General features: G+C 68.1%; 383 protein-coding genes, 2 tRNA genes, 23 pseudogenes and 3 riboswitches (1 of these 411 cut by a window edge). Of the genes and pseudogenes, 256 read left to right on the top strand and 152 right to left on the bottom strand.

Annotated features, from left to right (window positions below; translation table 11 throughout):
• From cydB to BN971_RS05630, 6 genes are all read right to left on the bottom strand, one after another.
• Nucleotides 1-39: the 5' portion of a cytochrome d ubiquinol oxidase subunit II gene (gene cydB / locus BN971_RS05655; protein ID WP_085178984.1), read on the bottom strand. 1,002 nt of this gene lie to the left of the window's left edge; 39 of the gene's 1,041 nt are visible here — the first part of the coding sequence; it begins with the start codon at nucleotides 37-39; its stop codon lies beyond the left edge, outside the window.
• 46 nt (nucleotides 40-85) lie between these two features.
• Nucleotides 86-1,561 (bottom strand): cytochrome ubiquinol oxidase subunit I, encoded by a 1,476-nt coding sequence (locus BN971_RS05650; protein WP_085178983.1) that lies wholly within the window; start codon nucleotides 1,559-1,561, stop codon nucleotides 86-88.
• 58 nt (nucleotides 1,562-1,619) lie between these two features.
• Entirely contained in the window at nucleotides 1,620-2,192 is a 573-nt protein-coding gene (locus BN971_RS05645; RefSeq protein ID WP_276010820.1) for an HdeD family acid-resistance protein, read from the bottom strand.
• Between the two features lie 48 nt (nucleotides 2,193-2,240).
• Entirely contained in the window at nucleotides 2,241-3,581 is a 1,341-nt protein-coding gene (locus tag BN971_RS05640) for an adenylate/guanylate cyclase domain-containing protein (protein WP_085178982.1), read from the bottom strand.
• Nucleotides 3,582-3,759: 178 nt separating this feature from the next.
• Nucleotides 3,760-3,963, bottom strand: a complete 204-nt coding sequence (locus BN971_RS05635; protein ID WP_085178981.1) for a hypothetical protein — start codon at nucleotides 3,961-3,963, stop codon at nucleotides 3,760-3,762.
• A 306-nt stretch (nucleotides 3,964-4,269) separates the two neighbouring features.
• Nucleotides 4,270-4,346 (bottom strand) — tRNA-Leu (locus BN971_RS05630).
• 114 nt (nucleotides 4,347-4,460) lie between these two features.
• Between BN971_RS05630 and BN971_RS05625 the strand changes: the two genes are divergently transcribed.
• A complete protein-coding gene (locus BN971_RS05625) occupies nucleotides 4,461-5,081 on the top strand; it encodes an ANTAR domain-containing response regulator (protein ID WP_085179017.1) in 621 nt (206 codons plus the stop codon).
• A gap of 87 nt (nucleotides 5,082-5,168) precedes the next feature.
• Here the strand turns inward: BN971_RS05625 and BN971_RS05620 are convergent, their stop codons facing one another.
• Both BN971_RS05620 and BN971_RS05615 read right to left on the bottom strand, forming a co-directional pair.
• Nucleotides 5,169-6,368: a lipid-transfer protein gene (locus tag BN971_RS05620; RefSeq protein ID WP_085178980.1), complete on the bottom strand. Its 1,200-nt coding sequence runs from the start codon at nucleotides 6,366-6,368 to the stop codon at nucleotides 5,169-5,171.
• Nucleotides 6,365-6,808, bottom strand: a complete 444-nt coding sequence (locus BN971_RS05615) for a Zn-ribbon domain-containing OB-fold protein (protein WP_085178979.1) — start codon at nucleotides 6,806-6,808, stop codon at nucleotides 6,365-6,367. The genes BN971_RS05620 and BN971_RS05615 overlap by 4 nt, the downstream gene beginning before the upstream one ends.
• 165 nt (nucleotides 6,809-6,973) lie before the next feature.
• Between BN971_RS05615 and polA the strand changes: the two genes are divergently transcribed.
• The 4 genes from polA (at nucleotide 6,974) to coaE (ending at nucleotide 12,948) form a co-directional block, all read left to right on the top strand.
• On the top strand, nucleotides 6,974-9,637 hold the full coding sequence (gene polA, locus BN971_RS05610; RefSeq protein ID WP_372511874.1) for a DNA polymerase I: 2,664 nt from the start codon (nucleotides 6,974-6,976) through the stop codon (nucleotides 9,635-9,637).
• Nucleotides 9,638-9,678: 41 nt separating this feature from the next.
• Nucleotides 9,679-10,125 carry a DMT family transporter gene (locus BN971_RS05605; protein WP_085178977.1) on the top strand — a complete coding sequence of 149 codons (447 nt, stop codon included), beginning with the start codon at nucleotides 9,679-9,681 and terminating at the stop codon, nucleotides 10,123-10,125.
• A gap of 166 nt (nucleotides 10,126-10,291) precedes the next feature.
• Entirely contained in the window at nucleotides 10,292-11,743 is a 1,452-nt protein-coding gene (gene rpsA, locus BN971_RS05600; protein ID WP_085178976.1) for a 30S ribosomal protein S1, read from the top strand.
• Between the two features lie 14 nt (nucleotides 11,744-11,757).
• On the top strand, nucleotides 11,758-12,948 hold the full coding sequence (gene coaE, locus BN971_RS05595; RefSeq protein WP_085178975.1) for a dephospho-CoA kinase: 1,191 nt from the start codon (nucleotides 11,758-11,760) through the stop codon (nucleotides 12,946-12,948).
• Nucleotides 12,949-13,115: 167 nt separating this feature from the next.
• On the opposite strand, the gene BN971_RS05590 is transcribed toward coaE, so the two are convergent.
• Entirely contained in the window at nucleotides 13,116-13,532 is a 417-nt protein-coding gene (locus tag BN971_RS05590; protein ID WP_085178974.1) for a hypothetical protein, read from the bottom strand.
• Nucleotides 13,533-13,841: 309 nt separating this feature from the next.
• On the opposite strand from BN971_RS05590, the gene BN971_RS05580 reads away from it, so the two are divergent.
• On the top strand, nucleotides 13,842-14,171 hold the full coding sequence (locus tag BN971_RS05580) for an AbrB/MazE/SpoVT family DNA-binding domain-containing protein (RefSeq protein ID WP_085178972.1): 330 nt from the start codon (nucleotides 13,842-13,844) through the stop codon (nucleotides 14,169-14,171).
• Nucleotides 14,168-14,479, top strand: coding sequence for a hypothetical protein (locus tag BN971_RS05575; protein WP_085178971.1), 312 nt, complete (start codon nucleotides 14,168-14,170; stop codon nucleotides 14,477-14,479). Before BN971_RS05580 ends, BN971_RS05575 begins: the two co-directional genes overlap by 4 nt.
• Before the next feature lie 194 nt (nucleotides 14,480-14,673).
• On the opposite strand, the gene BN971_RS05570 is transcribed toward BN971_RS05575, so the two are convergent.
• The 4 genes from BN971_RS05570 to BN971_RS05560 form a co-directional block, all read right to left on the bottom strand.
• Complete coding sequence (locus BN971_RS05570; protein WP_245836461.1) at nucleotides 14,674-16,050, bottom strand: HAD-IIB family hydrolase; 1,377 nt, start codon at nucleotides 16,048-16,050, stop codon at nucleotides 14,674-14,676.
• Entirely contained in the window at nucleotides 16,005-16,367 is a 363-nt protein-coding gene (locus BN971_RS25605) for an HAD family hydrolase (protein ID WP_245836460.1), read from the bottom strand. The genes BN971_RS05570 and BN971_RS25605 overlap by 46 nt, the downstream gene beginning before the upstream one ends.
• A 68-nt stretch (nucleotides 16,368-16,435) precedes the next feature.
• Complete coding sequence (locus tag BN971_RS05565; protein WP_090350020.1) at nucleotides 16,436-16,891, bottom strand: ribonuclease FAU-1 family protein; 456 nt, start codon at nucleotides 16,889-16,891, stop codon at nucleotides 16,436-16,438.
• Nucleotides 16,892-16,977: 86 nt separating this feature from the next.
• A complete protein-coding gene (locus BN971_RS05560) occupies nucleotides 16,978-19,668 on the bottom strand; it encodes an ATP-binding cassette domain-containing protein (RefSeq protein WP_211704182.1) in 2,691 nt (896 codons plus the stop codon).
• Between the two features lie 311 nt (nucleotides 19,669-19,979).
• Here BN971_RS05560 and BN971_RS05555 point away from each other — a divergent pair, with 311 nt between their 5' ends.
• Both BN971_RS05555 and BN971_RS05550 read left to right on the top strand, forming a co-directional pair.
• A complete protein-coding gene (locus BN971_RS05555) occupies nucleotides 19,980-22,049 on the top strand; it encodes a serine/threonine-protein kinase (protein ID WP_085180180.1) in 2,070 nt (689 codons plus the stop codon).
• Between the two features lie 365 nt (nucleotides 22,050-22,414).
• Complete coding sequence (locus tag BN971_RS05550; RefSeq protein ID WP_090349850.1) at nucleotides 22,415-23,530, top strand: hypothetical protein; 1,116 nt, start codon at nucleotides 22,415-22,417, stop codon at nucleotides 23,528-23,530.
• A 14-nt stretch (nucleotides 23,531-23,544) separates the two neighbouring features.
• On the opposite strand, the gene BN971_RS05545 is transcribed toward BN971_RS05550, so the two are convergent.
• Nucleotides 23,545-24,027 (bottom strand): hypothetical protein, encoded by a 483-nt coding sequence (locus BN971_RS05545; protein ID WP_085180202.1) that lies wholly within the window; start codon nucleotides 24,025-24,027, stop codon nucleotides 23,545-23,547.
• Nucleotides 24,028-24,213: 186 nt separating this feature from the next.
• Between BN971_RS05545 and uvrB the strand changes: the two are divergent.
• A pseudogene (gene uvrB, locus BN971_RS05540) lies at nucleotides 24,214-26,359 on the top strand (excinuclease ABC subunit UvrB).
• On the top strand, nucleotides 26,356-27,753 hold the full coding sequence (locus BN971_RS05535) for an MFS transporter (RefSeq protein WP_090349848.1): 1,398 nt from the start codon (nucleotides 26,356-26,358) through the stop codon (nucleotides 27,751-27,753). The pseudogene uvrB and the gene BN971_RS05535 overlap by 4 nt, the downstream one beginning before the upstream one ends.
• A 12-nt stretch (nucleotides 27,754-27,765) precedes the next feature.
• On the opposite strand, the gene BN971_RS05530 is transcribed toward BN971_RS05535, so the two are convergent.
• The gene (locus BN971_RS05530; RefSeq protein ID WP_085180182.1) at nucleotides 27,766-29,334 is read right to left on the bottom strand and encodes a mannosyltransferase; all 1,569 of its coding nucleotides are present in this window, start codon (nucleotides 29,332-29,334) and stop codon (nucleotides 27,766-27,768) included.
• A gap of 316 nt (nucleotides 29,335-29,650) precedes the next feature.
• Here BN971_RS05530 and BN971_RS05525 point away from each other — a divergent pair, with 316 nt between their 5' ends.
• A complete protein-coding gene (locus BN971_RS05525) occupies nucleotides 29,651-30,094 on the top strand; it encodes a universal stress protein (protein WP_085180183.1) in 444 nt (147 codons plus the stop codon).
• A gap of 66 nt (nucleotides 30,095-30,160) precedes the next feature.
• On the opposite strand, the gene BN971_RS05520 is transcribed toward BN971_RS05525, so the two are convergent.
• Nucleotides 30,161-30,838 (bottom strand): MBL fold metallo-hydrolase, encoded by a 678-nt coding sequence (locus BN971_RS05520; protein WP_085180184.1) that lies wholly within the window; start codon nucleotides 30,836-30,838, stop codon nucleotides 30,161-30,163.
• Between the two features lie 162 nt (nucleotides 30,839-31,000).
• On the opposite strand from BN971_RS05520, the gene uvrA reads away from it, so the two are divergent.
• Nucleotides 31,001-33,925, top strand: coding sequence for an excinuclease ABC subunit UvrA (uvrA, locus tag BN971_RS05515; RefSeq protein WP_085180185.1), 2,925 nt, complete (start codon nucleotides 31,001-31,003; stop codon nucleotides 33,923-33,925).
• A 12-nt stretch (nucleotides 33,926-33,937) separates the two neighbouring features.
• Here the strand turns inward: uvrA and BN971_RS05510 are convergent, their stop codons facing one another.
• Nucleotides 33,938-34,171 carry a hypothetical protein gene (locus BN971_RS05510; protein ID WP_085180186.1) on the bottom strand — a complete coding sequence of 78 codons (234 nt, stop codon included), beginning with the start codon at nucleotides 34,169-34,171 and terminating at the stop codon, nucleotides 33,938-33,940.
• Nucleotides 34,172-34,467: 296 nt separating this feature from the next.
• Here BN971_RS05510 and BN971_RS05505 point away from each other — a divergent pair, with 296 nt between their 5' ends.
• The 3 genes from BN971_RS05505 to BN971_RS05495 are packed head-to-tail and all read left to right on the top strand — an operon-like array spanning nucleotide 34,468 to nucleotide 39,201.
• Nucleotides 34,468-35,184, top strand: coding sequence for a hypothetical protein (locus tag BN971_RS05505; protein ID WP_085180204.1), 717 nt, complete (start codon nucleotides 34,468-34,470; stop codon nucleotides 35,182-35,184).
• A gap of 32 nt (nucleotides 35,185-35,216) precedes the next feature.
• Nucleotides 35,217-37,328, top strand: a complete 2,112-nt coding sequence (locus tag BN971_RS05500; RefSeq protein ID WP_085180187.1) for an Rv1355c family protein — start codon at nucleotides 35,217-35,219, stop codon at nucleotides 37,326-37,328.
• A 7-nt stretch (nucleotides 37,329-37,335) separates the two neighbouring features.
• Nucleotides 37,336-39,201 carry a bifunctional diguanylate cyclase/phosphodiesterase gene (locus tag BN971_RS05495; protein WP_211279791.1) on the top strand — a complete coding sequence of 622 codons (1,866 nt, stop codon included), beginning with the start codon at nucleotides 37,336-37,338 and terminating at the stop codon, nucleotides 39,199-39,201.
• Nucleotides 39,202-39,228: 27 nt separating this feature from the next.
• Here the strand turns inward: BN971_RS05495 and BN971_RS05490 are convergent.
• Together BN971_RS05490 and lysX are read right to left on the bottom strand one after the other, a co-directional pair.
• Nucleotides 39,229-40,692: pseudogene (locus BN971_RS05490) on the bottom strand (alpha/beta hydrolase); the annotation flags it as partial.
• Nucleotides 40,693-40,758: 66 nt separating this feature from the next.
• Nucleotides 40,759-44,085, bottom strand: a complete 3,327-nt coding sequence (gene lysX, locus BN971_RS05485; protein ID WP_211279792.1) for a bifunctional lysylphosphatidylglycerol synthetase/lysine--tRNA ligase LysX — start codon at nucleotides 44,083-44,085, stop codon at nucleotides 40,759-40,761.
• 438 nt (nucleotides 44,086-44,523) lie between these two features.
• On the opposite strand from lysX, the gene infC reads away from it, so the two are divergent.
• From infC to BN971_RS05465, 4 genes are all read left to right on the top strand, one after another.
• Entirely contained in the window at nucleotides 44,524-45,120 is a 597-nt protein-coding gene (gene infC, locus BN971_RS05480; protein WP_085180205.1) for a translation initiation factor IF-3, read from the top strand.
• A gap of 17 nt (nucleotides 45,121-45,137) precedes the next feature.
• Nucleotides 45,138-45,332 carry a 50S ribosomal protein L35 gene (gene rpmI, locus BN971_RS05475; RefSeq protein WP_085180191.1) on the top strand — a complete coding sequence of 65 codons (195 nt, stop codon included), beginning with the start codon at nucleotides 45,138-45,140 and terminating at the stop codon, nucleotides 45,330-45,332.
• Between the two features lie 67 nt (nucleotides 45,333-45,399).
• Nucleotides 45,400-45,795 (top strand): 50S ribosomal protein L20, encoded by a 396-nt coding sequence (gene rplT / locus BN971_RS05470; RefSeq protein WP_085180192.1) that lies wholly within the window; start codon nucleotides 45,400-45,402, stop codon nucleotides 45,793-45,795.
• A gap of 10 nt (nucleotides 45,796-45,805) precedes the next feature.
• Nucleotides 45,806-46,585, top strand: a complete 780-nt coding sequence (locus tag BN971_RS05465; protein ID WP_085180193.1) for a TrmH family RNA methyltransferase — start codon at nucleotides 45,806-45,808, stop codon at nucleotides 46,583-46,585.
• Between the two features lie 106 nt (nucleotides 46,586-46,691).
• Here BN971_RS05465 and BN971_RS05460 read toward each other — a convergent pair whose 3' ends face one another.
• The gene (locus BN971_RS05460) at nucleotides 46,692-47,738 is read right to left on the bottom strand and encodes an oxygenase MpaB family protein (protein ID WP_085180194.1); all 1,047 of its coding nucleotides are present in this window, start codon (nucleotides 47,736-47,738) and stop codon (nucleotides 46,692-46,694) included.
• A 275-nt stretch (nucleotides 47,739-48,013) separates the two neighbouring features.
• On the opposite strand from BN971_RS05460, the pseudogene BN971_RS05455 reads away from it, so the two are divergent.
• From BN971_RS05455 to BN971_RS05360, 20 genes and pseudogenes are all read left to right on the top strand, one after another.
• Nucleotides 48,014-48,920: pseudogene (locus BN971_RS05455) on the top strand (adenylate/guanylate cyclase domain-containing protein).
• Nucleotides 48,921-48,929: 9 nt separating this feature from the next.
• The gene (locus tag BN971_RS05450) at nucleotides 48,930-49,748 is read left to right on the top strand and encodes a rhomboid-like protein (protein ID WP_085180196.1); all 819 of its coding nucleotides are present in this window, start codon (nucleotides 48,930-48,932) and stop codon (nucleotides 49,746-49,748) included.
• Between the two features lie 126 nt (nucleotides 49,749-49,874).
• On the top strand, nucleotides 49,875-50,918 hold the full coding sequence (gene pheS / locus BN971_RS05445; protein WP_085180197.1) for a phenylalanine--tRNA ligase subunit alpha: 1,044 nt from the start codon (nucleotides 49,875-49,877) through the stop codon (nucleotides 50,916-50,918).
• A complete protein-coding gene (gene pheT, locus BN971_RS05440) occupies nucleotides 50,918-53,407 on the top strand; it encodes a phenylalanine--tRNA ligase subunit beta (protein WP_085180198.1) in 2,490 nt (829 codons plus the stop codon). The genes pheS and pheT overlap by 1 nt, the downstream gene beginning before the upstream one ends.
• Before the next feature lie 558 nt (nucleotides 53,408-53,965).
• Nucleotides 53,966-54,712, top strand: a complete 747-nt coding sequence (locus BN971_RS05435) for a TetR/AcrR family transcriptional regulator (RefSeq protein ID WP_085180199.1) — start codon at nucleotides 53,966-53,968, stop codon at nucleotides 54,710-54,712.
• Nucleotides 54,713-55,080: 368 nt separating this feature from the next.
• Nucleotides 55,081-56,724, top strand: a complete 1,644-nt coding sequence (locus tag BN971_RS05430; RefSeq protein WP_169718574.1) for a PE family protein — start codon at nucleotides 55,081-55,083, stop codon at nucleotides 56,722-56,724.
• A gap of 186 nt (nucleotides 56,725-56,910) precedes the next feature.
• Nucleotides 56,911-57,030 (top strand): annotated as a pseudogene (locus tag BN971_RS26580) (hypothetical protein); the annotation flags it as partial.
• Between the two features lie 477 nt (nucleotides 57,031-57,507).
• Entirely contained in the window at nucleotides 57,508-59,367 is a 1,860-nt protein-coding gene (locus BN971_RS05420) for a PE family protein (protein ID WP_090349846.1), read from the top strand.
• 759 nt (nucleotides 59,368-60,126) lie between these two features.
• A complete protein-coding gene (locus tag BN971_RS05415; RefSeq protein WP_139027049.1) occupies nucleotides 60,127-61,578 on the top strand; it encodes a PE family protein in 1,452 nt (483 codons plus the stop codon).
• A 365-nt stretch (nucleotides 61,579-61,943) separates the two neighbouring features.
• Nucleotides 61,944-64,247 carry a PE domain-containing protein gene (locus BN971_RS05410; RefSeq protein ID WP_090349843.1) on the top strand — a complete coding sequence of 768 codons (2,304 nt, stop codon included), beginning with the start codon at nucleotides 61,944-61,946 and terminating at the stop codon, nucleotides 64,245-64,247.
• A gap of 110 nt (nucleotides 64,248-64,357) precedes the next feature.
• Nucleotides 64,358-65,417, top strand: a pseudogene (gene argC / locus BN971_RS05405) (N-acetyl-gamma-glutamyl-phosphate reductase).
• Complete coding sequence (gene argJ, locus BN971_RS05400; RefSeq protein ID WP_085181808.1) at nucleotides 65,414-66,622, top strand: bifunctional glutamate N-acetyltransferase/amino-acid acetyltransferase ArgJ; 1,209 nt, start codon at nucleotides 65,414-65,416, stop codon at nucleotides 66,620-66,622. Before argC ends, argJ begins: the two are co-directional and overlap by 4 nt.
• Nucleotides 66,619-67,506 (top strand): acetylglutamate kinase, encoded by an 888-nt coding sequence (gene argB / locus BN971_RS05395; RefSeq protein ID WP_085181809.1) that lies wholly within the window; start codon nucleotides 66,619-66,621, stop codon nucleotides 67,504-67,506. Before argJ ends, argB begins: the two co-directional genes overlap by 4 nt.
• Nucleotides 67,503-68,693 (top strand): acetylornithine transaminase, encoded by a 1,191-nt coding sequence (locus BN971_RS05390; RefSeq protein WP_264028423.1) that lies wholly within the window; start codon nucleotides 67,503-67,505, stop codon nucleotides 68,691-68,693. The genes argB and BN971_RS05390 overlap by 4 nt, the downstream gene beginning before the upstream one ends.
• Nucleotides 68,690-69,613 (top strand): ornithine carbamoyltransferase, encoded by a 924-nt coding sequence (gene argF / locus BN971_RS05385; RefSeq protein WP_085181810.1) that lies wholly within the window; start codon nucleotides 68,690-68,692, stop codon nucleotides 69,611-69,613. The genes BN971_RS05390 and argF overlap by 4 nt, the downstream gene beginning before the upstream one ends.
• Nucleotides 69,613-70,107, top strand: coding sequence for an arginine repressor (locus BN971_RS05380; protein WP_085181811.1), 495 nt, complete (start codon nucleotides 69,613-69,615; stop codon nucleotides 70,105-70,107). The genes argF and BN971_RS05380 overlap by 1 nt, the downstream gene beginning before the upstream one ends.
• 16 nt (nucleotides 70,108-70,123) lie before the next feature.
• A complete protein-coding gene (locus BN971_RS05375; RefSeq protein ID WP_085181812.1) occupies nucleotides 70,124-71,320 on the top strand; it encodes an argininosuccinate synthase in 1,197 nt (398 codons plus the stop codon).
• Between the two features lie 171 nt (nucleotides 71,321-71,491).
• On the top strand, nucleotides 71,492-72,901 hold the full coding sequence (gene argH, locus BN971_RS05370; RefSeq protein ID WP_085181813.1) for an argininosuccinate lyase: 1,410 nt from the start codon (nucleotides 71,492-71,494) through the stop codon (nucleotides 72,899-72,901).
• Between the two features lie 102 nt (nucleotides 72,902-73,003).
• Complete coding sequence (locus BN971_RS05365) at nucleotides 73,004-74,065, top strand: type III polyketide synthase (RefSeq protein ID WP_085181814.1); 1,062 nt, start codon at nucleotides 73,004-73,006, stop codon at nucleotides 74,063-74,065.
• Between the two features lie 91 nt (nucleotides 74,066-74,156).
• A pseudogene (locus BN971_RS05360) lies at nucleotides 74,157-82,844 on the top strand (SDR family NAD(P)-dependent oxidoreductase); the annotation flags it as partial.
• 47 nt (nucleotides 82,845-82,891) lie between these two features.
• On the opposite strand, the gene BN971_RS26575 reads toward BN971_RS05360, so the two are convergent.
• Complete coding sequence (locus tag BN971_RS26575; protein ID WP_211704176.1) at nucleotides 82,892-83,203, bottom strand: hypothetical protein; 312 nt, start codon at nucleotides 83,201-83,203, stop codon at nucleotides 82,892-82,894.
• On the opposite strand from BN971_RS26575, the gene BN971_RS05355 reads away from it, so the two are divergent.
• The 3 genes from BN971_RS05355 to BN971_RS05345 all read left to right on the top strand — a co-directional run bounded on the left by BN971_RS05355 (nucleotide 83,202) and on the right by BN971_RS05345 (nucleotide 93,824).
• Entirely contained in the window at nucleotides 83,202-89,549 is a 6,348-nt protein-coding gene (locus BN971_RS05355; protein ID WP_090349842.1) for a type I polyketide synthase, read from the top strand. The two genes, BN971_RS26575 and BN971_RS05355, sit on opposite strands and share 2 nt — an antisense overlap.
• Before the next feature lie 7 nt (nucleotides 89,550-89,556).
• Nucleotides 89,557-92,625, top strand: coding sequence for a type I polyketide synthase (locus BN971_RS05350; protein ID WP_085181817.1), 3,069 nt, complete (start codon nucleotides 89,557-89,559; stop codon nucleotides 92,623-92,625).
• A gap of 137 nt (nucleotides 92,626-92,762) precedes the next feature.
• A complete protein-coding gene (locus BN971_RS05345; protein ID WP_085181818.1) occupies nucleotides 92,763-93,824 on the top strand; it encodes a type III polyketide synthase in 1,062 nt (353 codons plus the stop codon).
• Here the strand turns inward: BN971_RS05345 and BN971_RS05340 are convergent.
• From BN971_RS05340 to BN971_RS05295, 10 genes and pseudogenes are all read right to left on the bottom strand, one after another.
• A pseudogene (locus tag BN971_RS05340) lies at nucleotides 93,807-94,331 on the bottom strand (cytochrome P450); the annotation flags it as partial. The gene BN971_RS05345 and the pseudogene BN971_RS05340 sit on opposite strands and share 18 nt — an antisense overlap.
• 117 nt (nucleotides 94,332-94,448) lie before the next feature.
• On the bottom strand, nucleotides 94,449-95,180 hold the full coding sequence (locus tag BN971_RS05335) for an SGNH/GDSL hydrolase family protein (RefSeq protein WP_085181820.1): 732 nt from the start codon (nucleotides 95,178-95,180) through the stop codon (nucleotides 94,449-94,451).
• Nucleotides 95,181-95,202: 22 nt separating this feature from the next.
• Nucleotides 95,203-96,981: an ABC-F family ATP-binding cassette domain-containing protein gene (locus BN971_RS05330; protein WP_085181821.1), complete on the bottom strand. Its 1,779-nt coding sequence runs from the start codon at nucleotides 96,979-96,981 to the stop codon at nucleotides 95,203-95,205.
• 10 nt (nucleotides 96,982-96,991) lie between these two features.
• A complete protein-coding gene (locus BN971_RS05325) occupies nucleotides 96,992-97,720 on the bottom strand; it encodes a PAS and ANTAR domain-containing protein (RefSeq protein ID WP_085181822.1) in 729 nt (242 codons plus the stop codon).
• 108 nt (nucleotides 97,721-97,828) lie between these two features.
• Nucleotides 97,829-98,935, bottom strand: coding sequence for an enolase C-terminal domain-like protein (locus BN971_RS05320; RefSeq protein WP_085181823.1), 1,107 nt, complete (start codon nucleotides 98,933-98,935; stop codon nucleotides 97,829-97,831).
• The gene (locus BN971_RS05315; protein WP_085181824.1) at nucleotides 98,932-99,945 is read right to left on the bottom strand and encodes an SDR family oxidoreductase; all 1,014 of its coding nucleotides are present in this window, start codon (nucleotides 99,943-99,945) and stop codon (nucleotides 98,932-98,934) included. The genes BN971_RS05320 and BN971_RS05315 overlap by 4 nt, the downstream gene beginning before the upstream one ends.
• A gap of 19 nt (nucleotides 99,946-99,964) precedes the next feature.
• Complete coding sequence (locus BN971_RS05310; protein WP_085181825.1) at nucleotides 99,965-101,752, bottom strand: glycoside hydrolase family 15 protein; 1,788 nt, start codon at nucleotides 101,750-101,752, stop codon at nucleotides 99,965-99,967.
• Nucleotides 101,745-103,457, bottom strand: a complete 1,713-nt coding sequence (locus BN971_RS05305) for a GMC family oxidoreductase (RefSeq protein WP_085181826.1) — start codon at nucleotides 103,455-103,457, stop codon at nucleotides 101,745-101,747. Before BN971_RS05305 ends, BN971_RS05310 begins: the two co-directional genes overlap by 8 nt.
• On the bottom strand, nucleotides 103,457-104,203 hold the full coding sequence (locus tag BN971_RS05300) for a gluconate 2-dehydrogenase subunit 3 family protein (RefSeq protein WP_085181827.1): 747 nt from the start codon (nucleotides 104,201-104,203) through the stop codon (nucleotides 103,457-103,459). The genes BN971_RS05305 and BN971_RS05300 overlap by 1 nt, the downstream gene beginning before the upstream one ends.
• Before the next feature lie 16 nt (nucleotides 104,204-104,219).
• Nucleotides 104,220-104,723 carry a hypothetical protein gene (locus BN971_RS05295; RefSeq protein WP_085181828.1) on the bottom strand — a complete coding sequence of 168 codons (504 nt, stop codon included), beginning with the start codon at nucleotides 104,721-104,723 and terminating at the stop codon, nucleotides 104,220-104,222.
• A gap of 416 nt (nucleotides 104,724-105,139) precedes the next feature.
• Between BN971_RS05295 and BN971_RS24940 the strand changes: the two genes are divergently transcribed.
• The 3 genes from BN971_RS24940 to BN971_RS05280 all read left to right on the top strand — a co-directional run bounded on the left by BN971_RS24940 (nucleotide 105,140) and on the right by BN971_RS05280 (nucleotide 109,145).
• Nucleotides 105,140-105,625 carry a hypothetical protein gene (locus tag BN971_RS24940; protein WP_169718620.1) on the top strand — a complete coding sequence of 162 codons (486 nt, stop codon included), beginning with the start codon at nucleotides 105,140-105,142 and terminating at the stop codon, nucleotides 105,623-105,625.
• Nucleotides 105,626-105,910: 285 nt separating this feature from the next.
• Nucleotides 105,911-108,928: an acyl-CoA synthetase gene (locus BN971_RS05285; RefSeq protein WP_090349839.1), complete on the top strand. Its 3,018-nt coding sequence runs from the start codon at nucleotides 105,911-105,913 to the stop codon at nucleotides 108,926-108,928.
• A complete protein-coding gene (locus BN971_RS05280; RefSeq protein ID WP_085181831.1) occupies nucleotides 108,921-109,145 on the top strand; it encodes a Trm112 family protein in 225 nt (74 codons plus the stop codon). The genes BN971_RS05285 and BN971_RS05280 overlap by 8 nt, the downstream gene beginning before the upstream one ends.
• Here BN971_RS05280 and BN971_RS05275 read toward each other — a convergent pair.
• The 4 genes from BN971_RS05275 to BN971_RS05260 all read right to left on the bottom strand — a co-directional run bounded on the left by BN971_RS05275 (nucleotide 109,111) and on the right by BN971_RS05260 (nucleotide 112,688).
• Entirely contained in the window at nucleotides 109,111-109,731 is a 621-nt protein-coding gene (locus BN971_RS05275; RefSeq protein WP_085181874.1) for a TetR/AcrR family transcriptional regulator, read from the bottom strand. The genes BN971_RS05280 and BN971_RS05275 overlap by 35 nt on opposite strands.
• A 61-nt stretch (nucleotides 109,732-109,792) precedes the next feature.
• Nucleotides 109,793-110,611, bottom strand: coding sequence for an ABC transporter permease (locus BN971_RS05270; protein WP_085181832.1), 819 nt, complete (start codon nucleotides 110,609-110,611; stop codon nucleotides 109,793-109,795).
• Nucleotides 110,545-111,309 carry an ABC transporter ATP-binding protein gene (locus BN971_RS05265; RefSeq protein WP_085181833.1) on the bottom strand — a complete coding sequence of 255 codons (765 nt, stop codon included), beginning with the start codon at nucleotides 111,307-111,309 and terminating at the stop codon, nucleotides 110,545-110,547. Before BN971_RS05265 ends, BN971_RS05270 begins: the two co-directional genes overlap by 67 nt.
• 107 nt (nucleotides 111,310-111,416) lie before the next feature.
• Nucleotides 111,417-112,688, bottom strand: a complete 1,272-nt coding sequence (locus BN971_RS05260) for an ammonium transporter (protein ID WP_085181834.1) — start codon at nucleotides 112,686-112,688, stop codon at nucleotides 111,417-111,419.
• Between the two features lie 80 nt (nucleotides 112,689-112,768).
• On the opposite strand from BN971_RS05260, the gene BN971_RS05255 reads away from it, so the two are divergent.
• On the top strand, nucleotides 112,769-113,404 hold the full coding sequence (locus BN971_RS05255; RefSeq protein WP_085181835.1) for a DNA-3-methyladenine glycosylase: 636 nt from the start codon (nucleotides 112,769-112,771) through the stop codon (nucleotides 113,402-113,404).
• On the opposite strand, the gene BN971_RS05250 is transcribed toward BN971_RS05255, so the two are convergent.
• A complete protein-coding gene (locus BN971_RS05250) occupies nucleotides 113,401-114,291 on the bottom strand; it encodes a bile acid:sodium symporter family protein (RefSeq protein WP_085181836.1) in 891 nt (296 codons plus the stop codon). The genes BN971_RS05255 and BN971_RS05250 overlap by 4 nt on opposite strands.
• A gap of 170 nt (nucleotides 114,292-114,461) precedes the next feature.
• Here BN971_RS05250 and BN971_RS25600 point away from each other — a divergent pair.
• The 8 genes and pseudogenes from BN971_RS25600 to xerD form a co-directional block, all read left to right on the top strand.
• Nucleotides 114,462-114,722, top strand: a pseudogene (locus BN971_RS25600) (hypothetical protein); the annotation flags it as partial.
• Nucleotides 114,719-115,636: an NAD kinase gene (locus BN971_RS05240; RefSeq protein ID WP_085181841.1), complete on the top strand. Its 918-nt coding sequence runs from the start codon at nucleotides 114,719-114,721 to the stop codon at nucleotides 115,634-115,636. The pseudogene BN971_RS25600 and the gene BN971_RS05240, both read left to right, overlap by 4 nt.
• An 8-nt stretch (nucleotides 115,637-115,644) precedes the next feature.
• The gene (gene recN / locus BN971_RS05235) at nucleotides 115,645-117,372 is read left to right on the top strand and encodes a DNA repair protein RecN (protein WP_085181842.1); all 1,728 of its coding nucleotides are present in this window, start codon (nucleotides 115,645-115,647) and stop codon (nucleotides 117,370-117,372) included.
• 172 nt (nucleotides 117,373-117,544) lie between these two features.
• Entirely contained in the window at nucleotides 117,545-118,726 is a 1,182-nt protein-coding gene (steA, locus tag BN971_RS05230) for a putative cytokinetic ring protein SteA (RefSeq protein ID WP_085181843.1), read from the top strand.
• 19 nt (nucleotides 118,727-118,745) lie between these two features.
• Nucleotides 118,746-119,614: pseudogene (locus tag BN971_RS05225) on the top strand (copper transporter).
• A 146-nt stretch (nucleotides 119,615-119,760) separates the two neighbouring features.
• Nucleotides 119,761-121,506: a CTP synthase gene (gene pyrG / locus BN971_RS05220; RefSeq protein ID WP_085181845.1), complete on the top strand. Its 1,746-nt coding sequence runs from the start codon at nucleotides 119,761-119,763 to the stop codon at nucleotides 121,504-121,506.
• Complete coding sequence (locus BN971_RS05215; RefSeq protein WP_085181846.1) at nucleotides 121,499-122,122, top strand: NUDIX domain-containing protein; 624 nt, start codon at nucleotides 121,499-121,501, stop codon at nucleotides 122,120-122,122. The genes pyrG and BN971_RS05215 overlap by 8 nt, the downstream gene beginning before the upstream one ends.
• 2 nt (nucleotides 122,123-122,124) lie before the next feature.
• Nucleotides 122,125-123,063 carry a site-specific tyrosine recombinase XerD gene (gene xerD, locus BN971_RS05210; protein WP_090349837.1) on the top strand — a complete coding sequence of 313 codons (939 nt, stop codon included), beginning with the start codon at nucleotides 122,125-122,127 and terminating at the stop codon, nucleotides 123,061-123,063.
• A gap of 70 nt (nucleotides 123,064-123,133) precedes the next feature.
• On the opposite strand, the gene BN971_RS05205 is transcribed toward xerD, so the two are convergent.
• Nucleotides 123,134-123,898 (bottom strand): O-methyltransferase, encoded by a 765-nt coding sequence (locus BN971_RS05205; protein ID WP_085181848.1) that lies wholly within the window; start codon nucleotides 123,896-123,898, stop codon nucleotides 123,134-123,136.
• Between the two features lie 172 nt (nucleotides 123,899-124,070).
• Here BN971_RS05205 and BN971_RS05200 point away from each other — a divergent pair, with 172 nt between their 5' ends.
• The 15 genes from BN971_RS05200 (at nucleotide 124,071) to BN971_RS05130 (ending at nucleotide 135,698) form a co-directional block, all read left to right on the top strand.
• Nucleotides 124,071-124,931, top strand: a complete 861-nt coding sequence (locus tag BN971_RS05200; protein ID WP_085181849.1) for a ParA family protein — start codon at nucleotides 124,071-124,073, stop codon at nucleotides 124,929-124,931.
• Nucleotides 124,928-125,743: a segregation/condensation protein A gene (locus BN971_RS05195; protein ID WP_085181850.1), complete on the top strand. Its 816-nt coding sequence runs from the start codon at nucleotides 124,928-124,930 to the stop codon at nucleotides 125,741-125,743. Before BN971_RS05200 ends, BN971_RS05195 begins: the two co-directional genes overlap by 4 nt.
• The gene (gene scpB, locus BN971_RS05190) at nucleotides 125,740-126,435 is read left to right on the top strand and encodes an SMC-Scp complex subunit ScpB (protein ID WP_085181851.1); all 696 of its coding nucleotides are present in this window, start codon (nucleotides 125,740-125,742) and stop codon (nucleotides 126,433-126,435) included. Before BN971_RS05195 ends, scpB begins: the two co-directional genes overlap by 4 nt.
• The gene (locus tag BN971_RS05185; protein WP_085181852.1) at nucleotides 126,435-127,178 is read left to right on the top strand and encodes a pseudouridine synthase; all 744 of its coding nucleotides are present in this window, start codon (nucleotides 126,435-126,437) and stop codon (nucleotides 127,176-127,178) included. Before scpB ends, BN971_RS05185 begins: the two co-directional genes overlap by 1 nt.
• On the top strand, nucleotides 127,175-127,858 hold the full coding sequence (gene cmk / locus BN971_RS05180) for a (d)CMP kinase (RefSeq protein ID WP_085181853.1): 684 nt from the start codon (nucleotides 127,175-127,177) through the stop codon (nucleotides 127,856-127,858). Before BN971_RS05185 ends, cmk begins: the two co-directional genes overlap by 4 nt.
• Nucleotides 127,855-129,246 (top strand): ribosome biogenesis GTPase Der, encoded by a 1,392-nt coding sequence (gene der, locus BN971_RS05175; RefSeq protein WP_085181854.1) that lies wholly within the window; start codon nucleotides 127,855-127,857, stop codon nucleotides 129,244-129,246. The genes cmk and der overlap by 4 nt, the downstream gene beginning before the upstream one ends.
• A gap of 278 nt (nucleotides 129,247-129,524) precedes the next feature.
• Nucleotides 129,525-130,328 carry an SDR family NAD(P)-dependent oxidoreductase gene (locus BN971_RS05170; RefSeq protein ID WP_090350018.1) on the top strand — a complete coding sequence of 268 codons (804 nt, stop codon included), beginning with the start codon at nucleotides 129,525-129,527 and terminating at the stop codon, nucleotides 130,326-130,328.
• Nucleotides 130,322-131,233, top strand: a complete 912-nt coding sequence (locus BN971_RS05165; protein ID WP_085181856.1) for a 3-hydroxyacyl-CoA dehydrogenase family protein — start codon at nucleotides 130,322-130,324, stop codon at nucleotides 131,231-131,233. Before BN971_RS05170 ends, BN971_RS05165 begins: the two co-directional genes overlap by 7 nt.
• Nucleotides 131,230-132,060, top strand: coding sequence for a cyclase family protein (locus tag BN971_RS05160; RefSeq protein WP_085181857.1), 831 nt, complete (start codon nucleotides 131,230-131,232; stop codon nucleotides 132,058-132,060). Before BN971_RS05165 ends, BN971_RS05160 begins: the two co-directional genes overlap by 4 nt.
• On the top strand, nucleotides 132,060-132,410 hold the full coding sequence (locus BN971_RS05155) for a beta-D-galactosidase (protein WP_085181858.1): 351 nt from the start codon (nucleotides 132,060-132,062) through the stop codon (nucleotides 132,408-132,410). The genes BN971_RS05160 and BN971_RS05155 overlap by 1 nt, the downstream gene beginning before the upstream one ends.
• Entirely contained in the window at nucleotides 132,407-133,228 is an 822-nt protein-coding gene (locus BN971_RS05150; RefSeq protein WP_085181859.1) for a beta-keto acid cleavage family enzyme, read from the top strand. The genes BN971_RS05155 and BN971_RS05150 overlap by 4 nt, the downstream gene beginning before the upstream one ends.
• Nucleotides 133,225-133,989 carry an IclR family transcriptional regulator gene (locus tag BN971_RS05145; protein ID WP_085181860.1) on the top strand — a complete coding sequence of 255 codons (765 nt, stop codon included), beginning with the start codon at nucleotides 133,225-133,227 and terminating at the stop codon, nucleotides 133,987-133,989. Before BN971_RS05150 ends, BN971_RS05145 begins: the two co-directional genes overlap by 4 nt.
• A 59-nt stretch (nucleotides 133,990-134,048) precedes the next feature.
• A tRNA-Pro gene (locus tag BN971_RS05140) sits at nucleotides 134,049-134,122 on the top strand.
• Between the two features lie 630 nt (nucleotides 134,123-134,752).
• Nucleotides 134,753-134,938: a hypothetical protein gene (locus tag BN971_RS25275; protein ID WP_211145700.1), complete on the top strand. Its 186-nt coding sequence runs from the start codon at nucleotides 134,753-134,755 to the stop codon at nucleotides 134,936-134,938.
• 361 nt (nucleotides 134,939-135,299) lie between these two features.
• Nucleotides 135,300-135,698, top strand: a complete 399-nt coding sequence (locus BN971_RS05130; RefSeq protein WP_066911477.1) for a hypothetical protein — start codon at nucleotides 135,300-135,302, stop codon at nucleotides 135,696-135,698.
• Nucleotides 135,699-136,212: 514 nt separating this feature from the next.
• Here the strand turns inward: BN971_RS05130 and BN971_RS05125 are convergent.
• From BN971_RS05125 to BN971_RS05115, 4 genes are all read right to left on the bottom strand, one after another.
• On the bottom strand, nucleotides 136,213-137,604 hold the full coding sequence (locus tag BN971_RS05125) for a tyrosine-type recombinase/integrase (RefSeq protein ID WP_066911480.1): 1,392 nt from the start codon (nucleotides 137,602-137,604) through the stop codon (nucleotides 136,213-136,215).
• Between the two features lie 75 nt (nucleotides 137,605-137,679).
• Nucleotides 137,680-137,865, bottom strand: coding sequence for a helix-turn-helix domain-containing protein (locus BN971_RS05120; protein WP_066911483.1), 186 nt, complete (start codon nucleotides 137,863-137,865; stop codon nucleotides 137,680-137,682).
• Nucleotides 137,862-138,011: a helix-turn-helix domain-containing protein gene (locus tag BN971_RS26420; protein WP_308203768.1), complete on the bottom strand. Its 150-nt coding sequence runs from the start codon at nucleotides 138,009-138,011 to the stop codon at nucleotides 137,862-137,864. The genes BN971_RS05120 and BN971_RS26420 overlap by 4 nt, the downstream gene beginning before the upstream one ends.
• A 1-nt stretch (nucleotide 138,012) precedes the next feature.
• Nucleotides 138,013-138,894 carry a helix-turn-helix domain-containing protein gene (locus tag BN971_RS05115; RefSeq protein WP_235852683.1) on the bottom strand — a complete coding sequence of 294 codons (882 nt, stop codon included), beginning with the start codon at nucleotides 138,892-138,894 and terminating at the stop codon, nucleotides 138,013-138,015.
• Between the two features lie 580 nt (nucleotides 138,895-139,474).
• Between BN971_RS05115 and BN971_RS05110 the strand changes: the two genes are divergently transcribed.
• From BN971_RS05110 to BN971_RS26250, 5 genes are all read left to right on the top strand, one after another.
• The gene (locus BN971_RS05110) at nucleotides 139,475-139,684 is read left to right on the top strand and encodes a hypothetical protein (protein WP_066911486.1); all 210 of its coding nucleotides are present in this window, start codon (nucleotides 139,475-139,477) and stop codon (nucleotides 139,682-139,684) included.
• A gap of 165 nt (nucleotides 139,685-139,849) precedes the next feature.
• Nucleotides 139,850-140,755 (top strand): DUF2637 domain-containing protein, encoded by a 906-nt coding sequence (locus tag BN971_RS05105; RefSeq protein WP_139027048.1) that lies wholly within the window; start codon nucleotides 139,850-139,852, stop codon nucleotides 140,753-140,755.
• A 117-nt stretch (nucleotides 140,756-140,872) separates the two neighbouring features.
• A complete protein-coding gene (locus tag BN971_RS05100; RefSeq protein WP_085181862.1) occupies nucleotides 140,873-142,207 on the top strand; it encodes a DUF4226 domain-containing protein in 1,335 nt (444 codons plus the stop codon).
• Nucleotides 142,208-143,161: 954 nt separating this feature from the next.
• Entirely contained in the window at nucleotides 143,162-143,950 is a 789-nt protein-coding gene (locus tag BN971_RS05095; protein WP_085181863.1) for an alpha/beta hydrolase, read from the top strand.
• Nucleotides 143,951-144,082: 132 nt separating this feature from the next.
• The gene (locus BN971_RS26250; RefSeq protein WP_264028448.1) at nucleotides 144,083-144,214 is read left to right on the top strand and encodes a hypothetical protein; all 132 of its coding nucleotides are present in this window, start codon (nucleotides 144,083-144,085) and stop codon (nucleotides 144,212-144,214) included.
• Nucleotides 144,215-144,881: 667 nt separating this feature from the next.
• Here the strand turns inward: BN971_RS26250 and istB are convergent.
• On the bottom strand, nucleotides 144,882-145,697 hold the full coding sequence (gene istB / locus BN971_RS05090) for an IS21-like element helper ATPase IstB (protein ID WP_085181864.1): 816 nt from the start codon (nucleotides 145,695-145,697) through the stop codon (nucleotides 144,882-144,884).
• Nucleotides 145,694-146,953, bottom strand: coding sequence for an IS21 family transposase (gene istA / locus BN971_RS05085; protein WP_085181865.1), 1,260 nt, complete (start codon nucleotides 146,951-146,953; stop codon nucleotides 145,694-145,696). The genes istB and istA overlap by 4 nt, the downstream gene beginning before the upstream one ends.
• Nucleotides 146,954-147,326: 373 nt before the next feature.
• Between istA and BN971_RS05080 the strand changes: the two genes are divergently transcribed.
• The 3 genes from BN971_RS05080 (at nucleotide 147,327) to BN971_RS24485 (ending at nucleotide 149,115) form a co-directional block, all read left to right on the top strand.
• On the top strand, nucleotides 147,327-147,683 hold the full coding sequence (locus tag BN971_RS05080) for a DUF4365 domain-containing protein (RefSeq protein WP_139027047.1): 357 nt from the start codon (nucleotides 147,327-147,329) through the stop codon (nucleotides 147,681-147,683).
• Nucleotides 147,680-148,045 carry a hypothetical protein gene (locus tag BN971_RS24490; RefSeq protein ID WP_139027046.1) on the top strand — a complete coding sequence of 122 codons (366 nt, stop codon included), beginning with the start codon at nucleotides 147,680-147,682 and terminating at the stop codon, nucleotides 148,043-148,045. The genes BN971_RS05080 and BN971_RS24490 overlap by 4 nt, the downstream gene beginning before the upstream one ends.
• Before the next feature lie 314 nt (nucleotides 148,046-148,359).
• Complete coding sequence (locus BN971_RS24485; protein ID WP_139027045.1) at nucleotides 148,360-149,115, top strand: hypothetical protein; 756 nt, start codon at nucleotides 148,360-148,362, stop codon at nucleotides 149,113-149,115.
• Between the two features lie 216 nt (nucleotides 149,116-149,331).
• Here the strand turns inward: BN971_RS24485 and BN971_RS05075 are convergent, their stop codons facing one another.
• The 3 genes from BN971_RS05075 to BN971_RS05065 are packed head-to-tail and all read right to left on the bottom strand — an operon-like array spanning nucleotide 149,332 to nucleotide 153,341.
• A complete protein-coding gene (locus BN971_RS05075) occupies nucleotides 149,332-150,288 on the bottom strand; it encodes a CbbQ/NirQ/NorQ/GpvN family protein (protein ID WP_085181867.1) in 957 nt (318 codons plus the stop codon).
• Nucleotides 150,285-152,015, bottom strand: a complete 1,731-nt coding sequence (locus BN971_RS05070; protein ID WP_085181868.1) for a nitric oxide reductase activation protein NorD — start codon at nucleotides 152,013-152,015, stop codon at nucleotides 150,285-150,287. The genes BN971_RS05075 and BN971_RS05070 overlap by 4 nt, the downstream gene beginning before the upstream one ends.
• 6 nt (nucleotides 152,016-152,021) lie before the next feature.
• On the bottom strand, nucleotides 152,022-153,341 hold the full coding sequence (locus tag BN971_RS05065; RefSeq protein WP_085181876.1) for a TetR/AcrR family transcriptional regulator: 1,320 nt from the start codon (nucleotides 153,339-153,341) through the stop codon (nucleotides 152,022-152,024).
• A gap of 596 nt (nucleotides 153,342-153,937) precedes the next feature.
• Here BN971_RS05065 and BN971_RS25595 point away from each other — a divergent pair.
• Nucleotides 153,938-154,219, top strand: a pseudogene (locus tag BN971_RS25595) (hypothetical protein); the annotation flags it as partial.
• 88 nt (nucleotides 154,220-154,307) lie between these two features.
• Here the strand turns inward: BN971_RS25595 and BN971_RS05055 are convergent.
• Entirely contained in the window at nucleotides 154,308-154,811 is a 504-nt protein-coding gene (locus tag BN971_RS05055) for an alpha/beta fold hydrolase (protein ID WP_139027044.1), read from the bottom strand.
• 143 nt (nucleotides 154,812-154,954) lie between these two features.
• On the opposite strand from BN971_RS05055, the pseudogene BN971_RS05050 reads away from it, so the two are divergent.
• From BN971_RS05050 to BN971_RS24480, 5 genes and pseudogenes are all read left to right on the top strand, one after another.
• Nucleotides 154,955-155,435 (top strand): annotated as a pseudogene (locus BN971_RS05050) (SDR family oxidoreductase); the annotation flags it as partial.
• A gap of 315 nt (nucleotides 155,436-155,750) precedes the next feature.
• Nucleotides 155,751-156,887 (top strand): spirocyclase AveC family protein, encoded by a 1,137-nt coding sequence (locus BN971_RS05045; RefSeq protein ID WP_085181877.1) that lies wholly within the window; start codon nucleotides 155,751-155,753, stop codon nucleotides 156,885-156,887.
• A 42-nt stretch (nucleotides 156,888-156,929) separates the two neighbouring features.
• Nucleotides 156,930-158,063 (top strand): spirocyclase AveC family protein, encoded by a 1,134-nt coding sequence (locus tag BN971_RS05040; protein ID WP_085181870.1) that lies wholly within the window; start codon nucleotides 156,930-156,932, stop codon nucleotides 158,061-158,063.
• A 162-nt stretch (nucleotides 158,064-158,225) separates the two neighbouring features.
• A pseudogene (locus BN971_RS05035) lies at nucleotides 158,226-158,773 on the top strand (MMPL family transporter).
• A gap of 245 nt (nucleotides 158,774-159,018) precedes the next feature.
• Nucleotides 159,019-159,297, top strand: coding sequence for a hypothetical protein (locus BN971_RS24480; RefSeq protein ID WP_134799573.1), 279 nt, complete (start codon nucleotides 159,019-159,021; stop codon nucleotides 159,295-159,297).
• On the opposite strand, the gene BN971_RS05025 is transcribed toward BN971_RS24480, so the two are convergent.
• From BN971_RS05025 to BN971_RS04995, 7 genes and pseudogenes are all read right to left on the bottom strand, one after another.
• Nucleotides 159,287-160,504: a cytochrome P450 gene (locus BN971_RS05025; RefSeq protein WP_085181871.1), complete on the bottom strand. Its 1,218-nt coding sequence runs from the start codon at nucleotides 160,502-160,504 to the stop codon at nucleotides 159,287-159,289. The genes BN971_RS24480 and BN971_RS05025 overlap by 11 nt on opposite strands.
• Nucleotides 160,505-160,510: 6 nt before the next feature.
• The gene (locus tag BN971_RS05020) at nucleotides 160,511-161,779 is read right to left on the bottom strand and encodes a cytochrome P450 (protein WP_085181872.1); all 1,269 of its coding nucleotides are present in this window, start codon (nucleotides 161,777-161,779) and stop codon (nucleotides 160,511-160,513) included.
• 28 nt (nucleotides 161,780-161,807) lie between these two features.
• Complete coding sequence (locus tag BN971_RS05015; protein ID WP_066911709.1) at nucleotides 161,808-162,719, bottom strand: SDR family NAD(P)-dependent oxidoreductase; 912 nt, start codon at nucleotides 162,717-162,719, stop codon at nucleotides 161,808-161,810.
• 158 nt (nucleotides 162,720-162,877) lie between these two features.
• Nucleotides 162,878-164,086: a cytochrome P450 gene (locus tag BN971_RS05010; protein WP_066911712.1), complete on the bottom strand. Its 1,209-nt coding sequence runs from the start codon at nucleotides 164,084-164,086 to the stop codon at nucleotides 162,878-162,880.
• A gap of 13 nt (nucleotides 164,087-164,099) precedes the next feature.
• Nucleotides 164,100-164,315, bottom strand: a pseudogene (locus BN971_RS05005) (aldehyde dehydrogenase family protein); the annotation flags it as partial.
• Nucleotides 164,316-164,369: 54 nt separating this feature from the next.
• On the bottom strand, nucleotides 164,370-165,278 hold the full coding sequence (locus BN971_RS05000; RefSeq protein ID WP_066911718.1) for an SDR family oxidoreductase: 909 nt from the start codon (nucleotides 165,276-165,278) through the stop codon (nucleotides 164,370-164,372).
• 264 nt (nucleotides 165,279-165,542) lie between these two features.
• Entirely contained in the window at nucleotides 165,543-166,517 is a 975-nt protein-coding gene (locus BN971_RS04995) for an oxygenase MpaB family protein (RefSeq protein WP_084454086.1), read from the bottom strand.
• A 115-nt stretch (nucleotides 166,518-166,632) separates the two neighbouring features.
• On the opposite strand from BN971_RS04995, the gene BN971_RS04990 reads away from it, so the two are divergent.
• Nucleotides 166,633-167,295, top strand: coding sequence for a TetR/AcrR family transcriptional regulator (locus tag BN971_RS04990; RefSeq protein ID WP_066911724.1), 663 nt, complete (start codon nucleotides 166,633-166,635; stop codon nucleotides 167,293-167,295).
• A gap of 4 nt (nucleotides 167,296-167,299) precedes the next feature.
• Here BN971_RS04990 and BN971_RS04985 read toward each other — a convergent pair whose 3' ends face one another.
• Nucleotides 167,300-167,710, bottom strand: a complete 411-nt coding sequence (locus BN971_RS04985; RefSeq protein ID WP_077087696.1) for a limonene-1,2-epoxide hydrolase family protein — start codon at nucleotides 167,708-167,710, stop codon at nucleotides 167,300-167,302.
• A 92-nt stretch (nucleotides 167,711-167,802) separates the two neighbouring features.
• On the opposite strand from BN971_RS04985, the gene BN971_RS04980 reads away from it, so the two are divergent.
• The 3 genes from BN971_RS04980 to BN971_RS04970 all read left to right on the top strand — a co-directional run bounded on the left by BN971_RS04980 (nucleotide 167,803) and on the right by BN971_RS04970 (nucleotide 170,307).
• Nucleotides 167,803-168,444 carry a TetR/AcrR family transcriptional regulator gene (locus BN971_RS04980; protein WP_066911730.1) on the top strand — a complete coding sequence of 214 codons (642 nt, stop codon included), beginning with the start codon at nucleotides 167,803-167,805 and terminating at the stop codon, nucleotides 168,442-168,444.
• Nucleotides 168,445-168,526: 82 nt separating this feature from the next.
• Nucleotides 168,527-169,363 (top strand): alpha/beta fold hydrolase, encoded by an 837-nt coding sequence (locus BN971_RS04975; RefSeq protein ID WP_066911734.1) that lies wholly within the window; start codon nucleotides 168,527-168,529, stop codon nucleotides 169,361-169,363.
• Nucleotides 169,360-170,307, top strand: a complete 948-nt coding sequence (locus BN971_RS04970) for an SAM-dependent methyltransferase (protein ID WP_066911737.1) — start codon at nucleotides 169,360-169,362, stop codon at nucleotides 170,305-170,307. The genes BN971_RS04975 and BN971_RS04970 overlap by 4 nt, the downstream gene beginning before the upstream one ends.
• A 74-nt stretch (nucleotides 170,308-170,381) precedes the next feature.
• Here BN971_RS04970 and BN971_RS04965 read toward each other — a convergent pair whose 3' ends face one another.
• Nucleotides 170,382-171,047 carry a TetR/AcrR family transcriptional regulator gene (locus BN971_RS04965; RefSeq protein WP_066911740.1) on the bottom strand — a complete coding sequence of 222 codons (666 nt, stop codon included), beginning with the start codon at nucleotides 171,045-171,047 and terminating at the stop codon, nucleotides 170,382-170,384.
• Nucleotides 171,048-171,145: 98 nt separating this feature from the next.
• Between BN971_RS04965 and BN971_RS24930 the strand changes: the two genes are divergently transcribed.
• The 5 genes and pseudogenes from BN971_RS24930 (at nucleotide 171,146) to BN971_RS04945 (ending at nucleotide 176,059) form a co-directional block, all read left to right on the top strand.
• Nucleotides 171,146-171,292, top strand: coding sequence for a hypothetical protein (locus BN971_RS24930; RefSeq protein ID WP_170322089.1), 147 nt, complete (start codon nucleotides 171,146-171,148; stop codon nucleotides 171,290-171,292).
• The gene (locus BN971_RS04960) at nucleotides 171,289-172,074 is read left to right on the top strand and encodes a spirocyclase AveC family protein (protein ID WP_066911743.1); all 786 of its coding nucleotides are present in this window, start codon (nucleotides 171,289-171,291) and stop codon (nucleotides 172,072-172,074) included. Before BN971_RS24930 ends, BN971_RS04960 begins: the two co-directional genes overlap by 4 nt.
• 97 nt (nucleotides 172,075-172,171) lie before the next feature.
• Nucleotides 172,172-173,290: a cytochrome P450 gene (locus BN971_RS04955; RefSeq protein WP_235852862.1), complete on the top strand. Its 1,119-nt coding sequence runs from the start codon at nucleotides 172,172-172,174 to the stop codon at nucleotides 173,288-173,290.
• Between the two features lie 598 nt (nucleotides 173,291-173,888).
• Complete coding sequence (locus BN971_RS04950; RefSeq protein ID WP_066911749.1) at nucleotides 173,889-174,929, top strand: alpha/beta hydrolase; 1,041 nt, start codon at nucleotides 173,889-173,891, stop codon at nucleotides 174,927-174,929.
• A 211-nt stretch (nucleotides 174,930-175,140) separates the two neighbouring features.
• Nucleotides 175,141-176,059, top strand: a pseudogene (locus BN971_RS04945) (SDR family oxidoreductase).
• Nucleotides 176,060-176,364: 305 nt separating this feature from the next.
• Here the strand turns inward: BN971_RS04945 and BN971_RS04940 are convergent.
• Complete coding sequence (locus tag BN971_RS04940) at nucleotides 176,365-177,303, bottom strand: SDR family NAD(P)-dependent oxidoreductase (protein ID WP_066911752.1); 939 nt, start codon at nucleotides 177,301-177,303, stop codon at nucleotides 176,365-176,367.
• Between the two features lie 297 nt (nucleotides 177,304-177,600).
• Between BN971_RS04940 and BN971_RS04935 the strand changes: the two genes are divergently transcribed.
• The 4 genes from BN971_RS04935 (at nucleotide 177,601) to BN971_RS04925 (ending at nucleotide 180,900) form a co-directional block, all read left to right on the top strand.
• Nucleotides 177,601-178,008, top strand: coding sequence for a TetR/AcrR family transcriptional regulator (locus tag BN971_RS04935; RefSeq protein ID WP_084454089.1), 408 nt, complete (start codon nucleotides 177,601-177,603; stop codon nucleotides 178,006-178,008).
• Entirely contained in the window at nucleotides 178,005-178,127 is a 123-nt protein-coding gene (locus BN971_RS24475; RefSeq protein ID WP_139027086.1) for a type II toxin-antitoxin system RelE family toxin, read from the top strand. Before BN971_RS04935 ends, BN971_RS24475 begins: the two co-directional genes overlap by 4 nt.
• Before the next feature lie 450 nt (nucleotides 178,128-178,577).
• A complete protein-coding gene (locus BN971_RS04930; protein ID WP_066911755.1) occupies nucleotides 178,578-179,564 on the top strand; it encodes a hypothetical protein in 987 nt (328 codons plus the stop codon).
• Between the two features lie 661 nt (nucleotides 179,565-180,225).
• Complete coding sequence (locus BN971_RS04925; RefSeq protein ID WP_066911758.1) at nucleotides 180,226-180,900, top strand: trimeric intracellular cation channel family protein; 675 nt, start codon at nucleotides 180,226-180,228, stop codon at nucleotides 180,898-180,900.
• Nucleotides 180,901-180,903: 3 nt separating this feature from the next.
• Here the strand turns inward: BN971_RS04925 and BN971_RS04920 are convergent, their stop codons facing one another.
• The 3 genes from BN971_RS04920 to BN971_RS04910 all read right to left on the bottom strand — a co-directional run bounded on the left by BN971_RS04920 (nucleotide 180,904) and on the right by BN971_RS04910 (nucleotide 186,507).
• Entirely contained in the window at nucleotides 180,904-182,169 is a 1,266-nt protein-coding gene (locus BN971_RS04920) for an amidohydrolase (RefSeq protein WP_066911762.1), read from the bottom strand.
• Nucleotides 182,170-183,512: 1,343 nt separating this feature from the next.
• Nucleotides 183,513-184,958 (bottom strand): WS/DGAT/MGAT family O-acyltransferase, encoded by a 1,446-nt coding sequence (locus BN971_RS04915; protein ID WP_066911765.1) that lies wholly within the window; start codon nucleotides 184,956-184,958, stop codon nucleotides 183,513-183,515.
• A gap of 364 nt (nucleotides 184,959-185,322) precedes the next feature.
• Nucleotides 185,323-186,507 (bottom strand): IS481 family transposase, encoded by a 1,185-nt coding sequence (locus BN971_RS04910; RefSeq protein WP_090349834.1) that lies wholly within the window; start codon nucleotides 186,505-186,507, stop codon nucleotides 185,323-185,325.
• Nucleotides 186,508-186,909: 402 nt separating this feature from the next.
• Here BN971_RS04910 and BN971_RS24470 point away from each other — a divergent pair, with 402 nt between their 5' ends.
• The 3 genes from BN971_RS24470 to BN971_RS04900 all read left to right on the top strand — a co-directional run bounded on the left by BN971_RS24470 (nucleotide 186,910) and on the right by BN971_RS04900 (nucleotide 190,698).
• Nucleotides 186,910-187,494 (top strand): hypothetical protein, encoded by a 585-nt coding sequence (locus BN971_RS24470; protein WP_139027043.1) that lies wholly within the window; start codon nucleotides 186,910-186,912, stop codon nucleotides 187,492-187,494.
• Between the two features lie 257 nt (nucleotides 187,495-187,751).
• Nucleotides 187,752-189,077: a hypothetical protein gene (locus BN971_RS04905; protein ID WP_264028529.1), complete on the top strand. Its 1,326-nt coding sequence runs from the start codon at nucleotides 187,752-187,754 to the stop codon at nucleotides 189,075-189,077.
• Entirely contained in the window at nucleotides 189,067-190,698 is a 1,632-nt protein-coding gene (locus tag BN971_RS04900) for a Dyp-type peroxidase (RefSeq protein WP_085181543.1), read from the top strand. The genes BN971_RS04905 and BN971_RS04900 overlap by 11 nt, the downstream gene beginning before the upstream one ends.
• Before the next feature lie 352 nt (nucleotides 190,699-191,050).
• On the opposite strand, the gene BN971_RS04895 is transcribed toward BN971_RS04900, so the two are convergent.
• A complete protein-coding gene (locus BN971_RS04895; RefSeq protein ID WP_245836821.1) occupies nucleotides 191,051-192,874 on the bottom strand; it encodes a hypothetical protein in 1,824 nt (607 codons plus the stop codon).
• 664 nt (nucleotides 192,875-193,538) lie between these two features.
• Between BN971_RS04895 and BN971_RS04890 the strand changes: the two genes are divergently transcribed.
• Nucleotides 193,539-194,441 (top strand): alpha/beta fold hydrolase, encoded by a 903-nt coding sequence (locus BN971_RS04890; RefSeq protein WP_085181696.1) that lies wholly within the window; start codon nucleotides 193,539-193,541, stop codon nucleotides 194,439-194,441.
• Nucleotides 194,442-194,443: 2 nt separating this feature from the next.
• On the opposite strand, the gene BN971_RS04885 is transcribed toward BN971_RS04890, so the two are convergent.
• Nucleotides 194,444-194,932, bottom strand: a complete 489-nt coding sequence (locus tag BN971_RS04885) for a glutathione peroxidase (RefSeq protein ID WP_085181544.1) — start codon at nucleotides 194,930-194,932, stop codon at nucleotides 194,444-194,446.
• A 650-nt stretch (nucleotides 194,933-195,582) separates the two neighbouring features.
• Nucleotides 195,583-198,030 carry a plasma-membrane proton-efflux P-type ATPase gene (locus BN971_RS04880; protein ID WP_245836828.1) on the bottom strand — a complete coding sequence of 816 codons (2,448 nt, stop codon included), beginning with the start codon at nucleotides 198,028-198,030 and terminating at the stop codon, nucleotides 195,583-195,585.
• Between the two features lie 1,026 nt (nucleotides 198,031-199,056).
• On the opposite strand from BN971_RS04880, the gene BN971_RS04875 reads away from it, so the two are divergent.
• The 6 genes from BN971_RS04875 (at nucleotide 199,057) to BN971_RS04855 (ending at nucleotide 204,761) form a co-directional block, all read left to right on the top strand.
• A complete protein-coding gene (locus BN971_RS04875; protein ID WP_085181546.1) occupies nucleotides 199,057-199,911 on the top strand; it encodes a slipin family protein in 855 nt (284 codons plus the stop codon).
• Nucleotides 199,908-200,177 carry a hypothetical protein gene (locus BN971_RS24465; RefSeq protein ID WP_139027042.1) on the top strand — a complete coding sequence of 90 codons (270 nt, stop codon included), beginning with the start codon at nucleotides 199,908-199,910 and terminating at the stop codon, nucleotides 200,175-200,177. Before BN971_RS04875 ends, BN971_RS24465 begins: the two co-directional genes overlap by 4 nt.
• A gap of 25 nt (nucleotides 200,178-200,202) precedes the next feature.
• A complete protein-coding gene (locus BN971_RS04870) occupies nucleotides 200,203-202,575 on the top strand; it encodes a phosphoketolase family protein (protein WP_245836829.1) in 2,373 nt (790 codons plus the stop codon).
• 216 nt (nucleotides 202,576-202,791) lie between these two features.
• Nucleotides 202,792-202,941 carry a hypothetical protein gene (locus BN971_RS24925; RefSeq protein ID WP_169718609.1) on the top strand — a complete coding sequence of 50 codons (150 nt, stop codon included), beginning with the start codon at nucleotides 202,792-202,794 and terminating at the stop codon, nucleotides 202,939-202,941.
• 214 nt (nucleotides 202,942-203,155) lie between these two features.
• Nucleotides 203,156-204,091, top strand: a complete 936-nt coding sequence (locus BN971_RS04860; protein WP_245836831.1) for a polyphosphate kinase 2 family protein — start codon at nucleotides 203,156-203,158, stop codon at nucleotides 204,089-204,091.
• Nucleotides 204,092-204,101: 10 nt separating this feature from the next.
• Entirely contained in the window at nucleotides 204,102-204,761 is a 660-nt protein-coding gene (locus tag BN971_RS04855) for a class I SAM-dependent methyltransferase (RefSeq protein ID WP_085181549.1), read from the top strand.
• Between the two features lie 58 nt (nucleotides 204,762-204,819).
• Here the strand turns inward: BN971_RS04855 and BN971_RS04850 are convergent, their stop codons facing one another.
• A complete protein-coding gene (locus BN971_RS04850) occupies nucleotides 204,820-205,287 on the bottom strand; it encodes a glucose-6-phosphate dehydrogenase (RefSeq protein ID WP_085181550.1) in 468 nt (155 codons plus the stop codon).
• A 148-nt stretch (nucleotides 205,288-205,435) separates the two neighbouring features.
• Between BN971_RS04850 and BN971_RS04845 the strand changes: the two genes are divergently transcribed.
• From BN971_RS04845 to BN971_RS04815, 7 genes are all read left to right on the top strand, one after another.
• Entirely contained in the window at nucleotides 205,436-207,127 is a 1,692-nt protein-coding gene (locus BN971_RS04845) for a SulP family inorganic anion transporter (RefSeq protein ID WP_085181551.1), read from the top strand.
• Nucleotides 207,128-207,426: 299 nt separating this feature from the next.
• Nucleotides 207,427-207,819 carry a hypothetical protein gene (locus BN971_RS04840; RefSeq protein WP_085181552.1) on the top strand — a complete coding sequence of 131 codons (393 nt, stop codon included), beginning with the start codon at nucleotides 207,427-207,429 and terminating at the stop codon, nucleotides 207,817-207,819.
• 350 nt (nucleotides 207,820-208,169) lie between these two features.
• Nucleotides 208,170-209,648 carry a glycoside hydrolase family 130 protein gene (locus BN971_RS04830; protein ID WP_085181554.1) on the top strand — a complete coding sequence of 493 codons (1,479 nt, stop codon included), beginning with the start codon at nucleotides 208,170-208,172 and terminating at the stop codon, nucleotides 209,646-209,648.
• Between the two features lie 199 nt (nucleotides 209,649-209,847).
• Complete coding sequence (locus BN971_RS25585) at nucleotides 209,848-210,009, top strand: DUF6307 family protein (RefSeq protein WP_428978045.1); 162 nt, start codon at nucleotides 209,848-209,850, stop codon at nucleotides 210,007-210,009.
• 569 nt (nucleotides 210,010-210,578) lie between these two features.
• A complete protein-coding gene (locus BN971_RS04825; RefSeq protein ID WP_085181698.1) occupies nucleotides 210,579-211,265 on the top strand; it encodes a GAF and ANTAR domain-containing protein in 687 nt (228 codons plus the stop codon).
• A gap of 735 nt (nucleotides 211,266-212,000) precedes the next feature.
• Nucleotides 212,001-212,180 (top strand): DUF6131 family protein, encoded by a 180-nt coding sequence (locus BN971_RS04820; protein WP_085181555.1) that lies wholly within the window; start codon nucleotides 212,001-212,003, stop codon nucleotides 212,178-212,180.
• A 164-nt stretch (nucleotides 212,181-212,344) separates the two neighbouring features.
• Complete coding sequence (locus tag BN971_RS04815) at nucleotides 212,345-213,706, top strand: fatty acid desaturase family protein (RefSeq protein ID WP_085181556.1); 1,362 nt, start codon at nucleotides 212,345-212,347, stop codon at nucleotides 213,704-213,706.
• 106 nt (nucleotides 213,707-213,812) lie between these two features.
• On the opposite strand, the gene BN971_RS04810 is transcribed toward BN971_RS04815, so the two are convergent.
• Both BN971_RS04810 and BN971_RS04805 read right to left on the bottom strand, forming a co-directional pair.
• Complete coding sequence (locus BN971_RS04810; RefSeq protein ID WP_139027041.1) at nucleotides 213,813-214,106, bottom strand: hypothetical protein; 294 nt, start codon at nucleotides 214,104-214,106, stop codon at nucleotides 213,813-213,815.
• A gap of 4 nt (nucleotides 214,107-214,110) precedes the next feature.
• On the bottom strand, nucleotides 214,111-214,479 hold the full coding sequence (locus BN971_RS04805; RefSeq protein WP_139027040.1) for an STAS domain-containing protein: 369 nt from the start codon (nucleotides 214,477-214,479) through the stop codon (nucleotides 214,111-214,113).
• 418 nt (nucleotides 214,480-214,897) lie between these two features.
• Here BN971_RS04805 and BN971_RS04800 point away from each other — a divergent pair, with 418 nt between their 5' ends.
• From BN971_RS04800 to BN971_RS25580, 4 genes are all read left to right on the top strand, one after another.
• On the top strand, nucleotides 214,898-215,725 hold the full coding sequence (locus BN971_RS04800) for a GAF and ANTAR domain-containing protein (RefSeq protein WP_085181699.1): 828 nt from the start codon (nucleotides 214,898-214,900) through the stop codon (nucleotides 215,723-215,725).
• A gap of 360 nt (nucleotides 215,726-216,085) precedes the next feature.
• Nucleotides 216,086-217,186 carry a glycosyltransferase gene (locus tag BN971_RS04795; protein ID WP_085181559.1) on the top strand — a complete coding sequence of 367 codons (1,101 nt, stop codon included), beginning with the start codon at nucleotides 216,086-216,088 and terminating at the stop codon, nucleotides 217,184-217,186.
• A complete protein-coding gene (locus BN971_RS04790; protein WP_085181560.1) occupies nucleotides 217,183-218,205 on the top strand; it encodes a glycosyltransferase in 1,023 nt (340 codons plus the stop codon). The genes BN971_RS04795 and BN971_RS04790 overlap by 4 nt, the downstream gene beginning before the upstream one ends.
• A gap of 361 nt (nucleotides 218,206-218,566) precedes the next feature.
• Complete coding sequence (locus BN971_RS25580) at nucleotides 218,567-218,941, top strand: hypothetical protein (RefSeq protein WP_245836834.1); 375 nt, start codon at nucleotides 218,567-218,569, stop codon at nucleotides 218,939-218,941.
• A gap of 481 nt (nucleotides 218,942-219,422) precedes the next feature.
• On the opposite strand, the gene BN971_RS04780 is transcribed toward BN971_RS25580, so the two are convergent.
• Complete coding sequence (locus tag BN971_RS04780) at nucleotides 219,423-219,866, bottom strand: hypothetical protein (protein ID WP_085181701.1); 444 nt, start codon at nucleotides 219,864-219,866, stop codon at nucleotides 219,423-219,425.
• Between the two features lie 160 nt (nucleotides 219,867-220,026).
• Here BN971_RS04780 and BN971_RS04775 point away from each other — a divergent pair, with 160 nt between their 5' ends.
• The gene (locus tag BN971_RS04775; protein WP_085181561.1) at nucleotides 220,027-220,773 is read left to right on the top strand and encodes a TetR/AcrR family transcriptional regulator C-terminal domain-containing protein; all 747 of its coding nucleotides are present in this window, start codon (nucleotides 220,027-220,029) and stop codon (nucleotides 220,771-220,773) included.
• A gap of 587 nt (nucleotides 220,774-221,360) precedes the next feature.
• Here BN971_RS04775 and BN971_RS04770 read toward each other — a convergent pair.
• Entirely contained in the window at nucleotides 221,361-221,684 is a 324-nt protein-coding gene (locus tag BN971_RS04770) for a hypothetical protein (RefSeq protein WP_085181562.1), read from the bottom strand.
• Between the two features lie 79 nt (nucleotides 221,685-221,763).
• Nucleotides 221,764-221,904 (bottom strand): hypothetical protein, encoded by a 141-nt coding sequence (locus BN971_RS24920; RefSeq protein ID WP_169718610.1) that lies wholly within the window; start codon nucleotides 221,902-221,904, stop codon nucleotides 221,764-221,766.
• Nucleotides 221,905-222,142: 238 nt separating this feature from the next.
• On the opposite strand from BN971_RS24920, the gene BN971_RS04765 reads away from it, so the two are divergent.
• The 6 genes from BN971_RS04765 (at nucleotide 222,143) to BN971_RS04740 (ending at nucleotide 227,191) form a co-directional block, all read left to right on the top strand.
• On the top strand, nucleotides 222,143-223,318 hold the full coding sequence (locus tag BN971_RS04765) for a glycosyltransferase (RefSeq protein ID WP_090350017.1): 1,176 nt from the start codon (nucleotides 222,143-222,145) through the stop codon (nucleotides 223,316-223,318).
• A 37-nt stretch (nucleotides 223,319-223,355) separates the two neighbouring features.
• The gene (locus BN971_RS04760) at nucleotides 223,356-223,550 is read left to right on the top strand and encodes a hypothetical protein (RefSeq protein ID WP_085181564.1); all 195 of its coding nucleotides are present in this window, start codon (nucleotides 223,356-223,358) and stop codon (nucleotides 223,548-223,550) included.
• A 62-nt stretch (nucleotides 223,551-223,612) separates the two neighbouring features.
• Nucleotides 223,613-224,413 (top strand): alpha/beta fold hydrolase, encoded by an 801-nt coding sequence (locus BN971_RS04755; protein WP_085181565.1) that lies wholly within the window; start codon nucleotides 223,613-223,615, stop codon nucleotides 224,411-224,413.
• On the top strand, nucleotides 224,410-225,606 hold the full coding sequence (locus BN971_RS04750; protein WP_085181566.1) for a PP2C family protein-serine/threonine phosphatase: 1,197 nt from the start codon (nucleotides 224,410-224,412) through the stop codon (nucleotides 225,604-225,606). Before BN971_RS04755 ends, BN971_RS04750 begins: the two co-directional genes overlap by 4 nt.
• Before the next feature lie 76 nt (nucleotides 225,607-225,682).
• Nucleotides 225,683-226,390 carry a GAF and ANTAR domain-containing protein gene (locus BN971_RS04745; RefSeq protein ID WP_085181567.1) on the top strand — a complete coding sequence of 236 codons (708 nt, stop codon included), beginning with the start codon at nucleotides 225,683-225,685 and terminating at the stop codon, nucleotides 226,388-226,390.
• 42 nt (nucleotides 226,391-226,432) lie between these two features.
• Nucleotides 226,433-227,191, top strand: coding sequence for a GAF and ANTAR domain-containing protein (locus BN971_RS04740; RefSeq protein ID WP_085181568.1), 759 nt, complete (start codon nucleotides 226,433-226,435; stop codon nucleotides 227,189-227,191).
• Between the two features lie 3 nt (nucleotides 227,192-227,194).
• Here the strand turns inward: BN971_RS04740 and BN971_RS04735 are convergent, their stop codons facing one another.
• Complete coding sequence (locus BN971_RS04735) at nucleotides 227,195-227,992, bottom strand: GAF and ANTAR domain-containing protein (RefSeq protein WP_085181569.1); 798 nt, start codon at nucleotides 227,990-227,992, stop codon at nucleotides 227,195-227,197.
• 62 nt (nucleotides 227,993-228,054) lie between these two features.
• Nucleotides 228,055-229,689: a fatty acyl-AMP ligase gene (locus BN971_RS04730; protein ID WP_085181702.1), complete on the bottom strand. Its 1,635-nt coding sequence runs from the start codon at nucleotides 229,687-229,689 to the stop codon at nucleotides 228,055-228,057.
• 594 nt (nucleotides 229,690-230,283) lie between these two features.
• On the opposite strand from BN971_RS04730, the gene BN971_RS04725 reads away from it, so the two are divergent.
• On the top strand, nucleotides 230,284-230,838 hold the full coding sequence (locus BN971_RS04725) for a DUF5994 family protein (protein ID WP_245836836.1): 555 nt from the start codon (nucleotides 230,284-230,286) through the stop codon (nucleotides 230,836-230,838).
• A gap of 53 nt (nucleotides 230,839-230,891) precedes the next feature.
• Here the strand turns inward: BN971_RS04725 and BN971_RS04720 are convergent, their stop codons facing one another.
• Together BN971_RS04720 and BN971_RS04715 are read right to left on the bottom strand one after the other, a co-directional pair.
• On the bottom strand, nucleotides 230,892-231,353 hold the full coding sequence (locus tag BN971_RS04720; RefSeq protein WP_085181570.1) for a DUF5994 family protein: 462 nt from the start codon (nucleotides 231,351-231,353) through the stop codon (nucleotides 230,892-230,894).
• Nucleotides 231,354-231,518: 165 nt separating this feature from the next.
• Nucleotides 231,519-232,088, bottom strand: coding sequence for a helix-turn-helix domain-containing protein (locus BN971_RS04715; RefSeq protein WP_085181571.1), 570 nt, complete (start codon nucleotides 232,086-232,088; stop codon nucleotides 231,519-231,521).
• 47 nt (nucleotides 232,089-232,135) lie between these two features.
• Between BN971_RS04715 and BN971_RS04710 the strand changes: the two genes are divergently transcribed.
• The gene (locus BN971_RS04710; protein WP_170322131.1) at nucleotides 232,136-232,762 is read left to right on the top strand and encodes a class I SAM-dependent methyltransferase; all 627 of its coding nucleotides are present in this window, start codon (nucleotides 232,136-232,138) and stop codon (nucleotides 232,760-232,762) included.
• Between the two features lie 45 nt (nucleotides 232,763-232,807).
• Here the strand turns inward: BN971_RS04710 and BN971_RS04705 are convergent, their stop codons facing one another.
• Complete coding sequence (locus BN971_RS04705) at nucleotides 232,808-233,611, bottom strand: transglutaminase-like domain-containing protein (RefSeq protein WP_170322108.1); 804 nt, start codon at nucleotides 233,609-233,611, stop codon at nucleotides 232,808-232,810.
• A 450-nt stretch (nucleotides 233,612-234,061) separates the two neighbouring features.
• Between BN971_RS04705 and BN971_RS04700 the strand changes: the two genes are divergently transcribed.
• Both BN971_RS04700 and BN971_RS04695 read left to right on the top strand, forming a co-directional pair.
• Nucleotides 234,062-235,561: a wax ester/triacylglycerol synthase domain-containing protein gene (locus BN971_RS04700; RefSeq protein WP_085181573.1), complete on the top strand. Its 1,500-nt coding sequence runs from the start codon at nucleotides 234,062-234,064 to the stop codon at nucleotides 235,559-235,561.
• A gap of 214 nt (nucleotides 235,562-235,775) precedes the next feature.
• Nucleotides 235,776-238,199 carry an arylsulfatase gene (locus BN971_RS04695; protein ID WP_085181574.1) on the top strand — a complete coding sequence of 808 codons (2,424 nt, stop codon included), beginning with the start codon at nucleotides 235,776-235,778 and terminating at the stop codon, nucleotides 238,197-238,199.
• 59 nt (nucleotides 238,200-238,258) lie between these two features.
• Here the strand turns inward: BN971_RS04695 and BN971_RS04690 are convergent, their stop codons facing one another.
• The gene (locus tag BN971_RS04690) at nucleotides 238,259-239,284 is read right to left on the bottom strand and encodes an AraC family transcriptional regulator (protein ID WP_085181575.1); all 1,026 of its coding nucleotides are present in this window, start codon (nucleotides 239,282-239,284) and stop codon (nucleotides 238,259-238,261) included.
• Nucleotides 239,285-239,483: 199 nt separating this feature from the next.
• Between BN971_RS04690 and BN971_RS04685 the strand changes: the two genes are divergently transcribed.
• From BN971_RS04685 to BN971_RS04660, 6 genes are all read left to right on the top strand, one after another.
• Nucleotides 239,484-239,876 (top strand): DUF1330 domain-containing protein, encoded by a 393-nt coding sequence (locus tag BN971_RS04685; protein ID WP_085181705.1) that lies wholly within the window; start codon nucleotides 239,484-239,486, stop codon nucleotides 239,874-239,876.
• A gap of 181 nt (nucleotides 239,877-240,057) precedes the next feature.
• Nucleotides 240,058-241,701 carry a triacylglycerol lipase LipY gene (lipY, locus tag BN971_RS04680; protein WP_085181576.1) on the top strand — a complete coding sequence of 548 codons (1,644 nt, stop codon included), beginning with the start codon at nucleotides 240,058-240,060 and terminating at the stop codon, nucleotides 241,699-241,701.
• 211 nt (nucleotides 241,702-241,912) lie between these two features.
• Nucleotides 241,913-243,793 (top strand): NAD-binding protein, encoded by a 1,881-nt coding sequence (locus tag BN971_RS04675; protein ID WP_085181577.1) that lies wholly within the window; start codon nucleotides 241,913-241,915, stop codon nucleotides 243,791-243,793.
• A gap of 93 nt (nucleotides 243,794-243,886) precedes the next feature.
• The gene (locus BN971_RS04670; protein ID WP_139027039.1) at nucleotides 243,887-244,882 is read left to right on the top strand and encodes a CobW family GTP-binding protein; all 996 of its coding nucleotides are present in this window, start codon (nucleotides 243,887-243,889) and stop codon (nucleotides 244,880-244,882) included.
• A 138-nt stretch (nucleotides 244,883-245,020) separates the two neighbouring features.
• The gene (gntH, locus tag BN971_RS04665; protein WP_211279819.1) at nucleotides 245,021-246,472 is read left to right on the top strand and encodes a guanitoxin biosynthesis MBL fold metallo-hydrolase GntH; all 1,452 of its coding nucleotides are present in this window, start codon (nucleotides 245,021-245,023) and stop codon (nucleotides 246,470-246,472) included.
• A gap of 156 nt (nucleotides 246,473-246,628) precedes the next feature.
• Nucleotides 246,629-246,895, top strand: coding sequence for a hypothetical protein (locus BN971_RS04660; RefSeq protein WP_085181580.1), 267 nt, complete (start codon nucleotides 246,629-246,631; stop codon nucleotides 246,893-246,895).
• Between the two features lie 6 nt (nucleotides 246,896-246,901).
• Here BN971_RS04660 and glnA read toward each other — a convergent pair whose 3' ends face one another.
• On the bottom strand, nucleotides 246,902-248,338 hold the full coding sequence (glnA, locus tag BN971_RS04655) for a type I glutamate--ammonia ligase (protein WP_085181581.1): 1,437 nt from the start codon (nucleotides 248,336-248,338) through the stop codon (nucleotides 246,902-246,904).
• Between the two features lie 193 nt (nucleotides 248,339-248,531).
• Nucleotides 248,532-249,227, bottom strand: a complete 696-nt coding sequence (locus BN971_RS04650; protein WP_090349831.1) for a VldE C-terminal domain-containing protein — start codon at nucleotides 249,225-249,227, stop codon at nucleotides 248,532-248,534.
• Nucleotides 249,228-249,533: 306 nt separating this feature from the next.
• Here BN971_RS04650 and BN971_RS04645 point away from each other — a divergent pair, with 306 nt between their 5' ends.
• The gene (locus tag BN971_RS04645) at nucleotides 249,534-250,007 is read left to right on the top strand and encodes a VOC family protein (protein ID WP_085181583.1); all 474 of its coding nucleotides are present in this window, start codon (nucleotides 249,534-249,536) and stop codon (nucleotides 250,005-250,007) included.
• Between the two features lie 33 nt (nucleotides 250,008-250,040).
• Here the strand turns inward: BN971_RS04645 and BN971_RS04640 are convergent, their stop codons facing one another.
• Complete coding sequence (locus BN971_RS04640; protein ID WP_085181584.1) at nucleotides 250,041-250,463, bottom strand: DUF5313 domain-containing protein; 423 nt, start codon at nucleotides 250,461-250,463, stop codon at nucleotides 250,041-250,043.
• 781 nt (nucleotides 250,464-251,244) lie between these two features.
• Between BN971_RS04640 and BN971_RS04635 the strand changes: the two genes are divergently transcribed.
• From BN971_RS04635 to BN971_RS04615, 5 genes are all read left to right on the top strand, one after another.
• Nucleotides 251,245-253,050, top strand: coding sequence for an N-acetylglutaminylglutamine amidotransferase (locus BN971_RS04635; RefSeq protein ID WP_085181585.1), 1,806 nt, complete (start codon nucleotides 251,245-251,247; stop codon nucleotides 253,048-253,050).
• The gene (gene ngg / locus BN971_RS04630; protein WP_090349830.1) at nucleotides 253,047-254,867 is read left to right on the top strand and encodes an N-acetylglutaminylglutamine synthetase; all 1,821 of its coding nucleotides are present in this window, start codon (nucleotides 253,047-253,049) and stop codon (nucleotides 254,865-254,867) included. The genes BN971_RS04635 and ngg overlap by 4 nt, the downstream gene beginning before the upstream one ends.
• Nucleotides 254,864-256,327, top strand: a complete 1,464-nt coding sequence (locus BN971_RS04625; RefSeq protein WP_090349828.1) for an MFS transporter — start codon at nucleotides 254,864-254,866, stop codon at nucleotides 256,325-256,327. Before ngg ends, BN971_RS04625 begins: the two co-directional genes overlap by 4 nt.
• 137 nt (nucleotides 256,328-256,464) lie before the next feature.
• A complete protein-coding gene (locus BN971_RS04620) occupies nucleotides 256,465-256,974 on the top strand; it encodes a hypothetical protein (protein WP_139027038.1) in 510 nt (169 codons plus the stop codon).
• A gap of 98 nt (nucleotides 256,975-257,072) precedes the next feature.
• A complete protein-coding gene (locus tag BN971_RS04615; RefSeq protein ID WP_085181588.1) occupies nucleotides 257,073-259,250 on the top strand; it encodes a glutamine synthetase III family protein in 2,178 nt (725 codons plus the stop codon).
• 82 nt (nucleotides 259,251-259,332) lie between these two features.
• Here BN971_RS04615 and BN971_RS04610 read toward each other — a convergent pair.
• The 5 genes and pseudogenes from BN971_RS04610 to BN971_RS04590 form a co-directional block, all read right to left on the bottom strand.
• Nucleotides 259,333-260,929, bottom strand: a pseudogene (locus BN971_RS04610) (serine/threonine protein kinase PknE).
• Between the two features lie 110 nt (nucleotides 260,930-261,039).
• On the bottom strand, nucleotides 261,040-261,339 hold the full coding sequence (locus BN971_RS04605; protein ID WP_085181706.1) for a hypothetical protein: 300 nt from the start codon (nucleotides 261,337-261,339) through the stop codon (nucleotides 261,040-261,042).
• Nucleotides 261,340-261,542: 203 nt separating this feature from the next.
• The gene (locus tag BN971_RS04600) at nucleotides 261,543-262,241 is read right to left on the bottom strand and encodes a pyrimidine reductase family protein (RefSeq protein ID WP_428978044.1); all 699 of its coding nucleotides are present in this window, start codon (nucleotides 262,239-262,241) and stop codon (nucleotides 261,543-261,545) included.
• 18 nt (nucleotides 262,242-262,259) lie between these two features.
• A complete protein-coding gene (locus BN971_RS04595) occupies nucleotides 262,260-262,766 on the bottom strand; it encodes a flavin reductase family protein (RefSeq protein WP_085181591.1) in 507 nt (168 codons plus the stop codon).
• 47 nt (nucleotides 262,767-262,813) lie between these two features.
• Complete coding sequence (locus BN971_RS04590) at nucleotides 262,814-264,058, bottom strand: APC family permease (protein WP_085181592.1); 1,245 nt, start codon at nucleotides 264,056-264,058, stop codon at nucleotides 262,814-262,816.
• A 91-nt stretch (nucleotides 264,059-264,149) separates the two neighbouring features.
• Between BN971_RS04590 and BN971_RS04585 the strand changes: the two genes are divergently transcribed.
• A complete protein-coding gene (locus BN971_RS04585) occupies nucleotides 264,150-264,887 on the top strand; it encodes an arsenate reductase/protein-tyrosine-phosphatase family protein (protein ID WP_245836837.1) in 738 nt (245 codons plus the stop codon).
• Nucleotides 264,884-266,335, top strand: a complete 1,452-nt coding sequence (locus tag BN971_RS04580; RefSeq protein WP_090349827.1) for a multicopper oxidase family protein — start codon at nucleotides 264,884-264,886, stop codon at nucleotides 266,333-266,335. Before BN971_RS04585 ends, BN971_RS04580 begins: the two co-directional genes overlap by 4 nt.
• 130 nt (nucleotides 266,336-266,465) lie before the next feature.
• Here the strand turns inward: BN971_RS04580 and BN971_RS04575 are convergent, their stop codons facing one another.
• The 4 genes from BN971_RS04575 to BN971_RS04560 form a co-directional block, all read right to left on the bottom strand.
• On the bottom strand, nucleotides 266,466-268,079 hold the full coding sequence (locus BN971_RS04575; protein WP_245836842.1) for an MFS transporter: 1,614 nt from the start codon (nucleotides 268,077-268,079) through the stop codon (nucleotides 266,466-266,468).
• Nucleotides 268,080-268,307: 228 nt separating this feature from the next.
• Entirely contained in the window at nucleotides 268,308-268,664 is a 357-nt protein-coding gene (locus BN971_RS04570) for a UBP-type zinc finger domain-containing protein (protein ID WP_085181595.1), read from the bottom strand.
• Between the two features lie 178 nt (nucleotides 268,665-268,842).
• Complete coding sequence (locus tag BN971_RS04565; protein WP_085181596.1) at nucleotides 268,843-269,982, bottom strand: FAD-dependent oxidoreductase; 1,140 nt, start codon at nucleotides 269,980-269,982, stop codon at nucleotides 268,843-268,845.
• Nucleotides 269,979-270,854 carry a DUF1295 domain-containing protein gene (locus BN971_RS04560; RefSeq protein WP_249262704.1) on the bottom strand — a complete coding sequence of 292 codons (876 nt, stop codon included), beginning with the start codon at nucleotides 270,852-270,854 and terminating at the stop codon, nucleotides 269,979-269,981. The genes BN971_RS04565 and BN971_RS04560 overlap by 4 nt, the downstream gene beginning before the upstream one ends.
• 279 nt (nucleotides 270,855-271,133) lie before the next feature.
• Here BN971_RS04560 and BN971_RS04555 point away from each other — a divergent pair, with 279 nt between their 5' ends.
• Nucleotides 271,134-271,970: a hypothetical protein gene (locus tag BN971_RS04555; RefSeq protein WP_090350011.1), complete on the top strand. Its 837-nt coding sequence runs from the start codon at nucleotides 271,134-271,136 to the stop codon at nucleotides 271,968-271,970.
• Nucleotides 271,971-271,973: 3 nt separating this feature from the next.
• Here the strand turns inward: BN971_RS04555 and BN971_RS04550 are convergent, their stop codons facing one another.
• Together BN971_RS04550 and BN971_RS04545 are read right to left on the bottom strand one after the other, a co-directional pair.
• Nucleotides 271,974-272,804 carry a mycofactocin-coupled SDR family oxidoreductase gene (locus tag BN971_RS04550; RefSeq protein WP_245836844.1) on the bottom strand — a complete coding sequence of 277 codons (831 nt, stop codon included), beginning with the start codon at nucleotides 272,802-272,804 and terminating at the stop codon, nucleotides 271,974-271,976.
• Between the two features lie 2 nt (nucleotides 272,805-272,806).
• A complete protein-coding gene (locus tag BN971_RS04545; protein ID WP_085181597.1) occupies nucleotides 272,807-273,697 on the bottom strand; it encodes an SDR family NAD(P)-dependent oxidoreductase in 891 nt (296 codons plus the stop codon).
• 140 nt (nucleotides 273,698-273,837) lie between these two features.
• Between BN971_RS04545 and BN971_RS04540 the strand changes: the two genes are divergently transcribed.
• Genes BN971_RS04540 through BN971_RS04525 form a run of 4 tightly spaced genes read left to right on the top strand, consistent with a single transcriptional unit; the run spans nucleotide 273,838 to nucleotide 277,571 of the window.
• Nucleotides 273,838-274,281 (top strand): nuclear transport factor 2 family protein, encoded by a 444-nt coding sequence (locus BN971_RS04540; RefSeq protein ID WP_085181598.1) that lies wholly within the window; start codon nucleotides 273,838-273,840, stop codon nucleotides 274,279-274,281.
• A gap of 5 nt (nucleotides 274,282-274,286) precedes the next feature.
• Nucleotides 274,287-275,501 carry a sulfotransferase family protein gene (locus BN971_RS04535; protein WP_085181599.1) on the top strand — a complete coding sequence of 405 codons (1,215 nt, stop codon included), beginning with the start codon at nucleotides 274,287-274,289 and terminating at the stop codon, nucleotides 275,499-275,501.
• On the top strand, nucleotides 275,494-276,738 hold the full coding sequence (locus tag BN971_RS04530; RefSeq protein WP_085181600.1) for a hypothetical protein: 1,245 nt from the start codon (nucleotides 275,494-275,496) through the stop codon (nucleotides 276,736-276,738). The genes BN971_RS04535 and BN971_RS04530 overlap by 8 nt, the downstream gene beginning before the upstream one ends.
• A 2-nt stretch (nucleotides 276,739-276,740) precedes the next feature.
• Nucleotides 276,741-277,571 (top strand): oxidoreductase, encoded by an 831-nt coding sequence (locus BN971_RS04525; RefSeq protein ID WP_085181601.1) that lies wholly within the window; start codon nucleotides 276,741-276,743, stop codon nucleotides 277,569-277,571.
• Here BN971_RS04525 and BN971_RS04520 read toward each other — a convergent pair.
• Genes BN971_RS04520 through BN971_RS04505 form a run of 4 tightly spaced genes read right to left on the bottom strand, consistent with a single transcriptional unit; the run spans nucleotide 277,540 to nucleotide 282,837 of the window.
• Entirely contained in the window at nucleotides 277,540-279,243 is a 1,704-nt protein-coding gene (locus BN971_RS04520; protein WP_245836859.1) for a 3-ketosteroid-delta-1-dehydrogenase, read from the bottom strand. The two genes, BN971_RS04525 and BN971_RS04520, sit on opposite strands and share 32 nt — an antisense overlap.
• A gap of 23 nt (nucleotides 279,244-279,266) precedes the next feature.
• On the bottom strand, nucleotides 279,267-280,739 hold the full coding sequence (locus tag BN971_RS04515) for an FAD-dependent oxidoreductase (RefSeq protein ID WP_090349825.1): 1,473 nt from the start codon (nucleotides 280,737-280,739) through the stop codon (nucleotides 279,267-279,269).
• The gene (gene bphC, locus BN971_RS04510; protein ID WP_085181604.1) at nucleotides 280,736-281,644 is read right to left on the bottom strand and encodes a biphenyl-2,3-diol 1,2-dioxygenase; all 909 of its coding nucleotides are present in this window, start codon (nucleotides 281,642-281,644) and stop codon (nucleotides 280,736-280,738) included. The genes BN971_RS04515 and bphC overlap by 4 nt, the downstream gene beginning before the upstream one ends.
• An 8-nt stretch (nucleotides 281,645-281,652) precedes the next feature.
• On the bottom strand, nucleotides 281,653-282,837 hold the full coding sequence (locus tag BN971_RS04505) for an acyl-CoA dehydrogenase family protein (protein ID WP_085181605.1): 1,185 nt from the start codon (nucleotides 282,835-282,837) through the stop codon (nucleotides 281,653-281,655).
• Nucleotides 282,838-282,959: 122 nt separating this feature from the next.
• On the opposite strand from BN971_RS04505, the gene BN971_RS04500 reads away from it, so the two are divergent.
• Nucleotides 282,960-283,469, top strand: a complete 510-nt coding sequence (locus BN971_RS04500) for a nuclear transport factor 2 family protein (protein WP_085181606.1) — start codon at nucleotides 282,960-282,962, stop codon at nucleotides 283,467-283,469.
• A 61-nt stretch (nucleotides 283,470-283,530) separates the two neighbouring features.
• Here BN971_RS04500 and BN971_RS04495 read toward each other — a convergent pair whose 3' ends face one another.
• From BN971_RS04495 to BN971_RS04485, 3 genes are all read right to left on the bottom strand, one after another.
• Nucleotides 283,531-284,406 carry an alpha/beta fold hydrolase gene (locus BN971_RS04495; protein WP_211279820.1) on the bottom strand — a complete coding sequence of 292 codons (876 nt, stop codon included), beginning with the start codon at nucleotides 284,404-284,406 and terminating at the stop codon, nucleotides 283,531-283,533.
• A 59-nt stretch (nucleotides 284,407-284,465) separates the two neighbouring features.
• Nucleotides 284,466-285,863 (bottom strand): WS/DGAT/MGAT family O-acyltransferase, encoded by a 1,398-nt coding sequence (locus tag BN971_RS04490; protein ID WP_085181607.1) that lies wholly within the window; start codon nucleotides 285,861-285,863, stop codon nucleotides 284,466-284,468.
• Between the two features lie 110 nt (nucleotides 285,864-285,973).
• Entirely contained in the window at nucleotides 285,974-286,417 is a 444-nt protein-coding gene (locus BN971_RS04485; RefSeq protein ID WP_085181608.1) for a nuclear transport factor 2 family protein, read from the bottom strand.
• A 134-nt stretch (nucleotides 286,418-286,551) separates the two neighbouring features.
• On the opposite strand from BN971_RS04485, the gene mbp1 reads away from it, so the two are divergent.
• Both mbp1 and BN971_RS04475 read left to right on the top strand, forming a co-directional pair.
• Nucleotides 286,552-286,788, top strand: coding sequence for a microaggregate-binding protein 1 (gene mbp1 / locus BN971_RS04480; RefSeq protein WP_085181609.1), 237 nt, complete (start codon nucleotides 286,552-286,554; stop codon nucleotides 286,786-286,788).
• A 112-nt stretch (nucleotides 286,789-286,900) separates the two neighbouring features.
• On the top strand, nucleotides 286,901-289,111 hold the full coding sequence (locus tag BN971_RS04475) for a molybdopterin-dependent oxidoreductase (protein WP_090350008.1): 2,211 nt from the start codon (nucleotides 286,901-286,903) through the stop codon (nucleotides 289,109-289,111).
• Between the two features lie 54 nt (nucleotides 289,112-289,165).
• Here the strand turns inward: BN971_RS04475 and BN971_RS04470 are convergent, their stop codons facing one another.
• The gene (locus tag BN971_RS04470) at nucleotides 289,166-290,008 is read right to left on the bottom strand and encodes an SDR family NAD(P)-dependent oxidoreductase (protein ID WP_085181610.1); all 843 of its coding nucleotides are present in this window, start codon (nucleotides 290,006-290,008) and stop codon (nucleotides 289,166-289,168) included.
• 153 nt (nucleotides 290,009-290,161) lie between these two features.
• On the opposite strand from BN971_RS04470, the gene BN971_RS04465 reads away from it, so the two are divergent.
• Both BN971_RS04465 and BN971_RS04460 read left to right on the top strand, forming a co-directional pair.
• A complete protein-coding gene (locus BN971_RS04465) occupies nucleotides 290,162-291,199 on the top strand; it encodes an alpha/beta hydrolase (RefSeq protein WP_085181611.1) in 1,038 nt (345 codons plus the stop codon).
• 132 nt (nucleotides 291,200-291,331) lie between these two features.
• Nucleotides 291,332-293,857 (top strand): FHA domain-containing protein, encoded by a 2,526-nt coding sequence (locus BN971_RS04460; RefSeq protein ID WP_170322130.1) that lies wholly within the window; start codon nucleotides 291,332-291,334, stop codon nucleotides 293,855-293,857.
• 11 nt (nucleotides 293,858-293,868) lie between these two features.
• On the opposite strand, the gene BN971_RS24915 is transcribed toward BN971_RS04460, so the two are convergent.
• Entirely contained in the window at nucleotides 293,869-294,033 is a 165-nt protein-coding gene (locus tag BN971_RS24915; RefSeq protein WP_169718612.1) for a hypothetical protein, read from the bottom strand.
• Between the two features lie 226 nt (nucleotides 294,034-294,259).
• On the opposite strand from BN971_RS24915, the gene BN971_RS04455 reads away from it, so the two are divergent.
• The 14 genes from BN971_RS04455 (at nucleotide 294,260) to BN971_RS04385 (ending at nucleotide 310,352) form a co-directional block, all read left to right on the top strand.
• Nucleotides 294,260-295,450, top strand: coding sequence for an acyl-CoA dehydrogenase family protein (locus BN971_RS04455; RefSeq protein WP_085181612.1), 1,191 nt, complete (start codon nucleotides 294,260-294,262; stop codon nucleotides 295,448-295,450).
• Nucleotides 295,451-295,453: 3 nt separating this feature from the next.
• Nucleotides 295,454-296,170, top strand: a complete 717-nt coding sequence (locus BN971_RS04450; RefSeq protein ID WP_090349823.1) for an acyl-CoA dehydrogenase family protein — start codon at nucleotides 295,454-295,456, stop codon at nucleotides 296,168-296,170.
• A 14-nt stretch (nucleotides 296,171-296,184) separates the two neighbouring features.
• Nucleotides 296,185-296,670 (top strand): MaoC family dehydratase, encoded by a 486-nt coding sequence (locus tag BN971_RS04445; RefSeq protein WP_085181714.1) that lies wholly within the window; start codon nucleotides 296,185-296,187, stop codon nucleotides 296,668-296,670.
• A gap of 65 nt (nucleotides 296,671-296,735) precedes the next feature.
• Nucleotides 296,736-297,134: a MaoC family dehydratase gene (locus BN971_RS04440; RefSeq protein WP_249262719.1), complete on the top strand. Its 399-nt coding sequence runs from the start codon at nucleotides 296,736-296,738 to the stop codon at nucleotides 297,132-297,134.
• Nucleotides 297,131-298,333 (top strand): thiolase family protein, encoded by a 1,203-nt coding sequence (locus BN971_RS04435; RefSeq protein WP_085181615.1) that lies wholly within the window; start codon nucleotides 297,131-297,133, stop codon nucleotides 298,331-298,333. Before BN971_RS04440 ends, BN971_RS04435 begins: the two co-directional genes overlap by 4 nt.
• Nucleotides 298,330-298,752: a Zn-ribbon domain-containing OB-fold protein gene (locus tag BN971_RS04430; RefSeq protein ID WP_085181616.1), complete on the top strand. Its 423-nt coding sequence runs from the start codon at nucleotides 298,330-298,332 to the stop codon at nucleotides 298,750-298,752. Before BN971_RS04435 ends, BN971_RS04430 begins: the two co-directional genes overlap by 4 nt.
• The gene (locus BN971_RS04425) at nucleotides 298,749-299,732 is read left to right on the top strand and encodes an alpha/beta hydrolase (protein ID WP_245836847.1); all 984 of its coding nucleotides are present in this window, start codon (nucleotides 298,749-298,751) and stop codon (nucleotides 299,730-299,732) included. Before BN971_RS04430 ends, BN971_RS04425 begins: the two co-directional genes overlap by 4 nt.
• Complete coding sequence (locus tag BN971_RS04420; protein WP_085181618.1) at nucleotides 299,729-301,330, top strand: flavin-containing monooxygenase; 1,602 nt, start codon at nucleotides 299,729-299,731, stop codon at nucleotides 301,328-301,330. The genes BN971_RS04425 and BN971_RS04420 overlap by 4 nt, the downstream gene beginning before the upstream one ends.
• Nucleotide 301,331: 1 nt before the next feature.
• Entirely contained in the window at nucleotides 301,332-303,038 is a 1,707-nt protein-coding gene (fadD1, locus tag BN971_RS04415; RefSeq protein WP_249262703.1) for a fatty-acid--CoA ligase FadD1, read from the top strand.
• A gap of 489 nt (nucleotides 303,039-303,527) precedes the next feature.
• A complete protein-coding gene (locus BN971_RS04405) occupies nucleotides 303,528-304,625 on the top strand; it encodes a ferredoxin reductase (protein WP_085181621.1) in 1,098 nt (365 codons plus the stop codon).
• A gap of 16 nt (nucleotides 304,626-304,641) precedes the next feature.
• Nucleotides 304,642-306,051, top strand: coding sequence for a fatty acid desaturase family protein (locus tag BN971_RS04400; RefSeq protein WP_085181622.1), 1,410 nt, complete (start codon nucleotides 304,642-304,644; stop codon nucleotides 306,049-306,051).
• Between the two features lie 617 nt (nucleotides 306,052-306,668).
• Nucleotides 306,669-308,291, top strand: coding sequence for a class I adenylate-forming enzyme family protein (locus BN971_RS04395; protein WP_085181623.1), 1,623 nt, complete (start codon nucleotides 306,669-306,671; stop codon nucleotides 308,289-308,291).
• On the top strand, nucleotides 308,278-309,051 hold the full coding sequence (locus tag BN971_RS04390) for a class II aldolase/adducin family protein (protein ID WP_085181624.1): 774 nt from the start codon (nucleotides 308,278-308,280) through the stop codon (nucleotides 309,049-309,051). Before BN971_RS04395 ends, BN971_RS04390 begins: the two co-directional genes overlap by 14 nt.
• 32 nt (nucleotides 309,052-309,083) lie before the next feature.
• Entirely contained in the window at nucleotides 309,084-310,352 is a 1,269-nt protein-coding gene (locus BN971_RS04385) for an amidohydrolase family protein (RefSeq protein ID WP_085181625.1), read from the top strand.
• Between the two features lie 174 nt (nucleotides 310,353-310,526).
• Here the strand turns inward: BN971_RS04385 and BN971_RS04380 are convergent, their stop codons facing one another.
• A complete protein-coding gene (locus BN971_RS04380) occupies nucleotides 310,527-311,654 on the bottom strand; it encodes an FHA domain-containing protein (protein ID WP_085181626.1) in 1,128 nt (375 codons plus the stop codon).
• Between the two features lie 338 nt (nucleotides 311,655-311,992).
• Between BN971_RS04380 and BN971_RS04375 the strand changes: the two genes are divergently transcribed.
• Entirely contained in the window at nucleotides 311,993-312,217 is a 225-nt protein-coding gene (locus BN971_RS04375; protein WP_085181627.1) for a hypothetical protein, read from the top strand.
• A 22-nt stretch (nucleotides 312,218-312,239) separates the two neighbouring features.
• Here BN971_RS04375 and BN971_RS04370 read toward each other — a convergent pair whose 3' ends face one another.
• Complete coding sequence (locus BN971_RS04370; protein WP_085181628.1) at nucleotides 312,240-313,259, bottom strand: NAD(P)H-dependent flavin oxidoreductase; 1,020 nt, start codon at nucleotides 313,257-313,259, stop codon at nucleotides 312,240-312,242.
• Nucleotides 313,260-313,366: 107 nt separating this feature from the next.
• Between BN971_RS04370 and BN971_RS04365 the strand changes: the two genes are divergently transcribed.
• The 4 genes from BN971_RS04365 (at nucleotide 313,367) to BN971_RS04350 (ending at nucleotide 319,010) form a co-directional block, all read left to right on the top strand.
• Nucleotides 313,367-314,974, top strand: coding sequence for an arylsulfatase (locus BN971_RS04365; RefSeq protein ID WP_085181629.1), 1,608 nt, complete (start codon nucleotides 313,367-313,369; stop codon nucleotides 314,972-314,974).
• Between the two features lie 141 nt (nucleotides 314,975-315,115).
• A complete protein-coding gene (locus BN971_RS04360; RefSeq protein ID WP_090350004.1) occupies nucleotides 315,116-316,717 on the top strand; it encodes a purine-cytosine permease family protein in 1,602 nt (533 codons plus the stop codon).
• Nucleotides 316,718-316,757: 40 nt separating this feature from the next.
• A complete protein-coding gene (locus BN971_RS04355) occupies nucleotides 316,758-317,993 on the top strand; it encodes an FAD-dependent oxidoreductase (RefSeq protein ID WP_085181630.1) in 1,236 nt (411 codons plus the stop codon).
• A gap of 18 nt (nucleotides 317,994-318,011) precedes the next feature.
• Nucleotides 318,012-319,010, top strand: coding sequence for a Gfo/Idh/MocA family protein (locus tag BN971_RS04350; protein ID WP_085181631.1), 999 nt, complete (start codon nucleotides 318,012-318,014; stop codon nucleotides 319,008-319,010).
• Here BN971_RS04350 and BN971_RS04345 read toward each other — a convergent pair.
• The gene (locus BN971_RS04345; protein ID WP_085181632.1) at nucleotides 318,998-319,816 is read right to left on the bottom strand and encodes a sugar phosphate isomerase/epimerase family protein; all 819 of its coding nucleotides are present in this window, start codon (nucleotides 319,814-319,816) and stop codon (nucleotides 318,998-319,000) included. The two genes, BN971_RS04350 and BN971_RS04345, sit on opposite strands and share 13 nt — an antisense overlap.
• A gap of 371 nt (nucleotides 319,817-320,187) precedes the next feature.
• Between BN971_RS04345 and BN971_RS04340 the strand changes: the two genes are divergently transcribed.
• The 10 genes from BN971_RS04340 (at nucleotide 320,188) to BN971_RS04295 (ending at nucleotide 331,218) form a co-directional block, all read left to right on the top strand.
• Nucleotides 320,188-320,859, top strand: coding sequence for a TetR/AcrR family transcriptional regulator (locus BN971_RS04340; RefSeq protein ID WP_085181633.1), 672 nt, complete (start codon nucleotides 320,188-320,190; stop codon nucleotides 320,857-320,859).
• Between the two features lie 148 nt (nucleotides 320,860-321,007).
• Nucleotides 321,008-322,213, top strand: a complete 1,206-nt coding sequence (locus BN971_RS04335; RefSeq protein ID WP_085181634.1) for a cytochrome P450 — start codon at nucleotides 321,008-321,010, stop codon at nucleotides 322,211-322,213.
• Nucleotides 322,210-323,046: a mycofactocin-coupled SDR family oxidoreductase gene (locus tag BN971_RS04330; RefSeq protein ID WP_085181635.1), complete on the top strand. Its 837-nt coding sequence runs from the start codon at nucleotides 322,210-322,212 to the stop codon at nucleotides 323,044-323,046. Before BN971_RS04335 ends, BN971_RS04330 begins: the two co-directional genes overlap by 4 nt.
• 38 nt (nucleotides 323,047-323,084) lie before the next feature.
• Nucleotides 323,085-324,056 carry an enoyl-CoA hydratase/isomerase family protein gene (locus BN971_RS04325; protein WP_085181636.1) on the top strand — a complete coding sequence of 324 codons (972 nt, stop codon included), beginning with the start codon at nucleotides 323,085-323,087 and terminating at the stop codon, nucleotides 324,054-324,056.
• Nucleotides 324,057-324,075: 19 nt separating this feature from the next.
• Nucleotides 324,076-326,433 carry a CaiB/BaiF CoA transferase family protein gene (locus tag BN971_RS04320; protein ID WP_085181637.1) on the top strand — a complete coding sequence of 786 codons (2,358 nt, stop codon included), beginning with the start codon at nucleotides 324,076-324,078 and terminating at the stop codon, nucleotides 326,431-326,433.
• Complete coding sequence (locus BN971_RS04315) at nucleotides 326,430-327,140, top strand: SDR family NAD(P)-dependent oxidoreductase (RefSeq protein WP_090349822.1); 711 nt, start codon at nucleotides 326,430-326,432, stop codon at nucleotides 327,138-327,140. The genes BN971_RS04320 and BN971_RS04315 overlap by 4 nt, the downstream gene beginning before the upstream one ends.
• The gene (locus BN971_RS04310) at nucleotides 327,134-328,414 is read left to right on the top strand and encodes a hypothetical protein (RefSeq protein ID WP_245836849.1); all 1,281 of its coding nucleotides are present in this window, start codon (nucleotides 327,134-327,136) and stop codon (nucleotides 328,412-328,414) included. Before BN971_RS04315 ends, BN971_RS04310 begins: the two co-directional genes overlap by 7 nt.
• Before the next feature lie 44 nt (nucleotides 328,415-328,458).
• Nucleotides 328,459-328,929, top strand: coding sequence for a GbsR/MarR family transcriptional regulator (locus BN971_RS04305; RefSeq protein ID WP_085181639.1), 471 nt, complete (start codon nucleotides 328,459-328,461; stop codon nucleotides 328,927-328,929).
• Nucleotides 328,926-329,747, top strand: a complete 822-nt coding sequence (locus BN971_RS04300; RefSeq protein WP_085181640.1) for a class I SAM-dependent methyltransferase — start codon at nucleotides 328,926-328,928, stop codon at nucleotides 329,745-329,747. The genes BN971_RS04305 and BN971_RS04300 overlap by 4 nt, the downstream gene beginning before the upstream one ends.
• A 109-nt stretch (nucleotides 329,748-329,856) precedes the next feature.
• A complete protein-coding gene (locus BN971_RS04295; protein ID WP_085181641.1) occupies nucleotides 329,857-331,218 on the top strand; it encodes an HNH endonuclease signature motif containing protein in 1,362 nt (453 codons plus the stop codon).
• A 9-nt stretch (nucleotides 331,219-331,227) separates the two neighbouring features.
• Here BN971_RS04295 and BN971_RS04290 read toward each other — a convergent pair whose 3' ends face one another.
• The 6 genes from BN971_RS04290 to BN971_RS04265 are packed head-to-tail and all read right to left on the bottom strand — an operon-like array spanning nucleotide 331,228 to nucleotide 337,659.
• Complete coding sequence (locus BN971_RS04290; RefSeq protein ID WP_085181642.1) at nucleotides 331,228-332,349, bottom strand: M24 family metallopeptidase; 1,122 nt, start codon at nucleotides 332,347-332,349, stop codon at nucleotides 331,228-331,230.
• Nucleotides 332,339-333,574 carry a M24 family metallopeptidase gene (locus tag BN971_RS04285; RefSeq protein ID WP_085181643.1) on the bottom strand — a complete coding sequence of 412 codons (1,236 nt, stop codon included), beginning with the start codon at nucleotides 333,572-333,574 and terminating at the stop codon, nucleotides 332,339-332,341. Before BN971_RS04285 ends, BN971_RS04290 begins: the two co-directional genes overlap by 11 nt.
• 2 nt (nucleotides 333,575-333,576) lie before the next feature.
• Nucleotides 333,577-334,743, bottom strand: a complete 1,167-nt coding sequence (locus BN971_RS04280; RefSeq protein ID WP_085181644.1) for an amidohydrolase family protein — start codon at nucleotides 334,741-334,743, stop codon at nucleotides 333,577-333,579.
• 50 nt (nucleotides 334,744-334,793) lie between these two features.
• Nucleotides 334,794-335,741 carry an SDR family oxidoreductase gene (locus BN971_RS04275; protein ID WP_085181645.1) on the bottom strand — a complete coding sequence of 316 codons (948 nt, stop codon included), beginning with the start codon at nucleotides 335,739-335,741 and terminating at the stop codon, nucleotides 334,794-334,796.
• On the bottom strand, nucleotides 335,735-336,964 hold the full coding sequence (locus tag BN971_RS04270) for a cytochrome P450 (protein WP_085181646.1): 1,230 nt from the start codon (nucleotides 336,962-336,964) through the stop codon (nucleotides 335,735-335,737). The genes BN971_RS04275 and BN971_RS04270 overlap by 7 nt, the downstream gene beginning before the upstream one ends.
• A gap of 17 nt (nucleotides 336,965-336,981) precedes the next feature.
• A complete protein-coding gene (locus BN971_RS04265; RefSeq protein WP_085181647.1) occupies nucleotides 336,982-337,659 on the bottom strand; it encodes a TetR/AcrR family transcriptional regulator in 678 nt (225 codons plus the stop codon).
• Nucleotides 337,660-337,804: 145 nt separating this feature from the next.
• On the opposite strand from BN971_RS04265, the gene BN971_RS04260 reads away from it, so the two are divergent.
• Nucleotides 337,805-338,290 carry a nitroreductase family deazaflavin-dependent oxidoreductase gene (locus tag BN971_RS04260; protein ID WP_085181648.1) on the top strand — a complete coding sequence of 162 codons (486 nt, stop codon included), beginning with the start codon at nucleotides 337,805-337,807 and terminating at the stop codon, nucleotides 338,288-338,290.
• Between the two features lie 18 nt (nucleotides 338,291-338,308).
• Here the strand turns inward: BN971_RS04260 and BN971_RS04255 are convergent, their stop codons facing one another.
• The 3 genes from BN971_RS04255 to BN971_RS04245 all read right to left on the bottom strand — a co-directional run bounded on the left by BN971_RS04255 (nucleotide 338,309) and on the right by BN971_RS04245 (nucleotide 340,422).
• Nucleotides 338,309-338,800, bottom strand: coding sequence for a DUF2231 domain-containing protein (locus BN971_RS04255; RefSeq protein ID WP_085181649.1), 492 nt, complete (start codon nucleotides 338,798-338,800; stop codon nucleotides 338,309-338,311).
• 66 nt (nucleotides 338,801-338,866) lie between these two features.
• A complete protein-coding gene (locus tag BN971_RS04250) occupies nucleotides 338,867-339,496 on the bottom strand; it encodes a hypothetical protein (protein ID WP_085181650.1) in 630 nt (209 codons plus the stop codon).
• A gap of 116 nt (nucleotides 339,497-339,612) precedes the next feature.
• A complete protein-coding gene (locus BN971_RS04245) occupies nucleotides 339,613-340,422 on the bottom strand; it encodes a SigB/SigF/SigG family RNA polymerase sigma factor (protein ID WP_085181651.1) in 810 nt (269 codons plus the stop codon).
• Nucleotides 340,423-341,025: 603 nt separating this feature from the next.
• Here BN971_RS04245 and BN971_RS04240 point away from each other — a divergent pair.
• From BN971_RS04240 to BN971_RS04230, 3 genes and pseudogenes are all read left to right on the top strand, one after another.
• Nucleotides 341,026-341,854, top strand: a pseudogene (locus BN971_RS04240) (SDR family NAD(P)-dependent oxidoreductase).
• A gap of 54 nt (nucleotides 341,855-341,908) precedes the next feature.
• Nucleotides 341,909-342,694 (top strand): heavy metal-binding domain-containing protein, encoded by a 786-nt coding sequence (locus BN971_RS04235; RefSeq protein WP_085181653.1) that lies wholly within the window; start codon nucleotides 341,909-341,911, stop codon nucleotides 342,692-342,694.
• 10 nt (nucleotides 342,695-342,704) lie between these two features.
• The gene (locus BN971_RS04230; RefSeq protein WP_085181654.1) at nucleotides 342,705-343,082 is read left to right on the top strand and encodes a DUF5073 family protein; all 378 of its coding nucleotides are present in this window, start codon (nucleotides 342,705-342,707) and stop codon (nucleotides 343,080-343,082) included.
• A gap of 15 nt (nucleotides 343,083-343,097) precedes the next feature.
• On the opposite strand, the gene BN971_RS04225 is transcribed toward BN971_RS04230, so the two are convergent.
• The 4 genes from BN971_RS04225 to BN971_RS04210 all read right to left on the bottom strand — a co-directional run bounded on the left by BN971_RS04225 (nucleotide 343,098) and on the right by BN971_RS04210 (nucleotide 345,548).
• A complete protein-coding gene (locus tag BN971_RS04225; protein WP_085181655.1) occupies nucleotides 343,098-343,577 on the bottom strand; it encodes a nuclear transport factor 2 family protein in 480 nt (159 codons plus the stop codon).
• A 5-nt stretch (nucleotides 343,578-343,582) separates the two neighbouring features.
• On the bottom strand, nucleotides 343,583-344,254 hold the full coding sequence (locus tag BN971_RS04220) for a cutinase family protein (RefSeq protein WP_372512077.1): 672 nt from the start codon (nucleotides 344,252-344,254) through the stop codon (nucleotides 343,583-343,585).
• Between the two features lie 60 nt (nucleotides 344,255-344,314).
• On the bottom strand, nucleotides 344,315-344,767 hold the full coding sequence (locus BN971_RS04215) for a hypothetical protein (RefSeq protein WP_085181718.1): 453 nt from the start codon (nucleotides 344,765-344,767) through the stop codon (nucleotides 344,315-344,317).
• Between the two features lie 109 nt (nucleotides 344,768-344,876).
• Nucleotides 344,877-345,548 carry a TetR/AcrR family transcriptional regulator gene (locus tag BN971_RS04210; RefSeq protein ID WP_085181656.1) on the bottom strand — a complete coding sequence of 224 codons (672 nt, stop codon included), beginning with the start codon at nucleotides 345,546-345,548 and terminating at the stop codon, nucleotides 344,877-344,879.
• A gap of 130 nt (nucleotides 345,549-345,678) precedes the next feature.
• Here BN971_RS04210 and BN971_RS04205 point away from each other — a divergent pair, with 130 nt between their 5' ends.
• Together BN971_RS04205 and BN971_RS04200 are read left to right on the top strand one after the other, a co-directional pair.
• Nucleotides 345,679-346,224 (top strand): class I SAM-dependent methyltransferase, encoded by a 546-nt coding sequence (locus BN971_RS04205; RefSeq protein WP_085181657.1) that lies wholly within the window; start codon nucleotides 345,679-345,681, stop codon nucleotides 346,222-346,224.
• 26 nt (nucleotides 346,225-346,250) lie between these two features.
• Complete coding sequence (locus tag BN971_RS04200; protein ID WP_085181658.1) at nucleotides 346,251-347,096, top strand: enoyl-CoA hydratase-related protein; 846 nt, start codon at nucleotides 346,251-346,253, stop codon at nucleotides 347,094-347,096.
• Between the two features lie 61 nt (nucleotides 347,097-347,157).
• Here BN971_RS04200 and BN971_RS04195 read toward each other — a convergent pair whose 3' ends face one another.
• From BN971_RS04195 to BN971_RS04160, 8 genes are all read right to left on the bottom strand, one after another.
• Nucleotides 347,158-348,870, bottom strand: coding sequence for an FAD-binding protein (locus BN971_RS04195; RefSeq protein WP_085181659.1), 1,713 nt, complete (start codon nucleotides 348,868-348,870; stop codon nucleotides 347,158-347,160).
• On the bottom strand, nucleotides 348,867-350,216 hold the full coding sequence (locus tag BN971_RS04190; protein WP_085181660.1) for an aromatic ring-hydroxylating oxygenase subunit alpha: 1,350 nt from the start codon (nucleotides 350,214-350,216) through the stop codon (nucleotides 348,867-348,869). Before BN971_RS04190 ends, BN971_RS04195 begins: the two co-directional genes overlap by 4 nt.
• A 16-nt stretch (nucleotides 350,217-350,232) precedes the next feature.
• A complete protein-coding gene (locus BN971_RS04185; protein ID WP_085181661.1) occupies nucleotides 350,233-351,771 on the bottom strand; it encodes an acyl-CoA synthetase in 1,539 nt (512 codons plus the stop codon).
• Between the two features lie 9 nt (nucleotides 351,772-351,780).
• Complete coding sequence (locus tag BN971_RS04180) at nucleotides 351,781-352,653, bottom strand: enoyl-CoA hydratase-related protein (protein WP_085181662.1); 873 nt, start codon at nucleotides 352,651-352,653, stop codon at nucleotides 351,781-351,783.
• A gap of 14 nt (nucleotides 352,654-352,667) precedes the next feature.
• Nucleotides 352,668-352,907, bottom strand: a complete 240-nt coding sequence (locus tag BN971_RS04175) for a biotin/lipoyl-containing protein (RefSeq protein WP_085181663.1) — start codon at nucleotides 352,905-352,907, stop codon at nucleotides 352,668-352,670.
• Nucleotides 352,900-353,883, bottom strand: coding sequence for an alpha-ketoacid dehydrogenase subunit beta (locus BN971_RS04170; RefSeq protein WP_276011371.1), 984 nt, complete (start codon nucleotides 353,881-353,883; stop codon nucleotides 352,900-352,902). Before BN971_RS04170 ends, BN971_RS04175 begins: the two co-directional genes overlap by 8 nt.
• 21 nt (nucleotides 353,884-353,904) lie before the next feature.
• A complete protein-coding gene (locus BN971_RS04165) occupies nucleotides 353,905-354,843 on the bottom strand; it encodes a thiamine pyrophosphate-dependent dehydrogenase E1 component subunit alpha (RefSeq protein WP_085181719.1) in 939 nt (312 codons plus the stop codon).
• An 82-nt stretch (nucleotides 354,844-354,925) separates the two neighbouring features.
• Entirely contained in the window at nucleotides 354,926-355,789 is an 864-nt protein-coding gene (locus tag BN971_RS04160) for a mycofactocin-coupled SDR family oxidoreductase (protein WP_085181665.1), read from the bottom strand.
• Nucleotides 355,790-355,993: 204 nt separating this feature from the next.
• Here BN971_RS04160 and BN971_RS04155 point away from each other — a divergent pair, with 204 nt between their 5' ends.
• Nucleotides 355,994-357,226 (top strand): CaiB/BaiF CoA transferase family protein, encoded by a 1,233-nt coding sequence (locus BN971_RS04155; RefSeq protein ID WP_085181666.1) that lies wholly within the window; start codon nucleotides 355,994-355,996, stop codon nucleotides 357,224-357,226.
• A gap of 95 nt (nucleotides 357,227-357,321) precedes the next feature.
• Here the strand turns inward: BN971_RS04155 and BN971_RS26245 are convergent, their stop codons facing one another.
• A complete protein-coding gene (locus tag BN971_RS26245) occupies nucleotides 357,322-357,450 on the bottom strand; it encodes a YbbN family protein (RefSeq protein WP_264028530.1) in 129 nt (42 codons plus the stop codon).
• A gap of 120 nt (nucleotides 357,451-357,570) precedes the next feature.
• Between BN971_RS26245 and BN971_RS04150 the strand changes: the two genes are divergently transcribed.
• The 5 genes from BN971_RS04150 to BN971_RS04130 all read left to right on the top strand — a co-directional run bounded on the left by BN971_RS04150 (nucleotide 357,571) and on the right by BN971_RS04130 (nucleotide 360,794).
• Nucleotides 357,571-357,840: a metal-sensitive transcriptional regulator gene (locus BN971_RS04150; protein ID WP_085181720.1), complete on the top strand. Its 270-nt coding sequence runs from the start codon at nucleotides 357,571-357,573 to the stop codon at nucleotides 357,838-357,840.
• A 38-nt stretch (nucleotides 357,841-357,878) separates the two neighbouring features.
• Nucleotides 357,879-358,301, top strand: coding sequence for a DUF302 domain-containing protein (locus BN971_RS04145; protein ID WP_085181667.1), 423 nt, complete (start codon nucleotides 357,879-357,881; stop codon nucleotides 358,299-358,301).
• A gap of 7 nt (nucleotides 358,302-358,308) precedes the next feature.
• Nucleotides 358,309-358,674, top strand: a complete 366-nt coding sequence (locus BN971_RS04140; protein ID WP_085181668.1) for a carboxymuconolactone decarboxylase family protein — start codon at nucleotides 358,309-358,311, stop codon at nucleotides 358,672-358,674.
• 113 nt (nucleotides 358,675-358,787) lie between these two features.
• On the top strand, nucleotides 358,788-360,191 hold the full coding sequence (locus BN971_RS04135; RefSeq protein WP_090349819.1) for a wax ester/triacylglycerol synthase domain-containing protein: 1,404 nt from the start codon (nucleotides 358,788-358,790) through the stop codon (nucleotides 360,189-360,191).
• Nucleotides 360,192-360,509: 318 nt separating this feature from the next.
• The gene (locus BN971_RS04130; RefSeq protein WP_085181670.1) at nucleotides 360,510-360,794 is read left to right on the top strand and encodes an ANTAR domain-containing protein; all 285 of its coding nucleotides are present in this window, start codon (nucleotides 360,510-360,512) and stop codon (nucleotides 360,792-360,794) included.
• Nucleotides 360,795-360,867: 73 nt separating this feature from the next.
• Here the strand turns inward: BN971_RS04130 and BN971_RS04125 are convergent, their stop codons facing one another.
• A complete protein-coding gene (locus BN971_RS04125; protein ID WP_090349817.1) occupies nucleotides 360,868-361,617 on the bottom strand; it encodes an IclR family transcriptional regulator in 750 nt (249 codons plus the stop codon).
• Between the two features lie 66 nt (nucleotides 361,618-361,683).
• Between BN971_RS04125 and BN971_RS04120 the strand changes: the two genes are divergently transcribed.
• Nucleotides 361,684-363,024, top strand: coding sequence for an FAD-binding oxidoreductase (locus BN971_RS04120; RefSeq protein WP_085181672.1), 1,341 nt, complete (start codon nucleotides 361,684-361,686; stop codon nucleotides 363,022-363,024).
• Complete coding sequence (locus tag BN971_RS04115; RefSeq protein WP_085181673.1) at nucleotides 363,024-363,839, top strand: DAPG hydrolase family protein; 816 nt, start codon at nucleotides 363,024-363,026, stop codon at nucleotides 363,837-363,839. The genes BN971_RS04120 and BN971_RS04115 overlap by 1 nt, the downstream gene beginning before the upstream one ends.
• Before the next feature lie 22 nt (nucleotides 363,840-363,861).
• Here BN971_RS04115 and BN971_RS04110 read toward each other — a convergent pair whose 3' ends face one another.
• The 3 genes and pseudogenes from BN971_RS04110 to BN971_RS04100 form a co-directional block, all read right to left on the bottom strand.
• Nucleotides 363,862-364,311, bottom strand: coding sequence for a DUF6941 family protein (locus BN971_RS04110; protein WP_085181674.1), 450 nt, complete (start codon nucleotides 364,309-364,311; stop codon nucleotides 363,862-363,864).
• A 155-nt stretch (nucleotides 364,312-364,466) separates the two neighbouring features.
• On the bottom strand, nucleotides 364,467-364,811 hold the full coding sequence (locus BN971_RS24910) for a DUF732 domain-containing protein (RefSeq protein ID WP_085181675.1): 345 nt from the start codon (nucleotides 364,809-364,811) through the stop codon (nucleotides 364,467-364,469).
• Between the two features lie 109 nt (nucleotides 364,812-364,920).
• Nucleotides 364,921-366,162: pseudogene (locus tag BN971_RS04100) on the bottom strand (DUF4407 domain-containing protein); the annotation flags it as partial.
• A gap of 190 nt (nucleotides 366,163-366,352) precedes the next feature.
• On the opposite strand from BN971_RS04100, the gene BN971_RS04095 reads away from it, so the two are divergent.
• Nucleotides 366,353-366,910 (top strand): hypothetical protein, encoded by a 558-nt coding sequence (locus BN971_RS04095; RefSeq protein ID WP_085181677.1) that lies wholly within the window; start codon nucleotides 366,353-366,355, stop codon nucleotides 366,908-366,910.
• Between the two features lie 73 nt (nucleotides 366,911-366,983).
• A complete protein-coding gene (locus BN971_RS04090; protein ID WP_211279821.1) occupies nucleotides 366,984-367,412 on the top strand; it encodes a type II toxin-antitoxin system Rv0910 family toxin in 429 nt (142 codons plus the stop codon).
• A gap of 25 nt (nucleotides 367,413-367,437) precedes the next feature.
• On the opposite strand, the gene BN971_RS04085 is transcribed toward BN971_RS04090, so the two are convergent.
• The 4 genes and pseudogenes from BN971_RS04085 to BN971_RS04070 all read right to left on the bottom strand — a co-directional run.
• The gene (locus BN971_RS04085) at nucleotides 367,438-367,710 is read right to left on the bottom strand and encodes a hypothetical protein (protein ID WP_085181678.1); all 273 of its coding nucleotides are present in this window, start codon (nucleotides 367,708-367,710) and stop codon (nucleotides 367,438-367,440) included.
• Nucleotides 367,711-367,866: 156 nt separating this feature from the next.
• The gene (locus BN971_RS04080) at nucleotides 367,867-368,337 is read right to left on the bottom strand and encodes a nuclear transport factor 2 family protein (RefSeq protein ID WP_085181679.1); all 471 of its coding nucleotides are present in this window, start codon (nucleotides 368,335-368,337) and stop codon (nucleotides 367,867-367,869) included.
• 16 nt (nucleotides 368,338-368,353) lie between these two features.
• Nucleotides 368,354-368,539 (bottom strand): annotated as a pseudogene (locus BN971_RS04075) (LLM class F420-dependent oxidoreductase); the annotation flags it as partial.
• Nucleotides 368,536-369,399 (bottom strand): annotated as a pseudogene (locus tag BN971_RS04070) (4-alpha-glucanotransferase); the annotation flags it as partial. The pseudogenes BN971_RS04070 and BN971_RS04075, both read right to left, overlap by 4 nt.
• A gap of 400 nt (nucleotides 369,400-369,799) precedes the next feature.
• Here BN971_RS04070 and eccB point away from each other — a divergent pair.
• Together eccB and eccCa are read left to right on the top strand one after the other, a co-directional pair.
• Nucleotides 369,800-371,317 (top strand): type VII secretion protein EccB, encoded by a 1,518-nt coding sequence (gene eccB / locus BN971_RS04065; protein WP_085181682.1) that lies wholly within the window; start codon nucleotides 369,800-369,802, stop codon nucleotides 371,315-371,317.
• A complete protein-coding gene (eccCa, locus tag BN971_RS04060) occupies nucleotides 371,314-375,480 on the top strand; it encodes a type VII secretion protein EccCa (protein WP_085181683.1) in 4,167 nt (1,388 codons plus the stop codon). The genes eccB and eccCa overlap by 4 nt, the downstream gene beginning before the upstream one ends.
• A gap of 52 nt (nucleotides 375,481-375,532) precedes the next feature.
• On the opposite strand, the gene BN971_RS04055 is transcribed toward eccCa, so the two are convergent.
• On the bottom strand, nucleotides 375,533-376,708 hold the full coding sequence (locus BN971_RS04055; protein WP_085181684.1) for a cytochrome P450: 1,176 nt from the start codon (nucleotides 376,706-376,708) through the stop codon (nucleotides 375,533-375,535).
• Nucleotides 376,709-376,929: 221 nt separating this feature from the next.
• Between BN971_RS04055 and BN971_RS04050 the strand changes: the two genes are divergently transcribed.
• The 19 genes from BN971_RS04050 (at nucleotide 376,930) to BN971_RS03960 (ending at nucleotide 397,977) form a co-directional block, all read left to right on the top strand.
• Entirely contained in the window at nucleotides 376,930-377,124 is a 195-nt protein-coding gene (locus BN971_RS04050) for a ferredoxin (RefSeq protein WP_085181685.1), read from the top strand.
• A 490-nt stretch (nucleotides 377,125-377,614) separates the two neighbouring features.
• A complete protein-coding gene (locus BN971_RS04045; RefSeq protein ID WP_085181686.1) occupies nucleotides 377,615-378,853 on the top strand; it encodes a PPE family protein in 1,239 nt (412 codons plus the stop codon).
• A 167-nt stretch (nucleotides 378,854-379,020) separates the two neighbouring features.
• Nucleotides 379,021-379,320, top strand: a complete 300-nt coding sequence (locus BN971_RS04040; RefSeq protein WP_085181687.1) for a PE family protein — start codon at nucleotides 379,021-379,023, stop codon at nucleotides 379,318-379,320.
• Between the two features lie 12 nt (nucleotides 379,321-379,332).
• A complete protein-coding gene (locus BN971_RS04035) occupies nucleotides 379,333-380,556 on the top strand; it encodes a PPE family protein (protein ID WP_085181688.1) in 1,224 nt (407 codons plus the stop codon).
• A 484-nt stretch (nucleotides 380,557-381,040) separates the two neighbouring features.
• Nucleotides 381,041-382,297, top strand: coding sequence for a PPE family protein (locus BN971_RS04030; RefSeq protein ID WP_085181689.1), 1,257 nt, complete (start codon nucleotides 381,041-381,043; stop codon nucleotides 382,295-382,297).
• A gap of 436 nt (nucleotides 382,298-382,733) precedes the next feature.
• Nucleotides 382,734-383,033 (top strand): PE family protein, encoded by a 300-nt coding sequence (locus BN971_RS04025; protein ID WP_085181690.1) that lies wholly within the window; start codon nucleotides 382,734-382,736, stop codon nucleotides 383,031-383,033.
• Between the two features lie 17 nt (nucleotides 383,034-383,050).
• A complete protein-coding gene (locus tag BN971_RS04020) occupies nucleotides 383,051-384,265 on the top strand; it encodes a PPE family protein (protein WP_085181722.1) in 1,215 nt (404 codons plus the stop codon).
• A gap of 341 nt (nucleotides 384,266-384,606) precedes the next feature.
• A complete protein-coding gene (locus tag BN971_RS04015) occupies nucleotides 384,607-384,906 on the top strand; it encodes a PE family protein (protein WP_085181691.1) in 300 nt (99 codons plus the stop codon).
• Between the two features lie 104 nt (nucleotides 384,907-385,010).
• Nucleotides 385,011-385,307: a WXG100 family type VII secretion target gene (locus tag BN971_RS04010; RefSeq protein WP_068212109.1), complete on the top strand. Its 297-nt coding sequence runs from the start codon at nucleotides 385,011-385,013 to the stop codon at nucleotides 385,305-385,307.
• Nucleotides 385,308-385,357: 50 nt separating this feature from the next.
• A complete protein-coding gene (locus BN971_RS04005) occupies nucleotides 385,358-385,642 on the top strand; it encodes a WXG100 family type VII secretion target (protein WP_085181692.1) in 285 nt (94 codons plus the stop codon).
• 98 nt (nucleotides 385,643-385,740) lie between these two features.
• Nucleotides 385,741-386,643 (top strand): ESX secretion-associated protein EspG, encoded by a 903-nt coding sequence (locus BN971_RS04000; RefSeq protein WP_085181693.1) that lies wholly within the window; start codon nucleotides 385,741-385,743, stop codon nucleotides 386,641-386,643.
• A gap of 278 nt (nucleotides 386,644-386,921) precedes the next feature.
• A complete protein-coding gene (gene eccD, locus BN971_RS03995) occupies nucleotides 386,922-388,433 on the top strand; it encodes a type VII secretion integral membrane protein EccD (protein ID WP_085181694.1) in 1,512 nt (503 codons plus the stop codon).
• Complete coding sequence (locus BN971_RS03990; protein WP_090349814.1) at nucleotides 388,411-390,036, top strand: type VII secretion-associated serine protease mycosin; 1,626 nt, start codon at nucleotides 388,411-388,413, stop codon at nucleotides 390,034-390,036. The genes eccD and BN971_RS03990 overlap by 23 nt, the downstream gene beginning before the upstream one ends.
• A gap of 19 nt (nucleotides 390,037-390,055) precedes the next feature.
• Nucleotides 390,056-391,252, top strand: coding sequence for a type VII secretion protein EccE (eccE, locus tag BN971_RS03985; RefSeq protein ID WP_085182370.1), 1,197 nt, complete (start codon nucleotides 390,056-390,058; stop codon nucleotides 391,250-391,252).
• Nucleotides 391,249-393,081, top strand: a complete 1,833-nt coding sequence (gene eccA, locus BN971_RS03980) for a type VII secretion AAA-ATPase EccA (RefSeq protein ID WP_085182371.1) — start codon at nucleotides 391,249-391,251, stop codon at nucleotides 393,079-393,081. The genes eccE and eccA overlap by 4 nt, the downstream gene beginning before the upstream one ends.
• 950 nt (nucleotides 393,082-394,031) lie before the next feature.
• Entirely contained in the window at nucleotides 394,032-395,342 is a 1,311-nt protein-coding gene (locus BN971_RS03975) for a PPE family protein (protein WP_085182372.1), read from the top strand.
• A gap of 57 nt (nucleotides 395,343-395,399) precedes the next feature.
• Nucleotides 395,400-396,755, top strand: coding sequence for a PPE family protein (locus BN971_RS03970; protein ID WP_090349812.1), 1,356 nt, complete (start codon nucleotides 395,400-395,402; stop codon nucleotides 396,753-396,755).
• A gap of 27 nt (nucleotides 396,756-396,782) precedes the next feature.
• A complete protein-coding gene (locus BN971_RS03965; RefSeq protein WP_170322128.1) occupies nucleotides 396,783-397,109 on the top strand; it encodes a DUF732 domain-containing protein in 327 nt (108 codons plus the stop codon).
• 157 nt (nucleotides 397,110-397,266) lie between these two features.
• Nucleotides 397,267-397,977, top strand: a complete 711-nt coding sequence (locus BN971_RS03960) for an MgtC/SapB family protein (RefSeq protein ID WP_085182374.1) — start codon at nucleotides 397,267-397,269, stop codon at nucleotides 397,975-397,977.
• 3 nt (nucleotides 397,978-397,980) lie between these two features.
• Here BN971_RS03960 and BN971_RS03955 read toward each other — a convergent pair whose 3' ends face one another.
• Nucleotides 397,981-399,177, bottom strand: coding sequence for an NAD(P)/FAD-dependent oxidoreductase (locus BN971_RS03955; RefSeq protein ID WP_085182451.1), 1,197 nt, complete (start codon nucleotides 399,175-399,177; stop codon nucleotides 397,981-397,983).
• 74 nt (nucleotides 399,178-399,251) lie between these two features.
• Here BN971_RS03955 and BN971_RS03950 point away from each other — a divergent pair, with 74 nt between their 5' ends.
• Both BN971_RS03950 and BN971_RS03945 read left to right on the top strand, forming a co-directional pair.
• Entirely contained in the window at nucleotides 399,252-400,196 is a 945-nt protein-coding gene (locus BN971_RS03950) for a sterol desaturase family protein (protein ID WP_211279835.1), read from the top strand.
• Between the two features lie 101 nt (nucleotides 400,197-400,297).
• Nucleotides 400,298-400,963, top strand: coding sequence for an Rv1815 family serine proteinase (locus BN971_RS03945; protein WP_085182375.1), 666 nt, complete (start codon nucleotides 400,298-400,300; stop codon nucleotides 400,961-400,963).
• Nucleotides 400,964-401,014: 51 nt separating this feature from the next.
• Here the strand turns inward: BN971_RS03945 and BN971_RS03940 are convergent, their stop codons facing one another.
• Nucleotides 401,015-401,455, bottom strand: a complete 441-nt coding sequence (locus tag BN971_RS03940; RefSeq protein WP_085182376.1) for a nitroreductase family deazaflavin-dependent oxidoreductase — start codon at nucleotides 401,453-401,455, stop codon at nucleotides 401,015-401,017.
• 113 nt (nucleotides 401,456-401,568) lie between these two features.
• Between BN971_RS03940 and BN971_RS03935 the strand changes: the two genes are divergently transcribed.
• The 3 genes from BN971_RS03935 (at nucleotide 401,569) to BN971_RS03925 (ending at nucleotide 404,311) form a co-directional block, all read left to right on the top strand.
• Nucleotides 401,569-402,252, top strand: coding sequence for a TetR/AcrR family transcriptional regulator (locus BN971_RS03935; RefSeq protein WP_085182377.1), 684 nt, complete (start codon nucleotides 401,569-401,571; stop codon nucleotides 402,250-402,252).
• A gap of 101 nt (nucleotides 402,253-402,353) precedes the next feature.
• Nucleotides 402,354-402,854 carry a VOC family protein gene (locus BN971_RS03930; RefSeq protein ID WP_085182378.1) on the top strand — a complete coding sequence of 167 codons (501 nt, stop codon included), beginning with the start codon at nucleotides 402,354-402,356 and terminating at the stop codon, nucleotides 402,852-402,854.
• Nucleotides 402,851-404,311 carry an FAD-binding protein gene (locus tag BN971_RS03925; protein ID WP_085182379.1) on the top strand — a complete coding sequence of 487 codons (1,461 nt, stop codon included), beginning with the start codon at nucleotides 402,851-402,853 and terminating at the stop codon, nucleotides 404,309-404,311. The genes BN971_RS03930 and BN971_RS03925 overlap by 4 nt, the downstream gene beginning before the upstream one ends.
• A gap of 147 nt (nucleotides 404,312-404,458) precedes the next feature.
• On the opposite strand, the gene bacA is transcribed toward BN971_RS03925, so the two are convergent.
• On the bottom strand, nucleotides 404,459-406,378 hold the full coding sequence (gene bacA, locus BN971_RS03920; RefSeq protein ID WP_085182380.1) for a vitamin B12 ABC transporter pemease/ATP-binding protein BacA: 1,920 nt from the start codon (nucleotides 406,376-406,378) through the stop codon (nucleotides 404,459-404,461).
• A gap of 71 nt (nucleotides 406,379-406,449) precedes the next feature.
• Here bacA and BN971_RS03915 point away from each other — a divergent pair.
• The 14 genes and pseudogenes from BN971_RS03915 to BN971_RS03850 all read left to right on the top strand — a co-directional run.
• Nucleotides 406,450-406,887, top strand: a pseudogene (locus BN971_RS03915) (thiamine pyrophosphate-binding protein); the annotation flags it as partial.
• A 111-nt stretch (nucleotides 406,888-406,998) separates the two neighbouring features.
• Nucleotides 406,999-409,323: an accessory Sec system translocase SecA2 gene (gene secA2 / locus BN971_RS03910; protein ID WP_085182382.1), complete on the top strand. Its 2,325-nt coding sequence runs from the start codon at nucleotides 406,999-407,001 to the stop codon at nucleotides 409,321-409,323.
• Nucleotides 409,324-409,393: 70 nt separating this feature from the next.
• Nucleotides 409,394-410,023 (top strand): CDP-alcohol phosphatidyltransferase family protein, encoded by a 630-nt coding sequence (locus BN971_RS03905; RefSeq protein ID WP_085182383.1) that lies wholly within the window; start codon nucleotides 409,394-409,396, stop codon nucleotides 410,021-410,023.
• Complete coding sequence (locus tag BN971_RS03900) at nucleotides 410,016-410,849, top strand: DUF881 domain-containing protein (RefSeq protein WP_090349811.1); 834 nt, start codon at nucleotides 410,016-410,018, stop codon at nucleotides 410,847-410,849. The genes BN971_RS03905 and BN971_RS03900 overlap by 8 nt, the downstream gene beginning before the upstream one ends.
• 19 nt (nucleotides 410,850-410,868) lie before the next feature.
• Complete coding sequence (locus BN971_RS03895) at nucleotides 410,869-411,201, top strand: small basic family protein (RefSeq protein ID WP_085182385.1); 333 nt, start codon at nucleotides 410,869-410,871, stop codon at nucleotides 411,199-411,201.
• A gap of 41 nt (nucleotides 411,202-411,242) precedes the next feature.
• Nucleotides 411,243-412,079 carry a DUF881 domain-containing protein gene (locus tag BN971_RS03890; protein WP_085182453.1) on the top strand — a complete coding sequence of 279 codons (837 nt, stop codon included), beginning with the start codon at nucleotides 411,243-411,245 and terminating at the stop codon, nucleotides 412,077-412,079.
• Nucleotides 412,080-412,105: 26 nt separating this feature from the next.
• Nucleotides 412,106-412,504: a glycine cleavage system protein GcvH gene (gcvH, locus tag BN971_RS03885; RefSeq protein ID WP_085182386.1), complete on the top strand. Its 399-nt coding sequence runs from the start codon at nucleotides 412,106-412,108 to the stop codon at nucleotides 412,502-412,504.
• Between the two features lie 291 nt (nucleotides 412,505-412,795).
• A complete protein-coding gene (gene garA / locus BN971_RS03880) occupies nucleotides 412,796-413,260 on the top strand; it encodes a glycogen accumulation regulator GarA (RefSeq protein ID WP_276011377.1) in 465 nt (154 codons plus the stop codon).
• A complete protein-coding gene (gene ftsR, locus BN971_RS03875; protein ID WP_085182388.1) occupies nucleotides 413,260-414,009 on the top strand; it encodes a transcriptional regulator FtsR in 750 nt (249 codons plus the stop codon). The genes garA and ftsR overlap by 1 nt, the downstream gene beginning before the upstream one ends.
• 86 nt (nucleotides 414,010-414,095) lie before the next feature.
• Complete coding sequence (locus tag BN971_RS03870; protein ID WP_085182389.1) at nucleotides 414,096-414,590, top strand: bifunctional nuclease family protein; 495 nt, start codon at nucleotides 414,096-414,098, stop codon at nucleotides 414,588-414,590.
• A 271-nt stretch (nucleotides 414,591-414,861) separates the two neighbouring features.
• Nucleotides 414,862-415,491: a MerR family transcriptional regulator gene (locus BN971_RS03865; protein ID WP_085182390.1), complete on the top strand. Its 630-nt coding sequence runs from the start codon at nucleotides 414,862-414,864 to the stop codon at nucleotides 415,489-415,491.
• Nucleotides 415,492-415,533: 42 nt separating this feature from the next.
• Nucleotides 415,534-415,631, top strand: a riboswitch (glycine riboswitch).
• Nucleotides 415,632-415,747, top strand: a riboswitch (glycine riboswitch).
• Nucleotides 415,748-415,807: 60 nt separating this feature from the next.
• Complete coding sequence (gene gcvP / locus BN971_RS03860) at nucleotides 415,808-418,633, top strand: aminomethyl-transferring glycine dehydrogenase (RefSeq protein WP_085182454.1); 2,826 nt, start codon at nucleotides 415,808-415,810, stop codon at nucleotides 418,631-418,633.
• Nucleotides 418,634-418,668: 35 nt separating this feature from the next.
• A complete protein-coding gene (locus BN971_RS03855) occupies nucleotides 418,669-419,049 on the top strand; it encodes a hypothetical protein (protein ID WP_085182391.1) in 381 nt (126 codons plus the stop codon).
• Between the two features lie 39 nt (nucleotides 419,050-419,088).
• Entirely contained in the window at nucleotides 419,089-420,357 is a 1,269-nt protein-coding gene (locus tag BN971_RS03850; RefSeq protein ID WP_090349809.1) for an HNH endonuclease, read from the top strand.
• A 13-nt stretch (nucleotides 420,358-420,370) separates the two neighbouring features.
• Here the strand turns inward: BN971_RS03850 and BN971_RS03845 are convergent, their stop codons facing one another.
• From BN971_RS03845 to BN971_RS03810, 8 genes and pseudogenes are all read right to left on the bottom strand, one after another.
• Entirely contained in the window at nucleotides 420,371-421,231 is an 861-nt protein-coding gene (locus BN971_RS03845; RefSeq protein ID WP_085182393.1) for a haloalkane dehalogenase, read from the bottom strand.
• Between the two features lie 108 nt (nucleotides 421,232-421,339).
• On the bottom strand, nucleotides 421,340-423,166 hold the full coding sequence (locus BN971_RS03840) for a substrate-binding domain-containing protein (RefSeq protein WP_090349807.1): 1,827 nt from the start codon (nucleotides 423,164-423,166) through the stop codon (nucleotides 421,340-421,342).
• 49 nt (nucleotides 423,167-423,215) lie between these two features.
• Entirely contained in the window at nucleotides 423,216-425,426 is a 2,211-nt protein-coding gene (locus BN971_RS03835) for a malate synthase G (protein ID WP_085182395.1), read from the bottom strand.
• Between the two features lie 192 nt (nucleotides 425,427-425,618).
• Nucleotides 425,619-426,662: a hemolysin family protein gene (locus BN971_RS03830; RefSeq protein WP_085182396.1), complete on the bottom strand. Its 1,044-nt coding sequence runs from the start codon at nucleotides 426,660-426,662 to the stop codon at nucleotides 425,619-425,621.
• Nucleotides 426,662-428,029 carry a hemolysin family protein gene (locus BN971_RS03825; RefSeq protein ID WP_085182397.1) on the bottom strand — a complete coding sequence of 456 codons (1,368 nt, stop codon included), beginning with the start codon at nucleotides 428,027-428,029 and terminating at the stop codon, nucleotides 426,662-426,664. The genes BN971_RS03830 and BN971_RS03825 overlap by 1 nt, the downstream gene beginning before the upstream one ends.
• 120 nt (nucleotides 428,030-428,149) lie before the next feature.
• A pseudogene (locus BN971_RS24905) lies at nucleotides 428,150-429,552 on the bottom strand (GuaB1 family IMP dehydrogenase-related protein).
• 41 nt (nucleotides 429,553-429,593) lie between these two features.
• Nucleotides 429,594-431,060 (bottom strand): NADP-dependent phosphogluconate dehydrogenase, encoded by a 1,467-nt coding sequence (gene gndA, locus BN971_RS03815; RefSeq protein ID WP_085182399.1) that lies wholly within the window; start codon nucleotides 431,058-431,060, stop codon nucleotides 429,594-429,596.
• Between the two features lie 188 nt (nucleotides 431,061-431,248).
• Nucleotides 431,249-431,596, bottom strand: a pseudogene (locus BN971_RS03810) (BlaI/MecI/CopY family transcriptional regulator); the annotation flags it as partial.
• A gap of 270 nt (nucleotides 431,597-431,866) precedes the next feature.
• Here BN971_RS03810 and BN971_RS03805 point away from each other — a divergent pair.
• From BN971_RS03805 to BN971_RS03760, 10 genes are all read left to right on the top strand, one after another.
• Complete coding sequence (locus BN971_RS03805; protein ID WP_085182402.1) at nucleotides 431,867-432,274, top strand: PaaI family thioesterase; 408 nt, start codon at nucleotides 431,867-431,869, stop codon at nucleotides 432,272-432,274.
• A 445-nt stretch (nucleotides 432,275-432,719) separates the two neighbouring features.
• Nucleotides 432,720-432,784, top strand: a riboswitch (guanidine-III (ykkC-III) riboswitch).
• A gap of 108 nt (nucleotides 432,785-432,892) precedes the next feature.
• Nucleotides 432,893-434,056: an agmatinase family protein gene (locus BN971_RS03800; RefSeq protein WP_085182403.1), complete on the top strand. Its 1,164-nt coding sequence runs from the start codon at nucleotides 432,893-432,895 to the stop codon at nucleotides 434,054-434,056.
• Between the two features lie 554 nt (nucleotides 434,057-434,610).
• Nucleotides 434,611-435,705 carry a PPE family protein gene (locus BN971_RS26240; RefSeq protein ID WP_090350000.1) on the top strand — a complete coding sequence of 365 codons (1,095 nt, stop codon included), beginning with the start codon at nucleotides 434,611-434,613 and terminating at the stop codon, nucleotides 435,703-435,705.
• Between the two features lie 73 nt (nucleotides 435,706-435,778).
• Entirely contained in the window at nucleotides 435,779-437,377 is a 1,599-nt protein-coding gene (locus tag BN971_RS03790; protein WP_245836985.1) for an APC family permease, read from the top strand.
• 39 nt (nucleotides 437,378-437,416) lie between these two features.
• On the top strand, nucleotides 437,417-437,719 hold the full coding sequence (locus BN971_RS03785) for an urease subunit gamma (RefSeq protein ID WP_085182404.1): 303 nt from the start codon (nucleotides 437,417-437,419) through the stop codon (nucleotides 437,717-437,719).
• On the top strand, nucleotides 437,716-438,030 hold the full coding sequence (locus BN971_RS03780; protein ID WP_085182405.1) for an urease subunit beta: 315 nt from the start codon (nucleotides 437,716-437,718) through the stop codon (nucleotides 438,028-438,030). The genes BN971_RS03785 and BN971_RS03780 overlap by 4 nt, the downstream gene beginning before the upstream one ends.
• Nucleotides 438,027-439,760, top strand: coding sequence for an urease subunit alpha (locus tag BN971_RS03775; RefSeq protein ID WP_085182406.1), 1,734 nt, complete (start codon nucleotides 438,027-438,029; stop codon nucleotides 439,758-439,760). Before BN971_RS03780 ends, BN971_RS03775 begins: the two co-directional genes overlap by 4 nt.
• Nucleotides 439,760-440,401 (top strand): urease accessory protein UreF, encoded by a 642-nt coding sequence (locus BN971_RS03770; RefSeq protein ID WP_085182407.1) that lies wholly within the window; start codon nucleotides 439,760-439,762, stop codon nucleotides 440,399-440,401. Before BN971_RS03775 ends, BN971_RS03770 begins: the two co-directional genes overlap by 1 nt.
• Before the next feature lie 10 nt (nucleotides 440,402-440,411).
• Nucleotides 440,412-441,095 carry an urease accessory protein UreG gene (gene ureG / locus BN971_RS03765; protein ID WP_085182408.1) on the top strand — a complete coding sequence of 228 codons (684 nt, stop codon included), beginning with the start codon at nucleotides 440,412-440,414 and terminating at the stop codon, nucleotides 441,093-441,095.
• Complete coding sequence (locus tag BN971_RS03760) at nucleotides 441,085-441,732, top strand: urease accessory protein UreD (RefSeq protein WP_085182409.1); 648 nt, start codon at nucleotides 441,085-441,087, stop codon at nucleotides 441,730-441,732. The genes ureG and BN971_RS03760 overlap by 11 nt, the downstream gene beginning before the upstream one ends.
• On the opposite strand, the gene BN971_RS03755 is transcribed toward BN971_RS03760, so the two are convergent.
• The 3 genes from BN971_RS03755 to BN971_RS03745 all read right to left on the bottom strand — a co-directional run bounded on the left by BN971_RS03755 (nucleotide 441,729) and on the right by BN971_RS03745 (nucleotide 444,923).
• Nucleotides 441,729-443,114, bottom strand: a complete 1,386-nt coding sequence (locus BN971_RS03755) for an NAD(P)/FAD-dependent oxidoreductase (RefSeq protein ID WP_085182410.1) — start codon at nucleotides 443,112-443,114, stop codon at nucleotides 441,729-441,731. The genes BN971_RS03760 and BN971_RS03755 overlap by 4 nt on opposite strands.
• A 138-nt stretch (nucleotides 443,115-443,252) precedes the next feature.
• Nucleotides 443,253-444,170, bottom strand: coding sequence for an LLM class F420-dependent oxidoreductase (locus BN971_RS03750; protein ID WP_085182458.1), 918 nt, complete (start codon nucleotides 444,168-444,170; stop codon nucleotides 443,253-443,255).
• 48 nt (nucleotides 444,171-444,218) lie between these two features.
• A complete protein-coding gene (locus tag BN971_RS03745; RefSeq protein WP_170322127.1) occupies nucleotides 444,219-444,923 on the bottom strand; it encodes an SDR family oxidoreductase in 705 nt (234 codons plus the stop codon).
• A gap of 166 nt (nucleotides 444,924-445,089) precedes the next feature.
• On the opposite strand from BN971_RS03745, the gene modA reads away from it, so the two are divergent.
• From modA to BN971_RS03710, 7 genes are all read left to right on the top strand, one after another.
• Nucleotides 445,090-445,860 carry a molybdate ABC transporter substrate-binding protein gene (modA, locus tag BN971_RS03740; protein WP_085182412.1) on the top strand — a complete coding sequence of 257 codons (771 nt, stop codon included), beginning with the start codon at nucleotides 445,090-445,092 and terminating at the stop codon, nucleotides 445,858-445,860.
• Between the two features lie 3 nt (nucleotides 445,861-445,863).
• Nucleotides 445,864-446,658: an ABC transporter permease gene (locus tag BN971_RS03735; protein ID WP_090349806.1), complete on the top strand. Its 795-nt coding sequence runs from the start codon at nucleotides 445,864-445,866 to the stop codon at nucleotides 446,656-446,658.
• A gap of 160 nt (nucleotides 446,659-446,818) precedes the next feature.
• Nucleotides 446,819-448,273, top strand: a complete 1,455-nt coding sequence (locus BN971_RS03730; protein ID WP_085182413.1) for an NAD(P)/FAD-dependent oxidoreductase — start codon at nucleotides 446,819-446,821, stop codon at nucleotides 448,271-448,273.
• A gap of 11 nt (nucleotides 448,274-448,284) precedes the next feature.
• Entirely contained in the window at nucleotides 448,285-448,470 is a 186-nt protein-coding gene (locus tag BN971_RS03725) for a hypothetical protein (protein WP_085182414.1), read from the top strand.
• A 39-nt stretch (nucleotides 448,471-448,509) separates the two neighbouring features.
• A complete protein-coding gene (locus tag BN971_RS03720; protein ID WP_085182415.1) occupies nucleotides 448,510-449,613 on the top strand; it encodes a sulfate/molybdate ABC transporter ATP-binding protein in 1,104 nt (367 codons plus the stop codon).
• Nucleotides 449,614-449,678: 65 nt separating this feature from the next.
• Nucleotides 449,679-450,716 carry an alanine and proline-rich secreted protein Apa gene (locus BN971_RS03715; RefSeq protein WP_090349804.1) on the top strand — a complete coding sequence of 346 codons (1,038 nt, stop codon included), beginning with the start codon at nucleotides 449,679-449,681 and terminating at the stop codon, nucleotides 450,714-450,716.
• A 57-nt stretch (nucleotides 450,717-450,773) separates the two neighbouring features.
• Nucleotides 450,774-451,802 carry a zinc-binding alcohol dehydrogenase family protein gene (locus tag BN971_RS03710; protein ID WP_085182417.1) on the top strand — a complete coding sequence of 343 codons (1,029 nt, stop codon included), beginning with the start codon at nucleotides 450,774-450,776 and terminating at the stop codon, nucleotides 451,800-451,802.
• Between the two features lie 6 nt (nucleotides 451,803-451,808).
• Here BN971_RS03710 and BN971_RS03705 read toward each other — a convergent pair whose 3' ends face one another.
• A complete protein-coding gene (locus tag BN971_RS03705) occupies nucleotides 451,809-452,567 on the bottom strand; it encodes a CPBP family intramembrane glutamic endopeptidase (RefSeq protein WP_085182418.1) in 759 nt (252 codons plus the stop codon).
• Between the two features lie 35 nt (nucleotides 452,568-452,602).
• A complete protein-coding gene (locus BN971_RS24435) occupies nucleotides 452,603-453,625 on the bottom strand; it encodes an AraC family transcriptional regulator (protein ID WP_169718640.1) in 1,023 nt (340 codons plus the stop codon).
• A gap of 73 nt (nucleotides 453,626-453,698) precedes the next feature.
• Between BN971_RS24435 and BN971_RS03695 the strand changes: the two genes are divergently transcribed.
• The gene (locus BN971_RS03695; protein WP_085182460.1) at nucleotides 453,699-455,012 is read left to right on the top strand and encodes a cytochrome P450; all 1,314 of its coding nucleotides are present in this window, start codon (nucleotides 453,699-453,701) and stop codon (nucleotides 455,010-455,012) included.
• 28 nt (nucleotides 455,013-455,040) lie between these two features.
• On the opposite strand, the pseudogene BN971_RS26570 reads toward BN971_RS03695, so the two are convergent.
• The 4 genes and pseudogenes from BN971_RS26570 to BN971_RS24430 form a co-directional block, all read right to left on the bottom strand.
• Nucleotides 455,041-456,898, bottom strand: a pseudogene (locus tag BN971_RS26570) (serine/threonine-protein kinase PknD).
• 188 nt (nucleotides 456,899-457,086) lie between these two features.
• The gene (locus BN971_RS03680; RefSeq protein WP_090349801.1) at nucleotides 457,087-459,426 is read right to left on the bottom strand and encodes a phosphoketolase family protein; all 2,340 of its coding nucleotides are present in this window, start codon (nucleotides 459,424-459,426) and stop codon (nucleotides 457,087-457,089) included.
• A 56-nt stretch (nucleotides 459,427-459,482) separates the two neighbouring features.
• Nucleotides 459,483-460,328 carry an SDR family oxidoreductase gene (locus BN971_RS03675; RefSeq protein ID WP_085182421.1) on the bottom strand — a complete coding sequence of 282 codons (846 nt, stop codon included), beginning with the start codon at nucleotides 460,326-460,328 and terminating at the stop codon, nucleotides 459,483-459,485.
• A 41-nt stretch (nucleotides 460,329-460,369) separates the two neighbouring features.
• Nucleotides 460,370-461,113, bottom strand: a complete 744-nt coding sequence (locus tag BN971_RS24430; protein WP_249262718.1) for an FAD-dependent oxidoreductase — start codon at nucleotides 461,111-461,113, stop codon at nucleotides 460,370-460,372.
• Nucleotides 461,114-461,373 lie beyond the last annotated feature (260 nt).

Here is a 461,373-nt window from a genome sequence, read left to right as displayed (position 1 = left end):
CATTCCGATGACGCCGAACCACAATTGCTGCAGTTGCATCGGTCAGATCCTTCCCGTTGCTGGTCGAAAGGCCTTGCTGAGCAACTCAATAGGCGAATGAGAGCGGGGCCACTTCGTCATCCGAGGGCGCCTTGGGCGGCGCCGGTTCGGCGTCGTGTTCCTGCGGCCCCTCGGTGATGTAGCGCCTTTGCAGCCAGAACCAGATGACGGCCAGGGCCGCGTAGAGGACGGTGAACGTCACCAGCGAGGTGACCACCATCGCGGGCGCGTGGTCGGACACGGCCTGGTGGACCGTGAACCGGACCTGTTGGTCGCCCGTGGGATTGGGCGCAACGATCCAGGGCTGACGGCCCATCTCGGTGAAGACCCACCCCGAGATGTTGGCCAGGAACGGCGTGGGGATCGTCAGCAATGCCAGCCAGGAGAACCAGCGCTGGTTGGGAATGCGGTCGCCGCGGGTGAACCACAGCGTCGCCAGCGCAAACAGGACGGGGATGGCCAAAAAGCCGATCATCGCGCGGAACGACCAATAGGTGACGAAGAGGTTGGGCCGGTAGTCGTTTGGTCCGAAGCGCTGTTCGTAGTCCCGCTGCAGGTTGCGCACGCCCTGCAACGTGACGTCGCTGGTGCGGCCTTGGGCGAGATAGGGCAGCACGTAGGGCACCTCGATGACGCCGTTGACACCGTCACAGTTGTTGTGCCGGCCGACGGTAAGGATGGAGAAGTTCGGATCGGTCTGGGTGTCGCACAAGGTTTCCGCCGACGCCATCTTCATCGGCTGCTGAACGAACATCAGCTTGCCCTGGCGGTCACCGGTGAAGAACAATCCGGCGGTGGCGACCAGCACCACCCAACATCCCAGAATGGCCGCCGGCCGAAACATCGTGCGCGCGTCCGATTCCGCCGCGGGCGTCGATTCCGCCGCCTTGGTGCGGGCCCGCACCAGCCACCACGCGCTGACCGCCGCGACGAACGTTCCGGCGGTCAGCAGCGAGCCGGCCACCGTATGCGAAAACGCCCACCGCGCGGTGTTATTGGATAGCAAGGCGCCGATGCTGTCCAACTCTGCGCGATGCGTCACCGGGTTGTAGTGGGCACCCACCGGGTGCTGCATGAACGAGTTGGCCACGATGATGAAGAACGCCGAGGCGTTGACCCCGAGCGCGACGATCCAGATGCAGGCCAGGTGGACCAACTTCGGCAGCCGGCCCCAGCCGAAGATCCACAGTCCGATGAAGGTGGATTCGAAGAAGAACGCGAAGAGCCCCTCCATGGCCAGCGGCGCGCCGAAGATGTCGCCGACGAACCGGGAGTACTCGCTCCAGTTCATCCCGAACTGAAACTCCTGCACGATGCCGGTGGCCACGCCGATCGCGAAGTTGATCAGGAACAACTTGCCGAAGAACTTCGTCAGCCGATACCAGGCGACGTTGCCCGTCGCCACCCACACCGTCTGCATGATGGCCAGCAGGGGGGCCAAACCGATGGTGAGCGGCACGAACAGGAAGTGGTAGACGGTGGTGATACCGAACTGCCAGCGCGATAAGTCGACGACGTTCATCCGTCACGCCCCCTCAAGGGTCAAGGTCTACGACACAGTGTAGTACTTACCGGTGGTGCTAACCGCCCAGCGCCTTCGACGCCTTGCGGATGCCGAACGACGACACGATTTCGAACACCCCGATGACCACGAACCACACACCGGCGACGATCGCCAGCGTGTAGAGCGACTCGAACGGGGATCCGAGGACCACGATGCCGGCGAGCAGGCTGATCACGCCGACGAAGATCGACCATCCCCGTCCCGGCAGGTTCGGGTCGCTGACGGCCGAAATCGTGGTGGCCACACCCCGGAAGATGAATCCCACGCCGATCCAGATGGCCAGCAACAGGAACGCATTGCCGAAATGGCGAAAAGCCAACACCGCCAAGATAAGTGAAGCGGCCCCACTGATGAACAACAGGACGCGGCTGCCCGCCGAGACGTGCAGTGCGAAGGCGAAGAACACCTGCGCGGCGCCGGTGATCAGCAGGTATACCCCGAACGCGATCGCGGCGGCCACCAGCGAAAGTCCCGGGCTCGCCAGCACGATGGCGCCGAGGATCACCGACAGGATTCCTGACACCAACGCGGATTTCCACAGGTGCGGCAACAAACTCGGAACGGGTGTGGTCTCCGGAGTGGTTGTCATGGCCGAAGTCTGGCACACCACGGCGGTCCCGGGGTAGGGACTTTGGACTCACACGGGGGCGGTGTGCGGTTCCTCGGAGACCACGTCGCCCGAATCTTCGATCGGTTTCGGGAACGGCCGCCGGGCGATCAGGTGCCACGTGCGCATGATGCCTTTGCCCTTGACCTCGATCAATCCGCGCTCGCGCAGGACGAATTCGTCCTTCAGCCGCTGGTAGGTGTCCTCAGGCACCTGAATTTGTCCCACCGAGTCGGTGGATTCCATGCGTGACGCGACGTTGACGGCGTCACCCCACACGTCGTAGAAGAATCGACGAGAACCCACGACACCCGCGACCACCGGGCCGGTGGCCATGCCCACCCGCAGCTGCACCGGCTCGCCGTGCGGATCTTGCAGCCCCGCCACGATTTTGGTCATGTCGAGCGCGAAATCCGCCAGCGCCTGGGCATGGTCGGGGCGGGGCCGGGGCACGCCGCTCACCACCATGTAGGAGTCGCCGCTGACCTTGATCTTCTCGAGCCCGTGCCGGTCGACCAGTTCGTCGAAGGTTCCGTAGAGGTGGTCCAGGAACCGTACGAGTTCGGCCGGCGCGGTGCTGCTGGCGCGCTCGGTGAAGCCGACAATGTCGGCGAACAGGACCGAGGCCTCGTCGTACTTGTCGGCGATGACGTTGTGGTCGGGCTCTTTGAGCCGCTCGGCGATGCTGGCCGGCAGCATGTTGGACAGCAGCGCCTCGGACCGCTCATATTCGGATTCCATCACCGCCTCGGCGCGCGCGGTGTCCCGCAGCGCAAACCACACCGTCACCACGACCATCACGCAGGCCGAGACGGTCGTGACGACGAAGCCCATCTGCTGGGCCCAGGCCGGCTGCAGCCCGGTGGTGCGCGGAACGGTGTACTCCACGGTGATGATCAGGGCGGCGGCCACCCCGGCCAGCGCAGACGCCAGGACCATGTGGTCGATGCCCAGCAGCAGCACCACCAGGCATGCCCCGACCAGGAAGAAGAATTCGGCGCCCGCGCCCGTCCCCACCGCCCAGCTGCTGACGAAGACCGAAACGTAGGCGGCGGTGATAAAGGTAAGCGGCGCAACCAATCCGCCGAACCGGTGCAGCCACGGGATGGCGGCGAAGACGAGCGCGGCGCCGAGGTTGATCGCGCCGACGCGCCAGGACCAGGAGTCGGTCGCGATCTGGATGAACACGAAGGTCGCCAGCGTCAGCACGGCCAGGGCGGCGGCGATGTTGAGCAGCCTTTCCTGGCGGGCCGCGGCGCGCGCGTAGTGCTGGTTGCGCTCGCGTGTTTGATTGCGGACCGCCGCTACGCAATCCGGGCGCTGGGAGCCGTCTGGCCGTTTCGGTGGGGCTCCACACTTCTTCGCCGCCACGATGACAGCGTAACCGGTGACCCGCCCTCGTGTCGGTCGGCTTGAGAAGGCATTTCCAAGCGGAGCCGGGCATCGCGCGGATAGCGGTTATCGGTGCGCCGATTCGCTCAGTCGATCAATAGGCCGAATTCGCAATCGACAAGCACCGGTCGGTCATCACGGGCCGATAAATGTGCGATTACTCCAGGTTGCCCGTCTGCGACACGCACACCTGTTCCCCGGGAATCGGCAAGAGCGCGGCGTGGTCGCTGCCCTCCATCGAGTCGCCGGCCACGTGCAGCAGCGATGCGGCCGTATTACAGCCTGCCGCACAGCTATTCGTCATCGCAACGGTGAGGGCGAGAATCAACCCGATACCAATCTTCTTGGAGCGCTGAGCCATATCTCACCCCCGCGGCCGAGGCGATTGCCTGTGTGTAACGGATCGTACGCTGCGAATCGGGAATGCAATAGTGGAAAATTGACGGTGAAAAAAAATTGCCCCGTTCCCGGCCAATTATTATTTAGGGATTCGATTTGGCGCGAATTCAATTCGCGTACGGCCGGCGCGGCCGCCAAAGCCTACCTAGGGGGGAGCTATTCGCGCTGAATCATCCGGCCGGTCGGATATTGGCGCTGGCTGCCGTACGAAGCCCCGCGCCACGGCCTGTGGGAACTGGGGGAGAGGCGGTAATCCCGCTGTCGCGGCTGGTGCCCTCGGTGAGATTCGAACTCACACTGTACGGGTTTTGAATCCGTTTCCTCTGCCAGTTGGGATACGAGGGCTCACTCGGCCTTCTACGTGAGAGGCAGCCTCCCACCATAGAGGATGTGCCGTCGCACGCTGTCTCGCCGCCCCCGCGGTCGCTGGGTACTGCCGCCCGCGAGACAATGTTCGACATGACTGGCCCCACGACCGACACCGGCGCCGCTGCGCCGCACCGGGTCCTGATCGCGGAAGACGAAGCGCTGATCCGACTGGATCTCGCCGAGATGCTGCGAGAGGAGGGGTATGAGATCGTCGGCGAGGCCGGTGACGGCCAGGAAGCCGTCGAGTTGGCCGAGCGCCACAGGCCGGATCTGGTCATCATGGACGTCAAAATGCCCCGCCGGGACGGCATCGACGCCGCGTCCGAGATCGCCAGTAAGCGGATCGCACCGATCGTGGTGCTGACCGCCTTCAGCCAGCGGGACCTGGTCGAGCGCGCCCGCGACGCCGGGGCGATGGCCTACCTGGTCAAGCCGTTCACCATCAGCGACCTGATCCCGGCCATCGAGTTGGCCGTCAGCCGGTTCAGCGAGGTCACCGAGCTGGAGCGCGAGGTGGCGACGCTGTCCGACCGCCTGGAGACCCGCAAGCTCGTCGAGCGCGCCAAGGGATTGCTGCAGACCAAGCAGGGCATGACCGAGCCCGAGGCGTTCAAGTGGATCCAGCGTGCCGCCATGGACCGGCGCACCACCATGAAGCGTGTGGCCGAAGTCGTCCTGGAGACCCTGGGCACCGCGGAAGAGGACGCCTAACCGCGAGCAGACGCAGAATCGCACGGATGCGCGCATCCGGGTGCGATTCTGCGTCTGCTCGCCGGGCCCCCAGCCGAGCCGAACCGCCTAGCGGGCGACGATCACCGACGAGCCGTGGCCGAACAGGCCCTGGTTGGCGGTGACGCCGACGGTGGCGTTCTCCACCTGCCGTCCGGTGGCCTGGCCCCGCAGCTGCCAGGTCAGCTCGCAGACCTGGGCGATCGCCTGGGCGGGGATGGCCTCGCCGAAGCACGCCAGCCCGCCCGACGGGTTGACGGGGACCTTGCCGCCCAGGGCGGTCGCGCCGCTGCGCAGCAGCGCCTCGGCCTCGCCCTTGGCGCACAGGCCCAGGTGCTCATACCAGTCGAGTTCGAGCGCGGTCGACAGGTCATAGACCTCGGCCAGGCTCAGGTCCTCGGGCCCGATGCCCGCCTCGGCGTAGGCCGCGTCCAGGATCTGGTCCTTGAACACCCGATCGGGCGCGGGCACCACGGCGGTGGAATCCGTTGCGATGTCCGGCAATTCGGGCAGGTGTTGCGGGTAGCGCGGGGTCACCGTGCTGATCGCGCGCACCGAGGGCACGCCCGCGACGGAGCCGAGGTGCTTCTCGGTGAAGGACTTGCTCGCCACGATCAGCGCCGCCGCCCCGTCGGAGGTCGCGCAGATGTCCAGCAGCCGCAGCGGGTCCGAGACCACCGGGCTGGCCAGCACGTCGTCGATCGAGTTCTCCTTGCGGTAGCGGGCGTTGGGGTTGTTGAGCCCGTGCCGGGAGTTCTTGACCTTCACCTGGGCGAAGTCCTCGAGGGTGGCGCCGTAGAGGTCCATCCGCCGCCGCGCCAGCAGCGCGAAGTACACCGTGTTGGTGGCGCCGATGAGGTGGAAGCGCTGCCAGTCGGGATCGTTGCGGCGTTCGCCCCCGACGGGCGCGAAGAAGCCCTTCGGCGTGGTGTCGGCGCCGATCACCAGCGCGACGTCGCAGAACCCCGCCAGGATCTGGGCGCGGGCGCTCTGCAGCGCCTGCGAGCCGCTGGCGCAGGCGGCGTAGCTCGAACTGACGGGAATGCCGTTCCAGCCCAGCTTCTGCGCGAACGTCGCGCCCGCGACGAATCCCGGGTAGCCGTTGCGGATGGTGTCCGCCCCGGCGACCAACTGGATCTGACGCCAGTCCAGGCCGGCCTCCGCGAGTGCGGCGCGCGCGGCGACGACCCCGTACTCGGTGAAGTCGCGGCCCCATTTGCCCCAGGGGTGCATACCCGCGCCGAGGATGTAGAGCGGTTCGGGAGTCATTCGGCGATCCTCCAGGCGTGCACGGTGCGCTCGACGCCGTCGTCGTCGGTGAACAGCGTCATGGTGGTCAACTCCATCGCCATGCCGACCTTCAGGTCGGCCGCCAGCGTGCCCTCGACCACCTTGCCCAGCACGATCAGCCCCTCGGCGGCCAGCTCGACGGCGGCGACGGCGAACGGCTCGAACGGGTCCGGAGACGGGTACGGCGGGGGCGGCGCGTAACGGTTCTCCGTGTAGCTCCACAGCGTTCCCCGCGTCGACAGCGCCACCGACTCCAGGGAGTCGTTGGCGCACGCGGGGTTGGGGCAGTTGTTCTCGCGCGGCGGGAAGACGTAGGTGCCGCACTGGGGACACCTGCTGCCGATCAAATGGGGAACGCCGGCGTCATCGGTGGCGAACCATCCGTCGATCGCGGGTTGTTGGCTGGTGACCTCGGGCACTCGGCCAGACTACCCAGGCCCCACCCAAAAACTGAAACGTGTTGCAGTTCCGGCGCGAAGGGCGGGACGTCATACCGGATGCATAAAGTGAGAGCCGTGACTGCCGCGAAAACCGCCGGTGCGGCCCCGAAAGCCACCGCAGCGGAAACAGCCAAGCCGACGCTGATGCTCTTGGACGGCAATTCGCTGGCGTTCCGGGCGTTCTACGCGCTGCCGGTCGAGAACTTCAAGACCCGCGGCGGCCTGACCACCAACGCGGTCTACGGCTTCACCGCCATGCTGATCAACCTGCTGCGCGACGAAACGCCCACGCATATCGCCGCCGCGTTCGACGTGTCGCGGCAGACCTTCCGCTCGGAGCGCTACCCGGAATACAAGGCCAACCGGTCGTCGACGCCCGACGAGTTCCACGGCCAGATCGACATCACCAAGGAGGTGCTGGGCGCGCTGGGCATCACCGTGCTCGCCGAGCCCGGGTTCGAGGCCGACGACCTGATCGCCACCCTGGCCACCCAGGCCGAGAACGAGGGCTACCGGGTCCTGGTGGTCACCGGCGACAGGGACTCCCTGCAACTGGTCAGCGACGACGTGACCGTGCTCTACCCGCGCAAGGGCGTCAGCGAGCTGACCCGGTTCACCCCGGAGGCCGTCGTCGAGAAGTACGGGCTGACGCCCACGCAATACCCCGACTTCGCCGCCCTGCGTGGGGATCCCAGCGACAACCTGCCCGGAATCCCCGGCGTCGGGGAGAAGACCGCTTCGAAGTGGATCGCCGAATACGGCTCGCTGCAGGCGCTCGTCGACAACGTCGACTCGGTGCGGGGCAAGGTGGGCGACGCGCTGCGGGCCAACCTGGCGAGCGTGATCCGCAACCGTGAGCTCACCGACCTCGTCAAGGACGTGCCGCTCGCGCAGACGCCGGACACGTTGCGGATGCTGCCCTGGGACCGCGACCAGATCCACCGGCTCTTCGACGATCTGGAGTTCCGGGTGTTGCGGGACCGGCTGTTCGAGACCCTGGCGGCCGTCGAGCCGGAGGTCGACGAGGGGTTCGACGTGCGCGGCGGCGCTCTGGAGCCGGGCACCGTCAGGCGGTGGCTGGCGGAGCACGCCGCGGACGGGCGCCGATCCGGCCTGGCCATCGCCGGCACCCACCTGCCCCACGGCGGGGACGCCACCGCGCTCGCGATCGCGGCCCCCGACGGGGAAGGCGGCTACATCGAGACGGCGACGCTCACGCCCGACGACGACGCCGCCCTGGCCGAGTGGCTGGCGGACGCGACGAAACCCAAAGCGCTGCACGAGGCGAAGCTCGCCATCCACGACGTCGCCGGGCGCGGCTGGGCGCTCGACGGCGTCACCTCCGACACCGCCCTGGCCGCCTACGTCGTGCGTCCCGGGCAGCGCAGCTTCACCCTCGACGATCTGTCATTGCGTTACCTGCGTCGTGAACTGCGCGCGGAAAAGCCTGAGCAGCAACAGCTTTCGCTGCTCGATGACATCGACGGCGTGGACGAGCAGGCCGTCCAGACGCTGACCCTGCGGGCGCGGGCGGTCGCGGACCTCGCCGAAGCCCTGGACGCCGAACTGGACCGCATCGACTCGTCGGCATTGCTCGGCGAGATGGAGCTGCCGGTCCAGCGGGTGCTGGCGGACATGGAGGGTGTCGGCATCGCCGTCGATGTGCAGCAGCTGACGGAGTTGCAGAGCACATTCGGTGACGAGATCCGTGACGCCGCCGAGGCCGCGTACGCCGTGATCGGCAAGCAGATCAACCTGGGCTCACCAAAACAGTTGCAGGCCGTGCTCTTCGACGAGCTCGGGATGCCCAAGACCAAGCGGACCAAGACCGGCTACACCACCGACGCCGACGCCCTGCAATCGCTGTTCGACAAGACCGGGCACCCCTTCCTGCAGCACCTGCTGACCCACCGCGACGTCACGCGGCTGAAGGTCACCGTCGACGGATTGCTGAACTCGGTCGCCGACGACGGCCGCATCCACACGACGTTCAACCAGACGATCGCGGCCACCGGCCGGCTGTCGTCGACCGAGCCCAACCTGCAGAACATCCCGATCCGCACCGACGCGGGCCGGCAGATCCGCGACGCGTTCGTGGTGGGCGAGGGCTACACGGAACTGATGACCGCCGACTACAGCCAGATCGAGATGCGGATCATGGCCCACCTGTCCAAGGACGAGGGCCTCATCGAGGCGTTCAACACGGGGGAGGACCTGCACTCGTTCGTGGCCTCCCGCGCGTTCGGGGTGCCGATCGACGAGGTCACCCCGGAACTGCGCCGCCGGGTCAAGGCGATGTCCTACGGGCTGGCCTACGGCCTCAGCGCCTACGGCCTGTCGGCTCAGCTGAAGATCTCGACGGAAGAGGCCAAAGACCAGATGGACCAGTACTTCGCCCGGTTCGGTGGGGTCCGCGACTACCTGATGGCCGTCGTGGAGCAGGCCCGCAAGGACGGTTACACCTCGACGGTGCTGGGCCGCCGGCGCTACCTACCCGAGCTGGACAGCAGCAATCGGCAGGTGCGTGAGGCCGCCGAGCGGGCGGCGCTCAACGCCCCCATCCAGGGCAGCGCGGCCGACATCATCAAGGTCGCGATGATCGAGGTCGACAAGGGGATCAGGCAGGCCGGACTGGCCTCCAGGATGCTGCTGCAGGTGCACGACGAGCTGCTGTTCGAGATCGCCCCCGGTGAGCGGGAGAAGGTCGAAGCGCTGGCCCGCGAGAAGATGGGCGGCGCCTACCCGCTCGACGTTCCGCTCGAGGTGTCGGTCGGCTACGGCCGCTCGTGGGACTCGGCGGCGCATTAACCGGCACGGTAAGGGCACTGTTTGCACAGGGGAGGGGCGCTGTGAACCCGGTTTGGATGATCCCGTTCATTGTCCTCGGCGGGGCGCTGCAGACGTGTGGCGCCGCCATGAACGGGCAGCTCTACAAGCACCTGGTCAACCCCTGGCTGGCGTCGGCGGTCTCGTTCGCCGTGATCACGGTCTTTTTCGTCGCGGCGTTCCTGGTGATGTCCAAACCCCTGCCCACCGCGAAGGACGTCGCGTCGATGCCGTGGTGGGCCGTCATCGGCGGCCTGGTGGGCGCGGTGCAGGTCTATGCCGGGCTGACGCTGGTCAACAGGGTCGGCGCGGGCACCTTCATGGGCTTCACGGTCACCGCGGCGCTCATCATGTCGCTGTTGATCGACCATTTCGGCTGGCTGCGGGTGGATCCGCACCCGATCACCGCGGGCAGAGCCCTCGGCGGGCTGCTCATGGTGTGCGGGGTGGCCCTCGTCGCCAGGTTCTGACGGCCCACCCCGGTTCGGCCCAACGTTGGCCTGGCGTTCGCGAAAGCTTTACGTCGGCGGGCGATCCGGGTCGACCGGTTTGTCCAGCGTGTGCCCCGTCGAGTAGCCTCGTCAGGTAAATCCTGTTTTGTCCCTACGACCCAACCTGTCCGGAGCAACCCACCACATGCCGAGTCCCACCGTCACCTCGCCCCAAGTAGCCGTCAACGACATCGGCTCGAGCGAGGATTTTCTCGCAGCAATAGACAAAACGATCAAGTATTTCAACGATGGCGACATCGTCGAGGGCACGATCGTCAAAGTGGACCGGGACGAGGTGCTCCTCGACATCGGCTACAAGACCGAGGGCGTCATTCCCGCCCGCGAACTCTCCATCAAGCACGATGTCGACCCCAGTGAGGTCGTTTCCGTCGGCGATGAGGTCGAGGCGCTCGTTCTCACCAAGGAGGACAAAGAGGGCCGGCTGATCCTGTCCAAGAAGCGCGCACAGTACGAGCGCGCCTGGGGCACCATCGAGGCGCTCAAGGAGAAGGACGAGGCCGTCAAGGGCACCGTCATCGAGGTCGTCAAGGGCGGCCTGATCCTCGACATCGGCCTGCGTGGCTTCCTGCCCGCGTCCCTGGTCGAGATGCGGCGCGTTCGCGATCTGCAGCCGTACATCGGCAAGGAGATCGAGGCCAAGATCATCGAGCTGGACAAGAACCGCAACAACGTTGTGCTGTCGCGGCGCGCCTGGCTGGAGCAGACCCAGTCCGAGGTCCGCAGCGAGTTCCTCAACCAGCTGCAGAAGGGCGCCATCCGCAAGGGTGTCGTGTCGTCCATCGTCAACTTCGGCGCGTTCGTCGACCTCGGCGGGGTGGACGGCCTGGTGCACGTCTCCGAGCTGTCCTGGAAGCACATCGACCACCCGTCCGAGGTGGTGCAGGTGGGCGACGAGGTCACCGTCGAGGTGCTCGACGTCGACATGGACCGCGAGCGGGTGTCGTTGTCGCTCAAGGCAACCCAGGAAGACCCGTGGCGGCACTTCGCCCGCACCCACGCCATCGGCCAGATCGTGCCCGGCAAGGTCACCAAGCTGGTTCCCTTCGGTGCGTTCGTGCGGGTCGAGGAGGGCATCGAGGGCCTCGTGCACATCTCCGAGCTGGCCGAGCGTCACGTCGAGGTGCCCGACCAGGTGGTGGCCGTCGGCGACGACGCGATGGTCAAGGTCATCGACATCGACCTGGAGCGGCGCCGGATCTCGTTGTCGCTCAAGCAGGCCAACGAGGACTACACCGAGGAGTTCGACCCGGCGAAGTACGGCATGGCCGACAGCTACGACGAGCAGGGCAACTACATCTTCCCCGAGGGCTTCGACGCCGAAACCAACGAGTGGCTGGAAGGATTCGACGCCCAGCGCACCGAGTGGGAGGCCCGCTACGCCGAGGCCGAGCGCCGGCACAAGATGCACACCGCGCAGATGGAGAAGTTCGCGGCTGCCGAGGCGGCCGGCCACGACAGCGGCGGCGACCAGCCGTCGGGCAACGGCGGGGCGCGCGAGGAGAAGGCGGCCGGCGGATCGCTGGCCAGCGACGCCCAGTTGGCGGCCCTGCGGGAGAAGCTCGCCGGCAACGCCTAAAACGCGTTCCCGCAATGCTGCGTATCGGTTTGACCGGTGGCATCGGCGCCGGCAAGTCCGCGGTGTCGGCCACGTTCGCGAAGTGCGGTGCCATCATCGTCGACGGTGACGTCATCGCGCGTGAGGTGGTCGAGCCGGGAACCCAGGGGCTGGCGTCGCTCGTCGAGGCCTTCGGTGACGACATCCTGCTTCCCGACGGATCGCTGGATCGGCCGGCCCTGGCCGCCAAGGCTTTCCGGGACGACGAGGCGCGCCAGAAGCTCAACGGGATCGTGCACCCCCTAGTGGGCAAGCGCCGCGCCGAGATCATCGCCTCGGTGCCCGACGATTCGGTTGTCGTCGAGGACATTCCGCTGCTGGTGGAATCGGGGATGGCGCCGCTGTTCCCATTGGTCGTTGTGGTGCACGCCGACGTCGAGGTTCGCGTGCGGCGGCTGGTCGACCTGCGGGGGATGTCCGAAGACGACGCCCGCGCCAGGATCGCCGCCCAGGCCACCGACAAGCAGCGCCGCGCCGTCGCCGATGTGTGGCTGGACAATTCGGGTAGCCCTGAGGAGTTGGCGGGGCGGGCCCGCGACGTGTGGGAAGGCCGGATAGTCCCCTTCGCCCGCAACCTCGGAGAGCGCCAGATCGCACGCGGCTCCGCACGCGTGGTCGCATCCGATCCGACCTGGCCGGACCAGGCTCGGCGCATCGTCGCCCGATTGAAGACTGCGTGTGGGCACCGGGCGTTGCGCATCGACCACATCGGCTCGACCGCTGTGCCGGAACTGCCGGCCAAGGACGTCGTCGACGTGCAGATCACCGTCGAATCCCTCGACGTCGCCGACGAACTCGCCGAGCCCCTGCTTTCCGCCGGCTACCCGCGGATCGAGAGCATCAGAGAGGACATCGCCAAGCCCGACGGGGGCGGCGACGATGCGTCGCTGTGGGGCAAGCGCTTTCACGGCTCGGCCGATCCGGGACGCCCGACCAACGTGCACCTGCGGGTCGACGGCTGGCCCAACCAGCGGTTCGCCTTGTTGTTCGTCGACTGGCTGACCGCCGAGCCGGAGGTGCGGGCCGAGTACGTGAACGTCAAGCGGGCGGCCGCGGAGCGCGCGGGTGGCGACATCGCGTCCTACGTGGACGCCAAGGAGCCGTGGTTCTCCGATGCCTACCGACGCGCGTGGGCCTGGGCGGACGTGACCGGCTGGCGGCCCTGAGTGTTCGTCACAGCAGTCACACGAGTCCCCGCCGGGGCGGGTGTTCGTTTGTGCCCACCTCATAGCAACAAATGACCTGCGCGACAGCATTTGTCGCTATGAGGCGGGCAGAACGTCTAATGGTTCCAGCTAGTGAATCCTGAACTCCGCAGCCCGGTTAAGAGCGGTTAAGAGGGCAGCGGCGCCCCGCACGCCAGCGTGCCCTTCGCCGGCGCCGCATTCCCCGGTGCCGGCCTGACCATTTGGTCGACCTGCGTGAAAAGGTTGTCGTCCACGTCGATCTCGCAGTGCACGTTCGCCGAGTACGGCCAGCGCAGCACGATCTGCATGCCGGCCTGCTGCGGATCGGGCAACACCGTGTTCGCCTCGAACACGTTGCCCGGCGTCGACGGAAGGCCGGTGGTGTTGGTCTGGCCGCCGTTGATCACGAAGGTGGCCTGGCTACCCGTCGTCAAGGCGTCGATCCGGGCCCGGTAGGTGATGTTGTGCAGGTCCGCGTGTGCGGTTGCGGGGAAAAGCGCAGGGCCCGTCACGATCGCCACCATGGCCGCGATCGGCGCCCTGCTGCGTCCGTTGGTGCTCATAGTCGCAGAGATTACGCCCGGCGGGATTGGGCTGGGTTCGGTGCGGTGGGATCCGACGCCGACCGTGTCATCGTGATTTACCAACATCACGCTCTCGCGTGGTCCCGCGATCGGGGCGAGCGACTCACGGAGAAGTCGTGGCTCGATCGGTTCATTGCCCTGCTCGCGACCACCCTGTTCCCGATCTTCACGCAGACTGACGTTCCCCACATTGCTCGCGTACTTAGTTGACCATACGATGCTTATCGGTAATGCTGCTTTACAGCATTATAGCTTTGCAGTTTTGCGGTAATGTGCGACTATAGAACCATGGCTTTTCATGGTTTCGTAGCGGTCCAGGGCCGCGGTGTGGTTGCCCTGCCCGCCGAGGTGCGTCGGCGGCTGCACCTCGACGAATCGGGTGCTCAAGTCGAAATCACCGAGCGTGAGGACGGGGTGCTCGAGCTTCGGCCAGCGCTCCCGATTCCCGCCGACCAGCGGTGGTTCTGGGAGGACCGCTGGCAGCAGCGGGAAAAGGAAGTCGACGAGCACGTGGCGGCCGGACGGGTCACCGTTCACGACGACGGCGACGTCTTCCTGGATCATCTGGATCAACTCGACGCGCAGGCCCAGGCCGACGACGCCGCGCCGCAACCGTGAAGTTCGAGACCACGCCTGCGTTCGATGCCGACTACCGCAAACTGAAGGCTGAGCACCGAGTGACCTTTCAGGACGTGGTGAGAACGAAGTTCGTCGCAGCCTGCGATGCCTACGCCGCCGATCCGGCGTCTCCATGGCCGCGATCGCTGCGTGTCAAGTCGGTGCAGGGCGCGCCCGGTATCTTGGAGATGACCTGGTCCTTCGCCAGCCCTGACGGGCGGGCCACATTCGAATTGGTTACCGTCGCCGGTGAATTGCGCTGTCGGTGGCGTCGCGTCGGCGAGCACGACGTCTTCAAATCCCCCTAGATCGCGACCGCACGTGCTCCCCCCGGTCGCGCGCCCCCCAACCTCTCAGGCCCCGCAGCATCTTCGCTATAACGCCTGTGCGTTGTCGCATTGGCGTTCAAAGCGCAGTCCGGCGCTGCCCAAGCCGCGCAGCAGCAACCGGACTCGCGACGACCGACCGGCCGACAGGGTTCGGGCGGGGCGCCGCCGGCAGCTCAGGAGGGCCGTGGCAAGGCGTCTGCCGTTGTCGCGGACCCGTCCGCGTCGGACTCGGGCAGATAGCGACCTTCGATGGCGCGGGCCAGCTGATTTCGCACGCGTTCCACGTCCGCGGCGTGCCGGGCTGATACCTCATCCTCCCAGGCCGCCACCTGCCGGGCGAAGCCCTTGTCCGCGATGGTGCTCCCCAGCCAGCGGGAGAAGTCCCCACGAGTGAGATGGTATTGCAGCGCTCGCTGATCGAGATGGTTGATGGCGGAGCGGAATTCCTCCATCGTCGCGGCCGGACGGATGAACTGGCCGTCGGTGTCGTGGAAGTAGAACCGGCGCTCACTGGGAAGGCGGACATCGGCATATTTCCTGCGGTGCCGCACGTGTTCGGTCTGGCGTTCGGCGATGGCGAACGCGCGGGGCGGCGCAGCGCCGAAGCGCACCGTTGCTCGCCTCACCGAACTCATGTCTGCCCCGCTCTCATCGCTGAGCGCCAATATCACGTCGCTCTTGTCGATTTCGCCGGCGGGCAACGAAGCCGGCGCAAAGGAGCACAAGACGTAACCGCCGCGGCGTGCCCAGGGCGCTTCCTCCTCGGTGCCGAGGAGATGGGCCTCGTCATAGATGACCCAATGCGGAAAGCCGCGCTGTTCGCGGCTCGCCTCGGCGGTGGAGCGCAGCCGGTGCACATAATCCTTTTTGGTCGTCTCGGCCAGACCGGACATGTCGACCACCACACTGGTTCGCGGATCGAGGCTGTTGACGAGTTCGCTGGGTTCGGGCAGGTGGTCACGGCCTGCAATGACACGTACCCCATGAAGCTGCCCCAATTGGACGTGGTCGCCTTCCGGGTCGATGACCAGCACGCAGTAATGCGCCTCGATCCACCGCTCCGCCATCAGGCCGACGAGGTAGCTTTTCCCGGATCCGGGGGGGCCGGTAACGAGGATTCGGCCCTGGCTGCCCGGAATCTGGGCAGGTGATCGGTCGTCGAAGGTGCCGATGTCCACCCACCGTCGCCGGGGGCAAAACCGCCGTGCCCCAGTCACATACGAGTTGTTCAGCAGCGCTGCGATACCCGTGCCGTCCGGGTCGTCGAGGATCAGATCTGCGTGCCGCAGCACGGACGAGACGGCGTTGGGCACGGCAACGCCCAGTTCGGCGATGCCGAACATCGACAAGTCGTTCTCGGCGTCACCGACCGCCAGCGTGTTATGCGGCGAGAGATTCGCTTCCAACAGCACGGCGTCCAGCCCGCTGCCCTTGGTAACGCCGGCCGGCAACACCATCAGGGCATCGCGGTTTCGGACGATCTGGCAGTCCAGTTCAAGCTCGGCTATGGCCTCTGCGACGCTCGCGGCGTGGTGGCCGTCGACGGCCACCAGCGCCTTGCCCGGCGGTAGGGCACCCGGCGCCGGGCGAGTGCGTCGTCAAAGGCTTTATCCACCGGCTCGGTGACCACGGTGGTGTGCCCATTGACGACCACCACGGCGCCGTTTTCGAGTACCAGCGCGTCAAAGACGTCGACGATGTGGGGGAATTCCGCCGCCAATTCCGCTCGGATGCGGCCGGTCGCCAGTACGAGCGTCAGGCCTTTCTGCCGCGCATCGCGGATGGCGTCCAACGCCTGGGCGGACACCCGGCCCCCAGAGGCCAATGTGCCGTCGAGGTCGAGCGCTATCACTTGGAAGAACGGCACAGAATCCCCTCGGGGCCAGCTGACCTGTCACCGCCGAACCTAGGGTGGTGGCGCGCCGATCTGTAGGGTCATTCGACCCTGTCTAGGTGGGCGCGCCAGGCGAGCTCGATGCCGCGAGGCGCCAGCCACCGCGACAGGTCGTACCCGTTGCGGGCCAGCCCGTCGACCGCGTCCACGGCGCGTCGAACCGCCCGTTCGGCGACCTCCGGGCTCAGCAGCCCGTGGCGGAGGGCCTCGAGCAGCTCGTCAACGTCGGCCAGTGCCGCCCCCGCACCCGTGCGCACTTCGATGTCGAGGTAGTGGTCCTCTGAATGCCACGCGTCGGTGCCGGGCGTGTACTCGCCGACGTCCAGGTAGTAATCGTGATCGCGTTCGTGGCCCGGATTGAAATGAAACACCGTGGCGCGCAGGCCCAGTGCCGGCAGCAGCCATGACTCGAGGTAGTGGAACTGGGCGCGGGCCGGAGTGGGCCGCGCCATGTAGAGCCCCCAGGGCCGCACGACGTACTCGTCGACAGCCCGCACCATGCCCTTGGGATCGGTGTTGGTGCGGGCCAGCAGGTCGAACGTCTCATGTTTCGGCGGATGGATGCCGTCAGCCTAGCGGCGCTTCACCGGCGCAGCCGAATCTTCCACCGCACGAAGCCGGCGTAGAACAGCGACAGGGCCGCCAGCGCGCCCATGTCGAGCAGCCAGATCTTCGACGAGTGCTCCCAGAACCTGTCCTGGCTCAGCATCGAATCGGGCACCAGGTGACGCAGGTCGACCGTCGAGGCCGCCGCCGCGTAGCCCCACCGCGCGGGCATCGCGAACGACAGCTGGTCGAGCCCGAGCCGGCCGGTCACCGGGACCATGCCGCCGCACAGCACCAGCTGCGCCATGACCGCCACGACGAACAGCGGCATGATCTGCTCGCTGGATCTGACCAGCGACGAAATCGCAAGGCCGAGAACGGCCGAGGCGACGCAGGTCGCCGCGACGGTGGCGAACAGTTCGAGGCCGGCCCCCACGGTCGAATGGCCGAGGAGGACGGCGCCGCGGGTGGGCGCGCTCTTTCCGATCACGACGATCGCGGTGATGATCGCCGACTGCAGAATTGCGAACCCGCAGAAGACCGCGGTCTTCGCGAGTAGGTAGGCCGTCGTCGACAGCCCGACCGCTTGCTCGCGCTGGAAGATGGCGCGCTCGCCGACCAGATCGCGGATCGTCAGCGCGGTGCCCATGAACGCCGCGGCCGGCAGCAGCAGGGCGAGTATCTGCACGGCTTCGTCGGGTGTGCCCGCATTCGGGCCGGGCATGTGAAATCCCTTGTTGCCCGGCACCGTCAGCGACAGGGCGCCCAGGATGAACGGCAACAGCGCCAGGAAGACGAAGTAGGCGCGATCGGCGACGACCAGGCGGACCTGCCGCCGGGCGACCGTCGAGATCTGGCGGCGCACGCTGGTGTGGACGGGTTCGCCGAGGTCTCCCGGTTCCTCGTCTCGGGCGGGCATCAGCTTCTGGGGCCGCTTCTGCGCCTCGCTCTGCTCGACGAAGCGCCGGTTGGCTTCCTCGGGGTCGGCGCCCACCTGGGTGAAGATTTTGGCCCAGTTGGTGGTTCCCATCGCCTCGCCGATCTGGTCGGGCGGCCCGCAGTAGGCGGTCTTGCCGCCGGGCGCCACCAGCAGTAGCTGGTCGCAGGTGTCCAGGTAGGACAGCATGTGCGTCACCACGATCACCACGCGGCCGGCGTCGGCCAGCTGCCGCAGCATCATCATCACCTGGTAGTCCAGGGCGGGGTCGAGGCCCGACGTCGGCTCGTCGAGGATCAGCAGCGACGGCCCGGTCAGCAGTTCCAGCGCGACCGACGCGCGCTTGCGCTGGCCGCCGGACAGCTTGTCGACGCGGGTGTCGGCGTGCTTGGTCAGGTCCAGTTCGTCGAGCACCCGGGCGACCACCTTCGCGCGGTCGGCCTGGCTGGTGTCGGGCGGCAGCCGCAGTTCGGCCGCGTAGCCCAGCGCCTGGTTGACCGTCAACTGGCGGTGCACCACGTCGTCCTGCGGAACCATCCCGATCCTGCTGCGCAACGACGCGTATTCGGTGTGGATATCGTGACCCTCGAAGGTGACCGAGCCCGACGTGGGACGGGCGTAGCCGGCGATGAGCCGGGCCAGCGTGCTCTTCCCGGCGCCCGAACCGCCGATCACGGCCGTCAGGGTGCCGGGCCGGGCGGTCAGCGAGATGTTGTCCAGCAGTTGTTTCCCGTTGTCGACGACGTATTTGACGTTGTGCACCTCCAGCCCGCCCGTGCGCGCCGCGGCATCGCCGAGCCGGATCAGGGTGCCGTTGCGAAAAACCAGGTCGACGTTGCCGATGGTCACCACGTCGTCCTCGGACAGGATCGCCGAGCCCACCCGGGTGCCGTTGACGAACGTGCCGTTGACGCTCTTGTCGCGGATCTCGGTGCCGAGCCGCGTCTGTACCAGGGTCGCGTGCTCGCGTGAAGCCAGCACGTCGGAGACCACGATGTCGTTCTCTGCCGACCGGCCGATCGTGACGGCACCCGTCTGGTTCGCCGCCGGGCTCGGCGAGAAGAACTTCACCATGCGGGTGGCGAGGTTGGAGACGTCGGCCTTCCCCGCGTCGATCACGGTTAACTCGGCGGGCGGCGGCGAGTCCCGTGCGTCACGCTCGGCGGGGGGTGTGGCGTACGTCATGGCACCCGCGTCCGCGTCGACGACGGTGACCGGATCGGATGGTGATCGCCGCGACACCGGTCGGCGAGGCGGCGAAATCGGCTGCCTCGGCGGCGCGTTCGGCGGCCGGGTTGGTTGGCCCCGGGGCGCCGGGGGGGCGGCGGCGGGAGGGTTTGGCGGGCGCCCGCCGGATTGAGGGCGCGGGGGGATCTGGGGCTGGATGCGATTTGTTTGCTCGGGCAGCGCGGACCAGGCCAGGGTGGGCGCCCCCGAGTCGCGGGTGGATCTCCGCGGGTGGGGGCGGTTGCTGTGGCCACGTTGCGGGCCGATCGCGAAGGTCAGCCTGGGTCCCCGCGGATTGCCGACGTGAATGCTCTGACCGTCGTGGATGTCGATGACGGGCATGCGGTAGCCGTTCAGGTATGTCCCGTTGAGTGAACCGTTGTCAATTGCCAACCACCGGCCCTGATCGAACCGCAGGATCAGGTGGGCACGTGAGATCCGCGGGTCCGCGATGCGCACATCCGCCTCCGGGTCACGCCCTATGAGCACTTCGTCTCCGGCTGCGAAGGACCGCTGCGAGCCCTCGTAGCGAATTGTCAGCAGGGGAGGTGCGGGCAGAGTCACTACTCAAGTATCTGTCGGCGCAGCGGGTGCTCCCTGTGTGACTCGCCTGTGACTTGGCTTTGTTTCACTTTGGTCACTCATAGCCACCTCATAGCTTGAGGAGACCAATTGCCCACCGCCATCCGGCATCATTCGATTGTGAGGGGTGTCAGGAGAGTCAGGTCCGGCCACGCCGGGTCCGCAGATGCGGCGGCGCACGGCGCCGCGACGAAGCGAACCACCCCGTCCCCGATGCGCAAGCCGACGCTGTCGGACCGCGCAGGGGGGTGGCGAGGTCGGCAGGTGTCGCGGAGGAGAGGGGGCGAAGAACGATGGACGAGCACAGAGGCACTACCCGGCGCCTGGATGCCGGGCGACGGCTGTTGAGCAATCCACGGTCGGCCCGCGAGGTGCTGCGGGCCGGCTTCAATTCGCTGCCGCCGGGGACGGTCGCCCACCTTTTCCGCCGCATTCCGCCCGTCAGCTCGACCCCGAACGCGGAGCCCCGTAGCGAGGCCAGTGGCTCCCGCCTGGCCGTAACCAACGGCACGCCATTCGCGGGCTACACGATCCTGCGGCAGCTGGGCGCCGGCGGGATGGCCGAGGTGTATCTGGCGCTGCATCCACGGCTGCCGCGCCGCGACGTGATCAAAGTTCTCGCCGAGGCGGTCACGGCGGACCCCGAGTTCCGCGAACGCTTCAACCGCGAAGCCGACCTCGCCGCCACGCTCTGGCACCCGCACATCGTCGGCGTGCACGACCGCGGTGAGTTCGACGGTCAACTGTGGATTTCCATGGACTACGTCGAGGGGACCGATGCCGCTCGGCTGGTGAAAGAGCGCTACCAGGACGGGATGCCGATCGACGAGGTGTGCGCCATCATGCATGCCGTGGCCGGTGCCCTTGACTACGCTCATGACCGCGGGCTCCTGCACCGGGACGTCAAACCCGCCAATATCCTGCTCACCCATCCCGAAGACGGAGAGCGCCGAATCCTGTTGGCGGACTTCGGCGTGGCGCGTCACCTCGGTGACATCAGCGGGATCACTGAGACCAACGTCGCCGTGGGAACTGTCGCCTACGCCGCACCCGAACAGCTCACGGGTGGGCTCATCGACGGACGGGCAGACCAGTACGCCCTGGCCGCAACGGCATTCCATCTGCTCACCGGTGCGCCGCCGTTTCAGCACTCCAATTCGATCGCGGTGATCAGCCAGCACCTGCACGAGGATCCACCCCGGCTCAGCGACCACCGTCCGGAGCTGGCGGACCTCGATGACGTGTTCTTCAAAGCCCTGGCCAAGCAACCCGGGGACAGGTTCGAGCGGTGCCGGGAGTTCGCCGCCGCCGTGAGCGAGCGCACCAGCGGCGTGCCCGACGCAGGTCGCGGCGCCCACCCCGCCGGCGCTTCGTCGACACCGCAGCGCAGAGGCGGAGTCGCCGGTGCCATGGCCGCCCTGAAGCGCAGGTATTCATCGCGCACCCGGTGGGCGACCGCGCTGGTGTGCGCCGTGCTGATCGCCGTGGCGGCAACCTGGTCGATCCTCTATTCGTTCCAGCCGGACGCCTCGCCGAGCACTCCCGCGCTCGCGTCCAAACCGTCGGTCACGGTGCCCAGCGCGGTGGCGACGACGAGCTCCGGGGGGCCGTCCCTCAACGGGAGCTACCAGTTGACCTACGACCACAGCAAGCAGACCACGAACGGCATCCCGATCCGCGACACCGCCGCCAACACGAACTGGTGGGCCTTCCGCTCGGTGTGCACCACCAACGGCTGTTCGGCCGCCGCCACGCAACTCGACGACGCCACCCACCAGAAGGCCAGCACCGCCGACGGTGGACACACCGACACGCTTCACTTTGTCGGTGGGTATTGGCAGGGCACGCCGCAGCAGGTGCGGGTGGGCTGCACCCAGCCGAACGGGCAGGCGGGAGCCACCCAGCAGGAGACCATCGCATGGTCGTTGGCGCCGCAGGCCGACGGCACCCTCCGAGGCACGGTGACCGAGACCGTGCTCAGCAACGAATGCGGCGCTCAGGGAGCGGTGGTCCGGGTTCCCGTGGTCGCCACCCGGATCGGTGACGTGCCGGCGGGCGTGCCGATGGCCGATCCCGCCCAGGTGGCCAACACGACGAGCCCGTCGTCGACGCCGGGGTCGCCGCCCGTTTTGGGCGGGGTGTGCAGCGACATCGACAAGCTGGCCTACGACCCGACCAACAACGAGCAGATCGTCTGCGAGGGCAATACCTGGGGCAGGGCACCCATCACGGCGGGAGTGCACGCCTCCGGGAGCTCGTGCGACAAGCCCGGGCTGCCGGTGTTCGCGATGACCACCTCCAACGACGGGCACCTGCTGGAGTGCAATCCGGTGACGCGGACCTGGACCAGCCCGACGGGATAGCGGCGGCGGTGGCGCGACCGTCCCCGGTTGACTTTCGAAAGTGATAGCGCATTTGCTATCGCATTCGAGGATCGGCTGGTGGTGCGCTCGTGGTAACCATGCGGCCGACGTGATTTCTCCCCCTAGTGACTTTCGCTCCAGGAGCCTCCGGATTAGCTTTCGCGTATGCAGCTGCTGCGTGCGGTTACCGCTGGCCTGCAGGCGATGGCCGGGGTGATGTCTCCACCGAGCGGTGTGTAGGTATGTCCTCAGTTGTGGGGCTCCCGCCCCTATCGCAGCTTTTGGCCTGGCCCACAGGGCATCTCACGGAAGCGGCTGAGTATTGGGATGCTGTGGGGGATCGAAGCTATGGTTTGGCCCACCGGGTGTGGCGCGATGCGATATCGGTCGACTGGCATGGTGAGACGGCCGACGCGATGCGCGTCGCCGTCCATGCCGACATGGTCGCGACGAGCGCGGTAGTCGACCGACTGCAAGCAGCGGCCAAAGTGGCCCGCGGCGGGGCAACGGACCTGTACGGCGCCCGATCACGGTTGCGGTATGCGGTCGAGGAAGCTCAGGCTGCGGGATTCGACGTCACAGAAGACTTTTCCGTTATTGATCTGAGCTGCGCGTCGGCCGTGCGGCATGTTGATGCAGACTCCTTCGCCGCCGACATTCGTCAGCGCGCCGCACAGTTGGTCGCCCTCGACCAGCAAGTCGCAGGCGGACTCACCAATGCCGTGGCCGGAATCCGGGACAAGTTCCCGCACAACCCCACGTCTGGCACGTCGCCGCAACGCAAAATTCATGCCGTTGACAACCACACCTTCAAACAAGACCCTCCGCCGTCAGGGCCACCGGGCAGCCCGTTCGCCGGCTGGACCGAAGAGCAAAAACAGCAGGTGGCCAGCGAGATCGCGCATGGGCACGCCTCGCTCCATTTTCCGGACATGACACCTCCGGAACTCGCCAGATCCATCTACGACGCGATGAACGATCCCAACACCCGCATCGGCACCAGCCTCAAATCCGGCGGACTGGAATTGTTGCGGACTGACGGCACAGTGATTTTCATCAATCCGCAGGATGGCGACTATGGAACCGCCTTCAGACCTGAACCGCGTCCGAACGACCGATGGCGGACACCGCAAGAATACTTTGACCAGACCACCAGGGCGATCGAGCCGCTGCCGCCTCCCCGAGTGGGACGGCTGCCGCCGATCACTCCCGGCGAAATGGCATCTCCCGTGCCCGCTGTGCAGCCACCAGCGGGCCCGGCCACCCCGCGCCCATCGCAGGGCGAATCCCCACCTGCGCCGGTGGAACCCGCGCTAACACCCAAGCGGGTGCCTCCGGTGCGACCCGGCAGCACGCCCAATCTGGGCGGCGGGCCGTTGACGCCTTTCGGGCCCAGCTTGGTGCCGCCCCCGCACGCCGGTCATCACCACTCGCCAGTGCTCGGTGATACGGATCCCGATCCGTGGGATCACGGCGAGTGATCCGCGATCCGAGCTCACAATCCCGGCGGATACTCCGGGTCTTGCTGGTCGCGACGTAACTGCTCGAGCCAACGCTTGCGTTCCTCGATTTCCTGGGCGGTTTGGGGCCGGCCGCCGTGCGGAAACAATAGTTTGGCCCGTTTGATGCCGCCGATTTTGCGTTGCAGACCGCGCAGCAAGCCCACCGCCTCGACGTCTGAGTAGCCGGTGACGCTCGCGAACCCGCGGCCCGCACCGACTGTTTCGCTCGCCCAGGAACACTCCGTCAGGAAAAGGACGCGTGCCCAATCCAGATCGTTTAATGGCTCACCAGCCACCACTGCAGTACCCAGGCGGAATGTGAGTTCGCCGAACTCGTCCCACGTCGACAACCCCAGCACCTGATATGGAAACGGCATCACAGACGCCGCCAGCGCCCATTGCTCGAGCGCCTGGAAGATAAAGTCGCGCTCCCGATCGGTCAGGTCAACGGGGACCGGATCCGCAGAACTGGTCATCGAAACGATCCTAGAGCCCGGCATGCGCACGAGTCCGGCGGAACGAACGGACCGTGTCGACCATCGCCGTGAGCTCGCCGTCACTCGCCTCCACGGGCGCGAGCCTAACGCCGCCCGCGGCGCGCCGGTATTCACCGCCCGACCAGCACCACGACACGTGTCGGTGCCCCGCTCTACCCTGGTGGCATGGCTTTCGCGACTGAACATCCCGTAGTCGCCCATTCGGAATACCGCGCGGTCGACGAGGTCGTGCGCGCTGGCGGCCGCTTCGAGGTCGTCAGCCCGCACGCGCCGGCGGGCGACCAGCCGGCCGCCATCGACGAGCTGGAGCGGCGGATCAGGTCCGGCGAGCGCGACGTGGTGCTGCTCGGCGCGACCGGCACCGGGAAGTCGGCCACCACGGCATGGCTCATCGAGCGCTTGCAGCGGCCCACCCTGGTCATGGCGCCCAATAAGACGCTGGCCGCCCAGCTCGCCAACGAACTGCGAGAGATGTTGCCCTACAACGCCGTTGAGTACTTCGTGTCGTACTACGACTACTACCAACCCGAGGCGTACATCGCGCAGACCGATACCTACATCGAGAAGGACAGCTCCATCAACGACGACGTGGAGCGCCTGCGGCACTCCGCCACGTCCGCGTTGCTGTCGCGGCGCGACGTCGTCGTGGTGGCGTCCGTGTCCTGCATCTACGGCCTGGGCACACCGCAGTCGTACCTGGACCGCTCGGTGGAGCTGCAGGTCGGCAACGAGGTGCCCCGCGACGGCTTGCTGCGGCTGCTGGTCGACGTCCAGTACACCCGCAACGACCTGTCGTTCACCCGCGGCTCGTTCCGGGTGCGCGGCGACACCGTCGAGATCATCCCGTCCTACGAGGAGCTGGCCGTGCGCATCGAGTTCTTCGGCGACGAGATCGAGGCGCTCTACTACCTGCACCCGCTGACGGGCGAGGTGATTCGTCAGGTCGACTCGCTGCGGATCTTCCCCGCCACGCACTACGTCGCGGGTCCGGAGCGGATGGCGCACGCGATCTCCACCATCGAAGAGGAACTCGCCGAGCGGTTGGCCGAGCTCGAGGCCCAGGGCAAGCTGCTCGAGGCCCAGCGGCTGCGGATGCGCACGGGTTACGACATCGAGATGATGCGGCAGGTCGGCTTCTGCTCCGGCATCGAGAACTACTCCCGGCACATCGACGGCCGCGGCCCGGGCTCGCCGCCCGCGACCCTGTTGGACTACTTCCCCGAGGACTTCCTGCTCGTCATCGACGAATCACACGTGACCGTCCCGCAGATCGGCGGCATGTACGAGGGCGACATGTCGCGCAAACGCAACCTGGTCGAGTACGGGTTCCGGTTGCCGTCGGCGTGTGACAACCGGCCGCTGACCTGGGAGGAGTTCGCAGACCGGATCGGGCAGACCGTGTACCTGTCGGCGACGCCGGGGCCATACGAGCTCAGCCAGTCCGGGGGTGAGTTCGTCGAGCAGGTCATCCGCCCCACCGGGCTGGTCGACCCGAAGGTGGTGGTCAAACCGACCAAGGGCCAGATCGACGACCTGATCGGCGAGATCCGCAAGCGCACGGACGCCGACGAGCGGGTGCTGGTCACCACGCTGACCAAGAAGATGGCCGAGGACCTCACCGACTACCTGCTGGAGATGGGGATCCGGGTGCGCTACCTGCACTCCGAGGTCGACACCCTGCGCCGGGTGGAGCTGCTGCGCCAACTGCGGCTGGGCGAGTACGACGTGCTGGTCGGGATCAACCTGCTGCGCGAGGGTTTGGACCTGCCCGAGGTGTCGTTGGTGTCGATCCTCGACGCCGACAAGGAAGGCTTCCTGCGGTCGACGCGCAGCCTGATCCAGACCATCGGCCGCGCCGCCCGCAACGTCTCGGGCGAAGTGCACATGTACGCCGACAAGATCACCGACTCGATGAAAGAGGCCATCGACGAGACCGAGCGGCGGCGTGCCAAACAGATCGCCTACAACGAGGCGCACGGCATCGACCCGCAGCCGCTCCGCAAGAAGATCGCCGACATCCTCGACCAGGTCTATCGCGAGGCCGACGACACCGACGTGGGGATCGGCGGTTCCGGGCGCAACGCGTCCCGCGGCCGCCGCGCGCAGGGCGAGCCGGAGCGCCGGCGTGTTCGAGGGCCGCGACACGGCAAGCATGCCGCGCGCCGAGCTCGCCGACCTGATCAAGGACCTCACCGAGCAGATGCTGGCCGCCGCGCGGGACCTGCAGTTCGAGCTGGCCGCCCGGTTCCGCGACGAGATCGCCGACCTCAAGAAGGAACTGCGCGGGATGGACGCCGCCGGGTTGAAGTGACGAGCCCGGCGGGCAGTTGGCGCCAACTGCTGGGTGCGAAGTACCTGGGCGTGTCGGTCGTGCTGGCCGGCGGTGTCGCGCTCTACGCCACGAACGAGTTCCTGACCAGCAGCCTGCTGCCGAATACCGTCGCCGACATCGGCGGCAGGCGCCTCTACGCCTGGGTGACCACGCTGTACCTGGTCGGGTCGGTGGTGGCGGCGACCCTCGTCAGTGCGATCCTGCTGCGGCTCGGGGCGCGGGCGTCATACCTGCTTGGGCTGGCCCTGTTCGGCCTGGCCAGCCTGGCCTGCGGGGCCGCCCCCACTATGGAGCTGCTGATCGCGAGCCGGGCACTGCAGGGGGTGGCGGGCGGCCTGCTGGCCGGCCTGGGATACGCGGTGATCAACGCCGCGCTCCCGCCCGCGCTGTGGACCCGCGGCTCGGCCCTGGTGTCGGCGATGTGGGGCGTCGCGACGGTCGTCGGGCCCGCGACGGGCGGCCTGTTCGCGCAGTTCGGCCTGTGGAGGTGGGCGTTCGTCGCAATGGCGGCGCTGACGGCGCTGATGGCCGCGCTGGTTCCGGTCGCGCTGCCCGCAACCCGGTCCGCGTCGGCCCCCGCCGACTTCGCGGTGCCGGTCCGGTCGCTGGTGGTGATCGGGGTGGCGGCGCTGGTCATCAGCGTCGCGCAGATCCCGCACAACGCCGCCGCGACCTTCGGGTTGCTGCTCGCCGGCATCGCGCTGGTCGGGCTGTTCGTCGTCGTCGACCGGCGAAGGCGCCCGGCGGTGCTGCCGCCCAGCGTCTTCGGCCCCGGGCCCCTGAAATGGATCTACCTGACGATGGGGGTCCTGATGGCCGGGGCGATGGTCGACATCTACGTGCCGCTGTTCGGGCAGCAGCTCGCCCACCTGCAGCCGGTCACGGCCGGTTTCCTGGGTGCGGCGGTGGCCGTCGGCTGGACGGTCAGCGAGCTCGTCAGCGCGTCACTGCAGAACCCGCGGATTGTCCGGCGGGCGATCCTTGCTGCGCCGCTGGTGGTGGCGTCGGGCCTGGCGCTGGGCGCGCTCACCCAGCGCGACGACGCGTCGGTCGGTACGGTCGCCCTCTGGGCGCTGGCGCTACTGCTCGACGGCGTGGGCATCGGGATGGCGTGGCCGCACCTGTCGGCGCGCGCGATGGATTCGGTCGACGACCCGGGCGAGGGCGGCGCGGCCGCGGCCGCGATCAACACCGTGCAGCTCATTTCCGCGGCGTTCGGCGCCGGCCTGGCCGGGGTGGTGGTCAACGCGGCCCACGGCGGCGACGCGGCCGCGGCCCGCTGGTTGTTCACGGTGTTCACCGTGCTGAGCGCCGCCGGCGTCATCTGCAGCTACCGCGCGACCCGCGGCGCCCGGGTGCACACGCTGCGCTGAGTTCGGGCACGACTACCGCGTCGATTTCACGACCTGCGAATAGTGGAACTGCCAGCGCTCGACGATGTGGAACCCGAGATAACTCGGGAATCGATACGCCGGGGATCGCCCGAACACCCCGGGCGGCAACGACTTTCCGGCCTGGTGATCGGGCAGCGATCTGTCCTTGTCGGTGATCGTCCAGATGGTCGAGCACTTGTTGATCTTCGCGGTGGTCAACCACACGGCGACGTGACCGTCCCACAGCGATCCGACCTTGGGACCGTAGGCGCCGCGTTCGACGTCGATCAGCGACCGGAAGGCCGCCGGCCGGGTGGCCAGCAGGGCGCGGATCGGGCCGGGCCGCCACGGCACGGTGTTGTCCACCATCAGGCAGTCGCCGGGGGCGGCGTGGGAGCCGATCAGGTCGGCGACCTGGCTGTAGTCCCAGCCCTCCTTGGCGTACGGCCAGCGCTGGGTGAACAGGTAATTCGGCAGGGCGGCCGCCGCGAAAAGCAGCACCACACCGGCCATCGGCCACGGCTTGCGGGCGAGCGTGACGATGCACACGGCCAGCACGACGGCGGCCGCGGGCGTGGTGAAGATCAGGTAGCGGGGGTAGTAGATCGGCTCGCCGATGGCCGAATAGGTGACGACGAGAACGGTCGGGACGACGATCCACACCGAGCACAGGATCAGCAGCCGGCGCATGTCGCCCGCCGGGGCGGGCGCACCGGCCAGTCGGGCCACGACCGCGGCGGCGACGGTGAGGCCCGCCAGAACGGCGAACGGGATGCTGTGGTCGAAGTACTGCCGCTGGATGATGTCGAAGGCGTAGTGCCAGCTGACCGGGTAGATCCAGTTGACCTGGAAGACCTGACCGTGGGCGAACACCATGAACGGCGTCATGACCCCGATCGCGACCGCCGACGCGGCGGCCCACCAAACGACCGCGCGCTTGCGGCTTTCAGCCGGTGCCAGCAGCGGCACCGCGACGGCATAGACGGGGGCCAGCAAAACCAGGTTGACGTTCAGCAGGATGGACAGCGCGAAAGCGAGGGCGTAGGAGAGCCAGAGCCGGGCCCGGCCGCCGCGGGCGGCGGCAAGGACCAACACCGTCAGCCAGATCGCGGCGGCCACCGCGAAGGCGTACGAGCGTGCCTCCATGCCCGCCCAGGTCGTGCGGGGAAGGATGGCGAACACCGCACCGGCGCACAACGCGGTCGGGCGGGTCGCCAGCCGCCTCGTGAGCGCGGTGACGCCCGCGGCCGCGGCCCCGATCGCCAGGGCGCTGGGAAACCGAGACCAGAACTCGGTGGGCGGAAAGACGGCGAACCAGCCGTGCATGAGCAGGTAGTACAGGCCGTGCACGGCATCGATGTGCCCCAGCAACCGCCACAGCTCGGGCAACGTGCGGCTGGCCGATGCCGATATGGTGGCGCCCTCGTCGAACCACAGCGAAGGCCTGCAGGACCAGGCGGCGCTGATCAGGGTGGCGGCCACGGCGACGGCCCAGGGGTCCAACAGGCGGCCGCGCGGTCGAATCCGCGAGGCCCCGTCAACCGACCGCTCCGAAAGCTCCTCAGCTGTGGAGATAGGCATGATGCTTGTCACTGTAGGGGCGGATACCGGAATTCGGTCACGCCGGGGGCGATGCGGGCCCGGCTCCGGCGAGCCCGGGTCCGACGCGTTCGCGGCTGGGGTCGGCGCCGCGCGAAAGCCTTTCTGCGGTCTTGCTTTTCGCGCATACTCCGAGTGTTCCGATAATGTGGGCATCGAAATTATTGTCCGCCCTTGCGGAATCCCGCCGCAAACGCTGAATCGCGGCGCGCCACGCGGTGTCGCTCAGCTACTCCCTTGCATCCGGCAAACGCGATACTGTCTTGGGTTGGCTGACCAACCGAAACTGGGAGGGTAGATGGGCGCCTATCGGACGGTGGTGGTGGGAACCGACGGCTCGGACTCGTCGATGCGCGCGGTGGAACGAGCGGCGCAGATCGCCGGGGCGGAGGCCAAGTTGCTCATCGCCTCGGCGTACTTGCCCCAGCATGAGGACACCCGCGCCGCCGACGCGCTCGGACAGGAAAGCTACAAGGTGTCGGGCACCGCGCCGATCTACGCGATCCTGCAGGACGCCAAGGAGCGCGCCCACGCGGCCGGCGCCAAGGACGTCGACGAGCGACCGATCGTCGGCGCGCCGGTCGACGCGCTGGTGAAGCTCGCCGAGGACGAAAACGCCGACCTGCTGGTCGTCGGCAACGTCGGCCTCAGCACCATCGCGGGCCGCCTGCTGGGCTCGGTGCCGGCCAATGTCTCACGCCGGGCGAAGGTCGACGTGTTGATCGTGCACACCACCAACTAGCCGGCGACTCAACGCGCGAAAAGCATTAGTTCGCAACGCAATCGGCGCTCGGGTGATCCGACCCCGTCACCAGCCGCGTTCGCGCCACTCCCGCAGATGCGGCCGCTCGGCACCCAGCACCGTGTCGTCGCCGTGGCCCGGGTAGATGACGGTGTCGTCGGGGTATACGTCGAAAACGCGGGTGGTGACGTCATCGATCAGTTGGGCGAAGTCTCCGGGTTGCCAGGTCTTGCCGACGCCACCGGGGAACAGGCAGTCGCCGGTGAACAGTTGCGGCACTCCGCCGGTCGCGGGCCCGTCGAGGGCCAGGGCGATGGACCCGGGTGTGTGCCCGCGCAGGTGGATCACGTCGAAGCTCAGTTCGCCGATCCGCACGGTGTCGCCGCCGGCCAGCAAACGGTCGGGCCGCACCGGCAGCGGTTCGGCGTCGATCTCGCTGGCGGCGGTCGGCGCCCCGGTCGCGGCGGCCACCGCCTCCAGCGCCTGCCAATGGTCGAAGTGCTGGTGGGTCGTCACGATCAGCGACACCTTCGGGGCGTACTCGCGGACCAGCCCGATCAGGACTTCGGCGTCGTTGGCGGCGTCGATCAGCAGGGTTTCGCCGGTAGCCGAACAGGTCACCAGGTAGGCGTTGTTGTCCATCGGGCCCACCGATGCCTTGAGGATCGTGGCGCCGGGTAGGGTCCGGCGGGCCGCGTTACCAGGGTCGACGTGTCCGGTGTAGTTGTCGTGCAGCGCCGTCATAGCGGCCAGGCTACTGGTCAAACCATGCTTGTCGGTACGGGCACCTAGCATGGAGTGCGCCGCGCGCAATGTTGTTCGTCGAACCGCCGTTGTTCTCGTAACCGTTGTCGTTTCTGGAACCGCGTTGCGCTAGCGGCACGAATCGCACTGAGAGGTACAGCGTTGGCCGACCGCCTCATCGTCAAGGGCGCCCGTGAGCACAATCTGCGCGGCGTCGACCTCGACCTGCCCCGCGACTCGCTGATCGTCTTCACCGGCCTGTCGGGGTCCGGCAAGTCGTCGTTGGCGTTCGACACCATCTTCGCCGAGGGTCAGCGCCGCTACGTGGAGTCGCTGTCGGCCTACGCGCGCCAGTTCCTCGGGCAGATGGACAAGCCGGACGTGGACTTCATCGAGGGCCTGTCCCCGGCGGTGTCCATCGACCAGAAGTCGACCAACCGCAACCCGCGATCGACCGTGGGGACCATCACCGAGGTCTACGACTACCTGCGTCTGCTCTATGCGCGTGCCGGCACCCCGCACTGCCCGGTCTGTGGCGAGCGGATCGCCCGACAGACGCCGCAGCAAATCGTCGACCAGGTGCTGGCGATGCCGGAGGGCACCCGGTTCCTGGTGCTGGCGCCGGTGGTGCGCACCCGCAAGGGCGAGTTCGCCGACCTCTTCGAGAAGCTGAACGCCCAAGGCTACAGCCGCGTGCGGGTTGACGGCGTGGTCCATTCGCTTGCCGATCCGCCCAAGTTGAAGAAGCAGGAAAAGCACGACATCGAGGTCGTGGTGGACCGGCTCACCGTCAAGGCCAGCGCCAAGCAGCGGCTCACAGACTCGGTGGAGACCGCGCTCAACCTTGCCGACGGCATCGTGGTGCTCGAATTCCCGGATCATGGGGACCACGAACACGGCGCGCACAACCGCGAGCAACGGTTCTCCGAGAAGCTGGCCTGCCCCAACGGGCACGCCCTGGCCGTCGACGACCTGGAACCGCGGTCGTTCTCGTTCAACTCGCCCTACGGCGCCTGCCCGGAGTGCAGCGGCCTGGGCATCCGCAAGGAAGTCGACCCCGACCTGGTGGTGCCCGACCCCGAGCGCACGCTGGCCGAGGGGGCGGTGGCCCCGTGGTCGACCGGGCACACCGCCGAGTACTTCATCCGCATGATGGCGGGCCTCGGTGAGGAGCTGGGCTTCGACGTCGACACGCCGTGGCGCAAGCTTCCGGCCAAGGCGCGCAAGGCGATTCTCGAAGGTTCCGACCATCAGGTCCACGTGCGCTACCGCAACCGGTATGGCCGCACCCGCTCGTACTACGCCGACTTCGAGGGCGTGCTGGCGTTTCTGCAGCGCAAGATGGCGCAGACGGAGTCCGAGCAGATGAAGGAGCGCTACGAGGGCTTCATGCGCGACGTGCCGTGCCCGGTCTGTGAGGGCACCCGGCTCAAGCCGGAGATCCTGGCGGTGACGCTGGCCGCCGGGGAGCGGGGCACGAAGTCCATCGCCGAGGTCTGCGAGCTGTCGATCTCGGACTGCGCGGACTTCCTCAATGCGCTGACCCTCGGCCCGCGGGAGCAGGCGATCGCCGGCCAGGTGCTCAAGGAAATCCAGTCGCGACTGGGCTTCCTGCTCGATGTCGGGCTGGAGTACCTGTCCCTGTCGCGTGCGGCGGCCACGCTGTCCGGCGGTGAGGCCCAACGCATCCGGCTGGCCACCCAGATCGGCTCGGGTCTGGTGGGCGTGCTTTACGTGCTGGACGAGCCGTCGATCGGCCTGCACCAGCGCGACAACCGCCGCCTCATCGAGACGCTCACCCGCTTACGGGACTTGGGGAACACGCTGATCGTCGTCGAGCACGACGAGGACACCATCGCGCACGCGGACTGGATCGTCGACATCGGTCCGCGGGCCGGCGAGCACGGCGGCCACATCGTGCACAGCGGAACGTATCGCGAGCTCCTGGCCAACCCGCAATCGATCACCGGCGCCTACCTGTCGGGCCGGGAAAGCATCGAGATCCCCGCGCTTCGCCGCCCCGTCGACCGTCGGCGTCAACTCACCGTCGTGGGCGCGCGCGAACACAACCTGCGCGGCATCGACGTGTCATTCCCGCTCGGCGTGCTCACCTCGGTGACGGGCGTGTCCGGCTCGGGCAAGTCCACACTGGTCAACGACATCCTGGCCGCGGTGCTGGCCAACCGGCTCAACGGCGCCCGGCAGGTCCCGGGCCGGCACACACGGGTCACCGGGCTCGACCACCTGGACAAACTGGTGCGGGTGGACCAGTCGCCGATCGGGCGCACGCCGCGCTCCAACCCGGCCACCTACACCGGCGTGTTCGACAAGATCCGCACGTTGTTCGCGGCCACCACCGAGGCCAAAGTGCGCGGCTACCAGCCCGGCCGGTTCTCGTTCAACGTCAAGGGCGGTCGCTGCGAGGCGTGCACGGGCGACGGCACCATCAAGATCGAGATGAACTTCCTGCCCGACGTGTACGTCCCGTGCGAGGTGTGCCACGGGGCCCGCTACAACCGGGAAACCCTGGAGGTGCACTACAAGGGCAAGACCATCTCCGAAGTGCTGGACATGTCGATCGAGGAGGCGGCGGAGTTCTTCGAGCCGATCACCGGCATCCACCGCTACCTGCGCACCCTCGTCGACGTCGGCCTCGGTTACGTGCGGCTCGGCCAGCCGGCGCCGACGCTCTCCGGCGGTGAGGCGCAGCGGGTGAAACTGGCCGCGGAATTGCAGAAGCGCTCGACCGGGCGGACGATTTACATCCTCGACGAGCCCACCACCGGACTACATTTCGACGACATCCGTAAGCTGCTGACCGTGATCAACGGCCTTGTCGACAAGGGCAATACGGTCATCGTGATCGAGCACAACCTCGACGTCATCAAGACGTCGGATTGGATCGTCGACATGGGCCCCGAGGGTGGCGCCGAGGGCGGCACCGTCGTCGCCGAGGGAACGCCGGAGGACATCGCCGCGGTGCCGGAAAGCTATACCGGCAAATTCCTCGCCGAGGTGGTGGGCCGGGTGGACAGAGCGGCCGCCAACGCCCGGCGCCCGAGCCGTCGCAAGAAAGTCACCGTCTGAGCACGCGGAGGGTCAGCTGTCCTCGGACCGCATTTCCTCGCGGATCCGGGCCAGACGCTCGGCGGCCGCGCGCTCGCGCTCCTCGAACTGGTCTTCCACGGATCGCCCCTCCGGCGACTCGGCGTCGAGTTCCGCCGCGCCCTGCGCCGCGCCGTAGCGACTTTCGATTTTGTCGCGGACGAATTCGAAAGTTGGCAAGCCTGCACTGTCATAACCGGGGTCGGGTGTAGGTTGATCGCCGGGCATGCGTCAACGCTACTTCGGATTGGATTCCCTGTCGCGCAGTGGTTCGACATCGATGCATTGGCGTGGAACGCATCGGTGGATTCCGGGTAAATCGTCGCGATGGTACGGGAATGCGCCTGGGCTGGTAGTTGCGGTTGACGTGGGAAATGTCCACCATAAGACGGCGGGAGTCACCGCACGGAGCGCTGCAAATTCTTTAATTTCCGCGTTTAATTACCGTGCGCGCACTGCCGGATTAGCACGGCAAGCGCCAGAAATGGCTCCGCAATACGCAGAGATGAAATGAAGGGATGAACATGAAAGCGGTGCAAACAGCTGCCAGAGTGCTTGACGGGCCTTGGCTCCACGGCGGGACCGGCTGGCTCGACCAGGCGACGGGGTGCTGGATCGCGGTGTCGACCCCACAGTCGGAGCCGGAGCTGTGGGATCGGTATCTCGACGGCGCGGCACGCAGTTATCGAGAGCATGGGCTCGAATGGGTGCTCAACCTGGACGCGATTCGGGATGGCGCCGACACCTCACTCTTCTTCGCGGCGGTGGATCCGGAGGGCCGGGTGGTGGGCGGTACCCGGGTGGTCGGTCCCTTGCAGTCCCCCGAGGAGTCCTGCGCCTTGGCGGAATGGGACGGCAACCCTGGCCGAGACGCGCTGCGCCACATGATCGCCAACCGCATTCCGTTCGGCGTGGCAGAAGTCAAAAGCGCCTGGACCGACTCGCAGGGTTATGGTGGCCGCGCACTGTCCCGGGTTCTGGCCCGCACCGGGCTGCCGATCATGACCCTGCTCGGTGTGCAGTTCATCATGGCCACTTCGGCGGCGCATGTATTGGAGCAGTGGCGATCCGGCGGAGGCGTCGTGGCCGCGCGGATTCCGGCGGCGGCCTACCCCGACGACAACTACCGAACGAAGGTCATGTGGTGGGATCGGCGCACCATCGCCACGAACGCCGAGCCGGAACAGTTCAGGCTGATGTGCGCCGCGACGTCGGAAATAATGCAGCGCGCTTCGGCTTGAGTAAACTCACCCGGCGTGACCGAAAGCCGGGGATGAACCACAGCGACGACGACGAATCCTGCACCGCACTCATTCTGGACGACGACGTTGCCGCCGACCGCGAGCTGTTGGACCGGCTGAGGGCCGCCCCGGGCATCGTTTTCCGGGATCGGCCGGTCCACGGCCCGCCCGGAACGGATGACGGACGGTGGGCTTATTACCCCTGGCGCAACACGGTGGTCAGAATTTCGGCGCCACCGGCGTTCCGCGCCGCCCGTTTCGACCGCAACCGGCACCTGATCACATCCTCCGAACAGGAGCGCCTGGCGGGTCAGCGCGTCGGTGTCGTCGGCCTCAGTTCCGGTCACGCGGTCGCGTATTGCCTTGCGGCGCAAGGTCTGTGCGGCGCGCTGCGGCTGGCCGACGGGGACGTCATGGAGCTGTCCAATCTGAACCGGGTGCCGGCGACGGTTCTCGACCTGGGGACCAACAAGGCCACGGTCGCGGCGCGGCGAATCGCCGAACTCGACCCGTATTTCACGGTCGAGGTGTTCGCCTCCGACGTCACAGCGGAGGTCTTGGACCGCTTCCTCGACGGCCTGGACATAGTGGTCGACCAGGCCGACTCGCTGGACGTGAAGATATTGCTGCGCGAGGCGGCGCGGGACCGGGGTATCCCGGTGATCATGGCGACCAGCGACCGCGGTCAACTCGACGTCGAGCGCTACGACCTCGAGCCCCTGCGGCCCATCATGCACGGGCTGCTCGGCGACATCGACACCTCGGCGCTGCGGGGGCTGTCCACCCTGGACAAGCTTCCCTACCTGTTGCGCCTCCTCGACGCGGGCGGGCTCTCGGCGCGCGGGGCGGCGTCGCTGGTGGAGGTCGGACGAACGCTGGACGGGTGGCCGCAACTGGCCGGCGACATCTGGGTTGGGGCCGCGGCCGTCGCCGAAGCGGTGCGCCGGATCGGGCTGGGCGAGCCGCTCGGGTCAGGGCGCGTCAAGATCGACGTCGCGGCCGCCCTCGACCGCATCGACCAGCCCAGGGCCGACGGCGACGGCTCATCCGGCACCGAGGGCGTCGGGGCCGCGCCGGGGGACGAGGGCCGGGATCGCCACGTCACCGACGTCATCGCGGCCGCGGCAGTTCGCGCGCCGTCCGGCGGCAACAGTCAGCCATGGCGGATCGTCGTGAACGACAGGGCAATCCAGATCCTGCTGTCGGCCGAGGAATCGTCCACGATGGACGTCGGATTCCGTGCCAGCGCGGTAGCGCTGGGAGCGGCGATGTTCAACGTGCGCGTCGCCGCGGCCGGCCACGCACTGCTGGGACCGGTTACGTTCGAGGACGGCCACCCCGACACTCCGTTGCGCGCGACCATGGCGTGGGGCACGGGTTCTGATCCCCGGCTCGCGGCGCTGTACCGGCCGATGCTGGCGCGGCAGACCAATCGGCACCGCGGCGACCCCGTGCCCATCCAGCCGGCTGTGGCGGCCCATTTGGAGTCCGTCACTGCGGCCGAAGGCGCACGGGTGCGACTCATCACGGACCGCCGGGAGATCTCGGAGGTCGCGGACATCCTGGCCGACACCGATCGCATCCGTTACCTGACCCCACACCTGCATGCGGAAATGGTGTCCGAGCTGCGGTGGCCGGCCGATCCCTCGCCGGAAACAGGGATCGACGTGCGCGGCCTGGAACTCGACTCCGGTGAGCAGGCGGCCCTGCAACTGGTTCGGCGCCCGGACGTCATGGCCGAACTCGCGCGCTGGGACGCCGGGGCGGCGCTGGGCGATATGATCCGCCAACGTGCCGGTGCCAGCGCGGCGCTGGCCGTCATCATCACGGGAGGGACCACGCTGACCGACTACGCCCGCGGGGGCATGGCCTTGGAAGCGTTGTGGATCGCGGCGGAGCAAAGTGGCCTCGGCGTGCATCCCGTCTCGCCCGTCTTTCTGTACGCGCACGACGACGACGACTTGCGGGCACTGTCGATCACTTACGCCGACCGACTGCGGGCACTGCAGCGCTCGTTCCGCGACATCGTCGGAACCGCCGTCGGGGAGTGCGAAGCGCTGCTGGTGCGGCTCGTCGCCGGGCCGCCGCCCTCGGTGCCGGCCAGGCGCCGCTCGCTCAGCGCCACCATGTGGGCGCCGAGATAGCGCGACGATGCAGAAATCCGGTGGCCTCCCGGCCATTGTCACCGCCGTGGCTACCAAGCTGATGGGCGCCACGGCCAGTACGAACACCGAAATCAGCACCCAGATCCTGGCCGATCTCGTCGAGATCCTCGGCGTGGACGTCAGTTACCTGCGATACAACGACCACAGCATCCGCGCCACGGAGCTGGTGGCCGAATGGCCGCAGCGTCCGGACAAACCCGACCCCGACCCGCTGCAAACGATCTACTACGCGGACGCGGACCAGGTCTTCGCGGTGGCCGAACACGCCAAGGAACCGTTTGTGCTGCGGCCCGCATCCTCGAACGAGGACTATCAACGCACCGTCGAGGAGGCCCGGGGCATCCCGGCCGTGTCGACCGCAGCGGTCCCCTTGCTGTCCAACGGCGTCACGACGGGAACGCTGGGTTTCATCAAGTACGGCGACCGGGAATGGAGTGAGGACGAGCTCAACACGCTCACGGTGGTCGCCACGATGTTCGCGCAGGTGCAGACACGCCTGAGCGTCGAAGACCGGCTGCGGCACGAGGCCGGGCATGACGATCTCACCTCACTGCCGAATCGGCGAAGCCTGTTGCGGCATCTGGATTCTCGGCTCGCCGGCGGGCAGCCCGGTCCGGTCGCGGTGCTGCTGTTCAACCTCGACCGGCTCAAGGCGATCAACGACTATCTCGGTCACTCCGCCGGCGATCAGTTCATCCGGGACTTCGCCACCAGGACGACCGAAGCGATGGAAGGCCAAGGACTGATCGCCCGTCTCGGCGGTGACAAATTCGTCGTGGTGCCGGGATCCGCCACCGAACTCGGCGCCGCGGCCGCGCTCGCCGAAAAGCTGAGCAACCGGTTGACCGATCACGTGGACATCGGCGGCGAAGTGCTCAACCGCACGGTCAGCATCGGTGTCGCGACCGGGATGCCGGGGACGGACACCGGGCTGGACCTGCTGCGGCGAGCCGACGAAGCGCTGCTGTCGGTCAAGGGGACTGCGGGGGACAGGGTCGGCGTCTTCTCCCCGGAGATGCTCACGCGCCGAGAGCTGCGCAACGACATCGAACTGCACCTACAGGCCGGTATCGAAACCGACGCCCTGACCGTCTACTACCTTCCCGAGATCGACATGCAGACGGGAAAGATCCTGGCGGTCGAGGCGCTGGCGCGCTGGCAGCACCCCACCCGTGGGCTGCTCCTGCCCGATGACTTCGTCGCGATAGCCGAATCCATCAACGTCGCAGGCGAACTCGGCGACTGGATACTTCGCGCGGCGTGTTCCCAGTTGGCGCAGTGGCGCGCGCGGGGGGTCGGGCACGACATCATGCTGCGGGTCAACGTCTCGCCGGCGCAGCTTGTCGCGCACGATCTGGTCAAGACCGTCCAGCGCACCCTCGACGAGTTCGGCCTCGACGGCACGTCGATAGGTCTGGAGATCACCGAGAGCGTCGTCATCCGAGACCTGGTCAACACCAGGGCCACCCTCAACGGGCTGCGGGAACTCGGCATCGACATCGCCGTCGACGACTTCGGCACCGGCTACAGCGGCATGGGCCTGCTCAGGACGCTGCCGGTGGGCACGGTGAAGATCGATCGCGGATTCGTGTCGGACATCGACACCAGCGTTGACGACCTCGCCATTGTGCGGGCCATCATCGGCCTGGCCGGGGCGCTGGACCTCGTCGTCGTCGCCGAGGGTGTCGAGACCCAGGCGGCGGCACAGGTACTCCTTCGCGAAGGCTGTTCTCGCGCACAGGGATACCTGTTCTCTCGTCCGATCCCGGCCGACGATGTGGAGCAAGCGCTGGCCCGGGGCTCGGTTCCCATCGTCATCGGACCGACGACATCGCCACCCGAAAAGCGTTGAGGGCCGGCGACGGACGCCACTACCGGCCGGCGATGATGGTGTGCTCGGCCGGCACCACCACCCGGCCGCCGACGGCGGCGGGCGGCGCCTCGTCGGGCAGAGCGCGGCCGCGAAGGCCCGGTCGGCGAACGGCCAGTCGTGCTTGCCGGGCTGGGCGACCACCGCACAGTCGATCCCGTTGGCGCGGCCGAGCGCGCAGAGGGAATACGCGGCGGCCGTCTGGTTGCCGGGGTTGGCGGCGGCTTCCCGTCCGGCCAACCGCATGGCACCGCTGTCGCCCATCGCGAAATCGTGGCGCGGCGACGGTGGGCCGTCGGCGGAGATGCTGAACCAGCCGGCCACGTCCTGGTAGGGGCCGTGCCTGCTGATCACCGTGCTGGGGTCGAACGCCGCCCACGCGTCGGCGTTTCCGCCGAACAACCTGGCAATGGTCTGTCCCTTGGTGCCCGCATTGGGGAAGAAGTCTCCGGCCACGTCGACGAACGCGCTGAACATTTCGGGGTGCATGACCGTCAGGTCCACCGCGCAGGTTCCGCCCATGGACCAGCCGGCGATCCCCCAATTGGCCCGATCGGGGCTCACGCCGAAGGTCGAAACCATATAGGGGACTACGTCTTTGGTGAGGTGATCGGCGGCATTACCGCGTAACCCGTTGACGCATTCGGTGTCGTTGTTGAACGCGCCGCCGGAGTCGACGAACACCAGCACCGGCGCGTTGCCGGCGTGTGCGGCGGCGAAGTCGTCCATCGTCTTGACCGCATTGCCGGCGCGGGTCCAGTCCGCCGGCGTGTTGAACTGCCCGCCGATCATCATCACCGTCGGCAGCTTCGGGGGCGGGCTGTCCCCCGCGAGCGGGTGGTGCCCCCAGGTGAACCATGCGGGCGGCAGGTACACCAGTTCGCCGCGGTGCTTGAAATGCGATGCGTCCGAGGGGATCTTGACTGCCACCACACTGCCGTGCGGTGGGAGGGTCCGTTTCGCGGCCATCGCGGTGACGGTGGCCTGGTCGGCCTGATCGGGCAGCGGGCCGGACGTCAGCTGGTTCCAGGCGGCCTGCACGGTGGGGAAGTAGCCCACCCAGAGGTTGAGCACCAGCGCCGCGCACAGCAAGCACATGGGAACGGCCAGGGCGGCGGCGGCGCGCCGCCACGGGCGTGCGGTGCGCCAGCCGAGCGCCAGCACCGCGACCGCCGCGCCGGTCAATGCGGTCCACACCCAGAGCCCGGACGGCGCGGGATCATCGGAGAGCCCGCGGTCGACGATGTACCAGTGCGTCGCGTAGGCCACGGAGCCGCCGACGAGCGCGACCGCGGGCACCCCCAGCGTTCGCCAGCGCCGTGATCGCCAGCCGACCGCCAGGGTCAAGACGACGGCGGTGACAACCTGGATCGTGACCGGCAGCCAGCCGTGCATGAGGGAGGTGTGAGCGGATGCCAGCCACTGTGCCGAGGCGAGGGGCGTGGAAGCTGTCACGCGTACATTGTGAGCCATCGTTAACCGGGTTGGAACATATTGAGGCAATGTCTCCCGGTTCGACTCGCGGGCGACGAACCCCGCTTAATGCGGTTTGGCCAGCGGGAATGGCAGTGTCTCGCGGATGCTGCGGCCCGTTATGAGCATGACGAGCCGATCGAGGCCCATCCCGAGACCGCCGGTCGGTGGCATCGCGTATTCCATGGCCTGCAGGAAGTCCTCGTCGAGTTCCATCGCCTCGGGGTCTCCGCCCGCGGCGAGCAGGGATTGTTGCTGCAGCCGGCGCCGCTGCTCGACCGGATCGGTCAGTTCGCTGTAGGCGGTGGCGAGCTCGACGCCCCACGCCACCAGGTCCCACCGCTCGGCGACGCCGCGGACGCTGCGGTGCGGTCGGGTCAGCGGCGAGACGGACGTCGGGAAGTCGATGTAGAACGTCGGCTGCTCGGTCCGCTCCTCGACCAGGTGCTCGTACAACTCCAGCACCACCGCGCCGGCGTCCCACTGAGCGCGGTACTGAATGCGCGCGGCGTCGGACAGCTTGCGCAGCGCCGCCAGGGAGGTGTCGGGGTCGACGGCCTCGCCGAGCGCTTCGGAGACCGCCTCGTGCACGGTCTTCACCGGCCACACGCCGGAGATGTCGACCGGCTCGAGGCGGGAGTCGTCGCCCGCCGATCGCGGCCGCAACACGATCTGCTCGCCGTGCGCCGCCTGGGCGGCGTTCTGGATGAGCTCGCGGCAGCCGTCGATCCACACCTTGTAGTCCGCGTGCGCCTGATAGGCCTCCAGCAGGGTGAATTCGGGGTTGTGGCTGAAATCCGCACCCTCGTTGCGGAACGCGCGTCCCAGCTCGAAGACCCGCTCCACACCCCCGACGCACAACCGCTTCAAGTAGAGCTCCGGCGCGATGCGCAGGAAGAGGTCCATGTCGTAGGTGTTGATGTGGGTGACGAACGGCCGCGCGGTGGCCCCACCGTGGATCGGTTGCAGGATCGGGGTTTCGACTTCGATGAACCCCTTGGTGAACAGGGTTTCCCGAACCGACCGCAGCACCACGCTGCGGGCCTTGAGCAGCTCACGCGACTCGGGATTTACCGCCAGGTCGACGTAGCGGGTACGCACCCGGGCTTCCGGGTCGGTGAGCCCGTTCCATTTGTTCGGCAAGGGCCGCAGGCACTTACCGATCATCCGCCAGTCGCCGACGATCAACGAGCGGGTCCCGTTCTTGCTGAAACCCATGTGCCCGTTCATCTCCACCAGGTCACCAAGGTCGATGGCCGCCGTGAAATCGGCGGTGCGCCCCCGCTGCAGGCGCGAATTATCAAGCAGCACTTGCATTTCGCCCGACCAGTCGCGCAGCTGCGCAAAAAGCACGCCGCCGTAGTCGCGGACCCGCAGGATCCGGCCGGAAACCGTGATGGCTTCCTGGTCGTCGGCGTCGAGCGCCCTGGCGATCGTGTGGCTGGGCGGGGAACCGACCGGGTAGGCGTCAACGCCCTGACGCTGCAATATCTTCAGCTTGGCCAGGCGCACCCGCACCTGCTCGGGCAGCCGCGCCCACGACTCCTCGGCTTCGGCGGCGCCCTCGCGGCGCTGCAGCCCGCTCACGTCGGGCGCCGACCCGTCGTGGTGTAACAGTCCGGACTCGACCAGTCTGGCCGGAACGGCGGGATGGTGGCCGGTGTGGACCTTCTCGCGCCGGCTGAACGGAAGTACGAGGAAGCCTTCGGCGATGACCGACGCGACCCCCACCCGCGGGATCAGCCGGGCGTCCTCGTAGCAGGCGTAGCGGGGCACCCATTCGGGTTGGTACTTCATGTTCGAGCGGTACAGCGTCTCCAGCTGCCACCACCGCGAGAAGAACAGCAGGAACCCGCGCCACAACCGGGCGACCGGTCCGGCACCGAGTTGGGCGCCCTGCTCGAACGCCGAGCGGAACATCGCGAAGTTCAGCGAAATGCGGGTGATGCCTTGGGCTTCGGCGTTCAACGCGAGCTCGCTGACCATCAGCTCGATCGTGCCGTTGGGCGATTGCGGGGAACGGCGCATCAAGTCCAGGGAGACGCCGGTGGTTCCCCAGGGGACCAGCGACAGCATCGCGACCACTTCGCCGCCCCGGTCCAGGGCTTCGACGAGCACGCAGCCCCCGTCGGCGGGATCGCCGAGCCGGCCGAGCGCCATGGAAAACCCGCGCTCGGTCTGGGTGTCGCGCCAGGCGTCGGCGCGCGAGATGGTCGCGGTCATCTCCTCGGGCGTGATGTCGTGGTGCCGCCGGATGCGGACGGTGAGCCCGGCCCGGCGGGCCCGGGTGACGGCCTGGCGCACCCCGCGCATGTCCGGGCCGGACAGCTTGAAGTCGGCGGTCCGCAGGATCGCCTCGTCGCCCAGCTCCAGCGCGTTGAGCCCGGCTTCGCGATAGGCCTGAGCTCCCTGCGAACTGGCGCCCATGACCCCGGGCGCCCAGCCGTAGCTTTGGCACAGCGCCAGCCACGCGTCGATAGCCTGCGGCCACGCCCTCGGGTCGCCCACCGGGTCGCCGCTGGCCAGGCAGACGCCGATCTCGACGCGGTAGGTGATGGCGGCCCGGCCGCTGTGCGCGAACACCACCGACTTGTCGCGGCGCGTCGCGAAGTACCCCAGGGAATCGTTCTTGCCGAACAGTTCCAGCAGCCCGCGGATCGCGGACTCGTCCTCCCCGGTGAGGGCGTTGTCGGCGCGCTGGGACTGGAACAACACGATCGTCGCCGCGATCAGCGCCAAAGCCCCGAACAACCCGAAAATCGCGTTGAGAAAGACGTGCGGCCGGCCGGAGAACTGATCGGGGTCGACGATGGCGAACCCGACGACACGGTTGACCACGTACCAGAAGCGGGAGTCGGGCGCCAGCGTGCCCGGGAACATCTCGACCAGCCCCCACGACGCCAGAATCCCGATGACGTCGCCGACGACCAGCACCGCCGCCGCCTTGAGCAGGGCCGCTTTTCGGACCTTCGCCCAGAACTCGCGATACGCCAGAACGAGAAGGACGACGGCGACGACGTGCACCGCGAACCCCAGGTTCTCCCCGAAGACCTCCTGGGCGGTGTTGTCGCCGGCGGCGATGTCGGCGGCATTCCACACCGCGGCCAGGATCATGTTGCCGAGCAACAGCACCCAGGCGATGCGCTTGCGCGCGGTGAGCGCCGCGGCCAGCAGCGCGAGCACAAACGACCACGCGATGCTGGTGTCCGGGAAGTTGAACAGGTAGTCGTTGATGAATTCGCGCGGCACCTTGATCAGCCACCGGATCAGCGGTGACACGCTGGCCACCAGGGACAGCGTGGCGATGACGCCCACCGTCCACCCGGCCGCCGCCGGTACCCAGCCGAACCGGGAATGCGACCGGCTGCCCGAACGAGGAGTAGCGAGTGTCACAGACCGCGAGGATATGCCCTCAGTCTCGGAAAGTCCTGACGATGGCCGCGGAGTCGGGGCGTGTGGTTCGTCATGCCACCGCGGCGGGCTCCGCCCCGCCGGGCCGGACCCCGCGCCGCCGAAGTGCGGAAAGACGGTTGGAGGCTGCTAAACTGTTGTCCGCGACCATCCCGGCGAAAGCCAGGAACAGTAAGTGGAGTCCCACTCCCACCGCTAGCCACGACAAGGCGAAACGGTCCGGTCACGGGCGTCGAGCACGCCTGTTCCGCGGCTAACGCGGGCGGCTTGAGTATTTCTCAGGCCGTGATCGGTCGGCAATGGGCCCTGCTGATGCAGGGCCTTTCTGCTGATGGTGTGTGTTGCCACCGACTGAGCCCGGGCGGGCCGGGCACCGGTAGCGAATGCAGGACGACACACACGCCCAACAAGGGAGGCCCCATCAGCACTGAGACCCGCGTCAACGAGCGCATCCGCGTACCTGAAGTCCGATTGATTGGTCCAGGGGGGGAGCAGGTGGGCATCGTGCGCATCGAAGACGCGCTGCGCGTTGCCGCGGACGCCGATCTCGACCTCGTCGAAGTAGCCCCGAACGCCAGACCACCGGTCTGCAAGATCATGGACTACGGCAAGTTCAAATACGAGACGGCGCAAAAGGCGCGCGAATCGCGCAAGAACCAGCAGCAGACCGTCGTCAAGGAACAGAAGCTGCGACCCAAGATCGACGACCACGACTACGAGACCAAGAAGGGTCACGTCATCCGCTTCCTCGAGGCGGGGTCGAAGGTCAAGGTGACCATCATGTTCCGCGGCCGCGAGCAGTCCCGGCCCGAGCTGGGCTACCGACTGCTGCAGCGCCTCGGCACCGACGTCGCCGACTACGGATTCGTCGAGACGTCCGCCAAACAGGACGGCCGCAACATGACGATGGTGCTGGCACCGCATCGCGGCGCGAAAACCCGTGCCAGGGCCCGGCATCCGGAAGCACCGGAGACCGAGGCCGACGAGGCCGGCGACAGCCAGCCTTCACCGAACTGACCAGGAGTAGGGGAGCTATGCCCAAGGCCAAGACCCACAGCGGGTCGTCAAAGCGGTTCCGGCGCACCGGGACCGGCAAAGTCCTTCGCGAGAAGGCCAACCGTCGGCACCTTTTGGAGCACAAGCCGACCACGCGGACCCGTCGGCTGGCCGGTCGCACGACCGTTTCGGCCAACGACACCAAACGTGTCAAGAAATTGCTGAACGGCTGACACCGCCCGGACACCCGGCATCAGACCTGTAGAAACATTCACTGCCTGAACGAGAGTAGGAACATCCATGGCACGCGTGAAGCGGGCGGTCAACGCCCACAAGAAGAGGCGCAGCATCCTCAAGGCCTCGAAGGGCTATCGCGGCCAGCGGTCCCGGCTCTACCGCAAGGCCAAAGAGCAGCAGCTCCATTCGCTGAACTACGCCTTCCGTGACCGCCGTGCGCGCAAGGGCGAGTTCCGCAAGTTGTGGATTTCGCGCATCAACGCCGCCGCCCGGGCCAACGACATCACCTACAACCGGCTGATCCAGGGCCTCAAGGCCGCGGGCGTCGAGGTGGACCGCAAGAACCTCGCCGACATCGCGGTCACGGACGCGGCGGCCTTCACAGCGCTGGTCGACATCGCGCGGGCGGCACTGCCCGACGACGTCAACGCGCCGTCGGATTCCGGAGAAGCCGCCTAGCCGCACTCCCGTGCTCACCGAACGCTCGGCCACGGTGGCGGCGGCTGCCAAACTGCATCGTCACGTCGGCCGGTCGCGGGCACAGCGATTCCTCGCCGAGGGCCCCAACCTGGTCGAGGCCGCGTCGGCCCGCGGTTTGGTCCGGGAGGTGTTCGTCACCGAGGCCGCCGCGCAACGCCACGCGCCGCTGCTCGGCGAGCAGCCGTATCCGGTCCACCTGGTGACCGAGCGAGCGGCAAAAGCGCTGTCCGACACGGTGACCCCCGCCGGGCTGGTGGCGGTCTGCGAGATGCCCGCGACCCGGCTGGAGGAAGCCCTGGCCGGCTCGCCGCGGCTGGTCGCGGTCGCCGTCGAGATCAGCGAGCCGGGCAATGCGGGCACGCTGATCCGCATCGCCGACGCCATGGGGGCGGGCGCGGTGATCCTGGCCGGGCACAGCGTCGACCCGTACAACGGCAAGTGTCTGCGCGCCTCGACTGGCAGCATCTTCTCGATGCCCGTCGTTTCCGAGCCCGACGCCGCGGCCGCCATCGCGACGGTGCGGTCCGCCGGGTTGCGGGTGCTGGCGACGACGGTGGACGGGGAGTCGCGGCTGGACCAGGTCGGCCTCCGCGCACCGACGGCGTGGCTGTTCGGACCCGAGGCGCACGGCTTGCCGGCCGCGCTGGCGGCCCAGGCCGACCACCGTGTGCGCATCCCGATGGCCGGCGGCGCCGAGAGCCTGAACGTCGCCGCCGCCGCGGCGATCTGCCTGTACCAGAGCGCCCAGGCGTTGGGCTGCCTCCGCTGAGCGGGCCGCGGTCACCGAGTCTGCGGTCAGGGCGCCGACCCTGCGCCCCCGGTCGCCCGAAGGCCAGGAATCGCACCGTCAGCGCAGACTCGATCGGCGGCTGACGTCAGGCGGCCCCCTTGACCCGGCCCCGCGCCGGGCGCAGGCCGGCCAGCGACAGCGTGGTGTGCATCAACGAGCCCGCGCGTTCCACCAGCACCTTCGCGGGGTCCAGGGCGAACTTGGGGCGGGGCGGAAAGTAGTGCATCGGCAGGCCGCGGCGGTCGCGCGGCGGCGCGACGAACGCCGGCGCCTCGACCAGCGGCGCGTTCTGGGGCAGCCGGCCTTCGGCGCGCCGGTAGGCGGCCAGGGCACGCGGATGCAGCCGGATTTCGTCGGGAACCGCCAAAAAGGCCAGCTCGACCGCCTTGCCGAAAAGCCGCAACAGGATCTCGTCGCCCGGCGTCCAGTGCATGCCCGCCTTCTCCCGGACCGCCGGCTCGAACAGGCCCGCGGCGATCCAGCGCTGGCCGGCCACCAACGGCTTGAACAGCTGGTCCCACATTGGCGTGGGCATCGGGAGATATTTCGGCTTGGGAATGCGCATCTGGAAGATGTCGAGGGTGGCCTGGTTGATCTCCAGCTCCTCGCGGCAGACCCGGTCCCAGTAGGCCTGGAACTCCTCCCACGTCTCGGGCACCGGCCGCATGCTCATGCCGTACATCCGGTACCACCGGACGTGCTCGTCGAACAGCTGCCTCTTCTCGGCCTCGGTCAGCCCGCCGCAGAAATACTCCGCGACCTTGATGATGAGCATGAAGAACGTGGCATGGGCCCAGTAGAAGGTCTCCGGGTTCAGCGCGTGATAGCGGCGCCCCGTGGCGTCGACGCCCTTGATCGTGTGGTGATAGCTCTTGATCTGGTGGCCGGTCTGGGCCGCCCGATCACCGTCGTAGACGACGCCCATGATCGGGTAGACCGACCGGGCCACCCGTTGCAGCGGCTCGCGTAGCAGGATGGAATGCTGCTCGACGCCGGCGCCCAGCTCCGGGTACATGTTCTGGATCGCGCCGATCCACACCCCCATCATCCCGGTGCGCAGATCACCGAAGTACTTCCAGGTGAGTGAGTCGGGCCCCAGCGGATCGGCGGATGTCGTTGCCATAGCAGTCATCTCCGCCTCCTGCGCCTAACTGCGCTCACGATAAACTCTGACAACGCGCGTTGTCTACGGAATCGGCGCCGGAGACGGCGGGTGTTACCGCTTTTCCACCCCGGTGCCGCAGCCGCGTGATCAAATACCCCGTTCGGCGCGCCGGGCGACAGGCCTCCTCCTGCCCGCGTCCGAGGTCTGCTCCTCCCGGCCGTGTAGCGGTTGGGCGCGAGTTGTGACGCAAACGCAGGGGCCGTCGTTGGCTGTCGCCTCCGAAACCAAATAACCTGGCTGACGTGGAACTCGCGCGTCGTCAACCAGGTCTGGGCGAGCCCGAGGAACCGGTGACGACGACGGCAACCGAGCCGGGCGGCCGCTCCCCGGTGTCCGTGCACAGCGCGGCGCAATGGCTGAGGACCCACAATCGCAGCCCCGGGGCGGTGGCCTTCATCCGGCGCGCGCGCCGGCTCCTGCCGGGCGATCCGGAGTTCGGGGACCCGCTGTCCACCGCGGGCGAAGCGAGCCGCCGACCGGTTGCTCGGCGATCGCGACGCGGTGTCGCGCGAAGTGAGCCTCGGCGTGTTGCAGATGTGGCAGGCGCTGACCGAGGCCGTCTCCCGGCGCCCCGCCAACCCGGAGGTCACCCTCGTCTTCACCGACCTGGTCGGGTTCTCGACCTGGTCGCTGCAGGCCGGTGACGCGGCCGCGCTCAGCCTGCTGCGCCAGGTGGCGCGCGCGGTCGAGCCGCCGCTGCTCGACGCCGGGGGCCACATCGTCAAACGGATGGGCGACGGACTGATGGCCGTGTTCCGCGACCCCCTGGTGGCCGTGCGGGCCGTGCTGGAGGCCAAAGAGGCGCTGCGAACGGTGCAGGTCGACGGCTACACGCCCCGCATGCGCGTCGGGATTCACACGGGCCGACCGCAGCGGTTGGCCGCCGACTGGCTCGGCGTGGACGTCAACATCGCCGCCCGCGTGATGGAACGGGCCACCAAGGGCGGAATCATGGTCTCGAGCTCGACGTTAGACCTGATACCGCAGAGCGAACTGGACGCGTTGGGCATCGCGGCCAAACGGGTGCGCAAGCCGGTGTTCGCCCACAAGAGCGCCGGCATCCCCGCGGACCTCGCGATCTACCGCCTCAAGACTCTTAAGGAGTTAACAGCCACCGATGACACAGCCGAAACAAATTCGCAGCCATAATTGGTACCAATGATTGGGGGCATCTTCTCCCGGCTTGCCCGGATCCGGTTCACGGTGGGGTACGCGGTCGCGCTCCTCACCATCAGCTGCGTCATCCTCGCGCTCGGTCCGCACGCGCACGACGTGATCGTCCAGCGCGCGAGCACCAACCTGCACAACCTGGCGCACGGCCACCTGGGCACGCTGCTGGGCAGCGCGCTGGTGGTCGACGCCGGTCCCCTCTATTTCTGGTTGCCCTTCCTGACCTGCCTGCTCGCCCTGGCGGAGCTGCATCTGCGCACCATCCGGCTGATGGTGGCGTTCGTCGTCGGCCACATCGGCGCGACGCTGGTGGTGGCCGCGGCCCTCGCCGCGGCGGTCGAGTTCGGCTGGCTGCCGATGTCGATCACCCGGGCCAGCGACGTCGGGATGAGCTACGGCGCCCTGGCGGTGCTCGGCGCGATGACGGCCGCGATTCCCCAGCGCTGGCGGGCGGCCTGGGTCGGATGGTGGGTCGCCGCGGGCATTGCTGCGGCGATCATCGGCAGCGACTTCACCGACGCGGGCCACACCGTCGCCGTCATCCTGGGCGTGCTGGTGTCCTCCCGGTTCCGGCAGCCGATCCACTGGACACCCCTGCGCACCCTGATGCTGGCCGCGTCCTCGGGATTCGGCTTCCTGATGTTGGCGCACCACTGGGGCACCATGGCGGCCGCGCCGGTGTTCGGTGTGCTCGGCGCCCTGGCGGCCCACAAGATCTTTCAATTCGTCACCGGACGCGGCGCCCTGCCGGTTTTGCCGATGGTGGATGACGCGCCGGCCGCTCCGCAGCCGGTCGTGGCCGGCTAGCCACTCGTCCGGCCGCCCCGCGCAGCACGCGCCCGGCGCCGTGCACCGAATCGCCTATGATCAGCACTTGCGCTGGGCGCATCCAGCCGTTCGGAACAGCCTCGTTAGCAAGGAGAGTGCCGCCGCGTGGGCGATCAACCCGTCGACCTGTCGCCGGAAGCCTTGGCCAAGGCGGTCACCGCCGCCCGGCAGGCCATGGCGGCCGCCGGCGATCTGGACGCGCTGGCACGGGTCAAGACCGAGCACCTCGGTGACCGCTCGCCGCTGGCGTTGGCGCGGCAGGCGCTGGGCAGCGTCCCCAAGGATGAGCGCGCCGATGCCGGCAAACGCGTCAACGTCGCGCGCGCCGAGGCCCAGACCAGCTACGACGAACGGCTGGCGACGCTGCGCGCCGAGCGCGACGCCGCGGTCCTGGTCGCCGAGGGCATCGACGTCACGCTGCCGTCGACCCGGCAGCCGCCCGGCGCGCGGCACCCGATCACGATACTGGCCGAGCACATCGCCGATACCTTCATCGCGATGGGATGGGAGCTGGCCGAGGGGCCCGAGGTCGAAACCGAACAGTTCAACTTCGACGCCCTCAACTTCCCCGCCGACCACCCCGCCCGCAGCGAGCAGGACACCTTCTACATCGCGCCCGAGGACTCCCGCCAGCTGCTGCGCACCCACACCTCGCCGGTGCAGGTGCGCACCCTGCTCGAGCGGGAGCTGCCGGTCTACATCATCTCCATCGGCCGCACGTTCCGCACCGACGAGCTCGACGCCACCCACACGCCGGTCTTCCACCAGGTCGAGGGCCTGGCGGTGGACCGCGGCCTGTCGATGGCGCACCTGCGCGGAACGCTGGACGCGTTCGCGCGCGCCGAGTTCGGGCCCAGCGCGCGCACCCGGATCCGGCCGCACTTCTTCCCGTTCACCGAACCCTCCGCCGAGGTCGACGTCTGGTTTGCCAACAAGAAGGGCGGCGCCGACTGGGTGGAGTGGGGCGGCTGCGGCATGGTGCATCCCAACGTGTTGCGCGCCGCGGGAATCGACCCGGACGTCTACTCGGGCTTCGCGTTCGGCATGGGCCTGGAACGCACGCTGCAGTTCCGCAACGGGATCCCGGACATGCGCGACATGGTCGAGGGCGACGTCCGGTTCTCCTTGCCGTTCGGGGTGGGTGCCTGATGCGCGTTCCCTACAGCTGGCTGCGCGAGGTCGTCACGGCCGGCGCCCCGGGCTGGGACGCGTCCCCCGGCGACCTCGAGCAGACGCTGGTGCGCATCGGCCACGAGGTCGAAGAGGTCGTCACCCTGGGCCCGGTCGACGGACCGCTGACGGTCGGGCGCGTCACCTCGATCGAAGAGCTGACGGAATTCAAGAAGCCGATCCGAGCCTGCCTGGTGGATGTCGGCGAGGATAAGCCACGCGAGATCGTCTGTGGGGCAACCAACTTCGCGGCCGGCGACCTGGTTGTGGTGGCGCTGCCGGGCACCACGCTGCCCGGCGGCTTCGCCATCGCCGCCCGCAAGAGTTACGGTCGCACCTCGGACGGGATGATCTGCTCGGCGGCCGAACTCGGTTTGGGCGCAGAGCATTCCGGGATCCTGGTGCTGCCGCCCGACACCGCCGCACCGGGCGCCGAGGCGGCCGGGGTGCTGGGGCTCGACGACGTGGTTCTCCACCTCGCGATCACCCCCGACCGCGGCTACTGCATGTCCGTGCGCGGCCTGGCCCGGGAGATCGCCTGCGCCTACGACTTGAACTTCGTCGACCCGGCGGACGTCAAGCCGTTGCCGGTCGAGGGGGAGGCCTGGCCCCTGACTGTGGACGCGGAGACGGGCGTGCGCCGCTTCGCGCTGCGGCCGGTCACCGGGATCGACCCGGGCGCCGTGTCGCCGTGGTGGCTGCAGCGCCGGCTGTTGCTGGCCGGCATCCGCGCGACGTCGCCGGCGGTGGACGTCACTAACTACGTGATGCTCGAGCTCGGCCACCCCATGCATGCGCACGACCGCAACCGCATCACCGGGGGCCTCCGCGTGCGGTTCGCGCGGCCCGGCGAAACCGTCGTCACCTTGGACGACATCGAGCGTCGGCTCGATCCGGCCGACGTGCTCATCGTCGACGACACGGGGACCGCCGCGATCGGCGGCGTGATGGGCGCGGCCACCACTGAGGTGCGCGATGATTCCACCGACGTACTGCTGGAGGCCGCGGTGTGGCACCCCGCCGGGGTGTCGCGCACCCAGCGGAGGCTGCACCTGCCCAGCGAGGCCGCCCGCCGCTACGAGCGCGCGGTGGACCCGGCCATTTCAGTCGCCGCGCTGGACCGCTGTGCCGGGCTGCTCGCCGAGATCGCCGGGGGAGAGGTCTCGCCGACGCTGACGGACTGGCGCGGCGAGCCGCCACGCGACGACTGGTCCCTCCCGCCGATCCGGATCGCCGCCGACCTGCCCGACCGGTTCGCCGGGCTCGCTTACCCCCCGGGCACGACCGCCCGACGTCTCACGCAGATCGGCGCGGCGGTGGCGGACGAGGGCAACAACACCCTGACCGTGACACCCCCGAGCTGGCGGCCCGATCTGCTGCAGCCCGCGGACCTCGTCGAAGAGGTCATGCGGCTGGAGGGGCTGGAGGCCATCCCGTCGGTGTTGCCGGCGGCCCCCGCGGGCCGCGGACTCACGGCGCTGCAAAAGCGTCGGCGCGCCATCGGCGAGTCGCTGGCGCAGTCCGGGTACGTCGAGATCCTGCCGACGCCGTTCCTACCGGCCGGCGTCTTCGACCTCTGGGGCCTGCCGGCCGACGACCCGCGGCGCGCGGCGACGCACGTGCTCAACCCGCTGGAAGCCGACCGTCCGGCGCTGGCGACCACGCTGCTGCCGGCACTGCTGGAAGCGTTGGGCCGCAACGTTTCCCGAGGGCTCGTCGACGTCGCGCTGTTCGCGCTGGCGCAGGTGGTTCAGCCCACCGAGCAGACCCGCGCTGTCGAACTCATTCCGGTCCACCGCCGGCCGACCGAGACTGAGATCGCGACGCTGGACGCGTCCCTGCCGCGGCAACCGCAGCACGTCGCCGCGGTGCTGACCGGACTGCGCGAACCCCGGGGCCCCTGGGGTCCCGGCCGTCGGGCCGACGCCGCCGACGCGTTCGAGGCGGTGCGAATCGTGGCGCGCGCCAGCGGGATTGACGTTCGTCTGCGCGCGGCCCAACAGCTGCCCTGGCATCCGGGCCGGTGCGCCGAGGTGCTGGTGGGACAGACCTGCGTCGGTCACGCCGGCCAGCTGCATCCGGCCGTCATCGAGCGTTCGGGCCTGCCGAGGGGGACCTGCGCGATGGAGCTGAACCTCGATGCGATCCCGATCGCCGACGCCCTGCCGGCGCCCAGGGTGTCGCCGTTTCCGGCCGTCTTCCAGGACGTCAGCCTCGTGGTGGCCGCGCACGTGCCCGCCCAGGCGGTGGCCGACGCCGTGCGGGAGGGCGCGGGTGAACTGCTCGAAGACCTGCAGTTGTTCGACGTGTTCACCGGCCCGCAGATCGGTGCGGACCGCAAGTCGCTGACGTTCGCCCTGCGCTTCCGTGCGCCCGACCGCACGCTGACCGAGGACGACGCGAGCGCGGCCCGCGATGCCGCGGTGCGACGCGCCGCCGAGGACGTCGGGGCGGAGCTGCGCGCTTAACGCCCAGCCTCCGCGACACGATCTACGCCCCCCGCGGGGGTTTCTACGCCGTTTGACCGATGGTCTTCGCCGGCTACCGCGGCGGTTTGGAATCCCATCGCGCCTGGACCTACCCCGGTTGGTTGGTGAGGAATTGGTGCGAATACGGCCATGTAGTGATGCCCCTTGGTCGGGGCATTGCCGGTGTGAAGTGAAAACCCTAATTGTCATATTGACAAAAGCGCACCGCTTATTAGACTCACGTCTGTCTTGGTTACCGACCAGTAAGTTTACCGCCCGGTAACCACCTGCAGTGGGCGTCGGGAGGGCCTCGGGCACGTTCGTGCGCGGGGTCTTATCCGACCTTGTGTCGAATTGAGTGACCATCGGTCATCATGTGGTGGCCCGAGGAGAGGGTGGACATGTCGCAGCTGGTTCTTGGCGGATTCCCGTTCCAGCCGCCGTATGGCACCGGTATCGGCGGGATCATCCCCGGCCTGCTGAGCTTCGGACCTCAGCTGGCACACGACATCGCCTCCTAGTGGTCCGTCTGCGATTCGATCTGGCGGAGAGCGTCGTATGACACGCCGGCGGCTGGAGCCCCAGCAGCGACGCGAACAACTGCTCGACACGGCTGCCGCGATGTTCGCTAAAAAGCCGTATGAAGATGTCTGGATGGAGGAAATCGCCGCGGTCGCGGGGGTGTCGAGATCGTTGCTCTATCACCACTTTGCGAGCAAGCGCGACTTATACGTCGCGATATTCACGCGCGCGAGTAAACGCACCCTGGCACGCGCCCACCCTGATCCGCAGCTACCGCTGGCAGCACAGCTTGACAGCGGACTCAAGGCCTACATCCAATATTTTGCCGATCATCCCTTCGAAGCCATCGCGATCAACCGCGGCGCGCTCTCGGATGACCCGGCGATCCAGGCGATCATCACCGAAGAGCTCAACGTCGTCGGACAACGGCTGATCGACAAACTCGTCGCGGAGGGACGTGCGCGTGATGTCACCGAGATCGCGGTCGAGGCCTGGTTGGCGTTCGTTCGGGCCGCCTGCGTCATATGGATTCAGTCGCAGAAGATCACGCGGGCCGACCTCACCAAGATGTGCCTACGCGCATTCGACTGCGCTCTTGAGTACCCCAGCACGCCTCATGCCCGGCCGAACGAACTCACCCCGGCGATGACCACTGGACGCGAGCATCGGAACCGCGACGCCTGGGCCTTCGTGTGGAAAGCCACCGCCGACGACATTGTCGCCAAAGTCCAACGCAGGCGCAGCGACACTCTCCGTCAGATCAAATCGCAGACGGACCGCTAGGCGCGGCTATTGAGGGGAAGGACGCCGGTATTGGCCGGCGCTCGTCGCTCAACCGCTTTTGAGCGAGGGGCGCAAGGCCGGTGCGAACTCCACGCTGAGGCCTTGAACCGCGAGTTTGGTCCGGCCACGCCTAAAGCCGTTCCAACCGTAATGAATCCTGTGAAACGCTCATTGTCATATTGACAAAAGCACTCCGCTTATTAAACTCACGTCTGTCTTGGTTACCGCGGGGTCAGTTTCCGGTCGGTAACCGGCAGTAGTGAGAGTCGAGGGGGGGCCTCGCGCACGTTCGTGCGCGAGGCCCTTATTCGACTGTGCCGAATTGAATGACCGCCGGTCACCGCCGGTGGCCCTACGAGAGGGTGGACATGTCATTTGTGATCGCTACGCCGGAGCTGGTCGAGAGCGCGGCCACGAACCTGGCGGGTATTCGTTCGTCGCTGGCCGAGGCCGCGGCAAACGCGGCCGGTCCCACTACTGGGATCGCGACGGCGGCGCAGGACGAGGTATCGGTCGCGATCGCATCGATGTTCGGCAACTTCGGCCAGCAGTTCCAGGCCGTTAGCGCCCAAGCTCAGTCGTTCCACCAGCAGTTCGTCTCCTTGATGAATGCGGGCGCGGGTGCCTACGCCAGCGCCGAGACCGCCAACGCGGCGCAGACCATGCTGGGCGGTGCCCTGGATGGGGGCGTCCTCGGCAGCGTCGGCCAGGCGGCCGGCAACGTCGGCGCGGAGCTCAACGGCGCGGTGGCCGCGTTGGGCAACGGTGGCCTCGGCGGGTTCGTCGGTGGACAGATTCAGACTGGCGCGCAAGCCATTTCGAACGCGATCGCCGGCTCGCCCATCGGACTCGGGGCGGTGCAGACGGGCGGGGCGGCCGCGGCGATGAGCGGCATCAGCTCGTTCGGCGCCACCGTCGCCGCGCCGTATCAGGCGCTGGTTTCGAACACCGTCACCAACCTGCAGGCCATCGGGAACACCGTGGTGAGCAACCCGTTCCCGTTCCTGCACCAACTCGCCACTAACCAGATTGGCTATGGGCAGACGATCGCCTCGTCGATCGCGACCGGCATTCAGAACCTGCCCGCCGAGTTGGCCAATCTGCCGGCGACGATCCAAACCGGCATCCAGGGGCTGGCGACCTTCAACCCGGGCGCCTTGCTGCAGCAGTTCGTCAACAACCAGATCGGCTACGCGCAGACGATCGCGACGTCCTTGCAGAGTGCCGCACAGGACTTCGTTACCGGGGTGCAAACCTTGCCGCCGGCCTTCCTGACGGCCTTCCAGGATCTACTGGCGGGCAACCCCTCTGCGGCCTATTCGGTGCTCAATGATGCGTTGGTCAATGCCTTCCTTCCTGGCTTCAATGGCGTTCAGGTAGGGCCGGCGGGATCGTCGGTTCTCATCGATATCGTGCCGATCGGTCCGTTGGGGGACCTGTTGCCCATCCTGGCAATCCCCGGACAGATGGCGCAGGGCTTCACCAACCTGTTGCCTGCCGGCACTATCCCCGCGCAGATCGCGCAGCACGCGACCAATCTGATCAACGCCTTCACCAATCTGGGGACGACGCTTTTCATCAGCGATGTCGCCAATCTGAATTTCGGGATCCCGCTGCAGCTCCTCTTGGATGGGATCGGTGCGCCGGCGAACGCCTTGAGCGCGCTCAACTCCACCGGGGTGGCGCTGGTCAGCGCGCTGCAAGCGGGGAACGCGTCGGCGGCCGCCGCCACGCTCCTGGATGCCCCGGCTGTCGTGGCCAACGCCTTCCTCAACGGCACCACCGTCGTAGCGCTGCCCACGGCAACGGTCTCCCTGTTCGGGCTTACCCTGCCGTCGACCACCTACCTGCCGCTCGGCGGGCTTCTCACTCCGCTCAGCACCCCCGAGGTGCTGGTCAATTTGGACGGGACGATGTTGCAGCTCGAACTCTCGGGTGGGACCCCGATCGGTGGCCTCATTCCGGGGCTGCTGAGTTTCCCCGCCCAGTTGGCGGCGGACATCGCCGACTAGCCGCACCAGTCAGTCATTGAGGGTCGGGCCGTCGGTGTAAGCCGGCGTCCCGACCCTCACTCGTCGTTGGGGCTGATTCCGGCGGACCGTGTCGACTTGTCGCCGGACGCGTTGGCCCACGCGGTCAACGCCGCCGAGCGGGCCATCGCGCTCGCCGGCGACCTCGATGCGCTGGCGCGGGTCAAGACCTTCGCGCTGCGGTTCCGTGCGCCCGATCGCACGCTGACCGAAGACGACGCCAGCACCGCCCGCGATGCCGCGGTGCGCCGCGCGGCCGAGGCCGTCGGCGCGGAATTGCGCGCTTAAGCATTTCTTGCGCCACCCAGAGCTTGCCCGCGGAGGTCGCGAACCGACCAACCAACCATTCCAGACCGGGATCAGACGATGATGGGCGGCGATCTCACCGGCGGGCTCCTCGAGGTCGGCGGCGCGTTCTTGGCACCTCTTCACCAACCTCAATGGCTCGTTTCCATTTCCCGCCGGACGGCCGACGGGGAGCCGGCTTGCTGAGCATCGGTCGGCGTTGACGCCGGTGATTACGCTCAGCGCGTAATTGCGGTCGGACCGGGATACCGCTTCGGGGCCGGTGTGCGGCCGCTCGCCCGCCGTTAGGCCCCTGGACTGCGGTGATTGTGTTGCGATGCTGCAGTTTGCCCGTCGCCCGGTCACGCCGACAACCAGAATTTTCATTTTCCTGCTCGGGAGCAGGTCGGAGGCTATTAAGCTTTGTTTTCCTGGGTGTTAATGCAGTAACCGTCGCGGCTGGGTCGATGGGAGGTGGATATGTCTTTTCAGGTTGAGCCCGGAAAGGTGCAGACCGCCGCCCAGAACCTGGCCAATATCCACTCATCGCTCGAAGATGCGAGTGCCACGGTCGCGGAACCCACCACGGCCGTGGCTGCCGCGGCCGAGGATCAAGTGTCCGCAGGGGTGGCGGCCGTATTCAACTCGTTCGGCCAGGAATACCAGGTACTCAGCGCCCAGACCCAGGCGTTCCACGCGGACTTCGTCAACCTGCTGAATGCCAGTGTCGGCGCCTACGTCAACACCGAGGTCGCCAACGCCGAACAGGCGTTGATGAACGCGCTCGACGCGCCGGTTCACGGGCTGATGGGCGCGGCCGCAGGCGCGAGCAGCGCCGTCGCGGCTGCGGCCTCGACTGTCGGTGCTGTGACACCGGCGGCTGTCCTCCCGATCCTCGGCGGTCTAGGGGGCGGGGGGGTGGGCTCGCTGCTCGGCGGTCTTGGCGGCGTGGCGCCGGTGGGGTCGATGCTGGGCGGCGTGGCGCCGGTGGGGTCGATGCTGGGCGGTCTTGGCGGCGGATCTTTGGTCTCGAACATCAACGGCGTCGTGGCCGCGCTGCAGAGCGGCAACGGTTTGTCACTGCTTTCCGGCTCGATCGGGGCCGGCCTGCAAACCCTGTCCAGGGACATCGCCGCTCTGCCGACAACCCTCCAGTCCTATGGAAATGCGTTGGCGCCCAGCCTGTTGCCCGCCGGCGCGAGCACCGGCGGTGTCACCGGCCCCTATCAAACACTCTTCGACAACACCGTCGCCAACCTCGAAACTCTCGGTGGGGCCATATCGGCAAATCCGGCGCCACTGCTGCACCAGCTCATTACGAATGCGACTGGTTACGCGAACACGATCGCCGGCGACCTCCAATATCTGCTCCAAAACTTTCCCACGGTATTAGCCAATTTGCCGGCTAACGTTCAGGCGGCATTCCAGGCGCTTTTGGCGTTCAACCCGGCGCCGTACATCCAGCAGTTCATCAATAACCAGATGACTTTCGCCAACATGTGGGCCACGGCGCTCCAAGGTGCCGGCCAATCCTTCGTGACCGGGCTGCAGGCGTTGCCGGCGGCCTTCCAGTCGGCATTCCAGGAGCTGCTGACCGGCAATATCGGCGGGGCGCTGGCCGACGTCACCGGGGGATTCCTGAATCTCTTTGTCACCGGTGTCAATGTCGCCACCACCGGAAGTGTCACCACGCCGCCCGGGGTCACCGCGACGATCACCCCAACTGGCACTGTGGAGGACCTGCTCCCGCTCCTGACCATTCCGGGTATGCGGGCCCAGAACCTCACCAACCTGCTGCCTTCCGGCTCGATCGCGTCCCAGGTCGCGCAAAACGCCACCAACGTGATCCAGACGGTGACCGACACGTCGCTCGTCGCGCAGGCGTTACTTTCAGTCAGGATCTTTCCGCCGTCCGCCACCCTCTCCGTCAACCTGACGGCTGGGCTGCCGGTGGCGCTCGGCCTGGACGCCATCGGGGCGCCGATCAATGCACTGGATGCAGCATCCGCCGGTGCATCGCAATTAATCGGCCAGCTGCAGACCGGGAATTCACTTGGTGCAATCAGCACACTGGTCGACGGTCCGGCCTATGTCGGCGATGCTTTTCTCAATGGCCAGTCGACGATGCCCATACAATTCGACATCAGCGGCTTACCCGCTACTGTGAACCTTCCGCTGAACGGAATTCTCGTCCCGCAAACCGGCTACACAGCATCGGTGAACACCGCGATCGGGACCGTTACCTCGCCGGTCGGCGGTACGCCGCTCAGCGGCCTCGCCACCGCCCTGCTGGTGTACGCGCCCGAGCAGCTGGCGTCGGCGATCACGCCCGGCATGTAATTCGCCGACGGTGTGCGTCGATAAGGCGCGTACCTGAGCCCTTTTATCGGCCCGCGCTTTCCGTTGCGGCAGTGGCACGGATTTCCTGACCGCCAACCCGCTCTCAGTCCTGAACATCACCGGACAGCTCGGTTGGGGCCCGCAAGAACTCGCTCTTCCCGTGGGTCCCTCACGCTGACGTCACGTGAGTCCGTCAGTACGTCACTCGTACTGGGCATCCGGCTGCCAGAACTCCGGCGTTCGACGCGTTTGATGCGGCAGTCAACATCGACAGTGCCGTAATAGTCACCAGCACAACGATTTCCGGAACTCTGCCCACCGGCGACCCGCTTACCGCCTTGACGCACCCCTCTCGTCGTCGCGTCGGACACTATCGCCAACCGCTTGTTCAAGACGCTTGCGTGCAACCCCGTCACCGCCGGAAGTTTCGGTCACGGCAGACATCCCTTTAACGGTCTCTAGCCTGTCCCAGCCCCGGACGCTGACTGTGACGGCACCGGGTGTGCCAGTCTTCCGTAACGTCACAGTGAGGGGTCGAGCTGCCCTCGGTCTTGACGTATGCGCCGAAGGCGCTCATGGCGTAGTCGGCTGACAAGCACGGGCTCTGCAACAGGCGTTTCGCTTTAATGCCGGATTTTTCGTTTTCTGTGCCGCAATCCGGTGGTTCTCCTGCGCGCCAAAACGATTGCCTATTAGCCTCATGTTTACTTGACACTCACCGGGGATGTTCGCCGCAAGTGATTGAGGGGGATGGGGGCTATGTCCTTTGTCGTTGCTGTTCCCGATCTGGTTGAGGTTGCCGCGCAAGATTTAGCCGGCATACGCGCGTCGTTGGCGGATGTCGCGGCGGCCGTCGCGGGTCCTACGACCGGAGTGGTGCCTGCCGCGGCTGACGAGGTCTCCGCCGCGATCGCTGCGATGTTCGGAAGCGTCGGCCAGGAATTCCAGGCATTCACTGCTCAGGCTCAGGCTTTTCACGCCGAGTTCGTCAAGTCGATCAACGCGGGCGCGGCCGCATACCTCAGCACGGAGGTCGCCAACGCTGAGCAGGCCCTGGCTAACGCTGTAAGCGCACCGGCGCAGGCGTTGTCCGGCGGCAGCTCGGTGGCCGCCGCTTCGACCGACCTCCTGGGCGGACTACTGGGCGGCGGCACCAGCGGTGGGCTCCTTGGTGGCTTGACGGGAAGCGGTGGGCTGCTGGGTGGTTTGACGGGAAGCGGTGGTCTACTCAGTGGTCTCGGAGGCCTTGGTTCACTGGGGAGCACCCTCGGCAGCGGCCTCAATTCGCTTCTGTCGGGCGGGATTCCAGGTTTCCCCAGTCTCGTGACGGGGCTCGAAAATTCGCTGACCGGCGTCGCGAACTCCCTGCTGCCCGGGCTGATACAAATACAAACCGGCGCCGGCCCCTACTACTCCGGCCTCTGGGGGCCGTATCAAGAGCTCTTCGCCGATACCTGGGCCAACCTGCAAAACCTCGGCGCATCCTGGCTGGCCGACCCCTTCCCGTTCCTGCGGCAGGTCATCGCAAATCAGATCGGTTACGGCCAGATCATCGCCACGGCGTTCCAAACGGGGAATCTGCAGCCCATCTCCGCCATCCCCGGCGACATGGGCCACAACTTCGCCAATGTCATTGCGACGCTGACCAATACGAGCGTTACTTCGTCTTTGGACCTGTCCGTATCACCCCTGAGTGCGACCGTCGAAAACGCCGTCGGTTTGCCGCTGGTGTTCGGAGCCAGCGTGTTGGGCCCGCCGGTTGCCGCGTTGGAGGCGGCCGGCGCCAGCGCGTCAGCGTTCACGGCCGCGATGCAGGCCGGGAACGGGGCCGGCGCGTTTGCCGCCCTCTTCGACGCACCGGCCGTGATCACCAACGCATTCCTCAATGGCCAGGCGACGTACCCGTATGCGCTGAACCTGTCCAGCCTGACGGGGCCTGCGGTCGGGCAAATCGCCAACGTCAGTGTGGTCGGTAACTTCCCGCTGGACGGATTGCTTCACCCTCCCGGTTACTACCCGGTGACGGTAACGGTCACGCTTCTGAATAGCGCCGTCCTGCCGCCACTCATCGTTGACCTGGGCGTCGGAAGTACACCCTTCACCGGGCTCCTACCCTTCCTAATCAACTACGCGCCGCAACAGCTCGCGCAGGCGATTGGCCCCCCGGCGCCCCCCCCGCCGTTGATATCACTGCCCATACTGAGCTTCTAGCCGCCTGTCGGTGCCGGGGCTCTCGACCGACGACTGTGAGCGCCAGCAGGGTTCGTGACACGCCGCCCCCGCCAGGTTTCGCGCGGGTCAGCGAGCGGGCCGAGATCACCTATCAGGGACGGGAATTGGACGCTCGTGCAGAAATTTCTGCCAATTTGCCTGCGAAAACTGCAGCGAAGCGGTATTTTCGGGAGCGAAGGCCAACACGCCGATTCCCCGGCTAGGCGACCAACTTCGCCCGGGGGCGCCGGCCCGTAATCAGTTGCTCTTGAAAACAATGGTTTTCGGGCAACGTACGCAAGGCCGTAATTAGGCTGACTTTTGCCTGGACTCGTCGGGCTTCGCAGTTCATTTGTCGTGGGGAGATGAACATGTCTTTCGTATTTGCGGTTCCGGATGTAGTCGAGGCAGCAGCACAGGATCTGACAAGCATCCGCTCAGCGCTCGATGAGGTCGCTCGGGCGGTCGCGGGTCCTACTACGGGGTTGGTTCCTGCAGCCGGCGACGAGGTGTCGTCGGCGATCGCAGCGCTCTTCGGTTCGTTCGGCGAGGAATTCCAGGCGCTCAACGCGGAAGTCGCGGCGTTCCATAACTCGTTCGTCAACGCTGTGGGGGGCGGGGCGGCCGCCTATGTGTCGGCCGAGGTCGCGAATAGCGCGGCGCTGCTGTCGGGTGGTGGTTCCCTCGCAGCGGACTTCGGCGGTGCGCTCGCCGGGTTTGGCGCCTCGCTCGGCGGGTCGCTGTCGGGTGGATTGAGCACGAGCCTGGGCGCGGGGCTCGGTGCTACCCTGGAGACCCTCCTCGGTGACGGTCTCGGCGGGATCGCCGCCCAGACAGGCGGTTTCATCCTGTCGGGTATCGGCAACGGGATGGTTCAGACCGGTAACGCCATCGTGCAGGCCGGGCTCGCCCTGGAAAGCAGCGGTGCGTTCCTGTCGGCTATGGGCGCCCAGATGGTCGCGCAGGCTAACGCCGCCCTTTCGGCGCTTTTGAGCGCGGACTTCGCGGCCAACATCAGCGCGGCTTTGAACGCAGGCGTCGGTGGCAGCTTGAGTGGCCTAGCGCAAACGGGAGCGACGCTGGCAGGCAACCTGGGTGCGGACATCAATGCGGCGATCAATGCGGTGTTGACGGGTAACCTGGCGTTGCCGGGTCTGCCGCCGTTCACGTTGCCGCCGTTGACGTTCCCGTCGTTGCCGGGTCTGCCGAATTTGGGTGCCGACATCAATGCGGCGATCAATGCGGTGTTGACGGGTAACCTGGCGTTGCCGGGTCTGCCGCCGTTCACGTTGCCGCCGTTGACGTTCCCGTCGTTGCCGGGTCTGCCGAATTTGGGTGCCGACATCAATGCGGCGATCAATGCGGTGTTGACGGGTAACCTGGCGTTGCCGGGTCTGCCGCCGTTCACCCTGCCGCCGTTGACGTTCCCGTCGTTGCCGGGTCTGCCGAATCTGGGTGCGGACATCAATGCGGCGATCAATGCGGTGTTGACGGGTAACCTGGCGCTGCCGGGTCTGCCGCCGTTCACCCTGCCGCCGTTGACCTTGCCGGGCCTGCCTCCGCTGCCCAACATCGGTGCCGACATCAACGCGGCCATCAACGCGGTGCTGACGGGTAACCTGGCGCTGCCCGGTCTGCCGCCGTTCACCCTGCCGCCGTTGACGTTCCCGCCGCTGCCGGGTCTGCCGAATCTGGGTGCCGACATCAACGCGGCCATCAACGCGGTGCTGACCGGTAACCTGGCCCTGCCCGGCTTGCCGCCGTTCACGTTGCCGCCGTTGACGTTCCCGCCGCTGCCGGGCCTGCCCAATCTGGGTGCCGACATCAACGCGGCCATCAATGCGGTGTTGACCGGTAACCTGGCCCTGCCGGGCTTGCCGCCGTTCACGCTGCCGGCGCTCCCACCGTTCACACTCCCGACGCTGCCGGACTTCGGCAACCTGGGTGTGGAACTCAGCGCCGCACTGAATGGGCTCAGTGGCTCGCTTAGCGCCTCGCTGAACGGGTTGGGGGCGTCGCTGAACGCGATGCTGAGCGGCAGCCTGAACCTGGGCGCCAACTTCAACGGGTTCATTCAGACGGGTGAGACGCTGGCGGCGAACTTCGCCACGGGGCTCGGCAACCTGGCTGGCAACATCGGGGCCGGCCTGAATGCTGCGATCCAGACCGGCGAGAACCTGGCCGCCAGCTTCTTTGCCGCGTTGCCGAACTTGTCGCTGCCCAACCTGGGACTGACGATCAACGCGGCACTGTCGGCGAGCCTCGGTGGCGCTCTCAACGGCCTGCTCCAGGCCGGCGGGACGCTGACAGGCGGTCTCACCGGCGGCCTCGCTGGCCTGGTTCGCGCCGGCGAGACGCTGGGCGGCAGCCTCGGTGGCGCGTTGATGGGCCTGGCGCAGACCGGCGGCACCCTGACGAACATCTGGGTGGACACCACCGCAGCCGTGGCCGACGCGCTCGGCACCGGTCTTGAAGCCAGCGTCGGCGTCGCGTTCCCGAGTCTCTTCCAGACCGGCGAGTCCATCGCGGTGGGAGTCGAGGACGCCGCCGCCGGGCTGCTCCAGACCGGCGGTTCTCTGACGGCCTCCGTGGAGACCGCCCTGACCGACCTGGGCCTGTCCCTGCAGGCCGCACTGAATGCCAGCCTGGGCATCGGCGTAGCGGCCTAGGAGGCATCACCCGCTCAGCGCCCCGGAGAGTGTCGGGCCCACAACCGACACAGCTCTCCGGGGCGCTGCCTTTAGCGACAGAGAATGGATTTGCAAACCACTGCATAATCATGCAGAATCGGCGGAATGGCCGACGTATTGAAGGTGGCGGTTGCCGGGGCCAGCGGCTACGCGGGCGGTGAGATTCTGCGGTTGCTGCTGGGGCATCCCGCCTACGCCGACGGCCGCATGTCGATCGGCGCCGTGACCGCCGCAGCCAGTGCCGGCACCAGGCTGGGCGAGCACCACCCCCACCTGACGCCGTTGGGGCAGCGGTTGGTCGAGCCCACTGACCCGGCCGTCCTGGCCGGCCATGACGTGGTCTTCCTGGCATTGCCGCACGGACATTCGGCGGCGCTGGCCGAACGGCTCGGCCACGACACCCTGGTCATCGACTGCGGCGCCGACTTCCGGCTCGCCGACGCCAAGGCCTGGGAGCGGTTCTACGAATCCCCGCACGCCGGAAGCTGGCCCTATGGCCTTCCGGAACTGCCCGGTGGGCGGGAGCGATTGCGTGGCGCGCGGCGCATCGCGGTTCCCGGCTGTTACCCCACCGCTGCGCTGCTGGCGTTGTGGCCTGCACTCGCCGAGGACCTGATCGAGGCCGCCGTCACGGTGGTGGCCGTCAGCGGCACGTCCGGGGCCGGTCGCGCGGCCAAGACGGATCTGCTCGGCTCGGAGGTCATCGGATCGGCTCGGGCCTACAACATCGCTGGCGCGCACCGGCACACCCCCGAGATCGCCCAAGGCCTGGGGGCGGTGACGGACCGTGGCGTGACGGTGTCGTTCACCCCGGTGCTCATACCGACGTCGCGCGGCATCCTCGCCACGTGCACCGCGCGTACCCGCTCGCCGCTGTCGCAGCTGCAGGCCGCCTATGAAAAGGCTTATGACGCAGAGCCGTTCGTCTATCTGATGCCCGAGGGTCAGCTGCCCCGGACCGGAGCCGTGATCGGCAGTAACGCGGCGCATATCGCGGTCGCGGTGGACGAGGCGGCCGAGACGTTCGTGGCGATCGCGGCGATCGACAACCTGGTCAAGGGCACGGGTGGCGCCGCAGTGCAGTCGATGAACATCGCCCTGGATTGGCCCGAGACGGAAGGCCTTTCAGTGGTGGGGGTCGCCCCGTGACTCGCACCACGGCACGATTGTTGCGCGAGCAGGGCGTCACCGCCCCCGCCGGGTTCCGGGCCGCCGGCATCGCGGCCGGCATCAAGGCGTCCGGCAAGCGCGACCTCGCCCTCGTGCTCAACGAAGGGCCGGACCACGCCGCCGCCGGGGTGTTCACCCGCAACAAAGTCAAAGCCGCGCCGGTGCTGTGGACCCAGCAGGTGCTGACCACCGGGCAGCTGCGGGCGGTGATCCTCAATTCCGGGGGTGCCAACGCCTGTACCGGACCCGGCGGATTCCAGGACACCCACGCCACCGCCGAGGCCGTCGCCGCCGCGCTGTCGGACTGGGGCACCGAGACCGGACCGATCGAAGTCGCGGTCTGCTCCACCGGGTTGATCGGTGACCGGCTGCCGATGGACAAGGTGCTCGCCGGCGTCGTGGAGATCGTCCGGCAGATGGCGGGCGGCCTGGGGGGCGGCGACGAAGCCGCGCAGGCCATCATGACCACCGACACCGTCCCCAAACAGGTTGCGCTGCACCATCCGGACAACTGGACCGTCGGCGGCATGGCCAAAGGGGCCGGTATGCTGGCGCCGTCCCTGGCCACGATGCTATGCGTGCTCACCACCGACGCCGTGGTCGAGCCCGCGGCGCTCGACCGGGCGCTGCGCCACGCCACCGCCCGCACCTTCGACCGGCTCGACGTCGACGGCTGCTGCTCGACCAACGACACCGTCCTGTTGCTGGCGTCGGGGGCCAGCGGGATCGCGCCGCCGCAGGATGCACTCGACGAGGCGGTGCTGGGTGTCTGCGACGACCTGTGCGCCCAGCTGCAGGCCGACGCCGAAGGGGTGACCAAGCGGGTCACCGTGACCGTGACGGGTGCGGCCTCCGAAGAGGACGCGGTGACCGCGGCGCGGGTGATCGCTCGTGACAGCCTGGTCAAGACGGCGGTGTTCGGGTCCGACCCGAACTGGGGCCGCGTGCTTGCCGCGGTCGGCATGGCGCCGGTCAGCCTCGATCCTGATCGAATTACGGTGTCGTTCAACGGATCCCCGGTTTGCGTCGACGGGGTCGGCACCCCGGGCGCCCGCGAGGTGGACCTGTCGGCCGCCGACATCGACATCACCGTCGACCTGCGCGTCGGCCAGTGCCGCGCCGCGATCCGCACCACCGACCTGTCCCACGGTTACGTCGAAGAGAACTCGGCCTACAGTTCATGACCATCGATACCGAAGCACTGGCCACCGGGGTCAAGGCCGAGATCCTGGCCGAGGCCTTGCCCTGGCTGAAGCAACTGCACGGCAAGATCGTCGTCATCAAGTACGGCGGCAACGCCATGACCGACGACGTGCTGCGCCAAGCCTTCGCGGCCGACATGGCGTTCCTGCGTAACTGCGGCATCCACCCGGTCGTCGTGCACGGCGGCGGACCGCAGATCACCGCAATGCTGCGCCGGCTCGGTCTCGAGGGTGATTTCAAGGGCGGCTTCCGGGTCACCACTCCCGAAGTGCTCGACGTGGCGCGGATGGTGTTGTTCGGGCAGGTCGGCCGCGAACTGGTGAACCTGATCAACGCCCACGGGCCCTACGCCGTCGGCATCACCGGCGAGGACGCGCAACTGTTCACGGCCGTGCGCCGCAGCGTCACCGTCGACGGGGTGGTCACCGACATCGGTCTGGTCGGTGATGTCGACAAGGTCAATACGGACGCGGTGCTGGACCTCATTGCGGCGCGGCGCATCCCGGTGGTGTCGACGCTGGCGCCGGACGCCGACGGCGTGGTGCACAACGTCAACGCCGACACCGCCGCAGCCGCGCTGGCCGAAGCGCTGCACGCCGAGAAGCTGCTGATGCTCACCGATGTCGAAGGCCTCTACACCAGCTGGCCGGACCGCGACTCGTTGGTCAGCGAAATAGACTCCGCCACTTTGGCGCAACTGCTGCCGACGCTGGAGGCGGGGATGATTCCGAAGGTGGAAGCCTGTCTGCGGGCCGTCACCGGGGGCGTGCCGAGCGCCCACGTCATCGACGGAAGGGTCAAACACTGTGTGCTGGTTGAGCTTTTCACCGACGCCGGGACCGGCACCAAGGTGGTGAAGGCGTGACTCACACGGAGGAGATGCGGCAGCGCTGGGAGGCCGTGATGATGAACAACTACGGCACCCCGCCGGTCGCGCTCGCCAGCGGCGAGGGCGCCGTGGTCACCGACGTGGACGGCAACACCTATCTGGACCTGCTCGGGGGCATCGCGGTCAACGTTCTCGGCCATCGTCATCCCGCGGTCATCGAGGCCGTCACGCATCAGATGGCCACGCTGGGCCACACCTCCAATCTCTATGCCACCGAACCCGGTATCACGCTGGCCGAAGAACTGGTCGCGCTGCTGGGGGCCGACGCCCCGGCACGGGTCCTGTTCTGCAACTCCGGGGCCGAAGCCAACGAAGCGGCGTTCAAGCTCTCCCGGCTCACCGGACGAACGAAACTGGTTGCCGCGCAGGGCGCTTTCCACGGCCGCACGATGGGAGCGCTCGCGCTGACCGGTCAGCCGGCCAAACAAGCACCGTTCGAGCCGCTGCCCGGGGACGTCACGCACGTGCCGTACGGCGACGTCGACGCGCTGGCCGCCGCGGTCGGAGATGACACCGCCGCGGTGTTCCTCGAACCGATCATGGGGGAGTGCGGCGTGGTCGTGCCGCCCGAGGGCTACTTGGCCGCCGCGCGCGACATCACCGCGCGGCACGGCGCCCTGCTGGTGCTCGACGAGGTACAGACCGGGATGGGCCGCACCGGCGCCTTTTTCGCCCACCAGCACGACGGCATCACTCCCGACGTGGTGACTTTGGCGAAGGGGCTCGGCGGCGGCCTGCCCATCGGGGCCTGCCTGGCCGTCGGTCCGGCCGCCGAACTGCTCACACCCGGCCTGCACGGCAGCACCTTCGGCGGGAACCCGATCTGTACCGCGGCGGCGCTGGCGGTGCTGCGGGTCCTGGCGGCCGAAGACCTCGTGCGCCATGCCGAGGTGGTGGGCAAGTCGGTGCGCCACGGCATCGAAGCGCTCGGCCACCCGCTGATCGACCACGTCCGCGGCCGTGGCCTGCTCTGGGGCATCGCGCTGACAGCGCCGCGGGCCAAGGAGGCCGAAACGGCCGCTCGCGAGCGCGGATTCCTCATCAACGCCGCGGCACCCGATGTGATCCGGTTGGCGCCGCCGCTGATCGTGACCGAGGCCCAGCTTGACGGGTTCATCGCCGCCCTGCCCGGCATCCTCGACATTGCCAGGGAAGCAGCATGATCCGGCACTTTCTGCGCGACGACGACCTGTCGCCCGACGAACAGGCCGAGGTGCTGCAACTGGCCGCCGAACTGAAGAAGGACCCGTTCAGCGCTCGGCCGCTGGAGGGCCCGCGCGGGGTCGCGGTCATCTTCGACAAGAACTCCACCCGCACCCGGTTCTCCTTCGAAGTGGGCATCGCCCAGCTCGGCGGTCACGCCGTCGTCGTCGACGGACGCAGCACCCAGCTGGGCCGCGACGAAACCCTGCAGGACACCGCGCAGGTGTTGTCCCGCTACGTCGAGGCCATCGTGTGGCGCACGTTCGGGCAGGACCGGCTCGAGGCCATGGCCTCGACCGCGACCGTGCCGGTGGTCAACGCGCTCTCCGACGAGTTCCACCCCTGCCAGGTGCTCGCCGACCTGCAGACTATCGCTGAGCGCAAGGGATCGCTAAAAGGCTTGCGGCTGGCCTATTTCGGTGACGGCGCCAACAACATGGCGCATTCGCTGATGCTCGGCGGGGTGACCGCCGGCATCCACGTCACCGTCGCCGCGCCGGGCGGCTTCGCCCCCGATCCCGCATACGTGGCGGCGGCCGCAGAGCGCGCCGAAACTACCGACGCCTCGGTCACCGTGACCGCCGACGCGGACGCGGCCGCCGCGGGCGCCGACGTCCTGGTGACCGACACCTGGACGTCGATGGGCCAGGAGGACGACGGGCTCGACCGGGTCGAGCCGTTCTGGCCGTTTCAGGTCAACGCGCGGCTGCTGGGCCTGGCGGACCCGGAAGCCATTGTGCTGCATTGCCTTCCGGCCCACCGCGGGCACGAGATCACCAATGAGGTGATGGACGGGCCGGCCAGCGCCGTGTGGGACGAGGCCGAGAATCGGCTGCACGCGCAGAAGGCGCTGCTGGTGTGGCTGCTGGAGCGGCGCTGATGACGCGATCGAAGACCACCCCCGAAACCACCCGGGCCGGACGCCAGGACCGCATCGTGGCGATCCTGTCCTCGGCGTCGATCAGCAGCCAAAGCGAGCTGGCGGCCCGGCTGGCCGACGAGGGCATCGAGGTCACCCAGGCCACGCTGTCCCGCGACCTCGAGGAGTTGGGTGCGGTGAAGCTGCGCGGCGCCGACGGCGGCGTGGGTGTCTATATCGTTCCCGAGGACGGCAGCCCGGTGCGCGGCGTGTCGGGCGGCACCGCGCGGCTGTCCCGGCTGCTCGGCGAGTTACTGGTGTCCGCCGACTCCAGCGCGAACCTCGCGGTGCTGCGCACCCCGCCCGGCGGGGCCAACTATTTGGCCAGCGCCATTGACCGCGCGGCGCTACCGTACGTCGTCGGCACCATCGCCGGTGACGACACCGTCTTCGTGGCCGCCCGCGACCCGATGACCGGCGCGGAGCTGGCCAGCACGCTCGAAAGTCTTACCTAGAGAAGGAGATTGGTTCATGTCCGAACGCGTCATCCTGGCGTATTCCGGCGGTCTGGACACCTCGGTGGCGATCAGCTGGATCGGCAAGGAGACCGGCCGCGAGGTGGTGGCGGTGGCGATCGACCTCGGCCAGGGCGGCGAAGACATGGAGCTCATCCGCCAGCGGGCCCTGGACTGCGGCGCCGTGGAGGCCGTCGTGGTCGATGCCCGCGACGAGTTCGCCGAGGGCTACTGCCTGCCGACGGTGCTCAACAACGCGCTCTACATGGACCGCTACCCGCTGGTGTCGGCGATCAGCCGGCCGCTGATCGTCAAGCACCTGGTGGCGGCCGCCCGCGAACACGGCGGCGGCATCGTCGCGCACGGCTGCACCGGCAAGGGCAACGACCAGGTCCGCTTCGAGGTCGGATTCGCCTCGCTGGCACCGGATCTGGAGGTGCTGGCGCCGGTCCGCGACTACGCCTGGACCCGGGAGAAGGCGATCGCGTTCGCCGAGGAGAACGCCATCCCGATCAATGTCACCAAGCGCTCGCCGTTCTCGATCGACCAGAACGTGTGGGGCCGCGCGGTGGAGACCGGCTTCCTGGAACACCTGTGGAACGCGCCCACCAAGGACATCTACGCCTACACCGAGGACCCGACCCTGAACTGGAGCACGCCCGACGAAGTGGTCGTCGGGTTCGAGGGCGGCGCGCCGGTGTCCATCGACGGCAAGAAGGTGTCGATGCTGCAGGCCATCGAGGAGCTCAATCGCCGCGCCGGCGCCCAGGGCGTCGGGCGCCTCGACGTCGTCGAGGACCGGCTGGTGGGCATCAAGAGCCGCGAGATCTACGAGGCGCCCGGCGCCATGGTCCTGATCACCGCGCACGCGGAACTCGAGCACGTCACCCTCGAACGCGAGCTGGCCCGCTTCAAGCGGCAGACCGACCAGCGCTGGGCCGAGCTGGTGTATGACGGGCTGTGGTACTCGCCGCTGAAGACCGCGCTGGAGAGTTTCGTCGCCAAGACCCAGGAGCACGTCTCGGGGGAGATCCGGATGGTGCTGCACGGCGGCCACATCGCGGTGAACGGCCGGCGCAGCGCCGAGTCGCTCTACGACTTCAACCTGGCCACCTACGACGAGGGCGACAGCTTCGACCAGTCGGCGGCCAAGGGCTTCGTCTACGTGCACGGGTTGTCTTCGAAGATCGCCGCCCGCCGGGACCAGCGGTGACCTTCCTCCAGCGGTGTTCGCCGGGCCCTGCCCGGCCACCAGACGCAGAATCGCATCGACATGCCGATCTGCGTGCGATTCTGTGTCTGCTCGCGGAGGAACAGTGCTCGCGGAGGAACAGTGCTCGCGGAGGAACAGTGAGCGCGGAGGAACAGTGAGCGTGGAGGAACAGTGAGCACGCGCGAAGGTTCCCTGTGGGGCGGGCGGTTCGCCGACGGGCCCTCCGACGCGCTGGCCGCGCTGAGCAAGTCAACGCACTTCGACTGGGTGCTGGCCCCCTACGACATCGTCGCCTCGCGGGCGCACACCATGGTCCTGTTCCGGGCCGGGCTGCTCACCGAAGAGCAGCGCGACGGGCTGCTGGCCGGGCTGGACAGCCTTGCGCAGGACGTCGCCGACGGCAGCTTCGGCCCGCTGGCCAGTGACGAGGACGTGCACGCCGCGCTGGAGCGCGGGCTGATCGACCGGGTGGGGCCCGAGCTGGGGGGCCGCCTGCGGGCCGGCCGGTCCCGCAACGACCAGATCGCCACCCTGTTCCGGATGTGGCTGCGCGATGCGGTGCGCCGGGTCGCCAACGGCGCGCTCGACGTCGTCGCGGCGCTGGCCGCCCAGGCCGCCGCCCACCCGACGGCGATCATGCCCGGCAAGACACACCTGCAGTCGGCCCAGCCGATCCTGCTCGCCCACCACCTGCTCGCGCACGCCCATCCGTTGCTCCGCGACGTCGACCGCATCCTCGACTTCGACAAGCGCGCCGCGGTGTCCCCGTACGGCTCGGGGGCCCTGGCCGGGTCCTCGCTCGGCCTGGACCCCGACCGGATCGCGCACGAGCTGGGGTTCTTGACTTCCGCCGAGAACTCGGTCGACGCGACCGCAGCCCGTGATTTCGCCGCCGAGGCCGCGTTCGTGTTCGCCATGATCGCCGTCGACCTGTCGCGGCTCGCCGAGGACATCATCATCTGGAGTTCGACGGAGTTCGGCTACGTGACGCTGCACGACTCGTGGTCCACCGGCAGCTCGATCATGCCGCAGAAGAAGAACCCCGACATCGCCGAGCTGGCCCGGGGCAAGTGTGGGCGGCTGATCGGCAACCTCGCGGGACTGCTGGCCACCCTGAAGGCGCAGCCGCTGGCCTACAACCGCGACCTGCAGGAAGACAAGGAGCCGGTGTTCGACTCGGCGGCCCAGCTGGAGCTGGTCTTGCCGGCGATGGCCGGCCTGGTCGCCAGCCTCACCTTCAACGTCGACCGGATGGCGGCGCTGGCCCCGGCCGGCTACACCCTGGCCACCGACATCGCCGAATGGCTGGTCCGCCAGGGCGTGCCCTTCCGGTCGGCCCACGAGGCCGCCGGGGCCGCCGTGCGCGCGGCCGAGGTGCGCGGCGTCGGGCTCGACGAGCTGACCGACGACGAACTCGCCGCCATCAGTCCCGGGCTCACGCCCCAGGTCCGGGAAGTGCTGACCATCGAGGGTTCGGTGTCGTCGCGGGACGAGCGGGGAGGCACCGCGCCGAGCCGCGTGTCCGAGCAGCTCACGGCCCTATTGGACACGTGTCGAGGCCTTAGGGCCCGGCTGGAGTGACATTGGTCTCCGTACCCGTCGTCCGCGAGCGGTCTAAACTTCGACTTTAAGTATCCGGGTGAACCCCTCGCCCTGGATCTTCGTAACCAAAGGGTGGGACCCATGAGCGTCATCGCCGGAGTCTTCGGCGCGTTGCCGCCGCATCGCTACACGCAGCATGAGCTCACCGAATTCTTCCTCAGCGTTCCCAAGTTCGAGGGCTACGAGGACATCGTCCGGCAGCTGCACGCCAGCGCCAAGGTCAACAGCCGGCACCTGGTCCTGCCCCTGGAGCAGTACCCGACGCTGACCGAGTTCGGGATGGCCAACCGGATCTTCATCGAGAAAGCCGTCGACCTGGGCTGTGAGGCCCTCTCGGGCGCGCTGGACGAGGCGGGTCTGCGGCCAGAGGACCTGGACGTGCTGATCACGACGACCGTGACCGGTCTGGCCTCCCCGACGCTGGATGCCCGGATCGCCGCGCGGCTCGGGCTGCGCGACGACGTGCGCCGCGTACCGTTGTTCGGCCTGGGCTGCGTGGCGGGGGCGGCCGGGGTGGCCCGCCTGAACGACTACCTGCGGGGCGCCCCGGACGACGTCGCCGCCCTGGTGTCGGTGGAGCTGTGCTCGCTCACCTACCCGGGATACCAGCCGTCGCTGGCGGGCCTGGTCGGCAGCGCCCTGTTCGCCGACGGCGCCGGGGCGGTGGTGGCCGTCGGCGACCGCCGCGCCGAACAGGTCGGCGCCGCCGGACCCAGCATCCGCGATTCGCGCAGCCACCTATACCCCGATTCCCTGCGGACCATGGGCTACGACGTCGGCGCCACCGGGTTCGAGCTCGTGCTGTCGAAGGACGTCGCCGCCGTCGTCGAGCAGTACCTGTACGACGACGTCACCGGGCTCCTCGGTGAGCACGGCCTGGACACCACGGACATCGGCGCGTGGGTCAGCCACCCCGGCGGTCCCAAGGTGATCGAGGCGATCAACGCCAGTTTGAGTCTTCCGCCGGAGGCCCTGGAGCTGACGTGGCGCTCGCTCGGCGAGATCGGCAACCTCTCGTCGGCGTCGGTCCTGCACGTCCTGCGCGACACCATCGCCAAGCCGCCCCCCGCCGACAGCCCGGGGTTGATGCTGGCGCTGGGTCCCGGCTTCTGTTCCGAACTCGTTTTGCTGCGCTGGCACTGATGCGCTTGTGGCCAGCCCCGGAAGGACCTGCGCGTAGCGTGAAGGCGCCGCTTTGGGTTCCGACGATGCGTGACGCAAAAGGCCGCCTTCGATGAACGGCGGCCCGGACCAGCTTGTCGACGCGCTCCGCAAGACGCTGAAGGAAAACGAGCGCCTCAAGCGGGAGAACCTGCAGTCTCTCGCCCGGACCACCGAGCCCATCGCGATCGTGGGGATGGGCTGCCGGTATCCCGGCGGGGTCGATTCCCCGGAAGCCCTGTGGCAGGTGGCCTTTCAGGGCCGTGACGTGGTGTCTGAGTTCCCCTCGGACCGCGGTTGGGAGCTCGCGACGCTGTTCGACTCCGACCCCGACGCGGTCGGCAAGTCCTACGCCCGGGCCGGCGGATTCCTCTCGGACGTCGCCGATTTCGACGCCGCGTTCTTCAACATCGCGCCCAGCGAGGCGCTGGCGATGGATCCCCAGCAGCGCCTGCTGCTGGAGGTGTCGTGGGAAGCGTTGGAGCGGGCCGGAATTGACCCGCTGATGTTGCGCGGATCGCCGACAGGCGTCTTCACCGGGATCTTCCACGGTTCCTACGGCGGCCAGGGCCGCGTGCCGGGCGACCTGGAGCGATACGGGATGCGCGGCTCGACCTTGAGCGTGGCGTCGGGCCGGGTCGCCTACGTGCTGGGGCTGGAAGGCCCTGCGGTATCGGTGGATACGGCATGTTCGTCGTCGCTGGTCGCCATGCACTTGGCGGCGCAGTCGCTGCGCTCGCGGGAATGTGACCTTGCGCTGGCCGGCGGCGCGACCGTGATGGCCACGCCGGCGATGTTCGTGGAGTTCAGCCGGCAGCGCGCGCTGTCCGCCGACGGCCGCTGCAAGGCGTACGCGGGCGCCGCCGACGGGACCGGATTCTCCGAGGGCGCCGGCGTTTTGGTGTTGGAGCGGTTGGCCGATGCGCGACGGCTGGGGCACCCGGTGCTGGCGGTCCTGCGCGGTTCCGCGGTGAACCAGGACGGCGCCTCGAACGGCTTGGCGACGCCCAACGGGCCGTCGCAGCAGCGGGTGATCCGCGCGGCGCTGTCCAACGCCCGGCTGGCCGCGGCGGACGTGGACCTGGTGGAGGGCCACGGAACCGGGACCACGTTGGGCGATCCCATTGAGGCACAAGCACTTCTGGCCACCTACGGGCAGCACCGTCCACCGGACCGGCCGCTGTGGCTGGGATCGATCAAGTCGAACATGGGTCACACGCAGGCCGCCGCGGGGGTGGCCGGCGTGGTCAAGATGGTGCAGGCGATGCGCCACGAGGTGTTGCCGGCGACCCTGCACGTGGACCAGCCCAGCCCGCACGTGGACTGGTCGGCGGGATCGGTGAGGCTGCTGACCGAGGCGCGGGCCTGGCCGGCCGACGGTCGCCCGCGCCGCGCGGGGGTGTCGTCGTTCGGGATCAGCGGCACCAACGCGCACGTGATCGTGGAGGCCCCGCCCGCGCGGCCGCGCGTCGACGAACGGCCCGAATTGCCGGTGCTGCCATGGGTACTCGCGGCCAAGTCCGCGCCGGCGCTATCGGCGCAGGCCGCGCGGCTGGCCGCCCACCTGAAGGCGCATCCCGAACTCGGCGCCGCCGACGTCGGGTGGACTTTGGCGGGCCGGTCGGCGTTCGAGCACCGCGCGGTGGTGGTCGGCGCGGACCGCGACCAGTTGCTGGCCGGGCTCGACGAGTTGGCCGGTGGCGACGTGGGCTCGGGGATCCGCGGCACCGCCACCCCCGCGGGCAAGACCGTGTTCGTCTTCCCGGGGCAGGGCTCGCAATGGCTGGGCATGGGCATGGGGCTGCACGCCGGCTACCCGGTGTTCGCCGAGGCCTTCAACACCGTGGTGGCCGAGCTCGACCGGCACTTGCTGCGACCGCTGCGCGAGGTGATGTGGGGGCATGACGAAAACCTGCTGAGCGCCACCGAATTCGCTCAGCCCGCCCTGTTCGCGGTGGAAGTGGCGTTGTTCCGGTTGCTCGAATCCTGGGGCGTGCGGCCCGACTTCGTGATGGGTCATTCGGTCGGCGAGTTGTCGGCGGCCCACGTCGCCGGCGTGCTGTCGCTGGAGAACGCGGCGGTGCTGGTGGCCGCGCGCGGCCGGTTCATGCAGGCCCTGCCGCCGGGCGGGGCGATGTTCGCCGTGCAGGCCACCGAGGAGGAGGTGCGCCCCCTGCTGAGCGAGCAGGTCGGCCTCGCGGCGGTCAACGGTCCGGAGTCCGTGGTGGTTTCGGGCGCCGAAGGCGCCGCGGCCGCCGTGGTGGACCGGTTGGCCGCGTCGGGCCGGCGGGTGCACCGGGTGGCGGTCTCCCACGCGGTCCATTCGTCGTTGATGGAACCCATGCTCGAGGAGTTCGGGACGGTCGCGTCCGGCCTCGCCGTCGGGCAACCGGCGATCCCGATCGTGTCGAACCTGACCGGCGGGCCGGCCGGGGACGACTTCGCCTCGCCCGCCTACTGGAAGCGGCACATCCGCGAGGCGGTCCGCTTCGCCGACAGCATCCGCTTCGCGCATTCCGCCGGCGCGACACGGTTTTTCGAGGTCGGTCCGGCCAGCGGGCTGACGGCCTCGATCGAGGAACTGCTGGCCGACGCGCCGGTCACCACGGTGTCCGCGCTGCGCCGTGACCGCCCCGAACCGGAGGCGCTGACCGACGCGGTCGCGCGCGGCTTCGTCACCGGCATGCCGGTGAATTGGCGCGGCGCGCTGGGAACGGCCGACCTCGTGGAGTTGCCCACGTACGCCTTTGAGCGCCGGCGGTTCTGGTTGTCGAACGACGGCGCCGCCGTCGATGCCGCCGGGCTGGGGCTGGGCGCGGGCGATCACCCGCTGCTGGGCGCGGTGGTGGAATTGCCGGCGTCCGGCGGTGTGGTGCTGACGGGCCGGCTGGCGCCGAGGGTGCAGGGCTGGCTGGCCGATCACGCCGTCGGTGGCATGGTGCTGTTCCCCGGCGCGGGATTCGTCGAGCTGGTGGTGCGCGCCGCCGACGAGGTCGGCTGCTCGGTCATCGATGAGCTGACTCTGGCGGCTCCGTTGGTGCTGCCCACGTCCGGGGCGGTGCAGGTTCAGGTCGTGGTGGGCGGTCCCGACGAACTGGGCGGCCGCGCGGTGTCGGTGTTCTCGCGTGGCGAGGCCGGATCCGGCTGGGTGCTGCACGCGGAGGGCCTGCTGAGCGCGGGGTCGGTCGCGCCGTCCGCGGACCTGTCGGTGTGGCCGCCGGTGGGCGCGGTCGCGCTGGACGTCGGTGACGGGTACGAGCGGCTGGCCGAACGCGGGTACGGGTACGGCCCGGCGTTCCGCGGCCTCACGTCGATGTGGCGCCGGGGCGACGAGATCTTCGCGGAGGTGACGCTTCCGGCGGACGCGGGCGTGTCCGCGGCCGGCTTCGGGGTGCACCCGGCGGTCCTCGATGCGGCCCTGCACGCGGTGATCCTCGGCTCCGAAAGCGGCGAGCTTGCCGAGGGTTCGGTGCTGGTGCCGTTCTCCTGGCAGCGCGTCTCGCTGCACGCGGCGGGGGCGTCGGCCGTGCGCGCCCGGATGGCGCCGACGGGGCCCGCCGGATCCGCCGCCGTCTCGATCGAGCTTGCCGACGCCCTGGGGCTGCCGGTGCTGTCGGTGTCGTCGATGGTGGCGCGGCCGGTCACCGACCAGCAGTTGCTCGCCGCGGTGTCGAACTCGGGCCCGGACCGGCTCTTCGAGGTGGTCTGGTCGGCCCAGTCGCCGGACGCCGCCCCGCCGGTGTCGGTATACCGCTGGGGCACAACGGAATTGCAGGACGCGGAGTCGGAATCGGCGGCTTACCTGTATGAGTCGGCGGCGGGCTGCGGCGATGTTGTCTCCGAGGCGTATGCGGCGTCCCGCGCGGCGCTGACGGTGCTGCAGGAGTGGTTGGGCCGCGAGCGGGCCGGGACGCTGGTCGTGGCGACCCGGCGAGCGGTGGCGTTGCCGGGGGAGGACGTCACCGACCTGGGCGGCGCGGCCGTCTGGGGGCTGGTGCGCTCGGCGCAGACCGAGCACCCCGGCCGGATCGTGCTCGTGGACAGTGACGCGCCCCTGGACGACGACGCCGTGGCCCGGGCCCTGGCGGTCGGTGAGCCGCAGGCGGTGCTGCGTGGTGGCGCGGTGCATACCGGGCGGGTGCACGGCAGCCGCGCGGTGAGCGGGCTGCTGGTGCCGCCGGGCGACGGCGCGTGGCGGCTGGGCATGAGCAGCCGCGGAACCTTCGAGAACCTGCGGTTGGAGCGCATCCCCGACGCCGACGCGCCGCTGGCCCCCGGTCACGTGCGGGTCGCGCTGTCGGCGATCGCCGCCAACTTCCGCGACGTCATGATCGCGCTGGGCCTCTACCCCGACCCCGACGCGGTCATGGGCGTGGAGGCCTGCGGCGTCGTGGTCGAAACCGCCTCGGATGGCTGCGGTTTCACGGTCGGCGACCGCGTGATGGGATTGTTCCCCGAGGGCACCGGAACCGTCGCGGTGACCGATCACCGGCTGCTGGTCAAGGTGCCTCCAGGATGGTCACACACGGCCGCCGCCACCGCGACGGTGGTGTTCGCGACCGCCTACTACGCGCTGCGGGACCTGGCCGACGTCAAGCCCGGGCAGCGCGTCCTGGTGCACGCCGCGGCCGGGGTGGCCGCCGGGGACCCCGCGGCGGGCGTGGTGGTCGGCCGCGCGCAGCAGGTCGGCAAGACGGTCTTCGTGTTCCCCGGCCAGGGCTCCCAATGGGTCGGCATGGGCGCCGAATTGCTCGAGACTTCACCGGTTTTCGCCGACCACCTGCACCGCTGCGACAAGGCGCTGTCCGAGCACGTGCAGTGGTCGCTGGTCGACGTGCTGCGCCAGGTCCCGGGTGCGCCGGGCCTGGACAGGGTGGATGTGGTGCAGCCCGCGCTGTGGGCGGTCATGGTATCGCTGGCGGAATTGTGGCGCTCGGCGGGCGTGGTTCCCGACGCGGTGATCGGGCATTCGCAGGGCGAGATCGCCGCCGCCTCGGTGGCCGGGGCGTTGACGCTCGAAGACGCCGCGCGCGTGGTTGCGCTGCGAAGCCGGCTGCTGCTGGAGCTGTCGGGCGCGGGCGGCATGGCCTCGCTGGCCTGCGGACCGGGGCACGCGCGGGAGCTGCTGGCCCCGTGGGGTGATCGGCTCAGCATCGCCGCGGTCAACGGGGTCTCGGCGGTCGCGGTGTCGGGCGAGGTGGAGGCGCTGGCCGAGCTGGTGCGCCGCTGCGACGCCGACGGTGTCCGCGCCCGCCTGATCGACGTCGACTATGCGTCCCACTCCGCGCAGGTCGACGCGATCCGGGGGTCGCTGGCCGACGCGCTGGCCGGCATCGAACCCCGATCGTGCCCGGTGGCCTTCTTCTCCACCGTGACCGGCGAGCTGATGGACACCGCCGGCCTTGATCCCGACTACTGGTACGAAAACATCCGGCAGACGGTGCAATTCGAGCGCGCCGTGCGCAGCGCGTGCGACGCGGGGTACCGGGCGTTCGTCGAAGCCAGCCCGCATCCCATCCTGGTCACCGGCGTCGAGGAGGTCTGGGCGCAGAGCCGTCCGGATGACAATCCGATCGTCATACCCACCCTGGGCCGCGACGAGGGCGGGCTGCAGCGTTTTTGGCTGTCGGCGGGCGAAGCCCACGTGGCGGGCGTCGCGGTCGATTGGCGCTCCGCCCTCGCCGGCATCGGCGCTCGCCGGGTCGAGCTGCCGACGTACGGGTTTGTCCGGCAACGCTTCTGGCTGCCCGGGGGGTACGTCGGCTCCGGGGATGCGGCCGGCATGGGGTTGGTGCCGACCGAGCACGCCCTGCTGGGCGCGGTCATACCGCGGCCCGACTCCGGCGGAGTGGTGCTGACGGGCCGGATCTCCACCGTTGCGCAGCCGTGGCTGTCCGACCATGCGGTGGCCGGGACGGTGATACTGCCCGGGGCGGCGTTCGTCGAGCTGGCCGTGCGCGCCGGCGACGAGGTCGGATGCGCGGTGGTCGAGGAGTTGACGCTGTCGAACCCCCTGGTGCTGCCGTCCGGCGGCGCTGTTCAGGTGCAGGTGGTGGTCGGCGCCGACGACGGGTCGGGCCGGCGCGAGCTCTCGGTGTATTCAGCCTCAGCGCAACCGGATTCGGACTGGTTCCTACACGCGCACGGAACGGTGAGCGCCGGATCGCCCGCGGCGCCCGCGGACCTGTCGGTGTGGCCGCCGGTGGGCGCCTCGGCGGTGGACGTCGCCGGCGCCTATGAAGCGCTCGCCCGGCGCGGCTACGAGTATGGGCCGGCCTTCCGGGGTCTGCGGGCCATGTGGCGACGGGGCGACGAGATCTTCGCCGAGGTCGCCGTGCCGCAGGACGGCGGCGCGCCGGCCGGCGGCTTCGATGTGCACCCGGTGCTGCTGGATGCGGCCCTGCACGCGCTGGGGGTGGCCGGCGAGGGTGACCGGACAGTCCTGCCGTTCTCGTGGCAGGGCGTGTCACTGCGCGCGACGGGGGCGACGCGGGCGCGGGTCCGTATTGCACCGGCCGAAACCGGTTCCATCTCGATCGAGATGGCCGACGCGACGGGCCTGCCGGTGCTGTCCGTTCAGTCGTTGGCGATGCGTCCCGTGTCGCCGGGGCAGCTGGCGGTCGCCGCGGCCCCGCTGGATTCCGGGCTTTTGGAAGTGCACTGGCGCCCGACCGCGCTGGACTCCAACGAGTTTGGCGGCGACGTGGTCGTCTGGGACCCGCGGGCCGCGGGGCCCGACGTCGTGGAGTCGGTGCACGCGACCGCCCGCGAGGCGCTGCAGGTGCTGCAGTCGTGGCTGGATGGCGACGACTCCGGGACGCTGGTCGTCCTGACTCGCGGGGCGGTCGCGCTCCCCGGCGAAGACGTCACCGACCTGGCCGGTGCCGCGGTGTGGGGACTGGTCCGGTCGGCGCAGGCCGAACATCCCGGCCGGGTGGTGCTGATCGACTCCGACGATTCGCTGGAGCCGAGCGCGGTGATCGGTTGCGGCGAGCCGCAATTGGTCGTGCGGGCCGGGGCCGCATACGCGGCCCGCCTCACTCCGGCGGCGGCGGAGTCGGTGTTGACGTTGCCGCCGCAGGCCTGGCGCGTGGACGCCGGAAGCGGTGGCACGTTCGAGGACCTGATGGTAGCCCCCTGCCCCCGGGAGGAGTTGGAGCCCGGTCACGTGCGGGTGGCGGTGGCGGCCGTGGGCGTCAACTTCCGCGATGTGCTCGTCGCCCTGGGCATGTACCCGGGCGGTGGCCGGCTGGGGGCCGAGGGCGCCGGGCTGGTGGTCGAGGTCGGGCCCGGGGTGACCGGCCTGGCGGTCGGCGACGCGGTGATGGGATTGCTCGGCGTGGTCGGTTCGGAAGCGGTGGTGGACGAGCGGCTGCTGGTGCGGGTGCCGTCGGGGTGGTCGCTGACGCGGGCCGCCGGGGTGCCCGTGGTGTTCTTGACCGCGCTGTACGGGTTGTCCTCGTTGGCCGGACTGCGGGGCGGGGAACGGGTATTGGTGCATGCCGCCACCGGTGGGGTCGGAATGGCCGCGGTGCAGCTGGCCCGCCATTGGGGCGCGGAGGTTTTCGCGACCGCCAGCCGGGGCAAATGGGACGTGCTGCGCGCCATGGGCTTTGACGACGAACACATCGGCGACTCGCGGACGTTGGAATTCGAGGAGAAGTTCGGGACGACGACCGGGGGAGCCGGAGTCGACGTGGTGCTCAACTCGTTGGCCGGCGACTTCACCGACGCTTCGCTTCGCCTACTGGCGCCGGGCGGGCGTTTCATCGAGATGGGCAAGACCGACCCGCGCGACGCGCAGGCGGTCGCCGAACAATACCGGGGAGCGCAATACCGGGCCTTCGACCTGATCGAGGTCGGGCCGGAACGCACCGCCGCCATGCTGTCCGAGATCATGCGGCTGCTGGACGGCGGCGCGCTGCACCCGCTGCCGCAGAAGGCATTCGACGTCCGCTGCGCCCCGGCGGCCTACCGCTACGTCAGCTCGGCCCGTCACATCGGCAAGGTGGTGCTCACCGTCCCGGACGGTCCCGGGCAGGCGCTCAGCGGCTGCGGTGGCGGGCTGGCCGGGGGCAGCGTGGTGATCACGGGCGGCACCGGGATGGCCGGTTCGGCGCTTGCGCGTCATCTCGTGCGGCGTTACGGGGTGGGTCACGTGGTGCTGGCCAGCCGCTCCGGCTCCGACGCCGCGGGGGTGTCCGAACTGGTGCGTCGGCTCACTCAAGACGGCGCGGAGGTGTCCGTGGTGGCCTGCGACGTCGCGGACCGCGACGCGGTGGCGCGGATGCTTGCCGGCATCCCGGCGCACTACCCGCTGCGGGCGGTCATCCATGCCGCGGGCATCCTCGACGACGGCCTCATCTCGTCGCTGACCCCGGACCGCGTGGATGCGGTGTTGCGGGCGAAGGTCGACGGCGCCTGGAACCTGCACGAGCAGACCAAGGACCTGGATCTGTCGGCGTTCGTGGTGTTTTCGTCGATGGCGGGGATCGTCGGCACTCCCGGTCAAGCCAACTACGCGGCGGCCAACAGCTTCCTCGACGGCCTGATGACCCACCGACGCGCGCACGGACTCCCCGGGCTGTCGCTGGCGTGGGGGCTCTGGGAGGAAGCGTCGGCGATGACGGCACACCTCGGCGACCGGGACAAGGCCCGCATGGGCCGTATCGGCCTTGCCCCGCTGTCGACCGAGCAGGCGCTCGACGCCTTCGACACCGCCCAGCTGATGGACCACTCCCTGCTGGTCGCCGCCCGCGTGGACCGCAACGCCCTCGCCGCCTGAAAAACGCCACCGGCCTCACCCTTTCACCGACGCTGATCTTCGATTACCCCACGCCGGCCGTCCTCGCCGGGCACCTCGACACCAAACTGGCCGACACCGTCGAGCAATCCAGTCCGCTGGCCCGATTCGACGACATCGCCCACGAACTGGAGGCCCTGCTGAACCGGGCGGACTGGAAGCCGGAGGACAAGGCGCTGCTGAGCGCGCGGATCCAGCACCTGCTGAGCACCTTCGCCGCCGACCAGCCCGGCGCCGCAGGCCTCGACGAGGACCTGAGCGCCGCCACCGAGAGCGAGCTGTTCGCGATCCTCGACGAGGAACTCGGCCACTGACATGACCGGGACCGAAAAGCACGTCGACTACCTCAAACGCCTGACGGCCGACCTGCGGCGGACCCGCCGACGCCTGTCGGAGGTGGAAGCCAGGCTGACCGAGCCGGTGGCGATCGTCGGCATGGCCTGCCGGTACGCGGGCGGCGTGGACTCGCCGGAAGCCCTGTGGGACATGGTGATCGAAGGGCGCGACGCGGTATCGGACTTTCCCACCGACCGCGGCTGGGACATTGACGCGCTGTTCGATCCCGACCCCGACGCCCCGGGCAAGACCTACACGCGCCGCGGCAGCTTCGTGCAGGACGCGGGCGACTTCGACGCGGCGTTCTTCGGCATCGGCCCCAGCGAGGCGCTGGCGATGGACCCCCAGCAGCGACTAATGCTGGAGATCTCCTGGGAAGCGCTGGAGCGCGCCGGGATTGACCCGATGCGGTTGCGCGGTTCGGCGACCGCGGTGTTCGCGGGCGTCATCCACGCCGGTTACGGGGGCGAGGTCAAGGGCGAGCTGGAGGGCTACGGCCTGACCGGTTCGACGCTGAGCGTGACGTCGGGCAGGGTGTCCTACGTGCTCGGCCTGGAAGGTCCCGCGGTGTCGGTCGACACGGCGTGCTCGTCGTCGCTGGTGTCGATGCACCTTGCGGCGCAGTCGTTGCGGTCGGGGGAGTCGGACTTGGCGCTCGCCGGAGGCGTGACCGTCATGGCGACCCCGGCGGCGTTCGTCGAGTTCAGCCGCCAGCGGGCGCTGGCCGCCGACGGCCGATGCAAGGTGTACGCCGCCGCCGCCGACGGGACGTCGTGGTCGGAGGGCGCGGGCGTGCTGGTGCTGGAGCGCCTGGCCGACGCCCGCCGGCTGGGGCATCCGGTGCTGGCGGTGCTGCGGGGTTCGGCGGTCAACCAGGACGGCGCCTCCAACGGCCTGACGGCGCCGAACGGCCCGTCGCAGCAAAGGGTTATCCGGGCGGCGCTGGCCAGCGCCGGATTGTCGGCCGCGGACGTCGACGTCGTCGAGGGCCACGGGACCGGGACGGTGCTGGGCGACCCGATCGAGGCCCAGGCCCTGCTGGCCACCTACGGCCAGGGCAGGCCGGCGGATCGGCCGCTGTGGCTGGGGTCGATCAAGTCCAACATCGGGCACACCTCCGCCGGCGCCGGGGTGGCCGGGGTCATCAAGATGGTGCAGGCGATGCGCCACGGCGTGCTGCCGAGCACGCTGCACGTGGATTCGCCGACGCCACAGGTGGATTGGTCGGCGGGCGAGGTGCGCCTGTTGACCGAGGCGCGGCCCTGGCCGGCGGACAAGCCCCGGCGGGCCGGAGTGTCGTCGTTCGGGATCAGCGGGACCAACGCGCACGTGATCGTGGAAGAGGCCCCGCCCGAGGACGAGAGCGACCAGAGCACAGCCCCACCGAGCCGTGACTCCGCGCCGGTGGTGCCCTGGGTGGTCTCGGCTCGGTCCGCCGACGCGTTGTCGGCCCAGGCCGCCCGCCTGCTGGCCCACCTGGACGCGGGTAGCGACGTCGTCGATGTGGGGTGGTCGCTGGCCACGACCCGCTCGGTGTTCGAGCACCGCGCGGTGGTGGTCGGCGCCGAGAGGGATCGGCTGACCGCCGGGCTGGCGGAATTGGCGTCCGGGGAGCAGGGTCCGGGTGTGCTGGCCGGCCGCGCGCGGGCGACCGGCAAGACCGTGTTCATGTTTCCCGGCCAGGGCTCGCAGCTTTTGGGCATGGGCGCGGCGCTCTATGAACGGTTTCCGGTATTCGCCCGCGCCCTCGACGAGGTCGCCGACGCGCTGGATGCCCATCTGCGGCTGTCGTTGCGCAAGGTGATCTGGGGCGCCGACGCGGAGTTGTTGCAGAGTACCGAATTCGCCCAGCCCGCCTTGTTTGCCATCGAGGTGGCCTTGGCCGCGTTGTGGCAGTCCTGGGGGGTGGTGCCCGACCTGGTGATGGGCCACTCGGTGGGTGAGATCGCCGCGGCGCACGTGGCGGGGGTGTTGTCGCTGGACGACGCCGCCCGCGTGGTGGCCGCCCGAGGCCGGTTGATGGCCGCGCTGCCGGAGGGCGGCGTGATGGCGGCGGTGGCGGTATCCGAGGCCGAGGTGCTGCCCCTGCTGGGCGAGGGCGTCGAAATCGCGGCCGTCAACGGGCCGGAGGCGGTGGTGTTGTCCGGTGCGGGGGCCGCGGTGGACGCCGTGGTGGACCGGTTGGCCGCGTCGGGCCGGCGGGGGCACCGGGTGGCGGTCTCCCACGCGTTCCATTCGTCGTTGATGGAACCCATGCTCGAGGAGTTCACCGCCGTGGCGGCCGGGATAGACCTCGGTCAGCCGCGAATCAGCTTGGTGGCCAACGTGTCCGGGCAACTGGCCGGGCCGGGGTACGGTTCGCCTGCGTACTGGGTCGAGCACGTGCGCCGACCCGTGCGTTTCCACGACGGTGTGCGGGCGGCCGAGGCGCTGGGGGCCGGCGTCTTCGTGGAGGTCGGTCCCGGCTCGGCGTTGACGTCGTCCGTCGAGCAGGCGCTCGGGACGACCGCCGTTGTGACCATGCCCAAGGACCGCCCCGAGATCGACTCGCTGCTCAGCGCGGCGGGGCGCTTGTTCACGGCCGGCATCGGTGTCGACTGGGCCGCCGCGTTCGACGGTCTGCAGGCACGGCGAGTAGACCTGCCCACCTACGCTTTTCAGCCGCTCCGGTACTGGTTGTCACCCGATGCGGTGGGGTCACGCGACGTCGGCGGCGCCGGTTTGACCGGGGCCGAGCATCCGTTGCTGGGCGCCGTGGTCGAACGGCCGGACTCGGGTGGGGTGGTGCTCACCGGCAGGCTCTCCACGACCGCCCAGCCGTGGCTGGCCGACCACGCCGTGTCCGGCATGGTGCTGTTCCCCGGCGCGGGATTCGTCGAGCTGGTGGTGCGCGCCGCCGACGAGGTCGGCTGCTCGGTCATCGATGAGCTGACTCTGGCGGCTCCGTTGGTGCTGCCCACGTCCGGGGCGGTGCAGGTTCAGGTCGTGGTGGGCGCCCCGGAGGACCCGGCCGGTTCCCGTTCGGTGGCGGTGTATTCGCGCCCCGCGCAAGCGGAGTCGGGATGGGTGTTGCATGCCGAGGGCCTGTTGAGCACCGGGCCGGCGACGCCGGCGAGCGATTTGGCGGTGTGGCCCCCGGCGGGGGCCGAGGCGGTCGACCTGACCGGCGCCTACGACGGATTGGCGGAGCGCGGTTACAACTACGGCCCGGCGTTTCGGGGCCTGCGGGCGGTGTGGCGCCGGGGCGCCGAGATCTTCGCGGAGGTGGAAGCCCCGCAGGGCGCCGACGTCACGATGTCCGGTTTCGGGATCCATCCCGTGGTGTTGGACGCGGCCCTGCATGCACTCGGGGTGGCCGGTGAGTCCCAGTCGGAGGCCGTGTTGCCGTTTTCCTGGCAGGGCGTGTGCCTGCACGCGGCGGGGGCGTCACGGGTGCGCGTGCGGTTGGCGCCGGCGGGAGCGGGACCGGGCGCGGTGTCGGTGGAGATCGCCGACCCGGCGGGATCGCCGGTGCTGTCGGTCCGCGAACTGGTGACCCGCCCGGTGTCGGCCGAGCAGCTCTTGGCCGCGGCCGGTTCCGGCGGCGGAGGGCTCTTCGAGGTCACCTGGTCGCCCGTGACCCCGGCGGACGACGCACCCGAGGCCGAACCGGTGGTGTGGGAATTGGACTCGGGGTCGGCGGGTTCCGTGCGCGCATCCGTTCACGACGCGCTGGGGATGCTGCAGTCCTGGCTATCCGGGGACCAGCCCGGGCAGCTGGTGGTGGTCACCCGCGGGGCGGCCGGCCTGGCCGACGAGGAGATCACGGATCTGGCCGGCGCCGCGGTGTGCGGGCTGGTGCGATCGGCGCAGGCCGAGCAGCCGGGCCGCGTGGTGCTGGTCGATACCGACGGATCCGTCGACCTGCCCGCGGTGATCGGTTGCGGTGAGCCGCAATTGGTGATCCGCGCCGGCGTGGTCTACCGGCCGCGGCTGCGTGCGGTCGGCTCGCCCCGGGCGTTGCACCTGCCTGACCGGTCGTCGGCGTGGAGGTTGGCGGCGGGGGAGGCGGGAACGCTGGAGGACTTGGCGGTGCTGCCGTGCCCGTCGGCGCTGCCGGCCGCCGGCGAGGTGCGGGTCGCGATCGCCGCCGCCGGGGTCAACTTCCGGGATGTGTTGGTGGCCTTGGGCATGTACCCCGGGGCCGCCGACCTGGGTGCGGAGGGTGCGGGGGTGATCGTCGAAGTCGGCCCCGAGGTCACCGGCCTGGCCGTCGGCGACGCCGTGATGGGCATCGTGGGGCTGGCGGGTTCCGAAGCCGCGGTCGATCAACGGTATCTCGTCCGGATCCCGCAGGGCTGGTCGTTCACGGAGGCCGCCGGCGTTCCCGTGGTGTTCCTGACGGCCCTGTACGGACTGTCGGAGTTGGCGGGTTTGCGGCGCGGTGAGAAGGTGCTGGTGCATGCCGCGGCCGGCGGGGTGGGCATGGCCGCGGTGCAACTGGCCCGGCATTGGGGCGCCGAGGTTTTCGCCACGGCCAGTCGCGGCAAGTGGGAAGTCCTGCGGGCCATGGGTCTTGACGACGACCACATCGGCGATTCGCGGACCCTGGAGTTCGAGAGCAAATTCCTGGCGGCGACCGGGGGCGCCCGCGTCGATGTGGTGCTCAACTCGCTGGCCGGGGAGTTCACCGACGCGTCGTTGCGACTGTTGGCCGGCGGCGGACGGTTCATCGAGATGGGCAAGACCGACCTGCGCGATTCGCGGGAGATTGCCGAGCGCCACCCGGGCGTGGGCTACCGCGCGTTCGACTTGATGGAAGCCGGGCCGGACCGGATCGCCGAGATGCTGGCCGAATTGGTGGTCCTGTTCGACGCCGGGGCGTTGAAGCCGTTGCCCACCAAGGTGTTCGACATGCGCCGCGCGGTCGAGGCGTACCGGTTCGTCAGCCGGCCCCGCCACATCGGCAAGGTGGTGCTCGTCCTGCCCGACGGGCCCGGCGGGCTGGCCGGCGGCACCGCGCTGATCACCGGCGGAACCGGCATGGCAGGCTCGGCGCTGGCCCGTCACCTGGTCAAGCACCACGGGGTGCCGCACGTGATGCTGATCAGCCGCGGCGGCGAGCGGGCCGAAGGGGTCGTGGATCTCGCCGCGGAGCTGCGTGAGGCGGGCGCCTTGGTGTCGGTGGTGGCCGGCGACGCCGGCGATCGGGACGCGATCGCGGCGGCGCTGGCGGGGGTGCCCGCGCGCTACCCGCTGCGCGGGGTGTTTCATGCCGCCGGGGTGATCGACGACGGTCTGATCGGGTCATTGACCCCGGATCGGGTGGATGCGGTGTTCCGCGCCAAGGTCGACGCGGCGTGGAATCTCCACGAGCTGACCCAAGGGCTGGAATTGTCGGCGTTCATGCTGTTTTCGTCGATGGCGGGCATCGTCGGCGCGCCGGGCCAGGGCAACTACGCGGCGGCCAACAGCTTCCTCGACGGGCTGGCGGCCTACCGCCGCTCCCACGGGCTGCCCGGACTGTCCGTGGCCTGGGGGCTTTGGGAGCAACCCTCGGCGATGACACGCCACCTCGAGGACCGCGACCGCATCCGCATGAGCCGCGCCGGCCTCGCGCCGTTGCCCACCCGGCAGGCGTTGGCGCTGCTCGACGACGCGATGCTGATCGACCGCTCGACGCTCGTGGCCGCCCGGCTCGATTCGGCCGGACTGGGCCGTGCCGGGGCCGAATTGCCGCCGATAATGCGCGAATTGGGCGCGCGCCGGGCGCGGCGGGTTGTCGCCGACGCCGGTTCGGCGGCCTCCACCTCGAGTCTTCGCGCGCGGCTGCAGGGGCTCACCGCCGATCAGCGCAACCGCGAACTCGTCGAGTTGGTGTGCGGCAACGCCGCCACCGTGCTGGGGCAGGGTGACATCGATGCCGACCGCGCCTTCCAGGACCTCGGGTTCGACTCGCTGACCGCGGTGGAACTGCGCAACCGCCTCAAAGCCGCGACGGGACTTACCCTTTCGCCCACCGTGATCTTCGACCACCCCACACCGGCCGCGCTCGCCGGGCACATCGACTCCCAGCTGGCCGCTACCGATACGGTGCCCGGCAAGCCCGGGGACGGTCCCGACCGGATGGCGCGTTTCAACGAGGTCGCGCGCGAACTACAGGCGATGATCGAGCAGCCCGGCTGGAGCCCGGACGAGAAGCTACGGATGAGCACCCGCGTTCAGACGCTGCTCAGCGCCTGGACGCCGGTCGACCCGGTGCTCGAGCAGGACGAACTTCTCGACGACATCGATTCGGCAACCGAGAGCGAGCTTTTCGCGCTTCTCGATGAAGAGGCCGGCCCCTGATGGCGCGATGAGTGCACCGGCGGACATCGCGCTCATCGGGCTCGCGTGCAGGTTCCCCGCCGCCGCCGGCCCGGAGGAGTTCTGGCGGCTGCTGCGCGACGGAGCCGAAGTCACCCGGCCCCTCGACGACGTCGCAGCGTTCGACGCCGACTTCTTCAACGTCTCACCCCGCGAAGCCCGGGCCATGGACCCGCGGCAGCGACTCGCGCTCGAACTCGCGTGGGAGGTGCTCGAGGACGCCTTCGTCGTGCCGGCAACGCTGCGTGGACGACAGGTCGCCGTGTACCTCGGAGCGATGACCGATGACTACGCCCTGTTGACCCTTCGGGAATCCGCCGACGTCTTGGATCATCACTCGTTCCCTGGTGTCAGCCGCGCGATGATCGCCAATCGGATCTCCTACGCCCTCGGTTTGCGCGGCCCCAGCATGACCGTCGATTCCGGCCAATCTTCGTCCCTGGTCGCCGTGCACCTGGCCTGCGAAGCGCTGCGCGCAGGCGAGTCGGAGCTGGCCATCGCCGGCGGGGTACACCTGAACGCCGCACCCGAAACAGACCGGCTCGAAGACGAATTCGGCGCGCGATCGGGGTCCGGCCACACGTATGCCTTCGACTCCCGGGCCGACGGCTATGTGCGCAGCGAAGGCGCGGGCGTGGTACTGCTGAAGCCGCTGACCGCCGCCCTGAACGACGGCGACCCGATCCGCGCGGTCATCCGCGGCAGCGCGGTCGGCAACGCCGGGCACGGAGCGGCGGGGCCCACCGCACCGTCGGTGTCCGGTCAGGCCGACGTGATTCGGCGCGCCCTGGCGAGCGCCCGTCTCGGCGGCGGCGACATCGACTACGTCGAGGCGCACGGCACCGGCACGCCCGTCGGGGATCCCGTCGAGGCAACCGCGCTGGGCGAGGTCTTCGCCCGGGGCGGCGATCGTCCGGTCGTGGTGGGCTCGGTGAAGACCAACATCGGCCACACCGGGAGCGCCGCCGGGATCGCGGGCCTGCTCAAGGCGGTCATGTCGATCGAAAACGCCGTCATTCCGGCGACCCTCAACCACGTCGAGGCCGCGGTCGACCTGACGAGCCTCGGGTTGCGGGTCAACACCACGCCGACGCCGTGGCCGGCCGGTCCGCGGCCCCGGCGCGCAGGGGTGTCGTCGTTCGGGATGGGTGGGACGAACGCCCACGTGATCGTCGAGGAGCCGCCGGCCCGACCGGAACCGCCGGAGCCCCAGCCGATGTCGGGTCCCGCGGCCTGGGTGGTGACGGCCCGTTCGCCGCGCGCGTTGGCAGATCAGGCCGGCCGCCTGGCGAAACGGTTGGCGGACAACCCCGAGGTCGGCGCCCAGGACGTGGCGTGGTCGTTGGCGACCACCCGAACGCACTTCGAGCAGCGCGCGGTGCTTACCGGCGCCGACCGCGAAACCCTCACGGCCCGCCTGGCGGAGCTGGCTTCCGGGCAGCAGAACGCCGACGTCATCGTGGGCCGGCCGCGCGCCGCGGCGAAAACAGTCTTCGTGTTCCCGGGGCAGGGCTCGCAGCGCCGGGGGATGGGGGCCGAACTGTATGGCCGGTTTCCCGCGTTCGCCCGCGCCTTCGACGAGGCGGCCGAGGCGCTGGATGAGCACCTGAGGGTTCCCCTGGCGCGGGTGATCACCGATGCGAATGCGTTGCACAGCACCGAGTTTGCGCAGCCCGCGCTGTTCGCCGTCGAGGTGGCGCTGGCGGCGTTGCTGCGGCACTGGGGCGTGCTGCCGGACGTGGTGATGGGACATTCGATCGGCGAGATCACCGCGGCCCACGTGGCCGGGGTGTTGTCGCTGGCGGACGCGGCCGCGCTGGTCGCGGCGCGGGGCCGGTTGATGGCCGGGTTGCCCGCCGGTGGCGCGATGGTCGCGGTGGCCGCCGGCGAGGCCGAAGTGAGGCCTCTGCTGACAGAGGGCGTCAGCGTCGCGGCGATCAACGGTCCCAACGCGGTGGTGATTTCCGGCGCCGAGGCCGCGGTCGCCGCCCTCGCGGACTCTTTTCAGCAACGCGGCAGGCGGGTGCGGCGGCTGGCCGTCTCGCACGCCTTTCACTCGGCACTCATGGAACCGATGATCGACGACTTCGCCGCCGTGGCGGCCGAGTTGACGGCTGCCGAACCGCGAATCGCTTTGATAGAAAACATTTCCGGGCAAGTCGCCGATGACGGCTATGGGTCGGCGAAATACTGGGTCGAGCACGTGCTCGCGCCGGTGCGGTTCGCCGACGGTGTGCGAACCGCCGAAGCGCTGGGCGCGGCGCGGTTCGTCGAGGTGGGCCCCGGCGGGGGACTGAGTGCCGCCGTCGAGCAGTCGCTGACGACGCAGGGCCCGGTGTCGGTGGTGACGCTGCCCAAGGAGCGGCCGGAACCCCTGTCATTACTGACGGCCGCGGGCCGGTTGTTCGTCGACGGTGTCGGCGTCGACTGGCGCGGCGTGCTCGGGGGTGGGCGACGGGTTTCGTTGCCGACGTACTCCTTTGAGCGCCAACGGTTCTGGGTGGGAGCAAGGCCGGAGCCGGAGATGGGCCGCGCCGCGACCGGGCCCACCGAACTGGCCGAGCGTCTGCAACGCCTGGAGCCCGACGAGCGGCGCCGGGAACTGGTCGGGCTGGTCAGCGCCCACGCGGCGGCGGTGCTCGGACACGCCGACCGCGGCGCGGTCGATCCGGAACGCGCCTTCGAGGATCTCGGGTTCGATTCATTGACCGGGGTCGAATTGCGCGACCGCCTTTCGGTCGACACCGGGGTGGCCGTCTCCCGGACCGCGATTTTCGACTATCCCACTCCGGCAGCATTGGCCGAGCACCTCGGTTACCAATTGCTGCACCCGAGCCGCGAGGAAGCCGACGACGACACAATTCGCTCTCTTTTGGCAAAGATTTCCGTTCGCGAACTTCGCCGGACCGGATTGCTCGACCAACTCATGGTGCTGGCGGGCGATTCCGCAGGGCCGCCGGGCGATCCGTCCGTGAGCGACGACGTGATCGACTCGCTTGGCGCCGATGCCCTGATCGCGTTGGCTCTCAACGGCGACGAGCCGGACGATGCCAGGTGAGGAAATTTATGCGCGCGAAGGCTTTACGGAATGCCGCGCAGGAACGGCGTTGTACATGTGTTGAATAGCAATAACTTTGCGGCACCGGGCCGGAACTTCTAAGCTTTTCTCATTTAGCGAATCAAGAGGGTAGGGACATGAGCGTCATCGCGGGTGTGTTCGGTGCGTTGCCACCGTACCGTTACAGCCAAAGCGAAATCACCGATCAATTCGTTGAGTTCCCCGGATTGAAGGGGCACGAAGAGATCGTCCGCCGCCTGCATGCCGCCGCGAAGGTCAACAGCCGCCACTTCGTCCTGCCCCTGGAGCGCTACCGGTCGCTCACCGACTTCGGTGAGGCCAATGAGATCTTCATCGAGAAGGCCGTGGACCTCGGCTGTGCGGCGCTGCTGGGCGCGCTCGACGAGGCCGGCTTGGGAGTCGAAGACATCGACATGATCGCGACGACGACGGTCACCGGCGTGGCGGTGCCGTCACTGGATGCCCGGATCACCGGGCGGCTCGGTCTGCGGCCGGACGTGCGCAGGATGCCGCTGTGGGGTCTTGGCTGCGTCGCCGGCGCCGCCGGGGTGGGCCGCCTGAACGACTACCTGCGGGGCGCCCCGGACGGCGTCGCGGCACTGGTCTCGGTCGAGCTGTGTTCCCTGACGTACCCGACGGTCAAGCCGACGGTCTCCGGGTTGGTGGGCAGCGCCCTGTTCGGGGACGGCGCCGCCGCGGTGGTGGCCGTCGGTGAGCGCCGCGCCGAGCGGGTGCGTGCCGGCGGGCCCGACATCGTGGACTCGCGCAGCCGCCTCTATCCGGACTCGGGCCACATCATGGGCTGGAATGTCAGCTCGGCCGGCCTTCAGCTGGTGATGTCCCCGGAACTCACGAAGATCGTCGACACCTATCTCGCCGACGACGTCAACGGCTTCCTGGGCACGCACGGTCTGGCGACGGACGACATCGGCGCGTGGGTGTGCCACCCCGGCGGCCCGAAGGTCATCGACGCGATCTCCGACAGCCTCGATCTGCCCCCCGACGCGCTGGAGTTGACCTGGCGCTCGCTGGGCGAGATCGCCAACCTGTCCTCGGCGTCGGTGCTGCACATCCTGCGCGACACCATTGCGAAGCCGCCGCCGAGCGGCAGCCCCGGCGTCATGCTGGCGATGGGCCCGGGCTTCTGTTCCGAACTGGTGCTATTGCGCTGGCGCTGAGTCGGTGATCTGCACGGTGAGCCCCGGCTTGGGGCGCAGCGCCGCGACATTGCCGGCGCGGAACCGCTGAGCCGGCAACCGCATCCTGGTCCGCGCGAGCACCCTCGCGAGCATGACGGTCAGCTCGGTGGTGGCCATGACCGATCCGATGCATCGGTGGAGGCCGCCGCTGAACGGGATGAATTCGTGTGGCGCGGGCCTGCGGTAGTCCGCCGAGGCGGCGTCCCACCGCTGCGGCCGGAACTCGGTCGGCTCGGGCCGTAGCTCGGGCAGCCGGTGGGTGACGTAGGCGCTGAAGATCAACAGCCGGCCCGCCCGGATGCGGTGCCCGTCGAACCGGAGGTCGCGCATCACCCTGCGGGCGGAGATCACGCCGGGCGGATACAGCCGAAGCGTCTCGTAGACCACCCCGCGCAGGAACGCCAGCGAATCTAAATCCGTTGCGGTGGGCGGCCTTTCGCCGATGACGCGGCACACTTCCTCCGCGGCGCTGTCCCAGGCGCCCGAGCAGGTAGGTGAGGCCGTGCCGCCCCACCCCCGAATTGATGACCGGACCCCGTCGCCGATACAGGGTCAGGAGGAACTCGCCGGGACGATAGGGCACCGGCCGGTCCCGCGGTTCGCTCATCGATTCACCCCCGGTGCGTCGAGGAACCGCTGGACGGCGTCGACCAGGATCAGGCCGCCGCGCGTGTTCAGATGAACGCCGTCGATGTGAAACCGCCAGCCGTTGGTTTCCGCGATCTCGTCGAAGCTGCGCCGCAGGATCATCTCTCGGATCAGATAGTCGCGGTAGAACGACGCAAATGCGAAGCGGCTGAACGGCTTGCCCGTTTCGGCGAGGTCAAGCTGGGCGCGGAAAGCCTCGTAGAAGTCGATGTAGTGCGAGCCCTCCCGGGCGCAGACTTCCCGGATCACGTCCCGGTAGGCGGCGCACAGCTCGTTCAGCCGGGACTGAACGGGGTCGTCCGAATCAGGGTCTTCACCCACGGGCGCAAGCGAACTCACGGCCACGTGCGCGTCGGTGTCCTGCCGCAGCCGTCGCGTGATGAGGCTCATGTTCTCCCGGAATCCGTCCACTGTGGGTTCGCGCGGCAGGCCCTTCCACACCCGGACCACCTTGCGGAAGTTGGGGAAGACGCTGGCCAGTATGTCGTTGGTGCCGATCAGGACGATCACCCGGTCCGGCCGGGCATCGACCACGCCGCGCAGGCGCTGTACCAGGTGCACCGACAGGTCGCCGCCCACGCCGAAATTGAGGAACCGGAACCGCTGGTTCTGCGGCCGCGCCTCCAGTTCGGCGATCCACGGGTACGTGCCCTTGGACGCGGTGGTGCTCGAGCCGACGCACGCCACCGTCTCGAAGTCGACGGCCCGATTATTCGAGCATCTCGGAGAGCTCCAGCCAGCGGCTCTCCGTCGCGGCGACTTCTTCCTCGAGCGCGCGTAGTTCCCGGGTGAGCCGGGCGATGCCGACGTGGTCGGACTGGTCGTGCTCGGCGAGGTCGAGGTGCTTTGCCTTGATCCTGTCGGCCAGCCGGGCGAGCTGGCGGTCCACCGCGGCCACCTCCTTCTCGGCCGCGCGGCGCTGCGCGCCCGACATGGCCTGCGGCACGACCGCCGGTGGTGGCGCGGGCGGCCCGGACCGGTGCGCGGCCAGCCTGAGGTACTCGTCGATGCCGCCGGGTAGGTGCCGCAACCGGCCGTCGAGCACCGCGTATTGCTGGTCGGTGACCCGCTCGAGCAGGTACCGGTCGTGTGAGACGACGATCAGCGTGCCCGCCCACGAGTCGAGCAGGTCCTCCATCGCCGTCAGCATGTCGGTGTCGACGTCGTTGGTGGGCTCGTCGAGCAGTAACACGTTGGGCTCGGACAACAGCATGAGCATCAGCTGCAACCGCCGTCGCTGGCCGCCGGACAACTCGTTGACGCGGGCGGAAAGCTGCCCGCGGGCGAACCCGAGCCGCTCCAGCAGCTGGGTGGGGGTGACCTCGCGGTCATCGACCTGATAGCCGCTGCGCAGGCGGCCCAGCACGTCGGCGATCCGGTCGCCGGCCACCGCCGCCAGGCTGTCTCCCTGTTGGTCGAGCACCGCCAGGCGGACCGTCTTTCCGCGCTTGACCCGCCCGGAATCCGGCGCGACGGTCCCGGCGATCAACCCGAGCAGGGTGGATTTGCCCGCGCCGTTGGCGCCCACGATCCCGGTGCGTTCGCCGGGGGCGATCCGCCACTCGACGTCGCGCAGCACCGGCCGGTCACTGTGAGGGGGGTAGGACACCGACACGTCCAGCAGGTCGATCACGTCTTTGCCGAGCCGGGCCGTGGCCAGCTTGGCCAGCTCGACGGTGTTGCGCAGCGGCGGCACGTCGGCGATCAGCTGGTTGGCGGCCTCGATGCGGAACTTGGGTTTGGAGGTCCGCGCCGGGGCGCCGCGGCGCAACCACGCCAGCTCCTTGCGCATCAGGTTCTGCCGCTTGGCCTCGGTGGCGGCGGCCATCCGGTCGCGCTCGACGCGCTGCAGGACGTAGGCGGCGTATCCGCCCTCGAACGGCTCGACGATCCCGTCGTGCACCTCCCAGGTCGCGGTGGCGACCTCGTCGAGGAACCAGCGGTCGTGGGTCACCAGCAGCAGCCCGCCGGTGTTGCGCGGCCAGCGTTGCTTCAGGTGTTCGGCAAGCCAGGTGATGCCCTCGATGTCCAGGTGGTTGGTGGGCTCGTCCAGGGCGATGACGTCCCAGTCGTCCACCAGCAGCGCGGCCAGCTGCACGCGCCGGCGCTGACCGCCGCTGAGCGTGGATATCGTTGCGTTCCAATCGATGTCGGAGGCCAGGCCGCCGACAACGTCGCGGACCCGCGCATTTCCCGCCCACTGATGTTCGGGCTGGTCGCCGACGAGGGTCCGGCCCACGGTGCGGTCCGGGTCCAGGATGTCGGCCTGGCTGAGCGCGCCGACGCGCAATCCGCTGCGCCGGGTCACCCGCCCGGAGTCCGGTTGCAGCTGACCGGTCAGCAGGCCCAGGAGGCTCGACTTGCCGTCACCGTTTCGCCCCACGATGCCGATGCGGGCACCGTCGTTGACGCCGAGCGTGACCGACTCGAAGACGACCCCGGTCGGGTATTGCAGGTGTACGGCCTCGGCCCCCAGTAGGTGCGCCACCCGCCCGACACTATTCGAGGGTGAGCAGAGCCTGGTCGACGTGGCTTCGCGTCTCGTGTGAGCCCGCGCCGGCGACGGCGTCCAGGAAGCGGCCGGCAAGCTCGCGCACCTTGAGGTTCATTTCCTGGGATCGCCAGACCAGGATTTCGAACGCACGCTCCGCGGTGATGCCGTAGGCGGCCATGAGCACCCCTTTGGCCTGCTCGATGCGCGCCCGGGCATCGGCCACCGCCGACAGCACGTCGGTGATGTCGGAGTGCAGGGATTCGGTGACGTCGACGTAGAAGCCCGAGGTGCCGATCAGGCGTCCGTCGTCGTCGACCATCCGGTCACCGACGACGACGACGCAGCGGGTGTGTCCTTTGCTGTCGACGATGCGATGCCGGCTGCTGAAGGGTCGGCCGGTGAGGACGTGATCCAGGATGGCCACCACGCGCTCGCGGTCTTCGGGGTGCTTGTGCTGTAGCAGCAGCTCCGTCGTGGGCTCCACCTCGCCCGGCTCGTAGCCGTGCATGCGCGCGACGGCGTCTGACCACTCCCAGCGCTGACCGTGCGAGTAGAACCGGAATCTGCCGACCTTCTGCGGATCGCCCAGACCCAGCACCATGTCGATCGCGGTCAGCCCGTGCTCTTCCACCGCGGCGGACATGAATTCTTCGCAGGCCGGCGCGTCCCCGGCGGTGGCCGGCGCGTCGCCGTTGATGCGGTGGACGGCCTCGTCCTCGAAGTCCACGGTCATCGCATTGCCCTTCCCGATTAAGCATTGCCATGATTCATTGTTTACAATGCCCATTATCCGCGATCTTCAATCGGCGCGCAGGCCGAAGGTTTCCGGTTGCGGCACGGATCAGGCCACGCGGTACTCCTCGGCGTCGCGGTTCTTGATCTCCAGACCCAACCCCGGCCGCTGCCGGTCCGGCCGCAACGCGCCACCCTCGGGGGAGAGGGCGCCGTCGAACAGCATGTGCTCGATGCGGTGGTGATCGTGGAAGTACTCCAGGTGCCGCAGGTTGGGAATCGCGGAGGCGACGTGGGCGTGCAGGTTCGGGGCGCAGTGCCCGGAGACGTCGACGTTGTACGCGGCGGCCACGGCCGCGGCCCGCAGCCAGTCGGTGATTCCGCCGCAACGGGTGACGTCGGCCTGCAGACAGTCCACCGCGTCGGCTTTGAGCATCCGGTTGAAGTAGGCGAGGTCGTAGCCGTATTCGCCGGCGGTGACGTCGGGGGCCACCTGGTCGCGGACCTCGTGTAGCCCGGCGAGGTCGTCGGACGAGACGGGCTCTTCGAACCAGGTGACGTCGTGCTCGGCCATGGCGTGGGCCAACCGGATCGCCTGCTTGCGGCGGTAGCCGCCGTTGGCGTCGACGTACAGCTCCGTGTCGGAGCCGATGATGCTGCGCGCCAACGCGATCCGCGCCAGGTCACGGGCGACGTCGCTGCCCCAGGATTCGCCGATCTTGATCTTGACGCGGGGGATCTTCCAGTCGTCGACCCAGCGTCCGAGCTGGGCGCGGGTCTGGCCGTCGTCGTAGGTGGTGAAACCGCCGCTGCCGTAGATCGGCACCTCCTCGCGGGCCATGCCCAGCAGTCGGCACACCGGCAGGTCCAGCAGTTTGCCCTTGAGGTCCCACAGCGCGGTGTCGACGGCCGAGATCGCGCAGGACACCAGACCGGGGCGCCCGTTGTTGCGCATCGCGATGACCATCGCTTCCCAGCAGCCGGTGATGTCGAGGGCGCTGCGCCCGGAGACGGCGTTGGCGAGCGGGCCCGTGATCAATTCCCCGCACGCTCCGGTGGCATACGTGTAGCCGATCCCGCGCCGGCCGCCGGCCGCGACCTCGGCGAGCACCAGTGTGGTGGACGACCAGGCCAGGGTGCCGTCGGCTTCCGGTGCGTCGGTGGGAATTTCGTACGCCCGGGCGCTGACCTCGTCGATGGGGGCCTCGACGTTCATCGTGTCCGCCGCAGAGCCGCGCGTGCCGCGAGCAGCGTGCCGAGCCCGGCGGTCAGCGCGCCGGTACTGCTGGCGACGGGGTGTTGGGACGCCCATAGTTCGGGGCTGTGCGCGTACGACTTGCCGTCGAAGCCGCCGTGCGCGCCGTGGTCGCTGCCCGGCTGCTCGTCGACCGGCTCCCAAAGATTGTTCGGCTGCTGGCCGTTCACGCGCTCGTCGGTCTGCTGGGAGTCGTAGCCCGTGCGGCCCAGGTAGCGGTCCAGCAGGGGCGCGACGAACTTCTGCCCGATGAGCGTCACCGCTGTGCTGTCACCGACCCAGTACTGCTTGCGCCCGGGATGGTCGGCGGCGTAGACGACCCCCCGGGCCGCAACCTCCGGCTGGTAGATCGGCGGCACCGGCTGGGGATGCCGCGGCAGCCGGGACAGCACCCACGAGAACTGGGGCGTGTTGACCGCCGGCATCTGCACAACGGTGATCCGCACCCTCGATCCCTCGTGCAGCAGCTCGCAGCGCACCGACTCGGTGAACCCGTTGATGGCGTGCTTGGCGCCGCAGTAGGCCGATTGCAGCGGGATCGACCGCTGGCTCAGCGCCGAGCCGACCTGCACGACCGTGCCGCGGTCCCGTGGCCGCATCTTCGCCAGCGCGGCCATGGTGCCGTGCACGTACCCGAGGTAGCTCACCTCGGTGACCCGCTTGAATTCCTCCGCGGTGATTTCGCTGAAGGGCGCGAACACCGACGTGAACGCCACGTTGACCCAGACGTCGATGGGGCCGAACGCGGCCTCGGCCTCGTCGGCGGCCGATGCGACGGCCGTGTAGTCGGCCACGTCGGTCGGGACGGCGAGCGCCTTGCCGCCGCCGGCCTCGACGTCGTCCGCCGCGCCCCGCAGGCCGGCGGCCCCGCGGGCCAACAGCGTTACGTTGGCCCCGCGCTTTCCGAACAGCTGTGCGGTGGCGCGGCCGATGCCCGCGCTCGCCCCGGTGATCACCACGTGTTGTGTCATCGCAGATTGCCTTTCTGTCTCAGTAATCGGCGTCCACGCCGAGCGTCGCCGCACACTCGAGCAGCAACGCGTGCGCGAACGCCTGCGGCAGGTTGCCGCGGAGCTGGCGTTGGGTGACGTCGTATTCCTCGCAGAACAATCCCGGCGGCCCGCAGGCGGCCCGGTTGCGCTCGAACCATCGCATCGCGCAATGCCCGTGGCCCTGCTGGTGTTCGGCGAGCGCCATCATGAAACCGCACAGCACGAAGGCCCCCTCGGCGGCGCCGAGGTCGCGTTCGTCGTGCCGGAAGCGGTAGACGAATCCGTCGTCGGTGAGCTGGTCGCGAACCGCGTCGAGGGTGGCGCGGGTGCGGGGGTCGGCGGCGGTCACGGCGCCGCGCACCGGTGGCAGCAGGAGGGCGGCGTCGACCTGCGGTAGCTCCGGACTGCGCTGCCAGTATCCCCGTTGCGGATGCAGGCTCGTTGCGGCGGTGTCGGCCAGGATCGCGTCGGCCAGCGACACGCACGCGGCGAAATCGGGTCCCGCGCCGGCCACCTCGGCGATGCGGCGCAGCCCTGCCACGCAGGCCAGCCGGGATTGGGTCCAGTGCCGGTCGTCGAGTTCCCAGATCCCGGCTTCCGGCTCACGCCAACGGCTTTCGATGGCCTTGATGGCGGTCTGCGCGGCGAGCCAGCCTTCCGTATCCAACCGGTCGACGCGTCCGGCCTCGGCCAGCAACTGCAGCGCCTCGCCGAAGACGTCGAGCTGGAACTGCTTGTTGACGTGGTTCCCGATCTTGTCGGTTCCCCCCGGGTAGCCGGGCAGGTCGAGCGCCCGCTCACTGGGGACGGGACGGCCGGTGACGGTGTAGGCAGGCTTCAGGTTCGGGCCGTCCTCCAGCAGCCGCGCACCGACGAACTGCACTGCGCGGTCCAGTAATTCGTTCGCGCCCGCGGTCGCGGCGGCCACGCCGGCATAGGCCTGGTCGCGGATCCAGGCGTAGCGGTAGTCGTAATTCTGGTTGGTGTGGGCGCGTTCGGGCAGGCTCATCGTCGCCGCGGCCACCATGCCCCCGTCGGCGCTGGTCAGTCCGCGCAGCACCGCGTGCGCGTGCCGGCCGTCGCGGGGGGCGATGGTGCAGTTCAGCTCGGGGGTGCCGCGATGCCAGGCGGCCTCGGTGGCATCCCAGGCGACGTCCGGGTCCGGCGGCCGGTCCGGCAGCGCGCGCTCCGACAGCTCCAGCACGAAATCGAGATGCTCACCCTCGTGGACGGCCACCTCGCAGGTGAGCAGGTGGCCCCCGCCGCGGGCGGACCGGCCCTTGCGCGCGTCGCAGGTCCCGGACCACCGCCAGTGCAGCGGGCCCGACGTGCCGGTCCAGATCCCGTCGCGGCACGTCAACCGGCCGGGCCCGTGCTGGCCGAACCCCGCGCGGGGTTCCAGCAGGACGCGCAGCCGCGCGGCGCCACGGCAGCCCATGATCCGCCGCAAGAGCACCACGCGCTCCGGGTCGCCCGGAAATGCCAGGGCTTCCCGACATTCCACGAATCCTTCGTGGGTGATCCACCGGCTGTGCCAGATCAAGGTGCCGGGCTCGTAGAACCCGCCCCACACGTGCCGGAAGGCGGTGGGCGTGACCGCATACATCCCCCCGCCGCCGATCAGGCTGGAGAACACCGCGTCGGAATGCCAGCGGGGCGCGCACATCCAGGTGACCTCGCCCTGCGGTCCGATCAGCGCGCCGCGCTCGCCGTCCGCGAGCAAGGCGTACTCGCGTAGCACCCGCGGCGGGTAGGCCGCATCCACGTCGATCTTTTCGTCAGCCATGGGTGCCCGCTTTGGACCGCGCCGCGCGGGCGCCGCCGGGTGCGTCGGCGGGGATCTTCCCGCCCGCCATCCGCTCGGCGAGCCGGGAGGCCAGCGCCATGATGGTCAGCGCCGGATTGGCCGAGCCCTGGGTCGGGCAGACGGACCCATCGGTGAGGAACAGGTTGGGCACGCCCCAGACTCGGTGGTCGGAGTCGACCACCGAGTTATCCGGGCTGGTTCCCATGCGCGCCCCGCCGATCAGGTGGGCGAAGCGCTGGATCGTGAGCACGTCCTGCGCGCCCGCCGCGTGCAGGATGTCGCCGATCACCTTGGTGGAGTACGCCATGTTGGCCTTGTCGTTGTCGCAGAGGCTGTAGTCGAACCGGGCCACGGGAATGCCGTACGGGTCTGTCTCGTCCGCCAGGGTCACCCGGTTGTCGGGCAGCGGCAACAGCTCATTGAGCACGCCGACGGTCGCCCAGTGGTTGTAATCGCGCATGTACTCCCGCAGCGCGCGACCCCAGTGCCCTTCGGCGAGAACGTGTTCGGCCCACCCGATGGGCAGCGGCGAGACGGTCTGGATGGAGAAGCCCCGCGCGAACCCGCGCGATGCGTCGGTTTCGTAGAACTGCTCGGAGGACACCTCCGGGGGAGGCGCCTTGTACATCCGAAGCTCTTCGGACCAGCGGCCCGCGGATTGCGTTGCGCCCTGCACCATGACATAGCGGCCGACCTGGTCGTCGTTGTTGCCCAATCCGTTCGGGAAGCGATCGGTGGCCGAATTCAACAGCAACCGGGGGGTTTCGATGGAATAGCCGGCGATCGCAACGGTTTTGGCGCGCTGCAGTCTTTCCGTGCCGCCGATCTCGTCGTAGTAGACCACCCCGCGCGCCGTGCCGCTCTCGTCGAGCTCGACGCGGGCCGCCATGCAATTGGCCCGAATCTCGACGTTGTGCGCCAGCGCATCGGGCAGGTGCGTGACGTACGGGCTGGCCTTCGCATTGACCTTGCAGCCCTGCAGGCAGTAGCCGCGGTAGATGCAGTGCGGGCGGTTACCGAACGTGCCGTTGACGATGCCGACCGGTCCCACCCGCATCTCGATGCCAAGCTGCATCGCGCCCCGCCAGAGTTTGGCGGCCGCGCCCGAAATCGGGTGTGGCGAAAACGGATAGCGATGCGGATAACCCCAGGGCCAGTTCTGGCCGGCGACCGGCAACTCGGCCTCGATGCGTTCGTAGTGGGATCGGACGTCCTCGTAGCGGATCGGCCAGTCCGCCCCGACGCCGTCGAGGGTGTAGGTCTGGAAATCGCTGGGATGGAACCGCGGGGTGTAGCCGGCGTAATGGACCATCGAGCCGCCCACCCCGCGCCCGGAGTTGTTCTTGCCCAGCTCGATTGGGTCGTCGCCGCCGATGATGCGCTTCTGCGTCCAGTACAGGGAATGCGACCCGGCCTCGTCGGACACCCAATCCTCGTCCGGGTGCCAGAACGGGCCGGCCTCGATGATGACGATCCGCCAGCCCGCGCGGGCCAGCCGCTGGGCGAGCACCGAGCCGCCCGCCCCGGCACCGACGACCACGAGGTCCACCTCGTCGTCGTCGCGGTAGCGGCGCATCGTCTTCTCGCCCGGCAGGTCGCGTGAATGCACGTCGAGCAGGAACCGGGAGTCGTTGTCGGACGGTCCGATCGCTCCCTTGAAGATGCCGCGCCAGAAGTCGCCCATCACAGCTCCCCGCTCTCGGCCACACGGACCGGGTCCTCGTCGGTGGCGCCGCGGGTCTCGAACGGTTCGCGTACCGCGGCCGGCCCGGTCGGTCCGCCGAGCCGCATGAACCCGCGCGGGTAGGCGGGTCCGCCGAACCCGATCTCGTTCCACGCCCACGGGTGCGCGTAGAAACCGGACAGCACCATGCGCATGCACACCGACCAGGCGCGCTTGACGTTCAGGCGCTCCCAGGTGCCGCCGTCGAGTTGGGCTTTCGAAAACTGGTCGACGATCGCTTCGCGCGTGGCCGGCTCGGCCGCCGCGAAGGAGGACGTGCCGTGGTGGCGGGTTGCCGTCTCGTCGAGCGCCCGCAGCACCAGCCGCCAGGTGTCGCGGTCGTCGGGCATGTCGGCGTACTGGTATCCGTCGAGCCGCCCGGCGGCCAGCGTGCCGTCGACGGCCTCGGCCACCGGAACCCGCGGCTCGGCGTCCTGGGCCAGCACCGTGTCGCAGAATGCGCGCAGGCAGGGTTCCTCGTCCGCGGTGAAGAAGCGCAGCGGCCCGGGCGGCTCGAGCCGGGCCAGCACCACCTTCCTGGTGGCCTCGTCCCAGGACCCGGCGGATTCCAGGACGTCGAAGTCTGGATAGCGACCGATCATCTGCGGTGTGGTGCCGCGGCGTTGTCTGGGCAGCCACGACGGGTGCGGGGGCTGCCGATCCCGTCGCAGGTTGGGCAGATGGTCGGGGCGGGAGGTGTCGGCCATGTCAGCGGTCCCGCGCTCACCGCTCGCGGCGCAGGACCGCAGCCAGCAGTCCCATCGCGCCGACGATGCACATCAAGCCCGGCGCCGCGATCGGAGGGCCCGTCGGGACGTTGTAGGACGCGTTCTTCCATCCGCCCGGCTTGCGCGCGACCCCACGGGCGTGCATGTATTCGCCCATCAGCCCGTTGGCGGTGTAGATGCCCGCAGTGATCGGCAGCCACACCTTGGCCCACCGGCGCGAGAAGACGCCGCCGACACCGGCGACGACGACCGGCGGGGTGACCACGATCGGACTCCACATCCATTTGTTGCCGAAGCTGGCCTTGTAGTGCTCGAAGTAGATTTCCGCCGTCGTGACCAGCGCACCGACGGCCGTCAGCGCGGAGAGTGAGCGTTCGAACCGGCCGTGCGAGACGTCGTACAGCGCCCGTTGGGCCAGCTGCTCGGTCCCGCCGGTCCATTTCCGATGGCTGACGGCGCCGCCGTTACGGCGCCGTCCGACATTGCCCAGCAACATCATTTCGCTTTCCTTCCTTGCCGTTTGCCCACGGTTTGAGGCGGCGGCGGGAGATGTGAAGCGCTGGCAGTGCCGGAGGGGGCAGCCACCGCGGTCCGCAGTCACGCGACGCCCCTCGGGCCGCCACCCGGACGTGTCTGGTGGCGGCACGGAGATTTATGAGGCGCCCAGGCTGCGTATTTCAACCGAAGAGGCCGCGATGACGTCGCGACCGATGCGCATCCGCTGCGTACCCGGTTTGGTCCTCGTCAAACCGCCGAAGCCCTTGTCTCGGTGCTGTTCCGGTCGAGGCCGGCACGGTCAGGGCGCGCTGGTGTACCGCACACATGTTCGAGCCCGCTGGACCGCGTGCAGGCGCCCACAGCAGACCGATAATCGGCACCTAGCCTGCGGCCAACAACGACGCGCAATGTGGATGGATGACAACACCGATCGAGCATCAGCGGCGGGGCATCAATTCATCCGGCGGTTGGTGTCACGGTCGCCGCCTGGCGCCAGTGATTCTTGCTGCGGCCGCGGGCATCGCGGGCCTCGCGCTCTTCGGCGCCACACCACACGGTGAGGACGGCAACACGGTCGCATCGGGGCCGATGCGTCTGGTTGACCAGGCCACCGATTCGCCGGCACCGCCGCCGCCGGGAGGGCCGCCGCCGGGGGTGTTGTTGGCGCCGGGGGTGACGTGGCCGCCGTGGACGCCGTTGCAACAGGGGCCGTCGATGGTCCTGCCCGGGGGGCCGGCGCTGCCTCCGTTGCCGCAGGGCGTGGCGTTGTCGCCGGAGTTGCAGCAGGAAATATCCCAGATGTACTTGCAGGCCCAGCAGATGTTGGCGGCGGGGCCACCGCCGAACGTGCCGAATGAGGTCTGCCGGTACAACACCGTTAGGGTCCCCTGTCCGCCCGCTTAGCCGTCGGCGCCGAGCGTTGACATCGCATCGACGATGGGTGGAATGGACGACGACCGGTCTCAGCCTCTGTCCGAGACGGCACCCTTTCTGCCCGCCTCGGAGCGACAATCCGTTGTGCGCCATAGCTTGTCGCTATGAGGCGGGCAAAACGTTGCCCACCTGGCCGAGGTACTGGTGTGGCCCACGAGGCCAGTGTTACACCCGGGCCGGTAACGTCCGGAAAAGTCCGCCACCGGAATCTTCTCCCCGCACGTGTGAACCTGGCCAGAACCCCCGCGCTGCCTGATGTGCCATGATGACCAAGCTGTCAAGAGTCAGGGAGCAGCGGTGGATCTCAACATTGGGGTGGTTGCGCGACCGGTCGGGCGTCTGATCGCCACGGCGCAGAACGGGCTGGAGGTTTTGCGGCTGGGGGGCCTGGAAACGGGAAGCGTCCCGTCGCCGTCGCGGATCGTCGAGAGCGTGTCGATGTACAAGCTGCGGCGATACTTCCCGCCGGACAGCCGGCCCGGCCAGGCGCGGGTGGGACCGCCCGTGCTGATGGTCCACCCGATGATGATGTCGGCGGACATGTGGGACGTCACCCGCGAGGAAGGCGCCGTGGGGATCCTGCACGCCAATGGGCTCGACCCGTGGGTCATCGACTTCGGCTCCCCCGACAAGATCGAGGGTGGCATGCGCCGCAACCTGGCCGACCACATCGTCGCGCTCAGCCAGGCCATCGACACGGTCAGGAAGACCACCGGCCAGGACGTGCACCTCGTCGGGTATTCGCAGGGCGGGATGTTCTGCTACCAGACCGCGGCGTACCGCCGTTCGAAGAACGTCGCCAGCATCGTCGCGTTCGGCTCGCCGGTGGACACCCTGGCCGCGCTGCCCATGGGGATCCCGCCGAACCTGGGCGCCGCGGCGGCGGGCTTCATGGCCGACCACGTGTTCAACCACCTGGACATCCCAAGTTGGTTGGCGCGCACAGGTTTTCAATTGCTTGACCCGCTCAAGACCGCGAAGGCGCGGGTGGACTTCGTGCGCCAGCTGCACGACCGGGAGGCGCTCCTGCCGCGCGAGCAGCAGCGCAGGTTCCTCGAACGCGAAGGCTGGATCGCCTGGTCGGGCCCGGCGGTCTCCGAGCTGCTCAAGCAGTTCATCGCGCACAACCGCATGATGACCGGCGGGTTCGCCATCAACGGCCAGCTGGTCACCCTCACCGACATCACCTGCCCGGTACTCGCGTTCGTCGGCGAGGTCGACGACATCGGCCAGCCGGCGTCGGTGCGCGGCATCCGCCGGGCGGCGCCGAGCGCCGAGGTGTACGAAAGCATCATCCGCACCGGCCATTTCGGCCTCGTCGTCGGGTCCAAGGCCGCGCAGCAGAGCTGGCCGACGGTCGCGGAGTGGGTGAAGTGGCTGTCCACCGGCGGTGACAAACCCCGGAGCATCGACCTGATGGCCGACCAGCCCGAGGAGCACACCGACAGCGGCGTCGCCCTGAGCTCGCGGCTGGTGCACGGCATCGGCGAGGTCTCCGGCGCGGCGCTGGGGCTGATGCGCGGCACGGCCGACGCTTTCGTCGCGGCGAACAAGTCCATGCGCACGCTGGCCGTGGAGACCGCCCGCACCCTGCCGCGGCTGGTCCGGCTGGGTCAGATCAACGACCACACCCGCATCTCGCTCGGACGCATCATCGAGGAGCAGGCGCACGACGCCCCGCAGGGCGAGTTCCTGCTGTTCGACGGGCGGGTGCACACCTACGAAGCGGTCAACCGTCGCATCGACAACGTGGCGCGGGGCCTGATCGAGGTGGGCGTGCGGCAGGGCGACCGGGTGGGCGTCTTGATGGAGACGCGGCCCAGCGCGCTGGTCGCCATCGCCGCGCTGTCCCGGTTGGGGGCGGTCGCGGTGGTGATGAAGCCGGACACCGACCTGTTCGCGGCCGTGCGGCTCGGCGGAGTGAACGAGATCCTCACCGACCCCACCAACCTCGACGCCGCGCGAGACCTGCCGGGGCAGATCCTGGTGCTGGGCGGCGGCGAGTCGCGCGACCTGCACCTGCCGCAGGACACCGACGTCATCGACATGGAGAAGATCGACCCCGACGCGGTCGAACTGCCGGCGTGGTACCGGCCCAACCCGGGCCTGGCGCGGGACCTGGCCTTCGTCGCCTTCACCACGGCCGGCGGCGAGCTGGTGGCCAAGCAGATCACCAACTACCGGTGGGCGGTGTCCGCCTTCGGGACCGCGTCGACGGCCTCGCTGGACCGCCGCGACACCGTGTACTGCCTGACCCCGCTGCATCACGAGTCGGCGCTGCTGGTCAGCCTGGGCGGCGCGGTGGTCGGCGGGGCCCGCATCGCGCTGTCCCGCGGCCTGGAGCCCAACCGGTTCGTCCGCGAGGTCCGGCAGTACGGCGTCACCGTGGTGTCCTACACCTGGACGATGCTGCGCGAGATCGTCGACGATCCCGCGTTCGTCCTGCACGGCAATCACCCGGTGCGCCTGTTCATCGGCTCTGGCATGCCAACCGGACTGTGGGCCCGGGTGACCGATGCGTTCGCACCGGCGCGGGTCGTGGAGTTCTTCGCCACCACCGACGGGCAGGCGGTGCTGGCCAACGTGTCGGGCGCCAAGATCGGCAGCAAGGGCCGCCCGCTGCCGGGCGCCGGGCGCATCGAGCTCGGGGCCTACGACGCCGAACAGGACCGGATCCTGGAGAACGAGCGCGGTTTCGTCCAGATCGCCGCGGCCAACGAGGTCGGCGTGCTGCTGGCGGCGTCCAACGGCCCGATCGACCCGACCGCGTCCGTCAAACGCGGGGTGTTCGCGCCGGGGGACACCTGGATATCGACCGAGTACCTGTTCCGCCGCGACGCCGACGGGGACTACTGGCTGATGGGCCGGCGCGGCGGGGTGATCGGCACGCGGCGTGGGCTGGTCTACACCGAGCCCGTCACCGACGCGTTGGGCTGCATCAACGGCGTCGACCTCGCGGTGACCTACAACGTCCCGGTGGGTGACGAGCAGGCCGCGGTGTCGGCGGTCACCCTGCTGCCGGGCGCCAGCATCACCGCGGCCGACCTGACCGAAGCCGTCGCCAACATCCCGGTCGGCCTCGGCCCGGATATCGTGCAGGTGTGCCCGGATCTGCCCCTGAGTGCCACGTACCGTCCGACGGTCAGCGCCCTGCGCGCCGCCGGAATTCCCAAGTCGGGCCGCCAGGCCTGGTATTTCGACGCCGACAGCAATGAGTTCCGTCGCATGACGCCCAAGGTGCGCTCCCAGCTGAGCGGACGCGACGATGCTTGACGAATCGCTGCTGAGCATCCTCGTGTGCCCGGCCGACCGCGGACCGCTGGTTCTGGTGGGCTCCGGCGAGGGGGAACTGCTGTACAACCCGCGGCTGCGGCGGGCCTACCGCATCGAGGATGGCATTCCGGTGCTGCTCATCGAGGAGGCCCGCGACGTCGACGAGGACGAGCATGACCGGCTCATGGCGCGAGGACGTCCGGCAGATCCCCGGTGAGATAGCGCTGCAGATTCGGCGCGATCGTGGCCGCGACGCGCTCGGCCGGCAGGGATGCGAACGGCTCGAGCTGCAGGATGTAGCGGGCCAGCACCACACCCACCAGCTGCGAGGCCACGAACTGGATCCGGATCATGCCGCTGCCCGGCGGGTCGTCGACGCGCGGGGCGATCTGCGTCCCGATCAGGTCCTGGATGAACGAGCGGATCAGGTTGACATCGGGACCGGCCAGGACCGACCGCACCGTCGCGATGAGCCCCGCGCCCATCTCGGAGTCCCACAGCGGCAACAACTTTGACGGGATCGCGTGGCCCAGCTCGTCGACGGGCACCTCGCGCAGCGGGCCGATGATGGCCATCGGGTCGATACGGATGTGCACAGCCGCGGCGAACAGCTTTTCTTTCGTGCCGAAGTAGTGATGCACCAACGCCGAATCGACCCCGGCCGCGGCGGCCACCGCACGGACGGAGGTGTTCTTGATCCCGTTGCGCGCGAACAGTTCTCGGGCGCTGGCCAGGATGCGGTCGCGGGTGTCGGAGTTCCCGGACGGCCGGCCGGGACGCCGGCGCCCCGTCTTGGCGGCAATCGCCACTAGGACCCTCCGTGGCGACCCGCTGCGCCCGGCTCCGCCGCGCTTGCGATCCCCACTAGGGCGTCCGGCGCCGTAGCGTCGCCGCGGCCAGGCAGAGCGCCGCGATCGCGAAGCCCAGCACCACGCCGATGTCGCGCACCGCGACGTAGGTCAGCTCCGTGTGCGCGCCGACCTGCTGCAGTGCCTCCAACGCATAGCTGGCCGGCAAGGCGTCGCTGACCCACTGCAGCCAGCGCGCCATCAACGCCCGCGGCACGATGATGCCCGCCAGTAGCAACTGGGGGACCATCACCAGCGGGATGAACTGCACGGCCTGAAACTCGGTGCGCGCGAACGCGCTACAGAGCAGTCCGAGCCCGACGCCCAGCACGGCGTTGACGATCGCGATCACGAACACCCACACCGGGCTCCCGGCCGTGTCGAAGCCCAGCAACCAAAACGACACGGCGCACGCCACGATGGCTTGCACCGCGGCGGCGATCGAGAACGCGGTGCCGTAGGCCATCAGCAGGTCGAGCCGGCGCAGCGGAGTGGTCAGGATGCGCTCGAGCGTGCCGGAGGCCCGTTCCCGCTGCATCGTGATGGACGTGATGACGAACATCACGAAGAGCGGGAACAGGCCCAGCAGGATCAGGCAGGCGTTGTTGAACGGCGACGGCGTGCCGGGGCGGTGCGGGGCATCCTCGAACATGAAGTACATCAGCGTGATCACCACGACCGGCACCACCAGGATCAGCGCGATGCTGCGGTGATCGGCGGCCAGCTGACGCAGGATCCGCTTCGCGGTGGCCGCGTAGCCTCGCAGTCCTAACCCGCCGGGAGCCTCGTGCTGCGCTTGATGATGGACAGAAACGCGTCCTCCAGTGACGGACATCCGGTGTCCTCTCGCAATCGGGTCGGGGTGGTGTGGGCGACGAGGCGGCCCTCGCGCATCAGCAGTAGGTCGCCGCAATGGTCGGCCTCGTCCATCACGTGACTGGAGACCAGCAGCGTCGTGCCGCCGCGGGCGAGCTCGGCGAACTGTTCCCAGAGGTCGACGCGCAGCACCGGGTCCAGTCCCACGGTCGGTTCGTCGAGGACGAGCAGGTCGGGGCGGCCGACCAGGGCGCAGGCCAGCGACACCCGGGCGCGTTGCCCGCCCGACAGGTTGGCGCAGTAGTTGCTGCGCTGGTCGTGCAGGTCCACGGCCTCCACCGCCTGCTCGGCGGCGCGGCCGTCCATGCCGTACAGCGAGGCGAAGTAACGGATGTTGTCGATGACCCGCAGGTCGTCGTAGATCGTGGCGTCCTGGGGCATGTAGCCCACCCGCCGCCGCAACAGGGCCGACCCCGCGGGGTGTCCGAGCACCGTCACCGTCCCGCCGGCGACGATCTGGGTCCCGACGATGCAGCGGATCAGCGTGGTCTTGCCGGAACCGGACGGGCCGAGCACGCCGGTGATGGTGCCCCGTGCGATGCGGACCGACATGTCCTGCACCGCAGGGGTTTTGCCGCGGATCACGCGCAGGTTCTCAATGGTGACGGCCGGTTCGGCGCCGTCGCGAAGTAATTCATCACTCGATGAACTCATCATGCGATGAATATCCGCCCGCGCGGGGCCGCTGTCAAGGGGATGGTGCACGGCGCCGCGACAGCGTCGTGGATGCACAGTGGACGCGCGCGAGCAGCCGCCCGCGGCGTTCAGCGCCCGTCGGATCCCGGACGGCGAAGTGGCAGGTGCCCGTGCACGCCCTCGGCGTAGGCGGTTTCGGCGTGCTGGGTGAGGTCGACGCCGGTGGTCTCGTCCTCCGGGCTCAGCCGGAAGCCGATCACCCGGTCGACCAGCTTGCCCAATGCGAACGAGACGGTGAACGCATAGAGCGCGACCACGACGATCGCGAGGGTCTGCTTGCCCAACTGGGTGAAGCCGCCGCCGTAGAACAGGCCCTGCGGGCCCGATGTCATGACCGCGGTGGCGAACAGCCCGATCAGCGACACCCCGACGACGCCCCCGACGAAGTGCACCCCGACCACGTCGAGCGAATCGTCGTAGTTGAGGCGGAATTTCGCGGACACCGCGAACGAGCACACGACACCGGCCGCGAGGCCGACGACCGCCGCGCCGAGCGTGTTGACCGTACCGCACGACGGCGTGATGGCGACGAGGCCGGCCACCACGCCGGACGCCGCGCCGAACGTCGTGGGCCGGCCGTCGCGGATCTGTTCGACCGTGAGCCAGCCGAGCATGCCCAGGCAGCCGGCGACGAGCGTGTTGAGGAAGATGGCCGCCGCGGTTCCGTTGGCGGCCAGGGCGGAACCCGCGTTGAACCCGAACCAGCCGAACCACAGCAGCCCGACGCCGAGCAGGACCAGCGGCAGGTTGTGCGGCCGCATGGCGTCCTTGTTGAAACCGATGCGGGGCCCGAGCACCAGGGCCAGGGCCAGGGCGGAGGAACCGGAGACGATCTCGACGACGAGGCCGCCCGCGTAGTCGAGCACCCCAAGCTTGTTCAGCCAGCCCCCGGGGCCCCAGACCCAGTGCGCCACAACGGCATACACGACGATCGCCCATAACGGGACGAACGCGACCCAGGCGGCGAACTTCGCGCGGTCGGCGATCGCGCCGCTGACCAGGGCGGCGGTGATGATCGCGAAAGTCAGCTGGAAGGTGGCGTAGAGGATTTCGGGAACCGCGCCGTGCACGGTGTCGGGGTTGATGCCGAGCATCCCGAGATGGTTGAGGTTGCCGACGAACCCGCTCGCCCCGTCCTCGGAAAACGCCAGCGAGTAGCCGACCAGCAGCCACGCCACCGTCACCAGCGGGATGGAGATGAAGCTCATCATGATCATGTTGAGCACCCCGGTGGTGCGCACCATGCCGCCGTAGAAGATCGCCAGGCCCGGGGTCATCAACAGCACCAGGGCCGTGCTGGCCAGCAGCCACGCGGTCGCGGCGGGGTCGATTGCGTGCATTGTGGGCTCCTCCGAACGCTTGGTGCCGGCTCCCCAGCACCGGGATGATGCCATGTCGGTCGGGCCGGTAGGTTCGGTGGGTGGTCCGGGTTGGGTTTGGCCGAGACGCCGCGGACCGGCTGTCGGTGGACCCGGTCGCGGCCGCGCAGCGACTGCTCGGCGCGACCCTGACCGGACGCGGCGTAGTCGCCGTCGTGGTGGAGGTCGAGGCCTACGGCGGCGTGCCCGACGGTCCCTGGCCGGACGCGGCGGCGCACTCCTACCGCGGCCGCACCGCCCGCAACGCCGTCATGTTCGGGCCGCCCGGGCGGCTGTACACCTACCGCAGCCACGGGATCCACGTCTGCGCCAACGTCGTGTGCGGACCCGAGGGCACCGCGGCGGCCGTGCTGCTGCGGGCCGCGGCGCTCGAGGACGGCATCGACGTCGCGCGGGCCCGTCGTGGCGAACTGGTCCGTGGGGCCGCGCTGGCCCGCGGGCCGGGCAATCTGTGTTCCGCCCTCGGAATCGGCATGGAGGACAACGGAATTGACCTGTTAGACCCGGCGGGCCCGGTAACGCTGCGACTCAACGAGCCGCTGGCGGCGACGGCCGGTCCCCGCGTCGGGGTCAGCCAGGCCGCGGACCGGCCGTGGCGGCTGTGGCTCGCCGGCCGGCCGGAGGTATCGGCGTACCGGCGCAGTCCCCGCGCACCGGCCCCCGGGACCAGCGATTAGACGCGGGCGGGCGCGTCGCGCCGGGAGGTAACGCGAAACGCGGGGTCCACCCGGCGCGCGAGGAAAATGAAAGTCACCGCCAGCAGCGGCGCGACGGCGCTATATACCGCAGCGGGGGTGGCCATCACGGCGCTGTTCAGCAACTGTGGGCTCAGCGCAATGCCCATCGCCACCACGGCATTGTGCATTCCGACCTCCAGGCTGACGGCGACGGCCTGCCGCGGAGCCAGCCGCATCAGGCGCGGCGCCAGGTAGCCCACCGTCAGGCTCACCGCGCAGAACGCGACGACGGCTCCGCTCAGCAGGCCGATGTTGTGCCACAGCGTCGTCCGTCCTCCGGCGATGGCCGCGGCGATGGCGAGCACCAGCAGAGTGATCGCGGCGATTCGGACGGGTTTCTGCAATCGCCGGGCCAGCCCGGGGAAGCGGTGGCGAATGGCGACCCCGGCCGCGATGGGAACGAGAACCAGGCCGATCACCGCGAGGAACTTGTCCAGCTGGAGCGGGAGGAACCGCCCCTCGCCGAGGAACCAGGTCATCGACACCGCCAGAATCGCGGGCAGGGCAACGATCGACAGGACCGCGTTGATCGCGGTGAGTGTGACGTTGAGGGCCAGGTCGCCGTTGAACAGGTGGCTGAGGATGTTCGACATCGTCCCGCCGGGGGTCGCGGACATCAGCATCAGCCCGACGGCGAGGTGCGGTTCGAGATGAAAGGCCTCGGCGATCAGCAGGCACACGCCCGGCAACAGCAGCGACTGGCAGGAGAGCGCGACGACGAGTGGCCTGCGCATCGTGGCGGCCCTCTTGAAGTCGTCGATCGTGAGCGTCAGCCCGAGGGCGAGCATGATGATCGCGACGACCAGCGGCCAGTATCGGTTGTCCATGACGCTCCGCGTTGGTGGTGCGCTGACGGGGGAAGGCGATAGCGCCACGATGCGCCACGTACTTAGCTTGCCTTAGAGAGCGGCGCGCGGGCCAATCGTGGTCACCGGAGCGACTAAAGTCGTGCGCGATGTCTTCCGGGATCCTCGACGAGCTGGGCTGGCGCGGCTTGATCGCGCGCCGCGCCGGCGAACTCGGCTGGCGCACCGTCGACGTCACGCCCAGCCCGCTCCCCGGGCCGTCGGGCAACGTCGAATACTTTCTGTGGCTGCGCGCGCAGACGGATCGGGGGCTCTCGAATGACGAGTTGGGGGATGCGGTGCGCGGGGCCGTGAATCGCGGCCCGGCGACGATGCGGGCCGGAACGGCCCGAGATGGGGGCACCTCCCGCTTGCGGGGGAGAGCGGGCCAATCCAATCGGGGCCCGGCATGACTCGTACCGTGCTGATGGTGGTCCACACCGGCCGCGACGAAGCCACCGAGACCGCGCGCCGTGTGCAAAAAATGCTGAGCGACAACGGCATTGGGCTCCGCGTGCTCTCCGCCGAGGCCGTCGACCGCGGGCCGCTGCCGATGTCTCCCGACGACATGCGCGACATGGGCGTCGAGATCGAAGTGGTCGACGCCGATCCGTGCGCCGCCGAGGGCTGCGAACTGGTGCTGGTGCTGGGCGGCGACGGGACGTTCCTGCGGGCCGCCGAATTGGCCCGCAACGTCGGCATCCCGGTGCTCGGCGTCAACCTGGGCCGCATCGGATTTCTGGCCGAGGCCGAGGCCGAGGCCATCGACCGCGTGCTCGAACGGGTGGTCGCGCGCGACTACCGCGTGGAAGACCGCCTGACCCTGGACATCGTCGTGAGCAAGGACGGCAACGTCATCCAGCAAGGCTGGGCGCTCAACGAGGCCAGCCTGGAAAAGGGCCCGCGGCTCGGGGTGCTCGGCGTGGTCGTCGAAATCGAGGGGCGGCCGGTGTCGGCGTTCGGGTGCGACGGCGTCCTGGTCTCGACCCCCACGGGATCCACCGCGTATGCGTTCTCCGCCGGCGGGCCCGTCCTGTGGCCCGACCTGGAGGCAATCCTGGTGGTGCCCAACAACGCCCACGCCCTCTTCGGTCGCCCCATGGTGACCAGCCCGGAGGCCACCATCGCGATCGAGATCGAAGCCGACGGCCACGACGCCCTGGTGTTCTGCGACGGCCGCCGCGAGATGTTGCTCCCGGCGGGCGGACGGCTCGAGGTGAAACGTTGCGGCACACCGGTGAAATGGGCCCGCCTGGACAGCGCGCCGTTCACCGACCGCCTGGTGCGCAAATTCCGGTTGCCCGTGACCGGTTGGCGCGGAAATTAACGACGCCGGTGCTCACCGAGATCCGGATCGAGTCCCTCGGCGCGATCAGCGTGGCGACCGCCGAGTTCGGCCGCGGCCTGACCGTCCTTTCCGGTGAGACCGGCACCGGCAAGACCATGGTGGTGACCGGGCTGCACCTGCTCGGCGGGGCACGCGCCGACGCCACCCGGGTCCGTTCGGGCGCCGACCGCGCGGTGGTCGAAGGGCGTTTCACCACAACCGATCTCGACGATGCCGCGCTCCTCGACGAGCTGCTGGAGGCGTCGGGGGCGGAGCGCGACGAGGACGGCAGCGTGATCGCCCTGCGCACGGTGAGCCGCGACGGCCCGTCGCGGGCGTACCTGGGCGGTCGCAGCGTGCCGGCCAAATCGCTGAGCGGCTTCACCACCGAACTGCTCACCCTGCACGGGCAGAACGACCAGTTGCGGCTGATGCGGCCCGACGAACAGCGGGCCGCCCTGGACCGATTCGCCGCGACGGGCGCCACCCTCGAGCGCTACCGGAAACTGCGCGACGCCTGGCTCACCGCTCGCCGCGACCTGATCGACCGGCGCAACCGCGCCCGGGAACTCGCCCAGGAGACCGACCGGTTGCAATTCGCGCTGCGCGAGATCGACGCCGTCGACCCCCGGCCCGGCGAGGACGACGAGCTGGCCGCCGACATCATGCGGCTCTCGGAACTCGACACGCTGCGCGAGGCCGCGGCCACCGCCCGCGACGCGCTGTCCACCGACGACGGCGCCTGCGCCACCGACAGCCTCGGAAGGGCCAGGGCGACACTGCAATCCACCGATGACGCCGCGCTGCGGGCACTGGCTTCGCAGCTCGACGAGGCGCTGACGGTGGTCGGGGAGGTGGCGCGCGAACTCGGCGGCTTCCTGGACGAGCTTCCGGTCGACGCCAGCGCGCTGGAATCCAAGCTTGCCCGCCAGGCCGAGCTGCGCACATTGACCCGCAAGTACGCCGCGGACGTCGACGGCGTGCTGCGGTGGGCCGCGCAGTCGCGGGAGCGGCTGTCCCAGCTCGACGTCTCCGAGGAGACGCTCACCGCTCTCGAGCGCCGGGTCGACGAACTGGCGCGCGAATTGACCGACGCGGCAATCGATCTCGGCAAGGCGCGGCGCAAAGCCGCCAAGCGGCTCGCCAAAGAGGTGACCGCGGAGCTCTCGGGGCTGGCGATGGCCGATGCCGAATTCACCATCGACGTGACCACCGACCTGGCGCCCGGCCGCGACGACCCCGCCGCGCTGGTGCTGCCGTCCCGCGAGGTCGCCCGCGCCGGGTCCGACGGCGTGGACCAGGTCGAGTTCGGCTTCGCCGCGCACCGCGGCATGACCGTGCTGCCGCTGGCCAGGAGCGCCTCCGGGGGCGAGCTGTCCCGGGTGATGCTGGCGCTGGAGGTGGTGCTGGCCGCTTCTGCCGCCGGCACCACGATGGTGTTCGACGAGGTCGACGCCGGCGTCGGCGGCTGGGCCGCGGTGCAGATCGGTCGGCGGCTGGCGCGGCTGGCCCGCACGCATCAGGTCATCGTGGTCACGCACCTGCCCCAGGTCGCGGCATACGCCGACGTACACCTGGTGGTGCACAGCGCTAAAGGCGCGAGCGGCGTGGGGCGGGTCACGGGGGATGAGCGGGTGGCGGAATTGGCCCGGATGCTGGCCGGCCTCGGCGAATCCGACAGCGGCCGCGCGCACGCCCGCGAGCTGCTCGACGCGGCGCAAAACGACGAGATCTGACCCACGAGCGTCGACTCGTCGTCGGTGACTGCCCGCATCTCCACCGACGACTCGACGTTCGATACCGGATCGAGATCGGCCTGTGACTGGTGAGGCTATAGATAACTTATGAGGCTGGTGTTACGGCGCGCCTCCCCGCCTTGACGGTGCCGCACCGACAGAATCGAGGCCCATGAAGATGTCAGGTCTACTGTCCCGTAACACGTCCCGGCCGGGCCTTGTCGGCACCGCCAGGGTCGACCGGAATATCGACCGATTGCTGCGGAGGGTGTGCCCCGGCGACATCGTGGTGCTCGACGTCTTGGATCTCGACCGCATCACCGCCGACGCGCTGGTGGAAGCGGACATCGCCGCGGTCGTCAATGCCTCGCCGTCGGTGTCGGGCCGCTATCCCAACATGGGCCCGGAGGTGTTGGTCAACAACGGCGTCACCCTGATCGACGAGGCGGGGCCCGAGATCTTCAAGAAGGTCAAGGACGGCTCCAAGATCCGCCTCTACGAGGGCGGGGTGTACGCCGGCGACCGCCGCCTGGTCCGCGGCACCGAGCGCACCGACCACGACATCGCCGACCTGATGCGGGAGGCCAAGAGCGGGCTCTCCGCCCACCTCGAGGCGTTCGCCGGCAACACGATCGAGTTCATCAAGAGCGAAAGCCCGCTGCTGATCGACGGCATCGGCATCCCCGACATCGACGTCGACCTGCGCCGCCGCCACGTCGTGCTCGTCGGCGACGAGCCCAGCGCCGAGGACGAGCTGAAATCCCTCAAGCCGTTCATCAAGGAGTACCAACCGGTGCTCATCGGCGTGGGTTGCGGAGCCGACGTGCTGCGCAAGGGCGGTTACCGCCCCCAGATCATCGTCGGGGACCCCGACCAGATCAGCACCGAGGCCCTCAAGTGCGGCGCCCACGTGGTGCTGCCCGCGGACGCCGACGGCCACGCACCCGGCCTGGAGCGCATCCAGGACCTCGGCGTCGGGGCGATGACGTTCCCGGCCGCGGGTTCGGCGATGGACCTGGCGTTGCTGCTCGCCGATCACCACGGCGCCGCGCTGCTGGTGACGGCCGGTCACACCGCCAACATCGAGACGTTCTTCGACCGGACGCGCGCCCAGAGCAACCCGTCCACCTTCCTCACCCGGCTGCGGGTCGGGGAGAAGGTGGTCGACGCCAAGGCCGTTGCCACGCTGTACCGCAATCACATCTCGGCCGGTGCCATCGCCCTGCTGGCGCTGACGATGCTGATCGCCGTCATCGTCGCCCTGTGGGTGTCGCGGACCGACGGATTGGTGCTGCACTGGGTCGCCGACTACTGGAACCACTTCTCCCTCTGGGTTCAGCACCTGGTGACATGATCCTCAAAGGACCGCGCCCATGATCTCGTTACGCCAACACGCGCTTTCCCTGGCCGCCGTCTTCCTGGCGCTGGCCGTGGGAGTGGTGCTCGGTTCCGGCTTCCTGTCCGACACGCTGTTGTCCAGCGTGCGGGCCGAGAAGCGCGACCTGTACTCACAGATCAGCGGGCTGAACGACCAGAAGAATGTGCTCAACGAAAAGCTGAGCGCGGCAAATAATTTCGACAGCCAACTGGTCGGCCGGATCGTGCACGACGCCCTGGCCGGCAAGTCGGTGGTCGTGTTCCGCACCCCGGACGCGAAGGACGACGACGTCGCCGCGGTGTCGAAATTCCTCGGCCAGGCCGGCGGCGCCGTCACCGGGACGATCTCGCTGACCCAGGAGTTCGTCGACGCCAACTCGGCGGCGAAGCTGCAGACCGTGGTCAACTCCTCGATCCTGCCCGCCGGTCAGCAGCTGAGCACCAAGCTCGTCGACCAGGGTTCGCAGGCCGGGGACCTGATGGGCATCGCGCTGATGATCAACGCCAACCCGTCGGTGCCGCCGGTCGACGAGACGCAGCGGGAGACGGTGCTGGCCGCGCTGCGCGACACCGGTTTCATCACGTATCAGCCGAACGACCACATGGCGGCGGCGAACGCCGCCCTCGTCGTCACCGGCGGCGCACTGCCCCAGGACGCCGGCAATCAGGGCGTCAGCGTGGCCCGGTTCGCCGCGGCGCTGGCGCCGACGCCGGCATCGCGTCCACGATCAGCACCGTCGACGACGTCGACGCCGCACCCGGGCGGATCACGGCCGTGTTGGGCCTGCACGAGCTGACCAGCGGCGGCCACGTCGGGCAATACGGCACCGGCCACGGCGCCACCTCGATCACCGTTCCCCAGTAACGGCCGGGTAAAGCCGCGCGCGGCCCCTCGGGCGTGTCGCGGCGGCGCCGCCCGGTGGGTGTTAGGGTGGGTTTCCGTGGGTCGGCAGGCCCAGCTGGTAGAGGCCAGAAAAGTCACGCCCTGCCCGTATTCACGGAGGTTGCTCATTGCGTAGGCACCCGCAAGCCGTCACCAAGCACCTCTTCGTCAGCGGCGGGGTCGTCTCCTCGCTCGGTAAGGGACTCACCGCCAGCAGCCTCGGGCAGTTGCTCACGGCGCGCGGGTTGCACGTCACCATGCAGAAGCTCGACCCGTACCTGAACGTGGATCCGGGCACCATGAACCCGTTCCAGCACGGCGAGGTGTTCGTCACCGAGGACGGCGCCGAAACCGACCTCGACGTCGGCCACTACGAGCGCTTCCTCGATCGCGACTTGTCGGGATCGGCGAATGTGACTACGGGGCAAGTGTATTCGACCGTGATCGCCAAGGAGCGACGCGGCGAGTACCTCGGCGACACGGTCCAGGTGATCCCGCACATCACCGACGAGATCAAGCGGCGCATCATGGCGATGGCCGCACCCGACGCCGACGGACACCGCCCGGACGTCGTCATCACCGAGATCGGGGGCACCGTCGGCGACATCGAATCCCAGCCCTTCCTGGAGGCGGCGCGCCAGGTGCGCCACGACCTCGGCCGGGAAAACGTGTTCTTCCTGCACGTTTCGCTGGTGCCCTACCTCGCCCCGTCGGGCGAGCTCAAGACCAAGCCCACCCAGCACTCGGTGGCGGCACTGCGCAGCATCGGTATCACCCCGGACGCGCTGATCCTGCGCTGCGACCGCAGCGTGCCCGAGGCGTTGAAGAACAAGATCGCGCTGATGTGTGACGTCGACATCGACGGCGTCATCTCCACCCCGGACGCGCCGTCGATCTACGACATCCCCAAGGTGTTGCACCGCGAGGAACTCGACGCCTTCGTGGTGCGCCGGCTCAACCTGCCCTTCCGCGACGTCGACTGGACCGAATGGGACGACCTGCTGCGCCGGGTGCACGAGCCGCACGACACCGTCCGAATCGCGTTGGTGGGCAAGTACGTCGAGCTGTCCGACGCCTACCTGTCGGTCACCGAGGCGCTGCGCGCCGGCGGCTTCAAGCATCACGCGAAGGTGGAGATGCACTGGGTGGCGTCCGACGACTGCGAGACCGCCCACGGCGCCGCGGCGGCGCTGGCCGATGTGCACGGCGTGCTCATTCCCGGCGGCTTCGGCATCCGCGGGATCGAGGGCAAGATCGGCGCCATCCGGCACGCCCGGGCGCGCGGACTTCCGGTCCTGGGCCTGTGCCTCGGCCTGCAGTGCATCGTGATCGAGGCCGCGCGCTCGGCCGGGCTCACCGAGGCGAACTCGGCCGAATTCGACCCGGACACACCGGATCCCGTCATCTCCACGATGGCCGACCAACTCGACATCGTTGCCGGCGCGGCCGATCTGGGCGGCACCATGCGGCTGGGCGCCTACCCCGCGGTGCTGCAGCCGGGTTCGATTGTGGCCCAGGCGTATGAGGCGACGGAGGTCTCCGAACGCCACCGCCACCGCTACGAGGTCAACAACGCCTACCGGGACAAGATCGCCGAGAGCGGCCTGCGGTTCTCCGGCACGTCGCCCGACGGGCACCTGGTCGAGTTCGTCGAATACCCACCGGAGGTGCACCCGTTCATCGTCGGCACCCAGGCCCACCCGGAGCTCAAGAGCCGTCCCACCCGGCCGCATCCGCTGTTCGTCGCCTTCGTGGGCGCGGCGATCGACTACAAGGCGGGCGAGCTGTTGCCGATGGACATCTCCGATCCCGCCGCCAACGGCAACCACCAAGACAGCGCTCAGCGGCTACCTGCGCCCGCGGCCCGTGGCTGAGCACGTATTCGAGACGGCGGCGTCCGAAACCCTCTACACGGGAAAGATTTTCGCGCTCCGCCGAGATCAGGTCCGGATGCCCGGGAACACCACCGCTATCCGGGAAGTCGTCGAGCACTACGGCGCCGTCGCGATCGTGGCGATGGACGACGACGGCAACGTCCCGATGATCTACCAGTACCGGCATCCCCTGGGCCGGCGGCTGTGGGAGCTGCCCGCCGGGCTGCTCGACGTCGCGGGTGAGCCGCCGCACGAGACGGCCGCCCGCGAGCTTCAGGAGGAGGCCGGGCTGCAGGCCCGCACCTGGCAGGTGCTGGTCGACCTGGATTCCACGCCGGGGTTCAGCGACGAGTCGGTGCGGGTGTTTCTGGCCACGGGCCTCAACGAGATCGCGCGACCCCAAGGGCATCACGAAGAGGCCGACCTGACGCTGAAGTGGTATCCGCTCGACGCGGCCACCCGCATGGTGTTCAGCGGCGAGATCGTCAATGCCATCGCCGTCGCCGGGATCTTGGCCGCGCAGGCCATCACCCGTGGCCTGGCCCGGCCGCGACCGCTGGACAGCCCGTGGGCCGACAAGCCGACCTCGTTCGTCGCCCGGAAGCTGACGCAGTGACGATGGCGGCCCCGCTGGAGTCGCAATTGCAGGGCTACCTCGACCACCTGACCATCGAGCGCGGCGTGGCCAAGAACACCTTGAGCTCGTATCGCCGAGACCTGTTGCGCTACACAAAGCACCTGTCGGACCGCGGGATCCACGATCTGGCCAAGGTCGGGGAGGACGACGTCAGCGAGTTCCTGGTGGCGCTGCGCCGCGGGGACCCCGAGTCGGGTGCGGCGGCGCTGTCGGCGGTGTCGGCGGCGCGGGCGCTGATCGCGGTGCGGGGCCTGCACCGGTTCGCCGCCGCGGAGGGGCTGACCGAACTGGACGTGGCGCGGGCCGTGCGCCCGCCCACCCCGGGCCGTCGGCTGCCCAAGAGTCTGACCATCGACGAGGTGCTGGCCCTGCTGGAGGCCGCCGGCGGCGACAGTCCATCCGACGGGCCGCTGACGCTGCGCAACCGGGCGTTGCTGGAACTGCTGTACTCCACCGGCGCCCGCATCTCCGAGGCCGTCGGCCTCGACGTCGACGACATCGACACCGAGGCCAGGTCGGTGCTGCTGCGCGGCAAGGGGGGCAAGCAGCGGCTGGTGCCGGTGGGTCGCCCCGCCGTGCAGGCGCTGGACGCCTACCTGGTGCGGGGCCGCCCGGAGTTGGCGCGCCGCGGCCGGGGGACACCGGCGATCTTCCTCAACGTCCGCGGCGGCCGGTTGTCGCGGCAGAGCGCGTGGCAGGTGCTGCAGGACGCCGCCGACCGCGCCGGCATCACGTCGGGGGTGTCGCCGCACATGCTGCGGCATTCCTTCGCCACCCACCTGCTCGAGGGCGGGGCCGACGTGCGCGTCGTGCAGGAGTTACTGGGTCATGCCTCGGTGACGACCACGCAGATCTACACGCTGGTCACGGTGCACGCGTTGCGCGAGGTCTGGGCCGGCGCCCACCCGCGGGCGCAGTAAATCGGCGCGCCTGCGCCTTAGCCGCCGCCGAACGTCGGGTTGTTGAGCGATTCGCGCCCGGATCTCGACATCAACTCGACGCTGGGCCCAGCCATTGCGACTCCAGCACCAGGTCCGAAATCAGCGACTGGTATTCCAGATGAGCCTTGTGCTCCACGGTGTTCCACAGCTTGCCCTGCTGCCGGCGCATGTACTCCCGGTACTTCGGTGCTCCCGGGATGCGGACGTTGTCGGCGACCGCGATGGCGCCCGGCTTGAGCCAGCCGCGCTCCATGATGCTGGTCAAGTCGTCGAGGTAGGCGTCCTTGTCGTGGTCGATGAACACGAAATCCAATGTGCCGGAATCAAATCCGTGCTCATTGGCCAGCGCGTCCAAGGTGCGCCCCCCGTCGCCGATGGTGCCGACGACACACGTCACGCGGTCGGCGACCCCGGCGTGCGCCCAGATCCGGCGGGCGTTGGCGGCGTTGGCGTCGGCCAGCTCGACCGAGAACACCCTGGCGCGGGGCGCGGCCCTGGCGATCCGCAGCGCGCCGTAGCCGCAGTAGGTGCCGAGTTCGAGCGCGAGCGCCGGATCGGCGCGGCGTACGGCGGCGTCGAGGATCAGCCCCTTCTCGTCGCCGACGTTGATCAGTATCGATTTCTCGTAGGCGAACCTGTCGATGGTGGCCAGCACGTCGTCGACGTCACCGGCCCGGGCGTTGCTCAGCACGTAGTCGACCGCGGCGGCCTCGCGCCCGTCGCCGATCTGGCCCGTGGTGACGATGTTGCGTTGCGCGGTGGCCATCCGCCAGACCGACCACCGCAACAGGGGAATGCGCCGCTTCAGGTCCATGAGGCACCACGATAGGCCGCCTGACGGCCCACTGCTGGTGCTGGTGAGACGGATGTGACTCGTCGCAGGTCCGGGGCCATATTCGCTGGTGAAACGCCCTGCGGGTCGGCCGGTTTAGCGTGGTCGAGCCGTTAGACTTTCGAGCGATGTTCACCTCCCGAACACTGCGGGCATGACGACCGAGCCGCCAATTGTCGAGGTCGGCCTGACGGGACGCCCGCCGCGGGCGATTCCCGAGCCCCAACCGCGCACGGCACACGGCCCGGCCAAGGTCGTCGCGATGTGCAACCAGAAGGGCGGGGTCGGGAAGACGACGTCGACGATCAACCTGGGCGCGGCGCTGGCCGAGTACGGCCGGCGGGTGCTGCTGGTGGACATGGACCCCCAGGGCGCGCTGTCCGCGGGCCTCGGCGTCCCGCACTACGAGCTGGAGAAGACCATCCACAACGTGCTCGTGGAGCCGCGGGTGTCGATCGACGACGTGCTGATCCACACGCGGCTGAAGAACCTGGACCTGGTGCCCAGCAACATCGACCTGTCCGCCGCGGAGATCCAGCTGGTCAACGAGGTGGGCCGCGAACAGACGCTGGGCCGGGCGCTGCATCCGGTGCTGGATCGCTACGACTACGTCCTGATCGACTGCCAGCCGTCGCTCGGGCTGCTCACCGTGAACGGCCTGGCCTGCTCGGACGGGGTCGTGATCCCCACCGAGTGCGAGTTCTTCTCGCTGCGGGGCCTGGCGCTGCTGACCGACACCGTGGACAAGGTGCGCGACCGGCTCAACCCGAAGCTGGAGATCAGCGGGATCCTGCTCACCCGGTACGACCCGCGGACGGTCAACGCCCGCGAGGTGATGGCCCGGGTGGTGGAGCGCTTCGGCGACCTGGTGTTCGACACCGTGATCACCCGGACGGTGCGCTTCCCCGAGACCAGCGTGGCGGGCGAACCGATCACCACCTGGGCCCCCAAATCCGCGGGCGCGATCGCCTACCGTGCGCTGGCCCGCGAGTTCATCGACCGATTCGGCGCGTGACCGCCAGCGCGAACGGTGAGGCGCCACCCAAGAACGGCTTTCAAGTCCGCCTGACCAATTTCGAGGGGCCGTTCGATCTGCTGCTGCAGCTGATCTTCGCGCATCGCCTCGACGTCACCGAGGTGGCGCTGCACCAGGTGACCGACGACTTCATCGCCTACACCCGCGAGATCGGCTCCCAGTTGGACCTCGAGGAGACCACCGCGTTCCTGGTGGTCGCCGCCACCCTGCTCGACCTCAAGGCCGCCCGGCTGCTGCCGGCCGGGCAGGTCGACGACGAGGAGGACCTGGCGCTGCTCGAGGTGCGGGACCTGCTGTTCGCCCGGCTGCTGCAATACCGCGCGTTCAAGCATGTCGCGGAGATGTTCGCCGAGCTGGAGGCGACCGCGCTGCGCAGCTACCCGCGCGCGGTGTCGCTGGAGGACCGGTTCACCGAACTGCTGCCCGAGGTGATGCTGGGTGTGGACGCGGAACGCTTCGCCCAGATCGCCGCGATCGCGTTCACCCCGCGGCCGGTGCCGACGGTGTCCATCGGGCACCTGCACGAGGTGGCGGTGTCGGTGCCCGAACAGGCCAAGAAGCTGCTGTCGATCCTGCAGGCGCGGGGGAGCGGCCAGTGGGCGACGTTCTCCGAGCTGGTCGCCGACTGCCAAGCGCCGATGGAGGTCGTCGGGCGCTTCCTGGCGCTGCTCGAGCTGTATCGGAGCCGGGCGGTAGCATTCGACCAGTCGGAGCCGCTTGGCGTGCTCCAGATTTCATGGACCGGAGAACGTCCGGCCAACGAAGCCTTGGTAGAAGTGCGGGACGAATGAGCGAAGACTTGCCGGACGTCGACCTCGACGTCGGCATCCCGGACATCGCCGAGGCGGCGCCCATGGACGCCGACGAGCTCGGCTCCGTGCTGGAGGCGTTGCTGCTGGTGGTGGACACCCCGGTCACCGCCGAGGCGCTCGCCGCGGCCACGCAACAGCCCGTCTACCGGGTCGCGGCGCGGCTGGAGTCGATGGCCGCCGAACTCACCGAACGCGACAGCGGCATCGACCTGCGCCAGAACGGCGAGGGCTGGCGGATGTACACCCGCGCGCGGTTCGCGCCGTACGTGGAGAAGCTGCTGCTGGACGGCGCGCGCTCCAAGCTCACCCGCGCCGCGCTCGAGACGCTGGCCGTGGTGGCCTATCGGCAACCGGTGACGCGCGCGCGGGTGAGCGCGGTGCGCGGCGTCAACGTCGACGCCGTCATGCGCACCCTGCTGGCGCGCGGGCTGATCACCGAGGCGGGCGTCGACGACGACAGCGGCGCGGTGACCTTCGCGACCACCGAGCTGTTCTTGGAGCGCCTGGGGTTGACGTCGCTGGCCGATCTGCCCGACATCGCGCCCCTGCTGCCCGACGTCGACACGATCGAGGACCTGAGCGAATCCCTGGACAGCGAGCCACGATTCATCAAACTGTCGGGCCGCCCCGCGCCCGAGCAGGCGCTGTCGTTCGACGTGGACCAGGATTGATGGTCGAGACCGAAGGGATCCGCCTGCAAAAGGTGTTGTCCCAGGCCGGAATCGCGTCGCGACGGGCCGCCGAGAAGATGATCATCGACGGCCGCGTCGAGGTCGACGGGCAGGTCGTGACCGAGCTGGGCACCCGGGTGCACCCCGACGCGTCGGTGATCCGCGTCGACGGGGCCCGGGTGGTGCTCGACGACTCGCTGGTCTACCTGGCGCTGAACAAGCCCCGCGGCATGCACTCGACGATGTCCGACGACCGCGGCCGCCCGTGCATCGGCGACCTGATCGAACGAAAGGTCCGGGGCAATAAGAACCTTTTCCACGTCGGGCGGTTGGACGCAGACACCGAGGGCCTGATCCTGTTGACCAACGACGGCGAGCTGGCGCACCGGTTGATGCATCCCTCCCACGAAGTGCCCAAGACGTACCTCGCGACGGTGCCCGGGACGGTGCCGCGCGGGCTGGGTAAGGCGCTGCGCGCCGGCGTCGACCTGGAAGACGGCCCGGCAAAGGTCGACGATTTCGCCGTGGTGGACGCCATCCCGGGCAAGACGTTGCTGCGGGTGACCCTGCACGAGGGGCGCAACCGCATCGTGCGCCGGCTGCTGGCGGCCGTGGGTTTCCCGGTGGAGGAGCTGGTGCGCACCGACATCGGACCCATCACCCTGGGCAACCAGCGGCCGGGCAGCCTGCGGGCGCTGGGTCGCGACGAGGTCGGGCAACTGTACAAGGCGGTGGGGCTGTGAATAGCGTCGTCGTCGCGATCGACGGCCCGGCCGGAACCGGGAAGTCCTCGGTGTCAAGGGGATTGGCGCGCGCGCTGGGCGCCCGCTACCTGGACACCGGCGCGATGTACCGGATGGTGACGCTGGCGGTGTTGCGCGCCGGTGTCGACCCGACGGACGCCGACGCGGTCGGATCGATCGGCTCGGCGGTGCAGATGGCGGTGGACTACGACCCGGCCGGCGATCGCTACTTCCTTGCCGGCGAGGATGTTTCGGCCGAGATCCGCGGTGACGAGGTGACCCGGGCGGTGTCGGCCGTGTCGGCGGTTCCCGCCGTGCGCACCCGGCTCGTCGAGCTGCAGCGGGACATGGCCGCCGGCCCGGGCAGCGTCGTCGTGGAGGGCAGGGACATCGGAACCGTGGTGCTGCCCCACGCTCCGGTGAAGATCTTCCTGACCGCGTCGGCCGAAACCCGCGCCCGTCGGCGCAACGACCAGAACGTCGCGGCGGGGCTGGGCGACGACTACGACGCCGTGCTGGCCGACGTCCGCCGCCGCGACCACCTGGATTCCACCCGCCCGGTGTCACCTTTGCGCGCCGCGTCGGACGCGGTGGTGGTCGACACCAGCTCCATGACCGAGGCGCAGGTGATCGCCCACCTGCTGGAGCTCGTCGAGCAGCGAAGCGGGGCGATGCGATGACCAGCGATGGGACCTGGGCCGACGAAGGCGACTGGGATTCTTTGGCTTCCGAGGTGGAGGAGGCCGCGCCGGCGCCGGTGGTCGCGGTGGTCGGGCGGCCCAACGTCGGCAAGTCCACCCTCGTGAACCGGATCCTGGGCCGCCGCGAGGCGGTGGTGCAGGACGTTCCCGGTGTCACGCGCGACCGCGTCTCCTACGACGGGCTGTGGTCCGGGCGCCGGTTCGTGGTGCAGGACACCGGGGGATGGGAACCCGACGCCCAGGGCCTGCAGCAATTGGTGGCCGAGCAGGCGGCGGTGGCCATGCGGACCGCCGACGCGGTGATCCTCGTCGTCGACGCGACCGTCGGCGCCACCACGGCCGACGAGGCCGCCGCCCGCATCCTGCTGCGCTCCGGCAAGCCAGTCTTTCTGGCCGCCAACAAGGTTGACACCGAGAAGGGTGAGGCGGACGCGGCGGCGTTGTGGTCGTTGGGGCTCGGCGAGCCGCATCCGGTCAGCGCGATGCACGGCCGCGGGGTGGCCGATCTGCTCGACGAGGTGCTGGCCGCGCTGCCCGAGGTGTCCGAGGCCGCGCCGGCCTCGGGCGGCCCGCGGCGGGTGGCGCTGGTGGGCAAGCCGAACGTGGGCAAGAGCTCGTTGCTGAACAAGCTTGCGGGGGATGAGCGTTCGGTGGTGCACGAGGTCGCCGGCACGACGGTGGATCCGGTGGACTCGCTCATCGAATTGGGCGGCAAGGTGTGGCGGTTCGTCGACACCGCGGGCCTGCGGCGCAAGGTCGGCCAGGCCAGCGGGCACGAGTTCTACGCCTCGGTGCGCACCCACGCGGCCATCGATGCGGCCGAGGTGGTGGTGGTGCTGATCGACGCGTCGCAACCGCTGACCGAGCAGGACCAGCGGGTGCTGTCCATGGTTGTGGAGTCGGGGCGGGCGTTGGTGCTGGCGTTCAACAAGTGGGATCTCGTCGACGAGGACCGCCGCGAGCTGCTGGAGCGGGAGATCGACCGCGAACTGGTGCAGCTGCGGTGGGCGCAGCGCGTCAACATCTCGGCCAAGACGGGCCGGGCCGTGCAGAAGCTCGTCCCGGCGATGGAGACGGCGCTGGAGTCGTGGGACGCCCGCATCGCCACCGGTCCGCTGAATGCCTGGGTGAAGGAGGTGGTGGCGGCCACCCCGCCGCCGGTGCGCGGCGGGAAGCAGCCCCGCATCCTGTTCGCCACCCAGGCCACCGCCCGGCCGCCGACGTTCGTCCTGTTCACTACCGGTTTCCTGGAGGCCGGCTACCGGCGCTTCCTGGAACGACGCCTCCGGGAGACCTTCGGCTTCGAGGGTTCGCCGATCCGCATCAACGTGCGCGTCCGGGAGAAGCGCGGCGCCAAGCGGCGCTAATCACATCAGCCTCAGCAGCCACGGCGAGCCGGGTATGTGCCGAAATGCCCGCCTCATAGCGACAACCGTTGTCGCTGGGAGGTGGGCACATCGTCGAGTGCCTCCCAATCTGGGGCCAGTGAGGTACCTGAGGCGAGTGAGGGCGCTCAACGAATCCCACCAGACAGGATGTGAAAGCCACATCACAGGAATAAGCGTTGATATCGGATGCCTAATGGCCGTATCCTTCTCGTCATGCGGGCGTATTCGTCTGCAATGCGAGATTTATGGAGGCCGCCATGAGAACGTCCCAGCAAGCGCCCCAAGCCGCCCTCGCGCAGTTCAGCGTGGAAGGCAAGTCGATCCTGGTCACCGGGGCAACCGGTGCACTGGGCAGCGTCGCGGCCCGGGCGCTGGCGCAAGCCGGCGCCCGGTTGACCCTGGCAGGCGGCAATGCCGCCGGCCTCGCGAGCCTCGTGGAGGAAGCCGGCATCGAGGACGCCGCGGTGGTCACCCGTCGTCCCGACAGCCCGGCCGACGCCCAGGCGATGGTCGAGCAGGCAATAGCCCGCCACGGCCGGCTCGACGGAGTGCTGGTGGCCTCGGGCATGAACCACGTCGCGCCCATCATCGAGATGGACGTCGAAGACTTCGACAAGGTCATGACCGCGAACGCCCGGGGCGCCTGGCTGACGTGCCAGGCGGCCGGACGCGTCCTGCTCGAGCAGGGCACGGGCGGCAGCGTGGTGCTTGTCTCGTCGGTCCGCGGATCCCTGGGCCACTCCGCCGGGTACAGCGCCTATTGCCCGTCCAAGGGCGCCACCGACCTGCTCGCCAAATCCCTGGCCGCCGAATGGGGCACCGCCGGCATCCGGGTAAACGCCCTGGCGCCAACGGTTTTCCGCTCCGAACTCACCGAGTGGATGTACGCCGACGACGAGAGGGGCCGCGCCACCCGTGAGGCCATGTTCGCGCGAATCCCGTTGCGCCGCTTCGCCGAGCCGGACGACTTCGTCGGCGCCCTGATCTATCTGCTCAGCGACGCGTCCAGCTTCTTCACCGGCCAGGTGATGTATCTGGACGGCGGCTACACGGCATGCTGACGCCGGGCGGTTTCGCGCGCGCGGCCGTGGTGGGCGCCGGTTTGATGGGACGCCGTATCGCCGGCGTCCTGGCCTCCGCAGGTCTCGATGTCACCCTCACCGACAGCAACGCCGCCGCCCTCGAGCCGGCGGCCGTCGAGGCCCGCGAGGTGGCCGCCGCCGGCCGAGGTTCGGTAACCGCCATCGCCGACCTCGCGGACGCGGTGCGCGGCGCCGACCTCGTCGTCGAGGCCATCATCGAAGACCTCGCCGCCAAACAAGCGCTGTTCCAGCAGCTCTCGCTTTTGGCGTCGACAGCGGTGCTCGCCACCAACACCTCCGTCCTTCCGGTGGGCGCGGTCACCGAGGGCGTCGACGGCGGCGCCCGGGTGATCGGCACGCACTGGTGGAACCCGCCGGATCTCATACCCGTCGTCGAGGTCGTGCCCGGCGAGCGGACGGCCCCGGAGACCACCGATCGCGTCGTGGCGCTGCTGACGCACGCGGGCAAGCTGCCGGTGCGGGTGGCTCGCGACGTACCCGGGTTCATCGGGAACAGGCTGCAGCATGCGCTGTGGCGCGAGGCGATCGCCCTGGTCGGCGAGGGAATCTGCGACGCGGCCACGGTGGACCTGGTGGTGCGCAACACCATTGGGCTGCGGCTGGCCACCCTCGGGCCGCTGGAGAACGCCGACTACGTCGGTCTCGACCTCACCCTCGCCATCCATGAGGCGGTGCTGCCTGGCCTCGACCGCGACCCGCATCCCAGCCCGTTGCTGCGCCAACTCGTCGCGAATGGCCGGCTGGGCGCCCGCACCGGCCACGGCTTCCTCGACTGGGCCCCGGGCGAGCGCGAACTAACCGCCACCCGGCTCGCCGAACACATCGCCCGCCAGCTCGAATGCACGCGAAAGGAACGAGTATGACCATCGAATGGCCCCTGGGACAAGCGGAATCGGCGCTGGAGTTTTATGACCTGTCGCACCCCTGGGGGCATGGCGTGCCGGCCTGGCCGTACTTCGAGGACGTCAAGATCGAACGCCTGCACAACATGGCGCGCAGCCGGGTGCTGACCCAAAAGATCACCACCGTCATGCATTCCGGCACGCACATCGACGCGCCCGCCCACGTCGTCGAGGGCACTCCTTTCCTGCACGAGATCCCGCTGAGCGCCTTCTTCGGAACCGGCGTCGTCGTCTCGATCCCCAAGAAGAAATGGGAGGTCGTCACCGCCGAGGACCTCGAGAACGCCACACCGCGGATCCGGCCCGGCGACATCGTCATCGTCAACACCGGCTGGCACCACACCTACGCCGACAGCGCCGAGTACTACGCCTACTCGCCGGGCTTCTACAGGGAGGCCGGGGAGTGGTTCGCGGCCAAGGGGGTCAAGGCCGTCGGCACCGATACCCAGGCCCTGGACCATCCCATGGCCACGTCGATCGGCCCGCACGGCCCCGCCGAACAATCCGGCGGCCTTTTGCCCTGGGCGGTAACGGAATACGAGCGCGAGACTGGCCGCAAGGTGCTTGACGACTTCCCGGAATGGGAACCGTGTCACCGCGCGATCCTGTCCAAGGGCATCTACGGTTTCGAAAACGTGGGCGGGGACCTGGACAAGGTCACCGGCAAGCGGGTGACCTTCGCCGCCTTCCCGTGGCGGTGGGTGGGCGGCGACGGCTGCATCGTGCGGCTGGTGGCGATCGTCGACCCCACCGGGAGCTACCGCATCGAGACGGGGCGGGTGGCGTGATGAACCTGACCCGGGCCTCCGAGGCGACGCCTTACGTCGCGCCACTGCATCACGGAGTCAAGGCAATGCGGTTGCAGGGCCACGAGGCGGGCCGCACCGAGCGATTCTGGTCCGGCGTCTCGGTCTACCGCCCGGGCGGGTGCGCGGAGCCTGCGCCGGCCTGGGAGGAGACGGTCTACGTGGTGCTCGAGGGCGAGCTGGTGGTCACCGCGGACGGGACGGAAACGGTCGTCCGTCGTCTGGACAGCATTCATCTCGCCAAGGGCGAGGTGCGATCGATCGAAAACCGGTCACCGCGTCGGGCATTGCTACTGGTGACTGTTGCCCATCCAACCGAGGAGCTGTCATGAGCGTCGTCATCACCGTCGCGCCCACCGGGCCCATCGCGACCAAGGCCGACAACCCGGGATTGCCCACCGCCCCGGAGGAGATCGCCGGCGCCGTGGAGGCGGCCTACCACGCGGGCGCCGCGGTGGCCCATATCCACTTGCGCGACGAGAACGAGCGGCCCACGGCCGATTTGGGGATCGCGCGCCGGACCATGGACATGATCGCAGAGCGCTGCCCCATCCTGATCCAGCTCTCCACCGGGGTAGGGCTGACCGTGCCGTTCGAGGAGCGGGGGAAGCTGGTCGAGCTGTGCCCGCGAATGGCCACGCTGAACCCGTGCTCGATGAGCTTCGCCGACGGCGAATTCCGCAACCCGCCGCTGGCCGTGCGGCGCCTCGCGGAGCGGATGCGCGACCTGGACGTCAAACCGGAACTCGAAATCTACGACACCGGCCATCTGGAGGCGTGTCTGCGGCTCTGGGAGGAGGGGCTGTTGGCCGAGCCGTTGCAGTTCAGCATCGTCCTGGGTGTGCGCGGCGGGATGGCCGCCACCGCCGATAATCTGCTCACCATGGTCCGCCGGCTGCCGCCAGGGGCGATCTGGCAGGTCATCGCGATCGGCCGGGCCAACCTGGAGTTGACCGCGATGGGGTTGGCCCTGGGCGGCAACGCCCGCACGGGCCTGGAGGACACGTTGTACCTGCGCAAGGGCGAACTCGCGCCGAGCAATCTGCCGCTCGTCTCGCGCACCATCCGGCTCGCCGAGGCCCTGGATCTGCCGGTCGCGTCGGTCGAGGAGACCGAGGCCCTGCTGCGCCTGCCCGGAGGTCGTGCGTGAGCGCCGACCCCGACGACCACGATGCCCGCGGCGGAATTCAGGTCATCGCCCGGGCGGCCGAGATCCTGCGGCTGTTGCAGGCTCATCCCGGCGGACTCAGCCAGGCCGAGATCGGCGAGCGGACGGGGATGGCGCGCTCCACGGTGAGCCGGATCCTGGGCGCGCTGGACGACGAAGGGCTGGTGGCCTCGCGGGGGGCCCGCGGCCCGTACCGGCTCGGGCCGGAGATCGCGCGCATGGCCGCCACCGTGCGGCTGGGCGTGGTGATAGACGTTCACCCCTTCATGGAGGAGTTGTCCCGCGAGCTGGAGGAGACCGTGGACCTGTCGGTCCTGGACGGCGACCGCGTGACGTTCGTCGACCAGGTCGTCTCGCCGCACCGCCTGCGGGCGATCAGCGCGGTGGGGGAGTCGTTCCCGCTGCACTGCTGCGCCAACGGCAAGGCGCTGCTGGCCAGTTTGTCCCCGGAGCAGCAGGCCAAGGCCTTGCCCAGCCGGCTCGCCCGACTGACGCCCAACACCATCACCACCCCGGCGGCCCTGCGCAAAGAGCTGGACCGCGTCCGAGCCGAGGGCATCGCGTACGACCGCGAGGAGCAGACCGAAGGCATCTGCGCCGTGAGTGCCGTGCTGCCCGTGGGCGATCAAATAGTGGCGGTCAGCGTGCCGGTTCCGGCGCAGCGGTTCTACCGCCGCGAGGCCGAACTCGCCGAGGCACTGCTGGCCTGGGTGGAGAAGACTCGCACGTCGCTCGGCCATTAGCGAGGTGGCGGCTGGGCTGCGGTAGGCTGTCGACCTGCCGCCGGTGACTCGGCGGCATCCGGGCTGTGGCGCAGTTTGGTAGCGCACTTGACTGGGGGTCAAGTGGTCGCAGGTTCAAATCCTGTCAGCCCGACACACGAAAACCCGCTCTGACCAGTACCGGAGCGGGTTTCGAGTGTTTTGGTCACGTCGCCGAATCGCCCCGAGCTTGCCAAGAACTTGCCAGGCGTCGGGCAGCGGACGTGGGTGCTCCCGGGCGGCGCGCATTCGACGCACTGTCAGCCTGTGATCGCTGGGTTGCTTCCCTACTAGCGGGCGCCCCTCGTGATGCTTCAGCTGTCCCGGTCTGAGGTCGAGTAATCGGTCCGCCACCGATCTCGATGAGAAACGCGGCTCTGATGTCGCTCCCTGGTTCGGGACGCCACGCAGGTCTACGCTGGTGGCCTCACGTCGAACCAACATCGTGACCAGACCGTAGTCGTTGACGGTATGCGGCGGCAGATTATGGACGGCCGAAATCGGCCACGGCCCCCAAGACCGAAGCCCTATTACGTAACTTGCTCGGCAAGAGGACGCACGTCGAGCTGCGCAAGGCAGTACCGGTAACCCCGCCATATTCCGCCGTATTCGTCCCGTCATGGGACGAGGGAGCAGCTTGCGAGGTCATCGTCATGGTCGGCACCATCGGGCGCAACGGCTTCCTGCGCACTGGCAATGGGCGTAGTTTCCGAAGTGTTGAATTTCCGCGCGGAAGGGAGTTGTGATGGATGTGCGACTCCGTGGGTTCGGGTCGATCGAGGTCGAGGGACAAGCGTACGAGCACGACGTCGTCATCGACCGAGGTACTGTGCGCAAACGGAGCAAGAAGCCCTCGAAGCCATACCGCGACAAGTTCGGACACACTCCGCTCTCGGCCGACGAGGAGCTCCCGGGGGCGGACCCGGGTTGATCATCGGCACCGGGGCCCACGGCTCGTTGCCGATCATGCCCGAGGTGGCGGCGGAGGCTGCGCACCGAAACGTCGAGCTTGTCGCTGTCCCGACGGAACAAGCCTGCCGGCTGATCACGGGCCTCAAGCGACGAGAGGTCTGCGCGGTCCTTCACGTCACCTGCTGATCCAGCGATCTGGAGCGCGGCGAATCAGCTCACGACGGGTTACCGGTAAGGCAGGCGACAGTGATGAGCAGCGCCTACACCGCCAGAACTGCCGCCTGGCCTTATGGGCGGCTGATCACCCGATCACGCGATCTGGGGGTGGCTTTCATTACTTCTGATTGGGTTTCTTAGCAGGAGCCTTCTTCGCGACAGCCTTGGCCGCGGTCTTCTGGGCCGGGGTTTTCGCCCGGCTGGGCGTTTTGGCCGTGGTCTTCTTTGCGGCGGTTTTCCGGGCGCCGGGCGTGGCGGCTGTTGCCTTCTGCGCCGGGGCCTTCTTGGCGACGGCCCGCTTGATGGAAGTCCGCTTGGCGGCGGATCGGTTGCCGGCCGCAGCCTTCGTTGCGCCACCCTTCTTAGGTGCTTGCCAGCCAACGGCTTTCGCGGCGCGCCCGCTATACCGCGCGCGTCTGGCTCGCGACGTTGCCGAGCGCCTCTTTCACGTTGTCGATGAGACGCTGTCTAGCCATCACACTCCTCGGGCCGGATCGGTCTTCACCTACAGCATGCGCCTCAACATCCTCGGCCGGCGCCGATTCGCCGAAAAGACGGGGTAGCCGTGGCCGCACATCTCAGCTCAGCCTGGCCCGCGCGATCGATGAGCTCGCATGCCGTCATGCGCAGCTGGCGGCCGCGGCGCCGGGCCGGCCCTGTGTCACGCCAGATGCGATTGATCGAAACTTACACTGCGACAGGCAATACTGGCCGAACGTACCCACTGGTCCGTGGCGTATAGACGAGGGCCGACCTGATTCATCAGATGCAAACGGAGACCTTTTTCGTCGATATCGGCGGTTTACCGGTAGGTGTCGTAATACGGGATGCTTTGTGGACGACCAGTTCGAGCGAGGGGACGGGTCTTGACTGGGAACGCATCAATCGTCAGCTCGGAGTGTGGAGTGTACCGACCTGAGAGGTTAGGCCTCGTGGCAGTTACCAGTTTCCCTCGCGAGGCGGACGTAGTTGCTCCTGCTGTGTTGTGAACGGATTTGTGAACGAAACGCCGCGCAACGCCATAGATCACATTGAACGGCTGTGACGATAGAGACGTCGGACAGCGTGCTTTCCGGGTCAGCCGAACAGCGACGCGGCGGCGGCGCGTAAGTCGTCGGGCTGTGCGTCGCTATAGATCCTCAGCGACACCGCCGGGTCGTGGCCGTGCCAGGCCGCCACGATGTGCACCGGGATGCCCGACGTGAGCATGAGGCTCACACTGGTGTTCCGTAGCCCCTTGAGATGGATACGGCGCAGTCCGGCCCGTTCGCGCAACCGCTGGAACTCGTCGGAGTACCAATCGTGCCGTACCGGTGTCGAGTCCTCGTGCACCGCTATCAGCCGGTCATCCGACCACGCGACGCCAAGCGCCAGCGCCTCGGCCTTCTGGCACATCTTCAGTGTGCGCAGCGCCTCAGCCAGCTCAGGCGGCGGTGGGAGGTCGCGACGGCTGCGCCGGGACTTCGGTAGCCCTTCCTCGGTCTCGCTGCCGACGGCGACCCGGCCTCGCCGCACCCGCAGCGCATGATCATCGAGCTGAGACCAACGCAGGCCCAGCACCTCGCTGCGGCGCAACCCGTAACAGCTCAGCAACCAGCACGCGAACAGGCGTTCATCGCGCACCGACTCGCGGAACGCCTCCACCTCGTCCACCGTCCACGACTTCGCCGGGTGGGCGGCTTCCTCGTCGGTCGTCGCGTCGGCTGGTCGCTCGACAAGCGCAATAACGTTGCGAGGCAACATGCCCTGATCTACGAACGACTGCACGACCATGCCGAAGGTGGTGAGGGTGGAGCGCACCGTGACCGGCTTGACGCCGCGAGCGGCCGTGTCCACCTCGGCGGGGTCGGCCAGGATGTACACCGCCCGGCGTGGCCGCGTGACTCGCGCGGCGCGCACCAGGCCGGATAGGCAAGTGTGTACGTCCTCACCAGGGAACGCGGCGGCCAGCGCCGACGCCGAGATGCCCTCGGGGCGTTGCCCGATCAGTTCGGCGACGCGGCTGGACAGGCTGCCGGGCTGGTAGTGCTTCGGTGACCTGCGGCCTTCGGTCAGCATCAATTCAACGAGGGCGTCACCGTCGGCCTTGACGATCTGCTGGAGTTTCTTACCGCCGAGGTAGCGGCGTACCGGTTTGAGGTCGTTTCGGTAGCCCTCCAGTGTCACGCGCCGAATGCCGCGCCGTCCGTCTAACCATTGGTCGCAGGCGTCGTCAACGGTGATGGCCGTCCGCCGGGTGTAGGTGCCCGCAGCCACCTCGCTGGTGATGCGCCGATACTCGCGGCGCGCCTCCGCCTTGGTGCGGTAGGTGAATCGTCGGCGGTCCCGGCTGCCGTCGGGCTTGGTGCCCACGTCGGCCTGGAACCAGTAGGACACGGTGCCGTTCTTGGCGATGTGCTGGGTTATCGGCTCAGCGCGACGGGTGCGGTTGGCCTGTTCGGACTTGGAAAACTGTGTGTCAGTGCTCATGTTGGTCGGTCTCCTCGGTCGCGGTGCTCCAGCCACGTGGCAACCACCTGGGACCCCGCTGGTACACCGAGCCTTTCACGAGGCTAGCTCACGAAGGCCGGCGGTCACCACGTAGACGCGACCGCCGAGCCGGCGGACCGGCAGGTCTCCGGAGGCCGCCAGACGGTAGGCCGCGGCCCGGCTGATTCCCAGCAGCTGCGCGGCTCGGGGCACCGCGAGCAGAAGGGGCAGATCGTTGAACATGTTGTCTTCCATTTTCATTCACCACCCTCCGAAGAGTCGTGTCCGCCGAGCCGACGAACTGGCAGCTCGCCGGAGGCCACCGGGCGATACGCCGCGGCACGGCTGATTCCCAACAGCTGAGCTGCGCGAGGTACCGCAAGCAGAAGGGGGAGTTCACTGAACACGTTATTTTCCAAGATAATTCACCACTGTTCGGTATGTTGAAGGATTTTTCTCTGGATGGATGTGCCCTGTGCAGCTGTGGGCTGCACCGCGGGCAAAACTGCGCAGCTTCGGTTCCGTCGGGCGCAGTGACGGTGATGGTGCGAGAGTGCGTGTCTTCGCATTCACCACACCACGGCACGGTTGGGGATGTAGGTCGTGTAGCTGCGGGAGATCGTTCAGGCGCCGGGCGAGCACCCGCACCGGATCACGCACCGGGTTGGGGTTTTGGATCAGGTGGTCGGTGAGTTCTGCCGCCGGCCATCCGTGCGCCAAGGCGGACTCGACGGCCGCTTGGAGACTACGAGCCTCGCGGGTGCCCAGCGTCCACGCTTCGGTGACTGCCTCCAAGATGCGCGCCGCGGCATCGCTTGGTTCGGATGGGGATTCAATTGATGGATTCAAGGGGTCCCGCTGTGGGACCCCCGGAGGGTCCCACTCTGACACGGTCCCCGTCCCGCAGTGGGATGGGGGGCGTTTCGCAGCGGGACCCTCCGGGGGTCCCGGATCGGGACGGGGGGTCCCAGATCGGGACGGGGGGGTCCCGGATCGGGACGGTGCGAAAGATGTGGTGCCAAGGGGTGATTCAGGTAGTAGCGAGTCGAGCGTTGCGCCCCGGAGTCGTGGAACTGTGGATGGCGACTGATGAAGCCAACGCGTTTCCAGGTCTCTGAGTGCGCGCAGGACCGTGCTTCTCCCGGCATTGGACTCAGCCATCAGAGTACGGATCGAGGGATAGCACGAGAAATTCTCATCCGCCTTATTCGCTAGGAGTATGAGGATGAACTTCGCCGCCGAGGATCTGACGTCTAAGTCCGTCGCCCAGTTGAGCGCACCCCAGCTCATCTTTATGCCTGGGCTGAGGATCGCGCGTTGCGGAGAGTTTCGGCGGGTTCGTCCCTGCACTCACTCGTGATGGGTCGTTTCATATCTAGAACGCTAAGAGGTGTTATTGCGCTGCGCGACAGCCAGTCTGAGAAATCTCTGGCGGGTTTTGCGTCGTCGCGTTTCCGTTTACCGCTATTGATCGGAGCGCAGTGAAACATCGTGAAAGACAGAGCGGCTCGGCGGTTATCGACTGTGTCACTGGTCGCGGAGAAGGAGGGAGCAGCTCATCGCCACCAGGGCGGCAATCATGTCGGAGCACGAGCGCCGACATAACCCGACGATGGCCTACTCCCCGCTAGAGAAAAGTCGTTGAGTGCATCGATGCGCAGTGCGGATGTAGTCGTTGTGCACCAGTAATTCTCGATGTTTCCCGGTCGATCGGTACCTCGTGAGAAATCCGCCACGCGAGGCCGATCGCGCCCCAAACTGACGCGTCTGTGCCGTCGCGTGGCCGTGGCCGGAGTCGTCAAGGTCAGAAGGCGGTGAGAGAACCGTCCCGGGTTTGGTGCCGCTTCCTTGTGTGTGAAGGATGGCGACTATGGCCAAGCGTTACCCGGTCGAGCAGCGTGAGCGCGCGGTGAAGGTGGTGCTGGATCACCTTCAGGAGTATCGGTCGGTGTATGCCGCCTGCCAGTCGATCGGCCCGAAGGTCGGCGTCGGTGCGGAATCGCTGCGGCGATGGGTGTTGCCGGCCCAGGTCGAAGCCGCCCAGCGGCACGGTGTCACAAGGTATTGCGAGTCGGATTGAAAATCCGCAGCCGCCGAGCGACGCGTAACGCCGCCGCCGGCTGTATGTTTCAGCTGTAAGCCCAACCACTGCAGGCCTGAACGGAAGACTCAACGCCGCTTTTCTGGCCTCTCCCACGGTGATCGCCCGTTCCGCCCGTCCGTCTTATGCGAAGGAAATCTCGCAGTGACCACGCTTGACACCCGTCGAAACGGTGCCGCGGTAGCAGCACAAACCGGCGTTGAGCCTCAGCCGATGGACGACCTGGCACCGGCGGCCGGGCCCAGCGGCCGTATGCAGGCCAACTCGCGTCGTCGCGGGCGGCCGGCGATTAAGCCGCGGCTTGCGAGGGAAGCAGATCAGACCGACGACGAGATCCGCACGTTACACCTTGTTCGCAGAAGTCGCCGTGCTGCTGGGGGGTTGACGATCGGGATCGCGACGGTCAGCTTTGTGCTGTCGTTTACGTCCTTGCGTGAGTTGGCGGCGATGGCGGCGTGGCCCGGCTGGCCGTCGTGGCTATGGCCGTTGATTATCGACGGGACGATCGTCCTGGCGACGCTGGGAATTGTGTCACTGGCGCCGTATCGGGATCAGTTCTGGAACCGGGTTTTCCTGCGGGGTGTCCTTAGCTCCGCGGCTTTGGTGAGCGTTGGCGGTAATGCTTTGCATGCGTGGCTGTCCACCGGGCACATGGTGTTATGGATGAGGTGGGGGTCGGCGGGGCTTGCCTGTGTTCCACCCGGGGCCTTACTCGCGACGACCCATATCGCCGCCATCTTGTGGCGGTTCAATCCCACGCCGCCGCCCGACGCCACCTCGCAGTTGTGCGACCGTGCGCTCGAACTGGCGGTGGACAGGATGGACAAATGGCGCGCGGCGGCGGCCCAGATGCACGAGGATGGTTATTGCCGGAACGTGTCGACGACAAAGATCGCGCACGCTTTGCGTTATCTGTACGAATGCCGCCCGCCGATGTCGCTTCGCGCCATCGGTGCCCAGCCGGAGATCGAGTTGCACCACGATAATGTGGGCAAAATCCGCGACGCGGCGCCGATTGTGCTGGGTGTGCCCGTCCCTGGCGGGCGGTGAGGACTTCGTCGGAGCAGCATGGGTCGAAATCGGTTGGGCGCGACCGTCGCGTAGCGCCAGCAGGCGGCGGTAGCGTTTTGCCCAGCGACCTGCGTGTAGAGGGGATTCGGGCGCGCCATGGGCTTATTCGACGTCTTGGATGACCTGTTCGACGACCTGACGGGGATCTTCGGCGGTGATGACGACGGTGAGGGTGGCGATGAGTTTGATGGGCCGCCCCAGCAGGCGCTGCCAGCGCCGCCGGCCGGGGCGCCGCCGTGGGGGCCCGCTCTGCCAGTGCCGAACGGCCCCAGCGGGTTACAGCAGGGCGTCGATCACGCCGGAACTACCTATCAGCAGGCCAGCGGCGCGCTCACCCAGACCGATGACAAGCTGGCCGGCTTGCTCAAACAAATTTTCGCCACCAACGACGACACTCGCTCCAAAATCGGCGCCATCATCAGCAGCATCGAGACGGCGCGGCGCGCGCTGACGTCTCACCCGCAAATGGCCAATGACCCGCATGCGATGGCGCTGTTTAATGAGTTCTTGGACGGTCAGCTCGCCCAAATTCAACAACTGCTCGACAGCTCCAAAGTGGACAGTAAGAAGCAGGCTGAGCTGCTTTCCGCGCTCGGTGATGAGTACCGCGACAGCGCCGGCGGAGGCCATTCGAAGGACCAGGGCAACGCAGGCATCGCCGGGGGTGGTGATGGGGGCGGTGCTGACACCAGCGGTGATGGCGGCGGCAGTGGCGGTGGTGACGGCGGGGCGGGCGGAACCGCTACAGGTGCCGGTCCGGGCGGGCTGACTGATCCGCTGGCTGGGCTGAGCGGGCTTGGCGGGGCGGGCCTGGGCGATCCGCTGTCGATGTTGGGCCCGGCGATGGCGGGGCTGGGGTCGATTCCTGGCGCGCTGGGCGGCGCTGCAGGATCCTTGCCGATGGACGCGCTGGGCGCGATGGGCCCGCTGGCGAGTGGTTTTGCCGGCCAGGGCGGGGGGGACGGATTTAAAGACAGCGACGGTCACGACCACGGCAAGTCCGACGATTTCGAAGACGGGTCGCACGGCAAGGGTGACGGCGATGGCGGCAAGAACGGCGCCGCGTCAGCCGGCAAGGACGGCACCGGCGATAAGAACGCGCCGACGCAGCCTGCGGGTACGACTCAACCGCAGCCGAGCACACCGCCGGCCCCGCCGGCTGCTGCGCCGGCCAGCGCGGGCGGTGACCCGAGCCGGGTGGTACAGATGCCCGATGGTTCTGCGGTGACGGCGACGACGGCCCAACACGCCGCCGCGGTGCGGGCGGTGCTCAACGGGGCGACGGTCAGCGATGGGTGGAAGCAGGCCCACGTGGAGTTGCCGCCCCCGGGAACACCGGTGACCGCACCTGCCGATCCGAGCCATTTGGTGCCCGGTCAAATCGCGCAATTCAAGAGTCGTGACCCGGTCATGTCAAACCTTTCTGTGTGAGTCAGGCGTCCGCGTGGCCGCCTGTTCTGTTTGCCTTCTGGCAATTGAGATTTGGGCCGGCGTAGGGACGCGAAGTGCAAGGTCCGGGCGCACAGTTGCCCGCCGCGAGCGAAGCGAGCGTGTCGGGCCAACTGTGCGAGCCTTGTGCCCGGAGCGAAGCGGAGGCCGTGGCCTTCGCGCGAAGCGGACCGCCGGCAATAATCGAAAGCCAGGAAGGCAAACAAACATGGGCTTGGGCCCCAAGGCCCAAGCTATCCAGTAGCGCCGCAGGCGCTTCAACTTCAACTCCCCGCTACGATCGCAAAGATTGGGGCTTCGGCAGACCTCGGCGCGGGGGCGAGGAGCCCGGCCCTTCACACTGCCCCGAATGTGGTGCGGAGCCCGGCGCACACCAGGTGCTTGTCGGAGTAGCGCATTGCCGGTGCGGACGGATGCACCGTTCTCACTGTTGCCGCAGAACGAGCGGAAACACTCTACACGCCACCGTTGGGGATCAACTGTCGCTCACGCGCCTGGACGGGCGATAAGCGAAGTCCTGAAATGACCTCTGGTGCAGTCGGTTTAGCGGTATTCGAGTCCTAGCGCACGACAGGCGCGGTGTCCGAGCTTTCCCATAGCACCGTCATCTTTCATCTTGTTCGTGGGGAACGTATCGGGGCGGCGCATGTTGCGTTTGATGCAACATAATTCGCTTGAGACGCCGATTGTCGCGTGGGGCAGAGGTCGTCGAGGCGGTGCGCGCGGTCCAACCGACTGCCGACTGCTCTGATGAAGAATCTCTACGGAGTCCCCGTGCGTTGGCCAGTCGGGGGATGACCCAGGATTTCGCGCACGCCGAATTCCGCTCGTCGTCACAGTTTCTCAAAGATCAGATCTTCCGGCTTGCCTGCTGAAATACTCTCTCCGTAGTGGCGCCGTGGCTCGCGACCAAAGAGACTGACCAGGGGTTCTATCGTGTCCAACACAAAGCACGTCATTCTCATCCATGGCGCGTGGAGTCGTGGGGAGCAGTTGGCTCCGGCCCGCGCCGCCTTCGAAGAGCGTGGCTACACCGCGCACACTCCCACACTGCGCCATCACGAACTGCCCTTGCATGAGGGCGCGGTGAAGATCGCGTCACTGAGCCTTCGCGACTACACCGACGACCTAGCGAGATTCGTGAATTCGCTGGATTCGACACCGCTTCTCGTAGGTCACTCGATGGGCGGGCTGCTGGCCCAGCTAGTCGCCGCGCGCACGCGCCACGCTGGCTTGGTCGCAGCATGTCCCGGCTCCGCGGCGGGCATCTTCGGCACGACCCCCACAAACATGCGCATGTCCCTGCCGGCCTTCTTACGGCTACGCCCCTGGGCCAAGCCGGTGTATCCCGCAACGTTCGAACAATTTCGACGATGGATCGCCAACACCCAGACCGAGGACATCGCGCGTGAGATATATGACGGCGTGGTCTGCGAATCTGGGCGCGCAATGTGCGAGATGGCCGTTGCCGTGACGATGCTTTCCAAGGCCACCGTCGTCGACTTCACGGCGGTCACGACCCCGGTGCTGGTGATGGGCGCCGAGTGCGACCGCATCGTGCCAGCCGGGGTTGTGCGCCAGACCGCAGCCCGGTATCAACACAGCACCTCAGTGCAGATTCCCCAGTCCGACCATATGGTGTTTTCAGGGTCGGCACTACCCGTCGCCATGAGCCAGATTGACGACTGGATCGCCAGGAATCCGGTATTTACGACCGCGGCCTGACTGGCTGCGCGTGCCCATCAGATGGCGCGGCTACCACCGCTATACGGCGAGCCATGAGGGCAGACCAGAACGTCGCTGAAGCTCTCGACTCTTGGTCGGGCCGCAAAGGATGCGAGCGCGATTCTGGTCGCCATGCACGGCTACGCGCTGCTCAGGCCGACCCGGCCGACGTTCCCGTGGCCGCCGGAGGAAGACCTCGTCACTCACCTGATCACCACTCTCGCCGGCATCACACCGAGCGAGATTCAGGACGCGCCGCGCTGACAACCGGCCGCCTCGCACTGCGCCGGTCTATGTTGAGGACTCGACGGCTCACGACGCAGATGCGCAGGACGCGGCCGCAAGGGCACCGGCAATCAATGAGGGTGCATTAAGCCGGCAGTAACAATCGCAAGTTTCGGGTATCTGTTGCCACCACTTCGCGGGGCCCCGGCGGTGGCGCGAGAAGTGCGGACACCCCCCATTCATTCATGATCACCGACGCGATAGGCAACGTGCTTGTTGGCGATCACCAGCACCTCATCGTGGGCATTCCGCTGAGCTTGCTTTAGAGACTTCGTCCAGTCATCCGGGATCTGCAGTCGCGCAGCTAGAGGGCGGTCCGGATACCCCGGGACGGCTCAAAGCCTCCATCAGAACCAGGGTGATTCACATCGGTTGTGAGAGACAGTGAGAGACATCAGCTGCGGCAGGCAGAGCAGGTACGCCAGAGTGACCAGATCGCACACCCATTCGGCAGCGTGCCAAGAACTTGCCAAGACAGGCACGAACAGGGGGGACAGGGCGACACGGACCGGACGCGCAGACGTCCCTGACCTGGACGTATTAGACGCAGTAGAACGCTAGTTCACACTGTCCTCTTCCCTGGGGGTTGTCAACGGCGGCCGAAAATTGACCCCTTTTCGACGGTTGAAAATTGACCCCCTTGGTGTCATTCTTCGGTCGTCGATCCCGGGACTCTCCCGAGGTCGCGATCTTTGATGCGGTAGGAATCGCCCTTGAGGGCGATCACTTCAGCGTGATGCACGAGGCGGTCGATCATGGCGGCGGCTACGACGTCGTCGCCGAACACTTCACCCCAGCGGCCGAACGGCTTGTTGGAGGTGACGATGAGGCTGGCGCGTTCGTAGCGGGAGGACACCAACTGGAAGAACAGGTTGGCGGCCTCGGGTTCGAACGGGATGTAGCCGACCTCGTCGACGACGATCAGTGGGTAGCGGCCGAGTCGAATGAGTTCTTGTTGCAGCCTGCCGCCGTGGTGGGCCTCAGCGAGCCGGGCTACCCATTCGGAGGCGGTGGCGAATAGCACCCGGTGCCCGGCCTGGCACGCCCGGATCGCGATACCGATGGCCAGATGCGTCTTGCCGGTGCCTGGCGGGCCGAGGAAGACGACGTTGTCTTTGGCAGCCACGAAGTCCAGCGTCCCTAGGTGGGCAATCGTGTCGCGTTTGAGGCCACGGGCGTGGTCGAAATCGAATTCTTCCAATGACTTTCGTGAAGGAAACCGGGCGGCCCGGATACGGCCGTCCCCGCCATGGGACTCCCGGGCCGAGACTTCGCGCTGCAGACACGCCACGAGGAACTCCTCATGGGTCCAGGACTCAGCGCGGGCCCGCTCAGCCAGCCGGGCCACCGCATCGCGCATCGTCGGTGCTTTCAGCGCGCGGGCGAGGAAGGTGATCTCGGCGGTCAGATCCCGATTGCTCGCCGACACCGTAGCGCTCTGGGCCGTGGTTTTGGTGGTCATGACACCAACCCGCCTTCCCCGAGGTCGATGCCCAACGCGGCGTCGTAATCACTGAGGCAGCGCTGCTCGACGGTCGGCTGGTCGTCATGCTCACGCACCGGCCGCAGCGCACTGATTCTATTGTGGCGCAGCATGTTCGCCGCCTCACGATGTTCTGGATCAGTGATGGTTTGATGCCAGGCCCACACCCGCTCGTGATCGGCGACCGTCTTGCCGTAACAGAACACCTGCACCCGATCCAGATCCGCGGTGACTTCGATGCGCCGCCCGATCACTCCCGGGTGCACCGAGTAGTCATTGGAGTCCAACCGGATGTAGTGATCCCGCGCCAGGCGCATGGAGTTGCGCCAACCCACCTGCGGAGACACCGGCGGCAGCGCCAGCATCGCCTGGCGGTCCGCGCCGATCCGATCCGTCGGGGCACACCCCAACACCCGGCGCCGCCGAGCATTGACGATCTGCAACCACTTGCCGAACTGGTAATTGAAATCCCCAGGACCACTGAAGGTTCGCCCCGGCAGAAACGACCGCTCGAAATAGTCATGAGCCCGCTCGATGATGCCCTTGTGTTCCGGTTCGGCCGGTTTGAGCACCACCACCTTGGTGCCCAACACACCGCGAAACGCCTGACAATCTCTGGTCAGTTCGGTCCGACCCGACCGCCACCGCCCGATCGCACCCTCACCGTCCCAGACCAGCGTGCGCGGCACCGCACCCAACGCGGCGATCAGCTGCCACCACCCGGCGAACAGATCCTCAGCACGCCGTGACGGCAGCAGGATCGCCGAGAGCCACCGTGAATACCCCAACACCATCGTCAGCACCGGTAACTGCATCGGTAAGCGGGTCTGGCCGTAGCCGACCGGGATCGTGGTCGGTGGGAACCACAAGTCGCACTGCGCCACATCCCCGGCGTCATAGGTAGTGCGCCCGGCCGGATCCGGCGGTAAATACGCCGGCCGCAACTCCCGGACCCGCTCATTGAACACCGTCATCCCACGCGACCAGCCGACCCGCTCGGCGATCACCGAGGCCGCCATCGTCGGCACCTGTGTGAGCTGGGCACGGATCGCGTCCTCGAACGCATCCACCGCCGAACCGGCCGGTTTACGCTCATACTTCGGCGGCCCGTCGGAAGCCAACGCCGCCCGCACCGTGTTCCTCGAGATCCCCAACGTCCTGGCGATCAACTTGATCGGCAACCCCTCCGCTCGATGCAACCTGCGGATCTCAGCCCAATCCTCCACTGACAACAACTCCCTTCTCCTCTCGGCTCGTAAGCCGAGACTCAGACGAAGGGGGTCAAAATTCGGGCGTCGACACGGGGTTAGTTTTCAGGCGACGCCGACAGGGGTCAAGTGGTCGCAGGTTCAAATCCTGTCAGCCCGACACAGGTCAAAGGGTATTTCTCGCTTCTGAAATCCCATATTTGGATGTTGTGACCCAAACATCTGACCCAAACCAGCCCTTGATTGCTCGCGGAATGCGTTTGCCCGCGCGTTGCTGGGCCCGAGGCGGGGCGCATACAAGACCGACGCGTGTCACTCAGTATCCGGGGCCAAACGTCGCACTAGGTTGGTCGCTCGGGCGACAGATTCTTTGGTTGGCAGGGCGATAGGGGTGGGCTGGATGAGGGCAACCCGAACTGGCCTAACGGGCTCTCAAGGCCAGCAAGCCGTAGGCGGTCAGTTCATGGCGCTGAACTGGGGGGTTGCGGAGAATCCGCAAGAACAGGACTTCAGCGGAACAGACTTGTGGCTAATAGCGCGGGATGCTCGACTATTCGACCTTGGTGCGCTCGTCGGCGCACAGGTGAAGAGCGGGTCGTCGTGGTTTGCTTCACCCGAGCGGGACGATCAAGGCGCGATCGTTGGCTGGTGGCATCCCGACACCAAGGACCACTTCGAATCCTGGGCGAAGCACCGGGTGCCGCACATTCTGGTACTGCACGATCCCGACACAGGGATTCGTACTGGGTGCGCGTGACCGCTGACAAGGTTGTTGATACGGGCAAAAATGCAAAGATCTTAGTGCCACGTGATTCAACAGTGGATCAAGATCACGTCGACCAATTGCTTGAGGTTGCGACGGGAGATCTCGGACACCCGGGTTGGGAAGGCAGCAGCTGGAATCGACGGGCCATTCTTCGAGGCGATCGTCTTCGTTACGCGTTGTTGACGCCGCGACTTATCGCACCACACCCAAACTTGTTGGTAGAGCAGTACGAGCCGGAAGAGGCCATCGCCCTCATCATTGAGATGCGGCTGGGCGGATTGCAGCCGTCCCCCTTCCCCTGGCAGGACGCGAAAACGCCTCCTCTCGACGAGTGCCGAGATTCCGATAACTGATGGTGGCGCTTCTACGCCGCCGCGTACGACGTTTTCGTGGAAAACCGTGATGTCAGTGCGGTCACGGCCCTAGTTCAAGCCGACGACATCGAGCCGTTCGAGCGGGCGGCTGCTGCGGCTACAGCCGCAGCGGTACTGGTGGAGCGAGGCCGCCCGCCGACGGCTTAGAAATTGTGGCACGGCTAATTGAGGCGGATGACTGCGGGCCCGTTGACCACAACTGGCTGCTGATGCATAAGGCCCGGTGCCTAAGCGAGCTTGGCGATCTTGAAGCTGCACAATATCTCGCTATCGAGATTCAGAGCCTTCGGCCGATGGCGCGAACCGACCCAACAGCCGGAGCGCTGGTCGGTTCATCGGCGGGTCTGATTATCGCGACCAGTTGGTCGAAGCCGCACGGCATCGCAGATGTTGTTGCAGGTCGAGACACCCTTGCGGCGTGGTGGCGTACCGAAGAGGTCGCAGCGGGTCTACAGCACCAGGCCAATGAGGACTTCCGGGAGTGGGCCCAAGACACCACTATCACGATCGGGGCGTCGGACCAGACCTGGCTACATCTGCGCGCCGCCTCGTCGATTGCCGGATTGACTGGTGACCACTTTGCATGGCGAAGTGCATATGCACAATTGGCGAGGCGAGTGCTGGTCACTGGGCACCGCAGCACAGCTCATGTGGTGTCAGCCCTAACCGCGATGCGCATTGCCGGCGATGACGACGGTGTCAAGCTTGCGGTTCGACACGTGCTGCGAGTTGGACCGGCGATTGCAGTCAAAGACGCCGCCAGCGGCATCGACATCGACATTTCAATCAGAACCGGTCTTCTTGCTGACATCGAATTAATCAGTGCGGCTGCCGATGTACTCGACGTAGCTGACGTAGATCGGCAAGCGGAGTGGGCTCTTCGCGTATTGGAAGATCCACCGATCATTACTCAGCGACTGAAGTCGACGTTCCTCGTTCCGATTTATGTCCTCCGCATGCTTACAGAGCTCATACCTGTGCTTTCTGAATTTGGCTTAGGGAGCCGCGTTAGGCGCCGGGTTGAAGGGCGGCACAGTTTTCGGATCTAGCGGACTGTAAATCCGTCGCGAAAGCTTCACAGGCTCGAATCCTGTACATGCCACTACACGTCAGAGCATATTTCTGGCCGTAACAACAGGTTCGAGCGTCGTCGCCGTCCGCAGAGCGTCCGCAGTGATTACGCCGGAATTCTCGGATGTCGTGGGAAGCCACAACCGGTATTCGCTATCTGCCTGCTGCATCGCGTTATGCGCCGTCGGGCCGTGCTAGGCGTCCTCGTTGAGGTAGACCTCGATCATCTGGATGAGTCCGTTGGTGATGGCGGGATCGTCGCTGAGGGGTCCGGCGATCGCGGCGCGTGCCGCTTTGGGTGCGGGCAGGCCTTGGGCGATCAGGCGGCCCGCTGCGATGAGCACCCGCGTGGACGCCACTTCGCGCAACCCCCCGGTTTCCAGGCGCCGGATCGCTTGACCGAACCGGACAAGCTGTGCGGCGTGGTCGCTGCTGATTCCTGCTTCGGTCGCGACGATCTTTTCTTCGATGTCGGCGTTGGGGAAGTCGAACTCTAAGGCGACCATGCGTTGCCGCGTGGAGTCTTTGAGATCTTTGAGGACGCTTTGGTAGCCCGGATTGTAGGAGACCACCAGGCCGAACCCGGGTGCCGCCGCCAGGGTGACGCCGAGCCGTTCGACGGGCAGCTGGCGGCGGTGATCGGCTAATGGGTGCAGCACGACGGTGGTGTCTTGGCGGGCCTCGACGACTTCGTCGAGGTAGCAGATGGCTCCTTCGCGCACCGCGCGGGTTAGCGGCCCGTCGACCCATTGAGTGTCTCCGCCGACGAGGAGGAATCGTCCGACGAGGTCGGCGGTGGTGAGGTCGTCGTGGCAGGCGACGGTGATCAGTGGCCGACCCAGGTCGTGGGCCATGGCCTCGACGAAGCGGGTCTTGCCGCATCCGGTCGGACCTTTGAGCAGAATCGAAAGGCCTTGCAGGTAGGCGGCTTTGAACACATCTTCTTCATCACCGACGGCGACATAGTAGGGACGGGCAGCACTGTCGCCGACGTCGGCGCGGGTCGATTCACCGTTGCCGGCGGTGCCGGCGGTGCCCGATGGGGCCACTGCGCCCTCGGTGCTGGCAACGTGCAGCCGCCCACCGTCGTTGCCGGGGTCTCGCGGTGCGGACACGTTGGTCAGGTGGCGGGGGTCGGTGGATCGCGTCATGCGCTTCGTGTCCGTTCTGTTGAGGTGACCTGCTGAACCGGGCGGGTGGCATTAATCAGGCGGCGGCGCGCTTCTGCCGAGCGAAGCGCGGACCGAAACAGGGGTCCGACAACACCTTTGAGATCCTCGGGGCGTGCAACGGTGGCGTGGGCGGTGCTGCCGAAGACGTGGCGCAGCGCCGCGACGTCGGTGCTGGCGCCGATGGTCAGACACAGACAGCCAGTGCCGCGGCGGCGAGCCTCGGCCAGCGCGCGGCGCGCGTCGGCGGCACCGTAGTCGCGTTCGTATCCGTGGTCGTAGGCCAGGCCGTCAGAGATCACCACGAGCAGTCGGCGCGGCGTGCCGGCGTGTTTTTCTACCACCGCTGCGCCGTGACGGATCGCGGCGCCCAGTCGTGAGAAGGCGCCGGGAGTGATGGCCTGCAGCCGTTGCATGGTGAGGGTGTCGAGGTGATCGTCGAAGCGTTTCACCGGTGTCACCTCAACCATGGATCGACCTTGAGAGGCGAACGCATACAACGCGACTCGGTCACCGAGGTCGTGCAGCGCCACGGTGAGCGCTGCTGCGGTGGTGCGCTGCTGTTGATGTACGGTCTGACCGTGCGTTCCCGGTTCGGCAGTGGATCCAGAGACGTCGAGCAAAACCAACACCCCCAGATCGCGTCGGCGCCGCAGGGTATCGAGGTAGACCTCCTCGGCCGAGGGCGCTTCGGCCCGTGTTTCCACTTGGGCTTCCACCGCCGCGTCGATGTCGATGTCGTCGCCTTGGGCCTGGCGGCGCGACCGTTGCAGCCCGACCCCGAGGCGTGCCAGCGGCTTACGCAGCCCGATATCGCATGCGATGTGCGCGGCCGCACCGGTATTCGGGGGCTCGATCTCGTGCACCGTGCACCACTGCGGGCGGTAGCGGCGCTCGCGCATGTTCCATTCGGGATATGTCGCGCCGCGCGGGGCGAAGGGATCGTCAGTCTCGGTTGCCGATCGTGCGTTGGAAACCACTGCAGTGCTGCCCGTCGCGCCGGCCCGGGTGCGATGCGTCGGTGTGTCAGCGCCTGGTTGGCCGCCTCCGGACAGCTGGCGCACCACGCTGAGCATGCGTGCCAGCAGTTTGCCCAGCACGCCGCCACCGCCGACCGGGCTGGTGAACGGGTCTTGCATGTCCTGGTCGTCGGCGATGTCGTCGTCGGCCAGTTCCTGGAGTTCTTTGTCCTGTTGTCGTCGTGGGGTGTGCTCGCCGGCCGGCCCGGGCCCGTGGTCGGCGCGTTTGTCGACGACGACCTTGCGGGGACGTAGGACGCCGAAATCGGCGGGCGGGTCGGGTATGGGTTGGCGACTTAACGCGATGTCGAGTGAGGCGGCCGGCGAGTGAGTGCGCGAGGCGAGGTCGCCGTCGATGAGCGTGCGCACTGCCGGGGGCAGCCACATCTGGTTGGCGGCCAGCGCGCGGTGACCTTCAATGGCCAGGTAGCGGCGCACCGCCGCGCGATGTGTGCTCAATGTGCAGGTGATCGCGGGTTGGAGGCTGTCGGCCGCGATCAGACAGGCTTGAACGGTGATCGCGGTGAGTCGAGCTGTGGGCGGGCTGTTTGGGTCGACGAAAATCGTGCGCCTGTTGGTCCAGCACGGCTGCCCGGGCTCTGTCGCGGCGACGGCAACCGGTTGCCCTGACAGCGCTGAGGCCAGCATCTCTAGCTGTGGCAAGGGTGTGGCGGGGCGATCGGGTGTCATCTGGTCCTATGTCCGTGCCGGGCCGCGCGTCGGAGTCAGGCTGCGGTCGGCGATGCCACGGATCACGGTGTCGCGGGCCAGGCGCAGCGCCGCCCGTCTACCCAGGCGGTGGACGAGGTTTTCGGGTATCCACAAGACGCCCATGACGCAGCGCGCCAGCATCTCTAGCGATGATGTGTGCGCCTGCAGGTCGTGTGACCGGATGCCCTCGCGCAGCAGGCTTTCCAGTTCGGCCAGTCGCTGGGCGAAGGCCAGGCCTGGTTCTGGTGTGTTCGGCGGGTGCTGGCGCAGCCACGCGAGCTGAATCTTCCACTCGTGGGGGAAGCGGTCGATCGCGTTGATGTTGACCCAACTGAGCGCATCGAGCTTCTCGACCGCGGTGGCGTCGCTGGCCAGGACTTCGGCGAAACCTCCGCCGGCCTTGCGTCCGAACGCCTCGATGATCGCTCTGAACAACCTGTCTTTGGAGCCGACCACCGAGTACACGCGGGCAGGACCCAATGCGGTGGCCTCGATGATGTCGCGCATCGTGGTGGCCTCATATCCGCGGCGACCGAATTGTTCTCGCGCCACGGCGTGGATGTAGGCGGACTTGCCGGTGACCTCGACATGGCTGTCCTCACCCCACGAGCCGATGGCCTTTTCGGCGGCGGCGAAGGCGGCCGAGGAGTCCAGTTCGTCATCTGCAGGCGGCCGGCTGCTCAGCCCTGTCGTCATGATTCGGCACAACAGGGCGGCGACATCCTCGGCGGCGGCGGTGTGGCGGATGACGTCGAGCCCGACGTGCATCAGGCTTTGGCAGATACGATCGGCCAGCGCCGATATGGCGACACCTGATCGAAGCAGACCGTTGGCCGCGCCGGCCGCCAGTATCTGGGTCATCGTGTATTGCAGCGTCGTGGGTCTCGCGGACAGAAGCAGGCTCAGTGACGGGTTGGCGCTGGCAGCCTCGAAGAATGACATCTGCAATGCGGCCGGGTGGCGCGCCGCACAGCGCGCGATGGCTGAGCCGAAGTCATAGAACCCGGCGGGGAATGGGCTGGGCTGGCGGTGGTCGGTGTCATCGAGCGCCGCCTTTGCGACGCGGTCGATGTCGGCGCGAAAACCCTGGACCAGTTCGAAAAGCAACTCTTCTTTGCTGCTGAAGTGGTGATACAGGCTGCCCGCCAATATGCCGGCGGCTGCGGCGATGTCAGCCAACGAGGCGCGCGGGCCTGCCGAGGCGATCACCGATTCGGCCGCCTGCAGGATCCTGGCACGTGCCGTGCACTGGCGGGCCCAACAAGTGTCCGCCGGCAAGCGGGGACCACTATGCGGTGGTGACATCGGTTCGGCCCGGCGGGGCTGAGCCGATCGCATGACGCGGGCGCGGGTCACCATGACTGACACTCGATAATGTCTGGAGGTCTGTTGGCGGCGCCGGGTGCGGCTGACCTCCGTCCGACGTTGTTGTGGCCGGCGCCGAATCGACCGTGCTCTCGCGGCGTGCGACCACGCGTGGTGCCGATGAATTGCCAAGGCAAGCATCGGGTGGCGAATCGGAGCAGGCCTGTCATGACGGCGAATCCCCAAGAGCGTCGGCGGGTGCGGCAGGGCGGCAATGTTCCCTGGGCGCAACGCGAACCCGACAGCTGCTCGACCCGGTCGGACCCAAGCTCATCGAGGAGCTACCGACGAGACATGAGATGGCCACCAGCTCAGCGGACACCTCTAACCGGCCGGTCGAGACACGCGGGCAGCTTAGCGACATCGCTCGTCCTCTCCGTCCCGACCTATTGTGGTGCAGTCTGACTCCAGAATAAGATCTGGTGCTAGATTGCACCAGATCAGTTGGGTTGGTCAAGGGACCGCAGCCAGACGCCCAGTCACCGCTTCCTGCTCTTGGTTGATGGACCGGCCTGCAGGTTAGCCGTATCACGTTGATAAGCAACCGAAGTGGAGGAAGATCCTTTGTCCGGACGTCTCGACGGCAGGTCGCCGTCATCAGGGGAGCTGCCCGCGGCCAAGGGCGCGCGCACGCCGTCGCCATAGCCAAAGCGGGCGCCGACATCGTTGCCCTCGATATCTGCCGGGACGTCCCGAGCAACCCCTACCCGTTGGCGACACCCGACGACCTCTCTGACACCGAACGATCGGTGAAAGAACTTGGGCGGCGCGTGGTCGCGCGGATCGCCGACGTGCGTGAACGCCACGAACTGCGCGACACCAGCGGCGGGTTGAGTGCTGCGCCATCCCGGCTGCCTGCTAGGTGCGGGAGGACCCACCCGAGCACGCGTGGCGGTACACGGCGTATCAGTTGCAGCAGCGCCGCAGCGGCCCACGGCGCCCATCGGGCGGCCGGATGAGCAACTCATCGGGCAAGAACCCGATCTCGAAGACGTTCCTGAGTCGCTCCAGGGGAGCCATCCCGTCGATGGTGGCGACCACGCGTACTCGCCCGGGCATCGCCGCAGCGCACGCCAACGCGAAGGGGCCTCCGCCCGACCAGCCGGCGACGGCGAAGTCATCTAGAAGCAGCAGGTCAGCAACCTGAGCCACGGTGTGCCCCCACTGGCCAACCGAGGCCATGCTCCACAGGTCGCTGCGCCCAATGCCCGGTCGGTCAATTGCGATGATTTCGGCACCACAAGAACGCGCCGCCTCGTCCATCACCGTGGCGTCCATACCGCAACTGAGTCCGCCGTGGTTCCACACCAGGGGCCACCCACCAGGTGACCCAAACCGCCACACACCCACGCGACGCGAATCGACCAGCACGGTCGAACCCGAATCGGTACCCCCGTTGTTGCTCTGCATTGATCGCCCCTCCGAAAGGTCACCCCGCCGCACCGTTCTCGGCTATTGCACCAAATATCTGTTCCGCGCTAGTGGTATTTCCCTGCACATGTTGGCGACTAATGATCGCGGCTTGGTGCAAAGGTCTAGTCGAGTAGCGCGCGCACTTGTGCGACGGCGCCTCCATCATCGTCACCGGTTCCACCGCCGGCATGATCCGGGGCGCCACCGACAACCCGACCATGGGCCCCGGAGGGGCGGGCTACGCCTGGAGCAAGCGCGTCGTCATGGAGGACGTCGAGGAGATGTGCTTGCACCTGGCGCTGCGGATGATCCAGATCAACGCCATCCACCCGACCAACTGCAACACCCACCTGCTGCAGAACGATGGCATGTACAGCATGTTCCGCCCGGATCTGACCCAAGCGGGCAAGAAGGCCACCCGCGAGGACGCCGAACCGTTATTCACCCTTTTCCGGGCCATGCCCACTCCCTACGTCGAACCCGAAGACATCGCCAACCTGGGCGTGTTCCTGGCCAGCGACGAAAGCCGCTACATCACCGGCCAACACATCCGCGTGGACGCCGGGCCTGCTGAAGTGGCCAACGGGCCCGGCAGATGGGACGTGCCCCCTGAATGCTTGACCAATGGACCCGTTGTGGTGCAGTCTGACTCCAGAATCATGGTCTGGTGCCGAACGACACCAGAAACAATGGGTAGGGAGCAATGTCGGTTGACTCGACAGAGGTGCAGGTCGACCCCGTGACGTCGCGGCCGCCGGGGGCGGCGGCGACGCGTGCGCTGGTGAGCCGCTAGATGACATCCGAGTACGACAGGCGTTCACCCCATCCGCCTCCACGCCAGCCCCGCCGCAGCGGGGCTCCGGCGTTATCGATGCGATCCCGAGACGTAGTCGGCGATCGCCCCGGCCCGGAACAAATGTTTGTGGAGGGCGGTTGGTGACCACCGAGCAAACCGCAGCACCTTCGCGGACACCGGAACGCGTCGCTGCACGGTCCCCAAGGGGCAGGATCGCAGCCTGGTTGCTCGCGGTGCTCGGCGTCGCGTTGGTCGTCGCCGTCGCGTGGAACGCGCGCGACTATCCCGATGCGCGGGTTGGTAATCCGGAGTTCTCCGGCACCCCGCGCCCCGTCGAGCCGCTGTTGGGCTATGACCACTGGCTGGGGCTGTTCCAGATCTTCGCGGTCGTGTTGGTCGCCGGCCTTTTTGCGCTATTCCTGTGGGGATGGCGAGGCTATGGGCCGCACCCCTACGTCTTGATGGGTGTGGTGACCACCTTCATCGCCTGGCAAGACCCGATCATGAACTGGGCGCCCTACGCGGTGTACAACCCCAGGTTGTGGCATTTCCCCGAGTCATGGCCGCTGGTTTCGATATCTCCGACCATCGAGCCCTTCGTCGTCCTGGGTTATGCGTTGTTTCAGTTTGGCCCGTATTTTCCTGCCGTCTGGATTCTGCGCAAACTTCAGGCCCGGCGCCGGGCTGACGCCTTCGTGTGGCGTCACCCGCTGATCAGCCTCGCCGCGTTGATCTTCGTCTGCGGCTTCCTCATCGACATGCTGTTAGAGGTGTTCCTCGTGCGCACCGGGTTTTACATCTACTCCCAGGTGATCCCGTTCGGCTCCATCTTTGTGGGCACTGCCTACCAGTTCCCATTGCTGTGGGAGTCGTCGTTGGTGACGCTGGTCATGATCCCCGCCGGCATCCTGGTGTATCGCGACGACACCGGCCGCACGGTGTCAGAAAAACTGGCCCAGCGCGCGGGCATCCTCGCAGGGCGGCCGGTGCTCGCCTCGTTTCTGGTGATGCTGGTCATCATCAACGTTTCCTACCTGGTCTACGGAGCGACGTTCACCGCGCTGAAGTGGTCTCGGCTGGCCTCCTCGGTCGCTTGTCCGTTTCCGTACCCCGACGCCAAAGTCTTTGACCCCCAGGGGTTTTACGAGCAGAACGGCCAGAAAGGTCCCTATTCAGTGGGGATCATGTCGACCTGGGGCAACGGCCAGCCCCACGGGCGCCCGAACGTGCAGCTCGGCTCCGAAAGTGACCGTTGTGCCCAGGGCGCCAACAGGTGACCGCGCAAATTTCAGACGATCAGTGATGGGTGAGGAGAGACAATGACCACAGAACGAACCTCCAAGCCGGCGAGCCCACCCGACATCGAGCCGACCCGCTGGTCGGCCAGCGGGATCTGGAAGTGGGTGTGGCTCGCGCTCGGTGTCGCCACGGTGGTGGCTGTCGGGTGGAACGCGCGCAATTATCCCGATGCGCGGATCGCAAACCCCGCGGTCACGGGTACGCCACGGCCTTGGGAGCCGCTCCTCGGCTACCAGCATTGGATCCCCGTCCTGCAGATCTTTACCCTCATCGCCGTCGTGGGTCTCATCGTGGCAGGCGTATGGGGCTGGCGACGTTACGGGCCGCACCCCTACATCCTGATGAGCCTGGTGACCACGATCATCGTCTGGCAGGACCCGCTGATGAACTGGGCGCCCTACGCCGTGTACGACCCGCGGCTATGGCACTGGCCCGAATCCTGGCCATGGGTCTCGCTGGCGCCGACCGTCGAACCGTTCGTCGTCTTCGGCTACGTCATGTTCCAGTTCGGACCGTACTTCCCGGGAGTCTGGGCGCTGCGCAAAATTCAGGCCCGGCGGGGCACTGACACCTTCGTGTGGCGCCACCCCCTGCTGAGCCTGGGGGTACTGATCTTCATCTTCGGGTTCATCATCGACATGATTCTTGAGGTCACGATGATCCACACCGGGCTCTACATGTACTCCCAGGTGATTCCCTTTGGGTCGATCTTTGTGGGCACTCCCGTTCAATTCCCCTTGTTGTGGGAATCCTCATTGGTGACGCTGGTGATGATTCCTGCCGGGATACTGGTCTATCGGGACGACACCGGCCGCACGGTGTCGGAGAAACTGGCCCAACGTGCCCGCATCTTTACGGGCCGACCGGCGCTGGGCTCGTTCATCGTGATGCTCATCATCGTCAATGTGTTCTATTTGGTGTACGGGCTGGCGTTCGCCTCGTTCAAATGGACACGGATCGCGACATCTGTCGCGTGCCCCTGGCCCTACCCGGAAGCCAAAGTCTATGACCCGCAGGGCTTTTACGAGCAAAACGGTCAGCAAGGCCCGTACTCGGTGGGTATTGCCTCGACGTGGATGATGGCCCAACCGCACGGACGTCCCCACGTGACGCTCGGATCCATCAGTGACCGGTGCGCTTCGAACAAGCAGTGAGTGCTGGGCGCATCGGTGGCGTCTGCAAGCAACGAGTGCGCAGTCTGCACGTCGGGAACGACCGTGTGACCCTGTGATTGCCGTTGGGGGCGATCTGTGCCGAAGGCGCCGATACGTTCGCGTGGGAAACCGGCGTGGTGAGGCGACAATTGGTCATCGTGGATGTCCTGCCCCGCGGGCGCTTCCGGGGGAGGCGCGCTTTCTGCCGATGGCAGCGTCATTACGGCAACCGTCTTGCTCAAGGGCGATGTTGGTGAACGCCAGAAGGCGTCGGCGTCGCTCAACGAGCACTTGGCGAAAGACATGCCCGCTGGAATCAACGCCGCGATGGCCGGCAACAGTCCGCTGATGGGCGACCTCACCGAAGTCGACGGACAGGACATGATGACCGCCGAGATGGTCAGTCTGCCATTGGCGTTCATCGTGCTGCCGCTCGCGCAGCGGTCCGTGCTGGCCGCGATGATGCCGATGGTGCTCGGAATGTGCGCTGTGGGGGTCACTCTCGGCTTGTTGTCGCTTCGGTGTCCCTCATGGACTGGAACGTATTCGTCGAGTCGTTGGTGGCGATGATGGGCCTTGCGATCGGGATCGACTACTCGTTGCTGATCGTGCGGCGCTACCGTGAGGAACTGTCCGCCGGCATGGTCCCGCGGCAGGCCATCGTGCGAACACTCGAGACAGCGGGTCGCACGGCGCTCTTTCGGGCATGATCGTCGTCATCTCACTGGTCGCAATGGCAGTCACCGGTCTGCCCGTTTTACGCTGACTCCGCAATCGGAGTCATCCTCGTCATCCTCGTCCTGGTCACCGGCGCACTGACCCTCTTGCCGGCATTGTTGCTGGTCGTCCTGGGCGACCGGCTGGACAGAGGGAGGAGGCTTCACCCAGCTCCAAACGATTGGCAGACAACGGTAGTCGATGGGAACGTTGGGCGCGTGCGGTGATGAGACGCCCGGTGCCGGTTCTTGTGGCCTGCACACTGATCCTGTTGGTGGCCGCGATCATGGTGGCAATTTTCAGATCTTTCTGCCTGGACAGAATCCCGGAGATGAAACAGATCGGATTCGGACTCGCTGTTGCGGTGCTGTTTGACGCCACACTCATCCGCGTCACCCTTGTGCCTGCCTTCATTGAAAATCACCGGGAACTGGAACTGGTGGATCCCACGCCGCCTGGACCGGCTGCTACCCGAACTCCAGCACGGATGAGCTCCCGAACGCGTTTTACCACGTGACGGGCAGCTCATTCATACCGTAGATGCCGGACTCGGCTTTGAACGTGAGATCGGCTGACGGTACGGCTAATTGCAAGCTGGGCAGGCGCCTTGCCAGTGACGCAAACGCTACCTGCATTTCGACTCGCGCAAGGTTCTGCCCGATGCATTGATGAACTCCGTAGCCAAAACCGAGGTGTCCCCGCGTCTTTCGCTCGACATCGAACTGATCGGGATCGCTGGCGAAAGTATCATCCCAGTTGCCGGCCGGCAGGTTCATCAACAGCCTTTCTCCCGCACGCACGAGTTGGCCACCGATTACGAGGTCTTGGGTAGCCACCCGGTCGACTTGACTCTGCACGATGGTGAGATACCGCATCAGCTCTTCAACGATGTTGGCAACCAAAGAGTGATCGTCGGTTTGGCCCAGTCGATGAAACACCTCTGGCCGATCCAGCAGCGCAAGGGTACCCAACGCGATCATATTCGCCGTGGTTTCGTGACCCGCCTGCATCATGATCACGCCCGTCATGGCTGTGGTGTCTCGATCGAGTTGGCCGGTCATTACGTAATCGGTGACCAGGCGGCTGATCAGGTCGTCGCCGGGCTCGCGTTGCTTTCGCTGTGTCAACTCGTGAATGTAAAGGTACATTGCCGCAAATGCCTGCGAACGCTGCTCGTCGCTCACACTTGAGTCCAAGGTGATCGCGGTGTTGCGCTGAAAAAAATCGAGATCTTCCTCCGGGACGCCCAGCAGCAAAGCGATCACCAAAGACGGTACGGGCAACGCGAATTCGCGCACCAGATCCGATGGTGGCCCGGTGGCAATCATCGTATCCAGGCATTCATCGACCAGCTGTTGGATTTGTTGCCGACGCGATTCGCTGCGCCTGAAGGTGAATTGACTGGTCATCATCCGTCGGAGCCGATGATGTTCGGGGTCGTCGGTTCGCGCAAACATGACGGGTGTATTTTCGCGGCCCGCAGGCATGCGGGACCAATCGATCGTATCGGCCGAAAGTCGTTGATCGACTAACGCTTCCCGGATGTCGTGGTAGCGACTCACCACCCAGTGTGGTTGGCCTTGCCATGTCGCACGTCGCAGACCCGGCTCCTGGCGCCAGGTCGTGAATGCCGCAGGCGGCTCAAGCGGACACTGAACTGCGCGGGGGACCGGCATCACTGGCATATCGCCGCCGGAGGAGAGATCTGAGGTTTCCGAAGACATCGACGGTCAGTCCAGCGGGGTGAACTCTAAGTGAAGGTTGGTCAGACCGCGCAGGATGAAGGTGGGTTCATACCCGTAGTGGCGGGTGTCGGCGGGGCCGTGGCAGGCCTCGCTGATGCGGATGTCGGCCATCCGGTCAAAGATGCGGTTCAGTGAGATGCGGCCTTCGGCACGCGCGAGCGGCGCCCCTGGGCAGGAGTGATTGCCGCGGCCAAAGGCGATGTGTTCACGCACATTCGGGCGGTCCAGCCGAAATTCGTTGGGTGCGTCGAACTTTGCGGGGTCACGGTTGCATGCTCCAGGGAGCAGCATCATGGTGGTGCCGGCCGCGATCGGCACGCCGCCCACCGTGGTCGATTGCCGTGCCAGGCGGAAGTGGCTTTTCACCGGGCTTTCCATGCGCAGCGTTTCTTCCAGGAACACCGGGATGCGACTGCGGTCCTCGCGCAGCACCGTCTGAATGTCGGGGCGCTCCCCGAGAACGCGCAGCGCGAAGCTGAGAAGTTTCGTGGTGGTCTCCATGCCCGCCGAGAACAGGAACGTCGCCAGGTGCACGACATCCATCACCTCAGGTGTTGACCCGTCCGGGTACTTGGCTTGCGCCAGTTCAGTTAGCACGTCCTGGCGTGGCTGCGCACGGCGCTCGACGATGTAGCCGGCGAACTTCTCATCCAGCCACAGCAGCGGGTTGTGCGCTGGCGCGTCGTCGCCGAGAGCGCCGGGGACCTCGTCGTTGGCTGCCAGCGTCGCACGGAACATCTTGTGGTCGTCTTCGGGAACACCGAGCAGATCGGCGATCACCAGCAGCGAGAACGGTCGCGCGTAGTCCTCCAGGAACTCGCAGCTGCCGCGGGACACGAACTCGTCGAGTTGCTCGTCGGCCAAGCGCCACATGAAGTCTTCGTTCTCCGACAGGCGCTTGGGGGTCAGCAGACGGCTCAACAACCCTCGGGTGTAGGCGTGCTCGGGGGGGTCTTGGGTGACGATGTGCTCGCTCATCGGGATCTGGTCGCGCTTTTCGGCGATCAGGGCGCTGATGTCATCGGTGTCGGTGTCGAAGGACACCCCGGCGTAGGGGCCGGCCACCGACACACACGCCGAAAAGGTGTTGTCCTTATAGACGGTGAGGGCTTCTTGGTGGCCGGTGATGGCCATCACCTGATGGTGCGGCTCGGCGGTCACCGGGCATTTGGCGCGTAGATGGTCGAAATACCCGTAGGGGTCGGGCACCAGCTCAGGGTCGGTGAAATAGTCGACCGAATCGAAGTCGTTCACAGCCAAATCTCCTCTTGCAGTGGGGCTGTCACAATACGGGCGCGGCGGATTCGGTGACCGAGGCGTCGTGGAGGTTCATGACGTCGGCAAGGTTGTCGGCGATGTCTTCGGCGGTCAGCGCGTCCCTGGCGAATCCGGGTCCACGCACCACGGCGAGGCGCGCGACGCTGCCCATCCCAATCTGAAGAACCTCACCGGTCAGCGGGCACGAGTCGTGAGCCAGGAACACCGCTGCCGGCGCGCATAATTCGGGCGGCATGGCGGCGTTGATTTGGTCCATGACGTCGGTGGGTATGGACAGGTGCTCGGCCAGGGCGTGGGAGTGTGAGGCCGACATGCGGGTGAACGCGCGCGGCGCGATGGCGTTAACCGCGATGCCGTGCGCGGCTCCCTCGGTGGCCAGATTCCGGGTCAGTCCAAACACTGCACCCTTTGCTGCCCCGTAACTGCTCAATTCGGGGATACCGCCGAGCATGGCTTCAGAAACGGTGTTGACCACCCGGCCGTATCCGGCGCGGATGAAGTGCGGCCAGGCGGCGCGGGTGACAAGCACGGTGCCGACATAGTGAACGTCGATCATCGTGCGAAACTGGCTGACGGTCAGATCTTGGAACGGGGCGGGATCGTGGATGCCGGCGTTGTTGACGATCGCGTCCAGCCGCCCAAACTGTCTGAGCGCGGTGTCGATGATGTCGGCGGCGGCGCGTTCATCGGCGACCGAGGCAAAACAGGCGACGGCTTGGCCGCCGGAGGCGTTGATCTCCTCGGCGACCGCTTCGGCGGGTGCCCGAGAGTGACCGCCGCCGTCGATGTCGGCGCCGCTATCGACGACGACGACGCGTGCTCCCTTGGCGGCCAACAGCAGTGCGTGGCTTCGTCCGACCCCCCGGCCCGCGCCGGTGACCACGACCACCCGGTCATCGAAGCGCAGTCCGGTCACGACCCCCTCCTGTCTGCGATTGTGCGGTTCGAGGCGACTGCGCCCACGTGGCAGACCGGTCCACCGCGGGCGATTCGGGGCAGCGCCGCAGTAAGCGGTGCTGCGGCCGCCCGCCGTGCATCATCGCGTCGACCCGTCGTGGAACCCACCGCCACCTCTTAGGTGTCGGCGCCGAACCGGACCGGCAGCGACGTCGGCGATCGGAACACCTGCCCGCGGATGTGGGGATCGTTGCCGTCGGGGTCCAGCCGCAGGTTGGGCAGGCGGTCCAATAACAGATTGACCGCAACGCGCATCTCCATGCGGGCCAGGTGCATTCCCAGGCAGACGTGCGGACCGTGACCCCACGAGATCGGGGTCCTGGGTTGACGGAACAGGTTGAACCGGTCGGGGTCGGGGTAGCGGTTCTCGTCGCGGTTGGCGGCACCGAGCATCGGCATCACCGAGGACCCGGCGGGGATGGGCACCCCGGCCAGTTCGGTGTCGCGGGTGGCCACACGCGTGATCGACAGCAGCGGTGCCTCCCACCGCACCGCCTCTTCAATGGCTGCTGACAGCAGTGTGCGGTCGTCGCGCACGGCGTCGAGCTGATCGGGGTTGGACAGCAGTCCGAACAGCAGGTTGCCCAGTGAGCGGTAGGTGGTTTCCACCCCGGCGGGCAACAACAGATGCAGGAAGCAAAAGATTTCCTCATCGGAGAGTTTCTCTCCGTCGATCTCGGCGGCGGCCAGGCCGCTGGTGAGATCGACGCGGGGCTGCTCGCGGCGGGCCGCAAGGATCGGCACCAGGTAGTCACCCAGCGCCTTGGTGGCTTCGGCGGCGCGCTCGGGATTGACCCCTACTGACAGGAGCGAAATGGACCACCGCTGAAACTGTGGATAGTCCTTTTGGGGTAGGCCCAGCAGGCCGGCGATGACTCGGCTGGGGTAGGGAAAGGTGAATTCCTTCACCAGATCTGCGCTGCCGCGATCGGCGAACGTGTCGATCAGCTCGTTGCCGACTCGGCCGGCAAGATCGGTTTCCCAGCGCGCCAGCGCTTTGGGGGAGAAGGCCTTGGAGACCAGTGCGCGGTGGCGGCCGTGCTCGGGCTCGTCCATGCCGACCATGACGTGTTTGCCGATCCCGAAGAAGTCCTTGATGATGGCCGAGGAGAAGGTTTCGTTGTCGCGCAACAGTTCCTGAATGTCCTCGTGGCGGTACACCATGAAGACCGGTTTGCCCTCCTCGCCGGGCATGACCGAAAAGTCGAGGCGCTGAATGGGTTCGGTGCGCCGCATCCGCGACAGTTCGGTATAGGGGTCGCGGACGTCGCCGGCCACGGCGTCATCGAAAGACCCGAAGTCCTCCAGATCATCGAATAATTGCATGCGCTAAAACCTTTCAGCTGGCTGGGTAGGCGACGGACTTCACCTCGGTGGACTGGTCGAACCCGGCGACACCGTTTTGGCGGTCGACACCGCTGGCCTTGAAACCCCCGAACGGGGTGTCGGCGCCGTATCCGACCGTGCCGTTGAGTCCGATGAACCCGGTGCGCAGCCGCCGCGCCACGGCCAGTGACCGTTCCAGTGATCCCGACATCACGTTGCCGGCTTGGCCGTCGACCAGCTGCCGTCAATGAGCATCCGCGACTCAAACCGACGGGTAACTGCCTCAGACACGGTTCTCGCTTTGCGGGCATGGCGCTGCGCTCGTGGCCTTGGCGGCGCCGTGCCGTGGAAGGCCCATGGCGATGCGGATGATCTGGTGCATCGCCCTGGCGGGCAAAAGCCGGTTGAGGATGAGCAGCATTTTGGCGTCGACGCCGACGGCGTGCCGGGCGTAGGGCGCAGTATCGTCGAGGGCTTTGGCCAGTGCGTGCGCGAAACGTCTGGGCGGGCTGGCCATCCGGATGGCCAGTCGGCCCCGCCGCTCGATGGTGGTGGTCAAGGCGCCGTAGGGTCCGCTGAAGTCGCGGTGGTCCTGCACCCCGGCGTCGGTGATGATGTCGGTGTCAAACACCCCGGTCACCAGGACGCTGACACCCAGCCCGAACGGCGCGATCTCGGCGGCCAGGGCTTCAGCCCACCGCTCAGATCCGGCCTTGGACGCCGAGTACGACGCCGTGCAGGGCATCCCGCGGACACCGTTTTCGCTGGCGATCACCACGATGCGGCCGCGTCCGGCGGCGCGCATCGAGGGCAGCAGCGCGTTGGTCAGTGCCACCGGGCCGAACAGGTTGGTGGCGAACAGCTGCTGCCACACGTCGAGGTCGAGTTCTTCGACGCAGCCCACCGCGGTGATCCCGGCATTGTGCACCACGACATCCGGGGCTCCAACCGCCTCGAGGATCGCCTTGGCTGCGTTCGTGATCGATGCCGGATCGGTGAGATCGAGTTGCACGCCGATCAACCGCGAACTGTCGGCGGGGGCCCCGGTGGCATCCAGTATGTTTTGCAGGCCGATCTCCGGTGTGCGCATCGCCGCGACGACTCGCCATCCGGCCTTGTACAGGTGGGCCGCCGAGGCCAGCCCCAGCCCGCGCGAGGCCCCGGTGATGACGACGCTGCGGGACTCACCCATGGCTGACCTGCAGCGCGCAGCGTGGACTGTCAGAAACCGTATCGACGGCGCGATGGCTCTGCGATCGGCCCCGTATCCGCGTCGACCCCATCACTGCCCGGCACGGTCTCCGTTGGCCGGCCGTGTCATAGAAGCTCTGCACGCTGGTCACTTTCGTGTAATCCCTTACTCCCGTAGCGCGGGTCGAATCGGAAAAGCTCGCCGTGAGCGTCTCCATCGCCACGACGACTCCTTCGCGGCATGTCGGCTCTGCGTGAGACAACCTCAGCGACCGCAGGTTTGGGTGGCGCCGGGCACGAAGGACACCAGTCCGACACCCTGATACCGGGCGACGATGCGCTCGTACTGGCGGCGGTTGCGGGCCAAGGGTGTTTCGGTGATGCGGCGCGGCAGCCGACGGTAGGCCCCGCGCAGTACCCGGCTGAACACGAGAAATTCGATGTCGTGTCGGCGCGTCCAGGGCATCGGGACCAGGGCGCGGACTCTGGGGTGCATGATGCCGAATCCGAGGATGGCCGCAATATGCCCGAAGATCGGGCCAAGAAGCGAATACAGCGGCGCGGTGATCGCCGGCATGTGCGCGGGCCGCCTTGGGTGCAGTGTGGCGGCCATGACGATGTCCAAAGCTTCGGTGTGGGTGAGCTTTTCGGCGGCAACATGATCGTAGTAGGCGCACAGCTGTGGATAGCTGGTCGGAAGTTCACGCGCCCGGCCGGGCATCTGCAAGTCGGCGGTGAGTGCTCGGTAGCGGTCCCAGACGGCCTGATCGCCCGTGTCGTCGAGCTGTTCACCGGTCAGCGCGATGAAGGCGCCGCGGTGCATGAAGAAGATGCTGATCAGATTCCAGTTCCAGGCCTCGGGGTTGAGCCCGCTGTACCGGATCCCCTCGGGTGTCACGCCTTTGATGTCGCGGTGCAGCCGCACCAGGCGTTGCATCTCTTCGCGGCGATGGGCGCCGTTCGCCAGCACCGCCACTTGGTCTGACGCCGCCGTGCGCCGTGCCCGCCCATACGGGTTGTCGCGGATGCGGGCGGTGTCAACCAGAGAAGCTGACACCATCGGCAGCATCATCTCGTCGAACAGGGCCGGGGAGAACAGTGCCAGCAACCGGGTTCCCATGATGCGTTCGAAACGGTCGGCCACCGAGGCGGTTGGCGCGTCAGCAAGACACGACGCCGCGGGGTGGTCGTGGATCGGTGCTGATGACGCGATCAACACGTCAGGCGATTCAACCGACATGAGGCCTCTCCCTCAGATCTGGGCAGATCTGGCGCAGCGCGACACCAGAATATATTCTGGTGTCAGATTGCACCAAACAGTCCGAAGGGTCAAGGGCTCTGGGATACTTTTTGCGATGACTTCTGTTGCGCGCTCTTACGGTGGCGTCACTGCCGAGCGGCGTCGCGCCACCCGGCGTGCGGCGCTGCTGGAGGCGGCCCTGGACCTCTTCGCCGAATACGGTGCGCGCGCGGTGTCCAAGCGTGCGGTGTGTTCACGCGCGCGACTCAACGACCGATATTTCTACGAGCACTTCACCGATTCCGACGCACTGCTAGAAGCCATGGTCAGGGATCAGACCACTGCCGGGCTGGAGGCAGTCGGCGCCGCCGCCCATGGTGTCGGTTCCGATGTCGGCGCGCAGATCCGCGCCACCGCTGCTGCGTCGCTGGTATTTCTCACTGCCGATCCGCGCCGTGGCCAATTGCTGTTGCGCTCGCACACCTCCGACGTGATGCAGCGTGCGCGCGTGGACAGCACTCGGGCGATCGCCAACGCGATGACCGCGATGCTCACCGATACGGCCACCACTGGACCTGCTAGCCGGCTGGACATCGAGATGGCGTCGTTTGCGTTGGTCAGCGGTGCGATGGAAGTGATCGCCGGCTGGCTGCGCGGTGATTTCGCCACCGACCAAGATCACGTCGCTGACACCGTTGCCGGGCTGTTACTGGCCATCCCCGACATCGCGGCCGCGTTGCCAGCCGTCTCGGCGAACAGCATTCCACTGCGCCGGTGAGCTGTTAGGCGGTGGGCACCAGCGCCGAGATGTCCTCGCCTTGCAGGATTTTGACGGTCAGGTTGACGTCGAAGTAGTCGGTCCAGCGGGTGATTGTGCCGTCCTCGTCGACCACGAATGTTCCCATCACCGGCACGCCCGGTTTGGATCCGTCGGGGGCCTGAATGTAATCGAGTCGTTCAGTGAGAACGATCGGACCGTCGTGGGCGATGTTGACGATCTCAAACGCATAGGCGTCGGGAAACATGGAGAACTGGGCGGCCATGTTTTCCACGATGGCGTCGGCGCCCACGGTGGCGGGCATGCCGACGTTCTGATATACCGCACCGTCGGCCAACAGCGGGCGCAGCGCCTCGGCGTCGCGTTTTTCCATCAGCGCGCAGAACTGGCGGACGACATCGACGGGATCAGGCATCAGCGACCTCCGGTGAGCTACAGGGCAGGCGAAGCTACGGTTCAGATACAGAATGTAGGTCACCTACAGATGGTATGCAATAGGCTTACGTGATGGCTGCCGCCGGTTCTGAGCGCCTCGACACCAAAGCCCGCCGCGCTGCGCAGGCTGAGGCCACCCGTGCAGCGTTGATCGACGCTGCACGTGACCTTTTCGTCGAGAAGGGCTACCACGACACCGGGACCGAAGAGATCGTGCTGGCCGCCGGTGTGGGCACGCGCGGAGCGCTGTATCACCACTTCACCGACAAGCAGGCTCTTTTCGAGGCCGTCTTCCTGACGGTCGAAGAAGAACTCGTGATGGCGGCAGCGCAGAAGCTCACCGGCGATGCGGATCTGTCGGCGCTGGACGTGCTGCGGCGCGGCCTGCTCGGCTTCCTCGACGCCTCCCTGACCAAGCCCGTGCAACGGATCCTGCTCATCGACGGACCGGTGGTGCTGGGCTGGCAGCGCTGGCGCGAGCTGGAAAGCCGCTACGGCCTGGGCGCTATCCACGCCATGCTGCACCGCGCCGCCGACGAGGGTGACCTAGCCACGGCACTGTCGATCGACGTGCTCGCGCATCTGCTGCTCGCGGCCGCCGACGAGGCCGCACTGTTCATCGCCAACGCCGCCGATCAGGTCGCAGCGCGCGATCGAGCGGTGCACACCCTGGATGCACTCGTCGAAGGGTTGCGCAACACCGACCGCGAATGATTGACCCACATACAGCCTGTATGTAGGCTCGCACGTCACGCGGGCAGATCTCATGGACAAAGCTGCCGGCAAAGGAGGCGTGATGGGCAACAGCTGCACCGTGGATGGCGCAGTCATCGACTTCACCGACACCGGATCGGGGCCAGTCGTGGTGTTCGTGCACGGCGTTTACGTCGGCGGGGCGATTTGGCAGCGGGTGGTGGCGGCGCTGGGGGGGCGGGTGCGCTGCATCGTGCCGACCTGGCCGCTGGGTGCCCATCTGCCGGTCGGTCGCGATGTCGATCTGGGTGCCGGCGCCGCGGCGAGGCGCATCGTGGCCTTTCTCGACCAGCTCGACCTACACGATGTCACGGTGGTGGCCAACGACACCGGCGGCGGGCTGGTGCTGGCCGCGCTGGGCGACCCCTCGCTGGACGTGTCGCGCATCGCCAGCCTGGTCTTCACTAACTGTGACAGCTACGAGCACTTCCCGCCTGGCCAGTTCAAGCTCGTCGTGCAGTTGTGCCGACGAAGTCCCGCGGTGGGCCGAGCGATGCTCGCCATGCTGGCCAGCCCGGTGGGTCAGAAGGTGTTCCTGCGGGCGGTGTGTCGCACGCGACTGTCCGCGGGAGAACGCGCCGAGCTGTTCGGTGCCTTCCTGACCAACAAGTCCACGCGTGCGCAAGCCGCCACCGTCACCGCGTCGTTGGATCCGGCGCTGACCCTGCGGGCGGTCGACGCGATCCAGCGCTTCGACAAGCCGGTGGCCGTGGTGTGGGGAACCGAGGACAAATTGTTTCCCTTCTCCGATGCCGAGCGGCTCGCCCGTGACTTCCCCCGGGCCACGCTCATCACGATTCCGCACAGTCTCGCTTACGTGATGATCGATGCACCCCAGGAGCTGGCCAGCGCCATCGTCGACATCGCGGCGGCGTCATGACCGGCAACAACAGCTGGGATGTCACCACCAATCTCGGAACCACCGCGCTGGGGGTGGCGGCTCAGCGGGCCGCCGAGACGGCCCAGAATGATCCGCTGTTTCGTGACGAGTTCGCCGCTGTGCTGGTCGCGGCCGTCGAGGAGCCCGGTTGGCAGATGATGGCCTCCGGTGACCTGTCCTGGATGGGTCCCGAAGATGACAACGGCCGCCGGGCAGCCACGAGCGGGCGCGATTACGTCGCCAGCAGAACCGTGCACTTCGACGACTTCCTCGCCGCCGCCGTCACCGCGGGAATCCGTCAGGTGGTCATCCTCGCTGCCGGTCTGGATGCCCGGTCCTATCGCCTGAACAGCCTGTCCGGGGTGGTGGTCTACGAAGTGGATCAACCCAATGTCCTGGGTTTCAAGCACACCGTGTTGCGGGCGCATGGCGCGGTGCCGGTGGCGGATATGCGTGCGGTGCCGGTCGATCTTCGCGACGACGAGTGGCCCTCAACGCTGAGCTCGGCGGGCTTTGATGCCTCGGCGTCCACGGCGTGGCTGGTCGAAGGGCTGCTTCCGTACCTGTCGTCTGCCGATCAGGAGCACCTCTTCGACCGGGTACTCGGGCTCAGCGCCGAGGGTAGCTGTATCGGAGCGGACGCCTATCCCAGTGCGTCGACTCATCTCGGTGAGGATCGGATGAGCAGCTGGCGGCAGGGGGCCGCTGAGATCCGCGACAAGATCGGCGTCACCATGGACGTGGCGGCCTACATCAAGCACGAGGACCTCACCGACATTGCCGATTGGCTTGCGCGCCGCGGATGGATCGTCGACGCCCTCGACAGCCGCGAGCTGATGGCGCGCCTCGGGCGCGCTCTGCCTGCCGACCTGATCGGTGTCCTTCCGATCAGCTCCCTGATCACCGCCACAATGCCTCCGGGATCTGCCCTGACCAGCCCATGACGTCTACAGCCGCATTTCGTGACTGGTCACCGCGGTGATTCATTCGGCATGTTCGGTCGCGCCGTTCTTGGCTTTCAGTCGCAGCGATGCAGGAAACCGTGCAGGATCGCTTGGACGAGTTCGTCGACGATCGCCTCACGGGAAGGCTGGTTGGCCCCGAAGAAGGTCGAGCGCAAAGCGACCATGCCGGCGATCGTTGCGACCGTGGTGTGCGCGGGCAGGTCGGGCCGGCCGGCCCGCAACCCGCGCAGACGCATGCCCTCAGCGCTGATCTGACCGAGCACGCCGAGCGCCCGTGTGATGTCGGCGATACCCGCGTCGGTGATCTCGTCCTCGCTGAGCGTCTCCGATGCGACGAGCGTCAGCAGAAGCCCTCGATGTTCGACGACCACGTCGTAGAGCTGTCCGACGAAATGTCTTGCCAATTCCTCTTCGTCGGTTTCGTCGGGGACCACTGATTGCCACGTTCGGCCGAATTCGTCGACGAAATCGGTGAACGGTAGGACGAGGGCTTCCCGGAACAGTCCGGCTTTTGAGCCGAAGTTGCGGAACAGCAGGTACTCGTTAACGTCAGCGGCTTCGGCGATCTCGCGTGTCGTGGTGCTGCGGTAGTCCTTGCGAGCGAACAGCTCACGCGCGGCATCCAGGAGAAGTCGGCGCGGCTCACCGCGGGGCCGGCGCAGGGCCTGTACCGGCGCATCTGCCGTTGCCCGATCCTTGGCGGACGGTCGCTGGGGCACGGTTGTTCTCTCCTTGGACCGCGCTGAGCGGTTGATGGCATTCACGATAGTCGGCCTTGACCAACCGCCTTAGAATAGTGTCCACTATTAACGCGGTCGTGGTGCTGGTTTGGCGAAAGGGTGTGGGTGTGGGCGCAGTCATCATGCTCGGCACGCTGCTCGGGTTGATCATCGTGATCTTCGGGCTGGTCTGTTATTTCGACCCCGAAGCGCGCCGCCGTTCGGGTCAAGAAACTACGTCATGACGACCGAGCTGACGCCGTTGCTGACGGCGGCCAATGCCTTCGGCTGGCTGAGCGGCATCGGGTTCACCGTCACCGGGATCTACCTGAGCGTTCGCCGCCGCCGGTTGCACCCGCTGCTTCTGCTGTGCATCTCGGCGATCTCGTTCTCATGGATCGAAGCCCCGTATGACTGGGCGATGTATGCGCAATTTCCGCCGGCACTTCCACGCATGCCGTCGTGGTGGCCGTTGAACATGACCTGGGGTGGGCTGCCCTCGTCGGTGCCCCTAGGGTACATCGGCTACTTCTGCATTCCGGCCGTCGTCGGCGCCGCACTGGGGCGCGGGCTGAGCGCACGGTTCAACTGGCGCAGGCCGATCACGCTGCTGGCCGTGGGCCTGGCCGTCGGGTTCTGCTGGGCCTTGCTGTTCAACGGGGGCCTGGGCGCCCGGATCGGCGTCTTCTACTACGCCTTCGTGATCCCCGGACTGGGACTGTTTGAGGGGACCCTGCACCAGTACCCGATCTATGACGCTGTCGCGATGGGTATTCAGATGATGGTCTTCACCTATCTGGTGGGCCGCACGGATGCGCAAGGCCGCAATGTCATCGAGATGTGGGCCGACCGGCTCTCGAAAACCAAGGTGCAGTCGGCAGTGCTGGCTGTCGTCGCGGTCATCGTCATCGGAAACGTGCTCTACGGCAGCCTTTTCGCACCCCACCTCGTGACCAAACACATGGGTTACGTGACCTCGGGTCCCGATGCGCAATTGTTCCCTGGCGTGCCGAACCAACCCAGGTAGTGAAAGAGGATCTGTGATCAGCAATCAAACCGCGGGGCTGTACTACGACCCGTTCGACTTCGATATCGACGATGATCCGTATCCGGTGTGGAAACGGATGCGGGCCGAAGCCCCGTTGTATTTCAACGACAAGTACAACTTCTATGCGCTCAGTCGCTACGACGACGTGGCGCGTGCTCTGCCCGATTGGCACACGTATCGCTCGGGACGGGGTACGACCGCCGACATATTGTTCAGTGGCATCGACGTACCGCCGGGCATCTTGTTGTTCGAGGATCCGCCGCTGCATGATCTGCACCGGCGCTTGTTGTCTCGAGTCTTCACCCCTCGGCGGATGCTGGCCGTAGAAAGCCTGGTGCGCGGTTTCTGTTCGCGCGCACTGGATCCGCTTCGCGACGCGGACGGGTTCGACTTCGTCGTTGATCTCGGCGCGATCATGCCGATGCGCACGATCGGCTACCTGTTGGGTATCCCCGAAGAAGGCCAGCAGCAGATCCGTGATCGCAATGACAAGAGCATCACGGTCGGCGCATCGGAGGCAGCCGGCGGTGTCAGCCCGACGATCTTCGAGGATGCGATCGCCATGTTCGCCGAATACATCGAGTGGAGGGCGACACATCCATCCGATGACCTGATGACAGATCTGCTCAACGCAGAGGTAGAAGACCAAGACGGATCACGGCGCCGGCTCGAACGCGCTGAAGTGCTCGCCTATACCGCGATGATCGCCGGCGCCGGAAACGAAACCACCGCTCGGCTCATTGGATTCATGGGCCAGCTGCTCGGCGAGCATCCAGATCAGCGACGCGAACTCGCCGCGGATTCCTCTCTGATCCCCTCGGCGGTGGAGGAGACGCTGCGCTACGAGCCGCCATCACCGGTACAGGCACGCTACGTCGCTCGCGACGTCGAGCTCTACGGTGACACCGTAGCAGAGGGGTCATACATGTTGCTGCTCAACGGATCTGCCAATCGTGACGAGACGCGATTCACTGACCCCGACCGTTACGACATCCACCGCAAAGGCGGTCATCTCAGTTTTGGACAAGGACTGCACTTTTGTCTTGGCTCAGCCCTAGCGCGACTCGAGGCACGCGTCGCCTTCGAGGAGGTCCTCAAGCGATGGACTGACTGGACCGTCGACTACGACAACGCAAGCAGAGCCCACACCTCCAGCGTCCGAGGATGGGCACGCCTTCCGGTCACAACCGTTTAGCCCGCTCGCGCCGAGCTGCACAGCTTGAAACGGCGCTGCAGTCTTTACGGGAAGGCGATCCGCGGTGTGTCTCTACGAAACCGTGTGCCGAGCGCCGGGCGGCCAACGGGGCGCGGATTGGCTCGTGCCCGAGCGCCTGGGGCCGACCATCGCACAGTGGATGAGTCTCTACACCTAGAGGCTGCGGCTGCGGCCCACCGACAAATTGGGCGGTTAGTAGGCACTGGCCCATATGTTTTCGCCAGGCAGAGCGCCACAACAGCTGCCCGGTTCAATATGCTGCGTGGGCGATAGTGGCTGTGGATGCCACGTTGCGGCCCGCGCAGTCACCGAAGGATCAGTAAATACATCCGCGAGCACGGTCGACCAAATATTTGTCCGCACTTATCCCGTCCGGGTCAGATATGACCATTGCAAACCGGTATGAAGGGCTGAGGCCACCTGTTCTTGAACCAAATATATGTTCTGGTTACAGTGCCTGAGGAAGCCGAGAAAAGGGCGGGTAATGATAGTGAAGCTTCGTTTACAGCCAGGGCTCCCCCGTAGTACGCCAGGGGACGCTGCGGCACACAGGCAGCCCAACGGCCGCTCCGCCGCGATGACCAACACGGCGCTTCGTATCGGTGTCATGGTCATGCCATGGATTCCGCCGTGGCTCAAATGCCTCCTCGCTGGCCGTAGAAGGGTCACCATCGACGGCAACACCCTTGACAGCACGCTGCAGTTAATACTGGCCGCCCAACTGCGCACACGCACTGGCGGCCTGTCGGCTGCTGGCGATCCTGGAATCGCCCGCGCCCTGATGCGGAACTCGCACTCGGTGATGGGCACCCGCGTCGCCGTCCCCACCACCGACCTCACGATTCCGGGACCCGACCGCCCCCTGCGGACGCGACACTACCGACCGATCGTCGCGGGGCCGGCCCCACTGCTTGTCTTCTTCCATGGCGGTGGTTTTGTCGTCGGCGACATTGAATCCCACGACGGACTGTGCCGGATGATCTGCAAAGACGCCGCGATACATGTTTTGTCGGTGGACTACCGGCGCGCGCCTGAACACAAGGCCCCAGCCGCGGTCGACGACTGCGTCGCGGCCTATCGCTGGGCACTTGGACACGCCGCCGAACTAGGCGCCGACCCGTCCCGAATCGGCGTCGGCGGCGACAGCGCGGGCGGAAATCTAGCGGCACTGGTCGCGCTGCGCAGCCGCGACGAGGGCATTGGGCAACCGGCGCTGCAGGTGTTGCTCTATCCGAGCCTCGACCTGTCCGCGGAAACCCGGTCGCGCATCCTGTTCTCAGACGGATTCTTCCTCTCCAAGCAGGACATGGACTGGTTCAAAGAGTTGTATCTGGACGGCGCCGGCCTTGCAGCCGACGATGCGCGGGTATCGCCACTGAAGGCCGCCGACCTATCCGGTCTGGCACCGGCCCTGGTGCTCACCGCGGGATTCGATCCACTGCGCGACGAGGGAAACGAATACGCCACGGCGCTGCGCTCGGCCGGTGTCAGCGTAGACCACCGCCAGTTCGATGCGCTTACCCACGGCTTTGCCAGTCTCGCCCCGTTCGGCGGCGGGAGCGCGGATGCTATCGCGGCCACCATCTCGGCCATCCGCGCCCACCTCAGCCGCGGCTGACCCGAAAACCGGCAGCTACATCGTGCCAAAGGATCCCCGCCGCTCAGCACTGCAAAACACGACTACAACCACCGTCGCCCACATTGGTGCCCTGGCGCGCCACCCACCCACCAACCCACTACGCAGCCCCTGCGCGCACCGATGAGCGAGGGCCCCGCTCGTCGTGGATGCGCTACCTGCTGGTGAACTGCAATCGGAGGACCCATCTGTGATGTCGAAGCTGGCAGTAGTGACCGGCGGGGCTGGTGGTATGGGGCTGGCCGTGGCCCATGTCATAGGTCGCCAAGTCGGAGTGCTGATCTGCGATGTCAGCCAGGATCGCCTTGACGCCGCCCAACGGGAGCTCCGCGGCGCCGGGATTGACTGTGCGCGACCCTCTGCGATGTCAGCCAGGATCGCCTTGACGCCGCCCAACGGGAGCTCCGCGGCGCCGGGATTGACTGTGCGCGACCCTCTGCGATATCACCGATTGCCAATCGGTGAGCAAGCTCGTCGCGCGCGCTCAAGAGCTCGGAACCGTCACCTCGGTCGTTCACACCGCCGGCGTCAGCCCGAGCATGGGATCAGCAGAGATGATCTTGCGCATCAATGCCGTCGGCACCGTTCTGATCAACAACGCTTTCCACGACATCGCCAGCCAGGGCATGGCCCTGGTCAACGTCGCCTCCGTCGCCGGACACCAGCTCCCGGCCGTTGTTACCCCCAAGCGCCGCTACAGGCGGTCCTTAACCGACATCGACCGGTTCCACGCAGAGCTGCTGGCGCTGTGCAAGCTGATGCCATCCGCGAGACGGCCCCAACTGGCCTACATGCTCAGTAAGAACTTCGTCATTTGGTACAGCAAGACGATCGCCGCGCAGTACGGACGCAAGGGCGCGCGCGTGGTCTCAGTCTCACCCGGCTCATTCGACACTCCCATGGGAAAGCTCGAGGAAGGAGCCGGCGCTGGCGCCCTGGCTCAGCTGGGCGCACTCAAACGCTTCGGCCGCCCATCAGAGATCGCCGAACTGCTTGCGTTTTGCGCCAGCGACAAGCCCGGATACCTCACCGGCACCGACATCATCTGCGACGGCGGTGTCATGGCCGCGATGAGGCCCAAGGACATGCTGAAACTCGCTCGCTCACAGTGACGTCCGCACAAACTGGATGGTCATAAAGCGCTCGCCGTTGTAGAAGAACTGTTCAACAGCCCGAACATCGCGGGCCGGCTTCACGTTGGTAGGTCCGGTCATTGCTGAATCGTAGCCCCGTCAACACCCAGATCGTCTGTAGCGCAGGCTCGCCGGGGCTGCGGGCGCGCGCCGCTGGGACCGCTTGCCACGCATCCTGCACAGACGCTAATTCCGCCGGCTTTGCTGTGCTATGCCGCGGCAGCAAGTTAGCATGATTCGTCCAAAGCGCTGCGCAATCCGGCTAGGCAGCTCACGGGCATCGGCTATTTTCCGTCCGCAAGGTCAACGCCGAGGCGACCTACTACGCCGAATAGCTCCTCGTAGATGTTCGCGGGGATGGTGAACGATTCCGTTCCTGAAATCTCGGAGAAGTGTTCGGCGATATCGTCGGCGGTGGCGGTGACTTCTGTATTGGCCAGCCAACCGTCCCCAAGACCGATAAACGCCCTTGCGTATCTGCCTGCCAAGGCGGAGTAGTTCTGATGAGTACATTCGCAGGCACGACTGGCTAGATAAGTGACCATCGGCACAACCTTCTCTGGTGCAATTATATCCTTCAGTCCGGTTTCTTCCAGCGTCTTGGAGTCCACCGTTTCGGTGACCATCCGCGAAAAGCCAAACGGCAGGACGGTGTTTGAGACGATCCCGTGGTCGGCTCCCTCAAGCGCGATGACGTTGCTCAGCCCGACCAGCCCCGCCTTTGCGGCACCATAGTGCGCTTCTAGATGCTGCCCGAACATGCCGCCCGACGACGAGATAAACACGAAACGTCCGTATCCCTGTCTCTTCATTACCTTGAACGCGGGTTGACTCAGGTGAAAACCGCCGTCCAAGTGGACCGACAACATCCGCCTCCAATCGGTCGCCGTCATCTCGTCGAAGGCGATGCTGTTGAAGATGCCCGCATTGCTGACCACAGCGTCAAGGCGTCCGAAGTGTTCGAGAGCGGTTTGGACAATGGCGTTTCCGCCTTCGGGGCTGTCAACTGAATCGTAGGACGGGACGGCGTTCCCACCCGCTTCGACGATTTCTGTGACGACTTCATCCGCGACCTTTGTGTCGGAACCCTCGCCACGCATCGTGCCGCCTAGATCGTTGACCACCACCGAAGCTCCGCGACTTGCTAAGTCCATGACGTAGAGCCGGCCCAAACCCCTACCAGCTCCGGTGACTATCGCAACTTGACCTTCGAAATCAATCATCTCCAACTCCCGAAAAGCTATCCGATCAGCGACGGCGCTGACCCGGCCAACGCAACCCCAAGCCAACGGGGCTGCCCGAACCGCTACGCGAGCACGTCCAGGGCGGCACCGTCTCTAGAGTCATTGCCAGCAGCCGACACAGTCAATGACTTGCGGACAGCCTGCAAGGCCGATGACCGCGCTGGGCATGACAGTTGGCGCATCAGAACGGCCTAGACCAGGCACTAGTGTGAGACACGGCCGCAAATGTGTCTCACAAATGAGAGAAGCTATCACGGGTGATGAGAGGACTTTGGCATGACACGTAGGGACTGGGCGTTGGGGCCAGACCGCAACGCCGCTGCGCGTGAGCGCATCCTTTCCGCTGCCTCGGAGTTGGTCTCACGCAGGGGATTCGAGGCATTTACAGTTGAGGCGCTTGCCGGCAAATTGCATTGCTCGCCTGCGACCGTTTACCGCCACGCGGGCGGCAAGACTATGATCATCGAAGCTCTCATCTCGCGATTCTCCGAACGTATAGCGCGCTCGGTCAATGAGGCAATTGCAGAACTGAGCGGTACTGAGCGGGTTGTAGGCGCAATCCTCGTCGGGTTGGAACACATGCGCGCCGAACCACTTGGCCAATTAATAATGGGTGACATTCGGCCAGGACACGATGGCGGGGCCGTGAGTACTTCACCCCTGGTGGCCTCCGGCCACCGCTGAAGGATCGCTACAGCGCACGCCGCGGCACCTATCGCGTTCTCTACAGAATTGACCACGAGCGGCAGCAGGTCACCGTCGTGGGCGTATTCAGTCGTACGGATGCCTACCGTCGTCGATGACAGCAGCATCCGCTCTACGACCCGCATGCGGGCCAGCGGTCCGCACCCCTTCGCCAGTCCGCACACAGTCCGCAGGAGTCTCACCGACCCCCATTCAATCCTCGGCACTTTTCGGCTGTGTATTCCGTTGTGCCGAGCGGATTACCGTCGTTTGACGCCACACATCATTAAACGTCGTCAAATCCCATTTCCGCAGGTGGGACGCTCTCATAATCCGTTGGTCGCGGGTTCGAGCCCCGCCCGCCCCACGTCAGAGCTGGTAGAGGGAGTATTGGCCGAGCAGTTGCCGGGCCGGGATGCCCGCTTTACCGGCGAGCGGGCGCCGCGACGGCTGCCCGTGTGACTGTTGCGGCAAGTGGGGCATATACACCAAAGGTTCGCCTGTCAACCTTGTAGCCCACCGGCGTGTCGTCCCGAGATTTGTCAGACGTTCTTGGAACAATCGCACACATGAGTTTTTTGCCGCACATCCTCACGACCCACGAGTTCTGGGCCGGGGGCTTCATCGTAGGCGCGCTGAGCAGCGCCACCACCTACATCTCTACCCGCGCCAGCGATAGGCGGAAGGCGAAGCAGGAAGACAAGGTGCTCGACCGCAAGGAGGAGCGCGAGGACAGGTTGCGGGAACACGAGGCACTCCGCGAGGCGGCGATGGAGTTCGCGCAGGTGTCGACCGACATCCTCACCACGACCATCGACATCAACGGCGTCTTCAACATGGTGCGCGACGCGTTCTACAATCAGGCCGGGGCCGACGACCCGAACGCGGAGGCGAAGTTCGAACACTCTCAAAAGGTGATTGACGCGCAGATGAGAATCGCTGTGCCAGTGAACAAGTTGAAGATGTTTGCGCCGACAAACGTACTCGCGGCGGCTACCCGCGCGACGGCCGCGATCATCACGACCGTTCAGCAGACGACGGAGCCCTTTGCGGGGCTGGTCGCCCGCAAAGCCGCATCCGACGAGGTCAACAACTTCATCAGCGTCTTCCGTGAAGAGCTCGGGCGCGACCCGTACACCAACGACCAGCAGCAAGAGCAGGTGGCTTCCTTCTTGGAGACGCTGAGGAAGCAAGTGGCCGACTTCGTAGAAGAGTCGAAGGCCGACATGAAGGCGGCGGGCTTCAAAACCACGCCCTGGGACGCTCCCCGGCCAAAACCCGAACCCGAACCGGAACAGACCGACGAGCAGCCCACGTTCCTGGGACCGACCCCGTCAGTTCCGGTGAAGTCCCTCAATGTCGGCGAGGACATTGCGTTACCGATTGCTCGAAGGGGTGCCACGGGCACTATTGGGCTTCGTTCGACCATCCGGAGCTTCAATGGCGACCGGACTCGGATGACTGTCTTTGTCCACAACGGCGCAAAAACGTTGACGCTCAACGTGAATCCAGAACTCCAATTTGCCAGAGTCGGCGCACCACCGGCGGCGTCCTAGCTCTACTGCCGCTTTTTGGTGGGCCGCCGCAAAGTTCTTCGCGCGCGGGCGCGGGCCTGGCCGTTCCCGTTGCCCTTCGCGCCATCTGCCTTTGCGAGCTTGGCGCGGGCTGCGGTGTTGCTTTCTTGGTGCTGTCCGATGTTTCGTTGCGGAGTTGAAATCACGGATCGTGCCGCCGCTGTGGGCTAGGGTGATTGCGAGCGCAATTCGGAGAGGTTGCCTTGAAGACTGAGGTGGTTTGGGGCGTTGGAATCCTGCGACCCTTGAAGCATGGGCGACCGCCGTGCAAAACTCATCGAAACTGAAAACTTTTCCGCGAGAACGCCCAAAACCTCCGCAAACGTGTTGCACAGCAACGGATTTGAGAATGAATAATGTCTGGTAGAGGCCCGCGAGCCAAGGTAGTTCTTAGTTCTCAAGCGCTCCGGCCGGGAGAGGTAGCGGTCCAAGACGGGAAATCGGTCCAAGAGGGGACATACTGAGACCAACTTGTTCGCTCATCGATGCAGCGTAGCTAGGTGTTCAGACACGCAATGGGATGTCGACCCGCGCCACCGCCTCTTCGGGTCGGCGCTTTCGGAGTTCAGTCGCTAAGAGGTGACGTGCAAACAACGGCATGCGGACATACGTTTGGCGGTTGTGGCCGTGGTAGGGAGGTCGTGTGGGGACCGAACCGCCGTTGCTGCTTGTACTGGATCTGACTGGCACCTTCATTTTCGGACTCAACGGGGCACTCACAGCAGTGCGCGTTGCGCGGCTCGACATCGTGGGCGTGGTGACCCTCGGCATGATTACGGCGTTGGGTGGGGGAGTCCTCCGCGATGTTCTCATTGGTTCCATACCGCCTGCCACGTTTCGTGATTGGCGTTATTTCCCACTCGCCGCCGCTGGCGGGCTAATCGCGTTCGCCCTTAGCAGGCGCTTGGATCGGTTGGAGACGCCGATTACGTTACTCGACGCGATCGGGCTGAGCGTGTTCGCGGTTATCGGCGCGAACAAGGCCGTGACTGCCGGACTGGGGATTGGGCCGGCGATCTTGCTTGGCGTCGTGACCGGGGTGGGCGGCGGCACGATCCGCGACACGCTAATACGGCAGATCCCCACGGTGCTGCGCAGTGAGCTGTACGCCATCCCGGCCTTCGTAGCCGCCGCGATCACGGTCGCCACTATGCGGCTGGGCATTTACGGTCTGCCGGCCGCGCTGGGAGCCGCGGCGGTCTGCTTTGGCATCCGGATGGCCGGCGTCCGGTACGGCCTTAACGCACCGACCCCACCAGGGAACGACGAACCAGGTTCTCCGGTATCGGGTTCTCCACAGCCGCCTTCCGGGGTGTAGTAGTCAGCTAGCGAGCCAGTCGAGCGCGGCAACAACAAGTGCTTGGGTGCCGGTATCCAGGGTGGGTTGGATTACCGGGGCGAAAGTCGGCGAGTGGTTGACGGGGATGTCTTGGGCGACCCGCCCAGCGTCGGCAGCTTTGCGGTATTGCTGCTCGTCGATTCCACCGATCCCCCAATAGGTGTAGGGGACGCCGAGAGCATCAGGGATGTCGCTGAAGTCCTCACTGGCTGACTGTGCAGGCATCGTTGCGAATCGCTCGGCAAAGTATCCGGCGAACGCCTCGCTGACCCGGTCGGTGACATCGTCATCGTTGACCGTGAGCGGGAAGCGGTCGTAAAGCTCGAATTCGGCCGCTTTCGGCGAACCTGACGCCTGGCACTCGGCGACGACGATGCGCCGGATCGCATCGAGCACTGCACTACGTACGGCTTGATCGTAGGTGCGCAGGTTCAACTCCAGAACGGCTCGGTCACCGATCACATTGCTTTTGCTGCCGGCGTGGATGCTTCCGATCGTCAGGACAACGGTGTCAGTGGGGGCGACCTCTCGGGAGACGACGGTTTGCAGTCGCAAGACGATCATCGCCGCGAGCACCACCGGGTCGACGCCGGCCTGCGGCATGGAACCGTGGGCGCCGCGGCCGTAGACCGTGATCCGCATGCTGTCGGCGGCCGAGAGCACCGGCCCTCGATGGGTGCCGACGTGGCCGGCTGGCGCGGGGAGGACATGCTGGGCAAGGGCCACGTCCACAGGGGGTATGGCGCGGCTTAGCCCATCATCGACCATGCCGCGGGCACCGTCACCGGTTTCTTCGGCGGGCTGAAACAGCGCGACCACAGTGCCATGCCAGTGCTGGTCTCCTTCGGAGAGCAACGCAGCAGCGCCGAGCAAACAGGTGACGTGCACGTCGTGACCGCATGCGTGCATCACCGGGACCCGGTTACCGGAGCTGTCGGTGGCATGCGCAGTGCTGGCGTAGGGAAGGCCGGTGGCTTCCTGGACGGGCAGCGCGTCCATGTCAGCGCGCATCAAAACCGTTGGCCCGCTGCCGTTCCGCAGGACTCCCACTACGCCAGTGCCGCCAATTCCGGAAAGCACCTCGTAACCCGAACCGCGTAACCTCTCGGCGACGATGTTCGCGGTTCTACTTTCCTGATGGGACAGTTCAGGGTGCTGGTGGATGTCACGGTAGAGATCCTCCTGCCACGATCGAACTGCGGGTAGGCGCTCGAGAACGGCGTGGGCGGGGGTCGACGCGGTACGCATTTTTTCTCACCTCTGACGAATCATGGGCTCGGGCCGCGCTAAATCCAGTGGCGGGATCAGTGGCCGGCGCCACCGCCGTCCACCCCCATCGTGCCTCGACTCAAACTTCTCTCATCGAGCGACTCGTCGAACGGACGGCTCCCAGCCCTGTTCCCCCTCCGACGTCGCACCGCGGCAATCAGCCGCGGCTCGGCAAAAGTGTTCGCGCCGCCGCGCATCGACCCGAGCCAAGTGCGAGGCATGACAAGGAATTGCAAGCGATTCCCCGCGGCGGCCCGCGGCGTGGGGGACGACGGAAGCTCAGGGTTGGTCGGCGTGGCGACCGGCTAGGACCTGTGCCGAAATCCGACCGCACCTTGTCACGGCGTGGTCACAACTCGGCGGCAACACGCAGGCATCCGGTGAAATGCGCTGACACCATTAGGGCAGGTCACTGGACTTCACCGCATCTGTCGAAACCTCATGAACATGCGTCTTGCGGACTGTAAATCCGTCGGCCGACGCGCAAGAGTTTCGGCCCCATCGCGACGCTGAGACTTGGGCAACCCGCATAAAATTGCGAGTACTGGCCCTGTCCGTCCAAGCGCCAGCACTGTTACGTCGCGTAACACAAGGAGACATATCGCCAGTACGGGGGCACTCGACGTAACGCAGCGTGTGAGCGGTAAGTCCAGCTCAGCTCATATTTCCGCTGGATTCGACAGGGGTTCGAATCCCCTTAGCTCCACGCGGGAACCGCTAGTTAGAAGGCATAATCAGCGTTAGCTGAGACCGGCCAGGATAGGCCTCCGGTACAGCCCCGGTACACCAGACAAGCGCCCGAGCTGGCTGCGACGGCTGGCCGCGACGGCGTGGCCTGTGCTGATAGCAAACACCACTCCGCACGCCAATTGATGCTCCCAGAGTGCTGCCGTCGCCATGCTCCGGCGTCCGGCTGCGTGGCACAGGAGCCATCAGTTTGCGAAAGTTGAGGACCGCTGGACCAAGACGGTTCGCGACCCGCAAGGCAACAAACAGACCGCGCCCAGCGCCGACCACGGACGCGGATTACGCTGGCGTGCAAGGTACGTCGATGACGAAGGCCGTCAACATGCCAAGTCATTCGTACGCAAGGCCGACGCAAATCTGGCTCGACAACGAGGTCACACCCGCGCTGGCCACCGGAAGCTACGGCCACCGGACGCGTCTAGTGACCGTGGGCGCGGTGTATGCGTCATGGACAGCGGTGCAGGCCACATCGCGGCCAAACTGCGGTACCGGCAAGGGGTCGGTCCAGCATCCCTGTCTCGTTTCCAAGCATTTGAGAAGTCGCTAAGTTCGTGCAGGCGGGCATCGCGAACCGATCAGCCAGCTCGACCCGCGCTTGCGAGCAACTCCTCAAAAGCCGTCTGCATGCATTGGGCATACGTCGCCGGGTCTGGCAGCGCGTCGCGATCCGCAGTAGCGCTGATCGACAAAGTTCCGTTGTAGCTTGCAACGACATGGATGAGGTTCAAGCCGGCCACCAGCGGACCGAGACCCGCGGCGCGAACGAGTCGGGCTCCGCTGAAGAAGATCGGTTCGGTTGGACCTGGCACATTGGTCACAGTCGTGTTGGCGACCGTCGGGCCAGAGAACGGAAGCACGCTCGCGGCCTTTGCAGTCATCCCGAGCAGCGAGGTTGGCATTATCCCAACCAGCTCGAGCAGCTGGGTCGTGGTCGATTGATCCGATCCCGCACGACTCGGCGCGGTCTCTTCAGCGATCATGGCGAGCCGTTTGAGCGGATCGGCGATGTCGGTACCGAGCGATTGCAGCCGGCCGAACAATGCGTTCCCGTTGCTGGTCTTATCGCCCGCGTCGCGCAGTGAGATCGGGCAGGCCGCGACGAGCGACTCATCGGGAAGCTCGCCGTGGCCACCCAGATACTCGCGAAGGGCCCCGCCGACGTAGGCGAGCGCAACATCGTTGATCGTCGAGCCGGGCACGCTGGCCTTGATCCGCTTGAAATCGGCGAGATCGTGGAACCGAGCCTCGAAGACACGGTGCGGCGACACTGTTTGGTTGAAACGGGTCTTCGGTGCAAACGACGGCAAACTACCCCCGGCGACCCTAGACGCGACACCGTCGACCAGCTTGCCCGGCAGGCCGGCTAAGCCGCGGACTGCCTTCGGGGCATTCGACGCGAGTACTAGGGCCGCCCGCAACGGGTAGAGCGCCGCGTCGAACGCCGTGCGAGACAGTAAGTTTGCGGTCGTTGGAAGGGCGTCGGGGCGCCAGGGACTCTCTGGCCCAGCAGGGCGCGGGCTATCAGCGGCAAGGTCGTGCATTGCCGCGATCATCTCAACGCTCGCCATGCCGTCGACCGCACAGTGGTGCAATTTCAACGCCATCGCGAACGAGCCCTTCGGTACCCCTGGCACGGAATTCAGTCCCTCGATGACAGTGATCTCCCACGGCGGGCGTCGCAGGTCGATCGGTCGGGCGTGCAGCCGCGCGACTTGGATACACAGCTGCCGCCAGTCACCGGGCTGGGGCAGCCCGATATGACGGACGTGATACTCAAGATCGAAGCTCGGGTCATCTACCCAGTACGGCCTCTGCAACCCCCCCGGCAGCTCGGTCAACCGCCGCCGGAAGACATCCGCGAGGTGCAGCCGGGCGTCGAGCTCCTCGAGAATCCCCTTGAAGGTCACCTTGCCATCCGGGGCGGTTGACGGGTCATAGATCAGAAGCAACTGAATCTGTAACGGCGTCGCTGGTCGTTCCGCGCGCAGCATCATGTCATCGGTCCAACTCAACTGCTGCACAGACGGCCCCCTTCACGCACGCTCTCTTCGAAGAGTAGGCCGGTCATGCCGCTCAGCGGGAAATCGTGAGACAGTGAGAGACATCAGCTGCGGCAGGCAGAGCAGGTACGCCAGAGTGACCAGATCGCACACCCATTCGGCAGCGTGCCAAGAACTTGCCAAGACAGGCACGAACAGGGGGGACAGGGCGACACGGACCGGACGCGCAGACGTCCCTGACCTGGACGTATTAGACGCAGTAGAACGCTAGTTCACACTGTCCTCTTCCCTGGGGGTCAAGTGGTCGCAGGTTCAAATCCTGTCAGCCCGACGCATGTCGTGTCTCGGGACATCGTTGACAGGTGTCCCGAGACATGGTTTACACCTATTGCTTGTTTTCGGGGCTGTTGCCGCATTTGACGCCGCGTGGTTGGTAGTCGCGGGTGGGGTCGAGGACGAGTTTGCGGATGAGTGTTCCGGTGGTGCGGTCCAGGACGCGGATGTCGAGGTCGTCGATGAGCACGGTGACTTTGGTGCCGGTGCGGCGCTTGCCCAGGCCGATGTGGTGCAGGCGGCTGTTGTAGCGGATGGTGATGACGCCGGCGGCGTCGATGACATCGGTGCGCACGCGGTAGTGGGCGGGGATGACATAGCCGGTGGGGGTGGCTTTGGGTCGGTGGGTATAGGCCTGGGCCGGGGTGTGTCGGTCAAGGGCGCGGTGCGGTCGGCGCTGGTTGTAGTAGACGCGGAATTGGTCGCAGCGGTGTTGGAGTTCAGCGAGGGTGGCCGCGGGATGTGCAGTGAGCCATTTCTTTTGAGTTTGATGGAAGCGTTCCACTTTTCCGCAGGTCTGGGGATGGTAGGGCCGGCTGGTGAGGTAGTTGATGCCCAGTGTGCCCAGGGTGATCTCGAGGGCGGTGCGCCCACCGCGTCGGGGTGCTCCGGTGAAGATGGCGCCGTTGTCGGTCAGCACTGAGGCCGGTGGGCCATAGGTGGCAAAGGCGGTGGTGAAGGTTGTGGTGACGTCGGGGCCGCTGATCGTGCGCCGGGCCAGGCTGGCGATGGCTAGCCGGGAGTGGTCGTCGAGGATGTTGAGGATTTCGACGCCGCCGCCGTGAGCGAGGTGCCAGTGGGTGACGTCGGCTTGCCAGCATTGGTTGGGCAGTTCGGCCTCAAAGCGTTTCCAGGAGGAGCGGGGCCGTTTGTGGGGTTGGGGTGTGACGAAGCCGCGGCGTTTGAGGATGCGCCAAATCGTGGACACCGCAGGCGTATGGGCGATGCTGGGGTCGGTGGCCAGATGGGTGGCGATGGTGTCAGCGCCGGCATCGAGACCGCGTTTGGTCAGGGTCTTGCGTAACCGCACGATGCGGTCTTCGACGTCGGCGGGGACGGCCTGGGGGCTGTGGTGTGGGCGTCGCGAGTGCGGCACAAAGGCCGCATCGCCGTCGGCTTCGTAGCGTTTGCACAGCTGTTGGACCCATTGGCGGGACAGGTCGTAGTCACGGGCGACTTCGCTTTTGCTGCGGCCCTCGACCGTCACGGCGGTGATGACCAGATGTGCCTTCGACATGGCTAACCTCCCTGACTTGCAGAGGTGTCAACTATGTCGCGAGACAGCTGCCAACTATGTCCTGGAATCAGACACTGTCAGCCCGACAAGAGTTTCCGAGCGGAGGCGAAGAGAGCTGCTGACCGCGATTGAAAATGGCGCGTCTAAGGCGAACTTCTACGGTCATCTGCCAAGAAATAACGCCGCCGCCGGTTAGTTTCGGGCTTACCATGAGTAGCTGTGAGCAATCCATCACAAGGCGGGGAAGGTCGGCCTGGCCACGAAGTCAGCCCGCAGGCCGAGCCGCCATCACAAACTTCCCCTGATGTGTCGTGGGTCGAGTTCGAGATCGGGATCAGAAGTGAGGATCCGAGGGTAATTGAGGACAAGGTCATTGACAGCAGCGAATAGGCAAACCCAGCCATGACGACGCCCTCAGGCATCGAGATCTACTCGGCGTTCATCGAGGCCGAGCTGAGGGCCGAGAAAGACAGCCGAGATTCGGTAAATTCGCGCGCCGCTACCGCAGTTACGAGCGCAACAGCCCTGATTACGTTGGCGCTCGCCGTGATCGGTGTGCTAGTCGGCAAAGACCGCACTTTCCCGGCGTGTGCGCAGCCGTTTCTTCTCCTGTCGTTGGCGTTCCTTCTCGGCGCGGGCGCATGTGCTGTTGCGGCCGGCTTTCCATGGCGCCAGCGGTTCGTAAAAGCACGGACGCTCAACAAGATGCTCGACGCCCATCGCACCGATTCGGAAGAAGACGCACGCTACACGGTAGCTTATTGCAACATGGTGGTTCTCGTGTCACTAAGGTCAGGAACAACGATCAAGACGCGGTTTCTGCTTGTGTCGGCAATCTTTCAGATCCTTGCGATTGCTGCTCTCGGGGCATGCATATGGGCGCTCGTCACAGTTCGGTCCGATAATGATAAATATGCGGCCGCCGGTGTTCACCTGGACTTGCGAAGTCAATGCGCCGTTTCAGTCGCATCGAACACCATTCGCTAGTCCCAGGGCCGTCAACGGGCCGTACGGGTTGGCGGCAGCGCCCGAAAAGCAGTTTTGGTCAAGTGGGTGGGTGTACGTTGCAAACACCCTCGCGAGAGAACCGAGCCGAGCCGACCATGACGAAGTCCTTTGCCGCGCAGCACCACCAGTCGCACCCTATGGACGTCGCCGTGAGCGGTGCATACGTTCGCACGGGCAGTTGTGCCCGGCGCTTGTCGCCGCTGAACGGACTTAGTTGTGCTCTGTAGTCGGGGTCGATGATGTTGACCGCGTATGACCCGCCAGCCTTCCTGACCGATTTTGATCGTATTCCAGGGCAATTGGCCTGTTGGAGCCGCGCGGTATCGGGTTGGTTCGACGAGTCGATTGGGCTGCAGGACGCGCTGCTGCATGGGCAGCCATGCCAGTACTACAACCAGCTGAAGACACCACCGGTCGGGCCAGTCCTCGAGCAGGAGATCGTGTGGAACGCGTTTTCGGGGACGCTGCGCAAGCGCTGGGGTCGTGCGCGCGCCTTAGCACTGGCCGAGCAGCTGGCCCCGCTCACCGAGCGGATCGACGGTCCGGGCGCCTATCGGACCGGTGGTCAATGGCAGGATCTGCATTACCGGGCCCAGGATGAATACTGCGAGTGGCTGGTCACCCGGGATCCCGACGGCGGCATCCGGCGGGTGACATTCACCTCCGAACCCCCCGAGTACTGGCAGGCGCTAAACGGTGACATGTTGCCGAATCTCGACGGCTTGCCGACCTATCCCACGGTCGGCGATCCTGACCTGCTAGTCGAGCTGTACCGACACTACGTGAGTCCCGAGGTGGTCTACGACGACTTGATCTGCGGCGAGGACCTCATCGACTACACGGACCCGGACGCCCCAAAGGTGATGTACGCCCAGGGTTCCTACAACCCCTACAACCGGTGGAACACCGTCGACGGGATCATGCACCTAAGCCAGCCGAACAACACGCTGCGTGAAGAGATCCGGCTGGGGGCAGACGCCACCGTGTTGCGTTCACCGTCGGGATCGGGTGGGCGGCGGATCTTCGATGCCGACGCGCTCATCTGCTGCGCCAACTACGGCGGGGCCAACCGGTGCAGCGATCCCACGATCGGGGCCAGCGTCAATGACCTGGCGTCGCTGGGGTACGCGATCACCTTGCGCAACCCGGTCGGCCTCTACATCGACGAACTTGACGTCACCGGCTGGGCAACCCCCCAAGGTAAGCCGGTTGATCCAGGCTGGTTCCGGATTCTTCGCGGCGGCCCGGGACTCATCGAGCGGGCCGTGTTCGAGGTCCCTGACAGGTTGGGTTTCCGGGTCAGCGATCTCACCATCGGGGCCGAGCCGATAACCGTGGGCGGGCAACTGGCCGAGTGCATCACGGTCAAACTTGTGGGCCTGGCCTCTGAGGCCGGTAAGTATTCCAACACGACGGTACCGTGCGATTTCTCGTGCTGCGCGGATGCCGCCAACCCGTCGTTCGTCTACTTGCAGCCGCTGAGTGCGGCCTGCCCACCCGGCCGGATTCCCGCGTTCAACTACCCGGTGCCACACGATCCCGGCGAGGCTGATGATGACTGATGAGCGCGGTGCACCGGAGGAACCGGTGCTCGACATCGACGAGATCCAAGGGAACATCGTGCCCGGGTTCTTGAAGCCACACCAGGGAGTGTTGGCGCTGACCTTCGGCAATCTCCGCGGGGCCAAGACATGGATGCGTGATCTCGTGCCAAGTGTGACGACCCTGGCGCAGTGCATGGATTCACGCGTCAAGGTCCGCGAGTACCGAGGTCTGGGGGTAAACAGGCTGAGCACCCTGGCCAACCCGCCGCCCGACGTCGATGATGCGTGGCTCAACGTGGCGTTCAGCCGGGCCGGACTGGGCAAGCTGCTGGCCGGCGGCGCGCACGCCGGTGATGTCGCGGCTTTTGCCGACCAGGGGTTTCAGGCCGGGCTGGCGGCCCGGTCCGCGTTGCTCGGAGACCCCACCGACCCGTCGGCCGAGGGTAATCCCGCGCGCTGGCTGTTCGGCGGGCCGGGGCGCGAAGCGGACGTGCTGCTCATATGTGGCGCAGACCGCGCCGAAAAGGGCACGGAGCTTCTCGACGGCGTCCGGGACCGCGCGTTAGAGTGCGGCGCCAGCGTGCTGTACGAGGAGACGGGATCGAAGATAGACGCGATTGGCAAGGAGCACTTCGGCTTTCAGGACGGGATCTCTCAGCCGGGGGTTCGGGGCCGGCTGTCGAGCGACCCGGGTAGCTATGTCACAAACAGAATCATCGACCCATCGTGCGTTCCCGACGCCTGGCTTTACGGTCTGCCGGGCCAAGACCTGGTGTGGCCGGGGGAGTTCGTCTTCGGTTATCCGGGGAGCGCGGGGGATCCGCTGACGCCGGGGGCGGTGAAATTGCCGGGGCCCTCCTGGAGCCGCAACGGTTCTTACCTCGTATTTCGCCGACTGCGCCAGGATGTCGCGGCGTTTTGGACCTTTGCCGAACGCTTCGCGAACGGACTGTCGCGGCGCCCCGGGTTCTCCGGTGTAACCGCCGACTGGGTGGCATCGCGGCTGATGGGTCGCTGGCCCAGCGGGGCGCCGGTGTCGCGGTTGCCCTCCCACGATGACCCGACGCTCGGGGCCGACCGGCTCGAGAACAACGACTTTGGATTCGCCGCCGACGCTGTGGCGCTGCCGCTTACCAGCGGTGCGGGGCGCGGGAGCTGGCCAACGGCGCAAGCGGATCCGGTGGGGTTGACGTGCCCGTTGGCGTCGCACATCCGCAAGGTCAACCCCCGGGAGGTGTCTAATGACATGGGCGGACGCCATGCGTCGTTCGACCGGCGAATCCTGCGCCGCGCCTTGCCGTTCGGTCCCCCGCTGGACAGCCCGCACGGAGACGACCCGGTCACCGGCAACCGCGGCTTATTGTTTGGCTGCTACCAGACATCGATAGCCGACCAGTTCGAGTTTTTGAGCTCGGCCTGGGCCAACAGCACCAAGCGGCCCCGCAGCCCCGGGGGGTTCGACATGGTGATCGGCCAGAATGGGCGGCCCGGCGCCCGGCGGGCCCGATCGGCGATCATCTTCGGCCGCCACGCCAGCCCGGCGACCGTCGTCACGATGACCGATTTCGTGGTCGCAACCGGTGGTGGCTACTTCTTCACACCCTCGATCAGCGCGTTGCAGCAGGTGATTGCGCGATGACCCCTCAAGCGCTCATCGGATTGACCAGTTCATCGGCCACCCACTGCCGCTGGCATCCACTGTTCCCCAGCGAAGCACGCCATCAAGTCGGCAATGGGCTCTGGAGTTATCGGAGCCGCTTTACGGTAGATCGCCGCTATTAGGCAGCTGAGTTCAATCGCCGTTTTGGAACCCCCACGACCCTGCGTCGAAGGCCACCGCAACGCGTTCGGATTCGGAAACCTCAATCACCACCTAGTCCGCTGACTCCCGACTGCGGCAATCTTTCCCAACGGAGCGATGTACTTTAAGCCGGGAGATCCGGCTAGCCCATGTCCACCGTCGGCGCACTCTGCCGGACGTACGCGCCGCCCTACATGCGATCGAGGTTCCGGAATTCGGGGGCCCCGAACCAGTGGTCCTTAAGCTCTTTCCCGGCCTTATCGGCCTCGGCCTGGGAGGAGTTGTCCCACTTCGCGATCTCCCACAGGCCGAAATATGCCCAGCCGTTTCCGGGAAAAGTCCCCGTCGGGATTCGATTGGGATTGCCGCTTGGGGAATTGTTTATATTCAGGCTTGTTGACAGTAGCTGCTTGGCGTTCTCGAGATCCTCTTGGCCGGTATCCGTCTTGGGGCCCTCGGCGTCCGCCTTGCGGATCAGGATCGAGGCCATGGTCTGACTTGCGGGGTACGGCCACACGGGAGGCTCGTCATAGGACTTATCGGACAGGGCATTCTGGATATCCATAGCGCTTCGCGCAGCGCCAACCGCTTCTTCCCACTTGCTGCTCAAGGCCCAAACCCTCGCATGCCGCAGGTTGTCTAGCATCGCGGCCAGACACAGCTTGATGGGGCGTTCGGGCACGGTAATATCCGTAAGATCGCAAGTCGGATTAGGTTCGTTGTCGGCCTTCGCGGCCTCGCGATAGTTTTCCAGGTCCTTATCGAATGTACTCGCCGACTGCTCGAAAGGCTGTTTGTCCCAAATGTTTGCCATCAATTGCGTAAAATCATAGGCGACGTTTGCAAAAGGCTGGTCATTTAAACGATTCGGCTTCGGGAAGTTGCGGATATCCGATGTACTGGAAAAATTCATCCTCGCGAGATAGTAAACCGCCCTGTATAGATCCGCACGCATTCCATTTGCCTTATCGGGCGCCGATTGAAGCAGTTTCTCCGCGTACTGGTTGACGTCATTGTCATCGCCACTCAACGCTGCGGCGGCCACGACGAAATGAATATTGTGCGGATAATAGCCGTATCTGTAGCGGTCGCCGTCCGGACGATACAAATCAGGTTCCACGGCGAAATACCTTTCGTCGGCGTCGACCGCGACTTTGTTGACGCTAACTGCTTTCCGCATATCCCCTACGCGGAAAAAGATGTGGGACGGCATGTGGACCAGATGACCTGCATTCGGCGCAAGCGGCGCCAACAGCTCCGCGGATCGCTCAGCGTCCTCCGGGGTTGGCGACTGCTCCATCAGGTGGATATACCAGTGGAGGGGCCCTTCGTTCCGCGGATACTGAACGAAGTTCAATGCCCTCTCCAGTTCCCTCTTTGCCTCCGCGATCTGCTGGGAAGACCAAGCATATTTTGGCTGTCCGTTTTTATCCCAAAAGTTCCAGGGCGTCAGGTTCATGGCCGCATCGGCGAAAAGCGTCACGACGTTGGGATCATCGCTGCCGAACTCATGCAGCACTGGTTCCATTCCCTTGTAGTAGGCCTGATTACGAATCCCCTGACATACCTTTTCCTGCTTCCTGTCTTCCTTGTTCGGATTGCAATCCTGATATCGCCCGCGTAATGCCTGGATGATCTTCAGGTCTTCCTCATTTGGGGAGGCGCCCAGGGCCTGGTCGAGTGCATTATTCGCGGCCAACCGATCGTCTTCTGATTCTTTCTTCATATTGAGGTCGACCCCCAACACGAGTGCTTGAGCCCAATAGCATGCGGAGCAACGAATTCCATTATGCCTGGCCTCTGAGGCCGCTTTGCGGAATGCTCGATAAGCTTCGCGGTTGTTGAAAGCGAAGTAGAATCTCAGGCCCTGATCAAAATACTCCTGCCCCACCGGTACATACCAATGGGCGCTTCCAATGTGGGGATACAGCGGTGGCTCAGGATCATTCTTGGCCAGGACAGATAATGGGCAGGCGTCGGTCTCGGGACTTAGCATCCCCACGCCATCGTCCATGGCCTGATCCGTATCCATAGTCGCAACGCGTTGCGTCGTGGTCACTCGGGGTGGACTCGAACAGCCACCTCTCGCCTCGGAGGGTGAGCAGCATGCGGCAACGGTGAAAGCGAAAATAATCGCCCCTACCGACAACCTGCTTCGGAAGATACTGAACATGATTCCCTCGGACCGTGCCGGCAGACTCATTGGGATGAACGGCATCCTATTCTGCAATGAGTCACGTCGCCACCATGTGAAGGAACCGCTTCCTGGCGATTCCCTCGCAAGTTCCAGCAGGTTGCTTTTGTGTTCGCTCGACGCAGCCACCATCACAACTGCGGCCAAACTGCAGCCGTAGGTCGCCCCGAAGGCACCCGCGCACCTGACCTCACAAGTGTGGCGTAACCACCAAGAGGCGACGGCCCTCCTGGTGCGTTGCCGCGCCACTCGAAACCGTCGACGGCGTCAAGGACGACTACCTCGCAGCGAGGAAGTCGATGGACGGGCCCCAACCTGCCCGAGTTCAACGGCAACGTGCGGTCGACGTATAACCCAGATGGTGCGCATCTCGGAGATGCGCGCTGAGCGCGGTTCTCTGACTCTGGCGCTGGGCGGCTATTGCGTTCGCGCGAAGCTCGTCAATGCTTCTTGGCGCCACCCGGTCAGGGGCATGATGACCGTCATGGACGCTGAACTGAAACGCTGGCTGGACTCCGGCGACCACTTCGACTACCTCGGCTTCGACATCTTCTACCGCATCGAAGGCAGCGGGCCTCCGCTGCTGCTGATCCACGGCTACCCGTTCAATTCCTTTGACTGGGCGCCGATCTGGCCGACGCTGACGCAACGGTTCACCGTCATCGCGCCCGACATGATGGGCATGGGATTCTCCGCCAAACCCGTGGCCTACCAATACTCGGTGCACGACCACGCCGACATGCACGAAGCGCTGCTACAGCACCTGAACATCCACAACGCCCACATCCTCGCCCACGACATCGGCGATTCGGTGGGCCAGGAAATGTTGGCCCGTCACGAGTTCGGCCAGCAGGCCTACGGCCCGCTGCGCATCGACTCGATCACCTGGCTCAACGGCGGCATGTTCATCGAGGCCTACACGCCGCGGGCGGCGCAGAAGCTGATGTCGGGCACCGCCTTGGGTGACGTCCTCAGCAATGTGCAGGGAAGCCCGCTGGCCCGCCGGCTGCTCGAACCCACGCTGCGCGAGATGTTCGGCCCGAACACCAAGCCGAGCCGGCACATGATGGAGGTGTTCAACCAGATCCTGGACTACAACGACGGCCGCAAGGTGCTGCACAAGGTCGGCCGGTTCATCAACGACCGCTACACGCACCGCAACCGATGGGTGCGCGCCATGCGGCAGACCGCCGTTCCGATGCGCTTGATCGACGGGCCAATCGACCCCAACTCCGGTGCCCACATGGCCCGCCGCTACGCCGAGGTGATACCCAACCCCGACGTGGTGATGCTCGCCGACGACATCGGGCACTGGCCACAACTCGAAGCGCCCGACGCCGTACTGACGCACTTCCTCGCCCACATCGATCGCGTCGCGGCCGGCTGAACCTAGCGGGGCAACACGGCCTCGATGGCGCTGACGACCTCGGGGGCGTCGGGCTCGGTGCGGGGCCGAAACCTGTTCACGACCTCACCGCCGGGTGCGATCAGGAATTTCTCGAAGTTCCACTGAATGTCTCCCGCCGCGCCCTCGGCATCGGCGGCCTTGGTCAACTCGGCGTACAGCGGGTGGCGGTCGGCGCCGTTGACGTCGGTCTTCGCCAGCAACGGGAACGTGACCCCGTAGGTCGTCGAGCAGAACTCTTGGATCTCCTCGGCGGTGCCCGGCTCCTGGCCCATGAACTGGTTGCACGGGACGCCGATGACCGTCAGGCCGCGGTCGCGGTAGTCCTTGGCTAGCCTCTCCAATGCCGTGTACTGCGGGGTCAGTCCGCACTTGGAGGCAACGTTGACGATCAGCGTTGCGCCGTCGGACAGGTCGGCCAGTGTGGTCGGCTGGCCGTCGAGGGTGGTCAGGGGGATGTCGTTGAGGGTCACGCCGACGACGCTAACACCAACGTGTACCGACCCATTTCCGGGAGATGTCATAGTCGCGGGCGGACTTCGCTTTTGCTGCGGCCTTCGACCACCGGAGGGTTCCGTGCATTCCAGCCCTCCGAAGCCAACGCCGCGCGAGACTGGGTTACACACCAATAAGACTGAAGGCGGACAAGGCCAACATAGATCGCCGGCGAATGCATTCCGCCATCGAAGGTCCAGGGCCGCATGGCCTTCTGACCGAACAGTCTGAGCTAGACGCCGCCGATGAAGCGGCGTCTTCGGCTGCGCGACGGGTCAGGGGAGGGCTGGACTTGAGATGGCCCGATATCCGATCCCGACCGGCATGGTCGGCACGGTTCCTACGCACCCGCGCTGGCCTGCAATTACGCCAGCGACCTATGTGGGGCGCGAGGTCTGTTAAATCTTCGTGCGCCCCCCGTTCCCTGGCACACAGGCTGTCACAAACAGTCCAGAAACCGTGGCAGTCCGTGACTCTGGCGCCGACTTTGTCACAACTAGGTGCGCATAAGGAGCGTCGGCCAGGGACGCCCCGACATGATTGTTACTGGTCAGCAGAGTTCGAGGGCCATTGCGCGGCAACGAAAATCAGCCTACGTCCGACTGGGGGGGGTCAAGTGGCCGCAGGCTCAAATCCTGTCAGCCCGTCCAAATAAAATAGGCTCTGAGGTGTTGCGGTCCGCCATGCGAGGCTTCTTTTCGTGGTCGAGGACGCGGTAGGCGAGAAGTTTGATCCGGTCGCTGACGAGGAACCAGATGAGGGCATATCCCCATACCGCCGCCGCCCACGTCCAGCCGAGTGGGGCCATGAACAGCCCGTACACCGCGATCAGGGTGGCGATTGCCTGGGTGCCGAGGACGGCGATCAACAGGATACGGGCCGGGCGGATGGACCAGAACGGTCCGCGGGTTCGGGTCAAGAAGATGGTGAGGTGCCCAGCGACGGACAGCATCAGGTACATCAGCGTCTGGACACGCGGGTGACCGAGGTCGAAGACCCGGTCGCCCAGGTAGAACAGGCCGAACGCGGCGATCGGTCCGACCACGCCCAGGACGGTGGCGATCCCGAGTACCAGGCGCATGTTCCACGCTTCGGGCTTGTCGGCGTAGTGGACGTTGTCGTAGGAGATGGACAGGATGGCGCCGTCGTTGAGCAGCGCGAGCATCACGATCATGATGGCGGTGAGCGGGTAGAAGTTGAAGACGAGGATGGCGGTAGTGATGAAGAGCAGCACCCGTAGGGTTTCGGCGATGCGGTACATCGCGTAGCTGTTCATCCGCTGAAAGATCTTGCGGCTCTGTTTGATCGCGTCGACGATGACCGACAGGCCCGGGGTCAGTAGCACGATGTCGGCGGCCGCGCGGGCGGCGTCGGTGGCTCCTGACACCGCGATGCCGCAGTCGGCTTTTTTCAGCGCGGGGGCATCGTTGACCCCGTCGCCGGTCATCCCGACGATGTGGCCAAGCTTCTGCAGCACATCGATGATGTGGTACTTGTGCTCGGGAAAGACCTGGGCGAAACCGTCGGCGGTCTCTATGGACTCGGCCACCGCCGCCGATTCCTCCTTTTTCACCTCGCCCAGGCCTGCGGCGTCCAGGATGTCGGCGCCCAAACCAACCTTGGCCGCGGTCTCCTTGGCGATCGCCAGTGCATCACCGGTCACCATCTTGATGGTGACTCCCATTGCCCGTGCGGTGGAGATGGTTGCTGCCGCGTCGTCACGCGGTGGATCGAATAACGGCAGCACACCGACGAACTGCCAGTCACCGTCCCCGTCGGCGCGGGCCACCCCCAAAGCCCGGAAGCCACGGGCGGCGAAATCGTTGACTGCCTTATCGACGGTCGACGTGATCTGCGCGGCGTTGGCGGCCAGCGCGAGGATGACCTGCGGGGCGCCCTTCGTGACGCGGAACGTGGTCCCGTCGGCGGCGGTGACGGTGGCCTCGGTGCGCTTGTGCACCGGGTCGAAGGGTGCGAAATGGGTGATCGTGTAAACCTGCAGAGCATCGGTGTCCTCGAGGCCGCCTAGCACCGCGCGGTCGATGGGGTCGTCGTTGTCCGCGCGGGAGGCCAATGCGCCGGCGAGGATGACAGCCGCGGGGGTGACGGTCTCGATGGCGAATGGGGTGCCCAACGTCAAAGAATTCTGCGTCAGCGTGCCCGTCTTGTCCGCGCACAGCACGTCCACGCCGGCGAGTTCCTCGATGGCGACCAGCCGGCTGACGATGGCCTGCTTCTTGGCCAGCAGACGCGAGCCGACGGCCATCGTGACCGAGAGCACGGTCGGCATCGCCACCGGGATCGCCGCGACGGTCAACACAAGGGCGAACTGCAAGGTGGTCAGGATCGCGTTGCCGCGCAGCAGGGAGGCGACGACGATGACGGTGACCAGCGCGACGGCCAGGATGATCAGGTAGTTGCCGATCTTCAGCACGGCGCGTTGGAAGTGGCTGACGGTGTGCGCTTCTCGTACCAGCTCGGCGGTCTCGCCGAAGTAGGTGTGGGTGCCGGTGGCATAGACCAGGGCGCCGATCTCGCCTTGCCGGATGATGGACCCCGAGAACACGGCGTCACCGGCTGCACGGGTGGCGGCTAGTGACTCTCCGGTGAGCGCGGACTGATCGACCTCGATCTCGTCGCCGTCGAGCAGCCGGGCGTCGGCGGGAACGATGTCACCCAGGCGCAGCCGGATCACATCACCGGGCACCAGATCCCGCGCCGGCGGGTTGACCCATGCGCCGTCGCGGATGACGCGGGCGTTGATCGCCAGCTTGGCCTTGAGGGCGTCGATGGCGTTGCCGGCCTGCCGTTCGGAGGTGTATCCGACCACCCCGTTGGCCACCAGCAGCACCAGGATGATGAAGAAATCCGGCCAGTGCCCGACGGCGCCCGACAGGATGACGGCGATCTCGATCATCCACGGGATCGGGCCCCAAAAGTAGCTGAGGAACTTCAACAGCGGGCTGGTCTTGTGTTCCGCGATCTCGTTCGGCCCGTACTGCGTCAACCGCTTCGCCGCCTCGGCGCTGCTCAATCCTTCCGGCGAGTAGCCCAGCTCCTCCTCCAGCTCGGGCATGGGCGCCGACTTCAAGTCGGGACCCCGTTCGGATTTGCTCGCAGCGGGGGAGGGCGTGACATGCGGCGTGTCAGTGGTCATCGCGTCCGGCCCGTCAGCGGCCGGTTCGCAGCATAGCGATCCGGGCGGTCGTGCCTCAGCAGACACCAGACGCTATCCATCGGAAAGTACTGTGCGCGAGCCGGTTTCGGTGTCACCGGAGTGGTCATGGTGATCCCAGGTGTGCGGTTGTCGCCGGAACGTCCGGCACGAGCGACTGCTCGTTGAGGACAGCGGCGGACAGCTGGCCTCATCCCGGACTGGTTGAGCTTCCCAACGCCGTTGACGCTACACCCCCGGCACCCTCGGTGCCCGGTTTCGTGCGCACCTCGAACGTCGGTACCTCGGGCAGCAACTCAGGCAACCGCGGACTGCCGGCCACCAAGCCCGCCAGGCCGTCGATCCCGCCCCGCAATTCGGCGGCATCAGCCGACCTGTTCGAAGGTCGCTGACCATACTGAGGTGCTGCGGATGCCCATGGTGAACTGCCTCGACTCCGTTAGCAGTGCAGCACGAAAACCGTTATCCCACAACAGGACGCGGCGGAACGCAAAAGCCGCAGCGGGCTATGAGATGGTTTATCACACCAAGAACGCCGCAGCTAGCAGTTCTAAACCTCGTGCCGGTGGCGGCGGCCGAGAAAGGCGACCTCGCGCCTGAATCCGCCGACCACCAGCAACGCCGTGAGCGCTGCAAAACGGCTCGTCCCAAACGAGATTCGGCGGGCTAGTCCCCACCGGTGTAGCGTGGGAGGTGCTGAGAATCTCAGCTGGTTCGGGACAAGTTCAGCTGTCCGCTGCAGAACTTGAGGAGCATTGGCTCCGAGGCCCCTACATGCCGGTGATCGTTTGCACACAGGATCACCATGACTGCTTCACCGCTATTTTTCACTCGGTCGGCCCCCTCACAACACCTCCGAACAACGACGGCTGCGCATGACGTGGCCGTGCGCACCGCTACGCACGGCTCACCGATAGGCGCACGGCGATGAAAACGCTGGGCGTCGTTGTCGTTGTTCTGGTCGTCCTGTCACTCCTTGTGCTGGCGATGGCGGTGCGGATCGTCAAACAATACGAGAACGGCGTACTGTTCCGGCTGGGCCGGGTGATCGGAGAACGCCAACCCGGGTTGCGGCTCATCATTCCGTTAATCGATGTGCTGCACCGAATTTCGCTGCGCATCGTAACGATGCCTATCCAATCCCAGGGGATCATCACCCGCGACAACGTCAGTGTCGACGTCTCCGCGGTGGCCTACTTCAAGGTCGTCGACGCAGTGAAGTCGGTCGTGGCGATCGAGAACGTCTACTCCGCGATCGATCAGATCGCCCAAACGACGCTGCGCAAGGTCGTCGGCCAGCACACCTTGGACGAGACGCTTTCCGAGACCGACAAGATCAACCTCGACATCCGCGCGATCCTCGACGTCACCACCATCGAATGGGGTGTGCAAGTCACCCTGGTGGAGCTCAAAGACATCCAGCTGCCCGACAGCATGAAGCGGGCGATGGCCCGCCAAGCGGAGGCGGAGCGGGAGAAGCGCGCGAAAATCATTGCTGCCGAGGGTGAATCGCTGGCCGCTGCCGCCTTGGGCGACGCCTCGGACACCATGATGGCCCACCCGCTGGCGCTGCAGTTACGTAATCTGCAGACCCTGGTCGAGCTCGGTGTCGACAAGAACAGCACCGTCGTGTTCCCGGCACCGTTGATGTCGACCATCGCCGAACTCGGAAACTTCCTGGCCCGGGAAAACGGCGCAGCAGACCGGCCAGAGCCACAGCCACCCATTCCCATCCCGGCAACGGTGGCCAACGGAACCCCCGCCGCGGGGCACCGGCCGTGATCGCCGCGCTGATTTTCATGCCGTTGATCGGGTGGGGTTACTGGTTGATATTCCGCGACGTGCGGCCCCAGGTGACGACGACGGTTGCCGCACCGGATCAGCGCGCGACCCCCGCCGCCGCGGTCCTTGGCCCCGAGAACGATCCAGATCAGTGGCGCGCCGCCCGCGGCTGTTGGACTGCACTGGACGAGCGCCAGCTCGTCCGGCTGCTCACGGACTCCGCGCATGACACAGACGAACCACAAACTCGATCGACAAAGGATTAACGACGTTTCGAGCAAGGGACACCCCGTGACGCGCACCCGAACACTGGAACCTGAACTGCTCCATCGGATCGACGCGTATTGGCGGGCTGCGAACTACCTGTCGGTGGGCCAGATCTATCTGTACGACAATCCGTTGCTGAGGCGCCCTCTGGCGCTCTCGGATGTGAAACCGCTGGTGGTCGGCCATTGGGGGACCACGCCGGGTCAAAACTTCATCTACGTCCACCTCAACCGGGTCATCACCACCTACGACTTGGACATGTTCTACGTCGCCGGCCCCGGCCACGGCGGCCCGGCCCTGGTCGCCAACACCTACCTCGAGGGCTCCTACAGCGAGATCTATCCCGACGTCAGTCCCGACGAGTCCGGGATGAAGAAGCTGTTCACCCAATTCTCCTTTCCCGGAGGCATTTCCAGCCACGTCGCGCCGACGACTCCGGGGTCGATCCACGAAGGCGGGGAACTGGGCTACTCGCTGAGTCACGCGTTCGGCGCCGCGTTCGACAATCCGGATCTGATCGTGGCGTGCGTCATCGGGGACGGCGAGGCCGAGACGGGGCCGCTGGCCACCGCCTGGCATTCCACCAAGTTCCTCAACCCGGTCGGTGATGGGGCGGTGCTGCCGATCCTGCATCTAAACGGCTACAAGATCAGCAACCCCACCGTGTTGGCCCGCATCGAACGCGAGGAGCTGGACCAGTTCCTACGCGGCTGCGGATGGGAACCGCACTACGTCGAGGGTGATGACCCCGAAGACATGCACGAACTGATGGCCGCCGTCCTCGACACCGTCATCGCCGGCATCCACGGGATCCAGCGCAGGGCGCGCACCGATGGCCAGACCACCCGCCCGCGCTGGCCGATGATCGTGTTGCGCTCACCGAAAGGCTGGACCGGACCCAAGGTCGTGGACGGCCTGCAGATCGAGGGCACGTTTCGTGCGCATCAGGTGCCGTTGCTCGTCGACGAGCACCATCCTGGACACGTCGAGTTGCTCGACAGCTGGATGCGCAGCTACAAACCCACCGAGCTGTTCGATCAGACCGGGCGGCTGTTGCCCGACCTGGCAGCGCTCGCCCCTCGCGGCCAGCGGCGGATGGGCGCCAACCCGCACACCAACGGCGGGGGACTGCTGCGCGACCTGCGGATGCCCGATTACCGCACCCACGCGGTCGCCGTGGCCGCACCGGGCGCGGTGGAGGCCGAAGACACCCGGGTGCTGGGCGGCTTCCTGCGCGACGTGGTCAGCCTCAACCAGGACCAGCGCAACTTCCGACTCTTCGGCCCCGACGAAACCGTGTCGAACATGCTCGATGCGGTTTTCGAGGCCACCGACCGGCAGTGGGAGGCCCGCACCGTCGCCAGCGACGAGTTCCTCGCGCCACAAGGGCGGGTGCTGGATTCGATGCTCAGTGAGCATCAAAGCCAAGGTTGGCTCGAAGGCTATCTGTTGACCGGACGGCATGGGCTGTTCAACTGCTATGAGGCGTTCATCCACATCGTCGACTCGATGTTCAACCAGCACGCGAAATGGCTCAAGGTCACCGCGCAACTCCCGTGGCGCCGCGACATCGCATCACTGAACTACCTGCTGGCCTCCCACGTGTGGCAGCAAGACCACAACGGCTTCACCCACCAAGATCCCGGTTTCCTCGACCACGTCGTGAACAAGAAAGCCGACATCGTCCGGGTCTACCTGCCGCCGGATGCCAACTGCCTGCTCTCGGTCGCCGACCATTGCCTGCGCAGCCGCCACTACGTCAACGTGATCGTCGCCGGAAAACGCGCGATGCCGCAGTGGCTGAGCATGGAGCAGGCAGAAGTGCACTGCACCCAAGGCATCGGTATCTGGGAATGGGCAGGTAGTGATTCCGGCGCCGAGCCCGACGTGGTGCTGGGCTGCTGTGGGGACACCCCCACCCTGGAGGTGCTCGCCGCGGTGCGGATCTTGCGGGAACACCTGCCCGCGTTGAAGGTCCGCGTGGTCAACGTGGTCGACCTGATGAAATTGCAGTCAGCCAGTGAGCACCCGCACGGTCTGAGCGACCGCGACTACGACGCCCTGTTCACCGCCGACAAACACATCATCTTCGCCTTTCACGGCTACCCAACCCTGATTCACCGGCTCACCTACCGCCGAACCAACCCCAACCTGCACGTGCGCGGCTACAACGAAGAAGGCACCATCACCACCCCCTTCGACATGCGGGTACAGAACAAACTGGACCGCTACCACCTCGTCACCGACGTCATCGACCGCCTCCCGCACCTCGGCGCCACAGGCGACTACCTCAAACAGACAATGGCCGACAAACTCGTCGAACACACCCTCTACATCAACACCCACGGCGAGGACCACCCCGAAATCCGCAACTGGAGCTGGGACGCCCCGCAATAACGGCATCTGCAACCCGGGTGCAACGCGCGCACCCTGCCGGTGGGTGTTCGTAAGCTCGGATCAGGGCGGCATTCAAGCGGCAGCGCATCCGGTCGGGTTGTGGGGTGCGGTCGCGATCGGCATCGGCGGCATGGTCGGCGGCGGTATCTTCGCCGTCCTCGGGCTGTCGGTGCTCGCACGGCGCGGAAGCGGGGATCAACCCCGTGGATCTCCGTCGTGGCCGCCATGGCGTGTGTCGCGGCATTGGCCGCGCTCATCGCCAAGAGCAGCCTCGTGGCCGTCAGCGTCTTGGTCGCGATGGTCGCATTGTCCTTCGGCATCGAGGCGACCTTCCGAAAAATCGGCGGCCGGCCCATCCACGCATAGGCGACGCATCGACGCGTACTACGCGCGCAACCCCGGGCGCTTCGGGCGCCTGCTGGTCGTCGGCGCGGCGAGGTCTTCAAGACACCAGGCGGACAACGCAATTGGCGCTACTGAAGGCGAAGCCGGCGAGCACTACCCGCCGTACTGTGCAGGGCGCGGGTAACCCACGGCGATGGTGGCGGCAAACCGCAGGCGACCTTCTGCGAGGCTGACAGTGATCGTTGCGCACAACCAGGAGGCGAAGTTGTCGGCGCTCTGGAAACGACTGGCGGAGGCTACCCGGGTGGAGCCGGGGTCCAAGGTGAACCTGGCCAAGGACTTCCATCCCGACCGCCACGACAAACAGCTTCGAAAAGACCACGGCACCGCGGTGCTGGCTGACGCGAAGTCGGCGCTACTGGATTTGCAGGACCGCTTCTTCGCTCGGGCAGACCGGTCGCTGCTGATCATCCTTCAGGCGATCGACGCGGCCGGTAAGGACGGCACGATCAAGCACGTCATGAGCGGCCTCAACCCCGAGGGCGTCGACGTGTACAGCTTCAAGGCGCCCTCGGCGACCGAGCAGGCACATGACTACCTCTGGCGCCACCAAAGGTCGCTGCCGGAACTGGGTCGCATCGCGGTGTTCAACCGGTCCCACTACGAGAACGTATTGATCACCCGCGTGCACCCCGAGACGTTATGGCCGCGCACCGCGGTACTCGACGCCGGGGACATCTGGCAGCGGCGGTATCGCGACATCAACGACTGGGAGCGCTACCTCACCGACAACGGGACCGTCATCGTCAAGCTGTTTCTCAACGTCTCCAAGGACGAACAGGCGCGCCGGTTCCTCGAGCGCATCGATGAACCCGAGAAGAACTGGAAGTTCTCCGTCGCGGACCTGCGCGAGCGCGCGTTCTGGGACGACTACCAGCGGGCGTTTCAGGACATGCTCAGCCACACCAGCACCGTCTGGGCTCCCTGGCACGTGATCCCCGCCGACCACAAATGGTTTAGCCACGTGTCGACTTCGGCGGTGCTGTTGGAGACGTTGCGGGCTCTCAACCCGCAGTATCCCCAGGTGGACGCTGCCGCCAAAGCGGAGCTGGCAGAGGCGAGGAAGGAGTTGGTGGGCAACGAGGGTCCCGCCGCCGCACCGTCGTCGTAAACGTGGAGCCGTGGCGCTTACGCTGAACCAGGCGCGTCGGGTCTACGACCGGATCGGACGTGTCCAGGATTGGCAGGCCTTTTACGAGGACGCGACCATCAACCGCCTCGTGGCCGAGTCGGCCCTCGCCGGGGACCAGACCATCTTCGAGTTCGGCTGCGGCACTGGCCGTTTGGCTGCGAACCTGCTGGCTGCGCTGCCCACCAGTGTCAACTACCTCGGCGTCGACATCAGCCCGGTGATGGTCAATTTGGCCACCCGCCGGCTGGCCGCCTGGGCCGAGCGGGCCAAGGTGGTGCTTGTCGACGGCTCACTGCCGCTACCCGCCGACGACGATTTCGCCGACCGGGTGCTGTCAGCCTTCGTCTTCGATCTGCTGGACGAAGCCTACGCACGGGCCGTGCTGGACGATCTGCGGCGCATCCTGAAGGCCGATGGCCGGCTCTGCCTGGCCAGCCTCACTTACGGAGAGCGGCTGCTCGAACGGGCTGTATCGCAAGGCTGGACCGGCATCTGGCGCATTGCGCCGCAGGTGTTGGGCGGGTGTCGCCCCATCAGCACGACCGCTTTGCTGGCACACGACCGGAACATCGAGCATCACTCACGCGTGCATCGTTGGGGACTCGTCATGGACGTCGTCGTCGCGGCTCCGAACACACGCCAACGATGACAGCATCCTCGCCCTGCCCGTCTCGCGGGGGCCGGCCAAGAAGAACAAGAAGAAATAGTCACACGGGCAGATCCACCCGCAGCGCCAGGTGCTCATCGAGTATCCGGCGCAGCGCGGCGTCCATCGGATGGGCGGAGGAGAGGTCACGGCCGCACCGGCTGTCCACCACGACGACCGCGCCCTCACGCAGTTCGGCGGTGTCGACCTGATCGACGAAAGGATCGAACAATGCGGGCGGCGTGGCCAGGTAATACAGCGCCCGGCGCGACTCGCTCAACTCGGCGGCATAGAGCAGTCCGTATTGGGTGATCACGAAAAGCTCCGAGGTGATCCTGGCGGTCGGGGTCTCGGCCTTGCCCCATGCCATGGCGGCGCCGCGAGTCTGTCGCAATTTGTCGGGGACGTCGTCACTCAGCGCGAGTAATTTCTCGACGAGTCCGCCACCCATTCGCGGATACGCGTCGATGGCGGGTCTGAAGTACCGCTGGAAGATGTCGCCGAGAAGGTCGTACGGTTGCTCGCTCATCGCAGCCCCCAAATTTCAGATGGGACACCTCAAGTGTGCGCCCATACCGTCATCCGAGCGAGCGTTTGGCCAAGACGGTGGCCTCGCGGATCTGACGCATCCGCGCGGCGTGGCTCGCTGCGGCTGACGGAGTTGCGATGATGGGCCGATGCAGTCGGCAGCAGGGTTCGCGGGGCGCGTGCTGGGGGCGCGGTCGCTGCTGTTGTCCTCATTGCACGGCTACCGCTCGTCGTGGGTGATCGGCGACCTGGTCGCGGCGCTGACGTTGCTGGCGATCGCGTTGCCCGAGCAACTAGCCACAGCCCGGCTGGCCGGTATGCCGCCGATCACCGGCTTCTACGCGTTTGTCGCCGGCAGCGTGATGTTCGCGCTGCTGGGATCAAACCCGCAGATGTCGGTCGGCGCCGATTCCACCATCGCCCCGCTATTCGCTGTCGGCATCGCCGCCGTGGTGTCGGCGACCTCCCCGGATTACGTGGCGATGGTCGGAATCCTCGCGGTCCTGGTCGGTCTGGTGGTGGCCCTGGTCGGTCTCCTGCGGCTCGGGTGGATCGCCGAATTTCTGTCCGCGCCGATCATCAGCGGATTCCTGGGCGGCGTCGCGGTGATCATCGTGGTGCACCAGCTACCTGATCTGCTCGGCCTGCCCGGCGCCGGCGGCAGCACGCTGCACCGGTTGGGTGCCACGCTCAGCGGCTTGCATTTGATCAACGGGTGGGCGCTGGGCATCGGGGTAGGCGTATTCATCATCGTGGTCGTCGCCGAACGGCTCGATCGCCGGCTCCCGGGGGCGTTGGTCGGGTTGATCGGCTCGACGATCCTCGTCGCTGCGCTGAAACTGCACGCCCACGGGGTGATGGTGTTGGGTGCGGTGGCCCACGGCGCGCCGCACCTCGGGCTGCACGGGCTGTCCTGGTCGGCCCTGGTCGCGGTCGCGCCGATCGCCGGCGTCGTCGCCCTGGTCATCGTCAGCCAGACGGCGGCGACGACCCGCGCGTTTGCCGACCAGGGCGCATACGAGGTGGACGTCAACCGGGACTTCCTCGGCGTCGGTGCCGGCAATGTCGTCGCCGGCCTGGTCGGCGCGTTCCCCGTGGACGCAAGCCCACCACGAACCGCCGCGGTGGTCTCGGCCTCGGGCCGGACCCAGGTGACCGGTCTGGCTGCTGCCGGTGCCGTCGTGCTGTTGATCCCCGCCGTCGCGCTGCTCGAGGACCTGCCCTTGGCGACACTGGCGGCGATTCTGATCTTCATCGCCACCCGAATCTTGAACGTCCACGAACTCCTCGATATCGCCCGCTACGACCGTTTCGAATTCGGACTGGCACTGATCGCCTTGCTCACGGTCGCGCTCGTCGGCGTCGAACAGGGCATCACAGTCGCGGTTGCGTTGGCCATCCTCGACCGCACCCGTCTCACCGCCCGCCCGCACCTGCACGTCCTGGGCCGCATCCCCGGGACCACCAGTTGGGCCCCGCTCGAGGGCACCGAGCACGCCATCGAGGTTCCCGGCGTACTCGTGGTGATGTTCGCGACACCCCTCTGGTACGCCAACGCGAGTCGTTTCAGGACCGACTTGGCCGCCGCCGCCGACCGCGCAGGTCACTCACTTCGGCTTGTCGTGCTCGACGCGATGGGAATGACTGATCTTGATTACACCGGAGCACGCGCATTACGGCAGATGCTCGAGCGACTCGCCCACGGTGGTGTGTCCTTCGCGATGGCAAGAACCAACAAAACGGCCAGGGCCGGCTTGGCGCGAAGCGGCCTGCTTGCGCGGATCGGCGAGGATAACCTGTTCGCCTCCGTCGGCGAAGCAGTCAACGCTCTGCACCCCTGAGTAGCTGACTAACCGACCAGCGGCTCGTTGAGCGGCTGGCCGCTCTCCACTTAGGGCAGTAGCTGGCGCGATTGAGCCAGCGAGGGGATCATTCGCTTTTGCAGCCACCCACGCGAGTCGGACACCGTGTCGGGACCGCTTTGGGACCACACGTTATGCGCGCCAGTGAGAAAGGACGAGTTGCGGTAGCGGCCGTCTGGGTGCGAATCGCAGGCGCCGCCTTTGCACAACGACGGAGGGGACCGGGACGAACGTGACACGATTGAGATCGTGGGCAACCGGCCGGCGAAGGAGCGGGAATGACGAAAGACAAAGCAGACGAATTTGAGCGGGAACTTTTGCAACCGCTCGCAGAGGCCCTCCGCGCCCGGCTTCAGGATGCAGGCGAGGTTCACGTCTACAACGAGCCCCGCCTGATTTCTGGAGAGCGGGTCGAGTACGCCACTTGGCTCGAAGTCGCGCTTCAGGGCGCGCGAACCGAAGTCATCTTTCGGCCCCTGAGCCGCGAAGATTTTTCCGCAGTCTGGCAATGGGGAAAGAGCGGCCGATTCATCTTCCCGATTCCACAAGGCGGTGATCATGCCGGCGACACCGCCCGAACGTCGATCGACGCGGTTGCCGAACGCATCTGCCAGACCGCCAGCATGTGGCATGAAGAACCGCCCGAATCGTTTGGCTGGTCAGTTACCTGAAGCCCGAACACCGAGTCAGAAGCAGCTGCGAGGTGTAGCGTGAGCGATGCTGAGAATTCCAGCCAGTCCGGAATGAGGCCAGCCGCCCAGCCGCTGCTGCCTCACTGAGCAGTCGCTCGCGCCGAACACACTCCTGACGGCGCCGACCCGATTCCGCTTGCGGGCGTCATGGCCGCCGCGGACCTGCGCATGGGCGATAAGGACGGGAGCATGCCGATGTGGGACCCGGATACGGGTGGTGGATATGACGGACTGGGTGCCTACGCGGTCAACAGAAACCGGTGGGCGGAGTCGACCTTGGCGGTGATCCCGACGTTGCAGCACGCGCAACGTTCATCGACTGTGCCGCAATGAATTCGGTTCGTGCCGGGCTGGCCAGGCGCAGCCCGCAGCTGCTCATGGCCGACCGATCCAGGGTCATCACGCGCCTGTTCGTGCCCGGACAGGAGGGTTTCGAGGAACAGGAGTCCCGCGTGGATGCAGTGCTGGGTCGCATCCTGGCCCTCGACGAGGACGAGGTGCGGGCGTCGCTGGATGACGTCGTCACCCGCTTCGACTGGCGTCACCGCGATCTGGTCGGCACACTTCGCCGGCACGCCCATGAAGTCGCCGATCGCCTCGATCCCACCGGCGATCTTTCCGAGGCGCGAATGCTGTTGTTAGGCGCGGTTTTCACCAGCGAATATGCGATTGAGGGCGCAGCGTTGTGCAACCCCAGCATGGTGGCGCACCCGGACCAGTCGGGAACCGCTGCCGGCAGCCTGCGATTCGTCATGAGCGTGCGGGGGATCGGGGAGGGGCACCGGTCGTCTATCGGGTTCCGGACCGGCGTCGTCGACGGTGCCGGTGACGTCAGGATCGACGATGCGGTTGCACTCGCCAGCGTTGGGACCCTCGTGCCGACGCTTCTGGACGGTGCGGTGATACGCAGTGAGCTGGGCCGGCTGCACGGTACCGGCGAGGCCGCGGACTACGTCCTCGGTCCGCTCGGCGACCAGTTCACCAGAGCCGACCTCGGCCAACAACTCGACAGACTTGAGAAGCACCGGAGGACTCGTGGCCATGCGGCCGAGACAATTTCGCTGATTCGGGCCATTGCCGAACGGACCTACGGCGTCGAATTCGCCGATGAAGTACCGCTTTCCGAGCGTGTCTTGTGGCCCGCGACGAGCGCGGAGGGCGCCGGCATGGAGGACGCACGGTTCGTCCGTTTCGTCGACGACGACGGCACGGTCACGTACTATGCCAGCTACACCGCCTACAGCGGATCCCACATCAGCCAGCAGCTTTTAGCGACAGAAGATTTCTGTGCGTTCATCTCCACGCCGATGGTGGGCCGCGCCGCTGCCAATAAGGGGCTGGCACTATTTCCGCGGCGGATTCGTGGACGCTTCGCAGCCATGTCCAGATCAGACCGCGAGTCGAATTCGGTTGCTTATTCGGATCATCCGTTCGAGTGGACGGACTCGGTTTCCTGCCAGCGACCGGCTCGGGCGTGGGAGGCGTTGCAACTGGGGAACTGTGGTCCGCCCATCGAGACCGAGGCGGGTTGGCTGGTCCTTACCCACGGCGTCGGTCCGATGCGCACATACCGCATCGGGGCGATGTTGCTCGACCTCGAAGATCCGACACAGATTCTCAAACAGCTGCGCGAACCGCTGCTGAGTCCAGCTGCCGATGAGCAGGACGGTTACGTCCCAAATGTCCTTTACTCGTGCGGCGGACTGGTGCATGCGCGAACGCTGGTGTTGCCGTACGGCATCGGGGACAGCGCGATCGGTGCCGTGATGGTGCCGCTGGATGACCTACTTACTGCCCTGGATGCCTGACGGTCACTTGCAGCGAGGGATGCCCCCTACGCGCTTCCAGACCTTCGATCGACCAAATGGTGTCGATCCGCTGAGTTCCGCTGGAACGTAACGGACTACAGCCATGTCCGTACTCGCCCCCCACGACGAGAAGTAGCGTAACGTCGTAAGCAGCGGGCAGCTCGGGTACGAGCGAACATGCTCGACTGAAAAGGAAAACATGATGGCGTCGCCAACTAGCATCCAATCGCCCTACGACCGACGTCTCGAACTGGTCAAGGACACCATCACGTCGCATTCGAAGCTTGGAGACAAAGCGGCAACCGAATTGGCGGAACATGTCCTGCACGCACTCAATTCGATTCCCGAAAGGATCCGCTAAGGTACGGGGTCCGCGGTTGTCCAGGTCGAGCATCTTTGTCCGGCGACGGCGTTCGGGCGCTGCCTGCTTACTCGGAGAATGTCGCTCCCATCGCCTTGACGCGGCCTTGCAACGCTGCCCAGTTCGTATTGCCCAGTGCTCCTAGGGGATGTCGGGCCTGTTGCCTTAACGACACTCGCCGGGCGCACAACTCCAGGATGGCAGCGCGCCCGCCCAGTCGCCACGGTATGCATCATGGCACCGCTAGCCACGGTAGTCGCGCCATCAGTTGTTGAAATGTTGCGAACGCATCCGCGTCAGCGCCGCGCATTAGTCCCGATCGGCTCATCTTGGCGAAAAATATGGGGTCGACACGGCCCCGTACACATCAGAAATCGATTTTTGGGGCGATTCGACGTGCGACGCGTTGGGTCACAACAGGAGAGCGGCGAGCAGGGCAACTGGGCGTGCGCTCGTCAAATCCCCCAAAATTAGTCAGAGGTACGAAAGATGACATTGTCGCGTAGACTCTCGGGCACTTCCGCAGCTGCCCAATCGTCATTCGAGTAGATGTGGTGATCAACGAGCTGATGGCCACCGTCGATGGGTGGCGAGGAGTGCAGGCCGCCGACCGTTTGTGCGAGGCTTGCGTGATTCTCCTCGACGTTGACGCAGCGGCAATTTCGCTCGTGTTCGACGGCGCGAACAGCGGAACCCTGGGATCCAGCGGCGAGCCCGCGCGCAGGTACGACGATCTGCAGTTCACGTTCGGCGAAGGACCTTGCCTGGATGCTGTCACGGGGCGGACCCCGATTCTGGTCGTAGACCTCGCCGATCCCGATGAGGCTCGGTGGCCCGCGTATGGGCCCGCGATGCTGGACTACGAGATCAGATTCGTCTACGCGATACCCATCGTAGTAGCCGGCGAATTCGTAGGCGCCCTCGACCTTTTCCGCGCGCGGCCAGGCCAACTGCCGCGCCAGGACTTGAGCGGTGCCGTCGCCGCCGCGGAGCTCGCCGGCATCCCGGTCCTCGATCTTTTGGACGCCGATCTGCAGGCCTCCGTCACCGACCCCGATAGCAATGCCTGGGCAGATCTCAACGCGCTAAGTCGCGCGGAGGTGAGCCAGGCCACTGGGATGCTCGTCGCCCAGTTGGAGGTTGAGCCGGCCGAGGCCCTGGTCCGGCTGCGGGCTCATGCGTACGCGAGCGGCCGCGGCGTCACCGACGTTGCCCGCGACATCCTCGATCACCGGCTTCACCTCGACGCCGACTGATGGGCATCGGATAGGTCTTGCGGTCGGCCCCACTTCGCTCGGCCGCGTCCCGGCGGTCTGTGCGGGTCACCCCGACGCTCAGCTAGAACGTAATGCGGTGAAAAGTGAGAACATCGGGTAGTTGCCGCCACGGGTAATCGGGGGTATCGAGCCAACGACAGGGGCTTCGCCGACGCGGATGAGAAGTTGCGGTATGGCTTCCGGTCGGGTCAAGGCGCCGATGAGGTGACGACCCGATCACGTTTGGCGCTGCCGGTTTACCCCGTCGTTCCTCAGGCGCCGACGTTGCTTCCGACGTGTCCTCACCGCACTCGGCGGGAAACTGGCCGGGGGGTCCCGAAAGGGGTAGCGTCGTAGTTGCTGAGTCCTTCAGCCAGTGCGGAGAAAGTTTGGCTGCCCGCCGCTGAACTTGATGAGCGTTCGCTCGCGCCGCACATTCGGATGTCCAACCCGTTGCGGTGAAGAAAGCATGCAGATTTCGCTCATTCCCTCGTTGCTCACAGTTCGGACCGCGACCCCCGAGTCCCCCCGTGCTGCCGGTTTGTTCGACGACTCGACTGGCGACGGGGCGACAACCGTGTCTCTGATGCCAGGAACGCCCGCCGCGTTCCGAAGGACGCGCCGATCAGGCAGGGGCCACGCCAAAAAAGTTGGGGGTTGGGATAATTGACGCTCTCAAAGACTAGCTCGAGCAATCCCCTTCCCAAACATCAACACAGAAACTAGGTAGACGTCATGATCGTCCTCGGAATCGTTCTCATTGTCCTCGGCCTCCTACTCCCCAGCCTCGTCCCGACCTTCGCGTTCGCCCATGTTGTCTTGGTCATCGGGGTAATCCTCCTCGTCGTCGGACTGTTGCTGGCGGTGATGGGACGGATGGGACACGCTGTCGGCGGCCGCCGCCACTACTACTGACCGGCCGAGTTACTCAGCGGCTGCCCGGCTCGGCCGGCGGCCGGGACTCCCAGCGGTGTCACGCGCCGCCACTTACCGCCCTGAGGCAGCGACCTCCCGGCGACGAACGCAACGAACAGTGAGAGCGCGCAGACCAATTCGATCCGCCCAAAAGGGGCCAAACGATGGCGATTACTGACATTCCGGCCTTCGCTCACTTGACCGGCGCCGACATTGAGAACCTGGCCGTTGAGCTGGACGCGATCCGGCTGGACATCGAGGATTCCCGTGGCGAGCGCGATGCGCATTACATCCGCTGCACCATCGCCGCGCAACGCGCCCTCGACGTGGCCGGCCGGCTGATGCTGGCCGGTAGCTCGAAGCGCTCGGCATGGTGGGCGGGAACGATCACCGTCGCCCTGGCCAAGATCATCGAGAACATGGAGATCGGCCACAATGTCATGCACGGCCAATGGAACTGGATGAATGATCCCGAGATCCACTCCTCGACATGGGAGTGGGACATGAGTGGGGCGTCAAAACACTGGCGGTTCACCCACAACTTCCAGCACCACAAGTACACCAACATCCTCGGCATGGACGACGACGTGGGCTACAGCATCCTGCGAGTCACCCGCGACCAGCCCTGGCAGGCCTACAACATCGCCAACCTGCTGTACAACACCATCCTCGCGCTTGGGTTCGAGTGGGGAATTGGCTTGCAGCCCATAGAGTTCACCAAGATCCTCAAGCCCGGACCGGATCGCGAAACCACCATTCTGCAGATGCGCGAATTCGCGACCAAGGCCGCAAGGCAGGGAATCAAGGACTACGTCGCATTTCCGGCGCTCACCTCGCTGTCGCGATCGGCGACCTACAGGTCGACGCTGAAGGCCAACATAGTGGCCAACGTTATCCGCAACGTCTGGGCCGACGCGGTGATCTTCTGCGGACACTTCCCCGATGGCGCAGAGAAGTTCACCAAAACCGACATGATCGGCGAGACCCAGGGGCAGTGGTATCTACGACAGATGCTGGGCAGCGCCAACTTTCACGCCGGGCCGGCGATGCGGTTCATGAGCGGCAACCTGTGCCACCAAATTGAGCATCACCTTTACCCCGATCTGCCCAGCAACCGGCTGCGCCAGATCTCGGTGCGGGTCAGGCAGATCTGCGACAAGTACGACCTCCCATACACCACGGGTTCGTTCCTGATTCAGTACGGCAAAGCGTGGCGCACTATCGCCAAACTGTCGCTGCCGAACCGCTACTTGCGCGACACCGCCGACGACGCTCCGGAAACCCGCAGCGAGCGGATGTTCACCAAACTGGAGTCCGGGTTGGCCACCACCGACGTGGTGACAGGACCCCGCCGCGGGCTCAAGACAGCCATCGCCGTCCGCCAATGGCGTCGCGACCCGCGCGTCGGCGAAGCCACAGACCAGGGTGGCTTCGATCAGGCCCTCAAACCCAATGACTACTGGCGGGTAACCGACGGTACCGTAGGTTGTGCTGGTGTCGACTCGAATCCAGAGAGCGATCCTTAATGACACTTAATGACGTCGTGCCAACATGCCAGAACACCAATGCATGTCGCGCCGGGTGGGTGCTTTCGGCGGGTCGGTGATCCGCTCAGCGCGACGATGTGGTCGCTCAGGAAAACCGGTGGGCTTCCGCGCCGAGCTCACGCAGGACTCCGGCCGCGCCCTGGTCCCTTGTGACGTCAAACACGTTGGCCGACATCATCATCGTCGGTACAAGTATGAGCGGCGGCCGTGACGGATCATTCGCGCCGTCGGGGAAGTACCGGCGTAGCCGGTACATGTCGCACTGCTCCACGATCTGAAACGGCGACGGACGGGATCCGGTCTGAAGGCCGCCGAATCGCATCACCTCGACACCGTTCTGCATGGTGGCGATCACCCGGTTCGCGGGACCGGTAATCAAGTCGCTACCCCATGTCACCGATACCACAAGGTTTTTCGGGTTGGCCCGCCTCGGAGGCCGAACTCTTCAGGCTGACCAGTGCCGCACTGACGGTATCGACGGCCGGCAGCAGGCCATCCGGGTCGCCGATTCTCAGCAGTAGCGATACCGCATCGCCGGGTACCAACGCCCAGGCTATTCCCGCGTGAGCGCACCTCACGGAGATCTTGCACAGCGCTGAGAAGCCTGCCGCACCAAAGAATTGCAGGCAGGCCAGATCAAGCACCAGCCCGCGGCAACGCGCCAGGCTAGCGAGTGAATACGCGGTGAGAATGGATGCATTCGTCGTGTCGATTTCGCCACGGGCGCTGACGATGGCCACCGATGACTGCATCCAGTGAGTGTCCAATCGCGCCAAGTCGCGGTTCGGCTTCGAGAGAGGCATGGAGAAAGTGGTCTCGGCGTGCAGGGGCGAAGAGCACAATAGTGTTTCGGTCATGGTGATCCAGTCGTGCGGACGGTCACCGGTGTGTCGGGCTCGGAGCTGACGCGCTCCTGGGGTTCAGCAGCGTACGGCGAAAACCCGTCCCGGACTAGCTGAGGTTCTCAGCAGCCATGACACTACACGCGTCGGAGGTCCGGTACACGTATTCGCCTGCATGCCCGAGGCAGAAGTGGCCGGCGAACGTCGCCTTGGACCAGCCGGCCCACGTTCGCCCTAGGATGGAGTCATCTCGTGGCGGATGCGCCCGGGTGTGGGGCTGGTCGCCGGTCTGGCGGATTCCAGCAGGATTATGAAGCAGGTACCGGCGATGGTGGAGTTCACCGAAAACACTGATGGGCCCCCGCTGGGGTCGCGGACATTGGAGCGGCACAGTGCCGATGACGCCGATCTGCGGGCGGCGATCGGCGATCTCGCGGGGCTGGTCGCCGATCATCGGCGCTTGCCCGAGTTGCTCGCGGAGGTAGCGACGTTCGCCGTCCACGCGATACCGGGAGCCGACGGCGCCGGGGTGACGTTGCTGAACGTCGATCGGGCGGACAACATGGTCGCCGCGTTGGCGGCCAGTGCTCCCTTTGTCACCGAGATCGACAAAATCCAGTATGTGACCCTCAATGAGGGCCCCTGCATCACCGCGGCGCTGGAACGTCGCACGGTGCGCTCAGGGTCGTTGGGTGGGGAGAAGATGTGGCCGCGGTTCGGCCCGCGGGTGGGCCGGTTAGGAGTGCACAGTGCACTGTCGCTGCCGCTGTTGCTGCCTGATCGGGTTGTTGGGGCGATCAATGTATATGCCTACGGCAAGGACGTTTTCGACGAGCACGCCGCCGAATTCGGGGAGTTGTTCGCCAAACCAGCGGCTGTTGCCGTGCACAACGCGCAGATCCTCGCGGACGCGCTGGCTCTGACTGTCCAGTTGCAGACGGCGTTGTCCGTGCGCCCCGTGATCGATCAAGCGATTGGCCTCATCCGCGGACGTACCGGGCGCAGCGCCGAGGAGGCTTTGACCCAGCTGCGGGCGATGAGCCAAGCTGAGCACCGCAGGTTGGCCGAGGTGGCCCAAAACTTGCTCGATGAAGCGGTGCGCCGCGTCCGCGCCCGCGCCCGAACTGGGCCGGAAAGCCCGGCCGGCGTACCGTAGCCGTCAGGAAGCGGTCACGAGACCGGTCCCGGCCAGGGGGGCACGCCCGAGCGAGCCGGGCGGCGCCTCACGGTTGAGGGTGCCCTCGCCGATATCAGCCTGCACGGTCCTGGTGCTTATCCTGGCGAGGTTCAAAGCGCCGTCGCCGGTCTGCGGGTGTATCGTGTGTCAGGTTGGTAACCCAGCCAGTCCGGGTTGAGGTCGGCCGTCCGCCGCTGATCTCGCGGAGCAACAGCTCGCGCCGGACACGTCGGTGACAACCGTCCATCGGGATCGATCACCTTGAGCGCTGCATCCACCCTTGAAACATCGCATGGCCGCGTTGTTCGACACGGCCGCTGCGGCTCCACGAGCTTCGCCATGCTCAGTACGTACCCGCCGACTCCGTGTGGACTCGCGACGTTCAGTGCGGCATTGTCGAAAGCGCTGTGCGCAAATGGTTCTGACGTCAGAGTCGTTCGCGTTGGCGACGAATCGTCATCGGCGGCCGCTGGGGTGATCGGGGAGCTGGTCAACGGTTCCGCGACATCCGTGGCCACAACCTCCGAATTGCTGAACGAGAGCGACATCGCGATCGTGCAGCACGAGTACGGCATTTACGGTGGCGTCGACGGAGACGAAGTGGTGGACATCATCGGCGGGTTGCACATCCCGTCCATCGTGGTAGCCCACACGGTCCTCAGGGACCCGACCCCGCATCAGCGGTCGGTGCTCGAGACGATCGTCGCGCTCGCGGATCGAGTGGTTGTGATGTCGGAGGCGGCCAGGCAGCGCCTATGCCTCGGCTTCGACGTCGATCGCCGAAAAGTCACCATGATCGCGCACGGTGCGACCGTCCCGAGAACCACGCCGGTAATTCGTTCGGGCAGGCCGACTCTGTTGACCTGGGGTCTGCTGGGGCCGGGGAAAGGCATCGAGCGGGTCATCGAGGCGATGGGATCGCTGCGTGAGCTCCGGGGCCGGCCACGTTACCTGATTGCAGGCCGCACGCACCCAAAGGTCTTGGCCGCCGACGGCGAGGCCTATCGCGACGCGCGCGCTGAGCAGGCGCGGCGCATCGGTGTGGCGGACTCGGTGAGCTTCGACGCCGGCTACCGCGATGTGTCGTCACTGTCTGCGATGGTTCGGTCCTCGGCCTTGGTTGTCCTGCCCTACGATTCGACGGATCAGGTCACTTCCGGTGTTCTGGTCGACGCAGTCGCGAGTGGGCGGCCAGTCGTCGCCACCGCCTTCCCTCACGCCGTCGAACTGCTTGGTAGTGGGGCGGGCATCGTCGTAGCTCACGACGATCCCGATGCGCTGGCCTCCGCCCTGCGCCGATTGCTGACCGATCCACGGCTTTCCGACTCCATGGCCGCGGAGGCACGCCGGTTGGCGCCCGCGATGGCGTGGCCGGTCGTTGCCAACTCCTATCTTGTTTTGGCACAACAGATTCTAGCTAATCGTCGGGAACTGGTATGACCGCCACAATGCCGGAACCGAGATTCGACCACCTGCTGCGGTTGACAAACCGTCGCGGCACTTTCGAGCATGCCCGTTTCGCCGAACCCCGACCCGAGCACGGTTACTGCACCGACGACATGGCCCGGGTACTCGTCGTCACGAGCCGAGAGCCCAACTCTGGCGGGGAGGTCAACGGCCTCACGCGCGTGGCCCTGCAGTTCCTCAACGATGCGCAATCGCATGCCGGCCCCTGCCGAAACCGTATGAACAGCAACGGCCGTTGGGAGGATGAGCCCTCGCTGGAGGACTGCTGGGGGCGCTGCATCTGGGGGCTGGGAACTGCGGCCGCGCATAGCGACGTCAGTCTGGTTCGCCGGTTGGCCGTTGTTCAGTTCGAACGCGCCGTGCAGGTCCGATCGCCGTGGCCTCGGGCGATGTCGTTCGCGGCGTTGGGTGCCGCGGAACTTCTGTCCGTCGATCCTGGCCAGCGGGCCGCACGCAAACTCCTCACCCACTACGCCGACACCGTGGCCAAACCGAACGGCGACGCTGTCTGGCCATGGCCTGAGCCGCGACTGACGTACGCGAATGCGGTTCTTGCCGAGGCGATGATCGCAGGGGGCGTTGCGCTCGACGAGTCGACACTGCGGCAGCAAGGCTTGGATCTGTTGGGTTGGCTGGTCGAACTCGAAACGGCAGAGGGTCACCTCTCGCCCACTCCCGCGGCGGGCAGGGGGCCGGACGACCTTCGGCCCGCATTCGATCAGCAGCCGATCGAGGTGTCGACCCTCGCCGACGCGTGCGCGCGTGCCGCTGCCACTGACACGAGTTCGATCTGGCCGGACGGGGTCTTGGCCGCTGCGGCCTGGTTCATGGGGGTCAACGACGCCCAACAGCCCATGTGGGACCCCGAGACCGGCGGCGGATTCGACGGTCTGCGCGCCGATGGCGTGAACCACAACCAGGGCGCGGAGTCGACACTGGCGGTGCTCTCGACGATGCAACACGCTCGGCGCTTCTCGACTGTGCGGCTATGATTTCCGCGAACGCTGGGCTGGTCACTGTGCCCCCCGACTGGGGGCCAACCCGTCGCGCGGGTCACCATGTGACTCTTTGTGACTCCGAGATCCCCACAGCTCTGAACTGCTGCGAACAGACTGCCAGCGGAACTCCGTGCCAACGCTGTAGGTCAACATTGTTGACATCCGTACCTTGAATGATGTTCAATGAGGCCAACCGGAACCACCCATCGCCGGAGTTCGGCTGGAAATGCCGATGGGATCGATGTCATCGCGTGTTCCGGAGAAATCGGATGCCGCCACCGCGTGACGACGGCACACGCGGACAAGTGCCGCGAGTGGCTTTGTACCCACCTTCGCTCTTAGGAGAATGACCACGATGAAATCTGACAGCGAACGACAGGATGCTTTCGGCAACAACGTGCTTCACGTCGGTTCCGGCTTCAAAGAAGAGGAGCACCCGCAGGTATTGGAGGCGCTCTCGACGCTCGGTCCGCACCTGCTGGGACGATGGGATGCGCGGGACATTCATGTGGAAGTGTCGTTGCAGGACCGCGGCGGCAAGCAGCAGCGCGTCACGTTACGCACGAGCCTGCCCGGCCATCCGCCGCTGATAGCGGTTGCTGAGAACCTCGATATCACCCGCGCGATCAGCGAAGCAAAGCGCGAGCTGATCCGCCAGCTCGAACACCAGAAGTCGGCGCGCGACCCCATGAGCAACCGCCGGCGCAATAGCGCGACGATCCGCCGTTAGGGCCGCCGTTGCGGTTCCGCCCTAGTCAATAGACGCACAAAATCAGCAACTCGCCTCTGCAGGCAGAGAGAAACGGTCATGACGCACATCATCCGAGCGCGAGTTACCGGCACCGAGGCCACCGCGGGCACATCAACGACGGCAGCTACCGACAGGCCGTACCTGACCGTCCACGAAGTGCTTCGTGCCGGTATACGCCGCACCGCGCTACGAAAAGAAATCGCTGTGGCACTGTCGAGGTGGGATTCCGATGGGGGAGCAAACGACACGGGAAGTAGCCATCGCGAAGACTGCAGGACTGCTTGGTAGATGTAGTGGAGGGCGGATCACCCTCGGCGGAGCCCTTGGCCCCTTCGAATTTGTGGGCAATCTTCTTATTGATGCTCACTGCTTTGTTCCTACGCCAATTGCAGATTCTCCGTCAGGGGTCAATGCTCGCGCCTGATAATTCCCAATTGAACTGGGCCGCAGCCTAGCGGCGTCAGCCGCCGGCCCGCGGTGCTGTCGGTTGTCGGCGCCACGACCGGCGCCCGAGGAAGGATCCCCTCATCCTCCTCGGTCGGGTCGTGGCCAATTCGGAGTTCACCGTTGAGTCGGTGGCCGCGCCGGCGGGTTGGTTTTGGAAGACACGGTCGCGGTTCACAAACTCCATTTCGCGCTGGGATCGCTGGAGTTCGCGGCGCGCGTCGCGCCCGCGGCCCGCGGTGCGCCGCGCGCCGGCCAGCAACACGCTCATACCCATCATCGCCAGCGCGCCGATCACTATCCCGAAGAGGAACAGGGTGCCAGTCGACCCGGTGACGTGGTAGCCCAACACCGAGAAGTTCTCGTTCAACGGGTGAGTGGCTCCGGCGTTGTTCAGCACGCCAAGGAACCCGACGACCACGGCGAAGAGAAAAACAAGTAATCCAGTGATGACGATCATGTCGAGGCCCCCGATTGCAGTGTTATCAGCCCATTCCACGCCGCGGTGTAGGTTATGTCAACAATGTTGACTTACAATGTAAGCAACTAGCGAGGTCATCGACGTTGAATTAGGGTCGGTAGCCGCTACTTTGATGAGGCGAGAAGGGGAGTCCAAGGAAATGGCGAGACAGTCAAACGGGCGCGCCGCGGGCGCTGACGACGAGGTCCCGTTTGTCACTGGCGGAGACAACCGTCCGCTCAACCGGTCGATCATCCTGCAGGCCGCGCTGAGGATCGTGGACCGCGACGGTGTGGACGGACTATCGATGCGTCGCCTCAGTCAGATGGTGGGCCGAGACCCGGTGATGCTCTACCGGCACGTCCCCAACAAAGCCGCAGTGCTCGACGGTATCGCCGAGACCGTACTCGCGAAGCTGTCCGTGGACAGTACCGACCCGGACTGGTCGGGCCAATTGCGCGCGGTCGCACGCAACTTTCGCCAATTGGCTCTGGCGCATCCGAACACGGTTCCGCTGCTGGTAACTCGACCGTTGGCCACTCCGCTCGGTCAGCGGCCACCGGGAATGCTACGACCACTGGAGGACGTCCTCGCACTGCTCACCTCGGCCGGCTTCACCGGCGAGGATGCCCTGCACATCTACCGTGTGCTGTTCGGCTATCTGTACGGCCACGTCCTCAACGAGTTGCAGGAAGTTATCGAGCGACCCGAGGAAACCGACCATGTGCTCCGGCTCGGTCTTCACCGACTCGCGATAACCGACTTTCCTCGACTGCGTGCCCTGGCGCCAGCCTTGGCCTCATACGACGGCGCTGCGGAACTGGACCGCTTTCTCGACCTGTTGCTGCCCGGGGTGACCGCAACCCTCACCGCCCGCGACGAACACCCTCACAGCGTCACCGATTGATTCCGGCCCGCCACCACACCCTCTGGGTCCATCGGGGCGACGCCTGCCCGGGGCCGCGTCGCCGGACCTAACGTTGCGCGACGCCAACGTCAGGGCAACCAGACCGTCGACGAGGAAATCGAACCTGCACGCTCCAGAGAACCGATTCCCGCACCTGGGCGTCAAGTGGTCCAGGTTCAAATCCTGTCAGCCCGATCAGAGCTCCCGCAGGTAGACGGCCCGCTCGGCGCCGCGTCGGGCTACCGGTGGTGTGGTGGTGCCTCATCGCGCAACCGGGCTTCGTCCAGCGCGCTGCGTATGAGCTCTTCATCGGCGAACCGTTCGAGTTCAGCCGGCGTGATCGGGATACTCGATGGACGTTCCGGAACAGTGGATGGTCGAGGTGGCGGTTCGGTGGCCATGAAGCGATTGTCTCAGTATTCCCGGAAGCAATCGTCGAACTGGTCCTCGTCGCCGCGGTCCTCTTGAACACCCGCTCCGCATGCTGCCTACTCGTAGTCGCTGCGTCAGCCTCGGTCCGGCACGCGGAGTTGCCGGCGCGGGACCCCGCTGGGATCACACGCTTGGCAATAGCGCCGTCGATGCCGTCAGGCCGCGACCGCCGCGAACTTGCGCCACTCGGTGCCCAGATAAGCGGCGATACCAAGGGCAATGCCCCCACCGACGACGCTCTTGATGACGTCCGGCCCCGTCGACGGAAACGTCCCGATGCGAACGAGATGCACCCGCCCGACGACTTCGAGCAGGGTGAACACAATGCCCAGGAGTAGACCGGTTTTCCGCTTCGACAGGACCGATATGCCGGCGGCTACGTAGCAGGCGCCGACCAGAACGGTCCGGAAAGATGGCTTCAGGGGCTTCGACAGTAATCCCAGCCAGTTTCCCGTGATCCCGACCCAGATCTCCGACACTCCCGCGAAGACGCAATAAGCTCCCGCCAGCGCTGGTCCTGCCCGGCGACCGGATCTCACGAACGAAACCCCTTGCGCCTCAGCGCTTCTTGCTGTGCAGCACGGCCTCGGTGGACGACACGGCGTCGCGGGCCGCCTTGTCGCGCTTGTCGGCGCGTTTGTCCTTCAACGATTTCCCGGACTTCTTGCTCATCGTGTTTCGAGGTGACTTATCGGACATCGCTGGCCCCTTCGTCGTGGGGGCCTGGGCGGTCCCGATTGACCGATCCTACCCCCAGCGGTCAATAAGGGATCGCTTGACGCGGGCGCCAACGCATGGCACCGGCGTCACGAATCGACCGTGCGTGTATCGTCGACAATGATACAAAGCCCAGCTAAACCGGGATGAGTCAGCCGTTTGCCGCTGGCCACACCGAGCAACCGCTCACGCCGGCACGCAGGTGACAACCGCAGTTGGGATCACCTTGACCGCAATATCGTTCCTACCGTCGACAATCCCCCTAGCCGATCAAGGATTTTCGGACCCGCCGAGCTTCGGCATCCTCAGTACCTATCCACCGACGGCCTGCGGGCTGGCCGCGTTCAGCGCAGCGCTGGCCAACGAGTTGACCGCCCAGGGCGTCGACGTCAGCGTCGTACGCGTGTCCGACGGGCCGCCGTCCGCGAGCCACCGGGTCATCGGCGAACTGGTCAACGGCTCGCCGGCATCCATCACCGAATGCGCCGAACTGCTTAACCGGAGCGACGTCGCCGTCATCCAATACCAGGACAACATCTACGGTGGCACCGACGGGAGCGACATCCTGGGTGTCATGGACGAATTGCGCGTCCCGTCAATCGTGGTTCTTCACACCGTGCTGAAAAAGCCGACGCGGCAGCAACGTTCGGTTCTCGAGGCGGTCGCGGCCCGGGCCGATCAGGTGATCGTGATGTCCGAAGGCGCCGGCCGGCGGCTGCGTCGCTTGGACGTGGACCGCCACAAGATCGCCATCATCCCGCATGGCGCGACGATCCCGACGGACTCCTGCATCCGAAGCGGTCGGCCGACCCTGTTGACGTGGGGGCTCCTGCGCCCCGGCAAAGGCGTCGAGCGGGTCATCGAGGCCATGGGCTCGCTGCATGACCTTCCTGGGAGGCCGCGATACCTGGTTGCGGGCCGAACCCACCCGAAAGTGCTTGCGGCAGAGGGCGAGGCGTATCGCGACGCCCGCCTGGAGCAGGTGCGTCGCCGCGGCGTGGCGGATTCGGTCTACTTCGATTCGGGTTATCGCAGCGTGGCGATGATGACGGCGCTGGTTCAGTCCGCGGCCGTCGTCGTCCTGCCCTACGACTCCAAGGACCAGGTCACCTCCGGTGTTCTCGCCGGTGCCCTCGCGAGCGGCCGGCCGGTCGTGGCCACCGCCTTCCCGCACGCCGTCGAGTTGCTGGGCAGCGGGGCCGGCATCGTCGTCCCACACAACGATCCCGATGCGCTTGCATCGGCGCTGTATCGGGTCCTGACGCAACCGCGCCTCGCGGGTGCCATGGCGGCCGAGGCCCGCCGATTGGCGCCCGGGATGGCCTGGCCGGTGATCGCGAACGCCTACCTGAGTCTCGCCCGCCGGGTGATAGCGCAGCGACGGGCACGAGTTTGACCAGGCCGACCCCCGGTCGCCGAGGGAGGTTTCAACCGTGACAGTGATCGTGACGCTTCGAAACGGGGCGACTGTCGACTACCTGCGGTCCGGTGACGCCTACGTCAAGCACCGAAGCGGCGCGCTGGACGTCATCCGCAGCGGCGTCAAAAGGCCGTACAGCTACGCGGCAGGTGAGTGGACCGACGTGCAGGGCGACGAAAAGAAGTCAAAGACCCGTTTCTGGGCTTGATCCACACCCGAAATTTCCTGCGTCGTCTTCACCGGCTGAACTAGCGGCATAAGCTGACACGCGTGGACGTCCGCGCCAGGAACAATATTCAGGTTGTCGGCGCGGCGGACGGGCCTCTTATCATGCTCGCGCACGGCTTCGGTTGTGATCAGCGGCTGTGGCGCCTGGTCGTCCACCGCCTGGAGCCGGACTTCCGCCTGGTGCTCTTCGACCACGTCGGTTCCGGCGCCTCGGACCCCGCTGCCTGGGACGCGCAGAAGTATTCGTCGCTGACCGGATATGCTTCCGACGTCCTCGACATCGTCCGTGAACTCGACCTGCGCGACGTCGCCTTCGTCGGGCATTCGGTCGGGGCGATGATCGGGGCGCTGGCGACCACCGCCGAGCCCGGCAGGTTCGCGAAGCTGGTGATGCTGACACCGTCCCCGCGCTACATCGACGACGCCGGCTATCGCGGCGGGTTCTCGCGGTCGGATATCGACGAACTCCTCGAATCCATGGAGCTCAACTACCTGGGTTGGTCACGTGAGATGGCGCCGGTCATCATGGGCACGCCCGACCGTCCGGACTTGCAGGAGGAATTGACCGCGACCTTCTGCCGCAATGACCCCGCCCACGCCCGCGTGTTCGCCCGGACCACCTTCCTGTCCGACAACCGCGCGGATCTCGCGCGAATACCGTTGCCCACCTTGGTCCTCGAGTGCTCGGTGGACGCCATCGCGCCACGCGAGGTCGGCGCCTACGTTCATGAGCACATCCCCGGCAGCCAACTGATCACCCTGGACGCGACGGGCCACTGCCCGCAGGTCAGCGCACCAGACGCCACCGCATCGGCGATCTCGGCCTTCGTTCGGTCGGCATGACCGACGCTGCCGTGGAAGACTTTTGGGACAACGGTCCCTGCGGTCACCTCATCGCGCGACTTGACGGCCGAATCGTCCGCGTCAACGCCACCTTGGCCAGGTGGTTGAACTACGACGGAAAGGCGTTGCAGGGCAGGCTGTTCAGCGAACTGTTCACCCCGGCGGGGCGGATACACTACGACACCCACTTCGGGCCGTTGCTGCACACCAGCGGCGAGCTGCGCGGTGTCACGCTCGACCTCGTGGCCGCGGACGGCGCGCGGCTGCCCATGTTCCTCACCGCCAACGTCAAGTCGGGCCCCGACGGTGGGCCCGAGTCACTGCGCATCACCGCACTGGACGCCTCCGACCGTCGCGCCTATGAGCGCGAGCTTCTCGAGGAGCGCCAGCGGGCCGCCGCCGAGCACGGGCGCGTCCGGGAACTGGCGGAGACGTTGCGGCGCTCGTTGCTCCCGCCGGTGCTTGTGCCGCCCGCCGGACTCGACGCAGCGGATTACTACTACACCGCATCGGTGGACGACGTGGGTGGCGACTTCTACGACCTGTTTCCCCTGTCCCGCACCAGGTGGGGCTTCTTTCTGGGCGATGTCGTCGGCAAAGGTGTCGAGGCCGCCGTGGTCACCGGGCTGACCAGGTATGCGCTGCGCGCCGCGGCGGTGTCCAACGAGGATCCGGTGCAGGTCCTGCACAACCTGCATTCGGTCCTGCGCCAGAAGCTCGGCGCCGCCCTGCACGATCGGTTCAGCACCGTGATCTACGGCAATCTGACCAAGGGGGACAACGGGTTTGACGTCGAGCTGGCCAGCGGAGGTCATTTGCCCCCGTTGCGGCTGCACGCGGACGGTCGCGCCGACTACGTCGACATCGTCGGCGGTCAGCCCGTCGGTCTCATCGCGGAGCCGCATTTCGTCTGCACCCGAATCCGCCTCGCGCCGGGCGACACGCTGGTCCTCTATACGGACGGACTGACCGAGGCGAGCACCGGCGTGGGTCACGAACGCTACGACGACCAGGGCGCGCTGCTGGCTTTCGCGAAATCGCATGCGCCGACGACGGCTTCGGGCATCGTCAGCGCGGTCCATGCGTTGCTCGACGGACTCGGAACAGGGGTTCAGGACGACGTCGCCGTATTGGCGCTGGGCGTGCCCGCGGCGCACAATAGCGGTATCCGTTCGTCAAATCCCGCCAACTAGTGAAAGGTGGAGGGATGACGTTGCCACCTCGATTCCCCGGCACTTCCGCAGCCGCCCGATCCCAGCTCGGCTAGGTGTGGCGATCCATGATGCGTTACTGGCGGCCGTCGACGGCCGCCGGGGGGTAGAAGCCGCCGACAGCCTGTGCGAGGCGTGCGTGGTCCTTTTCGAAGTCGACGCGGCGGCGATCTCGCTCGTCTTCGACGGTGCGAACAGCGGCACACTCGGGTGCAGTAGCCCGGCCGCGCGCGCGTACGACGAATTGCAGTTCACGCTCGGGGAGGGACCGTGCCTGGACGCGGTCGCGCGGCGTAGCCCCGTTGTGGTCGCCGACCTCGCCGACCTGGAGGAGGTTCGCTGGCCCGCATACGGACCCGCCATGTTGGCCCACCGAATCAGGGGTGTCTGTGCGATGCCGGTCCTCGTGGCCGGCGAGTTCGTCGGCGCGCTCGACCTGTTCCGCGAGCGTCCGGGCCCACTGCCGGGTGATGACCTGGCGGGCGCGGTCGCCGCGGCGGAGGTCGCCGGCATCCCGCTCCTGGATCTCATGGACGGCGACCTGCGGGCCGCCGTCGCGGATCCCACCAGCAACGCCTGGGCCGAGCTCAACGCACTGAGCCGGATGGAAGTCAGCCAGGCAACCGGTGTGCTGGTCGCCCAGCTCGGTGTTGAGCCGGCCGAGGCGCTGGTCCGTTTGCGCGCCCACGCTTTCGGCACCGGCCGCACCGCCACCGACGTCGCGCGCGACATCCTCGACGGTCGACTGACCCTCGAACCCGACTGATGCGGGCCCGCAAACCAAACAATCCGATAAGGAGGGGGCACCGTGCCTGACACCGAACGGGAAAGCCGCGTCCTCGGCGCCGTCGTCTCGCTCGTCGACAGCGTGCTCGACGACTTCGACGTCGTCGACATGCTGACCGGACTCACTGAGCGATGTGCCGAGCTGCTCGACATCGAGGCCGCGGGAATTCTGCTCGCCGACCCGCTGCATCAGCTGCGCCTGCTGGCAGCCACCTCCGAGCAGGCCCGCGAACTCGAGCTATTCCAGCTACAGGCCGACGAAGGCCCGTGTCTGGACTGCTACGCCACCGGCCAGCCGGTTTCGGTCGCCGACCTCGGAGCCGCTTCGCGGCGATGGCCCCGGTTCGTTCCGGCCGCGGTCGACGCCGGCTTCGCCGCGGTGCACGCCGTCCCGATGCGCGCCGCCGGCGTGGTGCTTGGCGCGCTCAACCTGTTCAGCAGCGTTCCGGGCCACCTCACCGACGCCGATCTGCTCGTCGGCCAGACCTTGACGCACATCGCGTGCGTCGCCATACTGCAGGAGCGTGCGCCTACCCCCTCGACCCTCATGCCGCCGCTGCGCTCGGCACTGGCAAGCCGTGTGACCGTCGAGCAGGCGAAGGGCTTCCTGCACCACACCCTGGACGTGTCGGTGGAGGAGGCATTCAGCCTGCTGCGGTCCTACGCGCGGGCCCGCGGCGAGCACCTGACCGACGTCGCGCGCCGATTGATGACCGACCGAACTTCACGCCCCGCAATTATCGAGGGCTTGACCGAATACATCGCCGCGCCACCGCATTAAGGGCTAGTGATGCCGCGCGCGAGCGCGCCGCACCGCCTCCTCGACCAGCCGCTCGGCGACGACGTGCAGCTTGACGTTCTCGGACTGGCTGATGTGGGTGAGGCGTTCGAAGGCCTCGTCGGCAGAGCCGCCCGAACGGCTGCGGATGATCCCGATCGCCTGGTCGATCGTGGCGCGGCTGTCCAACGCCCGCTGCAGCCGCAGCGTCCTTTCATGGGCGTTCGCCAGCAATTGCGCGTTGTACACCGACACCGCGGCAGTCCTGGCGAACTGGGCTCCCAAACGGACGGCGTGCTCGGCGAAGGCGTCGCGACTCTTTGCGTAGGCGTTGATCGAGCCGATCGGCACCTCGCCGATCATCAAGGGGAGCGCCAGCGCGGAGTGCACTTGCATCCGGGCGACGCGGCCACCGAAATGGGGCCAGCGGCTGTCGCTGCCCAGCGATCCGCTCACGGCGGGTCGCCCCGACTCCATACACGTCATGCACGGGCCCTCGTGCAGCTCGTCGTACTGAATCGTGTCGATTTCCTGGACAAGGACCGCCGTGGAGGCCCAGGTTTGGATGCTGAGTTCGGTGTGCCGCGCGTCGATCAAGGCCACACCCACACCGTCAGCACCGGGAATCGCCTGGGCTGCGAACTCGGCCACGTCCCGGAGGAGGTCGAGCACGCCCTGCGCATCGGCCACGATCCCGGCCACGCCGCGGAGCCCCGCATACAGCTCGGCCTCGTCGGCTTCCAGTTGGGTCGACGTCAGTACGGGCGGAGCCTTGCGGCCGGGTTGCGCGTCGAAGTCCGTCAACCCCCCACCTTCCCATGCACCTTTAGTGAAAGACAATCTACTCTCCGCCCCCTCCCTGGAAGTCAGTCGACAAGCGCCAACGTATGGGCGCGCCGCAGCTTGCCCGACGGTGTCTTGGGGATCATGCCCGGCTCGAGCACGACGACGTTGCGGGGCCGCACGTCGACCTCGGCAACCACCTCGTGGGCCACTTGGCGCTCGATGCGGCGGACGTCGGCGGCGTCCTGCCAGTTGTTGGACTCGACGGCGACGGCAAAGGTCTCCCGCGAGCGGCCGGCATCCAGCCGCACGGCCACCGCACAGCCGGGCCGGACCCCCGATACCCGCGCGGCGGCGCGTTCGATGTCGGTCGGGTAGATGTTGCGTCCCGCCATGATGATCACGTCCTTGACGCGGCCGCAGACGACGATGTGCCCGGTCTCGGTGAGGTAGCCCAGGTCGCCGGTGTCGTACCAGCCCTGGTCGTCCAGGGCCGCAACGAAGCCGCCCATCGTCACGTAACCGGCCGTCACCGGTTCACCGCGCACCTGAATGACGCCGACGCACCGGGCGGGCATGATGTTGCCGTCGTCGTCGACGATGCGGACCGCCACCCCTTTCAGCGGACGGCCCAGCGAGGCCAGTCTCCGGGTCTTTCCCTTGGCCGTCGGGACGGCTCGATGGAGTAAGGCGAGCATGTCGGCGTCGACCTCGTCGACGACCAGGCCGGCGCCGCACGCGGAAAACGACACCGCCACGGTGGTCTCCGCCATCCCGTACGCGGGCAGGATCGCCTCCGGACGCAACCCGAACGGCCTGCCGGCATCGCAGAAATCGTCGACGTCGCCGGGCTCGACCTGTTCGGCGCCCGACAATGCCCACCGCAGGCTGGACAGGTCAAACTGGCCCGGTGCGGCCAGCTTGCGGAGTCGCTTGGCGAGCAGCTTGTAGGCGAAGTTGGGCGCCGCGGTCATCGTGCCGCGGTACTTGTCGATCAGCTTGGCCCACAACAGGATGTCGCTCAGGAAGTCCATCGGGGTCACCTTGACCAGCTCGGCGCCGAAATACATCGGCACGGTCAGGAAGCCGGTCATGCCCATGTCGTGGAACAGCGGCAGCCAGCTGACGATCACGTCGGTGTCGATGTCGACGTTCGCGCCGACGAACATCGCCTCGGCGTTGGAGACGACGTTGCGGTGGGTGACCTGCACCGCCTTGGGGGATCCGGTGGACCCCGACGTCAACTGCAGCAGCGCGACGTCGTCGTCCTCGGTATCGACCGGACAGGCCCGGCGGCTCTCCAGCAGGCGGTCGATGGTCAGCACTCGCATGCCCAGCTCGGACAGCAGCGGTACCGCGGCCATGAACGGGTCGGAGATCACCACGGTGGTGGCGCCGATCATATTGATGACGGCCGCGGTCTCCTCGGCCCAGCGCCGAAGGTCGGTGCGCAACGTGGGCTGGTGCAGCATGGTGAGGCTGGCGCCGCGCATCCAGATGGCCTGAGCCGCCGGCGCGATCTCGGCGGGCGCACCGGCCAGCACAGGGATGGCGTCCCCGTGGCCGACCCCGGCCGCGGCCAAGCCGCCGGCGATTCGACCGGCCCGCTCGTGCACCTGCGCCCAGGTGTGCCGGATGGGGCAGTCGGGCTCCCCGGCCACCAAACCCCTGGAACTGGACTGGGCGGTGGCATACATGGTTTCGGTGAACTTACTCAAGGCCGTTCCCCCCGGCGTCCGCGTGAACGACGGCGGCGACGCGCGCATCGCGTGGCGCCGACTATGTGAGATCGCTTGCGCGCCAGTACTTCTGCGGACGCAGCGACGGCATCACCAGCGCCGTCACGCATGGCGAATGCAGGCGTCACTGCGCGACGCGGCAATCACCGTGGGGGCGGTTGGCACAGATCTCCGACGATGCGATCCAACAGCACCAGCCCTGCAAGCGACCGTTGGGTAACCGTATGGTCCAGTCGCGTTACTGGCGGGGATCTCACGGATCGCCACCGGGCGCTTCCGGCGGGCTGGGGCATCAACCAGAGTCAACAATACCGCAGAGGGCAGTCCGTGTGGGATTTTGCGGTTGATCCGGCGACAAATCGGCGGTCCCGGGGCGGCGCCACCGATTCACGTTGGGTGTTTGCCGGGTGGCGGGGCTCCGAAATCTGTTCCCGCGCAGGGCCGCCCGTTGCCGCCCTGAAGGCCGGTGGCCGCGCCGGCGATGAGAGGCGTAACGTCGCCAGGGAGTGGTCGCAAGACTCCTCCTTCGGTGCCTCGGATGGGGCCGATCGTCTCGAATTGAAGGGCCACCCCATGACTCGTGCAGATGCCCTGAAACGTGGCCTTGGCGCTCAACAAGATTCGCTCGGTAGCGCCGTCAGCGGCGCCGGGGGAGCCCGCCGCGCCGCCGCCCAGGTCAGGCTCACGCTGGCGTCCCGGCTCGGGAATGCGCTCGACGGAGCGTGGTGGCCCCGCACCGGGCTGATCTCGCACGAGCTGCCCGGGCTGGTTTCCGTCCTGGATGTGCGGTTGGGTGGTGTTGTCGACATCAACCTCAACTGGTCATCGCTGCAACGCCAGCCCGATCTGAACTGGGAGTGGTGGCGGGGCGTCCGTCCGCACGTCATGACCTTTGCCGGCGGTGAGGGGCGGGCGAAGCTTCTGGTCGTTCCGCATCGAACCAGTACGGCGCTTGCGGTGATGGTCCTGCGCCGGGCAGCGGGCCTCCCGATCCAGGCGGAGCATCGCGATTCCCGGGTGTACCAGACCGCCGAATGCATCGTCCGCCTGGCGCAGGGCGAGACGATGTTCGAAGAGCGCCGCGCACGGCCGACCGCGCAGGAGCCAGTCGAAGAGTCTGCGGACTAGGGCAGGCCGGGTCCGAAAACCCTTGTGAGGAGAAGGGAATTGGAGCGCGCACGCTACGTGTGGGCTTCCTCCGTGGCGGCCATCAAGTTCTGTACCGTCGAGGCGTTCTCCGGGCCGGCCGCGGCCATCATGATGGCGTGCGCCTGGTCCGGGGTGGCATCCGGGAAAACGACCAGCAGGACGATCTTGTTGTGGTTGAGCCCGAGGATTTCGACGGTGTTGGCGGGCTGGAGGCGGTAGCCGTCGAGCCGTACCATCCGACCCCCGGTCACGAATTTTGCGGGTCCCGTGGCCCATTCGTTGACGTTGTAGATCACCCTGGCGATGGGACCGAGCCGAACCGACAGTACCGACAGCAGATCCGGCAGCTCCGCGGCGAGGTTGTCACTGTGCGGCCACCACGCACCGTCGACATAACCGCTCAGGGGCGCCTTGGGCTTCAGCCTCAGCCGCGGTGTGTTCTCCGGCGGGGAATGCCGATGCCCCGCCTCCACGTAGTCATTTTTCAGCGTCATGGCGACGCTCCCGTCTCGACCGCGAATCCGGCCAGATCATTTAGAACCGGCGACGACATGGCTTTGACCAACCAGGTACGAGGTATCGCCGATGGACCCACACTACTCCGGTCCTCGACGACGGTGAACGTCCGTCGAGGACAAATGTTGGGTACCAAACGTCAATCAGCTGTGCAGGTGCAGGCGTTCGCCGTGCGGCCCGAACATCGTGATCGCCTCCACCGGACCGTCGACCACGCCGAACCAGTGCGGAGTCCACGTCGAGAACTCGACGGCTTCACCGGGATTTATGGTGAAGTCGCGTTCGCCGAGGACAAGGCGCAACCGACCAGACAGCACGTAAATCCACTCCTGACCTTCGTGCACGGGTAGCTCGGCGGGAGCCTTGTGACGGCGGGGACTGACCCGGATCTTGAACGTGTGCAACCCGCCGGCGGGTCCCTGCCGGGTGAGCGGCCAGTACGTGACGCCGTGGCGGGTGTGCGAGCTGCCGCGTACGCGCGGGTCCTCGGCCGCGGGTTCGCGCACCAACTCGTCGGTGCTGACGGCGAGAGCCGCCGCCAGTCTCGGCAGGTGATCCAATGCCAGCCGCCGTTTCCCCGATTCCAGACGGCTCAGCGTGGATACGCCGATCCCCGCCTGGCGCGCAACGTCCTCGAGGGTCAGGCCGCGCTGCATGCGAAGCTCGCGAAGTCGTCGGCGTACCAGGACCTCGACGCTGCTTGTTGCCTCCATGGCAAATCACCTTGCCATCCGCTCGTGTCGCGGGGCAAGGTGACGGTATGGCCATGTCTGAGGCACAACAAGTCTGGGAAGCGCATTACGGCGAACGCGACCGGGTGTGGAGTGGACGGGTGAACGTCCGGCTGGCGGAGCTGGTCGAGTCGATGACGCCCGGGCGCGCGCTCGATCTGGGTTGCGGCGAGGGTGCCGACGCGATCTGGCTCGCCGAACACGGCTGGCGCGTGACGGCGGTCGACATCTCGCAGACCGCGCTGGATCGAGCGGCGGCCGACGCGGCGGCCCGCGGTCTCGCGGACCGCATCGACTTCCGGCGCCACGATCTGGACGCGACCTTTCCCGATGGCGTGTTCGAGTTGGTGTCGGCGCAGTTTCTGCATTCGACGGTTCCCCTGGATCGCGCGCGGCTGCTTCGGCGCGCAGCTGACGCCGTCGCTCCGGGCGGCACGCTGATGGTGGTGGATCACGGCGCGGCACCGCCGTGGGCGTCGAAGCTGGATCAACATCACCACGAGTTCCCGACCGCAGACGAGGTGGTCGCGTCGTTGAATCTCGATGAGTCCCAATGGGCTCGAGTGAGAGTAGCAGCGGTCGAGCGCGACGCGCTCGGGCCGGCCGGGCAGCGAGCGGTTCTCACCGACAACGTGATGATCTTGCGGCGGCGCTGACTGCGCCGATCCAAGCGCCGGCATTGATCGTCACTCGTTCGAGTTTCAGCGAATGGAAACCAACCGGTCGAGCGAATCCACGGGCAGGTCCCCGTCGACGACGGCGGTCACCGCCATCTGCTTGAGCTCGATCTGGCCCTTGTGGTTGTCGAGGAACGCGGTGTCCGAGGCGTCGCGACCGGTGGCGATGCGGACCAGGGTCTGCCGCGGCGCCAGCAGCGTCGCGTCGACCACCCGCCATTGCCCCTCCACGAAAGCCTCGGCCACCGCGTGGAAGTCCATCGGGTAGACGCCCGGCGCGTAGACCGACACCAGGCGGGCCGGGACGTTGACCGCCCGCAGCAGAGCCACCACCAGATGCGCATAGTCGCGGCACACGCCCTGCCCGGCGAGCAACGTCTCCACGGCACCGTCGATCGGATCGCTGGAGCCCGGCACATAGTTCAGCCTGGTGCCCACCCACGAGCTGACGTTCTCCAACAGCGTGGCCGAATCACCGTACGTGCCGAATTCCGTTGCGGCGAAACCATAGAACTTGTCCGCTTCCGCGTAGCGGCTGGGTCGCAGATACATCGACAGATCGTATTCGGTGACCGGCGCGGGATCGGTCTGGCCCACGATGGTCGCCGCGTAGTCCACCTTCAGGGTGCCCACCCCGGCGTCGAACTTATGGATGCGGTTGCCGTGCACACCGCTGACTTCCAAGGGCTGCACGGGGTGTCCGTTCAAGACGAAACTCAGCGATTCCCACACCTCGGCCCCCGGATGCGGAGCGACGGCAATCTGGAACTCCAGGGTCGTCGGTGCGGTGATTTCCACTTCGATCTCGGCGCCCACCTCGCGTCTCATAGCGCGATGATGCGCCAGTCGTTCCGGATCCGCCACCCGAGCGGCGGCTCCCGCACGGCGCCGGCATGGCCCACGCTGAATCTTCTCTCTTGGCGGCGCCTGGCATACCCTGGAGATCAGCGGCGGATTGAGCAAGTTGCGTTCGTCTTCCGTCGCCAGACGGCCGTTGGTGCGCAACTGTGGTGTTAAGCAGTCAGCACCAGGCCGGCCGCCGTCGAATGTTTACTGTGTGTCCAAACGCAGCGCGGCTCTTCGATGCGCCGCCAACTCCGCGACCGCGCGATCCGTGGCGCCCGCCGGGTGCCGGCATCGGGGTAGGGTGAGAAAGAAGATCGGCGGTATTCCGTCGCCCGCGAATTGAAGAGGCGACTGGCACAGGTGACGCGGACCGGCGCCAGCTGCGGATGAATCTGCGGTCCAACGGATTACGGCGCGAAGGGGGGGTCGCCGATGTTGACGCGGCTTTCGGGGGCGGACGCGCTCGCGTTGCACACACAAAGCCCCGCGGCGCCCGCCCACACGGTCGCCCTGGCGATCATCGAGGCGTCCGACCGGCTGAGCCACGAGCGGCTGCAGCAACTGGTGGCTTCGTCGCTGCCGCAGCTCGCGCGGTTTCGCAGCCGGCTGGTGACCAAGCCGCTGGGTGTCGGGCAACCCGTGTGGGCCGAGATCGACGGCTATGACCCGGCTCCGCAAATCCATCGCGCGACGGTCGCCGCTCCCGGCGGCGAACGCGAGTTCGCCGATCTCGTCTCGGATCTGAGCGGCGGGCGACAGACCGGCAGTCAGTCGCTCTGGGAGGCATGGAGTATCGACGGTCTGGCGGGCGGTCGGTGGGCGCTCGCGGTGAAGACGTCACCCGCGCTGAACGACGGCGCGGCCTCCTTGTGGCCGCGGCTGTTGACGACCCGTCCGCACGCCGACCCGGCAAAAAACCTGCCCATCGAGCCGAGCCTGGGTTCCGGGCCGTCCGTCGGCGACCTCGTCGCCGACGTGATGGCCGAGATCGTCGAAACCCACGTCACCGGAATGTGGTTGCTCGCCGAGACGGTGGCCGGTGCGCTGCAGGCCGTCAGTGGCCGATTCCTCCGGCGACCTGCGGGCTCTCCGACCGACCCGGATGCGCCGTCGATGAGCGGCCCCGTGCCCCACACCGCGTTCAACGCTCCGCCGACCAAGCGGCGCGCGGTGGCGTTCACATCGATCCGGCTGGCACGGGTGAAGACGGTCAGCGACGCGTTCGGCGGAAGCATCACCAATGTCGTTCTGGCCGCCTGCGCGCTGTCGCTGCGCGCCTGGCTACAACGGCACGCCAAGGTGCCCGAGCATCCGCTGCTCATGCGGATGCCGTTCGAATTACCGGCCACGGAGGTCCCCGGGGCCGGCAAGGCGTTCAGCATCGGACGGCTTCGCATCCCGGTGCACCTCGACGACCCCGTGCAGGTCCTCGCGAACCTCCACACCGCGACGGAAAGACTGAACGCCATCCGCGCCGGTGGCGGCAACAACGATGTGCAGACGGTGGACTTGACGACCATGGCGTTGCTGACCCCGCCGGCCCTGGCTCGCGCGGGCATGCAGCTCTACCGCCGCTCGACGCTGCGGCGCCGGCTCAGGCCGACCTCTCACGGCAGTGTCTCCTACGTCGCCGGTGGGCCGGCGCCGGCATTCTGCGCCGGGGCCAAGGTCATCGGCATGCACACCGTGGCGCCGCTGGCCGAAGGCAGCGGATTGAGCATCGCGCTGACCTCCCGCGGCGACGAGCTGGACGTGAGCGTGTGCGCGTGCCCCGACAATGTCCCGGCGGTCGACGACATCGCCACCGGGATCGTCGACTCCGTCGACATCCTGGTGGCCGCCGCCGCGAAATCCCCGCGAGGCCAGGGTCCTTCGGTCGTCACCGAGATGACGTCGCACCCCGCGAATCGCTCACGCCGCCAGCCAATGTGAAACGCCGCGAACAGCCGACGTCAGATCGGGAACGCCGGGGCCGCCCCGAGGCCGAACCGGGTGAAGGCCGACAGAGCACCGCGGCGAGGTAGGTGATGCCAACCCGCCGCGTTGAGCGGCCAACCCGCGGCCGGGACGGCGTCTGAAACGCCGACCCAAACCGGTCATCACCGGGGTATCGTGCGACGGGCACATCCCTCGGGAAGGGGAAGGCATGTCGGATTCACCGGTTCAGGGCCACGGCGGAGCAGCGGGGTCGGCGGCTGCCAAACCCCTCGAAGCAGCCGGGACGTCCGTGCCGCCGGTACTGCGCGAGACGCTGCCGATTCCCGATGCCAGGCACGTCGGCCTGACCACCTATGACGCCAAGGATCCGAATACCAAGTATCCGCCGATCACCATGCTGCGCCCGCCTGCCGGCGCCCCGAATGTGCTCATCGTGCTGCTGGACGACGTCGGGTTCGGCGCCGCCACGGTGTTCGGCGGCCCCTGCGACACGCCGACCGCCGAACGGCTCGCCGCCGGCGGCCTGAGGCTGAACCGCTTCCACACCACCGCCTTGTGTTCGCCGACGCGCCAGGCTTTGCTCACCGGGCGCAACCACCACTCGGTCGGGATGGGGGCCATCACCGAGATGGCCACCTCGGCCCCGGGCAACAGCAGCGTGCGACCGAAGAACAAGGCCCCGATCGCCGAAGTCCTCAAACTGAACGGGTATTCCACGGCCCAGTTCGGCAAGTGCCACGAGGTGCCCGCCTGGGAAGTGTCGCCCGTCGGACCGTTTCACCAATGGCCGACCGGGTCGGGATTCGAGTACTTCTACGGCTTCGTCGGAGGCGAGGCCAATCAGTACTACCCGGGCCTCTACGAGGGCACCCAGCCGACCGAACCGCCCAAGACCCCCGAAGAGGGCTACACCCTCAACGAGGACCTCGCCGATCACGCAGTCCGATGGGTGCGCCAGCAGAAGGCGCTCGCCCCGGACAAGCCGTTCTTCATGTACTACGTTCCCGGAGCCACCCACGCTCCGCACCACGTGCCCGCCCAGTGGTCGGAGAAGTACCGGGGCAAGTTCGACCGCGGCTGGGACGTGCTGCGCGAGGAGATCTTCGCCCGGCAGAAGGAATTGGGCGTCATCCCGGCCGATGCCCAACTGACGAAGCGGCACAAGGAGATTCCCGCGTGGGACGACATGCCCGCCGAGCTCAGGCCCGTGCTGTCGCGGCAGATGGAGATCTACGCCGGCTTCCTCGAGCAGACCGATCACGAGGTCGGCCGGGTGATCGACGCGATCGAAGATCTCGGTGTCCTCGAGGACACGCTGATCTACTACATCATCGGCGACAACGGCGCCTCGGCCGAAGGGACGCCCAACGGCTGCTTCAACGAGATGACCACGCTCAACGGCATGCCGGGCATCGAGACCACCGAGTTCCTGCTCTCCAAGATCGACGACTTCGGCACCCCTCGGGCCTACAACCACTACGCCGTCGGCTGGGCCCACGCGCTGTGCACGCCGTACCAGTGGACCAAGCAGATCGCCTCGCACTGGGGCGGCACCCGCAACGGCACCGTCGTGCACTGGCCCCGAGGGATCGCCGACAAGGGCCAGAGCCGCAACCAGTTTCATCACGTCATCGACATCGCCAAGACCATCCTCGACGCTGCCGGGCTGCCCGAGCCCACGTCGGTCAACGGGATCCAGCAGGCGCCGCTGGAGGGAGTTTCGATGCTCCCCATGCTGCGCGACGGTGACGCACCCGAAACCCATGACGTGCAGTACTTCGAGATCATGGGGAACCGCGGCATCTACCACCGGGGCTGGACCGCGGTCACCAAGCACCGCACCCCATGGCTGATGGACGCGCCGCCGTTCGACGAGGACGTCTGGGAACTCTACGGACCCGACGACTGGACCCAGGCGCACGATCTGGCCGCCGAGATGCCCGACAAACTGGCCGAATTGCAGCGGCTGTGGCTGATCGAGGCGGTCAAATACAACGTCGTGCCGCTCGACGACCGCTCGTTCGAACGCATCAACGCCGACCTGGCCGGCCGGCCCCAACTGATCCGCGGCGACACCCAGCTCCTGTTCCCCGGCATGCGGGTCAGCGAAAACTGCATCCTGGTGCTCAAGAACAAGTCTCACTCGGTGACGGCAAACATCACCGTGCCCGACGACGGCGCCCGCGGGGTGATCGTGACCCAGGGCGGCAGCGTCGGCGGCTGGGCGCTGTACGCCCATGAGGGCCGTCTGAAGTACTGTTACAACTTCTTCGGCATCCAGTACTTCATGGTCACCGCCGATCGGGCCATTCCCGCCGGCGAACATCAGGTGCGCATGGAATTCGCCTATGACGGAGGGGGATTGGCCAAGGGCGGAACCGTCACGCTCTTTTACGACGGGGAGTCCGTCGGCAGCGGGCGCGTCGATGTCACCATCCCGATGGCCTTTTCGGCCGACGAGGCGTGCGACGTCGGCGCCGACACGGGGTCACCGGCGTCGCCCGACTACGGCCCGGCCGGAAACGGTTTCAGCGGTGACATCGCCTGGGTGCAACTCGCGATCGGCGACGACGGCCACGACCACCTGATCAAGCCCGAGGACCTCATCCGCGCTGCGATGGTCAAGCAGTGACCCCGCCAGCGACGTCGCGCCTTCCTCGGCCGCGTCAGACGACCGCGGGCCGGCCGGCCTCAGAACACCGCTGGATGTCGCCGGGGTTGTAGCCGACGCCGGTAGGCGGCCGGCCCCGTACCGAACCACCGCTTGCAGGATCGGGTCAACACGCTTTGCTCGGTATAACCGAGCTCTCGGGTGAGGTGCGACAGGCCGATGTCGGTGTCGCGCAGATAGTGTTCAGCGGTGTCGCGGCGCAAGCCGTCGATCAGCTCGAAAAACGTTGTGCCCTCGTCGGCCAACCTGCGCTGCAACGTCTTGGGATGCACGTTGAACTGTGCCGCGATCACCTCGAGTTTGGCGGCACCCGCGGGTAGCAACTGCCGGGCGATGGTGCGCACGGACTGACTCATGTCCCGGCCGCGCCGGCCGATCAGGGTGCTGAGGTATTCGACCATGGCTTGATGCGCGAGTTCGTCGTGGTTCAGCGAGCGGCTCAGGTCGGCGGTGCGCAGGGTGAACCCGGCGCTCGGCTCGGCGAAATACACTCTGCAGCTGAAGTATTCGGCATATTGCGCGGCCGGGGTGACCGGCTCGTGGGGCACGTGCACCGAGAGCGGGCAGTACTGGCCGCCCAGCAGCAGCCGCAACACCTGCAGGATGACGCCGAGGGACAGCTCGACACCTTGGTTGGCCGGCGGCATGCGATCCATGAGGATCCGAAACTCCACAAAGGAGCATTCGGGACGGTCCGGCAGAGGCTCTACGTGAACCGACATGGCCGGGCTGTAGGCGGCCAGAAACGTCCCGAAGATCGCCATCGCGGCACCGACGGTCGCGGCGGTGCGCGCTGCCACCCCCACCGGGCCGAGGATCTCGATGCCCTGCCGCCGAGCCAGCCGGAGACCGAAATCCGGTGTGTGGGTCTCCTCGGCGGCAGACTCCAGCGCCACTATCACGCCCCGCAACGGCACGAACACCTCGTACTTGCCGATGTCCTCCCGGCGGATCCCGGCGCGGCGCAGTAACCGTTCCGGCTCCCCGCCGAGCTCCGAGACGAGGTCCGGATAGTTCGTCAGCGCCGTGCCGCGCACCACGGACATGCTCCGGGATGCTAGTCCCGCAAGGAAGCGGTGTCCTCAAAAGCAAAAAGACTGTCCCGGACGGTCAAGACGACGGACGGGTCTGACGGGCATGGTGAAGTCGCAGAGCCGCCGGCCGCACGGCACCCAAGTGACGGCATCCGCACTCGGCGACCACGCGACGACCACTCGACGACCACTCGACGACGAGGAGATTCTCATGAGCACGACGATCGAGACCACACCCGAACAGGTCGCCGCGCTGGCCGCACGACCGGCCGACGCCCCGGTGGTGATGGTCAATCTGCTGCAGTTCAAGAAGCCCGGCGGCCGGGAGCGCTACCTGCAGTACGGGGCCGAAGTCGCGCCCCACCTCGAGCGCGTCGGCGCCAAGATCCGCTACGGCGGCACCGCTCCGGGCGTCGTCATCGGCGACGGCGAGCAGCCCTGGTGGGATGCCATCCTGATCGTCGAATACCCCACGCCGGCAGCCTTTCTGGAGATGGTCACCACCGAGGAGTACGCCAAGGTGCACGAGCACCGTGCTGCCGCCCTGGACCGTGGCGACCTGATCGCGACCTCGACATGGATGTCTGCCGAGCAGTCCGACTGACCGCGGCCTTGATGGTCGGCGCCCGGGTCACGGGCGGCCGGGCCGGTCACACAACCGAGCGGTCTCGTCGCGCCTTGCCGCGGCGGTGCGCGCGGCAAGTGAGAGACGGTGTTGCTCGGCGGCGTTGACGATGTACGTTGCTGACTAGGGCTGCTTAATCGCCGATCAAGGGGGAGCGGTAATGAGCTTTCTGGTCTGGCCGCCAGAGATCAATTCGGTGTTGCTGCTTGACGGGCCGGGGTCGCGACCGATGCTGGAGGCGGCCGCGGCCTGGGACGGCATCGTCGGTGAGCTCAGTTCGGCGGCGACCACCTTCCGCTCCGTCACCTCCGACCTGGCGGGACAGGCCTGGCAGGGCCCCGCGTCGGCGTCCATGACGAACGCGGTCACCCCGTACGTCGACTGGCTGCAGGGCGCGGCCGCGCAAGCCGAACAATCCGCGACCCAGGCCCGGGCGGCGGCCACCGCCTACGAGTCGGCTCTGGCCGCCATCGTCGACCCCGGACTGATATCGGCCAATCGCGGCCAGCTGGTGTCGCTGGTGCTCTCGAACCTCTTCGGTCAGAACGCCCCGGCGATCGCCGCCGCCGAGGCCGAGTACGAGCAGATGTGGGCCCACGACGTCGCGGTGATGGGCGGGTATCACGTCAGCGCCTCGTCAACGGTCGCCCAGCTGGGGCAGTGGGGGCAGGCGCTGGAAAACCTGCCCGCACTGCCGGGCCAATTGGCCCGGACGTTCGGGAATGGTTTCGCCGCCCTCGGGCAGGAAATTCAGCAGGCCCCCACGGCGCTGGGCGCCGAATTCACACTGGTGTCCAACACGCTCCTGGCCGACATCTTCGGGTCGCCGGCCAACCCGCCCTTCACGGCGTCGCAGGGCGGCACCTTCACCGGAACGCCGTCGTTGGCAACACGACTCGAAGAAACCGCGCTGTTGCCCGTCAAACCAATCCTGGGTCTGCTCCCCGGACTCGAGAATCAACTCTCGGTGCCGAGTTCCCCATTTCTCTCGCTGTTCACCGGGAACAACCCGTTGTTCTCGCTGTTTCTCAGCAACTCCCCGCCACACCTCTTGACGCTGCTGCTGGGCGAAACGGTCCAGCAGACCACGTACAACGGGATGAGCGTCGTACAGATCACGCCGGCCCACCCGTCCGGCAACTACGTCGTGGCCATCCACGGCGGCGCGTTCATCTTCTCGCCCTCCCTCTTCCACTGGCTCGACTACACGGTGATGGCCTACCAGACCGGGGCGACCATCGAGGTGCCGATCTACCCCTTGCTGCAGCAGGGAGGCACCGCCGGCACTGTGGTGCCCACCGTGGCCGGCCTCATCAATACGGAAGTCGCCGCCCACGGCGCCCCCCACGTCAGCGTGATCGGCGACTCCGCCGGTGGCAACCTCGCATTGGCGGCCGCCGAATACGAGGTGACCCACGGTGAGCAGGTGGCGGGGTCGATGGTCCTGCTGTCGCCATGGCTGGACCTGGGGATGACCAACCCGAACATCGCATTGGTCCAGGATCCGTTGCTGCCGGTTGGGCCCGCGCAACAGATCGGCAAGGTGTGGGCCGGCGATCTTCCCGTCACCAACCCCGAGGTCAGCCCGCTGTACGGCTCGCTCACCGGTCTCCCGACGACCTACGTCTATTCGGGGAACATGGACATCCTCTCGGCCGACACGCTGGTCCTCATGAAAGATGCCGCCACCGCCGGCGCCCCCATCAACTTCGTGCTGGCCAACGGTCAGATCCACGACTGGATCATCCTCACTCCGGACGGTCCTCAGTACTGGCCGCAGATCGACCAGGAACTCGGCATCTAACCGGGGCCGAATTCGCCCACCGCGCGGCGGTGTCTACGCCGCGACTATTTCGTCCGCGTTGCGAACTCGAGTCGAACCTGTTTCGGCCTCATTCGCGACTCCGCTTGCGCGGCTTGCGCATTCGCCCCTGCTCCGGTGGCACTTTGCGACATTGTGGCCGATAGTCGTATGTACCAGTGAACTCAAACTGTCAGCCGAGGTCGGAGTCTTTATGCCGCAAACGAAGCCACGACCGAGTGATGAAGCCAAAATCATCGATCCTGCCGACTCGCGCGGTCGCTCAACCGCGAAAACGACGCGACCGGATTTCGGTGACGCGGGGGAGATCTTTCAGTTTCATCGTGAAATCATCGTCTGCGGTGAGGACGCGCTGTCGAAGACGATCGCCGAGGAATTGCGGGGCGCGGGCGCGCGGATCATCAAGGTCAACACCGCGGCCGAGCTCCTCGCGGCCGGGGTGCATCGCGCGCGCGCCGTCGTCTGCGCCGGGCCCAACGACGCGATGAACCTCGAAATCGCCCTCCTGGCACGCCAATACAGCCCGACCGTGCGGGTGGTGGCTCGTCTGGCCAACGACGTGCTGCGCGAAGCGGTGGGCGCCGTCAACGGGCCCGGCGCGGTCCTGGACGTCGCGGACCTCGCGACCCCGTCGATCGTCGAGGCGGTGTTGTCGCGCAACACGCACCAGTTCGACACGGCCGGAATCGAATTCGTCGTGTGGGGGTCCGAGGCACCCCACGATGGGACGCTGCGCGATATCCACGCCGACCTGGCACCGGTGGCCGTGGTCCATGGCAAGAATTCGCCGGCGCCCGGCGAGGTGGTGCCATGCCCCGGCCGGGATCAGCGGGTCTACCGCGGCGACTGGACTTCGATGATCGGCGTCAGGGATGAACTGGAGGCCCGCGGGATCAACCTGCCACCCGCGACCGTCACGCGCTCTCGCCAGTCCCGGATCCGGCGCGTCATCGACGCGACCCGGGCCATGCGCGACGACGTGAACCCGATGCTCTACCCGGCGTTGGCGTTCGCGCTGCTGCTGACGCTCGGCGCGACGGTGGTGGTCCACTACGGGTACCGGAGTCCGCGGATGTCATGGATCGACGCCCTGTACTTCGCCTCCGAGACGATCACCACGGTGGGCTACGGCGATTTCAGCTTCGGCCAGCAATCCACGTCCCTGCGCTTGTTCGCCGTCGGATTGATGTTCGGCGGTGTCATCGTCACCGCCATTCTCGTGGCCTTCCTCGCCGACCTGCTGTTGTCGCGCCGCTTCGTCCAACTGGCCGGACTGCGGCGCGCGCGGCACATGCGCGGCCACGTCGTCGTCGTCGGCCTGGGCTCGGTCGGGATCCGGGTGGTGAGCGACCTCACCGCGGCGGGATACGACGTACTCGTCATCGAGCAGGACGAGAACAACCGGTTCCTGTCGACGGCGGCCGAACTCGACGTGCCGGTGATCTTCGGGGATTCCACGATGCGCCAGACGCTGGAGGCGGCGCACGTCGAGCGCGCCCGCGGGGTGGCCGTCGTGACCAACGACGACATGGAGAACATCGAGACCGGCATCGTGCTGCTGGAGATCTTGGGATCCGACACCAAGGTGCCGATCGTCATGCGCGTCCAGGGCCGCGCGTTGGGCGCGGCGATCAATCAGCGGTTCGGCTTCCAAAACGTGCGCTCGATCGTCGACCTGGCGGCTCCGTGGTTCATCGGCGCGGCGATGGGCTTGAACGTGCTGGGGACGTTCTGGGTGGGGCAGCGCTCGTTCATGGTCGGGGGAATGCTCGTGGCGGCGGGCAGCGAGCTCGACGGGCTGCGGATGCTGGACTTGTCCACCCAAACCCGGGTCATCGCGATCATTCGACCGGAGGGGCCGATCAGGCTACGCCCGCGCCGCGACGCCCTCCTGAAAGCCGGCGACACCGTCTATCTCATCGGCCCCTACCGGGAGCTGATCGCGACGCTGCGCAAAGGTCAGCCCCCGCCGGCGACAGCGATGAACGGCGAGCGCGCGGCGACGCTGGCCGCGGCGCGTTCGCACCGCCCCGACGTGCGTCCACCGAAGTGGGCGCCCGACGTCGACGGATGAGGGCACGGATTGTGCAGCTTAAAACCGGGCGGGCAGTTTTTGGCCGCGAAACGTGCGTGTGTGTGAAGCTACGCAATAGAGGTGATTCGACCAGTGGATCAGGACAACACCCGCGACGACGAGCTCGAGCGACTACTCGGCGCGCCGTCCGCGGACAGTAGTGGTGACCGGACTCCGGTCACGGTGCTGACCGGATTCCTGGGTGCGGGCAAGACGACGCTGATCAATCGCATCCTGTCCGAGGCCCACGGCCTTCGAATCGCGGTACTCGTCAACGACTTTGGAGATATCGACGTTGACGGTGAGCTCATCGTCGGGCTGGCTGCTAAAAAAATCAGTCTGGCGAACGGATGCGTGTGCTGCGAGGTGCGCGACGATCTCTTGGCGGCCATCGACCTGTTGATGCAATCGGAATCTGACATCGACGCCATCCTGTTGGAGGCGAGCGGGGTGGCCCAGCCGTTGACCATCGCTAGTACGTTTGTCGATGCGGCCCGTCGGGGCCGGGTTCGGCTGGACGGGATCGTCGCAGTGGTCGATGCCGAGCAGTTACCCGATAAGGTCGCCGATCCCGCGACCGCCGACCTGATCTATGGCCAGCTGGGATGCTCAGATCTGGTTCTGCTCAACAAGATTGACCTAGCTGACCGACAACGGGTTGCCGCCGTCCGCGCCTTCGTGTGCGAGCGCCTCAACGGCGTTCGGTTCATCGAGACGGTGCGGGCCGACGTGCCGATGTCTGTACTGCTCGGGGCTCGACCCGAGAGCCCGATCAGCAGCCACGACGCGATCGACCATGCGCATCGAAGCCGGTTCGTCAGCTGGGTGTATCAACGAGAGCGACCCTTTAACGAGGGAACCCTGTCCAACTGCATCGCGCATCTCCCCGCCTCGGTGTATCGCATCAAGGGTTTCATCCATGCAAGCGAGCATCCGCAGCAGCGGGTATTGGTGCAGGCGGTCGGCATGCGCGGTGAAATCACGCCGTTCGACGAATGGGGAATCGAAGAGCGGGTCTCGCGGCTGGTGATCATTGCTGATCGCGCAATCGAACGCAGGGTCGTCGACGCCGCGCTCGACGCCTGCTGAGGCGACCAACGATTCCGCCGGCAGCGGCAACGTGTCCCGGCTACCTCGGCGGGGCCGCCAGGAACGCGCGGTTGCCGTGCTTGACCCATCCGATCGCCGGTTGTGCGATGTTTGACCGGGTTCCAGGCGTAGCCTCGGGTGCTGTTGGTGCCGGTGGATCGCCGCCTTCGTTCGGCTGACCTTGAATCCGGCCGGACGAAGGGACGACCTATGCCCGGTCAGCGTGAGCCGAGTTCGCACGCGGTGTTGCAACGAGTCTTGACCGAGGGCGTCCCACTGGGTCGATGGAAGGAAGGGCTGCTATTCGAGGGCATCAGCCCGACCCCAGGGCTGGTGAGCGCGGCTAACTGGTTCCCGCGGACCGAGCAGGTGGGCCCCGACGAAATGCGGATCACGTTCATGGGCAGTGCGCCGATGATCCGACCGGGCCAGATGAACACCTCGATCTTCGTCGAGCTCGGCAACGGCGACAAATTCGTTTTCGACCTCGGCGAGGGCTCCATCGCCAACTACAACGCCGCCGGACTGGCGATGAATCAACTGGACAAGATCTTCATCACCCACCTGCACGTCGACCACTTCGGCGCATTGCCTTACCTCTACATGTTCGGCGGTTGGGCCGGGCGCTGGCACAAGCCGCTGCGAGTGTTCGGCCCTTCGGGCCGCACCCCTCGATTCGGTACCGCGCACATGGTCGAGGGAATGAAGCAGATGTTGGCCTGGCACCTGGATGCGTTCTCGGTCTTCCCGGTCGGCCGCGGCCACGACATCGAGGTGACGGAGTTCGACTTCCGCGACAACGGAGGCGTCGTCTACGAGGAGAACGGTGTCCGGGTCATCCACTGGCAGCGCTCACACGCCAAGGACGGTGCCTCGGGTTATCGGCTGGACTGGAAAGGGCTCTCCGTGGTCTGGACCGGGGATGGTCGTCCGTCACTCCTCGACGCCGAATATGCATCCGGGGCCGACGTTTACATCACCGAGACCCAAGCCGAACTGTGCGCGATCAGCTCCGGCGTGCAGGGCGTGCCGCCGTTTTTGGGGCGCTACACCCTCGACACCCACCACACTCCCGCCTATGCCGCAGGCTACTTGGCCAAGCGCGCCAATCCCCGGCTGTTCATGACCTGCCATATGCCGTTCGACCCCTACTTGAATGAGGAGACCACCGTTGAGATTCGTCATCACTGGAAGGGGCCGTTCCATTTCGGGGCGCCCGACGGGGTCGTGGTCAACGTGACGAAAGATGACATCTGGGTGCGCGAAGGTGTCCTGCCCGCCTATCCCAATGTTCGCGCTCCCCAGTTCGACTTCGACACCGGGCAACTCGTCATCCCGATGCCCACGACAACGCGGGCCGAGATCCAGGAGGCCTTCGTCCGGGAGCAAGAGGTCCCGCCGGCCGAGTACTACCCGCAGGGCTACCACCCGCAACTGCTGCCCGAATGGCCCGCCGAACAAGACGTCGTCGTCCCCATGGAGGCCATGCCACCACAAATGCTCGCGGGAATGGGCGCAGCATGGCGGGAGCGAGAGAACTACAAGAAACATATCGGCGATCTACGCGCCGACAGCACGGCTGCTACCTAAAGGGCGCGCTGATTGCCGAGGACGCTCGGTTTTCTGTTGGGCGACCGGGCGCTCGCAGGGTTGATCGATCCTTGCATCGCCATCCGCGACGGTGTCCCGCCGCGAGGGCACGGGCCTCGCACTCGGACGCTCGGCTTCGGACTACCATCGACCCGTATGAGGGCGGTCGTCGTCACGGTGGCCTCCGTGATCGTCTCGGTGCTTCTCGGCGTCCCGGGGGTGGCGCGCGCCGATCCGTGCGTCAACGGCACGGTCAGCCCCGGCGGCCCGGGCGGTGACGTGTTCATGTGCCTGGATCGTGGGTGGGTGCACGTGGTGCCCTACGGCGCCAACGGTTATGGGCCGGATCAGCCGCTGCCGCCGGCGTGTGCGAGGTTCGCGGACAAGTTCATGTGTCCGGTCGAGGGCCCGGCGTCGGGATAGGCGCTTTCACACGTCGTAGTAGAGCGCGAACTCGTAGGGGGTCGGCCGCAGATTGAACGGCGCGATCTCGTAATCGCGCTTGTAGCTGATCCACGACTCGATCAGGTCCGGGGTGAAAACGCCCCCAACCGTGAGGTATTCGCTGTCCTGCTCCAGCCGGTCGATCACGGCCGCCAATTGGGTGGGCGCCTGGGGGATGTCCGCGGCCTCCTCGGGGGGCAACTCGTAGAGGTCCTTGTCGATGGGGGGAGGCGGCTCGATCCGGTGCTTGATGCCGTCGAGGCCGGCCATCAACTGGGCCGCGAACGACAGGTAGGGGTTGCCGGAGGAGTCGGGGCAACGGAACTCCAGCCGCTTGGTCTTGGGGTTGTTGCCGGTGATCGGAATGCGCACGCACGCGGAACGATTGCGCTGGCTGTACACCAGGTTGATCGGCGCCTCGTAGCCGGGAACCAGGCGCTTGTAGGAGTTCACCGTGGGGTTGGTGAACGCCAGCAGCGAGGGCGCGTGGTAGAGCAGGCCGCCTATGTAATGGCGGGCGGTGTCCGACAGGCCGGCGTATCCGCTGTCGTCGTACATCAGCGGGACACCGTCCTTCCACAGCGACTGGTGACAGTGCATTCCGGAGCCGTTGTCGCCGAACAACGGCTTGGGCATGAAGGTGACGCTCTTGCCGGCCTGCCAGGCGGTCTGCTTGACGATGTACTTGTACATCTGATGGTCGTCGGCCGCGTGCAGCAGAGTGTTGAACTTGTAGTTGATCTCGGCCTGGCCGCCGCTGCCCACCTCGTGGTGGCCCTTCTCCAGGACGAAGCCCGCGTTGGTCAGGTGGGTCAGCATCTCGTCGCGCAGGTCCACGTAGTGGTCGGTGGGCGCCACCGGAAAGTAGCCGCCCTTGGGCCGGACCTTGTAGCCGCGGTTCGGGGTCCCGTCGTTCTCGTTGGGCTCGCCGGTGTTCCACCACCCCGACGTCGCGTCCACCTCGTAGAACGAGCCGTTGATGCGCGAGTCGAAGCTCACCGAGTCGAAGATGTAGAACTCGGCTTCCGGGCCGAAGTAGGCGGCGTCGGCGATCCCGGAGCTGACCAGATAATTCTCGGCCTTGCGGGCGACGTTGCGCGGGTCGCGTGAGTACAACTCGAGCGTGAACGGGTCGTGCACGAAGAAGTTCACGTTCAGCGTCTTGGCGGCCCGGAACGGGTCGATGACCGCCGTTTCGGGGTCGGGCAGCAGCAGCATGTCGGACTCGTGGATCGATTGGAACCCGCGGATCGACGAGCCGTCGAATGCCAAGCCGTCCTCGAACACGTTCTCGTCGAAGACGTAGACCGGAATGGTGAAGTGCTGCATGGTTCCCGGCAGATCACAGAAGCGGACGTCGACATACTCGATGCCCTCGTCCTTGACCAGTTTGAAGATGTCGTCGGGCGTCTGGTCGGGCACGAGATGCTCCTTCGCTTGGCGATCCGCCGGCTGACGGCGAACGCGACCGTAGTGGGCGCCCCCCCATTCATGCACGCCAGCACGCCGCGCGCATCCGGGGAAGGGCATCAAGGCGCTGTGGATCAGCTTCACAGGGAAGGGATACGGCTGCCGGCCGGAGCGATTGGCGACGGCGGCGCGTCGCGCTTCCCGGTCAGTTCGCCGGTGCGGGGGTCATTGACCCGATGTAGTAAACCTCGCGCCCGGTGGGGTAGCCGCCACCATTGGTGGCGATGTGGACGTGGTCGTAATGGTTCTGGGTTTCGTTGCCGTAGTCGGCCGTCCAGCTCCCCGCGCCCACGCCGGGGTAGATCTTCTGGCGCCAGATCACGTGGTTGATCCCCCACAGTTTCGCGTTCGCCAACGCGAACCCGGCGATCTGGTTGCCCAGCTCGATGCCTTCGGGGGAGTCGTGATTCGGGATCATCACGTCAATCGCCAGGCCGTTGGGGTGCCACGGCAGCGGGTCCGGCCGGTATCCCCAGATCGTTTTGATCTGGGGGAATAGCACGCTGATGGCGCGGGCCGCCCAGATGGTCTTGACCTGCAGGCGGTCCTCGGAGGCGACGCCAGGGGGCAGGGCCACCTGAAACGGCTGAGCGGCGACGGGGGCGCTGGCGGCCAACAGGTTCGTCTCCGCCGAAGTGGCGGTGTGCGGCCCGCCGCCGGGCCCGGGTGATGGGGAAGCGGCGCCCGGGGTGGGAGCCGCGACGGCCGGGGACGGCGGCCGCGCCTCCACGCGGCGCGGTGGCTCCGTGGCTTGCGCATAGAGCATCGCGGCGGACACCGCGACCGAGGCCGCCGCCGCCAGCCAGCGCCCGCGGCCGTTGGCTAACACCTTTGGAGCCACGACCAGCAGTTTAACGGCCTGTGCCCCCCGTGTGGCAATGTTCTGACATCTCGATTTGGTGCGATCTCCGGCGGGTGGCCACCGGACGCGCCGGCCCGACGCCATGGCCCTGGCGGCTGCCGATAGCAACGGGCGATCCCCGCGGTCATCGAAAGGGACTAGCGCACAGCATGTTTCGGCAGGAGCGCGCCTCCACGCCGCTCGCCCCGGGCCTTCGCAGGGGCGGAGGATCCTTTGCGATCACCAGAAATCGCATACTGTGGCCTGACCGTTCCCAGCGTTCCGTCTCCCACGAGGATTCCCGCAATGACCCAACATCCGATCGGCATCATCGGCTTCTCGCACGTCTGCATCGCGGTATCGGACGCGGAGGCGTCGCTGCGGTTCTACCGCGATCTGCTCGGACTCGACGTCTTCTTCGACGTCGAACTGGACGGTCCGCCTATGGAAGTGGTGACCGGTGAGGCGGGAGCGAGCGGGCGCATGATCGGCGGGATGCTCGGCGGCACCGTCGTGGAACTGCTGCAGTTCGCGCACCGTCCGCTGGCGCGTCGCAAGGAAACCGCGCTCGGCTACACCAATATCTCGTTGAGCGTCCGCGACCTCGACGCCGCGCTGGCCGCCGTCACGGCCGCCGGCCTCGAACCCGAGCAGCAGCCGGTCGACATCGGGGGAGTGCGGATGTTCTTCGTCCGAGACCCGGACGGCACACCGGTCGAATTCGTGTGCTATCCGAGCGGCGAGCGAACCTCGGCCGAAATGTGGCAGTACTCAGGCTGATTGAGCCCAGCCTTCACAGCGGGCCGGCAACCGTCAGAAGAACGGGTTGCTGTTCGCCTGCCACTCGGCCGACTGCGGGCGCTCCCCGTAGCGCCGGGCGTAGTCCTCGTGCATCCGGGCGTCCTTCTTTTTCCTGACCTCGTCGACGAGGTTGGGGTCCAACCCATGCTGCGCGAGCCGGTGGCGCCGCCAGACCTTGTTCATGGCCAGTGAGATCAGTAGCGCCCAGACGTAGATCGGCACGGTCATCTCGGTGTGGACATACAACGACGCCGGCAGCAGCCAGAACGGCGCGAGCACAACGATGGGTGGTATCGCGGCCGCCAACATGAAGCGCCGGACTGCCCCCTTCCCGGCCAGGTCACGGGCCACCCAGTCGCGCATCGAGTCGGGCAGGCGCCGCCAGCCGTACACGTAGGGGATGTACTGCACCAAGTTGGGTCGTGTGGATGCCATTGCTTTCCTCTACCTCTGCGTCCTTCCATTTACCCACTCATCAGCGGGTCGCCCAATGGTCAATGGTCACCGACCCGGATCGGCCGAGCGTCCGCAACGATGTTCGCGCGTCCCGCCCCGGACCCACCAGCAACGCGCGCCCCGGCCAACAGCAAACGGAACGTGCGTCCGCCGCGGGGTGGCCGATGCGTCGGCGAAGGACCGCACTGAGTCGCAGCCCGACGGCCCGAGGGGCCCACTAACCCAAGGATCAGGACTATCGCAATCTTATAACCGGCGCGGTGTCCGCGCACAGCTACCCCAAGGGAAACATAGCCGTTCTGGCGAGGCCTCGCCAAGGCGGAGTCCAGCAAACGTCGCCGGGCGGCGACCGTCACCGCCGCGACCGGCACGCACCAGCACGACGGCCGCGGTGCTGTGGCCGGTCTCACATCGCCGCTCGCGGGCGACGCCCTGGCATGGAACTTCGGGCGCCGGAAGGGCTTGCAGATGGGCGCCAAGCCTTTCGCATGCTCTCCGGCCGGCTGCTGGCGGCGCCGGCCGACGCGCCCACCGAGCTGGTGAAATCCACCCGCCGACTGGGCCGTGTACGGCGGGGACGGCCATCAGGCGCCCGGGACCGAGATGTGGCGAAAAACACCGGTCGCCTGATCCGCAACACCCAAAAGGACTCCACCGCAACGCAATCCGGATGGGACGCGGCGCCGCCGCCCCGGGGTGGCCCGACCCCGATTGGCGGCGGCGAGATGCGCCACACCGGCCGCGGGGTAGGGTCAAAAAGGTGTGTGGAGCCACCGGTGAGGTGCGACTCGACGGCCGGGTCCCCGATGTAGCGGCGGTGTCAGCGATGGCTGACGTCATGGCGCGGCGGGGTCCGGACGCAGCGGGGGTGTGGTCACAGGGCCGGGTTGCCCTCGGTCATCGCCGCCTCAGGATCATCGATCTGTCCGAAGCCGGCGCCCAGCCGATGGTCGACCCCGAACTGGGCCTGACGATCGCCTGGAACGGCTGCATCTACAACTACCAGGAACTCATGCGGGAACTGGCCGGGCACGGCTACCGCTTCTTCTCGCACAGCGACACCGAGGTGTTGCTCAAGGCCTACCACCACTGGGGCGACGACTTCGTCACCCACCTGCACGGCATGTTCGCCTTCGCGATCGTCGAACGCGACAGCGGCCGGGTGCTGCTGGGCCGCGACAGGCTCGGCATCAAGCCGCTGTACCTGACCGAGGACGGCCACCGGATCCGGTTCGCGTCGGCGCTGCCCGCGTTGCTGGCCGGCGGCGGCGTCGACACCCGCATCGACCCGGTCGCCCTGCACCACTACATGACGTTTCACTCCGTGGTTCCGCCGCCGCTGACCATCCTGCGGGGCGTCCGCAAGGTGCCGCCGGCCTCGCTGGTCGCCATCGAGCCCGACGGCCGGCGCACCACGACGACCTACTGGACGCCCGACTTCACCCGGCACGACGACCGCGCCGGCTGGTCGGAAACCGACTGGGAAGACGCGGTGCTCGACGCGCTGCGCCTCGCGGTCAAGCGTCGGCTGGTCGCCGACGTGCCGGTGGGCTGCCTGCTGTCCGGCGGCGTCGACTCCAGCCTGATCGTCGGGCTGCTCGCCGAGGCCGGCCAGACGGGCCTGTCGACGTTCTCCATCGGCTTCGAGTCGGCGGGCGGCGTCGCGGGCGACGAGTTCCGGTGGTCGGACATCATCGCCGAACGCTTCGGCACCGACCACCATCAGATCCGCATCGGAACCGACCGCATGCTGCCCGCCCTCGACGGTGCGATCGGCGCGATGAGCGAGCCGATGGTCAGCCATGACTGCGTCGCCTTCTACCTGCTCAGCCAGGAGGTCTCGCGCCACGTCAAGGTCGTGCAATCTGGACAGGGCGCCGACGAGGTGTTCGCCGGCTACCACTGGTACCCGCCGATGGGACTGCCCTCCGCCGCCACGCTCGACGGCGCGGTCGCCCAGTACCGGGGCGCCTTCTTCGACCGGGACGCGGCGGGCGTGCATGCCCTGGTGGCCGCCGGCGCCATCGCGCCCGACGACCCCAGCGAGCGCTTCGTGGCCGAGCACTTCGCCCGCGCCGGCGCCGAGACCGGCATCGACCGCGCGCTGCGCCTGGACACCACGGTGATGTTGGTAGACGACCCGGTAAAGCGGGTAGACAACATGACCATGGCATGGGGACTGGAGGGCAGGGTGCCGTTCCTCGATCACGAGCTGGTCGAGCTGGCCGCAACCTGCCCGCCGGAGCTCAAGATCGCGCACGACGGCAAGGGCGTGCTCAAACAGGCGGCGCGCCAGGTGATTCCGTCGGAGGTCATCGACCGGCCCAAGGGCTACTTCCCCGTCCCGGCGCTGACCCACCTCGAGGGCCCCTACCTCGACCTCGTCCGCGACGCCCTCTACGCGCCGGTTGCCAAGGAGCGGGGGCTCTTTCGCAACGAGGCCGTCGACGACCTGCTGGCCAATCCCAACGGCCGGCTGACTCCCCTTCGCGGCAACGAACTCTGGCAGATCGCGCTGCTCGAGCTCTGGTTGCAGCGGCACGGCGTCACGGGGCCGGCGGCATGACCACCGTGGATCCCGGCGAGGAGACCCACGCCGAGGATCACACCGAGGCGATCACACTCGGCCTGCACGACGCCTCGCCGCCGGACCTGGTCGAGGCGATGGCCAAGGATGTCGAACTTGAAATGGGTTGGGGTCGGCTCATTTTCGGGCAGACCTTTGCCGACGCCGACAAGCTGGCCGAGACGCTGCGCCGCGAGGCTCCCGGCCGGCGCGACATCTGCATCTACGCGCGGGAATCCCACGTGGTGGTCGCCGGGTCACCCAGCGAACTCTTCATCGACCCCAGCCACACCTATCGGCTGCGCTTCACCGGCGATGACGAGCCAGACCCGCCACCGCCGCCGGGCATCACGGTCCGCACCCTCAACGGCCCGGCCGATGCCGACGCCATGAACCGGGTCTTCGTGCGGTGCGGCATGGTCCCCGCGCCAGTCGACACCATCTGGAACAACCACCAGAACGAGCCGGCCGTCACCTACCTGCTCGCGGTCCGCGACGACGACGGCGCCCTGGTGGGCACCGTGACCGGCGTCGACCACGAGGTGCTGTTCTCCGACCCGGAATGCGGTTCGAGCCTGTGGACCCTGGCCGTCGACCCGGCGGCCGGCGTCCCCGGCATCGGCGAGACGCTGACCCGGGCCACGGCCCAGCACTTCCGCAACGCGGGCCGCGCCTACCTGGACCTGTCCGTCGGCCACGACAACGCCGCCGCCATCCGCCTGTACGAAAAGCTGGGCTTCCGGCGGGTCCCCGTGCTCGCCATCAAGCGCAAGAACGCGATCAACGAGCCGCTGTTCAGCCCGACGCCCGAGACGGTCGACGACCTCAACCCCTACGCGCGGATCATCGCCGACGAGGCGCTTCGCCGCGGCATCTGGGTGGAGGTGCTGGACGCCGAGACCGGCGAGATACGGCTCACCCATGGGGGCCGCAGCGTCGTCACCCGCGAGTCGCTTTCGGAGTTCACCTCGGCGGTCGCGATGTGCCGTTGCGACGACAAGAGACTGACCCGGCGCCTGGTCGCCGACGCCGGCATCACCGTGCCACGCGCGCGACTGGCCACCTTCGACGACGAGGACTACGCCTTCCTGCAGGAGGTCGGCGAGGTGGTCGTCAAGCCCACCCGCGGCGAGCAGGGCAAGGGCATCACCGTCGGGGTCACCGCCGACCACGGCCCCGACGCCCTCGCCGCCGCCCTGGCACGGGCCCGCGAGCAGTTCCCAGAGGTGCTGATCGAGCAGCGCGTGACCGGCAGCGATCTGCGCCTGGTCGTGATCGACGGCCGGGTCGTGGCCGCCGCCCTGCGCCTGCCCCCCGAGATCATCGGCACCGGAGACCACACCGTGCGGGAGCTGATCACCTCCGAGAGCCGGCGGCGTTCCGCGGCCACCGGCGGCGAATCGCGCATCCCGCTCGACGCCGTCACCGAGGCGACGGTCGCCGAGGCGGGCTGGCAGCTCGACGACGTCCTGCCGCAGGGCACGCGGCTGTGCGTCCGGCGGACCGCGAACCTGCACCAGGGCGGCACCATCCACGACGTCACCGCCCAGGTGAACGCCGAATTGTGCCGGGTCGCGGTCGCGGCGGCCGAGGCCATCGGCATCCCGGTGACGGGCATCGACCTGCTGGTGCCCGACGTCACCGGCACCGAATACGCCTTCATCGAAGCCAACGAGCGACCGGGGTTGGCCAACCACGAGCCGCAGCCGACCGCGGCGGCCTTCATCGACTTCCTGTTCCCCGGCCAGCCCGGCCACCCGCCGGCCTGGACTCCCGAGGAGTCACGGCCCGACGCGCGCGGCGACGGCGGCGCATGAGCGCCGGAGCACAGACCGCAACCATCACCACGCACGTGCCGGCCCGGCTGGACCGGCTGCCGTGGGCGAAGTTCCACTGGCGCGTCGTCATCGGGCTCGGCGGGGTCTGGATCCTGGACGGGCTCGAGGTCACCATGGTCGGCAATGTGTCGTCGCGCCTGACCGAAAAGGGCAGCGGCATCGACCTCAACCCCGCCCAGATCGGCGTCGCGGCCGCGTTCTACATCGCCGGAGCGTGCCTGGGCGCGTTGTTCTTCGGCCACCTGACCGACCGGTTCGGGCGGCGCAACCTGTTCATGCTCACCCTGGCGGTGTACCTGGTCGCCACGGTGGCTACCGCGTTCGCGTTTGCGCCCTGGTACTTCTTCATCGCGCGATTCTTCACCGGCTCGGGAATCGGGGGTGAGTACGCCGCGATCAATTCGGCGATCGACGAGTTGATCCCCGCACGGGTGCGCGGTCGCGTCGACCTGGTGATCAACGGCACGTACTGGCTGGGGTCGGCGGCCGGCGCGGCCGGTGCGCTGGTGCTGCTCGACACCTCGCACTTCCCGATCAACATCGGCTGGCGGCTGGCCTTCGGCATCGGCGCCGTCTTCGGCATCTTCGTCCTGCTGGTGCGGCGCAACGTGCCGGAAAGCCCGCGCTGGCTGTTCATCCACGGGCGCAACGAGGAAGCCGAACGCATCGTCGGCGAGATAGAGCAGGACGTGGAGCGGCAAACCGGCGAGAAGCTGCCCGAGCCGCAGGGGCGCAAGCTGACGATCCGCCAGCGCCAGACGATTTCGTTCCTGGAGATCGCCAAAGTGGCGTTCACGCTGTACCCGCGGCGCGCGGTGCTCGGCCTGGCACTGTTCATCGGCCAGGCGTTTCTCTACAACGGTGTGACGTTCAACCTGGGCACGCTGCTGAGCGGTTTCTACGGCGTTCCATCGGGCAAGGTGCCGCTGTTCTTCATCCTGTGGGCGCTCAGCAACTTCGTCGGCCCGCTCGCGCTCGGACACTTCTTCGACTCGGTCGGGCGCAAACCGATGATCACGCTGTCCTATATCGGCTCGGGCGCCGTCGCGGTCGTGCTGGCGGTCGTGTTCGTGACCCAGGCCGGCGGTGTCTGGGCCTTCATCGGCGTGCTCGCGGTGACGTTCTTCCTGGCGTCGGCGGGCGCGAGCGCCGCGTACCTGACGGTCAGCGAGATCTTTCCCATGGAGACCCGGGCCCTGGCGATCGCGTTCTTCTACGCGATCGGCACGGCGATCGGCGGCATCACCGGTCCGCTGCTGTTCGGCCAGCTGATCAGCTCGGGCGAGCGCGGCCAGGTGGTCTGGTCATTCCTGATCGGGGCCGCGGTGATGGCCGTTGCCGGCCTGGTGGAACTGTGGCTCGGCGTGGCGGCCGAACGCCGGCCTTTGGAGGAGCTGGCGATGCCGCTGACGGTCGCCGACGCCCAGCACGGAGAATGATCCGATTCTCCCGCGGCCGGCTCGCGCCCGGCTACCATTGCGGCCATGGCGCGACCGCTGCCGGCAGCCGGTGCGCGGGAGGCCTACCAGTGATGCGCTCACGCCGGGTCATCAGGATCCGCAGGATCCGCGAGTGGTTGGCGCTCTGCGCCGGGCTTGCGTTGATCCCGTGGACCGTTTACCTGGGTCTCACCCTGCCGCACAGCTACAGCGCCCAGCATTGGCAGCTGACCTGGGTTGGCTTCGACGTCCTGCTGCTGGCGTTCATGATCGCCACCGCGGTGTTCGGCTTCACCCAGCATCACTTGCTGACGCTGTTCGCGTTCGCCACGGGGATTCTGCTCGTCTGCGACGCCTGGTTCGATGTGTTGACCGCCAGGCGCAGCGATTTTGTCATTTCGGCGCTCACCGCCGCATTGGGGGAACTGCCGTTGGCGACGGTGCTGATCGCGGGCGCACTGCGCATTGTCCGCCTACAGGGCGCTGCGCCGAACCGTGCGTGGTGGCCCTTCCCGGCGAGGGGGCGGGGCGGCAGCTCGCGGGTGCGACGGTCGCGTCTGCGCCGGCCCGCACCGTTGGCATCGACGACCGGGGAAGACACCAGCCGGTCCGTCGCACGTTCGCAACCAACGTGGCATCAGCCGTGACACCGGCGTAACAAGTTCGCCATCGAAGCTTCCTACGGTGAGTCGGTCCTTCCTCTCGGAGGGATGACTTCGCGCACCCCTCAGCGATAGGAACTCAATTGAGCGGCAATGCTGTCCGCCTCCAGGCGATCAACAACGTCGAGGCATACATCCCACCGGCCATCAGCTTCGTGCCCGGCGAAGAGCCGGGGGAGATCTTCGGCTCCAACGTCTTCACGAAGGCCGAGATGCAGTCGCGGCTGCCCAAGGCGGTGTTCAAGTCGGTCGTGGCGACCATCGAGAAGGGGACCAAGCTCGACCCCGCCGTGGCGGACTCCGTCGCGGCGGCCATGAAGGACTGGGCGCTGGAGAAGGGTGCCACCCACTACGCCCACGTGTTCTACCCGATGACCGGGCTGACCGCCGAAAAGCACGACAGCTTCCTCGAACCCGTCTCCGACGGCCAGACGCTCGCCGAGTTCGCCGGCAAGACGCTCATCCAGGGCGAGCCCGACGCGTCCAGCTTTCCGTCGGGCGGCCTGCGCAGCACCTTCGAGGCGCGCGGGTACACCGGCTGGGACGTCACCAGCCCGGCCTACGTCCTGGAAAACCCGAACGGCAACACCCTGTGCATCCCCACCGTTTTCGTCTCCATGACGGGTGAGGCGCTGGACTACAAGACGCCGCTGTTGCGCAGCCAGCAGGCCATGGGTGTGCACGCCGAGCGCATCCTGAAGCTTTTCGGTCACCAGGACCTCAACAAGGTCGTCTCGTTCTGCGGCCCCGAGCAGGAGTACTTCCTGGTCGACCGGCACTTTTTCCTGGCGCGGCCCGACCTGGTCAATGCCGGCCGCACGTTGTTCGGCGCCAAGCCGCCGAAGGGTCAGGAATTCGACGACCACTACTTCGGCGCGGTTCCCGAGCGCGTGCTCGGCTTCATGATGGACACCGAGCGGGAGCTGTTCAAGCTCGGCATTCCCGCCAAGACCCGGCACAACGAGGTGGCCCCCGGTCAGTTCGAGATTGCGCCGATGTTCGAGCGCGCCAACATCGCCTCCGACCACCAGCAGTTGCTGATGACGGTCTTCAAGACGATCGCCAAGAAGCACGGCATGGAATGCCTGTTCCACGAGAAGCCGTTCGCCGGCGTCAACGGGTCGGGCAAGCACGTGAACTTCTCGATGGGCAATTCCGAGCTGGGCTCGCTCCTGGTCCCGGGGGACACACCGCACGAGAACGCCCAGTTCCTGGTGTTCTGCGCCGCGGTGATCCGTGCCGTGCACAAGTTCGCCGGCCTGTTGCGCGTCTCGGTGGCGTCGGCCACCAACGACCACCGGCTGGGCGCCAACGAGGCGCCCCCGGCGATCATCTCGATCTTCCTCGGCGAACAGCTCGCCGACGTCTTCGAGCAGATCGCCAAGGGCGCGGCGACCTCGTCAAAGGGCAAGGGCACCATGATCATCGGCGTCGACACGCTGCCGCCGTTGCCGACCGACCCGGGTGATCGCAACCGCACCAGCCCGTTCGCGTTCACCGGCAACCGGTTCGAGTTCCGGGCGCCGGGATCCGGGCAGACCGTCGCCGTGCCGTTGATCGTCCTCAACACGATCATGGCCGACTCCCTCGACCACATGGCCACCATCTTGGAGGGCGCCGTCGAGAACGGCGAAGACTTCGACACGGCGGTGCAAAAGCTGCTCACCGATATCATCACCGAGCACGGTGACGTGGTGTACAACGGCGACGGGTACTCGGAGAAGTGGCAGATCGAGGCCGCCGAGCGAGGCCTGCCGAACCTCAAGACCACGCTGGACGCCATCCCGGAGCTGGTGAAGCCGGAAGCGGTGGAACTCTTCGAGAAATACGGAGTTTTCACCGAACGCGAGCTGCACAGCCGCTACGAGGTCAGGCTGGAGCAGTACGTCCTCACCATCGCCGTCGAGGCGAAGCTCACGCTGGAGATCGGGACTACGGTGGTGCTGCCGGCCGCCCTGCGCTACCAGACCGAGCTCGCCCAGAACGTGGCCACCCTGAAGGCCGCCGGCGTGGAGCCCAACCTGGCTGCGCTGGAAGCGGTTTCGGCTCCGCTGACCGACCTCACCGCCGCGTTGGCGACGCTGAAGTCCGCGTTGTCGGATCACTCGGCGCAGTCCGCGCTCGAGGAGGCCAAGCACGCCCAGCAGGCGCTGCTGCCGGCGATGGACGCGGTGCGCAGCGCCGCCGACGCGCTGGAAGGCGTTGTGGCCGACGACCTCTGGCCGCTGCCGACCTACCAGGAGATGCTCTACATCCTGTAGGACCCGGGCGTCGAGATTGCCGTGAGGGCTGTGCTCGGTGGCCTGGCACGGCCGCAGCGGCAATCTCGGCGCCGGGGGAGCGCTACCCGATCAGCTTGGTGAGCCACGTGGCGTCCTGGTAGTTCACCGACGACGTCCCGTCCCACACGTACGGCGTGGCATTGGCGTTGAGCCCGGACAGCGTCGTGTATCCGTTGGCGGCCTTGGCCTTCGCGGTGCCGACGTCGTCGCCGGACTTGATGCAGGTCAGCACGGAAGCCTCGGCGCCGACGGTCCTGGCGAGCTCGGCGAGCTCACCGTCGGCGCGATCCTCGGCCGCATCCTCCTGGGGCTGGAAGGTGCTGGCGAACAGCCCGGAGTAGAAGCTGCTGTATACCGTCGGATCATTCTGCGCCGCAACGCAATAACTGGCCGCCACCGCGCGGGTCGAATAGGTCTTGCTGTGCGATTTCTCGTCCAGGAAATTCAGCAGGTGATAGCGCACGGCGAGCTTCTTGTTGTTGACCGCGGTGTCGATGTCGTTGAAATTCGACCTGATGAAACTGCCGCACGGCGGGCAGATGGGTTCGTTGAAGATGTCGATCGTCGTGGCGGCGGCCGAGCTGCCGATGTAGACGCCGTCGTCGAGGACCCGGAGCGCGACCGCGTCCGGTGCCGGCTGCGGCGCCGCGGGCGGGGCTTCGCGGTCCGATCGCCACGGGTGCACCACGACGAGGACCAGTCCGACCACGGCCACCACTGCGGCGGTTGCCAGACGGCGCGCCCGGGGCGTTGTACGTCGCCAGCGCGGGCGGGCTCGCCACCTGGCTGCGCTCCAGGATGTCGGTCGCGCGGTCCCGATCGGGCGTCTCGAGCGCGGCGTAAGCCGCCGCCGACAGGTCACCGCAGGTGGCGTAGCGGTCGGCGGGGTTCTTCGCCATCCCCTTCGCGATCACCGGATCGAGTGCCGCCGAAATAGTGGGCCGCGCCGCGCTGGGCCGCGGGGGCGGCTGGTTGAGGTGCGCGCCCATCACACTGAGCTGGTCTCCGGCGTAGGGCGGCGAGCCGGTCAGGCACTCGTAGAGCACGCAGGCCAGGGCGTAGATGTCGGCGCGGGGGGTCACGCCGGCGTCGCTGAACCGCTCGGGGGCCATGTACTTGACGGTGCCCACGGTGGTGCCGAATTGCGTCAGCTTCTCGTCCGAGGTGGCGCTGGCGATGCCGAAGTCGACCAGATAGGCGAAATCGTCCCTGCTCACCAGGATGTTCTCGGGCTTGACGTCGCGGTGCAGCACCCCGGCGGCGTGGGCCGCGTCCAGCGCCGAGCCGATCTGGCGGATGATCGCCACCGCCCGCGGCGGCGACAGCGGGCCGTAGCGCTTCAGGATGGTGCCCAGGTCCTTGCCGTCGATCAGGCGCATGTCCACGTAGAGCTGGCCGTCGATCTCGCCGTAGTCGTGAATCGGGACGACGTGCGGTTCCTGCAGCCGCCCCGCGGTGCGGGCTTCGCGCTGCATCCGCGAGCGGAACACCGGGTCGTTGGACAACGTCTGGGACATCAGCTTGAGCGCCACGATCCTGTCTCGCACCGTGTCCTCGGCCTCATAGACGTCGCCCATGCCGCCGCGCCCCACCAACCGCCGCAGCAGGTAGGGCCCGAACTGCGAGCCCTCCCGCGACCCAGCGGTCGCGTCACTCATCGCCCGACTCCTCACCAGAACGCGGCGGCACTTCCGGGATAAGGCTAGTGCTAGGGCCGACCGCTGGGCACGGTGAATCGTGAAAGCCGGCTACACCGACGTGCCCCCGATCAGCGGCGTTCCTCGTCACCGGTTCGGCGTTCGCCGAGCCCCTCCCTCGAGAGCGCCCGGACGAAGCCGTACGCCTGCATCCCGGCCGGGCCGGGGTTCTTGGCGATCCAGTCGTTGATCTTTTCCAGCGCGTAGGCAAGGTCAGTGCGCTTGACCCGGATGAGGTACGTCTTGCGGTCGTCGTGCGGATCGTCGAGGGATTCGGCGACGGCGACGGGGTTCCGGAACGCGTAGCCGATCCCATGGACGGCATCGTGGTTCAGCGCCCACTGAACCTCGTTGGGGCGCAGCCGGTTCACGGCCAGGTTGCGGTATTCGTCCTCGTCGGTTGGATCGCTCACGTGGCCGATGGTCCTCCTGTGTGTGCCCGCGAGAAGTCCGCGGCGGCACGCTGGCGATGATGCCGCCCGGGCCAATCGATGAAGGCGTTCCCCAAACTCTCATTGTAGGAAGCAGCGCGTCGCGCTGCATGCCGACGGAAGCCACCGCGGCCGGTGCCGGCTCAGCGGCAATAGCGCAGGAACACGTAGTCGTCGTGAACCAACGTATGCGCGAGCCGCATCGTGTGCGGGACGGGCAGCCGGGACGGTGCCCTGTGCCCCACGGGCTGGCTGCCCGCGAGCTTGGGGGCGAGCGTCACGCAGACCTCGGCGACGGCGTCGGCGTCGACCAGCTCGTCGAGCAGGGTCGGTCCGCCCTCGCACAGGATGCGGTGCATGCCCTCGGCCCGCAGCGACCCGACCGCGTGCGCCACGTCGACGGAGATTTCGCCGGCCACGATCACCCGCAGCCGGTGGGAGGGGTCGATCTCGCGTCGCGCGGCGGCCCGGGCGCAGGTCAGCAGGATCGGTGGCTGGTCGGGGTCGCTGAACAGCCGCGCCGGGAGGTCACCGGTGCGGCTCACCACCGCGACCGGCGGCGGGGCGGTCCGCCCCTCGTCGTTGCGGCGGGCGCGCTGGGCATCGGTGAGCCGCACCGGCCCATAGTTCTCGGCGCGCGCGGTGCCGGCGCCCACCACGACCACGTCGGCGAAACCGCGAAGAATCCTCAGCAACTCCTGATCGGCGGGGCAGGACAGCGGACCTGCCCTTCCGCCGAACGCTGCGGCGCCGTCGGCGCTGAAGATCATGTTGACCCGCACGCCGTCCGGGGCGTCGGCGTAGAACGACACGAGCTCGGCGACGTCGGCCACGGCGCCCACCCGCGGAGGCGGCACCGCTTAGGCCTCGTGGCCCGGCTGCAGGTGGTGCACGTCGCCGAAGGACACCCACTCCTCCAGCTCCTCCGGGGCCTTTCCGTCGACCGGGGCCAGCAGGTGCCCGACGTGATCGCCGAGCCCGAATCGGTCGACGATCGACCCGACGAACCAGGCCGCCGCGTCGTCGAGGATGGGCATGTGCTCCGGGCCGCTGTGCCACGCGCAGCGCTCGAACTTGTCGACCTTGTCGCCGGTCTGGCTGCCGAACAGCTCCACGACGTCGAGGTGATCGCGGTCGAACACGTGCACAGCCAGATGGGTGGCGTCCCCGGCCACCCGGAACGTGTGATTGCGCCGGGACAGCCCGATCAGGAAGCGGGGCGGGTGGATGCTGGTCTGGCTCGCGAAGCCCACCAGGCAACCGGCCCGCATGGCATCGGGGCCGCCGGATCGCGTGGTCACCACGAACATCGGATAGTTCAGCAGCGCGACGATCTTCTCGAAAGGTTCCACCCCGGGACCGGCCATCAACCCAGTGTTGCAGCTGCGGGCGGGCGTGGTTAAAAACGCCGCCCTCAGCGGCGCCGGCCAACCGCTCGCCGCACGGCGTAGGCGGCGGCGCCGACGCCCAGCACTGTCAGCCCGGACAGGACCGACGACAGGGGCATGCCGAGCGCCAGCACCACGCACCCGATCAGTCCGATCCACGGAATCGCCAGATGCGGACGACCCTCGTCCCTCGTGAGCGTGGCGGCCGACGCGTTGGCGACCGCGTAATAGATCAGCACCGCGAAGGAGGAGAAGCCGATCGCTCCGCGAAGGTCGACGGTGGCGGCCAGCACGGTGACCGCGACGCCGATGACGAGCTCGGCGCGGTGCGGGACCTGAACGCGTGGGTGCACGGCGGTCAACGGGTGCGGCAGGTGACGATCCCTGGCCATGGCGAGGGTGGTCCGCGAGACCCCCAGGATCAGCGCCAGCAACGAACCCAGCGCCGCCACCGCCGCGCCGACCCGCACCACCGGAACCAGCCACGCCGCCCCGGACGCCCGCACCGCCTCGGTCAGCGGCGCGGTGGCCCCGGCCAGGCGCTGCGGTCCCAGCGCGGTGAGCGCGGCGACGGCCACCAGCGCGTAGACGGCCAGGGCGATACCGAGCGCCAGCGGGATCGCCCGGGGGATGGTGCGTCGCGGATCGCGCACCTCCTCTCCCAGAGTGGCGATGCGGGCGTATCCGGCGAAGGCAAAGAACAACAGGCCCGCGGCCTGGATCACGCCCCCCGCGGTGAAGCCCGTCAGGTGCAGTCCGGCGGGTGGTGCGGCCGAGCCGAAGACGGCGACGACCACCGCGGCGAGCACCACAAGGACACAAGCGACGATGGCCCTCGTCAGCCAGGCCGACTTGCGCACCCCGGCGTAGTTCACCGCGGTCAGCGCCACCACCGCGGCGACCGCCGCCGGGCGGGCATGCGCGGGAATCGTATAGGCGCCGAACGTCAACGCCATCGCGGCGCACGACGCCGTCTTGCCGACGACGAAGCCCCACCCCGCCAGATATCCCCAGAACTCGCCCAGCCGTTTCCGGCCGTACACATATGTGCCACCGGAGGTGGGGTAGAGGGCCGCCAGCCGCGCCGAGGAGGTGGCGTTGCAGTAGGCCACCGCGGCGGCCACCGCCAGGCCCAGCAGCAGCCCGGTCCCGGCGGCGCGCGCGGCGGGGCCGAGGGCGGCGAAAATCCCGGCGCCCAGCATGGAACCCAGCCCGATGACCACCGCGTCGAACACGCCCAGGCTGCGCCGAAGCTCACCATCGCCGGACACCGCGTCTCCTCAGATCGCCGGGTGCAGAACGCAACTGAGAAGGCATTCCGCGCCGCCAACCTATCAAATGCATTTGATGTATTGTCGGATCGTGCCGACCGATCGGGCGGTGGTCCCCCCGCTCATACAGATGGCGTCGCACCCGCTGCGTTGGGTGCTGCTCACCGAGCTCGCCTCGGGCGACCGCCGCGTGCGCGAATTGGCCGCTGCCGCAGGCGAAACGCAGAGCCTTGTCTCCTATCACCTACGCCTGTTGCGGTCGGCCGGGTTGGTCGGTGCGCGCCGCAGCACTTTCGACGGGCGTGACAGCTACTACCACCTGAACCTGCGCGCATGCGCGGCCGGTTTCACCGAGGCCGCGACCGCACTGCATCCGGCGCTCGCGCCGGCCCGCGTCGCCAATCCCGCCGCACGCGCGGTGTTGTTCTTGTGCACCGGAAACAGCGCGCGCTCGCCGATGGCCGAGGCGCTGCTGAAGCTCAAGGCCCGCGGCCGCATCCGCGCGTCGAGCGCGGGCAGCCATCCCAAGCCGCACATCCACCGCAGCGCGGTACGGGTCATGCGCGAGATGTACGGGATCGACCTCGGCGACCGCCGCCCGCGAGCCGTGGCCGCGGTCGCCCGCCGACGGTTCGACCACGTGATCACCCTGTGCGACAAGGTGCGCGAGTACGCCGGCGACCACGGCGTGGACCCGACGATGCACTGGAGCCTGCCCGATCCGTCGGCGACCGGAAGCTACCCCGAATTCCGGCGCGTGGCAATCGAACTCAACGACCGAATCGACTACCTGCTGCCCGTTCTCGGCGTAGACCGCGAGAAGCGATGACCGTGGCGATCGACCGCCGCGACTTCCTCAGGGGCCTGATCGCCCTGACGGGCGGCGCGGCATGTTCGAGGCCCGCGCCCGGCGGCAAGGCCGACTACACGCTGAGGATCGGGACCGGGTCCGTCGAATTGGCGCCCGGTCGCATCGTGTCGACCCTGACCTACAACGGCCAGTTCCCGGGCCCGCTGTTGCGGTTCACCGAAGGCCGGAGAACGTGGGTGGACATCTTCAACGACACCGACTTTCCCGAGCAGCTGCACTGGCATGGCCAGCACGTGGGCACCGACGTCGACGGCGCGGCCGAGGAGGGGACGCCGTACATCCCCGCGCGCGGCATGCGGCGCATCAGCTTCGTCCCCGGCCCGGCCGGCTTCCGCTTCTATCACACCCACGTGGTCCCACGGGCCGACCTGGCGCGCGGTGCATACAGCGGGCTGGTCGGCCCGGTTTACATCGAACCGAAAGCGGATACCGGTGCCTACGACCAAGAGATCTTTTTGACCCTCAAGGAGTTCGAGCCGAGCTTCACCCGGGGCGGCGACATGGCCAGCGACTTCCTGGCCGGCGAGCAGGACCCCGACCTGAAACAAAAAGGCGAGGCGTCGATGGCCGCCTCCCTGGCGCGGGGCGACCCGCACGGCAACGAGGTCAGCTACGGCGCGTTCGCCGTCAACGGCCGGATGCTCGGCCACGGCGAGCCCATCCGCGTGCGAACCGGCCAGCGGGTGCTGCTGCACGTGCTCAACGGCAGCGCCACCGAAACCCGGAGCCTGGCCCTGCCCGGACACACATTCGACGTGGTCGCCCTGGACGGCAACCCTGTTCCCCGCCCGGCACCGGTCCCGGTGCTGTGGCTCGGCGCGGGTGAACGCATCTCGGCGCTCGTCACGATGAGCAATCCGGGGGTATGGGTGCTCGGTGACCTCAGCGACGATGACCGCGGCCACGGCATGGGCATCGTGGTGGAATACGCCGGGAGCGGCGGGGGCCCCCCAAGGGCGGCCCCCCCGCCGTTCACGTGGGACTACCGACTGTTCGCGCCGCCCAACCCCGCACCCCCGCCCCCGTCGGAGCAGACCCTTGAGATGCTCATCGAGAAGCGCAACGCCGCCGACAACGGCTTCAACGTCTGGACGATCAACGGCACCGCGTACTCCATGAGCACCAACCAGCCGGTCCTGCATCTTCACCGCGACGGGCGCTACCGGCTGCGCTTCCGCAACGCCACCGACGACCTGCACCCGATGCATCTGCACCGGCACACATTTGAGATCACCCGCATCGCCGGCACCCCGACCGCCGGCGTGCGCAAAGACGTCGCGATGCTCGGCGGCTACCAGAGCATGGAGGTCGACTTCGTGGCCGACCAGCCCGGATTGTCGCTGCTGCACTGCCATCAGCAGATCCACATGGACTACGGGCTGATGGTGCTGATCAACAGCAGCTGATGAGAATCAGGGTTACCACGAAACCTCAAATGCGGGAAGCTGAATCAGGACTGGATGACCAAATCGGTCCGGTCAAAGTGGGTTGTGCAAGACCAGTGAGTCGGACGACGTCGAATGAGTGTTGCGGTGCCTATCGGCGTAGGCGCAGAGCGAGGAAGTACTCATACATTCGCTCGTGGTCGACGGTGAAGCCAATCGCCCGTTTGACGCCCTCAGTGTCGTATTCCAACCAGCGCTCGGTGCGCTGACGCTCAAATTCGGTCCAGGACCCCACGGTGAATCTCTCGAGAAATGTATCCGGTTGTCCGGCACTGTGATACAGCCGCCAACTGTGTCCACCCGTTCGCAGCCGTGACTGCCTCACCGCCGTCATCGCCTCGATGAAGTCATGGAGGTTCTCGGCTGGAACTTGGTAGCGGACGGTTACCAGCACCGGGCCATCGTCGGGGCACGGTTCGAACACAAGCGTCGGTGACGGCCAGGCCGTGGAAATGTCGACGCTCAGCAACCCGGTGCACGGCCGCAGCGGAAGGACGGCGACGCTGAGCGCAACGGCCCCCAGCATCACCGCGGAGCCAAGCAACGCGACGTCGAGACCCGCCCGCGTCGCGATGGCACCCCACACGTAGGAGCCGATTGCCTGAGCTCCCGTCGCGGCCAGCAGGTAGGCCGACAACCCGCGGGCACGCACCCACCGCGGCAACGAGAGTTGCGCCGCGGCGTTCAACGTCGTCAACGTGATCAGCCACGACATCCCCGACAACACCAAGATAGGCATCGCCGCGGCGAATGGCAGCCAGGCCATCGCCAGCGGCGCAAAACCGTACACAGCGGCAGACCCCGTGAGCAACACGTTGTCGGACATCCTCTGGTGCAACGTTGCGGCAAACACGACGGAGAGGACGGCACCAAAACCGATAGCCGCCAGCGCGACACCATAGCCGCTGGCCCCCAGGTGCCAGCGGTGGGCGGCGGCCACCGGCAGCAGCGCCAGCACCGCCGACGCCGGAAACAGGAAAAGGACTGCGCGCAAGAGGATCCGGCGGAAGATGGGACTGTTATTGACGTAGAGCAGTCCCGTGAGGATGGCGTGGCCGAATGGCTCTCTCTCGATCGCCGCGAATTGCTTGGGTCGTTTCCAGGAAACCAGGGCAAAAATGACTCCGGCAAACGACACTGCATTGAGCGCGAACGCCGCCGCCGGTCCGGATAATGCGACCACAACACCGCCGATTGCCGGCCCGATTGCTCGGGCGGCATTCCCCGCGACGCTGCCCAGAGTCGAGGCAGCCGGTATCTGCTCACGCGGGACGACCTCGGGCTGGATCGCCTGCCAGGCCGGACCCGTCAGCGCAGCCGAGCAACCGATGGCCACGGTAAACCACAACAGCGAGGTCGGAGTGAGCCGGCCGAGGTATGTCAGCACGGCCAGAGCCAGCGCCACCAGCACCGCATATGACTGAAGAACAATCAGCAACCGCCGTCGGTCAAACAGATCGGCGAGCACGCCGGCGAATAAAGCCAAAATCAGCGTCGGTCCAAGAGTCGCCGTCTGAACCAGGGCGACCATGACGTCGCTGCTGTGCTTCTCCACCAAAAACCATTGGGCCGCTACCGTTTGCATCCACGTGCCGATATTGGAGGCCAACTGCGCGATGAACAGGGCGCGGTACACGCGGCTGTGCAACGGCGCCCAGGCTGGCTGTTGCCCGGCGTCGGCACGCTGTTGACCCTGACTCACCACTGAACCGACATTCGTCAGGCCATCGGCCCGGCCGGGGCGCAATGACGAAGCCGACCGACGCGCTCCGTTGCCGCAACAAACCGGAATGATTCGCTCGCCCGACCACGCACCGCGGGCGCCGGCCTACGCAAAGCTGTTGTGCCCCGGCGGTTTACCGAACCTCGCTGATGGCTAGTTGCGGCGGGGGCTGGGCACGCAAGGAAGCAGCGCAGCGGCCGACTCACGATCTCACGAGCCGTCTCGCTGGCGGAGCAACGCGACCCAGTTGTGTGGCACGCGTCCACGGGGGCCGGGGGCCGTCTGGTCCGCCGGGCGGCATTCCGGTGGGGCGAGAGCGGGACCCTCGTAGTAGTCATTGGATTCGTAGTCCCAGAACCAATCCTCGCCCGGCTCGAACGATCGGATTATCGGGTGACCGCTCTGCCGCCAATGCTCTGTGGCATGCCTGGCGAGCGAATCATCGCAGCAACCGATGTGGCCGCAGGCAGCACACCGCCGCAAGTGCACCCACCAGCCGCCGACGGCATCACACTCGGCGCAGCCCGTACCGCTCGGCGGCACCGATGGGTCCACGGCCGCGGTCATCGCGATTTCCTTCCTCGCCGATGGCATGGGCCACAGCAGCTGCCTGGGGATGCCACCAGCGCCTCACACCCTTCTGGATTATGCCCGCGTGCGTGCATCGAAGGTATCCGCGAGCGGTCATTGGCCGAGCAAGGTGGGTTCCACGCTGAGTGGCACATCGCGACAGTGCTGATACGGCTTAGCCTCGCAGGGCGTAGCCGAGAGGATCGTTGGCTCGCACTCCGCGATACATGCCCCACCGGACGATCCAGGGCATGACCACCCGTTCGACCGACCAGCGCGGGAAACGAAACGAATGGCCGGAGGGAAAGAAGACTTCGAGCCCGTCGGGCTGGACTCCAAGGAGGGAGCCCCACCGGCGCGCCGGCGCCTTGTACGAGCGCATCGGGCGGCCGGCGAAGTCGGCGCGGACGTTATTGGCGACCAACGAATCCCCGCGGTTGCGGGCGGAGCTGCGCAGGGGGTCGGTTGCGGCGACGTCGCCGACGGCGAAGACACCGCGGTGCCCGGGCACGCGCAACTCCGGTGTCACACAGACGAAGCCGCGGTCGTCGAGTAGCTCCCGGGGCAGCCAGTCGGTGTTGGGCCGCACCAGCCCGATCGCCCAGAGCACGGCGTCGGCGGACGCGGGAGGCTGACCGGTGCTCCAGCTGACCGGTTCGGTGGTGACCTCGTCACAGAGGAACGCGCCGGGCACCACCGCACGGTGACCCGGGTGGATGCCGACGCCCCGATCGGTAAGCCGGTCGCGGATCCGGTTCCAGATCCGGGGGTGATACTCGCCGAGCGCACGTTCGCCGGGGAAGTACAGGTCAATCCGCTTGTCCGGCCACGTCGTCGCCAGGTTCAGTGCGCTGCTGACCGATGCCGCGCCGCCGCCGATGACGATGACCGACCCGGAGGCGGCCAGCCGCTCGTGCGCCGCCCGGAGTTCCGCGCCGATCTCGGCGGCCGACTGCAGCGTCGGCCGCCGCCAGAAGCCGTTGCTGACTCCGGTCGCGATGATCAGCGCGTCGAAGTCCTCGGTGATGATCCGGCCGTCTTCGTCCCGGCAGCACACCGATCGGCCGATGAGGTCCACCCCCGTGAGCTGCGCCTGAACCGTGCGCACGCCGTCCAGGCGCCGGAACCTGTCGAACGGAATCCAGTAATCGCGGGCCCAGTCGTGCGGACGGGACAGCCGCACGCCGAGCTCCTGGCCGCTCACCAGCGCCGGTTTGGCGGAGATGCCGACCACGTCGGCGTGCCGCGACAGCCGGATCGCCGTCAGGACGCCCACGTCTCCCAGCCCGGCGATCACCACGCGCTTGCGGGTCATGCGGCGGCCCGGTGTGGCGGGGGCGGCACGAAACGCGAGACGCGGTCGATGACGCGCTGATAATCGGGTCGGCGCTCCAGGCTGCGCTTCTCCATCATCGGGATGCTCACGCCCAGGAACATGGCCAGCATCGCCAGCGCACCGGCAAACAGCCACCAGGCGTCCGCGGGCGACGCGGCCACGCCGAACAGCGCGAGGGCTAACCAGAATCCGAACTCCCCGAAGTAGTTCGGATGACGCGACCAGCGCCACAGCCCGCGGTCCATCACCTGCCCGGGCTGCCGGTGCCGGACGAACCGGTGCAACTGCAGGTCGGCGACCGACTCGAAGGCCACCGCCGCCAAGCCGACGACGAACGCGGCCGCGGTCAGCCACCCGATGTCCCCGCCGCCGCGGGTAACGCACACGTAGACCGGAAGCATGCCGACGAAGACCTGCAGGGTCGGGATGAGGTGGATGGCGACCAGGTCGACCGCGAACTCCCCGCGGCCGGTCCGCTCCCGCATCGTCGTGTAGCGCCAGTCTTCGTGGTGCAGGCCCGGAAATCCGTACACCCAATTGGCGGTCAGGCGGACGGACCAGACCAGCACCAGCGCCGCGACCAGCCAGTTGCGCAGGTGCGACGACCCGGCCTGGCCCCACCAGTAGAACGTCAGCAGAGGTGGGATCACGCTCCAGTAGGCGTCGTAAAAGCTCGAGTTGCCGTACGCCCGGCTGAAGGCGAACACCACCAGGGTCGCCAGCTCGTCCGCCACCAGGGTGTCCAACCAGAGCTTGCCGGTCGTCGGGCCCCAGGCCAGCCAGCAGGCGCCCACGGCGACCGCGATGACGTACGCGAGAGCCACGAGTGCCAGCGACCGCGACTTGGTCATCGTCGTGCTCATCGCAACGGAGCCCCGAGCCGTTCGGCCGGGCCCGGGCAAACGAAATCGGCGCCGACACAACTCATGTGGGGCCTCCTCAACGTCCTTTCCGTGCCCCCGCACAGTCGGCCGACTGTAACACGTTCTATCAGGTCGCCCGGGCGACCGCCGGCGGGTCATTCGGGCGGTCCACGACGCCGGCGCCCGATCCGGGTATGGTCGCACCCGGAGTGACTGTGGTGAAGGGCTGTGCTTCTTGTGAAAAGCGTCGTGCAGCTTCAGACGCCGATGGCCGCGCGTGTGCGGGCCACTTTGTTTGCCGCGGTGCGTGCCTCGGCGCCGCGCCCCGCCGCCGCCAAACGCGCCGCCAAGAGCTTCGAGCGAAGCCTGTGGCCGGCGTTGGGCGGCGAGATTCGCTGGGCCTTCACCCCGCCGCACACCTGGTTGATGGGTGTGGTCGCCAATCTCGTGCTGGCGGTGGGGTGGTTGCTCGTGCAGCCGCTCTCCTTCGGCAGCCATCGCCACCATGACTGGGCCGTGCTGGTGGGCGCCTACTTCTCGTCGTGGGTCCTCGCCGACGTCACCACCACCAACTTGCTGGGCGTCGATCACTACCGCGTCCGGCAGGCCCTGGCCAACGGGGTGCCGTTCTGGCGAATCCTGCTGATCAAGAACATGGCTCTGCTCGTGATCGTCGGGCTGCCCACCCTGGTGACGGCCATGGCGTTGACGCTGTGGCTGGAAAATCCCGGGCGGCTGGCGATCACGGTCCCGACCGTTGCGGTGCCGATCGTGTCCTGGCTGGGCGTAGGCAACCTCATCTCGGTGCTGCACCCGGTGAGTGTCGAACCGCTGATCCGCAGGTGGCGGCAGCGTCACGATTTGCAGAGGATCGGCAGCTGGTTGCTTGCCCTCACGCTGCCGTACGGGTTGTACTACATCGCCGACCCGATGGCCGGGGTCGACCATCGCCTGCTGTGGCAAGAGTTACCCGCAATCATCTGGCCCATCTTCGGGCGCGACACCAAGAGCTTCGTCCACCTGGGCACCGCGGTCGGGATATGGCTCGCGGCGACGGTTGCCGCCGTCTGGTTGGTACGCCGGCGCGGGCTGCAGATCAGGTGAGACTCACATGACGACGTGGCCGGCGTCGACGGGGATCGTCACACCGGTCACATAGCGCGAGCGCGGGCTGACCAGCCACAGCACCGCTTCGGTGACGTCCTGCGGCTCCACCAGCGGCACGTCGGGCAGCAGGTTGCGCGAGACGGCCGGGTTCGGGTTTTCCAGCATCCGGTTCACGACGAAGTCGTTGAGGATCATCGGGGTGGACACCCCGCTGGGGTGCACGGAGTTGACCCGGATCTTGTGCGGGGCATAGGCGTTGGCCGCCGAGCGCATCAATCCGACGACACCGTGCTTGGACGCCGCGTAGGCGAACATCGCGGCACTGCCGTCGCCGCCCTTGCCGGTCAGCCCCTGAGACGAGCTGACCAGGACGACCGAGCCGCCCCGGCCCTTGCGGACGATCGACGGCACCGTCGCGATGAGCGTGTGCCACACGCCCTTGAGGTTGGTGTCGACGATCGCGTCGAACACCGGCTGGGCCCGGACCTCGGGGTCGCCGATCGCCACCACGCCGGCGTTGGCGATGACGATGTCGACCTCGCCGAGGGCGTCGATTCCGGCCCGCACCCCGGCTTCCAGGGCCGCCAGGTCGCGGACGTCGGCGACGACCGGCGCCACCCGGCGGCCGGTGGCCTGCACCAGGCGCGCGGTCTCGTCGAGGTCGGACTTGCTCGCCAGCGGATAGGGAATGCCCGCGATGTCCGCGCAGAGGTCCACGGCGATGATGTCGGCGCCGCGCTCGGCCAGCGCCACGGCGTGGCTGCGGCCCTGGCCGCGTGCGGCGCCGGTGATGACGGCGACGGTGTCCGCCAGTTCGCGTTCCTCGCCCACCGCTACACCGCCAGCCTGGTGCCGGTCTCGGTTTCGGCGAACGCAACGAGCCGGGCCGCCGTGTCGTAGTCGCACGCGAGCGGCGAGCGGCCGGCCAGCACGGGATCGCCGCGCAGCCCGAACCTGCCGCTGACGCCCACGTAGCTGCCCGGCGGCACCGGCTCGCTGATGCAATACAGCGTGGGCGCCGCCCCCTGGTCGATGTCGTTGCCCAGCCGGTCGGCCACGCCCTTGACGGTCTTGTGCGCGAACGCCATCACCGGAGAGTCGGACAGGTGGGACAGGTTGGAGGCCACCCAGCCCGGATGGGTCAGCTGGGCGACCACCGGCGAACCGGCCGCGCGCAGCCGCCGGTCCAGCTCGAGCCCCCACAGCATGACCGCGAGCTTCGACTGCCCATACGCTCCGAGCCTCGTCCACGGATGGTGGCGCAGGTGCAGGTCGTCGATCCGCAGCGTCGCCGACCGGTGTGCGTCGGAGCCGACGTTGATGATCTGCGACCGCACCCTGGGCAGCAGCAGGTTGGTCAGGGCGAACGGCCCGAGCAGGTTGGTGGCCAGCGTCATCTCGAAGCCGTCGGCCGTATCGGTGCGGCGGTCGGTCAGGGTCCCGGCGTTGTTGATCAGGATGTCGACGTCACCGTCGATCAGATCGGGGAACGCCCGGACCGACGACAGGTCGGCGAGATCCAGTTTGGCCACCGTCGTCGAGCCGCCGACCTCCGCCGCCCGTCGCCTACCGAGTTCGGTGTTGCGCACGGCAAGGATCACGTGGGCACCGGCTTTCGCTAGCGCGCGCGTGGTGCCGAGCCCGACTCCGTTGGTCGCGCCGGTCACGATGATTCGCCGACCGGTCAGGTCCCCGAGGCGGCGTGGCGTCCAAGGTAATGTCACGGCGGTCAGACTAATGCCATTAGTGGGAAACGGGCGCAGCCCCCGGCGGTTCTGCCATCATTGTCTGCGACCCAACGGCCCCTAAAAGCATCGTCCTGGCAAAGGCGCGAAGGAGCGGAGTCGATTCACGGTGATCTTCCATGAGTGAGAGCGCGATCGAAATCACGAACCTGATCTACACCTACGCCGAACTGCTGGACGCCGGCGACCTGGACGGGGTGGCCGGGCTGTTCGCGCACGGCCGCATCTGCGGGGTGGAGAACGGGCCCCCCGAAACGGTGTTCACCGGTAGCGACGGCGTCCGGCGGATGTATGAGATGGCCACCCGCCTCTACGACGACGGCACGCCCAAGACCCGGCACAACACCAGCAATGTGCAGCTGCACATCGACGAGGCGCAGGGCACCGCCCGCAGCTCGTCGTATTACTGCGTCACGCAGGCCACTCCCGAGTTGCCGCTGCAGGTGATCGTGACGGGGCACTACAAGGACACCTTTCACCGGCTGGACGGCGCGTGGTGGTTCGACACCCGCACGATGTTCGTCGACCAGGTCGGTGACGTCAGCCATCACCTGAAGTTCTGACCCGCGTGGACAACGCGGGCGCCTTCGCCGCCGCCGGCATCCTGGCCGACGCCGCGCGCAAGGAATCGCTGACCGATTGGGGCGCGGGGGAATTCGAACGCCCGCTGAACGTGCTGCTCGACGACTACGCGCGCGCTGAACTCAACGCGATCGGAACCCACATCCTGCGGTCCGGCATCGTCCACAGCCTGCGGATGCGGCTGCGCACCCAGGAGTGGATCCGTCGGCACCCCGACATCCTCGACGAGCGGATCGCCGCGCCGGTGGTGGTCGTCGGCATGATGCGCAGCGGGACGACGCTGCTGCAGCGGCTGCTGGCCGCCGACCCGCGCTTCCACTGCGCCTACGGGTGGGAGGTCGTCGAGGTCGCGCCGCGGCTCGACCACAGGTTCGGCGGGGTGGATCCCCGCATCGCCGTCAGTGAGGCACGCGAAGCCAAATCGCGCGAGCTGGCCCCGGAACTGTTCGCCATCCATCCGATGTACGCGCGCGAAGCCGAGGAGGAGATCGTCTTCCTGGCCGACGCGTTCCTGTCGCACGTCCCGGAGTCCGGCGCGCACCTTCCGGTTTACCGGAAGTGGCTCGACGAGCAGGATTTCACTCCGGCCTATGCCTATCTGCACCGCATGCTGCGGTTCCTGCAGTGGCAGAAGCGGCAGATCCTGCCCGGCGGGCGGGACCCGGCCCGGCGCTGGGTGCTCAAGTCGCCGGCCCACCTGGGCTACCTGGCCACCCTGGCGGCCCAGTTCCCTGGGCTGCACGTCGTGCACATGCACCGCGATCCGCGCACCGCGATCGCGTCGGGGGCGAGCCTGAACGCGACCCTGAACGCCATGCACGCCGACACCGTCGACCTGCACCGGGTGGGGGAGCAGTGGTTGCAGCGGATGGGCTGGACCAACGACCGCGCAATGACGGTGCGCGACAGCTGGTCCGGTGTGCCCGGCGCCCCGGGAGTCACCGACATCGGGTTCGACGACGCCGTTTCCGACCCGATCGGGCAGGTCGAGCGGGTCTATCGGGCCATCGGCCTGCCGCTGACCGCCGCGGCCGAGGACTCGATGCGGCGCTGGCTGGCCTCGCGTCCCCGCGAGGCGGCCCGCCCGCCGTACGGCCTGGACAACTACGGCCTGCGCCCCGAGCAGGTCGATGAACGGTTCGCCCTGTACACCAAGCGGTTTCGACAGTATCTCGGAGAAGAAGGAGCGGTGAATGCTTGACGACCCCGTGGCGACGGCATCGCAGCACGAGCAGGAACTGGCCGCGCTGGAGCTGATCGGTCACCCAACGGTGAAGGCCGCGTACCGCGCGGTGGCCGAGACGTGGCTGGGCCGGGCCAAAGCGTCGGACGCGATGCGGGAGCGGTTCGACGACGCGTTCGCCGAGGTGATGTTCTCGGCGGCGGTGTGGTCGTCCAACCAGGACAAGCTGCGGCCGAAGGTCAGCTGCATCACCCGGCTGGCGCACCCCGTCGACGGCCGCCGGATTCCCGGATCGCGTTGGGGCATCGACAATCCCGACAGCGTGTACCGGGTGATCCCGATTTCCGGTGACGAGCGCTACGAGATCCGCGGCCGGGTGGGCGAGCACCGGATGACCGAGAACTACTTCACGCTGTGGGACGCCCACATGGGCACCGTCGACGTGCTCAACGGCCGGACCATGCAGGTGGATTCCGACGGCAGCTTCACGATCACCGTGGACGCCGAACCGGCCAACGGAAGGCCCAATCACGTGCGGACTTCGCCCGCGGCGCACGAGTTCTACATCCGCGACGTGCTCCTGGACTGGGCGCGCGACGACCCCAACCACCTCAGCGTCGAGCGGCTCGGCGGCCCGCCCGGCACGCCCGCGCGCACGCTCGACGAGCAGGCCGAGGCGACCGCGGACATGATGGCGTATTTCGCCGACTTCACCGGCAAGCTCAGCCACGGCGTGTACAAGATGCCGCCCAACCAGTTCGACCTGGCCTGGTCGGCCGACAAGGTCGGGGCGATGCGCAACCAGGTCTACGTCATGGGCCGATTCGACCTGGCGGAGGACGAGGCGTTCGTCGTCGACCTCAGCGACGGCGGCGCCGAATACTTCACCGTCCCCCTGAGCAACATCTGGGGCACCACGCTGGACATCGTCGACCGCACCGGCAGCCTCAACAAGGCGCAGTCGCTGGCCAACTCCGACGGCACCTACACCTACGTGATTTCGCCGTCCGACCCCGGCGTGGCGAACTGGATCGACTCCGACGGGCTGCGCGAAGGCATCCTGACGCTGCGGATGGCCGAGTTCGGCGCGGCCGGCCCGCGCGAGGACCTGGGCGCCCGCGGACGGGTGGTCAAGCTGGACCGCCTCGACGCCGAGGTGCCGACCCTGCCGCGCGTGACGCCCGCGCAGCGGGCGGCTCAGCTTGCGGACCGACGCGCCGCGTATCTGCGGCGCCTTCCGGAAGGGACGATCTAGAGATGACACGCTGGCTGGTCACCGGATGCTCCACCGGCTTCGGCCGCGAAATCGCCCGCGCCGCATTGGAAGACGGCCACAGCGTGGTGGTGACCGCGCGGCGCGCCGACGCGGTGGCCGACCTCGCCGACGAGTTCGGGGACCGTGCCGTGCCGGTGGCCCTCGACGTCACCGACGCCGCCCAGATCGCGGCGGCGGTCTCGGCCGCCGACGACGCGTTCGGCGGCATCGACGTCCTGGTGAACAACGCCGGCCACGGCTACCTGTCCGCGGTGGAGGAGGGCGAGGACGCCGAGGTGCGAAAGCTGTTCGACGTCAACTACTTCGGCGCCGTCGACATGATCAAGGCGGTGCTGCCGGCCATGCGCGCCCGCGGATCCGGGCACATCGTCAACATCTCGTCGATGACCGGCCTGGTCGCCAACCCGCCCAACGCCTATTACTCGTCGACGAAGTTCGCGCTGGAGGCGGTCACCGAGGCGCTGGCCACCGAGGTCCGCCCGCTGGGCATCAAGGTGACCGCGATCGAACCGGGCGCCTTCCGCACCGACTGGGCGACGAGGTCGATGAAGGAGTCGGGCACCCCGATCGCGGACTACGCCGACGTGGCGGCGCGCAAGGACCTGATCAAGCAGTTCGCCGACCACCTGCCCGGCGACCCCCGCAAGGTGGCCGAGGCGGTGCTGATGGTGACCAAGCTCGACGAGCCGCCGTTGCGGCTGCTGCTGGGGCGGGACGTTCTCAAGGCGATGCGCGAGCGGATCGCCGCCCTCACGGCGTCCATCGACGAATGGGAGTCCGTCACCAAGGATGTGAACTTCCCGGGTTCGTAGGGCTCGCAACGTCCGTGGCGCCGGCCGCGTCGCGCGCGGCGATGTAGCCGTACACCAGCCCCTGCGCGATCGTCGCGCCCGCGCCCGGGTACGTCGTGCCGAACGCGTTGGCGGCGGTGTTGCCGATGGCATAAAGCCCCGCGATGGGGGCTCCGTCCTCCCGTAGCACCCGCGCCCGCTCGTCGACGCTCAGCCCGCCGCAGGTGCCCAGGTCGCTGAGCACCATCTTCACCGCGTAGAACGGGCCTTTCAGCAGCGGACGCAGGTTGGGGTTCGGCGTGATCGTCGGGTCGCCGTAGTAGCGGTTGTAGGCGCTGCGGCCGCGGCCGAAGTCGGAATCCTCACCGGCGGCGGCGCATTCGTTGAAGCGGGCCATGGTCTTGCCGAATTCCGCGACGGGAACGCCGATTTGCGCGCCCAGGGCGCTGAAGCCGTCGGCGCGGGCCGCGATGCCCGCCTCGTACCAGGCCCGCGGAATCCTCATCCCCGGAAACAGTTCGGCGCCGAAGACATAGCTGTTGCGGTACTGCCGGTCGAAGACGATCCACATCGCCTCGACGGGCGTGCCCGCGCGCTCCAGCTCGAGCAGCCGCTGACCGAACGACATGTAGTCCGCGGCCTCGTTGACGAACCGCCGGCCGTGCTGGTCGACGATCAGGGACCCGGGCAGCGACCGCTCGGCCAGCATCACCGCGGGCGCCTTACCGGGCAGCGGCGCCACCGCCGGGAACCACCACGCCTGGTCCATCAGTCCGGTGCCCGCGCCGACATCCTGCGCCGCCCTGATCCCGTCGCCGGTGTTCGTCTCGGCGCCCAGGCTCAGGTTGGCGCCGAGCGACTCGGACTGGAACTTCCACCGCATCTCCATGCGGTGGTCGAAGCCGCCGGTGGCCAGCACCACCCCGCGCCGGGCGGTGACCGTGACCTCGCGGCCGTCGTGTTCGACGACGGCGCCGGACACCCGGTCCCCGCCATGGAGGCGCAGCAGCGTCGTGTCGGTCCACACCGGGATGCGGGCGCGCAGCACACCGGCGAACAGCCCGGCCATCAAGGCCTGGCCGCCCGCCGCGTAGCGCCGCCCGACCAGTCGCCCGCCCACGCCCTGCGCCACCCGCTTGGCGAAGGTCGGAACCCCCTTGCCGGGCACCCGCGCCACCAGGTTCATCCAGCGGTAGTCCGCGCCCGTCGTCGGTATCGAGACGCCGGCCTCCAGCACGCCGGGCCGCAGCCTGGTGCGGTGCTCGCCGAGGATCGACAGGTCCAGCGGGTGGCACTCGCAGGTGCGGCCGGCGGCGCTGCCGCCGGGTTCCTCGGGGTGGTAGTCGGAGTAGTCGCGCGCCCAGAACAGCCGAAGGGGGGTCGTCCGGCGCAGCAGCTCCACGGTCGCGGGGACGTGCGCCACGAACGCGGCGGACCTTTGTCGCGCCGCCGAGCCGGCGACCACCGAGTCCAGGTAGGTGCCGGCGCGCTCGGCGGAATCGAGGGCGCCGGCCTCCCGCAGCACCGGCGAGGCCGGCAGCCACAGCGCACCGCCGGAGCGGGCCGTCGACCCGCCCACCCGGTGGGACTTCTCCACGATCAGCGCCGACAAGCCGAGCTCGTGCGCGGCCAGGGCGGCGGCCATGCCGGTCCCCGAACCGACCACCAGCAGGTCCACGGTGGTGTCGGCCACGGCAAGCCCGGCGGGGATCGTGTTCACCGTGAGAGCCGCGCCGCCGACCGGCCGGCGCGCCGGCCATAGAAACTGCCGTCGCCGAGCGAGACGCCGCTGGCGTAGCCCCAGGCCGCCACGCCGGCGGTGCAACGGCCCGCCGCGAACAGTCCCGGGATGGGTTCGCCGCCGACGTGCAGCACCTCGGCGTCCAGCGTGGTGGCCAGCCCGCCCAGGGTGAAGCCGCCGGTGGACTCCCGCAGATCGATGGCGCCGACGGGGGAGCCGATCGGCCTGATCCACTCGGGCTTCTTGTGCAGCAGCGGGTCCTCGCCGTCGGTGGCGCCCGCGTTGTAGGCGGCGACGGTGGCCTGCAGGCAACCCGGCGCCAGCCCCATCTCGCGTTCCAGGTCTTCGACGGTGTCGGCCACCCAACTCGCTTCGCGCAGCATGAATTTCGGCGACCAGGAGGCCTTCGCCTCTTCCTGCGCGTCGCCGTCGATGATCAGGTACGCCACGTTGTCCTGCTGGTAGAGCGTGAGCTGCCCGACCCGGCCGGGATAGGTGTCCTCGGCGACGTAACGCTGGCCGCGGCCGTTGACCAGGATGCCGCGCACCAGCTGCTGGGGGTCGATGAAGATCGCCACCTCGGTGGCGTCCATGTGCGCCAGGTCGGCGCCCAGGGCCTGGGCCATCCGGATCGCCTGCCCGTCGTGCTGTTCGATGGACGCGGCCGGGCGCCCGGAGATCCGCGGGGCGAAGCGCGCCACCATGTCGTCGTTGTAGGCGAAGCTGCCCATGGCCAGCACCACGCCGCGGCGCGCCCGGACGGCCATCTCGGTGCCGTACCGGCGGGCGGTCACCCCGACCACCCGGCCGTCGGATTCGGTGATCAGGCCCTGCACCCGCACGTCGTAGACCGCCCGCGCGCCGGCCGCGCCGGCGGTCTCGACGAGCGGCTTCATCAGCATGTAGCCGGCGCTGGCCTCGCCCTGCTTCTTGTTCGACATCTGCGGGACGTGTCCGCGCGGGGTGGGGGAGGCGATCGTGTTGAACGGGTAGGCGTTTTCGCCGCCGCTGTACATCAGCCCCTGGTCGCCCATCGGTTCCCAGCCGGGTTCGGCGAAGAACTCGGCCTTGAACGGCACGCCGCAGCCCACCAGCCAGTCGAAGTGGGCGACGCTGCCGGCGCAGTAGTCGGCGATCCGCTTCTCGTCGGCCCCGGGCCCCATCGCCACGTTGAGGAAGGCCGCCATGTTGTCCACGGAATCGGTGAAGCCACAAGCCTTCTGCAGCGCGGTGCCGCCGCCGAGGTAGATGAATCCGCCGGCCATGGCCGCGGCGCCGCCCCAGGAGCCGGTGCGCTCCAGCACCAGGACGTCGGCGCCGGCGCGGGCCGATTCGACCGCCGCGGCGGCCCCGGCCACCCCGTAGCCGGCGATCACGACGTCGGCCTCGTCGTCCCACGAGCCGATCGACGCCGCGGGCAGTGGCGTGACGTCGGAGTCGGGTGTCACAGCCGCATCGCCGCGGGCAGGTCGGACACCCACTGGTGGCCCCAGTAGCTGTCCGCGGTGATTTCCTCGGCGGTGTAATGGTTTTCGTCGACCCGCATGCCGTCGGTGCCGAATTCGATGTCCCAGTCGCCGGGTGCGCGGACGTAGAACGAGACCATCTTGTCGTTGGTGTGCCGACCCAGCGTGGACGACAACTGGAAGCCCTCGGCGTTGACCCGGTCCAGCGCCTGACCCACGGCGTCGAGGCTGTCGACCTCGACCATGATGTGCACCACCCGCGGGTCGCGCATGTGCGCGGCCGGGACGATCGCCAGGCTGTGATGGCGTTCGTTGATCCCGAGGAAGCGCACCCGCACCGGGCCGAACTCCTTGGGCAGCGGCACCCGGAACGCGCCGCGGGACCGGAAGCCCAACACGTCGGTGTAGAAGTCGAAGAGGGCGCCCGGATCGGTGGCCGGCAGGACGACGTGCCCCATTCCCTGGTCGCCCGTCACGAATTTCGCGCCGAACGGGGTGATCACCGGGCTGTGGTCGAGCACCGCGCCGTGGAACACCTCGAGCGTGGTGCCGGCCGGGTCCTCGAAGGTGATCACCTCCTCCACCCGCCGCTCGGAGGCCTCGTCGACCGACAGTTGCTTGAAGGCCACCCCGGCGCCGTCGAGGGTCGCCATCACGCGCTGCAACGCGGCATGGTCGCGGACCTCCCAGCCGACGGTCATCACCCGGTCGGTGTCGCCGGGCACCACGACGAGCCGGGCCGCGCGCTCGTCCATCCGCAGGTACAGCGCCGACGGGTCGGGGCCCCGCCCCTCCGCGAATCCCAGGACGCCGAAGGCGAATCGCCGCCACCGGTCGATGTCCGCGGTCGAAATAGTGACGTAGCCAAGGCTTTTCAAATCGCTCACGAGCGCTCCTAGATCAAGGCCCGCAGCGGGCCCTCGGGCGGATCGATGCCCAGCGAACTCAGCGCCGACGCGTGGTAGGCGGTGCCGGGGACGTGGATGGCGTGCAGGTGGCCGACGTGCACGTCGCGCCAGTAGCGCTGCAGCGGTTTGTCCATGCGGGCTGCGTTGCCGCCGGAGCGGGCGAAGATCTCGTCGACCGCCGACACGGCGCGCCACACCGCGCGAATCTGGGTGCGGCGACCCGCCGCCCGGTCGGCGAAGGACACCTCCTTGCCGGCGGCGACCATGTCGTAGATGCGGTCGGCGTTGGCCAGCAACTCCTGGCGGGCGGCGTTGATGTCGGCGGCGGCCTCGCCGATGGCGTGCATGACGTAGGGGTCGTCCTTGATGGCCGTCCCGGTGGCGCCCACCCGCTCGCGCTGGTAGTCCAGGTGTGCGGCCAGCGCCCCCTCGGCGATGCCGATGGTGGCGGCCGAGATGCCCAGCGGGAACATCGTCGACCACGGCATCAGGTAGAGCGGCTCGGTCATCCCGGCCTCGCGCTGCGCGGTGCCGTCCATCACCTTGGTGGCGTCCATCGTGCGGTACGCCGGGACGAACGCGTCTTTGACGATGACGTCCTTGGAGCCGGTCCCGCGCAGCCCCACCACATTCCACGAGTCCTCGACGATCTCGTAGTCCTTGCGGGGCAGGATCATGTGCAGCATCTGCGGCGGCATCAGCGGGACGCCCCGCTCGTCGCCGAGCATCGCGCCCAGGATGATCCAGTCGCAATGGTCGGTGCCCGAGCTGAACTGCCAGCGGCCGTTGAAGATATAGCCCCCGTCGACCGGCTTGGCCACGCCCTGCGGCGCGTACGGCGAGGCCATCCAGGTGTCGACGTCGTCGGCCCATACCTCGGCGGGCACCCTCGGATCCGCGTAGGCCAGCTGGTAGGGGTGCACGCCCACCACGCCGACGATCCAGCCGGCGGCCGGGTCGAGCGCCGCCGTCGCCATCACCGTCTCGGCGAACTCGCGCGGGTGGACCTCAAACCCCTGGTAGCCCTTGGGTTGCAGCAGCCGGATCAGGCCCGCCGCCTTCATCGCCTTCACGGTGTCGTCGGTGAGGCGGCCGATCCGCTCGGCCTCGGCGGCCTGCTCCCGCAACTGGTCGGCCATCGCCGCCACCCGATCCATTACCCGCTCGCCCATGGTGTCGTCCTTCGTCTCGGTTGGCGTACTAATGGTGTACCGCAGTCCGCGCCGGACCTGAAGGCGATTCCGGTGGGTGGATGCAAATGTTCGCACACGTTTCAGTGACGGGAGCCCACCTGATGACCGATGTCGACGAGCTGGCGGCACGGCTGCGCAGACTCGAGGACGAGCGCGACATCGCGCGGTTGATCGCCTCCTACGGCCCGGCGGTGGACGCCGGGGATGCCGAGGCCGCCGCACGGCTGTGGGCCGACGACGGCAGCTACGACGTCGACGGCCGGCGGATGCAGGGCCGCGCCGGCGTCCACGCCATGGTGAGTTCTTCGGGCCACCAGAAGCTGGTGGCCGAGGGGTGTTGCCACTTCCTGGGGCCGTGCGTGGTGACGGTCGACGGCGATTCCGCGGTCGCGGTGTGCGAGTCGCTGCTGCTCGTCCGCGACCCGACCGACTCCGGGGGCTACCGTGTATGGCGTTGCACCGCAAACCATTTCACGGTGAGGCGGATCGCCGGCCGGTGGCAGATCGGCGAGCGCACCAGCCGGCTGCTCGACGGCAACCCCGACGCGCACGCCCTGCTGGCGAACGGCCTCGCCGGAGCATCGAGCCCGAGTCGGCCGCATCCGTCGTGACGTGAGGGCGGGGTTCCCCGGCGTGTCGCGGCCCAGGTTTCACCCGCGATGTGTGGCCGGATCAGCCCCGCGACAAAAACGCCAGCACGGTGCTCTCGAACGCCTCCTTGGCCTCGATCATCGCCCAGTGCCCGGAATTGGGGAAGACGTGCAGCTCCGCGTTCGGGATGGTGCGCATCGGGATCAGGGCCATGTCGGGCGGGCTCACCCTGTCGTCCCGGCCCCACGTCAGCAGCGTGGGCGCCGCCAGCTTGTGCATGACCGCCCACGGTTGGGGCCGGTCGGAGGCGGCCATCGCGGCGTTCATCGCGGCGAACGCCGCCTTGCCGTACATGCGGCGCGCGGCGGCCAGCGTGTCCGGGTCGCTGGCCGACCGCCAGCGCTCCTCGACCAGTTCCTCGGTGACCAGTGACTGGTCGTACACCATCGACTTCAGCCAGTCGACCAGCCGCTGGCGGGTGGGGTCCTCGACGAACTCCTGCAGCAGCCGGATGCCCTCGCTGGGGCTGGGGCTGAAGATGTTGGTGCCGATCCCGCCGATCGTCACCAGCCGGCCGACCCGCTCGGGGTTGCGGGTGCCGAAGTTGATGCCGACGCCGCCGCCCATCGAGTTGCCGATGATGTGGACCTTTTCGATGCCTAGCGCGTCCAGCAGCGGCGAGACCGTCCCGAACGCGTCGACCATGGGATGGCCGCCGAAGTCGTCGCTCACGCCGAAGCCGGGGAACTCCAGGATCAGGCACCGGTAGTGCTCGGCGAAGGTGGGCAGCACGCCCCGGAAGTTGCGCCAGCCCGTGACCCCGGGCCCGGACCCGTGCAGGAACAGCAGCACCGGTCCCGCGTCGCGTCCGCAGTCGTAGTAGCGCAAAGCGCCCTTCGGAGTGGCGATCTCATGCAGGTCGGGCTGCACGGCGGTGTGTTCAGGCGCAGGTGTCACGGCTGTCACCTTGCCATGCGGCGGTGACGGCGCCGCGCGGGGTTCACCGACCGCGCGGCTCAGCGTTGTGAGCCGGGACCACGCTCACTGCAGTTGAGCAGTTCCTTCAGCGCGGCGGGGAATGCGTCGGCGAGATCCCAGAGGTCCGAAACCAGGTCGGGGCACGAGACGATGCCGATGCCGAGCCGGCCGTTCAGCGACATCACGGTGACGTTGAGGCCGGCCCCTGCGACGAGCGGTCCGAGCGGATACATCCCGTCGAGCCGGCAGCCCAGGAAGTACAACTGTTGGGCCGGGCCGGGCACGTTGGACAGCACCAAATTGTGGGGTGGCTTCTGCGGCAACGGAATTCGCGGTAGCAGCTTCGTCGCGGCGCCGAAGACGGTCCGTCCCGCCACCTGGGTCCAGTCGTGCAACAGCGTCGGACCCATGGCGCGGGCGTGGTCCTTGGCCGCGCCGTTGCCGGCGGCCACGCTGCGCAGCCGTTCGGCCGGGTCCTCGATGTGGGTCTCGATCCGGCACAGCATCCAACTCGTCTGGTTGCGCCCCGGGCGACCCGATTCGCCGTGCACCGAAACCGGCACGCTCGCGACCAGCGGGCGATCCGTCAGCTCGCCGCGGTGCTGCAGGTACTGCCGCAGGGCTCCCGCGCACAGCGCGGTCACCACGTCGTTGACGGTCACGCCGAACCTGTTCTTCACCGTCTTGATGTCCTCGAAGTCCACCTCGGCGAAGGCGACGCAGCGGCGCCGGCTGCAGGAGCCGTTGAACACCGTCGCCGGTGCGGCGAACGGAGCGGCCATCGTGTGCCCGCCGCCGCGGACCCGCAGAACGGTCTGCGCCAGGGTGACGGCGGTTGCGGGCACCACCTTCGCCAGGCGCCAGGGCCGCAGCGCCGTCCCGATCAATCCCGACGCGGCGATCTGCAAGGGATGCGCCGCGCCCGCGCCGGCCGCGGAGTCACGCGGGGGCGCGGCGTCGGCCTCCGTTCCGCAGAGCTGCGCGAGCAGATTGGCGCCGCCGATGCCGTCGACCACCGCGTGATGCGCCTTGAACACCACCGCCAACGCGTCGTGCTGCAGGCCCTCGATCACCCACATCTCCCATAGCGGATGGTCGCGGTCGAGCGCCTGGGCGGTGATCTGGCCGCACATCTCGGCCAATTCCCGGCGACCGCCCGGCGCGGGCAGCGCCGCGTGGTGCAGGTGGCGCCCCAGGTCGAAGTCGTCGTCGTCGACCCAGACCGGATGGTCGAAGTTCAGCGGGGTGTCGGCCAGCTTGCAGCGGAATTCGGGGATAGCGCCGACCCGCGCGGACAGCGCCTCGCGGAACCGGTCGAAGGTGTAGCCGCCGGGCATCGTCGACGGATCCATCTCCAGTGCACAGCAGACATTCAGTGGCTGTGTCGGTGATTCCACGTACAAGAAGAACGCGTCTAATCCGCTCAGTCGCTCCATACCGCTCATCTCGTTGTATCGGCCCCGTGCGGGATCAGGCGAAGGGCGCTGTCGATGCTGTCCTGACCGGGTAGCCAATCACCGGGAATCGCCAAACATGGCCGGGGAGTTCAGCCGCCGCCTGCCCGCCGGGCCATCGTGGAGTCCGGGGATGCCCAATCGGTGCTCACCTTGCGGTGTTCGATGAGCCAGCCGTCACCCTCGGGCACCAGGACGTCGCGATAGCGTCCGAAATGGTCCAGCCCGATCTCGGTCAGCACGGTGAAGTAGGACGAGACGCGTGCCCGCTCCGGGCTGAGCCCGGTGAACAGCACGTTGGTCAGGTTGTGGCGGACGACCCGCCGGCCGTCTGCGGGCGCATTCGGCGTGAGGCCGCCGAGGAAGGCGGCTATGTCGGCCCGTCCGCGCAACGGGTCCAGCCCGCGGATCTCGAGCACGCCGTCCGTGCGGAACGTCGCGGCGAGCTCGTCGATCCTGCCGGCATCGCCCGACCAGTTGTAGCGCGCCAGCGTCTCGCGGATCTGCTCGCGGGCGATCAATTCCCACACCTGCACCGTGGCGGCTCCTCGCTGGCGATCCCGGACGGGCCATCCGGATGTGGCGAACGCTACTCGGCGCCGGCGTTTCGGCCGTCTGCGCGGCCGGGAATCCCACCGGCAGATCAAACCAGCCAGATGAAGGAGTCGTTATGTCGGAGAAGAGCGGTCCCCAGGAAGCCGTCGAAGGCATCGTCGAGGGTGTGAAGGGCAAGGTCAAGGAGGTCGCGGGCGCGGTGACCGGCAGCGAGGACCTCCTGCGCGAGGGTCAGGCGCAGCAGGACAAGGCCGACGCCCAGCGTGAGGCGGGCCAGAAGGAGGCGGAAGCCGAAGCCGCCCGCAAGGCCGCCGACGCCAACGAGGCCCGGCAGAAGGCCGAGCAGGGCTGACACTCCGGCTCGAGTGGCCCGGTCGCACGGCGCGACCGGGCCATCGCCGTCCCGGGCCGGGATGATGCGCCCACTTCCGCTACCTCGGGTAGCGGAATACAGTGGGTGGGTGGTGGCGACCGGCGATGACGGCAGGCATCTGCGTACCTGTCCTTTGTGTGAAGCCATGTGCGGCTTGGAGATTGACGTCGAAGCCGGAAGGGTCACCGGCATCCGGGGCAATCGCGACGACGTGTGGAGTCGCGGGCACCTGTGCCCGAAGGGCGTGGCGCTCGGCGCCCTGCACGACGACCCCGACCGCATCCGCCGCCCGCTGGTCAAAGTCGACGGGCAATGGCACGAGGTCGGCTGGGATGCGGCGTTTCGGCGCTGCACCGAACTGCTGACGCCGGTTATCGACAAGTACGGAATCGGCGCCGTCACCGCCTACACCGGCAACCCGCTGGCGCACTCGTTCTCGCTGGCCCGGTATGCGGGCGTGCTGCTGGGCATGTCGGGCATGCCGGTGACCTACTCGCCCGGGACGGTCGACCAGTGGCCGAAGAACCTGTCGTCGCATCTGATGTATGGCGGCTGGTGGAGCTTTCCGGTTCCCGACATCGAACGCACCGACCTGCTCGTCATCATGGGCGCCAATCCCGCGGCGTCCCAGGGGTCGCTCCTGGCCGCACCCGATGTGATGGGCCTGATCGACGCGATTCGCCGGCGCGGCAAAGTGATCGTGATCGACCCCGTGCGCACCCGCACGGCCGACCGCGCCGACGAGTGGCTGCCGATCGTCCCCGGCACCGACGCCGCCCTGCTGTTGGCCGTCGCCCACACCCTGTTCGACGAGGGCCTGACCAACCCCGGGCCGCACGTCGACGGTGTCGACACGATGCGCCGCGTCGCCGCCGACTGGCCACCGAGCCGGGTCAGCGCCGTCACCGGCATCGGCGAGGACCGCATACGCCGGCTGGCCCGCGAGCTCGCCGGCACCCCGAAGTCGGTGGTCTACGGGCGAATCGGGCTGTGCAACCAGGAATTCGGCAGCCTGGCCAGCTGGATGGTCGACGTGATCAACATCCTGACCGGACACTTCGACACCCCGGGCGGGGCGATGTTCCCGAAACCGGCGGCCTGGTCGGTCACCACGCAACCCCTGCCCGGCCTGGAGGACGGCGCGCCGGAGTTCGGCCGCTGGCGCACCCGGGTGCGGGGCGCCAAGGAGGTGCTCGGCCAGGCTCCGGTGTCCTGCCTGGCCGAAGAGATCGCCACGCCGGGCGACGGACAGCTCAAGGCGCTGATCACCATCGCCGGCAACCCGGTTTTGTCCACACCCGGCGGCGACCGGCTCGACGAGGCGCTGGGAATGCTCGACGCGATGATCGCCGTCGATTTGTGGATCAACGAGACGACCCGGCACGCCGACGTGATCCTGCCCGGGCTGTCGCCGCTCGAGCAGCCCCACCACGACGACCTGATCCTGCAGTTCGCGATCCGCAGCATCGCCAATTACTCGGCCCCGGTGTTCGACCCGGGTGAGCGCCCCCACGAGTGGGAGATCCTGATCCGGCTCACCGGCCTGTGCACCGGGACGCCGGCCGAGGACGTCGACGTCGAGGCGATCGACGACGGCTTCTTCGACTACCTGGCCTTCACCCAGGGACTCGACGGCGCGGAGATCCGCAAGCTCTACGACGGCACCGGTTTGACAGGCGGCCCGGAGCGAATCCTGGACCTCACCCTGCGCACGGGCCCCTTCGGGGACCGGTACGGCCAGAATCCGGGCGGGCTCACCCTGGACCTGCTCAAGGCCAACCCGAACGGGATCGACTTCGGGCCGATGGTGCCGCAGCTGCCCGGCATCCTGGGCACCGCGGACAAAAAGATCCGGCTGGCGCCGCAATACCTGCTCGACGACCTGCCCCGGCTGGCCGCCCGCCTGGACCGGCCGCCCGAACCGCTCGTCCTGGTCAGCCGCCGACACCTGCGCTCCAACAACACCTGGCTGCACAACGTGCCCGCGCTGATGAAGGGCAAGGACCGCTGCACGTTGCTGATGCATCCCGACGACGCGGCCCGCCACGGCGTCGACGCCGACGACGTCGTCACGGTGAAATCGGAGGCCGGCGAGATCACGGTGCCCGTGGAGGTCACCGACGCGATCAGACCCGGCGTGGTGTCGATGCCCCACGGCTGGGGACACGGCAGGCCGGGCACCCGCATGACGGTGGCCAACGGTTCGCCCGGCGTCAACACCAACGTGCTGTCCCCGCCGACGTTCCTCGACGAACCGTCCGGCAACGGCGCCCTCAACGGCATCCCGGTGAGCATCAGCTGACGCACCGCACGGACATCGCGACCACGGAATCGGCGCGATCGGGCGGCGCGGCGATCACGGGGCGATGGGCCGGTTCGTCCACTGCCGGCCGGGGCGGCGCGCCGAGCGGAACCACCCGCCCGCCGCGCCGGTGCCGCCGTCGGTCGGGATGGTGTGGCCGGTGACGAACGCCGACAGGTCGGAGGCCAGGAACAGGATGACCCGGGCCTGGTCGACCGGCAACCCCATCCGCCCGAGCGGAACCCACTGCGGCCATTGCGACTGTTCCTCGGCCGACAACCACTGCGAGTAGGGCACCTGCAGGGACTCGGTGACGTCGGGCCCGATCGCGTTGACCCGCACGCCGTCGCGGCCGACCTGCACCGCCAGGCTGCGGGTGAAGTGCACGACGGCCGCCTTGAACGCCGCATACACCGGGTCCTCGGGATACCCGCGCAACGCTTCGACCGACGAGACGTTGACGATCGCGCCGGTGCGCCTCTCGATCATCGCCGGCAGCAACGCGTGGGTGACCAGAAAGACGTGGTGCAGGTTGATCCGGTAGAGCTCGTCCCACAGCTGGGGATCGGTCTCGGCGAAGTCGCCGGGGTGGCGCAGCCAGTGGCCCACGTTGTTCACCAGCACGTCCACCCGGCCGTGGTCGACCAGCACCGATCGCGCCAGGCCGTCGACCTGCCCGGCATCGCGAACGTCGGCGACGTGGACGACGACCGAGCCCCCGGCGTCGGCGATCTCCGCGGCCGTCCGGTGCGCCCCCTCGGCGTCGATGTCGGCGATGACCACGCGGGCGCCGTGCGCGGCGAACAGGCGCGCGGTGGCCGCGCCGATACCACCACCGCCGCCGGTCACCACCGCGACGCGATCGAGCAACAGCGGACCGGTGGTTGGTTCGTCCATGCCCCTCATCTTGGGGCAGCGCTCGACGGCGGGACGGCCGTACCCCCTCCGGCGCGTCGGCAAACGTGACGAGCGCTACAAGCCGCGAGGATTTGCCCGCCGTTTTCCGTTCCCGCGAGCGGGTATTCGGTGCGCACTTAGGAGCTGATGCCAATGATGACGACAGATCCATACCAATTGCTGCCGAGTCGGGCGATGTCGCGACGAGTCCACCACCGCGCCAGCCCGCAGTCGTATGCGGTGTCGGCGGCCAGCCGGCTGATCGTCAAGAACACGGTGCGGGCGTGGGCCATGCAGCCGAACCTGCGCTGGCCCCTGGAGTACGTGGACGGGTTCGCGGGCTTGCTTCCACGCTTTGGCTCCACCGCGCACGTCGCCCCCGTGCGGCTCGACAACTGCGCCGCCGAGTGGGTGCGGGCGCCCGGCGCCTCCGCGGCACGGGCGATCCTCTACTTCCACGGCGGCGCCTTTTTGACGTGCGGCCTCAACACGCACCGCTCGATGGTGATCCGCCTGTCGAAAGCCGCCGACGCCGCCGTGCTCACGGTCTGCTACCGCAAGCTGCCCTCCCACCAGATCACGGATGCCATCGAAGACGGCCTCAGCGGCCTGCGCTGGTTGCAGGAGCTGGGCTACGACGGTGACCAGCTCGTGGTCGCCGGCGACTCTGCCGGCGGGTACCTCGCGTTCATGACCACGCTGGCGGCCATCCGCAGCCACGATCTCACCCCGGCCGGGGTCGCGGCGATTTCGCCGTTCACCGACGCGGATCCCACCCGAAAACTCAAGCACCGCAACGCACGAAAGTGCTCCATGTTCACCCGGCGCGCCCTGTCGAGGTTCGCCAAATTCCTCAGCACGGTCCACCTGCCGGGTGACGAGCACGGGTCGGGGGGCGCGGTCGTCTCGCCGGTGGAGGCCGACCTTTCGCTGATGCCGCCGGTGACCATCCACGCCAGCTCCGACGAGTTGCTGACGCCGGACGCCGAGTTGATGGCCGAGCGGCTCGAGGCGAGCGGAGTCCGCTGCGATCTGCACCTTTGGGACAAGCAGATCCACGATTTCCCGCTGGCGGCCGACGTGCTGCCCGAAGGGCGGCGGGCGATCCGCTACATCGGCGACTTCATCAAGCAGGTCACCGCCGCGGCCGGCAACGAGTCGTGGCGCCGGGTCACCGCCGAGGCGGGCTGACAAGAATACGGGAATGCCTGCGCGGCAGGAATTTTCGGCGGGGCGGCCGTCCCCAACGCCACTCCTGTGGGGGCCCAGGGCGATACGGCAGGCCGACCCCGCCCCCAATTGGCGGTCCGGCCGATACAGTGGATCCTCGTGAGCCGACCAGCCGCCCCCGTGCTGACCGTGCGGTACGAGGGCGCCGAACGCACCTTCGCAGCCGGCAACGACGTCGTCATCGGGCGTGACCTTCGCGCCGACGTCCGCGTCGCGCATCCCCTGATCTCCCGGACCCACCTCATCGTGCGCTTCGACCAGGGCCGATGGATCGCGATCGACAACGGCAGCCTCAACGGCCTGTACGTCAACAACCGCCGGGTGCCGGTCGCCGAAATCCAGGACGGCCTGCGGGTCAACATCGGCAATCCGGACGGCCCGGCGCTGACCTTCGAGGTGGGGCGCCACCAGTCGGCGGGCCGGCCGCCCTTGACGACGTCGATCCCGATCTACAACCCGCCCAGCGCGCCGGTGCCACACAGCCAGCCGCAGCCCGCCCCGCCCTGGCCGGGCCAGCCGCACCAGCCGCCGACCGCCGCGGTCCGCCAGCCCACGCATCCGCCGAGCGGACCGCTGGCGCAGCACCCGCCGTCGGGCCCCGAGCACCGGTACCCGACCAGCGGGCACGTGCCCACCCCGGCCAGCGGGCCGCAGCCCGCGCCGCAGATCTACCGGCCACCGTCGCCGAACGTTCCGCCGCCCCCGGCCGCGCACCCGGTGGGGGGGCCCGAGACCGGTCGCGTCGGCGGGGATCAGTCGAACCTCGCGACCTCGATGATGAAGATCCTGCGGCCGGGACGGCCGGCGGAGTCGGCTCCCGGGGCGGTCAAGATCGGCCGGGCCAACGACAACGACATCGTCATCCCCGAGGTGCTGGCCTCCCGCCACCACGCCACCCTGATCCCGACCGACCACGGCACCGAGATCCACGACAACCGCAGCATCAACGGCACCTTCGTCAACGGGTCGCGGGTCGACGCCGCGGTGCTGCACGAGGGCGACGTGGTCACCATCGGCAACATCGACCTCGTCTTCGCGGGCGGCACGCTGGCCCGCCGCGACGAGACCGCGACCGCGACCCGCACCGGCGGGCTCGACGTGCGCGGGGTGACGTGGACCATCGAGAACAACAAGACACTGCTGGACGACATCTCGCTGGGGGCTCAACCCGGCACGCTGACCGCGGTGATCGGCCCGTCGGGCGCCGGCAAGTCGACGTTCGCGCGGCTGGTGGCCGGCTACACGCACCCGACCAGGGGCACGGTGTCGTTCGAGGGCCACAACGTGCACGCCGAGTACGCGTCGCTGCGCAGCAGGATCGGGATGGTCCCGCAGGACGACGTGGTGCACGGGCAGCTCACCGTGCAGCAGGCGCTGATGTACGCCGCCGAACTGCGGTTGCCGCCGGACACCACCAAGGACGATCGCGAACAGGTGGTGGCCCGGGTGCTCGAGGAGCTGGAGATGACCCAGCACCTGCACACCCGGGTCGACAAGCTCTCCGGCGGCCAGCGCAAGCGCGCCTCGGTGGCGCTGGAGCTGCTGACCGGGCCGTCGCTGCTGATCCTCGACGAGCCGACGTCGGGCCTGGACCCGGCGCTGGACCGCCAGGTCATGACGATGCTGCGGCAACTCGCCGACGCCGGCCGCGTGGTGCTGGTGGTCACGCACTCGCTGACCTACCTCGACGTCTGCGACCAGGTGCTGCTGCTGGCCCCCGGCGGCAAGACCGCGTTCTGCGGGCCGCCGCCGCCGGCCGAGCGGCCCGCCGAGATCGGCGACCCGTCGCACACCAGCCTGTTCCGGCAGTTCTCGACGATCGCGCGGCGGCAGGTCCGCCTGATCGTCTCCGACCGCGGCTACTTCATCTTCCTGGCGCTGCTGCCGTTCATCATGGGCTCGCTGTCCATGTCGGTGCCCGGCGACGTGGGCTTCGGCAGGCCGAACCCGCTGGGGGCCGCGCCCACCGAGCCGGGGCAGATCCTGGTGCTGCTCAACGTCGGGGCCGTCTTCATGGGAACGGCGCTGACGATCCGGGACCTGATCGGCGAGCGCCCCATCTTCCTGCGCGAGCAGGCGGTCGGGCTGTCCACGTCCGCCTACCTACTGGCGAAGGTCTGCGTCTACACGGTGTTCGCGGTCATCCAGTCCGCGATCGTGACGGGCATCGCGCTCGTCGGCAAGGGCGGCCCCACGCAGGGGGCGGTGGCGCTGGGGATCCCGGGCCTGGAACTGTTCGCCGACGTCGCGATGACCACCGTCGCCTCGGCGATGCTGGGCCTGGTGTTGTCGTCCATCGCCAAGTCCAACGAACAGATCATGCCCCTGCTCGTCGTGGCGGTCATGTCGCAGCTGGTGTTCTCCGGCGGCATGATTCCCGTCACCGCACGGCTCGGGCTCGACCAGATGTCCTGGGTGACGCCGGCCCGGTGGGGCTTCGCGGCGTCGGCCTCCACCGTCGACCTGCTCAGCCTGGAAGGCCAGGTTCCGTCGGTCCCGCAGGATTCACACTGGCGGCACACGGCCGGCGCCTGGTGGTTCGACATGGGCATGCTGATCGCGCTCAGCCTGGGCTACCTGGGCTTTGTGCGCTGGAAGATTCGGCTCAAGGGAGGCTGATCGCCGGGGCGTCACGCCCTTCGGCGCACCACCTCGTCGGCGGCCGCCCGCATGCGATCCGAAAGCTGGAGCAGACCATGCTCGCCCACGCCGTTGGGCAGCGTGTAGGCCAATTGCCGTAATTCGATGGCACAGTCGCGCAACTGCTGGCGGAGGCGCGTCTCAACGGTGGGCATCAACTTCTCCCTACGAGCGGGGACCGAATATCACGATCATCCCAGCGCGCCGGCACATCCGCGATGGCGCGCAAGCGTGTTAACCGGACCTTGACAGGGTTTTTACAGTCGCGGGGCTCAGGTCGACCCGGTGGCGCCGGGCGTAACGTCGGTGCGAAATGGCGGGCGGAAACCGGCTCCGGCGTTAGGCTGGCGCAGCCCGATCGAACGCGGCAAAGGGGCCGGGATGGATTTCGAACTCGACGCGGAGCAGCGCGCATGGCTGACCGAGGTGCGCGAGTTCCTCCGCGACAACGTCACCCCAGAGCTGTTGGCCGAACTCGCCGAACACGACCTGGAAAAGCGCGACGGCGAGGTGGCGCGGTTTCGCCGAAAGGTCGGCGCCAAGGGCTGGTTCGGGGTGAACTGGCCGCGCGAGTACGGCGGCCTTGCCGACGAAGGGGGTTACAGCGCCCTGCACCTGCACCTGCTGATGAGCGAGTTCGAGTACTGGGGTGTGCCCGGGCCGGACCTGACGGTGACGTCGGTGGCCCCGATGATCATGCGCCACGGCACCGAGCGCAACCGCAGCGAGTGGCTGCCGCTCATCGCCAGGGGCGAGATGATCTGTGCCGTGGGCTATTCCGAGCCCGACGCGGGAACGGATCTGGCCAGCCTGCGCACCAGCGCGGTCAGCGACGGGGACCACTGGGTGATCAACGGCACCAAGATCTGGAACAGCGGCGCCCAGCGCGCCACCCACGAATGGCTGTGCGTCCGGACCGACCCGAAAGCCGTTCGGCACCGCGGCCTTTCGGTCATCATCGTGCCGATCGACAGCCCCGGCGTCGAGATCCGCCCGCTGTATGCCTGGTCGGGCTATCGCACCAACGAGGTGCACTTCCGCGACGTCCGCGTGCCCGTCACCAACCTGATCGGCGAAGTCAACCGCGGCTGGACGTACATCACCGGCGCCCTGGACCTCGAGCGCGGTGCCCTGACCAACGCCGGGGACCTGCGCCGCGCCGTCGACGAGCTACGCCGACTCGCCCGAACGCCCCGCCGTGACGGCACCGTACCCGCCGACAGCCCGGCGCTGCGCCGCCGGCTGGCCCAGGCCGAGGCGGACGTCGAGGCGGCGACGCTGATGGGCTATGAGGCCGCGTCGATCCTGGACGGCGGCGTCATCCCGACCGTCGAGGTCAGCGTCGAGAAGGTCTTCACCAGCGAATTGCGCCAGCGCATCGCCGATCTGGCGCTCGACCTCCTGGGCCCCGACGGCCTGCTCGCCCACCGCAGCGAGCAGGCGCCGCTCGCCGGCAAGTTCGAGCGGCTCTACCGCGCAGCGCCACTGATGCGGTTCGGCGGCGGCACCAACGAGGTGCTGCGCGACATCATCGCCCAGCGCGGCCACGGAATGCCCTCGTATGGGCGCTGATTCGTGAAAGCGACCCTCACCGCCGAGCGCCGCGAGTTCGCGTCGTCGCTGCGCGCCCTGCTCAAAGCCGAATGCCCCGTCACCCTGGTGCGCGCCCTGAACGAGCCCGGGGCCGACCGAAGCGCCCCGACCCTGTGGAAGGCGCTCGCCGGCGCCGGGGTGTTCGGGCTCGCCATCGCCGAGGAATTCGGCGGCTCGGGCGGCTCGCTCGACGACCTCGCCGTGTTCTCCGTCGAGGCCGGGCGCGCGCTCTTCGCCGCGCAACCGGCGCTGCGCGGGGTCGCGAACGCGGCCGTGGCGCTGGGGTCGCTGGACCTGGTCGGCGTCGGGCAGGCCGTGATCGACCGCACCGTCGGATACACGATGGTGCGCCATCAATTCGGCCGGCCGATCGCCTCGTTCCAGGCGGCCCAGCACCTGATCGCCAACATGCACATCGCCCTGGCCGCAGCGCGATTGGCGGCGCACTCGGCGGTGTTCTGGATGGCGCGCGGGCGCGTGGCGACGCGGGAGACGGCGATCGCCCGCATGCACGCCGCCACGGCGGCCAGGCTGGTCACCCTGGACGCCCATCAGCTGCACGGCGGCATGGGTTACGTCACCGAGACGGACCTGCATCTGTGGAGCGAACGGGCGCGGTGGGGCTCGACGCTGGCCGGGGGAGCCGACGTTGCGGCGGCCTGGCTGGAGGAGACGATGAACGAACAGGAGCGCGCGTGAGCCCGGATGACACCCTGATCGACGAACGGTCGGCGGCGCGGGTCGGGACGGTTGCCGCGTCCGCGACCGGCGAGGTGAACCGGCGCGACTGGCAGCGCTGGGCCGCGGCCGTCGGTGACCGCAACCCGCTGTGGTTCGACCCGGAGTACGCCCGCGCCAACGGGTTTCGCGATGTCACCTGCCCGCCGCTGTACCTGCAGTACGCGATCCTCGGCGTCGCGCAGCTGGACGAGCTGCGGCCCGACGGCTCCTCCGGCGCGGTCTCGGGCAGCCTCGCGTTTCCCCGCGCGCCCAAGCGCATGGCCGGTGGCGAAAGCTTCACCTTCCACGCGCCGGCCTACCACCGAGACGAGATCGAGATGGTGCGCACCATCGAATCGATCGTCGAAAAGCACGGCCGCTCCGGTCCTTTCGTGCTCGTCACCTGGCGAACGGTGTACCACAACCAGCACCGCGAGCTGGTGGCCGAGGCGTCCACGTCGATGATCGCCCGCCCCTAGCAAAAGGAATGTGCGCCGTGACCGGTCAACAGCTGTGCTACGAAGACGTCGCCGTCGGCGACCAGATGCCCGCGCTCACCGTCGCCGTCGACGAAACCCAGATGTTCTTCTTCAGCGCCGCCACCTACAACGGCCACCGCATCCACTACGACAAGGACTGGGCCCGCTCGGTCGAGGGCTACGACGACGTGCTGGTCCACGGGCCCATGCAGGCCGCGCTGCTCGCGCGGGCGCTCGGCGACTGGATCGGCGGGCGCGGCCGGCTGGTGTCGTTCTCGGTGCAGAACCGGGCGATCGCCTACCCCGGCCAGCGGCTCACCTTCGGCGGCCACGTCACCGCCAAGCGCCTCGCCGACGACGGCGCCGCACTGGTCGAACTCGACATCGCCGGCCGGCGCGACGACACCGTGCTGATGCCCGGAACCGCCACCGTCTGCCTGCCCCGCCGCGGAACGCCCTCGTGACGGGGCTGCGCGGCGAGGCGGCGGTGATCGGCATCGCCGAGCTTCCGGCCGAGAAGCGCCCGACCCGGCCGCCGGCGTTCACCCTCGACCAATACGCGAGGCTGGCGAAGCTGGTGATCGAGGACGCCGGCGTCGACCCCGCGAGCGTCAACGGCCTGATCACGCACGGCGTCGCCGAGTCGGCCATGTTCGCGCCGGCCACGCTGTGCGAATACCTCGGCCTGCCACTGGATTTCGGCGAACGGGTCGACCTCGGCGGCGCCACCGCGGCGGGCATGATCTGGCGGGCCGCGGCCGCGGTCGAACTCGGCGTGTGCGACGCCGTGCTGGCCGTGCTGCCCGGGTCGGCGTCGGTGCCTAGATCGCAGCGGCACCCACCGCCGGCACCGAATTGGTATGGGGCGTCGTCGAACAACTACGGGTCGCCGCAGGCGGAGTTCGAGATCCCCTACGGCAACGTCGGCCAGAACGCGCCGTACGCCCAGATCGCCCAGCGGTACGCCGCCGAGTACGGCTACGACCCCGCTGCGGTCGCCAAGATCGCCGTCGACCAGCGGACCAACGCCTGCGCCCACCCCGGCGCGGTCTTCCACGGCCACCCGCTCACGGTCGACGACGTGCTGGCCAGCCCGATGATCGCCGACCCCATCCACATGCTCGAGACCGTGATGCTGGTGCACGGCGGAGCCGGGGTCCTGATCGCCAACGCCGACCTCGCCCGCCGCGGCCGCCACCGCCCGGTGTGGATCACCGGCTTCGGTGAGCGGATCGCCTTCAAGACACCGACGTACGCCGACGACCTGCTGTCGACGCCGATCGCCCGCGCCGCCGACCGCGCGTTCGCGATGGCCGGGGTCGGCCGCTCTGACGTCGACGTGGCGTCGATCTACGACTGCTACACCATCACCGTGCTGATGAGCCTGGAAGACGCCGGCTTCTGCCCCAAAGGGCAGGGGATGTCCTGGGTCACCGGCCACGACCTGACCCATCGCGGCGACTTCCCGCTGAACACCGCGGGCGGCCAGCTGTCCTTCGGCCAGGCGGGCATGGCCGGCGGCATGCACCACGTCGTCGACGGCGCCCGGCAGGTCATGGGCCGGGCCGGCGAGGCCCAGGTGGCCGACTGCCACACCGCGTTCGTCACCGGCAACGGCGGCATCATGAGCGAGCAGGTCGCCCTGCTGATGCGGGGAGACTGACGGTGACCACGCCCCTGCCGATCCCCGAGCCGACCCCGGTCTCGCAACCCTTCTGGGATGCGTTGGCGCAGCACCGGATCCGGGTGCAGTACTCGCCGTCGCTGCGGCGCTACGTCTTCTACCCCCGCACGCTGGCGCCGGGGACGCTGGCCGACGATCTCGAGTGGCGCGAAATCGACGGCGCCGGAACGCTGTACACCTACACCGTCGCGCGCCGGCCCACCGGGCCGCCGTGGGCCACTGGGCAGGGGGCCGTGCCGCAGCTGCCGGCGGTCGTGCAGTGGGACGCCGGGCCGCGGGTCAGCACCGAATTGGTCGATGTCGACCCGGACGACATCCGGATCGGGATGCGGGTCGAGCCGGTGTTCTACGATCTGCCCGAAACCGGCATCACGCTGCTGAAGTACCGGCCGGCATGACGGGCTCCCCGGAGGACCACATGGAAGACGCGATCGACGGCGCCGTCCGGGCGATGCTGCGCGAACTCAACGCCGGTTTCCCCCACGTCGAAACGATGACCGCCTCGGAAAGCCGCGCCGCGGTGGCCGCACGTCGTCTGCCCACCCCCAACGTCGACGACGTCGGAGGCACCGTCGACGCCTCGGTGCCGGGTCCCGGGGGCGGGATCGCAGTGCGCATCTACCACCCCCACGGCGATGACGCCCGCAACCGCCCGGCGATCGTGTTCTGCCACGGCGGGGGATTCGTGTTCTGCGACATCGAATCCCACGACGGCTTCTGCCGCGCCCTGGCCCGCGGCAGCCGCGCCGTGGTGGTGTCGGTCGGCTACCGGCTGGCGCCCGAGCACCCGGCGCCGGCGGCCGCGCTGGACAGCTTCGCGGCGTTCTGCTGGGTGATCGACCACGCGGCGGAACTCGGCGTCGACCCCGGGCGGACCGCCGTCGCCGGCGACAGCGCCGGCGGCAACCTCGCCGCCGTCACCGCGATCCTGTGCCGCGAGCGGGGCGTCCGCGCACCCGTCGCCCAGGTCCTGCTCTACCCGGTCATCGATCCCTCGTTCGACACCGAGAGCTATCACCGCTACGCCGACGGCTACTTCAACACCCGAGCGGCGATGCAGTGGTACTGGGGCCAATACCTCGGCGGCGCAACGCTCGTCGAGCCGTGGTATCTGGTGGCGCCGGCCCGCGCGGAATCCCACGCGGGCCTGCCGCCGGCGGTCGTCGTCACCGCCGGCCTGGACCCGCTGCACAGCGAGGGCTGCGACTACGCGCGGCGCCTGCGGGCGGCGGGCGTGGGCGTCGTACACCGCGACTTTCCCGGTCTGTTTCACGGCTTCATGACCGTCCCGCCCCTGGCCGCCGCCGGCTCGGCGCTGGGCCTGGTCCTGCGCGACCTGCGGCCGTTGCTGCACCCGGCCGAGAGGCCGCGCGCATGACCGACGTGATCGTCATCGGAGCGGGGTTCGCCGGACTCTACGCCGTGCACCGCGCCGCGTCCGCCGGGCTGTCGGTCATCGGCATCGAAGCGGCCCCCGACGTCGGGGGCACCTGGTACTGGAACCGGTATCCCGGTGCGCGCTGCGACGTCGAAAGCGTTGACTACTCCTACTCGTTCGACGAGGAACTGCAGCGGAGCTGGACGTGGAGCGAGCGGTTCGCCGCCCAGCCGGAGATCCTGGCGTACCTGCGCCACGTCGCCGACCGCTTCGGCCTGCGGCGCCGCTACCGGTTCGGCGTCGACGTCGTCGGCGCCGCGTTCGAGGGCGGCCGCTGGAAGGTCCGCAGCGCCGACGGCGAAACGTACGCGGCCCCATTCCTGGTGTGCGCGACCGGCTGCCTGTCGGCGGTGAACCGGCCAGACATCCCCGGCGCCGACGAGTTCGCCGGCGAGGTGTACTTCACCGCCGCCTGGCCGCGGGAGGACCCCGACCTGCGCGGCAAGCGGGTCGGGCTGATCGGGACGGGTTCGTCCGGGATTCAAGCGGTTCCGATCATCGCGCGCCAAGCCGACCGGCTCGTGGTGTTCCAGCGGTCGGCGAACTACAGCGTCCCGATGCCCAACCGGCCGTGGTCCCCGGAGGAGCAGCGACGGATCCGCGAGGAATACCCCGAGCGCCGCCGCGCCTCGGCCTACGCGTCGGCCGGAACGCCGCACGGCACCTACCACAAGAACGCGCTGGACGCCGAGCCCTCCGAACGCGTCGAGGCGTTGTGGCGGCGCTGGCGCGAGGGTGGCGTCCTGTTCGCCAAGACCTTCCCCGATCAGAACAGCAACCTGGCGGCCAACGACATCGCCCGGGAGTTCGCCGAGGAACGCATCCGGGAGATCGTCGACGATCCGGTCGTGGCCGCCGACCTCATCCCGGTGGACCACCCGATCGGGTCGAAGCGAATCTGCACCGACGCCGGCTACTACGCCACCTTCAACCGCGACAACGTCACGCTGGTGAACTTGCGCCGCGAGCCCATCGAGGCGATCACGCCGGACGGCGTGCGCACCGTCGGCGCCACCTACGACTGCGACGTGCTGGTCTTCGCGACCGGCTTCGACGCGCTGACGGGCGCGCTCACCCGCATCGACCCCGCCGGCCCCGGCGGGGAACGGCTGCGCGACGTCTGGGCCGACGGCCCGGTGACCTTTCTCGGCATGCTGATCCCCGGGCTGCCGAACCTGTTCAGCATCAGCGGACCCGGCAGCCCCTCGGTGCTGGCCAACATGGTGCTGCACGCCGAGGTTCAGGTCGACTGGGTGATGGACCTCGTCCTTACCGCGCGTGACCGCGGGATCAGCGAGGTCGAGCCGCGCAGCGACGCCGCCCGGGACTGGACCGGGCACGTCGCGGAGGCCGCCGAGCGGACCCTGTTCCCGAAGGCGGCGTCGTCGTGGTACCTCGGGGCCAACATCGAGGGCAAGAAGCGCACGTTCATGCCCTATGCCGGCGGCTTCGGCACCTACCGCCGCCACTGCGAGGCGGTGGCCCGCAACGGATACCCGGGGCTGGTGCTGACCACCCGCAACGAGCCGGGGGAGTGACGTGCCCGAGACGGTGCAGGAGCTCCTGCGGCAGCGCAGGCACGACGACACCCGGGCCATCGCCTACGGCGACCGGACGTGGACCTGGCGCGAGCACCTCGCGGAGGCGGAGGCCGAGGCGGCCGCGCTCATCGCGATGGCCGACGCGCGGCGCCCGCTGCACGTGGGCGCCCTGCTCACCAACTCCCCGGCGATGCTGCGTGCGATGGCCGCCGCCGCGCTGGGCGGCTACGTGCTGTGCGGCATCAACACCACGCGCCGCGGCGCCGGGCTGCTGGCCGACATCCGGCGCTCCGACTGCCAGATCCTGCTCGTCGACGACGAACACCTGCCGCTGCTGAAGGGGTTGAGCCTCAATGGAATCGAGGTTCTGAACGTCGACGCTCGGCGCTACGCCGACGCGGTGGCCGGCGCCCCGGCGGCGGTGACCCATCGCGAGGTGAGCGCCGCCGACACCCTGATGATGATCTTCACCTCGGGCACCAGCGGTGACCCCAAGGCCGTGCGGTTCGCCCACGGGATGGCGATCATGTGCGGCGCCAGCCTGATCTTTCAGTACGACGTGACGGCCGACGACGTCTGTTACCTGTCGATGCCGCTGTTCCACTCCAACGGCATCGCGGCGGGGTGGGCGGTCGCCGTCGGCAGCGGTGCGACCATGGTCCCCGCCCGGTTCTCGCCCACGCGCTTCCTCGACGACGTGCGCCGCTACGGCGTCACGTACCTCAACTACGTGGGCAAACCACTGGCGTTGATCCTGTCCACGCCCGAACGCCCGGACGACGCCGACAACACGCTGCGGGTGGCCTTCGGCAACGAGGCGACCGACCGAGACATCGACGAGTTCGCCCGGCGTTTCGGCTGCCGGGTGGTCGACAGCTTCGGATCGAGCGAGTTCGCCGTCATCGTCGTCCGGGAGGACGGCACCCCGCGCGGCTCGATCGGCAGGCCGTATCCGGGGGTGGGCATCTATAACCCGGCCACCCTGACCGAATGCGCCGTGGCCGAATTCGACGAACACGGCGCGCTGACCAACTTCGACGACGCGGTGGGCGAGCTCGTCAACACCCAGGGCGCGGGACCGTTCGCCGGCTACTACAACGACCCGGCCGCGACGGCCGAGCGCCTGCGGCACGGCATGTACTGGTCGGGCGACTTGGCCTACCGGGACGCCGACGGCTGGATCTACCTCGCCGGGCGCACCGCGGACTGGATGCGGGTGGACGGGGAGAACCTCGCGGCCGGGCCGGTCGAACGGGTCCTGCAGCGGCTGCCGCAGGTCAGCCAGGTCGCCGTGTACGCGGTGCCCGACGAGCGGGTCGGCGACCAGGTGATGGCCGCCCTGGTGCTGCGCGACGGCGCCCGGCTGGAGCCGGAAGATTTCGAGAAATTTCTCGCGTCCCAGCCCGACCTGTCGCCCAAGGCGTGGCCGCGGTACGTGCGCATCACCGACGACCTGCCGGTGACCGCGACCAACAAGATCCTCAAACGCGACCTGATCGCCGCCGGCGTCACCGCCCCGGGCCGACGAAGATCGCGGCCACGACGCCCAGCAGCGCCCATCCCAGCCCGGCCGGGGCACGACGAAAGTGCGCATGTCCGGCGGCCAGGGCGAGCACGACGAGGCTGGCGCAGACGACCGCGATGGCCGTCCATTCGCGGCGGGAGAGCCGCGCCGACAGCAGCCAGGCGGCCACGATCCCGGTGACCGCGATCGACGCGGCCAGCGCCGCGGCGACCACGTAGATGGGCACCAGGCGCAGCGCCGCGACTTGCAGGAGGAAGCCGACGGCGTCGAGGCCCATGCCGGCGAGGTAGCGCCACTGCCGGACCGCGCGCATCAGCAAAACGGTGTCGACGCCCGAGCCGCTGCCGGCCTCCACCGAGCGCGTCCCCGCGGCCTGCAGCACCGACGCGGTGCCGTAGCACACCGAGCAGCCCAGAGCGAGCAGGAACCCGATCAGCACCCACTGACAATAGGGCGCCGCCCGGCGGCGCGCGAAAGCGAAATGTTTGCGTCGCAACGCTGTGGGTTACGTCACAGGTACGTCACCGCGCACCCGTCCACCTCGCGCACCGATTTCAGTGAACGGGTATGCCACTTTATGGTCATTCGCGTCTGCGGCTGAAGTCCTTGCACTACAAGTGCATTCAATTTGATGTTTAGCTCGGGTGTACAACTGTGTACTCTAGCCGCATGGCGGAACGTGGCGCGCAACCTCATGTCCCACGCGGGCGTCGGCTGTTCCTGCGCGCGGTCCGGCGCTTGTTCAGCCCGCTGCAGCCCGACGACTACCTCGAGATGATCAACCCGCTGTGGACCACCAAGGAGCTGCGCGGGAAGGTCGAGCGGATCGAACAGCAGGGCTCGGAAGCGGCCAGCGTGCTCATCCGGCCGGGGTACGAATGGCCCGGCCACAAGCCCGGCCAGTACGTTCGCCTCGGCGTCGTCATCGACGGGGTCTACCACTGGCGCGCGTACTCGCTGACGTCGGATCCGCGGCCCGAGGACGGACTGATCAGCGTCACGCCGAAGCGGGTCGACGGCGGCGTCGTGTCGCCGTATCTCGTGCACACGATCCAGCCGGGCGATCTGGTCCGGCTGGGCGAGATCGAAGGCGTGTTCACGCTGCCCGAGCCCGTGCCGGCCAAGATGCTGTTCATCAGCGCCGGCAGCGGCATCACGCCGATCATCAGCATGCTGCGCGACCTGGACCATCGCGACGAATTGCGCGACGCGGTGGTCATCCACTCGGCGCGGACCCGCGAGCAGGTCATGTTCCTGCCCGCCCTCGAAGAGCTCTCCGAACGTCACCCGGGCATGCGGCTGGATCTGCGCCTCACCTCCGAACAGGGCCGGCTCGCACCGACGGACCTGGACGAGTTGTGCCCCGACTGGCGCGAGCGCGAGGCCTTTTGTTCCGGTCCGGGCGACATGCTCGACGCCCTGATCGAGCACTGGAAAGAGAACGGGGATTGCGACCGCCTGCACTTCGAGCGGTTCCAGCCCAAGATCGGCGGCGACGCCCACGCCGGCGAGGGCGGCATGGTCTGCTTCCTCGACAGCGACAAAGAAGTCGAATGTGACGGTGGCACATCCATTTTGGAGGCGGGGGAGAAGGCCGGCCTCAACCTCGCCTTCGGCTGCCGGATCGGCATCTGCCACACCTGTGTCGGGACGCTGAAGTCCGGGAAGCTGCGGGACCTGCGCTCGGGCGACGTGATCGAGCCGACCGGCCAAGACGTGCGGATCTGCATCAACACCGCCGAAGGCGACGTCGAACTCAAACTGTGATCGAAAGGAGCGGCCCGTGACCACTGCCGTGAAGAAGGCCGGGGAGTCACCTCTCGCCCGGCTGGGGGAACAAGAGCTGGAGAAGCTCCCGAAGGAATTCGACGCGATCCACGACGAGGTGTTCGCCGACCTCGGTGACCGCGACCGGCGCTACATCAAGAACGTCATCTCCGCGCAACGCCAGATCGTCGTGGCCGGGCGCGTGCTGTTGCTGGCCTCGCGCTCGAGGACCGCGTGGTTGCTGGGCACCGCGTGTCTCTCCATGGCCAAGATCCTGGAGAACATGGAGATCGGCCACAACGTGATGCACGGCCAGTGGGACTGGATGAACGATCCCGACATCCACTCGTCGGTCTGGGACTGGGACACGGCGTCCACCGCCGAGTCGTGGAAGCACTCCCACAACTACATCCACCACACCTTCACCAACATCCTCGGCAAGGACAAGGACCTCGGCTACGAGATCATGCGGATCGACCCGAACCAGAAGTGGGCGCCGCGGTACCTGTTGCAGCCGCTGTACAACCTGCTGCTCACGCTGCTGTTCGAGTGGGGGGTGGCCGTCCACGACATGGACATCGACGCCATCCGCAAGCGCGAGAAGCCGTGGTCGGAGGTGCGTGAGGACCTCAAAGGCATCGGGGTGAAAGCGCGCGCGCAGATCATCAAGGACTACATCGGCTGGCCGGCGATCAGCGCCGGCGCGTTCGCGCTCACCCAGCTGGCGCTGCGCGGCCGCCTCGAACAGCCGGCGCACTCCCGCGTAGGGAGAAGGCTCCGCAGGGTGTCGAAGGGCCGCCGCGTCGGAGCCGTGGCGAACTTCCTCGACAAGGTCGCGCCGGGCGTCGAAAGCACCTACCTGCGCACCCTGGGCGCCGACGCCCTGGCCAACGTCATCCGAAACATCTGGGCGCACGCGATCATCTTCTGCGGGCATTTCCCGGACCAGACCTACACGTTCACGCCGGAAGAGACGGAGAACGAGACGCGCGGCGGCTGGTACGTGCGCCAACTGCTCGGCGCCGCGAACATCGAGGGCAGCCCGCTGTTCCACCTCATCAGCGGCAACCTCGGCTACCAGGTCGAGCACCACCTCTACCCGGACATGCCGAGCAGCCGATACTCGGAGATCGCGCCGCAGGTCAAGGACATCTGCGACCGCTACGAGCTGCCCTACAACTCCGGCCGGTTCGGCAAGCAGTGGTTCATGGTGCACCGCAGCATCTTCCGGCTGGCGTTCCCGGGCGGAGAGCCGCGGCCGAAGCCCGGGCCGTACCACAGCAACGTGCACCGGCCCGATCCCGTCGAGCGGCCCAGCGAGAGCGCCCGGTTCCGCGACCGGGTGCCGGCCGAGCATCCCGCCGCCGGACCCGAGCACGCCTCAGGTGGGGTCGAGGTGCAGCCGCCCCCGCGTGGCAGCGACTGAGCGCGTTCGTCGCCCCCTCTTCGCCCCGATACCGTTACGCCCCGAAAGGCTCGGCCCGCACGCGCATCGGTGAACCATCGATCCACCGCGGCGGCGACGAACATGGGGACAGGGTGACGGACATCGAGGGGCCCCTACTCTGGGCAACCCGAAACCTGAGGGTCCGCTGGGAAAACCCTTTGACCGGCCGCGCCCTACTGCGCGCCCGAGTCCGAGAAACTACTGTTGTATTCATGACGACTTTCAAGACGAGCGCGACGGCCGCATTGTGCGCATCTCTGTTCGCCTCGGCGGCCGCCTGGTCACCCGCCATTGCCGCGGCGGCCCCGGCATCCACCGCGATCGCTGCGTCATCGAGCGTGGTACCCGCGCCCCCGTCCCCGTCGTCGCCCGGCGGCGCACTCCAGGTGCGTCCCGCCGCGGGAGCGTGCATCGTCGGTCTCAACTGTGGGTGCATTCGCGACATCACCTGTCCGGGACCGAGGCCGCACCCTGCCCGGCCCGGTAACGCGAACGGCCCGCAGCACAGCGCGTCCGTGGCGCCGAATCCGTAATCCCCAATCCTCCGATGCGGTTCCCCGCAACGGAGCGCTGCGTGGTTTCCCTATCATTTGCTGATGAGCGCCGGTGGGCTGCAGACCGTAGGCTCGCCGGCCTTCACCGGCGAGGACGTGGCACGATTTCACGCCGCGGGGTGGTGGTCGGAGTCCACGCTCTCGGACGCGGTGCGGTTTCACGCCCAGCGGTCACCCGATCGCCTCGCGTACGCCGACCACCCCGGCATGGCCCTCACTTGGCGTGAATTCGATGCTGCGGCAACCACGCTGGCGGAGCGCCTGGCCGGCGCCGGGGTGCGCCCCGGCGACCGGGTCGCGGTCTGGCACCGAGACTCCGCTGCCATCCACGTGCTGTTCGTCGCGATCGAGCGGTGCGGTGCCGTCGTCGTCGGGATCGGCGCCCGGGCGGGCACCCGCGAGGTCGCCGCGATCCTGAGCGGGGCCCGTCCGACGATGTTGATCAGCGACGAATCGCACAGCGCCGCAGCGACCTCGGCCGTGCAGGCATCCGCGGATACGGCGGTGACCGCGTTGGTCCTCGCCGACGGTTTCGCCCTCGACACCGATGCCGAGCCCATGTCCCCGGGACCCGGCGCCCGGCTGGGCCCCGACGACGTCTTCCTCATCAACTCCACGTCGGGGACCACGGGGCTGCCCAAATGCGTCGTGCACACCCAGAACCGCTGGCACTACTTTCACCAAAAGGCCGTCGCCAACGGGCTGCTGACCCCCGACGACGTCTTCCTGCCGGTCATACCCACTCCGTTCGGCTTCGGGCTGTGGACCAGCCACACCACGCCCATCTACCTCGGTGCCGCCACGGTGATCACCGAGCGGTTCAGCACCGCCGCGACGTGTGCGGCGATCGCGCGGCATCGTGCGACCGTCCTGTGCTGCGTCAGCACGCAATTGACCATGCTGATGGCCGACCCGGCGTCCCGGGAGCACGACCTGAGTTCGCTGCGCGTTGTGTTCACCGGCGGGGAAGCGTTGCCGTACCGGCCGGCCGTCGACTTCGAGGAGCTGACCGGCGCCACGATCCTGCAGTTCTACGGCTCCAACGAGACCGGCATGCTGAGCGCGACGACGCTCAACGACTCGCGAGAGCGGCGGTTGCGCACCGCCGGGCGGATCGTCCCGGAGATGGCGGTCCGGCTGTTCGACGGCGACCGCGACGTCACGGCGACCGGCCGCGGCCAGCCCGCGTGCCGGGGCCCGGCGACCAGTCTCGGCTATCTCGGTGGAACCGGCCACGACGAGCTGTTCACCCGCGACGGGTGGATGCGCATGGGCGACATCTGCGAGCTCGACGCGGAGGGCTACCTGACCGTCACCGGCCGAACCTCGGACTTCATCCTGCGCGGCGGCAAGAACATCAGCGCGAGCCAGGTGGAGGACGCCGTCATGACCCATCCCGCGATCGGGGTGGCCGCGGCCGTCGCCATGCCCGATCCGGTGTTCGGGGAACGGGTCTGCCTCTACGCGGAGGTGGTCGGCGCGCAGCCGGTCGACCTGTCCGCACTCACCGAACACCTGCTGGCCATCGGGGTGTCCAAGGAGTTGCTGCCCGAGCGGCTGATCGTGGTCGACGAGCTGCCCCGCTCGTCGGGGGGCAAGATCGCCAAAGGCCGGCTTCGGGAGGATATTCGATTCAGGATGGAGGCCGATGATGAACGTTCCTGACGCGCGCCGGGGTGGCCTGCAGGCCTGGGCCCCGTCGGTGATGCCCCCGATCGGGGTGGAGCTCTCGCGGGAGCAGGCGCTGGCCGTGGCCTTCCGTCACCTGGCCGGGATCGGATTCTCCGAGAACATGGCCGGGCACATCACCTGGCAGCCCGACGGGCAGACGGACATGCTCGTCAACCCCTGGGGGCTGTGGTGGCAGGAGATCACCGCGTCCGACATCTGCGTCGTCGACAGCGACGCCCGGGTGGTGCGCGGCCGCTGGGACGTCACCCCCGCCATCCACATCCACACCGAACTGCACCGCGTCCGCGACGACGCCCGCGTCGTCATCCACAACCACCCGTACTACGTCTGCGTGCTCGCCGCGCTGGGCAGGTTGCCCGAACTCGTGCACCAAACCGGGTCGCTGTTCCTCGACGACCTCTGCCTGGTGGATTCCTACGACGGCGAGATCGACGGCCCGGCCCCGGCGGCGGAGCTGGCGGCGCGGATCGGGGGAGCCAACCTGACCATCCTGGCCAACCACGGGGTCATCGCCACCGGCCGCAACCTCGAAGAGGCCGTCTACCGGGCGGCGTCCATCGAGCGGGTGTGCAAACTCGCCTACGACGTCATGCTCACCGGCGCGCAGCCGGTCGCCATGCAGTGGTCGGACATGGCCGGCATGCAACGGTCACTGATCGAACGGGCCGCCGATGTGTATTGGGCCGGCGCGGCGCGGCTGACCATCAAAGCCGATCCCGCCGTGCTCTCCTGAGGGCAAATCGCTGCAGCACAGGAGGTTTGACAGTGAAATCCATCGACGAGCTGGCGGCGAACCTGGACTTCACCACGGCCAGGACCGGCGCGGACCGCTCCGTAACCTTCCTGCCCGATCCGCCGCGGGCGCGCCGGCGCTACACCCTGATCTCGGTCGACGACCACATCGTGGAGCCACCGGACACCTTCACCGGGCGCCTTCCCCGGAAGTTCGCCGACCGGGCGCCCAAAGTCGTCGACACCGAGGACGGCGGGCAGACGTGGGTCTACGACGGGCAGCGCCTCCCCAACGTCGGATTCAACGCCGTGGTCGGGCGGCCGGTCGCCGAGTACGGTTTCGAGCCGGTCCGGTTCGACGAAATGCGCCGCGGGGCCTGGGACATCGCCGAACGCGTCAGGGACATGGACCTCAACGGCGTCTACGCGTCGCTGAACTTCCCGTCCTTTCTGCCGGGGTTCGCCGGCCAGCGGCTGCAGCAGGTCACCGGCGACCGCGACCTGGCGCTGGCCTGCATCCGCGCCTGGAACGACTGGCATCTCGAGGCCTGGGCGGGCCCCTACCCCGAACGCATCATCCCCTGCCAGCTGCCGTGGCTGCTGGACCCCGACCTCGGCGCCGCGATGATCCGCGAGAACGCCGAGCGCGGCTTCCACGCCGTCACGTTCAGCGAGAACCCGGCCATGCTCGGCCTGCCGAGCATCCACTCGGGACACTGGGATCCGATGATGGCGGCCTGCGCCGAGACGGGCACAGTGGTGAACCTGCACATCGGCTCCTCGGGATCTTCGCCGTCCACCACCGAGGACGCGCCGCCGGACGTGCAGGGCGTGCTGTTCTTCGCCTACGCCATCTCGGCGGCCGTCGACTGGTTGTACTCGGGCCTGCCCAGCAGGTTCCCGGACCTGAAGATCTGCTTGTCCGAGGGCGGGATCGGCTGGGTCGCCGGGCTGCTCGATCGCCTCGACCACATGCTCAGCTACCACTCGATGTACGGCACCTGGCAGGCGCTCGGTGAAAAGCTCACCCCCGCAGAGGTATTCACCCGAAACTTCTGGTTCTGCGCCGTGGAGGACAAGTCGTCGTTCGTGCAGCGCGACCGGATCGGCGTGGACAACATCATGCTCGAAGCCGACTATCCGCACTGCGACTCGACGTGGCCGCACACCCAGGAGACGGTCCACGAACAGATCGGCGACCTGCCGCCGGACGTGATCCGCAAGGTGACCTGGGAGAACGCCTCACTCCTGTACCGCCATCCGGTGCCCGAGGCCGTACAGCGGGACCCCGACGCGTTCTGAACGCGGCGGTCTGCGACAGCGGCGAGGACGGCGGCGCACCGTTCGTCGTGGATGGAACGGCTGCCCGGCTCGCGAGGCTGTAACCACGGCGACGCGCGCCGGCGTGTCGCGTGCGTCATGCACGTGTCGCGGAAGGAGGCGGCCCCCGCGGCCGCCGCGGCTCGCGGGGCGCCGTCAGCGGTGCGTCAGCGTATTCAGCGCCGCCGAGAGCGCGGCGACCTTGTCGGCGTGCAGCGGCACCTCGGCCTCGGCGGCGGTGACCACGTCGACGGCCACGCCGGCGGCGTTGGCGAGCTCTTCGGGGGTGAGCTCGGCGCGATAGCGGGCGGCGTACAGCCGCTGGCCGAGGGTGGCCCCCGGCGCGCGCGCCGCGCGCAGCATCAGGTCCTTGTAGGTGCGCCGAACCGCGCTCAGCACCAGGGCGACCTCTGGCGCGCCCTTGGCGCTACGCGCGGCCCCGGCGGCGACACCTTCGAGTTTGCGCAGGTCGGCGAGGATGCCGGCGGCGCGGTGGCTGAACGCGGGATCGGTTGCGTCGGGCAGCGACTCGATGGCCGTCGTGATCGTGGTCAGCGCGACCTCGACCGCCTCGGCGAGCAGGGGCGCCCGCACGGTATTGGCCATCACCTCGGTGTCTTCACCGTGGGCACCGTAGCCACTGAGGGCACTGAGGCCACCGTGGGCGCCGCCGTATTCGCGCCGGATTCTGGCGATGGTTCCGTGCGGCCACTGCAGCGCGTCCTCGAGGCGGGCCAGCGTGGCCTTGCGCGGCCAGCGGCGGCCCTTCTCGAAGTCGATCAACGCGCCGGCGTTCACGATCCCGCTGCGCGCCAGGTAACGCTGGGTGAGCTTGAGTTCCTCCCGGCGGGCGGCCACGGCCGCACCCGCGCGGGCGATGCCGACGTCGACGGTGTCCAGCGTGCGCTCGCTGTCCTCGTCGTCGCCCACGCCCGGGCCGGGTCCCGCCGGCGGCGGGCCGCCGAAGGAGAACCCGACCGGGATCCCCTGCGGGTTGCCCAGGTGGATGGTGGTGCCCTCGCTGATCGGAACCACCGATTGGCGGGTGCCGTCGACGAAGATGCCGTTCTTGCTCCGGTCGACGGCGACCCAGCCGCCGGGAGTGCAGTCCAGGCGCAGGTGCGTGCGCGACACGCGTTCGTCGTCGACGCGAACCTGCGCCGGAAATTCCCGGCCGATGGTGATCGGCGCGTCGCCTTCATCCACGGTGTACGCCTGGCCCGCGACCCGGATGGTCAGCGGTGGCCGTCGATAGCCGGCCGGGCCACCGGAAGTGCTCTGCATCCGTCACACTCCAACGTCGGGCCCACAGTGCTACGTAACGCTAGCACGGGCACGCGCCTTTTCCGTGGCACAGCGCTGCGCTTCGGCATCGGGTCAGGCAGCGTCAGATTCGCAGCGCGACGCGCTGAGCTGGCCAGATCAACACGGGCCCCGGTCGCTCCGCTGCCTTACGCCACGGGTCGGGTCGGTCGATTGGCGTAGCACCCCGGACGTCATGTTATGTCCGTGCAAAGTTCTTCCCGTTCCCCTGCAAAAACTGCCGGCGCTCGCTAGCGTCGAGGCATCAGCAACGCGCGGGCAGCGGCCGCTGAACGGAATTCCAACATCGAGGGGGACGAGTGAAGAAGATCATTGCCGCTGGTGCCATTGCGTTTTGCGGTCTGCTGACCACCGGGGTGGCGGTCAGCAACGCCGACGAGATTCAGGTCGAGGGCAACTATTCGACACAGGCTGCATGCCTGGTGGACGGCCCGCACGTCGAGGTCGACCATCCCGGGACCTGGACGCACTTCTCCTGCGAGCAGCACTCCGACGGTCTCTGGTACCTGTACCTGAGCAACTGACCCGCTCACCGCGCCGGGGCGGTCACAGCCCCGACGCGAGTCGCCGCAGGATGTCCGACGCCGGCTCGGCGGTCGCCTCGCGGTAGCCGGTGCCCGCCCACAGGTGGACGCAGTCGGGTTTGCCCGCGGCGGCGGCCGCCTTGCGCAGCGGGCTGGTGAGGTGATGAATCGCCGGGTAACCCAGCGGCGCCTCGGCCTCGTGCGCGTCGATGAAGGCGTTGCGCAGGCCGCGGGCCGGACGGCCGGTGAAGGCGCGGGTGAGCACCGTCTCGGTGTACGCGGGATCGACGAGGGCCGCCCGGTGGGTGGCCGAGGCGCCGCTCTCGTCGGCGCGCAACAGGACCGTGCCGACCGCGGCCGCCCCGGCGCCGGCGTGGATCACCTCGGCCACCGCGCCGGGCGTGGCCAGTCCGCCCGCCGCCAGGATCGGCAGGCGCACCGTGGCGGCGATCCGCTTGACCAGGTCGACGACGGGGATCGGCGTTGGCAACGTCTGCGGTGTGAGGGTGCCGGAGTGACCGCCCGCGGCGGCCGCCTGCACGGCCAGCATGTCGACACCGGCGGCGTGGGCCTGCGCCGCGTCGTCGGCGTTCGTCACCGTCTGCACCACCGCGGTGCCGGCCCGTTGCAGCGCGGCGATCACGTCGCGCGGCGGGATGCCGAAGGTGAACGACACCATCGGCACCGGGTCGTCGCGCAGCAGGGCGATCTTGTCGCCGAACGCGTCGTCGTCCTCGACCGGTTCGGCCGGCAGCGTGACTCCGAACGTGTCGGCCTCCCGCTGCACGATCTCGGCGTAGGCCCGGTACGCGGCCGGGTCCACCGGCACGGGATTGGGCGCAAACAGGTTGATGCCGAACGAAATCCCCTCGGCGCGAACGGTCTTGATCTCCGCATCGACGGCTTCCACGGTCTTGTAGCCGGCGGCGAGCATGCCGAACGCCCCCGCCCTGCTCGCGGCCAGCACCATGGCCGTGGTCGTCGGGCCGCCGGCCATGGGGGCGGCGATCAACGGAATTGACATCCCGAACTGCGCCAACATCTTTGCCCCCTACGGTGGTCTCGGCAGCGCCCTCTTGACGATATCGGTGCGCCGGCCAACGGTCACACCCGCTATGGGTCGTCCGCTCGGCGTGACAGGATCTCTGCGTGACGCGTCCTAACTTCTTAGTGATCGTGGCCGACGATCTCGGCTTCTCCGACATCGGCGCATTCGGCGGCGAAATCAACACGCCCAACCTGGACCGGCTGGCCTACACCGGGACCCGGTTCACCGACTTCCATTCGGCGCCGGCCTGCTCACCCACCCGGGCGATGCTGTTGACCGGAACCGATCACCATGTCGCCGGCATCGGCACCATGCTCGAGGTCGCCGCGCCGGGCTTTCACGGCGCGCCGGGTTATGAGGGCTACCTCAACGACCGGGTCGTCGCGCTGCCCGAGCTGCTGCGCGACGCCGGCTACCTGACGCTGATGTCGGGCAAGTGGCATCTGGGCAACACCATCGAGCGGTCGCCCTGGGCACGGGGGTTCGATCGCTCGTTCGCGCTGCTGCCGGCCGGCGCGAGCCACTACGGCGCCGCCGCGGGCGGCGGGTTTTCGCCCGTGCCAACGCTTTACACCGAAGACGACCAGTACGTCACGGTGGGCGAGGACTTCTACTCCTCGGACTACTACACCGATACGCTGCTGCGGTATTTCCGCGAACGTCCCGAGGACGACGATCGACCCTTCTTCGCCTACCTGCCGTTCCAGGCGCCGCACTGGCCGCTGCAGGCACCCGCGGAATCGATCGCCCCCTACCGTGGCCGCTACGACGCCGGGCCGGACGCCCTGCGCGAGGAGCGGTTGGCGGCGCTCAAGCGGCTGGGCCTGTGCCCGCCTGACGTCGTCGCGCATCCGGTGGTGGCCGACGGTGCGCCCGAATGGGCCGACATGACCACCGAGGAGCGCGCGCTGTCCGCCCGCACCATGGAGGTTTACGCCGGGATGGTGGACCGGATGGACCACAACGTCGGCCGGGTGATCGACTACCTCGCCGAAACCGGCGAGCTGGACAACACGGTCGTGATCTTCTGCTCGGACAACGGCGCCGAGGGCGCGATGGTGGAGGCCATGCCCCTGCGCGGGCCCGAGATCGTCGCGCGGATCGCGCAGCACTGCGACAACAGCCTGGAAAACCTGGGCGGACCCACCTCCTTCGTCTGGTACGGGCCACGCTGGGCGCAGGCCGCCACCGCGCCGTCGCGGCTGCACAAGGCGTTCACCACCGAAGGCGGGATCCGGGTGGTGGGCTTCATCACCTGGCCCGGCTTTGACCGGCAGGGCGAGATCGGCACGGCGTTCACCACCGTCATGGACATCGCGCCGACGGTGCTCGAACTCGCCGGCGCCGTGCATCCCGGCACCACCTACCGCGGTCGCGAGGTCGAGCCCATGCTGGGCGGCTCACTCGTGCCGTACCTGTCGGGCGAGAGCGACGCCGTACACCGGCCCGAAACCGGCACCGGCTGGGAGTTGTTCGGCCGGCGGGCAATTCGCCAGGGGGATTGGAAGGCGCTCTACCTGCCCGCCCCCTACGGGCCGGGGGACTGGCAGCTCTACGACCTGGCGCGGGATCCCGGCGAAACACACGATCTGGCCGCCGCCGAGCCCGAAAAGCTGGCCGGGCTGATCGAGCTCTGGGACCGCTACGTCGAGCGGAACGGGGTCGTCCTGCAGCCGGTGTCGATCTTCGACGCCGACCTGTCGAGGTGAACCTCCCAGGGAACCGCAAGGCTCGTCGGTTATGTTCGGCGGGTGTCGGCGATTGGGAGGTCGGACGGACCGGGAGTGACGCCGGGCATCGGGGCAGAGGTCGAGGGTCAATCGCGCAGCCCCCCCGCCGATCTCGACACGATGACCGCGACCAGGGAAACGCTTGAGGACTACACGCTGCGTTTCGCGCCGCGCAGTTATCGGCGGTGGGCCACGGCGGGGGGCGGCATCTCGGCCCTCGGCGGCATCGCCTACCTCGCCGACTTCGCAATCGGCGCGAATGTCGGCATCGCCTACGGCACGGGAAACGCGTTGTGCGGCATAACGATCTTCGCCGCGGTGATCTTCCTGACCGGGTTACCGCTGGCCTACTACGCCGCGCGGTACAACATCGACCTGGACCTCATCACCCGGGGAAGCGGTTTCGGCTACTACGGGTCGGTGGTCACCAACGTGATTTTTGCGACGTTCACGTTCATCTTCTTCGCGCTCGAGGGCTCAATCATGGCGCAGGGCCTCAAGTTGGGCCTGAACGTTCCGCTCTGGCTGGGTTACGCCGCCTCCACGTTGCTGATCTTCCCGCTGGTCATCTACGGGATGAAGGTCTTGTCCCAACTGCAGATCTGGACCACCCCGCTGTGGCTGGTCCTGATGGTGTTGCCGTTCGCTTATCTGCTCATCAGCCACCCGGACTCGATCGGCCGGTTCTTCGCCTACGGGGGCCAAGCAGGTAACGGCGGAATGAACATCGGCTCAACATTATTGGCGGCCGGCGTCTGCCTGTCACTGATCGCTCAGATCGCCGAGCAGATCGATTACCTGAGGTTCATGCCACCGCGAACACCGGCGAACGCCCGAAGCTGGTGGACGTGGATGCTGCTGGCGGGCCCCGGCTGGGTGATCTTTGGAGCCGCCAAGCAGATCATCGGGCTCTTCCTCGCCGTGTATCTGATCTCCGACGTTGCGGGTTCCACGCCGATCGCGAATCAGCCGGTGCATCAATTCCTGTTGGTCTACCGCAATTTCATGCCGACCTGGCTGGCGATGACGCTCGCCGTGGTCTTGGTGGTGCTCAGCCAGGTCAAGATCAACGTGACCAACGCCTATTCCGGCTCCCTCGCATGGACGAATTCGTTCACCCGCGTCACCAAGCGATACCCCGGTCGCGTGGTGTTCCTGGCCGTCAACCTGATCATCGCTCTGATCATGATGGAAGCCAACATGTTCGCCGTCCTCAACACAATCCTCGGTTTCTACGCCAACTGCGGCATGGCGTGGGTGGTGACGGTGGCCTCCGACATCGTCGTCAACAAGTACGTGCTCAAGCTCTCACCGAAGGCACCCGAGTTTCGCCGCGGCATGTTGTACGCGATCAACCCGGTCGGGTTCGGGTCGCTCCTGCTCGCCGGGGGGCTGTCGATCCTTGCGTTCTTCGGCGGCCTCGGTGCCGCGCTCCGGCCTTACTCGCCGCTGGTCGCGATCGTCGTCGCGTCGGTCATGCCACCGATCCTGGCAATCGCGACCAGAGGGAACTTCTATTTGCGGCGCACGCACGACGGAATCGACCTGCCCATGTACGACGAACACGGCAACCCTTCCGGCGAGCAGTTGAGGTGCCACGTCTGCCGGCGAAACTACGAGCGGCCCGACATCGTGGCGTGTGCGACCCATGACGCCCATGTCTGCTCGTTGTGCCTGTCTACCGACCGGCTCGCCGACCACGTGCTCCCCGCGCACACCTGACGCTGTCGGCGCCGTCGGCCGCGTCCTATGCTGAGCGCTCATGGCTGAGACGACCACGTGCGCGATCATCGGCGGCGGCCCCGCCGGCATGGTGCTGGGTCTGCTGCTCGCCCGCGCCGGCGTGCAGGTCACGCTGCTGGAGAAGCACGGCGACTTCCTGCGCGACTTCCGCGGTGACACCGTGCACCCGAGCACGATGCGCCTGCTCGACGAGCTGGGGTTGTGGGAACGCTTTGCCGCCCTGCCCCACAGCGAGATTCGCAATGCGACGCTGCAAACGAACGGCCGTTCGGTGACCTACGTCGACTTCGGCCGGCTGCGCCAGCCGCACCCCTTCATCGCGATGGTGCCGCAATGGGACCTGCTGAACCTGCTCGCCGACGCCGCCCGGGCCGAGCCGACCTTCACCTTGCGGATGAACACCGAAGTCACCGGGCTGCTACGGGAGGGCGGCACGGTGACCGGGGTGCGGTATCGGGGTCCGGACGGCCCGGGTGAACTGCGCGCCGAACTCACCGTGGCCTGCGACGGCCGCTGGTCGATCGCCCGGGACGCAGCCGGGCTGAAGGCGCGCGAATTCCCGGTGAAGTTCGACGTGTGGTGGTTCCGGTTGCCGCGCAGGGGGGACACGGAATTCTCCTTCCTCCCGCGCGTCGGTCCGGGCAAGGCGCTGGCGGTCATCCCCCGCGAGGGCTATTACCAGATCGCCTACATCGGCCCCAAGGGCGTCGACGCGCAATTGCGCGCGCGAGGCGTCGAGGCATTCCGCGGCGAGATCGCCGCGTTGATGCCCGACATGACCGACTCGGTGGCGGCACTGGCGTCGATGGACGAGGTCAAGCACCTCGACGTGCGGGTGGATCGTCTGCGTCGCTGGCACATCGACGGGCTGCTGTGCATCGGCGACGCGGCCCACGCGATGTCGCCGCTGGGCGGTGTCGGCATCAACCTGGCGGTGCAGGACGCCGTTGCGGCCGCGACAATCCTGGCCGAGCCCCTGCGCCGCCACCATGTCACGGGCCGGGAACTGGCGCGGGTGCGCCGCCGCCGGCTCTTGCCCGCCGCCGTCACCCAGGCCGTGCAGCGGGTGATGCACCGGAGGCTCCTGGGGCCTTTGCTTCGGGGCGAGGACCCCACCCCGCCCGCGGCGGCGCTCGGCGTCCTCGAGCGGCTGCCGTGGCTGTCGCTCGTGCCGGCCTACTTCATCGGAGTGGGGGTCCGCCCCGAGCGCGCGCCCGCGTTCGCCCGTCGCGGGACGGGGGAGCGCCGCTCCTGAGGTGCTAGCGTCTGGACCGTGTCTGACCACGGGACGGCGTTGCGAATCGGCATCCTGGGCGCGGCGCGCATCGCGCCCCAGGCCGTAATCGAGCCCGCGAAGGACAACGACGACGTCGTGGTCGCGGCGGTGGCGGCCCGCGACGTGTCGCGGGCGCGGGACTTCGCCGCCAAGCACGGCATCGGCCGGGTGCACGAGAGTTACGAGGCGCTGATCGCCGACCCGGACGTCGACGCGGTCTACAACCCCCTGCCCAACGGCCTGCACGGCCGGTGGACCCGTGCCGCCGTCGCCGCCGGCAAGCACGTGCTGTGCGAAAAGCCCTTCACCGCCAACGCGGAGGAGGCCCGCGACGTCGCCGAAACGGTCGCGAAATCCGACCGGGTGGTGATGGAGGCCTTCCACTATCGCTACCACCCGCTGACCCTGCGGGTCGAGGAGATCATCGCCTCGGGCGAGCTGGGCCGGCTGGTGCGGGTGGAGGCCGCCTTGTGTTTCCCGCTCCCGAAGTTTTCCGACATCCGCTACCAGTACTCGCTCGCCGGCGGCGCAACCATGGACGCCGGCTGCTACCCGGTGCACATGGCGCGGACGTTCGGCGGTTCGACCCCCGAGGTGCTGGGAGCGCGGGCGAAGCTGCGCGACCCGCAGATCGACCGCGCCATGGTGGCCGAGCTCGTGTTTCCCGGTGGCCATACCGGCCGCATCGAATGCTCGATGTGGTCGACGCAGCTGCTGCGGATGAGCGCGCGGGTCGTCGGCGAACATGGAGAGCTGCGCGTCCTGAATCCCTTGGTGCCCAAGCTCTTTCACCGGCTGACCGTGCGCTCCTCCGACGGCCGGCGGGTGGAGCGGTTCTCGCACCGCGCCTCGTACGCGTATCAGCTCGACGCGTTCGCCGCGGCGGTGCTGCGGGGCGGCCCGGTCCTGACGCCACCGGAGGACGCGATCGAGAACATGAGCGTCATCGACGCGATCTACCGCGCCGCCGGTCTTCCGTTGCGCTATCCGAGCTGAGCCTCCGACAGCAGCCGGCGCGCCGCCGCCACGCATGGGCGCAGCCGGTCCAGGGGGCTCACGCCGGCCAGGGCCAGCGACCTGCGCGGCACCTCGACCTCGATCACCAGGTCGCGGGGAAGCGCGCGAAGGATCTCGAGCAGCGGCAATTCGCCCTCGCCGGGCACCATCCGCTCGAACATGGCTTCCTCCATATAGTCGCCCAGGCGGGGGCGCAGGGTGGTGTCGTTGAGCTGCGCGTAGCCGACACAGCCCGCCTCGAGGCCGGCGATGTCGGCGGCGCCGGAACCCGATCGCACCAGGTGCATGGTGTCGATCAAGATTCGGAATTCCGGCCGGCCGACGTGCGCGCGGGCGGCCATCGCGGTAGGCAGGTCGCCGACGGTCAGCCCGGGCACCGGTTCGACGAGCGTCTCGATGTCGCGCCGCGCGGCCAGTTCCGTCAGGGCGGCGAACTCATCGAAGGTGCGGCCGAGGTCGGGGTCGAGGCTCACCACGTTGATCCGTGGCACCCCCAGCTCGGCCAGCGCATCGAGATCGCCCGCCCAGGAGGGGCTTTCGGTGCCCGGCAGCACCAGGAAGCCGTCGCCGAGCGAGATTCGCACGCCGTGATGGCCCATCGCCGCCAGCACATCGCGGCGCAGCGCGGCGTCCTTCAGCGAGTACCGCGGATAGTCCAGCGGAAGCATCGGCAGCCCGTGCACCGCTGTCGACATGTGCCGGCAACCCAGCTCGGCGGTGAGTTCGACGAATTCAACCGGGGGCAGCCCGAATCCGTTGAGGAAGCCGACGCCGAGCTGGTCCATTTTGTCACTCCCAATACCGTTGGCCGGCCTAGCGCTGGTTGATCGCCTGGACAAGAAGGGTAATCGCCTCCCCGATACCTCATCGGGGTGGCGGCCCGAGGGGAGGCCGGGAAGAGGTGGCGGCAAAGAGATTCGCAGGTCCGGCCGCCATCGCCCAGGGCGCACGTCGCCGACCGCGGGGAAGCCTGGAACCCGTTGCCGCCCGGGCGGATCCGGCAACGGTGTCCGTGGATTCGCCACCGGGCCACGTCCTCGGCGGCCCCGCACGACGTTTCCTGCTCCTGACGCGGTCGCCGCGCCCGAAAGACGAAGCCCTTTACTGCACTACGAACATAGAGTAATCTGCGGATTCCCCAGCTAACGGATCCGGCATGGACAGACGACGCAAGCCCAACCCCGCGGAGCGCCGCCGCGACCTGTGCGACGCGGCCATCACCCTGCTCGCCGACGACGGGGCCAAGGGGCTGAGCCACCTCAAGGTCGACCGGCGCGCCGGCGTGCCCGACGGCACCACCTCGTTCTACTTCCGAACCCGCTCGGCGCTGCTGCATGCGGTGGCCGAGCGGTTGGCCGAGGTGGACCTGGAGGAGCTGCAGTCGGTCGCGGACAGCTCGGGCGACGCGGGGGACGGCACCGCGCCGTCCAAGCTGTCGCAGGTGGTCATCCAGGCCGGCAGCGAGCCGCGGTTGCGCCGCACCAAGGCCCGCTACGAACTGACGATGCAGGCCGCGCGTGACCCCGCCCTGGCCGCGATTCTGCAGCAGGCCACGGACGTCTTCACCAAGCTGCACCGCGAGATCCTGGTTCAGCTCATGCCACGCGGCGCCGAGTTGGACCCGGCGGTCGTCGAGGATCTCAGCAACGTCACGCTGACGTTCATCAACGGCCTGCTGATGCGTTTCGTCCAGGGCGACCGGGTGATCGACACGCCGGAGCAGCTCGACGCGACGTTGTCGGCCATCGCCGCGGGGATCCTGACGAACCCGAACCGGGGCCGCCTGACAGGCGACCGCGGCCGGCGTTCGGACGCCGCCCCCAGATGAACGCGCCGCTGCCACCGCCGGGCGCGGGGTCTTGCCAGGACACCCGCCGTGTGGTTCTCTACAACAATAGAGTGAGCCGGCGCTCGCGCGCCGCCGGCGAAATGCGAATCAGCCGGACACCGTAAACGGCAGCGGTAGGAGGGATTTCGTGACGGCAAGCACCGATAGCCAGGTTCGTTTCGACCCGTACGACGTCGGGCTCATCGCCGATCCGTACCCGATGTTCGCGCGGCTGCGGGAAGAGGCGCCGCTGTACTACAACGCCGAATACGACTTCTTCGCCGTCAGCCGGTTCACCGATGTCAACAAGGCGCTGGTCGACCACAACACGTACAGCTCGGCGCGCGGCGCGATCCTGGAACTGATCAAGGCCAACCTGGACATCCCGTCGGGGCTGCTGATCTTCGAGGACCCGCCGATCCACGACGTGCACCGCAAGCTGCTGTCGCGCATGTTCACGCCGCGCCGGATCGCGGCGCTGGAGCCGATGATCCGCGAATTCTGCGCGCAGTGCCTGGACCCGTTGGTGGGCTCGGGCCGGTTCGACTTCGTGAAGGACCTGGGTGCCCAGATGCCGATGAAGGTCATCGGCTCGCTGCTCGGCATCCCCGAGGACGACCAGGAGTACATCCGCGACCGGGGCAACGCCCAGTTGCGCACGGAGGCCGGAAAGCCCATGAACGCCGCCGAGCACGGGTTGTCGGTGGGCGAGCAGTTCGAGGCCTACATCGACTGGCGCACCGACCACCCGTCCGACGACATCATGACCGAGCTGCTCAACGTCGAGTTCGTCGACGAGACCGGCACCAAGCGGCGGCTGACGCGCGAAGAGATCCTGGTGTACCTCAACGTCGTCGCGGGGGCGGGCAACGAGACGACGACGCGGTTGATCGGTTGGGCCGGAAAGGTTCTCGCCGAGCATCCCGATCAGCGCCGCGAACTCGCGGAGCGTCCCGAGCTCATTCCGCAGGCCATCGAGGAGCTGCTGCGCTATGAGCCGCCCGCGCCGCACGTTTCGCGATACGTCACCCGCGACGTGACCGTGCACGACCAGACCGTGCCCGAGGGCAGCGTGATGATGATGCTGATCGGCTCGGCGTGCCGCGACGAACGCCAATTCGGTCCCGACGCGGGGCAATTCAACATCCACCGCGCGGTCCGCCCGCACCTCACGTTCAGCGTCGGGACGCACTTCTGCCTCGGCTCGGCGCTGGCGCGCCTGGAGGGCCGCGTCGCCCTCGAGGAGATCCTGCGACGGTTCCCCGACTGGGAGGTCGATCTGGGCAACGCCACGCTCAGCCCCACGTCGACGGTGCGGGGCTGGGAGTCCATGCCCGCGCTGGTGCCCAAATGACCGGCCGCGTCGCCGGCAAGGTCGCCTTCATCAGCGGCGCCGCGCGGGGGCAGGGTCGCAGCCACGCCGTCCGCCTGGCGCAGGAGGGCGCCGACATCATCGCGATCGACGTCTGCGGCCCGATCGAGCACCTGGCCTACCCGCACTCCACGCCGGAGGACTTGGCCGAGACCGCCGACCTGGTGAAGGCCCAGGATCGCCGCATCGTCACCGCGCAGGTCGACGTCCGCGACTACGAGGCGCTGAAATCCGCGGTCGACGCCGGCGTGGAGGAGCTCGGGCGGCTCGACATCATCGTCGCCAACGCCGGCGTCGGCACCGACGGCCGGCGGCTGCACAAGATCGGCGAGGACGTCTGGCGTGACATGGTCGACATCAACCTCAGCGGCGTCTGGCACACCGTCAAAGCGGGCGTGCCCCATCTGCTTTCGGGCGGCCGTGGCGGGTCGATCGTGCTCACCAGCTCGGTGGGGGGACGCAAGGCCTACCAGAACACCGGCCACTACATCGCCGCCAAGCACGGCGTCATCGGCCTGATGCGTGCCTTCGCGGTCGAACTGGGCCAGCACATGATCCGCGTCAACACGGTGCTGCCAACCCAGGTCAGCACCACGATGCTGATGAACGACCAGACCTACCGGCTGTTCCGGCCGGACCTGGCGGATCCGGGGCCCGACGATTTCGCCCCCATCTCGCAGATGATGCACACGCTGCCGGTGCCCTGGGTGGAACCGATCGATATCAGCAACGCCGTCCTGTTCCTCGCCTCTGACGAATCCCGTTACGTCACCGGCGTTTCCCTTCCCGTCGATGCGGGCGCCTTGCTGAAGTAGCACTAACTCATTTCGCTGAAGAGAAGTTGGAGAAGCCCATGCCTGACTACGACTACGAAGAGATGAAGAAGGAAGCCGAGCAGTACATCAAGTTCGAGAAGGACAAGAAGAACAGGATCGCCTACATCACCTTCAATCGGCCCGAGGAACTGAATTCCACCACCCTGGGCATGCGGCAGAACTACGCCGACCTGATCCACAAGTGCAACGTCGACGACGACGTCAAGGTTGTCGTGATCCGCGGCGAGGGCGAGGATTTCGGCAGCGGCGGCGACCTGCCCGAGCAGCGCGGGATGCTGGAGAACCCGGGCATGCCGCTGCTGCATGAGCTGGCCATCAACGACGACGACGTCAAATACCCGCCGGGCGGGTCGTACCGCTACCTGTCGACCGTGACCGACTTCTACGCCAAGGCCCGCGCCGGCAACCGGCCGCTGCAGGAACTGCGCAAGATCAGCATCATCGAGGCCAAGGGCTACTGCTACGGCTGGCATTTCTACCAGGCCGGCGACGCCGATCTGGTGGTGTCCTCGGACGACGCCCTGTTCGGGCATCCGGCGTTCCGCTACGTCGGCTGGGGACCGCGCCTGTGGTGGTGGGCGGAGACGATGGGCCTGCGCAAGTTCTCCGAAATGCTCTTCACCGGAAGGCCCTTCACGGCCAAGGAGATGTACGAGTGCGGGTTCGTCAACAGCGTGGTGCCGCGGGAGAAGTTGGAGGAGGAGACCCTGAAATACGCGATGGCATGCTCGCGGTCGCGCCCGACCGACACCGTCGCGGTGCAAAAGACGTTCCTGGAGCTCTACAAGCAGCACAAGGGTGAGTACTTCGGCAGCCTGCTGACCGGCATGGTCGAGGGCATGCTGCCGATGATCACCAACGACGCGGACAACGACGTCGACCTCACCGAGGGCACCTTCGAGAAGGGGCTCAACAACGTCGTCAAGGACAACGACTTGAACTTCCCGCCGGAGTGGCGCCTGAGCCGCTCGGGCCGCAAGAAGCCCTGATTCTCCTGGGAGCGCGGCCATGTCGGCGCTGAAGGGCATCAGGGTCGTCGAGCTGGCGGAATCCGTGGCCGGCGAGTACTGCGGGAAGCTGCTCGCGGATTTCGGTGCCGAGGTCATCAAGGTCGAGGCGCCCGAACGCGGGAGCCCCACCCGGTCGATGGCGCCCGTGCTCGCCGAGGGGACCGAGGGCGGCGCGCTGTTCGCCTACCTGAACACGAACAAGCGTTCCGTGGCGCTCGACGCCACCTCGGCGGCCGGCGTCGAGCACCTGCACCGGCTCATCGCCACCGCGGACGCCGTGCTGCACGACCGGCCCACCGCCTGGGCCCAGCGCCACCCGGGCGTGGTGTTCTGCTCGATCACGCCCTTCGGCGCGGGCACCGGCGTTGCGTCGCAGAAGGCCAAGAGCATCAACGTCTTCCACGCGAGCGGCTGGGGATACCACACCCCGAGCCACCCGGATCCGGCCAGGCCGCCACTGCAGGGGCCGGGTCGTTTCCTGGCGGATTACGAAGCGGGTCTCGACGCGGCGCTGTGTGTCGCGGCCGGGCTGTTCGCCAAGCTGCACAGCGGCCGCGGCGATTCCATCGACATTTCCCAGCACGCCGTGCTGGTGTCGCGCGCGGACTGCATCGTCGGCCGCTTCGTCACGGGCGAGGTCGAGACATCGGGGGACCGGGGCGATTACGACCAGGCCGGTCCCGCGGCGTTTTTCGCCTGCGCCGACGGCTTCGTCTATCTGTACATGACCAGCCGCGCGCACTGGCTCGGGCTCAAGGAGCTGATGGGGCACCCGGCCTGGCTCGACGAGTTCGAGGACGACTGGCTGGAGTTCGCCGTCACCGCCCAGCGGGTCGCCGACTTCCAGCGGGGGTTCGCCGACTGGGTCCGCGGCCTGCCCAAGGACGCCACCTCCGACCGGGCGCAGCTCCTGCGCGTGCCGCTGGTGCCGGTGAACGGCGTCGCCGATGTCTACCGTTCCCCGCAGTACCGCCACCGCGGTTTCTTTCAGGCCGTGCCGCACCCGGTGCTCGGCGAAGCGCCGTATCCCACCGTGCCGTACGCGTTCAGCGCGTCACCCGCCCGCATCACCTCGCCCGCCCCCGCGCTGGGCGAGCACACCGGCGCGGTTCTGGACGGTCTGGACACCCCGCGCGCGCCGCTCGTTGCCAAGCTTGCCCGCCCCACGCCGCCCAAGGCGTGTCGCGGCGGGCCGCTGCAGGGGGTCCGGGTCGTCGAGCTCACCAAGGTCTGGGCGGGACCGTATGCCGGCAAATTGCTGGCCATGCTGGGCGCGGAGGTCATCAAAGTCGAAACCGCGTCCAGCCCCGAGGAGATGCGCGCCTACGGGGGCACCGACATCGACCACGCGCCCTACTTCCTGAGCATCAACCCCGAGATCCTCAGCGTCGACCTCGACATCAAATCGGCCGAGGGCATGTCGCGGCTGCGCGAACTGATCGCCCACAGCGACATCGTGCTGAACAACCTGCGGCCCGGCGCGATGGAGCGTCAGGGCCTGGGGTACGAGCAACTCGCGGCGATCAAGCCGGACATCATCTCCGTGTCGATCAAGATGTGGGGCAACGACGGGCCGCTCGGGCACCAGACCGGGTACGCCCCGAGCTTCGCCGCGCTGGCCGGGCTGGCGTCGCTGGTCGGCTATCCGGGCGGTCCTCCGCTCGGGACCAGCATGCGCTACGGGGATTCCACGGTCGGCGCGGCCGCGGCCTACGCCGCCATCGTGGCCCTGCTGCACCGCGACCTCAGCGGTGCGGGGCAATTCGTCGACGTCTCGGCCGTCGAAACGCTGTCCACCATGATCGGCGACTGCCTGCTCGAGCACGCGCTGACCGGAAATCGCCTCGGCCCCAACGGGAACCGTCATCCCGACATGTGCCCGCACGGCTGCTACCCGTGCGCCGACGGCGGCTGGGTGGCCGTCGCCGTGTCCGGCGACGCGCAATGGCGCCGGCTGTGCGACGTGCTCGAAGCCCCGGCGTTGGCCGCTGACCCTCGCTACGCCACGCAGGCGCAGCGCCAGCGTCACGCCGAGGCGCTCGACGCCGGCCTCGCCGCGTTGACCGGCAGACTCGATGCCGAGCCCCTCGTCCGGCGCCTGTGCGAGGCCGGCGTGCCGGCGACCAAGAGCGCGACCGCCCTTGACGTGATCGGCGACCAGCGGCTCTGGGACCGGGGGCTGTACTGTTTCGTCACCGACCATCGCGAAGGTCAGCGCCCCGTCGTCGGCCCCTCCTGGCGGATGACGCGCGACCCCGCGCGGATTGCCCGGGGCGCACCCGACCTCGGCGAGGACACCGACTACGTTGTGCGCGAGATCCTTGGCGCCGCGGGGCCGACGGGAGAACCAGCATGACCGCGCCACTGGCCAAGACGGTCGCCCTGGTCACCGGGGCGAGCAGCGGCATCGGCGCGGCCACGGCGCGGCTCGCCGGCCTGCAGGCCGACATCGAATCCGCCGGCGGCACAGCGCTTGCCGTCCCGGCCGACGTCACCGACGCCGGGCAGGTGGCCGCCGCGGTGCGGCGGACCGTCGCGGAGCTGGGCCGCCTGGACACCCTGGTGAACAACGCCGGACTGATGCAGCCCGCCCCCGCGGCGGAGGCGCGCCTGCAGGACTGGGACGACATGGTGGCCGTCAACGTGCGCGGCGTGCTCTATGCCACCCGGGCGGCCATTCCGCACCTGATCGAGGCCGCGGCGGACTCCCCGCGCGGCGTGGCCGACCTGGTCACCATCAGTTCCACCGCGGGCTGGGTGGCCCGGCCCAACACCGCCGTGTACTCGCTGACCAAGTTCGGGGTCAACGCTTTCAGCGAGGGGTTGCGCCAGGAGCTGCTGGGCAAGCGCGTTCGCGTCGGGGTCGTCGGTCCGGGCACCGTGGACACCGAGATCTTCAGCCATCTGGCCCCCGAGTCGCGCGCCGCATTCGAGCGCCAGACCGCCAACATGGTCAAGTTGCTGCCGCAGGACATCGCCGACGCGGTGCTGTTCATGGTGACGCGCGACCGCCGGGTTGCCGTCAACCAGATGCTGGTGCGCGCGGCCGAACAAACGTGGTGAGCCCGCCCGGGGACCGGTGGGCAGTCGGGGCCCGGCACGCGCTGGCGTTCCCCGCCGACCCCGCGACGTTGCGCAACGCGGGCGCGCGGTTCCTCACCCTCGCCTTCCGCGCCTCCGGGGTATTGCGAGACAACGGTATTGCGCGCATCACCGGGTTTGGGGAGGTGCATGCCGGCAGCACGGGACGCAAGGCGATCCTCTCGGTCGATTACGCCACCCCTGAACCCGGCCTCCCCGACCACCTGTTCGTCAAGTTCTCCCGCGACTTCGACGACCCGATACGCGACCGCGGCAAGACGCAGATGGAGTCCGAAGTGCGGTTCGCCGCGCTGTCGCGGGCGGAGGGCTTTCCCATCGCCGTCCCGGCCGTTCAGTTCGCCGACTATGACACCGGCACGGGCACCGGGATCCTGATCACCGAACGGATCGCGTTCGGCGTCAACGGCATTGAGCGCCAGTACCACAAGTGCCTGGACTACGAGCTGCCCGGGCCGGTCGAACACTACCGGGCGCTGCTGACGGCGTTGGCGCGCCTGGCCGGCACGCACCGCTCCGGGCGCCTGCCGGCCGACCTGGTGGCGCACTTTCCCGCCGACGTGCGGGGCGCGACGGTGGGCGAGCGGGCGCGGGTGTCCGGGGATGCGCTGAACCGGCGCCTCGGCCAACTGGTCGACTTCGTCCACACGCATCCCGGGCTGGTGCCCGCGGCGGCCGGCGCACCCGAATTCCTGGCGCGCCTGCGAACTGACGTGCCGCGCGTCGCGGCGCACGAAGCCGCGCTGATGCACGGGCTGGCCGCCGACTCTGACTATGTCGCGCTGTGCCACTGGAACGCCAACATCGACAACGCCTGGTTCTGGCGCGACGCCGACGGGCTCCGCTGCGGCCTGATGGACTGGGGATGCGTGGGCCAGATGAACCTGGGCATGGGCATCTGGGGCGCCCTGTCGGGAGCCGAAACCTGGCTGTGGGAGCGGCATCTCGACGAGCTGCTGGAGGTGTTCGTCACGGAGTTCGTGCGGTGCGGCGGACCTCAGTTGGAGCCCGACCGGTTACGCAGGCACACCCTGCTCTATGCCGCGGCGATGGGTGTCGCGTGGCTGCTGGACGTCCCCGCGCTGATCCGGCATCGATTCGATGTCGCGCCCGCCAGCCGCATGGATCCCCGCGTCCGGGGCGACGAAAGCGTGCGCGCGCCGCTGCAGATGCTGTCGAACCTGCTGAGCCTGTGGCACCGGCACCGCATCGGGGACTTGCTCGACACGGGTTCGTAAACTACGTTCAGTGTGTACTTAACGAACTAGCCGAGGGGGCGTTGATGTCGCCCGACGAGGCCGCGTTCGTCGACCGCATGGGCCTGTTCTTCGAGCTTGCCGGCGGCCCCCGCACCATGGGCCGCGTGTACGGGTGGCTGCTGATCTGCGATCCGCCGGAGCAGTCGTTGACCGAGCTGGCCGACGTGTTGTCGGTGAGCAAGGCCTCGGTGAGCACGACGGCGCGCCAACTGCAGGACGGCGGGATGGTGGAGCGGCTGCCGAGCCCGACCCGCCGGCACCTCTACCAGGTCACCCCGGGCGGCTTCACCAGCGTCCTGGGCACGCAGGCGTCGCGGATGCGGCTGGGTGTCGAGGCCGCCGAGTTCGGGCTGTCGGTACTGGGGCCCGAACGTGCCGAGCAGCGCGAGCGCGTGGAAGACTTCCGCGATTTCTGCGAATTCTCCGGGGAGGTCTTCCGCGAGGAGTTCATGCGCATGTGGGCCGAGTACCGCGCGAAACGCACGCACCGATGACGGAGACGAACCGGATCGACTTCACGCAGGTGCCGTGGGGGTCGGTGGAGTGGACCAACCTGTGCACGCTGTACCTGCGGGCGTACGAAAGCCGTTTGCCATCAGCTATTCTGGGCGACACCGCCGCGGCCGAGGCGATCGAGCGCATCGGCTACGACTGGGAGCGGATGCGCCGTACCCTGCGACCGGCAACCGCGCACTACCTGGTGACCATGCGCGCCAAGCTGTTCGACGACTGGTGCACCGACTTCCTGGGTCGCCATCCGGACGCCGCGGTGCTACACCTGGGGTGCGGCATGGATACCCGCGTGGTGCGGCTGCGTCCGCCGCAGACGGTGCAGTGGTTCGACGTGGACCAACCGGGCGTGATCGCGTTGCGGCGCAAGCTCTACGACGATCGCCCCGGCTACCGGATGATCGGCTCGTCGGTGACCGACGAGGAATGGCTGGACGAGGTTCCCACCGATCGCCCGACGCTGGTGGTCGCGGAGGGATTGCTCATGTATCTCACCGAGGCGGGCGTTCGTGCGCTGCTGCAGCGCATCCCGGATCGGTTCGGCAACGGCGAACTCGCCTTCGACACAACGACTCCAATGGGGCCGCGGCTGTCGAAGGTGTTGAGCAAGGGCATCACCAAGTGGGGGATCCGAGATGCCCGCGAGATCGAGCGCTGGAACCCGCGATTGCGCTTTGTTCAGCGGGCCTTCGTAGGCGAGCTGTGTGACCGGATACCCTCGGCGCCGGTGCGGCTGCTGTGGCGGCTCGTGTACGCCACGCCCGCCCGCAACTTCGACGTGCTCAACCGCTTCGCGTTCTAAGGGTGGTTATGCGCCTCGAGCGCGTGGCTGGCGTAATCCCTTGCGCCACTGTGGTTTCAGCAGTAACAATTGCGGCTTTCTTGTCGGTGGGTGGTCATAGCATTTGGGCATGGAATCGAGCAGCCGTGAGGAGATCGTCGAGGTCTTCGACGCGCTCGATGCCGACCTTGACCGCTTGTGCGCCCTGACCTTTGACGGGTTCACCACGCCGGAACGGCTGCGCGCGCTGGAGCGGCTGGAACGCGCCGCGCGCCGCCTGCGCGCACCCGGGCACGCGTTGATCAATCAGCTCGGGGAGCAGGCCGGTGAGGAAGAACTCGGCGGCACGCTGCGCTCGGCGCTGGCCAACAGGCTGCGCATCACCAAGGCCGACGCCGGCCGCCGCATCGGCGAGGCCGCGGATCTCGGGCCGCGGCGGGCGATCACGGGCGAGCCGCTGGCCCCGCGGCTGGCCGCGACCGCGGCGGCCCAGCGCGGGGGCTGCATCGGTGAGGGGCACACGCACGTGATCCGCAATTTCTTCGCCCACCTGCCCGCCGACGTTGACGTGTTCACCCGGCAGGCCGCCGACGCCGACCTGGCCGGCAAGGCCGCCGGCTATCGTCCCGACGAGTTGGCCAAGTACGCCCAGCGGATCATGGACTGGCTCAACCCGGACGGCGAATTCAGCGATGCCGAGCGCGCCCGCAAGCGCGGAATCACCCTGGGACAGCAGGAACACGACGGCATGTCGCGGCTCAGCGGGCTGCTCACCCCGGAACTGCGGGCCGCCATCGAGGCCATGCTGGCGAAGCTCGCCGCACCCGGGGCGTGCAACCCCGAGGACGAGACACCGGTGGTCGATGCCGCGCCCGACGAGGACGCCGTGCGGCGCGATCACCGGTCCGAAGCCCAACGCAACCATGACGGGTTCCTCGCCGGACTGCGCGGCCTGCTCGCCTCCGGCGAATTGGGCCGGCACAACGGTCTTCCCGTGTCGATCGTCGTGACGGCCACGCTGCAGGATCTGGAATCCGCCGCGGGCAAGGCCCTCACCGCCGGGGGCACCCTGGTGCCGATGTCCGACGTGATCCGCTGGGCCGGCCACGCCCACCACTACCTGGCGATCTTCGACCACGGCAAACCCCTTGCGCTCTATCACACCAAGCGGCTGGCCTCCCCGGCTCAACGGATCGTGCTCTATGCGCGAGACCGTGGCTGCACCAAACCCGGCTGTGACGCACCGGCCTACCACAGCCAGGTTCACCACGTGCAGGGTTGGATCACCACCCGCCGCACCGACATCGGCGACCTGACGTTGGCCTGCGGTCCCGACAACCGGCTCGCCGAAAAGGGCTGGCGCACCCGCAAAAACGCCGAAGGCGACACCGAATGGATACCGCCGCCCCACCTGGATTACGGGCAGCCCCGCGTCAACAGCTTCCACCACCCGGAGAAGGTGTCGGCGCCCGACGATGACGACGGCCCGTAGGTGCCGAAGTCAGGCGGGCCCCCACGACGGTGCGGTGGTCAGGATGTCCACGCCGTCGTCGGTGATGTGAACGGTGTCGCGGCGGAACACCGTCCCGACACCCTGCTCCCACACGTAGCCGCTGAGCGCCAGCACCATCCCGGCCTCGAGGCGGTCGTCGCCGGCGGCCGAAAGCGCTGGGGAGACCACGGGCGGATCGAAACCCAGGCCCAATCCGTGCGCGATCGGCATGCGCGGCAGCGGCTCGCCGGCCGCGTCGTAGGCCGCGAGCAGCTCGTCGGTGTGGGCGCCGGGACGACACGCGGCGAGCATCTTTCCGTAGAGCGCCTCCGAGCGTTCGTACAGCCGGCGGGCAGGGCCGTCTGCCTCCCCACCCGCGGGCCACGTGCGGCCCACCTCCCCGACGTAACCGTCGGCCAGCGCGCCGGCGCCGAATGCGACGAGGTCGCCGGGCGCCACTTCGCCGCTGTCGGCCCGTCGCCACGGCCGCTCGCGCGACGTGACCCAGGCGCCGTCCTGGGTGGCGGGCGTGCTCACCCCGCCCGCCGTCATCGCCTCGAACATGGCCGCGGCCAACGCCCGCTCATGCGCCCCGGGCCGCAGTGCGGCCAGCGCGGCCGCGAGCCCGCCTTCGGCGATCCGCAGAGCCGGTCCCATCGCCGCGATCTCGTCGGGTGTCTTGATGCGCCGCGCCGCCCGCATCGCCAACTCGCCGTCGACGAGTTCGGCGTTGGGGAAGGCCTCCGGCAGCAGGCGGGCGAAAGTCGGTGTGATGGCATCGGTTCCGACCCGGCGTGCCGTCGCGGCCCCGTCGATGTTCTTCAGAACCTCGATGAGGGTCATGGGATTCCACGCCAACCCGTACAGGTGGTCGCGGCCGATCTCGTCGGGAACTCCCTCGTCGTCGGTGCTGTTGAGGTAGATGTCGCCGCTGCCACCCACCACCACACACATCGGGCCGAACGGTCGGGTACCGGCGATCCACAGCTGCGGCGCGCCGGTCACATACCGAATGTTGGCCTGGCGCCCCAAAACCAGCATGTCCAGGTCGTGGGCCCGCATCTGCGCCAGCGCCCGCTCTCGACGCCCCGCCCGCAGCCGCGGGGCGTCGGGCACAACCTCAGTCGCCATAGGGGGAGTAGGGGTAGTCGGTGATCGGCATGAACCCGTCCTCGGTGATCACGATGATCTCCTCGCTGCGATAGCCACCGGTCCCGTCCTCCCACACCACCGGCTCGAGCACCAGCACCATGCCGGGCGCAAAGACGAAGTTGTCATCGAACTCCTCACCGAGATCGGTTCCGATCATGGGCAGTTCGGCGGGGTAGGTGCCGATGCCGTGGCCCAGATAGAAGTGCGGCAGCCACGGTTTGCGTCCGCCGTTGGCCGCGATCGCCGCCCGCGCGAGGTCGCCGGACGTCACACCCGCCTTGGTCACGCCGAGCACGGCATCCATGATGGCCCGCCAGCGATGGAACTGGTCCTGTTGGCGTGGACTGGGCGGCTCGCCCACCACCCAGGTGCGCCCGAAATCCGAGCAGTAGCCGGCATAGCTGAAGCTGATGTCGGTCCAGAGCACGTCGCCGGCGGCCAGTGCGCGTTCGGTCGGCAGCAACGGGAGGGCCAGGTCGCCGTGGGTGGTCCACACGCCCGACGCGCGCGAGGTGGGCATCACCTGCCAGATGGCCTCGAGCATGTTGGCGGTGGCGCCGAGCTCGAAAGCCCGCCGCACCAGGGTCGCCGACAGATCGATCTGCCGCACCCCGGGCTTCAGCGCCGCCTGCACGTCCACCATGGCCTGCTCGGTGATGCGACAAGCCCTTCGCAGACAAGCGATTTCGTCACGCGTCTTGACCAGCTGCGCGGCGCCGACCACCACCGCCGCGTCCACGGGTGGCTCAGTGCCGAACAGGGCGTCCGCGGACCGGCGCATCGCCCCGGTCAGCTCGTCGACGGCAAAGCTGGACCCCGGCGCGACCAAATCCGCGAGCACGCGGGCGAAGTCGGCGACGCCCCGGTCGAACTCGAGGTACACCGGCCCGTGGACATGGTCGTCGGGCAGCGGCGCCCCGGCCTCGGCGCCCCCGCGTGACGGCATGAACAGGTGCGGGTGGACGTCATCGGCCAGCACGACCGCCACCGGGCGTTCGACGTGCGAGAGGCCCGCGTCCACCAGCGGCCAGCTGGCGCCCGTCGCGTAGCCGACATGCCCGTTCATCAACAGGATCAGCGCGTCGACGCCGTGGTCGGCCATCGCGGTCCGCAGCCGCGCGCCGACCTCCGAACGCATGCGCGCCCAGTCCGGCTCGTCCGGAACGTCGAGAACGGAGCCGCGGGCGGAGGGTAAGCCGGTCATGCTCAGATCCCCAGGAAGTGTCGGACGTTGCCGCTGACGACGCGGACGGCGTCCTGGGGGCCGACGGCGTCGACCACCGCGGCCAGCGACCGCTCCGAGTAGCCGAACGTGCTTTCGTTGTGTGGATAGTCCGACGACCACATCACCTTGTCGATCCCTATGTCGTCGATTTGGCGCAGGCCGAGGCCGTCCACCATGAACGAGGCGCACATGTGCGCGTCCCAGTAGTGCCGGATGTCGTGTTCCGGCTGGTGTTTGAGCATGTGCCGGTAGGAGGCCAGCACGTGCTCGGCGTCTTGCAAAGCCGTTGGCACCCAGGCGATCCCGCCCTCGAACCAGCCGACGCGCAGCCCGGGATGCCGGTCCAGGATGCCGCCGAAGACGTACTTGGAGAACATTTCCCGGAACGAGTCGATGTTGACCATCATGGCCACCGCGACGCTGTTGACCTCGCTCGGGATCTTCGGCTGGCTCTCCCCGATGTGATGGGCGACGGGCAGGCCGGCGTCCTCGATCTCGCCCCACACCGCGCTCATCGCGGTGCTCGAGAAGTCGATGGGCTGGCCGTTGTCGTCCAGGCCGGGGCTGATCGGCATCAGAAATGTCTTGAGCCCCAGCGACTTGAGTTCGGCCAGAGTGCGCCGGGCGCCGCGCGGGTCCCACCAGTTGATCAAACCGACGCCGTAGCAGTGGCCGTTCGAGCGCTCCTGCACCTCGGCGATGTGCTCGTTGTAGATGCGGAAGATGCGCTCGCGCAGATCGCGGTCGGGGTAGTGGAACAGCGCCAGCACCGCGTTGGGGAACACCAGTTCCTTGTCGACGCCGTCGTCGGCGAGCTCGCGCAGGCGCGCCTGGATGTTGTTGCTGACCGCGCCGGCCAGGTCGTCGTACTGCATGAGCACCGCGCTGAAATCGCCGACCACCATCGACTGGCCTGGGCGCCCGAGCAGGTAGGCGCCGTCCTCGTACCAGATCCGCGGCGCGTAATCCTTCAGGTCGTCCGGGAAGCGTTCGTAGAAGATGTCGTCGGCCACCGAGATGTGGTTGTCCGCCGAGAACACCTCCGTGCCGGCGGGCAGCCCGGTGCTGGCCCCGGCGGCGCGACCGTGGCGGTGCTTGGGCGCCCCGATCACGCCGTCGGGATACAGGGTTCCAGTCGGGGGTGGCATCAGCGTCCCTTTCCGTCGATGACCTCGATCGCCGTCACGTTCTCGTGACGCTAGTCCTCCCACCGGACACCGGTGAGTTCTTCCGAAAGCCGCCACAGCTGGGCCCGGTCGGCGTCGCTGCGCGCCAGGGCGGGCACGCCGGCGAAGGTGACTCCGCCCCGGGCGGTTTCGTAAAAGCCGCGCGGACCGTAGTAGCGGGCTCCCGCGGCGTCCGGTGAGACCGCCCCGTAGAGCGTCGGCTTGATGCCCTCGTCGACGTCCAGCCACACGAACGGCACCAGCCGCCAGGTCAGGCGGGTGAACCGCGCCTGCAGGGTGGGCTTGCTGCGGCCGTAGGAGGCCCCGCTGAGGAGGTTGGTCTTGCTCAAACCGGGATGGGCCGCGTTGGACATCACCCCCCATCCGGCCCGGCGACTGCGCCGGTCGAGTTCGAACGCGAACATCAGCTGCGCGAGCTTGGCCATGCCGTAGGAACGCATCGGCTGGTAGGCGCCGCGCGCGTTGGGGTCGCGGAAATCGAGGGCGCGCTGGGTCGCAGCCAGGCTGCTGACGGTCACCACCCGCGCGGACGGCGCCGCGCGCAGCAGCGGCAGCAACCGGCCGGTGAGCGCGAAGTGGCCCAAATGATTGGTGCCGAACTGCAATTCGAATCCGTCGCGCGTCTCCAGCCGCTGCGGCGGTGTCATCACGCCCGCATTGTTGACCAGGATGTCGATCGGGCGGCCCTCGGCGGTCAGCTCGTCGGCGAGCGCCGCGACGCCGGCCAGCGACGCCAGGTCCAACTCCTTCACCGCGAGCTTGGCAGACGGCAGCTCCCGGCGGATCGCCGCGGATGCGTCGTCGCCCTTGGACTTCGTGCGAACCGCCAGCGCGACGTCGGCTCCCGCGGCCGCCAGCGCCCTCGCCAGGCCGAATCCCAGACCGCTGTTGGCTCCGGTGACGACGGCGTATTTGCCGGACAGTTCGGGTATTTCGAGGCTCAGGTCGGGCTTCACCATGTCACGGGCAGCTCGTACAGGCCGTAGGCCAGTGCGTCGTGCTTGAACGGCAAGTCGTCCACCGGCACCGCGAGCCGCAGCGTCGGCACGCGGCGCAGCAGGGTGGGCAGGACGATCTGCAACTCCATCCGGGCCAGCTGCTGTCCGACGCACTGGTGGCGACCGTAGCCGAAGCCGACGTGCGCGCCGTCCTCGCGGCCCAGGTCGAGCCGGTCGGGGCCGGGGAACTGCCGGGTGTCCCAATTGGCCGGCGCGACGTCGAGGATGATGCCCTCGCCGGCGCGGATCGTCTCGCCGCCGACCTCGATGTCCTCGATGGCGATGCGGCGTTGCCCGGTCTGGATGATGCTCAGGTAGCGCATCAATTCCTCGACGGCGACGGCGATCACCTTCGGGTCGTCGGCGTCGCGCATCAGCGCCAGCTGGTCGGGGTGGTCGAGCAGCGCCGCGACGCTCAGGCTGATCATGTTGGCGGTGGTCTCGTGGCCGGCGATCAGCACGCCGGTGGCCAGCTGCGCGGCCTCGCGCACGCTGAGCTCGTCGGCGTTGACCCGCTCGGCGAGGTCGGACACCAGATCCTCCGACGGGCTGTGCATCTTGGTCCGTACCAGGTTCGCCAGGTATTTCGCCAGCGACGCGGCGCCCTGGGCCGTGTCCTCCGCGGTGGCGTAGCGGCTCACGCCCCGCTGGGCGTGGGTTTGGAAGAAATCCGCGTCCTCGTAGGGAACGCCGAGCAGTTGGCTGATCACCAGGGAGGGGACGGGCAGCGCCAGGGTGCTGACGATGTCGCCCGGCTTGGGGCCGGCCAGCAGCGCGTCGATGTGGTCGTCGGTGATCGTGCGCACCGCCGGGCGCAGCGCCTCGACCCGTTTGAACGTGAACGGCTTTGACAGCATGCGGCGGAAGCGGGTGTGCTCCTCGGCGTCGGAGGTGAACACCGAGCGTGGCCGGGTGTGGACGGTTGCCAGCATGCCCTCGTTCCAGTGCGGGTAGCCCGGCAGCCGGTCGTCGACGCTGGCCCGCGCATCGGTGAACAGCGAGCGGATGGCGTCGTACCCGTGGATCAGCCAGGGCGTGCTGCCGTCCCAGATCCGGACCCGGCTCAGCTGCCGGGTCTCGTTGAGCTCCAGCACCTTTGGCGGCGGGGCGAACGGGCAGCCCGGCGCCCGCGACATCGGGAACTCCGGGATGCCGGCAACGGGTTCGGCGGACAGTTCGGTCATCGTGCTCCTCGGGTCGGTTATCGGCTTGCCGCGCCCACGTGTACGGGCGCGCGCCACAGCCCGACGATGGCGTCGATCAGTCCTTCCCCGGCGACCGGCCACGACGACCGCGACCGCGGCCCGTGCTCGGCCAGCGCGGCCTCGTGTTCGGCGCAGGTGTGCATGAGCAGGTTGCGGACCATGACGATGCGTTCCGACCGCACCCGCCTGGGCAGGTCCGGCAGGCAGCGGTTGATGCCCTCGATCGTGCGCACCAGCAGCGGTGAGGTCAGCGCGTCCTTGGTGACGACGTGCCGATAGGCGGGATCGGCCATCGCCTGCGCGGCGAACCGCGCATACCAACTCGGGGTGCCCAGCGCGTCCAGGTGATCGGTGAGGGGGCGCACCAATGCGCCTACCCAGTCGCGCAATTCACCCGAGTCGCCGATGTCGGCGAGCATCCGGGTGCGCAGGTCCTCGATCGGTTTCCGGTGCTTGCTCTCGATCGCGCGCAACAGGTCGGTCCTCGTCCCGAAGTGGTAGCACGCCGCGGCGTTGTTACCCTGCCCGGCCGCCTCACTGATCTGCCGGTTGGACACGGCGTACATGCCCCGCTCGGCCAGCAGCACCTCGGCGGCCGACAAGATCGCCTCGCGGGTGCTTGCCGACCGGTGCGAGCGGGCCATCCGCTGCGCGGTCATCGACCCAGTGAACACCGCCGCAGCGATTAAATCAAGCAGTTTATTTACGTGGCGCACACCTCGGTCCGCGACGAGCCTGCCGGCGCCGAAACCCGCAGCCGTCATGCTGATTTCACCGGCGGACCGCCCGCACCCGCGGCGCCGACATTAGAGTCATGCCATGAATCCGCTAATGCGGGCGGCGCGAAACCCGACCGTCTATCGCGCGATGATGGTCCACGGCGCCGGGATCGCCGAACGCCTCGAAGCGCTGCTCCGGTTCGCCAGCACCGGGCGGTTCGGCGTGTTGGATCTCCTCGGGCTGCCCAACGTCCAGATCACCACCTCCGGCCGCAAGACCGGGCTGGCGCGCACCGCGACGGTGCAGGACGTGCCGTCCCGCGGCGGGCTCTTGGTCGTGGGGTCCAACTGGGGGCGTCCGCGCCACCCGTCATGGTCGGCGAATCTCATGGCGAGCAAAAGGGCCACCGTCCGCAGGCGCGGCCGCCGCTTCGTTGCCACGGTCAGGTTGCTCACCGGGGAGGAACGCGAGGAGGCGTGGGCCGCCGTGCTGGCGCGGTGGCCGAACTATCAAGTGGCGCAGGATCTGGCCGGGGCCCGGGTGTTTCGGCTCTTCCTTCTCGTGCCGATGGCGTCACCCGCATGACCGGGCCGACGCCGGCGGCTAGCCCCCGTGCGCCTTCTGCAGGTGTGCGACGTCGCCGCCCCACACCGACTGCGCCCCGGCGTCGCCGACCCGGTAGATCTGGACCATCGATGCGATGCCGACGGCAAGCGTCACGACCACCACGATGACTTTGGTTGCCCGCCCGCCCTTTTCAGAGCGGCGTTCGCTCAGGCGTAGGACGGCCAGCCCGATGGCGACAGCCAGCAGGGCGGCGGAGAAGTAGATCATCAATTCCCCGCGCTCGGCGTGCTCGCGCAGGATCGGGCTCGGGCTCACCCGCAGGTCGTAGAGCCACTCGCCGGCGTTGATGGTCACCGGCGTCAAGACCATGTTGGCGGTTGCCAGTATCAGCGTCAGCCACAACAGCGCGCCGCGGCGCGCTGCCGGCCAGCAGGCGCACACGATCTCCAGGGCGGCGATCAGGGGTACCAGGACCACCACGAAGTGCAGCAGAAGGGCGTGAGCCGGCAGGCCGCCGATGATGGTCATGAAAACTCCTTGCGGTGATCGGCGACCGGGCCGGGCGTCGGCCCCGTGTGCGCGCCGGCCGGTTGCTCAGCTAAGACCCTTCTTGACGGCCGCGTCCTGCTTCTGGCCGACATCGGTCACGAAGTCCGGCGGCGCGAGCATGTCGCGCGGGCCGTCGAACTCCAGGCTGACGAACGCCTTGCCCTCCGTGAACAGAAGTAACGTCACGCCCTTGGAGCCGTCCGGGGAGTTGCCCAGCAGGGTGGTCCCGCCGGTGCCGACGCTCGACGGCTGCGTCGTGGGGTTCTTGATGACGTCGGCCTGCCCGCCCTTGGCGGTGTTCAGGGCGTCCGTGGCCGCGCCGGGGTCCGGAAGGACCTGGATGGTGTCCTTGATGACGCGACTGCCGTCGTCGGTGCTGAACGTCGTCGCGGCGCCCGGTTTGCCGTTGGGATTGCTGACCGGGGGGGTGCCCGTGAACGGAATCGGTGCGTCGATGTCGCTCGCCTGGATCAAGAGGGCGACATAGGGGCTCGCCTGCCCCGATGCCGACGGCGCCGACGGCGACGAGGCCGGCGCCGAGCTCGAGGCGCTTGTCGCGGTGCCGGCCGAGCTCGACGTCGTCTTGGGAGGCGCCGACTTGCCGCCGCAGCCGGCCACCGACGCGGTCACGGCCGCCGCCGCGAGGCAGGCCAGCAGTGTCTGCGAAGTCCTCATCACATCGTGCTCCCGTCCAGACCATCCGGCGACACCGGGCGGATCGCCACGAGACGCACAGTACATCGGTTGGTCCGGGCGAGGTGTCACCGGAAGGTTCCGGCGCGGTGCGGGAGCTAGCCGAGTTGGTCGCGCAGGCAGCGCAGGGTGCTGGCCAGGATCCGCGAGACCTGCATCTGGGACACCCCGATCCGCTCCGCGATCTGGCTCTGCGTCATCGACTCGAAGAAGCGCATGCGCAGGACGTCACGTTCGCGCTGGGGGAGCCCGTCCACCAGGACGCGCACCGCCTCCCGATTGGTGATGTGTTCGATCTGCGGATCGACCTCACCGACCGCGTCGGCGACCAGCCGCGGCGTTCCCGAACCGTCGGCGCCGATCGGTGCGTCCAGCGAGTCCAGCCGGTAGGCGTCGCCGGCCACCAGGCACTCGATGATCTCCTCGCGGGGGACCTCCAGCGCCTCGGACAGCTCCCCGGCCGTCGGCGCCCGCCCCAGCTTCTGCGCCAGCTCGCCGGTTGTCCTGCTGATCTGGACGTGCAGCTCGCGCAACCGCCGCGGGACGCGCATGCCCCAGCTGTAGTCGCGAAAGTAGCGGCGGACCTCGCCCATCATGGTGGGGACGGCGAACCCGATGAAGCTCGGACCCTTGTCGGGGTCGAATCGGTTGACGGCATTCATCAGGCCCAGGCGCGCCACCTGCGTCAAGTCCTCCAGGCCTTCGCCGCGGCGGGCGAAGTGGCTGGCCACATGGTCTGCCAGGGGCAGGCAGCGCGTCACGATGCGCTCCCGCTGCCGGCTGTACTCGTGTGACTCGGCCGGCATTTGGCGCAGCGCCACGAACATATCGAACACGTCGTCGTAGGAATCGTCGGACTGCCTGCTCGCGGGACGAGCCGCGACGGGGGCAGTTATCAAATCGGTCATCGGCGCAAACGCTCCTCGGGGCCCGAGGCATCGCGGAAAGACTTACACGCCAACAGAATTGGAAACTGCTGGCACGCATTTCTGTCGGTCGTGTGCAGCGAGACGACGCAGCTGTGCGTCGACCTCCGCTACACCCATGGCACGACGCCGGGGTGGAAAATCAACAGCCCACGCATTACCGAAAAGGAGGCGACAAGGGTTTGAATCGCCGAGCCATTCCCAGCACTCGTGTGGCTGGCTGGCCGCTTTGAGCTAAACGGCGAAAGGGTCCTGACGGACTCCCGTTGACTATACGCCTGTTGTACCGACGCCGCGATCGCTGGCCCCCGACCGCCGCGGCGCCGCCGATCGCGGTTCGGCGTGTCCGCCGCACAGCAAATCCTTCGGCCCTCCGCCAGCTGGGTCTGCCAGCCCGGTGGCAAACGAAGCCCAGCCCTGCGACGGCGGCCCGTGACGTCATCGGGCAGGGGGCGCGTCCGGCGCGGTTCTCATTTCGTCGCGCGCTGGGTACTGTCGGCTGATGTCGATGACCGTTGCCGAGCCCGCGGTGCTGGGTCACCCGTCAAACAGCCTCGGCCGCAACACATTCCGGTGCCCGATCCGATGACCGGGCCGCCGCTGCTGGCGGGGCGCGGGGCGGTGGTGTCCGGCGGGAGCCGCGGCATCGGGCGCGCGGTCGCCGAACTGCTGTGCAGCCTGGGCGCGGGGGTGGTCGTCAACGGGCGTGGGCGAGGCCGACGCGGTGGTCGGCCCCGCCGGCGAGGCGCGAGTCGCGCGGGCCATGGTCGACGGAGCAATCAGCGCGTTCGGGGCCCTCGACATCCTGGTCAACTGCGCCGGCATCCCCGAGCCGCCCGGCTCATCGATCCTGACCATCTCCGCCGACGACTTCGACCGCCTGATCGAGGCCCACCTCGGCACGGCGTTTCACACCTGCAGGGCCGCGGCGGAGGTGATGGCGCGGCAGGGGCGTGGGGCGATGATCAACACCGGCTCGGTGGCCTTCCTCGGCGACTACGGCGGCACCGGCTACCCGGCGGGCAAGGGCGCCGTCAACGCGCTGACGATGGCGATCGCGGCGGAACTGAAGGGCTCTGGGGTGCGGGCCAACGTCGTGTGCCCGGGGGCCCGGACGCGGCTGTCCACGGGGGTCGAGTACGAAAAGCACATCGCCGACCTGCACCGCCAGGGTCTGCTCGACGAGGTGACGATGCGCGCCTCCCTCGACAGCGCGCCGGCCGCGTTCGTGGCGCCCCTGTACGCCTACCTCGCGAGCGACCTGGCGCGCGACGTGACCGGCCGCATCTTCGTCGCGGCCGGCGGGTTCGTCGGCAGCTTCGACCGGCCCACGCCCCGGCTGCTGGGCTACCGCGACCATCGTGACGCCGAACCGTGGTCGGTGGCGGAGTTGCACGAGATGATCGGCGCGTAGCGGCCTACGCTAGGCCGGGACCTCACCGAGGGTCCCCAGAAAGGTGTCCCGACGATGCAGCCCAATCCGCTCGACCCGGTCGCCAGCGAACGCCTGTCGCACGCCGGCAAGGTGTTCACCTCTGATCTCTCGATCAACGAGTTCGCGCTGCTGCACGGCGCGGGGTTCGAGCCGATCGAACTCGTGATGGGCGTTTCGGTGTACCACGTGGGCTATCAGTTCACCGGGATCAGGCAACAGTCGGAGCTGCCGGTGCTCACCGAGGCCACCTACCGGGCGCGCTGGAACGCGATGTCGCGGATGCAGGCCGAAGCAGATTCGCTCGGCGCGGACGGGGTGGTCGGGGTCCGCCTCGACTGGCGGCATCAGGGCGAGGGTGAGCACCTCGAGTTCATCGCCGTCGGCACCGCCGTTCGCTACACCCCGAAGCCGGGGGCTTACCGGCGGGACACCGGGCAGGCGTTCACCAGCCACCTGTCCGGCCAGGACATGACGACCCTGCTGCGCTCCGGTTACGCACCGGTCGCCTTCGTGATGGGCAATTGCGTGTTTCATGTTGCGGTGCAAGGCTTTTTGAAGACGCTCAGCCAGGTGGGGCGCAACGCCGAGATGCCGCAATGGACGCAGGGCAACTACCAGGCGCGCGAGCTGGCGATGTCACGCATGCAGAATGAGGCGGAGCGGGACGGCGGAAACGGCATCGTGGGCGTGCACTTCGCTATTTCGAACTACGCGTGGGGACTCCACACGGTTGAGTTCTACGCCGCCGGAACCGCGGTGCGCCGCGTCGGTGAGCCGCAAAACCTGACGCCGTCGTTGGTCCTGCCGCTGAGCGACTGAGGGGCGATCGATGACGGGTTTCGACCACGAGCGCGTCAGCCGCGCCGTCGGTTCGGCCCTGGCCGGTCCGGGCGGGGTGGCACTGGTGGTCAAGGTGTTCTGCGGCGTTCCGGGCGTGACCTTCACCCCGGCACGGCGGGGATTTTTCCGGTCGCAGCCGGAGCGGACCCAGATCGGCGACTGGCGCTACCAACTGACGCCCGACGGTCGCCTGAGCGCCGCCCACGTCGTGGGCGGCGTCGTGCTCGCCGAGGAAGTCCTGTCCGCCGACGCGGTCGGTCCGCACATCGCCCGCGCGCTCGGGCAGGTGGTGCGCGGCTACGGCCCGACGATCGTTCCGCACGTCGAGGCCGCCCTCGAGGTGCTCGAAACCGCGCGCGGGTACTGATTTTCGCGCGGGCGTTCAGCCCGGGTTCTGCGGCTGCGTCTGGTCGATCGACACCGCCCACCGCCGGAAGCGCCACGCGCCGCCCTGCTTGACCGCGGTGAAGTCGTAGCGGCCGGTCAGCTCGGCCACGGGCGGGCCGCCGTCCTTGATGGCGAAAACCTGGACGTAGCAATGGCCCGTCGCCTCGTCGGCGGTCTGGCCGGCGAACCAGAACGAGTTCAGCGCGTGTCGCCGCTGGTTGTTTTCCGCCTGGAACGCCGCCTTGCGGGCCGCGAGCAGGCTCATCACGGTGTCGACGTCCTCGGACAGCGTCATGCCCTCGTGGATCAGAACGAGCTCCGGGGAGTCGGTGAACAGCGCCCGGAATTCGTCGAGCCGGTTGTCGTCATAGGTGTGCGCGTAGGCGCCGAGCAGGTTGATGATCGCCAACCGGTCGGCGACATCGAAGTCGACGCGGCCGACGTCGCCGTCCGCGGGCTGCCCGTCGACCGCCATACCGACTAGATCCGGGTGGCGGCGAAATCCGCTGCCTGATCGACCATCCCCGCCTCGACGTAGCGGCGGTGCGCGAGCGGGTCGCCGCCGCCGCCGGCGCAGACGGGATCGCCGGGCACGCACAGCTCGATGGTCTTCGGCGCATACAGCGGGCCCACCGTCACGGGCGGCTCGTTGATGATGCTCATGAACTCGGTGGAGGGCTTGCCGAACAGCGTCACCGCGGCGACGTGGGATGCGACCTCCGCCGGCATCGGCTGCAGCGCCTGCATCAGGTGCACGCCGTCGGGGACCGCGTTCGTGGTGACGAAGCCCATCACGGCCGCGCCCTGGGAGTAGCCGCCGAGCACCATTTTCGTCTTGGGACAGGCGGTCGCCATGTGCTCGACGTGGCTGCCCGCGTCGGCGATGCCGTCGACGGCCGTGGGAAAGTCGGTGGTCGCCGGGTAGTTGACCGGATAGACGCCGAGCGACTTGCTACCGACGTGGGACCGAAGCGTGTCGACGAAACTCTGACCGACGCGCCCGACGCCGGGCGGCTCGGTGGTGCCCCGGGCGAACACCACTTCGATGTCGGGACACGGCTCGGCGGCGGCGGGCGGGGCGGGCGCGCTCAGTAGCACCGATGCGGGCGCCACCGCGGCACAGATCAGACCGCTGAAAAAACGTGGCTGCACGTGCGGAATTTTGTCACAGGGCGGCGAGGGTCGCGCGCCGAGCGGCGACGCGATACCGCCTCACGCGGTGCCGTGCTGGCCGCCGCGTTGCCGGTGCAGGAGCGCCTCGACGGAGCGCACGACGCCGCGGAACGCGTACACGGCGGCCACGACGCACAGCAGGATGAGCACGACGAACATCGGCAGCCAATTGCTCCGGCTGTGGTTGACGCCCCACCAGATGACGGTGAACAACAGCGCGCACAGCAGCAGGACCATGTCGCGCCAGTTGCCGCGGTAGGACGTCGCGGCCAGCCGCAGCGCGCGAGTGCGGTCCGACGCCACGATCAGATCGTCGACGCGTTCGTCGATGGTGCGTTGCAGTTCCGCGCGCCTGTCGGCGGCTTCCGGCGGCAGCCGCTCGAGCAGCTCCATGTCCTGCTTGATCAGCGCCCGGTAATCCGGACCCCTGAATTGGCCGGCCGCGATCGCCAGCATCACGCCCCCGAAAACCGGCGCGCTGTTCAGCGCCATCTGTCCCACACCCACCACGTTTGCTCCTACGGTCTTCGTCAACGTCGGTTCGTTGAGGATCGCCGAACTGGGGTGCGGGATCAACCGTCCGCGCCGGGCGCGGCCGGCCTCAGGACGCCTTGACGGGGCGACGGCGCGTCTGCGGGGGCGCCGGGCTGCGAAGCGGGTCCATCGCCCGCACGATCTGCGGGTAGGCGATCGCCGGCCCGACCCAGCGCGTCAGGTAGCGCCGCAGTTCGTCGCCGCCGCGCGGCGGACGGCCGGGATCGGCGAGGAAGGAATGCAGCACCCGCAGGCAGAATTCGCTCAGCTCGTCCAGGCCCGCTTCGTCGAAACCGTACTTCTCCCAATCGATCTCGTAGCGGTGCAGCATCGAGCGCCCGAACGCCAGGGCCGTGTCGGAGATGATCGAGACCTTCTGGCCGCCGCGCTGGCGCTGGTTCAGCACGAACTCGACCTGGTTGTCCGCGGCGAGCTGCTCGATCGCGAACGCCATCCCCTCGGTCATCGCGACCACCGGATCGGTCACGCCCTTGAGGTGGTCGGCCATGTGGTCGAGGAACCCGTCGGCCGAGCGCATCGCGGTCGCCACCTTGAGCGCCTCGGTGCCGGGGAAGTAGCGATAGACGGTCTGCCGCGTCACGCCCAGGGCCCGCGCCACGTCGGCGATCCGCATCGCCGGGCCACGCTCGGCGATGATCCGGTCCGCGGCGTCGAGGATGCGCTCGATGGCCTCCTCGTCGGAGGCCGGCGTGTTACCTCCCCACCCGTGGCTGCGCATGCGTCAGCCGGCGGCGCGGGGGTAGTCGATCAACTCCACCGCTGGATCATAGCGTTTGCGCCGCTGGTGAAGGCCGTGGCGGCGGCCCGACGGTGCCGGCCGCGCCTGGGCGCGCCTTAGGGTGACGGCTATGGCCGATGCTGACCGGCGCCGCTGGGACGAGCGGTACGCGACTCTGGGGCTGCCGGCGGTGAACGAGGTTGCGCCGCCCGACATTCTGACCCGCCACGCCGAGACGTTTCCCACCGCGGGGCGGGCGCTCGAGCTCGCCTGCGGGCGGGGAGAGGCGGCCGTGTGGCTGGCCCGGCGCGGGCTCGAGGTGCACGCAGTGGACGTCTCCGCGGTCGCCGTCGATCAGGCGCGAGAGCTGGCCCGGCGCAACGGCGTTGGCGACCGGTGCCGCTTCGACGTCACCGATCTCGACGACGGCCTGCCGCCGGGCCCGCCCGTCGACGTCGTTGTCTGCCACTTGTTCCGGGACCGCCGCCTGGACCGGGCGATCGTGGAGCGCCTCAAACCGGGCGGCGTGCTCGCCGTCGCCGCGCTCAGCGAAGTCGGGGGGACGCCGGGGCCCTTTCGTGCGGCGGCCGGCGAATTGCCCGCCGCGTTCGCCGAGCTCGAGGTCCTCGCCGCCGGCGAGGGTGACGGGCGGGCGTGGCTGCTCGCCCGCCGATGACCGTCGAGCCCGGTAAGGTCCCTGGGATGGAGCGTCGCGTGCTGGAAGCGATCATTTACGAACGCGAGCCGCCGATCGCGCGAATCATCCTCAACCGGGTCGACAAGGCGAACACCAAGGACGCGGTCCTGGTGACCGAGGTCGACGATTGCCTGCGCGAGGCCGACCGCGACAACGAGATCAAGGTCGTGATCCTCAAGGCCAACGGCAAAGGCTTCTGCGGAGGGCACGTCGCCCGCTGGGGCCCGGACGAAAACCCTTATCCCGATTTCGGAGACACGTTCGAGTCGCTCTACAAGGGCACGGCCGACCTGTTCCTGTGGCCGACGTTGTATCTGTGGGAGTTCCCCAAGCCGACGATCTCGCAGATTCACGGCTATTGCATGGGCGGCGGCATCTACCTCGGGCTGCTGACCGACTTCTGTGTGGCCTCCGAGGACGCGTATTTCCAGATGCCGCTTGCCCAGAGCCTCGGCGAGCCGGGCGGGCACACCATGATCGAGCCCTGGCTGATGATGAACTGGCACCGCACCATGGACTGGTTGCTGCTCGCGCCGACGCTGTCCGCCCAGCAGGCCCTCGACTGGGGTCTGCTCAACAAGGTGGTGCCGCGCGAGGACCTCGAGGCCACGGTCGAGGAGATGGCGCGCAAGATCTCCCAGATCCCGCTGACCACGCTGATGGCGGTGAAGAACAACGTCAAGCGCGCGTGGGAGTTGATGGGCATGCGGGTGCACCTGCAGGTCAGTCACATCCTGACGAACATGGTCGGCGCGGCCTCCGACGTCCAGGCCCGGCGCGCCGAGCTCAAGGAATCGGGCATGAAGCCAAGGGATTTCGTCGAGCGCGACGAGGATTCGGAGCCGACGTGAAGCCGGCTTCACGTTGGGTGCCGAACGTGAAGCCAGCTGCACGCTCGGCGCGCGCCGGCGCCTAGCGGCTCATCTCGCCGGCGACCTTGCGCCCGGCCGCGTGCCGCGCGGCGACGTAGCCGAACACCATCGAGTTCGCGATGCTCGCCCCGGCGCCGGGATACGTCCGGCCCATCACCGTCGCGGTGGTGTTGCCCGTGGCGTACAGGCCCTCGATCACGCGGCCCTGCTCGTCGAGGACCCGCGCGTATTCGTCGGTGACGACGCCGCCGCAGGTCCCGACGTCGGCCGGGAACACACGCGTCGCGAAGTAGGGCGCGCGGTCCAGCGGGCCGACCGCGGCGTTGGGCCGGTGCCCGGGATCGCCGAGGCAATCGTTGTACGCCGACTGCCCCCGGCCGAAGTCGGGGTCGAGTCCCTTGGCGGCGAACCGGTTGAATCGCTCGATGGTTCTTGCCAACTCGTCGGCGGGCAGGTCGATCTGGCGGGCGAGGTCGGCGATGGTGTCGCCGCGTTTCACCGCGCCGGTCTCGATCAGTTCGGGCGGCAGTTGCCGATCCCGACTTCTCAGCGACTTCAGCGGATTGGCACTGGTGACGTACCTGCGCACGTAGCCGTCGTCGAAGACCATCCAGCAGGGCACCGCCTTGTTGGCGTACATGGCCTTGCCGACCTCGACGTAGGAGTTTGACTCGTTGCAGAATCGGCGCCCGGTCGAGTCGACGTAGATCGCGCCGGGCCGTTGCCGCCCCGACCCCAGCGAGGCGGCCGCCGCGCCCCCGTTGGCGATGAAAACCGATGGCAGCCACCAGGCCTCGTCGAGCAGGTCGGTTTGCGCGCCGAGCCGCATCGCGGCCTGGAGCACCTCACCGGTGTCGCCGGCGTTGGCGATCGACCACTTCGCCTCGTTGGGCTGGTCGCCGCCGTAGCGCCGGCGCATCTCGGCGTTGTGGCCGAAACCTCCGGCGGCCAGCAGGACGCCGCGGCGCGCCTCGACGTCCAGCGAAGCCCCGTCTCGGGTGATGCGCACGCCGGTCACCCGGCCGTCGTGGACGATGAGTTCCTGCAACGCCGCGTTCGTCCACAGCGGGGGCCGGCCGTCGCCGAGGTCGATCAGCGCCTTGAGCATCTGGGCGATCAGGGAGGCGCCGTTGGTCAGGATCTGGCGACGACGGGCCCGCGCGGCCGCGGTGCGCAGGAAAACCTTGGTGGCGACGGCGAACGCGCGCGGCGAACGGTTGAAGTATTGGACCGAGCGCAGCTCGTTGGTCAGCACGAGGAAGCCGTAGTTCTTGGCCAGCGGCGGCTGAACCTTGTCCCTCCAGTCGCCCAATTCCGCCGCGTCGAAAGGGACGCCCTCGACGGCGCGGCCGGCGGCGTTGCCGCCCTTGTGGTTCGGGTAGTAGTCGCTCCAACCGTCGCACCGGATCAGCCGGACACCCTTGCGGACAAGGAAATTGATCATCTCGTAGCCGGCCGTGAGGAACATCTCGCGGCGCTCGGGTGAGGACGCCGCGCCGATGTCGCCGACCACGTCGGCGAGGTAGGCCAGACCGTCCTCGTGCGAGTCTGCGACGCCTTCGGCGCGCATCAACGGGTTGTTCGGCAGCCACACGATGCCCCCCGACAACCCGGTCGAACCGCCGACCAGGCCCTGCTTTTCGATGATCAGCGGCTCGAGTCCGCAGTCGACGGCCGCCAACCCGGCGACCATGCCGCCACCGCCGCTGCCGGCGATCACCAGGTCGACCGAACGGTCCCACCCGGCGCTCATCGATCGCCCCCGCCGAACCCGAGATCGGCGATCGGCACGTCGATGGTGGTGTTGGTCTTCTGGATCGCCGGGACCAGCGCCTCGTAGGGCAGCCCGGCCAGGAAACCGTCGACGACGCGCTCGAAGTTCGAGATGAGCCCCTCGATCCGGTTTGACAGCCGCATGTACTCGAATCCGCGGCTGTGCAGCCCCTTCTGCTGGCGGGGCAGGTTGGAGAAGTCCTGAGCGGGAATGGGCGGCCAACGCGGGTCGTCGGGCGGCATCGGCGTCGGTGGAGTGGGCTTGGCGGTGACCTGGTCCGGCGGGATGCGGGTGAGCGACCAGATCTCGAACAATGTCTCCTCCGGGCCGAGCGGGCGAATACGGTAGGACGACGCGCTGCTGTACTGGGGCAGCAGAAAGTAGTGGGGGAACAGAAAATTGATCGCCTCGGTGATGCCGCGGCGCTCCAGCTCGTTGAGGTCCGGCATGTCGCAGCCTCGGGCGCGGTGCCAGGCGACGATGGCGTCGTTCAGGGTATGGCGCCAGGTGGTCATCGCCGCGGCCGGATCGGCCGGTAACGCCATGGTCTGCAGGCCCTCGGCGATGCGAATGTCGTTCGCGTGGGTCATTCCGGCCATGCCCTGCCCGAGGGTGCGCATGAAGTACAGGTTCGTCTGGGCCAAGCCCGCTTTCGAGGCGGTCGGTTGCGAGGACGGCAGCAGCTGGGGGTGCGTCTGCGGGACGTGGTAGCCCTCCATGAACGCCCCCATCGCCAGCTTCCAGTTCACCGGCAACCGACACGCCTCCCACCACTCGACCCGCAGCGACTCGACCTTCCAGGCGTCGTAGACGGAGGCGAACGGCTCGAAGCAGTCCCGCAGCGGCGGCGCGCCGTCGTCGAGGTTGATCCACGCGCATCCGCCCCACAGCTCGCAGCGGACCGGCGCCAGGCGAAGGTCGTCGGGGTTCAGATTGTGCTCGTCGAATTCCTCGGGGCGCAGGACGAAGGTGTTGCGGCCGTCCACAGACCAGCACCAGCCGTGGAACGGGCACACAAAGGTGCGCCGATTGCCGTTGCCTTCCACCAGTTTCACGCCGCGGTGGCGGCAGGCGTTGTGGTAGGCGCTGACATTGTCGGCGTCCACCCGGACGACGATGACGGACTCGTCGAGGATCTCGTACTCGACGTAGTCGCCGGGCTTGGGGATCTCCTCGAGCCGGCACGCCATCTGCCACACGCGCGGCCAGAGCATCTCGCACTCCATGGCGTAGAACTCGGGATCGTAGTAGCGCTGCTTGGGTATCCGGTCGGGCGTTTCGACCGCCCAGGGCACCGGCAGGGGTGTCCAGTTCACGCGTGCCATGAGTTCCCCTCGTTCTTCACACGATTCGCGATGTCCGGCCCTGCCAGTACCGCTCGCGGATCCGTCTCTTGTACAGCTTTCCGTTGGGGTCCCGCGGCAGTTCGGGCGCGAACTCCACGGTCCGCGGGCACTTGTAGCCGGCCAGCCGGGCGCGACAGTACTCGATGAGCTCGGCCTCGAGGTCGGGGCCGGCCGCGGCCGCGTCGACCGGTTGCACGACGGCCTTGACCTCCTCGCCGAACTCGTCGTTGGGGACGCCGAACACCGCGGCGTCGACGAGCTTGGGGTGCATCACCAGGATGTTCTCCACCTCCTGCGGGTAGATGTTCACCCCGCCGGAGACGATCATGAAGGTCGAGCGGTCGGTGAGGTAGAGGTATCCGTCCGCGTCGACGTAGCCCATGTCGCCCAGGGAGCGCCACCCGCGCTCGTTGGCCACCGACGCGGTCTTGGCCGGGTCCTTGAAGTACTCGAACGCCGGTCCGCCCTCGAAATAGAGCTCACCGGTCCCGCCCGGCGCAAGCTCACTGCCGTCCTCCGCGACGACGTGCACCGGCGACATCGGCCGGCCGACCGAACCGGGGTGGGCCAGCCACTCCTGCGGCCCGATGGTGGTGCCGGCGAATCCCTCTGTGCCACCGTAGTATTCGTGGATGATCGGCCCGAACCAGTCCATCATCCGGTGCTTGACGTCCACCGGGCAGGGCGCGGCCGCGTGGATGACGCAGCGCAGGCTGGAGACGTCGTAGGCGTCCCGGACGGCCCGGGGCAGCTTGAGCATCCGCACGAACATCGTCGGGACGAACTGCGCGTGCGTGACCCGGTGGGTGTCGATCAGCCGCAGCACGGCCTCGGCGTCGAACCTTCCCATGATGATCGACGCGGCGCCGACTCGGTTGACCGCCATGGTGTAGTTGACCCCGGCCGCGTGGTAGAGCGGCGCGGGGGAGAGGTAGACGCTGCCGGCGTCCATGCCGTACTTGTGCGTGAGCGCCAGCTCCAGCACCGCCTGAGCCCAGGACCCGTTGCCGTCGGCGGGCAGGGGACGGCGAACCGCCTTGGGCCGTCCCGTCGTTCCCGACGAGTACAGCATCTCCGAGCCGTCCGATACCGGTGGTGCCGCGCCCGCGGCGGCGAGCGCGGCCTCGTAGCCGCACCAGCCCGGCGGGGGGCTGCCGCCGACGGCGATGCGCACGTCGACGCCGGTGTTGGCGTCTCGGACATGGCCGGCGAGGCCGGTCATCGAGGAATCGACGAACACCGCCCTGGCGTCGGAGTCGTCGATGACGTAGGCGACCTCGTCGGGCGTGAAGTGGGTGTTGACGGCGGTGTAGTAGAGCCCGGAAAGCTGGCATCCCCAGGTGATCTCGAGGAACTCCGGCCGGTTCGGCAAGACCACGGCCACGCCGTCGCCGCGGCGCAGCCCGGCGGCGTGCAGCACGGCGGCCACGCGTCGGCTTCTGGCGTGCAGGTCGGAGAAGGACAGCGTGTCGCCGCCCGCGACGATCAGCGCCGGCGAATCCGGTGCGCGCTCGGCGTGATCGGCGATGTTCACCCGCGCGGCCTAGGCGGTCGGGGCGCCGTCGGTCGAGGCCGCCGCGGCCGCCTGGCGCCGGGCCTGCTCGGCCGGCAGCACTTTGTCCTTGAACACCTGCTGGATCAGCTCCTGCACGTCCTTGCTGATGGACGCCAGCGCGACCAGGTCGTTGGAGCTCTGCCAGTGCACCCGCATGCCCATCAGCTCCCAGGCCCGCTTGAGGTTGGCCTTGGTCGCCAGCAGCGTCGTCATCGGGGCCTGCGCGATGTGGCGGGCGATGGCCTCGACCCGGTCGTCGAGTTGGTCGCGCGGCACCACCTCGTTGACGAGCCCCACCTCCAGCGCCTTTTTGGCGTCGATCACCTCGGCGAGGTACAGGTAGTACGCCGCCCGCCGCCAGTTCATGAAAACCCATGGCTCGATGGAACATTCGCCCGACGGCATCCCGAAGCCCTGCAGCGGGGGATAAGAGAAGTACGCGTCCTCGGCGGCGATGACGATGTCGGTGGTCAGCCCGTAGTGGGTGCCCCCGCCGACGCAGTACCCGTGCACCTGCGCGATGGTGGGCTTGGAGAACTCCCAGAGGTTCAGGATCGGCTTGACGAACAGGTCGGTCTGCGGCTTCCACGGCGTGCCCATCACCTTGGCGCCCTCGACGAACGCGGGGTAGTCGACCGCGTTGTTGCCGATGGCGTGTCCCGAGCAGAAGCCCTTGCCGTTGGCCTTGAGGATCAGCACCTTGATGTCGTAGTCGCGGTCGGCGTCCAGCAGTGCGGCGTCGACCTCTTCGGCCAGCTTCTGGTCCTGGGCGTTGGCCTTCTCCGGCCAGTTGAGGATGACGCGGGCGATCGCGCCCTCCTTCTGATAGATGATTCTTTCCCGGGTCTCGTTGAGATCCATGCGCGTACCTTTCGCTATCCGGAAGTGATGACGCCGATTTCGGCGCCGATGTCGTAAACGGTGCCGACCCGGCCGGTCCAGTGCACGGTGCCCGACGCCCCGGCCTCGATCTCCTGTTCCACTTTCTCGGTGGCGATCACGTAGATGGGGGTGCCCGCCTGAACGTGCCGGCCGGCCTCGACGAGCAGACCGGTCAGCTCGGCTTCCGACACGGCCACCGATACCCGCGGAATGCGAATGACGAAGTCAGCCATGGACTCCCGCCCGGTGCAGGGTCCGCTGCGCCGCCGCCACGATGCTCGCCGGCGACGGATACATGTGCGCCTCCAGCGTGGCGGCGGCCGGGTTGGGCACGAATCGGGCGGCGACGCGCTCGACGGGCGCGGCCAGCTCCCCGAACAGCTCGGCGTGCAGGATCGCGGCGACCTCGGCGCCCGGGCCCGCGAATTGCACCGCGTCGTGGGCGATCACCGCGCGCCGGGTGCGGCGGACGGATCCGACGATGGTCTCGACGTCCAGGGGCACCAGCGTGCGCAGGTCGAGGACCTCGGCGCTGATCCCCTGCTCCTGCAGTGTCGCAGCCGCGGCGAGCGCCTCGTGCACGCAGCGCCCGAAGCTGATCAAGCTCACGTCGGTGCCGGGCCGCTTGATGTCGGCCCGCCCCAGCGGAATCGAGAAACCCGGGTCGAGGGGAACGGGTCCCTTCCTGCCCTGCAGCCGGATGGTCTCGACGAACAGGCACGGGTCCTCGTCGAAGATCGCCGCGGTCAGCAGCCCTTTGCCGTCGCGGGGCGTCGAGGGCACGATCACCTTCATCCCCGGGATGTGCATGAACCACGCCTCGAGGCTCTGCGAATGCGTTGCCCCCGTTGCCAATCCGGCATACACCTGGGTGCGGACGGTGATCGGCGCCGACGTGCGCCCGGCGGTCATGAACCGCAGCTTGGCGGCGTTGTTGATCAATTGGTCGGCGGCGATGCCGATGAAGTCCATGATCATGATCTCGGCCACCGGCAGCAGGCCGTCGATGGCGGCGCCGATCGCCGCGCCCAGGATGGCGGCCTCCGAGATCGGGGTGTCCAGCACCCGTTCGTGACCGTACTTCGTCGACAGCCCGGCGGTCGGCCCGGACGCGCCCGGGTCGGCGATGTCCTCGCCCAGCAGGAACACCCGGTCGTCGGCGGCCAGCGCCTGATCCAGAGCGAGGTTCAGCGCCTCGCGCATCGTCATCTCTTTGACGTCGTCCACGGCTCACACCGGAAAGGCGATGGGGTTGGCGTACACGTCGCGGTCGAGTTCGCCGATCGACGGCGCCTCGGCGTTCATCACGGTGGCCAGGGCGTCTTCCACCGTGGCGAGCGCCCGCTGTTCGATGAGGTCGAGCTCGTCGGGGCCGCAGAGGCCGGTGTCGGTCAGGTGGCCGCGGAACCGCGGCACCGGGTCGGCCGCGATCGCCTCCGCCAGTTGCTCTTTGGGGATGTAGGTCATCCGGTCTCCGAAGTAGTGGCCCCGGAACCGGAACGTGACGCACTCCAAAAGGGTTGGGCCGCCTCCGGCGCGGGCCCGGCGCAGCGCGTCTTCGAGCGCCGACCGCACGGCCAGCGGGTCGTTGCCGTCGACGCGCACGCCCGGCATGCCATAGCCCGCCGCGCGGTCGGCGACGCGCTCGATTTTCATGGTGTCCGATGTCGGGGTCATCTCGGCATAGAGGTTGTTCTGGCAGACGAACACCATCGGCAGGTCCCACAGCGCCGCCATGTTCGCCGCCTCGTGGAACGATCCGGTGTTGGTGGCGCCGTCGCCGAAGCTGACGACCGTGACGCGGTCGAGGCCCTTGCGTTGGGCGGCCATCGCCAGCCCGACGGCCACGGGTGGGCCGGCGCCCACGATCCCGGTCGACAACATCACCCCCTTGTCCGGATTGGCGATGTGCATGGTGCCGCCCTTGCCACGGCTCGCCCCCACGGTGCGGCCCATCATCTCGCCGTAGATCTCTTCCAGCGGAACGCCCTTGCCGATGAGGTCGTGCAGCCCGCGATAGGTCGTCACCAATTGGTCGTCGGGCCGCAGCGTCACGCCGATCGCGGCGGCGATGGCCTCCTGGCCGCGGGACGGCCAGTAGACGCACAGGAACTCGCCGGTGCCGATGCCCTTGGACAGCCGGTCGTCGGCCGCTTTCATGAGCACCATCAGTTCGTAGAGGCGACGCTCGACGCCCGCGTCATCGCCGCCGCTCACCGATTCCCTCCGCTTCGTTGCACGACAACGTGATTCATGCACCCGACCAGGGCTTGACCTTGAGGAAGCCGCCGGCGTCGACGCGCAACTGCTGGCCGGTGATGTAGCGTGCGGCATCCGAGGCCAGGAACAGCACCGCCTCGCTGATGTCCTCCGGCTCGACGTAGGGGACCGGCATCGCCTGCACCAGCGGGAAGATCGGCTCGGCGTCGGCGCGGGTCGGGTCTTTGAGGTCCGGCCGAAACGCGCGGTACATCGGTTCGCTGTGCAGCATGTCGGTGTTGACGTTGGTCGGGTGCACCGCGTTCATCCGGATGGAGAACGGGGCCAGCGCGAGGGCGAAGTCGTTAACGTAGTGTGCCGCAGCGATTTTCGCGAAAGCGTAGCCGGCGCCGCCCGGGCCGCCGTCGATGCCGCTGGTGTTCATCGACGACATGAAGGCCGCGTTGGACCCGATCACGATGATCGACGCGCCGGCCTGCAGATGCTTGAGGCCGGCGTGCACCAGGTTGAGCACGCCGACGAGGTCCACGTCCACCGCGTCGGCGAAGGCTTGCGGCGGCAGGCCGGCGGTCAGAGGGCAGATGCCCGCGTTGGCGACCACGATGTCGAGGTGGCCGAACTCGGCCACGCCCGCATCGAGGGCCGCGGCCAGGGCGACGCGGTCCCGGACGTCGGCGATCGCCGTGTAGGCCCGCTGCCCTTCCTTCTCGACGAGCCGGGCGGTCTCGTCGAGGTCCTCCGGCCGGGCCAGGGGGTACTTGTTGGTCTCGATGTCGGCGCAGAGGTCCACGGCGATGATGTCGGCGCCTTCGGCGGCGAGCATCCGCGCGTGGGAACGCCCCTGGCCGCGCGCCGCCCCGCTGATCACGGCCACCTTGCCGGTCACCCTGCCCATCGTCGGCCCTTCATCATGCCGTGACGGGGTCGGACTACGTTGCAGCGCAGGCGGATTCGCTCACCGCGTCGCGGGTCAACTCTGTCCAACGGTCGGCTCCATCGCATCGCTTCCGCGGAAAACCTGCCGGGCTATCGGTATCCCCTACAGTAGCTAGAATATCTAAAATAGCAAGGACAATGGAACGGCCCCAGGGGGTTGGCGATGGCAGGCACGAGCGGTGGCGTCCTTGCAGGTGTCCGGGTTGTCGAGTTGGCGTCGTGGACCTACGTGCCCTCGGCCGGCGCCGCGCTGGCGGACTGGGGAGCCGACGTGATCAAGGTCGAGGGCGTCGCCTCGGGTGACCCCGGACGCGCCCTGGTCGTCGGCGGCTTCACCCGCGCGGCGGCCCGTCCCGACGCTGACTTCATCCTCGAACTGGGCAACCGCGGCAAGCGCAGCATCGCGGTCGACATCAAGTCCGAGCGGGGGCGCGAGTTGTTCGGCCGCCTGCTGGCCAGTGCCGATGTGTTCCTGACGAATTGGCTGCCCGGCGCGCTGGAGCGGGCACGGCTGACCGTCGACGACATCCGCGCGTTCAACCCCCGCATCATCATCGCGAGGGGGACCGGGCTCGGGGTGCGTGGCCCGGACCGGGACCGGGGCGGGTTCGACGCCGCCACCTATTTCGCGCGCGGCGGCGTCGCCTACACCCTGACGCCGTTCGGATCGGACACGCCCGCCGTCCAGGGTCCGGGCTTCGGGGACCTCCAGGGCGGGGCGACGCTCGCCGGCGGCGTGTGCGCGGCGCTGTTCCACCGCGAACGCACCGGCGAACCCACTATCGTCGATTCCTCGCTGCTGGCCCAGGCGATGTGGGCGATCGCGCCGTCGATCTGCGCGGCCGACTTCTTCGACATCGACGGGATCCCGGGCGCACCGCCCGGATTGGCCATCAACCCCCTGGTCAACCGGTACAAGACCAGGGACGGCAGGTGGATACAGCTGGTGTTCCTGCAGCCCGACAAGTTCTGGGCGGACTTCTGCCGGCGCATGGGACTGCCGGAGCTGGCCACCGACGAGCGATTCGTGCCGTCGAGCAACCTGATCGCCAACGCGGGCGCGGCCACCGAGATCTTCAACAATGCCTTCGCCGCCCACGACCTGGCGCACTGGCAGAAGGTGCTCGAAGACGAACCGGGGGTGTGGGGCGCGCTGGCGACGCCGCGGGAGACCCTGAACGACCCCCAGGTCGCACCCAACGGCTACGTGGTGACCAACGTCGATGACCACGGCGAGAAATACCGGATCGTCGCCGCGCCCGTTCAATTCGACGAGACTCCGCCGGGACCGGCTCGGGCCCCCGAGCACGGCCAGCACACCGAGGAAATCCTGCTGGAGCTCGGCGTCGAATGGGACGACATCGCGGCGGCGAAGGACCTCGGGGCGATCCTGTGACGCCGGTGCGGACGCCGCGCTTGGCCGTCAGGACGCCTCCCGGGCGGCAACCTCGGCGCGCACGGGGTTCATGTCCAACGCCTTGACCTGCGCGATCAGGTTGTCCAGCGCGGCCGCCAGTTCGGGCTCGGCCTGCGGTACCCGGCCCAGAAATCCACCAACACAAGGGGATTGTCGACGATTGCCGACCCGAAGTTCTCATGGGTGAGGCTGACCGTGCTCATGTCTGTTCCTTTCGGGTCGGCTGTACGCTCGTGACAGCTAATACCCCATGGGGTATATTTGGAATGGCAGCTCATACCCCCCTGGGTACTATGTGGCTAACCCTAGGAATGGAGGACGCAGTGATCGGAGACGAAGACAGCATTGCGGCGGTGCTCAACCGGCTGCGCCGCGCGCAGGGGCAGCTCGCCGGCGTGATCTCGATGATCGAACAGGGCCGCGACTGCAAGGACGTCGTCACGCAACTCGCGGCGGTTTCGCGCGCGCTCGACCGCGCCGGGTTCAAGATCGTCGCGACCGGACTGCGGGAATGCGTGACGGGCAAGGCGGCCGACGGTGGGGCGCCGCTGAGCGAGGCCGAACTGGAGAAGCTGTTCCTGGCGCTCGCCTGAGCGGCCACACAAACCACGGACCACAAGGAGACACAGACATGGACCTCGGAATCTCGACCGCGCTGCACACATCGTTCGACGACGCCGTCGTGCGGACCCGCGAGGCGCTCGCGGCCCAGGGTTTCGGCGTGCTGACCGAAATCGACGTGCAGGCCACGCTGAAGGCCAAGCTCGGCCACGACATGGAGGACTACCTGATCCTCGGCGCCTGCAACCCGCCGCTGGCGCACCGCGCGATCGACGCGAACCGCCAGATCGGGTTGCTGTTGCCGTGCAACGTCGTCGTGCGCGCCGACCCCGACCACGACGGCACGGTTCTGGTCGAGGCGATGAACCCCGCGATGCTCGTGGAGGTCACCGGGGAGCCCGCGCTGCGCCCGGTCTCCGAGGAAGTGACCGCCAAGCTGCAGGCCGCCATCGCCTCGCTCAGCCGCACCGCGCCCGTCGGCGCGGGAGAGTAGTCGAGCCATGTCGCACCACCAGCACCATCACGAGGTCCTCGCCGACCTGCTGCCCCAGCACCGCGAGCTGCGCAAGCAGATCCCGGACGTCTACAAGGGCTTCGCCGAACTGAGCGGCGCCGCCCTGGCCGACGGCGCGCTGAGCCGGAAGTTCAAGGAACTCATCGCGCTGTCGATCGGGGTCGTCGAGGGGTGTGACGGATGCATCGCGTCGCACGCCAAGGGCGCGGCGCTGGCGGGCGCCACCCGGGAGGAGGCCGCCGAGGCGATCGGCGTCACCTTCCTCATGCACGGCGGACCGGCCACCATCTACGGCGCACGCGCGTACGCGGCCCTCTGCGAATTCGCCGACGCCGCGACGTCGCGCGAGTAAGTGGGGCCGGCCCGGCGCCGAATGGCACTATCCCGGGGGACCAAAGTCCTTGTCTGGCAATAACCTGCTGACCTTTGCCGCCTGCGGCCGTAGGTTGAGGCCGGGAGCGACTGATGACTGCATTCATGCGTGCGAGCGACGCCTTCACCTGGGCGATGGAAACCGATCCGCGATTGCGGTCCACCGTGGTCAGCGTGGTGCTGCTCGACGGGCCGCCGGACTTTGACGAGGTCCGCGAACGCTTCGACCTGATCAGCCGCAAGCTGCCGATGTTTCGGCAGCGCGTGGTGCAGTCGCCGGCGCCGGCCCCGCCCCGCTGGGAGTATTACCGCGGCTTCGAGCTCGACTACCACGTGCGGCGCGCGGCCGCCCCCGCGCCCGGCACCCTCGACGCCGTGCTCGAAATGGCCCGGGTTGCCGAGATGCAGGATTTCGACCGGGCCCGGGCGCTCTGGGAGACCACCGTGGTCACCGGCCTGGACAACGGCGGTGCGGCGATGATCTGCAAGTTCCACCACGCTCTCACCGACGGCGTCGGGGGCGTGCAGATCGCGATGAACCTGTTCAGCCTCTCCGCGGACTCCCACGGCCACGAGTCCCTGCCGGCCGAGCCGCGGGTGCCGGGTTCGTCCACGTTCAGCGGGTACCGCGACACGTGGCGGTACGACGCCTACGCCGCGACCGGCAAGCCCGGCTGGTTCCTCTTCGACGGGTTGGTCAAACACGACCTGCGCACCGGAGGCCTGGAGCGAATTTCCTTCGGCGACGGCGTCTTTGGGAGCGAGACCGCGACGGCCCGCTCGGCGGCGGCCACGGCGGCGTCGGTCTACCGGACGGTTCGCCCGATCAACCGGCCCGGGTCGCCGTTGGTGACCGAGCGGGGCCTGACCCGGCGGCTCGGCGTGCACGAGGTGCCGATGCCGCTGCTGCGGGAGGCGGCGCACCGGTGTGGCGGTGCGCTCAACGACGCGTTCGTCGCCGGGGTGGCCGGCGGGCTGCGCCTCTATCACGAGAAGCACGGCGTCGCCGTGGGGGACCTGCACCTGACGATGCCGATCAGCCTGCGGACCAACGCCGACGACATGGGCGGCAACCGGATCACCCTGATGCGGTTCGACGTGCCCGTCGGGGAGGCCGACCCGGCGGCGCGGATCCGGGCCGTGCATCAGCGCACGGGCGCCGTGCGCGACGAACAGTCGCTGCCCTACACCCAGCTGATCGCGGCGGCGCTGAACCTCATGCCGCGGTGGTACATCGGCTCGGTCCTGCGCCACGTCGACTTTCTGGCCAGCGACGTGCCGGGGGTCCCGGTGCCCGTCTACCTGGGCGGTGCCCCCGTCCGCGCCCAATACGCCTTCGGTCCCACCATCGGCGCGGCCGTCAACGTCACGCTGCTCACCTACGTCGACACCTGCGCGCTGGGCGTCAACGTCGACACCACGGCGATACCCGACTTCGACGTCTTCCATGCCGCGCTGGTCGCGGGTTTCGACGAAATCCTCTCGCTGGCAAGCTGATTGGATCCGGGCGGCGGATCGCCCGCCCTGGCGACGCGGCGCCGCGACACGGCAACGTCTGCGACAACACGCCGATATGTGGCGCAGCCGTTCATGTCTCGAGGGCCCTGGGCGTGGGCTCACGGGCGATTCCGAAACGATCACAAGCCCGTATCGATATGGGCCCATGGGCTAGCACGCGGCGCGAGTTCGGCAAATCATTGCACGAAGCGCCTTTTTTGAGGATCTTTCAGCCGCGACGACGCGTAAATGTAGGGGACTCCTCTTCCGCTATCGGGCGGCGGACTTCGCTGGGGCGCAACAGGAGGTAACCACAGCATGATGGCCAACTGGATTCCCGCCCATTCGAGTGGACCACACTCCGGTCGCATCCTCGACACCGCGCGGGGCATTCTCATCGGCCTTCGCCGCTGCCCCTCGGAGGCCGCCTTCAACGAATTGCACGGCGCCGCAATCCGGCACAAGGTGCCCGTCTTCGCGATGGCCTGGGCGCTCGTGCACCTGGCGGGCGACGGCGAGAAGACGCCCAGCTTCCTCGACGCGCAGTCCGCGGCCCGCCGCGAGTGGGGCCCGCTGTTCGGCAAGGCCGCCATGAGCCGCTAAGTTGGCGCGGCCGGGATTCTCCTGGGGGGTATCGCGGCCGCGCCAACTCAGCCAACTCGGTGCGGCGCCCGAGTCAGCGCGTCCAGGCCGGCGAGTCGGCGGCCGCGCGCAGCGCCGCGGTGATGAGCCCCTCCTTGGCGCGGAAGCGTTCGCTGGGCGCCGGCACCGAGATCGCGACGACACCGCCACCCGCGACGCGCCGCGCGATGGCTGCCGCGGAAATGCCCGGTGTGTGCTCGTCGCGGTCGAAAGCCATACCGGTGTCGCGGATCACGTCGATCTCGCGGCGCAGACCGTCGCCGACCTCGGGGCCGAATCGTGACAGCACCGCCAGGGCCTCGGCGTCGTCGAGGACCGCGAGCGCCGCCTTCCCGTTGGCGGTCGATTCCAGCGGGAATCGCATCCCGACCGCCGAGACCGCCCGCAGGCGATGCGTCGATTCGATCTGGTCGACGAACGACATGCGCCGGCCGCGCAGGACCGACAGGTCCACGGTCTCGCCGTCCGTCGCGCGGGCCACCTGTTCGATCGCCGGCCGGAAGAGCGCGCAGATCTGCGCCGAGTCGGTGGCGCCCCCCAAACCCAGCAGCCGGTCGCCCAGCGAGAACCGTCCCTGCGCGTCGACACTGGCCAACCCGACCTCGACCAGGCCCACCAGCAGCCGGCGAGCCGTCGACTTGGCCAGGCCGAGCCGCTCGCCCACGTCGACCAGGCGCAGCTGTCCCGGTTCGGCGGCGATCTCGTCCAGCGCCGCCGCGGCGCGACGTAACACCTGGATGCCCTCGTCGCGACCAGTTGGCAAACTTGCTTCCCCGCGCGGCACGGCTCCACTATAGTGACCGCATTGCGGATCGCAAAGATCCGCAATGCGAAACCAGAGGAGCCGGCGATGAGCGCGCTACCGTCCGGGCGGCACTTTTTCCGGGGCGACGACGGGTACGAGACCGCCCGCCGCGGAACGGTTTGGCACCAACGGGTTCCCGATCGCTACCCCGAGGTGATCGTGCAGGCCGTCGGCGCCGACGACATCGTCGCGGCCCTGCGCCACGCCAGGGCCAACGGCTACCGGGTGAGCGTCGTCTCCGGCGGGCACAGCTTCGCGGCCAGCCACCTGCGCGACGGCTCCGTGCTGATCGACGTCAGCCGCCTCGACCACGCCGCGATCGACGCCGAGAAGATGACGGCCGTGGTGGGCCCGGGCAAGGGCGGCAGCCTGCTGATGGCCGACCTCGAGGCCCAGAACCTGTTCTTCCCCGGCGGCCACTGCAAGGGTGTCTGCCTGGGCGGTTATCTGCTGCAGGGCGGATACGGCTGGAACAGCCGGGTATATGGCCCGGCGTGCGAGAGCGTCATCGGCCTCGACGTCATCACCGCCGACGGCGAGCAGGTGCACTGCGACCAAGACCACCACCCCGACCTGTACTGGGCGGCCCGCGGCGCCGGCCCGGGCTTCTTCGGCGTCGTCACGTCGTTCTACCTCAAGCTCTACCCGCGGCCGCGCGCCTGCGGCACCAGCGTGTACCTCTATCCGTTCGACCTGGCCGAAGAGGTGTTCACCTGGGCGCGCGCCGTCAGCGCCGACGTCGACCCGCGGGTGGAACTGCAGGCCGTGGCCTCCCGCGGCGAACCGAACATGGGCATCGACGACCCGGTCATCTCGTTTGCATCCCCGGCGTTCGCCGACTCCGACGAGGAGGCCGAGAAGGCGCTCGCACTGTTCGGCAGCTGCCCGGTGGCCGAGCAGGCGGTCCTCAAAATCCCTTACATGCCAACCGATTTGCCGCAATGGTACGACATCGCGATGAGCCATTACCTGTCCGACCACCACTACGCGGTGGACAACATGTGGACCTCGGCGTCGGCCGAAGAGCTGCTGCCCGGCATCCGGACGATCCTGGACACCCTGCCCCCGCATCCCGCGCACTTCCTGTGGCTGAACTGGGGCCCGTGCCCGCCCCGCCAGGACATGGCCTACAGCATCGAGGCCGACATCTACCTCGCGCTCTACGGCTCGTGGAAGGACCCGGCCGACGAGGCGAAGTATGCCGACTGGGCGCGGTCCAACATGGCCGCGATGTCGCACCTGGCCGCCGGCATCCAACTGGCCGACGAGAACCTCGGCCAGCGCCCGGCCCGGTTCGCCAGCGACCAGGCGATGGCGCGCCTCGACACGGCGCGCGCCGCCTACGACCCCGACGGCCTGTTCAACAGCTGGATGGGGCGGCTCTGATGGCGGGCGAGCTGTACCTCGGCTACCGCGGAGACGACGCGAACACCCCGTTCGGCAAGTTCTTCCGCCCCGAGATGGCTCCGCTGCCGCGGCACGTCGTCGAGGCGCTGCAGCACGGCCCGCAGGGCGGGATGGCGTTGCCGGCGTTCGACGACGCCGCCGGCGTCGCCGAGGAGGGCTACCAGCGGACCGAGAACGGCTACGGGGTTCTCGAGGACGGCAGTTTCCAGGTGTCGGTACGCACCGACATGCCCGGCGTGACGCCGGCCATGTGGACCTGGTGGTTCGGTTGGCACGGCTGCGACACCCGCCGCTACAAGCTGTGGCATCCGCGCGCGCACCTGTCCGCGGCGTGGAAGGACGGCGACGACGACGCGGCCGGCCGCACGGGCGCCCGGCGTTACGTCGGGCGCTGGTCGATGATCAGCGAATACATCGGCTCGAACCTGCTCAACGGGGCGATCCAGTTCGTCGAGCCCACGGACATGGGCTGCCCCGCCGACAGCGCCGACGCGGTGGCGATCTGCGCCCGGCTGGGGTCCGGCGACGCGCCGGTGGACGTCGGCTGGTTCATCCATCACATCCGCTCGACGCCGTCGGGGGCCGAAATGCGGTCCCGGTTCTGGATGGGCGGGCCCCACATCGCCGTCCGCAAGGCCCCGGGCGTCGCGTCGCGCGCGGTCCGCCCGATCGCCTCGCGGATCCTCGGCAACTCCGAATCCACCGCCCGCAACCTGCTCGTGCACTGCGCGCAGGAGATGAACCACCTGGCCGGGTTCCTGCCGGAGTTGCACGCGGCTTTCGGCGACGAGTGAACCCCCGGCCGCGAAAGCGCGGCTACGCCGACGGGACCGGCGGGTGCGGGGCCGCCAGCGCCACGAAGGCCTCGACGGCGGTGGCCTGCTCGAAACCCTCGACCTCCACCCGCCACTCGTAGATTCCCGGTTCCAGCGGAATGCCGGCCGGGATGTTGAGGGTCATCGGCATGCGCACCGACGTCCCGTGGATCGCCCCGGGAGGGCGGCCGGCCTCCGCCGCCGCCTCGAAGGAGATTCGCTGCGGTCCCTGCGGCCCCATCACCACCACCGGCTCGCCGTCGGTGGTGAGTAGCTGGCAGCTCAGCTTGTGCTGCTTGTTGGTTTCATCCCAGTCGATATCCAGGAAAAGCACCAACGCGAAAGGGGGAGTGGGTGTTTGACATTGCCGCCAGCCCAACCCGAGCGCGTGCACCTTTCCCGATTGCGCGTCGGCCTGGGCCGCGTCCGCGAGGAACAGGCTGACCTTCATGCGTCGGCCGACGTAAGGGCCGAAATTCTGGCCGAAACGAGGGCCGATCTTCCCGTTCTCACCGAGACCTACCGTCCTCCCTTTGCCGGCGCCTGGAGGAGATCGTAACCTGCTCTGTTCGGACGCGGCCGGGCGACGGTTTTCCAGAAACGGCGCTAGGCGTTGCCGCTCTTCGGCGGGGGAGCCGAGTCGCCGCCGCTCAGCTTCTGCGGGCAGTAGGACTGGGCCGCCAGAGCCGCGAACTTGGCGGCGCCGTCACCCTCGAAGCCGGGGTTCTTGTCCTGCAGGTTCTTGACGATGTCGGCGCCCTCCATACCCCCGTCGGCCAGATCACAGACCGACTTGGCGGCCGATATCGCCCGTTCGGGGCTCATGTACACGAGCCCGGCCTGGTTGAGGGTGGTCAGAAAGGCTTGATCCTTGGCGGTTATGTCGGCGTTCGCCTGGGCAGCCGTCCCGATCGCCAGGGCGACGCCCGCCATCAACAGCGCAGTCTTCATAGTTTTGTGATTGTTGCAAAGCGCTGCGGGGATCGCACCCGTTGCGACCAACGGGAGCTTAACGGCGGATTGCCTGCCAATGAAAAGTGCGGGCAAAGTGGGGGCAAAGTGCGGGCAAAGTCGGAGCAATGTGAAGTGCCCTGTGCCGCAAGCCGATTCGGCGCACGGCCGCCAGCGCGGCCGCCTCCGCCTCCGCCGCGATCGGCAGGTACATGTCTTGCGCACCCGGCTCGAACTCGCGCTCCGAGGACGCGCGCACGGCCTCCCCGAGGGCATCCTGAACCCGGCGGCGTTGCTGTTCGCGGTCGATTTCGAGCTGCGCCTCGACGGCCAATCGGGCCTGCGCCAGTCGATGCTCGGCCCACAGGATCTCGGCCTCGCGGCGAACCTCGGCTTGCTTGACGGCGATGGCCGTGTCCGCATCCAGTTCGGCGCGTTCGCGCTCCGCGCTCGCCGACGCCCGGTGGTGGTCCAACGTATGCCTGCGCCACAGCGCCAGAAGCAGGGGCAGCAGGTAGAGCAGCGCGCACGACGCGATGATCGCCAGCCGCAGCGTCAGCGCCCCCACATCGGCCAGCGTGAGGTCGTTCATGGCCGACCAGCGCGCGCCGAGGCCCCGACGGGCGTCGCCCACCTCACGTGCGCGGGCGGCGCTGAGGTTCTGCTGTTCGGACACGATGGCGGCGTCGAGGCCGGGCGCCCGCCGGTCGCGATCGGCCAGTGCATCGTCCAACTGGCGCTGGGCGTCGGCGAGAAGGTCATCGGCGGTGCGCGTTTCGGGCCCGGCACCGGGAATGCCGGTGATCCGGGTCTGCGGGCAGGCCGGTGTCGGGTGGTATTCGCAGCGCGCCACGACCAGGGCCGCGTCCTGGCGTTCGCGCGCCCGCTCGACGCCCGCGTCGAGTGCGGCGCGGGCATCCCGGCTCTGTTGCAGGGACGCCGCCGCCTGCGCGACGGCCGGGGTGGCGTCGGCGTCGCGCAGCGCCCTTTGGTCGAGACGGTTGTCGACCGAGCGGGAAAACACGACCAGCGCGGCGAGTTCGCCGACGACGACGCCGAGCGCCACCGCGACGGCCGCGCGCCCCGCGATGCCGCGCCACCCCCGGTCGGGTATGCCGGCGACGCCGCGCGTGACCACGCCGACCAGCAGGCCGAAGAGCAGCGTGAGCGGCAACACCACCAGCACGGGCCACCGCACCGACTCGGTGACCGCCGCCGACGCGACCAGCCACGCGAACGCGGCTCCGAGCGCGGCCGCCCCGACCACCGTGCGGGCGGAGGGGGTTTCCCTGATTTTGTGGGCCCCGATCACGCGTGAAACACCTCCCGGCCATCCAGGCTCCCAGGCCACCCGGCGCGACACCGAATCGAATCGCCCGCCTGTGGCGTTGTTCACAACACCGGGCCGGATGGGGAACACGCCGTCGTGGTATCCCTCGGCTTTGCTCGCCCGGCGGGTCTCTGGCCACCTCCGACGGGATTTCCGCGACGCGAGCGGATCAACAACGGTTCCGGCGAGGGACGTGAGACGGTATAAGCCTATGCAAAACCTCGATTTTGTCAGCTACGAAGAGTTCGGCCGCCGATTCTTCGAGGTCGCGGTCACCCCCGAGCGCGTCGCCGCCGCCTTCTCCGACATCGCGGGCAACGAGTTCGCCATGGAGCCCATCGCCCAGGGCCCCGGCAAGATCGCCAAGGTCAGCGCGAACGTCAAGATCCAGGAGCCACAGGTCACCCGGCGGCTGGGCGACACCATCACGTTCACCATTCACATCCCGCTGTCGATCGACCTGCTCCTGGATCTGCGGGTCGACAAGCAGAGATTCGTCGTGTCCGGCGACATCGCGCTGCGCGCGACGGCGCGGGCGGCCGAGCCGTTGCTGCTGATCGTCGACGTCTCCAAGCCCCGGCCGTCCGACATCACGGTCAACGTGTCGTCGAGTTCGCTGCGCGGGGAGGTGCTGCGGATCTTGGCCGGCGTCGACGGCGAGATCCGGCGCTTCATCGCGCAATACGTCGCCGAGGAAATCGACGCACCGCACTCGCAAGCGGCCCAGGTCATCGACGTCGCCCACCAGCTGGAGCAGGCCTGGCCGTAACCGGCCGGTTTTCCCTTTCGCGCGCCCGGGTACCTCAGGTGGAGGCCGGGGACATATCGGGAGGGGATCACACGTGGCACGGGTCAACGTTTCGATGGCATCGGATCTGGATCCGGAGGCCGCCTGGAAACTGGCGTCGGACCTTCGGCGGTTCGACGAATGGATGACCATCTTCGGCGGCTGGCGCGGGGAGGTCCCCGACACGGTTCAGAAGGGGACCCGCGTCGCGTCGTGCATCAAGGTCAAGGGCTTCCGCAACGTCATCCACTGGCAAGTCACCCGGTACGACGAACCGAAACTGGTTGAGCTGCAAGGCCGAGGGCGCGGCGGCGTGCGAATCGGCGTGACGCTGCGGATCGACGGCGATCACGGCGGGTCGGACCTGCAGCTGAGCGCGGATCTGCGCGGCGGCGTGCTCAGCGGGCCCGTCGGCGGCCTGGTAGCCCGTGTGCTGCGGGGCGACGTGCGGCAGTCGGTGAACAATCTGGCCGCCCTGCAGTGACAGGCCGGCCGCCCATACCGGTGACCTAACGCGCCGGGTGGTGCTGGACCAACCAGTCGCGCTCGGCCTGACGAAACCGCCTGCGGTCCATCGAAAGCCACGCCAGGCCGGCCCCGAGGGCCAGCAGGGCGACGATGCCCGCGGCGACACCCGCGCCGGCGTGTCCCAGCGCGAACGTGGCGACGCAGACCGCGAACGACAGCGCCGCCGCCGCGACGGTGAGCAGTCCCGGCGCGCGGGGCGAATCCTGATCGGGGGTCCAATCCTGGACGGGAGTGGGGCGCGTGATCTGCCCCATGGGCCTCTCCTTTGCTGTCACTCTGCGGGGTTGAGCGATGACGGCGATATACCCGGAATGCCTTCCCAACAAACGGCTTCGGCCCACCGCGCAACCCCGGGACTCGATGAAAGTTGTATTCGGTGAAAGTGCAACAGGCGGGCGGCCTTTCGGCGGCTAGTCCGCGTCGCGCGGGAGCAACCGGCGCGTGCGGCGGGTCTCGATGGCGTTGATCGTCAACGCGCGCCGGCTGATCCGCCACCCCTCGTCGGTCAGCTCGTACTCGTCGTCGTAGCGCAGATGCCAGACCAGGTCGACGACCTCGTCGCCGCGGCGGTCCCAATGGTGCGCGACGCACGCGACACGCCCCACGGCGCCGCCCTGACGCACCGCGGCGTCGTAGACCTCGCCGACGATCGCGTGTTCGGTCCGGGCGACCGCGGCGACGGCGGCGACCGCGACGGCGATCGCGTCGCGGCCCCGGTGGCGGTGGACCGGTCGCAGCTGCGCCGGCGGCTCGGGAACCGTCAATTCGGCCTCGGCGGTGAAAAGCTGTGCGACGAAATCGAATTGACGATCGTCGACCCCCGCGGCGTAGCGGTGCACCAGATCGCTGAGGGCGCATCGGGCGTCGGCCGACAGGGTCATCGCGGACCGGACCGGTTCACTCGGTGAGCGACAGTCGTTGGGCGCACGCGCTCAGCATGTCCTTGGCCTGCTCGATATCGGAGGTCGGCGGCATCCCCAGCACGATTCGGTCGGCGCCCTGGGCGGCCAGGCCGCCGGCGCGCTCGGCGTCGATCTTGGTGACCAGGTGTCCCAACGACACCTCCAGCGCGTCGGGGTCGCGCCGTCGCGGTCGATGGCGTCCAGCCGCCGGGCCCGCCGCTGCACGTCGGAGCGCAGCCGGCGGACCCGGCTGCGCTTGAGCAGGTCGGCGAACTCGGGGATGGCCTCGACACGCAGATACAGCGGGTTGACGAAGCGGCGCGAGGTGGGCAGGTACGGCGAGGGTTCCATCGGGCTCGTCGGGCCGGAGGGCGCCGCCGCGTGCAGGGGGTTGACCACGAGAAAGTCGGCGCCGTGGCGGGAGGTCGACCACACCGCCAGGTCGGTCAGGTCGGTGAGGTCGCCCACCCCCCAGGACCGCTTCGAGCGCACGCTGTAGAGCTGGGTGGCCAGGCCCCAGGCGCGGCGGGCGCCGAGCCGCTCGGGCAGCCCCAGCCAATCGGGGGTCATGATCAGCGCCGTGCCGGCTTCGACGCCGCGGGAGCGCAGGCACACCCGGTGGTAGCCGATCGGCAGCCCGGCGGGCAACACGAAGCTGGCCTCGCCGACGAGCCGCCCGTCCAGGTTGAAGGGCGGGGTGAAGTTGTCGACCTGTTGGACCCCGCCGCCGCGGGTGCCGTCCTCGAGCTCCAGCCACACCTCGGCCGGGTCGCCGTGGGTCACGTGTGCCCAAAACCTGGTCTGCGCCCCGGGGCGCCCGACGATGGTCGGCGGCAGGGGGCGCGCCCAGTACGACCGCAACAGCTCGAACAGGGCATCGTTGCGTTCCTGCTCCGTGCGGGCGGGGACCCCGAGGGCGGCGAGCACGGCGACCAGCGTGGTTTCGGGGACGGGCACCCGCCGCCCGGTCCAGTCGTCGTACTCGGTGGCGATGCCGTGTTTGTGGGCAAGTTCGACCAGCGACGGGGCGAGCTCAGTCATAACGGTCATCTTGCAGCGTCGGAGGCAGAACGGCCCGGCGTGCGAGTTTTGCTGCGCGGGCGGCGCTCACCCGTGTGTTCGCTGAAGGCGACGTTTGGCAGGACGAGCCGGCCGTTCGCCGCTACGATGAGGTCGTCGAGTCCGGTCGGGGGGTAAGTGGGGCACACGGAACGCGCGGGCCGGCGGCGCACGCCGCGGCCGCGAGCGGCTCTGACCCCGACAACCCCGAAGGTGGCGGGTTCGGGAACAGCGGCATATGTAATAGAGGACGAGAAATGGCGCCGCGTGGCGAGGTGGGTGCGGGTGCCTTACGGTTGTGACGGTTGTGGAAGCAATTCGCGCCGGGCAAATCCCGAGGGACTTTATCCAGGCGTTCTAGCAGACCGGATGGTGAAATAACGTGGCGGAAGAGAGTCGCGGGCAGCGCGGGTCGGGCTATGGCCTCGGGTTGTCGACGCGGACGCAGGTCACCGGCTACCAGTTCCTGGCCCGCCGGACCGCGATGGCGCTGACCCGGTGGCGGGTCCGCATGGAGATCGAGCCGGGTCGGCGCCAGACGCTGGCCGTGGTGGCGTCGATCTCCGCGGCGCTGGTGATCTGCCTGGGCGCGCTGCTGTGGTCGTTCATCAGCCCGTCCGGCCAGATCAACGAGTCGCCCATCATCGCCGACCGGGACTCCGGCGCGTTGTACGTGCGCGTGGGCGACAAGCTGTTTCCGGCCCTGAACCTGGCCTCGGCGCGGCTCATCACCGGCCGCCCCGACAACCCACACCTGGTCAAGGGAAGTCAGATCGCCAACATGCCGCGGGGGCCGCTGGTCGGCATCCCGGGCGCGCCGACGAACATGACGCCCAAGACACCGCAGGCCTCGTCGTGGCTGGTGTGTGACACCGTCGGCGGCTCGACCGGGGTGGCATCGCCGTCCGGCGTAACCGTGACGGTGATCGACGGCAACCCCGACCTCACCAACCACCGCCAGGTGCTCAACGGCTCGGACGCCGTGGTGCTCAGCTACGGCGGGGACGCCTGGGTGATCCGGCAAGGGCGCCGGTCGCGGATCGACTCGACGAACCGGTCCGTGCTGTTGCCGCTGGGCCTGACCCCGGAACAGGTCAGCATGGCCAAGCCGATGAGCCGCGCCCTGTTCGACGCGCTGCCGGTCGGTCCCGAGCTGGCGGTCCCGGAGATCCAGAACGCGGGCTCCCCGGCGGCCTTCCCGGGGGCGCCCGGGCCGATCGGCACGGTGATCGTCACCCCGCAAATCAGTGGGCCGCAACAGTATTCGCTGGTGCTGGCCGACGGCGTGCAGACGCTGCCGCCCCTGGTGGCGCAGATCCTGCAGAACGCCGGGCCGGGCAACACCAAGCCGGTGACGGTCGAGCCGTCCGCGCTGGCGAAGATGCCCGTGGTGAACAAGCTGGACCTGTCCTCCTACCCGGACACGCCGTTGAACGTGATGGACATCCGGGAGAACCCCGCGACGTGCTGGTGGTGGCAGAAGACCTCCGGTGAGAACCGCGCCCGCATCCAGGTCATCTCCGGGCCAACCATCCCGGTGGCGCAGAAGGAGATGGGCCGGGTGGTGTCGCTGGTCAAGGCGGACACGACCGGCCGCGAGGCCGACCAAGTCTACTTCGGTCCGGACTACGCGAACTTCGTGGCGCTCACCGGCAACGACCCCGGCGCCAAGACGATGGAATCCCTGTGGTGGCTCACGGACGCCGGCGCCCGGTTCGGCGTGGACGACAGCCGCGAGGTGCGTGAGGCGCTGGGCCTGAAGACGGCGCCGAGCCTGGCACCCTGGGTGGCGTTGCGGCTGCTGCCGCAAGGCCCGACCCTGTCCCGGGCCGATGCGCTCGTGGAGCACGACACCCTACCGATGGACATGTCCCCTGCAGAGTTGGTGGTACCTAAGTGAAACGTGGGTTCGCGCGGCCGACACCGGAGAAGCCTCCGGTCATCAAGCCGGAAAACATCGTCCTACCGACCCCGCTGAGCATCCCGCCGCCGGAGGGCAAGCCGTGGTGGATCGTGGTCGTCGGCGTCGTGGTGATCGGTCTGCTGGGCGGCATGGTCGCCATGGTGTTCGCCAGCGGATCACACGTCTTCGGGGGCGTCGGGGCCATCTTCCCGATCTTCATGGTCGGCGGCATGATGATGATGATGTTCCGCGGCGCCGGCGGCCAGCAGCAGATGAGCAGGCCGAAGCTGGACGCGATGCGCGCCCAGTTCATGCTGATGCTGGACATGCTGCGCGAGACCGCGCACGAGTCGGCCGACAGCATGGACGCCAACTACCGGTGGTACCACCCGGCGCCCTCCACGCTGTCCGCGGCGGTCGGATCGTCGCGGATGTGGGAGCGCAAGCCCGACGGCAAGGATCTGAACTTCGGGGTCGTCCGGGTCGGCGTCGGCATGACCCGCCCCGAGGTGACCTGGGGTGAGCCGCAGAACATGCCGACCGACATCGAGCTGGAGCCGGTGACGGGCAAGGCGCTGCAGGAATTCGGCCGCTACCAGAGCGTGGTCTACAACCTGCCCAAGATGATCTCGCTGCTGGTGGAGCCGTGGTACTCGCTGGTGGGGGAGCGCGAGCAGGTTCTGGGGCTGATGCGCGCCATCATGTGCCAGCTGGCCTTCTCGCACGGTCCCGACCACGTGCAGATGGTGGTCGTCAGCGCGGATCTCGACGAGTGGGACTGGGTGAAGTGGCTCCCGCACTTCGGTGACCCCCGCCGCCAGGACGCCGCGGGCAACGCCCGGATGGTGTACGCATCGGTCCGCGAGTTCGCCGCGGAGCAGGCCGAATTGTTCGCCGGCCGGGGATCTTTCACGCCCCGGCACGCCAGCTCGTCGGCGCAGACCCCGACCCCGCACACGGTGATCATCGCCGACGTCACCGATCCCCAATGGGAGTACGTGATCAGCGCCGAGGGCATCGACGGCGTCACCTTCTTCGACCTGACCGGCGGCCCGATGTGGTCGTCGGTGCCGGAGCGCACGCTGCGCTTCGACGAGCGGGGCGTCATCGAGGCGCTGCCCCGCGACCGCGACACCTGGATGGTGATCGACGAGAAGCCGTGGTTCTTCGCGCTCACCGATCACGTCAGCGTCGCCGACGCCGAGGAGTTCGCCCAGAAGCTGGCGCGCTGGCGGCTCGCCGAGGCCTACGAGGAGATCGGCCAGCGGGTCGCCCACATCGGCGCCCGCGACATCCTGTCCTACTACGGCGTCGACGACCCCGCCGCCATCGACTTCGACGCGCTGTGGGGGAGCCGCACGGACTCGATGGGACGCTCGCGGTTGCGGGCCCCGTTCGGCAACCGCTCCGACAACGGCGAGCTGCTGTTCCTGGACATGAAGTCCCTGGACGAGGGCGGCGACGGCCCGCACGGGGTCATGTCCGGCACCACCGGTTCCGGTAAGTCGACCCTGGTGCGGACGGTGATCGAGTCGCTGATGCTCGGCCACCCGCCCGAGGAGCTGCAGTTCGTCCTGGCCGACCTCAAGGGTGGGTCGGCGGTGAAGCCGTTCGCCGGGGTGCCGCACGTGTCCCGGATCATCACCGACCTGGAAGAAGACCAGGCGCTGATGGAGCGCTTCCTGGACGCCCTGTGGGGCGAGATCGCCCGCCGCAAGGCCATCTGCGACAGCGCCGGCGTCGACGACGCCAAGGAGTACAACTCCGTGCGGTCGCGGATGCGCGCCCGCGGGCAGGACATGCCGCCGCTGCCGATGCTCGTGGTCGTCATCGACGAGTTCTACGAGTGGTTCCGCATCATGCCGACCGCCGTCGACGTGCTGGACTCGATCGGCCGTCAGGGCCGCGCCTACTGGATCCACCTGATGATGGCGTCGCAGACCATCGAAAGCCGCGCCGAGAAGCTCATGGAGAACATGGGTTACCGGCTGGTGCTGAAAGCCCGCACCGCCGGCGCCGCGCAGGCGGCCGGCGTGCCGAACGCGGTCAACCTGCCCGCGCAGGCCGGCCTCGGGTACTTCCGCAAGAGCCTCGAGGACATCATCCGGTTCCAGGCCGAGTTCCTGTGGCGTGACTTCATCCCGCGCGGCATCACCATCGACGGCGAGGAAACGCCGGCACTGGTGCACAGCATCGACTACGTTCGCCCGCAGCTGTTCACCAACTCGTTCACCCCGCTGGAAGTGAGCGTTCAGGGCCCGGACGTCCCGCCGGCCATGTTGACCAATGGCTCCAACGGTGAGGCGCTCGACGCGGCCGAGGACGAGGACGAGGAGGGGATCCGCGTCCCCAAGGTCGGCACGGTGATCATCGACCAGCTGCGCAAGATCCAGTTCGAGCCCTACCGGCTCTGGCAGCCGCCGCTGAACCAGCCCATCGCCATCGACGAGCTGGTCAACCGGTTCCTCGGCCACTCCTGGCAGCAGGACTACGGCACCGCGCGCAACCTGGTGTTCCCGCTCGGGATCATCGACCGGCCGTTCAAGCACGACCAGCCGCCGTGGACGGTCGACACCTCCGGGCCCGGCGCGAACGTCCTGATCCTGGGCGCCGGCGGCTCGGGCAAGACCACGGCCCTGCAGACGCTGATCTGCGCGGCCGCGCTCACCCACACGCCCGAGCAGGTCCAGTTCTACTGCCTGGCCTACAGCAGCACCGCGCTGACGACCGTGGCCCGGCTGCCGCACGTCGGTGAGGTGGCCGGACCCACCGATCCCTACGGCGTGCGCCGCACGGTGGCCGAATTGCTGGCGCTGGTCCGCGAGCGCAAGCGCACCTTCCTCGAGTACGGGATCGCCTCGATGGAGGTGTTCCGTCGCCGCAAGTTCGGCGGGGAGCCCGGGCCGGTGCCCAATGACGGGTTCGGCGACGTCTACCTGGTGGTCGACAACTACCGGGCGCTGGCCGAGGAGAACGAGGTCCTGATCGAGCAGGTCAACGTGATCATCAACCAGGGCCCGTCGTTCGGCGTGCACGTGATCGTCACCGCCGACCGCGAGTCGGAGCTGCGGCCGCCGGTGCGCAGCGGCTTCGGGTCCCGCGTCGAGCTGCGCCTGGCCGCCGTCGAAGACGCCAAGCTGGTGCGGTCGCGGTTCGCCAAGGAGGTGCCGGTCAAGCCGGGCCGCGGCATGGTCGCGGTCAACTACGTCCGCCTCGACGCCGACCCCCAGGCCGGTTTGCACACGCTGGTGGCCCGGCCCGCACTGTCCAGCACGCCGAGCAACATTTTCGAGTCGGACAGCATCGTCGAAGCGGTCAGCCGCCTCACGAGCGCCCAGGCACCGCCGGTGCGCCGGCTGCCCGCCATCTTCGGCGTTCAGCAGGTGCGCGAGCTCGCCGCCCGCGACACCCGCCAGGGCGTTGGCGCCGGCGGAATCGCTTGGGCCATCTCGGAATTGGACCTCGCGCCGGTCTATCTCAACTTCGCCGAGAACTCGCACCTGATGGTGACGGGCCGACGCGAATGCGGCAAGACCACGACGCTGGCCACCATCATGTCCGAGATCGGCAGGCTGTATGCCCCGGGTGCGACCGCGGCGCCGACCCCACCGGCGCCGGGGCAGCCCTCGGCCCAGGTCTGGCTTGTCGACCCGCGCCGTCAGCTGCTGACGGTGCTCGGCTCGGAGTACGTCGAGAAGTTCGCCTACAACCTCGACGGCGTGAACGCGATGATGACGGAGCTGGCGGCGGTCCTGGCCGGCCGCGAACCGCCACCCGGCCTGTCGGCGGAGGAGTTGCTGTCGCGGTCGTGGTGGAGCGGTCCCGAGATCTTCCTCATCGTGGACGACATCCAGCAGCTGCCAACGGGTTTCGACTCACCGCTGCACAAGGCCGCGCCCTGGGTGAACCGGGCGGCCGACGTCGGCCTGCACGTGCTCGTGACCCGGACCTTCGGTGGCTGGTCGTCGGCCGGCAGCGACCCGATGCTGCGGGCGCTGCACCAGGCCAACGCGCCGCTGCTGGTGATGGACGCCGACCCCGACGAGGGCTTCATCCGCGGCAAGATGAAGGGCGGCCCGCTGCCCCGCGGCCGTGGCCTCCTCATGGCCGAGGACACCGGCGTCTTCGTCCAGGTGGCGTCGACCGAGTTCCGCAAGTAGTCCGTCAGGTTGAGTTGAGGCCGGCCGGGGCAATGCCCGGGCCGGCCTCAACTCACTTCCAGCTCAGGGGCAACTGCATGAGCGCGAAGGTCTTCGACGGGAACTTGATCTCGGGGGCGTAGTCCGCGGGCAGCTCGAAGTCGGGGATCTGCCTGAGCCATTCCCTGACGATGACGGTGAGCTCGATCCGCGCCAGGTGCGAACCCAGGCAGCGGTGCGGACCGCCGCCGAATCCCCAGTGCCGGTGCACCTTTCCGTCCATGACCAGCTCGTCGGTGGACACCGCGTCGGTGCCGTCACGGTTGATCGCGGCCATGCACAACCGGACGTGGCTTCCGGGTGGAAGGGTCATGCCGCCGATGTTGACGAAATCGGTTGTCACCCGAGGCGCGACCGGCGCCGACGGCTCCAGGCGGACGATCTCTTCGATGAAAACCCTTATCTGCCTTGGATTGTCGCGCAGCTCCACACGCAGCTCCGGCCTGCGCGCCAGCTCGAACAGCGAGAACCCGATCGCCGCCGTGACGGTGTCCAGGCCCGCCAGGATCAGCAGATGGCTCATGCCCAGCAGCTCCAGGTCGGTGAAGTCGCCCTCGCCGGTCATCACCTGCGACAACATGTCGGAGCCGGGCGTCTCGCGGCGCTGCCGGATCACGTCGCTGAGATAGGCCAACAGGTCCTCGCCCTTTTTGATGTCCTCTGCGCTCAGATACGGCTTGTCGGCGATGACAGCGTCTTTGAGGGCGATCAGGTAATCGCGGTCCTGAAGCGGCAAGCCGTAGAGGTCGAGGAATACCTGAAACGGGTACAGGCGGGCGAAATCCGCCATCACCTCGCATTCGCCACGGGCCGCGAGCTCGGCGATCATCTCGGCGGCGTGGCGCTCGAGGACCGGGCGGGACTTACTCAACCCGTGCGGACTGAAGTAGGGCTGCAAGATCTTTCGGTACCGGGTGTGCTCCGGCGGGTCGAACGCCAAAGGCACCACCGGCAGCGGGTAGCCGGGGGGCTGCAGGGCCAGCCGCGAGGAGAAGACCTTGGGGTTGCGCAGCGCGGCGAGCACGTCCTCGCGGCGGGTTATGTAGTACTGGCCGTTCATGAACACCACCGGGCCGGCGTCCCGCAGCGTCTTCCAGCCCACGCCGCGGTCGGCTGACATCGGCAGCTTGTAATATTCGAGCCGCGGTAGATGGAAGGTGCCTGGCTGGCTCTCGCCGGGGGTGCTCATGCCTGTGGATCTCCGCTTGGTCTCTGGTATTGGTGTCAGCCGGGCCCCGGGTGGCGCTGTGTGGGCGCCCATTCCGGTGGCACACCAATATCGCATGTGCCGCAACGGGTCACCAATTTGTCGACAGATGTGACTCGCCGGTCATCGCTGAAGACAAATCTTCTAGACTTCATCGAGCGACGAATCTACCGGCGATTCGCCATGGCCAAGAAGGAAGCCGCGTGAGGGTCCGTCTCGATAAGTCCAGGTGCGTGGGCCATGCCCAGTGTTTTGCCGTCGATCCGGACCTGTTTCCCATCGACGCCTCCGGCTATTCGCTCGTCGAAGAGCACGAGGTGCGACCCGAGGACGAGCAGGTGACCCGCGACGGGGTGGCCTCCTGCCCCGAGATGGCGCTCATCATCGAAGAGGATTGACGACGCGGATTGACGTTCGCCAGCTGAGCTCCAAGCGAAATGCAGGTGAACGCCCGGTTGCTCCAAATGAACAGTGGTTGACCGGGATTGAACAATCGCTGGCCTCCAATGAACAGTTGGCGTCGGGCGTCCGCGACTCCGGATCGAACAACTAATGTTCTCCACGAGCGACAGTTCGGGCAACGTAGGGCTGTCGCTCGGTTGCTGACAATGGGTAATCGGGCCAGATTGTGCGTGTCGTTCGTGCTGACGCAACCGGGAATCCCGGTGCGGGGTCGCCTATCCGGGCACAGCGAACGGGTGCGCAAAGCCAAACCCGATAATCCAGCGCTGATTTGCCGATCGACAGATCGAAGTCAGCCGGCGACCTACAACGGGCCAACGCAGTCCCGGGGGAGCCACCTCTGAGGAGGTCGCTCCCAGGACTTGCAACAGTTGTGGTTGAGGGCCGCGATCGCCATGGCGATCGCGGGCGACTGAGGAGGACGCGGTGTTCGACTTCGGAGCGTTGCCGCCCGAAATCAATTCCGGTCGGATGTATGCGGGCCCGGGGGCCGAATCGATGATGGTCGCCGCGACGGCGTGGGACGCGCTGGCGGCCGAGCTGGCGACGGCGGCCAGCGGCTACAACTCGGTGATCACCGAGTTGACCAGTTCGCCCTGGGTGGGTCCGTCGTCGACGGCGATGGTCTCGGCGGTCCTGCCGTACGTGAGCTGGCTCAGCACGGTGTCGGGTCTGGCCGAGGAGAGCGCCAGTCAGGCGCGGGCCGCCGCGGCGGCGTTCGAGTCGGCGTTCGCCATGACGGTGCCACCGCCGGTGGTCGCGGCCAACCGGGTCTTGCTGATGTCGCTGATCGCCACCAACTTCTTCGGTCAGAACACCCCGGCCATCATGGCGACCGAAGCGCAGTACATGGAGATGTGGGCGCAGGACGCCGCGGCGATGTACGGCTACGCCGCGTCGTCGGCCGCCGCCACGGTGCTGACGCAGTACCAGTCGCCGCCGAACACCTCGACCCCGGAGGGCGTGGCCAATCAGGGCCTCGCGGTCGCCCAGGCCGCCGCGCAGCCGGCCGGCAACTCCGGGCAGACGGCCGCGGCGGCCGCCCAGACCGTCTCCGTTCCGGACTTGCTGGGGCAGCTGTCGACCTGGAGCGCGAGCAACTGGCCATTCTCGATGATCCAGAGCCAGATCCAGGACTTCCTCACGTACGGTTTGCCGACGCCGACCAACAACTGGTTCGGGCTGACGCCTGGCATTTACACCGCGATCATCAAGCAGACCCTGCAGGCATATTTCGGCGTCGGTATCGGGAACTTCGGCTGGTCGATCGGACAGCAGCTCACGTTCGGCGCCGGCACGACGGCCGGTGCCGGCGGTGCGTGGATCCCCACTCCACAGTTCGCCGGCCTGCACCTGGGCGCCATCAGCGGCGTCAGCTCGGTCAGCGGCAACACCGGTGGGGCCATGCTGGCCAGCGCGGGCTCGGCCGGCAAGGTCGGGATGTTGTCGGTTCCGTCGTCGTGGACCAACGCGACCGCGGAGGTGAGCCTGGCCAGCGCGGTGACGGAGGAGACCCCTGCAGCCGGCGCCGGGGGACCCGCCACCAACGCCATCTTGCGCGGCATGCCCATGGGGTCCGTGGGACGGCGGTCGGCCGGCTACGGCTACACCAACAAGTACGGGTTCAAACACAGCGTCCTGACCCGACCACCGTCGGCCGGATGAGCACTCCAGATGAACACCAGTTGTCCACCAATGAACACTTGGCGCTAAGGAGGCGCTACCGGAAGCGATCCAATTAGTCTCACTAGCAAGCCATGTCCCGACCAGGACAGCATCCCTTTGTGAAGGCTTTTGAAGGTCACCGAGCCCGAGTATGAGGAGGAACTTAGATGTCGTTTGTGACGACGCAGCCCGAGGCACTTGCTGCGGCGGCGGGCACGTTGCAGGGTATCGGCTCGGCGTTGAGCGCTCAGAACGCGGCCGTGGCCGCCCCGACGACGGGGGTGGTCCCCGCGGCCGCCGATGAGGTCTCGGCGCTCACCGCGGCGCAGTTCGCCGCGCACGCCCAGATGTACCAGGCCGTCAGCGCGCAGGCTGCGGCCATCCACGAGATGTTCGTCAACACCCTGGGCGTCAGCTCGGGGTCGTACGCGGCGACCGAGGCGGCCAACGCGGCCGCGACCGGCTAGGGGGTAGAGGACATGTCAATCGATCTTGGTGCGTTGCCTCCGGAGGTCTCCTCCGCGATGATCTATTCGGGTCCGGGTTCGTCGTCCCTCATGGCGGCGGCCTCGGCATGGAATGGGCTTGCGGCCGAACTCAATTCGGCGGCCATGGGCTACGACAAGGTGGTCACCACGCTGGCCGGCGAGGAGTGGTTGGGGCCCGCGTCGGCGTCGATGGCCTCCGCGGTCCAGCCTTACGTGACCTGGATGACCACCACGGCCACCCAGGCCGAGGAAACCGCCGCCCAGGCTCAGTCGGCGGCGGCGGCTTACGAGACCGTGCTGGCCTCCGTGGTGCCGCCCCCGCTGATCGCGGCCAACCGCGCCGCGTTGTCGCAGGCGATGTCGACCAACATCCTGGGCCAGAACAACGGAGTCATCGCCCAGCTCGAGGCGCAGTATGGCGAGTTCTGGGCGCAGAACGCCTCGGCGCTGTACAGCTACGCCGGCCAGTCCGCGGCGGCGACCAAAGTGACGCCGTACCAAAACGCCCCGACCATCGTGAACCCGTCGTCCACCACCACCCAGGCCGCGGCCGTGACCGCTGCCCAGGCCACCCCGGCGGCGTCGCTGCAGCAGACCCTGCAGGGGTACCTCACCCAGATCCAGAGCCAGCTGGGGCTGCTGGCCTCGCCGGCCGGGACCACGAAACTGGTGACCCAGTTCGGCACGGACAACCCGCTGCTGACCGAACTCTGGTTCCTGTTCAGCGGCCAGACGGTGCTTCCGAGCAACTTCGGCACGCTCCTCAGCGGTTACAGCAACTACGCGAGCTTCTTCTACAACACCGAGGGTCTGCCGTACTTCAGCGTCGGTATGGGCAACTTCGGTGTGCAGATGGCCAAGACCCTGGGAGCGATCACCGGCCCGGCTGCCGCCGCGGCCGCGGTACCCAAGGCGCTGCCGAGTCTGGGCGGCCTGCTGGGCGGCGGCGCGGGCGCCGCGGCGCATCTGGGCAGCGCAACCTCGATCGGCAAGCTGTCCGTGCCGGCCACCTGGGCGTCGGCCGTCGGGCCGGCGACCGGCCACGTCGGGCCCCAGCTGGTCAGCACCGTCAGCGCCGCACCGGAGAGCGCCGGAACCGGAAATCTCCTCGGCGGCATGCCGCTCGCCGGGGTGGGCTCGGGGGCCGGACACGGCGCCGGACCGCGCTACGGCTTCAAGCCCACCGTCATGGCCCGTCCGCCCGTGGGCGGCTAGCGGTCGCACGTCCATACGTCACTGCCGGCGTCGCCATCGGTCGCGCCGGCGGTGACGTTTGGCGTTGTGGGGATGCTCGGGCGCCCCGGGCCCCGGCCGACCCCCACCCTTAGGCCGCCCGCCGGCGAACCCCGGAGCGGCTTTATCTGCGGCGGGATTTTTTGTCTGACGCGTCCCGACTCGCCCCGCCCGCGGCGCCCCGCGAACCGCCGGGCGCGCCCGGTCGGCACCGGCTCCGCCGCCCTGCGCCCCACGCATTCACGCTGGTGAGGCCGCCTCGCGGCCGCCGTTTCCCGGCGCGCGGCGCGAATCCCGTACGGGCCGCCTCACCCGGTGCCCGATGGCCGCCGCGTCAGCGCCGGGCGAATCGCGCGACCGGGGCCGCCGGTCGCGGGCAACTAGCCTCGCTAGCTAGCAACCTCGGGTCATTCGAGTCAAACAGCTTGTGGGGAAACACATGTCAGTCGAGTCCGGCGGATCCTAGATGGACTTTGGGGCGTTGCCACCGGAGATCAACTCGGGCCGGATCTACGCCGGTCCGGGTTCGGGGCCGATGATGGCCGCCGCCTCCGCCTGGGATGGGCTGGCCGCCGAGTTGAGCTCCACGGCGACGGGCTACACCTCGGTCATCGCCGAACTCACCGGCTCGCCCTGGCTGGGACCGGCGTCACGTTCCATGGCTGGCGCGGCAACGCCGTATATCGCTTGGCTGAATTCCGCGGCCACGGCGGCCGAGGAGGCCGGTAGCCAGGCCCGGGCCGCCGCCGCCGCCTTCGAGACGGCCTTTGCGCTGAGCGTTCCGCCTACCGTGATCGCGGCCAACCGCGCGCTGTTGGCGACGCTGATCGCCACGAACTTCTTCGGCCAGAACACGCCCGCGATCGCGGCCACCGAAGCGGACTATGCCGAGATGTGGGCCCAGGACGCCACCGCGATGTACGGCTATGCGGGCGCCTCGGCGATCGCCACTCAACTGAGTCAATTCACCGAACCCACCCAAACCACCAACCAAGGGGGACTGGCCGCCCAGTCGGCCGCGGTCGGTCAGGCCGTCGCGACTCCGGCGAGCTCCACCGCGCCGGCAGCAGCCGTGACGACTCCGGCGTTGGCAGTGTCGCCCGACACGATCAGCCTCACGTCGATATTCACCTCGATAAACCAAGTGCTGAACCAGCTTTCGTCGCAGGCGTCGGCGGTCGGGCTCAATCCCAGCCAGTGGTGGGTCGTCCAGCAACTGGGCCAGCTGACCATCAGCATGCGGACCAGTCTGGGTCGCACCTACGACTTGACGTACTTCAGCGGGAACATGGCGTCGATGTTCACCTCGATAAACCAGCAGTTGACGTTCGGGCCGGGGGGCGCGACCGCCGGCGCGGGCGGGGCCTGGTATCCGACGCCGCAGTTCGCCGGCCTGCACCTCGGCGCCATCAGCGGCGTGAGCTCCGTGAGCGGCAACGGCGGCGGCGCGATGGCGGCAAACCTGGCGTCCGCCAACAAGATCGGCGGCCTCTCGGTCCCGTCGGGGTGGACCACGTCGCCCGGTGCGGCAGCGGACGTGACCACACCGGCGGCCACACCGGCGATGGACGTCGACTACACCAGCGGTTCGCACGGCGACGCCAATGGACTGCTGCGCGGCATCCCCGTCGGCGGCGGCGCTCGACGCGGCGGCACCGCCTGGCCGCCCCGCGAATACGGATTCAAGCGCAGTGTGCTCGTCCGCCCACCATCGGCCGGATAACGCAGATGACCTCGATCGGCGACAGCGCGCGGGAGTTGCGGCCAAACGCAGGCCAGCAAAGCGACCCCGCTCGTCATTCTCCGGCACTTATCCGCGACACGATTTTATCGGGGAACGCGGTGGCCGCGGGCCGGCGCGCAAAGAACACGCGGGGCGCGACGAGCGTTGCGCCGACTGTCCGTCGCTTCCACGATCGCGGGGCCGCCGCAGCTCATACCGGCAAAATCCACTCGGACAGCCGGCGCCGGGAAGAACTTCACCGAGCGCATGCGGCCGCCGGCCGCCGGGTGTTGGTACGAAGCGAGCATCCGCCCGGCCCGAAAACTGATCAGCGAGAACGGGCTAACGTCACTGCTGGCCTGAGGCGAGTGACGTCCATCAGCTAACCCGGGCGAAGAAAACGTCCTAGCCCACAAGTTACAGAGGAGGCGACAACGTGTCGTACGTGACCACTCAGCCGGAGGCCCTCGCCGCGGCGGCCGGCAACCTGCAAGCCATCGGCTCTTCACTGAGCGCGCAGAACGCGGCGGCCGCCGGCCCGACGACGGGCGTGGTGCCGGCGGCGGTCGATCAGGTGTCGGCGCTGACCGCGGCGCTGTTTGCCGCCCACGCCCAGCTGTATCAGGCGGTCAGTGGCCAGGCCACGGCGATTCACGAGGCGTTCGTCAGCACCCTGGGCCTGAGCTCGGGGTCGTACGCGGCCACCGAGGCGGCCAATGCGGCCTCGGCCGGTTAGGAGCTGAGACCATGACCATCGATCTTGGTGCGCTACCGCCGGAGATCAACTCCGCGAGTGTCTACGCCGGCCCCGGCTCGGCACCTCTGGTGGCCGCGGCATCGGCATGGAATACCCTTGCGGCAGAGCTGAATTCAGCCGCTTTGGGATACGAGAACGTGGTGACCCAGCTGTCCAGCGAGGAGTGGCTCGGAACCGCCTCGGCGTCGATGGCGGCGGCGGTCGCGCCTTACGTGGAGTGGATGACCAATTCCGCCGCCCAGGCCGAGCAGACGGCCACTCAGGCCCGATCGGCCGCGGCGGCGTATGAGACCGCGCTGGCGTCCGTGGTGCCCCCGGCAGCGATCACGGCCAACCGGACCGAGCTCGCGCAGCTCCTCGCGACCAACGTCATCGGTCAGAACACCGGGGCGATCGCCGCGCTGGAGTCCCAGTACGGCGAGTTCTGGGCGCAAGACGCCGCGGCGATGTACTCCTACGCGGCATCCTCGGCCACGGCATCTCACGTCACGCCGTTCACCGCGGCCCCGCAGGTCGTCAATCCGGCTGCTGCCACCACCCAGGCCGCGGCGACCAGCACCACTACTGTCGGCTCACTCCAGAAACAGCTGAACGATCTCATCAGCGGGTTCAGCACCCAACTACAGAACTTGTTGTCACCGATCACGGGGCCCGTGGAAAGCGAATTCGCGTACTTCGAATCATCGAGTGGCCCCGTGCCGTGGCTGTGGCAGATACTGTTCGGCACCACCACGGCCCCCAACAATCTGTACACGCTGCTGAGCGACTACTCGCCGTACGCGAGCTTCTTCTACTACACCGAGGGTTTGCCCAACTTCAGCATCGGTATGGCCAACTTCCTCACCCAGACCGCGAAAACCCTCGGGGCGATCGCTCCGGCCGCCGGCGCCGCGGCGGCCGCCGTCCCCAAAGCCCTGCCCAGCCTGGGCGGGCTGCTCGGCGGCGGTGCGGCGCACGCGATCGGTTCGCTGGGCACGGCCGGGTCGGTGGGACGCCTTTCTGTTCCGCCCGTATGGACCGGGACGCTGGCGGGAGCGCATTCCACTGCATCCGCGATACCGGTGAGCAATATCAGGGAGGCCCCCGATGCGGCGGCCGGAAACCTGCTGGGCGGCATTCCGTTGGCGGGGGCGGGCCGCGGGGCGGCCGGCAGCGGACCCCGGTACGGGTTCCGCCCCACGGTCATGACGCGCCCGCCCTCAGCCGGATAGCGGCCCCACGATGACGCCACGCGCCCGGGCGTTCGCGCCTCTCGGGCTGACGCGACATTTGCTCAGCCGCAGCGGCCTTCCGTGGGCAGCCAGTACCGTATATGCTGCTCAAACATCGTATGAGACCGGGCAGTGCGGCTCGGGTCTGCGGGTTTGCTGTGACTGTCGTGTGAAGACCGGCAATCCAGTCCCGACGCTGTTACTGTGTCGTTACGAAAAATGAATTCGCAGTGCGGTTCAGTGAACAATTGCGAACAGGCGGCCCTTGAAGAGGGCTTGCACATACGCCGTCCTCTACGCTCTCTGCAGAGGGTGGGAGACCAAATCAAGGAGGAACAATCATGTCGTTTGTGACGACACAGCCCGAGGCTCTGGCCGCGGCAGCCGGCACCCTGCAGGGAATCGGCTCGTCCATGAACGCTCAGAACGCGGCTGCGGCGGCCCCGACGACCGGGGTGGTGCCCGCGGCTGCCGACGAGGTGTCGGCGCTGACCGCGGCCCAGTTCGCCGCGCACGCGCAGATGTACCAGGCGGTGAGCGCTCAGGCGGCCGCGATTCACGAAATGTTCGTGAACACGCTGTCGACCAGTGCCGGCTCGTACGCCGCGACCGAGATCGCCAACGCGGCCGCCACCGGCTAGCTCGGCCGGCTCAACACTCGGCCCGGGCGGTCACGTTTTGTTTAGCCGTTTCGGGCAGCGTCCAGCAAATGTTCGAATGATCAAAAATTAAGGAGAAAGCCGACATGGCAACTCGTTTTATGACCGACCCGCACGAGATGCGGGCGATGGCGGGCCGTTTCGAAGTGCACGCCCAGACCGTTGAGGACGAGGCCCGCAAGATGTGGGCGTCGTCGATGAACATCGCCGGTGCCGGCTGGAGCGGCCAGGCTCAGGCGACCTCGTACGACACCATGGGCCAGATGAATCAGGCCTTCCGCAACATCGTGAACATGCTGCACGGCGTGCGTGACGGGTTGATCCGCGACGCCAACAACTACGAGCAGCAAGAGCAGTCCTCGCAGCAGATCCTCGGCAGCTAGTAATACAAGCCGCGGCTGCGTAACCTTTCAGACGTTAGGAGAACACCGATATGACCATCAATTACCAGTTCGGCGACGTGGACGCCCACGGCGCCACCATCCGCGCCCAGGCGGCGTCGCTGGAGCAGGAGCACCAGGCCATCGTTCGTGATGTGCTGGCTGCCGGTGACTTCTGGGGCGGCGCCGGTTCGGTGGCCTGCCAGGAGTTCATCACCCAGTTGGGTCGCAACTTCCAGGTGATTTACGAGCAGGCCAACCAGCACGGCCAGAAGGTGCAGACCGCCGGTAGCAACATGGCGAGCACCGACAGCGCCGTCGGCTCCAGCTGGGCCTAGCTTCAAACCTCAGGCGCGGCAGCACACCACCTATCGGTGTGCTGCCGCGTCCTGCGGTTTCCGTGCATTACGACCTTCGATGACCCGTTGAGGATTTGATGGACCCACAGAGCACCCGCACCGACATCACCGTCAACGTCGACGGTTTCTGGATGCTTCAGGCACTCCTGGACATTCGGCACGTCGCGCCGGAGCTGCGGTGCCGACCGTACGTATCCACCGACTCGAGCGACTGGCTGAACGAACATCCCGGCATGGCGGTGATGCGTGAGCAGGGCATCGTCGTCGGCGACGAGGTGCAGGAGCAGGTCGCGGAACGGCTGAGGGTGCTGGCCGCGCCCGACCTCGAGGTCGTGGCCCTGCTGTCGCGCGGCAAGCTGCTCTACGGCGTGGTCGACAACGAGAACCAGCCACCCGGCTCGCGGGACATCCCCGACAACGAGTTCCGCGTGGTGCTGGCCCGCCGCGGGCAGCACTGGGTGTCGGCCGTGCGCGTGGGCAGCGACATCACCGTCGACGACGTGGCCATCGCGGACAGCGCCTCGATCGCGGCGCTGGTGATGGACGGCCTCGAATCGATCCACCACGCCGAGCCGGCGGCGATCAACGCCGTCAACGTGCCGCTGGAGGAAATGCTGGAGGCAACGAAGGATTGGCAGGAATCCGGGTTCAACGTGTTCTCGGGCGGCGACCTGCGCAGAATGGGCATCAGCGCCGCCACCGTGGCCGCGCTCGGCCAGGCGCTGTCAGACCCCGCGGCCGAGGTCGCGGTGTACGCGCGTCAGTATCGCGACGACGCCAAGGGCCCCAGCGCCTCGGTGCTGTCCCTCAAGGACGGTTCGGGCGGCCGCATCGCCCTCTACCAGCAGGCCCGCACCGCCGGTTCGGGCGAAGCCTGGCTCGCGATCTGCCCCGCGACCCCCCAGCTGGTCCAGGTGGGCATCAAAACCGTCCTGGACACCTTGCCCTATGGCGAATGGAAAACACACCGCAGGGTGTGAGGCGACGAGGGTCCGCGAAACACAATGTTTACCAATGCTTTTGCCCATAAGACGCGGTCGAGATGCGAACGCGGCATACTCCTCTAGAATCATCAGCAAATCCCAACCAGTGTCACGACTCCTGATCGCAAGGCGAGGCAGATGAAATCTGAATTAGTCGGGCTGCACCTCCCGGGGGAACCTAGCGCCTCGGCGAGTCGGTCGACCGTGCCTCCGGCTGCTCTCACGCAGCCGGTGGCTTGGGCTCACACATCAATCACGGCAGGGGGTGCATTGCGATGACCGCTGTAGTTGAGGCGCCACAGCATGACGTTGAGGGACTCGCTCAACCTCGCGCGGTAGTGGTCGGCATCATGGCCGGCGAGGGCGTGCAGATCGGTGTCCTGCTGGACGCCAACGCCCCGGTCTCGGTGATGACGGACCCGCTGCTGAAGGTGATCAACAGCCGGCTGCGGGAGCTCGGTGAGACTCCGCTGGAGGCCACCGGACGGGGCCGGTGGGCCCTGTGCATGGTCGACGGCTCGCCGCTGCGCGCGACCCAGTCCCTGACCGAGCAGGACGTCTACGACGGCGACCGGCTCTGGATCCGGTTCGTTCCGGACACCGAGCACCGCTCGCAGGTGATCGAGCACATCTCCACCGCGGTGGCGGCCAATCTCAGCAAACGCTTCGCCGCGATCGACCCGATCGTCGCGGTTCAGGTCGGCGCCTCGATGGTCGGCGTCGGGGTCACCGCCGCGGCGGCCCTGCTCGGCTGGTACCGCTGGCACCACAACTCGTGGCTGCCCACCGTCTTCGCCGCGGTGATCGCCGCGGTGATGCTGGGCGTGTCCCTGCTGCTGCTGATGCGCGCCCGGACCGACCAGGACCGGCGCGTCGGCGACATCATGCTGCTGAGCAGCATGGCCCCGCTGGCCGTCGCCGCGGCCGCGGCGCCGCCCGGGGGAGTGGGTTCGCCCCAGGCCGTGCTGGGCTTCGGCGTGCTGACCATCGCCGCGATACTGGCTCTGCGCTTCACCGGACGCCGACTCGGCCTGTACACGGCGATCATCACCATCAGCATGGTGGCGGCTGTCGCCGCGCTGGCGCGGATGGTCGCGATGACCAGCGCGGTCACCCTGTTCACGTCGGTGGTTCTGCTGTGCGTGTTCGTCTACCACGGGGCGCCCGCGCTCTCGCGCCGGCTGGCCGGCATCCGGCTGCCCGTCTTCCCCTCGGCGACCAGCCGCTGGGTCTTCGAGGCCCGCCCCGACCTGCCGACCACCGTCGCGCGGTCCGAGGGCGGCCCGCCGGTCCTGGAGGGGCCCGCGTCGGTGCGCGACGTGCTGCTGCAGGCCGAACGCGCCCGCTCGTTCCTGACCGGACTGCTGTTCGGCCTGGGCATCCTGATGGTGGTTTCGCTGACCGCACTGTCCGACCCGCACACGGGTCAGCGCTGGCTGCCGCTCCTGCTGGCCGGCTTCAGCGCGGGATTCCTGATGCTTCGCGGCCGCTCGTACGTCGACCGCTGGCAGTCGATCACCCTGGCGGTGACCGCCGTGCTGATCGTCGGCGGCGTGGTCGCGCGGTTTGCGCTCGAACTGCAGTCACCGCTGTCGATATCCGTCTGCGTCGCGATCCTGGTGCTGCTGCCGGCCGCGGGGCTCACGGCCGCGGCCGTGGTGCCCAACACGATCTACAGCCCGCTCTTCCGCAAGTTCGTGGAGTGGATCGAGTACCTCTGCCTCATGCCGATCTTCCCGCTGGCATTGTGGTTGATGAACGTTTATGCAGCCATCCGATACCGCTAGTCGCAAGCCGTGGCATGGTCGCGCATCCCGCGCGACCATCGCCGCGGTTTTGCTTGCGTCAGGCGCGTTGGCCGGGCTGCCGCCGGCGTATGCGATCTCACCGCCGACGATCGACCCGGCCGCGGTACCGCCTGACGGTCCGCCCGGGCCGCCGGCGCCGATGAAGCAGAACTCCTACTGCACCGAGGTGGGGGTGCTGCCCGGCACCGACTTCCGGCTGCCGCCGAAGTACATGGAGATGCTGAACCTCCAGGAGGCCTGGCAGTTCGGTCGCGGCGCAGGCCAGAAGGTCGCCGTGATCGACACCGGTGTGACCCCGCACCCGCGGTTCCCGCACCTGATACCCGGGGGCGACTACATCATGGGCGGCGACGGCCTGTCCGACTGCGACGCGCACGGCACCATCGTGGCGTCGATGATCGGCGCCGCCCCGGCCAACGGTGCGACCGCGCCGCCGGCGGCACCGCCCGGACCCGGGGGCCAGGCCCCCGCGTCCAACCACGGCGGTGGAACGGTGACCATCCCCGGCTACGCCGGCGGCGGGCACGTCGTCGCGGTGGACAATCCCCGCCCGCAGGATCCGCCGCCCCCGCCGCCCGGGCCCGCACCGGCGCAGGCGCCCGACGCCTACAGCGGCATCGCCCCGGACGTCGACATCATCTCGATCCGTCAGGACAGCCAGGCCTTCGGCCTCAAGGACGCCTACACCGGTGACGAGGACCCGCAGACGCGGGCGAAGATCGACGACGTCGAGACCATGGCGCGGGCCATCGTGCACGCCGCCAACCTGGGCGCCACCGTCATCAACATCTCCGATATCACCTGCATGAGCGCACGCAACATCATCGACCAGCGCTCGCTGGGCGCGGCGGTGCACTACGCGGCCGTCGACAAGAACGTCGTCATCGTCGCCGCGGCCGGTGACACCAGCAAGAAGGACTGCAAGCAGAACCCGGCCTACGACCCGATGCAGCCCAAGGACCCGCGCGACTGGGCGGGTGTGACGACGGTGGTCACGCCGTCCTGGTTCAGCGACTACGTGCTGACGGTCGGCGCGGTCGACACCGACGGCCGGCCGCTGACACAAGGCGGTCAGGGGCAGGGCACGACAAGTGTCGCCGGACCCTGGGTGGGGATCGCCGCACCGGGCACCGACGTCATCGGGCTCTCCCCGCGCGACGACGGCCTGATCAACGCGATCGACGGCCCGGACAACAGCCTGCTGGTGCCGTCCGGCACCAGCTTCTCCACCGCGATCGTGTCCGGAGTGGCCGCCCTGGTCCGCGCCAAGTACCCGGAGCTCTCGGCGTATCAGGTCATCAACCGGCTCGAGCGCACCGCCAGGGCGCCGGCGCGCGGCGTGGACAACCAGGTCGGCCACGGCATCATCGATCCGGTTGCCGCGCTGACCTGGGACGTGCCGCAGGGTCCGGTGAAGCCGCCGCAGCAACTGTCGGCGCCGCTGAACATTCCTAAGCCTCCCCCTCGTCGCGATATGGTGCCAGTGTGGGTAGCCGCCGGGGGACTGACCGGAGCATTGCTGATCGCCGGGGCGGTGTTCGGCACAACGGTGCTGATGAAGCGATCACGCAAACAGCAATAAGGGCGGAGCAGTAAAAGCTATGAAAGCTCAGCGCAGTTTTGGGTTGTCTTTGGCGTGGTCGCGGGTGACCACCGTGTTCCTGGTGGACGTCTTGATCATGCTGGTGGCCAGCCACTGCCCCGAGAGCTGGCAGGGCGAGCACCGCATTGCCTTCTGGGTGGGCGTAGCCCTTGCGGCACTGGTCACCGTCCTGTCGCTGGTCACCCACCACGGCCTGACGGTCACCACGGGACTGGCTTCGTGGCTGTGGGACTGGTCCGCCGACCCGGGTTCCTCGCTGGCCGCCGGGTGCACACCAGCGGTCGATTACCAGCGCCGATTCGGGCGCGACACGGTGGGTGTGCGGGGGTATCAGGGCCGCCTGGTCACGGTGATCGCCGTGGACGGCGGTGAGGACGACCCGACGGGCCGCCACCGCCATCGCACGCTGTCCGGCGCCCTGCTCGTTCAGTCCGTCGCGGCCGGACTGCGGCAGTTCGACATTCACCTCGACGGCATCGACATCGTCTCGGTGAAGGTGCGCCGCGGCGGAAATGCGGCCGAACTGTCCAAGCTCGACGACTGGGGTCCCGAGGAGTGGGACGTGGTCGGTGACCAGCCGACCTCCTACGTGCGCCGGACCTGGCTGATCCTGAGGATGAACCCGCAGCGCAACGTGGCCGCGGTGGCCGCCCGGGATTCGCTGGCGTCGACGTTGGTGGCCGCGACCGAGCGGCTCGCCCAGGACCTGGACGGCCAGCAGTGCGCGGCCCGCCCGTTGACCGCCAACGAACTCGCCGAGGTCGACAAGGCCGTGCTCGCTGACCTGGAGCCCACCTGGAGCCGGCCGGGATGGCGCCACCTCAAGCACTTCAACGGGTTCGCCACCAGCTTCTGGTTGACCCCGTCAGACATCAGCACCGACGCGGTGGAGGAGTTGTTCCGGCCCGACACCGACGCCACCGTGCTGACGATCCGCTTGGCGAGCGAGGCGGGCCGGCCCTACGTGTCGGCGTGGGTGCGTTACCACAGTGACGGGCGGCTCCCCCGGGAGGTATCGGCGGGGCTGAACCGGCTCACCGGTCGCCAGCTGGCCGCGGTGCGCGCCAGCCTGCCGGCCCCCACCATCCGCCCGCCGATGGTGGTGCCCAGCCGTGGTCTGCGCGACGACGATGACCTGGTCCTGTCGGTCGGCCGGGCGCCGGATGCCTCAACGGGCGTGCCCGTCACGCGATGACGCGGTCGCAATCCATCGCCGAAGACGCCCGTAATGCTCTGGTCGCCGGACTGCTGGCGTCGGGCATCTCGGTCAACGGGCTGCAGCCCAGCCACAATCCGCAGGTCGCGGCGCAGATGTTCAACACCGCGACCACCCTCGATCCCGGCATGTGCGATGCCTGGCTGGCGCGCGTGCTGGCGGGTGAGCAGAGCATCGAGGTGCTCGCCGGAGCGTGGGCGGCGGTCAGGACGTTCGGCTGGGAGACCCGTCGGCTCGGGGTGACCGATCTGCAGTTCCGCCCCGAGGTTTCCGACGGACTGTTCCTGCGGCTGGCGATCACCAGCGTGGAGTCGCTCGCGTGCACCTACGCCGCCGCCCTGGCCGAGGCCAAGCGCTATGAAGAGGCGGCGAAGCTCCTGGAGAGCGTCGAGCCGCGACACCCGTTCGAGGAAGAGCTGTTCGCCTACGTGCGCGGCGTGCTGTACTTCCGCACCGGGCGCTGGCCCGACGTGCTGCTGCAGTTCCCCGAGGGCAAGCAGTGGCGCCAACCGGAGCTGAAGGCCGCGGGTGCGGCCATGGCCACCACGGCCCTCGCGTCGCTGGGGGTGTTCGAGGAGGCCTTCCGGCGCGGCGAGGCAGCGATCGAGGGCGACCGCGTCCCGGGGGCGGCCACCATCGCGCTCTACACCCAGGGCATGTGCCTGCGGCACGTCGGCCGCGAGGAAGAAGCCGTCGAGCTGCTGCGCCGCGTGTACTCGCGGGACCCGAAGTTCGCCCCGGCCCGGGAGGCGCTGGACAACCCGAACTACCGGCTGGTCCTCACCGACCCCGAGACGATCGAGGCCCGCACCGACCCGTGGGACCCCGACAGCGCGCCGACCCGCGCCCAGACCGAGGCCGCCCGCCACGCGGTGGAGGCGTCGAAGTACCTGGCCGAGGGTGACGCCGAGCTCAACGCGATGCTGGGCATGGAACGCGCCAAGCGGGAGATCAAGCTGATCAAGTCGACCACCAAGGTCAACCTGGCGCGCGCCAAGATGGGCCTGCCGGTGCCGGTGACGTCGCGGCACACCTTGCTGCTCGGCCCGCCGGGGACCGGCAAGACCTCGGTGGCACGCGCCTTCACCAAGCAGTTGTGTGGGTTGACCGTATTGCGCAAGCCGCTGGTGGTCGAGACCAGCCGCACCAAGCTGCTGGGGCGCTACATGGCGGACGCAGAGAAGAACACCGAGGAGATGCTCGAGGGCGCCCTGGGCGGAGCGGTCTTCTTCGACGAGATGCACACCCTGCACGAAACGGGATACTCGCAGGGCGACCCCTACGGCAACGCGATCATCAACACCTTACTGCTCTACATGGAGAACCATCGCGACGAACTCGTCGTCTTCGGTGCGGGATACGCCAAGGCGATGGAGAAGATGCTCGAGGTGAATCAGGGCCTGCGCCGGCGCTTTTCGACCGTCATCGAGTTCTTCAGCTACAAGCCGGACGAACTCCTGGCGCTGACGAAACTGATGGGCCAGGAAAACGAAGACATCATCACCGACGAGGACGCCGAGGTCCTGCTCCCGTCCTACAGCAAGTTCTATTACGAAGAGACCTACTCCGAAGACGGTGACCTCATCCGCGGCATCGACACCCTCGGCAACGCCGGGTTCGTGCGCAACGTGGTGGAGAAGGCCCGCGACCACCGCAGCTTCCGTCTGGACGACGAGGACCTCGACGAGGTACTGGCCAGCGATCTCACCGAGTTCAGCGAGAGTCAACTGTTGCGCTTCAAGCAACTGACGGGCGCCGACCTCGCCGAGGGCCTCAGCGCGGCCGTCGCCGAGACCAAATCGAGCTAGCCGCCACCCCGCACGGCTAAACCACGCGGCCCCTAGGGCGGCGTGTGGCGCCGGCGGGACAGCGACGCGCGCTGCACGGCGACGGTCCGCGCCGGGCCGCGCGCCCGCAAATGCCCAGGCCCGGCCGGACCTCACAGGTGACCTGAATCTGAAAAGAGGATTCCGCAACCCAAAGGTCGTCAACGAACGCCCGCCAACCTGCCGCTGACCTGGCCGAACACGATCTTCCGGCTCACAGGTAACCCCCAGCAGCTAATCAGCGTCACCGGAGGGATGCCTGCGTACTCTAAGTGAACTTCAGGGTAGCAACAGATGACATCCGGTTGCCGGGCCGCTCGAGGCACGCGCCGGCTGGCGTCAACGAAATGGAGCCGGGGGTTTATGAGCTGAGTATCAAAAATGACAATAGGTCCGGTTGACGGATTGCATTAGTGGCGGCGTTTCGGCGCCACGCGTCAAACAAGTTCGGACCGACGGAATTTGTCATGAGTACAATAGCGGCGGCGCGACCAAAGGCGGCGATTCGGAGCGGCTGCGTTAAAAGAAAGTTAATGTCTCGTCGCTGCTGGCGTGGCCCACATGTGAATATTTCACGCTCGATTCCCGGCAATTAAGTGCCGATAAGAGTGCGTTTGTTTTTGCTGCCCTGAGCACGCCCGATAGGGCTGTTCACGTCCGAAGGAGGTTATCTGAGGCGCACCGCTGAGTTCACTCGGTTCGGGCTCTGCTGACATTTATGATTAACATTTCGATTACGCCGCGGGAATGCGGCATGAATAGCCTTTCAACACGGAACGGGGCGCATCCTCGGCCCGTCAAAGGGGAGCGTGGGGTCGGTCGCATTTACCCAGCCGATTCCATGCGTTCGATTAGAGCTTCGGCGCGGATGCGGCAGAAGCAAGCGGGCCGCGCCTACCATGGCGGCCACTCGAAGAGAGCGGAGGATATCGATGTTCGTTGATTTCGGGGCGCTTCCGCCGGAGATCAACTCCGGACGGATGTACGTCGGCCCGGGATCGGGGCCGATGCTCGCCGCGGCCGCCGCCTGGGACGAGCTGGCGGCGGAACTGCAGTCCACGGCGGCGTCGTACGGCAGCACGGTCCAGGGTCTTTCCGTTGGCCCATGGACGGGCCCGTCCTCGATGGCGATGGCGGCGGCGGCCGCACCGTTCGTGCAGTGGATGAGCACCACCGGCGCTCAGGCCGAGGCCGCGGCATCCCAGGCCAAGCTCGCCGCCGCGGCCTACGAGACCGCGTTCGCGGCCACCGTGCCGCCGCCGGTGATCGCGGCCAACCGGTCCCTGCTCATGGCCCTGATCGCCACCAACTTCCTGGGGCAGAACACCCCCGCGATCGCCGCGACCGAAGCGCAGTACATGGAGATGTGGGCGCAGGACGCCGCGGCCATGTATTCCTACGCCAGCTCGTCGGCGGGAGCATCCCAGCTGGAGACGTTCCTGGAGCCGCCGCAGACCACCAGCTCCGCCGCCGCCCCGATGCAGGCGGCCGCCACCAGCCAGGCAAGCGGCACCCCCGCGGCATCGATCGGCACGCAACTGTCCCAGCTGATCAACTCGCTGCCGACGGCGCTGCAGAGCCTGGGCAGTGGCTTGGCGAACTCGCCGACCACGTCGGGAAACCTGCTCTCGGGGCTCGCGTTGCCGCAGCTGGCGAGCCTGCCCAACCCGGCCACGACGGCAATCGGCACGGATCTGCTCAACTGGAACACCATTTGGTCCACCGTGACCGGCACCTACAGTCCGCTGTTCAGCTGGACCAGCATCCCCGGCGGCCCGTTCCTGTCCTTCGGCCAGGTCTACGCCTACGCGCAAAACGGGCAGGGCTTGCAGGCCTTCTTCACTCCCAAGGCCATCAGCGGCGCGTTGGCGCCGCTGACGTCGGAGATGCCGCACTTGTCCGCTGCGAGCGCGGGATTGGGCGGCGCACCGGTATCGGGCGCCATGGGCAAGGCGGCGCTGGTCGGCAGCATGTCGGTGCCACAGGGCTGGACGGAAGCCGCCCCGGCGCTGAGGACCTTGGCGTCGGTCCTGCCCAACGTTTCGTCTGTACCGGCCGCCTCGCTATCGGGCGAGGGCGGCGTGTTCAGCCAGATGGCGCTGTCGAGCCTGGCCGGACGGGCCCTGGCCTCGGCGGGTACCTACTCGGGTGGAAGCGCCGCGGCCGGCTCACTCGGTGGTGTGGTCGCAGAAGCCGAGGCCGCGACGGCCACCATCATCGTGATCCCCGCTCTCGAGGACTGACCGCGATGGCCGCGCCGACCACCTACTCTTCGCCTACCATCAGCTAAGGGGCCAGACATGTTCTATGCAGCGTTTCCGCCGGAATTCAACTCAGGCCGGATGTACAGCGGGCCGGGAGCCGGATCCCTGATGACCGCCGCCGAGACCTGGAGCAGCCTGGCGACCGAACTTCAGTCCACCGTCTCCTCCTATTCGTCTGTCATCGACGGCCTGGCCAGCGGACCCTGGACCGGTCCGTCGGCGCTGAGCATGGTGGCGGCCGTCACGCCCTATCTCTCGTGGATGCAGCAGACCGCCGCCCAGGCCGCCGAAGCGGCCAGTCAGGCGACCGCGGCGGCCGGCGCCTACCAGGCCGCTTTCAGCGCACACGTGCCGCCGGAGGTGATCGCGGCGAACCGCAGCCAGTTGGCCTCCCTGGTCGCAACGAACGTCTTCGGGCAAAACACCGCGGCGATCGCGGCCACCGAGATCCAATACGCGGAAATGTGGGTCCAGGACGCGCTGGCAATGAACGACTACGCCGCCTCGTCGGCGTCGGCCACCCAGTTGACGCCGTTCGGTGCGGCGCCGCAGGTCACCAACGCGGGCGGCCTGGTCAATCAGGCCGCGGCGATGGCTTCGGCCGGCGGCACCTCGGCCAGTAGCGCGCAATCGATCCTGTCCGGTCTGACCAGCACCGTGACCGGCCCGTGGTCGTCGTTCCTGCAAACCGCTGCGAACCTGTCCACCGACTACACCCAGACCATCAACGGGCTCATCAATGGCCTGCTGGGACCCTTCGGCTTCACCTGGTACAACACGTTGTACAACTCGGTCAAGGTTCCGTTGGGGCTGACCACCCAGTTCAACGACATCGGCCTGCTTATCAACTTCCCCGCCTCGCAGTTCCTCAAATTCGCCCCCCACCCTGCGCTGGGGGAGATCCCGAGAGGAGCGCTGGGCGCCGGACTGGGGGCCCCCCACTGGGGCCGGGGCACCCTGTTCAACGCGGTGTCGCCGACGGCGGATTTCGGGCGGGGCACCCTGGTCGGCAATCTGCGGGTCCCGCCCAGTTGGGCCACGGCCACCCCGGCCATCCGCACGGGGGAGGGCGGCCTGCTCGGCTCGATGTCCTTGGCCGGAATGCTGGGCAGCGCCGCAGGGGCCGGCGGCCCCACCGTCGTTGCGCGTGCAGGCGCGCGAAGCCGTCTCGCCCCGCTCAAAGATCTCAAGGACGCCACGTCGCCCGACAAGCTGAAGCGCCTGGTCGCCCAGATCTCGGAGAAACCCGACAGCGTGCAGCATCACAACGTCGATCAAGAGGGCCTCGATGCTCTGCTCGAGCAACTGTCGAAGAAGCCGGGCATTCATGCGGTGCACCTGAAGAAGGGCGACAAGCCGCAGGTGGTCCCGACTGAAGCGCAATTAGGTTAGCGCGCAACACGATTGGGAGATTGGATGATCATGAGGGCACTATTGGCACTGCTCGGCGTATCCGTCGCGATCGGCTTCGCCGCGCCGGCGTACGCCGCCCCGCCTCCCGGACCCGACGGTGACGACGCGGGATTCCTCGCCGCTCTGCAGAAAGTGGGCATCAGCTACGCCAGCCCGGACGCGGCGGTGGCTTCGGCCAAGGCGGTATGCACGTGCCTCAACAACGGCGAGGCGGGTCTCGAGCTCGTCCACGACGTGAAGAGCCACAACCCGGGCATGGACATGGAGAACGCTTCCAACTTCGCCATGATCGCGGCGAAATTCTACTGCCCGCAACAGCTTTCGAAGGCATAGCGCACCCGCCCCGCCTGCCGGGGAAGATGGCGGCGAGGTGAACTCAGTTCGCCTCGGGTCAACCTGTCGTTCATGTGAGCGTGGTTAGCTGCGCGATCGTCGCGGAACGAAGGGCCCGGGGGAATCGCCGCGGCGGGCGGGGAAAGGAGTGCGCCGCATGGAAACACTGAGCGTTGCGGATTTCGCGCTCCGGCTCGCCGTCGGGGTGGGCTGTGGCGCCCTCATCGGCCTGGAACGGCAATGGCGGGCACGCAGGGCCGGCCTGCGCACCAACGCGCTGGTGGCCGGCGGCGCGACGTTGTTCGTGCTCTACGCGGCCGCAACCACGGACACCAGTCCCACGCGGGTCGCGTCCTACGTGGTGTCCGGCATCGGCTTCCTCGGCGGTGGGGTCATCCTGCGCGAGGGCGTCAACGTCCGGGGGCTCAACACCGCCGCGACGCTGTGGTGCTCGGCCGCGATCGGGGTGCTGGCGGCTTCCGGGCATCTGGTGTTCGCGCTGATTGGCACCGGAACTGTCATCGGCATCCACGTCGTCGGGCGACCGCTCGGGCGTCTGATCGACCGCGACAACAGCAGCGGCGACGACGACGAAAGCCTGCAGCCCTACTTGCTGCAAGTGGTCTGCCGCCCGAAATCCGAGAAGTACGTGCGCGCACAGATCGTGCAACACGCCAGCACCAACGACATCACGCTGCGCGGCATTCACACCGGGCGCGCCGGCGATGACGAGGTCACCCTGAGCGCTCACATCCTGATGGACGGTCACACACCGGCCCGCCTCGAGCGGCTGGTGGCCGAGCTGTCCCTGCAGCCCGGTGTCCGCGCGGTGCAGTGGTACGCCGGTGAGACCGCACAGTCCGATTGACCGTTACTCGGGGCGGGACTGCAACTCCGGCGCCGCGGCGGCCAGCAGGTCGGCGCGGACTCCGGTCAGTGGCGGATAGATCCGCCGGGCGTTGATCTCGCGCTTGGTCGCTTTGGCCCGGGCGCCGGTGGAGACCACCGCCCGGTCCCATCCCTCGGTGTACACCGCGCCGGCCGGTCCGAGGTCCAATACCGTCACGTACCAAGGGATTCGGAGCGCGAGCAATGGCTCGCCGCACAGGTCGCCGATCACGTTGTAACCCGCATAGCGGCCCATCGGGCGCCCGTGCTGGCACGACATCACCGACAGGTGCTCGTCGTCCATGTGCGCGGCGGCGACGTCGCCGGCCGCGAACACCCCGGGCACCCCGACCACCCGCAGAAAATCATCGACGGGCACCCGGCCCAACCGGTCGCGCGCCACGGGTAGCTGCTCGGTCAGCGCACTGGCCCGCATCCCGGCGCACCAGACCACCGTGGCCGCCTCCACCATTTCGCCCGAGGACAGCTCCACCCCGCGCCGGCTGACCGCGGCGACGCCCACCCTGGTCCTGGTCTCAACGGCATTGTCGGACAGCGCCTTTTCGATCACCGGCCGAGCCGAGGGCCCCATGTCCGAACCCACGGCGGGATTGCGGTCCACCAGGACCACCCGTGGACTCATTCTGTCGCCGAACAGGTTTCGCATCCGGGTCGGCAGCTCGCAGGCCACCTCGATCCCGGTCAGCCCGGCACCCACCACCACGGCCGTGGCCGCCGCCGGTCCGGCCTCGTCGGCGAGCCGTCGCAGGTGCTGGTGCAATGCCAGCGCGCCGTCGTAGGTGTCGACGTCGAAACCGAAGTCGCGCAGGCCTCCGACGTCGGGCTTGCACACCTGGCTGCCCGCGGCCAGCACGAGCCTGTCGTAGCCGTAGGTCACCCCGCGCGACGTGGTGACGCGGCGTGCCGCGGTGTCGATCGCCGTCACCTCGGCGGCGACGTGGCGGACGCCGACCGGGTCGAGCAGACCGGCGAGCGGGATGCGGCACGGGCTCAGGTCGGCCTCGTAGTTGCGCACCCGGATGTCGTGGAACGGCTTCGCACTGACCACCGTGACCTCGACAGTTCCCGGCGGGACCGCGAGCTCGTCGAGCCGTCGTGCCGCCCCCAGTGCGGCCCACAGGCCGGCGAAGCCCGAGCCGATCACCACCACAGAGCTCAACTGATCAACATCCCGTCGGTCGAAGTGGCGCAATGCCTCGATGAGCATCCCACCGATCGTCGTAATCTAGGTGGGTGCACGACCTCGCCGGCTTCTTGTCCGGGTTGCCCCCGCAACTGCGGGACCCGGTACTGTTCGCCATCCCGTTCTTCCTGCTGCTGCTGACGCTGGAGTGGACGGCGGCCCGCAAGCTCGAGCAGATCGTGACCTCCCAGGCCGATGCGGCCCGTCCGGCGTCGGGTGCGCACCTGACGCGCGACTCGCTGGCCAGCATCTCGATGGGGCTGGTGTCGGTCGGCACCACGGCTGCCTGGAAGGCGCTCGCCCTGTTCGGCTATGCCGCGATCTACGCGTATGTGGCGCCGTGGCACCTGGCGGCGACCCGCTGGTACACCTGGGTGATCGCGCTCGTCGGCGTCGACCTGCTGTATTACGCGTATCACCGAATCGCGCACCGGGTGCGGCTGATCTGGGCGACCCACCAGGCCCATCACTCCAGCGAGTACTACAACCTCGCCACCGCGCTGCGCCAGAAGTGGAACAACAGCGGCGAAATCCTGATGTGGGCGCCGTTGCCGCTGCTCGGCGTCCCGCCCTGGATGGTGTTCTTTTCGTTCTCGATCAGCCTGATCTACCAGTTCTGGATTCACACCGAGCGGATCGGCAAGCTGCCCAGGCCCTTCGAGTTCGTCTTCAACACCCCGTCGCACCATCGCGTGCACCACGGCAGGGACAAGCTCTATCTGGACAAGAACTACGGCGGCATCCTGATCCTGTGGGACCGGCTGCTCGGCACCTTCCAGCCCGAAATCTTCCGCCCGCATTACGGCCTGACCAAGCCCGTCGACACGTTCAACATCTGGAAGCTGCAGACGCGCGAATACGTCGCGATCGCCCGCGACTGGCACTCGGCGAGCCGGCTGCGCGACCGGCTGGGTTACGTGTTCGGGCCGCCGGGTTGGGCGCCTCGCACGGCCCGCCGAACCGACGACCCGATCGCGCTGGCGACGTCTCCGTAACGCTCGGCCGATCCGTCACGAAAAGGTTACGAAAGGGGCGAGTACCCGTAACCTTGAAACTGCGGCCGGGAGTTTTCCGGCCCCGACGGATCGGAGTTCACGTGCGCCGCCTGGCAACCCGCGCATTAGCCGCGTCGATCTCCCTTTCAGCCGCGATCTCCCCGGCGACGGCCAAAGCCGAGCCCACCCTGGTGTTTCCCGGCATGGAGATCCACCAGGACACCCGCCTGTGCACCCTGGGCTATGTGGACCCCGTCATGCGCATCGCCTTCACCGCGGGGCACTGCCGCGGCGGGGGAGTCGTCTACGACCGGGAGCAGCGCGTCATAGGACGGCTCGCCACGTTCCGGGACAACACCCCGAGCGGCACGACGGTGGCCACCGACCAGGTGATCTCCGACTACGAGGCGATCGTGCTCGACGACAGCGTCACGGTGAGCAACGTCCTGCCCGGCGGGCGGCACCTTGATCAGAACCCCGCCGTGGCGCTCGCGCCCGGCCAGCCGGTCTGCCATTTCGGCGTGAGCACAGGCGAAACCTGCGGAACCGTCGAGAGCGTCAACAACGGGTGGTTCACCATGTCGCACGGCGTTCAGAGCCGGCAGGGCGACTCCGGTGGTCCGGTGTACCTGGCACCCAATGGCGGCCCGGGGGTCATTGTCGGGATCTTCAACAGCGTCTGGGGTGACCTACCTGCCGCGGTCTCGTGGCGCGCGACCTCCGACGAGGTTCGCCAGGACCTGGGAGTGACGTCCAACCCCCGCTAGCGGCGATCGCAAGCGCGGCGGAGCCGGGCGCGGCGGGGCGCCACATCCTGACTAGCGCGCGAGGACGAACACCGGGATCGCCGGCGCCACGGCCAGCATCGCCTCGTCGGTGCTGTCCGGCGTCAGACCGCCCACGTAATCCTTGACCTGCCAGTACCACCGGGCAAGATAACGCCGTAGCACCTCGGGTTTGGCCGCGTCGTCGAGCTCGATGGCGCGGGCGGTTCGCCGGCGCCAGCGCGGGCCCACCTCGACCAGGCCGGCGGCCCGGACGTTGCGGACCCACTGGGTGTTGCCGCGGGGGGAGACGAGGTAGTCCGCGCCGTCCGCGCTCAGCACGTTGACCACGACGCCGCGCGGCTTGCCTGTCTTGCGTCCGCGCACGCGCAGCGCCCGCGTCCCGGCGATGCTGACGCCCTGCTCGGCCAGCCAGCGGATCACCGCGTTGGCGGCCCGCGCGGCCGGGCTCGGTTCCTGGTATCGCGTGGTCATGAGGCGTCCCTTCTCTCCGGCTTTTCGAGAGCAGTGCTCTCTGTACGGCAAAGGCTGCCACACGGCCGAGCGAAAAACAAGAGCAGTGATCTCTTTCGTGCGAGACTGGCGGCGTGGGCAAGCGCCAGGAGTCGCGAGAGCAGATCGAGGCGCGGATCGTCGAACTCGGACGGCGCCAGCTCGTGGATCGCGGCGCCGCGGGCCTCTCGGTCCGTGCGATCGCCCGCGACCTGGGCATGGTTTCCTCGGCCGTCTACCGCTACGTGTCCAGCCGGGACGAACTGTTGACCCTGCTGCTCGTCGACGCCTACTCCGAACTGGCCGACGCGGTGGACCGGGCCCGGGAAACCGTCGGCGAGTCGTGGAGTGACGACGTCATCGCCATCGCGCGGGCGGTGCGGGGTTGGGCCGTCGCGCACCCGGCCCGCTGGGCCCTGTTGTACGGCAACCCGGTTCCGGGGTATCACGCACCGGCGGACCGCACGATGGTGGCGGGCACCCGGGTGGTCGGCGCGTTCCTCGACGCCGTGGCCGCCGGCATCACCACCGGAGACATTTGCTTGACCAATGACGTTGTCCCACAACCACTGTCGTCCGACTTCGAGCGGCTCCGCCAGGAATACGGATTTCCCGGCGACGACCAGGTACTCACCAAGTGCTTTTTGGTGTTCGCCGGAGTGGTGGGCGCGATCAGCCTCGAGCTCTTCGGCCAATACGGCTCCGACACCCTGACCGACGCCGGGCCACTCTTCGACGCGCAGGTTCGGTTGCTGGTCGGGCTGCTGGGCCAGAATTAGAACGTGTTCAGCGCGACGTTTCCCGGCCCCGCCCGCCGGGGGTTGGCAAAGCCTTTCCCGCCCTTTCTGGCGGACACGGTCCTCCGCTATCCTGCGAGACGATGACCGACTCCCTGCAATCGCCGACGCAGATCGCGTGGGTGACTCCGGACATGGACGCTACCGAAACCGCGCTCACCGGCTTGTTAGGCGTGCGGAAGTGGGTCCGGATACCCGACGTGCACTTCGCGCCGGAGACGTGCAGCTACCGGGGCGGCCCGGCCGACTTCGTTGCCCACATCTCGCTGAGCTACCTCGGAGAAATGCAGCTCGAGCTCATCACACCGGTGCGCGGGGAGAACATCTATAGTGACTTTCTGCGGGATTCGGGCCCCGGCTTGCACCACATCTGCGTCGAGGCGCAAACCCCCGAGCGATTCGACCAGGCGTTGCTCGAGTCCGCCGAGCAAGGGGCCCCCGTGGTCCAGCAGGGCGTGATGCCCGGCGGGCTGCAGTTCGCGTACGTGTCGGCGCCACAGGCGGCGGTGCCGTTCCTGGAGATCGCCTATGTCCCGCCCGACATGCGGGCCTTCTACGACTACATAAAACGGGAGCAGCGGTGAGCACCGAAATACCGGCAACGGTCGACGCGGGCGACGTGACGACTTGGTCCGACGACGTCGACGTGGTGGTGATCGGTTTCGGCATCGCCGGCGGATGCGCGGCGGTCACCGCCGCCGCGGCCGGCGCCCGGGTGCTGGTGCTGGAGCGCGCCGCCGCCGTGGGCGGCACGACTTCCCTTGCCGGAGGCCACTTTTACCTCGGCGGCGGGACGGCCGTCCAGCAGGCGACCGGCCATCGCGACTCGGCGGAGGAGATGTACAAGTACCTGGTCGCGGTGTCGCGGGAACCCGATCACGACAAGATCCGGGCCTATTGCGATGGCAGCGTGGAGCATTTCAACTGGCTGGAGGACTTGGGGTTTCAGTTCGAGCGCAGCTACTTTCCCGGCAAGGCGGTGATCCAGCCCAACACCGAGGGGCTGATGTTCACCGGAAACGAAAAGGTGTGGCCTTTCCTGGAAATGGCGGTGCCGGCACCCCGCGGCCACAAGGTGCCGGTGCCCGGCGACACCGGCGGCGCCAGCATGGTGGTCGACCTGCTGCTCAAGCGTGCCGCCGGCCTGGGGGTCCAGATCCGCTACGAGAGCGGTGCCACCGAGCTGATCGTCGACGGTTCGGGCGTGACCGGCGTGATGTGGAAGCGGTTCTCCGAGACCGGCGCCATCAGGGCGCGGGCGGTGGTGATCGCGGCCGGCGGTTTCGTGATGAACCCCGACATGGTGACCAACTACACGCCGAAGCTGGCCGAAAAGCCGTTCGTGCTCGGCAATACGTACGACGACGGCCTGGGCATCCGGCTGGGCGTGTCGGCCGGCGGCGCCACGCAGCATATGGACCAGATCTTCATCACCGCGCCGCCGTACCCACCGTCCATCCTGCTGACGGGGATCATCGTGAACAAGCTCGGCCAGCGTTTCGTCGCCGAGGATTCTTACCACTCCAGGACCTCGGGGTTCATCATGGACCAGCCGGACAGCTCCGCGTACCTGATCGTCGACGAGGCGCACCTGGAGCACCCCAAGATGCCGCTGGTTCCGCTGATCGACGGCTGGGAGACCGTGCCGGAAATGGAAGCGGCACTGGGTATTCCGGAGGGTAACCTGGTAGCCACGCTCGATCGCTACAACACCCACGCGGCGCGCGGGGAGGACCCCGATTTCCACAAGCAGCCGGAATTCCTTGCGGCGCAGGACAAAGGGCCGTGGGGCGCGTTCGACATGTCGCTGGGCAAGGCGATGTATGCCGGGTTCACCCTGGGCGGGCTGGCGGTGACGGTGGACGGCGAAGTGCAACGGGCCGACGGCAGCGTCATCCCGGGGCTGTACGCGGCCGGCGCGTGCGCGTCCAACATCGCTCAGGACGGCAAGGGGTATGCCAGCGGGACACAGCTGGGGGAGGGCTCGTTCTTCGGGCGCCGCGCCGGAGCGCACGCGGCCCGCAGGGCCGGGGTCGAGTAGGCGCGTTCAGGCACAGCGCCGGAGCGCACGCGGCCCGCAGGGCCGGGGTCGAGTAGGCACCGCCGAGACTGCCGTGAGGGTCGCGATTTCGCCGCGAACACGACCGTGAACGCAATCTCGGTGCGGAGCGCGCACCGATTGCGCGCGTCAGACCGGCGCAGGCTCGTGCTCGACCGGTCCAAGCCGCCAGGGTCCGCCGCCGAGCAGCTGCAGTTGCTGCTCGTGATGCTGTTCGACCGTGGGCCGGTGACTGACGCTGACCACGACGCACTCGGGCAGCTCGCTGCGCAGCAATTGGTAGAGCGCGTACTCCAGCCCCTCGTCGAGCGCCGAGGTGGCCTCGTCGAGGAAAACGGCCTTCGGCTTGGTGAGCAGGATGCGGGCAAACGCGACGCGCTGCTGCTCTCCGGGGGAAAGCACCCGGGCCCAATCCTGTTCCTCGTCAAGCCGATTGATCAACGGCGCCAGCGACACCTTGGCGAGCACGTCGCGCAGTTCGTCGTCGGAGACGCCGTCCGGCGAGTTGGGGTAGCACACCACCGTGCGCAGGCTGCCCAGCGGAACGTAGGGCAACTGCGACAGGAACATCGTCGCGTTGTCGCCATCGGGTCGGCACAGCGTTCCCGATGCGTACGGCCACAACTCGGCCAGGCTGCGCAGCAGCGTCGTCTTGCCGGCTCCCGAGCGCCCGGTGATCACCAGCGAGTCGCCGTCGTCCAACTGCACGTACAGCGGGTCGATCAGCCGGTCGCCCGCGGGTGTGCGCACCTCGACGTCGCGGAGCTCGACGGTCGCCGCCTCGCTCGGCTTGACCAGCATGGTCGGCAGCGCGCGGCCCCGGGCGTTGGCGTCGACCAGCCCGTACAGCCGGATGATCGCCGCCCGGAAGGCCGCGAACGCGTCGTAGTTGTTGCGGAAGAACGACAGCGAATCCTGGATGTTGCCGAACGCCGTCGCGCTCTGGCCGACGTCGCCGAAGTCGATCCGGCCGGCGAACAGCCGCGGCGCCTGAATCACCCACGGCAGCGGGACGATCGCCTGCGACACCGACCAGTTCCAGCCGTTGAAGATGATGGTTCGCCGGACGAACTTGCGGTAGTTGTCGATGATCGGGGTGAAGCGCCGCCACAGCTGCGCCCGCTCGACGCGCTCGCCGCGGTAGAACCCCACGGCCTCGGCGGCGTCCCGCAATCGGACCAGGGCGTAGCGGAATGCGGCGTTGAGCTTTTCGTTGTTGAAGCTCAGCGCAATCAGGGGATGGCCCAACCAGATTGCGACCACCGTGGCCACCAAGACATAGACCAGAACGGTGAGGAACATCGCGCGCGGCACCTCGATGCCCCCGACGTTGAGGCTTCCGGACAACTCCCACAGGATCGCCGCGAACGAGATGACCGACGCCACGGCGTTGACGGCCCCGAACAGCAGGGTGCTGCCCGTCCCGTTGGACGGGATGTTCGGGGTGCCGCCGGCGTTGGCGGTGAAGATGTCGATGTCCTGCTGGATGCGCTGGTCGGGGTTGTCGATGGTGTTGTCGATGAACAGGTCTCGGTAGTAGGCCCTGCCGTCCAGCCAGTCGTCGGTCAGGTTGGCGGTCAGCCAGATGCGCCAGGCGATGATGAAGCGCTGCGTCAGGTAGATGTCGACCATGAACCGGATGACGTACAGGACCGCCAGCACGCTGAAGATCAGGATCGACATCCAGAAGCCATGCACGCCAGACTGTTTGACGTTCGCGTCGTCGGCGGCGATTCCCTGCACCGCCTTCTGGACCGCCGTGTAGAGGTCGTTGCCCTGGTAGCTGAGCAACACGGTCAGGCGCACCGACAGCAGCACCGACAGCAAAAGGACGCCCAGCATCAGCCACACCCGGACGCTCTGCGCCCCGACGAAGTAGCCACGGGTGATGCGCCAGAACTGCCGCCCCCAGGGCGTGGCATACCTGAACACCAGCAGGACGCCGACAAGACAGACTGCGCTGATCAACCAGGCGATGCCGACCCACCGCAGGGAATCCATCGGTGCCGCCGACCAGTCGATCGATGGCTTGAATGGCTTCGGGCCCATGGTCGATGTCTCCTTAAGCAACGGGGAATCCTCCGGCGAAGGTACCCGACGGTGGCCGATAGGCTGCGCCTATGAGCACCGACGCCGTCTCCACCGAAACATTGCACGCCGGCAGGCTCATCGCACGACGCCTGGCGGCCAGCGGTGTCGACACGCTCTTCACGTTGTCGGGCGGCCACCTGTTCTCCCTCTACGACGGGTGCCGCGACGAGGGCATCCGGCTGACCGACCCCCGCCACGAGCAGACCGCCGCTTTCGCCGCGGAGGGCTGGTCGAAGGTGACGCGGGTGCCCGGCGTGGCCGCACTCACCGCAGGTCCCGGTGTCACCAACGGGATGAGCGCGATGGCGGCCGCGCAGCAGAACCAGTCGCCGCTGGTGGTGCTCGGCGGCCGCGCGCCGGCTGGGCGGTGGGGCATGGGCTCGCTGCAGGAGATCGACCACGTGCCGTTCGTGGCCCCGCTGGCCCAGCTGCGGCCCGCGCTCGAGCGCGCCTTCGCCAGCGGCCTGCCCGCGGTCGTCAACGTGCTCACCGACCCGAACGTCGCCTACCCGCGCCGCTCCAATTTGGCGTGATCCGCACGCGCTCTCGCCGTCGGGCGGGTCGCGTACCGTTGACCTGTGTCCAAGACCACCCGCACCCAACCCGGCCGCCTGAGCAGCCGCTTCTGGCGGTTGCTGGGGGCCAGCACGGAGAAGAACCGCAGCCGATCCCTGGCGGACGTGACCGCCTCCTCGGACTACAACGAGGAGGCCGCCGGCCTCAGCGACGAGCAGCTGCGCAAGGCCACCGGGCTGCTCAAGCTCGGCGATCTCGCCGACTCGGAAGACATCCCGCAATTCCTGGCCATCGCGCGGGAGGCGGCCGAGCGGTCGACCGGGTTGCGCCCGTTCGACGTTCAGCTGCTCGGGGCGCTGCGCATGCTGGCCGGCGACGTGATCGAGATGGCCACCGGTGAGGGCAAGACGCTCTCGGGTGCGATCGCCGCGGCCGGATACGCCCTGGCCGGGCGCCACGTGCACGTGGTGACCATCAACGACTACCTCGCCCGCCGCGACGCGGAATGGATGAGCCCGCTGCTGAAGGCCATGGGCCTGACCGTCGGCTGGATCACCGCGGAGTCCACCAGCGAGGAGCGCAGGACGGCCTACGGCTGCGACGTCACCTACGCGTCTGTCAACGAGATCGGCTTCGACGTGCTGCGCGACCAGCTGGTGACCGACGTCGACGACCTCGTGTCGCCCAACCCCGACGTCGCCCTCATCGACGAGGCCGACTCGGTCCTGGTCGACGAGGCCCTGGTGCCCCTGGTGCTGGCGGGCACCAGCCACCGCGAGACGCCCCGGTTGGAGATCATCAAGCTGGTGGGCGAGCTGGAGGAGGGCGCCGACTACGACACCGACTCCGACAGCCGCAACGTCCACCTCACCGAGAGCGGGGCGCGCAAGGTCGAAAAGGCGCTCGGCGGCATCGATTTGTACTCCGAAGAGCACGTCGGCACCACCCTGACCGAGGTCAACGTCGCGCTGCACGCCCACGTGCTGCTGCAGCGCGACGTGCACTACATCGTGCGGGACGACGCGGTGCACCTGATCAACTCCTCGCGGGGGCGCATCGCGCAGCTGCAGCGCTGGCCCGACGGCCTGCAGGCGGCGGTCGAGGCCAAGGAGGGCATCGAGACCACCGAAACGGGGGAGGTGCTCGACACCATCACGGTGCAGGCGCTGATCAACCGCTACGCGACGGTGTGCGGCATGACCGGCACCGCCCTGGCCGCCGGCGAGCAGCTGCGCCAGTTCTACAACCTCGGGGTGTCGCCGATTCCCTCGAACAAGCCCAACATCCGCGAGGACGAGTCCGACCGGGTCTACATCACCGCGGCGGCCAAGAACGACGCCATCGTCGCGCACATCGCCGAGGTGCATGAGACCGGACAGCCGGTGCTCGTCGGCACCCGCGACGTCGCCGAATCCGAGGACCTGCACGAGCGGCTGCTGCGCCGCGGCGTCCCGGCCGTCGTGCTCAACGCGAAGAACGACGCCGAGGAGGCCAAGGTGATCGCCGACGCCGGCGAGTACGGCACGGTCACCGTCTCCACCCAGATGGCCGGGCGCGGCACCGACATCCGGCTGGGCGGGTCCGACGAAGCCGACCACGACCGCGTCGCGGAACTGGGCGGGCTGCACGTCGTCGGCACCGGCCGCCATCACACCGAGCGGCTCGACAACCAGCTGCGCGGGCGCGCCGGACGCCAGGGCGACCCGGGCTCGTCGGTGTTCTTCTCCAGTTGGGAAGACGACGTCGTCGCGGCCAACCTCGACCGCAACAAGTTGCCCATGGAGACCGACGAGGACGGCCGCATCACCAGCCCCAAGGCGGCCGGCATGCTCGATCACGCGCAAAGAGTGGCCGAGGGCCGGATGCTCGACGTGCACGCCAACACCTGGCGGTACAACCAGTTGATCGCCCAGCAGCGCGCCATCATCGTCGATCGGCGTAACACGTTGCTGCGCACCGCAACCGCGCGCGAGGAACTGGCGCAGCTGGCGCCCAAGCGGTACAAGGAACTCTCCGGGGACCTCTCCGAACAACAGCTGGAGAAGATCTGCCGGCTGATCATGCTCTACCACCTCGACCGCGGCTGGGCCGACCACCTGGCCTACCTGGCCGACATCCGAGAGAGCATCCACCTGCGGGCGCTGGGCCGGCAGAACCCGCTGGACGAGTTCCACCGGCTGGCCGTCGACGCGTTCGCGTCGCTGGCCGCCGACGCGATCGAGGCGGCGCAGCAGACGTTCGAAACCGCGAACGTGCTCGAGGAGGAGCAGGGCCTCGACTTGTCCAAGCTGGCGCGGCCGACGTCGACGTGGACCTACATGGTCAACGACAACCCGCTGTCCGACGACACGCTGTCCACCCTGAGCCTGCCCGGGGTGTTCCGGTAGGAACGCTTTCGAACGCCGAGCGTGCGTCCAGCCGCACGTTCGGCGCCCGGGCGCGTTAAGGTCACGGCTCATGGAGCCCGTGCTTCCGCCCGATCGGGTGCTGACGGTGCCCAACGCGCTGAGCGCCATCCGCCTGCTGCTCATCCCCGTCTTCATCTACGTCCTGCTGGTCGCGCACGCCAACGGCTGGGCCGTGGCGATCCTGATGTTCAGCGGCGCCTCCGACTGGGCCGACGGCAAGATCGCCCGGCTGCTCGACCAATCCTCGCGCCTCGGAGTGCTGCTCGACCCCGCCGTCGACCGGCTCTACATGGTCACCGTTCCGGTGGTGCTGGCGCTCGACGGCATCGTGCCGTGGTGGTTCGTCATCGTGCTGCTGGCCCGCGACGGTCTGCTGGCCGCGACGCTGCCGCTGCTGAGGAGTCGCGGCCTGTCCGCCCTGCCGGTCACCTACATCGGCAAGGCCGCGACGTTCGCGTTGATGTCCGGCTTCCCGCTGGTGCTGCTGGGAACCTGGAACGCGTTGTGGAGCCGGGTGGTGGGGGCCTGCGGCTGGGCCTTCCTGGGATGGGGTTTGTATGCCTACTTGTGGGCGTTCGTGCTGTACGCGGTGCAGATGACGCTGGTGTTGCGCCGGATGCCCAGGACGAAAGAGCATGGGCGCCAACCGGTCACGGGTCAGGCGAGCGATCATGGCTGACCGGGACCGTCTGCTCGGGGGCTACGACCCCAACGCCGGACGCAGCGCCCACGTGGCGTCCCGCCCGACCCTGATCCCGGTGCCCTCGTTGCTGCGCGCGCTGTTGTCCGAGCACCTCGATCCCGGCTATGCGGCCGCAGCCGCCAAACGGGCCGCCGTCGCCCAGGCCCGCTCGGTGGCCCCCGGGGTGCGCACCGCGCAGCAGCTGCTGGTGCGAAACGTGCGCTCGACCGAGGCCGCCGCCACCGGGCTCGCCCAGCGCCGCGGGGCGCTGGCCACCCGCGTCGACGAGGTGCAGCGCCTGGCGCTGACCGACGACGCCGAGGGCCAGCGGCTGCTGGGCCGCCTCGACGCGCTCAGCCTGGCCGCGGCCAGCAGGCCGATCATCGGCCCGGGCCTGACGGTGACCGTGACCGACCCCGGTGCCGGACCGAACCTGTCCGACGTCTCCAAGCAGCGGGTCAACGGCAGCCGCCAGATCATCCTCGACCGCGACCTGCAGCTGGTCGTCAACTCGTTGTGGGCCAGCGGCGCCGAGGCCGTCTCCGTCGGCGGGGTCCGCATCGGCCCCGACGTGACAATCCGCCAGGCCGGCGGCGCGATCCTGGTCGACAACACCCCGACGGGCAGCCCGTACGCCATCTTGGCGGTCGGCCCGCCGAACGCGATGCGGGACGCGTTCGACCGCAGCGCCGGCTTGCAGCGCCTGCGGCTGCTGGAGGTGTCCTACGGTGTCGGCGTGACCGTGAACGTCAGCGACGGCCTCTCGCTGCCGGCCGGATCGGTCCGCGAGCTGAAATTCGCCAAACCGATTGGGCCGCAATGACACACAGGGAGGGCCGACCATGATCGGCATTGCGGCGCTGGTGATCGGGATCGTGCTGGGCCTGATCTTTCACCCGGCGGTTCCCGAGGCGGTCCAGCCGTATCTGCCGATCGCGGTGGTGGCCGCGCTCGACGCCGTCTTCGGCGGGCTGCGCGCCTACCTCGAACGGATCTTCGACCCGAAGGTGTTCGTGGTCTCGTTCGTGTTCAACGTCCTGGTGGCCGCCCTGATCGTCTACGTCGGCGACCAGCTCGGTGTCGGCACGCAGTTGTCGACGGCCATCATCGTCGTGCTGGGCATCCGCATCTTCGGCAACGCCGCCGCGCTGCGGCGGCGGCTGTTCGGGGCATGACGACGGGCGGGGACATGACCGACATGGGCGACACGAGCGAGATGAGCCAGGATCCGCCGGACCGCGCGGGCCGGGAAAACGACAGCCCGGAGCACAACGCGGCCGTCCAGCGCGGCCGCCACGAGTTGCCGGCGAAAGGCCCGGAGATCGGGCGCCGCAACCGCCTGTCGGCGCTGGCCCAGGGCGGCCGCTCCCGCCTGACCTTCGGCGTGCTGGCGATCCTGCTCTGCCTGGCCCTCGGGGTCGGCATCGCCACCCAGGTCCGCCAGACCCGGACGGGGGACTCGCTGGACACCGCCCGCCCCGCCGACCTGTTGGTGCTGCTCGATTCGTTGCGCCAGCGCGAGGCGACGCTCAACACCGAAGTCAGCGAGCTGCAGAACACGCTGAATTCGCTTCAGGCGTCCGGCAATAGCGACCAGGCCGCCATCCAGGCCGCGCAGGCGCGGCTGGCCGCCCTCTCGGTCCTGGCCGGCTCCGTCGGCGCCACCGGGCCCGGCGTCACCGTCACGATCGAGGACCCGGGCCCGGGCGTTTCGCCCGAGGCGATGCTCGACGTGATCAACGAATTGCGCGCCGCCGGCGCCGAGGCGATCGAGATCAACGACCCCCACCAGTCCGTGCGGGTGGGCGTCGACACCTGGGTGCTCGGCACCCCGGGCTCGCTGATCGTCGACACCAGGACGCTGGCGCCCCCGTATTCGATTCTGGCCATTGGCGATCCACCGACCCTGGCCGCCGCCATGAACATTCCCGGCGGCGCGGAGGACAGCGTCAAGCGCGTCGGCGCGCGGATGTCCGTGCAGCAGGCGAACCGCGTGGATGTGACCACCTTGCGGCAACCAAAACCGCACCAATACGCTCAGCCCGTCAAGTGAGCAAGCCGACCAGAACAGGACTACTCGTGAGCGATATCCCGTCCGACCTGTACTACACCGCCGAGCACGAGTGGGTTCGCCGCAGCGGTGATGACGTCGCCCGGGTGGGAATCACCGACTTTGCGCAGTCGGCCCTCGGCGATGTCGTCTTCGTGCAGCTGCCCGACGTGGGCACCCAACTGACCGCCGGGGAGTCGTTCGGTGAGGTGGAGTCCACGAAATCGGTGTCCGACCTCTACGCCCCGGTCTCGGGCACGGTGGTCGCGGTGAACGGGGAGCTGGAAGGCAGCCCCCAACTGGTCAATTCGGACCCGTACGGGGCCGGCTGGCTGCTCGACGTCAAGGTCGGCGACCCCGCCGACTTGCAGGCGGCCATCGCGTCGCTGCACGACGCAGAGGCATACCGCGGAACGTTGACCGAATGACGGTTGCTAGTGTCCCTGCCAGCCCGCGCGGCAACACGAACAGCGCCGCGGGCCCGCGGGGTCAGCAGGGGGTTCCGGGCCACGCCTGGGGGAAGTCGGGCAATCGGGCTTTCGATCCCTGCGTGGTGGGGACATTGCCCACCAGTGCGCGGTACGGTCGACACACAGGAGAGCGGCAGGCAGTCAGGGATCGGCCATACCGGGCGACGAGAACTCAGTGAGGAATCAGCCGGCCGAGCGGCCCGGTCAGACAACGCCACAGCGGCCAGTGAGGAGCAGCGCGTGACGGACATGGATAACGACCAGACTTCCGACGAAGTCACCGTTGAGACGACGTCGGTCTTCAGAGCCGACTTCCTCAACGAACTGGACGCTCCCGCGCAGGCGGGGGCCGAGAGCGCGGTGTCCGGCGTCGAGGGGCTGCCGGCGGGCTCGGCGTTGCTGGTCGTCAAGCGGGGACCGAACGCGGGGTCGCGCTTCCTGCTGGATCAGCCCGTCACGTCCGCGGGCCGGCATCCCGACAGCGACATCTTCCTCGACGACGTCACCGTCAGCCGCCGTCATGCCGAATTCCGCTTGGAGAGCAACGAATTCCATGTCGTCGACGTCGGTAGCCTGAACGGCACCTACGTCAACCGCGAACCGGTGGACTCGGCCGTCCTCGCCAACGGCGACGAGGTGCAGATCGGCAAGTTCCGCCTGGTCTTTCTGACCGGACCCAAGCAGGGCGACGACGACGGAGGATCTTCGGGCTAGTGACCGCACCGGATAGCCCGCCGCTGGCAGGGATGTCGATCGGGGCGGTCCTGGAGCTGCTGAGGCCCGATTTCCCCGATGTCACCATCTCCAAGATCCGGTTCCTGGAGGCCGAGGGACTGGTGACGCCGCAGCGCGCCGCGTCGGGCTATCGCAGGTTCACCGCGTACGACTGCGCGCGGTTGCGGTTCATCCTCACCGCGCAGCGCGACCATTACCTGCCCCTGAAGGTGATCAGGGCGCAGTTGGACGCCCAGCCTGACGGTGAACTGCCCCCGTTCGGATCGCCTTACGGCGTACCGCGATTGGTCTCGGTGCCGGGAACGTCCGCGCCGGCGGGCCCGGAGGCCGCCGAGGCGGCGGCGCCGGCCTCGGCCCATGTCCGGCTGAGCCGTGAGGACGTGCTGGAGCGCTCGGGCGTCGACGCCGATCTGCTGACGGCGCTGCTCAAGGCCGGGGTGATCACCACCGGCCCGGGCGGCTTCTTCGACGAGCAGGCCGTCGTGATCCTGCAGTGCGCCCGGGCGCTGTCGGACTACGGCGTGGAGCCGCGCCACCTGCGCGCCTTCCGCTCGGCGGCCGACCGACAGTCCGACCTGATCGCCCAAATCGCCGGGCCGGTAGTCAAAGCCGGCAAGGCCGGGGCCCGCGACCGCGCCGACGACCTGGTGCGTGAGGTGGCCGCGCTCGCGATCACGTTGCACACGTCGTTGGTCAAATCCGCCGTTCGCGACGTACTCCATCGCTGAGGACTAGACTTCGTTCGACGGGCTCGGTTTCGTCGTCGGGCCGAGTGCGCGTCGGACACGGCAGCAATTGCGGAGGGCGGACACAGATGGGTGAAGTTCGTGTTGTCGGCATTCGCGTCGAGCAGCCGCAAAACCAACCGGTGTTGTTGCTGCGCGAGGCGAACGGGGACCGATACCTGCCGATCTGGATCGGTCAGTCGGAGGCCGCCGCGATCGCGCTCGAACAGCAGGGCGTCGAGCCACCTCGCCCGCTGACCCACGACTTGATCAGGGATATCATTGCGGCGCTTGGCCATTCGCTCAAAGAAGTGCGCATCGTGGACCTGCAGGAGGGCACCTTCTACGCGGACCTCATCTTCGATCGCAACATCACCGTGTCGGCCCGGCCGTCGGACTCGGTGGCCATCGCGCTGCGGGTCGGCGTCCCGATCTACGTCGAGGAGGCCGTGCTCGCCCAGGCCGGCCTGTTGATCCCCGATGAGAGCGACGAGGAGGGCGGCACCGCCGTGCGCGAGGACGAGGTGGAGAAATTCAAGGAATTCCTCGACAGCGTCTCCCCGGACGATTTCAAGGCGACCTGAACCGTGTCGATGCTGGTCGCGGCCCATTTCGCCGCGGCCACTGCGCCCGTCGACGACATCACGGATCCGTCTCAACTGGCGCCCCGATGTCGACACGCCTGGCGGATAGCGCGCCCACTGCGCCCGGCGGCGGCCATAATTTGAGCACCACACAAGGCGCGGCAGCTACCGAACAGCGTAAGCTCTTCAGCACTCGGGCCTGAGCAAACGTGGCTGCGCGGCAGCCAGGACGCAGCTAGTAACGAGAGCGCGATCGGCGAGAGGAACCACCGTGAGCGACCAGCCACGTCAAGAGCAACTGGATCTTGCTGACCCGGCGAACGCCGCGGGCAGCGAATCCGCGGTCACCGCGACGAGCGCCCCCGTGCAGCCCGGGCTGTTTCCCGACGATTCCGTTCCCGACGAGCTCGTCGGCTACCGCGGGCCCAGCGCCTGCCAGATCGCCGGCATCACCTACCGCCAGCTCGACTACTGGGCCCGGACGTCGTTGGTGGTCCCCTCGATCCGCAGCGCGGCCGGATCCGGCAGCCAACGGCTGTATTCGTTCAAGGACATCCTGGTGCTCAAGATCGTCAAGCGGCTGCTCGACACCGGCATCTCGCTGCACAACATCCGGGTGGCCGTCGACCACCTGCGTCAGCGCGGCGTGCAGGACCTGGCCAACATCACGCTGTTCTCCGACGGCACCACGGTCTACGAGTGCACCTCGGCCGAAGAGGTCGTCGACCTGCTGCAGGGCGGGCAGGGCGTGTTCGGCATCGCCGTGTCCGGCGCCATGCGGGAGCTGACCGGCGTGATCGCCGACTTCCCCGGCGAGCGCGCCGACGGCGGCGAGTCCATCGCGGCCCCGGAGGACGAGCTCGCGTCGCGGCGGAAACACCGCGACCGCAAGATCGGCTGACTGCGCCGCCACGCGCCCCCGGCGCTAAACTGGACAACGCGTCGCACTCGAGCGGGAGAGTCCCGTGGCCACCAGCTACGGGCGCCGAAGGAGCAACACCTCTCCGTCAACCTCTCAGGCACCCGGACCGCACGAGTTAACGACGCCTCTGGAAAGCGGTGGTGACACACCCGCCGATGGGGAAAGGCGTTCGGACACTTCTCCGGCGCCGAATCTCTCAGGCACCCGGCGCACGGGTGAAGACAGAGGGAGAGGGCCGCTAGTGCTGTGTTCTCGTCCGTCCTAGTCGCCCCTTTGCCCGCCAGGAGTGCCGCCCGTGCCCGACCAATCCTCTTTCGCCGCCCGCCACATCGGACCCGACAACCGTGCCGTCGCGGCCATGCTCGCCGTCGTCGGCGTGGACACCCTCGACGAGCTGGCGGCCAAGGCCGTCCCGCAGGCGATCCTCGACCGGCTCACCGAAACCGGCGCCGCGCCGGGCCTCGACCGACTGCCCCCGGCCGCCACCGAGGCCGAGGCGCTGGCCGAGCTGCGGGCGCTGGCCGACGCCAACACCGTCGCCGTGTCGATGATCGGGCAGGGCTACTACGACACGTTCACCCCGCCCGTGCTGTTGCGCAACATCCTGGAGAACCCGGCCTGGTACACCGCCTACACCCCGTACCAGCCGGAGATCAGCCAGGGCCGGCTGGAGGCGCTGCTGAACTTCCAGACGATGGTCTGCGACCTCACCGGGCTCGAGGTCGCCAACGCGTCCATGCTCGACGAGGGCACCGCGGCCGCCGAGGCCATGACCCTGCTGCACCGCGCGGCCCGGGGCGCGTCGAACCGCCTCGCCGTGGACGTCGACGTGTTCGCCCAGACCGCGGCCGTGCTGGCGACCCGGGCGCAACCGTTGGGCATCGAGATCGTCAGCGCCGACCTGCGCGACGGCCTGCCGGACGGCGAGTTCTTCGGCGTCATCGCGCAGTTGCCCGGGGCCAGCGGGCGGATCACCGACTGGGCGGCCCTGGTGTCCCAGGCCCACGACAGGGGCGCGCTGGTCGCCGTGGGCGCCGACCTGCTGGCCCTGACCCTGATCACGCCGCCCGGCGAGATCGGCGCCGACGTCGCCTTCGGAACCACCCAAAGATTCGGCGTGCCAATGGGATTCGGCGGCCCACATGCCGGCTACCTGGCTGTGCATGCCAAGCATGCCCGCCAGCTGCCGGGCCGCCTGGTCGGGGTGTCGATGGACGCCGACGGCTCGCCGGCCTACCGGTTGGCCCTGCAGACGCGCGAGCAGCACATCCGCCGCGACAAGGCGACGAGCAACATCTGCACCGCGCAAGTGCTGCTGGCGGTGATGGCGGCCATGTATGCCAGCTACCACGGCGCCGAGGGGCTGACCGAGATCGCCCGCCGAGTGCACTCGCATGCCGAGGCGATCGCTTCGGCGCTGGGATCGGCTCTGGTGCACGACGCGTACTTCGACACCGTGCTGGCGCGCGTGCCGGGCCGCGCCGACGAGGTGCTGGCCGCGGCGAAGGCGAACGGCGTCAACCTGTGGCGCGTCGACGCCGATCATGTGTCGGTCGCCTGTGACGAGACGACGACCGACGAGCACGTGGCGATCGTTCTCCGGGCGTTCGGCGTCGCGGCCGTCGAGCCGGTCTGCGCCGGCATCGTGAACCGCACCTCGGAGTTCCTCACCCACCCCGCCTTCACCCAGTACCGCACCGAGACCGCGATGATGCGTTACCTGCGCACGCTGGCGGACAAGGATATTGCGTTGGACCGCAGCATGATTCCGCTGGGCTCGTGCACGATGAAGCTCAACGCGGCCGCCGAGATGGAACCGATCACCTGGCCGGAGTTCGCTCGTCAGCATCCGTTCGGGCCGGCGTCCGACACCCCGGGACTCCGCCGGCTCATCGAGGACCTGGAGACCTGGCTGGTGGACATTACCGGGTACGACGCCGTCTCGCTGCAACCCAACGCCGGCTCACAGGGCGAGTACGCCGGGCTGTTGGCGATCCACGACTACCACGCCGACCGAGGCGAACCGCACCGCGACATCTGCCTGATCCCGTCCAGCGCGCACGGCACCAACGCGGCGTCGGCGGCGCTGGCCGGCATGCGGGTGGTCGTGGTGGCCTGCCACGACAACGGCGACGTCGACCTGGACGACCTGCGCGCCAAGGTCGTCGAACACGGCGACCGGCTCTCGGCGTTGATGATCACCTACCCCTCCACGCACGGCGTCTACGAGCACGACATCGCCGACATCTGCGCGGCCGTGCACGACGCCGGCGGCCAGGTGTACGTCGACGGCGCCAACCTCAACGCCCTTGTGGGCCTTGCCCGCCCGGGCAAGTTCGGCGGCGACGTGAGCCACTTGAACCTGCACAAGACGTTCTGCATTCCGCACGGCGGCGGGGGACCGGGCGTCGGGCCGGTGGCGGTGCGCTCGCACCTGGCGCCGTTCTTGCCGGGGCACCCGTTCGCCCCGGAATTGCCGCACGGACACCCGGTTTCGTCGGCGGCGTACGGGTCGGCCTCGATCCTGCCGATCAGCTGGGCCTACATCCGGATGATGGGGGCCGAGGGCCTGCGGGCGGCGTCGCTGACCGCGATCGCCTCGGCCAACTACATCGCCCGGCGCCTCGACGAGTACTTCCCGGTGCTCTACACGGGCGAGAACGGCATGGTCGCCCACGAGTGCATCCTGGATCTGCGCGGCATCACCAAGGCTACCGGTGTGACCGTCGACGATGTCGCAAAGCGATTGGCGGACTACGGTTTTCACGCGCCGACGATGAGCTTCCCGGTGGCCGGGACCCTGATGGTCGAGCCGACCGAAAGTGAGACCCTGACCGAGGTCGACGCCTTCTGCGAGGCGATGATCTCGATCCGCCGCGAGATCGACCGCGTCGGGTCCGGGGAGTGGCCCGTCGACGACAATCCACTGCGGGGAGCGCCGCACACCGCCGAGTGCCTGCTGGTGTCCGACTGGGATCACCCGTACACCCGCGAAGAGGCCGCCTATCCGCTCGGCAAGAGCTTCCGGCCCAAGGTGTGGCCGCCGGTGCGCCGCATCGACGGCGCCTACGGCGACCGGCATCTGGTCTGCTCCTGCCCGCCGGTGGAAGCGTTCGCGTAGTTCCGGGCGGGTCGAAAACCGGAGAGCGGCATCCAATGAACGACGAAGACCTTGTCCTACACCAGATCCGCTGGGCGAAGCTGGCCGCCGACGTGGGCGCGGAAGTCGTTTCGCTGCCGTTGATCTGGACGGGACGTCGCACCCCGGGTCTCGCCGTTCACTTCCTCATCCCGGCCGTGGCCTCGGCGTTCCTGCTGCGCGCGGACAACACGCGGCTTCGCTCGACCCGACGCGGCAAGTACGTGCTGGAGCACATGCCCCCGAGCGCGCAGGCGGTGCGCCTGGTCGGCGACGTCGTCATGACGGTGGGCGCGTGGCGACGCGATGCCCGGCTGATCGCCGCGGGCGTTCTCGTCGTGGTCGCCGGCTGGTCACACGGCCTGATCGTGCGGGCGCCGGCCCCGCCAAGCCGCTGACGCGGCGCCGTGTCGGTGGGCCCGGTTACCATCGCACGTATGTTCGAGACTTTGGCCGTGGTGGACCCGACGGCCGATGAGGCCGCGCTGGTGCAGCGCATCGCGGTGTTGGAACGGGTCAAGTCTGCCGCGGCGGCCGGCCAGGCCCGGGCCGCCCTGGATGCGGCGCGGCGGGCGGCGGAGGCGGCCGCGGGAATACCGGCCGCACGGCGCGGCCGCGGCGTGGCCAGCGAGGTCGCGCTGGCGCGACGAGATTCCCCGGCACGCGGCAGCCGGCACCTCGGGTTCGCCAAGGCCCTGGTGCGCGAGATGCCGCACACGCTGGCCGCCCTCGAATCCGGGGTGCTCTCCGAATGGCGGGCCACGCTGATCGTGCGCGAGAGCGCGTGCCTGGACGTCGAAGACCGCCGCACGCTCGATGCCGAAATGTGCGCCGATCCGGCGACGCTCGAAGGAAAGGGCGACGCCCGAATCGCCGCTTCCGCGAAGGCGATCGCGTATCGATTGGACCCGCACGCCGTGGTCGATCGTGCGGCGAAGGCCGAGAACGAACGCTCGGTAACGATCCGGCCGGCCCCGGACACGATGACCTACCTGACCGCCTTGCTGCCCGTGGCGCAGGGTGTCGCGGCGTACGCGGCACTCAAGCGCGCCGCCGACACCTGCTGCGACGGACGGGCCCGCGGGCAGGTGATGGCCGACACCCTCGTCGAGCGCATCACCGGGCGTGACGCGGCGATCCCCATCCCGATCTCCATCAACCTGGTGATGACCGACGAGACACTGCTGGGCGGCGACAACACGCCGGCGGATATCGCCGGCTACGGGCCCGTCCCGGCCGCGGTCGCGCGCTCGATGGTCTCGCGCGCCGCCGACGACCCACGCTCGCGCGCAACGCTGCGCCGGCTCTACGCCCACCCCCGCGGTGGGGCGCTGGTGGCCATGGAGTCCCGCGCGCGCATATTTCCGCGCGGCCTGGCGGCCTTCATCGATCTGCGCGACGGGCGGTGCCGCACCCCGTACTGCGACGCGCCGATCCGGCACCGCGATCACGCGCAGCCCTGGGCCGGCGGCGGGCGCACCACCGCGGCCAACGGGCTCGGTTCGTGCGAAAGCTGCAACTACGCCAAAGAGGCGCCGGGTTGGCGGGTGAACACCAGCGTCGGCGAGGACCACACGCACACCGCGGTATTCACCACACCGACGGGGGCCAGCTACCGGTCGACGGCCCCGCCGCGCGCACCGACGATCACCGTCAGCCAGCTCGAAATCCGGGTCGGCGTCGAACTGGCCAGGCACGCAGCCTAGGGAATCAAGCGGGTCACCCGAAGCGCGCGGCTATGGCACGGGCGATCTCGTCGGGCGCATCCTCCTGGATGAAGTGCTTGGCGTCGGGCAATTCGACGAGCACATGGTCGGGAAAGGCCGCGCGCATCCTGGGCAGCGTGGGGCCGGGCCGGAACGCGAAGTCCTTCATGCCCCAGACGAACAGCGCCGGTTTGGCGCCGAGCTTGGCCGGCACTTCCTCGGCCAGCCGCGCGAGCAGGGCATGGGCGGCCATGATCTGTTTCGGCATCTCGGCCACGCCCCTGCGCGACTCCGGGTCCGGCTGCACGGCCCGGTAGTGCTCCATGACCTCGGCGGTGGGCCGGGCCCGGGTCCCGGCCGGGATCAGTCGTTCGACGAAGAAGTTGCGGTGCAGGATCGCGTATTGCATTGGGGGACTGGACATCACCCAACTGAACAGCTTTGTGCTCAGCGTGTCCGTCGGCCAGAACCAGGTGTTGCCCAACACGACGCCCAGCACCCGGTCGGCCCGCTGCACCGCGACCGCCATGCTGATGGGCCCGCCCCAGTCCTGGCCCATGGTGAGGTAGCCGTCGAGACCGAGGTGATCGACGAACTCGCCGACCACCCGCGCGTGTTGGTCGATTTTGTAGCCGAATCCCGAAGGCCGGTCCGACAGGCCGAACCCGAGGTAATCCGGTGCGATGCAACGGAAACGGTCGCGCAGCGCGGTGACGATGTTGCGGTACAGGAAGCTCCAGGTCGGGTTGCCGTGGCACAGCAGCAGCGGCGGACCCTCGCCCTCGTCGATGTAGTGGATGCGTCCCTGCGAGCTGTCGAACCAGCGCGACTCGAACGGGTACAGCCGCGGATCGGGGGTGAAGTTGATGCTCATTGCGCTCCTTCGCTACCGGTGCCGATGCTATCCGCGTCGCGGCCTCGAGGCGATCGAGGCGCAGCGCGCCCGGACGCCGACGGACGCACCCTGCGGGAGTGAGGCCGGTCAGCTCAGATAGTTGTTGATCGCCGCGGCGAGGTCGGGGGACGCCGAGGTGGCCAGGTTCTGGTAGCCGCCGCCGCTGAGTTGCGCCACGGCCTGCCAGGTCGCCCGGTCCGGGTCGTTGCCGATGTCGATGACGTTGACGGCGATCGGCTTGGCCGGGTCGGCGCTCTTGCGGATGAAGTCCTGCAGCCCGGGCCCGTCCAGGCTCTGGTCGGTGTGCGGCCCCGAGGTGATCACCAGGATCGAATTAGCCTGCCCCGCAACATATTTAGCCTGCACGTCCTGGTACAACATGCGCAGCGTGGTGAACGACACCGCGCCGCCGGCCGACGAGTACTGCTTGTCCAGCGCGGCGCTGAGCGCGGCCGCCCGCGGCTGTCCACTGCCAGGACTGACGGGGTCGGACAGCGGCCCGCTCGCCACCTCCGAGCGGCCCTCGTGACCGTCGAAGGTCCACAGACCCAGGATGGCGGTCGGCGGCAGCGCCTTGATCTTGTCCTGGAGCGCCGCAATCACGTTGGCCAGCCGAGTCTTACCGCCTTCGTCCCCGGGCATCGACTGGTCGAGCATGATCGTCGCGGCCATCCCGCTCGCCGGGGCGGCCATGGCTTCGGCCAGCGTCGCGCGCATGCCGTCGTCGCCCACCGACAGCGTGTCGGGCAGCGCCGGGAAGCTGGTGACCGGGCTGCTCGGCGGCTTGACCCCGTTCACCCGGAAACCGGCCTTGGCCAGCTTGGCGAGCTGCTCGGGCTTGCGCAGGAAGCGGGCGAATTCGCTGGCGGCCGAGGTCTGCTCGGGCGTCAGCCACGACCCGCTGAGCAGGACGGTGGGGTAGTCGGCCACCGGCACCGGCCCGGGCGGCAACCAGAAACCCAACGCGCCCTTGGCATCCGGTAGCGACTGCCCGCGCTGGTACAGCTGCTGCTCGGTGGTGACCACCGCGTGCACCGGCGCGCCGGCCCGATCGCCGGGCTTCAGCAGCGCGTTCATCGCCTCGCCGGCCAGGAACGAGGCGTCGCCGTTGCCGCCCATGGGCAGCGCCAGCCGCAACGATCCCCAGGCCGGCAGGTTCACCGCGGCCAATCCGTTGGGGTTTGTCTGCAGGCCGGGCAGCGCGGCCCAGCTCTGGTTGCCCAGGGCCTGCGAGAGCTCCGGCCGCACCGCGAGCACGACCGGCGACGTCACCAGCGAGCGGCTGTCGGTGATGAGCTTCTGCCCCCCGGGCTGAGCGGCCGCCGAAAGCCGCGCCGCCGAAATCGAACTGCCCGGAACCCACAGCGCGGGCTGCGCGCCCAGCTCGGCGGGCCACTTGCCGACGAATCCGCCCAGCACGGCGTCGGCTCCGGAAGGCTTGACGCCGACCACCATGCAGTGGTCGCCGACGGGGCCCTCCGTCGCGTTGAAGCCTTCCGCCAGCTGCTGCACGGCGTCGGCGATGGACGGGTCGGCGATGACCGCGACGGACTCCTTGCCGCCCACGCACCGTCCGGCCGCCTGGTGGGACCGGTTGGACAGCGCGTCGCCGAAGAAGCTCCACAGGATCACGGTGCCCACCACCACGACGACGGCGACCAGGGCCACGATCACGCCGATGCTCACGCCGCGGCGCCCGCCCTCGCTGCGGTGACCGCCCCGCCAGTCGCCGAGCCCCCGGTGGCCGGCCCGCCCGAACAGCGACGGCGAAGGCTGCGCAGGCTCCGAGCTGGCCGGCTGTCGCGGGGGGAACTCCGGGTAGTCGGACGACTCCTCGGGTTGGGTCGGTTCGGCGGTGTCGGGAGTGGTTTCGTCGACGGGGTCGTCAGGGTCGGGCATGCTGTGCCTACCCATAGTGGTGCCCGCCGCCTTTCAGTCGACTCATCTTTGACGCACTACCGATTCAGGCCCCCGCGGCACGCGCCTTCAGCTCGCGCCGGCGCCGATGCAGGATCGGTTCGGTGTAGCCGTTCGGCTGCTGGGTTCCGGACAGGATCAGGTCCTGGGCGGCCAGGAACGCGATGCTGTCGTCGAAGTTGGGCGCCATCGGACGGTAGCCCCGGTCGCCCGCGTTCTGCTCGTCAACGATCGGGGCCATCCGCTCGAGGCTGGCGCGCACGTCCTCGGCGGTGATGACACCGTGGCGCAACCAGTTGGCCAGCAGCTGGCTGGAGATGCGCAGGGTCGCGCGGTCCTCCATCAGCGCGACGTTGTGGATGTCGGGCACCTTCGAGCAGCCGACGCCCTGGTCGATCCAGCGCACCACGTAGCCGAGGATGGACTGGCAGTTGTTGTCGACCTCCTCGCGGATCTCCTCCGGCGCCCAGGCCAGCTCCTTGGCCAGCGGGATGGTGAGCAGCTCCTCGATGGTCGTGCGGGTCTTGCCCTGCAGTTCCTCCTGGACCGCGCCCACGTCGACGTAGTGGTAGTGCATGGCGTGGAGGGTGGCCGCGGTGGGCGACGGCACCCACGCGGTCGTGGCGCCGGCCTTCGGCTGGCCGATCTTCTGCTCGACCATGTCGGCCATCAGTTCGGTCATGGCCCACATGCCCTTGCCGATCTGGGCCTTGCCCTTGAAGCCGGCGGCCAGGCCGGTGTCGACGTTGGCGTCCTCGTAGGCCTTGATCCACGCGGTGTTCTTCATCGCGCCCTTGCGGATCATCGGACCCGCCTCCATCGACGTGTGGATCTCGTCGCCGGTGCGGTCCAGGAAGCCGGTGTTGATGAAGACGACGCGGTCGGCGGCCGCCTTGATGCACGCCTTGAGGTTGAGCGTGGTGCGGCGCTCCTCGTCCATGATGCCGACCTTCATCGTGCCCTGCGGCAGTCCGAGAACGTCCTCGACGCGGCTGAACAGCTCGCAGGTGAAGGCCACCTCGTCGGGCCCGTGCATCTTGGGCTTGACGATGTAGATGGATCCGGTGCGGCTGTTGGTCAGCGGGCCGTTGGCGTCACCGGTCTTGAGCCCGTGGATGGCGGTCACCCCGGTGAACAACGCGTCCATGATGCCTTCGAAGATCTCCCGTTCCTGGTCGCCCTCGCCGACGACGATCGCGTCGTTCGTCATCAGGTGACCGACGTTGCGGACGAACATCAGGCTGCGACCCGGCAGGGTCAGCTCGCCGCCGTCCGGGGTGGTGTAGGTGCGGTCCTGGTTCAGCACCCGGGTGAACGTCTTGCCGTCCTTGTCGACCGACTCCGACAGGTCACCCCGGTTCAGGCCGAGCCAGTTGCGGTAGCCGAGCACCTTGTCGTCGGCGTCGACGGCGGCCACCGAGTCCTCGAAGTCCATGATCGTGGTCACCGCCGACTCCAGGATCACGTCCTTGATGCCGGCGCGGTCGGTGCTCCCGACCGGCGATCCCGGGTCGATCTGGATCTCGATGTGCAGGCCGTGATTGACCAGCAGCACCGACCAGCTGGGCGAGCCGAGGTCCCCGCTGTAACCGACGAACTTCTCGGGGCCGGCCAGGCCGGTGGACTCTGACCCGGTTTCGGAGCCGAGCGCGATCCGCAGTTGGCCGTCCTCGATGCTCAGGCCCGTCGCGTCGGCCCACGACCCGGCCTCCAGCGGCACGGCCTCGTCGAGGAACGTGCGGGCGTAGGCGATCACCTTGTCGCCGCGGACCTTGTTGTAGCTCGACCCCTTCTCGGCGCCGTCGTCCTCCGGGATCACGTCGGTGCCGTACAGCGCGTCATAAAGCGAGCCCCAGCGGGCGTTTGCCGCGTTCAGCGCGAACCGGGCGTTGAGGACGGGCACCACCAGCTGCGGGCCGGCGGTCGTCGTGATCTCGTCGTCGACTCCGGAGGTGGTGATGGTGAAGTCGTCGGGCGCGGGCAGCAGGTACCCGATCTGGGTGAGGAACTCGCGATACTCCCCGATGTCCAGCGGCTGGATGACGCGCTGGCGGTGCCACTTGTCGATCTGGGCCTGCAGCTCGTCGCGGCGGGCCAGCAAATCCTCGTTCTGCGGGGTGAGGTCCGCGACCACCTTGTCGACGCCGGCCCAGAAGCTGTCGGGGTCGATGTCGGTGCCGGGCAGGGCCTCGTTGTTCACGAAGTCGTAGAGCACTCGGGCGACCCGCAAGTTCCCCACCGACACGCGATCAGTCATTTCTCTCCTCCATAATGGGCCGAGTAGCAACTCATCGGCCCCGTCACGGGCATCGTGGTCAGCCTACCGACCGGTCCCGTCGCAATCGTCATCCGGCCAGACAAACAGGGGCTGGTCAGACCGCGTAACCGCGCCCGTGGCGCTTCCCTGCCCTTTCTTGACCGGAAGCCGTTGGCGATGATACGGGCCGGGTCAGGAGGCCTCGCGGAAGGCGCCGACGAGGTCCTCCACCAGGTCCTCCATGGCCACCATCGCCACGACGCCGCTGCCGCCGTCGGTCACCAGCGCCAAATGGCTGTTGCTGCGGCGCATCCGGGACAGGGCGTCGGCGAGCGGCAGCGACCTGGGCAGCCGCGGCAGCGGGCGCACCACGGCCAGGTCGATGACGGTCTGCGGCTCGTCCACGAGCGTCAGCACATCCTTGATGTGCAGGTAGCCGACGAACGCGCCGTCGGTGCCCGTCACGGGGAACCGGGAGTAGCCGGTGCGGGCCAGGGCCTCCTCGACCGCACCCACCCGCGGGCCGGAGCCGGCCGCGGCCACCGGGATCGCGACCACGTCGGCCAGCGGGACCGCCACGTCGCCGACGACGCGCGTGCGCAGCTGCAGCGCCCGCGTCAGCCTGCTGTGCTCCTCCGGATCGAGCAGGCCCTCGGAGGTGGATTCGGCGATCATCTGGCTGAGCTCCGCGTGCGAGACGGTGATGTCGAGCTCGTCCTTGGGTTCGACGCCCATCGCGCGCAGCACCAGGTTGGCGCACTTGTTGTAGAAGACGATGAACGGGCGGGCCGCCCGCACGCAGACCAGGTAGGGCGGGACCAGCAGCATCGCCGTCCGCTCCGGGCCGGCCAGGGCGATGTTCTTGGGGACCATCTCGCCCAGCAGCACGTGCAGCGTCACCACGATCGCCAGCGCGATCGCGAACGACAGCGTGTGCAGCAGCGCCGGGGGGATGCCGGTCAGGCCGAGGGCGGTGCGCAGCACGTCGGCGACCGCCGCCTCGCCGATCCGCCCGAGCAGCAGCGAGGCGACCGTGACGCCCAGTTGGGAGCCCGCCAGCATCGATGGGAGTTGCTCCCCGGCCCGGATCACGGTCACGGCCCCGGCTTTGCCCTGCTCGGCCAGCGCCTCGAGCCGGTCGCGCCGAGCCGAGATGAGCGAGAACTCGGCCCCGACGAAGAAGGCGTTGACGCCGATCAGCGCCAGGGCCAGCAGCATGCCGAGGGCGTTGCCCATCAGTGGTCCCGCTCCCCGGCGTGCTCGCCCGCACCGTCGAGTTCGGTGAGTTCGAGCAGGTCGATCCGGCGCCCGTCCATCCGGACCACGCGGGCCTGCCAGCGCAGGGAGGTGTCCAGCAGGCCGTCGGGGTTCAGCGCCGGCAGCTCCACCACCTCGCCGGGCGAGGGGATGTGCCCGATTTCCCGCAGCGCCAGCCCCCCGATCGTCTCGTACGGCCCCTCGGGGGCCCGGTAACCGATGGCCGTGGCCACCTCGTCGATGCGCAGCAGGCCCGAGACCCGCCAGCCCTCGCCGGCGGGCAGCACGTCGGGCGTGGCGTCGTCATGTTCGTCGCGGACGTCGCCAACGATCTCCTCGATGAGGTCCTCGACGGTCACCATGCCCGCGGTGCCGCCGTATTCGTCGACGACCATGGCGGTTTGCAGGGCGTTGGCCCGGATCTCGGCCATCACCGCGTCGCCGTCCAGGGTGGAGGGGACGACGGGAACGGGCTGCGCGATCGTCGTCAGCTGGGTGCGCGGGCGGTCGGCGCGCGGAATCGCGAACACTTGCTTGACGTGCACGATCCCGATGGTCTCGTCGAGGTCGCCGTCGACGACGGGGAAGCGGGAGAACCCGGATTCGGCGGCCGCGTCGACCAGGTCGGCGACGGTGTCGTCGGTCTGCAGCGCGACGATCTTCGAGCGCGGCGTCATCAGCTCCTCGGCCGTCCGGTCGCCGAACTGCAGGGATCGCCGCACCAGCGCGGCGGTGGCCGCGTCCAGCGCGCCGCTGCGCGCCGAGAACCGCACCAGCGACAACAGCTCCTGCGGCGACCGCGCCGAGCGCAGCTCCTCGGCCGGTTCGACGCCCAGCTTGCGGACGATCCAGTTCGCCGCGCCGTTCGTCAGGCGGATGGCCGGGGTGAACAGCAGCGAGAACAGCGACTGGGGGCCGACCACCGCCCGGGCGGTCGACATGGGACGCGCCACCGCAAGGTATTTCGGGACCAGCTCGCCGAACACCATCGACACCGAGGTCACGATCACCACGGCCAGCAACGCCATGATGCCGTCGGCCACCCGGTCGGGGATGCCGAGCGCGTCGAACCACGGATGCGGCAGGTCGGCCACCATCGGATCGGTCAGGTAGCCGGCCGCCAACGTCGTCGCCGATATCCCCAATTGGGCGCCGGACAACTCGAACGACAGCCGCTGCTGGGCGTGCCTGATCAGGCGGTCGCGGCGCCCGCCCCCGCGCGCGTTGGCCTCCACGATGCTGCTGTCCAGCGTCGTCAGCGAGAACTCGGCGGCCACGAAGACGGCGTTGCCCACGATGAGCAGCGCGATGGCCAGGACGCTGGCGAGGGTGGCGGTCACGTTCATGACGGGTCCCGCGCCTGCGGCACGTCATCCCTTTCCATCGATGCCGCGCAGCGCTGTGCTGCGCGTGAATTCACATGCTAGCCAACGCCGGGCCGGGGACCCGCAACGGTTGTCAGCGTTTCACCAGCCCAGGGGCAGCGGATGCCCCTCGGCGAAGCCCGCGCCGGACTGCACGCCGACGACCGCGCGCTCGTGCAGCTCGGCCAGCGTGGAGGCGCCGACGTAGGTGCACGTGCTGCGCACGCCGGCGGTGATGTGGTCGATCAGGTCCTCGACGCCGCCGCGGTCGGGATCCAGGTCCATCCGCGACGTCGAGATGCCCTCCTCGAACAGCGCCTTGCGGGCGCGGTCGAAGGCGGTGTCGGCGCCGGTGCGGGCGACGACGGCCCGCTTGGACGCCATGCCGTAGCTCTCCTTGTACGGCCGGTTGTCACGGTCGCGCAGGAGGTCGCCGGGCGATTCGTAGGTGCCGGCGAACCAGGACCCGATCATCACGTTCGACGCCCCGGCCGCCAGCGCCAGCGCCACGTCGCGGGGGTGCCGGATGCCGCCGTCGGCCCACACATGGCCACCGAGTTCCCTTGCGGCCGAAGCACATTCGAGCACTGCGGAGAACTGCGGGCGCCCGACGCCGGTCATCATCCGGGTGGTGCACATCGCGCCGGGGCCCACGCCGACCTTGACGATGCTCGCGCCGGCCTCCAGCAGGTCACGGGTGCCGTCGGCCGTCACCACGTTGCCCGCCGCCAGCGGGACGCCCAGGTCCAGGGAGGCGACCACCCTGATCGCCTCCAGCGTCTTGACCTGGTGCCCGTGGGCCGTGTCGATCACCAGCACGTCGGCGCCGGCCTCGACCAACGACCGCGCCCTGGCGCCCACGTCGCCGTTGATGCCGACGGGTCGGTGGCCGGCGTGTACAGGCCGGCGCGGATCGCGCCGGTGCGCGTCAGCACCCCGGCCAGGGTGCCGTCGTGATGGGTCACCACCGCGACCCCCGCGTGCTCGAGCAGGTCGAAGATCTTGCGCGGCTCGGCACCGGACGGGGCGGTCACGAAATCCGTCACCGCGACGTCGCGCACCCGCGTGAAGCGGTCCACGCCCAGGCACGACGCCTCGCGCACCAGGCCGATCGGGCGTCCCTCGAAGGCGACGACGGCGACGCCGTGGGCCCGCTTGTGGATCAGCGCGATCGCGTCGGACACCGAGTCGTCGGGCGCCAGCACCACCGGGGTGTCGAGCACCAGGTCGCGGCTCTTGACGAACTCCACCGTCTGCTGCACCGCGGTGATCGGCAGGTCCTGCGGCAGGATCACGATGCCCCCGCGCCGGGCCACCGTCTCGGCCATCCGCCGCCCGGCCACCGCGGTCATGTTGGCGACCACGACGGGGATCGTGGTGCCCGAGCCGTCGGTGGTGGACAGGTCGACGTCGAAGCGCGACGCGACGTCCGACCGGTTGGGCATGATGAACACGTCGTTGTAGGTCAGGTCGTGCGCCGGTGAGTGGCCGTCCAGGAACTTCATCGTTACCGCTGTACCCCCTTCGTGCGATCCGGCCGGTGCTTCTAGGCGGGCACTTCGCTGCGGTCCCCGCTCCACAGCGTGTGGAAGCGCTTGTCCGGGTCGTCGCCGATGCGGCCGTAGGTGTGCGCGCCGAAGAAGTCCCGCAGTCCCTGGGTGAGCGCGGCGGGGAGCCGCTCGGTGCGCAGCGCGTCGTAATAGGACAACGCCGAGGCGAAGCCGGGGATCGGGATGCCCAGTTGCGTCGCGGTGACCACGACGCGGCGCCAGCCGTCGACGGCGGCCTCGATGGCGCTGCGGAAATAGGGCGCGACGATCAGCGTCGGCAGGTCCGCATCGGAGTCGAACGCCTCCTTGATGCGGTTGAGGAACTTGGCCCGGATGATGCAGCCGCCGCGCCAGATGGTCGCCAGGTCGCCGGGGGTGATGCCCCAGTCGTACTCGGCGCTGCCGGCCTGGATCTGGTTGAACCCCTGCGCGTAGGCGATGATCTTCGAAGCGTACAGGGCCTGGCGCACGTCCTCGGTGAATTGCACTGCGTCGCTTGGCTTTTCGCCGAGCTCTCCCGACGCCAGCCCGGTGGTGGCCTTGCGCTGGGCCACCGAACCCGACAGCGCGCGGGCGAACACCGCCTCGGCGATGCCGGTGACCGGCACGCCGAGGTCCAGCGCCGACTTCACCGTCCAGCGGCCGGTGCCCTTCTGTTCGGCCTCGTCGAGGATGACGTCGACCAGCGGCTTGCCGGTCTTGGCGTCGGTCTGGCGCAGCACCTTGGCGGTGATCTCGACCAGGAAGCTGTCCAGGTCGCCCTTGTTCCACTCGTCGAAGACACCGGCGATCTCACCGGCGGTCTTGCCCAGCCCGTCGCGCAGCAGCTGGTAGGCCTCACCGATCAGCTGCATGTCGGAGTACTCGATACCGTTGTGCACCATCTTGACGAAGTGGCCGGCGCCGTCGGGGCCGATGTGCGTGCAGCACGGCACGCCGTCGACGTGGGCCGAGATCTCCTCGAGCAGCGGGCCGAGCGACGTGTAGGACTCCGCGGGTCCGCCGGGCATGATCGACGGGCCGTTGAGCGCGCCCTCCTCACCACCGGAGATGCCGGCGCCGACGAAGTGCAGGCCGCGCTCGCGCATGGCCTTCTCGCGACGGATGGTGTCGGTGTAGAGCGCGTTGCCGCCGTCGATGATGATGTCGCCTTCCTCCATCGCGTCGGCGAGCTCGTTGATGACCGCGTCGGTGGGATCGCCCGCCTTGACCATGATCAGCACCCGCCGCGGCTTCTCGAGCGCGTCGAGGAACTCCGCGATGGTCTCCGATCGCACGAAGTTGCCCTCGCCCCCGTGCTCTTCCAGCAGCGCGTCGGTCTTGGCCACCGAGCGGTTGTGCAGCGCGACCGTGTAGCCGTGGCGGGCGAAGTTGCGCGCGATGTTCGAACCCATGACGGCCAGGCCGGTGACGCCGATCTGCGCGGTGCCGGTGGTGGAACCCTGCTTGGAATCCGAACTCATGTCTTGCCTTTCGGTGGGAGCACGCTGAACTAGCCGACCGACACACTGTGGCACAGCGAAGACGAGTCCGCCCGCGGTGATCCGCCCTCGCGACGCGTCAGAGGCCGAACAGCCGCCGCAGCTCCGTCAGCCACGGCACCACGACGGCGATCGTGGGTATGACGAAGACGCCGGCCGCCATCAGGTACGCGGCGGCCGCGAGCCTCGTCGGCGCCGACGCGCTCGACGAAGTGCACCAGCGCCGCCTGCCTGCCGCCGGGATCCTCGGCCTGGGCCAGCGCGTCGACCATCAGGCCGGCCACCAGCTCGTCGCGGCCGTGCACGGGGGCGTACCGGTGGGCCCGGTCGTCGCGGATCTGGGAGACGAGATTCTTCTTCGCCAGGCGCTGCAGCACGGTCATCACGGTGGTGTAGGCGAGGTCGCGTTGAGCAGACAAGCCCTCGTGGACCTGACGAACCGTCTGCGGTTCCGGCGTGGACCACAGGTGGTCCATGACGGCGCGTTCCAGATCTCCCAACCGGGTGAGCTTGGCCATAGTTCCCATCTCCTGGAGGCTCGGATCAAGCGTACTACCGCTTACTACCGACGGTCGTACCGGACAACGAACGCGCAGCCCCCCAAGTTTCCGGTCCGGAAAGCCCTTGCAAATTTAGGGCAGCCTTGCCTATCCTAGCGTGGTCGAGCGACAACGACCGCGGCGAGTCCTGAGGGCTGCAGCGACCCCCGGTCTACTCGATCGGCGAGCCCCGTGCCATCGGCGCGGGGCTCGCCCGTTTCGGGATGGCCGATGGTGTAGACAAGGAGCGTGACCGCGCCGGACGCCGCCCCCTCGGATTTCACCGCCCCGTTCGACAGCGAGCTGGGGCTGCGGTACACCGAGCTCGGCCCCGACGGCGCGCGGGCCCAGCTCGAGGTGACGCCGAAGCTGTTGCAGCCGATGGGCCTGGTGCACGGCGGCGTCTACTGCTCGATGATCGAGAGCATGGCCAGCGTGTCCGCCTACACCTGGCTGGCCACCCGCGGCGGCGGCAATGTGGTGGGGGTCAACAACAACACCGACTTCCTGCGATCCATCAGCTCGGGCACCGTGTACGGCAGATCCGAACCCCTTCACCGCGGCCGGCGCCAGCAGCTGTGGCTCGTCACGATCGCCGACGACGGCGACAAGGTGGTGGCCCGCGGTCAGGTGCGGCTGCAGAACCTCGAGGCCTAGCCGGGCCCGGCGTCCGCGTCACCCAATATTCCCAGCAAGCTCTCAGCGGCCGATCAGCGGTTGCGCAGGGGGACTTGACGACACGGACCTCGATCGTCCAAATCGACTGCGCGCCAATATGATTGGTGCGGTGCACACTCCCGATGACCCCAACGGTGCCGGCCGGCGCCGAGCGGCCGACAGCGCCCCGGCTCAGCCCCGTGGTTACGTCACGGCCTGATCGCCGGAACAGACCTCGCGCGCGCCGGCGATCCGCTGAAAGACGATGGTTTTCAGCGCTTTTCAGCGCTTTTCAGCGCTTTTCAGGGTGACCAGCGGGTCACGGGCCGCCGGCCGCGCAGCCGCTGGTTCGCGGGCCACGCCGGCGGTGCCCCCGGATCGGTGGCTGTAGTCGACACGACCGCCGGCGAGCTTGCGGTCGCGGACGAAGCCGGTAATTTGAAGGAAGGCGCGCCGCAGGGGCCGCCCGGACGAGTTCGCCGTACCCGGAAAGCGACAAGACGGCGACCGCGGGATGCGTGGCGCGCCGGTCACCGAGAATTTCTGATCCGCCCTCCGCTTAGACTCCGGTCGCCAGGGCATCCTCCGCCGTGATCATTCGCGACGAGAGGAGAATTGATGTTCAATCCGTTCGCCGGGCAGGCCGACATTCCCAACCGGGAGGGCGCCTGGGCGCAGCAGGTGGAGGCAGAGCTGCCCACCCGCCGGCACCGCGAAGAGATCGACCGGTGCCTCGCCCACGGGCTGGAAGCCGCGCCGACGATCAACGACCGCACTCTGTCGACCTTCTCCCGCGGCGAGTTGCCGCACTTCGCCGGTGAGCGCGGGACGTTCCTCAAGGCCCCGTTCCTGGAGGACGTCAACGACGTGTCCGACGCCGAGGTGGCCGTGTTCGGCGCTCCGCTCGACGCGGGCACCACCTACCGACCGGGGACCCGATTCGGCCCGATGGGGATCCGGCGCTCGACCAACCTGTTCGGCACGTACTGCTACGAACTCGGGGTCGACCTCCGCGAGCAGCTGAACATCGTCGACATCGGCGACGTCGTCACCATTCCCGCCAACATCGAGAAGTCGTTCGACCAGATCAGCCAGGCCATGTCGCACGTGGTGTCCCAGGGCGTCTTCCCGGTGGTGCTCGGCGGCGACCACTCGATCGGATTCCCGACGGTGCGGGGCCTGGCCCCGCACCTGGACGGCAACGTCGGCATCATCCACTTCGACCGCCACGTCGACACCCAGGAAACCGACCTCGACGAGCGGATGCACACCACGCCCTGGTTCCACGCCACCAACATCAAGAACGCCCCGGCCACGAACCTGGTGCAGATCGGGATCGGTGGCTGGCAGGCGCCGCGCGCGGGCGTCCAGGTGGGCCGCCAGCGCGGGAGCACGGTCATCACGGTCGGTGACGTCGAGCGGGTCGGGATCGAGAAGATCGCCGAGATCGCGCTCGAGACGGCCTGGAAGGACGCCAAGGCGGTGTACCTGTCGTTCGACATCGACGTGATCGACGCGGGCTTCGTGCCCGGCACCGGCTGGCCCGAGCCGGGGGGTCTGCTGCCCCGCGAGGCCCTCAACCTCATCCGCCTCATCTCCGAGCCGGGGCTCAACGGCATCGAGGTGGTGGAGTGCTCGCCGCCCTACGACTGGGCGGAGCAGACCGCGCTGTTGAGCAGCCGGGTGATCCTCGACAGCCTGGCCGTCATGGTGCGGGCCGGGAAGCTCGGCAAGAAACCGGCCAGCCTCAAGCGGCACGCATGGGGTCCATACACCGACTGACCGTGCCGATCGGGCCTCGCGGACGAGGTTGTGGGATTGCCCTGCTTTATTCTGGCTATTTTTAATGGACACAGTACAAATTAGCCAGTTGAGGCAATGCCGGTTGGCCCGCGCTGGTCACGCCGCACTGCGGCGGCCGTGGCCGGCGCTGGCGCCGCCATCATTGGCCCCCAGCGTCCACCGGCACGATCGCCGCGGCGATATTCGCGGAAGTGGCTGTCGAAGAGGCACTTTGGCCCTCGGATGGTCCGCGCAGGCGTCGCGGCCGGGCGGTGTTGACGGCGCAGATCAAAGGAGTAACCGAGCGGTGCCGCCATGTTGACGACCGACGGAACGGGGAGCATTGCCGGTCCGAAGCTGCTTAGCCACATGACGCATCAGCGAATTTTCAGCAAATTCGCAGGAGTTAGCCAGTGCAGTTACAGCCCGACCGTGGAACATAGAAACGGTCCGGCGGCGCAACGTCCGGGCGCCGGTATGGACGTCCAGACTCCGCGTCCGCCCGGCGCGGCCGTCGGCAGGGCCACACGTGTAAGCAGGGGGAGTTTGTGACGCTGGATTTTGCGGCATTGCCGCCGGAGATCAACTCCGGACGCATGTATGCGGGACCGGGGTCAGGGCCGATGGTCGCCGCCGCCGCGGCCTGGGACGGCCTGGCGGCCGAGCTCAACTTCGCCGCGGCGTCGTACCACTCGGCGATGTCCGAGCTCACCGGCGGGCCGTGGGTGGGGCCGTCGTCGACCACGATGCTCGCCGCCGTGACGCCCTACATGTCCTGGCTGACCGCCGCCGCCACGCAGGCCGAACAGACCGCCGGCCAGCTCAAGTCGGCGGTCGCCGCGTACGAGGCGGCGTTCATCGCCACCGTGCCGCCGCCCGTGATCGAAGTGAACCGGGCCCTGTTGGCCGCACTGGTGGCCACGAACATCCTGGGCCAGAACACCCCGGCCATCATGGCCACCGAGGCGCAGTACGCCGAGATGTGGGCCCAGGACGCCGCCGCGATGTACGGCTACGCCGGCGCGTCGGCGGCCGCGACGAAGCTGTCACCGTTCACCCCACCGCCGCAGACGACCAACCAGGCCGGTACGGCCGCCCAGGCCGCCGCCGTCAACGAGGCCGCGGCCGAACCGAGCGCGCAGTCCGGGCTGACGCAGGCGATGAACCTGGTCCCCGGCGCGCTGCAGAGTCTCGGGTCCGGGGGATCGTTCAACCCGATCTCCTTCGTGGAGGACGTCCTCGGCACCACCACGGGCCAGGCCCTGAACACCTTCACCACCGACGGCGGCAACTGGGCGCTGGTCATCAGTGGACCCCTGTTCACCGCTTCCGGCATCACGCCCCTGCTGGGCGGTCTCTACGGCCTCGCCCTGCCGCAGGCCGCGGCGGCCGCGGCGAGCGACGCAAGCCGCCTTCGGGCCGGCTCGCGGCAGCGGGTGGTCGCCGCGCTGCCCGGGGAGGCGGGCATGCACGACGACCCCGCGGCCCCGTGGGTCAGACCCGCCGCGAACGGCCCGGCAGACGGGGGCGTGATCAGCGAGCGCGACGAGCTCAACCAATTGCGCAAAGCGGTCGCCGACGTCACCAGGCAGCGTGACGTCCTCAAGCGCACCGCGGCCACCCTGATCAAGGAGGCCACGGAGAAGTAGCGACTTGTCACTTGTCACTGCCGCGGGCCAAATCCGCGGTGCTTCAACTGATTTCGAGATTGGGGTCGGTCAATTGTTTTTCACCAAATTCGCCGGAACGCAGAAGGACCTGGAGGGCGACCCGGCCGTCGACGTGACGTCCGGGCAAGCGCGCGACCGCGCGGGAGACGGTGACCCGCGCGCGGGTGTCGGCACCGGGCCCGCGGCCGACGCGACGGGCGACGACGAGGATCTCGCCCAGCTCAAGGCGCTCGGTTTCTCCTCCGAGTTCCGCCGGGACATGAGCCCGTGGGCCAACTTCTCGCTGGGCTTCACCTACCTGTCACCGGTGGTCGGCATCTACACGGTGTTCGCGTTCGCGTTGGCCACCGCAGGCCCGCCGATGATCTGGAGCCTGCTGATCGTCGGCGCGGGCCAGATGCTCGTCGCGCTGGTCTTCAGCGAAGTGGTCGCGCAGTTCCCGGTGGCCGGCGGCGTCTATCCCTGGGCGCGCCGGTTGTGGGGCCGCAAATGGGCGTGGATGACCGGCTGGGTCTACATGTTCTGCCTGTTGGCGCTCATCGCCGACGCGGCCTTCGGCGCGGGCCCCTACCTGGCCGCCATGGCCGGGTTCCGGCCGACCGCCTATGCCAAGATCTATTGCGCGCTGGCCGTTTTGGCGGTGGCCACGCTGATCAACCTGACCGGCACGAAGATCCTGGGTTACTTCGCGATCTTCGGCTTCACCGCCGAACTGATCGGGGCGCTGGTGGTCGGCGTCTGGCTGCTGGTCTCCCACCGCGCCCACGGGCTGGGGGTGCTGTTCCACAGCTTCGGCGCCCAGGGCAGTCACAGCTTCCTGTACGCCTTCCTCGCCGCCAGCCTGATCGGCCTCTATCAGTTCTTCGGCTTCGAGGCGTGCGGTGACGTGGCCGAGGAGGTGCGCAACCCGGGCATCCAGATTCCGAAGGCGATGCGCCGCACCATCTACATCGGCGGTGCCGCCTCGACATTCGTGTGCCTGAGCCTGATCCTGTCGGTCACCGACTTCGGCGCGGTGATCCGCGGCGACGACACCAACCCGATCTCGACGGTGCTGACTTCGGCGTTCGGGGATGTCGGGTCCAGGGTCGTGCTCGGCATCGTGCTGATCTCGTTCGTGTCCTGTGCGCTGAGCCTGCAGGCGGCGGCCAGCCGGCTGATCTTCTCCTACGGCCGTGACGGCATGATCCTCGGCTCGAGGCTGCTGGCGCGGTTCGACCACAAGCGCCACGTGCCGCCCTACGCGCTGCTGGCCGCGGTCGTCGTGCCCGGGGTGCTGATCATCGGAACGATCGTCTCGGAACACCCGCTGAACAAACTGGTGAGCTTCGGCACCGTCGGCGTCTACCTCGGCTTCCAGATGGTGGTGCTGGCCGCCCTGCGCGCCCGGCTCAAGGGCTGGAAGCCGTCCGGCAAGTACCAGTTGGGCCGTTGGGGGATGGTCGTCAACGTGGCCGCCCTGGCCTACGGCGTCGCCGCCATCGTCAACATCAGCTGGCCGCGGACGCCGGATGCCCCCTGGTACGACAACTGGGTCGTCCTGCTGATGGCGGGGCTCATCATCGGCTTCGGCCTGCTCTACATGGCGATCACCCGCGCCCACACGAAAAGCGATGCCCCCCACGCCGACGCCGTGCCCGAGCCGATCTGACCCGAGGTGCCCGCCACCAAAGTGGCAGGATAGGAGGCCATGCTTCTCACCCCGCACGAGCAAGAGCGACTGCTGTTGTCCTACGCCGCGGAGCTGGCCCGCCGGCGTCGGGCCCGCGGGTTGCGGCTCAACTATCCCGAGGCCGTCGCGCTCATCACCGACCACATCCTGGAAGGCGCGCGGGACGGTCGCAGCGTCGCGGAGTTGATGGCCAGCGGTTGTGACGTGCTCGGTCCCGACGACGTGATGGAGGGGGTACCCGAGATGATCGACGAGGTTCACGTGGAGGCGACGTTCCCCGACGGCACGAAACTGGTCACCGTCCACCACCCGATCGCATGATTCCCGGCGAGATCCTTTACGGCAGCGGCGAAATCGAGATCAACGCGGGCGCGCAACGGCTCGAGATGCAGATCGTCAACACCGGCGACCGTCCGGTACAGGTCGGCAGTCACGTCCACCTTCCGCAGGCCAACGCCGCGCTCTCGTTCGACCGCGCGGCCGCCCACGGTCACCGGCTGGACATCGCGGCGGCCACGGCCGTCCGCTTCGAGCCGGGCATTCCGCAGTCCGTCCGCCTGGTCCCGCTGCGCGGGCGCCGCGAGGTGTACGGCCTCACGCTGGACCCGCCGGGAAAGCTGGACGTCTCATGACGCGGCTGTCCAGGCAGCGATACGCCGACCTGTTCGGCCCGACCACCGGCGACCGGATCCGGCTGGCCGACACCGACCTGCTGGTGCAGATCACCGAAGACCGCAGCGGGGGACCGGGTCTGGCCGGCGACGAGGCGGTGTTCGGCGGCGGCAAGGTGCTGCGCGAGTCGATGGGGCAGGGACGCGCGAGCCGGGCCGAAGGAGCGCCCGACACGGTGATCACCGGCGCCGTGATCGTCGACTATTGGGGAATCGTCAAGGCCGACATCGGCATTCGCGACGGCCGGATCGTCGCCATCGGGAAGGCGGGCAACCCCGACATCATGACCGGCGTGCACGAGGACCTGGTGGTCGGGCCGTCGACCGAGATCATCGCCGGCAACGGGCGAATCCTCACCGCCGGCGCGATCGACTGCCACGTGCACCTGATCTGCCCGCAGCTCCTGCCCGAGGCGCTCGGGTCCGGGATCACCACGTTCATCGGCGGCGGAACCGGGCCGGCGGAGGGCAGCAAGGCCACCACCGTCACCCCCGGCGCCTGGCACCTGGCCCGGATGCTGGAGGCCCTGGACTCGTGGCCGGTGAACTTTGCGCTGCTCGGCAAGGGCAACACCGTCAACCCCGAGGGGCTGTGGGAGCAATTGCGCGGCGGCGCTTCGGGATTCAAGCTGCACGAGGACTGGGGATCGACCCCGGCCGCGATCGACACCTGCCTGAGCGTGGCCGACGCCGCGGGGGTGCAGGTGGCGCTGCACACCGACACCCTCAACGAGATGGGCTTCGTCGAGGACACGCTCGGGGCGATCGCCGGCCGCTGCATCCACACGTATCACACCGAGGGCGCCGGGGGCGGGCACGCGCCGGACATCATGCGGGTCGCGGCCGAGCCGAACGTGTTGCCCAGTTCCACCAACCCCACGCGCCCGCACACGGTGAACACGCTCGACGAGCACCTCGACATGCTGATGGTGTGCCATCACCTCAATCCCGCGGTGCCCGAAGATCTGGCGTTCGCCGAGAGCCGCATCAGGCCGTCGACGATGGCCGCCGAGGACCTGCTGCACGACATGGGCGCGATCTCGATGATCGGCAGCGACTCTCAGGCGATGGGCCGCGTGGGCGAGGTGGTCATCCGTACCTGGCAGACCGCGCACGTGATGAAGCGCCGCCGCGGCGCGCTGCCCGGCGATGGCTCGGGTCCGCACGGGGCGGACAACAATCGCGCACGGCGCTACGTCGCGAAATACACCATCTGCCCGGCGATCACGCACGGACTCGATCACGAGATCGGGTCGGTGGAGGTGGGCAAGCTTGCCGACCTGGTGTTGTGGGAGCCCGCGTTCTTCGGGGTGCGGCCGCACCTGGTGCTCAAGGGCGGCATGATCGCGTGGGCGGCGATGGGCGACGCCAACGCCTCGATCCCCACTCCGCAACCGGTGCTGCCGCGCCCGATGTTCGGTGCGGCACCGGCGGCGTCCTCGGCCACGTCGGTGCACTTCGTGGCGCCGCACGCCATCGATGCCGGCCTGGCCGACAATCTCGCCGTGAACCGGAGATTGGTGCCCGTCGGGAATGTGCGCGCGGTCGCCAAGACGGACCTGCCGCTCAACGACGCGATGCCGTCCATCGAGATCGACCCCGACACCTTCACCGTGCGCATCGACGGTGAGGTCTGGCCTGAGCAACCGGCAACGGAACTTCCCATGGCGCAACGATATTTCCTCTTCTGATGGTCCAGCCGTCCCTGGCCACACTGCTCGCGCTGGCCGACTCCCGCCTGCCCACGGGCGGCCACGTGCACTCCGGCGGGGTGGAAGAGGCCGTCACCTGCGGCATGGTCACCGACCTGGCCACGCTGAAGGCGTTCCTGGTCAGGCGGATTCGCACCCACGGCCTCGTCACGGCGTCCGTGGCGGCCGCGGTGCACCGGGGCGATCTGGCCGTCGACGACGCCGACCGCGAAACCGACGCCCGGACCCCGGCGCCCGCGGCGCGCCACGCGTCCCGCAGCCAGGGACGCGGGCTGGCACGGCTGGCGCGCACGGTGTGGCCGGACGGAAACTGGGACGAGCTGGGCCCGCGCCCGCATCTGGCGGTGGCGGCCGGGCGCGTCGGCGCGACGAGCGGCCTGACGCCGGAGCACGGCGCCCTGCACCTCGTCTACACCACCATGACGGGCTCGGCGACCGCCGCCCAGCGCCTGCTGGCGCTGGACCCGGGCGCCGTCGCCGCCGTCACCATCGGATTGTCCGGGCTGTGTGAGACCACCGCCGCGCAAGCGAACGCCGGCCTGGCCGACCTGTCCGACCCCTGGCTCGACACGCTGGCGCAACGCCACGCCGAACGCGAGCGACCCCTGTTCGCCTCCTGAAAGGTCAGCAATGTCAACCCATTCGCACGCTCATGCGCATCACGATCGGCCCCGCCGCGTCCGCCGGCCCGGGGAGCCGCTGCGGATCGGGGTCGGCGGCCCGGTCGGGTCGGGCAAGACCGCACTGGTCGCCGCCCTGTGCCGTCAACTGCGTGACGAGCTGTCGCTCGCGGTGCTGACCAACGACATCTACACGACCGAGGACGCCGACTTCCTGCGCCGGCACGCGGTGCTCCCGGACGAGCGAATCGCGGCCGTGCAGACCGGGGGGTGCCCGCACACCGCGATCCGCGACGACATCACGGCCAACCTGGACGCGATCGAAGACCTGGTCGCCGCCCACGACGGGCTCGACCTCATCCTCGTCGAATCCGGCGGCGACAACCTGACCGCCACCTTCTCCGCGGGCCTGGTGGATGTGCAGATCTTCGTCATCGACGTCGCCGGTGGGGACAAGGTGCCGCGCAAGGGCGGACCGGGCGTGACCTACTCGGACCTGTTGGTGGTCAACAAGACCGACCTGGCGCCGCTGGTCGGCGCCGACCTCGAGGTGATGGCCCGCGACGCCGCGGCGGTGCGCGACGGCCGGCCCACCGTCTTGCAGTCGCTGACCCGCGATCCGGCCGCCGGCGAGGTGCTGGCGTGGGTCCGCTCCCAGGTCGCCGCCGCGCGCGAGGACGCCGTTGCGTTCTGAGGTCGTCCTGGTCGCGTGCGCGAACCGGCTGCCGCGCATCGAGTGCCGCGGCGGCGGAGTTCAGGCGCGGTGCACCGCTCCCGGCACCGTGCACCTGGTGTCGGCCGCCGCCACCCCGCTTGGGGGGGACACCATCACGATCCGCGTGGTCGTCGAGCCCGGCGCGACGCTGGCGCTGCGCAGCGCCGCGGCCGCCGTCGCCCTACCCGGGGCCGATAGCTCGACATCGTTGGCACACTGGGAGATTCAGATCGCCGGGAACCTGGACGTCGACCTCGAGCCGACCATCGTCGCCGCGAGCGCCCGGCACCTGTCGACGGTCGCGGTGGCGCTGCACGGCGCCGGCGCCGTCCGCTTCCGCGAGCGCGTGCAAATCGGCCGATGCCGTGAGCGCGACGGGTTCTGGTCCGGGTCGCTGCGCGCCGACTACGACGATCGCCCGCTCCTGCGGCATCGGGTGGAGTTGGGCGCCGGGTCGCTGGCCGACGACAGCATAGCGGCGCCCCGCGCGGCGATCAACGAATTCCGTTATCCCGCAACAACTGCGGCCGTCGCCGACGATGACGGGTGGACGGTGCTGGCGCTGGCCGGCGGCGGGACGCTGAGCACGTGGCAGGCGGACCGCCTGAAGGCCTAGCTGGCCCGCCTGGCCGCCGGACGCTTCGCCTCGGCCGCGGCCACCGCCAGTTGTTCCAGGCGGGTGCGGGCGAACGCCTGCTGCTCGGTGATGGTCAGCTGGCCGCGCCGGGTGCTCAGGAACGTCACGATCCAGGACAGCAGTGTGCTGACCTTCGTCTTGAAGCCGACCAGGTAGAGCAGGTGCAGCACCAGCCACGCGAACCACGCGATCAGCCCGCTGAACTCGACCGGACCGACCTTGGCCACCGCGGAGAACCGCGAGACCGTCGCCATCGAGCCCTTGTCGAAGTACTGGAACGGCTCCCGCTCGGCCGGGTTCGCGCCGCCCAGTTCCGCCTTGAGCAAGTGGGTGACGTACTTGGCGCCCTGGATGGCGCCCTGCGCCACCCCGGGTACGCCCTCGACGGCGGCCATGTCGCCGATCACGAACACGTTCGGGTGGCCGGGAAGGGACAGGTCGGGCAGGACCTTGACCCGTCCCGAGCGGTCGAGCTCGACGGCCGACTGCTCGGCCAGGTCGGCCCCCAGGCCGCTGGCCGCCACCCCGGCGGACCACACCTTGCAGGCCGACTCGATCCGCCGGACGGTGCCGTCGGAGTCCTTGACCGTGATGCCGTTGCGGTCGACGTCGGTCACCATCGCACCGAGCTGGATTTCCACGCCCATCTTCTCCAGCCGTGCGGCCGCCCGCTGACCCAGCTTCTCCCCGAACGGCGGCAGCACCGCGGGGGCGGCGTCCAGCAGGATCACCCTCGCCCGGGTGGAGTCGATGTGCCGGAACGAGCCCTTGAGGGTGTGCGCGGCCAATTCCGCTATCTGGCCGGCCATTTCGACGCCGGTCGGGCCGGCACCGATGACGGTGAACGTCAGCAGCTTTGCCCGCCGCTCCGGATCCCGCGACCGCTCGGCCTGTTCGAATGCGCTCAGGATGCGGCCCCGCACCTCCAGGGCGTCGTCGATCGACTTCATGCCGGGCGCGAACTCGGCGAATTGGTCGTTGCCGAAATAGGACTGCCCGGCGCCGGCGGCGACTATCAGTGTGTCGTAAGGGGTTTCGTAGGTGTGGCCGAGCAGGTCGGACACGACGTATTGCCCCGCGAGATCGATGTGCGTGACGTCACCGAGCAGCACCTGCACGTTGCGCTGCCGGCGCAAGATGACCCGGGTGGGCGGGGCGATGTCGCCCTCGGACACGATTCCCGTCGCCACCTGGTAGAGCAGCGGCTGGAACAGGTGGTGGGTGGTGCGGGCGATCAGCTTGATGTCGACATCGGCGTGCTTGAGCTTCTTCGCCGCATTGAGCCCGCCGAAGCCCGAACCGATGATGACGACGCGGTGGCGGCGCTCCGGTCCGGATGTCATGTGTGGCTGGGGGCTCATGCTGGGCTGCTCCTGACGGGTCACCTACGACTAATACGGTAGTCAGTCGGGTACCCCGAAACCCAATTCGCAAGCCTGTGTGATCAGTTACACCTCGTCATCAAGCCTGGTCAGGCCGTGTTACGCGGCGGTGCCCAGCTAAGCGTCGAAGAGCGGACGCAGCGCCTCGCCCGCGGCGGTCACGATGCCGGGGGTGTAGAAGGGCAGGTTGACGATCACGCTGCCGATTCCGGCGTCGAGCACCTTGGTCTTGATCTGGTCGGCGACGGACGCGGCGCTGCCGACCACCATCCGCTGAGCCATCTCGGCGGGGATCTGGTCGGGTTTGGCGTTGTCGTCGACGAGGGCGGTGATCAGCATGCTGGTCTCCAGCGTCGCGGGGTCGCGGCCGGCCTCGTCGCAGCAGCGCCGCACGACCTCCAACTTGCGCGGCAGCTCGTCGAAGCCGGCGATCACGTTGAGGTGGTCGAAGTGTCGCGCGGCCAGTGGAATGGTCTTCTTTTCGCCGCTGCCGCCGATCATCATCGGAATGTGTTCGCGGAAGCGGGGATTCGCGAAGGCCTCGCTGGCCCGGTACCACTTGCCCGAGAACGTCGCTCGTTCCCCCTTGATCATCGGCACGATGATCTGCAGCGCCTCGTCGAGCCGGTTGAACCGGTCGGTGAAGGTGCCGAACTCGAAGCCCAGCTGGTCGTGCTCGAGCTCGAACCAGCCGGTGCCGATGCCCAGGATCGCCCGGCCCTGACTCACCACGTCCAGCGTGGTGATGATCTTGGCCAGCAGCGTCGGGTTGCGATACGTGTTGCCGGTCACCAGCGTGCCCAGCTGCACCCGCTCGGTGGCCGTCGCGAGAGCACCCAGCGCGGTGTAGGCCTCCAGCATCGGCTGATCGGGCGAGCCCAGCATGGGCAGTTGGTAGAAGTGGTCCATCACGAAAATCGAATCGAATCCTGCCGATTCGGCCTCGCGGGCCTGGGCGATGACGGTGGGGAAGAGTTGTTCCACCCCGGTGCCGTAGGAGAAGTTGGGGATCTGCAGACCGAGTCGAATAGCCACGCCGTCCACCGTAGAGCGGCGCGGCGCGCGGCGCGCGCCTGGGCCGGGTCAGGCGAAGTGGGACAGGGCGCCGCGGCTTACGTGCAGCGTCTGGCCGGTGATGTGGCGGGCCGCGGGGGTGGTGAGGAACCGCGCCAGCCGCGCCACCTCGGCGGCGACCGTGGGCGGCGTGCCCGAAAGGCCGTCGTAGCCGGCCTGGACGCTGCGGCCGCTCGCCACCGCGTTCACCGTGATGCCCCGGGTGCCGAAGGCCGTGGCCTGCCCGGCGACCCAGTTGGAGAGTGCGGCTTTGATCGCGGCGTCGGCGCTACCGGCCGCCGGGCTCTCGGGGACCACGCTGATGATCGCGCCACCGGAGCGGAGGTGGTCGCCGACGGTTTGCACGGTCAGCACCAACGACAGCACCGTCGCGTCGAGCCCGTGGCGCCATGCGGCGGCGGTGTCGGCGGTCGAATAGGCGCGCGGATCGCCGGCGTCCCAGGTGGGGGCCGGCACGTTGACGATGGTGTCGAGGTGGTGGGGGAACAGTCCGCGGGCCTCCTCGAGGCTGGCGGGATCGGTGGTGTCGCACACGATCGCGTCGACGTCGAGCTCCTTGGCGGCGATCTCCAGATCGCTGCGCCGCGCGCCCACGAGGGTCACCTTGTGACCATCATCGCGGAACCCCTCGGCCACCGACCGCCCCAAGTCCGTGTCCCCCCCGGTGACCAGCACGTCCACTGCTTGACCTCCTCGTGCTCGACGCTGAACCAGACCTGGCGCTTCACCCGGCTCTGTTCCCGGTCAATGTTACTGGACAGTAGCTATTCGGCGAAACTCGACGCGTCGCGTCGCGCAGACATTTCGGTAACTATTCGCGACCGTCGGCGCGCAGCGGGACGTCGTCCACAGCCGCGGCCGCACGCGCTAACGTTCACGCATGCGTGGGATCGGGCTCCTGACCGGTGTGGTGCTCGTGATGCTGCCGGCCGGAATGGTGGCCTGTCGTTCGACACCGTCCCGGCCCTCGCCGCCGGCCGGATCGATCGTGGTGTTCGCCGCGGCCTCGCTCAAGCCCGCGTTCTCCAAGATGGCGACGGAGTTCTCCGCCGAAAATCCGGGCGCCGCAGTGGATTTCGACTACGCCGGGTCCTCGGATCTCGCCAACCAGCTGACCCAGGGCGCCACGGCCGACGTCTTCGCCTCCGCGGACACCGCGCAGATGGACACGGTGGCCAGGGCCGGACTCCTGGCCGGCGGCCCGACCAACTTCGCGTCGAACACTCTCGTCATCGTCACGGCGCCGGGCAACCCGAAGCACGTCGCGTCGTTCGGCGACCTCGCGACGTCGGGGCTGAGCGTGGTGACCTGCCAGCGGCCGGTGCCGTGCGGGGCGGCCACACAACGGGTCGAGGACCACACCGGGGTGCATCTGCGCCCGGTCAGCGAGGAACCGAACGTCACCGACGTCCTCACCAAGGTCACCAGCGGGCAGGCCGACGCCGGGCTGGTGTACGTCACCGACGCGATCAGCGCGGGTGACAAGGTCTCGACGGTCAACTTCCCGGAGGCCGCCGGCGCGGTCAACGTCTACCCGATCGGGGTGCTCAAGAAGGCGCCGGCGCCGGCGTTGGCGCAGAAGTTCGTCACCCTGGTGACCTCCGACACCGGTCAGAAGATCCTTTCCCAGTCCGGCTTCGCCAAGCCCTGAACCGTGCCGCGGCCGACGGACCTGCCCCGCTGGGTGTATCTGCCGGCGGCCGTGGGCGCCGCCTTCGTGCTGTTGCCCCTGGTGGCGATCGCAGTCAAGGTCGACTGGCCCGATTTCTGGTCGCTGATCACCAGCACCTCGTCGATGACGGCGCTGTTGCTGAGCCTGAAGACCGCGGCCGCCAGCACCGCGCTGTGCGTCCTGGTGGGCGTGCCGATGGCGTTGGTGCTGGCGCGCGGTCCCACCCGGCTGGTGCGATTGCTGCGCCCGCTGATCCTGCTCCCGCTGGTGTTGCCGCCGGTGGTCGGCGGGATCGCGCTGCTCTACGCGTTCGGCCGGCTCGGGCTGCTCGGGCGCTACCTGGAGGCCGCCGGTATTTCCATCGCGTTCAGCACGACCGCCGTGGTGCTGGCGCAGACGTTCGTGTCGCTGCCGTTTCTGGTGATCTCCCTCGAAGGGGCCGCCCGCACCGCGGGAGCCGATCTGGAGGTGGTGGCGGCGACGCTCGGGGCCCGGCCGGGCACGGTGTGGTGGCGGGTGACCATGCCGCTGCTGCTGCCCGGGGTGGCGTCGGGCGCGGTGCTGGCGTTCGCCCGCGCGCTGGGGGAGTTCGGCGCGACGCTGACGTTCGCCGGGTCCCGGCAGGGCGTGACCCGGACTCTGCCGCTGGAGATCTACCTGCAGCGGGTGAGCGATCCGGACGCCGCGGTGGCGCTTTCCCTGCTGCTGGTGATGGTGGCGGCCCTGGTGGTGCTGGGTCTGGGCGCGCGGCGGCTGGCGGGGACCGATGTCAGGTAGCCGGCCCGCAACTGGTGACCCAAATCCTCTGGGCGCCCGCTGTGAACTCCGTGGACATCGGCTGAGGCGCCTTTCGATCTGATACCCCTGGGGGTATCATGGGGGCCGGTCCGAGAGCCGCACTACCGCTGCGGCCGGTCTGTCCAACCGAGGAGCTTCCATGGCACGAGTCGTCATCCTCGGCGCCGGCATCGCGGGGCACACCGCCGCGCTGCATCTGCGCCGATGGCTACCCCGCAAGCACGAAGTCGTCGTGGTGTCGCCCAACGCCGACTGGAACTGGATCCCGTCGAACATCTGGGTCGGCGTCGGCCGGATGGAAGCCGGCAAGGTGCTGATTCCGCTCAAGCCGATCTATGACCGCAAGGGCATCGTCTTCCACCAGGCCCGGGCCGTCGCGATCCGTCCCGAGGGCACGGGTGAGCAGTCTGCACCGTCGGTGGACTTCGTCTACACAAGCGAGGAGCAGAGCGGCCGGAGCGGCTCGCTGACCTACGACTACCTCATCAATGCCACCGGCCCGCAGTTGAACTTCGCGGCCACACCCGGCCTTGGACCCGGCGGGCATTCGTATTCGGTGTGCACCGCCGACCACGCCGTCGAGGCGGCCAGGGCGCTCGATCGCGTCATCGCCAGGCTGAAGGCCGGGGAACGGCAGAGACTCGTCGTCGGCGTAGGGCACGGCACCTGCACGTGCGAAGGCGCGGCGTTCGAATACACCTTCAACGTCGAACATGCGTTGCGCGCGGCCGGCGTGCGCGACCTCGCCGAGATCGTCTATTTCACCAACGAGTACGAACTGGGTGACTTCGGCGTGGACGGCATGAGCTTCGTCGACAAGGGCTTCGTGCAGTCCAGCCAGCTCTGGACCGAGTCGCTGTTCCGGGAGCGTGGCGTCAAGGCCATCACGCAGGCCGCCGTGCACGAGGTGATGGAAGGCAAGCTGCGGTACGAGCAGCTCGACGGCCAGGAGCGCGACCTCGACTTCGACTTCGCGATGCTGCTGCCGCCGTTCAAGGGCGTCGCGCTCGCCGCCTACGACAACGACGGCAAGGACATCACGTCCGTCCTGTTCGCTCCCTCGGGCTTTTTGAAGGTCGACGCCGACTACTCGGGCAAGCCCTACGACGAGTGGTCCGCCGCGGACTGGCCGCACACCTATGAGTCCCCGGCCTATCCGAACATTTTCGCGCCGGGCATCGCGTTTGCGCCGCCGCATCCGATCTCCAAGCCGCGCAAGAGCCCCAACGGGACGGTCATCACGCCCAGCCCGCCCCGCACGGGGATGCCGTCGGGCATCATGGCGAAGACGGTCGCCGAGACCATCCGCGACCGCATCAAGCACCCCGGAGCCGCGGCCCACCGGGCCTCCATGGCGACCATGGGCGCCGCGTGCGTCGCATCCGCCGGCACCGGCCTGCGCGAGGGCTCGGCCGCCGCGATGACCATGTTTCCGGTGGTGCCCGATCCCGCTCGGTACCCGCAGACCGGCCGCGACATCGCCGGCACATCCGGCGAGCTCGGCCTCGCCGGCCACTGGATCAAGTTGTTGCTGCATTACCTGTTCATCTACAAGGCCAAGGCCAGGCCGTTCTGGTGGCTGATCCCCGAGTGAAAGGCGCGTCCATGGACACCACCGGCAGTGACGGCATCGACTCGGACGCCAACGTCCGCACCGCCGAACGCATCGCCGACGCCCCGCTTCCCACCCGCGCGACGCTGCGGAAGCGCCAGAGCCTGCTCCTGCAGGCGTGGCGCTTCGCCCACATCAACGTCAAGATGATGCGGATCATCTTCAGCGGACACCGCTGACGCGGGACCGCTCGGCCGTCGGGTGACAATTGACCGACCATGACCGAGTTACGCGTCCGCGCCGCCGTCGCCGACCGCGGGTTCGACGTGGAGTTCTCGGTGGCCGCGGGCGAGGTGCTCGCGGTGCTGGGACCCAACGGGGCCGGCAAGTCGACCGCGCTGCACGTCATCGCCGGGCTGCTCCGCCCCGATCAGGGAACGGTGCGGTCGGGGGACCGCGTGCTGACCGACACCGCGGCCGGGGTGGACGTGGCGACGCACGATCGCCGGGTCGCGCTGCTCCTGCAGGATCCGCTGCTGTTCCCGCACCTGAGCGTCGCGGCCAACGTGGCCTTCGGCCCGCACAGCCGACGCAGGTCGTTGCGCTCCTTCGGCCGGGGGCGCGCCCGGGACAGGGGCGAGGCGCTGCGGTGGCTGCGGGCCGTGGACGCCGAGGGGTTCGCCGGCCGCAAGCCGCGTGAGCTGTCCGGCGGGCAGGCACAGCGGGTGGCGATCGCGCGTGCGCTGGCGACCGAACCCGAGGTGCTGCTGCTCGACGAGCCGCTGAGCGGCCTGGACGTGGCCGCGGCGGCGGCCGTGCGCGGCGTGCTGCGCACGGCGGTCGCCCGCACCGGCTGCGCGACCGTCCTGGTCACCCACGACCTGCTCGACGTGTTCGCGCTGGCCGACCGGGTGCTGGTGCTGGAGCGCGGCAAGGTGGCCGAGAGCGGGCCGGTGGCCGAGGTGCTCGCCGCGCCGCGCAGTCACTTCGGCGCCCGCATCGCGGGCCTCAACCTGGTCAACGGCACCATCGGCGACGACGGCGCGCTGCTCACGGGCGGCGGCGCGCGCTGGCACGCGGCCCCGGACAGCCGGCTGACCCCGGGGGACAGCGCGGTCGCGGTGTTCCCGCCGACGGCCGTCGCCGTGTACCGCGAACTGCCCCACGGCAGTCCCCGCAACACCGTGGAGGTCACGGTGTCGGAGCTCGACGTGCGTGGGCCCGCGGTTCTGGTTCGCGGTGATCCGCAGCCCGACGGCGCGCCCGGCCTGGCCGCGGAGATCACCCTTGACGCCGCGGCGGAGCTGCGGCTGACCCCGGGCGAGCGGGCCTGGTTGTCGGTCAAGGCCCACGAGGTGACGCTGCACCCGGTGCGGCATTGAAACGCATCGTCATCCGTCCGCACGGCACCCTTGCGTCACAGCTGTAACACGGTAGGTTCGTCGCCATGGACCAGGTGGACCCGAATTCGACTCGCCGCAAGGGACTATGGGCGTCGCTGGCGATCGCCGCGGTGACCGGAGCCTCGGCCGCCGGCATCGCGTTTCCGGCGAACTCGAACGCGGATCCGGCCCCGGGGCCCTCGACCACCGCGACGGCACCACCGCCCGCCACCACCACCGCGCCCCCGCCGTCACCGCAGCCCGGTGACCCGAACGCGGCACCGCCGCCGCCGGCCGATCCCAATGCGCCCCCGCCGCCGCCGATCGATCCCAATGCGCCCCCGCCGCCGCCCGTCGACCCCAACGCCGGGCGAATCGGCAACGGCGTCGGAGGGTTCAGCTTCGTGCTGCCCCCCGGCTGGGTGGAGTCGGACGCGTCGCACCTGGACTACGGCTCCGAGTTGCTCAGCAAGACCACGGGACAGCCGCCGGCGCCCGGCCAGCCGCCGCCGGTCGCGAACGACACCCGGATCGTGATGGGCCGCCTGGACCAGAAGCTCTACGCCAGCGCCGAACCCAACAACGCCAAGGCCGCCGTGCGGCTGGGCTCGGACATGGGCGAGTTCTTCCTGCCCTACCCGGGGACCCGGATCAACCAGGAGACCACCCCGCTCACCGGCGCCAACGGCATCACGGGCAGTGCGTCCTTCTACGAGGTCAAGTTCACCGACGCGACCAAGCCGAACGGCCAGATCTGGACGGGCGTGGTCGGCACGCCCGCGGGCAGTTCGCCGAGCGCGGGCCCGCCGCAGCGCTGGTTCGTGGTGTGGCTCGGCACCGCGAACGACCCGGTGGACAAGGGGGCGGCCAAGGCGCTGGCCGAGTCGATCCAGCCCTGGCAGGCCCCACCGGCCCCGCCCGGAGAGCCGGCCCCGCCGGCTCAGCCCGGTCAGCCGGCACCGCCGGCTCAGCCCGGTCAACCGGCACCGCCGGCCCCGGGAGCGCCCGCCGCGCCGCCGGCCCCGGCGCCCGCGGCCCCGGCGCCCGCGGGCGAGGTCACCCCGACTCCCAGCACGACGCCACAGCGGACCCTCCCGGCGTAACACGCCTGGGAGCGCCTCATCCATTGCGTCCCTGATCGGTCACGGCATGATGGACCGATGACACCGGGGTCGAGCGCCGGGACGATGCGCGCCTGGCGGGTGCGGCGGCCGGGACCGATGAGCACCGACCCGCTCGAACGGGTCACCGCCCAGGTGCCGCGCCCGGAGCCGTCGGAGTTGCTGGTGGCCGTGCGCGCCTGCGGGGTGTGCCGCACCGACCTGCATGTCACCGAGGGAGACCTCCCCGTGCACCGTGACCGGGTGACGCCCGGCCATGAGGTGGTGGGGCAGGTCGTGGAGGTCGGCGCGCAGGCCGGGGACGAGTTCCGGGTGGGCGACCGGGTGGGGATCGCCTGGCTGCGCCACACCTGCGGCGTGTGCACGTACTGCCGCCGGGGCAACGAAAACCTGTGCCCGCACTCCCGCTACACCGGCTGGGACGCCGATGGCGGCTACGCCGAATTCGCCACCGTGCCGGCCGCTTTCGCGCACCACCTACCACCCGGCTACAGCGACACCGAGCTGGCGCCGCTGCTGTGCGCCGGCATCATCGGATACCGGTCGCTGCTGCGCGCCGAGCTGCCACCGGGGGGGCGGCTGGGGTTGTACGGCTTCGGGGGTAGCGCCCACATCACCGCCCAGGTTGCGTTGGCGCAGGGCGCCGAGGTGCACGTGATGACCCGCGGGGAGGAGGCGCGCAAGCTGGCGCTCGAGCTGGGCGTGGCGTCGGCCCAGGGCGCCGCGGATCCGCCGCCGGTGCCGCTCGATGCCGCCATCCTGTTCGCGCCGGTGGGCGATCTGGTCTTGCCCGCCCTGGAAGCGCTGGACCGCGGCGGCACCCTGTCGATCGCGGGGATCCACCTGTCGGACATCCCGACGCTGAACTACCAGCGCCACCTGTTCCAGGAGCGCCAGGTCCGGTCGGTGACGTCGAACACGCGGGCCGACGCCCGGGCCTTCCTCGAGTTTGCGGGCCGCCATCACATCGAGGTGACCACGCCGGAATACCCGCTGTCGCAAGCGGATCGGGCTTTGAGCGACCTCAGCGCCGGGCGCATCGCCGGCGCCGCGGTCCTGCTGGTCTGACCGGCTCTAGGACAGGTGCCAGACCAGCGCGGCGGCCAGGGCGCCCAGCCCGTTCAACGACCAGTGCAGCGCGATGGGCGCGATCAGGCTGCCGCTGCGCCGGCGCAGCCAGCTGAAGACGAACCCGGCCGCCCCGGTGGCCAGTACGGCCCCGATCACGCCGGCCAGCATGCCGACGATCCCGCCGCCGAGGATCCGGGTGAAGCCGACGTTGCTGCTCGTCAGCCCCAGCGACGTGGCGACGTGCCACAGGCCGAACAGCAGGGAGCCCGCCAGTGCGACCCCGCGGAACCCCCAGGCCCGGTGCAGCGCGCCGTGCAGCACCCCCCGGAACGCCAGTTCCTCGGGAATGACCGTCTGCAGGGGAATGATGACCATCGAGGCCAGCAGCGCGCCGGAAACGGTCGCGTAGCGGTGGTTCAGGAACATCGGCCGGGTCGCCGGGAGCAGCACGCCCGCGGCGATCACCGACGCCACGACGGCCACGGCGACCAGCGCGTAGCCCAGGCCCGACTTCCAGTGCTCGCGCCCCAGGCCGAGGTCCACCCAGTCGAGGCCGTTGGCCCGCATCAGGAACACCAGCCCGACGGCGGCCGCGGGAACGATCGCGACACTCGCCCACGGCGTGGTGAAGTGGGCGACCAGGTTGGTCAGCACCAACGCGACCACGACGACTGCGAGGTCCAGGTGCACGCGAAGCCGGTGCAACGCCGACAGCTGCGTGACCACCGGATGGGGGTCGGCGACGGCGGGCGCATCGAGCATCCGGCAAGTTTACCTGCGCGCCGCGAGCCGCACCCTCAGCCGCGTTTCCGCACGCTGGGCGGACAACCGTTCCACCGGGTGTGCGCCCGGGTGAACGCGGCGGTCTCCGAGTATCCCAACCGGCGCGCCGTCTCCTCCACGCCGAGACCCGAGTTCAGCAGTTCGGCGGCCAGCGTGGCCCGGACCTCGTCGAGCAGCGCGCGGTAGCTGGTTCCCTCGGCCGCCAGCCGACGGTGCAGCGTGCGCTCGGTGATGCAGAGTTCCCTGGCGACGGTGGCCATCGAGGGAATCTGGGTCGAGTCCTGGATCATCCGCATCCGGATCGACGCCGAAATGCCACGGCGGGTGCGCCGCCGGTTCAGCAGCTCCTCGCACTGGCGGATGCAGATCGCCGCGGTCTGCGGGTCGGCCGCGGGCATGGGCGCGGTGACGAGGGCCACCGGGACGATGAGCGCGTTGCGCGCGGTGTTCTCGACGACGACGGTGAAATTGTCCATCTCCACCAGACTGGCCGGCAGCTGCAGGTCCGCGACCTCCAGCCGAAGCGTCGTCGGCACCTCGATGCCGCCCATGAGCGACGGCAGCAGCCGCAGGAAGATCGCGAAGTCGCGCTCGAGCAGAAACCGGCGGACATCCGGGGGGACCTGGGCGTCGTCGAACGCGATGACCGCTTCGTTGTTGGTGACCTCCGGGGCGGCGACGTTCAGATACGTGGTGGTGAGCGCGGCATAGCGGCAGGCGACGTCGATCGCGTCGCGCACGGTGGGGCTGGACAACAGGGCGTAGCCCAGGATGCCGGTGTCGGCGAAGGTGTACTGCGCGCCGGTCTCGATGCCCAGGCCGGGCTGGTCGCCGAGCCGCCCGATCACGTTGCGGATGATGGTGAGCTCCTGGGCTGCGCGCACCTCGGTCGCGGGATCGGCCAACTGCTGTGGTGTCAACCCCGATCCGGCCAGGCAGGTCGCGTCGTCGACTCCGCGCCCCCGCGCGGTTTCCAGGATGTACCGGCTGGGCGCCGGGGAGCGCGCGATGTCCCAGTTCGGCGCGACGGCGGGCACGTGTCCGAAACTATCAAGTATCTGTCCGGTTCGGTCATTCTCGGGGCCGCCCGGCGGCCCTACCGTCACAGGCATGCCGACTGATCTCCTCAGGCCGCCACCAAGGGCCATCGCGTCCGCGGCCCGCAGTTCCGTGGCCGACATTTGGCGGCCGATCGCGACCGGCGCCTACCGCGACCTGCGCCGGCCGCGGCCGCGCTCGACGGCGGCATCGGTGCCGCGCACGACGTTCGACCCCACGCTTCCGCAGAGCATCGCCGACCCGTACCCCGAATTCGACCGAATCCGCGAGCACCCGGTGGTGGTCAACGAGCGGCTCGGTGTCTGGATGATCGGGCGCCACGACGACGTGCACGCCGCGGTGCGCAACAACGCCGTGTTCTCGTCGAAGGACGGTGTGATGCTGCGCTCGTTCGTGTCCAGCGTCGTGCTGACCGCCGACCCGCCCGAACACACCCGGCTGCGCCACATCACGGCGCCCATGTTCAGCAAACGGGCGGTGCAGACGTGGACGGACGACATCCGCGACCTGGCCGCGGAGTCGATCGCCAAGCTGACCGCCGGCGGGGTGGTGGACCTGGTGGCCGCGCTGACGGTCCCGATGCCGATCAACGTGATCGCGTCGATCCTCGGCGTTCCACGGGCTCACTGGCAGGCGTTTCGGACGATTTCGGACAAGTTCGCGCAAGCATTCACCCCGCGGTCGATTCCGGAGGTCGCCCGGTTGGTCGGGTCGGTCGCTCAGTCCTACGTGCAGATGCGCAGCTTCATCGACGCCGAAATGCGTTGCCGCGCGGTCGAACCGGGCGACGACCTGCTGAGCAGGCTGCACGCGGCGACCGTGGCGGGGGAGCTCACCGCCGACGAGGCGTTCAATTACGCCCTGATCCTGCTTGTCGCCGGCAACGAGACCACGACCAACCTGTTGGGGATGCTGCTGGTGCGCCTGGCGCAGGACCGCGAGCTGTTCGCCGAACTCAAGGCCGACCGCAGTCTGCTGCCCGCCGCGGTGGAGGAAACCGCGCGCTGGGGCTCCCCGGTCCAGTGGGTGACGAGATCGGCGATGGCCCCGTATCGGATCGGCGACACGGTGATCCCCAAGGGCGCGAAGACGGTGCTGTTCTACGCATCGGCCAACCGCGACCCGGCCAAGTTCGCCGACCCCAACCGGTTCGACATCCATCGCGACACCACCGGGCACCTGGCCTTCGGCCACGGCCTGCACTTCTGCCTGGGCGCACACCTCGCGCGACTCGAGACCATCACGGCCGTCGACCACCTGCTCGACGAGGTCGACGGCCTGGAATTGGCCGGGTCCGTGCGGTGGGGAACGACGCCGTCGTTGCAGGGCCCGACGTCGGTGCCGGTGCGGGTCCGGCGGAACTGAGCGCTCGCCGGTCAGACGGGTCAGCTGGCTACGGCGCCGGCAGCGTCACCACCCGGTTGTTCTGTGAGTCGGTGACGTAGACGGTGCCTTTACCGTCCACGGCCACGCCCCAGGGGCTCTTCAGGCCGGTGAAGGGCAGCACCGTCGGGGTGGTGGACCCCGCGGACAGCGCCAGCACCTGGTGGTTGTTCGAGTCGGTGACGTAGACGGTGCCTTTGCTGTCGACGGCCACACCCGTCGGATACCGCAGCCCGGCGAACGGCAGCACCGTCGGGGTGGTAGCTCCCGCGGGCAGCGCCAGCACCTGATTGTTGCGCGTGTCGGTGACGTAGACGGTGCCTTGGCCGTCCACCGCCACTCCGCTTGTATCGGGCATTCCGGTGAGCGGTAACGCCCTCTGGGTTGCGGATCCCGCTCGTAATGCCAGCACCCGGTGGTTACCCGTGTCGGTGACGTAGACGGTGTCGTTGGTGTCCACCGCGACACCGGATGGATAGTCCAGGCCGGCAAACGGCAGCACCGTCGGAACGGTGGATCCCGCGGGCAGCGCCAACACCTGGTTGTTGACGGTGTCCGTGACGTAGGGGGTGCCTTTGCTGTCCACGGCCATCCCCAACGTGTCGCGCGCGCCGGTGAACCGCAGCGCCGTCGGGGTCGATCCCGGAACCAACGCCACCACCTTGTCGTTGCCGCTCTCGGCGACGTAGACGGTGCCGTTGCTGTCCACCGCGACACCCCGGGGATCGGAGACGCCGTCCGCCAGCACCGCCTGGGCCGGCTTGGCTACCGGAGGCGGGGGCGGCGGTGGCGGCGCCGGCCGCGATCGCCAGCCGCCGCCTGCCGCTGCTCAACCTGATCGCCCGGCCCATCCGTCGAGCCCTCGACGGCTTGGCCTGTTGTCTGTCCGGCATCGTCTCGGCATGGACCGATCGCGTCGGCGTTGCCATCATCGCGGGGTCCCACGTGGGCTCGTCGACAGGGCTCGATCGGCCGGGGGATGTGGCGGCTCGGGTGTGGACGAGGACCGTTTCGAGGCGGTCTTGGTCGGGGCCCGTCAGGGCGTGGCCGGCGGCCAGGGCCAGATCTCCGGCGCTGGCATAGCGCTGCGCGGGATCTTTGGCCATGCCTCGCATGATGACGTCGTCGAGGCCGGCCGGCAGGTCGCGCCGGTGTTCGCTGGGGCGCGGGATCGGCGCGCTGAGGTGCGCGGCGACCAACGCCGGCATATCGTCCGCGGGATACGGCGTGGAGCCGGTCAGACATTGATACAGCACGCACGCCAGCGCGTAGATGTCGGACCGGAAGGTCACGTCGGCGTTGCTGAACCGCTCCGGGGCCATGTAGGCGAACGTGCCGATGGCGGCGCCGACACTGGTCAGCTTCGCCTCGCCCGCGGCGTTGGCCAGGCCGAAATCCACCAGGCACGCGAAGTCGTCGCGGGTGATCAGGATGTTGGCGGGTTTGACGTCGCGGTGGACCACCTGATTGTCATGAGCGGCATCCAGCGCCGAGGCGATTTGGCGCACGATCGCCACCGCCCGCGGCGGGTCCAGCGGCCCTTCGTGCGCCAGCAGGGTGTGCAGGGTGATGCCCTTGATCAGCCGCATGTCGATGTAGAGCTGCCCGTCGATTTCCCCGCACCCGTGGATCGGCACCACGTGGGGGTCATGCAACCGCGCCGCGTGTTGGGCCTCGCGAAAGAGCCGCTCGCGGAACACCGGATCGTGCGAGTACGGCGCGGCAATCAGTTTCAGCGCCACGAGGCGGTGCAGCGAGGTGTCCTCGGCCTCATACACCTCGCCGAATCCACCCGGGCCGAGCAGCCGCAGCAGCCGATAATGCCCGAACATGGCCCCGGTACGCGACCCCATCGTGGTGTCGCTCATCGCCGACTCATCACCCATCCCATGCCCCGGGACCCCTGCCTTGACCCCGCCGTCCGACGTCCGTCAGCTGTAACGGTAGAGCTTGGTGAGCCAACTCACAGCAAAAATTGGGCTGGAACGGTCGTCAGCCACGCACCGGGTCGCCGGAGAACTCCGGATCCCAGATCCAATGGGTCGTCTCGCTCCCGTCACTCGCTACGCTCGCTCCGCTCGCTCGACTCCCAGGTCCAATGGGAGATGCTCGGGTCGTCCTCGCCGTGTTCGCGGGTGTAGGCGCGGGCGGCCAGGCGGGCGTCCATCATCCGCTGGCGCAGCATCGCGGCACGGCCGGCCAGCCCGTCGACCCGGTCGATGACGTCCATGACCAGGTGGAAGCGGTCCAGGTCGTTGAGCATCACCATGTCGAACGGCGTCGTCGTGGTGCCGCGCTCCTTGAAGCCGCGCACGTGGAGGCGGGCGTGGTTGGTGCGGCGATAGGTCAGCCGATGGATCAGCCACGGGTAGCCGTGGTAGGCGAAGATCACCGGCTTGTCGCGGGTGAACAGCGCGTCGAACTCGCGATCGGGGAGCCCGTGCGGATGCTCGGATTCCGGCTGCAGCCGCATGAGGTCGACGACGTTGACCACGCGGACGGCCAGGCCGGGCAGTTCGCGGCGCAGGATGTCGGCGGCGGCGAGGGTCTCCAGCGTCGGGATGTCCCCGGCACAGGCCAGGACCACGTCGGGCTCGCCGGCAGCGGTGCTCGCCCACTGCCAGATGCCCAGGCCGCGCGCGCAGTGCGCGACGGCCTGGTCCATGTCGAGGTAGGCCAGGGCGGGCTGCTTGCCGGCGACGATGACGTTGATGTAGTGGCGGCTGCGCAGGCAGTGGTCGGCCACCGAGAGCAGGGTGTTGCCGTCCGGCGGCAGGTACACCCGGGTGATCTCGGCCCGCTTGTTGGCCACCAGGTCGATGAAGCCGGGGTCCTGGTGCGACGCGCCGTTGTGGTCCTGTCGCCACACGTGGGAGCTCAGCAGGTAATTCAGCGAGGCGATCGGCCGTCGCCACGGCAGATCACGGCTGGTGGCAAGCCATTTCGCGTGCTGGTTGAACATCGAGTCGACGATGTGCACGAAGGCCTCGTAGCAGTTGAACAGCCCGTGCCGGCCCGTCAGCAGGTAGCCCTCCAGCCAGCCCTGGCACAGGTGCTCCGACAGCACCTCCATCACGCGGCCGTCGGGCGCGAGGTGCTCGTCGTCGGGCCCGATCTCGGACATCCACGCCTTGTCGGTCGCGCCATAGACGGCGTCCAGCCGGTTGGACGCGGTCTCGTCGGGACCCATGAGCCGGAACCGGTCGGAGTTGCGCGCGATCACGTCCCGCAGGAAGGTGCCCAGCAGGCGGGTGGCCTCGTGCGTCTCGACGGCGGGACGCGACACCGGCACGGCATAGTCGCGGAAGTCGGGCAGGTCGAGGTCGTGCAGCAGCAGCTCGGGCCGCAGGCTGCCGCACGCGTCGAAAAGCTCCTCGGGCCGGTAGCTGCGCAGCCACTCCTCGAGCTGCGCGCGGTGCTCGGCGTTGTCGTGGGTCTCGGCCAGCGGGACCTGGTGCGCGCGCCAGGTGCCCTCGACCTTCTTGCCGTCGACCACCTTCGGCCCGGTCCAGCCCTTGGGGGTGCGCAGCACGAGCATCGGCCACACCGGCCGCTCGGTCCGGGTGCCCCGCCGGGCGGCGTCCTGGATGGCGGCGATGTCGTCGAAGGCGTCGTCGAGCGCGGCGGCGAGCTGCCGGTGCACGTCGGCCGGGTCGTCACCGGCGACGGTGATCGGGCGGTAGCCGTAGCCGCGCAGCAGCGCCTCGAGTTCGGGGTGCGGGATGCGGGCCAGGACCGTCGGGTTGGCGATCTTGTAGCCGTTGAGCGCCAGGATCGGCAGCACCGCCCCGTCGGTCACGGGGTTGAGGAACTTGTTGGAATGCCAGCCGGCGGCCAGGGGACCCGTCTCGGCCTCGCCGTCGCCGACCACGCAGGCCACCACCAGGTCCGGGTTGTCGAAGGCGGCGCCGTAGGCGTGCACCAGGGCGTAGCCGAGCTCGCCGCCCTCGTGGATGGATCCCGGCGTCTGCGCCGCCACGTGGCTGGGGATGCCGCCGGGAAAAGAGAACTGCCGGAACAGCTTTCGCAGTCCTTCGGCGTCCTCTTCGATGCCGGTGTACACCTCGCTGTAGGTGCCCTCGAGGTAGGCGTTGGCCACCAGCGCGGGACCGCCGTGGCCGGGACCGGTGACGAAGATGACGTTGGCGTCGCGGTTGCGGATGATCCGGTTCAGGTGGACATAGATCAGGTTGAGCCCGGGCGTGGTGCCCCAGTGCCCCAACAGCCGCGGTTTGACGTGTTCGGCCGTCAGCGGCTCGCTCAGCAACGGGTTGTCCAGCAGGTAGATCTGCCCGACCGAAAGGTAGTTGGCCGCGCGCCAGTAGGCGTCGATCAGGTCGAGTTCGTCGTCGCTCAGGGTCGGGGGTTCAGTCGTCGGCGAGGTCACGCGGCCCATTGTCCACAGCGCCGGTGAACGGCGAGTGTTGGACAACGGGCCGGCCCACGCTCAGCTCATTCCTGGCCGCGGGCGCGCGCCTCGTAGGCCTTGCGCTTCTCGAGGTCGACGTCGTCGGCGAAGAACCGCTCGCCGCCGAGCATCCGGTTGACGCTCTCGGCCACCGACCGCGGCATGAACTTCGCCGACGCGACCAACGCGCCCATCGCCCTGGTGACCCGCACCCGCGGAACGGGCTTGGCCACCAGGCGCACGATCGCGTCGGCGATGTCGTTCGGCTCGGCGTTCTTGAACCCCTTCACCCCGGAGGTGCCCGCGATGAGCTCGGTGTTGACGAACGTCGGCAGCACCGCGGAAAACTTCACGCCGGTGGTGCGGTATTCGAGCCTGGCCGTGTCGGTGAAGCCGACCACCGCATGCTTGCTCGCGCAATAGCTGGCCGCGCCGGGGATATAGGTCTCGCCGGCCAGCGAGGCGACGTTGATGACGTGCCCCCGCCCGCGGGGGATCATCCGCTGGGCCGCCAGCTTGCTGCCCAGGATCACGCCGAAGACGTTGATGTCCAGGATGCGCCGGGTGACCTCGTCCGGTTCGTCGACCACACGGCCGAGCGGCATGATGCCGGCGTTGTTGACCAGGACGTCGATCGGGCCGAGCTGGCGCTCGACCTCGTCGAGAAACTCCGAGAACGACTGCCGGTCGGTCACGTCCAACCTGCCGTAGAGGTCGAGGCCCAGCGACGTGCCGGTCTCCTTGACCCGCACCTCGTCGACGTCGCCGATCGCGACCTTGGCCCCCAGGTTGTGCAGGGCGGTCGCGGTCGCCAGCCCGATCCCGCGCGCGCCGCCGGTGATGACGACGACCTTGTCGCGGACTTTGCCGCCCAGTGCGCTGTCTGCCATTGCGGTCCCCTCTCGAGTTGACGGGTGTCAACTGTAGGCGGCTAGCGCGCCGAGCGCAGCACCCCTTCCGCGGTGCGCCGCCCGCTGACCAGCGCCCCCTGAATGGAGGCGGTGTCGCGGTGGTCGCCGCACCACCACAGGCCGTCGCGCAGCCGGACCGGGCGCCGGACGCGCAACGGGGGCGGCTGGGCCGGCAGGGCGTGCCGAATGACGTGGCGTGCCAACAACTCCCACCGCCGGCCGTCGGCACCGAGGATGTCGGCGGCGTGCCGCCGGGTCACTTCCTCCGCCGGCGGCGTCCCGTCGGGGGCCGGCAGCGCCGACGCGCTGATCAGGTGGCGTCCGGGTGGGGCGTAGGTGGGGGCGGCGGCGCTGATGACGGCGGTGTTCAGCACCGGACCCGGCGGGCCGGGCCGGGCGTCGACCCACAGGATGGGCAGGGTCGACGGCGGCTCGTCGGCGGCCCACCAGTCGGTGACCACCGCGTGCGTCGGTGGCGCCGGTTGTCCGGTCAGCGCGGCCGCGGCGACCGGATCGGCGGCCACCACGACGTGCGAGGCGACGACGGCGGCGCCGGGCCCGCTGACCCGCCAGCGGCGGCCGTCAAGTTCGATGCGAGTTGCCTTGTGGCTCAGCGCGATTCGGCCATCCAGTGCCGCGGCGAGCTGGCGCGGCAGCGCCCCGCATACCCTCGGCGGGCAGGCCGGGCGCCGCGAGGAAGAACATGCGGGCCAGCAAGAGGCTGAACGCGTTCGAGGTGGACCCGGTGTCGTCGAGCAGGACACCGGCGAGAAACCGGTCGACCACGCGGCGCAGTTCCCCGCGGACACCGCAGCGGTCCAGGCTCTCCCGCAAGGGGCCGTCGTGGCCGCCGGATTTCAGCGCGCCCGGACGCGGTAGGTCACCTACCGGGTCGGGCGCTTTGAGAAGTCACTTCAGACGGGAAAATCGCAATGACAACTATTGTCCCCGAGCCGTCCACCGCCAAGCGGGAGCCCGGCCCGCTCGTCGAGATGGCGTGGGACCCGCTCACCCGGATCGCGGG

This window comes from Mycobacterium bohemicum DSM 44277 (assembly GCF_001053185.1).
Taxonomy (GTDB): domain Bacteria; phylum Actinomycetota; class Actinomycetes; order Mycobacteriales; family Mycobacteriaceae; genus Mycobacterium; species Mycobacterium bohemicum.
Note: the sequence above shows the minus strand (reverse complement) of the source record. Positions and strands in the feature narration are given on the sequence as shown.

What these genes read in the sequence shown, in the direction of transcription:
- BN971_RS04715 (WP_085181571.1), bottom strand. Translation starts at nt 232,088, where the DNA reads ATGGAGGCAACAAGCAGCGTCGAGGTCCTGGTACGCCGACGACTTCGC.
- BN971_RS04690 (WP_085181575.1), bottom strand. Translation starts at nt 239,284, where the DNA reads ATGTCCGTGGTGCGCGGCACGGCGCTGACGAACTATCCGGACCTCGTC.
- BN971_RS05320 (WP_085181823.1), bottom strand. Translation starts at nt 98,935, where the DNA reads ATGAACGTCGAGGCCCCCATCGACGAGGTCAGCGCCCGGGCGTACGAA.
- BN971_RS03905 (WP_085182383.1), top strand. Translation starts at nt 409,394, where the DNA reads ATGGAGCCCGTGCTTCCGCCCGATCGGGTGCTGACGGTGCCCAACGCG.
- BN971_RS24920 (WP_169718610.1), bottom strand. Translation starts at nt 221,904, where the DNA reads ATGTCCGATAAGTCACCTCGAAACACGATGAGCAAGAAGTCCGGGAAA.
- BN971_RS05055 (WP_139027044.1), bottom strand. Translation starts at nt 154,811, where the DNA reads ATGCAGAGCAACAACGGGGGTACCGATTCGGGTTCGACCGTGCTGGTC.
- BN971_RS04120 (WP_085181672.1), top strand. Translation starts at nt 361,684, where the DNA reads ATGAGCGCGCTACCGTCCGGGCGGCACTTTTTCCGGGGCGACGACGGG.
- BN971_RS04170 (WP_276011371.1), bottom strand. Translation starts at nt 353,883, where the DNA reads ATGACGATGCGCGAGGCGCTGAACCTCGCTCTGGATCAGGCGCTGGCC.
- BN971_RS05260 (WP_085181834.1), bottom strand. Translation starts at nt 112,688, where the DNA reads ATGCACGCAATCGACCCCGCCGCGACCGCGTGGCTGCTGGCCAGCACG.
- BN971_RS05505 (WP_085180204.1), top strand. Translation starts at nt 34,468, where the DNA reads ATGAAAGCGGTGCAAACAGCTGCCAGAGTGCTTGACGGGCCTTGGCTC.
- BN971_RS04875 (WP_085181546.1), top strand. Translation starts at nt 199,057, where the DNA reads ATGAAAACGCTGGGCGTCGTTGTCGTTGTTCTGGTCGTCCTGTCACTC.
- BN971_RS04990 (WP_066911724.1), top strand. Translation starts at nt 166,633, where the DNA reads ATGACTTCTGTTGCGCGCTCTTACGGTGGCGTCACTGCCGAGCGGCGT.
- BN971_RS04580 (WP_090349827.1), top strand. Translation starts at nt 264,884, where the DNA reads ATGACCGTGGCGATCGACCGCCGCGACTTCCTCAGGGGCCTGATCGCC.
- BN971_RS04555 (WP_090350011.1), top strand. Translation starts at nt 271,134, where the DNA reads ATGGCCGCGCGTGTGCGGGCCACTTTGTTTGCCGCGGTGCGTGCCTCG.
- BN971_RS24470 (WP_139027043.1), top strand. Translation starts at nt 186,910, where the DNA reads ATGACGACGCCCTCAGGCATCGAGATCTACTCGGCGTTCATCGAGGCC.
- BN971_RS04035 (WP_085181688.1), top strand. Translation starts at nt 379,333, where the DNA reads ATGTCAATCGATCTTGGTGCGTTGCCTCCGGAGGTCTCCTCCGCGATG.
- BN971_RS05120 (WP_066911483.1), bottom strand. Translation starts at nt 137,865, where the DNA reads ATGAAAATGGAAGACAACATGTTCAACGATCTGCCCCTTCTGCTCGCG.
- bacA (WP_085182380.1), bottom strand. Translation starts at nt 406,378, where the DNA reads ATGGGCCCGAAGCCATTCAAGCCATCGATCGACTGGTCGGCGGCACCG.
- BN971_RS04910 (WP_090349834.1), bottom strand. Translation starts at nt 186,507, where the DNA reads ATGTCGAAGGCACATCTGGTCATCACCGCCGTGACGGTCGAGGGCCGC.
- BN971_RS05300 (WP_085181827.1), bottom strand. Translation starts at nt 104,203, where the DNA reads ATGGCCGACACCTCCCGCCCCGACCATCTGCCCAACCTGCGACGGGAT.
- BN971_RS05160 (WP_085181857.1), top strand. Translation starts at nt 131,230, where the DNA reads ATGACCATCGAATGGCCCCTGGGACAAGCGGAATCGGCGCTGGAGTTT.
- BN971_RS04115 (WP_085181673.1), top strand. Translation starts at nt 363,024, where the DNA reads ATGGCGGGCGAGCTGTACCTCGGCTACCGCGGAGACGACGCGAACACC.
- BN971_RS04920 (WP_066911762.1), bottom strand. Translation starts at nt 182,169, where the DNA reads ATGCGTACCGCGTCGACCCCCGCCCACGCCGTTCTCGAGCGCCTACCC.
- BN971_RS03870 (WP_085182389.1), top strand. Translation starts at nt 414,096, where the DNA reads ATGGGTGAAGTTCGTGTTGTCGGCATTCGCGTCGAGCAGCCGCAAAAC.
- BN971_RS05025 (WP_085181871.1), bottom strand. Translation starts at nt 160,504, where the DNA reads ATGTCTTCGGAAACCTCAGATCTCTCCTCCGGCGGCGATATGCCAGTG.
- BN971_RS05495 (WP_211279791.1), top strand. Translation starts at nt 37,336, where the DNA reads ATGCAGAAATCCGGTGGCCTCCCGGCCATTGTCACCGCCGTGGCTACC.
- BN971_RS04640 (WP_085181584.1), bottom strand. Translation starts at nt 250,463, where the DNA reads ATGGCATCCACACGACCCAACTTGGTGCAGTACATCCCCTACGTGTAC.
- BN971_RS05065 (WP_085181876.1), bottom strand. Translation starts at nt 153,341, where the DNA reads ATGTCACCACCGCATAGTGGTCCCCGCTTGCCGGCGGACACTTGTTGG.
- BN971_RS05510 (WP_085180186.1), bottom strand. Translation starts at nt 34,171, where the DNA reads ATGCCCGGCGATCAACCTACACCCGACCCCGGTTATGACAGTGCAGGC.
- BN971_RS03800 (WP_085182403.1), top strand. Translation starts at nt 432,893, where the DNA reads ATGTTCAATCCGTTCGCCGGGCAGGCCGACATTCCCAACCGGGAGGGC.
- BN971_RS04490 (WP_085181607.1), bottom strand. Translation starts at nt 285,863, where the DNA reads ATGGAGCGACTGAGCGGATTAGACGCGTTCTTCTTGTACGTGGAATCA.
- BN971_RS04890 (WP_085181696.1), top strand. Translation starts at nt 193,539, where the DNA reads ATGGACGCTGAACTGAAACGCTGGCTGGACTCCGGCGACCACTTCGAC.
- BN971_RS05415 (WP_139027049.1), top strand. Translation starts at nt 60,127, where the DNA reads ATGTCCTTTGTCGTTGCTGTTCCCGATCTGGTTGAGGTTGCCGCGCAA.
- BN971_RS03720 (WP_085182415.1), top strand. Translation starts at nt 448,510, where the DNA reads ATGACCGAGTTACGCGTCCGCGCCGCCGTCGCCGACCGCGGGTTCGAC.
- BN971_RS03850 (WP_090349809.1), top strand. Translation starts at nt 419,089, where the DNA reads ATGTTCGAGACTTTGGCCGTGGTGGACCCGACGGCCGATGAGGCCGCG.
- BN971_RS05075 (WP_085181867.1), bottom strand. Translation starts at nt 150,288, where the DNA reads ATGACGCGATCCACCGACCCCCGCCACCTGACCAACGTGTCCGCACCG.
- BN971_RS04695 (WP_085181574.1), top strand. Translation starts at nt 235,776, where the DNA reads ATGTCGGATTCACCGGTTCAGGGCCACGGCGGAGCAGCGGGGTCGGCG.
- eccE (WP_085182370.1), top strand. Translation starts at nt 390,056, where the DNA reads ATGAAAGCTCAGCGCAGTTTTGGGTTGTCTTTGGCGTGGTCGCGGGTG.
- BN971_RS04175 (WP_085181663.1), bottom strand. Translation starts at nt 352,907, where the DNA reads ATGGCTGACTTCGTCATTCGCATTCCGCGGGTATCGGTGGCCGTGTCG.
- BN971_RS05525 (WP_085180183.1), top strand. Translation starts at nt 29,651, where the DNA reads ATGGGCGCCTATCGGACGGTGGTGGTGGGAACCGACGGCTCGGACTCG.
- BN971_RS03895 (WP_085182385.1), top strand. Translation starts at nt 410,869, where the DNA reads ATGATCGGCATTGCGGCGCTGGTGATCGGGATCGTGCTGGGCCTGATC.
- BN971_RS04200 (WP_085181658.1), top strand. Translation starts at nt 346,251, where the DNA reads ATGGAGCGTCGCGTGCTGGAAGCGATCATTTACGAACGCGAGCCGCCG.
- scpB (WP_085181851.1), top strand. Translation starts at nt 125,740, where the DNA reads ATGAGCGAAGACTTGCCGGACGTCGACCTCGACGTCGGCATCCCGGAC.
- BN971_RS05170 (WP_090350018.1), top strand. Translation starts at nt 129,525, where the DNA reads ATGAGAACGTCCCAGCAAGCGCCCCAAGCCGCCCTCGCGCAGTTCAGC.
- BN971_RS03840 (WP_090349807.1), bottom strand. Translation starts at nt 423,166, where the DNA reads ATGGGTAGGCACAGCATGCCCGACCCTGACGACCCCGTCGACGAAACC.
- BN971_RS04110 (WP_085181674.1), bottom strand. Translation starts at nt 364,311, where the DNA reads ATGAAGGTCAGCCTGTTCCTCGCGGACGCGGCCCAGGCCGACGCGCAA.
- pheT (WP_085180198.1), top strand. Translation starts at nt 50,918, where the DNA reads ATGCGCGTTCCCTACAGCTGGCTGCGCGAGGTCGTCACGGCCGGCGCC.
- BN971_RS04165 (WP_085181719.1), bottom strand. Translation starts at nt 354,843, where the DNA reads ATGGTGCTCATGAAAGCGGCCGACGACCGGCTGTCCAAGGGCATCGGC.
- BN971_RS04250 (WP_085181650.1), bottom strand. Translation starts at nt 339,496, where the DNA reads ATGAGGACTTCGCAGACACTGCTGGCCTGCCTCGCGGCGGCGGCCGTG.
- BN971_RS04180 (WP_085181662.1), bottom strand. Translation starts at nt 352,653, where the DNA reads ATGGATCTCAACGAGACCCGGGAAAGAATCATCTATCAGAAGGAGGGC.
- BN971_RS05460 (WP_085180194.1), bottom strand. Translation starts at nt 47,738, where the DNA reads ATGACTGCTATGGCAACGACATCCGCCGATCCGCTGGGGCCCGACTCA.
- BN971_RS03890 (WP_085182453.1), top strand. Translation starts at nt 411,243, where the DNA reads ATGAGCCAGGATCCGCCGGACCGCGCGGGCCGGGAAAACGACAGCCCG.
- BN971_RS24915 (WP_169718612.1), bottom strand. Translation starts at nt 294,033, where the DNA reads ATGCCCACCGTTGAGACGCGCCTCCGCCAGCAGTTGCGCGACTGTGCC.
- BN971_RS05410 (WP_090349843.1), top strand. Translation starts at nt 61,944, where the DNA reads ATGAACATGTCTTTCGTATTTGCGGTTCCGGATGTAGTCGAGGCAGCA.
- BN971_RS04370 (WP_085181628.1), bottom strand. Translation starts at nt 313,259, where the DNA reads ATGTTGGCGCAGTTCGGGATGTCAATTCCGTTGATCGCCGCCCCCATG.
- BN971_RS03695 (WP_085182460.1), top strand. Translation starts at nt 453,699, where the DNA reads ATGCCGACTGATCTCCTCAGGCCGCCACCAAGGGCCATCGCGTCCGCG.
- BN971_RS04235 (WP_085181653.1), top strand. Translation starts at nt 341,909, where the DNA reads ATGCAGCCCAATCCGCTCGACCCGGTCGCCAGCGAACGCCTGTCGCAC.
- BN971_RS05325 (WP_085181822.1), bottom strand. Translation starts at nt 97,720, where the DNA reads ATGACCGTGGACTTCGAGGACGAGGCCGTCCACCGCATCAACGGCGAC.
- BN971_RS04290 (WP_085181642.1), bottom strand. Translation starts at nt 332,349, where the DNA reads ATGGCGACTGAGGTTGTGCCCGACGCCCCGCGGCTGCGGGCGGGGCGT.
- BN971_RS04980 (WP_066911730.1), top strand. Translation starts at nt 167,803, where the DNA reads ATGGCTGCCGCCGGTTCTGAGCGCCTCGACACCAAAGCCCGCCGCGCT.
- BN971_RS04775 (WP_085181561.1), top strand. Translation starts at nt 220,027, where the DNA reads ATGGCGAGACAGTCAAACGGGCGCGCCGCGGGCGCTGACGACGAGGTC.
- BN971_RS03755 (WP_085182410.1), bottom strand. Translation starts at nt 443,114, where the DNA reads ATGAGCCCCCAGCCACACATGACATCCGGACCGGAGCGCCGCCACCGC.
- BN971_RS04230 (WP_085181654.1), top strand. Translation starts at nt 342,705, where the DNA reads ATGACGGGTTTCGACCACGAGCGCGTCAGCCGCGCCGTCGGTTCGGCC.
- BN971_RS05150 (WP_085181859.1), top strand. Translation starts at nt 132,407, where the DNA reads ATGAGCGTCGTCATCACCGTCGCGCCCACCGGGCCCATCGCGACCAAG.
- BN971_RS04595 (WP_085181591.1), bottom strand. Translation starts at nt 262,766, where the DNA reads ATGGCCGGTCCCGGGGTGGAACCTTTCGAGAAGATCGTCGCGCTGCTG.
- BN971_RS03785 (WP_085182404.1), top strand. Translation starts at nt 437,417, where the DNA reads ATGCTTCTCACCCCGCACGAGCAAGAGCGACTGCTGTTGTCCTACGCC.
- BN971_RS04305 (WP_085181639.1), top strand. Translation starts at nt 328,459, where the DNA reads ATGTCGCCCGACGAGGCCGCGTTCGTCGACCGCATGGGCCTGTTCTTC.
- BN971_RS04565 (WP_085181596.1), bottom strand. Translation starts at nt 269,982, where the DNA reads ATGACCCGCAAGCGCGTGGTGATCGCCGGGCTGGGAGACGTGGGCGTC.
- BN971_RS04950 (WP_066911749.1), top strand. Translation starts at nt 173,889, where the DNA reads ATGACCAACACGGCGCTTCGTATCGGTGTCATGGTCATGCCATGGATT.
- BN971_RS05000 (WP_066911718.1), bottom strand. Translation starts at nt 165,278, where the DNA reads ATGGGTGAGTCCCGCAGCGTCGTCATCACCGGGGCCTCGCGCGGGCTG.
- BN971_RS04300 (WP_085181640.1), top strand. Translation starts at nt 328,926, where the DNA reads ATGACGGAGACGAACCGGATCGACTTCACGCAGGTGCCGTGGGGGTCG.
- BN971_RS05650 (WP_085178983.1), bottom strand. Translation starts at nt 1,561, where the DNA reads ATGAACGTCGTCGACTTATCGCGCTGGCAGTTCGGTATCACCACCGTC.
- BN971_RS04985 (WP_077087696.1), bottom strand. Translation starts at nt 167,710, where the DNA reads ATGCCTGATCCCGTCGATGTCGTCCGCCAGTTCTGCGCGCTGATGGAA.
- BN971_RS04645 (WP_085181583.1), top strand. Translation starts at nt 249,534, where the DNA reads ATGACCCAACATCCGATCGGCATCATCGGCTTCTCGCACGTCTGCATC.
- BN971_RS03780 (WP_085182405.1), top strand. Translation starts at nt 437,716, where the DNA reads ATGATTCCCGGCGAGATCCTTTACGGCAGCGGCGAAATCGAGATCAAC.
- BN971_RS05295 (WP_085181828.1), bottom strand. Translation starts at nt 104,723, where the DNA reads ATGATGTTGCTGGGCAATGTCGGACGGCGCCGTAACGGCGGCGCCGTC.
- BN971_RS03845 (WP_085182393.1), bottom strand. Translation starts at nt 421,231, where the DNA reads ATGAGCATCAACTTCACCCCCGATCCGCGGCTGTACCCGTTCGAGTCG.
- BN971_RS03730 (WP_085182413.1), top strand. Translation starts at nt 446,819, where the DNA reads ATGGCACGAGTCGTCATCCTCGGCGCCGGCATCGCGGGGCACACCGCC.
- BN971_RS04750 (WP_085181566.1), top strand. Translation starts at nt 224,410, where the DNA reads ATGACCGACGCTGCCGTGGAAGACTTTTGGGACAACGGTCCCTGCGGT.
- BN971_RS04225 (WP_085181655.1), bottom strand. Translation starts at nt 343,577, where the DNA reads ATGGCGGTCGACGGGCAGCCCGCGGACGGCGACGTCGGCCGCGTCGAC.
- BN971_RS05435 (WP_085180199.1), top strand. Translation starts at nt 53,966, where the DNA reads ATGACACGCCGGCGGCTGGAGCCCCAGCAGCGACGCGAACAACTGCTC.
- BN971_RS04210 (WP_085181656.1), bottom strand. Translation starts at nt 345,548, where the DNA reads ATGCGCAGCCACGGGTGGGGAGGTAACACGCCGGCCTCCGACGAGGAG.
- BN971_RS05270 (WP_085181832.1), bottom strand. Translation starts at nt 110,611, where the DNA reads ATGTCCGTCACTGGAGGACGCGTTTCTGTCCATCATCAAGCGCAGCAC.
- BN971_RS04155 (WP_085181666.1), top strand. Translation starts at nt 355,994, where the DNA reads ATGGCAGGCACGAGCGGTGGCGTCCTTGCAGGTGTCCGGGTTGTCGAG.
- eccD (WP_085181694.1), top strand. Translation starts at nt 386,922, where the DNA reads ATGACCGCTGTAGTTGAGGCGCCACAGCATGACGTTGAGGGACTCGCT.
- BN971_RS04000 (WP_085181693.1), top strand. Translation starts at nt 385,741, where the DNA reads ATGGACCCACAGAGCACCCGCACCGACATCACCGTCAACGTCGACGGT.
- BN971_RS05240 (WP_085181841.1), top strand. Translation starts at nt 114,719, where the DNA reads ATGACTCGTACCGTGCTGATGGTGGTCCACACCGGCCGCGACGAAGCC.
- BN971_RS04955 (WP_235852862.1), top strand. Translation starts at nt 172,172, where the DNA reads ATGCGGGCCGAAGCCCCGTTGTATTTCAACGACAAGTACAACTTCTAT.
- modA (WP_085182412.1), top strand. Translation starts at nt 445,090, where the DNA reads ATGCGTGGGATCGGGCTCCTGACCGGTGTGGTGCTCGTGATGCTGCCG.
- BN971_RS03830 (WP_085182396.1), bottom strand. Translation starts at nt 426,662, where the DNA reads ATGGGCAACGCCCTCGGCATGCTGCTGGCCCTGGCGCTGATCGGCGTC.
- BN971_RS04245 (WP_085181651.1), bottom strand. Translation starts at nt 340,422, where the DNA reads ATGACCGATTTGATAACTGCCCCCGTCGCGGCTCGTCCCGCGAGCAGG.
- BN971_RS04030 (WP_085181689.1), top strand. Translation starts at nt 381,041, where the DNA reads ATGGACTTTGGGGCGTTGCCACCGGAGATCAACTCGGGCCGGATCTAC.
- BN971_RS05280 (WP_085181831.1), top strand. Translation starts at nt 108,921, where the DNA reads ATGCTTGACGAATCGCTGCTGAGCATCCTCGTGTGCCCGGCCGACCGC.
- BN971_RS05310 (WP_085181825.1), bottom strand. Translation starts at nt 101,752, where the DNA reads ATGGCTGACGAAAAGATCGACGTGGATGCGGCCTACCCGCCGCGGGTG.
- BN971_RS04725 (WP_245836836.1), top strand. Translation starts at nt 230,284, where the DNA reads ATGACTCGTGCAGATGCCCTGAAACGTGGCCTTGGCGCTCAACAAGAT.
- BN971_RS04455 (WP_085181612.1), top strand. Translation starts at nt 294,260, where the DNA reads ATGGATTTCGAACTCGACGCGGAGCAGCGCGCATGGCTGACCGAGGTG.
- BN971_RS05185 (WP_085181852.1), top strand. Translation starts at nt 126,435, where the DNA reads ATGGTCGAGACCGAAGGGATCCGCCTGCAAAAGGTGTTGTCCCAGGCC.
- BN971_RS04130 (WP_085181670.1), top strand. Translation starts at nt 360,510, where the DNA reads ATGATGGCCAACTGGATTCCCGCCCATTCGAGTGGACCACACTCCGGT.
- BN971_RS04825 (WP_085181698.1), top strand. Translation starts at nt 210,579, where the DNA reads ATGGCCACCGTCGATGGGTGGCGAGGAGTGCAGGCCGCCGACCGTTTG.
- BN971_RS05635 (WP_085178981.1), bottom strand. Translation starts at nt 3,963, where the DNA reads ATGGCTCAGCGCTCCAAGAAGATTGGTATCGGGTTGATTCTCGCCCTC.
- BN971_RS04700 (WP_085181573.1), top strand. Translation starts at nt 234,062, where the DNA reads ATGTTGACGCGGCTTTCGGGGGCGGACGCGCTCGCGTTGCACACACAA.
- BN971_RS04270 (WP_085181646.1), bottom strand. Translation starts at nt 336,964, where the DNA reads ATGACCGAACTGTCCGCCGAACCCGTTGCCGGCATCCCGGAGTTCCCG.
- BN971_RS05375 (WP_085181812.1), top strand. Translation starts at nt 70,124, where the DNA reads ATGTCCGAACGCGTCATCCTGGCGTATTCCGGCGGTCTGGACACCTCG.
- BN971_RS26245 (WP_264028530.1), bottom strand. Translation starts at nt 357,450, where the DNA reads ATGAGCACGGTCAGCCTCACCCATGAGAACTTCGGGTCGGCAATCGTC.
- BN971_RS03770 (WP_085182407.1), top strand. Translation starts at nt 439,760, where the DNA reads ATGGTCCAGCCGTCCCTGGCCACACTGCTCGCGCTGGCCGACTCCCGC.
- BN971_RS05350 (WP_085181817.1), top strand. Translation starts at nt 89,557, where the DNA reads ATGAGTGCACCGGCGGACATCGCGCTCATCGGGCTCGCGTGCAGGTTC.
- BN971_RS04675 (WP_085181577.1), top strand. Translation starts at nt 241,913, where the DNA reads ATGCCGCAAACGAAGCCACGACCGAGTGATGAAGCCAAAATCATCGAT.
- BN971_RS04190 (WP_085181660.1), bottom strand. Translation starts at nt 350,216, where the DNA reads ATGGCACGCGTGAACTGGACACCCCTGCCGGTGCCCTGGGCGGTCGAA.
- BN971_RS04570 (WP_085181595.1), bottom strand. Translation starts at nt 268,664, where the DNA reads ATGACCGCGGCCGTGGACCCATCGGTGCCGCCGAGCGGTACGGGCTGC.
- BN971_RS25585 (WP_428978045.1), top strand. Translation starts at nt 209,848, where the DNA reads ATGATGGCGTCGCCAACTAGCATCCAATCGCCCTACGACCGACGTCTC.
- BN971_RS04540 (WP_085181598.1), top strand. Translation starts at nt 273,838, where the DNA reads ATGAGTGAGAGCGCGATCGAAATCACGAACCTGATCTACACCTACGCC.
- BN971_RS03975 (WP_085182372.1), top strand. Translation starts at nt 394,032, where the DNA reads ATGTTCGTTGATTTCGGGGCGCTTCCGCCGGAGATCAACTCCGGACGG.
- BN971_RS05315 (WP_085181824.1), bottom strand. Translation starts at nt 99,945, where the DNA reads ATGACACAACACGTGGTGATCACCGGGGCGAGCGCGGGCATCGGCCGC.
- BN971_RS04015 (WP_085181691.1), top strand. Translation starts at nt 384,607, where the DNA reads ATGTCGTTTGTGACGACACAGCCCGAGGCTCTGGCCGCGGCAGCCGGC.
- BN971_RS04660 (WP_085181580.1), top strand. Translation starts at nt 246,629, where the DNA reads ATGAGGGCGGTCGTCGTCACGGTGGCCTCCGTGATCGTCTCGGTGCTT.
- BN971_RS05305 (WP_085181826.1), bottom strand. Translation starts at nt 103,457, where the DNA reads ATGGGCGACTTCTGGCGCGGCATCTTCAAGGGAGCGATCGGACCGTCC.
- BN971_RS05345 (WP_085181818.1), top strand. Translation starts at nt 92,763, where the DNA reads ATGAGCGTCATCGCGGGTGTGTTCGGTGCGTTGCCACCGTACCGTTAC.
- BN971_RS05545 (WP_085180202.1), bottom strand. Translation starts at nt 24,027, where the DNA reads ATGACCAGTTCTGCGGATCCGGTCCCCGTTGACCTGACCGATCGGGAG.
- BN971_RS04820 (WP_085181555.1), top strand. Translation starts at nt 212,001, where the DNA reads ATGATCGTCCTCGGAATCGTTCTCATTGTCCTCGGCCTCCTACTCCCC.
- BN971_RS04830 (WP_085181554.1), top strand. Translation starts at nt 208,170, where the DNA reads ATGAATTCGGTTCGTGCCGGGCTGGCCAGGCGCAGCCCGCAGCTGCTC.
- BN971_RS05380 (WP_085181811.1), top strand. Translation starts at nt 69,613, where the DNA reads ATGACGCGATCGAAGACCACCCCCGAAACCACCCGGGCCGGACGCCAG.
- BN971_RS05110 (WP_066911486.1), top strand. Translation starts at nt 139,475, where the DNA reads ATGGCCAAGCGTTACCCGGTCGAGCAGCGTGAGCGCGCGGTGAAGGTG.
- BN971_RS24485 (WP_139027045.1), top strand. Translation starts at nt 148,360, where the DNA reads ATGGCGCGAACCGACCCAACAGCCGGAGCGCTGGTCGGTTCATCGGCG.
- BN971_RS05620 (WP_085178980.1), bottom strand. Translation starts at nt 6,368, where the DNA reads ATGACTCCCGAACCGCTCTACATCCTCGGCGCGGGTATGCACCCCTGG.
- BN971_RS04815 (WP_085181556.1), top strand. Translation starts at nt 212,345, where the DNA reads ATGGCGATTACTGACATTCCGGCCTTCGCTCACTTGACCGGCGCCGAC.
- BN971_RS04425 (WP_245836847.1), top strand. Translation starts at nt 298,749, where the DNA reads ATGACGGGCTCCCCGGAGGACCACATGGAAGACGCGATCGACGGCGCC.
- BN971_RS05010 (WP_066911712.1), bottom strand. Translation starts at nt 164,086, where the DNA reads ATGCAATTATTCGATGATCTGGAGGACTTCGGGTCTTTCGATGACGCC.
- BN971_RS05580 (WP_085178972.1), top strand. Translation starts at nt 13,842, where the DNA reads ATGGCTTTTCATGGTTTCGTAGCGGTCCAGGGCCGCGGTGTGGTTGCC.
- BN971_RS04625 (WP_090349828.1), top strand. Translation starts at nt 254,864, where the DNA reads ATGAGCGCCGGAGCACAGACCGCAACCATCACCACGCACGTGCCGGCC.
- polA (WP_372511874.1), top strand. Translation starts at nt 6,974, where the DNA reads ATGCTCTTGGACGGCAATTCGCTGGCGTTCCGGGCGTTCTACGCGCTG.
- gndA (WP_085182399.1), bottom strand. Translation starts at nt 431,060, where the DNA reads ATGAGTTCGGATTCCAAGCAGGGTTCCACCACCGGCACCGCGCAGATC.
- BN971_RS25580 (WP_245836834.1), top strand. Translation starts at nt 218,567, where the DNA reads ATGAAATCTGACAGCGAACGACAGGATGCTTTCGGCAACAACGTGCTT.
- BN971_RS04340 (WP_085181633.1), top strand. Translation starts at nt 320,188, where the DNA reads ATGGACAGACGACGCAAGCCCAACCCCGCGGAGCGCCGCCGCGACCTG.
- argF (WP_085181810.1), top strand. Translation starts at nt 68,690, where the DNA reads ATGATCCGGCACTTTCTGCGCGACGACGACCTGTCGCCCGACGAACAG.
- BN971_RS04040 (WP_085181687.1), top strand. Translation starts at nt 379,021, where the DNA reads ATGTCGTTTGTGACGACGCAGCCCGAGGCACTTGCTGCGGCGGCGGGC.
- BN971_RS03970 (WP_090349812.1), top strand. Translation starts at nt 395,400, where the DNA reads ATGTTCTATGCAGCGTTTCCGCCGGAATTCAACTCAGGCCGGATGTAC.
- BN971_RS05100 (WP_085181862.1), top strand. Translation starts at nt 140,873, where the DNA reads ATGGGCTTATTCGACGTCTTGGATGACCTGTTCGACGACCTGACGGGG.
- BN971_RS04470 (WP_085181610.1), bottom strand. Translation starts at nt 290,008, where the DNA reads ATGGACGAACCAACCACCGGTCCGCTGTTGCTCGATCGCGTCGCGGTG.
- BN971_RS03900 (WP_090349811.1), top strand. Translation starts at nt 410,016, where the DNA reads ATGGCTGACCGGGACCGTCTGCTCGGGGGCTACGACCCCAACGCCGGA.
- xerD (WP_090349837.1), top strand. Translation starts at nt 122,125, where the DNA reads ATGGCGGCCCCGCTGGAGTCGCAATTGCAGGGCTACCTCGACCACCTG.
- BN971_RS04995 (WP_084454086.1), bottom strand. Translation starts at nt 166,517, where the DNA reads ATGTCGGTTGAATCGCCTGACGTGTTGATCGCGTCATCAGCACCGATC.
- BN971_RS03775 (WP_085182406.1), top strand. Translation starts at nt 438,027, where the DNA reads ATGACGCGGCTGTCCAGGCAGCGATACGCCGACCTGTTCGGCCCGACC.
- BN971_RS05115 (WP_235852683.1), bottom strand. Translation starts at nt 138,894, where the DNA reads ATGAGCTGGGGTGCGCTCAACTGGGCGACGGACTTAGACGTCAGATCC.
- BN971_RS05070 (WP_085181868.1), bottom strand. Translation starts at nt 152,015, where the DNA reads ATGACACCCGATCGCCCCGCCACACCCTTGCCACAGCTAGAGATGCTG.
- BN971_RS26575 (WP_211704176.1), bottom strand. Translation starts at nt 83,203, where the DNA reads ATGTCAGTGGCCGAGTTCCTCGTCGAGGATCGCGAACAGCTCGCTCTC.
- BN971_RS04905 (WP_264028529.1), top strand. Translation starts at nt 187,752, where the DNA reads ATGATGTTGACCGCGTATGACCCGCCAGCCTTCCTGACCGATTTTGAT.
- BN971_RS04325 (WP_085181636.1), top strand. Translation starts at nt 323,085, where the DNA reads ATGCCTGACTACGACTACGAAGAGATGAAGAAGGAAGCCGAGCAGTAC.
- BN971_RS04790 (WP_085181560.1), top strand. Translation starts at nt 217,183, where the DNA reads ATGACCGCCACAATGCCGGAACCGAGATTCGACCACCTGCTGCGGTTG.
- BN971_RS26250 (WP_264028448.1), top strand. Translation starts at nt 144,083, where the DNA reads ATGCACGGCTACGCGCTGCTCAGGCCGACCCGGCCGACGTTCCCGTGG.
- BN971_RS05040 (WP_085181870.1), top strand. Translation starts at nt 156,930, where the DNA reads ATGACCACAGAACGAACCTCCAAGCCGGCGAGCCCACCCGACATCGAG.
- BN971_RS04195 (WP_085181659.1), bottom strand. Translation starts at nt 348,870, where the DNA reads ATGAGCGCCGGGTGGGACCGTTCGGTCGACCTGGTGATCGCCGGCAGC.
- BN971_RS04360 (WP_090350004.1), top strand. Translation starts at nt 315,116, where the DNA reads ATGACCGCGACCAGGGAAACGCTTGAGGACTACACGCTGCGTTTCGCG.
- BN971_RS04685 (WP_085181705.1), top strand. Translation starts at nt 239,484, where the DNA reads ATGAGCACGACGATCGAGACCACACCCGAACAGGTCGCCGCGCTGGCC.
- BN971_RS05265 (WP_085181833.1), bottom strand. Translation starts at nt 111,309, where the DNA reads ATGATGAGTTCATCGAGTGATGAATTACTTCGCGACGGCGCCGAACCG.
- BN971_RS04080 (WP_085181679.1), bottom strand. Translation starts at nt 368,337, where the DNA reads ATGACCCTGTCGGCCGACGCCCGATGCGCCCTCAGCGATCTGGTGCAC.
- BN971_RS04420 (WP_085181618.1), top strand. Translation starts at nt 299,729, where the DNA reads ATGACCGACGTGATCGTCATCGGAGCGGGGTTCGCCGGACTCTACGCC.
- BN971_RS03715 (WP_090349804.1), top strand. Translation starts at nt 449,679, where the DNA reads ATGGACCAGGTGGACCCGAATTCGACTCGCCGCAAGGGACTATGGGCG.
- BN971_RS04140 (WP_085181668.1), top strand. Translation starts at nt 358,309, where the DNA reads ATGTCGCACCACCAGCACCATCACGAGGTCCTCGCCGACCTGCTGCCC.
- BN971_RS25275 (WP_211145700.1), top strand. Translation starts at nt 134,753, where the DNA reads ATGGATGTGCGACTCCGTGGGTTCGGGTCGATCGAGGTCGAGGGACAA.
- BN971_RS03680 (WP_090349801.1), bottom strand. Translation starts at nt 459,426, where the DNA reads ATGGGCCGCGTGACCTCGCCGACGACTGAACCCCCGACCCTGAGCGAC.
- BN971_RS04315 (WP_090349822.1), top strand. Translation starts at nt 326,430, where the DNA reads ATGACCGCGCCACTGGCCAAGACGGTCGCCCTGGTCACCGGGGCGAGC.
- BN971_RS04005 (WP_085181692.1), top strand. Translation starts at nt 385,358, where the DNA reads ATGACCATCAATTACCAGTTCGGCGACGTGGACGCCCACGGCGCCACC.
- BN971_RS05155 (WP_085181858.1), top strand. Translation starts at nt 132,060, where the DNA reads ATGAACCTGACCCGGGCCTCCGAGGCGACGCCTTACGTCGCGCCACTG.
- BN971_RS05530 (WP_085180182.1), bottom strand. Translation starts at nt 29,334, where the DNA reads ATGCCTATCTCCACAGCTGAGGAGCTTTCGGAGCGGTCGGTTGACGGG.
- BN971_RS04280 (WP_085181644.1), bottom strand. Translation starts at nt 334,743, where the DNA reads ATGCCACCCCCGACTGGAACCCTGTATCCCGACGGCGTGATCGGGGCG.
- BN971_RS24940 (WP_169718620.1), top strand. Translation starts at nt 105,140, where the DNA reads ATGACAACACCGATCGAGCATCAGCGGCGGGGCATCAATTCATCCGGC.
- BN971_RS04205 (WP_085181657.1), top strand. Translation starts at nt 345,679, where the DNA reads ATGGCCGATGCTGACCGGCGCCGCTGGGACGAGCGGTACGCGACTCTG.
- BN971_RS04215 (WP_085181718.1), bottom strand. Translation starts at nt 344,767, where the DNA reads ATGGCGCTGAACAGCGCGCCGGTTTTCGGGGGCGTGATGCTGGCGATC.
- BN971_RS04380 (WP_085181626.1), bottom strand. Translation starts at nt 311,654, where the DNA reads ATGCAGAGCACTTCCGGTGGCCCGGCCGGCTATCGACGGCCACCGCTG.
- BN971_RS04095 (WP_085181677.1), top strand. Translation starts at nt 366,353, where the DNA reads ATGCAAAACCTCGATTTTGTCAGCTACGAAGAGTTCGGCCGCCGATTC.
- BN971_RS04085 (WP_085181678.1), bottom strand. Translation starts at nt 367,710, where the DNA reads ATGGGGCAGATCACGCGCCCCACTCCCGTCCAGGATTGGACCCCCGAT.
- der (WP_085181854.1), top strand. Translation starts at nt 127,855, where the DNA reads ATGACCAGCGATGGGACCTGGGCCGACGAAGGCGACTGGGATTCTTTG.
- BN971_RS04500 (WP_085181606.1), top strand. Translation starts at nt 282,960, where the DNA reads ATGACCGATGTCGACGAGCTGGCGGCACGGCTGCGCAGACTCGAGGAC.
- BN971_RS04395 (WP_085181623.1), top strand. Translation starts at nt 306,669, where the DNA reads ATGAGCGCCGGTGGGCTGCAGACCGTAGGCTCGCCGGCCTTCACCGGC.
- coaE (WP_085178975.1), top strand. Translation starts at nt 11,758, where the DNA reads ATGCTGCGTATCGGTTTGACCGGTGGCATCGGCGCCGGCAAGTCCGCG.
- ngg (WP_090349830.1), top strand. Translation starts at nt 253,047, where the DNA reads ATGACCACCGTGGATCCCGGCGAGGAGACCCACGCCGAGGATCACACC.
- BN971_RS04900 (WP_085181543.1), top strand. Translation starts at nt 189,067, where the DNA reads ATGATGACTGATGAGCGCGGTGCACCGGAGGAACCGGTGCTCGACATC.
- BN971_RS05450 (WP_085180196.1), top strand. Translation starts at nt 48,930, where the DNA reads ATGATTGGGGGCATCTTCTCCCGGCTTGCCCGGATCCGGTTCACGGTG.
- BN971_RS04780 (WP_085181701.1), bottom strand. Translation starts at nt 219,866, where the DNA reads ATGATCGTCATCACTGGATTACTTGTTTTTCTCTTCGCCGTGGTCGTC.
- BN971_RS05285 (WP_090349839.1), top strand. Translation starts at nt 105,911, where the DNA reads ATGTGCCATGATGACCAAGCTGTCAAGAGTCAGGGAGCAGCGGTGGAT.
- BN971_RS04260 (WP_085181648.1), top strand. Translation starts at nt 337,805, where the DNA reads ATGAATCCGCTAATGCGGGCGGCGCGAAACCCGACCGTCTATCGCGCG.
- BN971_RS04505 (WP_085181605.1), bottom strand. Translation starts at nt 282,837, where the DNA reads ATGGGCGAGCGGGTAATGGATCGGGTGGCGGCGATGGCCGACCAGTTG.
- BN971_RS04530 (WP_085181600.1), top strand. Translation starts at nt 275,494, where the DNA reads ATGCTTGACGACCCCGTGGCGACGGCATCGCAGCACGAGCAGGAACTG.
- BN971_RS05500 (WP_085180187.1), top strand. Translation starts at nt 35,217, where the DNA reads ATGAACCACAGCGACGACGACGAATCCTGCACCGCACTCATTCTGGAC.
- BN971_RS03835 (WP_085182395.1), bottom strand. Translation starts at nt 425,426, where the DNA reads ATGACTGATCGCGTGTCGGTGGGGAACTTGCGGGTCGCCCGAGTGCTC.
- BN971_RS04960 (WP_066911743.1), top strand. Translation starts at nt 171,289, where the DNA reads ATGACGACCGAGCTGACGCCGTTGCTGACGGCGGCCAATGCCTTCGGC.
- BN971_RS03675 (WP_085182421.1), bottom strand. Translation starts at nt 460,328, where the DNA reads ATGGCAGACAGCGCACTGGGCGGCAAAGTCCGCGACAAGGTCGTCGTC.
- BN971_RS05520 (WP_085180184.1), bottom strand. Translation starts at nt 30,838, where the DNA reads ATGACGGCGCTGCACGACAACTACACCGGACACGTCGACCCTGGTAAC.
- BN971_RS04525 (WP_085181601.1), top strand. Translation starts at nt 276,741, where the DNA reads ATGACACGCTGGCTGGTCACCGGATGCTCCACCGGCTTCGGCCGCGAA.
- BN971_RS04405 (WP_085181621.1), top strand. Translation starts at nt 303,528, where the DNA reads ATGGCGGAACGTGGCGCGCAACCTCATGTCCCACGCGGGCGTCGGCTG.
- BN971_RS03930 (WP_085182378.1), top strand. Translation starts at nt 402,354, where the DNA reads ATGACCGACTCCCTGCAATCGCCGACGCAGATCGCGTGGGTGACTCCG.
- istB (WP_085181864.1), bottom strand. Translation starts at nt 145,697, where the DNA reads ATGACCACCAAAACCACGGCCCAGAGCGCTACGGTGTCGGCGAGCAAT.
- BN971_RS04720 (WP_085181570.1), bottom strand. Translation starts at nt 231,353, where the DNA reads ATGACGCTGAAAAATGACTACGTGGAGGCGGGGCATCGGCATTCCCCG.
- BN971_RS05645 (WP_276010820.1), bottom strand. Translation starts at nt 2,192, where the DNA reads ATGACAACCACTCCGGAGACCACACCCGTTCCGAGTTTGTTGCCGCAC.
- rpsA (WP_085178976.1), top strand. Translation starts at nt 10,292, where the DNA reads ATGCCGAGTCCCACCGTCACCTCGCCCCAAGTAGCCGTCAACGACATC.
- garA (WP_276011377.1), top strand. Translation starts at nt 412,796, where the DNA reads ATGGATAACGACCAGACTTCCGACGAAGTCACCGTTGAGACGACGTCG.
- BN971_RS03855 (WP_085182391.1), top strand. Translation starts at nt 418,669, where the DNA reads ATGAACGACGAAGACCTTGTCCTACACCAGATCCGCTGGGCGAAGCTG.
- BN971_RS04880 (WP_245836828.1), bottom strand. Translation starts at nt 198,030, where the DNA reads ATGCCCGAGCTGGAGGAGGAGCTGGGCTACTCGCCGGAAGGATTGAGC.
- BN971_RS04440 (WP_249262719.1), top strand. Translation starts at nt 296,736, where the DNA reads ATGCCCGCGCTCACCGTCGCCGTCGACGAAACCCAGATGTTCTTCTTC.
- BN971_RS05430 (WP_169718574.1), top strand. Translation starts at nt 55,081, where the DNA reads ATGTCATTTGTGATCGCTACGCCGGAGCTGGTCGAGAGCGCGGCCACG.
- BN971_RS04320 (WP_085181637.1), top strand. Translation starts at nt 324,076, where the DNA reads ATGTCGGCGCTGAAGGGCATCAGGGTCGTCGAGCTGGCGGAATCCGTG.
- rplT (WP_085180192.1), top strand. Translation starts at nt 45,400, where the DNA reads ATGGCACGCGTGAAGCGGGCGGTCAACGCCCACAAGAAGAGGCGCAGC.
- BN971_RS04560 (WP_249262704.1), bottom strand. Translation starts at nt 270,854, where the DNA reads ATGACCAAGTCGCGGTCGCTGGCACTCGTGGCTCTCGCGTACGTCATC.
- BN971_RS04355 (WP_085181630.1), top strand. Translation starts at nt 316,758, where the DNA reads ATGGCTGAGACGACCACGTGCGCGATCATCGGCGGCGGCCCCGCCGGC.
- BN971_RS04970 (WP_066911737.1), top strand. Translation starts at nt 169,360, where the DNA reads ATGACCGGCAACAACAGCTGGGATGTCACCACCAATCTCGGAACCACC.
- BN971_RS05080 (WP_139027047.1), top strand. Translation starts at nt 147,327, where the DNA reads ATGAGGGCAACCCGAACTGGCCTAACGGGCTCTCAAGGCCAGCAAGCC.
- BN971_RS05250 (WP_085181836.1), bottom strand. Translation starts at nt 114,291, where the DNA reads ATGGACAACCGATACTGGCCGCTGGTCGTCGCGATCATCATGCTCGCC.
- BN971_RS05205 (WP_085181848.1), bottom strand. Translation starts at nt 123,898, where the DNA reads ATGGACCTGAAGCGGCGCATTCCCCTGTTGCGGTGGTCGGTCTGGCGG.
- BN971_RS04710 (WP_170322131.1), top strand. Translation starts at nt 232,136, where the DNA reads ATGGCCATGTCTGAGGCACAACAAGTCTGGGAAGCGCATTACGGCGAA.
- BN971_RS04705 (WP_170322108.1), bottom strand. Translation starts at nt 233,611, where the DNA reads ATGAGACGCGAGGTGGGCGCCGAGATCGAAGTGGAAATCACCGCACCG.
- BN971_RS04135 (WP_090349819.1), top strand. Translation starts at nt 358,788, where the DNA reads ATGACTGCATTCATGCGTGCGAGCGACGCCTTCACCTGGGCGATGGAA.
- BN971_RS04345 (WP_085181632.1), bottom strand. Translation starts at nt 319,816, where the DNA reads ATGGACCAGCTCGGCGTCGGCTTCCTCAACGGATTCGGGCTGCCCCCG.
- BN971_RS05590 (WP_085178974.1), bottom strand. Translation starts at nt 13,532, where the DNA reads ATGAGCACCAACGGACGCAGCAGGGCGCCGATCGCGGCCATGGTGGCG.
- BN971_RS03825 (WP_085182397.1), bottom strand. Translation starts at nt 428,029, where the DNA reads ATGAACGTGACCGCCACCCTCGCCAGCGTCCTGGCCATCGCGCTGCTC.
- BN971_RS04840 (WP_085181552.1), top strand. Translation starts at nt 207,427, where the DNA reads ATGACGAAAGACAAAGCAGACGAATTTGAGCGGGAACTTTTGCAACCG.
- steA (WP_085181843.1), top strand. Translation starts at nt 117,545, where the DNA reads ATGAAGATGTCAGGTCTACTGTCCCGTAACACGTCCCGGCCGGGCCTT.
- BN971_RS05555 (WP_085180180.1), top strand. Translation starts at nt 19,980, where the DNA reads ATGGACGAGCACAGAGGCACTACCCGGCGCCTGGATGCCGGGCGACGG.
- BN971_RS04795 (WP_085181559.1), top strand. Translation starts at nt 216,086, where the DNA reads ATGCTCAGTACGTACCCGCCGACTCCGTGTGGACTCGCGACGTTCAGT.
- BN971_RS04010 (WP_068212109.1), top strand. Translation starts at nt 385,011, where the DNA reads ATGGCAACTCGTTTTATGACCGACCCGCACGAGATGCGGGCGATGGCG.
- BN971_RS04295 (WP_085181641.1), top strand. Translation starts at nt 329,857, where the DNA reads ATGGAATCGAGCAGCCGTGAGGAGATCGTCGAGGTCTTCGACGCGCTC.
- argB (WP_085181809.1), top strand. Translation starts at nt 66,619, where the DNA reads ATGACCATCGATACCGAAGCACTGGCCACCGGGGTCAAGGCCGAGATC.
- BN971_RS04275 (WP_085181645.1), bottom strand. Translation starts at nt 335,741, where the DNA reads ATGGTGAAGCCCGACCTGAGCCTCGAAATACCCGAACTGTCCGGCAAA.
- BN971_RS03960 (WP_085182374.1), top strand. Translation starts at nt 397,267, where the DNA reads ATGGAAACACTGAGCGTTGCGGATTTCGCGCTCCGGCTCGCCGTCGGG.
- BN971_RS04805 (WP_139027040.1), bottom strand. Translation starts at nt 214,479, where the DNA reads ATGCAGTCATCGGTGGCCATCGTCAGCGCCCGTGGCGAAATCGACACG.
- BN971_RS04975 (WP_066911734.1), top strand. Translation starts at nt 168,527, where the DNA reads ATGGGCAACAGCTGCACCGTGGATGGCGCAGTCATCGACTTCACCGAC.
- BN971_RS03940 (WP_085182376.1), bottom strand. Translation starts at nt 401,455, where the DNA reads ATGACCACGCGATACCAGGAACCGAGCCCGGCCGCGCGGGCCGCCAAC.
- BN971_RS05200 (WP_085181849.1), top strand. Translation starts at nt 124,071, where the DNA reads ATGACGACCGAGCCGCCAATTGTCGAGGTCGGCCTGACGGGACGCCCG.
- rpmI (WP_085180191.1), top strand. Translation starts at nt 45,138, where the DNA reads ATGCCCAAGGCCAAGACCCACAGCGGGTCGTCAAAGCGGTTCCGGCGC.
- BN971_RS04145 (WP_085181667.1), top strand. Translation starts at nt 357,879, where the DNA reads ATGGACCTCGGAATCTCGACCGCGCTGCACACATCGTTCGACGACGCC.
- BN971_RS04330 (WP_085181635.1), top strand. Translation starts at nt 322,210, where the DNA reads ATGACCGGCCGCGTCGCCGGCAAGGTCGCCTTCATCAGCGGCGCCGCG.
- BN971_RS04055 (WP_085181684.1), bottom strand. Translation starts at nt 376,708, where the DNA reads ATGAGCACCCCCGGCGAGAGCCAGCCAGGCACCTTCCATCTACCGCGG.
- BN971_RS04895 (WP_245836821.1), bottom strand. Translation starts at nt 192,874, where the DNA reads ATGGACGATGGCGTGGGGATGCTAAGTCCCGAGACCGACGCCTGCCCA.
- ureG (WP_085182408.1), top strand. Translation starts at nt 440,412, where the DNA reads ATGTCAACCCATTCGCACGCTCATGCGCATCACGATCGGCCCCGCCGC.
- mbp1 (WP_085181609.1), top strand. Translation starts at nt 286,552, where the DNA reads ATGTCGGAGAAGAGCGGTCCCCAGGAAGCCGTCGAAGGCATCGTCGAG.
- BN971_RS03710 (WP_085182417.1), top strand. Translation starts at nt 450,774, where the DNA reads ATGACACCGGGGTCGAGCGCCGGGACGATGCGCGCCTGGCGGGTGCGG.
- BN971_RS24910 (WP_085181675.1), bottom strand. Translation starts at nt 364,811, where the DNA reads ATGAAGACTGCGCTGTTGATGGCGGGCGTCGCCCTGGCGATCGGGACG.
- BN971_RS05125 (WP_066911480.1), bottom strand. Translation starts at nt 137,604, where the DNA reads ATGAGCACTGACACACAGTTTTCCAAGTCCGAACAGGCCAACCGCACC.
- BN971_RS04255 (WP_085181649.1), bottom strand. Translation starts at nt 338,800, where the DNA reads ATGACCATCATCGGCGGCCTGCCGGCTCACGCCCTTCTGCTGCACTTC.
- BN971_RS04465 (WP_085181611.1), top strand. Translation starts at nt 290,162, where the DNA reads ATGATGACGACAGATCCATACCAATTGCTGCCGAGTCGGGCGATGTCG.
- BN971_RS04850 (WP_085181550.1), bottom strand. Translation starts at nt 205,287, where the DNA reads ATGAGCGAGCAACCGTACGACCTTCTCGGCGACATCTTCCAGCGGTAC.
- BN971_RS05420 (WP_090349846.1), top strand. Translation starts at nt 57,508, where the DNA reads ATGTCTTTTCAGGTTGAGCCCGGAAAGGTGCAGACCGCCGCCCAGAAC.
- BN971_RS03990 (WP_090349814.1), top strand. Translation starts at nt 388,411, where the DNA reads ATGCAGCCATCCGATACCGCTAGTCGCAAGCCGTGGCATGGTCGCGCA.
- BN971_RS04160 (WP_085181665.1), bottom strand. Translation starts at nt 355,789, where the DNA reads ATGGGCAGGGTGACCGGCAAGGTGGCCGTGATCAGCGGGGCGGCGCGC.
- BN971_RS05365 (WP_085181814.1), top strand. Translation starts at nt 73,004, where the DNA reads ATGAGCGTCATCGCCGGAGTCTTCGGCGCGTTGCCGCCGCATCGCTAC.
- BN971_RS05165 (WP_085181856.1), top strand. Translation starts at nt 130,322, where the DNA reads ATGCTGACGCCGGGCGGTTTCGCGCGCGCGGCCGTGGTGGGCGCCGGT.
- BN971_RS04940 (WP_066911752.1), bottom strand. Translation starts at nt 177,303, where the DNA reads ATGATTGATTTCGAAGGTCAAGTTGCGATAGTCACCGGAGCTGGTAGG.
- BN971_RS05625 (WP_085179017.1), top strand. Translation starts at nt 4,461, where the DNA reads ATGACTGGCCCCACGACCGACACCGGCGCCGCTGCGCCGCACCGGGTC.
- BN971_RS03725 (WP_085182414.1), top strand. Translation starts at nt 448,285, where the DNA reads ATGGACACCACCGGCAGTGACGGCATCGACTCGGACGCCAACGTCCGC.
- BN971_RS03705 (WP_085182418.1), bottom strand. Translation starts at nt 452,567, where the DNA reads ATGCTCGATGCGCCCGCCGTCGCCGACCCCCATCCGGTGGTCACGCAG.
- BN971_RS04285 (WP_085181643.1), bottom strand. Translation starts at nt 333,574, where the DNA reads ATGACCGGCTTACCCTCCGCCCGCGGCTCCGTTCTCGACGTTCCGGAC.
- BN971_RS04845 (WP_085181551.1), top strand. Translation starts at nt 205,436, where the DNA reads ATGCAGTCGGCAGCAGGGTTCGCGGGGCGCGTGCTGGGGGCGCGGTCG.
- BN971_RS04390 (WP_085181624.1), top strand. Translation starts at nt 308,278, where the DNA reads ATGAACGTTCCTGACGCGCGCCGGGGTGGCCTGCAGGCCTGGGCCCCG.
- lipY (WP_085181576.1), top strand. Translation starts at nt 240,058, where the DNA reads ATGAGCTTTCTGGTCTGGCCGCCAGAGATCAATTCGGTGTTGCTGCTT.
- BN971_RS05355 (WP_090349842.1), top strand. Translation starts at nt 83,202, where the DNA reads ATGACCGGGACCGAAAAGCACGTCGACTACCTCAAACGCCTGACGGCC.
- BN971_RS04800 (WP_085181699.1), top strand. Translation starts at nt 214,898, where the DNA reads ATGGTGGAGTTCACCGAAAACACTGATGGGCCCCCGCTGGGGTCGCGG.
- BN971_RS04935 (WP_084454089.1), top strand. Translation starts at nt 177,601, where the DNA reads ATGACACGTAGGGACTGGGCGTTGGGGCCAGACCGCAACGCCGCTGCG.
- eccA (WP_085182371.1), top strand. Translation starts at nt 391,249, where the DNA reads ATGACGCGGTCGCAATCCATCGCCGAAGACGCCCGTAATGCTCTGGTC.
- BN971_RS04930 (WP_066911755.1), top strand. Translation starts at nt 178,578, where the DNA reads ATGAGTTTTTTGCCGCACATCCTCACGACCCACGAGTTCTGGGCCGGG.